The organism is Spirosoma lacussanchae (assembly GCF_005870035.1).
GTDB lineage: Bacteria > Bacteroidota > Bacteroidia > Cytophagales > Spirosomataceae > Spirosoma > Spirosoma lacussanchae.
The window spans coordinates 1,521,483-1,982,855 of sequence record NZ_SWJG01000001.1 but is presented as its reverse complement, the minus strand read 5'-3'; the positions used below and the strand labels follow the sequence as shown (position 1 = coordinate 1,982,855).

At 55.2% G+C, this 461,373-nt stretch carries 373 protein-coding genes, 3 tRNA genes and 2 pseudogenes (1 of these 378 cut by a window edge); 164 read left to right on the top strand and 214 right to left on the bottom strand.

The genetic code is table 11. The features are described 5' to 3' along the window. The first annotated feature begins 91 nt into the window (after window positions 1–91). The 6 genes from FBR45_RS08200 to FBR45_RS08175 all read left to right on the top strand — a co-directional run bounded on the left by FBR45_RS08200 (window position 92) and on the right by FBR45_RS08175 (window position 7,315). Window positions 92–664, top strand: a complete 573-nt coding sequence (locus tag FBR45_RS08200) for a carboxymuconolactone decarboxylase family protein (RefSeq protein ID WP_138501011.1) — start codon at window positions 92–94, stop codon at window positions 662–664. A 92-nt stretch (window positions 665–756) separates the two neighbouring features. Next, window positions 757–3,534: a TonB-dependent receptor gene (locus tag FBR45_RS08195; protein WP_138501009.1), complete on the top strand. Its 2,778-nt coding sequence runs from the start codon at window positions 757–759 to the stop codon at window positions 3,532–3,534. 31 nt (window positions 3,535–3,565) lie between these two features. After that, window positions 3,566–4,438: an MFS transporter gene (locus FBR45_RS08190; protein WP_138501007.1), complete on the top strand. Its 873-nt coding sequence runs from the start codon at window positions 3,566–3,568 to the stop codon at window positions 4,436–4,438. Between the two features lie 74 nt (window positions 4,439–4,512). Beyond that, entirely contained in the window at window positions 4,513–5,067 is a 555-nt protein-coding gene (locus tag FBR45_RS08185; RefSeq protein WP_138501005.1) for a carboxymuconolactone decarboxylase family protein, read from the top strand. A 15-nt stretch (window positions 5,068–5,082) separates the two neighbouring features. Further along, window positions 5,083–5,658 carry a carboxymuconolactone decarboxylase family protein gene (locus FBR45_RS08180; RefSeq protein ID WP_138501003.1) on the top strand — a complete coding sequence of 192 codons (576 nt, stop codon included), beginning with the start codon at window positions 5,083–5,085 and terminating at the stop codon, window positions 5,656–5,658. Between the two features lie 364 nt (window positions 5,659–6,022). Then, entirely contained in the window at window positions 6,023–7,315 is a 1,293-nt protein-coding gene (locus FBR45_RS08175; RefSeq protein WP_138501001.1) for a DUF3179 domain-containing (seleno)protein, read from the top strand. Window positions 7,316–8,298: 983 nt separating this feature from the next. Here FBR45_RS08175 and FBR45_RS08170 read toward each other — a convergent pair. Continuing rightward, window positions 8,299–8,372: transfer RNA gene (locus FBR45_RS08170), tRNA-Pro, on the bottom strand. Window positions 8,373–8,432: 60 nt separating this feature from the next. Continuing rightward, window positions 8,433–8,519: transfer RNA gene (locus FBR45_RS08165), tRNA-Ser, on the bottom strand. 166 nt (window positions 8,520–8,685) lie between these two features. On the opposite strand from FBR45_RS08165, the gene FBR45_RS08160 reads away from it, so the two are divergent. From FBR45_RS08160 to FBR45_RS08125, 8 genes are all read left to right on the top strand, one after another. After that, window positions 8,686–9,648: a vWA domain-containing protein gene (locus tag FBR45_RS08160; protein WP_138500999.1), complete on the top strand. Its 963-nt coding sequence runs from the start codon at window positions 8,686–8,688 to the stop codon at window positions 9,646–9,648. A 51-nt stretch (window positions 9,649–9,699) separates the two neighbouring features. Further along, window positions 9,700–10,389 (top strand): tetratricopeptide repeat protein, encoded by a 690-nt coding sequence (locus FBR45_RS08155; protein ID WP_138500997.1) that lies wholly within the window; start codon window positions 9,700–9,702, stop codon window positions 10,387–10,389. A gap of 16 nt (window positions 10,390–10,405) precedes the next feature. Beyond that, window positions 10,406–11,581, top strand: coding sequence for an acetyl-CoA C-acyltransferase (locus FBR45_RS08150; RefSeq protein ID WP_138500995.1), 1,176 nt, complete (start codon window positions 10,406–10,408; stop codon window positions 11,579–11,581). A 73-nt stretch (window positions 11,582–11,654) separates the two neighbouring features. Further along, window positions 11,655–12,599, top strand: coding sequence for a phosphoribosylaminoimidazolesuccinocarboxamide synthase (locus FBR45_RS08145; protein ID WP_138500993.1), 945 nt, complete (start codon window positions 11,655–11,657; stop codon window positions 12,597–12,599). Beyond that, on the top strand, window positions 12,596–13,012 hold the full coding sequence (locus FBR45_RS08140; protein ID WP_138500990.1) for an STAS domain-containing protein: 417 nt from the start codon (window positions 12,596–12,598) through the stop codon (window positions 13,010–13,012). The genes FBR45_RS08145 and FBR45_RS08140 overlap by 4 nt, the downstream gene beginning before the upstream one ends. A gap of 9 nt (window positions 13,013–13,021) precedes the next feature. Then, window positions 13,022–13,972 carry a ribonuclease Z gene (locus FBR45_RS08135; RefSeq protein ID WP_138500988.1) on the top strand — a complete coding sequence of 317 codons (951 nt, stop codon included), beginning with the start codon at window positions 13,022–13,024 and terminating at the stop codon, window positions 13,970–13,972. Between the two features lie 44 nt (window positions 13,973–14,016). Continuing rightward, entirely contained in the window at window positions 14,017–14,826 is an 810-nt protein-coding gene (gene cdaA / locus FBR45_RS08130; RefSeq protein ID WP_138502023.1) for a diadenylate cyclase CdaA, read from the top strand. Between the two features lie 50 nt (window positions 14,827–14,876). Next, window positions 14,877–15,632: a porin family protein gene (locus FBR45_RS08125; RefSeq protein WP_138500986.1), complete on the top strand. Its 756-nt coding sequence runs from the start codon at window positions 14,877–14,879 to the stop codon at window positions 15,630–15,632. 79 nt (window positions 15,633–15,711) lie between these two features. Here the strand turns inward: FBR45_RS08125 and FBR45_RS08120 are convergent, their stop codons facing one another. The 4 genes from FBR45_RS08120 to FBR45_RS08105 form a co-directional block, all read right to left on the bottom strand. Further along, on the bottom strand, window positions 15,712–16,119 hold the full coding sequence (locus tag FBR45_RS08120) for a DUF4332 domain-containing protein (RefSeq protein ID WP_077919952.1): 408 nt from the start codon (window positions 16,117–16,119) through the stop codon (window positions 15,712–15,714). Window positions 16,120–16,184: 65 nt separating this feature from the next. Beyond that, entirely contained in the window at window positions 16,185–16,367 is a 183-nt protein-coding gene (locus FBR45_RS08115; RefSeq protein WP_138500984.1) for a hypothetical protein, read from the bottom strand. Window positions 16,368–16,488: 121 nt separating this feature from the next. After that, on the bottom strand, window positions 16,489–18,036 hold the full coding sequence (locus tag FBR45_RS08110; protein WP_138500982.1) for a hypothetical protein: 1,548 nt from the start codon (window positions 18,034–18,036) through the stop codon (window positions 16,489–16,491). A 19-nt stretch (window positions 18,037–18,055) separates the two neighbouring features. Continuing rightward, on the bottom strand, window positions 18,056–18,847 hold the full coding sequence (locus FBR45_RS08105) for a hypothetical protein (RefSeq protein ID WP_138500980.1): 792 nt from the start codon (window positions 18,845–18,847) through the stop codon (window positions 18,056–18,058). 152 nt (window positions 18,848–18,999) lie between these two features. Between FBR45_RS08105 and FBR45_RS08100 the strand changes: the two genes are divergently transcribed. Both FBR45_RS08100 and FBR45_RS08095 read left to right on the top strand, forming a co-directional pair. Beyond that, on the top strand, window positions 19,000–21,234 hold the full coding sequence (locus FBR45_RS08100) for a caspase family protein (RefSeq protein WP_138500978.1): 2,235 nt from the start codon (window positions 19,000–19,002) through the stop codon (window positions 21,232–21,234). A gap of 127 nt (window positions 21,235–21,361) precedes the next feature. Further along, on the top strand, window positions 21,362–21,949 hold the full coding sequence (locus tag FBR45_RS08095) for a hypothetical protein (protein ID WP_138500976.1): 588 nt from the start codon (window positions 21,362–21,364) through the stop codon (window positions 21,947–21,949). 64 nt (window positions 21,950–22,013) lie between these two features. Here the strand turns inward: FBR45_RS08095 and FBR45_RS08090 are convergent, their stop codons facing one another. Together FBR45_RS08090 and FBR45_RS08085 are read right to left on the bottom strand one after the other, a co-directional pair. Next, a complete protein-coding gene (locus FBR45_RS08090; RefSeq protein ID WP_138500974.1) occupies window positions 22,014–22,946 on the bottom strand; it encodes a DUF2279 domain-containing protein in 933 nt (310 codons plus the stop codon). A gap of 20 nt (window positions 22,947–22,966) precedes the next feature. Further along, window positions 22,967–23,962 carry a DUF1028 domain-containing protein gene (locus tag FBR45_RS08085; RefSeq protein ID WP_138500972.1) on the bottom strand — a complete coding sequence of 332 codons (996 nt, stop codon included), beginning with the start codon at window positions 23,960–23,962 and terminating at the stop codon, window positions 22,967–22,969. 121 nt (window positions 23,963–24,083) lie between these two features. On the opposite strand from FBR45_RS08085, the gene FBR45_RS08080 reads away from it, so the two are divergent. The 3 genes from FBR45_RS08080 to ggt all read left to right on the top strand — a co-directional run bounded on the left by FBR45_RS08080 (window position 24,084) and on the right by ggt (window position 29,396). Continuing rightward, the gene (locus FBR45_RS08080; RefSeq protein WP_138500970.1) at window positions 24,084–25,790 is read left to right on the top strand and encodes a DUF6909 family protein; all 1,707 of its coding nucleotides are present in this window, start codon (window positions 24,084–24,086) and stop codon (window positions 25,788–25,790) included. Between the two features lie 256 nt (window positions 25,791–26,046). Continuing rightward, entirely contained in the window at window positions 26,047–27,579 is a 1,533-nt protein-coding gene (locus FBR45_RS08075) for a malate:quinone oxidoreductase (protein ID WP_138500968.1), read from the top strand. 119 nt (window positions 27,580–27,698) lie between these two features. After that, window positions 27,699–29,396 carry a gamma-glutamyltransferase gene (ggt, locus tag FBR45_RS08070; RefSeq protein WP_138500966.1) on the top strand — a complete coding sequence of 566 codons (1,698 nt, stop codon included), beginning with the start codon at window positions 27,699–27,701 and terminating at the stop codon, window positions 29,394–29,396. A 28-nt stretch (window positions 29,397–29,424) separates the two neighbouring features. On the opposite strand, the gene FBR45_RS08065 is transcribed toward ggt, so the two are convergent. The 3 genes from FBR45_RS08065 to fumC all read right to left on the bottom strand — a co-directional run bounded on the left by FBR45_RS08065 (window position 29,425) and on the right by fumC (window position 32,720). Continuing rightward, window positions 29,425–30,330: an FtsZ/tubulin family protein gene (locus FBR45_RS08065; RefSeq protein ID WP_138500964.1), complete on the bottom strand. Its 906-nt coding sequence runs from the start codon at window positions 30,328–30,330 to the stop codon at window positions 29,425–29,427. 161 nt (window positions 30,331–30,491) lie between these two features. Beyond that, window positions 30,492–31,199, bottom strand: coding sequence for a hypothetical protein (locus FBR45_RS08060; protein ID WP_138500962.1), 708 nt, complete (start codon window positions 31,197–31,199; stop codon window positions 30,492–30,494). A gap of 117 nt (window positions 31,200–31,316) precedes the next feature. Next, a complete protein-coding gene (fumC, locus tag FBR45_RS08055; RefSeq protein ID WP_138500960.1) occupies window positions 31,317–32,720 on the bottom strand; it encodes a class II fumarate hydratase in 1,404 nt (467 codons plus the stop codon). A 217-nt stretch (window positions 32,721–32,937) separates the two neighbouring features. On the opposite strand from fumC, the gene FBR45_RS08050 reads away from it, so the two are divergent. After that, complete coding sequence (locus tag FBR45_RS08050; protein ID WP_138500958.1) at window positions 32,938–33,354, top strand: helix-turn-helix domain-containing protein; 417 nt, start codon at window positions 32,938–32,940, stop codon at window positions 33,352–33,354. A gap of 475 nt (window positions 33,355–33,829) precedes the next feature. Here FBR45_RS08050 and FBR45_RS08040 read toward each other — a convergent pair whose 3' ends face one another. Continuing rightward, the gene (locus FBR45_RS08040; protein WP_138500956.1) at window positions 33,830–34,192 is read right to left on the bottom strand and encodes a hypothetical protein; all 363 of its coding nucleotides are present in this window, start codon (window positions 34,190–34,192) and stop codon (window positions 33,830–33,832) included. A 465-nt stretch (window positions 34,193–34,657) separates the two neighbouring features. On the opposite strand from FBR45_RS08040, the gene FBR45_RS08035 reads away from it, so the two are divergent. Together FBR45_RS08035 and FBR45_RS08030 are read left to right on the top strand one after the other, a co-directional pair. After that, window positions 34,658–34,891: an SDR family oxidoreductase gene (locus tag FBR45_RS08035; RefSeq protein WP_138502021.1), complete on the top strand. Its 234-nt coding sequence runs from the start codon at window positions 34,658–34,660 to the stop codon at window positions 34,889–34,891. A gap of 140 nt (window positions 34,892–35,031) precedes the next feature. After that, window positions 35,032–35,889 carry a dienelactone hydrolase family protein gene (locus FBR45_RS08030; protein ID WP_138500954.1) on the top strand — a complete coding sequence of 286 codons (858 nt, stop codon included), beginning with the start codon at window positions 35,032–35,034 and terminating at the stop codon, window positions 35,887–35,889. Between the two features lie 11 nt (window positions 35,890–35,900). On the opposite strand, the gene FBR45_RS08025 is transcribed toward FBR45_RS08030, so the two are convergent. The 3 genes from FBR45_RS08025 to zwf form a co-directional block, all read right to left on the bottom strand. Next, complete coding sequence (locus FBR45_RS08025; RefSeq protein WP_246082150.1) at window positions 35,901–36,314, bottom strand: hypothetical protein; 414 nt, start codon at window positions 36,312–36,314, stop codon at window positions 35,901–35,903. Between the two features lie 127 nt (window positions 36,315–36,441). Then, on the bottom strand, window positions 36,442–37,167 hold the full coding sequence (gene pgl / locus FBR45_RS08020; RefSeq protein WP_138500952.1) for a 6-phosphogluconolactonase: 726 nt from the start codon (window positions 37,165–37,167) through the stop codon (window positions 36,442–36,444). Between the two features lie 71 nt (window positions 37,168–37,238). After that, window positions 37,239–38,735, bottom strand: coding sequence for a glucose-6-phosphate dehydrogenase (gene zwf / locus FBR45_RS08015; RefSeq protein ID WP_138500950.1), 1,497 nt, complete (start codon window positions 38,733–38,735; stop codon window positions 37,239–37,241). A 235-nt stretch (window positions 38,736–38,970) separates the two neighbouring features. On the opposite strand from zwf, the gene FBR45_RS08010 reads away from it, so the two are divergent. The 5 genes from FBR45_RS08010 to FBR45_RS07990 all read left to right on the top strand — a co-directional run bounded on the left by FBR45_RS08010 (window position 38,971) and on the right by FBR45_RS07990 (window position 43,990). Then, window positions 38,971–40,137, top strand: coding sequence for a sensor histidine kinase (locus tag FBR45_RS08010; protein WP_138500948.1), 1,167 nt, complete (start codon window positions 38,971–38,973; stop codon window positions 40,135–40,137). Then, on the top strand, window positions 40,103–40,519 hold the full coding sequence (locus FBR45_RS08005; RefSeq protein WP_138500946.1) for a response regulator: 417 nt from the start codon (window positions 40,103–40,105) through the stop codon (window positions 40,517–40,519). Before FBR45_RS08010 ends, FBR45_RS08005 begins: the two co-directional genes overlap by 35 nt. 120 nt (window positions 40,520–40,639) lie before the next feature. After that, window positions 40,640–41,068 (top strand): ribose 5-phosphate isomerase B, encoded by a 429-nt coding sequence (gene rpiB, locus FBR45_RS08000; protein ID WP_138500944.1) that lies wholly within the window; start codon window positions 40,640–40,642, stop codon window positions 41,066–41,068. Between the two features lie 13 nt (window positions 41,069–41,081). After that, window positions 41,082–43,256, top strand: a complete 2,175-nt coding sequence (locus FBR45_RS07995; RefSeq protein ID WP_138500942.1) for an FUSC family protein — start codon at window positions 41,082–41,084, stop codon at window positions 43,254–43,256. Between the two features lie 116 nt (window positions 43,257–43,372). Further along, entirely contained in the window at window positions 43,373–43,990 is a 618-nt protein-coding gene (locus FBR45_RS07990; protein ID WP_138500940.1) for a 3'-5' exonuclease, read from the top strand. An 18-nt stretch (window positions 43,991–44,008) separates the two neighbouring features. Here the strand turns inward: FBR45_RS07990 and FBR45_RS07985 are convergent, their stop codons facing one another. From FBR45_RS07985 to FBR45_RS07885, 21 genes are all read right to left on the bottom strand, one after another. Then, window positions 44,009–46,795 carry a CHAT domain-containing protein gene (locus tag FBR45_RS07985; protein WP_138500938.1) on the bottom strand — a complete coding sequence of 929 codons (2,787 nt, stop codon included), beginning with the start codon at window positions 46,793–46,795 and terminating at the stop codon, window positions 44,009–44,011. Window positions 46,796–46,861: 66 nt separating this feature from the next. Then, window positions 46,862–48,271 (bottom strand): S8 family serine peptidase, encoded by a 1,410-nt coding sequence (locus tag FBR45_RS07980; RefSeq protein ID WP_138500936.1) that lies wholly within the window; start codon window positions 48,269–48,271, stop codon window positions 46,862–46,864. A gap of 17 nt (window positions 48,272–48,288) precedes the next feature. Next, window positions 48,289–49,065 carry a tetratricopeptide repeat protein gene (locus tag FBR45_RS07975; RefSeq protein ID WP_138500934.1) on the bottom strand — a complete coding sequence of 259 codons (777 nt, stop codon included), beginning with the start codon at window positions 49,063–49,065 and terminating at the stop codon, window positions 48,289–48,291. Further along, window positions 49,062–49,652, bottom strand: a complete 591-nt coding sequence (locus tag FBR45_RS07970; RefSeq protein ID WP_077919973.1) for an RNA polymerase sigma factor — start codon at window positions 49,650–49,652, stop codon at window positions 49,062–49,064. Before FBR45_RS07970 ends, FBR45_RS07975 begins: the two co-directional genes overlap by 4 nt. A gap of 114 nt (window positions 49,653–49,766) precedes the next feature. Next, a complete protein-coding gene (locus FBR45_RS07965; protein ID WP_138500931.1) occupies window positions 49,767–51,140 on the bottom strand; it encodes a sensor histidine kinase in 1,374 nt (457 codons plus the stop codon). 66 nt (window positions 51,141–51,206) lie between these two features. Then, window positions 51,207–52,379: a site-2 protease family protein gene (locus tag FBR45_RS07960; RefSeq protein ID WP_138500929.1), complete on the bottom strand. Its 1,173-nt coding sequence runs from the start codon at window positions 52,377–52,379 to the stop codon at window positions 51,207–51,209. Window positions 52,380–52,433: 54 nt separating this feature from the next. Further along, the gene (locus FBR45_RS07955) at window positions 52,434–53,090 is read right to left on the bottom strand and encodes an HAD family hydrolase (RefSeq protein WP_138500927.1); all 657 of its coding nucleotides are present in this window, start codon (window positions 53,088–53,090) and stop codon (window positions 52,434–52,436) included. A 90-nt stretch (window positions 53,091–53,180) separates the two neighbouring features. Further along, complete coding sequence (locus FBR45_RS07950) at window positions 53,181–55,286, bottom strand: outer membrane protein assembly factor BamB family protein (protein WP_138502017.1); 2,106 nt, start codon at window positions 55,284–55,286, stop codon at window positions 53,181–53,183. A 200-nt stretch (window positions 55,287–55,486) separates the two neighbouring features. Then, complete coding sequence (locus FBR45_RS07945; RefSeq protein WP_077919978.1) at window positions 55,487–56,200, bottom strand: RraA family protein; 714 nt, start codon at window positions 56,198–56,200, stop codon at window positions 55,487–55,489. A 93-nt stretch (window positions 56,201–56,293) separates the two neighbouring features. Continuing rightward, on the bottom strand, window positions 56,294–57,580 hold the full coding sequence (locus FBR45_RS07940) for an MFS transporter (protein WP_246082149.1): 1,287 nt from the start codon (window positions 57,578–57,580) through the stop codon (window positions 56,294–56,296). Window positions 57,581–57,592: 12 nt separating this feature from the next. After that, the gene (locus FBR45_RS07935; protein WP_138500925.1) at window positions 57,593–60,556 is read right to left on the bottom strand and encodes a glycoside hydrolase family 2 protein; all 2,964 of its coding nucleotides are present in this window, start codon (window positions 60,554–60,556) and stop codon (window positions 57,593–57,595) included. 13 nt (window positions 60,557–60,569) lie between these two features. Next, complete coding sequence (locus FBR45_RS07930) at window positions 60,570–61,358, bottom strand: SDR family NAD(P)-dependent oxidoreductase (protein WP_138500923.1); 789 nt, start codon at window positions 61,356–61,358, stop codon at window positions 60,570–60,572. After that, a complete protein-coding gene (locus tag FBR45_RS07925; RefSeq protein WP_138500921.1) occupies window positions 61,358–62,770 on the bottom strand; it encodes a glycoside hydrolase 5 family protein in 1,413 nt (470 codons plus the stop codon). The genes FBR45_RS07930 and FBR45_RS07925 overlap by 1 nt, the downstream gene beginning before the upstream one ends. Window positions 62,771–62,784: 14 nt before the next feature. After that, a complete protein-coding gene (locus FBR45_RS07920; RefSeq protein ID WP_138500919.1) occupies window positions 62,785–63,978 on the bottom strand; it encodes an enolase C-terminal domain-like protein in 1,194 nt (397 codons plus the stop codon). A 67-nt stretch (window positions 63,979–64,045) separates the two neighbouring features. Then, window positions 64,046–65,422 carry an endo-1,4-beta-xylanase gene (locus FBR45_RS07915; protein ID WP_138500917.1) on the bottom strand — a complete coding sequence of 459 codons (1,377 nt, stop codon included), beginning with the start codon at window positions 65,420–65,422 and terminating at the stop codon, window positions 64,046–64,048. 69 nt (window positions 65,423–65,491) lie between these two features. Beyond that, complete coding sequence (locus tag FBR45_RS07910) at window positions 65,492–67,402, bottom strand: glycoside hydrolase 5 family protein (RefSeq protein ID WP_138500915.1); 1,911 nt, start codon at window positions 67,400–67,402, stop codon at window positions 65,492–65,494. Window positions 67,403–67,484: 82 nt separating this feature from the next. Further along, window positions 67,485–68,945, bottom strand: coding sequence for a RagB/SusD family nutrient uptake outer membrane protein (locus FBR45_RS07905; RefSeq protein ID WP_138500913.1), 1,461 nt, complete (start codon window positions 68,943–68,945; stop codon window positions 67,485–67,487). A 35-nt stretch (window positions 68,946–68,980) separates the two neighbouring features. Further along, the gene (locus FBR45_RS07900) at window positions 68,981–71,974 is read right to left on the bottom strand and encodes a SusC/RagA family TonB-linked outer membrane protein (protein ID WP_138500911.1); all 2,994 of its coding nucleotides are present in this window, start codon (window positions 71,972–71,974) and stop codon (window positions 68,981–68,983) included. A gap of 206 nt (window positions 71,975–72,180) precedes the next feature. Further along, window positions 72,181–72,918 (bottom strand): IclR family transcriptional regulator, encoded by a 738-nt coding sequence (locus FBR45_RS07895; protein ID WP_138500909.1) that lies wholly within the window; start codon window positions 72,916–72,918, stop codon window positions 72,181–72,183. 235 nt (window positions 72,919–73,153) lie between these two features. Next, the gene (locus tag FBR45_RS07890) at window positions 73,154–74,107 is read right to left on the bottom strand and encodes an acetyl-CoA carboxylase carboxyltransferase subunit alpha (RefSeq protein WP_138500907.1); all 954 of its coding nucleotides are present in this window, start codon (window positions 74,105–74,107) and stop codon (window positions 73,154–73,156) included. A 62-nt stretch (window positions 74,108–74,169) separates the two neighbouring features. Continuing rightward, window positions 74,170–75,597, bottom strand: a complete 1,428-nt coding sequence (locus tag FBR45_RS07885) for an MBL fold metallo-hydrolase RNA specificity domain-containing protein (RefSeq protein WP_077919989.1) — start codon at window positions 75,595–75,597, stop codon at window positions 74,170–74,172. 188 nt (window positions 75,598–75,785) lie between these two features. On the opposite strand from FBR45_RS07885, the gene dacB reads away from it, so the two are divergent. Continuing rightward, window positions 75,786–77,297: a D-alanyl-D-alanine carboxypeptidase/D-alanyl-D-alanine endopeptidase gene (gene dacB, locus FBR45_RS07880; RefSeq protein ID WP_429653521.1), complete on the top strand. Its 1,512-nt coding sequence runs from the start codon at window positions 75,786–75,788 to the stop codon at window positions 77,295–77,297. 160 nt (window positions 77,298–77,457) lie between these two features. Here dacB and FBR45_RS07875 read toward each other — a convergent pair whose 3' ends face one another. The 7 genes from FBR45_RS07875 to FBR45_RS07845 all read right to left on the bottom strand — a co-directional run bounded on the left by FBR45_RS07875 (window position 77,458) and on the right by FBR45_RS07845 (window position 88,783). Beyond that, on the bottom strand, window positions 77,458–78,873 hold the full coding sequence (locus tag FBR45_RS07875; RefSeq protein ID WP_246082148.1) for a RagB/SusD family nutrient uptake outer membrane protein: 1,416 nt from the start codon (window positions 78,871–78,873) through the stop codon (window positions 77,458–77,460). Window positions 78,874–78,887: 14 nt separating this feature from the next. After that, a complete protein-coding gene (locus FBR45_RS07870) occupies window positions 78,888–82,055 on the bottom strand; it encodes a SusC/RagA family TonB-linked outer membrane protein (RefSeq protein ID WP_246082147.1) in 3,168 nt (1,055 codons plus the stop codon). Window positions 82,056–82,528: 473 nt separating this feature from the next. Further along, the gene (locus tag FBR45_RS07865; RefSeq protein ID WP_138500901.1) at window positions 82,529–85,075 is read right to left on the bottom strand and encodes a TonB-dependent receptor; all 2,547 of its coding nucleotides are present in this window, start codon (window positions 85,073–85,075) and stop codon (window positions 82,529–82,531) included. Between the two features lie 598 nt (window positions 85,076–85,673). Then, on the bottom strand, window positions 85,674–86,138 hold the full coding sequence (locus tag FBR45_RS07860) for a response regulator (protein WP_138500899.1): 465 nt from the start codon (window positions 86,136–86,138) through the stop codon (window positions 85,674–85,676). Beyond that, complete coding sequence (locus tag FBR45_RS07855; RefSeq protein WP_246082146.1) at window positions 86,092–87,573, bottom strand: sensor histidine kinase; 1,482 nt, start codon at window positions 87,571–87,573, stop codon at window positions 86,092–86,094. Before FBR45_RS07855 ends, FBR45_RS07860 begins: the two co-directional genes overlap by 47 nt. A 94-nt stretch (window positions 87,574–87,667) precedes the next feature. Then, window positions 87,668–88,207 (bottom strand): ATP-dependent protease subunit HslV, encoded by a 540-nt coding sequence (gene hslV / locus FBR45_RS07850; RefSeq protein WP_138500897.1) that lies wholly within the window; start codon window positions 88,205–88,207, stop codon window positions 87,668–87,670. 102 nt (window positions 88,208–88,309) lie between these two features. Beyond that, entirely contained in the window at window positions 88,310–88,783 is a 474-nt protein-coding gene (locus FBR45_RS07845; protein ID WP_077920109.1) for an Lrp/AsnC ligand binding domain-containing protein, read from the bottom strand. Window positions 88,784–89,305: 522 nt separating this feature from the next. Between FBR45_RS07845 and lepA the strand changes: the two genes are divergently transcribed. After that, window positions 89,306–91,093, top strand: a complete 1,788-nt coding sequence (gene lepA / locus FBR45_RS07840; protein WP_138500895.1) for a translation elongation factor 4 — start codon at window positions 89,306–89,308, stop codon at window positions 91,091–91,093. Window positions 91,094–91,317: 224 nt separating this feature from the next. Here the strand turns inward: lepA and FBR45_RS07835 are convergent, their stop codons facing one another. From FBR45_RS07835 to FBR45_RS07825, 3 genes are all read right to left on the bottom strand, one after another. Then, entirely contained in the window at window positions 91,318–92,646 is a 1,329-nt protein-coding gene (locus FBR45_RS07835) for an ammonium transporter (RefSeq protein WP_138500893.1), read from the bottom strand. A 42-nt stretch (window positions 92,647–92,688) separates the two neighbouring features. Further along, window positions 92,689–93,843 carry a porin gene (locus FBR45_RS07830; RefSeq protein WP_138500891.1) on the bottom strand — a complete coding sequence of 385 codons (1,155 nt, stop codon included), beginning with the start codon at window positions 93,841–93,843 and terminating at the stop codon, window positions 92,689–92,691. A gap of 341 nt (window positions 93,844–94,184) precedes the next feature. Beyond that, the gene (locus FBR45_RS07825) at window positions 94,185–94,535 is read right to left on the bottom strand and encodes a 4Fe-4S dicluster domain-containing protein (protein WP_077919998.1); all 351 of its coding nucleotides are present in this window, start codon (window positions 94,533–94,535) and stop codon (window positions 94,185–94,187) included. A 134-nt stretch (window positions 94,536–94,669) separates the two neighbouring features. Between FBR45_RS07825 and FBR45_RS07820 the strand changes: the two genes are divergently transcribed. Next, window positions 94,670–95,689 carry an acyl-CoA reductase gene (locus tag FBR45_RS07820; protein ID WP_138500889.1) on the top strand — a complete coding sequence of 340 codons (1,020 nt, stop codon included), beginning with the start codon at window positions 94,670–94,672 and terminating at the stop codon, window positions 95,687–95,689. A 148-nt stretch (window positions 95,690–95,837) separates the two neighbouring features. Here FBR45_RS07820 and FBR45_RS07815 read toward each other — a convergent pair whose 3' ends face one another. The 4 genes from FBR45_RS07815 to FBR45_RS07800 all read right to left on the bottom strand — a co-directional run bounded on the left by FBR45_RS07815 (window position 95,838) and on the right by FBR45_RS07800 (window position 100,945). Further along, the gene (locus FBR45_RS07815) at window positions 95,838–97,568 is read right to left on the bottom strand and encodes a hypothetical protein (RefSeq protein WP_138500887.1); all 1,731 of its coding nucleotides are present in this window, start codon (window positions 97,566–97,568) and stop codon (window positions 95,838–95,840) included. Between the two features lie 279 nt (window positions 97,569–97,847). Next, a complete protein-coding gene (locus tag FBR45_RS26335) occupies window positions 97,848–99,068 on the bottom strand; it encodes a ligand-binding sensor domain-containing protein (RefSeq protein ID WP_171044851.1) in 1,221 nt (406 codons plus the stop codon). 84 nt (window positions 99,069–99,152) lie between these two features. Continuing rightward, window positions 99,153–100,010 (bottom strand): glycoside hydrolase family 16 protein, encoded by an 858-nt coding sequence (locus FBR45_RS07805; RefSeq protein ID WP_138500884.1) that lies wholly within the window; start codon window positions 100,008–100,010, stop codon window positions 99,153–99,155. Between the two features lie 89 nt (window positions 100,011–100,099). Beyond that, entirely contained in the window at window positions 100,100–100,945 is an 846-nt protein-coding gene (locus FBR45_RS07800) for an alpha/beta hydrolase (RefSeq protein WP_138500882.1), read from the bottom strand. A gap of 376 nt (window positions 100,946–101,321) precedes the next feature. Here FBR45_RS07800 and FBR45_RS07795 point away from each other — a divergent pair, with 376 nt between their 5' ends. The 3 genes from FBR45_RS07795 (at window position 101,322) to FBR45_RS07785 (ending at window position 103,641) form a co-directional block, all read left to right on the top strand. Then, a complete protein-coding gene (locus tag FBR45_RS07795; RefSeq protein WP_138500880.1) occupies window positions 101,322–102,026 on the top strand; it encodes an esterase family protein in 705 nt (234 codons plus the stop codon). A 12-nt stretch (window positions 102,027–102,038) separates the two neighbouring features. Next, window positions 102,039–102,512, top strand: a complete 474-nt coding sequence (locus FBR45_RS07790) for a DinB family protein (protein WP_138500878.1) — start codon at window positions 102,039–102,041, stop codon at window positions 102,510–102,512. 73 nt (window positions 102,513–102,585) lie between these two features. Continuing rightward, complete coding sequence (locus FBR45_RS07785) at window positions 102,586–103,641, top strand: ATP-grasp domain-containing protein (protein WP_138500876.1); 1,056 nt, start codon at window positions 102,586–102,588, stop codon at window positions 103,639–103,641. Between the two features lie 76 nt (window positions 103,642–103,717). Here FBR45_RS07785 and FBR45_RS07780 read toward each other — a convergent pair whose 3' ends face one another. Continuing rightward, window positions 103,718–103,933 carry a hypothetical protein gene (locus tag FBR45_RS07780; protein ID WP_138500874.1) on the bottom strand — a complete coding sequence of 72 codons (216 nt, stop codon included), beginning with the start codon at window positions 103,931–103,933 and terminating at the stop codon, window positions 103,718–103,720. Window positions 103,934–104,148: 215 nt separating this feature from the next. Here FBR45_RS07780 and FBR45_RS07775 point away from each other — a divergent pair, with 215 nt between their 5' ends. From FBR45_RS07775 to FBR45_RS07700, 16 genes are all read left to right on the top strand, one after another. Then, the gene (locus FBR45_RS07775) at window positions 104,149–105,792 is read left to right on the top strand and encodes a TldD/PmbA family protein (protein ID WP_138500872.1); all 1,644 of its coding nucleotides are present in this window, start codon (window positions 104,149–104,151) and stop codon (window positions 105,790–105,792) included. A gap of 102 nt (window positions 105,793–105,894) precedes the next feature. Then, window positions 105,895–107,235 (top strand): TldD/PmbA family protein, encoded by a 1,341-nt coding sequence (locus FBR45_RS07770; RefSeq protein WP_138500870.1) that lies wholly within the window; start codon window positions 105,895–105,897, stop codon window positions 107,233–107,235. Between the two features lie 85 nt (window positions 107,236–107,320). Continuing rightward, window positions 107,321–108,961, top strand: coding sequence for a TldD/PmbA family protein (locus FBR45_RS07765; protein ID WP_138500868.1), 1,641 nt, complete (start codon window positions 107,321–107,323; stop codon window positions 108,959–108,961). Between the two features lie 23 nt (window positions 108,962–108,984). Beyond that, on the top strand, window positions 108,985–110,322 hold the full coding sequence (locus tag FBR45_RS07760) for a TldD/PmbA family protein (protein WP_138500866.1): 1,338 nt from the start codon (window positions 108,985–108,987) through the stop codon (window positions 110,320–110,322). A 54-nt stretch (window positions 110,323–110,376) separates the two neighbouring features. Then, on the top strand, window positions 110,377–110,823 hold the full coding sequence (locus tag FBR45_RS07755; RefSeq protein ID WP_138500864.1) for a DinB family protein: 447 nt from the start codon (window positions 110,377–110,379) through the stop codon (window positions 110,821–110,823). 21 nt (window positions 110,824–110,844) lie between these two features. Beyond that, entirely contained in the window at window positions 110,845–111,351 is a 507-nt protein-coding gene (locus FBR45_RS07750) for a GNAT family N-acetyltransferase (RefSeq protein WP_138500862.1), read from the top strand. Window positions 111,352–111,424: 73 nt separating this feature from the next. Next, window positions 111,425–112,042, top strand: coding sequence for a DUF4159 domain-containing protein (locus FBR45_RS07745; RefSeq protein ID WP_138500860.1), 618 nt, complete (start codon window positions 111,425–111,427; stop codon window positions 112,040–112,042). A gap of 101 nt (window positions 112,043–112,143) precedes the next feature. Continuing rightward, window positions 112,144–113,118, top strand: coding sequence for an AAA family ATPase (locus FBR45_RS07740; RefSeq protein WP_138500858.1), 975 nt, complete (start codon window positions 112,144–112,146; stop codon window positions 113,116–113,118). Between the two features lie 48 nt (window positions 113,119–113,166). After that, the gene (locus FBR45_RS07735) at window positions 113,167–114,018 is read left to right on the top strand and encodes a DUF58 domain-containing protein (RefSeq protein ID WP_138500856.1); all 852 of its coding nucleotides are present in this window, start codon (window positions 113,167–113,169) and stop codon (window positions 114,016–114,018) included. A gap of 2 nt (window positions 114,019–114,020) precedes the next feature. Further along, window positions 114,021–115,241, top strand: coding sequence for a BatA domain-containing protein (locus tag FBR45_RS07730; protein ID WP_138500854.1), 1,221 nt, complete (start codon window positions 114,021–114,023; stop codon window positions 115,239–115,241). Further along, window positions 115,238–117,496 (top strand): DUF4175 domain-containing protein, encoded by a 2,259-nt coding sequence (locus FBR45_RS07725; RefSeq protein ID WP_138500852.1) that lies wholly within the window; start codon window positions 115,238–115,240, stop codon window positions 117,494–117,496. Before FBR45_RS07730 ends, FBR45_RS07725 begins: the two co-directional genes overlap by 4 nt. A gap of 45 nt (window positions 117,497–117,541) precedes the next feature. Beyond that, window positions 117,542–119,200, top strand: coding sequence for a hypothetical protein (locus FBR45_RS07720; protein ID WP_138500850.1), 1,659 nt, complete (start codon window positions 117,542–117,544; stop codon window positions 119,198–119,200). Window positions 119,201–119,246: 46 nt separating this feature from the next. Continuing rightward, window positions 119,247–119,972, top strand: a complete 726-nt coding sequence (locus FBR45_RS07715; RefSeq protein ID WP_138500848.1) for an OmpA family protein — start codon at window positions 119,247–119,249, stop codon at window positions 119,970–119,972. A gap of 18 nt (window positions 119,973–119,990) precedes the next feature. Next, window positions 119,991–120,746, top strand: coding sequence for an oxygenase MpaB family protein (locus tag FBR45_RS07710; protein ID WP_138500846.1), 756 nt, complete (start codon window positions 119,991–119,993; stop codon window positions 120,744–120,746). Window positions 120,747–120,773: 27 nt separating this feature from the next. After that, window positions 120,774–122,147 (top strand): L-serine ammonia-lyase, encoded by a 1,374-nt coding sequence (locus FBR45_RS07705; protein WP_138500844.1) that lies wholly within the window; start codon window positions 120,774–120,776, stop codon window positions 122,145–122,147. 108 nt (window positions 122,148–122,255) lie between these two features. Beyond that, window positions 122,256–123,323, top strand: a complete 1,068-nt coding sequence (locus tag FBR45_RS07700; protein ID WP_138500842.1) for an AI-2E family transporter — start codon at window positions 122,256–122,258, stop codon at window positions 123,321–123,323. A gap of 93 nt (window positions 123,324–123,416) precedes the next feature. Here FBR45_RS07700 and FBR45_RS07695 read toward each other — a convergent pair whose 3' ends face one another. The 6 genes from FBR45_RS07695 to FBR45_RS07670 all read right to left on the bottom strand — a co-directional run bounded on the left by FBR45_RS07695 (window position 123,417) and on the right by FBR45_RS07670 (window position 130,036). Next, on the bottom strand, window positions 123,417–123,995 hold the full coding sequence (locus FBR45_RS07695; RefSeq protein WP_138500840.1) for a dihydrofolate reductase family protein: 579 nt from the start codon (window positions 123,993–123,995) through the stop codon (window positions 123,417–123,419). Window positions 123,996–124,488: 493 nt separating this feature from the next. After that, on the bottom strand, window positions 124,489–124,923 hold the full coding sequence (locus tag FBR45_RS07690; RefSeq protein ID WP_138500838.1) for a phage tail protein: 435 nt from the start codon (window positions 124,921–124,923) through the stop codon (window positions 124,489–124,491). 88 nt (window positions 124,924–125,011) lie between these two features. After that, window positions 125,012–125,443, bottom strand: a complete 432-nt coding sequence (locus FBR45_RS07685) for a phage tail protein (RefSeq protein ID WP_138500836.1) — start codon at window positions 125,441–125,443, stop codon at window positions 125,012–125,014. A gap of 188 nt (window positions 125,444–125,631) precedes the next feature. Continuing rightward, window positions 125,632–126,066 carry a phage tail protein gene (locus FBR45_RS07680; RefSeq protein WP_138500834.1) on the bottom strand — a complete coding sequence of 145 codons (435 nt, stop codon included), beginning with the start codon at window positions 126,064–126,066 and terminating at the stop codon, window positions 125,632–125,634. 997 nt (window positions 126,067–127,063) lie between these two features. Continuing rightward, window positions 127,064–129,577: a PspC domain-containing protein gene (locus FBR45_RS07675; protein ID WP_138500832.1), complete on the bottom strand. Its 2,514-nt coding sequence runs from the start codon at window positions 129,575–129,577 to the stop codon at window positions 127,064–127,066. Between the two features lie 48 nt (window positions 129,578–129,625). Continuing rightward, complete coding sequence (locus FBR45_RS07670) at window positions 129,626–130,036, bottom strand: PadR family transcriptional regulator (RefSeq protein ID WP_138500830.1); 411 nt, start codon at window positions 130,034–130,036, stop codon at window positions 129,626–129,628. A gap of 182 nt (window positions 130,037–130,218) precedes the next feature. Here FBR45_RS07670 and porU2 point away from each other — a divergent pair, with 182 nt between their 5' ends. Further along, on the top strand, window positions 130,219–134,229 hold the full coding sequence (gene porU2, locus FBR45_RS07665) for a putative type IX secretion system sortase PorU2 (RefSeq protein WP_138500828.1): 4,011 nt from the start codon (window positions 130,219–130,221) through the stop codon (window positions 134,227–134,229). A 25-nt stretch (window positions 134,230–134,254) separates the two neighbouring features. On the opposite strand, the gene FBR45_RS07660 is transcribed toward porU2, so the two are convergent. The 8 genes from FBR45_RS07660 to moaC form a co-directional block, all read right to left on the bottom strand. Continuing rightward, entirely contained in the window at window positions 134,255–134,917 is a 663-nt protein-coding gene (locus FBR45_RS07660; RefSeq protein WP_138500826.1) for a thiamine diphosphokinase, read from the bottom strand. A gap of 33 nt (window positions 134,918–134,950) precedes the next feature. Then, window positions 134,951–135,712: a 3-deoxy-manno-octulosonate cytidylyltransferase gene (gene kdsB, locus FBR45_RS07655; protein WP_138500825.1), complete on the bottom strand. Its 762-nt coding sequence runs from the start codon at window positions 135,710–135,712 to the stop codon at window positions 134,951–134,953. Window positions 135,713–135,768: 56 nt separating this feature from the next. Next, on the bottom strand, window positions 135,769–136,881 hold the full coding sequence (locus tag FBR45_RS07650; protein ID WP_138500823.1) for an iron-containing alcohol dehydrogenase family protein: 1,113 nt from the start codon (window positions 136,879–136,881) through the stop codon (window positions 135,769–135,771). 5 nt (window positions 136,882–136,886) lie between these two features. After that, a complete protein-coding gene (locus tag FBR45_RS07645) occupies window positions 136,887–138,092 on the bottom strand; it encodes a DegT/DnrJ/EryC1/StrS family aminotransferase (RefSeq protein WP_246082145.1) in 1,206 nt (401 codons plus the stop codon). 99 nt (window positions 138,093–138,191) lie between these two features. Continuing rightward, on the bottom strand, window positions 138,192–138,680 hold the full coding sequence (locus FBR45_RS07640; RefSeq protein ID WP_138500821.1) for a nucleoside deaminase: 489 nt from the start codon (window positions 138,678–138,680) through the stop codon (window positions 138,192–138,194). Window positions 138,681–138,748: 68 nt separating this feature from the next. Continuing rightward, window positions 138,749–139,357, bottom strand: coding sequence for a DUF6992 family protein (locus FBR45_RS07635; protein WP_138500819.1), 609 nt, complete (start codon window positions 139,355–139,357; stop codon window positions 138,749–138,751). Between the two features lie 79 nt (window positions 139,358–139,436). Further along, entirely contained in the window at window positions 139,437–140,039 is a 603-nt protein-coding gene (locus FBR45_RS07630; RefSeq protein ID WP_246082144.1) for an NTP transferase domain-containing protein, read from the bottom strand. Then, the gene (moaC, locus tag FBR45_RS07625) at window positions 140,011–140,481 is read right to left on the bottom strand and encodes a cyclic pyranopterin monophosphate synthase MoaC (RefSeq protein WP_138500817.1); all 471 of its coding nucleotides are present in this window, start codon (window positions 140,479–140,481) and stop codon (window positions 140,011–140,013) included. Before moaC ends, FBR45_RS07630 begins: the two co-directional genes overlap by 29 nt. Before the next feature lie 220 nt (window positions 140,482–140,701). Between moaC and FBR45_RS07620 the strand changes: the two genes are divergently transcribed. The 3 genes from FBR45_RS07620 (at window position 140,702) to FBR45_RS07610 (ending at window position 143,696) form a co-directional block, all read left to right on the top strand. Then, a complete protein-coding gene (locus tag FBR45_RS07620) occupies window positions 140,702–141,931 on the top strand; it encodes a molybdopterin molybdotransferase MoeA (protein WP_138500815.1) in 1,230 nt (409 codons plus the stop codon). A 31-nt stretch (window positions 141,932–141,962) separates the two neighbouring features. Then, window positions 141,963–142,565: a DUF4254 domain-containing protein gene (locus FBR45_RS07615; protein WP_138500813.1), complete on the top strand. Its 603-nt coding sequence runs from the start codon at window positions 141,963–141,965 to the stop codon at window positions 142,563–142,565. A gap of 87 nt (window positions 142,566–142,652) precedes the next feature. Beyond that, window positions 142,653–143,696, top strand: coding sequence for a glycosyltransferase family 9 protein (locus FBR45_RS07610; protein WP_246082143.1), 1,044 nt, complete (start codon window positions 142,653–142,655; stop codon window positions 143,694–143,696). 9 nt (window positions 143,697–143,705) lie between these two features. Here FBR45_RS07610 and FBR45_RS07605 read toward each other — a convergent pair whose 3' ends face one another. The 6 genes from FBR45_RS07605 to FBR45_RS07580 form a co-directional block, all read right to left on the bottom strand. Continuing rightward, window positions 143,706–144,704, bottom strand: coding sequence for a glycosyltransferase family 9 protein (locus tag FBR45_RS07605; protein WP_138500811.1), 999 nt, complete (start codon window positions 144,702–144,704; stop codon window positions 143,706–143,708). Between the two features lie 51 nt (window positions 144,705–144,755). Then, window positions 144,756–145,823: a DUF4249 domain-containing protein gene (locus FBR45_RS07600; RefSeq protein ID WP_138500809.1), complete on the bottom strand. Its 1,068-nt coding sequence runs from the start codon at window positions 145,821–145,823 to the stop codon at window positions 144,756–144,758. Between the two features lie 7 nt (window positions 145,824–145,830). Continuing rightward, window positions 145,831–146,910 (bottom strand): DUF4249 domain-containing protein, encoded by a 1,080-nt coding sequence (locus tag FBR45_RS07595; RefSeq protein WP_138500806.1) that lies wholly within the window; start codon window positions 146,908–146,910, stop codon window positions 145,831–145,833. Between the two features lie 5 nt (window positions 146,911–146,915). Continuing rightward, a complete protein-coding gene (locus FBR45_RS07590) occupies window positions 146,916–147,986 on the bottom strand; it encodes a DUF4249 domain-containing protein (RefSeq protein ID WP_138500804.1) in 1,071 nt (356 codons plus the stop codon). Beyond that, entirely contained in the window at window positions 147,986–150,382 is a 2,397-nt protein-coding gene (locus tag FBR45_RS07585) for a TonB-dependent receptor (protein WP_138500801.1), read from the bottom strand. Before FBR45_RS07585 ends, FBR45_RS07590 begins: the two co-directional genes overlap by 1 nt. A 77-nt stretch (window positions 150,383–150,459) precedes the next feature. Continuing rightward, window positions 150,460–152,166 (bottom strand): helix-hairpin-helix domain-containing protein, encoded by a 1,707-nt coding sequence (locus FBR45_RS07580; RefSeq protein WP_138500799.1) that lies wholly within the window; start codon window positions 152,164–152,166, stop codon window positions 150,460–150,462. A 137-nt stretch (window positions 152,167–152,303) separates the two neighbouring features. Here FBR45_RS07580 and FBR45_RS07575 point away from each other — a divergent pair, with 137 nt between their 5' ends. Next, the gene (locus FBR45_RS07575) at window positions 152,304–152,615 is read left to right on the top strand and encodes a 2TM domain-containing protein (RefSeq protein ID WP_138500797.1); all 312 of its coding nucleotides are present in this window, start codon (window positions 152,304–152,306) and stop codon (window positions 152,613–152,615) included. Window positions 152,616–153,197: 582 nt separating this feature from the next. Here the strand turns inward: FBR45_RS07575 and FBR45_RS07570 are convergent. Together FBR45_RS07570 and FBR45_RS07565 are read right to left on the bottom strand one after the other, a co-directional pair. Then, window positions 153,198–153,992, bottom strand: a complete 795-nt coding sequence (locus FBR45_RS07570) for a thymidylate synthase (protein ID WP_138500795.1) — start codon at window positions 153,990–153,992, stop codon at window positions 153,198–153,200. Between the two features lie 126 nt (window positions 153,993–154,118). Continuing rightward, window positions 154,119–154,580 (bottom strand): OsmC family protein, encoded by a 462-nt coding sequence (locus tag FBR45_RS07565; protein WP_138500793.1) that lies wholly within the window; start codon window positions 154,578–154,580, stop codon window positions 154,119–154,121. Window positions 154,581–154,640: 60 nt separating this feature from the next. On the opposite strand from FBR45_RS07565, the gene FBR45_RS07560 reads away from it, so the two are divergent. Beyond that, entirely contained in the window at window positions 154,641–154,994 is a 354-nt protein-coding gene (locus FBR45_RS07560) for a hypothetical protein (protein WP_138500791.1), read from the top strand. A 40-nt stretch (window positions 154,995–155,034) separates the two neighbouring features. Here the strand turns inward: FBR45_RS07560 and mtgA are convergent, their stop codons facing one another. The 3 genes from mtgA to FBR45_RS07545 form a co-directional block, all read right to left on the bottom strand. Then, window positions 155,035–155,865: a monofunctional biosynthetic peptidoglycan transglycosylase gene (mtgA, locus tag FBR45_RS07555; protein ID WP_171044850.1), complete on the bottom strand. Its 831-nt coding sequence runs from the start codon at window positions 155,863–155,865 to the stop codon at window positions 155,035–155,037. 106 nt (window positions 155,866–155,971) lie between these two features. Further along, entirely contained in the window at window positions 155,972–157,138 is a 1,167-nt protein-coding gene (gene hemW / locus FBR45_RS07550; RefSeq protein ID WP_138500789.1) for a radical SAM family heme chaperone HemW, read from the bottom strand. Window positions 157,139–157,194: 56 nt separating this feature from the next. Continuing rightward, the gene (locus FBR45_RS07545; RefSeq protein ID WP_138500787.1) at window positions 157,195–157,656 is read right to left on the bottom strand and encodes a GNAT family N-acetyltransferase; all 462 of its coding nucleotides are present in this window, start codon (window positions 157,654–157,656) and stop codon (window positions 157,195–157,197) included. 271 nt (window positions 157,657–157,927) lie between these two features. On the opposite strand from FBR45_RS07545, the gene FBR45_RS07540 reads away from it, so the two are divergent. Genes FBR45_RS07540 through FBR45_RS07530 form a run of 3 tightly spaced genes read left to right on the top strand, consistent with a single transcriptional unit; the run spans window position 157,928 to window position 160,370 of the window. Further along, window positions 157,928–158,740 carry a DUF4198 domain-containing protein gene (locus FBR45_RS07540; protein ID WP_246082142.1) on the top strand — a complete coding sequence of 271 codons (813 nt, stop codon included), beginning with the start codon at window positions 157,928–157,930 and terminating at the stop codon, window positions 158,738–158,740. A 12-nt stretch (window positions 158,741–158,752) separates the two neighbouring features. Beyond that, window positions 158,753–159,166 (top strand): DoxX family protein, encoded by a 414-nt coding sequence (locus FBR45_RS07535; RefSeq protein ID WP_138500783.1) that lies wholly within the window; start codon window positions 158,753–158,755, stop codon window positions 159,164–159,166. Next, the gene (locus FBR45_RS07530; protein WP_138500781.1) at window positions 159,153–160,370 is read left to right on the top strand and encodes an N-acetylmuramoyl-L-alanine amidase family protein; all 1,218 of its coding nucleotides are present in this window, start codon (window positions 159,153–159,155) and stop codon (window positions 160,368–160,370) included. The genes FBR45_RS07535 and FBR45_RS07530 overlap by 14 nt, the downstream gene beginning before the upstream one ends. 7 nt (window positions 160,371–160,377) lie before the next feature. On the opposite strand, the gene FBR45_RS07525 is transcribed toward FBR45_RS07530, so the two are convergent. Genes FBR45_RS07525 through FBR45_RS07510 form a run of 4 tightly spaced genes read right to left on the bottom strand, consistent with a single transcriptional unit; the run spans window position 160,378 to window position 162,892 of the window. After that, window positions 160,378–161,178, bottom strand: a complete 801-nt coding sequence (locus FBR45_RS07525; protein ID WP_138500779.1) for a PhzF family phenazine biosynthesis protein — start codon at window positions 161,176–161,178, stop codon at window positions 160,378–160,380. A gap of 28 nt (window positions 161,179–161,206) precedes the next feature. Beyond that, complete coding sequence (gene hxpB / locus FBR45_RS07520; protein ID WP_138500777.1) at window positions 161,207–161,890, bottom strand: hexitol phosphatase HxpB; 684 nt, start codon at window positions 161,888–161,890, stop codon at window positions 161,207–161,209. A gap of 4 nt (window positions 161,891–161,894) precedes the next feature. After that, window positions 161,895–162,605, bottom strand: coding sequence for a hypothetical protein (locus FBR45_RS07515; protein ID WP_138500775.1), 711 nt, complete (start codon window positions 162,603–162,605; stop codon window positions 161,895–161,897). Window positions 162,606–162,610: 5 nt separating this feature from the next. Continuing rightward, window positions 162,611–162,892, bottom strand: coding sequence for a YciI family protein (locus tag FBR45_RS07510; protein WP_138500773.1), 282 nt, complete (start codon window positions 162,890–162,892; stop codon window positions 162,611–162,613). A 153-nt stretch (window positions 162,893–163,045) separates the two neighbouring features. Between FBR45_RS07510 and FBR45_RS07505 the strand changes: the two genes are divergently transcribed. The 3 genes from FBR45_RS07505 to FBR45_RS07495 all read left to right on the top strand — a co-directional run bounded on the left by FBR45_RS07505 (window position 163,046) and on the right by FBR45_RS07495 (window position 167,514). Beyond that, window positions 163,046–163,861, top strand: coding sequence for a CPBP family intramembrane glutamic endopeptidase (locus tag FBR45_RS07505; protein ID WP_138500771.1), 816 nt, complete (start codon window positions 163,046–163,048; stop codon window positions 163,859–163,861). A gap of 50 nt (window positions 163,862–163,911) precedes the next feature. After that, window positions 163,912–165,012 carry a sensor histidine kinase gene (locus FBR45_RS07500; RefSeq protein WP_138500769.1) on the top strand — a complete coding sequence of 367 codons (1,101 nt, stop codon included), beginning with the start codon at window positions 163,912–163,914 and terminating at the stop codon, window positions 165,010–165,012. Between the two features lie 72 nt (window positions 165,013–165,084). Beyond that, the gene (locus FBR45_RS07495) at window positions 165,085–167,514 is read left to right on the top strand and encodes a S9 family peptidase (protein WP_394344362.1); all 2,430 of its coding nucleotides are present in this window, start codon (window positions 165,085–165,087) and stop codon (window positions 167,512–167,514) included. 83 nt (window positions 167,515–167,597) lie between these two features. Here FBR45_RS07495 and FBR45_RS07490 read toward each other — a convergent pair whose 3' ends face one another. After that, on the bottom strand, window positions 167,598–169,922 hold the full coding sequence (locus FBR45_RS07490; protein WP_246082140.1) for a T9SS type A sorting domain-containing protein: 2,325 nt from the start codon (window positions 169,920–169,922) through the stop codon (window positions 167,598–167,600). Window positions 169,923–170,107: 185 nt separating this feature from the next. Further along, entirely contained in the window at window positions 170,108–170,602 is a 495-nt protein-coding gene (locus FBR45_RS07485) for a hypothetical protein (protein ID WP_077920058.1), read from the bottom strand. Between the two features lie 372 nt (window positions 170,603–170,974). Between FBR45_RS07485 and FBR45_RS07480 the strand changes: the two genes are divergently transcribed. From FBR45_RS07480 to glmM, 4 genes are all read left to right on the top strand, one after another. Beyond that, window positions 170,975–173,464, top strand: a complete 2,490-nt coding sequence (locus tag FBR45_RS07480; protein ID WP_246082139.1) for a DUF11 domain-containing protein — start codon at window positions 170,975–170,977, stop codon at window positions 173,462–173,464. Between the two features lie 97 nt (window positions 173,465–173,561). Beyond that, window positions 173,562–174,311, top strand: a complete 750-nt coding sequence (locus tag FBR45_RS07475; RefSeq protein WP_138500767.1) for a peptidase — start codon at window positions 173,562–173,564, stop codon at window positions 174,309–174,311. An 87-nt stretch (window positions 174,312–174,398) separates the two neighbouring features. Further along, a complete protein-coding gene (locus tag FBR45_RS07470) occupies window positions 174,399–175,229 on the top strand; it encodes a transglutaminase family protein (RefSeq protein ID WP_138500765.1) in 831 nt (276 codons plus the stop codon). A gap of 161 nt (window positions 175,230–175,390) precedes the next feature. Next, window positions 175,391–176,788 (top strand): phosphoglucosamine mutase, encoded by a 1,398-nt coding sequence (gene glmM, locus FBR45_RS07465; RefSeq protein ID WP_138500763.1) that lies wholly within the window; start codon window positions 175,391–175,393, stop codon window positions 176,786–176,788. An 88-nt stretch (window positions 176,789–176,876) separates the two neighbouring features. On the opposite strand, the gene FBR45_RS07460 is transcribed toward glmM, so the two are convergent. The 5 genes from FBR45_RS07460 to rbsK all read right to left on the bottom strand — a co-directional run bounded on the left by FBR45_RS07460 (window position 176,877) and on the right by rbsK (window position 182,385). Then, a complete protein-coding gene (locus FBR45_RS07460; protein WP_138500762.1) occupies window positions 176,877–177,845 on the bottom strand; it encodes a YsnF/AvaK domain-containing protein in 969 nt (322 codons plus the stop codon). A gap of 39 nt (window positions 177,846–177,884) precedes the next feature. Beyond that, on the bottom strand, window positions 177,885–178,361 hold the full coding sequence (locus FBR45_RS07455) for a YsnF/AvaK domain-containing protein (protein ID WP_138500760.1): 477 nt from the start codon (window positions 178,359–178,361) through the stop codon (window positions 177,885–177,887). Between the two features lie 473 nt (window positions 178,362–178,834). Next, a complete protein-coding gene (locus FBR45_RS07450; protein ID WP_138500758.1) occupies window positions 178,835–179,830 on the bottom strand; it encodes a GRP family sugar transporter in 996 nt (331 codons plus the stop codon). Window positions 179,831–179,838: 8 nt separating this feature from the next. Then, window positions 179,839–181,395 (bottom strand): ADP-ribosylglycohydrolase family protein, encoded by a 1,557-nt coding sequence (locus FBR45_RS07445; protein WP_138500756.1) that lies wholly within the window; start codon window positions 181,393–181,395, stop codon window positions 179,839–179,841. A gap of 24 nt (window positions 181,396–181,419) precedes the next feature. Further along, a complete protein-coding gene (gene rbsK, locus FBR45_RS07440) occupies window positions 181,420–182,385 on the bottom strand; it encodes a ribokinase (protein ID WP_138500754.1) in 966 nt (321 codons plus the stop codon). A gap of 229 nt (window positions 182,386–182,614) precedes the next feature. Here rbsK and FBR45_RS26850 point away from each other — a divergent pair. Beyond that, window positions 182,615–182,725 (top strand): annotated as a pseudogene (locus FBR45_RS26850) (hypothetical protein); the annotation flags it as partial. 174 nt (window positions 182,726–182,899) lie between these two features. Beyond that, a pseudogene (locus tag FBR45_RS07435) lies at window positions 182,900–183,610 on the top strand (IS5 family transposase). 231 nt (window positions 183,611–183,841) lie between these two features. On the opposite strand, the gene FBR45_RS07430 reads toward FBR45_RS07435, so the two are convergent. The 11 genes from FBR45_RS07430 to FBR45_RS26570 all read right to left on the bottom strand — a co-directional run bounded on the left by FBR45_RS07430 (window position 183,842) and on the right by FBR45_RS26570 (window position 198,128). Next, window positions 183,842–184,708: an oxidoreductase gene (locus FBR45_RS07430; RefSeq protein ID WP_138500752.1), complete on the bottom strand. Its 867-nt coding sequence runs from the start codon at window positions 184,706–184,708 to the stop codon at window positions 183,842–183,844. An 83-nt stretch (window positions 184,709–184,791) separates the two neighbouring features. Then, entirely contained in the window at window positions 184,792–185,694 is a 903-nt protein-coding gene (locus tag FBR45_RS07425; protein ID WP_138500750.1) for a helix-turn-helix domain-containing protein, read from the bottom strand. Between the two features lie 740 nt (window positions 185,695–186,434). Then, window positions 186,435–187,469, bottom strand: a complete 1,035-nt coding sequence (locus tag FBR45_RS07420) for an aldo/keto reductase (RefSeq protein ID WP_138500748.1) — start codon at window positions 187,467–187,469, stop codon at window positions 186,435–186,437. A 32-nt stretch (window positions 187,470–187,501) separates the two neighbouring features. Beyond that, window positions 187,502–188,449, bottom strand: coding sequence for a helix-turn-helix domain-containing protein (locus FBR45_RS07415; protein WP_138500746.1), 948 nt, complete (start codon window positions 188,447–188,449; stop codon window positions 187,502–187,504). A gap of 89 nt (window positions 188,450–188,538) precedes the next feature. Further along, window positions 188,539–189,531: an aldo/keto reductase gene (locus FBR45_RS07410; RefSeq protein ID WP_138500744.1), complete on the bottom strand. Its 993-nt coding sequence runs from the start codon at window positions 189,529–189,531 to the stop codon at window positions 188,539–188,541. Between the two features lie 236 nt (window positions 189,532–189,767). Further along, the gene (locus FBR45_RS07405; RefSeq protein ID WP_246082189.1) at window positions 189,768–190,169 is read right to left on the bottom strand and encodes a PIN domain-containing protein; all 402 of its coding nucleotides are present in this window, start codon (window positions 190,167–190,169) and stop codon (window positions 189,768–189,770) included. 8 nt (window positions 190,170–190,177) lie between these two features. Beyond that, window positions 190,178–190,420 carry a hypothetical protein gene (locus tag FBR45_RS07400; RefSeq protein WP_138500740.1) on the bottom strand — a complete coding sequence of 81 codons (243 nt, stop codon included), beginning with the start codon at window positions 190,418–190,420 and terminating at the stop codon, window positions 190,178–190,180. 494 nt (window positions 190,421–190,914) lie between these two features. Then, entirely contained in the window at window positions 190,915–192,447 is a 1,533-nt protein-coding gene (guaA, locus tag FBR45_RS07395) for a glutamine-hydrolyzing GMP synthase (RefSeq protein ID WP_138500738.1), read from the bottom strand. A gap of 95 nt (window positions 192,448–192,542) precedes the next feature. Further along, on the bottom strand, window positions 192,543–194,606 hold the full coding sequence (locus tag FBR45_RS07390) for a sialate O-acetylesterase (RefSeq protein ID WP_246082138.1): 2,064 nt from the start codon (window positions 194,604–194,606) through the stop codon (window positions 192,543–192,545). 146 nt (window positions 194,607–194,752) lie between these two features. Next, the gene (locus FBR45_RS07385; RefSeq protein WP_138500736.1) at window positions 194,753–195,925 is read right to left on the bottom strand and encodes an exo-beta-N-acetylmuramidase NamZ family protein; all 1,173 of its coding nucleotides are present in this window, start codon (window positions 195,923–195,925) and stop codon (window positions 194,753–194,755) included. Between the two features lie 13 nt (window positions 195,926–195,938). Further along, window positions 195,939–198,128, bottom strand: a complete 2,190-nt coding sequence (locus tag FBR45_RS26570) for an ATP-binding protein (RefSeq protein WP_138500734.1) — start codon at window positions 198,126–198,128, stop codon at window positions 195,939–195,941. Between the two features lie 156 nt (window positions 198,129–198,284). Between FBR45_RS26570 and FBR45_RS07375 the strand changes: the two genes are divergently transcribed. Beyond that, window positions 198,285–199,511, top strand: a complete 1,227-nt coding sequence (locus FBR45_RS07375; protein WP_138500732.1) for an ABC transporter permease — start codon at window positions 198,285–198,287, stop codon at window positions 199,509–199,511. 112 nt (window positions 199,512–199,623) lie between these two features. On the opposite strand, the gene FBR45_RS07370 is transcribed toward FBR45_RS07375, so the two are convergent. Then, the gene (locus FBR45_RS07370) at window positions 199,624–200,487 is read right to left on the bottom strand and encodes a TraB/GumN family protein (protein WP_138500730.1); all 864 of its coding nucleotides are present in this window, start codon (window positions 200,485–200,487) and stop codon (window positions 199,624–199,626) included. Between the two features lie 266 nt (window positions 200,488–200,753). On the opposite strand from FBR45_RS07370, the gene FBR45_RS07365 reads away from it, so the two are divergent. The 3 genes from FBR45_RS07365 (at window position 200,754) to FBR45_RS07355 (ending at window position 208,139) form a co-directional block, all read left to right on the top strand. Beyond that, window positions 200,754–204,122: a methylmalonyl-CoA mutase family protein gene (locus FBR45_RS07365; RefSeq protein WP_138501994.1), complete on the top strand. Its 3,369-nt coding sequence runs from the start codon at window positions 200,754–200,756 to the stop codon at window positions 204,120–204,122. 113 nt (window positions 204,123–204,235) lie between these two features. Further along, window positions 204,236–204,919, top strand: coding sequence for a DUF2064 domain-containing protein (locus FBR45_RS07360; protein WP_138500728.1), 684 nt, complete (start codon window positions 204,236–204,238; stop codon window positions 204,917–204,919). Window positions 204,920–205,067: 148 nt separating this feature from the next. Continuing rightward, on the top strand, window positions 205,068–208,139 hold the full coding sequence (locus FBR45_RS07355) for a TonB-dependent receptor (protein ID WP_138500726.1): 3,072 nt from the start codon (window positions 205,068–205,070) through the stop codon (window positions 208,137–208,139). Between the two features lie 199 nt (window positions 208,140–208,338). On the opposite strand, the gene FBR45_RS07350 is transcribed toward FBR45_RS07355, so the two are convergent. After that, a complete protein-coding gene (locus tag FBR45_RS07350) occupies window positions 208,339–209,664 on the bottom strand; it encodes a WD40/YVTN/BNR-like repeat-containing protein (RefSeq protein ID WP_138500724.1) in 1,326 nt (441 codons plus the stop codon). 41 nt (window positions 209,665–209,705) lie between these two features. Then, entirely contained in the window at window positions 209,706–210,545 is an 840-nt protein-coding gene (locus FBR45_RS07345; protein WP_138500722.1) for a class I SAM-dependent methyltransferase, read from the bottom strand. A 314-nt stretch (window positions 210,546–210,859) separates the two neighbouring features. Here FBR45_RS07345 and FBR45_RS07340 point away from each other — a divergent pair, with 314 nt between their 5' ends. Together FBR45_RS07340 and FBR45_RS07335 are read left to right on the top strand one after the other, a co-directional pair. Next, complete coding sequence (locus FBR45_RS07340) at window positions 210,860–211,447, top strand: RNA polymerase sigma factor (protein WP_138500720.1); 588 nt, start codon at window positions 210,860–210,862, stop codon at window positions 211,445–211,447. Further along, window positions 211,444–212,238, top strand: a complete 795-nt coding sequence (locus FBR45_RS07335) for a tetratricopeptide repeat protein (protein WP_138500718.1) — start codon at window positions 211,444–211,446, stop codon at window positions 212,236–212,238. The genes FBR45_RS07340 and FBR45_RS07335 overlap by 4 nt, the downstream gene beginning before the upstream one ends. Window positions 212,239–212,240: 2 nt before the next feature. On the opposite strand, the gene FBR45_RS07330 is transcribed toward FBR45_RS07335, so the two are convergent. The 8 genes from FBR45_RS07330 to FBR45_RS07295 all read right to left on the bottom strand — a co-directional run bounded on the left by FBR45_RS07330 (window position 212,241) and on the right by FBR45_RS07295 (window position 221,152). Continuing rightward, a complete protein-coding gene (locus FBR45_RS07330; protein ID WP_138500716.1) occupies window positions 212,241–213,908 on the bottom strand; it encodes a LamG-like jellyroll fold domain-containing protein in 1,668 nt (555 codons plus the stop codon). A 36-nt stretch (window positions 213,909–213,944) separates the two neighbouring features. Then, the gene (locus FBR45_RS07325; protein WP_138500714.1) at window positions 213,945–214,841 is read right to left on the bottom strand and encodes a hypothetical protein; all 897 of its coding nucleotides are present in this window, start codon (window positions 214,839–214,841) and stop codon (window positions 213,945–213,947) included. A gap of 12 nt (window positions 214,842–214,853) precedes the next feature. Next, window positions 214,854–217,100: a serine/threonine-protein kinase gene (locus FBR45_RS07320; protein WP_138500712.1), complete on the bottom strand. Its 2,247-nt coding sequence runs from the start codon at window positions 217,098–217,100 to the stop codon at window positions 214,854–214,856. A 33-nt stretch (window positions 217,101–217,133) separates the two neighbouring features. Beyond that, the gene (locus FBR45_RS07315; protein WP_138500710.1) at window positions 217,134–217,904 is read right to left on the bottom strand and encodes a caspase family protein; all 771 of its coding nucleotides are present in this window, start codon (window positions 217,902–217,904) and stop codon (window positions 217,134–217,136) included. Continuing rightward, entirely contained in the window at window positions 217,901–218,704 is an 804-nt protein-coding gene (locus FBR45_RS07310; RefSeq protein WP_138500708.1) for a PP2C family protein-serine/threonine phosphatase, read from the bottom strand. The genes FBR45_RS07315 and FBR45_RS07310 overlap by 4 nt, the downstream gene beginning before the upstream one ends. Before the next feature lie 3 nt (window positions 218,705–218,707). Next, the gene (locus tag FBR45_RS07305) at window positions 218,708–219,313 is read right to left on the bottom strand and encodes an FHA domain-containing protein (RefSeq protein WP_138500706.1); all 606 of its coding nucleotides are present in this window, start codon (window positions 219,311–219,313) and stop codon (window positions 218,708–218,710) included. Window positions 219,314–219,318: 5 nt separating this feature from the next. Further along, entirely contained in the window at window positions 219,319–220,308 is a 990-nt protein-coding gene (locus FBR45_RS07300) for a hypothetical protein (RefSeq protein ID WP_138500704.1), read from the bottom strand. A gap of 88 nt (window positions 220,309–220,396) precedes the next feature. Then, complete coding sequence (locus FBR45_RS07295; protein ID WP_138500702.1) at window positions 220,397–221,152, bottom strand: FHA domain-containing protein; 756 nt, start codon at window positions 221,150–221,152, stop codon at window positions 220,397–220,399. A gap of 242 nt (window positions 221,153–221,394) precedes the next feature. Here FBR45_RS07295 and FBR45_RS07290 point away from each other — a divergent pair, with 242 nt between their 5' ends. Together FBR45_RS07290 and FBR45_RS07285 are read left to right on the top strand one after the other, a co-directional pair. Then, window positions 221,395–222,411, top strand: a complete 1,017-nt coding sequence (locus FBR45_RS07290; RefSeq protein WP_138500700.1) for a bile acid:sodium symporter family protein — start codon at window positions 221,395–221,397, stop codon at window positions 222,409–222,411. Window positions 222,412–222,532: 121 nt separating this feature from the next. After that, window positions 222,533–222,925, top strand: a complete 393-nt coding sequence (locus FBR45_RS07285) for a hypothetical protein (protein ID WP_138500698.1) — start codon at window positions 222,533–222,535, stop codon at window positions 222,923–222,925. Between the two features lie 78 nt (window positions 222,926–223,003). Here FBR45_RS07285 and FBR45_RS07280 read toward each other — a convergent pair whose 3' ends face one another. Beyond that, entirely contained in the window at window positions 223,004–224,026 is a 1,023-nt protein-coding gene (locus FBR45_RS07280; protein ID WP_138500696.1) for a hypothetical protein, read from the bottom strand. A gap of 164 nt (window positions 224,027–224,190) precedes the next feature. On the opposite strand from FBR45_RS07280, the gene FBR45_RS07275 reads away from it, so the two are divergent. From FBR45_RS07275 to FBR45_RS07265, 3 genes are all read left to right on the top strand, one after another. Next, window positions 224,191–225,600, top strand: a complete 1,410-nt coding sequence (locus FBR45_RS07275; protein ID WP_394344366.1) for a GH1 family beta-glucosidase — start codon at window positions 224,191–224,193, stop codon at window positions 225,598–225,600. Between the two features lie 91 nt (window positions 225,601–225,691). Continuing rightward, a complete protein-coding gene (locus FBR45_RS07270; RefSeq protein ID WP_138500694.1) occupies window positions 225,692–226,105 on the top strand; it encodes a DUF2267 domain-containing protein in 414 nt (137 codons plus the stop codon). A gap of 90 nt (window positions 226,106–226,195) precedes the next feature. Further along, window positions 226,196–227,479: an acetyl-CoA hydrolase/transferase family protein gene (locus FBR45_RS07265; protein ID WP_138500692.1), complete on the top strand. Its 1,284-nt coding sequence runs from the start codon at window positions 226,196–226,198 to the stop codon at window positions 227,477–227,479. A 7-nt stretch (window positions 227,480–227,486) separates the two neighbouring features. Here FBR45_RS07265 and FBR45_RS07260 read toward each other — a convergent pair whose 3' ends face one another. After that, a complete protein-coding gene (locus FBR45_RS07260; RefSeq protein ID WP_138500690.1) occupies window positions 227,487–229,970 on the bottom strand; it encodes a TonB-dependent receptor in 2,484 nt (827 codons plus the stop codon). A 245-nt stretch (window positions 229,971–230,215) separates the two neighbouring features. Between FBR45_RS07260 and FBR45_RS07255 the strand changes: the two genes are divergently transcribed. Continuing rightward, a complete protein-coding gene (locus tag FBR45_RS07255) occupies window positions 230,216–232,711 on the top strand; it encodes a glutaminase family protein (protein WP_138500688.1) in 2,496 nt (831 codons plus the stop codon). A 54-nt stretch (window positions 232,712–232,765) separates the two neighbouring features. Here FBR45_RS07255 and FBR45_RS07250 read toward each other — a convergent pair whose 3' ends face one another. Beyond that, complete coding sequence (locus FBR45_RS07250; RefSeq protein ID WP_138500686.1) at window positions 232,766–233,722, bottom strand: hydrogen peroxide-inducible genes activator; 957 nt, start codon at window positions 233,720–233,722, stop codon at window positions 232,766–232,768. Between the two features lie 110 nt (window positions 233,723–233,832). Between FBR45_RS07250 and FBR45_RS07245 the strand changes: the two genes are divergently transcribed. Beyond that, window positions 233,833–234,621 (top strand): LolA-like protein, encoded by a 789-nt coding sequence (locus FBR45_RS07245; RefSeq protein WP_138500684.1) that lies wholly within the window; start codon window positions 233,833–233,835, stop codon window positions 234,619–234,621. A 91-nt stretch (window positions 234,622–234,712) separates the two neighbouring features. Next, window positions 234,713–235,774, top strand: a complete 1,062-nt coding sequence (gene hemH / locus FBR45_RS07240) for a ferrochelatase (RefSeq protein WP_138500682.1) — start codon at window positions 234,713–234,715, stop codon at window positions 235,772–235,774. A gap of 55 nt (window positions 235,775–235,829) precedes the next feature. Here hemH and FBR45_RS07235 read toward each other — a convergent pair whose 3' ends face one another. Further along, window positions 235,830–236,825 carry a c-type cytochrome gene (locus tag FBR45_RS07235; protein ID WP_138500668.1) on the bottom strand — a complete coding sequence of 332 codons (996 nt, stop codon included), beginning with the start codon at window positions 236,823–236,825 and terminating at the stop codon, window positions 235,830–235,832. Between the two features lie 564 nt (window positions 236,826–237,389). Between FBR45_RS07235 and FBR45_RS07230 the strand changes: the two genes are divergently transcribed. Then, on the top strand, window positions 237,390–241,460 hold the full coding sequence (locus FBR45_RS07230) for a hypothetical protein (protein ID WP_138500666.1): 4,071 nt from the start codon (window positions 237,390–237,392) through the stop codon (window positions 241,458–241,460). Window positions 241,461–241,560: 100 nt separating this feature from the next. Here FBR45_RS07230 and FBR45_RS07225 read toward each other — a convergent pair whose 3' ends face one another. Beyond that, window positions 241,561–242,634 carry a hypothetical protein gene (locus tag FBR45_RS07225; RefSeq protein ID WP_171044849.1) on the bottom strand — a complete coding sequence of 358 codons (1,074 nt, stop codon included), beginning with the start codon at window positions 242,632–242,634 and terminating at the stop codon, window positions 241,561–241,563. 255 nt (window positions 242,635–242,889) lie between these two features. Here FBR45_RS07225 and FBR45_RS07220 point away from each other — a divergent pair, with 255 nt between their 5' ends. Then, window positions 242,890–243,822, top strand: coding sequence for an OmpA family protein (locus FBR45_RS07220; protein ID WP_246082137.1), 933 nt, complete (start codon window positions 242,890–242,892; stop codon window positions 243,820–243,822). A gap of 145 nt (window positions 243,823–243,967) precedes the next feature. Here the strand turns inward: FBR45_RS07220 and FBR45_RS07215 are convergent, their stop codons facing one another. The 15 genes from FBR45_RS07215 to rbfA all read right to left on the bottom strand — a co-directional run bounded on the left by FBR45_RS07215 (window position 243,968) and on the right by rbfA (window position 265,896). Next, window positions 243,968–244,834, bottom strand: a complete 867-nt coding sequence (locus FBR45_RS07215) for a DMT family transporter (protein WP_138500662.1) — start codon at window positions 244,832–244,834, stop codon at window positions 243,968–243,970. Window positions 244,835–244,907: 73 nt separating this feature from the next. Then, window positions 244,908–246,992 carry an NAD(+) synthase gene (nadE, locus tag FBR45_RS07210; protein ID WP_138500660.1) on the bottom strand — a complete coding sequence of 695 codons (2,085 nt, stop codon included), beginning with the start codon at window positions 246,990–246,992 and terminating at the stop codon, window positions 244,908–244,910. Window positions 246,993–247,096: 104 nt separating this feature from the next. Then, complete coding sequence (locus FBR45_RS07205) at window positions 247,097–248,038, bottom strand: phosphatase domain-containing protein (protein WP_138500658.1); 942 nt, start codon at window positions 248,036–248,038, stop codon at window positions 247,097–247,099. Window positions 248,039–248,107: 69 nt separating this feature from the next. Beyond that, window positions 248,108–248,725, bottom strand: a complete 618-nt coding sequence (locus FBR45_RS07200; protein ID WP_138500656.1) for a class I SAM-dependent methyltransferase — start codon at window positions 248,723–248,725, stop codon at window positions 248,108–248,110. 44 nt (window positions 248,726–248,769) lie between these two features. Further along, complete coding sequence (locus FBR45_RS07195; RefSeq protein ID WP_138500654.1) at window positions 248,770–250,041, bottom strand: DUF5690 family protein; 1,272 nt, start codon at window positions 250,039–250,041, stop codon at window positions 248,770–248,772. 33 nt (window positions 250,042–250,074) lie between these two features. Next, the gene (locus tag FBR45_RS07190; RefSeq protein ID WP_138500652.1) at window positions 250,075–252,321 is read right to left on the bottom strand and encodes a TonB-dependent receptor; all 2,247 of its coding nucleotides are present in this window, start codon (window positions 252,319–252,321) and stop codon (window positions 250,075–250,077) included. Between the two features lie 135 nt (window positions 252,322–252,456). After that, window positions 252,457–255,222, bottom strand: coding sequence for an alkaline phosphatase family protein (locus FBR45_RS07185; protein WP_138500650.1), 2,766 nt, complete (start codon window positions 255,220–255,222; stop codon window positions 252,457–252,459). Between the two features lie 45 nt (window positions 255,223–255,267). Then, the gene (locus tag FBR45_RS07180) at window positions 255,268–255,795 is read right to left on the bottom strand and encodes an HD domain-containing protein (RefSeq protein ID WP_138500648.1); all 528 of its coding nucleotides are present in this window, start codon (window positions 255,793–255,795) and stop codon (window positions 255,268–255,270) included. Between the two features lie 211 nt (window positions 255,796–256,006). Beyond that, complete coding sequence (locus FBR45_RS07175) at window positions 256,007–256,927, bottom strand: metallophosphoesterase family protein (RefSeq protein WP_138500646.1); 921 nt, start codon at window positions 256,925–256,927, stop codon at window positions 256,007–256,009. 129 nt (window positions 256,928–257,056) lie between these two features. Further along, on the bottom strand, window positions 257,057–258,571 hold the full coding sequence (locus tag FBR45_RS07170; protein ID WP_138500644.1) for a SusD/RagB family nutrient-binding outer membrane lipoprotein: 1,515 nt from the start codon (window positions 258,569–258,571) through the stop codon (window positions 257,057–257,059). 77 nt (window positions 258,572–258,648) lie between these two features. Then, window positions 258,649–261,981 carry a SusC/RagA family TonB-linked outer membrane protein gene (locus tag FBR45_RS07165; protein ID WP_246082136.1) on the bottom strand — a complete coding sequence of 1,111 codons (3,333 nt, stop codon included), beginning with the start codon at window positions 261,979–261,981 and terminating at the stop codon, window positions 258,649–258,651. A gap of 159 nt (window positions 261,982–262,140) precedes the next feature. Further along, complete coding sequence (locus FBR45_RS07160; protein WP_138500642.1) at window positions 262,141–263,286, bottom strand: TIGR03364 family FAD-dependent oxidoreductase; 1,146 nt, start codon at window positions 263,284–263,286, stop codon at window positions 262,141–262,143. 51 nt (window positions 263,287–263,337) lie between these two features. Further along, window positions 263,338–264,072 (bottom strand): HAD family hydrolase, encoded by a 735-nt coding sequence (locus FBR45_RS07155; RefSeq protein ID WP_138500640.1) that lies wholly within the window; start codon window positions 264,070–264,072, stop codon window positions 263,338–263,340. Between the two features lie 97 nt (window positions 264,073–264,169). Beyond that, entirely contained in the window at window positions 264,170–265,414 is a 1,245-nt protein-coding gene (locus FBR45_RS07150; protein ID WP_138500638.1) for an ABC transporter permease, read from the bottom strand. An 83-nt stretch (window positions 265,415–265,497) separates the two neighbouring features. Beyond that, a complete protein-coding gene (gene rbfA, locus FBR45_RS07145; protein ID WP_077920132.1) occupies window positions 265,498–265,896 on the bottom strand; it encodes a 30S ribosome-binding factor RbfA in 399 nt (132 codons plus the stop codon). Window positions 265,897–266,101: 205 nt separating this feature from the next. Between rbfA and FBR45_RS07140 the strand changes: the two genes are divergently transcribed. Together FBR45_RS07140 and FBR45_RS07135 are read left to right on the top strand one after the other, a co-directional pair. Then, a complete protein-coding gene (locus FBR45_RS07140) occupies window positions 266,102–267,511 on the top strand; it encodes a hypothetical protein (RefSeq protein ID WP_138500636.1) in 1,410 nt (469 codons plus the stop codon). 79 nt (window positions 267,512–267,590) lie between these two features. Further along, on the top strand, window positions 267,591–268,382 hold the full coding sequence (locus FBR45_RS07135; RefSeq protein WP_077920134.1) for a queuosine precursor transporter: 792 nt from the start codon (window positions 267,591–267,593) through the stop codon (window positions 268,380–268,382). Here FBR45_RS07135 and FBR45_RS07130 read toward each other — a convergent pair. Further along, window positions 268,371–269,138, bottom strand: coding sequence for an RNA methyltransferase (locus tag FBR45_RS07130; RefSeq protein WP_138500634.1), 768 nt, complete (start codon window positions 269,136–269,138; stop codon window positions 268,371–268,373). The genes FBR45_RS07135 and FBR45_RS07130 overlap by 12 nt on opposite strands. Here FBR45_RS07130 and tamL point away from each other — a divergent pair. From tamL to secG, 6 genes are all read left to right on the top strand, one after another. Then, window positions 269,137–271,812, top strand: a complete 2,676-nt coding sequence (gene tamL, locus FBR45_RS07125) for a translocation and assembly module lipoprotein TamL (protein WP_138500632.1) — start codon at window positions 269,137–269,139, stop codon at window positions 271,810–271,812. The genes FBR45_RS07130 and tamL overlap by 2 nt on opposite strands. A 175-nt stretch (window positions 271,813–271,987) precedes the next feature. Then, window positions 271,988–273,427, top strand: a complete 1,440-nt coding sequence (gene miaB, locus FBR45_RS07120; protein ID WP_138500630.1) for a tRNA (N6-isopentenyl adenosine(37)-C2)-methylthiotransferase MiaB — start codon at window positions 271,988–271,990, stop codon at window positions 273,425–273,427. Window positions 273,428–273,494: 67 nt separating this feature from the next. Further along, the gene (locus tag FBR45_RS07115) at window positions 273,495–274,904 is read left to right on the top strand and encodes a sigma-54 interaction domain-containing protein (protein WP_138500628.1); all 1,410 of its coding nucleotides are present in this window, start codon (window positions 273,495–273,497) and stop codon (window positions 274,902–274,904) included. Continuing rightward, window positions 274,885–275,481 (top strand): LptE family protein, encoded by a 597-nt coding sequence (gene lptE / locus FBR45_RS07110; protein ID WP_317128603.1) that lies wholly within the window; start codon window positions 274,885–274,887, stop codon window positions 275,479–275,481. Before FBR45_RS07115 ends, lptE begins: the two co-directional genes overlap by 20 nt. 84 nt (window positions 275,482–275,565) lie before the next feature. Next, a complete protein-coding gene (locus FBR45_RS07105; protein WP_138500626.1) occupies window positions 275,566–276,402 on the top strand; it encodes a hypothetical protein in 837 nt (278 codons plus the stop codon). Window positions 276,403–276,454: 52 nt separating this feature from the next. Beyond that, entirely contained in the window at window positions 276,455–276,850 is a 396-nt protein-coding gene (secG, locus tag FBR45_RS07100; RefSeq protein ID WP_077920141.1) for a preprotein translocase subunit SecG, read from the top strand. Window positions 276,851–276,940: 90 nt separating this feature from the next. On the opposite strand, the gene FBR45_RS07095 is transcribed toward secG, so the two are convergent. Beyond that, window positions 276,941–277,654: a hypothetical protein gene (locus tag FBR45_RS07095; protein ID WP_138500624.1), complete on the bottom strand. Its 714-nt coding sequence runs from the start codon at window positions 277,652–277,654 to the stop codon at window positions 276,941–276,943. Between the two features lie 264 nt (window positions 277,655–277,918). Between FBR45_RS07095 and FBR45_RS07090 the strand changes: the two genes are divergently transcribed. Together FBR45_RS07090 and groL are read left to right on the top strand one after the other, a co-directional pair. After that, window positions 277,919–278,215 carry a co-chaperone GroES gene (locus FBR45_RS07090; protein WP_077920143.1) on the top strand — a complete coding sequence of 99 codons (297 nt, stop codon included), beginning with the start codon at window positions 277,919–277,921 and terminating at the stop codon, window positions 278,213–278,215. A 112-nt stretch (window positions 278,216–278,327) separates the two neighbouring features. Next, the gene (groL, locus tag FBR45_RS07085; protein ID WP_138500622.1) at window positions 278,328–279,968 is read left to right on the top strand and encodes a chaperonin GroEL; all 1,641 of its coding nucleotides are present in this window, start codon (window positions 278,328–278,330) and stop codon (window positions 279,966–279,968) included. A gap of 77 nt (window positions 279,969–280,045) precedes the next feature. Here groL and FBR45_RS07080 read toward each other — a convergent pair whose 3' ends face one another. Continuing rightward, entirely contained in the window at window positions 280,046–280,285 is a 240-nt protein-coding gene (locus FBR45_RS07080) for a hypothetical protein (protein WP_138500620.1), read from the bottom strand. A 1,180-nt stretch (window positions 280,286–281,465) separates the two neighbouring features. Continuing rightward, window positions 281,466–282,122, bottom strand: a complete 657-nt coding sequence (locus tag FBR45_RS07075; RefSeq protein ID WP_138500618.1) for an ABC transporter ATP-binding protein — start codon at window positions 282,120–282,122, stop codon at window positions 281,466–281,468. Window positions 282,123–282,272: 150 nt separating this feature from the next. On the opposite strand from FBR45_RS07075, the gene sucC reads away from it, so the two are divergent. Then, entirely contained in the window at window positions 282,273–283,490 is a 1,218-nt protein-coding gene (gene sucC, locus FBR45_RS07070; RefSeq protein ID WP_138500616.1) for an ADP-forming succinate--CoA ligase subunit beta, read from the top strand. Between the two features lie 88 nt (window positions 283,491–283,578). Here sucC and FBR45_RS07065 read toward each other — a convergent pair whose 3' ends face one another. After that, a complete protein-coding gene (locus FBR45_RS07065; protein WP_138500614.1) occupies window positions 283,579–284,400 on the bottom strand; it encodes a M48 family metallopeptidase in 822 nt (273 codons plus the stop codon). Between the two features lie 225 nt (window positions 284,401–284,625). On the opposite strand from FBR45_RS07065, the gene FBR45_RS07060 reads away from it, so the two are divergent. The 8 genes from FBR45_RS07060 to FBR45_RS07025 all read left to right on the top strand — a co-directional run bounded on the left by FBR45_RS07060 (window position 284,626) and on the right by FBR45_RS07025 (window position 291,526). After that, window positions 284,626–285,237, top strand: coding sequence for a fumarylacetoacetate hydrolase family protein (locus tag FBR45_RS07060; RefSeq protein ID WP_077920150.1), 612 nt, complete (start codon window positions 284,626–284,628; stop codon window positions 285,235–285,237). Window positions 285,238–285,444: 207 nt separating this feature from the next. Next, entirely contained in the window at window positions 285,445–287,340 is a 1,896-nt protein-coding gene (locus FBR45_RS07055; RefSeq protein ID WP_138501984.1) for a M23 family metallopeptidase, read from the top strand. Between the two features lie 52 nt (window positions 287,341–287,392). Next, window positions 287,393–287,842, top strand: a complete 450-nt coding sequence (bcp, locus tag FBR45_RS07050) for a thioredoxin-dependent thiol peroxidase (protein ID WP_138500612.1) — start codon at window positions 287,393–287,395, stop codon at window positions 287,840–287,842. A gap of 71 nt (window positions 287,843–287,913) precedes the next feature. After that, on the top strand, window positions 287,914–288,771 hold the full coding sequence (locus FBR45_RS07045; RefSeq protein WP_138500610.1) for a transketolase: 858 nt from the start codon (window positions 287,914–287,916) through the stop codon (window positions 288,769–288,771). A gap of 134 nt (window positions 288,772–288,905) precedes the next feature. Next, window positions 288,906–289,859 carry a transketolase family protein gene (locus tag FBR45_RS07040; protein WP_138500608.1) on the top strand — a complete coding sequence of 318 codons (954 nt, stop codon included), beginning with the start codon at window positions 288,906–288,908 and terminating at the stop codon, window positions 289,857–289,859. A gap of 101 nt (window positions 289,860–289,960) precedes the next feature. Beyond that, a complete protein-coding gene (locus FBR45_RS07035) occupies window positions 289,961–290,533 on the top strand; it encodes an RNA polymerase sigma factor (RefSeq protein WP_129599745.1) in 573 nt (190 codons plus the stop codon). Window positions 290,534–290,600: 67 nt separating this feature from the next. Continuing rightward, on the top strand, window positions 290,601–291,065 hold the full coding sequence (locus FBR45_RS07030; protein ID WP_138500606.1) for a hypothetical protein: 465 nt from the start codon (window positions 290,601–290,603) through the stop codon (window positions 291,063–291,065). Window positions 291,066–291,070: 5 nt separating this feature from the next. Beyond that, window positions 291,071–291,526 (top strand): Spy/CpxP family protein refolding chaperone, encoded by a 456-nt coding sequence (locus FBR45_RS07025; protein WP_138500604.1) that lies wholly within the window; start codon window positions 291,071–291,073, stop codon window positions 291,524–291,526. Between the two features lie 88 nt (window positions 291,527–291,614). Here FBR45_RS07025 and FBR45_RS07020 read toward each other — a convergent pair whose 3' ends face one another. The 3 genes from FBR45_RS07020 to trpF form a co-directional block, all read right to left on the bottom strand. Next, window positions 291,615–292,634, bottom strand: a complete 1,020-nt coding sequence (locus tag FBR45_RS07020) for a LiaI-LiaF-like domain-containing protein (protein ID WP_138500602.1) — start codon at window positions 292,632–292,634, stop codon at window positions 291,615–291,617. 2 nt (window positions 292,635–292,636) lie between these two features. After that, window positions 292,637–293,113 carry a PspC domain-containing protein gene (locus FBR45_RS07015; protein WP_138500600.1) on the bottom strand — a complete coding sequence of 159 codons (477 nt, stop codon included), beginning with the start codon at window positions 293,111–293,113 and terminating at the stop codon, window positions 292,637–292,639. A gap of 126 nt (window positions 293,114–293,239) precedes the next feature. Further along, a complete protein-coding gene (trpF, locus tag FBR45_RS07010) occupies window positions 293,240–293,860 on the bottom strand; it encodes a phosphoribosylanthranilate isomerase (protein WP_138500598.1) in 621 nt (206 codons plus the stop codon). A 227-nt stretch (window positions 293,861–294,087) separates the two neighbouring features. Between trpF and FBR45_RS07005 the strand changes: the two genes are divergently transcribed. Continuing rightward, entirely contained in the window at window positions 294,088–296,214 is a 2,127-nt protein-coding gene (locus FBR45_RS07005) for a M3 family metallopeptidase (protein WP_138501982.1), read from the top strand. Between the two features lie 52 nt (window positions 296,215–296,266). Here FBR45_RS07005 and FBR45_RS07000 read toward each other — a convergent pair whose 3' ends face one another. Next, window positions 296,267–296,452, bottom strand: coding sequence for a hypothetical protein (locus tag FBR45_RS07000; RefSeq protein ID WP_138500597.1), 186 nt, complete (start codon window positions 296,450–296,452; stop codon window positions 296,267–296,269). A gap of 207 nt (window positions 296,453–296,659) precedes the next feature. On the opposite strand from FBR45_RS07000, the gene FBR45_RS06995 reads away from it, so the two are divergent. The 5 genes from FBR45_RS06995 (at window position 296,660) to FBR45_RS06975 (ending at window position 301,012) form a co-directional block, all read left to right on the top strand. Then, entirely contained in the window at window positions 296,660–297,901 is a 1,242-nt protein-coding gene (locus tag FBR45_RS06995) for an exo-beta-N-acetylmuramidase NamZ family protein (protein ID WP_138500595.1), read from the top strand. A gap of 163 nt (window positions 297,902–298,064) precedes the next feature. After that, complete coding sequence (locus tag FBR45_RS06990; RefSeq protein WP_138500593.1) at window positions 298,065–298,568, top strand: DUF4143 domain-containing protein; 504 nt, start codon at window positions 298,065–298,067, stop codon at window positions 298,566–298,568. A gap of 99 nt (window positions 298,569–298,667) precedes the next feature. Further along, on the top strand, window positions 298,668–299,816 hold the full coding sequence (mnmA, locus tag FBR45_RS06985) for a tRNA 2-thiouridine(34) synthase MnmA (RefSeq protein WP_138500591.1): 1,149 nt from the start codon (window positions 298,668–298,670) through the stop codon (window positions 299,814–299,816). A 168-nt stretch (window positions 299,817–299,984) separates the two neighbouring features. Continuing rightward, window positions 299,985–300,671, top strand: a complete 687-nt coding sequence (locus tag FBR45_RS06980; protein WP_129599771.1) for a 3-keto-disaccharide hydrolase — start codon at window positions 299,985–299,987, stop codon at window positions 300,669–300,671. 98 nt (window positions 300,672–300,769) lie between these two features. Then, window positions 300,770–301,012, top strand: coding sequence for a hypothetical protein (locus FBR45_RS06975; RefSeq protein ID WP_077920166.1), 243 nt, complete (start codon window positions 300,770–300,772; stop codon window positions 301,010–301,012). Here FBR45_RS06975 and FBR45_RS06970 read toward each other — a convergent pair. Then, window positions 300,987–301,514, bottom strand: coding sequence for a GAF domain-containing protein (locus FBR45_RS06970; protein ID WP_138500589.1), 528 nt, complete (start codon window positions 301,512–301,514; stop codon window positions 300,987–300,989). The two genes, FBR45_RS06975 and FBR45_RS06970, sit on opposite strands and share 26 nt — an antisense overlap. A 98-nt stretch (window positions 301,515–301,612) precedes the next feature. Between FBR45_RS06970 and FBR45_RS06965 the strand changes: the two genes are divergently transcribed. The 6 genes from FBR45_RS06965 to FBR45_RS06940 all read left to right on the top strand — a co-directional run bounded on the left by FBR45_RS06965 (window position 301,613) and on the right by FBR45_RS06940 (window position 309,270). After that, complete coding sequence (locus FBR45_RS06965; RefSeq protein ID WP_138500587.1) at window positions 301,613–302,302, top strand: HAD family hydrolase; 690 nt, start codon at window positions 301,613–301,615, stop codon at window positions 302,300–302,302. 156 nt (window positions 302,303–302,458) lie between these two features. Further along, complete coding sequence (locus FBR45_RS06960; RefSeq protein WP_246082134.1) at window positions 302,459–303,535, top strand: agmatine deiminase family protein; 1,077 nt, start codon at window positions 302,459–302,461, stop codon at window positions 303,533–303,535. 29 nt (window positions 303,536–303,564) lie between these two features. Then, entirely contained in the window at window positions 303,565–304,299 is a 735-nt protein-coding gene (locus FBR45_RS06955) for a hypothetical protein (RefSeq protein ID WP_138500585.1), read from the top strand. Window positions 304,300–304,386: 87 nt separating this feature from the next. After that, window positions 304,387–306,726 (top strand): peptidylprolyl isomerase, encoded by a 2,340-nt coding sequence (locus FBR45_RS06950; RefSeq protein ID WP_138500583.1) that lies wholly within the window; start codon window positions 304,387–304,389, stop codon window positions 306,724–306,726. Window positions 306,727–306,845: 119 nt separating this feature from the next. Continuing rightward, window positions 306,846–308,225, top strand: a complete 1,380-nt coding sequence (locus FBR45_RS06945; protein WP_138500581.1) for a peptidylprolyl isomerase — start codon at window positions 306,846–306,848, stop codon at window positions 308,223–308,225. An 82-nt stretch (window positions 308,226–308,307) separates the two neighbouring features. Next, window positions 308,308–309,270, top strand: a complete 963-nt coding sequence (locus tag FBR45_RS06940) for an AAA family ATPase (RefSeq protein ID WP_138500579.1) — start codon at window positions 308,308–308,310, stop codon at window positions 309,268–309,270. Window positions 309,271–309,353: 83 nt separating this feature from the next. On the opposite strand, the gene FBR45_RS26330 is transcribed toward FBR45_RS06940, so the two are convergent. The 5 genes from FBR45_RS26330 to FBR45_RS06920 all read right to left on the bottom strand — a co-directional run bounded on the left by FBR45_RS26330 (window position 309,354) and on the right by FBR45_RS06920 (window position 313,767). After that, complete coding sequence (locus FBR45_RS26330; RefSeq protein ID WP_171044848.1) at window positions 309,354–309,521, bottom strand: hypothetical protein; 168 nt, start codon at window positions 309,519–309,521, stop codon at window positions 309,354–309,356. A 67-nt stretch (window positions 309,522–309,588) separates the two neighbouring features. Then, window positions 309,589–310,599 (bottom strand): ABC transporter ATP-binding protein, encoded by a 1,011-nt coding sequence (locus FBR45_RS06935; protein ID WP_138500577.1) that lies wholly within the window; start codon window positions 310,597–310,599, stop codon window positions 309,589–309,591. A 62-nt stretch (window positions 310,600–310,661) separates the two neighbouring features. Then, a complete protein-coding gene (locus FBR45_RS06930) occupies window positions 310,662–312,287 on the bottom strand; it encodes an NADP-dependent glyceraldehyde-3-phosphate dehydrogenase (protein WP_138500576.1) in 1,626 nt (541 codons plus the stop codon). 234 nt (window positions 312,288–312,521) lie between these two features. Further along, on the bottom strand, window positions 312,522–312,920 hold the full coding sequence (locus FBR45_RS06925; RefSeq protein ID WP_138500574.1) for a DoxX family protein: 399 nt from the start codon (window positions 312,918–312,920) through the stop codon (window positions 312,522–312,524). Window positions 312,921–313,197: 277 nt separating this feature from the next. Beyond that, window positions 313,198–313,767, bottom strand: coding sequence for a Crp/Fnr family transcriptional regulator (locus FBR45_RS06920; protein ID WP_138500572.1), 570 nt, complete (start codon window positions 313,765–313,767; stop codon window positions 313,198–313,200). Between the two features lie 151 nt (window positions 313,768–313,918). Here FBR45_RS06920 and FBR45_RS06915 point away from each other — a divergent pair, with 151 nt between their 5' ends. Beyond that, on the top strand, window positions 313,919–314,506 hold the full coding sequence (locus FBR45_RS06915) for a Crp/Fnr family transcriptional regulator (protein WP_138500570.1): 588 nt from the start codon (window positions 313,919–313,921) through the stop codon (window positions 314,504–314,506). A gap of 29 nt (window positions 314,507–314,535) precedes the next feature. Here FBR45_RS06915 and FBR45_RS06910 read toward each other — a convergent pair whose 3' ends face one another. Together FBR45_RS06910 and FBR45_RS06905 are read right to left on the bottom strand one after the other, a co-directional pair. After that, complete coding sequence (locus tag FBR45_RS06910) at window positions 314,536–314,895, bottom strand: nuclear transport factor 2 family protein (RefSeq protein WP_138500568.1); 360 nt, start codon at window positions 314,893–314,895, stop codon at window positions 314,536–314,538. A 356-nt stretch (window positions 314,896–315,251) separates the two neighbouring features. Then, window positions 315,252–315,335: transfer RNA gene (locus FBR45_RS06905), tRNA-Leu, on the bottom strand. 184 nt (window positions 315,336–315,519) lie between these two features. Between FBR45_RS06905 and FBR45_RS06900 the strand changes: the two genes are divergently transcribed. Continuing rightward, window positions 315,520–318,252, top strand: coding sequence for a PAS domain-containing protein (locus FBR45_RS06900; protein WP_138500567.1), 2,733 nt, complete (start codon window positions 315,520–315,522; stop codon window positions 318,250–318,252). Between the two features lie 27 nt (window positions 318,253–318,279). Here FBR45_RS06900 and FBR45_RS06895 read toward each other — a convergent pair whose 3' ends face one another. After that, on the bottom strand, window positions 318,280–319,518 hold the full coding sequence (locus tag FBR45_RS06895) for an ABC transporter permease (protein ID WP_138500564.1): 1,239 nt from the start codon (window positions 319,516–319,518) through the stop codon (window positions 318,280–318,282). Window positions 319,519–319,661: 143 nt separating this feature from the next. Between FBR45_RS06895 and FBR45_RS06890 the strand changes: the two genes are divergently transcribed. After that, window positions 319,662–320,924, top strand: coding sequence for an asparagine synthetase B (locus FBR45_RS06890; protein ID WP_138500562.1), 1,263 nt, complete (start codon window positions 319,662–319,664; stop codon window positions 320,922–320,924). Window positions 320,925–320,929: 5 nt separating this feature from the next. Here the strand turns inward: FBR45_RS06890 and FBR45_RS06885 are convergent, their stop codons facing one another. Beyond that, window positions 320,930–321,964, bottom strand: a complete 1,035-nt coding sequence (locus FBR45_RS06885; protein ID WP_138500561.1) for a DNA/RNA non-specific endonuclease — start codon at window positions 321,962–321,964, stop codon at window positions 320,930–320,932. 105 nt (window positions 321,965–322,069) lie between these two features. On the opposite strand from FBR45_RS06885, the gene FBR45_RS06880 reads away from it, so the two are divergent. Further along, window positions 322,070–323,293 (top strand): BaiN/RdsA family NAD(P)/FAD-dependent oxidoreductase, encoded by a 1,224-nt coding sequence (locus FBR45_RS06880; protein WP_138500559.1) that lies wholly within the window; start codon window positions 322,070–322,072, stop codon window positions 323,291–323,293. Between the two features lie 147 nt (window positions 323,294–323,440). Beyond that, the gene (locus tag FBR45_RS06875; RefSeq protein ID WP_246082133.1) at window positions 323,441–324,103 is read left to right on the top strand and encodes a hypothetical protein; all 663 of its coding nucleotides are present in this window, start codon (window positions 323,441–323,443) and stop codon (window positions 324,101–324,103) included. 63 nt (window positions 324,104–324,166) lie between these two features. Here FBR45_RS06875 and FBR45_RS06870 read toward each other — a convergent pair whose 3' ends face one another. The 6 genes from FBR45_RS06870 to FBR45_RS06845 all read right to left on the bottom strand — a co-directional run bounded on the left by FBR45_RS06870 (window position 324,167) and on the right by FBR45_RS06845 (window position 329,911). Next, complete coding sequence (locus FBR45_RS06870; protein WP_138500557.1) at window positions 324,167–325,114, bottom strand: bifunctional riboflavin kinase/FAD synthetase; 948 nt, start codon at window positions 325,112–325,114, stop codon at window positions 324,167–324,169. Between the two features lie 81 nt (window positions 325,115–325,195). Continuing rightward, window positions 325,196–325,930 (bottom strand): tRNA pseudouridine(55) synthase TruB, encoded by a 735-nt coding sequence (truB, locus tag FBR45_RS06865; protein WP_246082132.1) that lies wholly within the window; start codon window positions 325,928–325,930, stop codon window positions 325,196–325,198. Between the two features lie 62 nt (window positions 325,931–325,992). Next, on the bottom strand, window positions 325,993–326,838 hold the full coding sequence (locus FBR45_RS06860) for an undecaprenyl-diphosphate phosphatase (protein WP_138500553.1): 846 nt from the start codon (window positions 326,836–326,838) through the stop codon (window positions 325,993–325,995). Window positions 326,839–326,975: 137 nt separating this feature from the next. Next, window positions 326,976–327,305, bottom strand: a complete 330-nt coding sequence (locus FBR45_RS06855; protein ID WP_138500551.1) for a DUF3098 domain-containing protein — start codon at window positions 327,303–327,305, stop codon at window positions 326,976–326,978. A gap of 15 nt (window positions 327,306–327,320) precedes the next feature. Further along, complete coding sequence (locus tag FBR45_RS06850) at window positions 327,321–328,202, bottom strand: cell division protein FtsX (RefSeq protein WP_138500549.1); 882 nt, start codon at window positions 328,200–328,202, stop codon at window positions 327,321–327,323. A 152-nt stretch (window positions 328,203–328,354) separates the two neighbouring features. Next, a complete protein-coding gene (locus tag FBR45_RS06845) occupies window positions 328,355–329,911 on the bottom strand; it encodes a glycoside hydrolase family 32 protein (RefSeq protein ID WP_138500547.1) in 1,557 nt (518 codons plus the stop codon). A gap of 123 nt (window positions 329,912–330,034) precedes the next feature. Here FBR45_RS06845 and FBR45_RS06840 point away from each other — a divergent pair, with 123 nt between their 5' ends. Then, the gene (locus FBR45_RS06840) at window positions 330,035–330,670 is read left to right on the top strand and encodes a methyltransferase domain-containing protein (protein WP_138500545.1); all 636 of its coding nucleotides are present in this window, start codon (window positions 330,035–330,037) and stop codon (window positions 330,668–330,670) included. Window positions 330,671–330,674: 4 nt separating this feature from the next. Here the strand turns inward: FBR45_RS06840 and FBR45_RS06835 are convergent, their stop codons facing one another. The 3 genes from FBR45_RS06835 to corA all read right to left on the bottom strand — a co-directional run bounded on the left by FBR45_RS06835 (window position 330,675) and on the right by corA (window position 333,124). Then, on the bottom strand, window positions 330,675–331,133 hold the full coding sequence (locus tag FBR45_RS06835; RefSeq protein ID WP_138500543.1) for a hypothetical protein: 459 nt from the start codon (window positions 331,131–331,133) through the stop codon (window positions 330,675–330,677). A gap of 105 nt (window positions 331,134–331,238) precedes the next feature. Beyond that, window positions 331,239–332,060: a mechanosensitive ion channel family protein gene (locus tag FBR45_RS06830; RefSeq protein WP_138500541.1), complete on the bottom strand. Its 822-nt coding sequence runs from the start codon at window positions 332,058–332,060 to the stop codon at window positions 331,239–331,241. Window positions 332,061–332,173: 113 nt separating this feature from the next. After that, a complete protein-coding gene (corA, locus tag FBR45_RS06825) occupies window positions 332,174–333,124 on the bottom strand; it encodes a magnesium/cobalt transporter CorA (RefSeq protein ID WP_138500539.1) in 951 nt (316 codons plus the stop codon). Between the two features lie 140 nt (window positions 333,125–333,264). Between corA and FBR45_RS06820 the strand changes: the two genes are divergently transcribed. From FBR45_RS06820 to FBR45_RS06800, 5 genes are all read left to right on the top strand, one after another. Beyond that, on the top strand, window positions 333,265–335,535 hold the full coding sequence (locus FBR45_RS06820; protein WP_138500537.1) for an NADP-dependent malic enzyme: 2,271 nt from the start codon (window positions 333,265–333,267) through the stop codon (window positions 335,533–335,535). Window positions 335,536–335,538: 3 nt separating this feature from the next. Then, window positions 335,539–336,540 carry a tryptophan--tRNA ligase gene (gene trpS / locus FBR45_RS06815; RefSeq protein WP_138500535.1) on the top strand — a complete coding sequence of 334 codons (1,002 nt, stop codon included), beginning with the start codon at window positions 335,539–335,541 and terminating at the stop codon, window positions 336,538–336,540. 117 nt (window positions 336,541–336,657) lie between these two features. Next, window positions 336,658–337,572 (top strand): sugar phosphate isomerase/epimerase family protein, encoded by a 915-nt coding sequence (locus FBR45_RS06810; RefSeq protein ID WP_138500533.1) that lies wholly within the window; start codon window positions 336,658–336,660, stop codon window positions 337,570–337,572. 45 nt (window positions 337,573–337,617) lie between these two features. Continuing rightward, complete coding sequence (locus tag FBR45_RS06805; protein ID WP_138500531.1) at window positions 337,618–338,193, top strand: phosphatase PAP2 family protein; 576 nt, start codon at window positions 337,618–337,620, stop codon at window positions 338,191–338,193. A gap of 118 nt (window positions 338,194–338,311) precedes the next feature. Continuing rightward, entirely contained in the window at window positions 338,312–339,469 is a 1,158-nt protein-coding gene (locus tag FBR45_RS06800; protein ID WP_246082131.1) for a glycosyltransferase, read from the top strand. 10 nt (window positions 339,470–339,479) lie between these two features. Here FBR45_RS06800 and rlmB read toward each other — a convergent pair whose 3' ends face one another. Both rlmB and FBR45_RS06790 read right to left on the bottom strand, forming a co-directional pair. Continuing rightward, a complete protein-coding gene (gene rlmB / locus FBR45_RS06795) occupies window positions 339,480–340,277 on the bottom strand; it encodes a 23S rRNA (guanosine(2251)-2'-O)-methyltransferase RlmB (RefSeq protein WP_138500529.1) in 798 nt (265 codons plus the stop codon). A gap of 30 nt (window positions 340,278–340,307) precedes the next feature. Beyond that, on the bottom strand, window positions 340,308–341,747 hold the full coding sequence (locus FBR45_RS06790; RefSeq protein ID WP_138500527.1) for a GWxTD domain-containing protein: 1,440 nt from the start codon (window positions 341,745–341,747) through the stop codon (window positions 340,308–340,310). Between the two features lie 142 nt (window positions 341,748–341,889). Here FBR45_RS06790 and FBR45_RS06785 point away from each other — a divergent pair, with 142 nt between their 5' ends. Together FBR45_RS06785 and FBR45_RS06780 are read left to right on the top strand one after the other, a co-directional pair. Beyond that, entirely contained in the window at window positions 341,890–342,672 is a 783-nt protein-coding gene (locus FBR45_RS06785) for a class I SAM-dependent methyltransferase (protein WP_138500524.1), read from the top strand. Window positions 342,673–343,195: 523 nt separating this feature from the next. Continuing rightward, window positions 343,196–344,464 carry a hypothetical protein gene (locus FBR45_RS06780; protein ID WP_138500522.1) on the top strand — a complete coding sequence of 423 codons (1,269 nt, stop codon included), beginning with the start codon at window positions 343,196–343,198 and terminating at the stop codon, window positions 344,462–344,464. Between the two features lie 29 nt (window positions 344,465–344,493). Here FBR45_RS06780 and FBR45_RS06775 read toward each other — a convergent pair whose 3' ends face one another. Both FBR45_RS06775 and FBR45_RS06770 read right to left on the bottom strand, forming a co-directional pair. After that, on the bottom strand, window positions 344,494–346,785 hold the full coding sequence (locus tag FBR45_RS06775) for an FdhF/YdeP family oxidoreductase (protein WP_171044847.1): 2,292 nt from the start codon (window positions 346,783–346,785) through the stop codon (window positions 344,494–344,496). A 12-nt stretch (window positions 346,786–346,797) separates the two neighbouring features. Further along, window positions 346,798–347,871, bottom strand: a complete 1,074-nt coding sequence (locus FBR45_RS06770; protein WP_138500518.1) for an App1 family protein — start codon at window positions 347,869–347,871, stop codon at window positions 346,798–346,800. Window positions 347,872–347,919: 48 nt separating this feature from the next. Here FBR45_RS06770 and FBR45_RS06765 point away from each other — a divergent pair, with 48 nt between their 5' ends. Then, the gene (locus FBR45_RS06765; protein WP_138500516.1) at window positions 347,920–348,798 is read left to right on the top strand and encodes a diacylglycerol/lipid kinase family protein; all 879 of its coding nucleotides are present in this window, start codon (window positions 347,920–347,922) and stop codon (window positions 348,796–348,798) included. On the opposite strand, the gene fdhD is transcribed toward FBR45_RS06765, so the two are convergent. The 3 genes from fdhD to pyrR all read right to left on the bottom strand — a co-directional run bounded on the left by fdhD (window position 348,795) and on the right by pyrR (window position 352,964). Beyond that, complete coding sequence (gene fdhD / locus FBR45_RS06760; protein WP_138500514.1) at window positions 348,795–349,646, bottom strand: formate dehydrogenase accessory sulfurtransferase FdhD; 852 nt, start codon at window positions 349,644–349,646, stop codon at window positions 348,795–348,797. The genes FBR45_RS06765 and fdhD overlap by 4 nt on opposite strands. A 77-nt stretch (window positions 349,647–349,723) precedes the next feature. Further along, window positions 349,724–352,279, bottom strand: coding sequence for a DUF5686 and carboxypeptidase-like regulatory domain-containing protein (locus FBR45_RS06755; protein WP_246082130.1), 2,556 nt, complete (start codon window positions 352,277–352,279; stop codon window positions 349,724–349,726). A 145-nt stretch (window positions 352,280–352,424) separates the two neighbouring features. Continuing rightward, window positions 352,425–352,964 carry a bifunctional pyr operon transcriptional regulator/uracil phosphoribosyltransferase PyrR gene (gene pyrR, locus FBR45_RS06750; RefSeq protein ID WP_138500512.1) on the bottom strand — a complete coding sequence of 180 codons (540 nt, stop codon included), beginning with the start codon at window positions 352,962–352,964 and terminating at the stop codon, window positions 352,425–352,427. Between the two features lie 86 nt (window positions 352,965–353,050). Between pyrR and pth the strand changes: the two genes are divergently transcribed. Together pth and FBR45_RS06740 are read left to right on the top strand one after the other, a co-directional pair. Continuing rightward, window positions 353,051–353,614, top strand: a complete 564-nt coding sequence (gene pth, locus FBR45_RS06745) for an aminoacyl-tRNA hydrolase (RefSeq protein ID WP_138500510.1) — start codon at window positions 353,051–353,053, stop codon at window positions 353,612–353,614. A gap of 240 nt (window positions 353,615–353,854) precedes the next feature. Continuing rightward, on the top strand, window positions 353,855–354,295 hold the full coding sequence (locus tag FBR45_RS06740; RefSeq protein ID WP_138500508.1) for a hypothetical protein: 441 nt from the start codon (window positions 353,855–353,857) through the stop codon (window positions 354,293–354,295). Between the two features lie 316 nt (window positions 354,296–354,611). On the opposite strand, the gene FBR45_RS06735 is transcribed toward FBR45_RS06740, so the two are convergent. From FBR45_RS06735 to FBR45_RS06710, 6 genes are all read right to left on the bottom strand, one after another. Beyond that, window positions 354,612–357,098, bottom strand: coding sequence for an outer membrane beta-barrel protein (locus tag FBR45_RS06735; RefSeq protein WP_138500506.1), 2,487 nt, complete (start codon window positions 357,096–357,098; stop codon window positions 354,612–354,614). A gap of 256 nt (window positions 357,099–357,354) precedes the next feature. Continuing rightward, a complete protein-coding gene (locus FBR45_RS06730) occupies window positions 357,355–358,068 on the bottom strand; it encodes an outer membrane beta-barrel protein (RefSeq protein ID WP_138500504.1) in 714 nt (237 codons plus the stop codon). Window positions 358,069–358,351: 283 nt separating this feature from the next. After that, complete coding sequence (rodA, locus tag FBR45_RS06725; RefSeq protein WP_138501972.1) at window positions 358,352–359,632, bottom strand: rod shape-determining protein RodA; 1,281 nt, start codon at window positions 359,630–359,632, stop codon at window positions 358,352–358,354. Between the two features lie 27 nt (window positions 359,633–359,659). Further along, window positions 359,660–361,612 (bottom strand): peptidoglycan D,D-transpeptidase FtsI family protein, encoded by a 1,953-nt coding sequence (locus FBR45_RS06720; protein ID WP_138500502.1) that lies wholly within the window; start codon window positions 361,610–361,612, stop codon window positions 359,660–359,662. Window positions 361,613–361,755: 143 nt separating this feature from the next. After that, the gene (locus tag FBR45_RS06715; RefSeq protein WP_138500500.1) at window positions 361,756–362,778 is read right to left on the bottom strand and encodes an SMP-30/gluconolactonase/LRE family protein; all 1,023 of its coding nucleotides are present in this window, start codon (window positions 362,776–362,778) and stop codon (window positions 361,756–361,758) included. 24 nt (window positions 362,779–362,802) lie between these two features. Continuing rightward, window positions 362,803–365,277 (bottom strand): TonB-dependent receptor plug domain-containing protein, encoded by a 2,475-nt coding sequence (locus FBR45_RS06710; protein WP_138500498.1) that lies wholly within the window; start codon window positions 365,275–365,277, stop codon window positions 362,803–362,805. Window positions 365,278–365,350: 73 nt separating this feature from the next. Here FBR45_RS06710 and FBR45_RS06705 point away from each other — a divergent pair, with 73 nt between their 5' ends. After that, window positions 365,351–366,001: an oxidoreductase gene (locus tag FBR45_RS06705; RefSeq protein ID WP_138500496.1), complete on the top strand. Its 651-nt coding sequence runs from the start codon at window positions 365,351–365,353 to the stop codon at window positions 365,999–366,001. Window positions 366,002–366,020: 19 nt separating this feature from the next. On the opposite strand, the gene FBR45_RS06700 is transcribed toward FBR45_RS06705, so the two are convergent. Together FBR45_RS06700 and FBR45_RS06695 are read right to left on the bottom strand one after the other, a co-directional pair. Next, on the bottom strand, window positions 366,021–368,333 hold the full coding sequence (locus FBR45_RS06700) for a PAS domain-containing sensor histidine kinase (RefSeq protein ID WP_138500494.1): 2,313 nt from the start codon (window positions 368,331–368,333) through the stop codon (window positions 366,021–366,023). 164 nt (window positions 368,334–368,497) lie between these two features. After that, a complete protein-coding gene (locus FBR45_RS06695) occupies window positions 368,498–370,981 on the bottom strand; it encodes a glutaminase family protein (RefSeq protein WP_246082129.1) in 2,484 nt (827 codons plus the stop codon). Between the two features lie 207 nt (window positions 370,982–371,188). Between FBR45_RS06695 and FBR45_RS06690 the strand changes: the two genes are divergently transcribed. Together FBR45_RS06690 and FBR45_RS06685 are read left to right on the top strand one after the other, a co-directional pair. Continuing rightward, window positions 371,189–371,662, top strand: coding sequence for a GNAT family N-acetyltransferase (locus FBR45_RS06690; protein ID WP_138500489.1), 474 nt, complete (start codon window positions 371,189–371,191; stop codon window positions 371,660–371,662). Further along, complete coding sequence (locus tag FBR45_RS06685; RefSeq protein ID WP_138500487.1) at window positions 371,662–372,570, top strand: serine hydrolase; 909 nt, start codon at window positions 371,662–371,664, stop codon at window positions 372,568–372,570. Before FBR45_RS06690 ends, FBR45_RS06685 begins: the two co-directional genes overlap by 1 nt. 66 nt (window positions 372,571–372,636) lie before the next feature. Here the strand turns inward: FBR45_RS06685 and atpH are convergent, their stop codons facing one another. From atpH to FBR45_RS06655, 5 genes are all read right to left on the bottom strand, one after another. Next, window positions 372,637–373,176: an ATP synthase F1 subunit delta gene (gene atpH, locus FBR45_RS06680; RefSeq protein ID WP_138500485.1), complete on the bottom strand. Its 540-nt coding sequence runs from the start codon at window positions 373,174–373,176 to the stop codon at window positions 372,637–372,639. 6 nt (window positions 373,177–373,182) lie between these two features. Next, window positions 373,183–373,677, bottom strand: coding sequence for a F0F1 ATP synthase subunit B (locus FBR45_RS06675; protein WP_077920217.1), 495 nt, complete (start codon window positions 373,675–373,677; stop codon window positions 373,183–373,185). 219 nt (window positions 373,678–373,896) lie between these two features. Next, a complete protein-coding gene (gene atpE / locus FBR45_RS06670) occupies window positions 373,897–374,145 on the bottom strand; it encodes an ATP synthase F0 subunit C (RefSeq protein ID WP_077920218.1) in 249 nt (82 codons plus the stop codon). 52 nt (window positions 374,146–374,197) lie between these two features. Then, window positions 374,198–375,301: a F0F1 ATP synthase subunit A gene (atpB, locus tag FBR45_RS06665; protein WP_138500483.1), complete on the bottom strand. Its 1,104-nt coding sequence runs from the start codon at window positions 375,299–375,301 to the stop codon at window positions 374,198–374,200. 487 nt (window positions 375,302–375,788) lie between these two features. Further along, the gene (locus FBR45_RS06655; RefSeq protein ID WP_138500479.1) at window positions 375,789–376,058 is read right to left on the bottom strand and encodes an AtpZ/AtpI family protein; all 270 of its coding nucleotides are present in this window, start codon (window positions 376,056–376,058) and stop codon (window positions 375,789–375,791) included. A 118-nt stretch (window positions 376,059–376,176) separates the two neighbouring features. Here FBR45_RS06655 and porW point away from each other — a divergent pair, with 118 nt between their 5' ends. From porW to uvrC, 3 genes are all read left to right on the top strand, one after another. After that, window positions 376,177–378,426 (top strand): type IX secretion system periplasmic lipoprotein PorW/SprE, encoded by a 2,250-nt coding sequence (gene porW / locus FBR45_RS06650; RefSeq protein WP_138500477.1) that lies wholly within the window; start codon window positions 376,177–376,179, stop codon window positions 378,424–378,426. A gap of 86 nt (window positions 378,427–378,512) precedes the next feature. After that, window positions 378,513–380,870, top strand: coding sequence for a penicillin-binding protein 1A (locus FBR45_RS06645; protein WP_138500475.1), 2,358 nt, complete (start codon window positions 378,513–378,515; stop codon window positions 380,868–380,870). A 136-nt stretch (window positions 380,871–381,006) separates the two neighbouring features. After that, entirely contained in the window at window positions 381,007–382,815 is a 1,809-nt protein-coding gene (gene uvrC / locus FBR45_RS06640; protein ID WP_138500473.1) for an excinuclease ABC subunit UvrC, read from the top strand. A gap of 75 nt (window positions 382,816–382,890) precedes the next feature. Here the strand turns inward: uvrC and porN are convergent, their stop codons facing one another. From porN to sucD, 8 genes are all read right to left on the bottom strand, one after another. After that, window positions 382,891–383,952: a type IX secretion system ring subunit PorN/GldN gene (gene porN, locus FBR45_RS06635; protein ID WP_138500471.1), complete on the bottom strand. Its 1,062-nt coding sequence runs from the start codon at window positions 383,950–383,952 to the stop codon at window positions 382,891–382,893. 56 nt (window positions 383,953–384,008) lie between these two features. Continuing rightward, a complete protein-coding gene (gene porM / locus FBR45_RS06630) occupies window positions 384,009–385,598 on the bottom strand; it encodes a type IX secretion system motor protein PorM/GldM (protein WP_138500469.1) in 1,590 nt (529 codons plus the stop codon). Window positions 385,599–385,720: 122 nt separating this feature from the next. After that, window positions 385,721–386,533: a type IX secretion system motor protein PorL/GldL gene (gene porL, locus FBR45_RS06625; RefSeq protein ID WP_138500467.1), complete on the bottom strand. Its 813-nt coding sequence runs from the start codon at window positions 386,531–386,533 to the stop codon at window positions 385,721–385,723. 111 nt (window positions 386,534–386,644) lie between these two features. After that, window positions 386,645–387,787, bottom strand: coding sequence for a T9SS ring complex lipoprotein PorK/GldK (gene porK / locus FBR45_RS06620; protein WP_138500465.1), 1,143 nt, complete (start codon window positions 387,785–387,787; stop codon window positions 386,645–386,647). Between the two features lie 266 nt (window positions 387,788–388,053). Then, window positions 388,054–389,025 (bottom strand): PorP/SprF family type IX secretion system membrane protein, encoded by a 972-nt coding sequence (locus FBR45_RS06615; protein WP_138500463.1) that lies wholly within the window; start codon window positions 389,023–389,025, stop codon window positions 388,054–388,056. Window positions 389,026–389,205: 180 nt separating this feature from the next. Next, window positions 389,206–390,021 (bottom strand): uroporphyrinogen-III synthase, encoded by an 816-nt coding sequence (locus tag FBR45_RS06610; RefSeq protein ID WP_138500461.1) that lies wholly within the window; start codon window positions 390,019–390,021, stop codon window positions 389,206–389,208. A 28-nt stretch (window positions 390,022–390,049) separates the two neighbouring features. After that, window positions 390,050–391,303, bottom strand: a complete 1,254-nt coding sequence (locus FBR45_RS06605; protein WP_246082127.1) for a DUF4271 domain-containing protein — start codon at window positions 391,301–391,303, stop codon at window positions 390,050–390,052. 11 nt (window positions 391,304–391,314) lie between these two features. Next, the gene (sucD, locus tag FBR45_RS06600) at window positions 391,315–392,190 is read right to left on the bottom strand and encodes a succinate--CoA ligase subunit alpha (RefSeq protein WP_077920231.1); all 876 of its coding nucleotides are present in this window, start codon (window positions 392,188–392,190) and stop codon (window positions 391,315–391,317) included. 156 nt (window positions 392,191–392,346) lie between these two features. Here sucD and FBR45_RS06595 point away from each other — a divergent pair, with 156 nt between their 5' ends. Then, on the top strand, window positions 392,347–392,931 hold the full coding sequence (locus tag FBR45_RS06595; protein WP_138500459.1) for a DUF6962 family protein: 585 nt from the start codon (window positions 392,347–392,349) through the stop codon (window positions 392,929–392,931). A 46-nt stretch (window positions 392,932–392,977) separates the two neighbouring features. Beyond that, on the top strand, window positions 392,978–394,075 hold the full coding sequence (locus tag FBR45_RS06590) for a DNA topoisomerase IB (RefSeq protein ID WP_138500457.1): 1,098 nt from the start codon (window positions 392,978–392,980) through the stop codon (window positions 394,073–394,075). Between the two features lie 41 nt (window positions 394,076–394,116). Here FBR45_RS06590 and FBR45_RS06585 read toward each other — a convergent pair whose 3' ends face one another. The 3 genes from FBR45_RS06585 to FBR45_RS06575 all read right to left on the bottom strand — a co-directional run bounded on the left by FBR45_RS06585 (window position 394,117) and on the right by FBR45_RS06575 (window position 396,545). Further along, window positions 394,117–394,809 carry a DUF421 domain-containing protein gene (locus FBR45_RS06585; protein ID WP_138500455.1) on the bottom strand — a complete coding sequence of 231 codons (693 nt, stop codon included), beginning with the start codon at window positions 394,807–394,809 and terminating at the stop codon, window positions 394,117–394,119. 71 nt (window positions 394,810–394,880) lie between these two features. Further along, window positions 394,881–395,090: a DUF2188 domain-containing protein gene (locus FBR45_RS06580; protein WP_138500453.1), complete on the bottom strand. Its 210-nt coding sequence runs from the start codon at window positions 395,088–395,090 to the stop codon at window positions 394,881–394,883. A gap of 66 nt (window positions 395,091–395,156) precedes the next feature. Next, a complete protein-coding gene (locus FBR45_RS06575; protein WP_138500451.1) occupies window positions 395,157–396,545 on the bottom strand; it encodes a TolC family protein in 1,389 nt (462 codons plus the stop codon). Window positions 396,546–396,653: 108 nt separating this feature from the next. On the opposite strand from FBR45_RS06575, the gene FBR45_RS06570 reads away from it, so the two are divergent. After that, window positions 396,654–398,285 carry an amidohydrolase gene (locus tag FBR45_RS06570; protein WP_138500449.1) on the top strand — a complete coding sequence of 544 codons (1,632 nt, stop codon included), beginning with the start codon at window positions 396,654–396,656 and terminating at the stop codon, window positions 398,283–398,285. Between the two features lies 1 nt (window position 398,286). Here FBR45_RS06570 and FBR45_RS06565 read toward each other — a convergent pair whose 3' ends face one another. Further along, entirely contained in the window at window positions 398,287–398,769 is a 483-nt protein-coding gene (locus FBR45_RS06565; RefSeq protein WP_246082126.1) for a GreA/GreB family elongation factor, read from the bottom strand. 9 nt (window positions 398,770–398,778) lie between these two features. Further along, window positions 398,779–400,485, bottom strand: coding sequence for a GMC oxidoreductase (locus FBR45_RS06560; RefSeq protein ID WP_138500447.1), 1,707 nt, complete (start codon window positions 400,483–400,485; stop codon window positions 398,779–398,781). Window positions 400,486–400,620: 135 nt separating this feature from the next. Between FBR45_RS06560 and FBR45_RS06555 the strand changes: the two genes are divergently transcribed. The 4 genes from FBR45_RS06555 (at window position 400,621) to FBR45_RS06540 (ending at window position 404,434) form a co-directional block, all read left to right on the top strand. Beyond that, a complete protein-coding gene (locus tag FBR45_RS06555) occupies window positions 400,621–401,475 on the top strand; it encodes an SDR family oxidoreductase (RefSeq protein ID WP_138500445.1) in 855 nt (284 codons plus the stop codon). A gap of 59 nt (window positions 401,476–401,534) precedes the next feature. Continuing rightward, the gene (locus FBR45_RS06550; protein ID WP_138500443.1) at window positions 401,535–402,398 is read left to right on the top strand and encodes an SDR family oxidoreductase; all 864 of its coding nucleotides are present in this window, start codon (window positions 401,535–401,537) and stop codon (window positions 402,396–402,398) included. Window positions 402,399–402,489: 91 nt separating this feature from the next. After that, window positions 402,490–403,848 (top strand): cytochrome P450, encoded by a 1,359-nt coding sequence (locus FBR45_RS06545; RefSeq protein WP_138500441.1) that lies wholly within the window; start codon window positions 402,490–402,492, stop codon window positions 403,846–403,848. Window positions 403,849–404,059: 211 nt separating this feature from the next. Then, a complete protein-coding gene (locus FBR45_RS06540) occupies window positions 404,060–404,434 on the top strand; it encodes an HPF/RaiA family ribosome-associated protein (protein ID WP_077920242.1) in 375 nt (124 codons plus the stop codon). A 73-nt stretch (window positions 404,435–404,507) separates the two neighbouring features. On the opposite strand, the gene metK is transcribed toward FBR45_RS06540, so the two are convergent. From metK to FBR45_RS06520, 4 genes are all read right to left on the bottom strand, one after another. Then, window positions 404,508–405,785 carry a methionine adenosyltransferase gene (gene metK, locus FBR45_RS06535; RefSeq protein ID WP_138500439.1) on the bottom strand — a complete coding sequence of 426 codons (1,278 nt, stop codon included), beginning with the start codon at window positions 405,783–405,785 and terminating at the stop codon, window positions 404,508–404,510. A gap of 262 nt (window positions 405,786–406,047) precedes the next feature. Next, window positions 406,048–407,199, bottom strand: coding sequence for a lycopene cyclase family protein (locus FBR45_RS06530; protein WP_138500437.1), 1,152 nt, complete (start codon window positions 407,197–407,199; stop codon window positions 406,048–406,050). A gap of 139 nt (window positions 407,200–407,338) precedes the next feature. Beyond that, window positions 407,339–408,217 carry a lipoyl synthase gene (gene lipA, locus FBR45_RS06525; RefSeq protein ID WP_138500435.1) on the bottom strand — a complete coding sequence of 293 codons (879 nt, stop codon included), beginning with the start codon at window positions 408,215–408,217 and terminating at the stop codon, window positions 407,339–407,341. A 148-nt stretch (window positions 408,218–408,365) separates the two neighbouring features. Continuing rightward, a complete protein-coding gene (locus FBR45_RS06520; RefSeq protein ID WP_138500433.1) occupies window positions 408,366–409,151 on the bottom strand; it encodes a hypothetical protein in 786 nt (261 codons plus the stop codon). A gap of 168 nt (window positions 409,152–409,319) precedes the next feature. Between FBR45_RS06520 and FBR45_RS06515 the strand changes: the two genes are divergently transcribed. Next, window positions 409,320–409,757: an OsmC family protein gene (locus tag FBR45_RS06515; protein WP_138500432.1), complete on the top strand. Its 438-nt coding sequence runs from the start codon at window positions 409,320–409,322 to the stop codon at window positions 409,755–409,757. 23 nt (window positions 409,758–409,780) lie between these two features. Here the strand turns inward: FBR45_RS06515 and FBR45_RS06510 are convergent, their stop codons facing one another. The 6 genes from FBR45_RS06510 to FBR45_RS06485 form a co-directional block, all read right to left on the bottom strand. Further along, the gene (locus tag FBR45_RS06510; protein WP_138500430.1) at window positions 409,781–411,112 is read right to left on the bottom strand and encodes a Gfo/Idh/MocA family protein; all 1,332 of its coding nucleotides are present in this window, start codon (window positions 411,110–411,112) and stop codon (window positions 409,781–409,783) included. Between the two features lie 41 nt (window positions 411,113–411,153). Next, complete coding sequence (locus tag FBR45_RS06505) at window positions 411,154–411,525, bottom strand: hypothetical protein (protein ID WP_138500427.1); 372 nt, start codon at window positions 411,523–411,525, stop codon at window positions 411,154–411,156. A gap of 33 nt (window positions 411,526–411,558) precedes the next feature. Continuing rightward, entirely contained in the window at window positions 411,559–412,908 is a 1,350-nt protein-coding gene (locus FBR45_RS06500; RefSeq protein ID WP_138500425.1) for an NAD(P)/FAD-dependent oxidoreductase, read from the bottom strand. 132 nt (window positions 412,909–413,040) lie between these two features. Beyond that, a complete protein-coding gene (locus FBR45_RS06495; RefSeq protein WP_138500423.1) occupies window positions 413,041–413,283 on the bottom strand; it encodes a TraR/DksA family transcriptional regulator in 243 nt (80 codons plus the stop codon). 117 nt (window positions 413,284–413,400) lie between these two features. Further along, a complete protein-coding gene (locus FBR45_RS06490; protein WP_138500421.1) occupies window positions 413,401–415,092 on the bottom strand; it encodes an AMP-binding protein in 1,692 nt (563 codons plus the stop codon). Window positions 415,093–415,377: 285 nt separating this feature from the next. Further along, the gene (locus tag FBR45_RS06485; protein ID WP_138500419.1) at window positions 415,378–416,187 is read right to left on the bottom strand and encodes a hypothetical protein; all 810 of its coding nucleotides are present in this window, start codon (window positions 416,185–416,187) and stop codon (window positions 415,378–415,380) included. A gap of 132 nt (window positions 416,188–416,319) precedes the next feature. Here FBR45_RS06485 and FBR45_RS06480 point away from each other — a divergent pair, with 132 nt between their 5' ends. The 7 genes from FBR45_RS06480 (at window position 416,320) to FBR45_RS06450 (ending at window position 426,129) form a co-directional block, all read left to right on the top strand. After that, on the top strand, window positions 416,320–416,988 hold the full coding sequence (locus FBR45_RS06480; RefSeq protein WP_138500417.1) for an acetoacetate decarboxylase family protein: 669 nt from the start codon (window positions 416,320–416,322) through the stop codon (window positions 416,986–416,988). A gap of 111 nt (window positions 416,989–417,099) precedes the next feature. Next, on the top strand, window positions 417,100–417,888 hold the full coding sequence (locus tag FBR45_RS06475; protein WP_138500415.1) for a FecR family protein: 789 nt from the start codon (window positions 417,100–417,102) through the stop codon (window positions 417,886–417,888). A gap of 44 nt (window positions 417,889–417,932) precedes the next feature. Then, the gene (locus FBR45_RS06470) at window positions 417,933–421,010 is read left to right on the top strand and encodes a SusC/RagA family TonB-linked outer membrane protein (RefSeq protein WP_138500413.1); all 3,078 of its coding nucleotides are present in this window, start codon (window positions 417,933–417,935) and stop codon (window positions 421,008–421,010) included. A 13-nt stretch (window positions 421,011–421,023) separates the two neighbouring features. Beyond that, window positions 421,024–422,706, top strand: coding sequence for a RagB/SusD family nutrient uptake outer membrane protein (locus tag FBR45_RS06465; protein ID WP_138500411.1), 1,683 nt, complete (start codon window positions 421,024–421,026; stop codon window positions 422,704–422,706). 188 nt (window positions 422,707–422,894) lie between these two features. Further along, window positions 422,895–423,821: a sugar phosphate isomerase/epimerase family protein gene (locus tag FBR45_RS06460; RefSeq protein WP_077920257.1), complete on the top strand. Its 927-nt coding sequence runs from the start codon at window positions 422,895–422,897 to the stop codon at window positions 423,819–423,821. Window positions 423,822–423,872: 51 nt separating this feature from the next. Continuing rightward, on the top strand, window positions 423,873–424,616 hold the full coding sequence (locus FBR45_RS06455; RefSeq protein WP_138500409.1) for a 3-keto-disaccharide hydrolase: 744 nt from the start codon (window positions 423,873–423,875) through the stop codon (window positions 424,614–424,616). A 172-nt stretch (window positions 424,617–424,788) separates the two neighbouring features. After that, window positions 424,789–426,129: a Gfo/Idh/MocA family protein gene (locus FBR45_RS06450; RefSeq protein WP_138500407.1), complete on the top strand. Its 1,341-nt coding sequence runs from the start codon at window positions 424,789–424,791 to the stop codon at window positions 426,127–426,129. Window positions 426,130–426,206: 77 nt separating this feature from the next. Here the strand turns inward: FBR45_RS06450 and FBR45_RS06445 are convergent, their stop codons facing one another. The 3 genes from FBR45_RS06445 to pyrF form a co-directional block, all read right to left on the bottom strand. Beyond that, the gene (locus FBR45_RS06445; protein WP_138500405.1) at window positions 426,207–430,739 is read right to left on the bottom strand and encodes a putative Ig domain-containing protein; all 4,533 of its coding nucleotides are present in this window, start codon (window positions 430,737–430,739) and stop codon (window positions 426,207–426,209) included. 136 nt (window positions 430,740–430,875) lie between these two features. Then, a complete protein-coding gene (locus tag FBR45_RS06440; RefSeq protein ID WP_138500403.1) occupies window positions 430,876–432,171 on the bottom strand; it encodes a DUF2851 family protein in 1,296 nt (431 codons plus the stop codon). A gap of 69 nt (window positions 432,172–432,240) precedes the next feature. After that, entirely contained in the window at window positions 432,241–433,065 is an 825-nt protein-coding gene (pyrF, locus tag FBR45_RS06435; protein WP_138500401.1) for an orotidine-5'-phosphate decarboxylase, read from the bottom strand. 109 nt (window positions 433,066–433,174) lie between these two features. Here pyrF and rfbC point away from each other — a divergent pair, with 109 nt between their 5' ends. Continuing rightward, window positions 433,175–433,720, top strand: a complete 546-nt coding sequence (rfbC, locus tag FBR45_RS06430; protein ID WP_138500398.1) for a dTDP-4-dehydrorhamnose 3,5-epimerase — start codon at window positions 433,175–433,177, stop codon at window positions 433,718–433,720. 32 nt (window positions 433,721–433,752) lie between these two features. Here rfbC and FBR45_RS06425 read toward each other — a convergent pair whose 3' ends face one another. Then, the gene (locus FBR45_RS06425; protein WP_138500396.1) at window positions 433,753–434,445 is read right to left on the bottom strand and encodes a type 1 glutamine amidotransferase domain-containing protein; all 693 of its coding nucleotides are present in this window, start codon (window positions 434,443–434,445) and stop codon (window positions 433,753–433,755) included. Window positions 434,446–434,534: 89 nt separating this feature from the next. Then, on the bottom strand, window positions 434,535–436,040 hold the full coding sequence (locus FBR45_RS06420) for a 4Fe-4S binding protein (RefSeq protein ID WP_138500394.1): 1,506 nt from the start codon (window positions 436,038–436,040) through the stop codon (window positions 434,535–434,537). Window positions 436,041–436,265: 225 nt separating this feature from the next. On the opposite strand from FBR45_RS06420, the gene FBR45_RS06415 reads away from it, so the two are divergent. Then, on the top strand, window positions 436,266–436,661 hold the full coding sequence (locus FBR45_RS06415) for a hypothetical protein (protein WP_077920266.1): 396 nt from the start codon (window positions 436,266–436,268) through the stop codon (window positions 436,659–436,661). Window positions 436,662–436,731: 70 nt separating this feature from the next. Here the strand turns inward: FBR45_RS06415 and FBR45_RS26325 are convergent, their stop codons facing one another. The 3 genes from FBR45_RS26325 to FBR45_RS06400 form a co-directional block, all read right to left on the bottom strand. Continuing rightward, complete coding sequence (locus tag FBR45_RS26325; RefSeq protein ID WP_171044846.1) at window positions 436,732–438,378, bottom strand: hypothetical protein; 1,647 nt, start codon at window positions 438,376–438,378, stop codon at window positions 436,732–436,734. 90 nt (window positions 438,379–438,468) lie between these two features. Then, on the bottom strand, window positions 438,469–439,491 hold the full coding sequence (locus FBR45_RS06405; RefSeq protein WP_138500393.1) for a DUF6807 domain-containing protein: 1,023 nt from the start codon (window positions 439,489–439,491) through the stop codon (window positions 438,469–438,471). Between the two features lie 134 nt (window positions 439,492–439,625). After that, entirely contained in the window at window positions 439,626–440,246 is a 621-nt protein-coding gene (locus FBR45_RS06400; RefSeq protein ID WP_138500391.1) for a hypothetical protein, read from the bottom strand. A 304-nt stretch (window positions 440,247–440,550) separates the two neighbouring features. Here FBR45_RS06400 and aat point away from each other — a divergent pair, with 304 nt between their 5' ends. From aat to FBR45_RS06385, 3 genes are read left to right on the top strand one after another with little or no spacing between them, the layout of a single operon-like run. Continuing rightward, window positions 440,551–441,180, top strand: coding sequence for a leucyl/phenylalanyl-tRNA--protein transferase (gene aat, locus FBR45_RS06395; RefSeq protein WP_138500389.1), 630 nt, complete (start codon window positions 440,551–440,553; stop codon window positions 441,178–441,180). A 54-nt stretch (window positions 441,181–441,234) separates the two neighbouring features. Continuing rightward, complete coding sequence (gene proB / locus FBR45_RS06390; protein WP_138500387.1) at window positions 441,235–442,269, top strand: glutamate 5-kinase; 1,035 nt, start codon at window positions 441,235–441,237, stop codon at window positions 442,267–442,269. 2 nt (window positions 442,270–442,271) lie between these two features. Beyond that, entirely contained in the window at window positions 442,272–443,522 is a 1,251-nt protein-coding gene (locus FBR45_RS06385) for a glutamate-5-semialdehyde dehydrogenase (protein WP_138500385.1), read from the top strand. 185 nt (window positions 443,523–443,707) lie between these two features. Here FBR45_RS06385 and FBR45_RS06380 read toward each other — a convergent pair whose 3' ends face one another. Together FBR45_RS06380 and FBR45_RS06375 are read right to left on the bottom strand one after the other, a co-directional pair. Next, window positions 443,708–445,072, bottom strand: coding sequence for a TrpB-like pyridoxal phosphate-dependent enzyme (locus FBR45_RS06380; protein WP_138500383.1), 1,365 nt, complete (start codon window positions 445,070–445,072; stop codon window positions 443,708–443,710). A 55-nt stretch (window positions 445,073–445,127) separates the two neighbouring features. After that, complete coding sequence (locus FBR45_RS06375) at window positions 445,128–446,594, bottom strand: gluconokinase (RefSeq protein WP_138500381.1); 1,467 nt, start codon at window positions 446,592–446,594, stop codon at window positions 445,128–445,130. 132 nt (window positions 446,595–446,726) lie between these two features. On the opposite strand from FBR45_RS06375, the gene FBR45_RS06370 reads away from it, so the two are divergent. Beyond that, window positions 446,727–448,280 (top strand): FG-GAP repeat domain-containing protein, encoded by a 1,554-nt coding sequence (locus FBR45_RS06370; protein WP_138500379.1) that lies wholly within the window; start codon window positions 446,727–446,729, stop codon window positions 448,278–448,280. Here the strand turns inward: FBR45_RS06370 and FBR45_RS06365 are convergent. The 4 genes from FBR45_RS06365 to FBR45_RS06350 form a co-directional block, all read right to left on the bottom strand. Continuing rightward, the gene (locus FBR45_RS06365) at window positions 448,272–449,099 is read right to left on the bottom strand and encodes an amidohydrolase family protein (protein ID WP_138500377.1); all 828 of its coding nucleotides are present in this window, start codon (window positions 449,097–449,099) and stop codon (window positions 448,272–448,274) included. The two genes, FBR45_RS06370 and FBR45_RS06365, sit on opposite strands and share 9 nt — an antisense overlap. Before the next feature lie 122 nt (window positions 449,100–449,221). After that, window positions 449,222–450,076, bottom strand: a complete 855-nt coding sequence (locus tag FBR45_RS06360; RefSeq protein ID WP_138500375.1) for a fumarylacetoacetate hydrolase family protein — start codon at window positions 450,074–450,076, stop codon at window positions 449,222–449,224. A 63-nt stretch (window positions 450,077–450,139) separates the two neighbouring features. Beyond that, entirely contained in the window at window positions 450,140–450,913 is a 774-nt protein-coding gene (locus FBR45_RS06355; protein WP_138500373.1) for an SDR family NAD(P)-dependent oxidoreductase, read from the bottom strand. 80 nt (window positions 450,914–450,993) lie between these two features. Continuing rightward, a complete protein-coding gene (locus FBR45_RS06350; RefSeq protein WP_138500372.1) occupies window positions 450,994–452,670 on the bottom strand; it encodes a UxaA family hydrolase in 1,677 nt (558 codons plus the stop codon). Window positions 452,671–452,904: 234 nt separating this feature from the next. Between FBR45_RS06350 and FBR45_RS06345 the strand changes: the two genes are divergently transcribed. From FBR45_RS06345 to FBR45_RS06315, 7 genes are all read left to right on the top strand, one after another. Next, window positions 452,905–454,068 carry an acyltransferase family protein gene (locus FBR45_RS06345; protein WP_138501967.1) on the top strand — a complete coding sequence of 388 codons (1,164 nt, stop codon included), beginning with the start codon at window positions 452,905–452,907 and terminating at the stop codon, window positions 454,066–454,068. Between the two features lie 3 nt (window positions 454,069–454,071). Then, on the top strand, window positions 454,072–455,712 hold the full coding sequence (gene ade, locus FBR45_RS06340) for an adenine deaminase (protein ID WP_138500370.1): 1,641 nt from the start codon (window positions 454,072–454,074) through the stop codon (window positions 455,710–455,712). Window positions 455,713–455,822: 110 nt separating this feature from the next. After that, window positions 455,823–456,422 carry an RNA polymerase sigma factor gene (locus FBR45_RS06335; protein ID WP_077920281.1) on the top strand — a complete coding sequence of 200 codons (600 nt, stop codon included), beginning with the start codon at window positions 455,823–455,825 and terminating at the stop codon, window positions 456,420–456,422. Between the two features lie 106 nt (window positions 456,423–456,528). Beyond that, window positions 456,529–457,800 (top strand): replication-associated recombination protein A, encoded by a 1,272-nt coding sequence (locus FBR45_RS06330; protein WP_138500368.1) that lies wholly within the window; start codon window positions 456,529–456,531, stop codon window positions 457,798–457,800. Window positions 457,801–458,030: 230 nt separating this feature from the next. After that, the gene (locus FBR45_RS06325; RefSeq protein ID WP_171044845.1) at window positions 458,031–458,597 is read left to right on the top strand and encodes an RNA polymerase sigma-70 factor; all 567 of its coding nucleotides are present in this window, start codon (window positions 458,031–458,033) and stop codon (window positions 458,595–458,597) included. 79 nt (window positions 458,598–458,676) lie between these two features. Then, the gene (locus FBR45_RS06320) at window positions 458,677–459,738 is read left to right on the top strand and encodes a FecR domain-containing protein (protein WP_138500364.1); all 1,062 of its coding nucleotides are present in this window, start codon (window positions 458,677–458,679) and stop codon (window positions 459,736–459,738) included. Between the two features lie 40 nt (window positions 459,739–459,778). Further along, window positions 459,779–461,373 carry the start of a SusC/RagA family TonB-linked outer membrane protein gene (locus FBR45_RS06315; RefSeq protein WP_138500362.1) on the top strand. The gene runs 1,879 nt beyond the window's last position, so 1,595 of the gene's 3,474 nt are visible here — the first part of the coding sequence; it begins with the start codon at window positions 459,779–459,781; its stop codon lies beyond the right edge, outside the window.

The following is a 461,373-nucleotide window of genomic DNA, read 5'->3' as shown; positions in this document are numbered from 1 at the left end:
CGTGCCATTGATTGATTGACATAATCACGTAGTCTCTTGCTACTCGCATACGACGTGGCAGCTGAGACTACGCTCAATACTGCATTTACTCATGCCACATATTCCTTTACCGGATCATTTACTCGGTATTACGGGCTTGCTCGAATACCGGCTCGATACGGCTATGCCAATTCGGGAGCTGACCCAGCTTCTCTTGCGGGGCGAGTCGACGCTGACCCAGGGTGAGCGCGAATTGATTGCCGTCCTCGTTTCGTCACGCAACTGTACTAACTTTTGCAATGCTGCCCATACAAAAGCAGCCGACCTTCTGCTGGGTGAGGATAAAACAGCCGCTGCGGTGAAAGCCGATATTGAAACAGCGCCCGTCAGCGAGAAGATGAAAGCGCTGCTGCAGATTGCCGCTCTGGCGCAGAAATCGGGCCGGGCTGTTACGTCCGAAGCCGTTACCCGCGCTCAGGCAGCCGGTGCAACCGACCGCGAAATTCACGATACGGTGCTCATCACCGCACTGTTCTGCCTCTACAACAAATATGTCGATGGCCTGGCTACGGTAACGCCTACCGATCCTGCTTATTACGACACATTGGGGGATCGCATCGTGAACCGGGGTTACAACCGTCCACCGGGTGGCTATCCGGCTCCACAACCAACGCATAACGAATAATCAGTCTCTGTTCAGCCCACTTCCATCTTCCGGTACGCGCTATGCCTCCGAAAGATGCGGGGCTGCGTAAACGCTCAAAAGCATTTTAACTCATGAAAATTTATAAATATGCCCTGCTTTATGCATGGCTCTGGCTCATTAGTACCGTAACAGTAGCACAGTCGGTAAACGTAACCGGCTCCGTCGTCGACCCCATTACGAATAAACCGCTAATCGGTGCAACCGTTTCCGTCAAAGGACAAACGACAGGTGGCATTACGGATAACAATGGCAAATTCAGCATTCCAACGAATCGGAAAGGGGCAACTACGCTCCGCATCTCCATGGTTGGCTATGAGCCTCAAACGATTTCGATCACCGATCCAGCTCAACCCGTAGCGATTCAGCTGATGTCGGCCACCAGCCAACTCGATGAGGTGGTGGTAGGAGCCTCCCGCGTTGAAGAGCGTCTGGTTCGGGCGCCAGTCACGATTGAAAAGATGGACGCCCGGAGCATTCGAGAGACACCATCAGCTACGTTCTACGAGGGGATCAACACGTTAAAGGGCGTCGATATGGTCACGAGCGGCCTCACGTATCGGCAAATTAACACACGGGGCTTTGCCAGTACCGGTAACAGTCGTTTTCTGCAACTTATTGACGGCGTAGACAATCAGCCCGCCGGCTTCGGGTTTTCGGTGGGAAACATGTTTGGTTTGAGCGACTTAGATGCCGAAAGTGTAGAGCTGGTACCGGGTGCAGCTTCGGCACTCTACGGTCCGGCGGCTTTCAATGGCGCACTGCTGATGACCAGCAAAGATCCGTTTGTACACCAGGGACTGAGTGTGCAGGCTAAAGTGGGGGTCAACCACATCAACGATCCGAACACGGGTGCTGCCATCTATAACGACCATGCTATTCGCTATGCCAAAGCCTTCGGCAATCGTTTTGCGTTTAAGCTCAATGCGTCATACATGTGGGGGCTCGACTGGTTTGCCACCGATTACTCCGACGTAAACCAGTCTACACCCACCGATCTTCGTGGAGTCCAAAATCCAGCCCGGAATGCGCTCAACGTATATGGCGACGAAGTCGTCAGAACACTGACTGGCGCGGGGCAGGTGTCGAGAACAGGCTATCTGGAGAAAGATCTGACGGACTATAACGTGTATAGCCTGAAGTTGAACGGGGCGATGCATTACCGGATCAGCCCGAAGCTGGAAGCCATCTACGCGTTCAATTACGCCAAAGGAACAGCCAATTACACCGGCTCTAACCGTTTCTCAGTCAACGGATTCTCGCTCACCCAGCATCGACTGGAATTGCGGGGAAAACAGTTTTTCGTACGCTGGTACAGTAATGCCGAAGACTCCCATGATTCCTATAACACACGGTCGCTGGGTCAACAGATTAACCGGACATGGGTACGTGACCTGAACGGTACTGTCGTTACGCCTGATAAAGCCGATGATACCTGGTTTAGCCGCTACTCAGCCGCCTATGCGGGCACGATCCCAAACGTGAGTGGTAACGATCAGATAGCGGCCCGCGCATTCGCCGATCAGGGTCGGCTGATCCCCGGAACTCCCGAATACGAAGCTCAGAAGAACCGCCTGACGGCAATTCAGGGTCTGGCAGGGGCAGGTATTCTGAGTCAGACCAGCATGTGGCATGCCGACGGACAGTATAACCTGACGTCTATGCTCAACAATAAAGCAGACGTGCTCGTTGGGGGCAATTTCCGTCAGTACAGCCTGTTCACCAACGGGACGCTATTCGATGATAAAGGCGGTCGGATCCTCTACCACGAATACGGTGCATTCGCTCAGCTTAGCAAAGCATTTCTGGCCGACAAACTTAAACTAACGGTATCGGGCCGGTACGATAAAAACCAGAACTTCGCGGGTTATTTTACGCCCCGTGCCTCGGCTGTTTTTTCGGCAACTGACCGTCATCATTTCCGGGCCAGTTACCAGACAGGCTTCCGCAACCCCACGCCTTCCGATCAATTCATTAAACTCAATGTGGGCCCTATCACGATTCTGGGCGGGGCGCCCAGCAATAGCGCAGGCATGAACGTGTACGAAAATGCCTATACAGCCGCCAGCGTGAATCAGTTTGGGGCCGGTTTCGGAGCTGATGTGAGAACGGTGGGGGCACAACAGGCTCTCCTGAATAACAAAGACAAGCTCCAAAAAGCGAATGTGCCATACATCGGTCCCGAACGTGTCAACAGTGTTGAAGCTGGCTACCGCGGCCTGCTCAGCAGCAATTTGTCGGTCGATGCGAACTACTACTACGGCGTTTATACCAATTTTATTCTCAACACGGTCGTGTTACGTCCCAACAGTCCGGTATTGGGATCAGATGGGAAACCCAATGCCGCAGCCGCGCAGGATATTCTGAACGGCAGGGTGCAGGCGTTTCAGCTGTATACCAATGCCTCCGATAAAGTATCGGCTCAGGGCGCTACGCTCGGCCTAACCTACCGTACGTCGGCTGGCTACCAGATCGGAGCCAATGGTACGTGGTCGTCATTTGACATTCGAAACGCTGACCCCAACAACGTAGCGGCTTTCAATACCCCCCGCTTTAAGACCAACGTCACGCTCGGACACCGCCATGTTGCCCCAAACCTTGGCTTTACGGTTGCCTGGCACTGGCAGGAAAGCTTCGACTGGGTCGGTTCGTTCAACGCGCTCATTCCCGGACGCGTACCCGCTTACCACTTGCTCGATGCGCAGGTCAACTACCGCCTGCCATCGCTAAAAACGGTGCTGAAACTGGGCGCCAGCAATCTGACCAATCAGTATGTGGTGCAGGCGTATGGGTCGCCGGCGGTGGGAGGACAGTATTATGTGTCGCTGGTCTTTGATCAGGGTCTTCGTTAACCGAACCAATCATGGAAGCAACTATAACTAAATCCGATACGGTAGAAGCCAGGCGGGCGTTGGCGGTGTTTTACTACTGACAACAGTCTATTTATCTGAAATCTGGCCCGAAAAAGGGCGGGCAGTCGTGCTGGGTGTACTAGCTGTTATGTTTCCGGTAGGAATTGTAACCACGGGTGGCTTGAATGCTGGGCTGGTTCCCTGGCGACAAGCGTTTTGGCTGGGCATAATCCCCGTACTGGTGGCCGTCCTGATGCTGGTTAAATTACCCGAATCGGCTAACTGGAGTCGAGCCCGCCTTATGCCCAAGCCCGAAAAATCCTGGACCCCATCCGACCGAGCCAATCTGCTGACGGGCGTATTAATTTTTGGAGCAGTCCTGATTGGGTTGTGGGGTACGTTCTCCTGGATTCCGACCTGGGTACAATCGCTGCTACCTGCTGGGCAAACCGGAGGCCGGGAACGGGGGCTCACCATGATCCTGCTTGGTATGGGTGGCATCGTTGGCGGACTTTTGTCAGGCAGCCTGATCGAGCGACTTGGCTCGCGAACAACGCTGTTGGTAACCTTTGCGGGATGCGCGGGCGGCTGTGCGCTACTATTTCTGTCGAATCGTCAGTTCAGCCCGATCATCTATGCCGAAACCGCCTTCGTCGCCTTGTTTTTCGGCATCAGTCAGGGCGCGTTATCGAGTGTTATCCCGGCCTTGTTCTCGGTCCGTATCCGGGCAACAGCGGCAGGCATAAGTTTTAATGTAGGTCGTTTTTTCACGGCGACAGCCGTGTTTTTCGTCGGTACGATGGTTGCTGGTTTAGGTGGCTTTGGCCATGCGCTACTGGTCTTCTCCGTCGCTTTTCTAGTGGCCTGGATGGCTGTTTTTCTGCGATACAAACCCGCTTCCTAATCTAATCGCGGCCCCAGCTCATCTCCCAGCCACTCGGAATCAACCGCTTTTCATCCAAATCCAAAGTAACGCCAATGCCTCATATTCAACTCAATAACGACGCCCCCGGCATACGCAGTCTGGTTATGTATCGGCCAGATACGGGCAAACCACTTTACGAACTCGCTCAGGCGTTGCTCCGCGCGGGCTCAGCCGACAGCACCCTGTCTGACGCCGAGCGGGAGCTGATTGCAGCTTTTGTATCGAGTCAGAACAGGACCTTTTTTTGCCAGCAGAGCCACGCGGCCGCAGCCCGCTACCTGTATGGCGAGCAGGCTCCTGTGGTCGATCAGACGCTGGAGAACCTGGAAACGGCTCCTGTTTCTTTTAAGCTTCGCGCCTTACTGACCATTGCCCAGCGTGTGGCGGACGACGCCCGGACTGTAACGGACGATGTGGTAGAGGCTGCCCGGGCAGAAGGCGCTACCGATGGCGATGTTCACGATACAGTACTGATTGCCGCTTCTTTCTCGATGTATAACCGCTATGTCGATGGCCTGGCAACACTGACGCCCGATGACCCAACGGCCTATACCGCCATGGGCGAGCGTATGGGAACTCTGGGCTATGTACTACCCAGGCCAAACTAAACCAGAATCAGAACGATGCCTCATATTGATTTTGCACCCGGACTACCGGGTATCCGCGGCCCGATGGCCTTTAGTCCCGAAACGGCCCGCCCCCTTAACGATCTGGTCAACGTGCTGTTACGCACGAATGCGAACCACCCCGATTCCACGCTCAGTGAGGGGGAACGAGAACTGATTGGGACGTATGTATCAGCCCGTAACGACTGTTTTTTTTGCCAAACCATTCATGGATCAGTGGCTAGTCACCATCTGGGTGATACAGACTGGTCATTGGTTCAATCGGTAAAGCAGGACTACACCCATGCCCCTATTTCAACGAAGCTAAAAGCATTGCTGGCCATTGCCGGTAGCGTACAGCAGGGAGGCAAGTATGTGACAGCCGGGCAAATTGACAAGGCCCGGGCGGAAGGTGCTACCGACCGGGATATTCACGACACGGTGTTGATTGCGGCCGCATTTTGTATGTTCAACCGCTACGTCGATGGGTTAGATACCTGGGCACCTGAAAGCAGGGACTTATACCAATACCGCGCGCAGAAGGTCGTCGAGTACGGCTATACCCACGAAGATCCATACATGCCACCCGCTTAACTATGCTGCTGTTGGATCAGACCTCCTTTGTTGTTTTTATCACCGGTGAAACCTGCCTGGGTTATCCATCGCCGTAGCGCTAAAACATCCAATGGAAAAGTACCAGCGGAGGTTTTGCTGCCGGGTATCCTGATCATTGAGAAGCAAGCCCGTTCACCTTGTCGTTCCCCTGGCAAATGCACGTGGCTTATTTCCCGGGTCCATTGGCAAGCAGCTAAACCGCTTCCAAGGAAAAAGCAGATTTAATACATAGTATTGAATCGGTTCACTTATTCATCATAGGTTAGATTGCGTGCTCCCCACCGGTCTTAGCTGGTGGGGACATTATCTTCCTCACATTCAACGTCATCATCGAATTACCAATATGGCAAATCTCCCCGTTCGTGACGAATCAGAACATACCGGACCTACCCCGGCTTTACAACAACCCGTTACGCCGAGGTTGGCAAAAACGCTCGTCGGGTTCGTGTGCCTCCTGCTTGGGCTGATTGGACTCGAAGCCGCCCGTGTTTATTTCATAATGCCGTTTCCGGGTAGCCAGTTAGATGACACAGCTAATCTGGATCGGGTAAAGATCACTTATTGGCTCCACCAGTATGGCTCCTGGCTGCGAGGGGCAGGTATTGTAGTTATACTGGTGCTGGCGTACCAGCTCCTATTCAAATCGAATCGAATCGGATACCGCTGGCTGATAGGGTCAAGCGCAATTGCATACGGAGCAGTCCTCTACATGGTCAACAGCAAGATGATGGCGGATCAGATGTTTCGCCAGCCTATTCACAAGTTGATCGTTCCCTTAGAGCAGAATAAAATACCGCTGAACAAACTGGTACTGGGCTACGCAGCAAATGGCAAGGCCACGGCGTATCCGTTGCAACTGATAGGCTACCATCACCAGGTGCGCGATACCGTTGGCGGTATGCCGATTATGGTCACCTACTGCACCGTTTGTCGAACCGGTAGGGTATTTAGTCCGCTGGTCCGCGGTCAGGCTGATGAGTTTCGATTGGTGGGTATGGACCATTTTAACGCCATGTTTGAGGACAGCCGTACGGGTAGCTGGTGGCGGCAGGCAACCGGTGAAGCCATTGTTGGCCCGATGCGTGGAGAAATACTGCCCGGCCTGACTGCACAGCAAATGACCCTGGGCGAGTGGGCCGTCAGCCACCCCAACACACGCGTATTACAGGCAGATTCCACTTTCGCAGACGAGTTTGCGGCTATGAAAAACTATGACAAGGGCCTATCCAAAGGCAAACTCACCCGCCGTGACTCAGCCTCCTGGAAACCGAAGTCGTGGGTAATTGGGGTTCAGCAGGGGGTAGTTGCCAAGGCCTATGACTGGAATCTGCTGCAGGAAAAACGGGTGATCAATGACGTGGTTGGCGGAGAGCCTCTGGTGCTGATGATGGCTCCCGACAGCGCGTCGTTTGGTGTATGGGATCGGCGAACTGGCGGACGGTCGCTGAATTTTCGCTACGCCAACCGCCGACTGACCGATTTAGAAACGCAGTCGGTCTGGACGTGGCGTGGGCATTGCATTGCCGGCCCTTTAGCCGGGCAGCAGCTCGGGTCCATTCCGAAAGCATACCAGGAATTCTGGCATTCCTGGCAATCATTCCATCCGCAAACCAAACGCTACAACCTTAAACACTAACAGAACTTAGTAGACGTAGACCGGGCAGGCATGTACCAGGTTACCCATTATTTTGAGTCGGCATGTGTTTGGTTCGATCATTTGCCGACTTCTCTCTTGAACACGAACATTCACCTGTTGATGAACCCCTCAACGGCGATAAACTGGCTGAATGATACCGGCACAGGCTTACTTGGCGGAGTTCTCATTCCGGCTCGAAGTGCATAGTACGGTGGGCAACTTACCTGGTCGACTCCCTAAAGGCCGGGCTTGAAGTCAGCCAAAACAGCATTTCAACCGAAGCTGTTTTGTGACGAGTTTACTCTGCAATCTGGGATAAGTGCGATAACCAACCGCCCCTTGGCGGTGTAGCCTGAATTGCACGATGTCCAGGAGCGATGTACACCTGATTTTATATTAATGAACTTCTACAAGAAGCTACGTAGAGACACTCAGGATCAGAACTAAGTATTGTTATGTAGCAAGGTTTCGATAACGAAAATGATTTCAGCTTCAACCAGTAAACAACCAATCAATAAAGCGATTGATGAAAGCTTTTTTTCATACAACATGAACCGCATGACAACACCATAAACTAATAAGAGAGGGCCTGAAAACAGGATGGCAAAATAGACAATCCAAGTATTAGGTGGCGAGTGGGGCGACAATCGCATCCACAAGCCATATAAAATGGGAATAATAAGTAAGAGCAGAACCACAGAAGCGTACGAAGAGCGAACCATCGTTTCTGTTGTATAAGTGTGATTATATTTAGAAGCCTAAATGCTTTAAAACCTTCTGTTTCTCCCGAACGCTCCAGACATAGTAAACCACATAAAGGTTGGCTGACGTCTCAACTAAACGGGCTGGCGTGTATGGATACTCGTTTTTGTTACCGGGCTTCATGCCGTTTTTTCTGTGCCAATTGCTGCCAAAAAACTGCCAATACGTATAGCTAAAAAAGAAAAACCGCCCAAATCTTGCGAAATAGACGGTTTTTAGTGTCGGGGTGGCAGGATTCGAACCTACGACCTCCTGCTCCCAAAGCAGGCGCGATACCGGGCTACGCTACACCCCGAGTTGTTAATTTCTAGTAAGCCGTAGCAATCAAACTAGAAAGGTACTACACTGTATTCTGCGGAGAGAGAGGGATTCGAACCCTCGGTACCGTTACCAGTACGACAGTTTAGCAAACTGTTCCTTTCGGCCTCTCAGGCATCTCTCCGGATTTTTTACAACTGCTTCCGGCTTGTTGGAGTGCAAAGATAGAGCCATTCTCCGTTTATGCCAATAGCTAGCTCAGAAAAATCTTTGCAGAATCGCTAATTTTGCTCCTCTTTGCGCCTATTGGCCCTGATTACCAGTTCCGGCAGCATTGAAAAAAAATTTAAATGAACTGGTTATATTCATTCTCAACGACCGAATACCTGTTTACAGGACTATTTGTGTGCCTGTACGCTTTCTACATCTGGCGTACATTTCGACTCGCCCGTCAGCTGGGTACGACAGCCTGGGGCGTAGTTCCCAAATTTTTCTTACGCAGCAGCTACCTGATTCTATTGATGATTGCCCTGCTTGGCCCATCTTTTGGCGAAGCCAGTGCCGATCTGATTACCAGCGGACGCGATGTATTCCTGATTATCGATGTTTCGCGGTCCATGGATGCCGACGATGTAGTACCCACCCGGCTCGAGCGGGTCAAGTACGATGTACAACAGCTGTGCGATACGTTAGCTGCCGACCGTTTTGGCCTGATTGTGTCCTCTACCGAGTCGTTTGTGTTGTCGCCACTCACCGCCGATCATGATGCTATCAGGCAGTCGGTTCGCGATGTGCGGACTACTGTTTCGCCAACGGGGGGCACCAATCTGTGCGAGGCTATCGAACTGGCCCGGCAAAAACTGCTGACCGACCCCTCGACCCGTCAGAACGCCAAGGCTATTGTTATTTTTAGCGACGGCGAAAACTTCAACACCTGCGATCGTACGGCCATGGCCCGGCTTCGTACGTTTCGGATTCCGCTGGTGACCATGGGCGTGGGTACGGAGGGTGGCGCATCAATCCGACAGGGCCGGGATTTTATACGTGACGCCGACAGGCAAATTGTACGCAGTCGGCTGAACAGAAGCTTTTTACAACGCCTGGCGCTCGAAACGCAGGGGCGTTACATAGAAGTAGAAAGCCAGGATCAGCATATTGACGAGCTGGCCAGCTACATGCGGTCGTTACAGGGGCGGGTCGTTGACCAGCAGCAGGTGGCCGTATCGACCAACAAATATTACTACTTCGTTCTGGCAGCGCTGGTCCTGATTCTGTTTGATCTGATCATAACCGTACGGACGTTTCGGCTGTAGGGTGGTCTCAATCTTTCGTCTTATTTTTGGACTCCTGTTTGTTCGTAGCGTATGATCTATGTGTTGATGATTGCCTGGCTCTGGTGGAGCGAGACCGTGCCGGTCAACCAGATTTCGTTAAATAACCAGGCCCGGCAGGAAGCGGAATCAGCTTATCGGGCGGGCCGCTACCAACAGGCCCTTAGATTATATGTCTTTCTTAGCCAGGCCACTTCAACTGCCGATCCTGCCGTCCGGCTTAACCTGGGCCACACGTACTTTCAGCTGAGACAATATAAAAAAGCAGGTCAGCAGTATCAGACGTTACTCGACTCAGACCAGTCTGCTCTGCGTACGGTAGCCGCTACCCAGCTGGGCATCATTGCCTGTATTAACCACGACAGTACGGCGGCTCTGACCCTGTTTCGCCAGGCGTTGCTTGAAGATTTCACGAATGAACCGGCGCGGTATAACTTTGAGTTGGTAAGTAACCGGTATACTCCGCGTCCACCTTCCAAACAGGTGTCGGCTAAATCGACCGCCGAAACCCAGCAACAGGCAGATCAACCGTCTATGGGCAATGGTCAGGTAGAACGGTCGTCGCGGCAGGATGATCTGCTCCGACGCTTCAGGCAACTGAACCTGACGCAGGATCAGGCGCTTCAGCTGCTCGATGCTATGCAGACCGATGATTTACCGTATGCGCTGACGCGATCAGCCCGACGCGTCACAAGCCCGACAGCGGGGGAAAACCGCTGGTAGTAATCACAAACTAACCATGAACGAAGTCGTAATTATTTCCGCTGTCCGAACCCCGATTGGGGGATTTGGTGGGGTTTTGTCTTCCCTCTCGGCTACTGACCTTGGTGCAGCCGCCATCCGGGGAGCGCTCAGCCGGGCCGGTGTGCAGCCCGACCAGGTACAGGAGGTCATTATGGGGAACGTTGTCTCGGCCAATGTGGGTCAGGCCCCGGCCAAACAGGCGGCTCTCAAGGCGGGCCTCCCGGCCACCATTCCCAGCACCACGATCAACAAAGTATGTGCATCCGGCACAAAAGCCGTTATGCTGGCGGCACAGGCAATCCAGCTTGGCCAGGCCGACGTCGTGGTGGCGGGCGGCATGGAGAGCATGTCGAACACCCCGTATTACGTGCCTAGAGCCCGCTTCGGCTACAAATACGGGAATGCCGAACTTGTTGACGGGCTGGCCCGGGATGGACTGGTCGACGTCTATGATCAGTGTGCGATGGGGGTCTTTGCCGACCGAACCGCGCAAACCTACAGCATTAGCCGAGAGGCTCAGGATGCGTATACGGTGCAGTCGTATCGGCGGGCCGAAGACAGCACCCAAACCGGACGGTTTGCAGCGGAGATCGTTGCCGTTGAGGTGGCTGGTCGTAAAGGCTCTGTAACCGTCAGCGAAGATGAAGAGTACAAGAACGTTATTTACGATAAAGTACCAACGCTGAAGGCCGCCTTCACTCCCGACGGTACCGTAACGCCGGCCAGCTCATCGCCAATCAGCGACGGAGCCGCTGCGCTCGTTATCATGAGCCAGCGCAAAGCCGATGAACTCGGACTAAAGCCACTGGCGCGTATTTTGGCCTATGCCGACGCTGAACAGCAACCCGAGTGGTTTACAACCGCTCCCACCAAAGCCGTACCGCTGGCGCTGGAGCGGGCAGGCCTGACCACGGCCGACGTCGATTATTTCGAAATCAACGAAGCATTCGCCGTAGTACCCCTGGCATTTAGTCAGCTGCTGGAGGTGCCTCAGGAGAAACTAAACGTGTTCGGTGGTGCCGTATCGATTGGTCATCCGCTGGGCGCGTCGGGGGCCCGAATTGTGACGACGCTAACCAACGTGCTGCAACAGACCGAGGGCCGCATCGGTGCGGTCGGTATCTGCAACGGCGGAGGAGGAGCGTCAGCGCTTGTCATCGAAAAACTATAAACGGGTTTTGGGTCCGGTGTTCCCTGTAGTGAACCTTTCCACTCCACCGGTCCCAAAACCGACTATGTAACCAATGCCCATTCAGGAAACCAACTTCCATTTTCCCGGCCAAACGGGATTTTACCGCGGCAAAGTCCGTGATGTGTATTCGTTCCCGGACCGTTTGATCATGATTGCGTCCGACCGAATTTCGGCCTTTGATGTCGTTCTGCCCCGCCCCATTCCTTATAAAGGACAGGTTCTGAACCAGACCGCCGAGTATTTTCTGCGGGCCACCGCCGATCTGGTTCCCAACTGGTTACTGACGGTTCCCGATCCCAACATCAGTGTGGGGCTGCGCTGCGAACCCTATGCGGTCGAAATGGTAGTACGGGGGTACCTGGCCGGACACGCCTGGCGGCAGTACCGCGATGGTCACCGCATGCTGTGTGGCGTTGCCCTGCCCGACGGATTACGCGAGAACGACCGGCTCCCCACGCCCATTATAACCCCCTCAACCAAAGCCCACGAAGGCCATGATGAGGACATCAGCCGCGAAGAAATCCTGAGTCGGGGCATTGTCCCGGAAGGTGATTACGTGCAGCTGGAGCGGTACGCCCTGGCGCTCTTTGAGCGGGGTACACAGATGGCTGCCGAGCGCGGTCTTATCCTGGTCGATACGAAATACGAGTTCGGGAATCTGAACGGCACCGTGATCCTGATCGACGAAGTCCATACCCCTGACTCATCGCGCTATTTTTACGCCGATACCTACGAAGAGCAGCTTCGGTCAAACCAGCCTCAAAAACAATTGTCGAAAGAGTTCGTTAGAGAATGGCTTATCGCGAACGGTTTTCAGGGTAAAACCGGCCAGACCGTTCCGACCATGTCCGATGAGTGGGTAGACCAGATTTCGGGGCGGTACATTGAGTTGTTTGAAACCGTAACGGGCCAGACGTTTCTGCGCGCCGACGAGACTGACCCACTTAACCGGATTGAAACCAATATTCTGAAGACCCTTACTGATACAACCCTATGAATTATACCATTGAAAAAAACGAGCAGTACGCCCTGATTCGCCTGAACGAAACAGCCCTGGGGGGTGAACTGCCAACGGCCTTCGAAACCCTCAGCCGCAGCCTGTTTCGTGAAGGATACAGCAATATTATTCTGGACATGGCTTCGCTGAAATTCATCGACATGGCAGGCATCACGGCGATACGAAAAATAAACCGTCAGTGCACGAATGAAGTTGGGTTATTGGTACTCGTTACGAAAGATGACGACCTGATCGAGCTACTCGACTCAGCCGGCGGTAGTGACCTGACCATTCTGCCCACGGTAGAGGAAGCCATCGATGCCGTATTTATGAACGAATTGGAAAACGATTTTCGCAGCGAAGACGACGATGAGTACGACGCCGGGGGCAGCGTCGGTCGCGAGGAAGCCTAATCTAACCCTATGCCCAACCAAGTTTCAGATCATTCCAGACCCGCTCATTTGCCATTTACGCTCACCGTGCTGGGCGCCGGTTCGGCCACGCCCAGCCTACGGTTTCATCCAACAGCCCAGCTGCTAACGGTTGGCAATGATCACATATTGATCGACTGTGGCGAAGGTACGCAGCTTCGATTACTCGAACACCGGATACGGCCGGGTCGACTGCGGTACATCTTTATTAGCCACCTCCACGGCGATCACTACTTCGGGCTGGCCCCGCTCCTGTCGACGCTCAATCTAAGTGGCCGAACGGAGGATCTGTACCTGTTCGGCCCCAGAGGACTCGATGACGTATTGACGACCATTTTTCGGGTGTCTGATTCTCGGTTGGGCTACAAACTCCACTTCCAGGCGGTTGAGCCTGACCAGTCGGCATTGCTGCTCGATCATCCGCTGGTAACGGCAGAATCGATCCCTCTGCAGCACCGGATCAGTTGCACAGGCTACATCTTTCGGGAAAAGCCCCACAAGCCCCACCTGCTTCGCGAAAAACTGCCGGCCGATGTCCCGATTGAGGTGTTGAAGCGACTGAAAGAAGGACAGGATGTGCTGGACGAAAGCGGACAGGTGCGCTACGCTGCGGCTGAGTACACCGCGCCGGGGCCGGAGCCGCGCTCCTACGCTTTTTGTTCGGATACCCGGTACGTTGAGGAGCTAGTGCCGCAGCTGCAGGGGGTCAGCCTGCTTTATCACGAAGCCACGTTCCTGGAAGATAACGCCCTGCGCGCGGCTGAAGTGTATCACTCCACGGCTCGCCAGGCAGCTACCATTGCCGCAAAAGCCGACGTAGGCCGGTTACTTATCGGTCATTTTTCGTCTCGTTATAAGCAGTACGAGCCGTTCTTGGACGAAGCCCGTACCGTCTTTCCCGAAACTTACCTGGCTATAGAAGGCGAGACACTGGCCGTTTAAGCCGCCGGCGGCCTACCTTTACAGTTGCTATGTACTTATTCTTTATGCTGGGGTTCAGACTGGGCTTTCTTGAGATTGGCTGGCTAGACCTGCTCGACATGGGCCTGGTAGCCTTGTTGATCTACCAGATTTATAACCTCGTTCGGGGCAGTGTGGCCAGCCGGGTGTTTATCGGCTACCTGCTGGTTTACCTGGCTTACCTGCTGGTAAAGGCACTCGGCCTGAACCTGATGACCACCATACTGGAGTATTTTATCAGTGTGGGTGCCCTGGCGCTTATCATTATTTTTCAGCAGGAGATTCGGCGGTTTCTGCTCTACATCGGCAAGTCGACCAACCTGACCAACAGCCGATGGATTCGCCGTTGGCTCCTGCGTCAGCCCCTGCAGCCCGATCACCAGACAGCCCTAAAGCCTGTTCTCGATACCTGTAAAGCGCTAAGTACCGAGTTTTCGGGGGGCTTGCTGGTTCTGCAGAAGAATGACGATCTGGAGAAGTTTATCCAGTCGGGCGAGATCATCAACGCCGATCTGTCCAAATCGTTGCTGCTGGCCATCTTCAGCCAGTACAGCCCCTTACACGATGGCGCCGTGGTAATCAGCGACGGACGAATCCGGTCAGCGCGCTGCATTTTACCCGTATCCAACGATGATGAACTACCGCCGGCGCTGGGGTTCCGGCACCGGGCCGCTCTTGGTATGAGTGAAGCCACCGATGCCGCCGTTATCGCTATTTCGGAAGAAAGCGGCCGGCTTGCGCTGGCCATAAACGGCGAATTGTTTACGAGCCTGAGCCTCTCTGAGCTGGAAAACCGGCTGGACCAATATCTACGCGAACCCCGAATCGGGCACTAAACCATTACCGACCATAGCCGGTTGAGTGAATTACCATCAGTCAATACGCTATGAAAAACACGATACTACGGCTCAGCTTTTGTCTGGCCTTCCTGCTGCTTTCCGGGCCAGCTGTTCACGCCCAGCTCCGGCTCGACCTCGAATCGGGTCTTGTCCTCGGCACTCCTTATAACGAAGTACGTATCCCCAATACGGGCGGAACTCTCGTTGACTTACCGACCGAACTGTCGGCTAAACCAACCGCCTTTTACCGTGTTCGACTGGGTTATACCATTAACAACCGACACACGATCTCTGCGTTATATGCTCCCCTTACGGTTCGTTACGATGGGGCTTTCGATCGGGATGTGTATTACAATGGTCAGATTTTCCCGGCCGGGCAGGCCACCCGGGTCAACTATACCTTCAACTCATACCGGCTAACGTATCGGTACGATATTGTAGCCGACGAACGCTGGCGAGTGGGTTTGGGCTTCACAGGCAAAATCCGGGATGCCAATGTTCAGTTTACGAACGAAACCAGCAATCGGGATACGAATTTTGATAACCTGGGGTTTGTGCCGCTCATTAACTTTTATGTCAGCTACCGGCCCACGCAACGGCTGGGCCTGCTGCTGGAGGGCGATGCGCTGGGGGCCAGACAGGGCCGGGCCGAGGATATTTTTGCGGGAGCTACCTACCAGCTCAGCGATGCCTTCGGTCTGAAAGCCGGCTATAGGGTCGTTGAAGGCGGTGCTAACGTCGATACGATTTATAACTTCACCTGGATCAACTACGCATCGGCCGGGCTGCTCATAACCCTGTAAACGAAACTCGTCCTGCGGAAAGCCGATCCGATCGATCTTCCGCAGGACGAGTCAGTATCATCCGGGCGCGTCGCTGCCGTTAGTATTCCAGCATACCGGGCAGGCTCTTGGCCTGTTCAACAAAATCGCTTACCTGTTCTACAGATGGCGGACGTTGTGTAAACTGTCGTTTCTTGTTAATCTCAATCAATTTTGCATGCAGATTGTTGGGCGACCGCTGGGCCAGCTCCTTCACCGTATCCACCCCGGCTTCTTCCATCAGATCACTATACACCCGACCAATGCCTTTGATTCGGGCCAGATCTGCCCGATTGGCCAGTTCCAGAATAGCGGTTGCATCGACACCAGCTGCTGAAGCCAGCGTTTTTCGACCGCCCGGGGTTTTTGCGGCTTCCAGAAGCGCGTCACTGTCGCCTAAACCTTGCCCTTTCAGGGCGTTTAGAACGGCATCCGTAATACCGCGCAGTTCTCCTAACGTAACACTCATTGCAAAAAGAGGATATGGGTTAAACAGAGGTAATCGACCCGACCTTCAGGCCGCAGAGTACTTTTTCAACGAACAAGGTACTTTCTTCGGGTATCGTTTAAAAGAAATTTTTTCTGAGCGGTAAAGCTGTCCGGATGCAGTTGAGCGTACTCCCGCTCCCAGGCTGCATAGCGTTCTGGCTCTTGCTCCCGGAACCGAATGGCATCTATCTTCTTCTGTAACAAATAGTTATCGAAGAGTTCATTCATTTTATTTAGTCTTTATCAAAGCAGTTAATTCATTGTGACATCAATCCCGGTCCGCCCAGTGTGGGGCGTAAAGTTAATCTACTTACTGTTTAGATCAAGAGAAGCAGTCGGCGCTGGTTCATTATGCCCAGACGCCTGCGGAATGATCTGACCGCTGTATTAGCCAGGTCAATGACGTACTGAACGCCCCCAGGTAGATGCCCAACCCCATCACGTTGACTATATGCCCGAAAAGTAGCGCTGACAATGTCAGCGTGATGAGCAGTAACCAGTAATGAGACTTTTCAATGAACACGCTGTTCAGTATGTCGCGGGTGGCATGACGCACATAGTGAATCGTTGTGCGCTGTGCCTCACTGGCGAACCTATCTGGCTGGCCAGTGGTCTGCTTACTGGCGGCAGCCCGATGTATCTTGGTTCGTACCAGCAACCAGCTTATTCCGCCAAATGCGAACAAGAGAAAACACAGGTATTCAAACTGGATGTGGTGGTTGCCAATAACCAGGTTCAGGTAAACATTAATCAGTAGCAGAGACCCGTGCATCAGACCAAATGCGGTCATATGCTTGTCGCGCTCGGCATCCTTAAAAACACCGATCCAGACAATCGTTCGTTTACCAGCCTGGCGCCCCTGCTTAAGCAAAATGTTTGTCAGCAGACGGCCCCGCGGACTTGTAACGAATCCAACATCCTGCCGCAGAAGAGCCATTGATTGAGACGCATCGGTCAAGCGCGGGGCGTCGGAACGGAGATTACCCAGCCATATCAACGCCTTTTCCAGCACATTGACCGAATCGCCGGGACTTTCCAGATTCAGTATGTCATCATCGGTGAGAAATAACTCAGGAATGAATGTAGACAAACCCCAGGCGGTGTTAGACCCATCGTCCCGGCGCTCTCTAAACCATATCCCAGTTAGCGGTGGCTCCAACCGATGGGTGCGCTGATAAAGAACATAAGGCAGACTTACCGAAGCCCATCCGTTTGGCAAGGGACGCTGGTCGTCAGGAGCTGTCATGAGCTGATAGTTAAAAAATGTACCTCCATATGCGGTATAATCGACCAGGCCACCGTCCAGATCAGGCCCGAACAGGTTAGGCCAGGCGGGTTCAGCCAGATCGTAGTCAGGGAGTAGACTGCGAGCCATCAGTAACTTATGCTGATTATTGAGACGGTTCAGGGCCTGTAGTAAGCGACCATCGGTGATCGAATCGGTTGGCATTTGAAACTGAACATCGCAAACCACCTGATCGATTTGACTGCCTATGCTATCCTGCCCCAGCCACTCCAGCAGATCGGCTAGTTTCTGACGGTCGGTAATGACCTTTTTTCCATTGGCATCAGCATCCTCATCGCTGCCACGACTGGGCACCAGCGCAATATCCCGCGTTACGTCAAACATCAGGAATTGATTTTTTTTCATGACCGGGCCGATCCGATCTGGTTTGAGCAGGTCACTGACAGGCCGAAGCAACGTCATAGCGGCTGCCTGCTCTGTCCAGAAATAAGGATACCGTACGCCGAGAAACAGGGTTAGCAGGGTCAGCAGGCAGGCATGAGCCATGATGAATATCCACTTAAATACGGGATTTCGTAACCGCTCAACCACGAAGAATGCCAGCACAAAAGCACCGGCAAACACGATGAGTGACAGAATAATATCTTCCATGAAAAGCAGTAAGAAACGGTTAGGGACAGGTGATACCGGCCGCTATCGCAAACCGTTTCAGGGCCTGTCGCTGTGCGGTTACGAAGTCGTCATCATCCGGTCCTGATAAGCCTCCCCAGTTAGCTAAGACAAAATCGGCAACCAAAGGCAGCAGCTGCAAACAAGGCACCACCCTTGTCCCCCGGCGCATGGCGTCGCGCAGGGTTTGCCGCTGCTCGTCGTTGAGGCAGTACAGCCGCACGGCCGATGACCCGACGGGTTCATGGCTCGTATCGTCCATAATGGTAATCGTACTGTAACGACCCGATGCCGACGGAAACTGACGACTGGTCAGATACACGTAGCCCGAACCGGGATCAGTTGGCAGTCGGTACACCTGTCCGTCAAGAACGACAGAGAATGTATGCCGACGCTGCCGTCCGGCATCCATCCAGAGCGTATCGACCACCACGAGTGTATCCCGCACAAAGTCGGCCAGGGATACGGAGCCGGAACTGAGTCCTTTACTAACGAGCGCGCTGGCCGTTGCCTCGACAAAAGGCCGCCGGGATGTGCTGGATCGGCTATCGAACCAATAGCATACTTCGTTACGAAGCAGGAGAATCCGGCAGTTGCTCAGGCGTTGCACCCGAACCCAGCGGGTAATCGTCTGGAGTGCGTCGGCATCGGTTCTGACACGCCGAAGCTGTTTTTGCAAATCAGCAACGCTGGCCGACCGGCCCGGGCAGGATACTAATTCGTAAACATTTGACTGAGCCAGACTGGTTGTGGTCAGCCCAAATAGCAGCCAGACAATTAATACGCTCTTCATGATGACAAAGTAGTCAGGTTGGGATATGCAGGGGTAAAAAAACGAAATTTAGATGATCTGACAACTGAGGATCAGGCCATATGGCTTATTTTCGGTTATTTATCCGCCCATATCGATGTAAGTACGGCAGTTAGCCCTGTTAACCCCAGTTTATGAAGTATTTTACCCTTTGCCTTCTCTGTCTGATCGTTGCCCTGCCCGCAAAAGCCCAGTTTGGCAAAGTTCGGGGCTTACTTGATCGGGGTCGATACAACGAAGCCCGGACGTTAGTCGATGAAGCTACAGAAACCAATCCCAATGCGCCGGAGGGCTGGTATTACCGGGGTGTAGTCTATCAGGCCATCGCTACTGTTAGTGATACCACCCCCCAGTATGCCGATGCGGCACTGGTAGCCTATGAATCGTTTCAAAAAGCAGTCTTGCTGCCGGGGGCTTCGGTCAACCTGAAAGACGACATCCGAAAAGCGCTATCTGACAACGCTTTATCTACGCTTTTACTACGAGCGGGCGCATTCAGGTATAAAGACAAAGAGTTCAGTAAGGCTCTCCAACTCATGTCTTATGCGCACAAGGTATCACCTAAAGACACGCTGGCCCTATTGTATGCCGGCATTACGGCCCTGAACATTGATTCAACAGCCAGCATGTCTTTCTTTGAAACGTACATACAGAATGGCGGCCGTGATGCTGGTATTTTTTATGCACTGGCGCTCAGCTACAGCAAAAAAGGGGATACAGACCGGGCGCTCAGAACGCTGGAGCGGGGTAGCGAGCTACTACCCGGCAATGTTGACCTGCGCAGCGAATATGTTAACACACTACTCCGGTCAGGCCGGTCCGAAGAAGCCCTCCAACGCCTGATTCTGCTGCTTGAACAGGATCCGCTCAATGCAACAAACGTGCTTAATGTCGGTATTCTGTACGACAATATTTCGACTAAAAACCAGGAGACGCTAAAGCAGATGCTGGGTAAAAAAGGAAGCGAATCGATCAGCGACCTGGAGGAGTTCCGACGGCTTACCCTGACTCAGCGCACTCAGTGTTATTTGTACTACAAACGCGCCCTCGATTTGTCGCCTACCAATTATGACGCGCTGTATAATATGGCGGTGTTCTATTTCAATCTGGCCGTTGAACAGAAACGCCTTGTCGATGCCATGACGACTGCGGAGTATAAGTTAAACGGTAAAGAAAAAGAAAAGCAGGTTTGTGGCTTGTTTGCCAGTGCACTTCCTTACTTCGAACGCGCCGAAAAGCTGAACAAAAACGACCCCGAACTACCCAAAAATATCGCCACGCTCCGGGATGTCCTGAAACGATTTGCCGATTATAAAACTCCCTGCACCCCCATCACCTACCAGCAACAGACCGTCGGCGACTATACCAGTCCCGATCTGACTATTACCGAGCCGGTTTTTCTCGATGGTGCTTACACAACCTCACAAACCGGCAATCGACTTACCCTGCGGGGCAAAGCCTCTGATAACGACCGGATAGCCCTTATGCAAATTAACGGTAGTCCGGTAAAGCTGGCAGCCGACAATTCATTTGCTCACGAGCTTACGTTGCGTCCCGGCCTTAACCGGCTTTCGATTCGGGTTACCGACGCATCGCGCAACACCATCCAGCGCGATTTGACCGTTTATAACCAGGCCGCCGTGTCCTTCACTACTGGAAGCAAAGGGCGCTTCTTTGCCTTGCTTATTTCCGTACAAACCTATCAGGACATTCTATTACCCAGCCTCAGTGAGCCACATAACGACGCCCGCCGTCTCGCAGCCACCCTAATACAGCACTACGGTTTCGATTCTACCCGGGTTATTCATTTACAGGACCCTACCCGGGCCGATCTACTCGACGAACTCGACGACCTCGTCTCCCGTATTCGGGAAGACGATAAATTACTGGTGTTTTTTTCCGGCCACGGCCAATTCGACCCGGTCACCCAACAGGGTTACTGGATGCTCCGCGATGCCAGCCGACGCCGGGGAACCTGGATAAACAATGCTGAAATTCAGCAGTCGCTCAACGCCATCCCGGCCCGGCATCTGCTGCTCATTTCGGATGCCTGCTTCAGTGGCAGTATGATTGCCAAATCTGAAGTAGCCGCCGGCACAGCCATTGATTTACTAAGCCAGCCGGGCCGTACAGTAATGACCAGCGGTAGTTTGACAGCCGTTCCGGAACGAAGTTTATTTAGTGACTATATGCTTCGACGACTGAATCAGAATAAAGAAAAATACTTATCTGCCAGCCGGTTATTTTACAGCTTTCGGGAAGCGGTCATGAAAGAAAGCCGCCTGAAAAATCAGGTACCTCAATATGGTGTCTTTGCAGGCCAGGAAGACAAGGGAGGTGAGTTCGTTTTTATACGCCAGCAGCCCTGATCGCCTGTTCTCTTACTACATGTAGCCATTGCCCATGAATGGCCCGATAGCCATGTGAGTGGTATTGTTTTCCCCCCTGCAGGAAGTATGTTTGCACGGTTTATTTCCATTCATTCACAATTTCATTATGAAACGAGTCCTATTTATCCTGTTCACACTGGTTGCCTTCTCAGCTACGGCTCAGGAATTCAAACCATTTAAAGTGAATCTCTCTCTGGGTTTTGCCAAACCGCTGGCGTCGGGTGCATCGGGTGGTGTTTTGTTTGCCATCGAACCTAAATACGGCATAAACGATAATATAGACCTGGGTTTGCGCCTGGAATCTGCCCTGGTAGCCCGGGCCGTGGTTAGTAGCGGCAACACCGTTTCGGGTGAGATTGGCGCCTTTGGCTCGTACCTGCTGACGGGCAATTACCTGTTCGGAACGGGCGGAGTACGTCCTTTTCTGGGTTTGGGCGCTGGCCTGTACAGCATCGCTTCGGGCGGTGTCGTAACGGTTGTTGATGGCCAGGCACCGGAAGATGTCACGCTGGTTGGCGCTACCAAATTTGGCGGCATGATCCGGGGCGGCATCAAGGCCGGCCACTTCGTTCTGGGCGTAGAATACAATGCGGTCCCGACCACGTCGAACCGGCTGACGAACACGACCATCGAAAGCAAAAACGCTTACCTCGGCGTGAAAGTAGGCTTCGACATTGGCGGAGGGCGGTACTAAGGCGGCCGTGATCGAGCGACTAAAAGAGAGAAAGAGCGGTTAGTCTGGCCGCTCTTTCTCTCTTTTAGTCTTTTGGTACCTGCCAGGGGTGGAAGCGGAGGCCTTTTACGCGGTTGAATTCGAGCGTCGGGGCCGGTATTTTAAAAAACTGGGCGGTACCGATGAACCGTTGCAACGACGGGCTGAACGTACCAACCCTCGACAGGTCAGCGTCGGGCGAGATAAAGAACTGCCGGTACCGCTCGAATTTAACTTCATTGCCATTGGCGTCCCAGACCCTGGGGTTATCGTGCCCCCCAATCATACCGCTTCCGCTGTAGCCGACATCCAGATTCAGCCAGCGCGGAAACTGGGAGCCGACCGGTAGTACCGATGCCAGATTGACCGATAGCCAGTACTGCTGTCCATTGTAGTCTTTGAGCAGTTGCTGCCCGGTTGTTTTCCCTAGCAGATTGGGCCGGAAAGGGGGGAAAATGGTTTTCCGGAACCCGTATTTCAAAGTCACGATCTGCTGCCCGGCTCCGTACTGCTGTCCCATAAACAACGCGGTTCCGGCCGCATTGGCAAGCATATCGCCCTTCGAAAATCCCCATCCTTCAGAATAGCCGTCGAAAACCTCCAGCGTACTCTGAAACAGCAGCGCCAGCAAACCGCCGGTCAAAATGCTGGTTCGCTCGTTTACCCCGCTCCAGCGCATGAGTTCGTAACCGCCCCGGCTCATGCAGTAAGCCGTAGCCGCGTGACCGACCTTGTCCATCTGCAACCACTCCCGATTGTCGTTGAACGCGTGAAAAGGCACGCGCTTTTTGTACCACTGCTTCCGCAACACCAGTAGCGTTACGGTATAGAAAGCCGCTGTTCCGGCCACCACCCCAATAAAGCGCCCCTGTCTGATACCAGACGGGTCGGGTATAGTCGGCATAACCGGCTGCGGCTGAGCAAAGGTGCTGACTGCCAGCAGCCAGGCCAGCAGGAAGGCATAGAGCCTGTAGTTCATGGCCTAAAAATAGCCGATAATTAGTTGACCAGCTTCGCTAAGTCCGCGGCTGATACCGTCAGTAGCCCGACTTTGGGCAACCGCCGGGTCAGCTCCCGCCAGTTGGGATCGGCCGCGTAAATTCGTTTCAGCATGGTTACAGCCTGATCGACCTGTTTGGTGTTTGCCAGCGCAATGGCCGTCCAGTACTGCATTTCCAGATTGGCCGGAAACAGTTTCATGGCAGCGCCGTACGCATCCATAGCACCTTTCATGTCGTTCTTTTCGGTAGCCAGATCGCCCCGGTTCATGTGTTCGTACGCCCGATGCGTCCGTAACAGCCGGTCCAGCTCGGCCAGCGGCTGTTCGGCATCATCGACGCGCAGGTCGACCAGGTGATTATCGTCCCAGGGGGTGTCTGATACGCGGCCTTTTACCATCAACAGCACCGCCGACTGCCGACCGCGTATGTCGCCACCGGCGGCCTGGGCTGCCTGCAGGGCCGAGAGCACCCGTTCGGGCAGGGGCATGCCGGCATTTTTCTCGAACGCACCAGCCATAGCCTCGGGCACTGTGTTGTTCAGCATCATATTCGCCTGAACCGAATAGGCAGCCCCTTTCTGATGACCGGCGAAGTCGATGCATTTTTTACCGGTATGCACGGCTATATTGCCCTTTGCGTCGGCAATGGCTACCTGCCGTACGTCCCGCCCCTCGTCCGTGCGCAACAACTCGTCCAGCGCCTGCTGGGCCGTTTTACCCGCTTTGAGCAGCGCCAGCCCCCGCATACCAAATGATTTGTTGGTGAACGACTGCGTAGCGACTACCCCTACTCCGGCCTCGCCCCACGACACCGAGGTACCCACCGAAAACCAGTGGCTCTGTACACCAACGGCTAGGTCGCCGGTTTTTTCGTCGCGGGCTACGATAGAAAATGTATGGGCAAACGGTTCGGGCTGGCCGTTGCTGCCTATCCGTACGTGTTGGGCCAGGGCTGGGGCCGTTAGAAGCAGCAAAAAGAGAATTCGTTTACGCATGATTGATGAGTAGTTGTACATCATCAAATGTACGCGTGCGGGGCAATTTCACAAGGAGTTAACCGACCCTATACGGCAGACCACGTAACTTGCCGATCAATTTGATTTGCTGCCTATCGTCATGAACGATCAACCATCTCCCCCACTCACCCGCGCTCAGGAGTCGCGCGTTGCTATTGAACGGCTTTATATTACCATGCGTCACCTCTTTAACCGGGGGTTTTACAAACCGTCGGGCGTATCGGGCGAAGAAATCCGACGGGCGTTGCTGACGCTGCAACCCGAAATCTACGGCCTCGTTGGCGACCCCCAACGGGTTGAACTCGACGGTCTGGTTTACGTCATGGACCGGCTCCCCAAAGGGATCGAAGCCTGTCGGGTCATTACCCTGGCCTCGCGCGAAGGGTTCGAGAATTCCCATTTCCCGGTGCTGGTTCCCGCCAAGCGCCGGCGCAACTGCTACCGTATTGATCAGGAGCAGATGGTCATTGAGGTGACCAACGGTCGTAGCGAAATCTACGATATTCTGACCCACCTGACCTTCATGTTTATGGAGGCCGACAAGATCAGGCGCAACGCCTTCCAGGAGCGGGGCAGTAAATCGCGCGAGTGGGAGAAACTGGAAGCCATCATCCGATCGGGCGGCACCGTTACTGACGATGAGCGGGAGCTGGCCCTGACGTATCTGAGTTCTATACTGGGGCGCACGTTTGAAGAAACCCAGCGGGCCTACCGGCGTTTCGAAGAAACTGCGGGCACCAACAACGGCTTGTTTCAGATTGTCTACGGCCTGGGTAGCGTTTCGATCAGCGAGGTGCGTGAATCAAATGTAGACCGGGAAATTAACTTCACCCCCATGCTGCGCGAACGTATCGGTCAGCATCTCTATGGCGAGCGCTGGGCAACGCGCATCAAACAATACATCTGGCAAAACAACCTGCAGGACCGGCCGCTGCACATCATCAGCGCCAATCCGCACAGTGTTATGAACTGCCTCTACGCACCGGCCGCCCTGAAAGGAACCACCACCTGGGACAACCTGTACGATCTGGCCATGACCCTGAGTCAGCCCAACCAGCGGGAGCTGCGGGAACAGGTCGTCCAGTACGCAGCCGAACACGGTATGCACGTGCTGGAAGACACCGCCGGCACCAGTCTGCTGGTACAGCTGATCGACCTCTCACGTTGTGACGTATCGCAGCTTTCCGCCGAACTCAACCCCGACCCGGCCTTTGTTCAGGAAAACCAGCCCCTGCTGCTGGTCATGGACTATGCCTTCGGCGAGCAGGCTTTCGAGACGATGGACGAACTCCTGAAGCCCTATGAACGGCAGAGCGAGTCGGCAACCCTGAAAGTAGCCTCGGTAACGATTATGGGCAAAGCCGGTATCCTGACCGGCGACAAAGGCGACCTGATGATCCCGACCTCGCACATCTTTGAGGGCACCGCCGACAACTACCCGCTGGATAACGATTTCAGCAAAGACGATTTCGAAGGCAACGGGCTAGCCGTCTACGAAGGCGCGATGATTACCGTACTGGGCACGTCGCTACAGAACAAGGACATCCTCAGCTACTTCTGCAATTCATCCTGGAAAGCCATTGGGTTAGAGATGGAAGGAGCCCATTACCAGAAAGCCATTCAGGCCCATCTCAAGATCCGGAACAGCGTACCGGCCGACGTGAAAGTGCGTTACGCCTATTACGCATCGGACAACCCGCTCCTGACCGGCGCTACGCTGGCGTCGGGCAGCCTGGGTACGCTGGGTGTCAAGCCGACCTACCTAATCACCATGAAGTGGCTCGAAAAAGTACTGCGGGCCAGCTAACCTTCCAGCAAAACACGCTGCTGGCTGGTTGAAAGTGCTATGCCTGAAGGCCCTGAACCACATCGGTCTTATTGTGCGCTCAGCTAACCCATCGGGTTGTGGCTGGGCGCACCTTTTTTTGGTACTGCTACGGGATAAAGTTGCGTTTTCCCAGAAACCTCATCGATCAGCCATTTTACGGAGCAACAGCCTTACTTTTCCGAACATCAGACCTACTAATTTTGTAGATGAGTATGGGAATCCCCCAGCTACCATTATGGCAAAACATACGAATACAACTGAAAAAGGTCCTGATGTTGTGTTGATCGGAGCAGGTATCATGAGCGCCACCCTCGGGGTCATGCTCAAGGAACTGCAACCCACTATCACGATCGAGATTTACGAGCGTCTGGACAGTGCCGCAGCGGAAAGCTCCGACGCCTGGAACAACGCCGGTACGGGCCACTCAGCCTTCTGCGAGCTTAACTACACCCCCGAGCGCGAAGACGGCAGCGTTGAGACTTCCAAAGCCATCAAAATTGCCGAGTCGTTTGAGCAGTCGAAGCAGTTCTGGGCCTACCTGGTTGAACAGGGTTTCCTGAAAGACGCGCCCAACTTCATCCGCTCCATTCCCCACATGAGCTTTGTCTGGGGCGAAGACAACGTGAACTACCTGCACAAACGGTACGACGCACTCCAGCAGAACTACCTCTTCCACGGCATGCAGTACTCCGAAGAGCCCGCTCAACTGGCAGAGTGGATGCCGCTGGTGATGGAAGGCCGAGACCCGGCACAGCCCGTTGCCGCCACTCGCATGGATATCGGCACCGACGTCAATTTCGGCGCGCTGACCCGCTGTATGTTCGAGAAGTTACAGCAGATGGACGGAGTAACCATGCATTTCGGCTACGATGTGCGCGATCTGTGGCGTTCCAAAAGTCTGGGCGGCTGGAAAATCAGAGTTGAAAACCTGAACGACGGCAAAACCCGTGATGTACAGACCGAGTTTGTCTTTATCGGAGCCGGCGGTGGTTCGCTGCGGCTGCTCGAAAAGTCAGATATTCCCGAGAGCCGCGGCTACGGGGGCTTCCCCGTAAGCGGACAGTGGCTCAAGTGTACCAACCGCTCTGTTATCGAACAGCATCACGCCAAGGTGTACGGGAAAGCGTCGGTTGGCGCCCCCCCTATGTCGGTGCCGCACCTGGACACCCGCATGATTGACGGCAAACAGGAGTTGCTGTTCGGGCCTTACGCGGGATTCTCTACCAAGTTTCTCAAAAGCGGTTCGTACCTCGACCTGCCCAAGTCGATTCAGCTGAGCAACATGGCCCCCATGCTGATGGCGGGTCTGCATAACATACCACTGACGCGCTACCTGATTCAGCAGGTGATGCAGTCGCCCGAGGATCGGCTCAACGCCTTGCGCGAATACTTCCCCAACGCTCAGATGAACGACTGGGAACTGGAGATTGCCGGTCAGCGGGTGCAGGTCATCAAAAAAGACGACGAAGAAGGGGGCGTTCTTGAGTTCGGCACCGAAGTCGTGAGCGCAGCCGATGGCAGCATTGCCGCCCTGCTGGGGGCTTCGCCGGGCGCGTCGACAGCGGTATCGATCATGCTCGACCTCATTAAGCGGTGCTTCCCCGACAGAGTCAGCTCGGCCGACTGGCAAACCAAGCTGAAGCAGATGATTCCGTCCTACGGGCAAGTACTGGCCAACAACCCGGAACTGGGTCAGCAACTCCGTCGGCAAACCAGCGAAGTGCTGGGGCTGACCACCGACGAGCAAACACCTGAAGTAACCCGTTAAGGTATTTTACGTTAGGTTAACCTACGCCAGGGCGTTTTACTGCATAAATAGCTCTATTTACGTATCTTGTGCCACGGCCGCCTGGTCGTGGCACATCTTTTTTTAGCCCTGCCCCACCCATGAACAAGCTGTTTTCTACCCTCTGTCTGCTGATCCTGTTACTTCCCCGTCTGACCGCTCAGGACCGGCTCAGCGGCAGGTCTTTTGCCACACGGGCGGTCGTGATGGCTCGTCACGGCATGGCCTGCACCTCGCATCCGCTCTCGACTCAGGCCGCGATACAGGTATTGCGCTCGGGCGGCAACGCCATCGATGCCGCCATTGCTGCCAACGCGGTGGAAGGCCTAGTAGAACCCCATGTTAACGGGATCGGTGGCGATCTGTTTGCCATCGTATGGGATGCCAAAACCAAAAAACTATACGGCCTAAACGCATCGGGGCGGTCGCCCTATTCGCTGACCCTGGCCGAGTTCCAGAAACGGGGGCTGACACACATCCCTTCCGACGGTCCGCTACCGGTATCGGTGCCGGGCTGTGTGGATGGGTGGTTCTCGCTGCACAAACGGTTTGGCAAAGCTCCCATGACCGACATTCTTTCCCACGCGATCCGGTACGCCCGCGAAGGCTACCCCGTTCATGACGAAGCGGCTTTTTACTGGCCCTTGATGATTGCCCGCTTTGGCAAGTACCCCAACGTTAAAGAAACCTACGCCCCCACCGGAGCCGCCCCCAAACGGGGTGAGCTGTTCAGGAATCCGGCGCTGGCCAATACCCTCGAAAAAATTGCCAAAGGCGGTCGGGATGCGTTTTACAAAGGCGATATAGCGCAGACGATCGACGCGTTCATGAAAAAGATGGGCGGCTACCTGAGTGCCCGCGACCTGGCCGATCATACCTCCGAGTGGGTCGAACCCGTATCGACCAACTATCGCGGGTACGACGTTTGGGAGCTGCCCCCCAACAGCCAGGGTATCGCGGCCCTGCAGATGCTGAACGTGCTGGAAGGCTACGATTTCTCAACGATTCCCTGGGGAAGCCCGGAACACATTCACCGGTTCGTTGAAGCCAAGAAGCTGGCCTTCGAAGACCGGGCCAGGTATTACGCCGACCCGGCCTTTGCTACTATTCCGGTTCAGGCGCTCATCAGTAAACCCTACGCGGCAGAACGGCGGGCCCTGATCGACCTGAATCGGGCCGCCAGCCGGGTCGATGCGGGTAACCCGGCGCTCAAACAGGGCGACACCATTTACCTCACAGTGGCCGATGAAGAGGGCAATATGGTGTCGCTGATCCAGAGCAATTACCGGGGGTTTGGGTCGGGCATGGTTCCCGATGGGTTGGGTTTCATGCTTCAGGACCGGGGCGAGTTGTATAGCCTCACCGATGGGCAGAACAACACCTACGCCCCCCACAAACGCCCCTTCCAGACCATCATTCCCGCTTTCATCACCAAAGACGGGCAGCCTTTTATGAGTTTCGGCGTGATGGGAGGCAGTTTTCAGCCACTGGGTCATGTTCAGATCGTGATGAACATGATCGACTACGGCATGAACCCACAGGAAGCGGGCGATGCCCCCCGAATCGACCACCAGGGGTCATCGGAACCAACCGGCGAGAAAATGACCGACTCCGGTCTGATTACCCTCGAGTCGGGATACCCGTACGAAACCATCCGCGAGCTGATGCGCAAAGGGCATAAGGTAGGCTATGGCCTGGGCGGGTACGGTGGCTACCAGGCCATTATGTACGATGCCAAAAACAAGATTTACCACGGTGCTACAGAATCCCGAAAAGACGGGCAGGCTGCGGGTTTCTAAATCTTGCTATGGACCGAAGGCTGGGTGTCTAACGGCTGGCCTGGTCGGCTGAAGCGTCCGCAACGGGCATCCCGATCAGTACCGACACATCGAGCCATTCGCCCTGTTCAGGATCGGCAAACATTCCAAGCTTACATACAAGGGGCTCGGTTTTGACGACCTCACTGACCCAGTTCGACAGGTCCACGTGTTCACGCACAAGCAACGGCTTATCGTCGCTGTAACATACAACCAGCAACACCCGATATACGCCCGATTCGCTGATTGCCATCTGCTGATTTAGCTGCCGGGTTAGCTCCTGCATAATCTCGGCCGACCGGCTTTGGCCCCTGGCCCTGGCCGTTGTCAGCGTTAATCGTGCCTTACTGACCACTTTTTTAAAGTCCATAAAATCGACATTACCCAGCATGGATTCGCCGAATGTAGCCAGTTTGCCAACCGCGCTGGTAAGCTGATCAACCTGTTGCGACCAGGTTGTATCTGACAGTGGGTATATCCATAGACTGTCGGCCTCGGCCTGCAGACGATGCATGGTCTGGTTGGCCAGATCCTGCTGCGCGGCCTCAATATCTGGCGGCAGGCCAATACACACCACCGTAAACAGCCCATATTCAGCCAGTAGATCGACCAGGATTGGCACCAGTTCGCAGTCGGCAGGTGTTCGAAGATCCGTAACGATAAGGGCTAGCTCGCCCAGCGCTGGCAACTCATTAAATGCATCGGCCAGGTGCCACCTTGCATCGGCATGATCCCTCCCGGATTCAACAAACAGTTTATTGGGTATGGGCGAGGCCCGAAGCCGGTCCGGATCGGTATCGCAGAGAATCGGGACGACGTTCCGGATAGCTTTCCTGTAAAGCTGATTGCTAACGGCAGTTCCGGTTTCGCCAAGGCCTATCAACGCGATAGCCGGGTTTTCTGAATCATTGTACATGAGCACGTAGAGAGGGATTTTAACCAGTTACTAAACGGGTTGCCTGGACAGCTATACACCAAAAAGGAATTGGGTTGATGTTCTAACCGAACTTATTCAATTAGTGAGACGCCTTGTTAGTAAATGGTGTATCCTGCCCCACAGGCTCCGATCTGCGGGGTTCAGTGTATAAACAGATCGGTCTGCTTCTCCGACGCTTTCCGGCGTAATTGACGCAGCGCCGACACATGAGCCACCAGCACAATGGGCACCACCACCGATGGCAGCCATACAAACGGAAAATAGAGGATAGCTATGTTAGGCTGACTGAACGCGATCTGCTGAACAGGCGAGGGAACAGCCATAGCTGCTGTCAGCACAATATTGACCAGTAAACCCAGACAGATCAGGTTCCAGATCAACACCCCCCTGCCTGACAACCGCTTCCGGACAAATGACAGATAGTACACCACGGGCGCTGATAGCCCAGACAGGATATCGACGTTCCGTCCTTCGAAGGTCATCTCCTTTGGCACCGCGCCAGCAACGAACAGCCAGAACAGCACCAGCTCGACCGGGATGCGCACGGTATGCAGTAGAATCAGCTGGTCTAGCCGGAGCGAATCGAGAAACCGGCGCCCCCCGGTGGTTCGCAGCAGCCCAATCAGCAACAGGAGCGGTGGAATTACCAGGGCCGGAAAACGCGGAGGTATCGCATCGGTCTGCCGGTAAACCCCCGACAAACTCAGGCCCGCCTGGAGAGCCATCCAGGCTAGCAGAACCAGCAACACGGTGGTCGACTGCCGGCTGGCCCGGTAAAACAGCCAGACCGTAATCAGCGTAGTAACGCCAAAAACCAGGCTAACGTATGGGGGTAGTTGATTAAGCATAAGGCGGTGGCGAAAGTACCCGACAAAGTACAACCTGGCGCTGCCGGAAACAATACGGGCCGGATGCTGTCATCCGGCCCGTGTTGTTTCTGATGTATGGTTCGGCAAGGGATATCGTCAGGCAGGCAGCTCGCCGACCATGTCGCCGGGTTTGACCCACTCGTTAAACTCTTCTTCGGTCAGGTATCCCAGTTGCAGGGCCGTTTCTTTCAGCGTAGAGCCATTTTTATGGGCAGTTTGAGCAATTTCGGCGGCTTTGTAGTAGCCAATTTTGGTATTCAGCGCCGTTACCAGCATCAGCGACGAATCGACGTGCTTTTTGATGTTGGCTTCGATCGGCTCGATACCTTCGGCACATTTGTCGTTGAACGATACGCATACGTCGCCGATAAGCCGGGCCGAATGCAGGAAATTATAGATCATGACCGGCTTGAATACGTTCAGCTCGAAATGGCCGTTCATACCGCCAATGTTGATCGCTACGTCGTTGCCCATTACCTGAGCGGCTACCATTGTCATGGCTTCACACTGGGTCGGGTTCACCTTGCCCGGCATGATGCTGCTCCCCGGCTCGTTGTCCGGAATGTATAACTCACCAATCCCCGCCCGCGGGCCACTCGACAACATGCGGATGTCGTTGCCGATCTTCATCAGGCTGGCCGCTACCGTTTTCAACGCGCCATGTGCCTCAACAATGGCATCGTGTGCAGCCAGGGCTTCAAACTTGTTCTCGGCCGTAACGAACGGCAGACCGGTCAGGCTGGCAATGTGTTTGGCCACGTTGTCGGCGTAGTTGGGCGGGGTGTTTATCCCCGTTCCGACGGCCGTACCGCCCAGCGCCAGCTCGCTCAGGTGAGCCAGCGAGTTGTTGATAGCCCGCAGGCCGTGATCGAGTTGAGACACGTATCCCGAAAACTCCTGCCCAACCGTCAGCGGGGTTGCGTCCATGAAGTGGGTGCGGCCAATCTTTACGACGTGCATAAAGGCGTTGGCCTTGGCCGCCAGCGTATCACGCAGTTTGGTAATGCCCGGAATGGTTACGTCCAGCAGGATCTTGTAGGCGGCAATGTGCATGGCCGTCGGGAAGGTATCATTACTCGACTGCGACTTATTCACATCATCGTTCGGATGCAGCGCTTTCTTTTCGTCAGTGAGCGATCCACCCTGCAGCACGTGCGCCCGGTAGGCCACCACTTCGTTAACGTTCATATTCGACTGGGTACCCGATCCGGTTTGCCATACCACCAGCGGAAACTGATCGTCCAGCGTTCCTTCCAGAATTTCGTCGCAGACGCGGCCAATCAGTTCGGCTTTTTCCGGCGCCAGCACCCCGGCATCGAGGTTGGTCAGCGCAGCCGCTTTCTTGAGGTACGCAAACGCCCGAATAATTTCGCGGGGCATTTTATTGATGTCCTGAGCAATTTTAAAATTCTCGATGGAACGCTGCGTCTGCGCGCCCCAGTAAACGTTGGCCGGCACCTGAACCTGGCCCATCGTGTCTTTCTCGATGCGGTATTCCATGTGGTAAGAGCGAAAAAGTGAAGGAGTCAACGAAAGAATGGGTACCAGGTCTGGAGTCCCTTCCTTTATTAACTCTTTAAAATCCGGCTGCAAAGGTACAGGGGGGCCGGTGTTTTCCCATGGATCTGGTCACTTTGCGCCACGAATTGCCGGGTGATACTGATCAAAACGGAGCATAGGATGGTTCATAGGGTAACCCTTGTCTTATTAATAGAACATGGCCACTTACACACTACCCAAGAAAATAGCCGCCCGGCAGCATGCAATCACTGCCGACTTCCTGATGGTGATTGACCGACATCTGGCCGACCTGCTGGCCGGACGCATTACGGAGATGAATGAGATTCGGGACATAGCCGACGAACTGCATATTCATCCCACCCACCTAAGCAACACCATCAAGCTCACAACTGGCCAGGCACCCTGCTACTTCTTTGAGGAAAAGATCATGACCATAGCCCGGTCCATGCTGACCGATCCGCAGCAGTCCGTTGCCAGCATTGCCGAAACGCTCACCTTCGACCCCTCCAACTTCACCAAGTTTTTCAAGCGGTTTCAGGGAGTCACTCCGAAGCAGTACCGGGAGGAGTACTGGCGGGCGGAGCGCGAAAAAACTGAAATGCTCACCATTTAAACGGAAACTGTCACCATAGCCCAAGCCGTCGGAACCCGCTATTTTGTGTCATTCGTTAGAACGGTTGGGGAGATACCTTTCGTAGTTAGGGTCGATTCGCTAAAGCATGAGTTGTTTGTTAGCTGACAATAGCCAGCTTATTGAAGAAGATAGTATATACTCGTAATCCTTGACGATGCATCGAAAGAACGGGGTCACCCATGCGGTGGCTGCCACTGTTTGGGCGTGTCTTTGCATTTTGCCGGGCCACCGGTGCAGTCGATACAAAGTTGACACGACTCTCAACCTTTTTCAAATCTCCAACACGTTCTTAGCTATCGGCGAGCATCGTGTTACCGGAAAGCTATTGGCACTAAGCGAAGTTCTAACTTCCGTAGAATGATTCCATAAATAATGGTGCGCAAAATAAATCTGCCAGTAAGCTATAGCACCCGATTAGGTGATACATCCATTATCAAAACTCAAAGTTGGTTAATCAATAATTGACTATGAGCTTTAAGTTTCCTTGTCTCGTATTCTGATGCTGATATTGAATATTCACATCAGAATCATAACAATCAAGTGAACATTTCAATGAATCGATTTTTCCTTTAGGAAGCTTGAAAAATTGCCAATAAATCTTTTGCGGTTGACGTGGATTTTTTAAAATAATTGATGCGGAATCATCTAAATAACCAACCGCACAAAGAGAAATTCTAGGAGCTCGGTTGCCAACAGTTCTTTTTACATAAAAAACAGTGTCCATAGCAACGTTTGCTATTGGAAGCGTTGATTCTGACTCATTTGATTTACACGCCACCAATAATAGTAGCGTACAGAGTGCCACAGGGACTCTCATACCTAAAGTTATCTATATATGGTGTTTGAATTGTGTAACTTCCCCCAAGTACCCATAGTTGCCCGCGTAAAGCCGTTTCCCATAAAGCTGAAATTGCGTTTGACTCAACTCTTACGCCAGAATTGTACAAATTAATGCCAATGGCGTTATTCTGCTGGTCCATTTGGGTAAGGCAGCCTCTTTGACCAATCTCGTGGGCATTTAGTAGTGGAACCGCTTTAAACGGTCAGAAGGAGTCGGCCAAAAGGAAAGCATATAGTACGTACTTGAAAGCGTTGGCATGATTTCCGTCCGAAGACCAACCACCTGAATACCTAAACAAAGTTCCGGTTACATGATGTGCATAAATTACGGTTTGATAAAACTGAGTTAACTGCCGCACCGACATTTGTCTCAAAATATTGATTTCTTGTCCATTCATTTTTTGTGTTTCAGCCAAAATTTTCTCTCTAGTAGCTTGAATCAATAACTCAATTAGTCCGGGCCAATCTGGTAGCACCCGGTCTTATTGAAACTGATTTCACCCAGGCAGCCCGCGACACTCATCCCGAGCTGGGCGCGTTTATATCATCGCAGACGGCACTGGGGAGACTGGGCGTTCCCGACGATGTGGGTGGTGTGGTAGCGTTCCTTTGCTCGGCCGACGCCCGTTGGGTTAGCACCCAGCGAATCGAGGCATCGGGCGGTATGTTCCAGTAAATCCGGACTCCATCGACAACACGGGTGAGCGCGCCAGCTGGCGTTGCTTACCTGTGTTTGTTGACGATCGAGCAACCACATTTGCAAATGATCGGTTGATTCGGCAGCTTTACCAAACGAGCACTAAACCCCAATCTGGCATGGATCAGCGCATTATCAACCTCTTCGACGAGTATACCCATAAACCGCTCAAACGAGACGACTTTCTGAAACGACTGGCCCAACTGACGGGCGGAACAGCCGCTGCTCTGGCGGTGCTGCCCTTACTGGAAGTCAACTACGCCAAGGCCGAAACCATCACGGCTCAGGACGATCGTATCAAAACCGAATCCATCACTTACCCCGGCTCCGATACTACCATGAAGGGGTACCTGGCCCGGCCCGCAGCAGCTGGTAAGTATCCGGCCGTTATCGTCATCCACGAAAACCGGGGCCTCAACCCCCACATCGAAGACGTAGCCCGACGCGTGGCGCTGGCGGGCTTTGTTGCCCTCGCCCCGGATGCGCTGTCGGCCGCCGGAGGCACCCCAACCGACGAAACCCAGATGCGGGAGTTGTTCGGCAAACTGGACGCCCAGAAAACGCGCGAGAATTTCATGAAAGCCGTCGACTACCTAAAAACCCGCCCCGACAGTACCCGCAAGATAGGTGCCGTTGGTTTCTGCTGGGGTGGAGCTATGGCCAATCAGCTCGCCGTTCACGTGCCTGACCTGAAAGCTGCGGTCCCGTTCTACGGTCGCCAGCCCGACGCGGCCGACGTACCTAAGATCAAAGCGGCCGTACAACTCCATTACGGCGGGCTGGACGAGCGGGTTAACGCCGGGATTCCGGCCTACGAAGAAGCGCTGAAGAAGGCAGGGGTCGCCTATGAACTTTACGTATACGAAGGCGCGCAGCACGCTTTTCACAACGACACCGCGCCCAACCGATACAACGAAACCGCGGCCAAACTAGCCTGGGACCGCACTATTTCATTCTTTAAAAAGAACCTGAGCTAATCACCCGCCAGCTACTTGTCGGCCCGGGTGGCCTGCCAGCTACCCGTTGCCATACCATCGGACGCCCGCCAGTTCCCTTTTAGCGCAGACTGTTCTAAGGTACCCGAAAACGTGACGTCACTCCCGCCCTGCGGATCGGCATAGGCTGCGTTGAGTTTGCCGTTTTGCCAAGTAATCACTTTCAGATCGATTGGATACCGATTCCCGTCGGGAGCCAGCATCACAACCTGGCCGGTCAGCTTCCGGGTGTTGTCCTGATTGATGATCAGGTCGAATTTTCCCGCGTCTGAGCCTTCGTACGTACCGGCCCATTTGCCGATGAGCATGGCCGATGAGTCGGCCGGGGCCGCGCTTGTCTGAGCGGTAGCTATGGAGAAGCTGACTGCCCAGGCCATGAGCAGGAATGCTAAGGATTGGATTCGCATGAGAATGAAGAAGTTAGTTTGTTCCGGATGATACAGGAGTCGATCTCCTATTGCTTCCTAAACAAAAAACCGCCCGACGCCTACTGATCGGTAGCGTCGAGCGGTTTATACGTTACACGGATGGCGGCTACTGACTGAGGTTGGCTGCCGCCTTCTCATCGACCATCCAGATGAGCTGGCCGTCAGCGGGTTTAATAACCTGCGACGGATAAGTGTCGGGCCGAAACTCACCTTCCAGGACCTCTTTCAGCGGGGCCGCTTTTTTAGGACCAGCCACCAAAAACAACACACACGACGCCCGGTTTACCACCGGAGCCGTGAGGGTGAGCCGGTACATATTTTGCTGCTTCAGAAAATAAGCCTTTGTCCAGCTGGTTTGCTCATGTACGACCTCGGTACCCGGAAACAGGGACAGCGTATGCCCGTCGTCGCCCATGCCCAGCAACACCAGGTCGAAGGTGGGGCCGGTGTCGCCAAAATAGTCGTGTAAAACCCGGTCATAGTCGGCAGCCGCAGCCTCGGGTTCGAGTTCGGTGCGCCAGACGTGAATCTGTTCTTCGGGGGTGAACACGTGCCCCAGCAGGGTATCGTAGGCCATCCCGGCATTGCTCTGCTCGTCGTCAATGGGTACGTACCGCTCGTCGCCCCAGAAAACATGCAGCTGCAGCCACGGAATCTGCTCGGCAAAGGGTGATTTCGCCAGCAGTTCGTGCAGGGCTTTGGGCGTGCTGCCTCCCGACAGGGCAATGGTAAAACGATCCTGTTTTTTCAGAACCTCTTTGATCTGCTTCGTAATAAACTCAGCCGCAGCCTTGGCCAGCGCGTCCGGGTTTTTCTTGATAAGAACCTGCATACGATCGGTTTGCAATTAGTAGAAAACGATGCTGACGCCAGCACGAACGACGGATCAACCACCGGACCGGGTTATTTCCACGAAAACCCGTCTTTTTCGACCAGGCGCATGGCTGCTTCGGGACCCCATGAGCCGGGTGTGTAGTTCGGGAAATCAGTGGGGGCTTCGCTCTCCCAGGCGTCGAGGATGGGGGTAACCACCCGCCAGGCCGCTTCTACCTGATCGGCGCGCATAAACAGGGTTGCATCGCCCGTCATCACGTCGAGCAGCAGAGTTTCGTAGGCTTCGGGTTCCTGCCCGTCGTAAGCCGTTTTGTAGCTGAACACCATCTCCACCGGATCGATGGCCAGGGTCTGCCCCGGGCGTTTGGCCTGAAAGCGCAGCCGTATATCCATGGCCGGCTGGATACCAATCGTTAGCCGGTTCGACTCCCAGGTCGATATGGCTTCGTCGGGGAAGGCAAAATCCGGAGCCGCTTTAAACTGAATCGTAATGACCGTCGTTTTTTCGGCCAGCGATTTGCCCGTACGCAGGTAGAACGGCACATTCTCCCACCGCCAGTTATCGACGTACAGTTTTACGGCGGCAAACGTTTCGGTGGCCGAATCGGCCTTAACGCCTTCTTCCTGCCGGTAGCCCGGAATGTCTTTATCTTTTACGCGTCCCGGTCCGTACTGACCACGAACGGCCATGTTTTTGACGTCTTCTGACTTGATAGGGCGAATCGCGTGCAGTACGTCTACTTTTTTGTTTCGGACTTCATTCGCATCGAAATTGACCGGAGCTTCGGTAGCCACCATGCACATGACCTGCAGCAGGTGATTCTGAATCATATCACGCAGTGCACCGGAGCCTTCGTAGTAGCCTCCCCGACCTTCGAGCCCTACCGTTTCGGCGGCTGTGATCTGCACGTATTCGACGTAGCGCCGGTTCCAGATCGGTTCAAAAAGCGAATTGGCGAACCGGAGTGCCAGAATATTCTGTACCGTTTCCTTACCCAGGTAGTGATCGATGCGATAGATCTGTTCTTCGGCAAAGAGGCCACCCAGTAGTTCGTTCAGTTCGAGGGCCGTTTTCAGGTCATGGCCAAACGGCTTCTCCACCACGATCCGCACGTGCCGTTTGTCGCCACACAGCTCCAGCTTGCTGAGGTTGGTAGCGATATTGGGAACCAGCTGCGGAGCTACGGCCAGGTAGAACACCACGTTGGGATGCTCGCCCCATTCGTCTTCTTTCTGACGCACAAAATCGGATAGCGTACCATAGGCGCCCGCATCGCCCGCGTCCATCTGCAGGTAGGATACCAGGGGCGAAAATGATTTCCAGGCGTCTTCGGGTCCGTTTTTACGGCGCGAGAAAGACTGTACCCCGTCGAGCAGGCGCTCCCGGAACGAATCGTTATCATACTGACTACGGCCCAGGCCAACAACGGCAAACCGCTCGGGCAGGTACTGGTCGATAAAGAGGTTGTAAAGCGCTGGCGTTAGTTTCCGGAGGTTCAGATCACCGCTGCCGCCGAATATAAAGAGGATGGTAGCGGCTGGCCGCTGATTAGTGGCTGGAATCATAAGCTGGTTGTATTGAGGGCCGCAAATTACCGATGCCCCCCGTTCCGAACAAGTCTACGCGCATAAGGTTCGCGCTGGTTAGGTATCGCCCTGACTGATGGATAGGTAAATGTACGGCTGTTCTTCTTTTTTGGTAGACTTGCATTATCTACATCCCAACCGGACTTAGTACATTTATAGTTCGGTTCAGCGGGGTTTACTTTCTTTACCGGCTCTCCCCAGTCTTACGCTTACTATGGATCAGTTTTTCGAGTTTTTCCGACGGCTTACCGACACCAGCGACTGGCCTCCCCGCTGGCTGTGTGGTACCTGGACCGAGTTCCACGGATGGCTCTATATCGTTTCGGACCTTACCATCTGGCTGGCCTACATGGCCATACCGCTCATACTCATTCGGTTTTTACTCAAAAAAACCGGGGTTCCCCTTACGGGTGTGTTTTGGCTGTTTGGCGCTTTCATTCTGCTCTGCGGCCTGACTCACCTGATCGATGCGCTCATGTTCTGGTGGCCTGCATACCGCATCAATGCCCTTGTCCGGTTTATGACGGGTCTTGTTTCAATTGCTACCGTAATAGCGTTGATCCGGTATTTTAACGAGGCCCTGGGGTTGCGGACATCGGAAGAGTACAGCCGGGAGCTTACCCTTCGGCAACAGGCCATGCAGGAACTGGCCCGCTCCAACGAAGAATTGCAGCAGTTTGCCTACGTGGCCTCCCACGATCTGCAGTCGCCCCTGAAAACCATTACCAATTACCTCACGCTGCTGGAAGCTAAACACAGCAGCCACCTCGACACCGACGCCCGAAAGCTGATCAGCGTTTCAACCGCTGCGGCCGACCGGATGCGCTCGCTGATCAACGATCTGCTGGCTTTCTCACGGGTTGGCAACACCGTCGAGTTTACGCCTGTTGACCTGAATCAGGTTGTGGCCAATGTGATCGAAGAACACCAGGCCGACATACAGGCTACCCACGCGACCATTCGTGTGGAGGGCACGCTTCCTACGCTAACCGCCCACCAGACCGATATTCATCAGCTGTTTCAGAACCTGGTCAGTAACGCGCTCAAATACCGCCGGCCGGCTACCGACCCTAAAGTCCTGATCCGGGTCACCGACCGGGGCGACCGCTATCATTTTATGGTCAGTGACAACGGTATTGGTATCGATCTGAAATACCACGACCGCATCTTTCAGATTTTTCAGCGCCTACACGGCCGTAACGAATACTCAGGAACCGGCATTGGACTTGCCACCGTAAAGAAAGTCATCGATATTTACGGCGGCCGGATTTGGGTCGAGAGTACCCCCGGCACTGGCAGTACCTTTCACTTTACCCTTCCTAAAATTATAAAAACACTTCAGCATTATGCCCAAACCGATTCGCTGCATTCTGTTGGTTGACGATGACCCCGACGATAATTTCTTTCATCAGCTGATTATTGAGGAGTCGGGCTATTGCGAAACAGTACGGATCGCCGAAAACGGCCAGAAAGCCCTCGATTACCTGACCCAGACCGATCGTCCCGACTATCTGCAGCCCGACGTCATCATGCTGGACATCAACATGCCCGGCATGAACGGATTCGAATTTCTGGATCGGTACCACCAGCTGCCAGCCTCACAAAAGAGTCGACTCATCCTGCTGATGCTGACAACTTCGCTAAACCCCGCCGACCGGCAGCGGGCCATTGGCATGGGCGAAGTAGCTGGCTATTACAGCAAACCTTTAACGCGGGATATGATCCAGAAAATCGTGGATACCTATTTCTCAGCGCCGGTCTGAGGCCAGTCAATCTGAATGGCGCTCAGCCACATGATCCGACCACTGGGTTATCTACATTATTATTTCGTCTGGCCCGCATTTTGGCTACTTTTGAGCCTGATATCAACCTCGCATTACTTTATGAAAATTGCCATCGGCTCCGACCACGCCGGTTTCCGCTACAAAGAAGCCATTAAGCAGTATCTGATTGACCAGGGTCATGACGTAACGGACATGGGTACCTACTCCGACGCTTCGGTTGATTACCCGCGTTTTATCCGGCCCGTTGCCGAAGCCGTAGCGGCTGGCGAGGTAGAACGTGGCGTTGTACTGGGCGGCTCAGGCAACGGCGAAGCCATTATGTCGAACCGCATCAAAGGCGTCCGCGCGGCCCTCTGCTGGAATGAAGAATCGGCCCGCTTATGCCGCCAGCATAACGACGCCAACGTGATCTCGCTGGGCGAGCGGATGATGAGTGAAGAAACGGCGCTCAAACTCGTGCAAATCTGGCTAGATACGCCCTTCGAAGGCGGTCGGCACCTGACACGTATTCAGCAGCTGGACGAATAGTAACGGGGGCGTTATGAACCGACGCATCCGGGAAATCGCCTATTTTCTCTCAAGCCAGAACTTCTCGAACGGCTTTCGTACCACGCTGTCTATTCTGCTGCCCTCGCTGGTTTTTGACCAGTTTGGGCAGCTGGATACGGGTATGGCTATATCGCTGGGGGCACTGGCCGTCAGTTTAAGCGATGCCCCCGGCCCGGTTCAGCACCGCCGGAATGCCATGCTGGCCACGGTTGTCGTCAGCGTCGGGATGACCTTACTGACTGGCGTAGCGCGCCTGCACCCGATTTCCATGACCCTGGAAATCGGGTTGCTGGGGTTCTTTTTTTCCATGTTCGTGATTTACGGCAACCGGGCTACCTCGGTCGGTACAGCCGCTTTACTCACGATGATCCTGATGCTCGACCGGCCGCTCGATCTGATGGGTATTTTACGCGAGAGCGGACTCATTGCGGCCGGCGGACTCTGGTATACGGCCATTGGTCTGCTCTCGTCAAGGCTTCGCCCCTATCAGGCTGCCCGGCAGGCGCTGGGCCAGTGTATCCATGCCGTGGCTACCTTCATGGCCATCAAAGCCGATTTTTATGACATCAGCACCCCGCTCGATGACGACTACCGACGGCTGGTTGCCCAGCAGGTTGTGGTGAGCGAGCAGCAGGATGCCGTGCGCGAAATCCTCTTCAAAAGCCGACAGCTGATGGCCGAGTCCGACAATACCAGCCGCCTGCTCGTGCTTACCTTCACGGACGTCGTTGATCTGTACGACCAGATACTGGCCATGTACCTCGACTATGCCGATATGCTGGAGCGGTTTGGTCAGGCCGGGGTTCTGCCGCGCTTTGCCGCCCTGATTCGTAAGTTGTCCATCGAGCTCGATTACATTGGCTTATCGATACAGGCCAGCGTGATTCGGCGACCACCGATCGACATCAGCAAACAGCTCGATGATCTCTGGCAGCACATCGAAGCGCTGAGTCCCGAATACGGCAGTACCCTCGTTCTGCGAAAAGCCATGGTCGGCCTACGAGCCATCAGCCAGCGGCTGTCAATTATTCAGAACAACATTAGCCAACCCTCGGTGCCTACCGATCGGGCCGACACCCTCGAATACGGCCGGTTTGTATCTCACCAGGTCATCGACTGGTCTTCTTTCCGAAACAACCTGACCCGGGAGTCATCGGCTTTCCGGCATTCGGTGCGGGTGGCGGTATCGCTGGTCGTTGGCTACCTGCTCACGCTCGTACTGCCGTACGGCGACTATAGCTACTGGGTACTGCTCACGGTATTAGTCATTCTTAAACCAGCTTTCAGCCTGACCAAACAACGAAACATTGAACGCATTACCGGCACGCTGGCCGGGGCCATCATCGGAGTTCTGATTCTGATGTTTGTGCCCGACAAAGCCGCTCAGTTCGCGTTTCTGGTCCTGTTCATGCTGGGCACCTACAGCTTTCTCCGGTTCAACTACCTGGTCATGGTTGTCTGCGTAACTCCTTTCCTGCTAATTGTTTTCAGCTTTCTGGGAACGGGCTATCTCGACGTGGCGGGCGAGCGGTTTCTGGATACGCTGCTGGGCGGGCTGCTGGCCTTCGGCGCCAGCTATCTTCTTTTTCCCAACTGGGAGTCGAACCAGATTGTCAACACCATGCGCGAAATGCTCAGCGCCAACATCCGGTATATGAATCTGCTCCTCGATGGACTGTCGGGCAAATCAGTGCCGGTTGTCGATTATAAACTGGTCAGAAAAGAGGTGTACGTAGCTTCGGCCAACCTGGCAGCGGCCTTTCAACGGATGACGTCGGAACCGAAGCGTAAACAGCGCAACGAAACGCTCATCTACGAATTTGTGGTACTCAACCACATCCTATCGGCCAATATTGCTACCCTAATTACCGGCTTGCTGACTGACCGGCCCAGGCCGTATTCGGCAGAGGTACTTAAACCGATCAAGCGGGCCACGGCCACCCTGATCGACAGTCAGAAGCGCCTGTTGGAAACGCAGCCCCTGGAGTCGGCCACCGCCCGCCCCGCCCCTACCGACACAATCGACACGCCTGAGCCGACTTCGGCCGATCTGCTGTTTATGGAACATCTACAGTTTATCCAGCAGGTAAGTGGCGATATCGGCAAGGTACTTTCGAAGGGCAACTGGGTCGATCACCCGGTAACAAAAAACCCCGACGGACCGTAAGTCGTCGGGGTTTTGCTGCGTTGTTAAGGGATAAACGCCCAACGTATCCCGTTTGTTTCACACTTGAAAAACTGTGTCGTTATTTTTCACTTTAATCAACTTTGCCATCATACCCCATGCCCTACCTTGTACTTGACCTCGAAATGACCGGCCCTGAGCCGGATTATAACGAAATTATTCAGATTGGCGCAGTACTTTTCGACGACAACTGGGTCAGGAAGGGACAGTACCTTACAAACGTCTACCCCGAGAACGAAGATGCCTTCTCGTCGTCTTCGGAAAAGATTCATAACTTGTCTCTGGCTGATTTGCAGGATGCGCCCATGATGTACGACGTATTGCCCGAGCTGGAAGAATGGATCTGCAAACAACTCTCTATACGGGTACCGGCGGGTCAGCTCGACCGTACGCCTTACCTGCGCGACGTGATTATCTGTGGCCAGAGCGTCATCAATGACATCAATTTTTTGAAGGAAGCGTATCGGTACGAAAAGCTAAAGTGGCCGTTTTCACGGGTGCTGCTCGATCTGCATACACTTAGCTACTTTACCTTCCGGGTCCTGCGCGCGAACGGCCGTAACGTGCCGGACCGGCTGAGCCTGACAGCCATTGCCAGCTATTTCGGTCTGGCACGGGAAGATGGCTTTCATAATGCCCTCGAAGATGCGGAACTCACGGCAAAGTGCCTGGCCGAGGTTTTTAAACTGGCGGACACCATGAAACCCAATTTATAAGAAAACGCTAGCTACCCGTTACGACAGGTTATACTGTGGAGACGGCTGCGCGACCCGACGTTTCCTACGCCACCAGGCCCAGATAAGACCCAGGCTCAGCAACAGCAAAGCGCTGCCGACCATCCAGGGCCAGGCCAGCGGCTGGTCGATCGGAGCCGCATCGCCTACGACGATCAGACCTGCCCAATAGTTGGGTAGTTGATTTTCGCCCTCGGCTTTTGCCAGCCAGTCGCGCTGGGCCTGCTGCAGGGCTAAGTCCTTGGGCATTCCTTCGGCCAGGTAGCGATAGAATAAATTGGTGATGTCGTAGGTTGCTTTGTTCTCAACACTCCAGAGGGTTGTCAGTACGCTGGGAACACCAAGGGCAGCGAAGCCCCGCGCTAAACTGAACACGCCTTCGCCCCGCTGGTTGGCTCCAATGCCGGTTTTACAGGCTGCCAGCACTACCAGTTGAGTATTAAATAAATCGTTGTTACCTAAGTCAGATAGTTGTAGGGTCGAATCGGCAAAGTAAAGCTGAGGCTCCTGGCCCGTACTATCATCAGCAATGGCGTGGGTAAAGAGGTGAACAACGCGCGCGCTGGCGGCTTCGTCGAGGAAGGTTCGGCGTCGGGCTTGCGCATGGACAAGCAGCACCGACGACCCGAACCGATCGGCTATTGGCTGAAGCGCAGCATCTGATCCCGGGAGAGACACCTGCCCCAGACTAGCCGCGAAGGTTACCGGTGCTACCCCCAGAAAATCAGTGTTCCGCAAGTTGGCCGTAGCGGAGGCTCTCGTTTCATTTTTCAGCAGCAGCCGCGCCGAATAGGCATAGCTGAACGCCTTTGTCTGCACCAGATAGTCGGCGGTACTGGCCGAGCGGCTCAGAGCCTCGAACGGGACAAACGCCCCATCGGGCGACACGATAACCCGGCCTTGGGGTAGCCTAATTGGAGCCAGCAGCTGCTGATAGAGTGAGTGTCCCAGCCGCATGAACTGACGCACGTTGGCCCGCTGGTTCATCGCATCAGGATTGGCCAGCAAGTCCATAAACGAGCGAACGGTCTGGCTGTAGTTACTAAGCGGTTGCCGAACCAGCGTTGTACGCCTACCGGCCACGCCCAGTACATACAGGCTACTATCTCCTATGAAATAGCTGACATACGATGTTTTCCGTTCGGTCAGGTATGCTTTCAGGTCAGCCAGGTGGGTGGTCGTGGTGTCGTACTTATAACGGTAATAAGCCGGATTGGAAGCTTCCAGCCCCCGCCGGAACCGATCAAGCTTAACCTGGCCATCCAGCAGGGCTACCCGCAAACTATCGTAAGCCCTGCCTGCCGGTGCATTGGCCAGCGCGGTTTGCTGTTCACTGAGGGTGGCCTGTAATCGTTTTTCTTCGGCATTCTGTTCGACTGTCAGCTGCCGCCGGGCTCCCAGCTCGTTCAGTTTGTCGGCCAGCATGACGGCCCGGCTTTTTTCAATAAACCGAAATGCCTGTTCGGCATCGCCCAACCGCCAGCAGGTTTCAATAGCGCGCTCGTAAAGGGTTCTGGTTTTATTTCGCCAGAACAGTTTCGACTGCTGCTCGGTATGTTCCCACCGCATGAAGTCGATCATCTGATCGGCCACCTGGTAGGTATGCAGGGCATGGTACAGGCGTTGTTTGTTGTTTCCGGTCGCCCTGGCGTAGTCTAACCAGGCGTCCGCTTTGTCCTGAACGGTGGTGAGCAGGTACTCGCGCTGAAGCACGGATCGAATAGATTCGGCTGCCGGATTTTTTGTTATATCCGACGCAGCAAACCGAATATTAGGCACGGCTGCCAGGCTTTGCTGATAAACGGACAGGGCTTTCGTATACTGCCCCTGCCGACGCAGTGCCGACGCAATGTTATCGAGCAGGCGGACCCGATTCATCGGATTGGTTTCTACCTGCAGGGCCTCCTGATAGGTCTGAACCGCCCGGGGGTAGTTTTTCTGTTTGAAATACAAATAGCCAAGATTATTGAGAACAACCCCTTTCAGCGCGGTATCATTGGCCTGATCGGCCAGCTGAACCACTTTCTGATAGGCCTTCATCGCCGACACATTCTTATTGCGATTGCTCTCTATGTCGCCCAGTAATAAATACAACTGCGGCAGAACATCTGTTACAGCAGCCGCAATACTGAGTCGGCAGGCTTCTTCAATAGTAACAATGGCGTCATCGTAACGGCCGAGCCAGTACAGGGCATTGGCTTTCTCGCGTAATAGTTGTGCAACGATTCGCGGCTTATTCAGACCGACAGCCTGCCGCGAGCCCGATTCGGCATAAGTCAGCGCCTGCTGGTACTCTCCTCCCGATGCGCTTATGTAAGCCAGGTTCAATAACGAACTGGTCGCCCATTTCAGGTCAGCATCACGACCTTTGGCCCAGCGTAGGGCCTGTAGTAAGGATGCCGTTGCCTGTTCCGCTCTGTTATCATACAGATACGACGAGCCAGCCAGATAGTGAGCCTGAGCCGCCAGCGCCCGGTTTTCGGGCCTAGTAGTGGTCAGTTTCACCCCTTGCTGATAATAGCCGATGGCCTCGGCGTATTTTCCCTGCTGTCTGAATTGAGTACCGGTAAACAGGAGTAGACGCACAAAAGACGTATCGACAGGCTCATGACAAGCCCTCCATCGTTTTTGTAGGGCGAGGGCCTGTCCGGCCAGCTGGCTAGCCTCGAGCGTCGTATTTTTCTGAAGCCGGTCCCAGTCTGACCGGAGCGCAGGGCATTGGGCATAGGTAGTTAGCGTAGCCAGCGTATAGCCACTGATCACCCAAAGCAGTCGTGCGTTTCTCATAGCTATACTTAATAACTGAACGGACACTCTCAACTACACGGATCGCCACTACGCTGATGGCCGGCCTTAGTTCGTCTCGACTGGAACAACCGTACCCTGATCGATCTGATCGGTGAGCGCGGTGATTCGGCCCGGTATCGACATGAGCATCCTCAGACGCTCCGGTATGGTGGTGGGGCGCTGGTTGCATTTCACGATTTGCGCAACCGCAAATGGCGTTGCAAATGATGACCCCTTTACCGGCGGAAACGTAACCGGAGGTAAATTATCTTCCGACACCAGTGGCTCAATAAATTTGCCATCGTTTCCGCTGCCGATACCCATGTTAACAAACCTCTTTGAAAAGTTTTCGACCGTCTCGAAACCCCGCAGAGGAATTCGCTTCACGGTTGTCACCGTCACTACGCTGGCAAACTGGTCACTATAACAAGAAGGCCATCTGCGCTCATCGTCCAGATTTACAGTCTTATTATTCTTTACATCACCCTCGTTACCAGCCGCATTAACCAGCCAGATTCCCGCATCCTGCAGGCGCGGTATATAACTACTTAGTAATCGGTCTTCTGTCGACTGATAAAATCCCCAGCTGGCATTGATCGCTACCGGCTTTTGAGGCAAACTGTCGGAGTGAAGCAGGTATTCAAAGCAGCAGAGAATATCGAATAGCTGACCTATACCGTACTTGTCGATGACTTTCAGCGGCAGAATGCGAACCTTGTGCTCCATCTGTCTGCTGATGATGGCCGCAATACGACTTCCGTGCTTGCTCCGGTCGTTGTCGTCGTAGGGATAGTTCTGGTCGTGTACGAAATCCCAGCCGATAAAATCTGGTTCAATGGTTTTTCTGCACAGGGGTTTTCCGCCGTTAAACTGAATCGGTATCGACTCGGTATTAGGGTATGAAAAATCGATACCCGTATCCATAATACCCACAATCGGAAAATCTTGCCAGGCCGGCGAATCACGGATGATGCGTCGGAGTTGAAAATCGAACAATGTCGGCTTTATTCGCGGTGGGTTCGGGTTGCCCGGCCCGCCGGAATCCAGGATTTTGGGCGGAGGAGTAATGGTACCGCCCTCGGAGTAGTGTACATCATTGGCACTACTCTTGACTATATCGAGGGTAGGACCAGAAATAATCTTTATATCCTCCGTTAACAGGTGCGCGTTATCACCTTCGAGCAATACCAGATTCGGATTACAGTGGGATCGTTTGATGACCCGTGCTTGGCTGATTTCTACTTTTCGTTTGTCCCGGCCCCCGATACCCACGAGACCTAAGCTCTTCTCATGGTCCACCTCCAAAGGCTTTTCGAACAGCGCAACCAGTTGATTACGTACTACCAGTCGGCGCGGGTCAATCTCGTCTGGCACCGTATCGGGAACGAGCTCACCTTTTTCATATAACCGCTTAACCTTCACATGAAAATTGGGGCGCCCTGGGTTCAACATGGGTTTTTCCTTAGAGTGGGACATGACTGGGTATAGGTTAATTACAGCTGTTTAATAAGAGACTGCGCGGTGCTTTTGCCTTCCAAGTTGCTGGTAATGACCTCGTCAAGCAACTTTTTGGCCTGCTCTTTATCCATCGGTTGGTTCCGTTTGAGCCGGGCGAGTGCTTCGAGGAACATGCCTGGATTTGAATACAGGTCTGTCCGCTGACTAAGGCGGTGAAAACACGCTATGGCTTCGTCGTAATTTGCCTGTCGTAGGGCAACAAGACCGGCCAGTTTCAGGACGCGATTATTATCGGGTTGCTCGGTAAGTAGCTGATTAAAAATCAGTTCAGCTTCCTGAAATTTTTGCTGGTTATACAGGTCAATACCCTGTTTAAGCCGGTCAGCCGGGCCGCCACTCATGGTCGTGCTCAACTGACCGTATTGCTGGTTGAGGTAGGTGTCGGCCAGTTCTACGGCACTTGTTGGCCCGCCGGCCTGGCGGAAGATGTACCAGCCCAGCCCCAGCAGCAGCACGACGCTGGCCGCTGCAACCCAGCGCATGGGTGCCCGCCATAGCTGGGGCTTTGCCGGTATGGAGTCGTCAGTGCCGGTGGACAGGGCGGATTGCGGATGTTTGTTCCGGCGCAGGGCATCCAGTTCGGCCAGGCGCTGCTCGCGGGCTTCCTGCCGGGCCACCTGTTTGGTCAGCACATAAAAGGCAAGCGCATCGGCCACGGCCGGGTCAGTGCGGAGCGAGGTCTCAAACCGCATTCGTTCATCGGCGGAGAGTTGACCGTTCAGGTAGTTTTCAATGATCTCCAGATCGTTCATAGCATGTCGCGATAGCGTTCGCGCAACTTTTCGATACAGCGCAGTCGGCTGGTTTTGGCAACAGCGGCCGTGTTGTAGCCCATGGTCTGCGCAATTTCGTCGTCAGAATACCCTTCTCCCCAGGCCAGAATCATGGCGCGGCACTTATCGCCAATACTTCGCAAATGCCGATGCAGGGCGTCTACGTCGCTCTGGGCAATGAGCCGCTGTACCGCCGAACGGGCTTCATCGGGTAATTGCAGGAGCGTATCGTCGAGCGATAGGGCATCGTGGACACTACTTCGGTTAGTCGTCTTTTTCCGAATAGCGTCAACACATTTGTTCGAAAAAATTTGATAGAGATACGTTTTAAGCTCCGAACGGCCCTCAAACCGGCCGGTGGTAATGTGTTCGAAGAGGGTCAGGACCGAATCGGAGTAAGCACTGGCGCAATCGTCTTCGGTCAGGCGGTGTTTTCGCACACCGTCGGCAATGAGGTAATCGTATTTTTCGTACAGCTTATTTTCAAAGAGCCGACGCTGTGTACCACCCGACCGGATACCCGCCATCAAATCAGCGTCCGATAACTGCCGGCGTAAAGGCTCCATAAGAAGTAGAGGTAGAGAGGTTTATGGGACGTAAAGTAGATAAAAACAGGCAATAAAGTCTACGATCATTCGATAATTCATCCCTGCCAGCGCCGGCCTGCACCACGATCTGGCTCAGGCTATAACGACGTCTTCGGTCAGCGGACACTGAAACGTAATGAGGGTACCAGCTCCGGGCGCTGACTCAATATGGAGCTGCCCGCTCAGCGATGCGGCCCGCTGGTTCAGGCTTCTTAGTCCATTGCCGGTTGTCCGATCCGCTACCCTGAATCCCCGGCCATCATCGCGCACACGGACCTGGAGTACGCCCGCCTGCTGCCTTACCTGCACGTAGACATGCGACGCCTGCGCGTGTCGGACGGCGTTGTGCAGCATCTCTTTCACCATCAGAAACAGATCCCGCCGTCCTTCGGCCGGCAGAACCCAGGTAGGGTCGCTGTCGAGCGGCAAATCCAGGTGAAGCTCCGTGGGCTGATGATCGAAGAGCAGGCTGGCCGTTTCGCGCAGGCGGAACGAGAAGCTCTCCAGCGAAGTTTGCGCCGAGTTCAGGCTCCACACAATTTCGCGCATGGTGGCTACCACCCGCCGGGATGTCTGCCCGATGGTCAGGATCAGGGAGCGCGCTTCGTCGGGTTGGCGGTCGAGCTGGCGGGCGGCTGCCTGGCTGAGCAGGTTGATACTACTTAGGTCTGAGCCTACGTCGTCGTGCAGGTCGCGGGCAATATCGTCGCGGATGCGCTGAAGTTTTTGCTGTTTTCGTTCGTTTTCGAGAAGCTGTTCGATCAGCTGCGCCTGGTATTTTATTTTTTCCTGTTCATTCTCGCGGTTCCGCAGTGACATACCCAGCGTGAAGCACAGTACTTCGCCCACCACGCCGAGTTGCATGAAGGTTATTGGATACGTAAACGGGTGGTCGATCTGGCGGGTAAACAGCGCTGGTATGAAATTGATACAGAGGGCCAGCAAACAGCCCGATGTAAACAGCAGCGATCCGACAATAAAGTAGGTAACAACGGCCTGCCGCAGCCGCAGAATCCGGGGCATCACCAGCAGCGCACCAGCCGCCACGCCGAACCGGTTGATCGTATACAAAGTGCTCCGCAGGCTGTCGGAGGCCCCGGCCAGCCACAGGACCGTATCGAGCAGGGCCCCGGCAATCAGTATCGTGGTAATGACCCAGAGTATTCGGTAGCTGACCGGGTCCTGCGCGGCAATGTTCATCAGCAGCACTGAAAACCGGATGTAGAGGACAAAGGCAATGGTTTCGAGTAGGGCAGCCCGGTAATCGGCTCCGGGCAGGTAATCGACTTTACCGTAACCAATGTCATCGATCCAGAAGGTAGCGACCATACACAGGATGTAGAGCGCATACTGCCAATAGATTGACTTTTGCTGCTGAAAATAGCTCAGCAGGGCATACAGCGCCATCATGCATAGCATGCCGTCGAGGAACAGGCGTAGCGTCGTGTAGGCGGCAGGTAAGGCCATACTAAAAGCCTATGATCAATAGGTCAACCAGTTATCCTACAAACATACGAGTAAGCCTGAATATTCCTATGGAATCAGAAACGGGCGTGGACTCACGCAAAGAGCCAGCACCAGCAGCGCCAGCCAGCCCAGCAATTGGCGCTTCCCATCGAGTGGTTCGTCGAGCTGGGTTTCGGGATGGTAAATACCAAGAAAGCGACCTAGCACAAAGGCAAAGGCCAGAAATCCCGAATACCCTTCCCAATCGGGCCGGAACGAAGAGATGACCAGCTGCGCCATAACTACGCTGAGCGTTACGAGCAGCGGAGTCATGCGAAAGCCCGCCCGGGGGCCATCCTGCTCGTCTATTCTGGAGAAACACAGGTACAGGAACAGCACATACAGCCCGAAATATCCCAGCTGCGAGAAAAAAGCGTCGTCGGTAGGCACCGCAAAATCGGCGGGTTTGAAAACCCCGAGTCCGGCGTAGAAGACAAAGCCCGTGAAGAGCACCGGCGCTACCCGGTTAAACCACGTCCGGCCAATAAGTCCGTACAGGATATGTCCGCCATCCAGCTGACCAATGGGAATCAGGTTGAGCGCGGTGAAGAACAGAGCCAGATACCCCGCCAGCAGAAACGGATAGTGTACCATTTCGTAGGGGTGCGGCACCCGCGCAGGGTCGGCCACGTACGTTTTAAAAAACCAGAACAGCAGGTTATCGCCCAGTCCTACGGCTCCGCCCGGGGGCAGGTTAGCATACACGTACTTTCCGTAATCGAGGCCGTATTTCTGGTACTCCGGGTGGATGCTGAAGACATATTCCGGGGGTGGCAGGTGAGTAAATCCGTACCAAAGCACAACCAGCGCCAGCACAAATCCGGCCAGCGGTCCGGCAATACCGATATCGAAGTATTTTCGTCGGCTGCCAATGTAGTCTTTGATTCGGATAAAAGCGCCCAGCGTACCGATGCTTTGCCCGACCAGGAACCAGAGTGGTATGTAATACGGCAGAGTTACCCGCACCCGGTTAGCTTTGGCGGTAAAGTAATGGCCAAACTCGTGTACGGTCAGAATAGCCAGAAAGGGCACCGAAAACTGCAATCCGGCCACAAACTCGGCCCAACCCAGGGGTTTCATGCCCTCGATGGCGATGAAGAGCCGGCCAAACATCCATTCCGCTCCTGAGAGTGTGGTGGTAATCAGGGTAAGCAAAAAAAGACCTCCGTGCAGGAGGTAGGCACGAGTGCGCTGGTTCATGTCGAAAACGCGGGTACAAACCCGTTCAGTGAGCAGAAAGGCGGTATGACCGCATCACGATAAATCCTTTACGTAGTCCAGCATCGTCAGGGGTGGCTGCACCTGAACCGCCTGAATACCTAACTCGGCGGCTGCGCGGATGTTCAGGGCGTTATCGTCGAAGAAAGCGGTTTCTTCGGCCCGGATGCCAGCCTGGGTCAGCACGTGCTGATAGATCCCGGGCGCTGGTTTGGCCATCCGGAGGTCATACGAATAGAACACCGTCTCGAAGAGCTCTTCCAGCGCTGGCTGCCCCATGCCGGTCAGCACCTGGTTGACCTGCCGGATATGGATGGGACTGGTGTTGCTCAGCAAGAACAGTCGGTAGCTGGTCCTCAGCTGCTTGATGCGCTCGATGCGCTCCACGGGCAGATCGAGTAGTACCGTATTCCAGGCCGTATCAATGACTTCGTCGGCCCAGCCTTTGGGCGCATCGCTATACTGGCTGATCAGTTGCCGGACATGGTTGCGGAAAGCGTCGTCGTCGATGAGGCCGGTTTCGTAGTGGTTCAGGAAATCGTGCTGTTGCCACAGGTCCCGAACATCGTCTTCGGGCATGTTGGCCAGCATGGCAAAATTGCGGATCGGGGCCGTCAGGTCGATGGGGATGATAACGTCGCCGAGGTCGAAAATAAGGTTTTTGAGCGTTGCGGGGTTGAGTGTAGACTGCATAACTGGCCGGTAAGCGGTAGGTTCAGAAAGCCAAAGATACGGGTAGAACAGCACACAACCCGTATCCGTTCTTTCCCCGATTGCTGCCCGTTAGGGGGCCAGCGCGTAGGCCACATACTGATCGCCCGATTTTGATTTCAGCTTGCCCCCGCCACAGGCAATCACAACAAACTGCCGGCCACCAACTGAATAAGTAGCCGGCGTCGCGAATCCGGCAGCCGGCAGGCTTGTTTGCCAGAGGATTCTGCCGGTTTTCTTGTCGATTGCCCTGAGCTGACTGTCTTTACTGGCCGCGATGAACAGCAGCCCGCTGCCCGTTACCAGTGGCCCTCCGTAATTATCGGTGCCGGTGGGCGGAATGCCTCTGGCGGTCAGTTCGGGGTACTCCCCCAGCGGCACCTGCCACCGGTGTTCGCCCGTATTGAGGTCGATGGCGGTCAGCGTACCCCAGGGTGGCGCACTGACCGGGTAGCCCTGGCTGTCGTACCAGCGGTTATAGCCCGTATGCTGGTAAGGTATATCACTGGTCCGAGCCCGACTCGCCTGAGCCAGGGTGGTTTTGTTCAGCAGATAGTCGACAATGGCTTTCCGCTCTGCTTCGGGTAAGTGTGAGAAGCCGGGCATCATACCCCGTCCCCTGAGTACTACCTGATGAATAGCCTCCGCCGAGAGCCGCCGGTCGATCCCGAGCAGCGACGGATACGAACCGTCGTGATTACCGCGCCGGTCGGTTCCGTGGCAGGATGAACAGTTTGCCCTGTACAGCTGCGCCGTCGACACCAGGGTCTTCTCGGCAGGCTGGTCTTTCAGGATAAGCGTCGAATAGCAAGGGTTCTGCTTGGCCGGAATATAGATAGTACCTTCCGGATCGGTAGCGGCTCCGCCCCACTGTGCGCCCCCGTCGGTGCCGGGAAAGAAAATGGTTGTCTCCGCCGTTAGGGGTATATACGGGCTGCCGGTTCGGGCTTTTCGCAGCATAGCCACCAGGGCGGGTCGGTCCGAAGCCCAGGGATTAATGTCTTTTTCGGTAAAGGTCTGCTGCGTAAACGGGGCTGGTTTCAGAGGAATCGGCTGGGTACGGCTGGTCTGCTCACCCGCCACGGCATCGCCGGGAAACGGTTGTTCAACAACCGGAAACAAAGGTTTGCCCGTTACCCGATCAAAGACAAACACGTGTCCCTGTTTAGTTATCTGAGCCACGGCGTCGATGCGTCGGGGTCTGCCGTCTGGCCCTTTCTGCACGACCGTCAGCAGGTTGGGGGGCGCGGGCGGGTCGCGGTCCCAGATATCGTGGTGAACGAACTGAAAATGCCACAGGCGCTTCCCGGTGGCGGCATCGAGCGCCAGCAGGCAGTTGGCAAACAGGTTATCCCCTTTTCGGTTTCCTCCGTAAAAATCATAGGCGGCCGATCCGGTGGGGACGTAGACAATGCCCCGCTGCCGGTCAATAGCCATACCGGCCCAGGCATTGGCCCCACCCAGCCGTTGGCGGGGGTTGGCGGGCGACCAGGTCGAGTACCCATAATCGCCCGGCTGCGGAATGGTCCGAAACGTCCAGACCGTTCGGCCGGTGCGTACGTCGTAGGCGCGCACGTCGCCCAGCAGCGCAGTTTCGCCTTCGGCCAGCCGGGCCCCCACGATAAGCAGATTTTTGTAGATGGTGTTGGGCGTATTGGCCCGAACGTAGTTGTCGCCACCGGGTCGGTCGATGCCTTGCTTGAGATCGATATAGCCGCCCTGTCCGAAGGACTCGATCAGGGCACCGGTGCGAGCCCGTAGCGCGTAGAGGTTGTTACCAGCCCCGAAGAAGATCCGCTCGTCGGGGCCATCGGTCCAGTAGGTCACGCCCCGGCTGGTGGTACCGTCGGTATCGGGCAGGTTTGTCTTCCAGATTTCCTTACCGGTAGCTGCGTTTACAGCAAAGGCCTGGGTATTGGCCGATACGCCGTAGAGGATACCGCCTACAACGATCGGGTTGCACTGCATCTGGGTTCGGTTACCAACGGTATCAGCTCCACCCGACGCATAGCGCCAGGCCACTTCCAGCCGCTGCACATTAACGGGGGTTATCTGAGCCAGGGGCGAGTAATGGCTCCGCTGCCCGTCGCCGTTGTATTCGGGCCAGTCGGTATTCGGTTCGGGGCTATTGACCGCCGAGCCCATAGCCGTCATAAGCCCCAGCAGCACACGTTGCATTCCAGACAGGTAAGCCATACTATCCGATTCGGGAGAACTAGAGCGGTCGACAATCCGGGCCGGTCCGTACAGCCAGCCCCTTCCTGAACGAAGCGCGGGTAGCCGCTTTTTTTACTCGTCCATCAACCCGCCCGTTCGCCTGGCTACCCGGAAACCGGAACGGACAGACGAACGGGCGGTCAGCCGGGTAACCAGTCGGCTCAGAAACGGCCAAACTCCTGGTAGACCTCGAACGGGTCGCGGCCGGTAGCCATCGCCTGACGACTCTGAGCCTCATCGGCAAAGGCCTGTTCGGCAATTTCCAGCACTTTGATGGTCAGCTCCTGTGGTACCACCACCACCCCGTCGTTATCGCCGAAGATATAGTCGCCGGGATTCACCTGCAGCTGGCCGCTCATGCCTTTGACGTAGATAGGAATTTGGTAATCGACCACCATGAACCGGCCAAAAGCCTCGACCGGATTCCGAAACCGGCAGAACGTCGGGAAACCCATATCGATCAGGTAGTTGGAGTCGCGCGTGGACCCGTCAATGACAGCTCCCACACAACCCGCAGCCGCAGCCGCGGTGGCGGATATTTCGCCAAACTGCCCGCAGGAGGTGTCGCCCTGCGTATCGCGGATCTGGACAACCCCATCGGTCATGCTCTTGAACATACCCAGCCGAATATCATGCACTTTATGGTCGCGGCTGGGCGTCGCGATACCATGGGCGGTAAACGCTGGCCCGGCCACTTTCATGGTATGAACCAGCGGGTAGATACCGCTCGACATACACTGGTTGTGGTAGCCCAGCCCTTCGAGGGCATCCGAGATCAACGCGGCATACAGTTTTTTGTAGCGGTAAGCCACTTCGGCGGTATCGTAGTCTACGAAGTGCTTGCGGACAGGATAATCGTTAGCAATGATTTCCATGTAATCAGTTGATTTATAGGTTACAATTTCAATACGTTCAGTCAGTTTCAGGCAACGCAGGGCAGACCAGGCCTATGCGTTGACGCTTGCCTTTTATAGGCTATGTTCTTTATCGGCCTCAAAAAACCAGACAGCCCCCGCCCCGATCAGTAGTCCCCCGACCACATACACCCCCGAGAGGCTGGCCAGCCCAATGGTTAGCCCGAGCGTTGGTTTCAGCACACCCAGCAGATAAGGAGCCGATGCGCCGATCAGAAAGGCACAGGCCAGCATCAGTCCGTAGGCCGATGAGCGAATGGTGGGCGCAACCACCTCATAGAGGGAAGCCACGATGTTGGAGTCGTACCAGCCCCGGAATATGCCGAAACCAAACAGAGCTGCGTAGGTCATGACCTGGCTCTGGCTCATGCTGATCCAGTAGATGAAGGGCGCGCCCAGCAACAGCCCGAGTGCCTGGATCACCAGTCGGTTGCGGGGGTTGACGCGGGCAAAATGATCGGCCAGCTTCCCGCCCGACAGTACGCCCAGAAAAGCACCGGCATGGTGGTAGAAAAGCGCGGAGAAACCCGCCTGCGTAAGACTCAGCCCAAACTTATCGACCAGAAACGAGGGCATCCAGGTCAGATACCCCACGTTTACAAACACCATGCAGCCAAACCCCAGGGTAAGCAGTATCACCGTAGGTTTGCGGATAATGGCCCGGGCCGTGGCCACGATCTGAGTCGTGGATTCCTGTCGGCTGGCGGGCCCGGCGGCCGGTACGTCTTCGGGAATGAGCCGGAAGAAGACAGCCGCCAGCACGATGCCCAGTCCACCAAACAGGTAGAAGGCATGGCGCCAGCCATATCGTTCACCGATGTAGCCCGCAATCAATCCGCTCAGAATGATGCCGAAATAGACGGCCGACTGGTGAATGGACAGCACAAAGGACCGGTTGTGGCGGTAGTTTTCGCCCAGCATCGCGTTGGCCGATGGCGCGTAGAAGGCTTCGCCCCCACCCGTTCCGACGCCCCGCAGCAAAACAAACTGCACCACCGACGAACAAAGGCCCGTGAACAGGGTGGCCCCCGACCAGAACAGCAGGCAGAACCCGATGATATTCCGGCGCGAGAACCGATCGCCGATGAAGCCCGCTACCGGCACCAGCAGTCCGTAGGTCCAGACCAGTGCCGACGCAATCAGGCCCAGTTCCGCGTCGGTCAGGCCCAGCTCGGTGCGGATGAGCGGCAGCACCACGCTGAATATCTGCCGGTCGGCCTGGTTCAGGAAAAAGGCCAGCCACAGCAGGATCAGCAGGGTCCAGCGAACGGGCATCTGGGGCGGTTTCGGGCGGGCGGCCTCTGGGATCGGCACGAGGCCCGGTGGTTCGGATGGGTTCATGTTGGATCGGGTTTACTTACTTGTTTTCTGAACCAGCAGCGCTTTGGTATCCAGCGGCAGGCTCACCACCGGCGCGTTCCAGGCACTCACGGTGACCAATACCGTTCCGGCTGACATCTCGCGGGGAGCGTCGGGCTGCTGGGTATCGCCCCGCCAGAGCACCGTAGCAGCCAGGGTCCGGACTTCGCCGGGGGCCAGCCAGAAATAGTTATCATCGGCAACGAGGGCGCGTCTGGCCCCGGCAACATCGAGTCGGGTCATAAAGGCGGGTGTCGTACCTGCGTTCCGTACCTGCACCGTTAGTTGCGAGCGGCTATCGTCGAGCGGCTTCACCGACAGCAGTTTGCTTTCGAGCGTGGTGGTTGTTTTCTGAACGGTTGTTTTCAGGAAAGGCCCTTTCTCGATCGCCGGCCAGGCCACGGGTTCCGCTACGTACCTATCATGAGTGGCTTTGTCGTCCATCATCGTCAGCGAACGCGGGTAATAGAGGGAGCGCGACACCAGCTTGCCCGACGCGTCGGTTAGTTCGGCTACGACAAACAGAAAGCGGTCTTTATACCCAGCCGGAATCGTAAACGCCCCGATGGTTGCCGAACTGACGGAGGGGCCGGCCGCAATGGCCAGCGGTTTACTGGCTTTCCAGAGTGGGTTGAACCCATCGTCCAGCACCGTTATGCGTACCGTGTGACCAGCCAGCGCCTGGGGCTGGGCGTGGGTGACTTTGGTGGTCAGCCCGATGGTTTCGCCGGACGCCCAGATCAGCCGGGGCAGGTCGATGGCTACGTGCGTCGGCTCATAGGTACGTTTCAGGAAATAGTACGGAGCGGCTGCCTGTCCGAACCAGTCCATCAGTTGAATGGCAATGACGGGCCAGTGGCGTTTAAAGACCCAGGGCATCAGGCCAGCCGTAACGGGGTAGTTGCCCTGCATCTTTTCCGAAAAGACCTGATAAAATTCACCCGCCCCAATCTGCGACGCTTCGGAGATAGACTCGAGCGTTGGGTCGGCCATGTCGGCAATGTGCGATGCCCGGCTCAGCATGCGCGGCACCCGACCGGGGCCATACTCGGTAAAATGATGAATAAAATCGGGGTGCGAAGGCCCAAACGCTTTATCCCACATCTTGCCCAGCCCCGTAAACTCCTTGTTGTCGACAGTTTCCAGAAATACGCCCGCTTCGGGAATACTGTGCATACCCGTTTCCGACACCCAGGGCTCAAACTGGTAGCTGCGGTTATACCAGGTGGGGTCCATGTCGGGATAGGCGTGCATGGAACCATCGTCGGGAGTGGTGCGGACAAACAGCCTCGACTTATCGAAGATATCCAGGTTTCGTTCGATGATGCCCATCGAAGCGGCATTGCCGTACGAATAGGGGTTAAACTCGTTACCGCCATTCCAGATCACGAGCGAGGGATGGTTCCGTAGCCGGAAAATGTTCTGCACCACCTGTGCTTCCCAGACATCCTGCGGATAATCGGGCGTATCCTGGTTACCGATCGGGAAGTCCTGCCAGACCATCAGCCCCAGCTCGTTACAGATGTCGTAGAAGTGATCGGTTTCGAGCAGCCCCCCGCCCCAGATGCGGATCAGTTGTACGCCCATTTTTTTGGCCGCTTCGAGGGTCCAGCGGTAGCGTTCGCGGGGCAGATCGAGCAGAATATCCTGCGGGGTAAAGTTCATTCCCTTTACGAAGAGCTTCTGCCCGTTCACGATAAATTGCCAGTTTTCCCACCGGTCGGCGGTGCGCGGCCCGGCGGTGGGTACGCGCTCAATGGTTCGGATGCCATAGTCAAACTGCATTCGGTCTACCGGGCTCCCGTTCTGCTTCAGCGTCAGGCTGACGTCGTACAGGTTCGGGTCGCCCATACCGTTCGGATTCCAGCGCTTCGGGTTCGGCAGGGTGATGTCCTCTTCGAGCCAGATGCGGCCTTCGTAGGCGGTAACCGGGTACTCTCGGCTGAACGCTTCGCCCGGCTTTGTCTTTGTCGACTGACCGCCTGACCCGGTCGCTGACGCCATTACTTTTGGTCTGAGTTCGACCAGCACACTCAGCTTTTCGGCCACCGGCTTAAAAACCGTTCCTTTTTCGTTGGGATGGTTCAGCTGGGTGTTGTTCCAGGGATGAAGCTGTTTCTGGAGCGAATGGGCCTTCGCAAATACTTCGGCGGAGAGGTGCAGCTGAGCCGCGCTGGCCGTCAGGCTTCGGGTGGTCATATACGGCCGCTCCAGATGAAAGGGCGGTACAATTTCGAGCCGGACGCCCTGCCACATCCCCACCGAGAAAAACGGTTCGCCCCCCGATCCACCCGAAATCACCCACGGCTTAATGATTTTACCACTGGCCCGGGGATTAAAGCCGGTTCGTTTCGAGTAGTCAAATTCGCCCGAGGCCGTGCGGGGCAGGTTCTCGTAATCGGTTGCCCGGTTTCCCCAATTACCCGCCCGCACCTCTACCGTGATGTCGTTGTTAGAGCCCGGCTTCAAAAAACGGCTCACCTCAACGGTAGGCCCGCCAAACATGCCTTCATGAACCCCCACCAGGCTGTCGTTGACCCAGACTTTCGAGAAGTAGTCGACGCCGTCGAAACAGAGAAAAACAAAGTTATCCCGGGCAGCCGCCGGCACGTCGACCGTCTTTTTGTAGTACCAGGCCTTTTCTTCGACCCAGCGGTACTGGGTTGAATTCCGGTTATAATATGGATGCGGCAACTTTCCGGCCTTGAACAGCGACCAGTGAACCGAGTTGGGTATGGTCGTCTGAAAAGCTCCCTGTCGGCTTTGTTTCAGGTCCGTTACCGGCTTGTCGGCATAGGACAGTTCCCAACCACTGCCCGACAAATCGATGTGCTGCGCGCCCGTTCGGGGGGTCACGCGGTACGGTTGCCAGAGTTTTCTGGCGGTCATGTCAGACTGGGCCAACACTTCGCTCGTTAGCAGCCAGAGGCCTAAAAAGAGGGTGCTATATATCTTCATGCTGCGCTTTCGGTTAGTTGGTTTCGTAGGGTTTTACCTGTCCATACCCCCGCATCAGCAGGAGCCCACCATCGATGGTGATGGTAGTACCGGTCATGTAGCTACCGGAATTGATTAAATCGACCAGCACACCGGCGATCTCGTCGGGCAGGCCAAACCGACCGGCGGGAATGCCGTTGTTCACCGTCTGAAGCAGATCGGGGTTTTCCCAAACATCCCGGTTAATATCGGTCTGCACGGCCCCGACGGCCACCGTATTGACCCGAATGTGGTGCGGCCCCAGCTCCATGGCCACGCCTTTCATGAGGGTTTCCAGCGCCCCTTTGGTTGCCCCGTACACGCTCAGTCCCAGCCCCGGCCGTATTCCATTGACCGACGTAACTGTCCAGATGCTGCCCGCTACCCGATGGCTGACCATGTTGCGGGCCACCGACTGGGTCAGGAACGTGGTGCTTTGGAAATTGACGGTGTTGAACAGCTCAAAGTCGGCTTCTGTAACATCCAGAAAATGGCGTTTGTAGGATACCCCGGCATTGTTCACCAGTATATCCAGCCCACCGGTAATGTCCCAGGCCGCTTCGCCCAGTCGAATAGCCTGCTTTACATCCGACAGATCGGCCTGTAACACATGCGCTGTACCCCCTTTTTCGCGAATGGCTTCGGCGACTCCGGCGGCTTCGGCCTGGTTCTCGTGGAAATGCACCACCACCTCATGGCCTTCGTCGGCCAGACGGAGCGCAATGGCCTTACCTATGCCCCGGGAGGCACCCGTTACCAGGGCTTTTTTGGGTGTTGACTCCATCAGTAGTCCAGTTTTACGATGATTGACCGGGAGAAATCAGGCAGCGACAGCGCTTTGCCAGGGGCACCCTTCGTCCACTCGCCTTTCCAGGGATTATAAAAGGAAAGCGTTCGGGAGGCAGGAAGCCCCGGTTGGATGGTTTTTCGGGACAGCACGGCTGCCGGCCGGTTAGCTTCCAGCTCGCTTTTCCAGTTCGAGGCCGTGTCCCTCACCCAAAGCAGGGTGGTTGTCCGGCCCCGCAAGCCGTAAATCGTCAGGCCATTGTCGGCCGATAGCCGGAAGGGAACGGCCTGCTGCGCTACTGGGTCGAACCCGCTGACGGCTTCGTTAAATCGGCTGAAATGCCACCACAGGTTATTTTTTTCGATGTAATAATCCCAGTGCCAGCTCTGCCCCGGCCCGGCCGCTCCTGCAAAGAAGGGTGCGAACAGAAGGTCGTGCAGTACGGTACCCTGCGTATCGGCCGGGTACCGTACAAAGGGACCGGTATGATGCGGTTCCACGGCACCCACTTCCGACAGCAGGACAGGTTTTGCCGGTGCCAGGGCTAGTAGACTGGTGACCGCGTCGCTGGCCAAAACATCCATCGGTGCCTGACAAACGGGTAAGGACGCCCCTTTGTCGAGGTAGCGATGGGCCTGCGCCAGCTCATTGTTCGGCAGCGCCGAGTACGTCCGGTACAGCTCATGCTGTTTGGGCGAGTCGTAACTGCCGAGCGTTTGCATTACCAGCTGATTCGGCACCAGCGCCTTCACCCTGTCGAGCATGTCGGTTGTCCACGCCAGCAGCAAGGACTCATCGTCGACCCGTACCGAGTTCAGCTCATTCCATAATTCCCAGCCAAAAACCGTTGGGTTATTGCGGTATTTTCCGGCGAAAAAAGCGACCCGGTTCAGATACAGTTGCTTTCCTTTTTCCAAGCGAAAAAATTCATCCATCGACGAAATCGACCCGGCATAAACGGGCTTATCGAATGGCACGGAAGACGGAAAGGGCGCCGGTGAGCCGGTGATTTTGCGAAAATGTTCCAGGCAGAATTTGATGCGTATGCCGTGCTTTTGGGCCAGCCCGACCAGGCCGTCGATCAGCGTTTCGGTTTGTTTGTCGACCAAACCCGGCTGCTGCTTTTCGACTTCCAGCATGGGCGCACTTAACCAGATGCGCGTAAAATTTCCGCCACTGGCAGCCAGCCGACCAAAATAGTGGTCGTAGTAGGCCAGCAGGCTGTCGCCATTGGTCACCAGGCGGGCAAAGCAGATGTTGGGGCCCACCGGAATAAAGGGTTTGCCCGCCAGCTCCAGATACCTCGGATTGGTTTTGCTTACCCGTACAAACGCAACCGGCTGGGCCACCCCTTTCAGACAAATGAGCAGTGCCAGCAGCAGTACGTTTCGAGTCAGAGAATATTCCATAACAGCCCTGTTATTTACATCCCGCCCACCGTCGGAAACCAATCAGGCCGATACGGGTCCTGATGAAAACGGGCGTAGTAATCGCCTTTTTCTTCGTAGTATTTTCCGTAAAACGTCATCTTGTCCTCGTCGAGCGATACGCCCAGCCCCGGCCCGGTTGGCACCTTGATACAGCCGTTTTCGTAGCGCATCAGCCCCCCCTCAATGATGTCGTCGGTCAGGTAGTGGTAGTGCGCATCGCCCGCAAAATTCATGGTCGGAATCGTCGAGGCTGTATGGATCATGGCCGCCAGCTCGATACCAAATTCGGCGCCGGAGTGCATGGCCACGCCCAGGTTGAAGGTGTTACAGACGGCCACCAGATCTTTCACCCCACGCGGGCCTTCCCAGTAATGAATATCGGTCAGGACAATGTCGACCGCCCCCATCCGGATTGCCGGAGCGAGATCGTCGAAACGGGCGGGGTACATATTGGTCGCAATCGGAATTCGGATCTGCTTCCGAACGGCCGCGTTGCCTTCGAGCCCCCAGGACGGGTCTTCAAAATACTCGATGTTGAGGTCTTCGAGCCGGTGGCCCATCTGTACAGCAGTCTGCACCGACCACAGTCCGTTCGGATCGATCCGCAGGCCGAAGTCGTCGCCCAGCTGCTGACGGCAGAGTTCGAGCACCCGCACCTCTTCTTTGGGCGCCATAACCCCCGCTTTGAGTTTCATGGTGTTAACGCCCAGCGTTTCGTGCAGTTCGACGCAGAAATCGGCCAGGTCTTCGGCGGTTTCGTCGTGCCGTCCATCGCCGGGGCGGTCGTAGCGCCAGAACAGGTAGGCAATAAAGGGTACTTCGTCCCGTACGCGACCGCCCAGCAGATCACTCAGTGGCCGGTTCAGTACCTTTCCCTGAATATCGAGACAGGCCATTTCGATGGCGGCATACAGGCGGGCATTGGACATGTAATAAATGCTGCGCAGTACTTTCAGCTTAATTTTTTCGAGGTGAAACGGGTCTTCACCCACAATCCGCGGCTTCAGCTTCTGTAGAGCGCCCCGCTGATCGCCCCCGCCCACTTCGCCCAGTCCCACCACCCCTTCGTCGGTGATGATTTCCAGAATGGTACGCAGAAAATAACCCGGATGAACGCCGGTATTGTGGCGGAGCTGAGCGTTGAGCGGAATAGCGACACAACGGGTACGTAAGTCAATGATTTTCATAGCAGTATAAAGAACCGGACAACTGATTCCGGCCGTTCCGTTAAAGGGTATCTGTCAGGTTGTTGGGTTAATCCAGCACCACCACGATATCGCGCGTGCCGCTTTTCGGGCATTGAATTTCTTTCTCGTACGTCTTGCCCTTTAGCTGGGTTACCAGCTTGTATGTACCATAGAAACCCCGGTAGCTGGCCGCGTTTGCGGTTGGTTTTACGGTCAGGTTCGTGCGCCACTCTTTATTGATCAGCCGGTCGAGCACGTCGTAAACCGGCTTTTTGGTAAAGTCTCGGTTCAGCAGCCCGCCTTTCCATTTGTCTTCGCCGGGAATCACGCTGCCATCGGCCCGGATTCCGGCCGGGGCCGCCGTACCATCGACCAGATTCCACCAGATAATGGCTTCTACCTTTGGATGACTGAACCACAGCTTATAATAGTTCTCCGTCATGACCGCCTGGTAATCAGGGCCTTTATCAGACAGTGCCGAAACCGTAATCTCGGTGATGTGCAGCGGCAGGTTAAAGTCGGAATACAGGTCGAGCGTGTTGAATAACGTAGTAGGTGTCATCTCTTTGCCCTTCACAATCTGTTCGTATTCCGGCTCGCTGAAGTTGTGAAACTGCAGGCCGATGGCGTTGATCTTGGCGTTACGGCGCAGCAGACTTTCGGTGAGCAGATAGTCGGCGCTGTATTCGCGTTTGTTGCTCCGTTTCCAGATCGCGGTCGTGAAGTTGAGGGTAAAGACATTGCTGTTCGGAAATACCCGTTCGCTGTCCTTAAAAGCCTTGAACGCGAAATCTTTGGGCATCAGTACGTCGGCATGCCGGTCAGTCACTTCGTTGACAACATCCCAAATCTGAATCTCGTGACCATAGCGTTGGGCAATCTGCTCGATGCGTTTGCTGATTTTCTGCTCCATGATCTTCTCATCCTTCGGGAGCCAGGTCGGTATGGACCAGCGCGGGTTATCCCAAACGAGGGTATGACCTTTGGGGGTAATAGCATGCTTCCGCGCAAACTCCATCACCAGGTCGGGAGCCGGTCGGCGGTAGCTGTAGGGGCTGTCTTTGCCGAAACGCAGCTTGCCAGGCTCGGGCTCCAGCTCGGGCCAGTAGAACGGAATGGTGACGAAGTTGAACAGCCGGGCAAAGTGTTCTTCGTACAGCGCATCCTCCTTCGGGTTTTTAAACCCCTTGACCATAAAGCCATTGGCACCAAAGTAGAAATCGTGGCGGGTTTGGGTCAACGAGACGTCGCCCGGCGAAACCGGATTTCCGTCTTTATCCGTAAACCGCACCGTAAAGGCCCCCATACGATTTTCGCGAATGCCGTCAGCGATGCGCTGCTGCACGGCGGGACTGGCCCACTGGTTTTTGTAGTCGTCAGACAGCTGAGCCGACAAGGGCAGTGCCGACAGCGTCAGACAGGTGGCAAAGACAAGTTGTTTCATACTTAGGGTAGTAGCCTGTCAGCTGGCTGACAGGTTCGTTGTGAAAGAGGTTAACGCTGTTTGGCTGGCCTATCTGGCCGTTTTTAGTGATCCTTTGAATCCGAGATGCACCCGCGCAAGCCAGGGGTAGGTATTGGTGGCCCCCGCGTTGCCGGTTACGACCCTGACTGCAACCGTACCGTGGGGCAATGCCGGCACGGTGTAGGTGTACTTATCAATCGAATTATCCTTGTTGCCAGAAATCTGGCTGGGATAGGCGGCTCGGTGGGTTTTATGCAGCCCTCCCTCCGGAAGTGCGGTCCAGGATGAGCCATCGGTCGAGTAAAACAGATTAACGGCATCTACCTTGTCGCTAAAAGCGATCACTTCAATCCAGCTCAGCGTATCGGCCCGGTAGACCAGTTCGCCCGACTCACTGCCGACGACCCGCTCCGCCTGAAAAAAATCTTCTTCTGTTTGCCGGAGCCGGGGCCATGATTCCTGGCTGATCCGCAGATTGTTGGAATGCGATGCGGTCAGTGAAAAGTCTTTCAGGTTATCCATCACTAGGCGGGATGTGGGTACTACGGGCCCGATTACATTCGATGCGGGTGATATGCCAGCCTCGTTTTTACCCTTGACCCGGTAATAATAGGCCTTTCCGGGAATGGCGCTGGCATCGGTAAACAACGGATAGAAATAAAGATGATAGCTGATATCCAGATCGGTACTGATCACCTGCCAGGGACCTTTTGCCGTACTGGCTCTTTCGATGATATAATATCTCGCGCCGGGCGAAACGCGCCATTTTAGGGCGACGGCATCGCTTCGTAAACTGGGATACAGGTAGGGAGCATCCGTCGGAGCAGGCAGGGCGGGCAGCTGCTTCCCCCGGATTTTATAGCCATACGCCCGGACCAACATCAGATTTTCCCGTTCCTTGAAATAGTCGCCACTGTCGAACCCGGGCCAGCGGCTGCCACCCCAGGAATAGGAATGAAACAGCGCATGGCCACCAATGCCGCCATTGTACTGCGGTTTCATTAAACTCCAGAGCAGCGCCCCGCTTGTACCCGTGTTACAAACCGCTTCCAGAACGTCTTTGAATCCATCGAAGCGCTGAAACTCGTCAATAATCAGCGGGCGTTTACCCTGGCATTCGTTCCAGAGTTCGGCGACCGTATTCCGATAGTTGGGGTATTGCCGGGTTTTAACAATGTCGATGTTGGTATTATTGGCCATTACATCTGTCACGATGTCGTTCATCTGCTGTACCCCATTGGCCCGACGTGGATCGGCAATCAAGTGGTTGGGGTCAATACTCTTCAGATAGGCGGCCATTTCGGCGATCCAGGCGCCCTGGTTGTTCGGCACCTCGTTACCAAATTCCCAGGCCAGAATAGCCTTGTCGTTTTTATACAGTACGCCCGTAAACCGATTTTTCCGACTGACAGCAGTCTGTAGCAACTCCTTAAAGCCGGCTTTAACAGCCGCTGCCTGGTAGTAGTCGCCCCCGCCGTAGAGCTTGCTGAACGCAGCTGTTCCGCCCCAGTATTTGTTTTCCTTAACCAGGCAGAGAATGACCCGGATGTTATACTTGTTACACAATTCCAGCATTTTATCGATGCGCCGGAATGCCGTTTCGTTGTAGGTGTGTGGTCCCGAAACCAGGGCTTCAAATTCGCCAGAGCCATCGTTAACCGTGATTCCCCAGGTGCGGATGACGGTAACCCCCATCTGGGCCATGTCCTTGAAATGGGCTTCCATCTCGTAAGAGAGTTCTACCGGATCATAGACATACCCACTGGCCGGGTTGGTATGTTTATAGCCGTCATAGTGCCCATTGATGGTTGGTGTATTTACCGATATGAACCTGAACACCTGATTGCCCTCCTTTAGCCGGTCACCATCTCTGGTAATAAAATGCGTAAAGGCATTCGCACGTGGCTGGATGGCCGATACCAGAATGACAACGATACGCAGAACGATTGCTCTCAACATAACTCAATCAATCAAAGAAGAGTACAAATCAGGTAGCCGATAGGGTCAGCTACCTGACGGGATCATACCTAAACATTGTCAATCAATAGCCTGGGTTCTGGTCTTTGGCGGGGTCCAGCGCCGTATTAAAGTTTAGCTCACCTACAGGAATGGGCCAGAACAGATGCTTATCGGCCACGTCTTTACCCGTAGCGGCCTTGATACGGGCTTTCAGTTCGGCGGTGCCCAGGCGTTTGAGGTCGAGCCAGCGTTTGGCTTCGTACTGGGTTTCGTACCCCCGCTCCTGAATGACCAGATTGGCAAACGAAGTGGCGTTATAATCGGCCAGTTTGAAATCGACGGCCGAAGCCACGGTGGGTGGCTGACCATAGGCCCGGCGGTGTACCTGATTCAGCGCGTCGAGAGCAGCAGCGGTGGGTCCGTTACCGGCCCGGCTGGCGGCTTCGGCATAGAGCAGCAGGATGTCGGCATAGCGATAGATCGGGAAATCGTTACCGGCGGCATCACTACCCGGCGCCAGGGGATCGGCAAATTTTTTGCAGAGGAACGAATTGGCGCCCAAACCGATATTCCAGCTGTACCAGTTGTAGCCCTTGCGCAGATCGGCATTATCCCAGTTCTTGAAGACCGAGTTGGTCTGCGCATCGGTATAATGGGCGAAAAACCCACCGGCCCCGTGGAGACGGGAACCCGGATGGTGGGCAAACATAGCCAGGTACTGCCCCTGACCGGCCTGCCTGGTCATTTTCAGGTACCAGATTTCTTCGGTCGTCGATACAACGGTAGGGCCAAATACTTTGTCGAAATCATTAGCTACCGTAACGGGCACCAGCGAAAACAGCTTCGACTGGATAATCTCGTTGGCTTTATCCCGCGCTTCGGCATACTGGTTCCGGTAGAAATAGACCTCGGCCAGCGCGGCCTTGGCGGCCCACTTGGTAGCCCGGCCCACCTGTGCTCCTTTGTCGGGCAATACCGTTTCGGCTTCTTTCAGATCGGCCAGAATCAGCGTATAAACCTCTTCGGGCGTCGACCGTTTTATGTTAGGCTCATTAAGCGTGGCTTCGGTACGGATTGGCACCCCACCCCAGTTACGCACGAGCCAGAAGTAGCTAAACGCGCGGAGAAATTTGGCTTCGGCTACGTAGCGGGCCACGTCGGCCTGACTGATCGACGATCCTTTGGGCGCGTTCTGAATAACCAGATTGGCATTGCGGATGGTCAGGTAGAATAAGGTCCAGCCAGCATCGGTACGGGGAATATTGGTGCTGTTGAGCCCCTGAAAATCGCTCAGGACCTGGTAACTACCGCGTCCGTAGCTGTAATCGGTATAGGCTTCCAGCTGCGCGCCCAGCTGACCACTGATGTTGTTGGGCGCCCGAAGCTGGGCGTAAGCCGCGTTGACGGCCGCTTCTACCTCGCCGGCGGTATTGTAAAACGTTTCGACCGCTACCGCCTTCGGCGATTCCTGCAGTACCTCCTCGCAGGCTGTGAAGACAACAATGGCGAGTGATAGCGCGATTATGTGAATGAGAGATTTCATCGGATTAACAACATGAAGAGTAAGGGGCAAACTCATTAAAATCCTACGCGCAGGCCGAACGTAACGGCTTTGGAGGTCGGGTAGCTGTAGTGATCGATACCCTGACCGATGGAGTTGGCACCACCCTGCGAGTTCGTCTCGGGGTCCCACCAGGAGTACCTGGTGAAGGTGAGCAGGTTCTGACCGCTGGCGTAGATCTGCGCGTTTCGCATCCAGCTGACGCCCCACTGTTGCAGGGGCAGGTTATAGGCGAGCTGAATGTTACGCAGGCGCAGAAACGAGCCATCTTCAACCAGCCGGTTCGAGTAGTTATAGGTGTTGGAGCGGGAAATGACCGGGTACTTAGCGTTGGGCCGGTCGGGCGTCCAGTGATTGGTAAAGACCTCTCTCGGCATATTCAGCCCGAATCCGTAGTCGAGGGTATTATTGATCGAGCTAACGTTGAGCAGATCGTTCCCCTGAGACCCCTGCCAGAACATGGTCAGCTCCAGGCCTTTGAACGACATCGTGGAGTTAAGCCCGTAGATAAAGTCCGGGTTTGGATTACCGATGATGGCTTTATCGAGCTGGTTGATGACCTTGTCGCCGTTCAGATCCTGATAAACGACCCGCCCCTGCTCGTTGTAGCCATTTTCGAGGTAACCGAAAAAGACGCTCATCGGCTGTCCCTCGCGCAGCAGGTTAGCAGCATCGCTGATCAGCGTTACGCCCACGTTACCACCCAGAATGTCTTTGCCGCCGTACAGTTTGATAACTTTATTTCGGTTGAAGGCAATGTTACCGCTCAGGTCCCACTTGAAGGCTTTGTCGATCACCCGCGCGTCGAGGGCCACTTCCAGCCCTTTGTTCTGGATTTCGCCCACGTTCTGGATGGTGCTGGTAAAGCCAAAGCCGACCGGCAGCTGTACCGTATTCAGCAGATCAAAGGTATTCTTGATGTAATAGTCGAGGGTGAGCCGGTAGCGGTTGTTGAAGAACCCGGCGTCAATCCCGAAGTCGGTTTGTTCGGTAGTTTCCCATTTCAGGTTACCGGGCAGTACGGTACCGGGCGCAAAGGTGTTGTAGAGGGCATCATCAAATACCGTCTTACCGGCCAGGAGGTTGTTCAGCGTAGCATAGGGGTTGATGGCCTGACTACCGGTACGACCCCAGCTGGCTCTCACCTTCAGGTCGCTAATGAAGGCTGAGCTCTTCAGAAAATCCTCTTCCGACACCCGCCAGGCCAGCGCACCCGATGGGAAATACCCCCATTTGTTCCCCTCGCTGTAGCGAGACGAACCGTCGGCCCGGAAACTGGCCGTCAGCAGGTATTTATTGTCGTAGCTGTAATTGACCCGGCCCAGGTACGACAGCAGGGTGGCGAACGAATAGCCCGAACTCGGAATACCGGGCGTATTGGCCGAACCCAGGTTGTAGGTTTCGGTAACGTTGCTCAGAAAGCCATTTCCCGACCCACCCAGCGAGGTGTTCAGGAAGTCCTGATAGGTCAGCCCCACAACGGCGGAGATGCTGTGCTTCTGTGCCAGCGTTTTGAGATAACTGATGGTATTTTCGCTCAGCAGGCTGGTGCCGCGCGTGCTCGATACACTGGCGCTCCCCTGCGAGTTAATAAACTGGGTAGAGGTGTAAAAATCAGACCGGTCGTCGCTGTTCTCGATCCCGCCCGACAGTTTGATCGATAACCCATCGACGGGCTTGAACGTCAGGGCTGCGTTGGCCAGTACCCGGTTAGCGTCGATCCGATCGGTTTGCTGGTAGATGTAGTTGAGCGGGTTGATCAGTACGTTCGAGATGAACGGATAGGCCGTTGCCAGCACCCGGTAGGTGCCGTCGTCGTTATAGGGGGTGAGCGTGGGAGGAGCCGATATGGCCGCCGAAATCAGCGAACCGCCCCGGTTGCCGCCCCCGTTGTTCTGCCGGCTGGTCTGGATTTTGGTTAGGGTAGCGCCATAGGTCAGGTTGAATTTCTTGCTGATATCAGACGTGACGTTGGCCCGGAGCGAGTAGCGTTTGTAATCACTGTTGATCAGGATACCATCCTGATTGAAGATGCTGCCACCGACCGAAAAACGGGTTTTCTCATTACCCCCGCTGACGGTCAGGTTGTGCGTTTGCATGGGCGCTTTCCGGAAAATCAGGTTCTGCCAGTCGAACCCCTCGCCAAACGAGTCGATCTGGGCCTGGGTAAAGTAGGGAGCCAGCCTGTCGTTGGCGGCCTGCTCGTTATAAAAGGTAGCGTACTCCCTGGCATTCATCAGGTCCAGCTTTTTACGCAGGCTCTGCACGCTGTAACTCCCTTCGTAATCTACCCGCATCTGCCCGGCTTTGCCCTGCCGGGTGGTAATCAGTACGACGCCGTTTGCTCCGCGCGATCCGTAAATGGCCGTGGCCGAGGCATCTTTCAGGATTTCAATACTTTCGATATCGCTGTTGTTCAGAATGGTGGGGTTACTGCCCGAGGTCGGAAACCCGTCAATTACGTACAGCGGCTCATTACTGCCCTGCACCGAGTTGGTACCCCGAATGCGCACGCTGACCGCAGCGCCAGGAGCTCCGGTATTCTGAATAACCTGCACCCCCGGTGCGCGCCCCGAAAGCGCCTGCAGCACGTTGGTGGCCGGAAATGCGTTGATATCCTTTGCCTTCACGGAGGCCAGGGAACCCGTCAGATCCGACTTTCTCACCGTTCCGTAACCCACGACGACCACCTCGTTGAGCGACTTATTATCTTCTTCCAGGGAAACCTCCAGCTGCGTACGGCCGCCAACTTCCACCCGCTGGGTTACGTAGCCGATATAGGAGAAAACCACCGTGCTGTTCCCCGAAGGCAGGTTCAGCCGGTACGCGCCATTGGCATCGGTGCTGGTGCCGGTGGTCGTTCCTTCAACGGAAACGTTCACCCCAGGGAGCGCAACACGGGAGTCGCCCGTTACGACCTTACCTGTCAGGGTAATGGACTGGCTCTGGACTGCTACTGAGACGAGGGCTAATAACCCCATCAGTACCAGGCATTGTAGTTTTGATTGCATAGGGTTTAGTAATTTTTATATTATAAAATTTAATACCATATTGATAGGCAAATAAAATTACTCTTTCCTCTTTCTCAAAGGATTCAGTCATATTTTTTTTTATATATTCTTGGAAATAGCCAAGAAATAAAAAACGCCCGCTGCAAGTAGCGGGCGTATGGAGTAATTTTATGATTATCTATGAGCCGATCAAGGCCGCTAGCCGTTTAGACTAACCTGGCAGATATCCGGTTGGCGGTGTTACGCAGTTCCTGAACGACCCGCGCTTTATCGGTAACCATGTATCGATATTCGGGCATGTATATGCTCAGACTGGCCACTACCCGATCTGCTTTCCGAACCGGCACCGCCAGCCCTACCACCTGTCGTCCGGTGGTGGTCTGGATAGCCAGTTCTTCACGCCTGATCAAATCGATGGCCTGTTGAAAGTGGCCTGGACTGGCGGCTTCGGTCCAGATGTCTGCCGTGGGTAATCCGTACCGGGCGGTATACTTTACCAGTTCGGCGTCGGTATGAAAAGCCAGCAACAGACGGCCTGAGGCCGTATTATAAGCATCTTTCTGATCGGGCGTGCGTACCTGCAGATCGTGTTCGGAGAAAGTACGGAGCAGGACGATGCGCTGATTTCCTTTCAGGGCGGCCAGTAAGGTATTCTCGTTAAGGAGCGTCGTAAGCCGGTCCATCTCGTCGGTGGCGGCCTCAACGATGTCTTTCCGGTAATTATCGTTCCCAGTCAGCGCATAGGCCTTAGCCCCCAGTATATACCCTTTCTTGGCACCGATCTGTTCAATGAAATCACGACTGACCAGCGTCTTCAGAATGTTGGCGCAGGTACCATGATTTAGTCCAACAGCATCGGCTATATCCCCCAGCGCCTTGGGTCTATCGGGGTCCTGGGCAATGTACTCGATAATATCAATGGCCCGATTGATAACCTGAATCATATTTAATTTTATATTATAAAACAAAGCTAACGACACTAATGAATATGTCAATAGGCAAATCGTGATTTTCTCCCCCTTATTTATCTATCGCTTTCTATTGACGGTCTCCGCATCAGCCTGCAACGCGCGCGGCCCTTTCGGTGTGTCGTAGCACTTACCTGATGTTGACCGTACCTCAACAAAAAATCCGCGGAGACAATCTCCGCGGATTCCTGTTAAGCTAATAAATACGGGTCTATTCGACCACCACGCCCATGCTGCAGAATTTCTCGATCCGCTGTTCGATACGCGTCTGGGGGTCCAGGGCGTTCAGTTCGGCCAGCGTGTCCAGGATCACCGTTTTGAGGTGGCTGGCCATCTCAGAATGATCGTTGTGGGCACCACCCAGGGGTTCGTCCACAATACCGTCGACGAGCTGGGCAGCCTGCATGTCGCGGGCGGTTAGTTTGAGGGCTTCGGCAGCCTGCTCTTTAAAATTCCAGCTACGCCACAGGATCGATGAACACGATTCGGGCGAAATGACCGAATACCACGTATTCTCGAGCATCAGCACCCGATCACCGATGGCAATACCCAGGGCACCCCCCGAGGCTCCTTCGCCAATGATTATACAGATGACCGGTACCGTAAGCATGAACATCTCTTTCAGGTTCCGGGCAATGGCTTCGCCCTGTCCGCGCTCTTCGGCTTCGAGGCCCGGGAAAGCGCCCGGCGTGTCGATGAGCGTGATGATGGGCTTGTTAAATTTCTCGGCCAGTTTCATCAGTCGCAGGGCTTTCCGGTATCCTTCGGGGTTAGCCATACCGAAGTTACGCTGTTGCCGCTGCTTGGTATTACGGCCTTTCTGCTGACCGATAACCATGACGGTCTGACCGCCCAGTTCACAGAAACCACCCACCATGGCCGGATCGTCGCGTACCGTTCGGTCGCCGTGCAGTTCGATGAACTGATCGCACATGAGTGAGATATAATCGAGCGTATAGGGTCGGTCCGGGTGGCGTGAGAGCTGTACGCGCTGCCAGCGGGTCAGGTTCTGGAAAATTTCCTGGCGCAGTTTATCAATGCTCTGCTCCAGTACGTGTACCGCTTCGCTGACATTGACGTTACTGGTCTGGGCTAACCGTTTGGTTTCTTCCAGCCGGGATTCAAGGTCGGCAATCGGTTTTTCAAAGTCGAGGTACGTTCTCATCGTTACTAGGTGATGGGCAATGAGCAATGGGCGATGAACGGCATACGATCATCGCCCATTGCTCACAAATCAAAAGTTTCTCCTTTTTTGGGGATAACAACCTGGGGGTAGCCGGTTTCGGCCAGGGTATCACGGAAAGCCTCCATGCTATCGAACTCGCCATGAACCAGAAAAATACGTTTGAGCGTTTCGGGCGACTGCATACTGACGAAATTCAGCAGATCGTCGCGGTCGCCATGGCCGCTGAAAACGTCGACTTTTTCGATATTGGCCAGCACCTGATGGTCTTTCCCTTTGATGCTCAGGGTTTGCTGTCCGTTCAGCAGCCGCCATCCAAGCGTCCCTTCGGCGCAGTAGCCTATGATCAGGATAGTCGAGTACGGATTGCTGATGTTTTCGGCCACGTGGTATTCAACCCGACCACCCTGTACCATGCCTGACGACGAGATGATGATGCAGGGCTCGCCAAAGTTCGACACGGCTTTGCTGGCTTTGGAAGACTCCAGAAACTGAAAATTCTGGAAATCGAACAGAGCCTCGTTCTCCTTATAAAACGCCTTGGCCTCCCCGCTCAGCATCTTGACGTGCTGGAGATAGATTTTGGAACTCTCGAACGCCATGGGGCTATCGGAGAACACCCTGATGGGCGGAAAGTCACGTTCGGTGTAGAGCCGGTTCAGGGTGTACAGCAGTGCCTGCGTACGGCCTACGCTGAACGACGGAATGATCAGCCGGCCCGGAATATCGATGCAGGTCCGCTGGATAACGTCGGCCAGCGCGTCTTCGGGACTCATGTGGTTCTCGTGGAGCCGGTTCCCGTAGGTGCTTTCGCAGATAAGGTAATCGACGGGCGGCACCGGAGCCGGATCGACCAGCAGCGGGTAGTTTTTGCGGCCAATATCGCCCGAAAAACAGATGCTTTTCTGCTCGCCGTTTTCGACCACGTTGATGACGATATGAGCCGCTCCCAGCAGGTGGCCAGCCGGAATAAACGTCACATCGATGCCATCGGTCAGCCGGAATTTGCGGTTGAAAGCAATGGGCACTACATTTTCCATGGCCTCCCGCACCTGCCGGTCCAGGAAGAGGTCTTTCTGCATCTGCGCCTGCCGATCTTTGACGCGTTGTTTTTTACTGGCGTTCAGCTCGTTGATTCGCTTTTGATTGAGCGAAGCCGCATCTTTCAGCAAAACGTTGGTCAGGGCAAAGGTGGGTTCGGTACAGAGGATCTGTCCTTCATAACCTTCGCGAAACAGATTGGGCAGATTACCGGAATGGTCTACGTGTGCGTGGGTCAGCAACACGACGTTAATACTCGAAGCCTCAAACGGGAAGAAACCTGTTTGCGGAGTGATTGGGGCAGCCTGGCCGTTGGTTTTCGACCGTTCAAGATCAGACCCACAGTCAACCAGGATGCGGTAGTCGTCTATCTCCAGCAGATACATACTGCCGGTAACCTGCCGGGCCGCCCCCAGAAACGATACTTTCATGCGTACAGCGTTAGCTAATCAATGTCGTTGATTCAATGCTTCGGAAAAGGTGATTTTGACACAAGTTGGGTGGCGCGAAATCCGTAAGTTTGCAAAGCTACAAAATCAGGGGCGATTCCCCTAACCGCACGGAAACCTACAGTATGTACCCATTGCGACGCCGTTTAGTTCGATTCTACCCCTCCCTGTTGTTTTTACTTGTCGTCTGGTTTCCCGGGTTTCTGGTTCGGGCCGGTACGGATGGTCAGCCGGCCTCACCGCCCGATTCGCTGGCGACCCAGCGGCTCCTTCGCCAGATCGAGTCGTTTCAGGCGGGGCCCGCTGTCCGGTACGGTACAGTAGCGCTTTCGGTCAGGCGGGTGCGCGACGGCGAAGAACGAATCGGCTACAACGCCCGGCTGAGCCTGCCCTCAGCCTCTACCCTCAAACTCATTACCACGGCCACGGCCCTGGCGGTACTGGGTCCGAACTATACCTATACTACCGCCCTCGAGTATGATGGCTCCATTAAAGACAGCGTACTGACGGGTAACCTTTACATCCGCGGAACCGGAGACCCGTCGCTGGGCAGCTGGCGTTTTCCCGCTTACTACGATCTGTCGGCGCTGCTGAAGAGCTGGTCCGAAGCTGTACGGGCGGCCGGCATCCGCCAGATTCGGGGGGTTGTGGTGGGCGATGCCAGTCTCTACTCGGACCTGACTACGCCGGGTACCTGGCCCTTCGGTGACCTCGGCAACTACTACGGGGCCGGGCTGAGCGCCCTAAACATCAACGAGAACCTGTATCGCATCTTTTTCCGGCCGGGCAAATCGGTAGGCGCCCCTACCAGCGTCCTACGCACCGACCCACTCGTGCCCTACCTGACTTTCCAGAACACCGTCACGACCGACGCGGCCAAAACCGGCGACCAGGTCAATATTGTGGGCGCTCCGTTTCTGAACCTGCAGTGGCTTACCGGCAAGGTGCCCATGGGCGAGCCGGCCAACGAGTTCAGCGTAAAAGGGGCCCTGCCCGACCCGGCTTATTTTGCCGCCCACGCGCTTCGTCAACAACTGCTCCAGGACAGCGTTCTGGTACCGAATCTGCCCGTATCGATCGGTGGCGGCCAGTCGACTACCGTCGTATCATCCGGCACGCGCGTGGTCATCAATCAGCACCGGTCACCCACGCTGGCCGAACTGGCGCAGCAAACCAACTACCAGAGTATCAACCTCTACGCCGAAGCCCTGATCCGAACGGCCACGCGTCAACTCGATAAAACCGTGGGAACAACCGACGCCAGTGTGGACGCGCTAACGGCATTCTGGCAGAAAAAAGGGGTTAACCTCGACGGATTCCGTATTCATGACGGCAGCGGCCTGTCTACCACTGGTGCCCTCACAGCCGACAATATGACGGGTATTCTCAGCGCTATGGCGCGGGAGCCTTCGTTCTCCGCATTCTACGAAACCATACCGGTAGTTGGGCAGACGGGGACCGTGCGTTCGCTGGCCCGGGGTACGGCCGCTGCCGGTAACATTCGGGCCAAGAGCGGGTCGATTGAAGGCGTCAGAGCCTACGCCGGGTACTTTACCGCAACCGACGGCGAGCGCATGTCGTTCTGCGTACTGGTCAATAAGTTTACCCCCGGCCAGAATCGCGCGGTAACCACCGAACTGGAAACAATTTTTCTGGGACTGGTGGGGCTGTCCGGCAACTAGACTACTACCGCTTGCCTACCGATAACCGCCCCGGCAAAATTCGTATTCTATCAATTCGCCAAAAGCCCTTCCGGTTTTGTGAGCTATTTCACAAAACCGGAAGGGCTTTTGGTTACAGGAAGCGCTGCCGGGTTTAGCCGCAGTCGTAACTGTTCAACTCTCAGTAACCCGGATTCTGGGGAAACGTGGCGGGGTTGTTATACACGTCGATTTCAGCCTGCGGAATGGGGTAGATGAGCCGGTTGGCTGGCACCGTAATACCGGTTACTTTGATGGCCTCTACGGCCCGGCCCGTCCGGATCAGATCGAACCAACGGTCCGACTCCAGCGCCAGTTCCAGCCGTCGTTCGTTGATAACGGCATCGCGGAAAGCCGCCTGGCTGGCGAGTTGCGCGGGCGTATACGGCTCTATACCAGCCCGGCTCCGCACCTGGTTGAGCGAGCGGAACGCATCGCCGTCGGGCTGGTAGCCCACCTCGTTCAGCGCTTCGGCATAGAGCAGCAACACATCGGCAAAGCGTAATACCGGAAAATCGTTACCGACGTCATTCGTTGCCGATACCTCATCGTAAAACTTGCGGGGTACAACGTTGACATTGCTCGGCACCGGCACCTGTACGGTCAGCGGCAACCGTTTATCACCAGCCGGGTAGGCCGACCGCAGCGATTTTTCGATGTTATCGCCGATGTTGGTCCCAAACCAGAGTGCGTGGCCTTCCGACACCCCGCCTACCCCTTTCCGAAACTTGATGGCAAATACGATCTCGGCGTTGTTTTTGTTGTTCACGGTAAACACGTCGGCAACATTAGCCAGCAGCCGATACGGACCACTGGTCACTACCTCGCGCAGGACTGGTATGGCCTGGCTGTATTTTTTCTCGGTAACCAGTACCTTTCCCAGCAACGCCCGCGCAGCCCCCGATGTGGCCCGCCCCACATCAGCACCGGTATAACCGGCGGGCAGGTTTGCAACCGCATCGGTCAGGTCTTTTTCGATGGCCGCGTACACCTCCGTTACCTCATTACGAACATACGAACGGGAATCGGCGGTAGTACCGGCCGTCAACACCAGCGGCACCCGCCCCCACAATCGTACCAGGTTAAAGTACGACAACGCCCGGATAAACTGGGCTTCGCCCCGGTAGCGGGCTTTCAAATTGGCATCGATGTTGACCGCGTCGATCTTGTCGAGAATCAGATTGGTTCGGTTGATGCCAGTATAGAGACTCCCCCAGGTGTCGCGCAGAACGGTATTGGTAGTCGGCTCGATGAACCGGTCGATGTTATACCGCAGACCCGCGTTCGACGACGGGTCGTTATCCAGCACATTATCGCTGCGGGCTTCTACAATCGTGTTGAAATCGCCACCGTACTGATTGGGTGATTGCAGGGCGTCATAAGCCCCATTCACGGCATTGTTGAAGTCATTGGCAGTTTGGTAAAAGTTGTCGACGTTGGGCTGCGACTGTGGTTTCAGATCCAGAAAATCGCTCCGGCAGGCAGCCAGACCAAGCACAATGAGGGTGGCCATAGCCGTTTGATGGCCGAAAGCGCGAACAAACGAATTGGTTTTCATGAGGACTACGGGGGTTAGAAGCTGAGGTTAAGGCCAACGGAAGTAGTACGGGCCAGGGGATACGTACCATAGTCCTCGCCGGCCGACAGGGCATTATCGGGACGGGCGCTCACCTCGGGGTTATAACCGATGTATTTCGTGAACGTGAATGGGTTCTGGGTTGTGACATAAAGCCGGGCCCGGTTCAGGTGCAGCCGCTGCAGCAGTGCGGTGGGCAGCGTATACCCCAGCGTGATGGTCCGAACCCGCACAAACGAGCCGTCTTCGATATGCCAAGTCGATATTTCGCCGTTAGACCCCGTTTGCAGGCGGTTGGCGCGGTTGTGCGCTCCGTCGCCCGGGTTGGCTTCCGACTGCCAGCGATTCAGCGCCCCCCGGAACAGGTTGCCGTTGCCTTCCTGGTTGTAGATATACCGACGAATCAGGTTCAGGATTTTGTTTCCCTGCGTACCCTGCACCGTCACGCCCAGATCGAAACCGGCATAGGCGAAGGTATTGGTAAAGCCAAAAGTGTATTTGGGGAAATAGCTGCCCGTAACGGCCCGGTCGCTGCTGAAATCGATCCGGTTATCGCCATTTACATCAACGAAGCGAAAATCGCCGGGGCGGGTCGTTGTCGTGTGCGGATAAGCATCGATCTCGGCCTGGCTGTTAAACACGCCGTCGGTTTTCATGGTCCAGTACTGCCCGATGGGCTCACCAATGCGGGTAATGAACTGCGCGCCGGCAACCCCACCCGATACGATGATTGGATCGCCCGACGGACCGAGTGCTTTTACCCGGTTGCGATTGGCCGCTATATTGGCACTGGCGTTCCAGCGAAAACCCCCGAACGATTGCTGCGTACCCAGGGTCAGCTCAACTCCTTTGTTGTTCACCTTGCCAATATTCTGCAGTTCGGTACTGAACCCCGACGCTCTGGGCACCGGCACGTTCAGCAACAGATCAGACGTATTAGCATCGTAGTAATCAACGCTCAGGGTCAACCGGTTGCGGAAGAAGCTGGCATCGACACCAATATCGAGCATGGCCGTTTTTTCCCATTTGAGCTGATCATTGGCCGAGTTACCCGGAGCCAGACCGCTAACGAGCGTTTCGGAGCCCAGGATGTAGTTCTGGTAGTTCAGCAGGCTTACGGCCCCGTAGTTCGGTATCTGAAAATTACCCGTCAGGCCGTAGCTGGCGCGAAGTTTCAGATCACTGAGCCAGGTCGATGTTTTCAGAAACGGCTCCTGGGAAATGTTCCAGCCTGCCGATACGCTCGGGAAGTAGCCCCAGCGATTGGCCGCCCCGAAGCGCGAAGATCCGTCGGCCCGGATGGCGCCCGATAGCAGGTACTTCCCGTTATAGTCATACTGCACCCGCCCTAGGTACGACAGCAGCGACCACTCCTGAATATCGGAGCCCCCCGCCGACACCTGCCCGGCGTTGAGCGTCTGCACCAGGTCGTTAGGGAAATTGGTGGCGGTCAGTTCGGTAGCGGTTCGGCGGTCTTTTTGAGCCGAAAAACCCGCCAGTGCCGACAGGTTGTGCTGGCCGATGCTGCGGCTGTAGTTCAGCGTGTGTTCTACCAGCCAGTTGATGTAATTCTGCGTTCTGGAAAAACCGGTCGGTACAGATGGCCCTTTCCGATCGCGGATCTCGACGGTAGAAGGTCGGTAATAGTCGCGCTGGAAATTGTTGACATCCGCGCCGACATTGAGCCGGTACGAGAAGCCTTTCCCGATATCATACTGTGCATAGGCGTTCCCGAGCAATCGGAGGTGTCCCAGCTTGTCCTTTATCTCATTAGCTACCGCCACCGGGTTCAAAATAGACGTAGCGCCGTAACCCCAGCCGTTGGCATCGAAGTTATAGGTACCATTCGGGTTGTACACCGGCCAGATGGGTGCTATCTGAACGGCTAAGCCAATGACCCCATCGGCCAGATAAGGCCCTTCAGCCTTGATCAGATCGTGGTAGGAATAGGTAGGATTGAAATTGAATCCCACCGACAACCGACCGCTTTTTATATCGAGGTTGGCCCGGGCAGCGTACCGTTGATAACCCGAATTGATGACGATACCGCGCTGGTCGAGGTAGTTGCCCGAGACGTAATAGCGCACATTGGCATTGCCGCCCGAAATCGACAGCGTATGATTCTGAATGGGAGCTGTTCTGAAAATTTCGTCCTGCCAGTCAGTATTGGTCAGCCCAGCCTGGCCGCTCAGGTAGGGCACCACCTGGGGCGGAATCAGGGTGCTGGGCGCTCCTACTCCCCTATTCCTGATCTCGTTGCTGTCCGTAACCCGGCCCGTTGGATTTCGATCCAGGTAGGCATTGTTTTTCGCTTCCACGTTGAGCGTCGCGTACTCATAGGCGTTGAGCAGATCCAGCTTTTTCGATACCTGCTGGAACCCGACGAAACTATCGTAGCTGATGATGGTCTTGCCCTCCCGGCCCCGCTTCGTAGAGATCAGTACCACCCCGTTCGAGCCGCGCGACCCGTATATAGCCGCGGCCGAGGCATCTTTCAGTACCTCAATACTCTCGATATCATCCGTGTTGATCGTACTCAACACATTGATTGGATTGTCGGGAAACTGGGTACTCGTACTGCCTGTTGCAAACTTCGTGTCCCGCGACAGCGGGACGCCGTCAATTACGTAAAGCGGGTCGAGCCCGGCACTGATAGACCCGGTACCGCGTACCCGTACCTGCAGAGCCGCTCCCGGCGCGCCCGAAGTCTGAGTAACCTGAACGCCCGCAATCTTGGCCGCCAGCGCATTATCGAAACTGACGACGGGCTGGTTAGCCAGGTCCCGGGCCCGTACTGAACCGATGGCAGTCGTTACATCGCGCCGGTTTTGCACACCATAGCCAACCACCACGACTTCACTCAGCGCATTATCGGCACTGCTGAGCTTCGCATCGACGACGGTCCGATTGCCCACGGCTACCTCGAGCGGCTGATAACCGATAAACGAAAACACCAGGGTTGAAGAGCCAGCGCTGGCCGGTACCGACATTCGATAGTTTCCCTGTGCATCGGTAGTAGCACCGGTATTGGTGCCCTTGATCTGCACCGTTGCCCCGGCCAGGGCTTCACCCGACCCGGCGTCCGTAACGGCTCCTGTAACCGTGGTTTGGGCCCAGCCGGTCGATACGGTCAGAAAAAACCCAATCAGACCTATTACTGACAATTTCCATCGGGACGGCCTTTTTGCTGGTAACGAATTCATCATACACGAGAGATTGATTTAGGGGTGATACACAAATGGAGGAATGAACAGGCTCCGCTCCGGATTTGCCGATAGCGGGCAGTATTGCAGAAGATGGAATGGCAAAGCTCGCTCTTACTATCATTAGCCAACAGGCAGCATTGGAAGAAGTACGATCATTATCCAGCCATGAGCGATATGCAGACGGAGATTTTCTGTGAATGTAATGCAGATACCCAAATTACACATTGTTTGCGCAATCCCGCTTATCCAGCAATAAATTCTGACCAGGACGTGTGCATCCCTCCCGGTTTGCTCACCGGCTTGCCTATTGCCGTACCTGTACAGCAGAAGGGGACAGCTCGTAACCCGCTCTATCCCATTCTTTTGTATCGATTCGTTCGTTGTTCCTGACGATCTGCACGCTGTGCCTTGTGTTCTTCCAGCTGATCTGGTTAAAACGAGTAGCGCAGGGTTGTACCAAAGGTTCTTGGATCGCCCAGCACGGCGGCATAGTGGCCCGCGTTACCAGCGGCTGGCAGCAACTGCTCGAAATAGTCTTTGTCCAGCAGGTTGCGTGACCAGAACAGAATGGATAACCCATTCGACGCCCGGAAACCGACCCGTGCATTCAACAGCGTGTACCCCTCAATATTCAGGTATTTTGACGGTGACGGACTCGACGAAAAGGAAGAGCGATAGTAGCTATCCAGCGCCAAGAAGAACCGGCCGCTCTGGCTCAGCAAGTTTCCGCCACCGCTGATTTCGCCACCGAGCGACCCGGCCCATTTCGAGATGCCTGGCAGGTCGCCCCCCGATATATCTTTAAAGGCCGACTCTCCACCCGTTTCTTCCAGGGGAACGGGTGCATTCTTGAACGACACGTATTTGCCATCAGTATAGGCCACGGCCCCGTAGAATGAGAGCCCGTTGCTTACCCGGATGTTGCCATCTACCTCTACTCCGACTACCCGCACCCGTTCAGCATTGGCCAGGTACCCCCGGTTCACCCCCACTTCGGCCGTCTGAACCTGCGTCTGAAAATCCTTAATATCGGTATTATGAAACACGACGTTCAGCGTAGACAATGGCGTTGGCCGGGTTTTCACCCCAACCTCAAAATGACTCACGTACTCAGGTTTAATGCGGGCCAGCTCGGTCAGCACCCGTCCGCTGGCAGTGGGCAGTCCCCCCAGGTTGACCCCAACCGGCTTATAGCTGTTCGAGTAGGTAGCAAATGAGTTGATTCGCGATGACACCTTGTAGGATAAGGTCAACTGACCCGACAGATTGCTCTCGTCTACGTTTGCCGTAAAGGCCTGATTCGTATAGACCGCATTTTTCAGCGCGATCAGCGCCGGATCTGTCGTTTGCAGCCCCCCGTAGGTTTGTCGGCTGAAATCGACCTGTTTTTCATCATAGTTGTAGCGGAGACCAGGCAGCAGGTGAAGCCGGTCGGTAATAGCCCAGTCGACCTGACCGAATACCGCAGCGCCGAAGCTTTTCAGCCGGGAGGTAGTTCTGATGCCAAACCCATCGAGCAGTCCGGGGGTTCGCCAGAGCGGACTCGTTGAACTTTGCGAAAAGCGCCATTGCGCTGAACCTGACTCTTCGGTATGAACGGGATCCGTCTTAAGGTCCTGTCCGATGGCAAAGACACCGACGACCCCACTCACACGGGGCGAAATGGCGCCGGCGTACCGAACCTCCTGCGTCCACTGCTCGTGGCGCGATGTGGCTGCCGACTTGCTCAGAACCGGCAGGCCCGTAAAGTCGCGGTCGTTAGAGGGGTCCCAGTTCCAATAACGCCAGGCAGTGGTTGAGGTCAGCGTTCCCGATCCGATCTTGGCGTCAACGTTGAGCGAAATACCACCCAGCTCGTTTCCCGACCGCCAGGGGGTGTCATGGTCAATGACCCGGTCGAACGGGTTTTGGCTGGGTAGTTTGTAATTCAGGTCGGCAATGATCTGGTTGAACTGCCGATAGGCCGGACGCAGCGTAGGCGCCACCCCCGCAACAACCTGCGCAAACCCATCCGGGCGCTGACTCGACACGTCGCCCGCCAGCGTTATACTGATTCTGTCGGTTGGCGTGAACAGCAGTTGTCCCCGACCGCCCAGGTTATTGAGATCATTGACGGGCTTCTGAGTAGCCACATTATAGAGCAGTCCGTTACGCTGGGTTCCCGAAAAGGACAACCGACCGGCTATCTTCCTGCTCAACGGGCCCGTTATCGAACTACGGGCCTGAATGTATCCGTAGTTACCATAGCTAACCTCCAGCGTAGCACCCGGCTGAAAACTGGCTGCCCGGGTGGTGATGTTGAAGGCGCCGGCCGTTGTATTCTTGCCAAAGAGGGTTCCCTGGGGGCCGCGCAGCACTTCTATCTGCTCAATATCAATAAAATCGAGCGTTGTTGCTGCCGGACGGGCGTAGTATACACCGTCTACGTAAAAACCCACTCCCGGATCGATTCCATCATTGGTGAGCCCGAAGGTCGATCCCAGGCCCCGGATGTTGAGCGTGGTGTTGCGCGGGTTAGACGAATAAAGCTGTACAGTAGGCACCAGTTCTTTCAGTCGGTTTACGTTAAATGCGCCCGCGTCTTCGACCAGCGCGCCCCGCACTACCGAAATCGGAATGGGCACATCCTGAGCGGACTCCTGCCGCCGGCGGGAGGTGATAACGACTTCAGACAGTTGATTGTCGTTTGCCAGGGTCAGCGATAACGGTGAATCGGGCAGTTTGGCGAGCAGAATTTCCTGAGGCTTAAACCCAACCGAACTGATACGAATGGTAAATGGAAATTCTTTACGGGCGGCAATGCTGAATTGTCCGGTCGCATCAGCAATTGCATAGGTGTTGGTACCTTTTATAACTACAGTTGCAGCCGCAACGGGCAGGCCTTCGTTATCTTTCACCCCGCCAACTACGACGCCCTGGGCGAATAAGGCACTAACAGAGAGGATAAAGAGAGTGATCAGAGGTAGTGTTTTTCTCATTGTGGATTGAATTATGCTGGTTTGTAAAATGCGTTCTTGTTTACGGCCAACAGCCGGCTGGTAAGTTGTTCATCACTTTTTAGGGTCGATACGCCACGGGCTTATCGCCTGTTTATGTTGATCCATCCCCACTTCCGGGTTATCTACAGACACACAAGCATCAATTAAACAGTTAATTCTATAGAGATTATAGATTATTATTATAAATAAATAAGCCAGTTGTTGGGCTGACTTATCGCAGGCCGGTAACCTTCAGTTTAGGTTACCGCTGGGCAAAAGTGGTATGGAAAATAATACGATCCAAGAAATAGCTAAAAAAATGACTATCAATAACTTACATAATAGTCTATCTAGTTTAAGGAGAATGCATGCAAATTCTGGCTATGATAGTCAGTACCGAAGTTCGGGGCTTCCCGGATGAAGTAGCTGTCCGGCGGTATTAGTATATTTACTGTGTAAAGCTACAAATTATGTATAAACCAGCCGTTTCCGCTGGGGTCGCTTTCTTGTATACTGTTTGTTGATAAGCTATAAACCAATGAGTCCCTGCTTTGGGCACACATCATAACGATCTATACCCAAAACAGAGACTCATTGGCTACTCGTCTCCCTGGTGCTCGCAGACGGTAACAACGCTAAACCAGTATTGACCGATCGCTTTTGTCACCTCGCTGAGTCGCTGGAAGGTAGGTGGTTTGGTAATAAAGCTGTTTGCCCCATTGTAGTAGGATGTTTCGATATCGTCTTTGGCATCTGAGGTTGTTAGAACGACAATGGGTATGTGACGAAACTGGTCATTCGCTTTGATCTCGCGCAGCGCTTCCCGGCCATCTTTCCGGGGCATGTTCAGGTCCAGTAGAATCAGCTCGGGCAGGGAGTGTTCAGCGCCAATATAGCGCCCCCGGTAATTCAGAAAATCAAGCAGATCTTCACCGTCTTCGGCAAACGAGATCCGGCTTGCGGGATAATGCTGATGAAATGCTTCACGCGTGAGGTAACGGTCGTCCTCGTCGTCGTCAACCAGCAGAATATGAATAGGCTTCGGTTGATTTTGTTCGGTCATGATTATGTAGTGGATGACTTTCGGGCAATACAATTACGAAGGAAGTCCCCTGTTTTGGTTTGCTGCGGGCCGTAATATAGCCCTGGTGATAGACGACTACCCGTTTGCAGATGGCCAGTCCAATGCCCGTTCCTTCAAATTCGCTTTTACCATGTAAACGCTGGAAGACCTTAAAAATATGGTCTAAATATTTTTCATCAAAGCCGATTCCGTTGTCCTCTACGGTAAATTCAAAATAGTTTCGCCCGGCAACTAAGCCGGGGTACTCAGCCCCGTCTACGGGAGTCGCGCTGATACGCAGCACAGGCTCCACATCGGGCCGAATGAATTTCAGTGCGTTTGAGATCAGGTTGGTAAACAGATGGTCCATTTGGCTGGTAACGGCATAAATAGTAGGTAATGGCCCCACCTCGACCCGAACACCCAACCCCTTTATACGTAACTCCTGATCGTCAAGAATCCGCTGAATCACCTCGTTCAGCCGAACCGGTTTAAAGTCTTCGCGATGACTGGAGATCCGCGAAAAGTTGAGCAGATCCTTAATCAGCTTGGACATCCGCTCCGCCGATGCACCAATCTTTCTCATAAACAGCAGACTGTCGCCCTCAAACAGGCTTCCGTACCGATCGGTGATCAGGTTGGAGAAAGCCTGTATTTTGCGCAGCGGTTCCTGCAGGTCATGGCTGGCTACGAAAGCAAATCGTTCCAGTTCTTCGTTCGAGGCTTCGAGTTGACGAATCTGCTCTTTCAACCTCCGTTCGTAGTCGCGCAGCTGGTCTTCGTTTTCCTGTCTGCGCAGCAGCTCAGCCTCCAGCAGTCGGTATAACACCACTACGGTCAGAAATGTCAGCAACGACAGCGCAAAAATGATAATCAGCGTATGCCGAAACGATCGGGTGGCCTGTCGGCTCCAGACCTCGACCAGACTACGTTCTGTTTCAACCATTACCGAAATTTGCCAGCGGATATCATCCATATACCGCTTGGCTTCCCGAATGAGTTTGAACCCATTGGTTTTATCGGTAGACGCTACCCCGATGCGGACCTGCGTAACGGCCAGCTTTGTCTGAATAAGCGTATCGATTTTAGTAACCCTGTTCAGCTGTACCCGATTGTCTTTCAGCAACAGCCGTAAGCGGTTCATATGCCCCGGCAGTGCCGTAACCGATGTCTGGTAGGGTTCCAGAAACGACGAATCTTTGGTGATGACGTAGCCACGCGCGCCAGCTTCAACGTCCTTGAGTAACGACAGGGTCTCATCCAGCGCTCCTATGACCTCATAGGTGTGCCGTACCCGTTCGGTATCCTGGCTGTATTGATGGTAGCTGTAGAATGATATAATGAACCCGACGGCTATGAGTACCAGAGCCGCAATGAACCCCAGCGCGATACGCCGGTTCATCAACGCGGGGGCCGTACGTCCGAGTATATTCATAAAAACCGTTGAGCACTATAGGCAACAAATATAGGAAAAAGCATAGTTTTTGTATAGCCGTAGTGACCTCACTCCTGCCCATACAAAGTGGCAACTAAAGTACCTCAACCATCAGATTATGGTTCGTATAGATGCATACATCAGCCGCAATATGCAGACTCTCCCGTACCATCTCTTCGGCCGATAGGTTAGCTGCGTGTTTCTTCAGCGCAACAGCCGCCGATTGGGCATATACGCCCCCGGAGCCGATAGCTGCAATGTCATTATCAGGCTCAATCACATCGCCCGTACCCGATACCATCAGCAGATCATCTTTAGAGGCTACGATCAGCATGGCTTCGAGCTTGCGCAAATACCGGTCGGTGCGCCAGTCTTTTGCCAGTTCGATAGCGGCCCGCTTCAGATTGCCGCCGTAGGCATTCAACTTTTCTTCGAATCGCTCAATCAGCGTAAACGCGTCGGCTGTTGAGCCAGCAAAACCGGCCAGTACTTTACCACCCAGCAATACCCGTACTTTACGGACATTACTCTTGGCAACGGTATTACCCATGGTAGCCTGTCCATCGGCTCCGAGAGCCACCTGCCCGTTATGACGGATTCCCACAACGGTTGTGGCGTGAATGATTGGTTGCATACATTAAGTTGTTGATGAATATAACGCCCTAAAACCGGTTTACAGTTCACAGAATCGTCGGTTAACTCCACAAAACCGGATACGGAAAAATCCGGTACGGCATCAGCTTTCAGCAAACGGAATGGGGCGGTTTACGCTCTCCTCGAGCGATATAAACGTTTCTGTGCGCTGAATACCGCTCACTTTCTGGATTTTATCGTGCAGCACTTCGCGCAGGTGCTGGGTATCGCGACAAACGATCTTGGCGAAGATGCTGTAAATTCCGGTCGTGTAATGGACGTTGACAACTTCTGGAATTTTTTCGAGCTGTTTGGAGACTTCGGCGTATAGCGAGCTTTTATCCAGGTAGATACCCAGAAACGCGCTGATGTCCCAGCCGAGTTTGGCATGGTCAATGACAAGCTGAGAACCACGCACAATACCCATCTGCTTCAATTTGTTCATCCGGACGTGAACAGTACCGCCCGATACGAAGATCCGCTTGCCAATTTCGGTGTACGCCATATTGGCATCCTGCATCAGTAAATTCAGTATTTTCAGGTCTGTATTGTCAATTTCTAAATTTTTCTCGGTCATTTCTGTTCCATTTTTGATGAATCTCAACAAAAATACCATTATTCTAAATTTTTTCTAAATTTTGAGAATTTTTACTGCAAAATTTGCAACGAATCATTCGTATGTACTATCTTTGCATTGTCAAGTTGATCGAGCGGGGTCACACGCCGGTCTTCTTGATGTCTTTGAATCTCACACTGTAGGGTGTCGAAATTGGCAGACGTGCCCTCCTGTCTCGGGGGTGGTGATAAGGGATAAACGCAGCATAATGCCGCCCGCAAGGGCGACTGGGGTTGACCACCAGAGTTGTACTGTGGCTAACTGCACCGTGGGCGGTTCGAGTCCCCCTCCTACAGCATCGCAGCGCTCAGACCTTCGGGTCGGCGTTCGATTGGTTTTAGTTTGTTGATGAAGTGTAATCAGACACGCCGGTCTCCGTGAGATCGGCGTTTGTTTTTTGATACCCATTCCGGGCCAACGCAAACGCGGACTTTTTTGCCTAATTTTGCAGTTTACAGGTAAAGACCTCTCCGTTCTTCCAACGTGAAACATATTCGTAACTTTTGCATTATTGCCCACATCGACCACGGTAAAAGTACCCTCGCCGACCGGTTGCTGGAATTCACTAAAACCGTTGGCTCCCGCGATATGCAGGCCCAACTGCTCGACGATATGGATCTGGAGCGCGAACGTGGTATCACGATCAAAAGCCACGCGATTCAGATGGATTACATGTATAATGGCGAGCTGTATACATTGAATCTCATCGACACACCAGGCCATGTCGATTTTAGCTACGAAGTCTCCCGCTCCATTGCCGCCTGCGAAGGAGCACTGCTGCTGGTGGATGCGTCGCAGGGCACCGAAGCTCAGACAATCTCCAACCTGTATCTGGCCCTGAACAATGACCTGGTCATCATCCCCGTTCTGAACAAGATCGACCTGCCGGGTGCCAGACCCGAAGAGATCAAGGATGAAATGGTCGACCTGCTCGGGTGCGACCGGGACGAAATTATTCCGGCATCGGGTAAAGAAGGAATAGGTGTTCCAGAAATTCTGGCCGCCATTGTAGAGCGGATTCCTGCCCCCAAAGGCGAACCGGCTGGTCCGCTGCAGGCGCTGATTTTCGACTCGCATTTCAATTCCTACCGGGGTATCGAGGTAATTTTCCGGGTTAAGAACGGCCGTATCCGCAAGGGCGATAAGGTTAAGTTTATGAATACCGGCAAAGAATATACCGCAGACGAGATTGGCACCCTTCGGCTGACGCAGGAACCCAAAGACGTTATCGAGTGTGGCGACGTAGGGTATCTGATTTCCGGGATCAAAGTAGCCAAGGAAGTTAAAGTCGGTGATACCGTCACGACCCTCGACAACCCAGCCAGCGCGGCTATACAAGGGTTCTCAGAGGTCAAACCCATGGTGTTTGCGGGCATCTACCCGGTAGAAACTAGCGAATTCGAAGACCTGCGCGATGCTATGGAAAAGCTGCAGCTCAACGATGCCGCCCTGGTGTGGGAACCCGAAACGTCGGCGGCTCTGGGCTTTGGATTCCGTTGCGGCTTTCTGGGTATGCTCCACATGGAGATCGTACAGGAACGGCTAGAGCGCGAATTCAATATGACGGTTATCACCACGGTACCGTCGGTGCGTTTTGAGGTAATGACCACAAAAGGCCAGGAACTCCAGGTATCTGCCCCGGCTGAAATGCCCGAGCCAAACCTGATCGACTACATCGAGGAACCGTTTATCCGGGCGCAGATCATTACGAAGGCCGAATATGTCGGGGGAATCATGGGCTTGTGCATGGATAAGCGAAGCTTACTCAAAAATCAGGTTTACCTGACCGCCGACCGCGTCGAACTTCAGTTCGAGATGCCCCTGGCCGAAGTGGTATTTGACTTTTTCGATAAGCTCAAGACCATCTCGCGTGGGTATGCCTCCCTCGACTACGAGTTCATCGATAACCGCGAGTCAGATATGGTGAAGCTCGACGTTATGCTCAACGGCGATAAGGTCGATGCGCTGTCGGCCATTGTTCACCGCTCCAAGTCGTATGAGTGGGGCAAGAAATTATGCGAAAAGTTACGCGAGCTCATTCCCCGCCAGCAGTTCGAAATTGCCATTCAGGCCGCTATCGGTCAGAAGATTATTGCCCGCGAAACCCTGAGTGCCTTACGCAAAGACGTACTGGCCAAATGTTACGGGGGCGACATCAGTCGAAAGCGTAAACTGCTCGAAAAGCAGAAAAAAGGTAAGAAACGAATGCGCCAGGTCGGCAACGTTGAAATTCCGCAGGAAGCCTTTATGGCCGTGCTGAAAATCAACTAAGCCTGGTTCTTCAGACATAAAAAAGCCAGCTCTAAGGTGAGCTGGCTTTTTTGTTATCAGAAGGGCTAAAAACAGGAAACCGCCCCCAAGCGGGAGCGGCTCCACGAGTACAACAAAACCACAGTAAAGCTGTCGGACATTTCGGCCAGACAGGATGCCTGTGGCTCTGTTGATCGTTCGGTATATGGCATTCGGTTAACCGTTAACCGAATGCCGCAGAACTATTAGGCTTCGATCAGGAATTCGTCGTGCTGGCTGACGTCCAGACCCTGCTTCTCGTCGTCTTCCGACACGCGCAGCGGCAGAATCAGGTCCGTCACTTTCAGGAGCAGGAACGACATGGCGAAAGCAAAGGCCGATACCAGGACCAGCGCAATCATGTGCTCAATGAAGAGACCTGTTTCACCAAAGGCCAGTCCTTCAACCGTTACGGCTGAGTTTACGCCTTTGCTGGCAAAAATACCGGTCATAATCATACCGACCATACCGCCTACACCGTGGCAGGGGAACACGTCGAGCGTATCGTCCAGGGTCGATTTCGAGCGCAGGTGCGCTACGTAGTTCGATACCATCGCACCGATCGTACCGATGAAGATAGCGGTCGGAATGGTTACGAAGCCGGCAGCCGGGGTGATAGCAACCAGACCTACTACAGCACCGATACAGAAACCAAGCGCCGACACCTTCTTACCTTTTGCCGCGTCGAAAAGTACCCAGGCCAAACCAGCCGCAGCAGCCGCCGTGTTGGTGGTAGCGAAAGCCGAAGCGGCCAGCGGAGAAGCCCCTACGGCCGAACCCGCGTTGAATCCGAACCAGCCGAACCACAGCAGACCCGTACCGAGCAACACGAATGGAATGTTAGCTGGAGGCAATACACTGGCTTCTACGTGCGACTTCCGACGCTTCAGGTAGATAGCGCCTGCCAGAGCCGCCCAACCTGCCGACATGTGAACAACCGTACCGCCGGCAAAGTCAAGCACACCACGCTTAAACAGGAGGCCTTCAGGGTGCCAGGTCATGTGCGCCAGCGGGCTGTACACGAACAGGCTGAACAGAATCATGAACAATACGTACGACCGGAAGTTGATCCGTTCTGCCATCGATCCCGTTACCAGGGCCGGTGTAATCACGGCAAACTTCAACTGGAAGAAGGCAAATACCACGAGCGGGATGCTGGCGGCCAGCGACCAGGGCTTACCATCCAGAACCCCCTGGAACATGAAGTGATCGAACGGGTTACCAACAACGCCACCGATCGAGCTTCCGAACGCTAGGCTGAAGCCAACAACCACCCACAGTACGCTGATAGCGCCCATGGCAATGAAGCTCTGCAGCATGGTTGAGATAACGTTCTTGTTGTTTACCATGCCGCCGTAGAAATACGCCAGACCGGGTGTCATCAATAGCACGAGGGCCGTGGCCACAAGCATCCAGGCGGTATCGCCCGAGTTGATCCCTTCCGTCACGATCTGCGTCGGAACGGCCGGCATAAAGATGGCTGCTATGCTGATTATCAGCAGAATAGCAAGGGGGATGTAGTTAGGTTTTTGCATTGTATTGGAGGGGTTTTTGTTGTACTTGTTTGCTAAAGAGAGTTAGAACTTAAAGATTGCGGCCATACCCAAGGTTGTTTGTGAGGGTGTCAGGCTGCCGTCATTTTTCTCAAACTTGTCGGCTGAGTAGCTATCGATGCGCAGCTCAGGCTTCAGCAACACATGACCATCGGCGGCCGTGATGTTTCCCGTTATCGTGATCGAGTTTACGCTGGCTCCATTACCCGCTGCGTCGGTCAGTGCACGGGCACCTTTCTTGTTGTCAAACACTTCGTAGCGGGCACCCAGACCAAATTTGTCCGTGAATGCATAGTTCGTATAGAACGCCACGCCACTCCAGCTTGTCGAGGCCGACGGTCCACCAAACCCCTGGAAATCGCCTTTCTGCGTACCCGTTGCGGCATTCAGGCCAACAAAAAACTTGGAGGTAATCTGGTAGGTGGTTGTCAAATCGTAAAGCGCGTAGCTGGCGTTATCGGCTGAGGTGCCGTTAATGTCCTGCGAAGCTTCATTGGAGACGATCCCGTTCAGGTAGACGTTCCATCCCGCTACCGGCGAGAAAAAGAACTGTCCGATAAGGCCCTTCTTTTTGTTGTTGTCGAACAGGTTGTCTACGTTGTTGACCACGCCCAGCATTAAATAAGAGCGGTCGCTGAACGAATACTGTCCTTTCAGACCAATGTGGTAGAAAGGACCATTGTTGAAAAGATTCGATAGCGAGTAGTTGTAGTTGACCGGGGCGTCAATTACTTCATACCCGATGTGCGTACCGAACTGACCAGCAGTGAATGTCAGCTTGGGCGTTGCTTTAAAGGTGATATAAGCCTGTTTGATGGCCAGCGATGATGAGCCAGGGCCAAGGGGGCCGACGTAGTTACCATAGTTCCCCAAGTCAGCAAACGGGCCGAAGGCTATGTCTGCTACAGCATCAACCTTGTCGGACGTGTAGGTCGCTTTAGCCTGAATAAGCCCGATACCGAACTGACCGGCCCGCTGATCGAAGGCACGGGCGTTACCAACACCCTGGCCATTTAAGCCCAGGTTGGACTGACTTTTCGGGTTATTAAAGTTGCCGATATAATAGGTATCGAGGTATCCTGAAAATGTAAATTTACCGGGCGTAGTAGATGTGGAATCCTGGGCACTGACGCCATAAAATGAAAGCAAAGAACTTAGAAGTAAAAATGCTTTTTTCATAGTGATTGTTTTGCTGACCGGGCGGCCTTATGGTGGTTTGTTCGGGAACAAATTTTAGGATAAAAATGAGCGTATGCAACAGATAGCGTGAGATTATTACGTCATTTTCGTGTTTTTACTCAATTTTGTTTAAAATATTCTAATAAATCCAGCATTAATACTGAAAATATGATGAAATAATATGCTTGCATAATATTTTGCCAACAGCCCCTTAAGCCAAATATTATAAAATTTTAAATTAATGTAGATAAGGAAGTTCTCAACAGCTTAAAAATTGGACAAAACAAAAAACCCGGCTACCTAGTAGCCGGGTTCTTATTTACGAAAAAATTAGACGTTAATCAGGCTTCAGCATGTAGCCAAGCCTTTTTAGCCAGTAGCGTTTCTTCATCTTCTACGTGTTCAGGATCCGGAACACAACAGTCGACGGGGCAAACGGCAGCGCATTGTGGTTCTTCGTGAAAACCCATGCACTCCGTGCATTTATCGCTGACGATGTAATAGAACTCGTTGGAGACAGGCGACTGAGGTGCTTTCCCGCTCACGACCGTTCCATCACCAAAATCGACGTCGGTCAGTTCGGTCCCTCCACCCCACGTCCATTCAACACCACCTTCGTAGATAGCTGTATTGGGGCATTCGGGTTCGCAGGCACCACAGTTGATGCACTCATCGGTGATCATGATTGCCATGAGCAGTACAGATTTATTGGAGGTAAAAGTATAGACTATTGAATTGGACAACAAATATAACTATTTAAAGGTTGGCGGCAAACTAAATTTTAATCACTTCGGTTGATGGGGTATTCCATTTGATTATTTCATACATGCTTCAATCAGAACGCCTGCAAACGTTCATAGCGCTCGGTGACTTTTTACGCTCAGCCGAGGCTCAGCCCGAATTAACCGAAATAGCCCACCGGGCTCATGCCCGCAATAACTGGTTCACCGTAGCCAATTCACTAAACGCGTTGTCAGCCATTGCCGATGAATTTCTGACAGCTCAGAAACTAACCGACTGGGCTAGCTCGTACCGGCCAGAACCCGACTCTCCCAAACAGGTTGGCGTCGTGATGGCTGGTAATATTCCGGCCGTTGGCTTTCATGACCTCCTTTGCGTGCTGATGAGCGGCCACACCCTGCTGGCCAAACTAAGCAGCCAAGATTTTGTACTTATCCATTATTTAATACAAAAAATAAAGGAGTTCAATCCAGCTTTTGATTCCTTGATCGTCGAGGCAGAACGGCTTAACGCGGCCGAGGCTTATATCGCTACGGGTAGTAATAATTCAGCGCGCTACTTCGACTACTATTTTGCCAGCAAGCCGCACATCATCCGCAAGAACCGATCTTCGGTTGCTCTGTTGATTGGCGAAGAGAGCGACGATGAGTTGCTGAAACTGGATCATGACCTATCCGGCTACTACGGTCTGGGCTGTCGGAATGTGTCCACGCTGCTGGTGCCGGAAGGGTACGACTTCACGCCCCTGCTCCGAACGCTGGAGCCGCTGGCCAAGCGGTACCTCGACAACCATAAGTATCAGAATAACTACGACTATAATAAGTCGATTTATCTGATCAACGGGGTTCCTCATTACGACAATGGGTACCTGCTCGTTACCGAAAACGATGCGCTGGTTTCGCCCATATCGGTCGTCTATTACCACACCTACCAGACCCAGGACGACGCCAGAGACTGGCTCGACGCCCACAAATCCCAGATTCAGGTGGTTGCATCGGCGCAGGGCTGGCTCCCGGGCAGTGTTCCCTTCGGTAGAACCCAGCGCCCCGGCCTGACCGACTACGCCGACGGTATCGATACGATGGCGTTTCTGAGTAAACTGTGATGATGAATGATGAATGATGAATGATGAATGATGAAATACATATTTATTATTCACGATTCATCATTCATTTTACATTTCGCCACCGTGATCCAGGCGGATCACGGTGGCGGGTTAACTCATCGCTCATCATTCATCACTCATAACTCACTCAATATCGCCAGCTTTTGAGGTCGGCGTTTACGGGGTGGTTCTCTTCCATTCGCTTCAGCATCTTATCGATGTACATCGTGTTGTAGCGTAGGCGACTGATGTAGTTCGGGACGTTCGGATCACCGTTCCAGCAGTGTTCAAACCGATCGCCATAGGCTACCTCGGAGCGGGCTGGCGGGTTCTGAACCTTCTGCAGAAAGTCTTCCATCAGGTATACCGCGTTATTGAGGTAGTAGTTGTCCATATCTCCACAGTAGATATGGATTTTGCCGGTCACTTTCGGGCCCAGTGTTTTCCAGTCCCGTTTCAGTATGTGGAGCAGGTCAAAATGCTCGCGCCAGTAGCTGGCCACGCTGGGGTCTATTTCGCCGGTCAGCTTATTCCAGATACGTTTGGGATAGCCCGATGGAGCAGCTGGCGAATAAACCGCTTCCCAGATATCGAACTGATCGCCGGAGCGGGAGTTGGTTCCAAGGGCTAGCTCACGGTGATTGGTCTCTTCCATGGTCACCTTCACCTGTCCGAGGTAGTTGCGCTGGCTGGGTCGGGGTGTACGCCGTAAAGGCCCTTCGGCATAGTAGGCGTTTTTGTCTTTGTACAGATTGAAGACCGTATAGGCATCAAAACTGATCGGGTCGGGGCAGGCCGCAAAACAACCGTTGAACTCATCGGGATAGAATACCTGAGCCGCCAGCGCTTCCCAGCCGCCCGTGCTACCGCCGTAGGTGAACCGGGCCCACCCCTGCCCTATTCCCCGAAAACGGGTTTCGATCTCGGGCAGGAGTTCGTACATAATGGCATCGCCGTATGGCCCCAGATTTTCGGAATTCACCGCGTACGAATCGTCATAATACGGGTTGGCATGCTGAATTTCGACAATCAGCATCCGCGGAAAGTCTTTACTGGTCCATTTTTTATAAAAGTCGTAGGCTTCCTGCGCCACAATCTTCTTGTACCCCCGCAACTTGAACCGCTCAATGTAGTCGGTTGTATCCATATTGGCGGGGGGTGGTGTTTCGCTGAACCCGCTGAAATCGTCGGGAAAATGACCGTGAAAAATAGCGAGTGGGTAGCGGGCTTCCGGGTGTTCGTCGAAGCCGGCTGGCAGCAGGATATGGGCGCCGAGGTACATCGGACGACCCCAGAATTCAGTCAGGCGTTTACTCTGGATCTTGATGTGCTTTATGAATTTGGTATCCTTAGGCTCTTCGATGGGCGGATTGACTTGGTCCATAACAACGGCAACGGTCTGCCTGCCGCCTGCTTTGAGGGTTATTTTCTGCGGCTTGCTGAACAGGTTTCCCGGCGCCGTTCGCCAGTTCTGGCCTTCGCCCCGATCCATCGGCAATTTCACGGTATTGCGCGTTCCGTTGGGGCCGTTCTTAATCTGGAAGGTTTCGTACTTGTGTAATACAGCCTGCACGTAATAATCACCAGTGGGCAGGCCGCGGAGGCTGCGTTTGGGATACCCAAATACGGTAGCGTCAACCAGCGCGCCCTGACCGGGCTTGAGTCCGTTAACATCGACACCAAAGAGCTGGGCTGTTTCGACCGCATCACTTACCTGCTGCCGGGGCTCGGGCGATGCAGTCTTGGCCAGGATGAGCAGGACCCGGCCATCGAGTGGCTGCTGGCTCCGCGAAGCAGGGAATGTGACGGAGAACGTAGTTTGCGCCCGTGCCGATAAGGCCGTAGCAAGGAAGCATAGGGTCAGTAAACGTAGTTTCATAATGTTCGTATAAAGTGAAACGGCCGAAGGCCAATGCGGATGTTTGGTACACCACGTCAGTCTTCAAACGTTAACCTACGAACTTTCTGCGAAACTACATCGGCTGGCAGATTCAGGTATCCTTTTACCTGTTTGTAATCCTTGAAATCAACAACTCAAAAGGGCGTACTAGCATGCGGTGAACCCGTAACTGCGTCTGGTTCCCAGCCCTTTTGTTGATACGTCGGCAGTTTGGTCAACAAACAGGGCTGTGCTCTGAGCAACTGATAAGACCGGGTGTCAGAATCTACTACTTCGGGTAATTGGTATGCTGCTTGATCTTCCGAATTTGCCGCAGATGCCGGTCCACATGGCCCCACTGGTATATGTAAACCTGATGCATATTGCGGGGAAACTGGGGCGGCCTGGGTATTCCCGATTCGGTATCGAGTTCTGTAGATTCATTGGCGGAATATTCAGCCGCTCGGTATGCATGGCCTGGTCGGCAGGGTCAAATTGAACCAGCGCCTGGTTAGCCAGCCAAAGCCGCCCCTCCCGGTCGGTAAATAAACGATCAATCTGATTAGTAAGCAGTCCCTGAATCAGAGCTGGCTGAGCTACGTAATTTCCGACAAACCGCCGGTTTCGGCGGTTGAAAAACAGCAGACCGAAATCATGTGTGGCCAGCCACAAGAGTGAGTCGCCAGTAACAGCCGGCACGGTCGCAATGTCCTGAATGGATATAAACTTTGACTGGACCAGCGTAGTAGGCGGCTTGAAATGAGTTACCTGTCTCGTTTTAGGATCGAACAGCACCAGCCCCCGCCCGTTGCGGCCCATCCAGATGTGTCCGTCGGTGTCCATGAAGGCCGAGATAAAATGTTCATTACCATCTTCATCGATGGTATCGAACCAGTGGCTGTTCCGGGCGGGGTCATACACATAAACACCTTCTGAAGCGGCAATGACGAGTTGGTCATCAACCGTCAGTAACGCCCGAAACGGCCTGAATAGCTGATTAATACTGGTCGGGTACGTGCAACCCGTGTGCAGGTCATATCGAAACAACCCGCGCGATGTGGTCATCCAGAAGCAATGCCGCTTTTTGTCGAGCAACAAATGAATATCTGGCCGAACTAGCCAGTGGCTAAGGGGCGTATCTACCGCCAGGAGGCTGTCCAGCCGGGCGTCGTAGCGATAGAGACCACGCTGGGTTAGGAGCCAGAGCATACCGCGCTCGTCTGTCGCGAAAACCGGTCGCGTATCGTCGGCAAGCCGGGTGCGGGGCGATGCCGGCAACCGATAGCTACGAAACAACCGCCCATCGAAGCGGCTGATGCCTGAACGCGCGGCTACCCACAGAAATCCCGCTCTGTCCTGATTTAACTCCGTAATTTGCCCGTTGGGCAGGCCAATGCCGGTCGTATAATGGGGAAACTTCAGGTACGCTGGCAACTGGGCGCAAACCGGGACGTGTAGCCCGGTTGCCAGCATAGTAAGGAGCCATAGAACACAGCGCATAGGGTGAAACGGTTCATCCACAGATTCAGATGCGGATTAGTCGCAAGTAACACCCAATTACATAACATTCAGCCAACCAGTGTGTTATTGGTAAACCCGCACGTAATCAACTTCCATTCGTTGCGGCCAGATGGTCTCGTCAACGCCCTGCTGACCACCCCAGTTACCGCCCACCGCTACGTTAAGGATCAGATAGAACGGCTGATTGAATGGCCACTGGGCTTCGCTGTTTCCCAGCGCCGACCGCGGCACGCTGTAATACTGCTGATCATCAATGTAGAAATCGATCTGATCAGCGGTCCACTCGATGGCGTACAGATGAAACGTATTGACTACGTCGGCCAGCTTCAGCTTGTTGGTCTTCTGGGTACCTTTTACGTGGTTGTAGCTTTCGGAATGAATGGACCCGTGAACCATACCCTCATCAAAGCCAACGTGCTCCATGATATCGATCTCACCACAACGGGGCCATCCCGCTGTAGATATGTTCTTGCCAAGCATCCAGACGGCTGGCCAGGTACCGCGCCCTTTGGGCAGTTTGGCATAGGCCTCGATCCGGCCGTATGTCCAGGTCTGGGTAGGCCGGGTCAGCAGCCGGGCCGAGGTATAGCTCCGGTTTTCCCAGGTTTCCCGACGGGCTTCGATGATCAGTTTACCGCCCTCTACCCGAGCGTTCTCGGGCCGTTTGCTGGTATAAAACTGCAGTTCGTTGTTGCCCCAGCCGTTGCCTCCTACTTCGTACCCCCATTTGGTTGAATCGGGTAAACCTGGAGTCGAGAACTCATCGGCCCAGACCAGTTTCCGGGTTGTTGGCGCCACCGTCTGGCTGGTGGGTGGCGTCACGGCCGGGGACAGCGGTAGAGCAGCCGGCGCATCATCAGGACGCGTGCAGGCCAGGAGAAGAGCAACTAGTACCGTATTCATCAGGCGTAAGGGTTTCATAGGTTTACCTGTCAATCGGGCAGTCGTTATAGCGCCCGGACCAACATACTGCATGGCCGTACCGGCCAGAAATAACGCCGGGTCCGGTTTTACCGGCCAAACGCCCACGTCAGAAAATCGGGCATAATCCGGCTCCAGGTCACCTGGTTATGCTGACCACCCTGAATCTCCACGTATCGGATGTCCCGGTTTCGGTCGTAGCCTTTCCTGACCAGTTCGTCGATCAGATCGGTCGTGTCGTCAATCGAGTCGATGATCCCGTTGTTATTTCGGTCGCTGGTTTCGTCGTCGGTACCCGTTTCAAACCAGAACGTCAGCCCTTTAGCATACGATCCGGACCGAACGAGCGCGTGCATGATGCGGTCGGTATCGTCAGAGTATCTCCCGTCGAACGCCCGGCTTCGCCACCAGAAAGAGCCCGAAAAAACGCCTGCTTTGCTAAACCGATCAGGATGGTGAAACACGATATCGAAAGCCGACAGACCACCCAGCGAGAAGCCGGCAAATACATTGTCGGCCGGATCGGCACTGACCGGATAATGTTTCCGGACATATGGCAGCAGTTCGGTAAGTACAAAATCAGTATACATAGCCGCTTTACTGCCCCGCTTCATGTAATCGGCCTGAGCCGCTGTACCGTATTCCTGAATCCGGTCGCCTGCGTGAATGGCCACCAGCACAAACGGGCGGATAGTCTGCTGTTTGTACAGCGAATCCAGTATGGCCTGCATGTTCAGCTGAGGCAGATCCTGCCCATCGTTTAGAAACAGAACCGGCCAGCGTGCTGCTGACAACCCACCAGCCTGCTGACCAGGCGGCAGAATGACATCGAGCCGAACCGTTCGATTCAGCGGTACGGAAACCAGCGAATCGTCATGCCGGACGGTTACGGCAACCGAATCGGCTGCAACAGAAGCCGGTAATGGTTCAGTCATGTGTGCAAGTACAAGTAGTAGTAGTGGTATCACCTCGGCAGGTATCCAGTCAGGTAAAGGTAATCAGCAAACGGCTGGATACGCTGAACCGCTCAGCTTTACGTTTCCCTCATCCCGTTGTTTTAGACCGACAAAATAAGTTCCTGGTCGATGCTGACCAAAAAATTTTGGGTGACCCGGCGTTTCACCAATGAATAGGCAGCCCGGCCCGTCCGCTTATCCGGCCTTCGCCAGCGCCTTATCCAAGGGGTTCCATTCGGGCAGGGCGGGTTGCCGAGGCTGTTAATTTTCCCGTACGCGCGGCTGTTTTTGTCGATGCCAGCTATTTGGCTAATTTCGACCCGTATTTTTACCGATCCCTACATCAACCAACACCGTGCACGAAGACTATCGCAAGTGGTACTCCCATCACCTGGGCCGCGACATAGAGATGCTGGTTTACGGCAACTGGGGCTATCCCGTTGTGCTGTTTCCTACCTCCATGGGCCATTATTATGAATACAAGGATTTCGGACTGACGGAAACCGCACGGTGGTTTGTCGAAACGGGCAAAGTTAAACTGTACTGCATCGACAGTATCGATCGGGACAGCTGGTACGCCAGGCATCTGCACCCCGGCACCCGCATCTGGAACCACGTTTTATACGACCGGTTCCTAAGTGAAGAGTTCGTGCCGGGTGTTCAGCGCGAATGCAACGTCCGTAAAATAGGGGTGGCGGGAGCCAGCTTCGGAGGCTATCACGCGCTGAATTTTGCGTTCCGGCACCCGGATCAGGTGGGGCATCTGTTCTCCATGGGCGCGGCTTTTGACATCCGGTCGTTTCTGGGTGGGTATTATGACGACAATGTTTATTTTAACAACCCACCCGATTTCATGCCCAACGCCCAGAACCCGGAGTTTCACCACATGAACATTGTGCTGGGCACCTCAGCCTATGATTTCTGCAAGAGCGGCAACATCCAGATGTCGGATATTCTGAATCGTAAAGGCATCCAGCATACGCTCGACATCACGCCCTGGGGTGATCATGACTGGCCCGTCTGGAAAGATCAGTTTCCGCGCTATCTGAGTATGATCTAACAAACGTGGCCCATGATCGCTTACACCCAGCCTACCGGCCCAATTAAGCCAGCCCTTGACCGGCTTCGTAGGCATCTGGTACAGGTACCGGAACGGTTACACGACTACTCCGAGGCTGATCTGACCTTCCATCTACCCGGCAAATGGTCCCGCAAACAACTACTCGGGCATCTGATTGACTCGGCGCTGAACAATCTCAAGCGATTTACGGACGCTCCGCTGGCCGACGGTCCTTACCAGCTTCAGGGCTACCAGCAGGATGAACTAGTGCTCGCCAACCGGTATCAGGACTTACCACTGGGGCATTTACTAAGCCTCTGGAGCAGCCTTAATACCCAGATTATTTACGTGGCCGAAGCAATACCGGCTGAGCTACTCAGCAAACCGATCCGTGTCGAAAACCCGACCGTCGATACCCTGACGCTGGGGTGGCTAATCAAGGATTATGTCGCCCATTTAGAACATCATCTGAAAACTATGTTATGAAGTAAACGGCGCTGCCGTTCCTTGTCTCACGTTCAATCCAAGCTAAACCAGGCGGGTTCCCCGTCTTGTCCGTATGAAAAAAATAGGTATCCTTTTTGGTCAGGAAAATACGTTCCCGCAGGCCTTTGTCGACCGCGTCAACGAAAAGCAAAACGAGTTTACCGCCGAATTTGTCAGCATCGACCGGGTCGAGCAGAGCGTGGCCACGGACTATGCCGTGATCATTGACCGCATCTCGCAGGACGTACCGTTCTACAAAGCCTTTCTGAAAAACGCAGCACTGACCGGCACCGCCGTTATCAACAACCCTTTCTGGTGGGCCGCCGACGAGAAGTTTTTCAACAATGCGCTGGCAATACAGCTCGGCGTACCCGTGCCAAAAACGATCCTGCTGCCCTCGAAAGAGCGCCCCGACGATACCAACCATAATTCGTTCCGCAACCTTCAGCACATGAACTGGGACGCCATTTTCGACCACATTGGGTTTCCGGCATTCATGAAACCCCACGCGGGTGGTGGCTGGAAAAGTGTATACAAGGTCGATAATGCCGAGCAGATGTTCCGGGCCTACGATGAAACGGGACAGTTGGTCATGCTCTATCAGGAGGCCATCGAATTCGACGATTATTTCCGGTGCTACTGCATTGGCGGCAAAGACGTCCGGATCATGCCTTACGAGCCACGAAATCCGCACCATCTGCGCTACGCAGCCGAGATGAAAACCACCGGCGATGCGGGCAAAAAGCTGCTGGCCACCATGACCGATTACGTACTGAAACTGAACCACGGCCTGGGTTACGACTTCAACACGGTTGAGTTTGCCGTTCGCGATGGCATTCCGATCGCTATCGACTTCTGCAACCCCGCCCCCGACGCCGACATTCACTCGGTTGGTCAGGCCAACTTTGAATGGGTTGTCGAAGCCGCGGCCAACATGGCGATCGAGCGGGCCCGTCGTGTACAGACTGGCAAAGACAACCTGACCTGGGGTACATTTGTACGCGGCTCTGTAGCCGGCACAGGCCTGACTGCACCGGACAGCAAACCGCCCAAAGCCGAAAAGGCGCCCAAAGCTGAAAAAGCCGACAAGCCCAAGAAGGAAGACAAGCCCAAAAAGGCGAAGAAATAACCGGGCGTCAGCCCGTCTGACAGTAGCCTGCTTACCGAACCAGCCCCGTGACACCGTCTCGGGGCTGGTTCGTTTGTTACAAACCGATGGCGCCGGGGTCAATGCCGGTATCGCGGGCCGAAGCGCGCAAAATAGCCAGCATCTCGATGTAGCTAAACAGACGCCCGTCAATGTAAGCATGCTCTTCCGGATCGGCGAAGGCTCGTTTCTCTTCCAGATCGCGGATGTTGGCATGTAGACTAATCAGCACATCCTGAATAAAGTCTTCCAGTTGCTGGGGTGTTGCAGGCATCGTCGGGTTGCTTTTGTACTATATAGTAAAGAAATAGGGCGAACAAAGGTTTGCCAAATATTCGTTGGCATAATTGGCAAAAAGCGACTACCATTCATCACAAATTAGTCAACTAACCACATGGATTCGGCCTTTTTTGACCATATTCGCGGTTTGCGAATAGTTCGCTGAAGAAACCCAATCATCAACGGGAACTCTAACCAGTACCAGTCAATATGAAAAGACGAGAGTTTATGCAGTTGTCCGGCGCGGGCATCGGTGGCCTCATGGTAGCCGGCATTCCGGTTCTTGGCAACACGGTTGCTCCCGAACGCCTGCTTGAGCCAGGCGCCGACGCGGCCACTAAAAAGCGCCTGGCCGATGTAGCGCTGAATGCTGCCAAAAGTAAAGGAGCTACCTATACCGATGTGCGCATTGGTCGGTACCTGCAACAGTTTCTCTTTACCCGTGAGCAAAAAGTACAAAACGTTGTCAACGCCGAATCGTACGGCATCGGCATTCGGGTAATCGCCAACGGAACCTGGGGATTTGCTGCCACCAGCGACGTTCGGCCCGAAGCCATTGCCCGCTGCGCCGAAACCGCCGTTGCTATTGCCAAAGCCAACTCCCGCCTGCAGACCGAACCGGTTAAACTGGCCCCCCAGAAAGGCGTTGGTGACGTAACCTGGAAGACGCCCCTCCAGAAAAACGCCTTTGAGATTCCGGTTGGGCAGAAAATCGATCTGCTCATGAAGGTAAACAGCGAAGCCATGAAGAATGGCGCGGCCTTCGTCACCTCCAACCTGTTCTTCGTCAACGAACAGAAATACTTTGCCTCGACCGATGGCTCGTACATCGATCAGGATGTGCATCGCATCTGGCCTACGTTTACGGTATCGGCCGTTGACCGCACGTCGGGGAAATTCAAAACCCGCGATGCGCTCTCCTCCCCCATGGGTATGGGCTACGAATACCTCGACGGGCTGGCCTCCGAGAAGATTGCCGCGCCCTACGGTCTGGTAGGCTACCGCAACTCGTACGACATGGTTGAAGATGCTACCCTGGCGGCCAAACAGGTGAAGCAGAAACTGACGGCCAAAACCGTTCAGCCCGGTAAGTATGACCTGGTACTCGACCCGAACCACCTCGGCCTGACTATCCATGAATCGGTGGGGCACCCTACCGAGCTCGACCGCGTGCTGGGTTATGAAGCCAACTACGCAGGTACCAGCTTCGCCACCCTTGATAAGTGGAAAAGCAAGAATTTCAATTACGGCAGCAAAATGGTCAACATCGTGGCTGATAAAACCCAGGTCGGTTCGCTCGGGGCCGTTGGGTATGACGATGAGGGCGTTCCCTGCAAACAGTGGGATCTGATCAAAGACGGCATCCTGGTCAACTACCAGGCCATCAGGGATCAGGCGGCTATCATCGGCGAGAACGAGTCGCACGGCTGCTGCTACGCCGACAACTGGAACTCGGTACAGTTTCAGCGGATGCCGAACGTTTCGCTGCAAGCGGGGTCCGAAAAACGCTCGGTATTCGACATGGTGAAAGGGGTCGACAAGGGCATCTACATCATTGGCCGCGGTTCATACTCGATCGATCAGCAGCGGTACAACTTCCAGTTTGGCGGGCAGCTGTTCTACGAAATCAAGAACGGCGAGATTGTCGGTATGCTCGATGATGTCGCCTACCAGTCGAATACCCAGGAATTCTGGAACTCCTGCGCCCAGCTTTGCGATCAGGACGACTACCGCACCTTCGGCTCGTTCTTCGACGGTAAGGGGCAACCCAGCCAGGTCAGCGCCGTCTCGCACGGGTCGGCCACGACGCGCTTCAACGGCGTTAACGTCATCAATACCGGCCGGAAGATTTAACCCGCACAGGCTGCTCCTCCCAATGATCAGATTCCGCGCGGCATCGATCGTCCGGCGTGGTAAGCCGCTGCCTAAACGTGTAAGAACAACCTTCAAGAGACAATGCTAACCAGAGAAGAAGCCAAAAAAATTATCGACAAGGTTCTCTCGTACGCGAAAGCCGACGAGACCGCTGTCAGCCTGTCGGGTGGCCGAACGGGCAACATCCGATACGCCCGCAACTCGGTATCGACCTCCGGGGAGTCGGACAATATGAGCCTGGCTATCACCGCTGTTTATGGCAAACGGTCCGGTACCGCTACCATCAACGAGTTCGACGATGCCTCGCTCGAGAAAACGGTTCGTCGGGCCGAAGAAATTGCCCGCCTGGCGCCCGAGAACCCGGAGTACATGCCGATGCTCGGCCCCCAGAAATACCTGGACACGAATACCTACGCCGAAAGCACGGCTAAAATAGACCCCGAATACCGCGCCAAAGCCGCGTTCGATAGTATCGACCCCTGCCGCCAGAAGAACCTGACAGCTGCCGGTTACCTCGAAGATTCAACGGGGTTCTCGGCCATCGGCAACAGCAAAGGGCTGTTTGGCTACAACCGCTCGACAGGGGTCGAATTCTCCATCACTGTTCGCACTGCCGACGGGCTGGGTTCCGGCTATGCCGCCCGCGACGTGAATGACACGAGCAAACTCAGCACCAAAGCCGCCACCGAAGTAGCCATGCAGAAAGCCCTGGCCTCGTCGTCGGCGCGGGCGCTCGAGCCGGGCAAATACACCGTTATTCTGGAGCCGACAGCCTCGGTCGAACTGCTGCAGAACATGATGGGCAGTATGGACGCCCGCAATGCCGACGAAGGCCGGTCGTTCCTGAGCAAAAAAGGGGGCGGCACCCGACTCGGTGAAAAACTGTTCGACGAACGCGTCAACATCATCACCGACCCCATGAACGCCGAACTCCCGCTTAGCCCGTTCGGCGGAGGGGGTGGCCGGTTTGGTGGGGGTGGCTCCGATGGGCGCCCCCAGGAAAGGGTTGCCTGGATCGAAAATGGTGTGGTCAAAAACATGTACTACTCCCGCTACTGGGCCGACAAAAAAGGCGTAAAAGCCATTCCGTCGCCGGGGGGTATCATCATGGCAGGTGGCACACAGTCGCTGGCCGATCTGATCAAGAGTACGGACAAAGGAATTCTGGTGACGCGTTTGTGGTACATCCGCGCCGTAGATCCGCAAACGCTGCTCTATACCGGCCTGACCCGCGACGGAACCTTCTATATCGAAAACGGCCAGATCAAGTTCCCGGTCAAGAATTTTCGGTTCAACGAAAGTCCGGTTATCATGCTCAACAACCTCGAAGCCCTGGGCAAACCGGTTCGGGCGGGTGGCCACCTGATTCCGCCCATGAAGATCCGCGACTTTACGTTCACCTCCCTGTCTGACGCCGTTTAGTTCAACCCATTCATGGTGTATGGCTGCTACCCTGGCCGGCCATACACCATGAACCCATTCCGTATTCCCATCCCAAACGTATCCTATGAATCGTCGAGACTTTACCAACATACTAGGTATGGGCACAGCCGGGCTGATGCTCCCCTCCCTACCTGCCTTTTCGCGTACTGTTGCGCCGGAAGCCCTGCTCGAAACAGGCGTCGATGTGGCCACCAAAAAGCGCCTGGCCGATGCGGCCATGAACGCGGCAAAGAGCCGGGGCGCTACGTATACCGATGTGCGTATCGGTCGGTACCTGAACCAGTTTGTCGTTACCCGTGAAGACAAAGTACAGAACATCGTCAATACCGAATCATACGGGGTAGGCGTCCGGGTTATTGCCGACGGTTGCTGGGGGTTTGCCGCCGTTGTTGATGCCCGCAGCGAAGCCGATACCGCCAAAGCCGCCGAAAAAGCCGTTGCCATTGCCAAAGCCAACGCCCGGCTGATGAAAGAGCCGGTACAGCTGGCGCCCCAGAAAGGCTATGGCGAGGTAAGCTGGAAAGCGCCGATCACCAAGAACGCGTTCGAAGTGCCCATCAAAGAAAAGGTCGACCTGCTGATGGAGGTGAACGGGGCGGCCCTGAAAAACGGTGCCAACTACGTTAACTCAGTGCTGTTCATGGTGAACGAGCAGAAATATTTTGCCTCGACCGACGGTACCTATGCCGACCAGGACATTCACCGCATGTGGCCCCTGTTTACCGTCACCGCCATCGACCCCAAAACGGGCAAGTTTGAAACCCGGCAGTCGCTCAGCGCACCGATGGGCATGGGTTACGAGTACCTGCAGGCCAACCCGTCGGACAAGGTAACGGGCATCACGACCCGCTATAACAAAGGGTACGACATGCTCGAAGACGTGACGGCAGCGGCCAAGCAGGCGCGGGCCAAGCATGCGGCCAAGTCGGTCGAAGCGGGTAAGTACGACCTCGTGCTGGACCCGTCGCACCTCTGGCTGACCATCCACGAATCCGTAGGCCACCCCCTCGAACTCGACCGCGTGCTGGGCTACGAAGCCAATTTTGCCGGTACCAGCTTCGCTACCCTCGATAAGTGGAAAAGCAAGAATTTCAACTACGGCAGTAAGCTCGTTAATCTCGTGGCCGATAAAACTCAGGTTGGTTCGCTCGGCGCCGTTGGGTATGACGACGAAGGCGTAAAATGTAAACAGTGGGACCTGGTGAAAGACGGCACCCTGGTTAACTACCAGGCCATCCGCGATCAGGTTCATATCATCGGCGAGAACGAGTCGCAGGGCTGCTGCTATGCCGACAGCTGGAGTTCCGTTCAGTTTCAGCGGATGGCGAACGTATCGCTGGCAGCTGGGAAAACGCCCCTGTCGGTGCAGCAGATGATCAAAGATGTGAAAAAGGGCATTTACATCATCGGCGACGGCTCGTTCAGCATTGATCAGCAGCGGTACAACTTCCAGTTTGGCGGGCAGCTGTTCTACGAAATCAAGAACGGCGAGATTGCCGGTATGCTCAAAGACGTGGCCTATCAGTCGAACACCCAGGAGTTCTGGAACTCCTGCGCAGCCGTCTGCGATGAGAAAGATTACCGGCTGGGCGGTTCGTTCTTCGACGGCAAAGGGCAGCCTCCGCAGTCGAGCGCCGTGTCGCACGGAAGCAGCACGACCCGGTTCAATGGCGTCAATGTGATCAATACTGCACGGAAGATTTAAGTTCGTTTAGCCGCAAACCTACCATGGCAACTATACTCACCGAGGCAGAAGCGAAAACACTGCTTCAAAAAGTCCTGAGTTACTCCAAAGCCGACGAGTGCGAAGTAAACCTGTCGGGCGAAGAACGCGGTAACGTCCGCTATGCCCGCAACGAGGTCAGCACCAGCGGCTCGCTCACCAACCAGAACCTGGTTGTTCAGTCGTCGTTCGGCAAAAAAGTGGGCACCGCTACCATCGACGAGTTCGACGATGCCTCGCTCGAAAAAGTGGTTCGTCGGGCCGAAGAACTCGCGCGGCTGGCACCCGAAAACCCCGAATACATGGGCGTACTGGGGCCACAGACGTACCTAAAAGCGAACGGTTTCTTCGATACGACTGCCAACATCACCCCCGACACCCGGGCCGAAGCCGTTGCTAAAAGTCTGCAGCTAACCCGCGACGCCAAGCTGACGGCCGCCGGGTTTATGGAAGATCGTCATGGCTATTCGGCCATGATGAACTCTAAAGGGTTGTTTGCCTACTACCCCAGCACCAATGTCAACTTCTCACTAACCGTCCGTACCGAAGACGGTAAGGGATCGGGCTACGTGGCCAGGGGCTATAGCGACATCACCAAGCTCGATACGGCGGCTGCTACCAACATCGCCATCCAGAAAGCGCGGGGCTCGGCCGAAGCCAGAGCCATCGAACCGGGTAAGTACACCGTCATTCTGGAACCCACCGCTGCGGTGGTACTTCTGGAAAACGTATTCTTCAACATGGACGCCCGGTCGGCTGATGAAGGTCGGTCCTACTTCAGTAAGTCAGGTGGTAAAAGCCGACTTGGCGACAAGATTGTCGACGAGCGCGTCACGATTTATTCGGACCCGACCAATGCTGAACTACCCGCGTCGCCCTGGTCGGGTGACGGGCAGGCCCAGCAGAAAACCATGTGGATTGAAAAAGGGGTCGTCAAGAACCTGTCGTACTCACGGTACTGGGCTCAGAAGCAAGGTAAAAAACCGCTGCCAGGCCCCAACAATGTGATCATGATGGGCGGTAACTCCTCGCTCGACGATATGATCAAGAGCACCCAGCGGGGTATTCTGGTCACCAAACTCTGGTATATCCGCGAGGTTGATCCGCAAACGATTCTGCTGACGGGCCTCACCCGCGACGGTACGTTCTATATCGAGAATGGTAAAATCAAGCATCCGGTCAAGAACTTCCGATTCAACGAAAGCCCGATCATCATGCTCAACAACCTCGAAGCCCTGGGCAAGCCAGAGCGCGTGGTCAGCACGGAGTCGGATCAGAACTACCTGATTCCACCCATGAAGATCCGGGAGTTTACCTTTACCAGCCTGTCAGACGCCGTATAACCATCCATAGCCATCGGGTGGCCCCCATCCGATGGCTATTTTATCGACTACCGCATGGCTCTGGATACCCTACAGGCGCTGTTTCGCCGGGACCTCGAACGACTCAGAAACGAGATTGACGCCTATCAATCCGAAGAGCAAATCTGGGCGGTCGATGGTCAGATTCCCAACTCGGCAGGTAATCTCTGTCTGCATCTGGTGGGCAATCTGAATACCTATATCGGCGCCGAACTCGGCAAAACCGGATACGTACGCGACCGCCCGGCTGAGTTCGCTCTCAAGGGGATTTCCAAAGCGGTGCTGATCAACCAGGTTGAGCAGACGATAACTGTTGTTGAGCAGACCCTTCGCCAGCTCGATGATCAGCAGCTGGAGCAGGCGTATCCGATCGTGGTGCTGAACGAGCCAACCACCACCGGTTTTCTGCTGATTCATCTGGCCACCCACCTGGGTTACCACCTGGGGCAAATCAATTATCACAGACGGCTGCTCGATCAGTAGTCCGCTGTTTCTGCACAGAAGATGCTTACAATTATACCAGCTACCGACGATCATTTGCCCGTAATCCGCGACATGGCCTACCGAACCTGGCCCGGAACGTTCGGGCAAATTCTGACGGAAGAGCAGATTCAGTACATGCTGGAGATGATGTACAGTCCGATGGCCCTCCGGGCGCAGGTACACGAGCAGAAGCATGTGTTTTTGCTGGCGCAGGAAACTGGACAGGATACCTTTCTGGGGTACGTTTCGTACGAACTGACCTATCGGCATCAGTCCGTCACGAAGATTCATAAGTTGTATATCGTGCCTGAAAGCCAGGGCAAAGGCGTAGGCAACGCGCTGGTCGGTGCGGTAGCCGATGCGGCCCGACAGGTCGGTGACGAGGCCCTTTCCCTGAACGTAAACCGGTTCAATAAAGCCGTTGGCTTTTATGAACGACTGGGATTTTCAGTAGCGGGTTCGGAGACCATCGACATTGGCAATGGCTTCATGATGGACGATCTGATCATGAAAAAACCACTTGGCTGATGGTATATCCACCAAACCCGCGTTAGTATAGTATGACCCGCGCCGGTATAGCCGGCTTACTCAACTGCTTATTTTGAAACCATTCGTTTTCACCCGCATTCAATACACCTCCGGCGACTGGGATACCGATCAGCGAATGCCAACCAATCTGCTGCATTCCCTGGTTGAGTATACCACTTTGCCCGTCGACCAGAAAGAGCGTGTGGTGCGACTCAACAGCCCCGACCTGTTTAAAAGTCCATTTTGTTACCTCAGTGGGCATAAGCTGGTCGAATTTTCGGGCACCGAGCGGGACTATTTCAAGCGGTATGTGCAGAATGGTGGCTTCGTCTTCGTCGATGACTGTAACCATGACATCGACGGGCTGTTTGCCAAGTCATTCGAGCAGGAAATGGAGCGTACGTTTGGGCCGAAAGCGTTGCAGAAGATTCCTAACACCCACCCGATCTACACCTGTTTTTTCAAATTTCCGGAGGGGCCGCCAACGACCTCGTTCGAGCTGAATGGCTGGGGCGATGACCTCGTTCATGATTACCTGAAAGCCATTATCGTCAACGGTCGGATTGGGGTGCTGTATAGCAACAAAGATTACGGCTGCGAGTGGGACTATGACTTTAGAAACAAACGGTTTCTGGCCGAAGACAATACCAAGTTCGGTGTCAATATCGTGACGTATGCGTTGACGGCCTGATACCGAACCAAGTCAGAATTCGCAGAGAAAAGACACGGAGTCCCGGCGAATTTCAGGCACTTAATTGCTATCTGTGTACCCTTCTATACAACCTGACTATTTTGGAAACACAACACTACAAAGCCCTGGTGGCCAAGCTTCCGCTGCTGAAGGCTGAGATTGGCAAGGTCATCATCGGGCAGCAGGACGCCGTCAACGAAGTCCTGACGGCCTTACTGGCGGGTGGCCACTGTCTGCTCGAAGGGGTACCAGGCCTGGCCAAAACGCTTATGGTCCGCACCATGGCCGATGCGCTGGCTATGCGCTTTAAACGCATTCAGTTCACACCCGACCTCATGCCGGGCGACATCGTAGGTACCGAAGTGCTGGAAGAAGACCACAATACGGGCAAGAAGTTCTTCCAGTTCAACCAGGGGCCTATTTTCGCCAATGTGGTACTGGCCGACGAAATCAACCGGACTCCGCCCAAGACGCAGGCGGCCATGCTCGAGGCCATGCAGGAGTACAAGGTTACCTACGGCGGCACCGACTACCCGCTGCCGAAGCCGTTCCTGATCATTGCTACACAAAACCCGATCGAACAGGCGGGTACCTACCCCCTGCCCGAAGCCCAGCTCGACCGGTTTTTGCTGTACATCAAGCTCAGCTACCCCTCCGAACGCGAAGAACTGGAGGTTCTCCGCAGCACGACCGGAACCAGCCGCGCCGACCTGCAAACGATCCTAACCGATCAGGATATCCTCGACCTCCAGAAACTGACCCGCCAGGTTCACATCAGCGACGAACTGATCAGCCTGATCAACCGGATTGTGCGGGCTTCGAGGCCGGCCGATTCATCGGTAGCGTTCGTTAAACAGTGGGTCGAGTGGGGCGCGGGGCCACGGGCGGGGCAGGCGCTTGTACTCTGTGCCAAAGCCCGGGCCGTGCTGAACGAACGATTCTCGGTAACCCCCGACGATATCCGGGCGCTGGCCTTCCCGATCCTGCGGCACCGAATCGCTCTTAACTTCCGCGCCGACGCCGAAGGCATCACGACCGATCGGGTCATCGATGAACTGCTGAAAGCGGTGAAGTGAGGGCGCTGGTAACGTCCTACCGTGATCTCAACTCTGAAAACGAATAACATGCTCAGTACCGACCTCATCAAACTCAACAACCTACAGCTGGCCGGCAAGCTGGTCAGCGATGAGCTGCTGCTTGGTATCCAGGCCAGCCGCCGGTCGGGGGTGGGAACCGAGTTTGAGCAGTTTCGGCATTACGTACCCGGCGATGATCCGAAACGGATCGACTGGAAACGGTTTGCCCAGACCGGCCATCATCTCATCCGGGAATCGTCTACCGAGAGTAACCAGCATATTCGATTGCTGCTCGACCTGTCGGGCTCGATGAATTATACCGAAGCGGGCGTGAACCGGCTGGCTTATGCCAAGATTTTGCTGGCTTCGCTGGCTTACATTGGGAACCGACAGGGCGATCAGCTGAGCCTGTACGGGTTACAGAACGGCACTGTTCAGCTAATGGTAGGCGCTGGCAAATCGTCTTTTCAGAAGGTAGTAGCTACGCTGGAGTCGGCTCAGGCCGCGGGGTCCTGGCAAAGTGACAGCACCAGCTTCCCGGAGTTTAGCCGGAAACAAAGCGAACTGCTTATTATGGCATCGGACTTTTTGCAGGTGGGCGACGAGTGGCTGAATCTGATCCGGAACATAGCCGGGCCACGTCGGGAGATCGTTATTTTTCAGCTGCTGGGCGATACTGAACTAGCCTTCGACCTGAGCGGGTTCTATCGATTTCAGGATCTGGAAACTGGCCAGGAGCTTGAACTACAGGCCGAAGCAGTGCGCGACGAAGTTCGGCAACGGGCATCGGACTATCTGGCCAGGCTGGATGAAGCCCTGCGGATTCCGCACGTCCGGCTCATCCGGGTGCGGCTGAGCGAGCCGATTGCGCTGGTATTGAAAACCTTTTTGCTGCGTTAGTTATGTCGTTTATAGAACCGGCTTTGCTGTGGGGGGCTCTGGCCATTGCCATTCCCATCGCGATTCACTTCTGGCACCAGAAGCGCGGAACGCCCCTGCCCTGGGCTGCCACCCGCTGGCTCACCGAACGCGACCAGCAACAAAGTCGGGGATTGCGGCTCGACAACCGCTGGCTGCTGCTCGTACGCTGCGTGCTGCTCCTGCTGCTGGCGACTCTGCTGGCCCAGCCCCTGCTCAGGAGGGTGACCACCGACAAAACCGTTCAGCGCATTCACCTCGTTCAGCCCAGTAACCGGCTCACTACCAATTTTCTGTTCGAGCTGGCCGAAGCCCGTCGCCAGGGCGAACAAGTATACTGGGCCACCCGTCAACCGGAGTTAATGAACGAAATCGGTACACCGCCTGACCAGACAACCACCGACGGGCCTACTCGTTCGTCTGGTTCATGGAGCGGCCTCACCCTTCAGACCGCTATCGACCAGCTACCCCATACGAATACCGAGCTGCATCTGTATCTGGTCAACGACCCCAGGCTGGCTGATGTACCCGCCATTTCGGTTCCGGTCCGGTATCGGCTCCATACGGTGGTTGATTCGTCGGTACAGCCACGCGCGTTTCTGAACCTCGGCAACTCGAAAAAACTACTGGTTAACCGGGCGGGGGCACTGACCACCACCACCGCGCCCGACCCGTCACTTTCCCTTCAGTCGGCACCAACTCGATCCGGCAGCCTGCGGGTACTGCTCGACTACCCCGACAAGCTACAGCGGCAAACGGTTCGGGCCGCGTTGCAGGCACTGACGGATGTATACGCGCTGGCTTTCACGATCGATGAAAAAGCCGCACCAGGAACGGTTTACGACTGGGTGTTGACCAACCGGTCCCCTCTCCGGCCGAACCCGCAAACCCTGTATGTCGTATCGGGAGTAGCTCAAACGGTTCCCTCCGATAATGTGGTATTTACTAACGAGAGTCTGACACCCCCAACGTCAGAGCTAGTGGCCAGTGGCCAGTTGCCCGAATGGCTGGGTAATCAGCTGATCCGGCATCTCGGTCTGCTCGACAACCGGGCTCCGCTCAGCCAGTCAGCACTGCAGGCACTCTTCGTGCCCACGGCCAAACCCGACCCCGTACAACAGGCTGGCCTGCAACACGCGCTGACCCTGTTCCTGATCGTTTTATTGATACTCGAACGCTGGATAGCGCTGACCAAAAACGCATGACCGAACTCCAACGCGCTTTATCGTCGGTTACGTACCGGCTCTACGCCAATGCGCTGCTCAGAAGTCTGTTGCTGGGTGTAGCCGCCTGGCTGCTGGTGGCAACCCTGACGGGCCCCTCGCCCTGGTCTTTTCTGGCTGGTTTGGCGGGGCTGGGCCTGGGGGCCTGGCTCACCCGCTTGTATCAGGATAAAAAACCCCAGGCCGTCCAGCTGATTCACCAGACCGTTGGCGACGTTGAATACAGCCTGCCCCTGCTCGAAAAGACGCAGCTCAACCTGGCCGAACAGCTTCAGCTCGAACGCCTGGCCGAACGCGTTCGGGATGTTCGGGTACCGGGCGTGGTGCTTGGCAATAGCGGTTTGTATGTCGGCTTTCTGCTGGCTGCGCTGGCCGTATACGCGGGCTATCCGCTGCTCCGACAGCCGAAGTCGCCGGGACCGGGGGCGAAAGGGTTTACCCTGGCCCGGCAACAACCCGCCGACCGCTCACCCGAGCCGCCCGTCTTCCAATCGGCCGAGCTTCAGGTGCAGCCTCCGGCCTACACCCGCCTGCCCCTTCGGCGGTCGGCCAACCTCAACGCGTCGGCTATTGTCGGCTCCGAACTGACCTGGCGGGTTCAGTTCAGCCCTTCGGAAAACGTATCGGTTCGGCTGGTCAACAGCCGGGGGCAGGAGATCCCGTTTCAGGCGTCGGCCAGTGGTTTCGTACACCAGGATCGGCTGGTTAATTCGGGGCTTTACGCCCTTAAAGCCTACTGGCGAACCAGTCATCGGGGCAAAACAACCGACTCGCTGGTGTACCAGTCCGACTTTTTCCGGCTCGAAGCCCAGCCCGACCTGGCCCCGAAAATTGAGCCCGTGTCGAAAGAACTATACACGTTCCATCTCCTCAAAGACCCTAAAACGCTGACCATTTCGGCAACAATCTCTGACGACTTCAGCGTATCGCAGGCCTTTATTGTAGCAACGGTGGCGCGGGGGTCGGGCGAGAACGTCAAGTTCCGGGAGATGCGAATGCCGCTGGAGCCCAGGAACTTCCGCGAAACGAAACTTACAAAAACCCTGGATCTGAACGCCCTGCAGTTTACCCCCGGGGATGAGCTGTATTACTACTGGGCCGCCTTCGACAACCGCCAGCCGGAGCCGAACTTTACCAAGTCAGATACCTACTTTGTGGTTTACAAAGACACCACAAAGCTGGAGGAGAGCGAGCTGGCTACCATGGCCGTTAACATCATGCCCGAGTACTTCAGGAGCCAGCGGCAAATCATCATCGATACGGAGAAACTCATCGCCACGCGCAAACGGATGCCTGACCCCGCCAACCCGACGCACATCTTCAAGAGCAGTTCAAACGAAATTGGTTTCGACCAGAAAGCCCTCCGGCTGCGGTACGGGCAGTTCCTGGGCGAAGAATTCGAGAAATCGATTGGCGGGGGCGATGCGCTACCGACCGACCGCGATGGCGATCCGGTAGCCGGGTTTGCCGCTATTCAGCAGTACATGCATAAGCACGACGAGGGCGAAGGTGAGCATGGCGGGCCACCGGCGGGCGGACACGAAGGACATGACCACGCCGGACACAACCACGGGGGCGGCCCGGCCGTCAATGATAAAGACCCGGTAGCGGCCCTGATGGAGCAGTACATCCACTCGCACGACGATGCCGAGACCAACACCTTTCATGAACAGTCGACCCGGTCGCTGCTGAAAATGGCGCTGGAGAATATGTGGCAGTCGGAACTGCACCTGCGCCTGTACGAACCCGAGAAAGCGTTGCCCTTTGAGCGCAAGGCCCTGGAGTTTCTGAAGCTCTCGCAGCAAAAAGCCCGCTCGTACGTCAAAAAAACCGGGTTCGACCCGCCCCCCATCAAGGAAAAAGAAACCCGCCTGACGGGCGAGCTGACGAACGTTGACCCCACCAACCGACAGAGCCGCACCATCAGCCAGGTACAGATAGCACCCATGGTGGCCGACGTGCTGGGGTATCTGGACCAGCCGCAACTGACCGTCCAACAACGGTTCACGGTTCAGCAGCTCGGTAATGCGCTCGCAGACAGAACCCTCAACAGCGGTCTGACCAACTGGTCGGTGCTGGCCAGCCTGCAGAAGTTAACCAGCGGAAAGCCCTTATCAGCCGCAGAGAAAACGAGTCTGAAAACCAGACTATACGCGCTGAGCAATCCGACCAAACAGACCGAAGCGGCCTATAAAAGCAGTCCAGCCCTGGAACGGGCGTTCTGGCGGCATCTGTAAACCTGCCTACCGAACCAACTGGTCATACAACCTGGCTATTTTTCGATGCATACAACCCTTCCCGTAACCAACCCATTGGTCATCGCTACGCTGCTGGCTCTGCTTGTCATGCTGGTGGTACAGATGGTGCTGCTTTTCCGAAACAAATCGCTGCCTCCGGGCCGTAAATGGCTCCGGGTGGGGCTGAATGGGTTGCTCTGGCTGCTGGCCGTGGCGTTCGTGCTACAACCGACCTGGCCGTCTGCCCAACCGACTTCCCACGCCTTGCTGGTTGGTGACGACGTCCCCGGCGCCTTTGCCCAACACCTCAGGGATAGCTTGCACCTGAAGGCCAGCTTTACAAGCGCCCGCTTCAAACCCCGCTACGATTCAGTGACGCTGGTAGGCCAGGATTTTCCGACCGGAACGCTGGCCAGCCTGAGCCAGGCGGCCCTGCGATGGGTGCCCTACAACGCCCCTGATCAGGCGCTGGACCTCCACTGGAAAGCCGTTGTTCGCCAGGGCGAAATGCAGCATATTACAGGGCGGATCAACTCATCGGGCAAACAGATGCTGACAGCCCGGTACGGGAATCAAACGCTGGACAGTCTGATGCTTCCAAAAGGCGAAACTTCTTTTTCGCTCCGGTTTCCAGCCTTCGCCCGCGGCCGGTCGCGGGTCGAACTGGTGCTGAAGGGTATTCCCATCGACAGTGTTCATTTTTTCAGCCGCCCGCTCAAGCCGCTGCGGGTGCAGTTTTTGCAAAACAGTCCCGATTTTGAAAGCAAGACCCTGGCCGACTGGCTGGGACGGCACGGGCACTCGGTGCAGCTAACCGCTACCCTTTCCAAAAACATCAGCAGCGACGTACGGATCAATGCCACCGCATCAACCGCCCCGGCCGACCTCATCGTTACCGACCCGTCAAATGCAGGCAGCGCAGCGGTCCGAAAAGCCGCAGCCGACGGGCGGGCGGTGCTGTTCATTAACCTGACTAACCCCGAAACCGATTGCCGAACCATCAATCAGGCGCTGGGCAGCCGCTGGCAGGTTCGCCGGATCGCGACGGAGCCAACCGTACCGGTAAGCGATGGACTGACCGCCCTGCCCTACCGATTTGCCGAGGCCGTAAATCAATCGTCGGCAACAGGCTATCCCGTGGCGGCACAACGCATCACAGCCCGGGGCGCATCGGCCCAGAGTCCGCCCGCCCGTGTGGCGGCAAGCCTGCTCAGCGACACATTTCCTCTGGCTCTCAGTGGCGACAGCCTGACCTACACCCGCATCTGGACGGCAATTCTGGCGCTGACCTACCCCACCAACGAAACCCAGCTCCAGGCCGATGCGCCCCTGATCCGGGGGATTGCCGAACCAATTCAGCTTAACAACACGAGCCGACCACTCAGCGTCCTGCAGGCCGGTCCCGATACGATCCGGCTCGCGACGGCTCCGCTCAACAACCGGTCAGTACAGGGCGACTACAGGCCCACCGTGGCGGGCTGGCAACCCGTTTCCGACTCACTGGCCCTGTTTGTCAGAGAGCCGGTTCCCGGTGATCCGGTCGGTAGCCGGGCGCGGGTTCGCCAGTTCATGCTGGCTCATGCAGGTTCGTCGGCGGGTACGGGGGCAAATTCCCCGACCATTAGCGAAACCATCCCTGGCTGGGTATGGCTGGCGGCTTTTATTCTGGTACTAGGCATTTTATGGGTCGAGCCGAAGCAATAACGGCACTTAATTTGCGGGCGTTAGCGTTGATTCCTACCCATACATCATGCGCTTCCTATTTTTAGTTGTTATCGGCTGGCTGTATGCCGGGCTTGCGGCAGGCCAGGCTCCGGCCCTCGTAAAGACCCAACGGACGGAGTTTGTCATCAAGGCCGTTGATGACAAGACCTTTGCTGAACTGCCCACCCAGTTCAGGATTGCAGCCCGGCGGGCCAAAAAGAAATGGGAGGGCACATCGAAGCCCCCCGGCGGGTTCATGTTCATCATGACCCGTACGGATACGCTGACGGTAATTGCTAAATCGCCGGGCTACCTGGAGGCCGAAGAGGTGATGGTGGTCACCTGCGATACCTGCCCGAATTACGCGTATACCATCCTGCTGGAAAAAGATACCAGAGCTGACAGCGTTTTCAGAAACCTGCAAGTAAACCAGGCGTTCCGGCTCGACAATATTTACTTCGACCAGGGTAGTTATGTCCTGCGCCCCGAATCGTATCCGCAGCTCGACAAACTGGTTAAAACCCTGGCCACTACGCCTAAGCTGGTTATCGAAATTGTGGGCCATACTGACAACGTTGGCGACCGAAGGCTCAACCAGGCCCTGTCGGAAAACCGGGTGAAAGTTATCCGGAGCTACCTCATTCGCAGCGGTATTGCTGAAGAAAGACTTCGGATTAATGGCTATGGCGACGCCCGCCCGGCCGCGCCTAACGACACCGAAGAAAATAAACGAAAGAACCGACGCGTCGAATTCGTTGTCTTAGCGTTATAAGCGCACTGATGACGTCTGATGAGATACTTTGTTCAACCCGGCTCCATTGTCCGGCAGATTTGGGGCGATGCCGATGTAATTCTGCTGGTCTTTGCTGGATCGGCCGCTGAGTTTGCCCTGAACCGGGCCGTTGACTGGCTGTTTTTTACCGGCAAGCTCCCCGCCGACCCAATTGCCCGTTTGTTCTCGACCGTTCGCTACGCGCAGGAAATCGTGTTTGCGCCCGAGGCACAGGCCCGGCAGGCCATTACCCGCATGGGCGCCATCCACGGGGGCGTGGAGAAGAAACGCGGCTACGAAATCCCCGACTGGGCCTACCGCAACGTACTGTATATGCTGATCGATTATTCGGAGCGGGCCTACCAGACCCTGCACCGTCCGCTGACCGACGCCGAACGGAATGAACTCTACTCGACCTTTCGGGCGGTGGGCGCGGGCATGAACGTTCCGGATTTACCCGCTTCGTATAGCGACTGGAAGACCGACCGGCTCGTTCACCTCAACCGCGACCTGACCCGTAGCGAGTATACCGACCGGCTGTTTCAGCGTTACCGCGAGCAGCTGGGCAACTGGCGTTACGATCTGCTGCGGCAGGTACAGGGCATGCTGGTGCCCGAACAGGTGCGGCAACCGCTCGACCTGCCCAAAAACCCGGCCCTGACCCATTCCATCGGACTGTATAAAATTCTGAATACGCTGGGGTTACGATCGGCCGTACAACGAATTTTGCTGCCAACCGAGTATCTTGGCCAGATTCGAGGTTTAGACCGATAAACGGTCATTTTGCCAACACCCATCAACATGACTAATCCGATTACTACCTCGGTGTTCGATCTGTTCAAGGTCGGTCCGGGCCCATCCAGTTCGCATACCATCGGGCCGATGAAAGCGGCCTTCGATTTTCGGCAGCGGATCAGCGCGTTAGCCGGTCGGCCAGTACCCGACGCCATTCATGTTCACCTCTACGGATCGCTCAGTGCCACCGGCAAAGGCCATGGTACCGACCGGGCCATTGTGGCGGGCTTGCTCGGCTGGCAGCCGGAAACCACCGACCCCGACGCGCTCCTGGCCTTACTGAAAGACCCCACTACGCTGTATCCAGTACCCGTTGGCGACCAGCTGATTCCGGTGGGGCCGCAGCATATTCATTTTGAGCGCAAGCGGTACGACTCTCCTTATGCCAATACGATGGTGCTTCGGCTGACGGCGGGCAGCGAGACGCTGGCCGAGGAAGAATATTATTCGGTGGGGGGCGGCTTCATCAGCCGCAAGGGTGAACCGGAAATCAGTCCCTCTACGGTTTCAGTCCCCTATCCGTACGGCACCATGACCGAGCTGAAGCAGCAGCTTACCCAGCATTCCCTACCGCTCGATGCGCTCCTGCTGGCTAATGAAATGGCCCTGACCAGCCGGAGCCGGTCCGAAGTAAACCAGCGGCTCGACCAGTTGCTGGAATTTATGCACAAGGCCGTTCGGCGGGGGCTCCGTCACAAAGGCGTACTGCCCGGATCGATCCGGCTGAGCCGAAAAGCGCCGGTGTTGTACCAGCAGGCCAAAACGATGGCCAATGCCTCAGACAGCTTTCTGATTTTTCTGAACGCCTACTGCCTGGCCGCTTCCGAAGAAAACGCAGCCGGGGGTATTGTTGTTACCGCCCCGACCTCGGGGGCCTCGGGCGTTATTCCGGGACTAACCTTTCTGGCCAAACACCATTTTCATTATGACCGGGCTACCCTCCGGGCCGGCATGCTGGCGGCTGCGGCCATTGGTTTTCTGGTGAAACATAACGCCAGTATTTCCGGTGCCGAGATGGGTTGCATGGGCGAGATTGGTACGGCCTCGGCCATGGGGGCAGCCTTCCTGACCCGCTGCGCTCAACCCAACGGTAGCATCAGCGCCATTGAAGCGGCCGCCGAAATCGCCATTGAGCACCACCTCGGCATGACCTGCGACCCCATTGGCGGCTATGTTCAGATACCCTGTATCGAGCGCAATGCCATGGGAGCCGTAAAAGCGTATAACGCGTATCTGCTGGCCACCTCGGGCGCCCCGTCGTCGCAGAAGATCTCGCTCGACGCCGTGATCAAGGTGATGAAAGCAACCGGCCGCGATATGTCGACCAAATACAAGGAAACCTCCGAAGCTGGACTGGCGCTGAGTGCCACGGAATGCTAATCAACCCATGTTGATTCAAACAATACAGGGCTGTTCGGCTGTTTATGTAGTGCGAGTCACAACTCGTAATAAATACTCAATGAAAGCGGGTTACTTCCCGCCCAACGAATGGCAACAATTTACACTCCCAAACAACAGCGGATCCTGCTCATTACGAGTCTGATCATCATTGCGGGCTTCATCATTGCCGGGCTGCGTGGCTACGCATCGGCCTTTCTGGGCGCCGGCATCCTATACGTAGTTTTTCGGCCCTGGTTTACGGCGCTGGTTCACAAACGAAAATGGAACCGGCAGCTCGTTACGGCCCTGCTGATACTCTTTTCATTTGTGGTCATCATTATGCCGTTTCTGACCTTAAGCCTGATGCTGGTCGGCCGGATTCAGTACTACAGCCAGAACGCCGACGACATCCTGAACCTGATCCACAAAGGCGAAGAACTGACCGGATTTCGCGTTACGAGTCCGCAGAACATACGGCAGATCGTTCAGCAGGGCGCGGGCTATGTTAGTCGGCTGCTCCCCTCGCTGGCGGGCGGGGCGCTTGATTTCATTGTCATCATCGGCCTGATGTTCTTTACGTTTTACTTCATGTTCGTACAGCAGGAGGCCTTTCAGACAGGCCTGCAGAAGTACCTCCCTTTCAAGCGAGACACCCAGCGCGAACTAGGCGAATCGCTTAAGAACAACGTGAATGCCAACGTATTAGGCCAGGCTCTGGTCAGTTTGGTGCAGGGCGTACTGACCGGGCTAACGCTCTGGATATTCGGCGTACCCGACGCACCCTTCTGGGGAACCGTCGCCTTTTTTATGGCCTTCATTCCGGTGCTGGGCACACCCCTGGTCTGGGGACCGGCCGGCCTTATCCAGCTCTCGCAGGGCAATACCGGTCAGGGTATCGGTATTCTGGTGGTGGGCATCGTGGTCATCATCAATATCGACAACCTGCTCCGGATCGCACTGGCCAAACAAATGGGCGACATTCACCCGCTGGTTACCCTGGCCGGTATTGTATTGGGCGTTCCTATTTTTGGGATTCTGGGTCTGGTCATTGGCCCGCTCCTGCTCTCGTATTTCATTGTACTGATGCAGGTATTTGAACGCGAGAACCGCGATCAGCGCGAAGAAGTGGCCGAAGACGAAGCCAAGGTAGAGAAGATAGCCGAACGACGCGTATAAGGCTATTCGTTAGTAAGTTATCCCTAAAAAATGCTCCCGTTCCCTGGTTATCAATAGGATCCAGGAAGCGGGAGCCTTTTTGCGAAGTGGCACTTATGAGTTGCTGCGTACTGGTTCGTAATGAAGCAAAACGATACCACAATCGAACGGAAGGGTGTTGATCAGTTGTAGATTCTGTTTTCCATCAGCCTCGCCAAAGATGGGGAGTCCGCGTCCAATGGCCGCCGGGTTAATCAGCAAGTGCAATTCATCGATCAACCCTTCCCGGATCAGCGACGAAACGAAGCTGGCTCCGCCGTACGCCATGATATCCTGACCGGCCTGTGCTTTCAGTCGCCCAATTTCGTCGGCAAGCGAACCAGTGGCAACCGTTGTGTTGTCCCAGATCGACTGGCTGAGGGTTCTGGAGAAAACGACCTTGCTGGTCTGGGTGAATTTCTGCCCGGCTTCGTAATCCGGATTGTCGGGATTAGCCGCCACAGAGGCCCAGTATGGGATGAACCCTTCGGCCAGTTTTCGGCCCAGAACAATACAGTCTACGGGGTCAGTCAGTTCTTTTACATACGCCTTCAGGGCATCGTCCCAGTCGAAAGTCATCCAGTCCATTTCGCCGTTAGGGCCGCCTATATAGCCGTCGACGGTCATTTGGACCTGCAGTTTTAGTTTTCTCATCGCGCTGTTTTTCTACAAAAGTAGTGTCAACAGCCGCTACGAACGGGTTGTGGATGCGCCTTTGGAGCGGTGTTTTTGCGACATCACCCGGGGGTGGCCAGGCCTGTATCCGGATCCGGCTTGGAGCTGGTACACAGTTATATGCATCAATGCAGTTCCCGCCGGGACAGATCGAACAGGCTTTTCGGGCAGGCACTGCTGAGTTAGCTATAGAATCGCCCGGGCTACGGTTCTGGGAGAACCGGCAAAAGCTGTTAGGTACGTTGAGTCTAGTCTATGACTTTTTGTTATCGCTGCTACGCAACTAGACGGGTTGGGCGCCCCCTTTTGTTCAGCAGTGGGCGGTCCGAACAGGCAATCGGCACCGATACTTTTCGGTGCCGATTTACGGACTGCGCTTAGCCATCTCAAACGCGCTGGTGGTGGCTTTTACCCTCAATCAAAACTCAGGATGACCATGATTGACTAAGTGTGGCAAAACCACCAACAAAGCTTAATCTCTCTCAGGATAGTATCCCCTTAAACAGATAATATAATGCAGGCCCAGATAGGGGGCACGGTTGTTATGCGGTTGTGCGGGTGTAGGGGTTAGGACAGCAGTTTGTGTGGCCAGCGCGGTGTTGTTACCCACAGAGACCGGAGCTACACCATTCTGTTTATCAGTCAGAGTCACGTTCTCAGCTCCTTGCTTAGCGCCTAATGCAAAATTGACATTTTGATCCTTCCCCTGCCCCTGCCCAACAGGAACCCGGCCGCGCAGATCGGGTAGCGCAAAGGTGTCCCTGCCATCACCACCATAGAGATTTGCCGTTATGGAGTATAAGATCTGGTTTTCCCTAATAGACAGCATTTGTCCGTGGCAGAAGGCCCAGTTCATAGGCGCATAGTCGCCAGCAAATAATTTGATTTCTCCAACATAACCTTCCATACAAGAAACGGCTTTTAGGTTTTAAACGTACTGAGTTTACAATTGTGGGTTCTCAAGGTATCGTATCAGTGTAGCTCCTGTGCGTAGGTTAATCACGCCTAGGATAATCTCCTTCAATACAAATGATGTAGTTCAGGGCCAGATACGGGAAACGATTTTCGTGGGGCTGCGCGTTACTCACCCCCAATACGGTGGTCTGCGTCGCCTGGGCAGCGTCATTACCAATGCTAACCGCTTTTACACCGGCTTGCGCATGCGATAACATTTCGGTTTCGCTACCGGAAGCCTTTCCAAAATCAATACTGCTCAAGCCTGGCCCCTGTCCTGCTCCAACGGCCTCACGGCCACGCAGGTCCGGTAAGGCAAACGTGATAGTACCATTTCCACCGTAGGTATTGCCAATCACCGAAAATAAGGCTGGATTACTTGAAACAGCAAGAAGTTGCCCGCGGCAAAATTCCCATCCTTTGGGCGGGAAGTCACCAGCAAATAATTTAACTTCTCCTAGACATGGATTCATACGCTAAATAGATTAAGGATGTCAAACTAGACTAGAATTTAGACCCTATTGTGCACTAGATAAGCTAATCAGCAGGGCGTTAAGTCGGGCATTTATTCCGACAACTGGTTTATTTCTGAGCCATGATAATACCAGGCTCATCTGATCAGTCGGCAAAGTCGATCTCACTAACCAATCAATAACCTGGTTCAGTCACGCGCAGGATACATGCCCCTGATACAGATGATAAAATTCAGGCTCAGGCAAGGCGGTACGTTGCTGTGTGGCTGCGCAGCTGCACTCGTCAGAGCGGTTACTTTGGTAGCCTGAGCAGGGTCGTTACCTACTTTAACGGACGTGGCGGCAATCTGAGCCGTTGTTAAGGTGACAGTTACCGAACCACCGGTCTTTCCTAACGAAAAGTTGCTTAATCCCGGCCCGGCTCCAGACCCAATGGCCTCGCGCCCCCGTAAATCGGGCAGCGCAAAGGTAGTTAAGCCATCGCCACCGTACCGAGCTCCCAGAATTGAAAAAAGGGCATCGTTCCCACGAATCCGCAGGATTGACCCGTCGCAGAATGCCCAGTTTAAGGGAGCAAAGGAACCGGCGAACAGTTTGATTTCACCTAAAAAATCGTCTTCCATGAAAAAATAAGTTAAACGTTAAAAAATAAGCTAAAAAGGTGAAAATGAAACCGAGCTGACACAGGCGTTCATTTAGCATAAATCCGGTGTAGCTATAATTATTAATTCGATGTAATATAGACGCAAAAAGTTTACACAAAATAAAATCACTAAAATTTCCTGTAAACTTTAGTGATTTTATTTTTATGAGTTTACTGTATCTTACGCTAAAGAATCGACAAAAAAATTAATATACCAGTCTAGTATATATATCAGACAAATATTTATTATTTCGAAAATCTACTAACTGTAGCTGACAAAATGAACAAGTACTTTATTGCCTATACTATAAAATCCATAAGCTTTATACCATAAAAAAAACAAACCGGAATGGCGCCTTACACCTTAATACAACTCTCTACTTTACTTTCATTATTTTTTTAACACAACCCCATGTACGTTAGGTATAGCATTAAAAATCACCTACATGGGTTGATCGAAAAACTATTCATCAGACAACTGTTGTATTACACTATTGAAATAATTTTGATTAATACTGCTACTCACTTCAACATCAACTACCACCTAAATACATCATTTTTTCTAAGCTCTAACTATTCATTCAACTTACAAAAAAGACACAATTTCTTCCCTGTCAGAAAATTACCTCTCCTAAATTTATATTTGAAAATTTCCAAAAATGAATAGACAAAGAGTTATAGGTTTATCCTTCTGAAATAATTGTATTACAGCCAATTGGCATTTCGCTTAAAGCAAATCTATAAATTTTCAAATAGGCTATTCATCTGACTATTCTTTTGATAGTCGTTCTTTTTTTGCAGTAAATGATTAGCGTCTTTCGTAAGATAAAAAACGGCGCAATCAGACAATGACCGCTGGTAATAGCCAGCTAAGCCGTGGTATGTATGCCACGATACCTTTTTGCATTTTCTCCATACAGTCAACGGCCCCGAACACGTATGTCCGGGGCCGTTGACGAAGGGTAAAGCAGCGTCTTTTACTGACGGGTTACCTTACTGGCACCCGACGTTTCGGAGTCCAGCGAGCCGACCTGACCCAGGGTCGCATGGCTGGCTCCGCTGGCATCGATAGTAGCTTTCTCGATCTGCATGCTGGTGGCTTCGATTTTGCTGGCTCCGCTCAAATCAGCTTCTACCCGGGTGGCCCGGCCCCGCAGCACGATATTCGACGCCCCCGACAGATCGATGGTCAGGTCAGTGACATCTCCGTCGAAAACCGTACGGCAGGCTCCGCTCATACCAATGTTCAGCTTATTGTAGGACCCGAAGCCGGTCAGGTTCGCTTTCGATGCGCCCGATAGTTTCAGCTCGTCAATCGCAGGTACGGTAATCGTCAGCCCGATGCGCTTTCGGTTCTTCCAGTCGAAGATACCCCGCCGATCGACCGACACGTCGAGGGTATTACCACTGACCTTCACGCTGACATCTTCGAGGTCATCTTCGCGGCCGTCGGCCACCACTTTATACGTATCGCCTTTGCGGAACCGTACTACGAAAGCGCCCCCTACGTCGACCTTCGAGAAGTTGCTCACGTTGAACTGGCGGGTGTTGCTACCGATGTCGTCGAAATCATCGCCCAGCTCGTTAGCTACGGCATTCTGCACGTCGTCGGTCAGGTCAGTTACGTCGTTGTCCTCGTCGTTCCCGTCGTAGCTGCGGTCTTTTTCGCGCGGGAAGTTGAGGCAAACCAGTCCGTCGTTTTTGGTGAACTTCCAGATGCTGGCTTCCATCCGGTCAATTTCTTTACCCCCGAACTCATTCCGGATAAACAGGGCAAAGTCTTTCGACATACGGAACGGTTTCTCATAAGGCAGCATCACCTCCATATCCAGATCCTGGGCCCGGAAGCGTGATTTTGGTTTCAGCGTAATGGTATTCTCAAACGCGATCACCGAATCGCGAACTGTGTATCGGTAGTCGATCTGGCGGGCGTTAGCCTGTGCGTTGGCACGGCTGCTACCCTGCGCCCGAAAGCGTTGTACCAGACTGATCGTTGACCCTTCGTACCCTTTCAGTTCGATGGATGGTCTCCAATCGTCGGCATTCATTTCGGCCAGTTCGAAAGTCGGTATAGCGGCTGCTATGGTCAGCGTTTTGGTTTCTTCAACGGTACCACTGCGCTGGAAGCTGCTGATCAGCGGACTGACGGTGCCCAGCAGAATGACCAGGCTGACCAGATAAACCCCGCCCAGCGTCAGCGCGGTACGGCTGCTGATGAGCGGCCGTGTCGTGATCAGCATGACACCCAGTACCGCCACGGCGAAGGCCTGAATCATACCAACGGCAAAGGCCGCTACAATCATGGGCATGGTAATATCGGCCCGTACAAATCCGATTGGAATATCACCAAACTCCGCCCCCGACTCAATACCGAAGGCGGCACCGGTTATGGCCAGACAGGCAATCATCAGCGCGAACGCAATGACCAGACAGATAATCCCGGCGAAGACCCGGATTACCGCCACGACGCCGTTCAGCAAGGGACCGAGTGCGCTGCCAAGGCCTCCAATGATCGTAGCGATGGCCCGGAAGGGGAACAGCAGAATACGGGTCAGGGTACTTTCGTTATTCGGCGACTCGTTGATGTTCAGGTTCTGCTTGATGCTCGACTCAATGTTTGAGAGCGTAATGGGCTGTCCCTGCATTTCCATCTTCTCGGTCAGCGTTTTAGCCGTAGGAGCTACCATCCACAGAACAACGTACAGCAGAAAGCCCACCCCGAAGAACACGATACCCAGGACGAACAGCAGCCGTACGACTCCCGTGTCGATACCGAAGTAAGCCGCGATCCCCGACGCTACCCCGCCCAGCACTTTATCTTCGGGGTTCCGGTAAAACTTCTTCACCGTCTTGTCCTCTTCGATGGTCATTACACCCGGCAGCGCAATCCACATGGCAATGTAGATGAACAGAGCGAAGCCCGATATGCTGGCTCCAAACCCTTCACCAACGGGCGGCAGGGCCAGAAACAGGGTCAAGAAGATGAGCCGGATCCAGACGACGTCGATGTTGAAGTAGTGGGCCAGACCGGCCGCTACCCCGCCCAGGGTCTTCCGGCGCAGGTCGCGCACCAGCCGGCGGGGCTCTCCGTAGGTACCGGCGGGCTGCCCACTGAATGCAGATGACGAGCCGCCAGTTGCAGTGGCAGATGCGCCGGGGGCTTTCTGGCCGCTGTTGAAGGCTGAGTTGCGCCCGCCGTTGGTGACCAGCACTTCTTCTTCTTCTACCGCTTCGAAATCAGAAACCGTACCCATGGCCGCCACCAGTTCGTTGACGTCATCGAGCGAAACCACCTGATTGCCGGTTGCTTTCAACTTGGCCAGCAGTTTTTCGGCAATTCGGTTCTCTATGTCAGTCACAATCTCCTGGCTGTCCTCGTAGGTTGAGAAATACTGCTGAACCGAAGTCAGGTAATTTCTCAGTTTATCATAGCCATCTTCTTCGATGTGGAAGATGACACCACTGATGTTGATGCTGATTGTCTTTTTCATGGTCGTAACCCGGACTTCAGTCCGGTCCTTTTACTGGTTTAGGTCGGGTTAGTTGGTTGCAGAAGAAGGGTTGATGGGATCGACGGATGCCGCAACGGGGGTGTTCCCGTTGGTGGGCTTGCGGTGCTGGTCAGTTTTGCTCACAATAGAATGTACCGACTCCGATAACTCCTGCCAGGTATCGTTCAGCGCGTCGAGCGAGTTACGGCCCAGGTCAGTCAGGATATAATACTTGCGGGGCGGTCCGGAGGTCGATTCTACCCATTTATAGTCGAGCAGGCCCGCATTTTTCAGGCGGGTCAGCAGCGGGTAGAGCGTACCTTCTACCACCATGATTCGGGCGGAGGTTAGCTCGTCGAGCATATCGGAGGCATATACCTCGCCCCGCGATATGATGTGCAGAATGCAGAACTCCAATATTCCCTTGCGCATCTGCACCTGAGCATTTTCTATATTCATCGGTGTACGGGATTGCGTTAAAATTGATACATCAAAGGTAGCATAAGGTACTATGCGATACAAGGTACTTTATTAAATATCTTGTTTTTCCATGATTAATGGTGCTATAACGGGCTGAACGGCAGACGCTTTTTATATACAAGCTAGAACAGTATGTATATTTCGACTGATTACCCACCGCTATGCTTCGACTAGATGCCTTTACGATGTTCTGCTGGCTCGCTGGCTCAACTATCTCTGCCCAGCCCTCACCAGCTGGTAATGAATGGATTACATACAGCCAATCTTACTACAAAATTTCCATAGCTCAGCCGGGTCTCTACCGCATTACGAGCCAGGATCTGCAAAAACGGGGGGTGGTTGTACAGGCCATCGACCCAAAGACCATACAGCTATTTCATCGGGGAAGAGAGCAGGCCATTCGGGTAGTAGACGAAACCGACGGTCGATTCGATCCGGACGACTACATCGAGTTCTATGGCCGCGGCAACGATGGTCTCGCCGATTCGGCGCTGTACCGGAGTGACGCTGACCAGCCCGGACCGGCGCAGCCGCATACGTACTACAGCCTGTTCAGCGACACGACCGCTTATTTTCTGACCTGGCGATCGGGAGGTCCCGCGGGTCGGCGGATGACTACCTTTACCGACACAACGGCAGCAGACCTGCAACCGGTCGAGTACCATTGGGCGGAGGAGCTTCGACTATTCACCGATACCTACCCCGGTTACGCAGCCGGGATACCGCCCAAACTAGAATACAGTCACTACGAACCCGGCGAAGGGCATACGGGTGTCATTCAGCAGAGCGTCCCTTACACGGCCGGTTTCCTGGTATCCAACCCGTATCGATCGGGGCCGCCCCCCCAGCTCGACATCCTGCTGACCGGCCGCGATTACACCACCCACCGGGTGGAGGGACGGGTGGGACCAGCGGCTGACGCCCAGCGGCTGTTTGGTTCGGCCATTTTTTCTCTCTACGCCAACGCTCACCTCCGCGATACCCTCAGCTGGCAGGACGTCGGTTCCGACAATCAGTTGCTGGTATCGACCGCGGCCGCTGATGGAAACCGCTACTCCCTGTCGTACCTGCGGCTTCGCTATCCGCAACAACTCACGGCCAGTAACCAGTCGCAGTGTCTGTTTCGGTTGCCACCCCATTCGGCCGGTCGGTCGCGGCTCGTTATCCTGGATGTTCCGGCTGCGGCCCGATTTTTCGACATCACAGACCCCAACGCGCCCACGCTGATCCAGCACCGGCAGACCGGCTCCACCGCCCGGCTCATCGTGCCTGGCACCGATCAGGAGCGGATCATTCTTTGCAGTAGCCAGGTCGACCCGGTCCCGGACATTCGGCCCGTCACGTTCGTCGACTGGCGCAACCGGCGGCCTACCTATCTGATTGTCACCCACGAAAACCTGATGCGGCCAACAGCCCGTAGTACCAACGCCGTACGGGACTATGCCGCTTACCGGGCGTCGGCCGCGGGGGGCGGCTTCGATACGCTGACCGTAACCATGTCGCAGCTGATCGATCAGTATAGCTACGGCGAACGGCACCCCCTGGCCATCCGGCGTTTCGCTGATCAGCTCCTGCGGCAGAGTCGGGCATCCGGCGCGGCACCGCCCGAATTTCTGTTGCTGCTGGGCCGGAGCCGCAGTGCAGCGGGGGTGCGGCAAAACCCCGACCAGGCCGGGCTGGATATGGTCATGACGATGGGGTTCCCCAGTTCGGACGCAGCGCTGACGGCCGGTCTGGACGGTGCCCTCCGCGACGTCCCCCGCCTGCCAACGGGCCGTATTAATGCCGCCACCCCGGACGATGTACTGGCTTACCTGAACAAGGTAATCGAATACGAACAGCTCCCCACCGACACCCCCTGGCGCAAACAGCTGCTTCACCTCAGCGGAGGCACCTCACCCGACGAATCCAGGTTGTTCAGGTCGCTGGTCGATGCCTACGGGCGCCAGGCCACGGGAGCCGCGCTGGGCGCTCGGGTAGCAACCGTAAACAAACAGACGACGACCCCCACCGAAAACCTCAATATTGCCCCGCAGGTGAACGAAGGCCTTGGGCTGATTACGTTTTTTGGTCACGCGGGCCTGTCGGTGACCGACCTGAATATTGGGTTCTGCTCAGATGATGCACTGGGCTACCGGAACCGGGGCCGCTACCCGGTTCTATTGATTAATGGCTGTGCTATCGGCAATTTCTTCTTCGGCCGCCCCACCCTCACCACCGACTGGATACTGACGCCCGAACGGGGAGCCATCGCGGCCATTGCCCAAAGTCACCTCGGCTACATCAGCACCCTCGATCAGTACAGCACCGTGTTTTACGGTCTACTGACCGACAGCACCTGGCTCGACCGGTCCATCGGAGAGCTTCAGCAGGAGACCATCCGGCGCATCCTGACCGACACCCCGACAGGTCTGGCCCTGGCCAATGCCCAGCAAATGGTTTTACAGGGCGACCCCGCAATCCGCCCGTTTCCGTTTCCCACACCCGACTATGGATTTGTACCAGGTGGACTACGGATCGAGGGAACAGACGGTGGGGCGCTGACCAGCGCCAGCGATTCGGTCACGATCCGGGTAGTCATCCAGAACACGGGCCGCTACCAGGCTGGCCGGTTGCCGATACGGATACGCCGGTTTATCCAGGGCCGCGAATCGGGCGTGTATAACCTGAGCTGGCCCAGCACCGTTGCTTACCGCGACACCATAAGCCTAACCATTCCGAATGAGCGTACTACCGAAGGCGCCAACCGATTCGACCTGTCTCTGAACCCGGCCGACCGTGTTGATGCGATTCCGGAAGTGAACCGAACCAACAATCAACTACAGGCCGAACTAACCGTACCCGGTCAGCTACCCCGGCTTATCTACCCGCCGATGTCGGCGGTTATCGCCGAGCGGCAAATCCGGCTCATTGCCCAGCCGTTTGGGCAGCCACAGCAGCTGTATACGGTTGAACTCGATACGAGTGCCCGGTTTACCAGTCCCGGTCGGCTATCCTGGCAGCTCACGGCTCAGAACGGCCTGTCGGTACCGGCTACGCTCACCGGCCCCGCACCGACCCGCTATTTCTGGCGCGTACGGCCCGTCCTGTCGGCAGAGGCACCCTGGCAGTCGGCACAGTTTACCTACCATCCGGCCGCGGCCAACAAAGGCCTGCCCGAAGGACAAGTCTGGCTATCGACAGCCCTGGCGACGAATGACCTGCGCCAGGGTGATAGTGTAGCGGTTCCGGTGGCTTTTACGAACCTCAGTCCGCATCCTTTCCAGGACTCCCTGGTCGTGCAGCAGGTTCTTTACGGGGCCCGTCTCCCCCAGCCCCAACTCAGTCGATTCCGGATTAAAGCCCCCGCTCCCGGCGATACAATCCGGTTTACGGTGCACGTACCGACCGTGTCGATACCCGGGCTGAACCGGCTCATGATGACGGTCAACCCCGGCCTGCAAGCCGAGTATTCGCTGCTGAATAATACACTCGACCTCCCCCTGCCGGTGCAGGCCGATCAACTGGCCCCGCTGCTGGAAGTGGCGTTCGACGGGGCTCGGATCAACGAGGGTGCCGTGGTGTCGGCTAATCCGGTGCTAGACATCCTGGTGGCCGATGATAACCGCTCGCTACGCCGACGCGACACCACCGGTATGGCTCTGCTGCTACAACGCCCCGGGCAGTTGACCTGGGAGCGGCTTAGCTGGGAAAACGCCTGGATCCAGCCAGCCGGTGCCGATAATGTATTCCGGGTGCGGTACCAGTCGGCATCGCTGGCTGAAGGCGACTATGGCCTCATTGCTACGGCACAGGATGCCGTCGGGAACGTGGCCGTACCCTATCGAACGCGATTTCGGGTGGTACGAGCCCCGGCGCTTACCGACTTTACGGCTTACCCCAATCCGTTCCGCGATCAGGTTGTTTTCTCGTTTTCGCTCACAGGCGAACGCGCTCCAAACGAGGTGCAGCTTGTCATTACGGATCTGAAGGGTCGACCGGTCCGGCATCTGCGCAGCCGTACGACCGGACAAACGGCCCGGGTTGGGCTGAATGAATGGGTATGGGACGGGCGCGCCGATACCGGCGAGGACGCGCCGGCGGGTGTGTATCTGTACCGATTGGTGATCAACGATGGCTGGGTAGTGCCCGCCCCACCGCTCCCCCAGGGCCGACTGGTACGGGTGCCCTAACCCGGTTCCAACGCCCCGGCAGCGGTTAGTCCCAGCACTCCATGAGCAGCAGATCGCCGGTCTGGGCCTCGACACGAACGAAGCCGTCGGCGGCTGCTTCGTTGCTGCTTCCCGTACGATAGCCGAGGGTCATGGTATCGTTCTGTACGTTGTATTTCAATCCTTCGGTAGTTATGCCGGTTACCGTTCCCACCGGAACCAGGGAGAGTGGCGTGCCCGCTTCGTACCATTTCTCGAATCGACCTACGAGCGGAAAAATGCGGGAGTGGTCGTCGAGCATGACAATCCGGATCTGGTCTTTGTACCTGACAATATTGGTCATATTGGTCAGACTATGGTCGGCCCGGCGGCCCGTTGCCCAGATGATATTGACAGCCGGATAACCCCGGCCGATCAGATACTCTATTCCTTTCTCCAGATCGGTTTTATCCTGGTCGGGCGTGTGAACCACGTCGAGCGGATATTGCTGCGCCCGGATGGTCGCTAGGTCGAGATCCCGGTCAAAGTCGCCCAGCAGCACATCTACTTTAATACCCAGATCGAGCACCCGCCAGATAGCACTGTCGAGCACCACCACCGTTGGACTCCACTCGAGCAGCTGGCCAAGCAGTTCGGGCTGGCAGGCTTCGCCGTTGGCAATCAGCAAAGCAGGCTCCTGCTTGTCACGAACGATATGGTGAGACGACATACGAGAATGAACAGCGTGAGAACAACGACGATTTTAGCCCTGCCGGCTACTCTGCAAAGCCCGGTCAATGTCAGATGGATCATCTACGGCCTGGCTCTGGTGAACAGTCGTCACCAGTTTGATGCAGTACCCCGCTTCCAGCCAGGCCAGCTGCTCCAGCGATTCAGCCTGCTGAAGGGGCATGATGGGCAGTGCGGCAATTTTTTCCAGTATATCGGCCCGGTAGCCATACAGGCCCACATGCCGCTGGTACGGGTGGTGCTCATGCCAGCGCGCCGGATCAAGATCACGAAAAAATGGAATCGGCTGACGACTGAAATAAAGCGCTTCCTGTCTCGCGTTCAGGACAATTTTAACCTCGCCCGTACTGTGCAGTATCTCCGCCGACTCGACGGGCGACATCTGGGTGGCCAGTTCTACCGATCCGTCGAGGACAGCCGCCAGCTCATCGATCTGAGCAGGGTTGATAAACGGCTCATCGCCCTGTATGTTGATAACATAATGAGGTCCGGCGGTGGGTATACTGCCGCTGTCGACCAGTTGGGCATAGGCTTCCTGGCAACGCTGGGTACCGTTTACGTGGTCGGAGTGGGTCATGGCCACCTCACCACCTGCCTGCCGAACGACTTCGGCAATGCGTTCATCGTCGGTAGCGACAACAACCCGGTCCAGCAACCGGGCCTGGCAGGCTTGCTCGAGCACACGAACAATCATTGGTTTGCCGCCAATATCGGCCAGCGGTTTGCCCGGGAAACGCGTTGAGCCGTACCGGGCCGGAATAATGCCAATTATCATAGAAGCAAAGAAATTGGTTTTACCGAAGCGGGATAGGCCCGCTCCGGCAAAACCAGCTACAGCCGCCGGAACAGGTCCTTCAGCAAATCAATGGTAATTACCTCCTGCCAGTGGGGCCCGATGGCGTGCAGCCACATATGCGGCAGGTTATACGACACCTCAGCCATGCGGGTCAGCGTCTCGTCACTCCAGTTGGCCGACAGCCCCTGCGGTAAATCGATCTGGTGGTAAGCCACCATCTGCCTGAACTCCGCTACGCCTTCGGGGTAATAATCGGCCAGGTGATTCATGATCAGACAGTTGGCGTAGCAGTGACGGGTGCCCAGAATTTTGGACAGGCCGTAGCTGAGTGCGTGGCATACGCCTACTTCTGAATAGGTCAGGCTAAGCCCGCCCATGAGCGAAGCGACCATCAGCTTCTCGTCGTTTTCGGGCGTCTGTCCGGACTGATCGCCCAGAAACACCTCCCGGCACAGCTTAAGCGACTGCTCGGCAAAGGCGTGGGAGTAGGCGTTATTCATCCGCCCGTTTTCCGACTCGATGCAGTGGATATAGGTATCCATACCGGTATAGAACCACCAGTTGCGGGGTACGCTCGCAATCAGGTCCGGATCGAGAATGATCTGGTTAAAAACGGTCCATTCACATTTAAGGCCCAGCTTCTTAACCGGCCCGGTCAGTACGGCGGTCATGGACACCTCGGCACCGGTACCCGAAATCGTAGGCACCCCCACGTGATAAACACCTGGTTTTTTGATGAGGTTGAGTCCCTGATACAGCGTTGAAGACCCTTCGTTCGTCAGCATCAGCGACAGCGCCTTGGCGATGTCCATGATGCTGCCGCCCCCAATCCCGACAACCCCGGACGGCAGGCCGCGCGTGGCCAGAATTTCGTCGCGGAGTTCGTCGATCTGCTGGGTGGTGGGTTCGTGTTCTTCTACGCTGATGTAAAAGGTGAGATCCTCGCTATGTGTCGGCACCCGGTTCTCGAGCGGTTTTCCTTTAAAGTAGTTATCAACGAGGAAAACGAAATAGCCTTCATTGTCGGTCCGGTGCGGAGCCAGAATCTCATCGAGCTGATCGAAGCTACCGCGTCCGAACACGGTCTTTTCGATACCTTTAAAATTCTTGTGTGCCGATCGGGTAGCGGTTGGTACGGTGGTTGTCATGGGGGTTACGCTTCAATAAGGGTGGCTTTACGAATGGCAGCACCCACGTTTTCGGCCAGAGTCGCTACCTCTTCGGTTGTCCAGCTAGCCCGGATACCGAACGAGATAAGCCGACCGATTACCGACTGAGCGCCGGGCAAATCGAGGGTAGTATAGTCCTGAGGAGCGCCAAACTTTTCGATGGGCAGGGCCGACGCCGTCCGCATCTGTTTGATATGGTCCCACTGATTAATAAAGTGGTACATGTTGGTGAACCAGTAGTTGAATCCACCGACCCCGGCTGCGTTCAGTTCGGCTATAACACGCCCAGCGGTTTGGGTATCGGGCAGCAGCAGGTTCAGGAAGGTAGCCGAGTCGCCGTCTGGATCGGGAATGCGGGCAAACGACACGCCCGGAATCGCACCCAGCGTAGCCATCAGCTGTTTTTTGTGGGCGTTGTTCTTCTCGATAATGTCCGGCACCCGACGCGTTTGCACTAGCCCAACGGCGGCATGTAGCTCGCTGATCCGATAGTTAAAGCCTAGAATGGGGTGTTGTTCCATACCCCGGTTAGTTCCGATATGGTCGTGGCCATGGTCCGAGAACGAGTCGGCATGTTTATAGGCCTGTTCGTCATTGGTCACCATAACGCCCCCTTCACCCGCCGTTGCAATCTTGAAGAAGTCGAACGAATAGGCGCCGGTTTTGCCCCAGAGGCCCGTCGACACCCCTTTGTAGCTGGCCCCCATGGCCTGACCGGCGTCTTCGACCAGCACCAGTTTGTGATCATCGATGACCGCCATAATAGCCTCCATATCGGCCATCTGCCCACACATATGCACCAGGCAAACGCCCTTGGTACGGGGCGTAATGGCCCTGCGGATACTGTCGGCGCTCAGGCAAAGCGTCTCATCGATGTCGGCAAAAACGGGCAAAGCCCCCACCATCAGTACAGCCTCGATGGTGGCGATGTACGTAAATGGCGGCACAATTACCTCATCGCCAGCGCCGATCCCGGCTGCTACCATGGCACAGAGCGCGGCCGTCGATCCGCTCGATACAGCATGGGCGTACTTGGCACCCACCAGTTTAGCTACTTCGGCTTCGAACTCGCGGGCCTTGTAGATGTTGTTTCGCTGGGCTTCGTGATTATAACGAAACAGGATACCCGTTTCTAGGACATCGTTGATTTCGGTGCGCTCCAGGGCGCCGAAGAATTCCATTCCAGGCATGAGACAGACAATACGTTATCGACTCCAGACCAGGGGCCGGAGCCGGTTAATTTTCAGCAAAAGTACGTTTTTTCAACCGTTACCCGTACGTCCTTTTCGCTAGTAACGTATACGCCCCTCCCACCCGATCCACTCCTGAAAAACGGCATCGGCCTCCTGCCGCAGACATTGCTGCATGGGAATTGACCGTTGGTCGCGCGGCTTGTCGATCTCCTCATAGATGAATTGATCATCGAAACCAGCACCGGCCGCATCGGAGTGAAAGGCGCCGTATACAATCCGGCTGGGTCTGGCCCAGTAAATGGCCCCCAGGCACATCGGACAGGGCTCGCAGGAGGTGTATAACGTACAGTCGCTGAGCTGAAACGAGCCCAGATTCCGGCAGGCATCCCGGATGGCTTCGACTTCGGCATGGGCGGTCGGGTCGTTGGTGGAGGTAACCCGGTTACAGCCCCGGCCAATAATTTCGCCGTTGCGGACAATGACGCAGCCAAAGGGGCCACCCTGCCCGGTTTTCATTCCTTCGCGGGCCATCTGAATGGCTTCGCGCAGAAAATCTTCGTCGGTTTTTACAGTTCTTGTCGTCATAAAATAGCAGTAAAAGCCCGGCCTCCGGTAATTGACCGGCGCCGGACAACAATCGGTTCGGATTAAATTTATCGGATAGGCACGACCACCCCGACGCCCGATGGCCCGGCCGACAGCAGGAGCCGCTCCTGCCGGTCGCCCCGGTTTTTGGCGATAAAATAATTGACCAGGTCAAAAGCCAGCAGAAACCCGCCCTGTACCATGACCGATGTGCCGTATCCCCGCAGCTGATCGGCTTTGTCCGGCTTTAGATCGGCCCGCTGACGCAGGTAAGCCCCGCCCACCACGTAAGCTACGTCCAGGCCCGCGTTGACCAGCAGCAGCTGTTTCAGGTTTTCATGCTGCCGCACCGCATCGGCCAGCGTTTCGCCCCCGGTGCTGCGTTTACGCCCACCCAGCAAGCCCGCGCCCGCAATACCCAGGTTGAATAGATTCCAGTATACATTCATCTGGTGAAAATATCTGGTCTGCCCCGAGGTTTGCCCGGCCGCGATACTGCCCACGGCAATGTTGGCCAGGGCATAGCTCCCCAGTGCTAGGCCAAGCGTTTTCTGATGACGCAGGCGCTGTTCGCTGAACTGGCGCAGGTCGGTTGTGGCTTCGGCGCGCTGGGCCGACACGGTGTTGCCCAGCAGGACCGATCCGACGGCAAGAAATACCCGATGAAGTGTGTGCATAGTGGTTTATACCGTTTGGAGTACGCCAATAGTAGCGCTCTAAACGGAACTCAATAAACCGCTTCACAGACCAGATGGTTTAGCGACCAAGCGCGTGGCGGGCTACCGGGTCGTTCACGTTGGTCAGCTCCCGAACGTCGGGAACCGTCAGCAGCTGAACAGGCTGCGACTGGAGAATCTGCCGGGGCGACAGCTGTCCGTCGGCTACGGCCCGGTCGGCCACCGGCGCAAAGGCAGGCTCGTATATGCCTAGCAGCGGCTCAGGCGCCCGCCCCGTTGAGTCGTAAAAGACTGTGGCCAGCCGGGTCGGGTCGCGGTTAGTCAGCAGGGCTTCCAGCGAGCGACTGGTCAGCAGGGGCATGTCGCAGGCCACCACCAGCCAGGCCACCGAAGAATCATGCCGAAACGCCGACAGGATTCCGTTGAGCGGACTGCGGATGGCCAACGCATCAACGATGAACGGCTGTGTGCCACTGGTAAGCGCAGCCGCCTGGTCGGCATTGACCGACCAGAATACAGCCTGGCAATACGGGCGAAGCAGATCGACCAGGTGGTCGCGCTGTGGTTTCTGGTGGTAAACAAGCTGGGATTTGTCCTGCCCCATGCGACGGCTTTGTCCCCCGGTCAGGATCAGCCCCTTCAGTCCCGTCGGGTTAGTCCCGTTTAAAGTCGCGCTTGCCACCGGTTTTTTCGACTAAAAAGGTTTCGCGGATGGTAATATCGTGCGACATCGCCTTGCACATATCGTAGATCGTCAGCGCAGCCACCGACGCCCCGACCAACGCTTCCATCTCGACCCCGGTTTTTCCTTCGGTCGATACCAGACACTCGACAATGGCTGCTGACCCCTCGGTTGAGATGGTAAGCTGGCAATTGTCGAGCCCCAGCGAATGGCAGAGCGGAATCAGCTCGTCGGTCCGTTTGGCGGCCATCGTTCCGGCAATAATAGCCGTCTGAAAAACCGGTCCTTTTTTGGTTTGTATGTCGGAGCCGGCCAGGTGTTGCATGATGGCATTGCCCAGCTCGACTACGCTGCGGGCGCGGGCCGTCCGGCGCGTTACGGCCTTGGCCCCCACATCGACCATGGCCGGATTACCATCAGCGTTAATATGCGAAAGAGACATTGATGAATGATGAATGATGAATGATGAACGAGGAATGATGAATGATGAATGTAAAAAGCTTTTGCTCATTTTCCAATCTTCATTTTTCACTCTACACTTTTCGGTATACATTGTTCTCCATAGTTCCGTTTCTCTTATACCTCCCTCATTCATCATTTCTCGTTCATCATTTACCATTTAAAACATCATTCCTCGTTCATCATTTACCATTTAAAAACGTATGCTTTCTGTCAACGACGCGTTTGCGCTCACGCAACAATATCCTTTACCACTGGCTACCGAAACCGTTTCGCTGACGGAAGCGGGGGGGCGCGTACTGCGCGAAGCGATCCGGGCCGATCGCGATTTTCCGCCCTTTGACCGAGTGGCTATGGACGGCATTGCGATCCAGTTTGCCGACTATCAGTCCGGGCAGCGAACCTTCCGGATAGCCGGTCAGCAACGCGCGGGACAGCCCCCGCTTACGCTGGAGTCCTCGGCTCAGCTGTCAGAAACGGGTCTGTGCCTGGAAGTGATGACCGGCGCCATGCTACCGACTGGAACCGATACCGTCATTCGGTACGAAGACCTCAGCCTGGCCGATGGCCTGGCCACCGTTACCATCGATGACGCGCAACGGGGGCAGCACGTGCATGCGCGGGCTACCGACCGGCGCGCCAACGACGAACTGCTTTCGGCCGGTACCAGGCTCGGCCCCACCGAACTGGCCGTAGCGGCCTCAGTAGGCGCAGCCACCCTACAAGTGACAGCCCTGCCCCGCATAGCGCTGGTCTCGACCGGCGACGAACTGGTCGACATTGCCGATGCGCCACTGCCTTACCAGATACGCCGGTCGAACACGTATATGCTTCGGGCTACGCTGGCCTCTTTTGGGATTACGGCCACCCTGCATCACATCATCGATGATGAGCAGGTGTTGCAGGATCAGCTGGCCCGGCTCCTGGATCAGAACGAGGTGCTAATCCTGAGCGGGGGCGTTTCGGCCGGAAAAGCGGACTTCGTTCCTGCCGTACTGGCCCGGCTGGGTGTGCAGAAACAGTTTCACAAGATCGAGCAACGCCCCGGTAAGCCGCTCTGGTTTGGTACGATGAACGCCGGTCAGCCGGGTCGGGCCCGCACCGTTTTCGCCCTGCCCGGCAACCCCGTCTCAACCATTCTCTGTGCCTACCGCTACGTACTGCCCTACCTGCGTACATCGCTTGGCTTACCGCCCGAACCAGCCCGCTACGCACAGCTCGCCCGACCGTTTACATTCGCGCCGGCCATCACGTATTTTCTACCGGTACGGTTGACCAGCGAACCCGACGGTCGGCTGCTGGCCCACCCGCTTCCCGGCTCCGGATCGGCCGACTTTGCCAATCTGATGGAAGCCCACGCCTTTATGGAACTTCCGGCCGACCGAAGCGAGTTCAGCGCAGGCGAAGCCTTTCGCCTATGGTCAACGCTGTAGAAACCTGTATCTTTGTGGTTGAATTACGCCTATGAACGCCACCATTGCCAACGATATTTTCCGGCAGAGTATCCGCGATTATCACCAGACCGACCATGTTGACGCGCCCCTGCTGAACCCGTATCCGGCCAGCGAACTGACCGGACTGCTTTATCGGAAAAACTGGATAGACACCGTACAGTGGCATCTGGAAGATATCATCCGCAGCTCAGCCATCAGCCCCGATGAACTGGTTGCTATCAAACGCCGGATCGACCAGTCGAACCAGGACCGGACCGATACCGTCGAGCTCATCGACTCGTATCTGTACGATCAGTTTCGCACCATTACCCCCCTGCCAACGGCGCGTATGAACTCCGAAACACCCGCCTGGCTGCTTGACCGGATGTCGATCCTTCAGCTTAAGCTGTATCACTTCCGCGAGCAGACCGAACGTCCCGACGTATCGGCCGAGCACCAGCAGAAAGCACTGGCCAAGCTGACGGTGCTGATCGAACAGGAAGCCGATCTGGCCCGCTGTTTCGACGAACTGCTGGACGATATTCAGGCCGGTAACCGCTTCGTGAAGGTGTACCGGCAGATGAAAATGTACAATGACCCAACGCTCAACCCGGTACTGTACGGACAAGCCTGAGCGGCCGGTCTGTCCCTGGTTTCGCATCACTACTAACCGAGCCGCCTGCGCGGTCGAGCTCCATTTCGCTTGAGACAACACCTTCTTTTGCTTCGTTTTTCGGCAATGGGCGACGTGGCCTTGCTGGCCCCGGTCGTGCAGGCGTTTACCCAGCAGTATCCCGACGCCTGGCTGACGCTCGTTACCCGTCCGAAGTTTGCGGTGTTTTTTGAGCAGTTTCCCAACCTCGAGGTAGTAGGTGTTGACTTTGACGGTGCCTATCAGGGTTTCGGGGGCCTGCTGCGGCTGTTTACCGAACTCCGCCAGCGACAGCCGGTCGATCTGGTCGTTGATCTGCATCAGAACCTGCGTTCGATGGTACTCAAAAGCTTGTTTCGCCTGACGGGCGTATCCGCCGTAACGCTTGATAAAGGCCGCGCCGACAAGAAAGCGCTGACCCGTAAACACAATAAAATCCGGCGCGCGCTGCCCCATTCGGTGACTCGGTACGCCCAGACCTTCCAGAAAGCGGGCCTGACCGTCAGGCCGGATGCCCGGTTTCGGTTCGGGTCATTCGCATCGGCCGAGTCGGAGTTGAACGCGTTTCTGGCTAAGCAGGCGCTGATTTCTGAAGCTCCCTGGCTGGGTATTGCTCCCTTTGCCCAGCACCCGCAGAAGATGTGGCCCTTCGACCGGTTCGATCCGCTGCTGGACAAACTACTCTCCACCCGTCCGATTCAGATCTTTCTGTTCGGCGGTGGGCCTGCCGAGATCGAGCAGCTGGACACCCTGCAACGGCGTTTTCCGCAAACCGTACGGGTGGCGGGCCAGCTGTCGATGGCAGCCGAACTGGCGCTGATTCAGCAGCTGAACGGTATGGTCTGTATGGATTCGGGAAATATGCACCTGGCTGCGCTGAGTGGGGTGCCGGTGCTGTCGATCTGGGGCGCTACCCATACCGACGCCGGTTTTGGACCCTGGGGTCAGGGGCCGGAAGCCGTGCTTGAGGTCTCTACCGATCAGCTTACCTGCCGCCCCTGTTCGGTCTTCGGCAACAAACCCTGCTGGCGGGGCGACCTGGCCTGCCTGAACGATATTCCTGCCAGTGCCGTAGCGGAGCGGGTGCTCGGGCTGCTCAGCCAGTTTCACTAACCGGCCAGACTATTCGAAGTTCTTTTTTTTCTTCTGCAGTTCTTTCACCACGAAGTCGAACGAGATATCGTTCATGCACCGGAAGTGTTTGAGCGGGCAGGTGCCGTTGGTGCCTACCCTACAGGGACGGCAGCTGAGGCCCAGTTTCTCGAGCCGGACATAGGGCGTACGGTAAGGAAACCGCCCAAAACCGGGCATGGTACTCCCCCATATTGAGTAGACCCGTTTGCCAAACGCAGCCGCAATCTGCATCAGGCCCGTGTCGTGGCTAAAAACCACTCGCGCGCCCTGGATGATGGAAGCCGACTGGTTCAGATTGAATTGCCCACAGGCGTTATAGATCAGCTGATTCCCCAGCGCCCGCGCCACTTCGTCACCAAACACGCGATCGGCTTTATCGCCCAGGAGCACGATGGGGAAGTTGATTTTCCGGCACAACTCCACCATTTTGGCAACGGGCATACGCGCCGTCTGATGCCGCCCACCAATGGCGTAGGCGACGTAGTTGTGCTGGTGGGAGGCTGGTAACCAGTCGGGTTCGACCTGATCTTTATACGGGATGAAGTAATCGAGGCCCATTTCGTCGTCCTCAACACCCAGCGGAGCCAGTGCCTCAAAATACCGGTCTACCACGTGCTGGGGCGGGATGACGTTGACCTTCCAGCGCTGGTACAGCCACTGCCGCAGCCGAAACGTCCTGACGCTGTAGGAACGAACCATGAGCGCGGCTTTGAGGAAAGCCGTCAGAACATTGTTCTGGAGATCGACCACCAGATCGAACCGCTCGGCCCGAAGTTGCTGAATCAGCTCGGTTGGGCTCTCGCCGGCGTAGTGCCGCTTATCGATGTATGGATTATATTCAACGATGGGCAGGTAGGCCCGTTTGGTGCAGATATGTACTTCGGCATGGTGGATCTGCTGTTTCAGACAACGCACAACCGGCGAAGCCAGTACTATATCGCCAATGGATGCGAACTGCAGAACCAGAATTTTTACCGGGGAAGCCATGCTGATACATTTCCACAAAAATATTGCATTTATTATGCCAGTCCAAACCGTTCAATAGACCCACCAGCGAGGTTTGTTGGGGGTTCGGTAGATACTGTTTTCGCAGACAACGCAGGGCGACAAGGGCGGCACGAATACGGGAGGGGCCAGTTCAGGCGTACCCTGGCCGGCACTCCGGTCCACGTAGAACCCCCGCTCCGATACACCCGTTGCGCCAAAATACCCGAATGCCAGGATAGATGGGTCACTGACGCAGCGAATGTTACCCTGTACCAGGGCCGGGGCCGGATCGAACAGGCCGCCCGTATTGCCTACCAGCTGCCGAACGCTCTTCCAGAACGCATAGGCCCCCTGACTGATGGCCTGCTGCTGAACCTCCAGGTAATAAGGCGCCGACGAGGTGTAAGGCGCCCGCATGATCAGCTGTTTACTGATAGCCTGTCCGTTAATATTTGCATCCGAGCTGGTATTGATGCAGTTATAACACCGCTCTATATCCCAGCACTGGCTGCAGCAACCCAGTCCGGTATAGGACCCGTCCGTGCGGACAGTACGCTGGCAGACGCTGATTGGCTCGTAGTGAGTCCACTCCCAGCGGTAGAAGTTACCGGGTGTGGCAGGGTCTTTGGTATCAATGTAGACATCCCACCCCTGCCGGCGGTTGGCTGTACCGGGAATGGCTTCGTTCCGGTACTCGGTATACACGTTCAGGATGGGTGGCGCGGCCGTCAGCAATTCCGGCTGCGACTCAAACTGCAAACCAGCCCGGGTCTGAATGGTCAGCTTATACTGTCGACCAGCTACCCCTCTTAACCCGTTTGTCCGGGTCTGGTAAACGCCGGCCGACGTTTCGATGAGTGTTTCCCGATTACCGGCGTTATCGGCCAGGGTAACCGTGGCTTTTTCTTCGAGCAGGTTTACACTCCGAATGCTGTAATCGGCGGTACGACTCAACCGAACGGTATAGGGGCCGGGCTGGTCGGTGATCTGCCCTTCTACAATAAGCGCAGGGGGCAGGCTGATGCTGTCAGGCTGGTATTCAGTTACGCAACCAGCCAGCAACACACCTGACAGGCAGGCCAGCCCTACTTGGCGCACAAACGCGATTAATTGGTTCATAATAGACCTAGAAAACCCACCAGCGGGGCGTAACAGAAGTTCGGTAAAGGCTGTTCTCGCAGGGAAAACAGGGATCGGGCGGGCTACGGAATAGAAGCTGTGGCTGAGCGGGCGGAGCCCCCTGCACGTCGGAACGGTTAACCCGGAGTGGCACCACCGAAATGCCGGTAGCGCCGAAGTAGCCAAACACGGGTTCGGCCGCGTCGGCGATATTTCGGATGTTGCCCTGTACCATGGCCGGGGCCGGATCGAACAGGCCGCCCGTATTGTTTACCAATCCCCGAACACTCTTCCAGAAGGTATAGGCTCCCTGACTAATGGCCTGCTGTTCAATTTCGAGGTAGTAGGGCTGAGTCGATGTAAACGGCACCCGGGTAATCAACTGCCGGCTCAGCACCTTCCCGTTGATACTCGCATCGGAGTTTACGTTGAGGCAGTTGTAACAGCGTTCAATATCCCAGCAGAACGTACAGCAGTACAAATCATGGTAAGCGTTGGTTCTGGGGTTTTCAACGACCCGCGCGCAGGCACTGACGGGTTCGTAATGAACCCAGTCCCAGCGGTAAAAGTTACCGGAGGTTTCGGGGTCCTGGGTATCGATATAGACATCCCACCCCTGCCGGCGGTTGGGCGTTCCGGGAATGGCTTCGTTCCGGTATTCGGCATAGGCTTTTAGTATGGGCGGAGCGGATGTGAGCAGTTCAGCGTTGGACTCATAGCGTTTACCGGCTTTGGTAAGAATGGTCAGCTTGTACCGTTGACCGGCCAGGCCACGCAGGCCGTTTGCTTTGGTCTGGTAGGTGCCGCCTGCTACTTCGGTTAGGGTTTCCCGGTTACCCGCGTTGTCTTCGATGGTCAGCGTGGCGCCCTGTTCGAGCAGGTTGAACCCCTGATTGCTGTAGTCACCGGTGCGGGTCAGGCGCACGGTATAGGGCCCAGGCTGGTCGGTAATCTGGCCCTCTACGACCAGGCCAGGCGTCAGCGACAGCGTTTCGGGTTGGTATTCGGTTACGCAGCCAGCCAGCAGCAACAGCCAGCTAATGACCAGCTGACGGCTTCGCTTTAGTCGGATGAATGGTATGCTCATTGGGTTCAGTCAACCCACCAGCGGGGCCTGTTTGGGGTTCGGTAGATACTGTTTTCGCAGACGGCACAGGGGTCGGGCGGCACGCGGAAAATGGCCGGACGCGACACATCGGGCGGCCCCGGCGCATTTCGTCGGTTAACTAGAAGCGGTACCACTGTTACCCCCGTCGCGCTGAAGTAGCCGAAAACCGGCTCGGCCGGGTCGCTGATGCAGCGTAGATTTCCATCCGATACCGCCGGTGCCGCGTCGAAGAGGCCACCCACGTTTTGGGTCAGTTGCCGCACACGTTTCCAGAAATCGTAGGCACCTTTGCTGATGGCCTGCTGTTCAATTTCGAGGTAATAGGTTTTCCGAGACGTGTAGGGCACCCGCATGATAAACTGCCGGCTCAGCGTCTTACCGTTGATATTAACATCTGAATTGACGTTGAGGCAGTTATAACACCGGTTAATCTCCCAGCAGGGCGTACAGCAGCGCAGGTCATGGTAGGCCCCCGTTCGGACGTCATCGATAATCGTGGCGCAGGATGCGGTATCCTGGTAATTGGTCCATTCGTAGCGATAAAAGTTACCGGGCGTTTCGGGGTCTTTTGTATCGATGTAAACGTCCCACCCGCTCACCTCGCTGCGGGTTAGCGCCAACGGTTCGGCCCGGTATTCGGCATACGCCCGGGTTATGGGGGGAGCCGCCGTCAGCAGTTCGGCACTGGACTGATATTGTTTCCCGGCCCGGGTGGTGATGGTCAGCGTATACCGCCGTCCGGCCACGCCCTGTAATCCGCCGGGTCGGGTTCGGTAGGTGCCACCCGGAGCCTGTTCGAGCAGCGTTTCGCGGTTGCCGGCATCATCGGCCAGGATAACGGTAGCGCCCTCTTCGAGCAAGTTGATACTGCGGATGCTGTAGTCGGCGGTGCGGGTCAGACGAACGGTATAAGGGCCGGGCTGATCGGTGACTTGCCCTTCAACGATCAGTTTCGGGCTGGTGCTCACCGAGGCTGGCTGGTACTCCCTGATGCAGGAGAGCACCAGCGCCAGTAACGCCCACGCCACAACCCATAAGCGGATAAGTGCTTTCATCAGAACCTGAAGTTATAAGTCAGCGACGGGAAAGCCGTAGCGAAAATGGATAGCTTGTAGGCATCGGAGAACGAGCGCGGATTCAGCCGGTAAAAGATAGAATATGCGTTTTTACGGGCGTACACATTGTAGATTGAAAAGACCCAGCTACTCTGATTCCGCTTTTTCTTGAGCGGATTCTGCTCGAACGTCATCGAGAAGTCGAGCCGGTGATAATCGGGAATGCGCTGCTGATTGCGGTCGACATAAATCGGCACATACACCCCATTGATCCGGGCGCGGGCATAGGGCTGGGTGATCGGCCGGCCGGTGCTGTAAGTAAAATTCAGCGACAGGCTGAACCAGGCCGTAGGGCGATACGTGGCTAAGGCGTTCAGCGTGTGTGGCTTGTCATAGTTGGCCGGATAAGCCCGGCCACTGTTGACCCGTTCGACCGGAAACGGGCTGTCAATGGTCAGAAACGTGCGGGCGTAGGTATAGGCCGTAAAGCCCGTCCACCGACCTTTGTTCTTCCGCAGCAGCGCTTCGAACCCGTAGGCTTCGCCCCGCCCCTGTACAATCTGGGTTTCAACGGCTTCGGCCAGTTGCAGCTCGGCCCCGTCGCGGTAGTCGATGGCGTTGGCAATGCGCTTGTAGTAAATCTCCCCCGACGCTTCGATGGCATTGTCGGCCGTATTTCGGAAATACCCCAGCGACCACTGGTCTGCAATCTGGGGTTTGGTATACACGTCGCTCAGATGCCAGCGCGAGGTGGGCAGAGCGGCTGTTGTATTCGTCACCTGCTGGATGTACTGCCGAAGCCGGCTGTAACCCGCCTTGATGGATCGTCCTTCGCCCACCGACCAGCGCAATGACAGACGCGGCTCCAGCCCCCCAGACCGGTGGTAAACCGTGCCAGCCTCGTAGGTCTGGGCCGAGGATACCGTTTCATCTTCGCGCGGGCCGTTTTCCAGGTACGTACGCACCGTTGCCGGGCCGCGGTTCAGCAGGGCTGAATAGCGCAGGCCCACCAGTACCGACACCGCCGTGTTTACTTTCCACTCGTCCTGTACATAAGCCGCCAGTTCATAGGCCTGTTCACGGGCCAGATCAACCGGCAGCACGTTAGAGAAGGGGCCGGGGGTCCGGGTATTGGGCTGCACCAGATAATCGATGGCGCTCAGTCCCGCCTGCCACTGGTGATTATCGCCGGGCGTATAAGTCAGGTCGGTCTTGATTTGCCGGTGCCAGATGCCCGACCGCAGATCGAACGCGTTGGCTGAGTCGGGCGAAGAGAGGTTGGCCCGGTAGCGGCTCAGAATAACCGAGGTGGCCAGGTTCAGTTGACGACCGATAAAGTAATTCCAGCGTAACACCCCGTTGGTGGTCTGGTAATCGAACTGGGTCGAGGATGCATTGATTTCCTGTCCCGAGAGCGAATCCGACGCCAGCTTGAACACGTCAGTACTCACGTAGCCGGTTAGGGTGATGGTATGCTGCTCAGATGGCTGGAATTTGATTTTGGTGGTGAGGTCGTAAAAATTGGCTTTGGTGCCGCGCAGGTTAGCCGGCGCCAGCTTGAACAGAAAATCGTTGAACGACGCCCGGGCGGCCGCCAGAAACGACAGCTTTTTTTTGATGATAGGCCCCTCAACGCCGAGCCGGTTCGAAATCAGCCCTATCCCGCCGTTCAGGCTCCATTTTTCGGCGTCCGGCTCCTTGATCTTCACATCCAGAACCGACGACGCCCGCCCCCCGTAACCAGCCGCAACGCCCCCCCGGTTCAGCGTTACATCGCGTACCACATCCGGGTTGAATACGGAAAAAAAGCCCATCAGGTGGCTGGAGTTGAACACCGGCGCGTCATCGAACAGCACCAGATTCTGATCGGCGCTGCCGCCCCGTACGTTGAAGCCGGGGGCCCCTTCGCCTACGGTGGTAACGCCCGGCAGCAGCAGCAGGCTCCGCACCACATCGACTTCACCCATCAGGGGCGGAATCCGACGGATGCTGCGAATGCTCAGCTGCGATACGCCGATCTCTACCTTCCTGACGTTGCGGTCGGGGGTTTCGCTCGTGACTACTACCTCCTCCAGGTCCTTGGCATCGTCTTCCATAAAGACCTCGCGGAACAGCAGTTTTTGCAGCGAGATCGTATCGTAGCGCGGCCGGTACCCTACGTGGGTGAACTTCAGTACGTAGTTGCCGGCGGGCATCGTTACCACGTAAAAGCCGTCTTTGGCCGTCACATAGCCTTTGGACACATTGATGACAACGATATTGACACCCTGGATTGGCTTGCCTGTTTTGGCATCGCGAACGTAGCCGGTGGCTGAATAGGCGGTGGCGTTTTTCGGCTGGGCAACGGCTTCGGTGAACAAACAGGCAAGAACCGACAGAACGTAAAGAAGGCGCATAGAGGGAATGGAAAAAGCAGGAAGCCGCCCAAAGCGAACGGCTGACCGTTTAGCATGAATAGTAAAGCTAAACTTACCTATTTCTTCCCTATTCCCAACTTTCGATTCTGCAAATAAGTCTGCATATCGTCCAATGATAACGCATTGAAGGTCATTTGCCTGGTTAAACCGCCTTTCCGCCCAACAGCCACCCCATAGTGCATATCAAGCAAACCGCTTAGCGTATGCGCATCCGGATTTATACTCAGCATGACGCCCTGCTCCATGGCATAGTCGATCCAGCGCCAGTCCATATCGAGCCGATACGGGCTGGCGTTGATTTCGATCACAACCTGATGGGCCGCGCAGGCATCGATAATGGCGCGATGATCGATGGGGTACCCCTCGCGGGCCAGCAGCAACCGGCCAGTCGGGTGCCCCAGAATGGTAGTGTAGGGGTTTTCGATGGCGCGCAGCAGCCGCGTGGTGGCTTTTTCGATGGACATGGTCAGCGTCTGGTGAACGCTCGCCACGACATAATCGAAACTGGCCAGGGTTTCGTCGTCATAATCCAGCGATCCGTCACCCAGGATGTCGGACTCGATGCCTTTGAAAATTCGAAAGCCGGCTCCAAAGCCCGCGTTCAGTGCATCGATCTCCATCTGTTGCGCCCGCACGCGTTCGGCATCGAGTCCGTTGGCGTAGCTGGCCGTTACGGAATGATCGGCAATGCCGAAGTATGTTAAACCCAGCTCGCGGCAGTAGGCCGCCATCTCAGCCACCGACTGCTTGCCGTCTGACCAGGTGCTGTGGTTGTGCAGCGTGCCCCGCAGATCGTCCCAGGTCACGAGTTCGTCGGGACGGTGTCGGGTGGCCCAGCGGAAGGCGAAATCATCTTCGCGCATTTCGGGCACGATATACGGCAGGCCGGCCCGTTCGTAGATAGCCGTTTCTGAGGTATCGGGGCTGGTATAGGCCACCTGAAGCAGCGAAGCTCCCCCGCTACCCACCTGCTGGAGGTGCGGCTCGGCCGCAGACAGGATAAAGAGCTGCCGGTCCATCTGATCGGGTGCCACCAGGAGCAGTTCAACCCGTACGTCGAACCCATCGAGTTGACCCCGCCAGGCAAAGGGCGACGACTCGACCTCGTTCGGCTGCAGGCTGGGTACCCCGTTCAGGGTCAGCATGGCGGATATTGGGTCGCTGGTCTGGATCAGCAGCTGTACCGTATCGACTTCCTGGGCTTTCCGTCGAACCTGCCCGCTCACCTCGACCCGGTCAAAATGCCGGGTCAGTTCATCGAGCAGGAGACTGGCCATCTGGGCTGCCTTGTCCATCCGTACTTTGCCTTTCTGCTCCTGCAGGAACTCCAGCGCAGCCAGAATCTTGTCCTGAGTAGCCTTACCAAAGCCTTTGATAGTGGCCACGCGGCCTTCTTCGCAAGCCTGCTGAAGTTCGCCCAGGCTCACAATGCCCAGCTCGCGCCAGAGGGTGCCTATTTTTTTCACCCCCAGCCCTTTGATGCGGAACATATCCAGCACCCCGGCGGGCGTTTGGGCCAGCAGTTCGTCTAGTTCAGTCAGGCGCCCGGTATCAGCAATTTCGCGGATTTTATACGCTACTGATTTACCGACACCGGGCAGTTTAACAAGTTCGTCGACGGGCAGGTTGGCCAGATCGGCGGTTGATTTGTCGAGGTTGAAAGCCGCCGAGCTAAACGCCCGCGTCCGGAAGGCGTCCTGTTCATGGAGTTCCATCAGCCGGCCCGTTAGTTCGAGCAGGTCAACGATTTCGGAATTGGTCATCGTATAAGCCGCATTTACGCTGCAAAATAGGCATTTGGTCGGATTTCACGGGTGTTGGCCGATGGCGTCGTCTATCTTTACATCATCAGAAGGCCAGCAGACGCCAGCCTCAGCAACCCTGAAAACCAATCTTTGCCATGACTACCCAATCTGTTTCTCCCCAGCGCGACGATCTTTTATGGAAGCAAGCCAAAAAACGCGTTGGCTTCATCATGCACCTGCGGTCCTACCTGATCGTCAATGCCGGTCTCTGGCTAATCTATCTGATTACCCACATGGGTTCGCTTAGCCATCCGGCTTTTCGGGGTTCTGACCTGCCCTGGCCGCTGTTCGCCATGATCGGCTGGGGCATTGGGCTCGCTTCTCACTACTTCAGCGTCTATGCCCGGCCCGACGAGCGCGGCATGATTGAACGGGAGTACGAAAAACTGCGCAATCAGTCGCGCTGACCGCAGCCTGTCTGGGCCAATTCCAGTCGAAAACGGGATAGATACTAAGTTAACCAAACACTTTGCCGCCCCGCGAGTACATGTTTATGGGCCGGGACGAGGACAGGCGGATGAGGGAGCGAAACTCCCGGCTCTACGCCACGTATGCAAACAATACTCCACTCGCCAGCGAGCGTGCTGCATCTGACAGCTGCGCTCGTGGCGATGGCGACAGGAACGGGGGTTCTTCTTCTGCCGAAAGGCACCCGCCAGCACCGGCGGCTTGGCCGGGTTTACGTAGTGAGCATGGCCGTGCTCCTGCTGACCGCGTTTCAGATTTATTTTCTGTTCGGCCGGTTCGGGGTTATCCACTGGGGTGCCGTCGGTAGCCTGATTGCCCTGTTTACCGGGCTGGTTCCGCTTGCGCTCCGATCCGGTATGCCGTTCTGGTTAAGCTGGCATTATAGCGGTATGGGCGCATCCGTAACGAGCCTGTATGCTGCTTTTCTGGTTGAGAGCAGCTACCGGTTTTTTCCGCCAGGCTGGTTCTGGTACGTCACTATGGGATCGGCCAACGCCGTTTTTCTGATCGGTGCGGTACTGCTATACCGCTACCGGCGCTTTGATAGCCGGCCAGGGGTCGTAATTTTCGAGCGTAAAATCGGCAAAGGTGAAGTCAAATACCGACCGTACGGCGGGGTTCAGCCGCATGACCGGCAGCGGACGCGGCTCGCGCGCTAGCTGGGTTTCTACCTGCTCAAGGTGATTCAGATACAGGTGCGTATCGCCCCCTGTCCAGATAAATTCGTGGGCTTCCAGGCCACACTCCTGAGCCACCATCATGGTCAGCAGCGCGTAGGAGGCAATATTGAAGGGCACACCCAGAAAGACGTCGGCGCTGCGCTGGTAGAGCTGGCAGGACAGCTTGTTATCGGCCACATAAAATTGAAACAGAGCATGGCAGGGCTGCAGGGCCATGCTCGGAATATCGGCTGGATTCCAGGCTGAGACAATAATCCGGCGCGAATCGGGTGAGTTTTTCAACTGCCACAGCACCTCGCTGAGCTGGTCAATCACGCGGCCGTCGGGCGCGCTCCAGCTACGCCACTGTTTTCCGTAAACGGGGCCCAGGTCGCCCTGTTCGTCGGCCCATTCGTCCCAGATACTAACACCATTGTCTTTGAGGTACCTGATGTTGGTATCACCTTTGATGAACCACAGCAATTCGTGGATGATCGACTTCGTATGCACTTTCTTGGTAGTCACCAGCGGGAAGCCCTCCTGCAGGTTGAAGCGCATCTGGTAACCGAAAACGCTGATGGTACCGGTGCCGGTACGGTCTGTTTTGCGGGTTCCGGTGGCAAGAATATGTCGAAGCAGATCGTGATATTGGCGCATGGGCGATGTCGAAATGAACCCAAAAGTCGGTAGTTACCGGCCGGAAGTCAACAGGCCAATTGCTTTTTTCATACCGCGCGCGCCGGCCGGTATCAGTACCCAAACCGGATGCGCGCCGGTAAGAACCTAAGATTCAATCTCGAACGAGTAGGTAATGTCCGCAGTAGGCCGGAACTGGGCCGTGGCAGAACAGTATTTATCCATCGACAGGTCGATGGCGCGCTTTACGCGATCAGCATCGAGAGCGCCCTTCAACGTATAGGTCAGGTGAATCTTCTGGAAGGGGGCGGGCGTAGCTCCCTTCTGACGAAGCCCGTCGACCGACAGCCGGAATCCTTCGATAACCTGCTTCTGTTTCTGCAGAATCAGGATGACATCAATGGCCGAACAGCCAGCCAGTCCCATCAGCAGCATCTCCATGGGACGAGCCCCGGCATTGTGCCCGCCAATGTCGGTTGCTGCGTCAATATGCTGCACAACACCCGACGTACCAACGGCCTCAAAATGAAAGGCATCGTCGACCCGAACGAGTTCTACCTGCATCGTATTAAATTCAGGAACAGTGGCAACCGGTTGTGAATCAAGCATTGTATTTCTTGCGTTTATAGGGTATCGTTTGTACTTTCACAGACTTAAACAAACGGAGTCATGTCCGAAAAATTCACTGACGACCTCTTTGACCTGAAAAACGACCGGCGGCTGAGCGTATACCTCTACCGGGCCGGTTTTGGCTGCTGGCTATTGTACATTTTGTCAGGTGCCCGCTTCATGCAGTCAGTGAGTACATACCGAACAGATTTTGGGGTGTTCGCGTTCTTTTTGATGGTCATGGGCCTGTCGGCGTCCATGATTTATGACTACTACCACCATCCGGCCGAGTTTGCCCAGAAAAGAAAGTGGCTGGCTATCAGCTACGTGGTATTGGCGGGCCTGATTTATTTCTTTATTCTGCACCACGAGCCGGTCTCGATCGAGCACCTGCTGGGCCGGGGTTTGTTTTAGCAGACGTTCTGCCGAGCGAGCCCGCTCCTGTATCACCACTCTACAAATTCCGGATGTATTTCTGCCCACCGAGGTAACGCATCTGCCGGGCAATCTGGCGGGTTCGTCGCTGCACGTAGTTCGACGGCTTCTGAATCGACAACTGCCGGGGATTAGGTAGAACAGCGGCAATACGGGCCGCTTCGTTGCGGCTGAGCGTGGTGGATGAATGGCCGTAGAACCGCTGACTGGCGGCTTCTACTCCAAACGTCATCGGCCCCGTTTCGGCCACGTTCAGATATACTTCCAGAATTCGTTTCTTGCCCCAGATCAGCTCGATCAGTACGGTGAAGTACACTTCCAGGCCCTTGCGGATGTAGCTCCGCCCGTTCCAGAGAAACACATTCTTGGCGACCTGCTGCGAGATGGTACTGGCACCACGTGGCCGTTTCCGATGCTGGTTCTCTTTGATCGCATCCTGGATCTCGTCAAAATCGAACCCCCAGTGCGTCGGGAAGGCCTGATCTTCGGATGCGACTACAGCCAGGGCGGCTTCTTTGCTGATCTCGTCGTAGGGTCGCCATTTCTTGTAGACCCGCCCCGGCTCGTCGGTACCGACCGTATCGAACCAGCGCGACACAACCAGGGGCGTTACCCAGACGGGCACGTATTTCAGCGCGATCACGTAGCCGATCGACCCGAAGAACAACCATAGAAACGCCTTGATGCAGAACCAGTACATTCGTTCCAGCAGGGGCCGCTGCCGGATAAACCCGCGCGCCTGTTGCCAGCGTCCCGTCTTCTGCAGGCGGCTCGTTGACGCATGAGTCGCTTTGGGGCGGGGTTGCTGCGGCATATCGCGAAAGGTGTTGGCACGACGTTGCGGATTCATAAATGCGGGTCTGTTGCGCGAAAATAGCAGTATTGATACCGGAAATCCGAACGCCGAATCGACAGGATAGACAATTTCTATTCTGGGGCAACACCCAACCAGAGCGTTACTCTACGAACAGCGTGGCGGATACCCGGTCGGCAAAGAGCTTACCGGCCTGGGTCAGAAGCAACTGCCCGCCCTCGTTCGTCAACCAGCCCGACGCATACAGTCGGTTCAGTTCGCGGGCCTGCACCTGAGTAAAGTCGGCGCCCAGCAGTTCGCTCAGCTCAGCAACCGAACAGCCCCATTGGGTACGCAATCCCGTCAGGAGGTACTCGTTCACCTGATCGGCTACCGACAGCTCCTCCACCGTGGCGGGCAACGTACCGGCGCTGATCGCAGCGATATAACGTCCATTGTTGGCTATGTTGTATTGGCGCGAGAAACCATTGTACGAATGGGCACTGGGTCCGATGCCGAGGTAAGGCCGACGCTGCCAGTAGGCCGTATTATGCCGTGCATACTGAATCTGCCCCCTGTCGTTCGGCCGGGCAAAGTTGGATATTTCGTACTGGTGGTACCCGGCCCCGGTTAGCGCCTGCGTCAGCTCTTCGAATTGTGTAGCCGCCAGGCCCTCATCGGCGGGGGGCAGTTTCCCGGTTTTTGTCCACCGGCCAAATGCAGTGTCCGACTCAATGGTCAGTGCATAGGCCGACAGGTGGGTAACGGGCAGGGCCAGCATGGTCTCCACATCCGTTTGCCAGGCCGACGTGTCCCGGACCGACGTGTCCCGGACAGGGATGCCGTAGATCAGGTCTACGCTCAGGTTCTCAAACCCGGCGTTGCGCGCCTGGCTGACGCAGGCATGCGCTTCGACGGCTGTATGCGCCCGGTTCATCCACCGGAGAGTAGGTTCGTCGAAGGTCTGAATCCCGATGCTGAGCCGATTCACGTAGCGGTTCAGCATGCGAAGCTTGTCGGGATTCAAATCGTCCGGATTGGCTTCGAGGGTTATTTCGGGTAACGTACCGCTGGCACCGGCAACCAGGGTAAACTGTCGGTAAATGGTACTAAAAAGCTGATCCAGTTCGGCCTCGGTCAGCAGGGAGGGCGTTCCCCCGCCCAGGTAGATCGTCTCCAGCGTTTTGTTCGGCAGGTAGTCGGCCTGCATGGCCAGCTCGGCGCATAACGCATCGACCAGCGCCGATTTCTGGCCCAGGCTTGTACTAAAGTGAAAGTCGCAGTAATGACAGGCCTGCTTGCAGAAGGGTATGTGAACGTACAGATGCATGTAGGTATATGACACCAAACCAGAACCGCAGGTTCACCCAACCGGCCCGCCACCGGTCAAAGCAGCGATTTTTCCAGCACGATGGTCAGCCCATGCGGGCCTTGCAGGGTTCCGGTAATGGCAAAGCCGAACCGAAGATTGAGGATCAGCATCTCGCGCCACTGGTTATAGGTTTGGGTACGGATGGTATGATAGCCCTGTTCCCGACACCAGTCGTGCTGCCGACGCATCAGCTCTGACGCAATTCCCTGCCCTCGACAAGCCGGATCGACGCAGCCAAGCCAGCTGTAGAAATGACCGGGTTTGCGTTCGTACCCCAGCTTACAGCCAACCACCTGCTCGTGAAGCGAATCGATAGCCAGCTCGGTCAATAGTGGCGTTCGGGCGTGCTGATAGTGTAACTCGGCCAGCAGATCGGCCTTGGTACGGGTAGAAAATACGGAACTGAGGAGGGAAAGAAAAGATGCAACCAGGGGCTCGGCCGGCCAGCCGACTACCCGTTCGTACCGAATGTTCATCCGGCAAAGATGGTATACAGACGCCAAACGTTCGGCAAATTCCGACCGATCAGTCCGGACACTTCTTGCAGCGTTTGCCCTTTTTGTACTTCTTGCAGCATTTCTTCAGCACGCACTCCTGTCCAACAAAAGCGTTGAACGACAGAAGCGGTTTCGCATCAGAGGCAGGATGGGTTGTTACAGAAGAGAAAGAATCGTCAGTCATGACTGGTTACTGGCTGCTGGTATACAACAAAGGTATATCTATTTAGATTTAATACAAATAAGATTTGTGAAAAAATTCTGGATCACTTTTGGGCTGTGCGTAGGAGCCGGTATAGTACTGGCTCACGAGTTCTGGTTGCAGCCAAGTCAGTATTTTGCTCAGGCTGGCAACCGGATCAGTTTGAAGATTCTGGTTGGCGAGGGGTTTCTGGGTGAGCGTTCGGAGGGCAGGAAGAATCGAATCATTCAGTACAGGCACTACACAGCTACCGGTACCACCGACCTTAGCCCAACCCTATCCGGCGATACATACGGTGATGTATCCGTAGTACTTACTTCACCCGGCACTCACCTGTTCAGTTTCAGCAACACGCCCAAGTTTCTGACGATGAAGGCCGATAGCTTTCTGCTGTACCTGAAAGAAGATGGGCTCGACGCAATTATTGCGGCCCGGCAGCAACGGGGCGACAGCCGTAAGCCCAGTCGGGAATTGTACCAGCGCTGCGTAAAGACTCTTGTACAGGTAGGCCAGAAAACGGACGGGACTTTTGCGGCCAACACCAACTTACCGCTCGACATACGGGCCAGCCGAAACCCTTACGACCAGCGGGCCGGGCAGCAGGGCGAATTCCAGATTTTGTTTGGGAAAAAGCCGGTAGCGAATGCGCTGGTTCGATACTGGAATCGTAACGCAGCCAACCGACTTGCTGAAGAACAGCAACGATCCGATCAGCAGGGACGCGTTCGGTTCCGGCTCCGATCGGGTCAGAATATGATCAGTGTAGTGCATATGGTTCCGGCCAGCGATACAGCCCAGGCCCGGTATGGTCGGGCCGACTGGCATAGTTTCTGGGGCAGCCTGACGTTTGGCTGTCGATAATTCGTATGTTGTATGAACACTCTGTTGAATAGTCTGGACCGTTACCAGGCTTACGCACCATTCCTGATTCGGCTGGTTGTTGCCTACCAGCTTTTCGACGCTGCGGGCCATACGGCGCTCAACCCGTCGGAGGGCTTGCCAGGTTATGCCGACTGGCTTACCAGTCTGGGCTTTCCGCTGCCGATGGTGAGTGCAGCACTGTCGGCCTATACCGAATTTATTGGCTGTATCCTGCTGGTGCTGGGCTGGAAAACCCGCTGGGCCGCCCTGTTCCTGATCATCAACTTTTCGCTGGCCCTACTGGTTGCCCATGTAGCCATTGGTGATACGTTTAAAAACACCCTTCCAGCCCTTACGATCTGGGCCGTCAGCGTATTCTTACTACTCAACGGTCCCGGTAAACCATCCATTGATGAAGGCATTTAACTGGCTATCTGTTAGCGCTTTCGCCCTGATCCATACGGGACTGGTGGCCCAGACACCGGTTCTGCGCGACACGCTGCTGACGGGCTACACACGCACCGCCCTGACTCCACTCTATTACGGCCAGGGTACCGACCGACTCGGCGGAGCCCGCATGGAAACCCTCGACTCCGGGGTCGTACTCCGGATAACCGGGCTCGATACCATGTCCCGATTATGGCGGGTGCGGCTTTCTCCTACCCTGTCGGCCTTTGTTCCGACAGACCAGATCACAGCCGACACCCTGACGGCCCGCCAGCCCGGTTCGGCGAGGTTCATCAACAACTGGACCGTATCGGGCGACTCGACCCGGCCCTTCGATTACGTAGCGGTTCGGTTGCCCGCCCGACTGCCCTACCGGAGTCAGATACATAACGACCCCGGCCAGCTTATTGTCGATGTTTTTGGCGCTACTGCCAACACGAACTGGATTACCCAACTGGCCTCGGCTACCGAAGTGAAGCGAGTCTGGTTTGAGCAGCTCGCCGACGAAACCGTCCGAATTAATATTGATCTGAAGCACCGGCAGCCCTGGGGCTACGCGATCTATTATCAACGCAACACACTGCTGATCCGCGTGCGTCGACCGCCCCGCCGACCCCGATTACGGGACCTGGCAATCGCCGTAGACGCAGGCCATGGAGGCTCCAACACAGGTGCGCGCGGCCAGCAAACCGGAAAACTGGAGAAAGAAATGACCCTCGATGTGGCCCTGCGGCTGCAACGGCTCCTCGAACGGGCCGGTAGCCAGGTACTGATGACCCGCGCTATCGATACCCTACTGGGCCCCACCGCCCGGATTCTGGCCATGCGCCGGGCGCAACCCAACCTGCTCGTCAGCATTCATTTCAACTCGGCCGGCAATGCGGGCGTGCGCGGAGTCAGCACGTACTACAAACACCCGGGTTTCCGACCGTTGAGCCAGCACATTTTGCACGAACTGCTGCAAATCAGAACCAACGACGGTCACCCCAACGAGTTTGGAAACATTGGGCATTTCAACTTTTTCTTTAACGCCCCGACCGATTATCCCAACGTGCTGGTTGAGGGACCGTTTTTGAGCAACCCCGCCGACGAAGCCCTGATTACTGACAGGCGGTTTCGCCACCGAATGGCCAAAGCCATCCGGCGAGGCATCCGAAAGTTTCTGGCCGACAGCGCGCGTTAGTGTAACGCTAAATCAGGATGTCGCCCACCAGATAAAGTTGTACCTGCCCGGCAATATCGACCCGTTCGCCGTTGAGTTTGCAGCGCAGGTAGCCACCCCGCTGCGACAGCTGGCGGGCCGTCAGGTCGTTTTTCCCCAGCTGTTCGGCCCAGTAGGGGGTCAGGGTAGTGTGGGCCGAACCCGTTACGGGGTCTTCATCGATGCCGGACTGGGGCCCGAAGAAACGGGACACGAAATCGACGCCACTATCGGCATCGCCCGGCGCCGTTACTATTACCCCCCGGGCCGGTACGGTGGCCATCTCCCGGAAATCGGGGGCCAGCGCTTCAATCTGTTCCTGGCTTTCGTAAATCAGCAGGTAGTCCGTTTTTCCCCTGTACACCGCCCTGGGTTTCTCGCCCAGGCTGGCTACCAGCGCGGGCGGCTGCACATTCGCTTTATGAACAATATCGGCCGGAAAGTCGAGCGTGAGCCAGCCATCATCACCGCGGCATACCTTGAGCAGGCCGCTGCGCGACTCGAAGAAAATTTGATCGGTATCCGGTTTCTCTTCCAGATAAAAGACAACGTGGCCGGTTGCCAGGGTCGCGTGGCCACACAGGTCGACCTCTACAGTTGGCGTAAACCACCGGATATGAAAGGTGGCTTCCTGATCGGTTTGTACGTAAAAGGCCGTCTCGGCCAGGTTGTTTTCAGCCGCAATTCGCTGCATCTGGTCGTCTGGGAGCCAGTCTGGGAGCGCCACTACAGCGGCCGGATTGCCAGCAAACAGCTGGTCGGAGAAAGCGTCAAGCTGATAAATTTTCATAAGGGGTGACCGGGTTCTGTGGTTCTATTCAGGAATAGTTCTGTATGGACCGCAGCCGTTCAAACAGCTGCGGGGTAAACTGGGTAAGCGATGGTATAATTAGATCGGCCAGGGCAAACTTCGGGTCCTGGATTTCGAACCCGGCCGGTACCGCTACTGTTCGCATACCGGCTGCATGGGCCGAGGCCAGCCCCGTACCTGAGTCCTCGAACGCCAGACACCGGGCCGGATCGATAGCCAGTTTGCGGGCCGCCCCCAGATACACGTCGGGCGCCGGCTTGTTCCGTTTTTCCAGCGTAGCCGAGTGCCAGAGCACCAGCCTGTCGCGAATATCCATCCGGTTAACGACTACTTCGATAAGACTCATCGGCGAGGCCGAGGCAATAGCCGTGGCTATGCCCTGTTCGGCGAAGAAGTCGAGTATGGCCAGGGCGCCCGGCATAGGTTCGGCCAGTCGACCGATGCGTTCGTGAGCGCCCTCGGTAATGGCAGCCCCGATTTCGGCGCGGCTATGGCCGGGCGTTTCGACCCAGGGCATGCGTCCGTACCAGTAGTCAACGACGGCCGGAATGGGCATGCCTGTCGTTTGCATACACTCTTCGTCGGTGAGGTTCAGCCCTACGGTCCGAAACACCTCCTGTTCTACTGACCGCCAGTGGGGTTCTGAGTCCACCAGCAGCCCATCCATATCAAAAATAGCTGCGTGTATCAACGTACTAGAGTCTCACCATAACCTGGGAGACAGTTGGGTTAAGCGTTTGCATGACCGGACTGCTGCTTGCAAAGGGCCGGTCGCCCATGACCTGTTCGGCCAGCTTCTGGTCGTTCGCCGTGGCTGAATCCATTGAGAACCGAACACTGAGAAGCGAAAGCTGTCCTTTAGGTTGTAAAACTCCTCCCTGCCAGTCACCCACCAGGCCGCCCATATCCCAGCCGAAGCCGTAGAGCTGAAAGGGCCGACCGTTAATTGTCTCGACCTCGCGCAGGGTACTACCAATTTTCAGTCCATTTTCCAGCGCCCAGCGAGACCGCTTGCCTGAGCGCCCGCTACTTTGGTACGACGGTCGCAGCAGAATAGCGTCGGGTTTGCTGAATGTCCTGGTATCTTTCCAGATAATTTCTGCCTGATCGGGTGTGCCGCGAAACAGGGTGGTGCCGACGGTCGTTTCGCCCTCGGCCACGTAGATGGTATCATGCGTCACAACAGCCGGGCCTAGCCGGGCCATCAACGAGGCTTCGGTAGAGGTAGCCGTGATGGTACCAACCCGTTTGCCGGGAATGATCAGAAAAGACCCGGCGTCGACCGGCTGGCGGCTGGTTGCGGTGGCAGCCTCTGTCGGTTCTGTAGTTGTCGTATCGGCACGTTGCCGGCACGCTTCTGCCAGTAAGGCCACCGTTATCAGTAGGAAAAGCGTAGTACGAAGCATAATCACTAGACGTCAGCCTGGCGAAACGGTTTTACATCGATTCGATCCCAGACGCGTTCAACGATATACGGGTCGGTAAGCAGATACTGCCGTAGCTGCTCGTCAGACTCCAAGTCCAGCATGAGCATAGAACCGATCATTTGCCCGTCGGGGTCGAGCAGTGCTCCGCCCAGAATGAACTGCCCGTTAGCCTTGAGTTGACGAACATAATCGAGGTGAGCGGGCCGAACAGCCATACGTCGGTCCAGACTGGCCGGGTGATCATACGCGTGAATGACGTATTTCATGAGCATCAAATTCGCGGGTTGTGTGGCAAGATACCATCTTTCGCCGTTTTCATCCCATAGTCCAGTGGGTTCGTCCCACATTTTTGTCGGGGCCGGCCGGGTCCTTTAGCTTTGAGTCATTCTTACCAAAACACCTGTATAGACCGTCTTTTCATGGCAACCAATTCCAGATCAACCGATTTTCCGACAAACGCTCCATCTAGTGCTACGCCGATGCCTTATCCGTCGCTGCTGCAGGCCTGGGGCCTGATTGGTCTGCTGCTGCTGGCTGGCATTCCGGCCGCTCTGCCGTCCTTACTCATCAGCCAGCTGGCCCCCGACCTGAAAGCCGTTGGCGACACCCTGGCCTACATACTGGCCTTTAGCCTGACCATCTGGTTCGCGTTCCGGCAGCGCCGGTCATCGGCTCTTTCGTTTGCCCCGGTGGCGCCGGCGGTATTTCCGCTCGTGGCGCTGGGTACGGTGGCGCTGGGTCTGCTGATCGAACCACTGACCTCGGTGCTGCCTACACCCGACTGGCTCGAGCAGATTATGCGGGATGCGTTTACCAAAGACGCCATTTTTTCGGCGGTCGTCTGCGCCCCCATCCTGGAGGAGATTCTGCTACGGGGCATTATCACGGATGGGTTTCTAAAACGCTATTCGCCCACCCAGGCCGTTGTCTGGTCGGCCGTTATCTTCGGGGTGATGCACCTCAACCCGGTACAGACCGTGGGCGCTACGGTGCTGGGGCTAGCGCTGGGCTGGTTATACTACCGCACCCGATCACTATGGCCCTGTATATTTTTACATTTCGTCAATAATAGTATTGGATCGCTGGGTTTATACTTCGACGAGTCGCCCGATATGAGCGTTAATTACACACAACAGTGGATCGGCGACAACAGCCTGTACGCGGCTTTGCTGGTTGTTTCGGCCGTTGGTTGCTACGGGGTCTATCGGGCACTTGACCGGATACTCCCTCAGTAACCGGCCTGATTCCCTTCCTCCATTCAGTATCGATTCTGTTCTTATACCCGATGAAGCCCCTTTCTCTCTCGTTGAGGCTACCCCTGCAGTCAATTGTCAGACGATTCGTCGTGAACCGGGAGGTTCGTTTACTCCTGATCCATCTGTTCATCTGGGTAACCATTAGCCTGGTCCAGTACTACCTGATGGTTCGGTTTGTACCCGTTGGCAAGGCCCCCGCCGGCACAGCCGTCATCTATCAGTACGCCAGTCAGCCGTTTGTGTACCTCCAGATCACCCTGCTGATGAATCTGATCTTCGTGGTTTGCGTGCATGGCTGCTACTGGTTTTACCGGTGGGTATTCGACCGCGACCGCCGTTGGAGCGCCCCCGTATTTTTTGTGTTTGCGGTATCGCTCTTCATCGGCTTTGCCTTTCTGATGGGTATTTATGCTGGTATCTTCGAGCGGCATATCGATCAGGCCATGGTCGTCAGCAGCATTAGTTTTTCGTGGGTATACGCTCTCGTATTCACGTTCGTTCGGGCCTACCGGCAACAAAAACGCGATCAGCAGCGATTGGTTCAGCAGAAGACACACGCCGAACTGGCAGCCCTGAAGGCCCAGGTGAATCCCCATTTTCTGTTCAACACGCTGAACAACCTTTACGGCACGGCCCTAACTGGCGACTCGGACCGAACAGCAGTCGGCATTGAACACCTGTCGGGCGTGATGCGGCACATGGTCGAAGAGTCCAAACGCGACCGGACGCCCATCGGCAAAGAGATCAAGTTTCTGGAAGACACTATTGAGTTGCACCAGATGCGCGTACCGCGGCTCGACACCATCCGGATTCATTCCATCATGCGCTGGGACGGTTTGCAGGCCGAGATTGCCCCCCTGCTGCTGGTATCGTTCATCGAAAATGCCTTCAAGTACGGCATCAGCATGAGCCAGCCCTGCTTTGTCGACATCCGGCTCACTGTGGAGCAAGGCCAGCTGTCGTTTCGATGCCGCAACAGCATTATCCCAACCAACCGACTTGGCGCCAGTACCGGCACCGGCATCGACAACGTTCAGCAGCGGCTGCAATTAATTTACCCCAAGCGGCATACCCTCACGATTCAGGAAGAAAACGACGTGTTTGACGTTACGCTGACAATTGTGCTCTAAAACAGTTAACGCCTTCGGCATTTCTTGCTAATTTCCGGCTTTCAAGCCTGTTTTCCCCACGTCCTTCTGTCTATGACCCGCTTCTCTGGCTGGCCGCTTCTGCTGTTGACGGCCGTAGCCTCGGCGCAGCCAACGCCCCCATCACGCCCTACCCTCACCGTCGAAACCATCATGCAGGACCCCAAGGGCTGGGTAGGTACCTCCCCCTCCAGCCCCTTCTGGTCCGACGACTCTAAAACACTGTACTTCAGCTGGAACCCGACCCGCGAACCGGGCGACTCGCTTTATAAGGTGACCTTTACCGCGGGTAAAACCCTCGCCCCGACCAAACCGCTTAAAGTCAGCCCTACCGAAAGACGAACCCTGGCCACCCCGCCCAACGCCGTCTTTAACCAGGCCCGCACCCAGCGGCTCTTTGAACGCCAGGGCGATCTATTTCTGGTCGACGTAAAGACCAACGTGCAACGGCAGCTGACCAATACCGTCGAGACCGAGAGCGACCCGGCCTGGGTTCAGTCGGGATCGGCCGGTGCCGGGCAGCGAATCGTTTTCCGGCGCAGCCCGAACCTGTTCAGCCTCGACCTCTCTACCGGTCTCCTCACCCAGCTAACCGATTTCAAATCCGGACCGAAGAAGAGCGACCCCAAACTGACCGACGAAGAGAAATTCCTGAAGGCCGATCAGCTGCGCCTGTCGGCCGTACTGGCCGAACGAAAAGCGAAGAAAGACGCTGCCGACCGCATCAACAAGGCTGACCGCCCCCGTCGGCCGAAAGAGATCTATCTCGACGATAAGCAGCTCGTGAACCCGCTGCTCAGCCCCGACGGTCGGTTTATCACCTACCGGCTATCCCGATCGGCCAGCGCCAAAACGACCATTGTACCCAATTACGTTACAGAATCGGGCTATACCGAAGACATTCCAGGCCGCACGAAAGTAGGCGCTCCGCTGGCAGCCCAGGAGTTTTTCGTTTACGACATCCAGAAAGATACCGTTCGCAGCGTACCGACAAAAGAGATTCCGGGTATTACCGATCGGCCTGCCTTCCTGAAAGCGGGCAGTAAAGCCGACACCAGCCGGAAAGCCCGACCCGTTGTTATCAGCGGCCCCGTCTGGTCAGAGGATGGAAAACTGGCCGTTGTGGTCGTTCGGTCACAGGATAACAAAGACCGCTGGATCATGCGGCTCGACCTGGCCGACCGCCCCCAGTTAACCCTGCTCGACCGCCAGCACGACGATGCCTGGATTGGCGGGCCAGGGGTTGGACCCAACGGCGGCACGGGCAATCTCGGCTTCCTGGCCGATAACCAGACCATCTGGTTCCAGTCTGAAGCGGATGGCTATTCGCATATTTATACGGTAAACGTACTAACCAAGGCCCGTAAGCAGCTGACATCGGGCAAATTCGAAGTGCAGCAAGCGTTTTTGTCCAGAGACAAAACGTACTTTTTTCTGCAAACCAACGAAGTACATCCCGGCGAGCAGCACTTTTACCGAATGCCCGCCACGGGTGGTGCCCGTACCCGGCTCACCACCATGACCGGCGCCAATGACGTGACGCTGTCGCCCGACGAAACCCGACTGGCTATCCGCTACTCGGGCAGTACCCAACCCTGGGAGTTATACGTGACGGCTCCGGCCGAGCTTCAGTCGGCTCCGGCGTCGAAGAAGACCGGTGCCACCCCGACCCCAATCCGGTTGACCGATTCGCCAACCGACGCGTTCAGGGCTTACCCCTGGCGGGAACCGAGTCTGGTTACCATTCCGGCCCGCGATGGGCAGTCGATCTACGCCCGGCTTTACAAACCCGAGAAAGCCAACGGTAAAAGTGTCGTGTTTGTCCACGGGGCCGGATACCTGCAAAATGCCCACAAGTGGTGGAGTCAGTACTTCCGCGAGTACATGTTTCACAACCTGCTGGCCGATCAGGGTTACACCGTTCTCGACATCGACTACCGGGCCTCGTCGGGTTATGGGCGCGACTGGCGTACGGGTATCTACCGGCATATGGGCGGTAAAGACCTGACCGATCATGTCGACGCGGCTCAATGGCTGGTAAGAACGCAGGGGGTCGACGCCAATCGTATTGGCATTTATGGCGGCTCGTACGGCGGATTCATTACCCTCATGGCCCTGTTTACCGCACCCGAAACGTTTAAAGCGGGAGCAGCACTACGTCCGGTAACCGACTGGGCGGCTTACAACCACCCCTACACGGCTAATATTCTGAACGAACCGCAGGCCGACTCACTGGCGTACCGGCAATCGTCGCCCATCAATTTTGCCGAAGGGCTGCGTGGGCATCTGCTCATCTGCCACGGGGTCGTTGATGTAAACGTGCACGCCCAGGATGCCATCCGGCTGGCCCAGCGGCTCATCGAACTGAAAAAGGAAAACTGGGAGCTGGCTCTGTACCCCGTTGAGGATCACGGCTTCGTAGAACCGACCAGCTGGATGGATGAATACAAACGCATACTGAAGCTCTTCAACGAACGACTCTAAACCAACCCGTTGGACGCTGGCATACCCTGCCTGCTTTTCAGGTATGAGTACGAGGTTTCATTCCATGAAGATCTCCGTTGCCATTACTCTACAATAACCCGGACAACGGCCCGGCGGTTGTCGGCGTCGGCCTGCAGCACATACTGGCCCGCCGGTATACCCGACAGCAACCAGTTGGCTTGTTTCTTGCCGGTAAAGGCCGATAGCTGCTGCTGCCAGACTGACCGTCCTGAGATATCGACCAGTTGCAGACGTACCGCCGACCGGCTTATCTGCTCGATCTCAACCCGTAGCTGATCCCGGACCGGGTTGGGGCTGATCTGCACCCGGAAGTCGCTAACGGGCTCGGCCGTGGCGGTCAGCACAAAATCGATCGCGTCTGATGGGGGCGACGAGCAACCGTTGGCCGTGATGACCGCAAAATACTGACCACTCTCAAACGGGACCAGAATCGGACGGGTAGCGTTGGGCACGGCCCGGGCCGGATTGGTCCCCTGCCGAACGTACCACTGGATGCCGGCTGTTTGATCGACCAGCAGCGTACCGCCCGAAAGCTGGATGACCGGTTTAAAAGGCAGCGGATTTGTAGCCCGGATGGTGACGAATACGGTGCTGGTGGTGCAGCGGTTGCTATCGAGTACGCTCACGGTATAGGTTCCTTCGGCCAGCGCCGTTTGGGTAGCAGTTCGGTTACGGAGTGTATCCCGTCGTTCCGTTAGCCAGTAGTAGGTGAATGGCCGGGTTCCGCCCGACACCTGTACGGTGGCTTCTCCTTCGCTGCCTCCCGCGCAGGGCGTATTTTTAACGGTGCCGGTAGCCAGCGTCAGGGCGTTGGCATCGGTAATGACGGCCACTACCGAATCGGTACAGCCTACTTCATCAGCCACCCGGAGCCGGTAGGTGTTGGGGCGCAATCCGCCGATCAGGCTGCCTGGCTGGTAGGGTTGCCCGATTAGTTGATACTGCCGTACGGTACCGCTGCCCCCCGTGCTGGTGAGCTGCACAGCACCGGTCGGGCACACGCAACAGCTGGCCGGTGTAGGCGTTGCCTGCACTTTGATCGGAGCCGCCTGCGTAACGGTTGCAGAAACCAGTTCCGAGCAGCCATTGGCGTCCGTACCAATGATGGTATAAGTGCCAACGCCCACGCCGACAAATGTGTTGCTGGCCTGAGACGCCTGACTGGTAGCCAATCGATAGGTTACGGCGCCGGTACCGCCGGTATTGCTAACGGTGATCGTGCCACTGGTCGGTCCGAAGCAGTTGACGGGTCGGGAAACGGCACTCAACCGAAGCGGAGCCGGCTGCCCTACCGCTACTGACCGCCGGGTTTCGCACCCGTTACCATCCCGCACGGTGATATCGTACGTATTGGCCGACAGCCCGGTGAACTGCGAACCCGTCTGAAATGCATTGGTACCGATCTGATACTGATAGGCTCCCGTACCCCCCGTTGCGACCACGCTGATGCTCCCATCAACGGAGCCGACACACTTGGTAGGCTGGGCCGTCAGCTGAACACTGAAAGCCGCCGGCGCGGTAACGGTAACCGACTGAAACAGCACACAATCGTTCCGGTCGGCCAGGCCAATAGTGTAGGTTGTGCCGCCTTTCAGATCCAGAAAGGTGCCGCTCTCGCGCGGGCCAACCCCATCCAGGAAGTAGCGGTAGCCGCCATTACCACCCGATGCCACCGCCACAATACCGCCATCGGCTCCGCCCGTACACTTCGCCCCCACGGCGGTAATGGTCAGCGACAACGCGTCAGGTTGTCGTACCTGCGCACTGGTCTGGACGGTACAGCCTGCGGCATCCCGGACAACGATGGGATAGGTACCGGCTACGAGCCGGTCGAAGGTAGCACCCGTCTGGAACGGCCGGTTGTTGAACTGATACTGAAGCGCTCCCGTACCGCCCCCCGCCACGACGACCACCCGGCCATTATCGCCAAGGTTACAGGAAACAGGCGTTACGGTGGCCGAAACCGAGATAGCCGCACTGACCCGAACCGTTGCTGAGGCCGATGTACTGACGGTATTCGTAACCAGCGACGTGGTACTGGTGGCGCTGCTGCTGACGGCGGTCGTTGTAACAACCGATGTGCTCGTTACACTACAGAGTACACTATACGTTGTAGTCTGGGCAGGAACCACTACCACCACCGCTCCTGTCTGGCTGGTTGACCACCGTAAGGTGCCATTGGCCGGACACCCACTGGCCGTCAGGGTTACGGACGTACCGGCACAGACGGAGGCCGAGCTTGTTCCAATGGTCAGCGCGGCTGGTGTCTGGTCCAGACCGGCCCGTACCGAATGCGTTGTTAGCAGCAGGCCGATGATCAGCATCAGCCCCGAGAGCTGAAAATGGTATAAATGTGTAGATATAGCGTACCGTATACGATTTCCCATAAGCAGAGTAGAAAGCTCAACTCAAATTCGAGCTGTTAAGGTAATCAACCAGGGTGTTGCCTGTGGTCCTTTATTTACTTTTCGGAGACAAACTTAGCGAGTTTACCCAGACGGAGAAAGCCCGTTGCCGTTATAGCATAAAACCCGGTCTAGGGCCGGGTTTTACACGCAGAAACCAAGTGTCTTCAATAAAATAAGCCCCAATCATCGGGAGCATCATTATCTTTATCAAATCCGTTTACCCACTCTACAAACAGCAGCCGGAACTGTTCGATCTCGTCGCGGAGTACGTTCAGATAAGCCGGTGTTGCCAGCTTTTCGGCTTTGCAGTAGGAAGTTTGCGCCAGTAGTTCGCGGGCGTGCATCTTGATGATGACGGCATTTTCCATGCGCAGTGTGTACAGATCTCCTCCTTCTGCGCCCACAATCTTAGGAGCAAGCATCATGGCATTGGCCAGCATTTGCTCATGCATCATTAGCACATCATCTTCCTTGTTGATTGTCTCGACAATGGCCTGCGTAAGTTCCATCAGCTCGTTGGCTTTGCGCAGAATGGGCAGATTCTTAATCCGGCGGTTTTCGGCCTCCATCTCTGCGCGGGCCTCTTCAGGATCATAATCCTCGTCGAAGCCGTCCCAGTCCATAAAGCTATCGTCGTCGTCTTCGTCGTCAAAGTTCATTGCGCATGGTTGAAGGGGTTCATCACCTTCTTTAAGACCAAAGTAACACAAAGGTTTGCCAAAAACAAATCGATACATCCAAAACACCCTGTCTACCAGAGAGAGAAAAATTCGTCCCGGTTACCCCCAGGTTACGCAGGCGGCAACCGCTTCGCTAAACGCCCCGCCCATCGGTACGGATCGTCGTGAACAGCCATACGTAGTACCGCGACATTGATATATTATTCCTGTAGATGTTATCTATTTTATGTATTTATAACTATATGATTACTTTTTTTCTAAATAAAAATCACTTATCCCAACTAATTAGTCCGTCGATGTACACTAAATTCGCCATGCGATTACCAACGCAACGACTACTCTTTATCCAACATGACTGTATTTGTACTAAAAGCAGCCCGGCAGGCTGTTGTGGTGGCTATGTGCCTCCTGAATCTGTCGGAAGTTTTTGCCCAGCTAGACGTTACGTTTCCGGTTGAGCGGATGGTTATCCAGCGCGACAATGACAACTGGGCAACGGTTCAGATTGCCGGCAGCTTTGCCCAGCCGCTGGATGCGGTAGAAAGCCGGGTCGTTGCCCGCCAGACGGGACAGGGCACCTCCACCGACTGGGCCGTTCTCCAGGCCAACCCCGCCAATGGTCAGTTTAACGGAACCCTGCGCGTTCGGGGAGGCTGGTATACGGTAGAGGTGCGTGGCCTGCGCAACGGTCAGGTCGTAGCTACCGACAATGTACAGCGGTTTGGCGTAGGTGAGGTATTCGCCATTGTCGGCCACTCCAACGCCCAGGGATCGGGCTGCTTCATCAACGGCATCGATTACTGCCCCACCATGGAGGGCGCCGTTGACGACCGGGTCACGGTAGTGGCCGTGGATCAGAGTACCCCCGAGTTTCTGGAATACGAAAATACCGCCGATACGCGCTATCTGCCGGGGCTGGGTTTCAGCAAGCTGCTCACCTACAGCGGTATGTCACCGTTTGCCAAAGTGTCGTGGTTCTGGGGCTACATGGGCGATCAGCTCGTACAGCGGATCAACGTACCGGTGTTGCTGTATAATGCGGGCTTCGGCGGTACCAATATGGAACACAATTACAAAGCCGCCAACGACATTCCGTTCGAGCACGGCTTCTGTAAGTACTCGCTCCGGATGCCGTTTGTCAACCTCCGGAACCTGATGAATCTTTACGTGCCATCGACGGGGATACGGGCTATTCTGCTTCAGCATGGCGAGAACGACCGGGGTAATTCAACGGCCGATATCATCATGCATCACTACGGCACCATCGACAAACTGCGCCAGGAGTATCCCGACAAGCAGAATCTGGCCTGGATCGTTGCCCTGTCTTCCTTCGTAAGCGGCCGGTTCGAAAACGTCCGGCTGGCGCAGCGAACCGTTTACAGTCGGCCGGGGTACAAAACCTACCTCGGGCCTGACCTCGATGTAATCAGTTCGCTGGAAGACCGGCCCGATGGCATTCACTACTCACCGGCGGGCCAGCGTAAGGTGGGCGCGCTCTGGGCCGCGGCTCTGAACAATGATACGCTACAGGCGGCCCAACCCTACCCAGCTCAGCTTCAGCCGCTCGCGACGGTTGCCTGTGCCAACGGCAATACCCTGCAGCTTACCCAGCCCGACGGCTATAGTTACACCTGGAGCAATGGCAGCACCTCCCGCAGCCTTACAACCGGCAGCGGTACCTATTCGGCCCGCCTGCGTAACGCCCAGAACCGGCATGTTTTCCCACCGGCCGTTACGGTTCCGGCCGAGGTTCGCCCCGCCCGACCCACCATCAATTCGGCGGGAAACACCTCCGATATCTGCCAGATTGCGGGTCTGACCTTAACGTCCAGCTATACGGCCCTCAACCAGTGGAGCACCGGCGCCACCTCCTCTTCGGTTGTCATAACCACGCCCGGCACCTACACGCTGCAGGCCAAAAATGCCGTTTACGGCTGTTTGTCAGATGCCGTTACCCGAACCATAAACCTGGCCGGTGCTGACCTCAGCCTGTCGCTGCACGTAAGTCGTCGGACGCCGGTCGTTGGCGATACAGTAACCTTTACCCTGACCGTACGGAACGAGAGCAACTGTGATGCGAGGGCGGTTACCATGCAAGACCGCCTGCCTGCCAACGTCAGCTTTGTCTCATCGGCCGATGGGCTGTCTGTCACAAACGGTATTGTACAGGGCACCATAAGCACCGTACCCGCCCGGGCTACCATTACCCGCCGGTTCGTTGCTCGGTTAAACTCGGCCGGTATGTACCAGAACGCGGCAGAGCTTACGGCCAGCCTCAACCCCGACCCCGATAGTCAGCCTAACTCCGGAACGGGCGATGGGCAAGATGACGGATCGGCAGTTGACTTGCGGACATTATCGGCCGGAACAACCTCTTTGTATGTATCTCCCAACCCGGCTCAGATTCCACTGCCCCTTGTTCAGCCCAGCCAGCCCGCCCCGGATAACAACAAGGCTGACCTCAGCCTGACCATGCAGACCAGCACTCGGGTACTGACCGCATCCAGTCCGGTATCAGTCACGCTGACGGTACGGAATATTGGGGGCCTGACCGCCAGCAGCGCCAGCGTGCGCTGCGACCTACCCACCGGCCTTCAGTTCAGCAGCACCTCGTCGGGTATGACAGCCAGCGGCCAGGCCGTTTCGGGCGTGCTTACCCAGATTGCCCCCGGCCAGAGTAAAAGCCTGGTTTTTGAGGCTACGCCCACGGGCTCAGGCCTGTTCACCCTTCGGGCCCAGATCAGCGCAGCGTCTCCGGCCGATCCGGATTCGACACCCAACAACGGCATAGGGAAAGGAGAAGATGACGAAGCCATAACTGATTTGCGAGTTGGTCTTTAACCCATGCATTTTTGAAGAAAACAGCCGACATACCCAACAAAAACGGGGGTAACCTGTATATTTGTTGGTCATACAATCTGCTTCCCCACTGTCCCGAATGACGTATTGTTTAGGAATCAAAGTCGCATCAGGGTTGGTTGCCATCGCTGATACGCGGCTAACTTCCGGCACCGAAGTGTCGTCGAACCGTAAAATTTCGGTTCATGAAGTTGAGAATCATTCGTTGTTTATCATGACTTCCGGCCTGCGCTCCGTACGGGACAAGGCCATTACCTATTTCCGCGAGGTGCTGGTTGAACAGGACCGCTCGTTCAACAAGCTCTACAAAGCAGTCAATGCCTTTGGTGAACAGGTTAAACGGGTAGCGCAGGAAGATAAGGCCTCTATTGTGGCCAGCGGGCTCCATTTTAACCTCAACGCCATTGTTGGCGGTCAGCTCGAGGATGACGACGAACACAAGCTATTTGTGCTCTATCCGGAAGGCAACTGGGTGGAGGTCGACCAGGGGGCTCCCTTCAAGATTATTGGCAACTCCGGGTATGGCAAGCCACTTCTGTTCCGCAACCTGTCGTACGAGACCAGCCTGCCCGACGCCCTCAAGATCGGGTTTCTGGGCTTCGACGCCACCCGCGTCAGCGCCAATGATGTCGATTATCCGCTCGATGTCGTCATCTATCCCAAAGACAGTTTTCACATGACCGAATACCGGCTCGAAAAAGAAGATATGGACGAGGTTTCGCACCAGTGGAGCGCCCTGCTCAACAATTCGGTGCGTAAGCTCCCCTCCTACTGGATGGATCCGATCTTCGATAAAGTGCGGGCTGCCAACCTCAGGCCGGCGAAATAAATACAGTAGGCTGGGTACGTGTCGATTCTGTCGGTATCTTAGCCAGTCTACGCCCCGATACTCTCCTGTACTTATCTTCTCCTATCCATGCACCTCCACGTTCGGCACGAATCCGAGTACACTTATGACGCCCCCGTAGCGCTGGGACCGCAAACGCTGTACCTCTATCCCCGGATGTACCCCTATCAGCGGCTGTTGCGCTATGAACTGCTTATAGACCCGTTGCCGTCGCGGGTGGTGCGCAATGTGGATGTGGAAGGCAATGTGCAGCAGCTGGTCTATTTCAATCACCCTACGTCGCACCTGCGGGTAACGGCCGAGATCGAGCTGCAATCTGATGAGTTCAACTCGTTCGATTTTGTACTGTTTCCCTTCGAAACCCAGCGGGTGCCGTTTCGTTACCCCAAAGAAGTGCTGGACTTGCTCCAGCCTTACCTGGACCGGACGGGTGTAACCGAACGGGTCGAATCGTGGGCCCGGCAGCTGGCTGCCAGTGCAGGCTGGCAAACTACGTCCTTTCTGATGGCGCTGACCCAGGCCATCCGTCAGTTTGTTTACGAGGTGCGGGAAGAGGGAGCCCCGTTTGAGCCCGAACAAACACTCATCCAGCGCAAAGGCTCCTGCCGAGATTATACGACCCTGTTTATGGCCGCCTGCCGGAGTCTGGGCATTGCCTCCCGCTTCGTGAGTGGCTACCTGTTCGGCAACCCCCAGCAGGAACACCAGCTTCATGCCTGGGCCGAAGTGTATCTGCCCGGCGCGGGCTGGCGCGGCTTCGACCCCACCGAAGGCTCTATCGTGGTAAACCGGCATGTCTTTCTGACCTCAACGGCCAAACCCGAACTGGCGGCTCCCATCAGCGGTACGTTCAGCGGAGAGGCCAACTCAACCCTCCGTTCCGACCTGCTGTTCGTCTGACAGCGTCGAAAAATCCCCTGAAACCGTTCTTTGGCCGAACACGGTCCCCGCTGAATAAGGGAACGACGAAACTGTATCTGCACCCGCTTTAAAACGACACAAACTGAACCCCTACTGACTATCTTTGTGGGCTAACAACCTATTACTTTTAAACCGATCACGTGGCATTAATTAAGTCTATTTCCGGGATTCGAGGGACTATTGGGGGGCGCAGTGGAGATGGGCTGACGCCGTTGGATGTAGTGAAGTTCTCAGCCGCCTTCGGGCACTGGCTCCGGCAGCGCAATCCTGACCGTCCTACCGTCGTCATTGGGCGCGATGCCCGCCTGTCGGGCGAGATGGTATCCCGACTGGTGGTTGGTACTCTCCAGGGCCTTGGCCTGAATGTTATCGACCTGGGCCTGTCTACCACGCCTACCGTCGAACTAGCCGTAACGGGCGAAAACGCAGCGGGCGGCATCATTCTGACCGCCAGTCATAACCCCATCCAGTGGAACGCGCTCAAACTGCTCAACGAAGCCGGCGAGTTTATTTCAGCAGCCGACGGTGCCGAGGTGCTGGCGATTGCCGAAGCTGAATCAGTCGACTTTGCCGATGTTCGTAAACTGGGGCAGTACCGGACCGATACCACCTGGCTGGCTAAACACATCGAGCTGATCCTGGCGTTGCCGCTGGTCGACCGCGACGCCATCGCCAAACGGAACTTCCGGATTATTGTCGACGCCGTTAACTCGACGGGTGGCCTGGCGGTGCCAATGCTTCTCGAAGCGCTGGGGGTCGAGCAGATTACCCGGCTTCACTGCGAACCGACCGGCCAGTTTGCCCATAACCCCGAACCCTTGCCCGAAAACCTTCGTGATATCATCAAGGAGATGGAGAAAGGCAGTGCGGATCTGGGCATTGTGGTCGATCCCGACGTTGACCGGCTGGCGTTGATATCGGAAGATGGCACCCCCTTCGGCGAGGAATATACGCTGGTAGCCGTTGCCGATTATGTACTCCGCAGCGGTACCGTTGGCAATACCGTTTCTAACCTGTCGAGCACCATAGCCCTCCGGGAGGTGACCCAGCGGTATGGCGGGCAGCATTTTGCGTCGGCAGTGGGTGAAGTCAATGTGGTAGAGATGATGAAGGCGCAACAGGCCGTTATCGGGGGCGAAGGAAACGGGGGCATCATCTACCCCGACCTGCACTTTGGCCGCGACGCACTCGTCGGCATTGCGCTGTTTCTGAGCTACCTGGCGCAGACCGGCAAGTCGGCTTCGATGCTTCGCCGGACCTACCCCAACTATTACATCTCGAAGAATAAAATCGAACTAACGGCCAATATCAACGTCGACGAAGTGCTGGATCGGATTCAGGCCCGGTACGCGCGCAATCCGATCAATACCATCGACGGGGTCAAAATCGAGTTCGACAAAGAGTGGGTGCATCTGCGCAAGTCCAACACGGAACCCATCATCCGCATCTACTCCGAGTCAGACACCCAGGCTACGGCCGATCACTTGGCCAGTAAAATTATCAGCGATATCCGCGAAGTGATTTCGGAAAAACGCTAAGTGCAGACGACAAAAGAGCGTGCCCCCGGAAACTGATCATCGACCAGCTTCCGGGGGCACGTCTGCGTATGTGCGTTACGGCTGGGCCTTAGCGGCTGCCGTATGTTGTATCGTCGTCCAGATCGGTTCGACGGTCGGCGCTGCGGATCGACGGATCAACCGAGGAATCCAGGTTTTCTACCTCTACGTCGGTGCTGCGAACCGTATCCCGAATGGTTTCTTCCCGCTCGGACACTTCCTTCCCGATTGATATCTCTTCGACCACGTTCGCCGTTTTCGACACGACCGGTATTTCGGCATGTTCGCGCAGTTCAATCTGACCTTCCTGGAATGCATTCAGGTCGTCGGCATTGGCCGGGCGGTTAACGGGCGTACGCTGAACGTGTACCCGCTCCTCACGCAAACGCAGGCTTTCCTCGACAGGACGCTCTACGATGCGGCTTCGAACCCGTACGCCACCGCGTTCTACGTCGCGTTTGCCTACCTGCAAGTCTTCCTGAATCACTTTAATGGTCTGGTCTGCATCAACGACCCGATCCCGGTCCGTATAAGCTACGTCCCGTTCAGCAACCGTCCGATCCAGATCCGCGCTATCGGTCAGGTCATTGACAGTATTGCCAACAACACCCGCCCCCATCGTAGCACTGCTGCCCGACAGGGAGCTGTCGTAGTCGGCGGTGGTGTTGTACTGAGCGGCCCGTTCGTCAACATCAACGGCTCCGTTATCATCGAGAATATCGGCTGCCCGTTCGGCCTCGTCGGCCGTCTGTACGTGTACCGTTACGAGTGTCCCTCGTTCGGCCACCGTTCTCAGGCGCCGGGTATCGTCGTCGTCGTCACTACCAAACAGCGAACTAAAGAAGCCGCCTATGCCCCCTGAATCACGCCGGTCTTCTTCAGTCCGGTTGTTGTCGGCAATATATTCGCTGTCTGAATACGCGGTCTTCTGGGCCGACAGATCGATGTTACTGCGCGAAAATCCATCACTTACCAATACGTCTACTGCCTGTTGTGCTTCGGTGGCGTCGTCGAATACGCCGATCACTGTTAGTGCCATGATTTCTCCTGATTAACGTTGATAAAAGGTTAGTTTGATTTATAACGAAGGCCCCCTGTCCGGAGCCGGACGTTCGCTGTTTTGGCCAGACCGTTCTATCACAATGGTTTCCTGCCGCACACTGGCCCGTTCGGCACTGGTGCTGACGGCCCGGCGTCGGGTAACCCGTACCTCTTCGACCAGCATAAGCCGCTTCTCGATGACCAGTATTTCTTTCAAAACCGGATAAACGGTCGTGTCCCCTTCGTATCGAACAGGCGGAGGTTCCGCCACGGTCTGATTAACCGGCACCCGCTCGATATCTACGGTTTCACTGGTGAGCGAAACCGCCACCGTTTCTTCCACTTCCTGAACGGCTTTTATGAGCCGGACCCGACCTGTTTCTACCTGACGTGTCTCAACCCGCAGTTGCTCCTCAATGACCGGGATCACTACCGAATCGGTGGTAATCCAGGTGCCGGAAGATGGTTGCTGCTGTTCGTTGGTGTTGCCACCCGGCTCTCGTTCCTCATTCATAATCGCTCGCCATGGGTCAGGCTTTCGCAGCCCCTTGTATGGTAAGAAGAGATTATATGTCTATTTGTTCTATTAATTTACTATAATTTGTCTACAGCTACGTAACCATTCGACTGCCGGACTAACTTATCATCTAAACGATCAGGTCAGAAAAAAGTCCTATCTAACGTTCGTTCAATGCCATAGCGATTGTGTTTCTGGAGTTGGCGTTTTTTCGACTAAGTCTGGTAGACGCGGTTATCAGACGATTTTTTACAAAGGCGAGTCCTGAGCGATGATCAGGACGTGCATGACACTCCCAAACTTTTCGAAACACTTCTTTGATTGAACCAAAGGCTATTCAATCAAAGAAGTGTTTTCTTCAGGCTTCGAATCAAGGCTATTCTACACGTAGACCCGGTGCCTTAAAGTCGGCTACGTCGAATTTGTCGTGGACTAGTCAGACCGGCCTCGGTTTCTCCAGCCAGCCTCTGTTAGCGGGCCACAATCAGCAGACCAAGGCCGATGATATAACAGATCAACATGGCGTTGAGCAGAGCACCGACGCCTTTGGGAGCCGCCCGGAACTCGCGCCAGACGTAGATGCCCCAAAGAGCCGCTACCACCGTGGCCCCCTGCCCCAGCCCGTAGCTGATGGCTGGCCCTGCTTTGTCGGACGCCAGGATGCTGAACAACATACCCAGGCACCAGATCATACCCCCCAACACGCCGGTCAGGTGGTCGCGGCCACTGCCCCGGCCATAATCGCCGTAGCTGACCGGTGTACCTACAAACGGGCGACGCATAAGCAACGTGTTGAACAGCAGGTTGCTGAGCAGAATGCCGAGAGCAAAAAAGAAGACGGCCGTATACGGGCTGAGCTTACCGGGCTGGGGCACCGCAAAATCAGGGAACATGGCCTGGGCCACATTGCCGTAGAAAAGACCCATTAAACAACCTGCCACCACAGACAGGGCCAGACCTTTCGTTGAACGGCCGGTAGTTCGGGTCGCCGTCCGGCGGTAGGCGAAGGCGTTGAGCAGAATGGCGATCACAATCAGGGCCATACCGCCAAACAACAGAGCCGCATTGCCCACCGGTGCGTTGAGGTAGTTAACCACCACCCCGATAACCAGCGCCAGCCCGATACCCACCGGAAACGCGACCGACATGCCCGCAATGGCAATGGCCGACCCCAGCAGAATATTGGCTGCGTTGAACAGCACCCCACCCCAGAGCGCCGACCCCAGATTAGCAGGATTGGCCTGCCGGATATCAGCCAGAAACGGGCGACCTCCCTCGCCCATGCTGCCCAGCGTCAGGGCCGACAGCAGCGCAAAGACAACGATGCCCAATACGTAATCCCAGTAAAACAACTCAAAGCGCCAAGTGCCGGCGGCCAGTTTCTGGGTGTTGGCCCACGACCCCCAGCACAGCATGGTGATGAGGCAGAACAGTACGGCCGTGCCGTAGGTATTGATGATGAACATAGGGAGGATTAGTAGCGGGCCAGTACGGATTTATCGCCAAAGACAATCAGGTTATTCAGCCTCAGGTTTATGTCTGGCGTGGGGTTGAGCCACTTCAGCCGAAGGGTATGCTTACCGGCGGGCAGCTGGTATTTCCAGGCCAGGTCGTACCGACGGCGGGTGAAACTGGCGGGCAGGCTGGCCGTTTCCTGCTTTTTTCCGTCGATATACACCTCCATCTGCGCTACAAAATCGCTCTCGTACGGGTAGGAAGCTGTTTGTCCCTTAGGCCGAACCTCTCCGCTGAGGATATAGCCGATACCCTCGAAGGTGGTGGTGTACTCGTCAGCTAAGAGTTTGTTGATGGACCACTTTTCGAGGGGGAAATGGCCCGTAAAGCCCTGTTCGAGCCGCACGGTTTTGGGCGTCTGTAGGGCAATAGAAACGGTTTCGCTGTCTACCTTGCCGCCGTTGCGCCCGATGACCTGCAGGGCGTGTTTCATTCCAATGCTGTAGACATCGTTGAGCGACAGGGTGGTATATTTAAAATCGATATCTTCGGCTTCTTTCAGGCCCTGCTTCCAGTAGGCGGGTATGTTGTCGTAGCCCAGCATCGTGCCCAGAATACCGCCCGCCGACGAGGGGTTGCAGTCCGAATCCTGCCCGGCGCGGGTGCTGATCTGCATGGTCCTGGTGTAGTCGCCCTGGCCGTAGAGCAGCCCCAGCGCAATGTAAGCCGCGTTTACCTTGGCGTCAATGTTGAACGTTGCAAATACGCCATCGGAGCAACCCACGTCATCGGACCATTTCCGCTGAATCTCGAACCAGGTCCGTTTCCAGTCGTTGGGGTACTGCTGGTGCCACCTGATCACGTCGCTGATGCACTGATAAAAGGTGCTCTGCCGTGGAATCGTCTTCAGGCTTTCGCGGACAACATAGTTGACGTCATTACTGACAAACGCCAGCGAATACATGGCTCCCACAAACACGCCACCGTACCAGCCGTCGCCGTAGTTCATGATGTGGCCGATGGGGTCACCGATCTGAATGGCCGTGTTGGGCATACCCGGAGCCATCAGTCCCGAAAAATCGGCTTCAATCTGGAAGTCAATATCGTCGGCGTGCGGATTGTTGAGCCAGTGGCCAGAGTCGGGGGCTTTCAGGCCGCTCAGGATGTTGTTTCGACCGACCTGGTTGGCATGCCAGAGCATGTAACCGGCCCGGGCAAAAGCATTGGCGTGTTCAGCGACGGGAGCATCGAGACCTTTCTTCTCGAATACATCTACAAAGGTGAGATCCATGTAAAGGTCGTCGTACAGACCCACGTTCTCGATCATCGTTTTTTTGATGTAGCCATCGTACCACGGAATTGGCTGGTAGTCGTTGATCATGGTGCCGTTGAACTTGAATTCAGTCGGTCCGCCAAAGGTGCAGCCGATGACCTGCCCCGCCCAGCCGCCTTTGATTTTGTCCTGTAAGGTGGCTTTGGAGAGGGTTACCATGACGGGCGCAGTACGTTTCGGCTGGGGACCGGGGCTCAGTGCCAGCAACGCTAGTAAGGGCAGCAGGAAACAGATTTTTTTCATGGAGTAAGGGCGCTTTATAACGGGTTAAGCGAATACCGAAGGGATGGCATCTACTTCGTGGCGGTACGGCAGCGACGCCTGAGCCCCCAGCCGGGTTACGGAAATGGAGGCCGCTTTGCAGGCAAAGGCCACGGCGTCGGTCAACGCCTTTCTTTCAGCCAGGGCTACGGCCAGTGCCCCGTTGAAACAGTCGCCAGCGGCCGTGGTATCGACAGCCGTAACGGACAGAGCCGACAGCAGAGCAGGCGGAGTATCACTCCCCGCCGACGATACGTAAGCACCCCGCGCACCGAGGGTGATGACGACGTTAAGCACCCCCATCGCATGCAGGTGCTGTGCGGCCTGCCGGGCGGTGGTTTCGTCGGTAACCCGGATGTTGGTGAGCCGTTCAGCTTCGGTCTCATTGGGCGTAATGGCAAAGAGGCAGGCCAGCACCGCCGGGTCAAACACCTGAGCCGGGGCCGGATTCAGCACCACCCGCATGCCCCGCTCGTATCCCTGCCGGATGGCGTACTCTACCGTGGGCAGGGGCGTTTCCAGCTGCAGCAGGATTACCGTACTGGCCGGCTCGCTGATGGACGCCAGGGCATTGGCGACCTGATGCTGGTTTAGCCGGGCGTTGGCTCCTGACGCCACCATGATACTGTTTTCACCCCGGCTATCGACTCCGATCAGGGCCACCCCGGAAGGTTCGTCGGCGTCGGTCGAGATGAATTCACTCCGGATACCTTCCCGCTCGAACTGCTGGAGCGCCTGCCTCCCGAACATGTCGTTGCCCACGTTGGCCACGAAGGTAACCGTAACTGAGACATCCGAGCCGGGCGAGGTCATGGCCAGTCGGGCGGCCGCCACAGCCTGATTAGCTCCCTTCCCCCCGGGGTTCATCAGAAATGTGCCGCCGATGACCGTTTCGCCGGGAGCCGGTAATTTGCTGGCCTTGATGACCATGTCCGTATTCGAGCTACCAATGACAAAAACAGTTGCAGCCATAATCACAAACGTCATTGAACAAAACTACTAAAAAATAGTATCTTGATAAGGACATATTTTTCGCCTTCAGATATTCAGCCAACGCTTTGGTCTGTCTGGAACACACAACGATCCCGAGCCGAATCGTCGCTTTCATCTTATGACATCCATCGTTGGTATCGGCGTGGTTACGGCAACGGCTCTTATTTTAGCTATCCGGGCTTTTACAGACGGCTAGACCGCTAACCGGTTTGCCTGTCATGCGGGGGTAGCTCCGTTTCCTTATCAATCTGGTAGCAGTATCCGTAGCAGAACGGCTGGCCGACCGTACGCGTATCGACTATGGCCGACAAAAACATGAAAACACTACTTCTCTTATCGGCTATGACCGCTATTGGTGCTAAGGGGGAACCACGGGATTATTATCGATAGAAAGTCGGTGAGGATAAGACTAAAATGGCTGTTCTCAACAAATAAAAAGTTGCGCAAGCGCAGCAGCGCTTTACTAGAGTGTGTGGACGACTAGATTTGCGTCATAGTACGACGCTACGAAATTAATGACACCAACTGGAAACGAATCGAGCCTTTGTTAAAAGGCAAGGTGGGTGATGTGGGCCGCAGTGGGGCCGATAACCGCCTGTTTATCAATCGCACCGGCGAACCGGCTGTCATCTGGCGGGGCCGCCTGGCGGGACTTGCCCGAACGCTATGGTCCGTAGAATTCTGTCTATCAACGCTTCCGGCGATAGGCCAAGTCCGGTCACTGGCAAGTCATCTTTCAAGCCCTGCAAGACCCCGACCTTGACTGGGCCATGATCGATTCAACCCCTGTGCGTGCCCACCAACAGGCCCTCAGACGCAGTCGAGGTGGGCTGACGACTAAAACTCATGCGGTTGTTGATGCCTTGGGCAACCCCCTGCGTGTGCATCTGACGCCAGGCCAGCGAGCCGACAGCCTGCAGGGACTCGAGGTTGATCCACAGGCAGTAGTGACTAATAAGACCTACGACACCAACGCCATCGTTGGCAAACTGGCCGACCGGGGCATGGAGGTTGTCATCCCGCCCAGGCGCCGTCGCCTACACCAACGAGGCTACGATAAAAACCTGTATGCCGACCGCAACAAAACTGAGCGCTTTATCAATCACCTCAAAGCCTACCGACGTATTGCCACGCGTTACTATAAAACAGCTTCGTCGTTTTAGTTTTCGTTCATATTGCCTGCGTTTTAATCTGGCTACGCTAATTGTCCACACGTCCTAGGTAAACCGGAAAAATAGTCATCACTAACGGCTCGCGATAACGTACTATCTACTTCGCCTAACTCACTACTGAAAGGCAGCCCATGAAAATAGGCAGGTATTGACCAGCCAACGTAAGTAATGCCTGTGAGTAGCCGTAAGATGCTGATCTGACAAATAATCCGTATAATGTATTTGGTCGAATACATCATACGGATCTGCCTAATCTTTCGTGCTTAGGACGTAGCAGCTTCGTCAACCGTCGTAAAACCGGTGGTTACGGTAACGGCTTTCCAGTTTTCCAGATCATGCTGCAAGGCCTGTATTTTTCCATACGCCATATCGTAGGCGTCCTGACCGAGCAGCAAATGCAGGGGCGGGTGGGGCGCATTGGCCACCTGGATTATCGCGGCTACCGCTTTTACAGGATCACCGGGCTGATTGCCTCTGATTTGTTCCCGATGCATGGCTTCTGACTCCCGCACCAGGGTGTAATCGGACAACTGCCCCTGCGCGACCCGCATCGAGCCTGACGACAGGAACTCGGTCCGAAAATAACCTGGCTCAACGATCGTTACCTTTACCCCAAAGGGGGCTACCTCGGCAGCCAGCGATTCCGATAAGCCCTCGACGGCAAATTTGGTGGCGCAATAAATACCCCAGCCAGGAAAACTACCCGTAATGCCGGCGATCGAAGAAATATTAATGACATGACCGGACTGCTGTTTCCGTAAGTAGGGCATAACCTGCCGGATGACGTTCAACATCCCAAATACATTAACCTCGAAATTGCCCCGGGCCTCTTCGTTAGTCAATTCTTCCAGACTACCCAGCTGGCCATAGCCTGCATTGTTGACGACCACATCAATACGGCCAAACTGGCTGATGGTAGCGTTGATAGCCTCTTTAACACTGGCCTCGTTTCCCAAATCCACAGCCAGTGGCAAAAAATCAGCCGACTGCTGACCAACGGCCTGGCGCAATCCGTCGATAGAGCGGGAGGTTGCTGCCACCGCATGGCCGGCCTCAAGCAGTTGATTGACCAAACCCAGACCGAATCCTTTGGAGGCTCCCGTAATGAACCATACTTTTCTGTTTTCCATTTTGCTTGCGTGTTTGTTGGCAGCAAAGGTCGGGTAGCCGGGTGTATCTCGGCTTTCGCCAATCAAACCAATGCTTACCAAATTCAAACAGTTCGAAAGGCAGATGGGGTCAGTCGGGTATGCTTTTTGAAGAAGTAGGTAAAATGGGCTGGTTCGTCGAAGCCCAGGCAGTAGCTGATTTCAGCAATGTTCCAGTCAGTATGTTTCAGCAAGGCGGTGGCTTCGCTGATAAGCCGATCGGCGATATGAGCCGTTGTTGTCCGGCCGGTGGTATCGCGGATGGATCGGTTCAGGTGGTTGACATGCACCGACAACTGCCGGGCAAAATCACTGGCCGACCTTAGCCTGAACCGCTGCCCCGGCAACTCGATAGGAAACTGCCGTTCGAGCAACTCGATAAAGGCAGCCGTGGTGCGGGACTTAGCATCCGGGTGCTGATAAAGGCTGTCGGAAGGTTGAAATTTCAGGGCTGTATGAATCAATTCGGAGAGGTAGCTATGAATCAGATCATATTTGTAGATATAGTCTGTATTAACTTCAGTCAGCATTTTCTCAAAAAGTCTGCTTATCAGTTCATCCTGGGCGGCTTCGAGCGGATAAGCCGGTTTACCCCCAATCCGGAACATAGGTAACTCCTGCAGATTACTACGCATGCGCTCAGCCATGAAGGCCTCCCGAAAGATGCAGAAGAACCCGGTTTGCCTGTCGGAAAGAGGCTCCCAGTTATACGGTACCTGTGGATTAAAAAACAGCAGGGTCGACCCATTAACCCGGATACTTTTGTCAGCGTAATGGTAGAGGTTGTCCCCCCGGATCAGGGAAACTTTATAGTAATCACGGCGGCTGTACTGAATGGGAACGGTCCCCTGACCGATACAGTCCTCTAGCCGGAACACATTGATATGAGTAGCGTCTTGGTGTAGACCAGCCGGTTGCTGGTTGAATTTCAGTCGATAAAAGTCGGCTATTGTTTCTGTTGGTCCCATGGGGCAAACTTACACAATACAACCAAGCTGTTGTTGGTTGACGTCCCCCGAATCAGCTATTATATAAATCGTCACAAGGCGAGCTGCCAGTCATCGGATACAACCTCTCAAATTCTTACGAACGCGGGCTGGCACAGGATGACATAACAGTAAAGCATGCAAGCCTGATATTGAACAGATGACGACTTACCGGCTGGCTGGGATACGATTGTCATTTAGAGGCTGGATCGATTTGGGTGTTCCACACGAGAGTTAATCGATCCCGTTTGCGTAGCGATCAACCTCGTCTGACGATACGGGAAAAGACTAGATACAACATGGTTAATCTCGCCCGTCTCTCGTTGAAGAGGGTTCTGCAAGCCACTGATTAGTTGTCAGTTACACACTCATAGCTCCTCTCCTTCCTCCATCAGCAAACCACTAGTTCGCCGGTGCACTGACGTGCTTGCCCGCTTGCCAGTGACTATGAAATCAAATCCAAGTCCTGGCACGAAACGCCTGCCTATCAAAAAATCACTCCAGAGATAACCAACAAATAGTTTCCGCCCGATGGTCTTGATAAGTGTGCATCAAAAAAGGTACATAAACCGCTACAGCTCATACCATCGCGTCTCAATCAAAAGCCCCGGTCAAGAAGTAGATATACATAAGCTCAGATGTGCCGCATGGGAGCACTTTACTTGACACTAACTACTTAACCTCTCTTTAACTAACTCAACCACTCGCATTCGAAAAGCCGTTTACTGCCATGCCTGAACCGTTTCTCCACCGAAGATCATCTTTTTCAGGCCTGGGGTAAAAAACAGGTTGGGTTTGGAAACGGCATCCAGGGCTGCCAACTGATCAGCCGTAAGCTGGGTGGTAAGGGCCAACAGATTATCGACGAGCTGCTCCATTTGGCGAACGCCTACAATCGGCGCGGTAACACCGGGTTGGGCCAGCAGCCAGGCCAGAGCCACGGCAGCCAGCGGAGCGTTCAGTTGCCCGGCCACGGTACGAAGCACACCTAGAATTTGCCAGTTCCGGTCGGTGAATTTTGACGTACCGAATGGATTAGCGCCACTCAGTCGTCCCTGCCCGCTGGCACCGGCATCGGTCCGCTGATACGTTCCGGCCAGGAAGCCAGCGGCCAGCGGACTCCAGGGCGACAGGCTCAGTCCACAGTCGTGACCGGCGGGAATGTGTTCCTGTTCCACCATTCGCTCCACCAGAGAGTACTCCATCTGCATGGCAATGGGGCCGGGTACTTGACGAACGGTGGCCAGCGTGGCCGCTTTGGCCGTATACCAGGCGGGCATATCCGAAAAACCAATATACCGAATCTTCCCCGCCTGTACCAGAGTACCCAGCGTATACAATACCTCCTCCACGGGCGTCACCATATCCCAGACATGCAGCCAGTAGAGGTCCACGTAGTCCGTCTTCAGCCGACGCAGGGAGCTTTCGAGGGCCCGGTGAATATGCTTCCGGCCGTTGCCTCCCGCATGTGGGTTACCCGGTTGGGTGTTGAAGCCAAATTTGGTAGCCAACACTATCTGGTCGCGTAAGTTTCGGTCGGCAATAAACCTACCAACGAGTTCTTCACTGCGGCCACCCGAATAGACATCAGCGGTATCGATGAAGTTCCCCCCGGCATCGACATAGTGGTTAAAGATCCGTTGGGAGGTAATGTCAGGCGATCCCCAGGCTGTATTGCCAAAGGTCATGGTACCCAGGCATAAAGGGCTCACCACCAGGCCGGAGCGGCCTAGGGTGCGATAGTTAGTCAGTGTCATTATAGGCGTTGGTTGTTACTTGTAGCCGATCGCTACTGCGCCGAGAAACGATAGGCTACCGGGCTGAGTCCTGTCTTACTTTTGAACAGTCGGCTGAAATACTGTGGGTATTCGAAGCCCAGTTGAAAGGCCGTCTCGTTGATCGACAGAGACGTTGTCAGCAGCAGCACTTTAGCTTTTTCGATCAGCGCCTGGTGAATATGTTGCTGCGTGTTCTGACCGGTCAGCACGCGCAGCAAATCACTCAGGTAGGCGGGGGATACGTTCAGTTGGTCGGCAAAGAACTGAACGGTCGGTAAAGGCTGGTCAGCCTCCTGCGCGAAATAGTCCTTAAGCGCGGTCTCGAACCGGCTCAATACCGATCCTTCGTCACGGTCGTGTTCAACGGAACGCCGGGTAACAAACTGCCGGGTATAAAAGCGGTCGGCGTAGGTTAACAGCAACTCAATCTGGCCTACCAGTACGTCCTGACTGAAGGCGTCTATCGGTCGTTCGCACTCCGCCCGCAGGTTGTCGAGCAATCGGCTCAGCTGAACTTCTTCCGGTTCCGACAGGTGTAGCGCTTCATGTACGGCGTACGAAAAAAAGCCATAGCTACTTATTCGTTTGCCTACGGGGTATTTCCGCAGCAAGTCCGGGTGAAATACCAGCATCCAGCCCCTCACCTGCGTGGTGTCCAGAGACGGATCGACCGCGAATACCTGACCAGGCGCCGAGAAACCCATGACCCCCTCACTAAAATCGTAAGGGCGATGCCCATAGTACAGCAAACCGTTCAGATTTCGCTTTAGAAAAATCGTGTACAACTGAAGGACCACCGGTTTGGGTACCACCTTACCGCCCCGGGCCACCGCCTGTTGGTTAGCCGCGTCTAAATCAATCAGGGTCAATAGCGGATGGGCGGGGGCTGGCAGACCGTAAAACCGGGTATACTCGGTGACGGTGTGCAGCGTCTGAAAGTCATTGTTTGTTTGTTTCATCGGTACATGGTACCAGTGGTTAGAATCCGTTTAGGGCTGTCAGATTTCCTGACCAGGTTCACTGACAGCCCGAAACGGGCGTTGATCGTTTAGCTGAAAACGGGGTAGGCGGAGCCCACTACGCTGCCCACCGGCAGAATGGCATCGAGTTCATTGAGTTCCGAGGAGCTCAACGTGATAGCGGCAGCGGCTACATTGGCTTCCAGGTAAGTCCGTCTTTTGGTTCCAGGGATGGCCACTACCTGTTGAGCGAGTACCCAGGCCAGGGCCAGTTGCGAAGCGGAAACCCCCTTGGTTTCGGCCATTGATTCCAGCTTAGTCACTAACTCCAGGTTCTTGTAAAAGTTGTCGCCCTGGTAGCGGGGAAACATTCGGCGTGAATCATTGGGCTCGAAATCATCCGGCGATTTGATCGCACCGGACAGGAATCCGCGTCCTAAAGGTGAGTAGCCCACAAAGCCGATACCCAGTTCCCGCGTTGTTGCCAGCACCCCCGTTATTTCTACACCCCGATCGAAAAGTGAATACTCACTTTCGATGGCTGTAATGGCGTGTACCGCATGCGCCCGCCGGATAACATCGGCGGGCACTTCGGACAAGCCTACGTATCGAACCTTACCCTCCTGCACGAGATCAGCCATGGCCCCTACGGTATCTTCAATGGGCGTGTTGGGGTCCAGCCGGTGCAGATAATACAGATCGATGTAATCCGTTTTGAGATTCTTCAGTGATCGCTCAATGGACTTTCGGACGTAGGCCGGCTTGCCATTAAAGGCGTAGGTAATGTTGCCCGCATCGTCAACCTCGAAACCAAACTTACTAGCGATCGTGACCTGATCACGTTTACCCGCCAGGGCTTTGCCGACCAGCTGCTCGTTGGTAAAGGGGCCATATACGTCTGCCGTATCGAGCATGGTTACTCCGAGTTCAAGGGCCCGGTGAATCGTGGCAATACTTTCGCGTTCGTCGGGCGTACCATATATCGTGCCACCGGGGAAGTCAGACATGCCCATACAGCCCAGGCCCTGTACGGAGACCTGTAAACCCTGACTACCGAGCGCTACTTTGGTTAACGTATTCATATCGTCTTATAGTTTGACTTGTTAATGACGATACAAAGGTCAGGGGAAGGCCCTCGGCAGCAGCTACACGAAATGCGGTTTATGCAATACAAAACGCGGTATCGGGCAGCGAATACAGGCAGACAGGTCAAAGCAGACCGTCCTGAACCGTTGAAAGGAGCAGTAAAAAGTAGTGATTATTTCAGTACAATCTTGCATGTGCCGCCTGCAAAATCACCTCGAACTTACTATGCTGTCTATCGGTTCAGAAGTTGCCTGAATTGGGCAAACGAACAGATTGGCACTGGAGGAAACCGGTCCTTCACCTGGAGCAAGTTTAGCATGTGACGGTCATCGGAAACCAGCCAGTCGGCACCAGCAGCAATTGCACAGTCCACAAACTTGTTATCGTCCGGATCGTCTTTAACTTGGTCAAACCGAAAGTAGGGTTCCTGTCGAAGGTGATTCGGAGCGGCCAACAAAAGAGAGGTGACCAATTCAGCCGCTACCGGGCTGAAGTAGAACGCCGTCATTTCGACGTACTCAAGCAGAATTTCGGTACTAATTACCCAGGTAAACTCCCCAGCTGCAAAGGCATCGCAAAGCCATCGATAGGAGCCGTCGCGCGGAACTGACTGAAGCAGGCCGTTAGTATCCACCACGACTCTCACTGGCCGGACCGAATCTGTCGTAGCTGCTCAGTACGGTTATCGCTGTTTAGTTGGGCTTCGAGTTGAGCCGTTGTCAGGCCTTTACGTTGCATCGCTTTTTGGGCTTCCTCCTCCAGCCGCGTTCGAAAGTGCTGCATCAACGTCTGGCGCATAGCCAGCACCTCGGCTTCGCTCATCTCGAAGCTAAACAACTCCAGCAAAGCCAGTTGAGTATTGGTCAATCGTTGTGAAGCAACCATAGCCGAATCATATTTACACGTACGCAAACTTAACAAAAACAGACGGTAATTAATTGACTCCCGTTGTTCTGTTATTTCGTAAAAAGTAGTGATTATTTCAGTACACCTTTCCTGTGTTAACGAACATCGTTCACCTTTTAGATCCGGACGCACCCCTTCAATCTGTTCCTGAATGGCTACTATCACTCAGTCGTATACTGATATTGGATCTTGCGACTCTGACCGGGCCGTTCATCACGCAGCTCTTTGATGATGTTCATTTCGGCCTTCGTCATAATCACCTTGATGCCTTTACATCCGTCAGCTGTTTGCTCCTGCCCTACTCGTGTTTGTAGGCTTACCGCCTTCATTACTACATTCCGGAATCTTCTTCTCAGGGACTTGCTTCTCCACCAAAGCCGGATGCGGTTCAGAGCGAATTTTACAGCCAACTCATTGTTTTAACCGAGAAAGCCCGGCACGATCATCGTGCCGGGCTTTCTCGGTTGGTTTGTTTATTCCCACTCGATGGTGGCCGGGGGTTTGGACGAAATGTCATATACGACCCGGTTTACGCCCTTGACGCGATTGATGATTTCGTTCGAAATGTCGGCCAGGAACTCGTACGGCAGATGGGCCCAGTCGGCGGTCATGCCATCCACGCTCGTTACGGCACGCAGCGCTACGACTCGTTCGTAGGTACGCTCATCGCCCATAACCCCTACCGATTGCACCGGCAGCAGCATGGCGCCTGCCTGCCAGACTTTGTCATAGAGGCCCTCCCGCTTGAGTCCGTTGATGAACAGGGCGTCGACCTCCTGCAGAATCTGTACTTTCTCGGGCGTAATATCGCCCAGAATACGGATCGCCAAACCCGGCCCGGGGAACGGGTGACGGCCCAATATGGCATCGGGCAGACCCAGGGTGCGGCCTACAGCTCTGACTTCGTCTTTGAACAGGGTGTTGAGCGGCTCAACCACTTTCAGTTTCATGAAGTCGGGCAGACCACCAACGTTATGGTGCGACTTGATGGTAGCCGATGGCCCTTTAACCGAAACCGACTCGATCACATCAGGGTAGATGGTTCCCTGTCCGAGCCACGAAACGCCTTCGATCAGATGGGCTTCGTGGTCGAACACGTCGATAAAGGTTTTCCCGATGGCTTTGCGCTTGGCCTCGGGATCGGTCAGGCCGGCCAGGGCTGTATAAAAGCGGTCTTTGGCATCAACGCCTTTCACGTTCAGGCCAAGCGTTTTGTACGACTCCAATACCCCCGCAAATTCGTCTTTGCGCAACACGCCATTGTCGACGAAGATACAGTACAGGTTTTTACCGATAGCCCGGTGAATGAGCACTGCCGCTACCGACGAATCGACTCCGCCCGACAAACCCAGTACGACTTTGTCGTCGCCCAGTTTCTCGGTCAGCTGAGCAATGGTCGTTTCGGCAAACGACTCGGCGGTCCAGTTCTGCGAACAGCCGCAGATGTCGACAACGAAGTTGTGGAGCAGCATTTTCCCCTGCAGCGAGTGGGTCACTTCGGGGTGAAACTGAATGCCGTACGTCGGTTCGCCTTCGACCTCGAAAGCCGCCACCCGCACCGTGTCGGTTGAAGCAATGACCCGGAACGAATCGGGAACGTTGGTGATCGTATCGGCATGCGACATCCAGACCTGCGAGTGCTGGTCGATGCCGCGCATCAGCGGACTGTCGGTATTAACGGTGCCCAGTTTGGCCCGCCCGTATTCGCGGATGGCCGATGCCTGTACTTCGCCCCCGCTGGTATGGGCCAGCAGTTGTGCGCCATAACAAACGCCAAGAACGGGCAGCTTGTGGCGAAATGCAGCCAGATGAACATCAGGCGAGTCGGCATCGCGCACGGACGACGGACTCCCCGACAGGATGACGCCCTTTACATCCGGGCTGATGGTTGGAATGTTGTTGTAAGGATGGATTTCGCAGTAAACGTTCAGTTCGCGGACCCGGCGGGCGATGAGTTGGGTGTATTGCGAACCGAAATCCAGAATCAGAATCTGTTCGGTGGCCATGGATTGGTCTCTAAAGCACAAAGGTAGGGCATTTTTCAATACGCTGACCTAAAAACCAGCAATCGCCCCCCGCTGCACCTATTTCGAACCGATCATCAGCGAACCACAATCAGCCGGCAGCGCAGCCCGCCCCCCCGATACTGGGCGGTAATCAGGTAAGGTCCTACCGGTAAGGCTGCCACCGAAAACGGCATCGACGAGGCCCCGGCCGGCACCCGATCCGAGCGCGACAGAACGACGCGACCCGACTCATTCGTGACCAGCAGCGAAACCGTATCGCCCGACCAGTCGGGCGGCAGCTTAAGCCGAACCTGGTCGCTGGCGGGGTTCGGAATCAGCATGGCAGTCTGAACGAAGGTGGTATCAACCGCGGGCTGGTCTACCGGCAACTCCTGTTTTATGGATAGAATAAGCTGGAGCGACGCCGTAACTACGGCCGAGTAGGCCGACTCGGCCTCTTGATTCACGGCCCGTATCCGATACTGGTAGATGGCGCCGATGCGCATGGGCCTGAGTGGTGAGGTCTGCCGCAGATCGAGGTAACTGGTAGCCGAACCGGGCAGCGTAGCCAGCACCTGAAACCGCCCGCTGGTATCGGCCCGCTCCAGCACCCACTGAGTAATAGCGGCCGAGGGTGACTTCCAGGCCAGCCGAATTGCCATCGTGTCGATCGGCACGGCCTGCAGCCCCTGAGCGCCGGGCAGCTGAGCCGCAATGGGAACCTGGAAAAAGGTCAGCGCCCGCATACCCCGCTGGTTTCGGATGGTAGGGCCAACGTAATAGCCTACTTCCAGATCCCGGTACGACGACGGCAGATAGGTCAGGTTTTTGGCGTTGACGGACTTGGTCAGTTTCAGTACAAGCCGGTTACCCTGTTCCGTTACCGATTGTACAACGTTCGACTCGCCGGATGGGTAATCGGTATACACAAAATTGCGGAGGCTCTGGCTGTAGCGCGCGCCGTTTATCGTATTGACAATAGTGGTGTCGGCGGGCCAGCGCATCACCTGCCCCGGCTCAAACTCCAGGGTAATCTCATTCTGCTCGGGGGTGCTGTAAAAAACCTTGCGCACATTGGGCGAGGCTATGTTGCTGGTATCGGTTGCCCCGTACAGGTCGCGGGCCACCAGCCGGTACAATTCCATACCGAACTGCCGGTAACCGGCCTCGCCATAATGGATGCCATCGTAGCTGGGCAGGCCGACGGTTGCGATAGGTTCGTTATCGCCAAATATAGCTTTCGACCGGCGCTGGTAATCGCGCAGGGCACCAGCCTGTATCTTATTTTCGGTCAGCAGGTTCAGCTGCCCGTGGTACACCCTGGTCAGGCCGGGGTAATCGCGCTTCCAGTTCGCATACAGTTGCGGAAACAATCGGCTGTAGGTGTCCGGATCGCCAACGGCTTCGGCTTCGCCCTGCCGCCAGATCATGGCCCGAACCTGACCGGCCACGCCCGCTTTAGTAGCCCGGTACAGCAACCGGCCATAGAGCGTATTCAGATTGGTGGGCTGGGTCGCATCCCGAATCACGTGGCTGTTGATGGAGGTAGACCCCGCAGCGCCGTTGATGACAGCGGTGGGGATACCCTGCTGCTGGGCGATCAGGCGCTGGAGTTCAACACCCCACAGCGCGTTATTGCCTTCCGTCGTGTTCGACAGGCTCCAGGCTGTATCGGCCGGGTTATAGGGCACATCGCCCCGATTGACACCAAATGTCCGGCAGAACTCACTCCGGTAGGCGTTGTTATCGAACCGCCCCACCGCATTCGACTGGCCCATGACCAGATATACATCGCCACAGACGATGCTGTCACGAACAGCGACCCGCACCGAATCACCGGCCGACGGGTGCACGAACAGGGAGAATCGATACTCACTCAGCTCAGCTTTGATGACAGGCTTGAAGGCGAACCGCCCCGTCAGCGAGTCGACAGCAACCCGGTTATGCTGATACAGGGTCTGGTTTCGATGAACAACCAGAGAAACGGCGCTGGCGCTCCCGATCGGAATACGCCCACTGATGGTTACGGCACACTGACTGGACTGATCGCGGGGATAGAGCTGAAGTGGTGTGGGCCATTGGTCCAGGACGACAGACTGCGCCTGAACCATGACAGGGAAGAATCCCAGAAAGAAAGCGACAATACGTAAGGACTTCACAAGATGACGGTAAGTAAAACGCAAATCTAATTAGATGCCCGTACACATAATAGACTGCTGCCAACTATTTTAACCTAACCGATTCAGTAAGTTACATGACGTATATACGTGAGAGTCTGTCGATTCGATTGGCGGCTCAGCTGTATCTACGGATAAAGCAGGTATTTTTTCCTGATTAACTTATAAGCATTAAGTGACGGCTGCCAGCTCTTCCGAATTTGGCTCTCCGGGACGCTCGTTTGCAGTTGCAGTCGCAGCTGATCGGTACCCGCCAGCTTATCGATATAGTTCGTGGCCAGAAAAAAGCTGGTCTTGTCCGTAGCCCGTTTGTAGAAATCGATAAGGTATGTCAGCACCAGGCTCTGCCGCGACACCGGTACGGTCGACAGATCGAGGCCGTAGCAGAGTTTACCTTCCTGGGGTGGGTTCATGGCACCGGGCTTATCGACGGGGGTAAACGTATAGGGGCCGTATTTGGTAACAGGCGAGCCAATCACCTGAAACTGCTTGTCGGTACCCCGGCCAATGCTCACCACCGTTCCTTCAAAAAAACAGAGTGAGGGATACAGCAGCACCGACTGCTGGTTAGGCAGGTTGGGCGACGGGGGTATGGGCAGCACGTAGGGCGTTTTGTGGGTGTAGTTTTTTACGGGAATAACCGTCAGCGGAGCGATCCGGCCGGGCCCGAGCCAGCCTTCTCCGTTGATCATACGCGCCAGTTCACCGATGGTCAGCCCATGAACGACCGGAATAGGGTGCATACCAACAAACGACTTGAACTTGGGGTCGAGTACCGGGCCATCGATGTAATGCCCGTTTGGGTTGGGGCGGTCCAGCACGATCATGGGCTTACGGGTTTCGGCGCAGGCTTCCATCACGTAATGCATGGTGCTGATATAGGTATAGAAACGGGTACCGACATCCTGGATATCGAACAGGATCACATCCAGCGAATCCATTTGCTCGGGCGTTGGCTTGCGATTCTTGCCGTAGAGCGAGGTGATGTAGATCCCCGTACGCGAATCGCGCCCACTGCTAATCTCTTCGCCATCGGTAGCCTGCCCGCGAAAGCCATGTTCCGGCGCAAAAATGGTTTTTATGCTGATGCCCCGCGCCAGAAGCGTATCGACCAGATGGGTACGCCCAATCGTTGAAGTATGGTTAACGACCAGTCCCACCCGTTTTCCCTGCAGGGCGGGCAGGTACAGCGGCAGTTGCGAGGCTCCGGTAACGGGTTGGGCCTGCACCGCCTGACTGACAATGACTAAGAGTGTACAAACCGCGGAGACGATGCACGAACGAATGGAGATTGGATTCATAACAAATCAGAAATTAATCGGTATGCTGATCAGCACCCGGCCGTTGCTGAATGGGTAGCTGAATAACAAAGGTAGTACCGCTGGCCGAAGTAGATTCTAACGATAGAACGCCCCCGTACCCTTTTGTGATGATATCATAGCTGATTGACAGCCCAAGTCCGGTGCCCTGGCCGGTTGGTTTAGTGGTAAAAAAAGGCTGAAAAATCTTCTGTGCGGCCTCGCTGGGCACCCCCGTCCCGTTGTCGCTCACCCGTATCTCGACCCGATCGGCCACCTGCCGGGTCTGAACGGTAACGGCGGGCTGGTAGCCGACCGGGCTCTGCAGCTGTCGTTCCCGCACCGCATGAAAAGCGTTATTGAAGAGGTTAAGCAGTACCCGCCCCACCTCCTGCGGCACCACCGCTACCGAAGGCAGATCTGGTTGCAGATCGACGATGAGCTGAGCGTTGAAGTCTTTATGGGCCGCCCGCAAGCCGTGATACGACAGCTTCAGGTATTCGTCGGCCAGCGCGTTCAGATTGGTCAGGGCGGGCTGGCCGGTATTGTTACGGGCATGGTCGAGCATACTGCGCACAATGCCCGACGCCCGACCACCATGCTGGTTGATTTTGGCCAGATTTTGCCGGAGGTCGGCCAGCAGTTCAGCCTCCAGGTCGTCGTCGCGTTGATGCGGCTCTTTGGCTCGTTCTTCTTCCAGTTCAGTAACCAGTTCGCCCGATACCTCGGCGAAGTTGTTGACGAAGTTGAGCGGGTTCTGGATTTCGTGAGCGATGCCGGCCGTCAGCTCGCCAAGGCTGGCCATTTTCTCGCGCTGAACCAGCTGTTGCTGGGTACTTCGCAGTTCGGCCAGCGACTGCCGCAGTTCAGCAGTACGGTCGGCCACCTGCCGTTCCAGCGTTTCGTTCTGGCTTTTGAGTATGCTCTCTTTCTCGGCCGACAGCTGTTCAACTTCATCCAGCCGGGCCTCGAGGCTGCGGTTGGTCTGCGCGTATTCGCGCGCCAGTATAATGGCAAAGCTGATCGGAAGCACCACAAAAAACAGCAGATTGGTGGCGTTTCCCCAATAGGCGGCATAGGTCGGATACTCCTCACTGAGCCAGCCGCTGGCAAACCCGCCCACAACCAGAATCAGCAGCAGGGCCAGCGAGCTACCTAGCACCAGCCGCGCATTGGGTCGACCGGCCCGGTTGGCCCGGATACTGACCCGCAGCCCGTCGATGAACAGCAGCACCACCGCCCCACTATACAGGCGGCTCCCCAGCGTTGTGTAGTCAGTGTAATGCAGCAACAGCCGTGATACGAATAGACCAACCGCTATCAGCCAGAACAGCCACGACAACCGGTACCCCAGGTACACATAGTAAATAGCCAGCAACAGGGTCATGAACAACGTGATCATCAGATTCCCCGCCAGCGACATCCACTCTGCGGCTTCCAGATTGGTAACCACGCCCAGCGAGGTAAGCAGGGCAATGAACAGCGAACAGGAAGCGGCCGTCAATCCAAAGATCAGGTTGATGCGCTGACGCCGGTAATAGAAGTATAGAAAATGGATGGCGCCCAGCATGAAAAATATCCCGACCAGCATGTAGTTCGTCAGGGTGGCCGCAAACAGTTGCTCGGCTACCTCGCTGGTAGTCGTCTCGGTCCGCACCAGCTTCAGAAAAAAAATCGGCAAACTCTGGTAATACAAACGAGGCACGTAGCCGGGTGGCCTGTGCTGGGATAAGCGTACGGCTATGACGTGCCGACCAGCCGTCAACGGCGGCAGCAGGTATCGCTCCCAGGTAGCGGGCGTGTAGGACCGCTGCTGCGCGTAGTTTTTCCCGACGCGCCCCAGCCTTACCAGCAACTTGCCATCCAGATACAGTTCAGACGCACCGTACTGGTTCAGCTCCATCGACACCGACTGACCAACGACGGCAGCATCCAGGTTGACCGTAATCCGCAGCCAGCCCAGGGGTGAGCGCTGAAAGTCGGGCAGTTCATCAATGGACTGGATTGGGTGAATGGGGCTCCATCGGCGGTCGTCGAAGTCAGGACTGGCCCATATGGCCTGATCGCCCGGATGCCACCGCCAGCCCGATCTAAGGAGAAGCCCGTTGTCGGGCAGACTGTCGATCTGAATGGGGGATTGGGCGTGGGCGAAACCGAAACCACCGACCAGCACGATCAGCCAAAAAAGTCGGGCATACAAACCCATTACATCTTGTGGTTTAGTCGCTAAAAATACGCACCGACCGGGTTAGTTCATAACCGGAGCCGGGCTATGTCGGCCGGAACAGGCAAAAAGCGTAGTTTTGTCGTTATCTGCCAAGTTACCCATCGGAGGGTAATTTATGAACGAGTAACCATCGCTTTGAACGTTCCTGTTTTTCTGGCCCGCAAGGTACGCCACGCCCCGATCGGCTCTTTTTCGGCAACGGTAACGCGGGTAGGCGTAGCCAGCATTGCGCTGGGGCTGGCCATTCTGATTATTGCCTTCGCGATCCTGTTCGGCTACAAACGCACCATTCAGCAGAAGATATTCCTGTTCGGGGCGCATCTGCAGGTGTCTAAATTCACCAATAATTTCTCGTACGAGGAGTCGCCCCTGCCGATCAATACGGCGTTGTACCAGCAGCGAGACCCCATCCCGGGCGTTCAGTATATGCAGGCGGTGGCGCTGAAAGCCGGTATTCTGAAGACTAAAGAAGACTTGGCGGGGGTTATCCTGAAAGGCGTCGGCCGCGATTATCGCTGGGACCTGGTGCGCGAATCGCTCGTAGCCGGTACCGTGCCGGTTGTGGGGGCCGATACAGGCAACGGTAGCACCCAGCTTCTTATCAGCCAGTACATGGCGCGGCAGCTGCGCCTTTCCGTTGGGCAGAAAGTACCGATGTATTTTCTGGGCAACCCGCCCCGAGCCCGCAGCATGACCGTCGTCGGCATCTACGATACGGGACTCGAAGAGGTCGACAAGACTATTGCCATCGGCGATATCCGGCTGGTACAGCGGCTCAACGGCTGGGGGGCCGACTCGGTGGGCAGTTACGAAATTTTTGTAAAGGACTTCGACCAGCTCGAAGCGACCCGCAACGCCGTTTTCGACCAGACAACGCCCGATATGCGCGTTACCCGCGTTACCGATCAGTACCGCCCCTTGTTTGACTGGATGGTTCTCCTCGACCGGAATATGGTCATTCTGCTGGCGCTGGTCACATTTGTAGCCTCGTTCAATATGATCTCGGTGTTGCTGGTGCTGATGATGGAGCGTACGCCGATGATTGGTCTGCTGAAGGCGCTGGGGGGCGATGATCCCCTGATCCGGAAGGTGTTTCTCTACGTCGGCCTCAATATGGTGGGCTGGGGACTGCTGATCGGTAACGCTGTCGGGCTGGCCTTCTGTTTCCTCCAGTACCGGTACCAGCTCATCCCGCTCGACCCTAAAAATTACTTCGTCAACCACGTACCCATCGCCTGGGACTGGCCTACTATTCTGGCGCTGAACGGCGCTACCGTCCTGTTGATTGCCCTTGTGCTCTGGCTACCAACTTTCGTCATTAACCGCATTCAGCCCGTAAAAGCGCTGGCGTTCAAAAAATAAAAAAACGGGAATTCACCCGGACCTGTATCCCCGCCAGAACGTTCATCGGCCCTCATCCACGACAGCTGAGTTTTCAGGTCTATAGCGGATGAGGACCGAATGTCTTCCTGGTTTATTCGACCGCCCGAACGGTGTAGCCTTTCTGGCGGAGCAGGTTCACGACACCTTTATCGTTACCGAGGTGGCCGGCACCGAATGCAAAGAAGGTTGGCTTGTCTTTGGCGGCCTTCTCGATGACGGGTATCCAGTTGGCATTCCGTTCGTTCAGCAGCTTATCTTCAAACTCAACGGAATTGCTGCTGAACTGGCTGGTTTTGACCATATTCATCAGCCTGGCAATATCGCGGGCTTTGTACGCATCGAGCAGACTCATAAACTCTTTTTTTGCCTCCTCGGGCTTTCTGGCCATATCGACCAGGCCTTTCAACTGCTCTTCCTCCGGAATTTTATCCAGTGCCGCCAGCTGAGCCTCCAGCGACTCGAGTCCCAGCACTTCTTTCTTGTCCTTACCGGCCATCTGCGCAAACGTCAGGTCGTAGGAAGCGGGCTGGCAGGGCAGTACGGTCATGTACATGAGTGACATTAGCCCAATGGGTTTAAAGGCCCCCACCTGCGTCAGACTCACATTCATCTTCTGCTTAAGGTAGGTATCCAGCACCGTATAATCGTCGGGCTTGAGCATGTCCTTGATGTTTTTCCCATTGGGCATCATCATGGCCTTCTGCATCTGGCCCATCATGGCCGGATCATCCATGTCCAGTTCGAGATAAACCTGCTGGGCGTCGCCAATGGCTTTTTTGGTAGCCTCGGTGATGTTCAGGTCCGTGGGGCAGACCAGATGAAAAGTGCCGTACAGATAGGACGGCTGGCTGAGGCCATTTCCTGTTACTTCGTAGAGTAAAGCTTTATCCTGTGCATTCGTTGTGCCGATGAGTGTTCCGGCCAGCAGCAGACCGGCGATCAATTGTTTTTTCATGAGATTGGCAGGCGTTTGTCTGTTTGGTTGAACCAAAGCTACGACAGACAAACAGGCTCTGCCAACAAAATGGGAACAAGTCGGGCGAAGATGGGACAAACAGCCGCAACGATGGGATGAAACCCATTCCCGATTGCTTTAGTAACTTTGGCAAAAAAGGAGAAGAGAGGCAGACCAGCCGACGGCAGGCAGGCGATTTCGACAACGGGTCCGGTCTGCTCCGCCATGATCAGCCTACTCACCTCCGCCTTATTCCCTTCATCAATATGATTGCTACTCCCGCTAAACCCCAGTCCCAGCCCGAAACCGGCTGGACCCATAAAATTCGCATCGTCACGGCTGCGTCGCTCTTCGATGGCCACGATGCGGCCATCAATCTCATGCGTCGGCTGATGCAGGCGTCGGGCGCCGAGGTCATTCACCTCGGCCATAACCGATCCGTTGCCGAAATTGTCGATTGTGCCATTCAGGAAGACGTGCAAGGCATTGCCGTAACCAGCTATCAGGGGGGCCACCTCGAGTTTTTCAAGTACATGTATGACCTGCTGAACGAACGTGGGGCGGGTCATATCCGGATTTTTGGCGGAGGGGGTGGTACCATTCTGCCCTCGGAGATCGACGAGCTGCACGCCTATGGGATCACCCGCATTTACAGCCCCGACGATGGCCGGGCCATGGGACTGCAGGGGATGATCAACGACCTGCTGCTGCAGTGCGATTTCGAGCTCCCCCCGCTGCCCACCACCAACCCCATCGACGTCCACGCCATTCCCAGGCTGATCACCACGGCCGAGAACGAACGAGCCACGGAGAAGCAACGGCCCGGCGGACCAGCCTTCGCGGCTCAGCAACTGGATGGCACCCTGCCTAACCCGCCGGTGCTGGGCATTACGGGTACGGGCGGAGCCGGCAAGTCGTCATTGGTCGATGAACTGGTGCTGCGCTACCTGCGCACCTACCCCGACAAAACACTGGCCATTATTTCGGTCGACCCCTCGAAGCGAAAAACCGGCGGGGCCCTGCTCGGCGACCGGATTCGGATGAATACCATCCATAACCCACGCGTCTACATGCGGTCGCTGGCCACGCGGCAGTCGAATCTGGCGCTGAGCCGCCACGTGCAGGACGCCATCGACGTCTGCAAAGCCGCCCGTTTTGACCTGATCATCGTCGAAACGTCGGGCATCGGGCAGTCCGACACCGAAATCACCGAACATGCCGACAAAACGTTATACGTGATGACGGCCGAGTACGGCGCAGCGACGCAGCTGGAGAAGATCGACATGCTCGACTTCGCCGACGTTATCGCCATCAACAAATTCGACAAACGCGGCTCGCTCGACGCCCTGCGCGACGTGCGCAAGCAATACCGCCGAAATCATAACCTCTGGGACACGGCCGACGATGCGCTGCCTATTCTGGGCACGATAGCCTCGCAGTTCAACGACCCGGGCATGAACGCCCTGTTCGATCGGCTGATGGAAACGCTGGGCCTTCCGCCGGTAACCGTCGCGAGCAACGCAGCAGGTCAGGGAACAACCCCGGCCCCCCCCCAGGCCATTATCCCCCCGGACCGGGTGCGGTACCTGGCCGAAATTGTGGAAGAGAGCCGCCGTTACGACGCCTTCGTGAACGAACAGACAGCCCTCGCCCGCCAGCTCTACCAGATTGACGGCGTCCTCCGCACCCTGTCCGGGTCTGCGACCACGGACAGGGTGTCGATACATGCTGAACTCCAAAAACTGTATACCGAACTCGAAGCGCGCCTTCATCCTGACTGTCGTCACTGGCTACAGCAGTGGCCCGCCATGCAGCAACGGTATACGGCCGACGTTTACGAATTCAAAGTCCGCGACAACGTGATCCGGCAGCCGCTGTATACCGAAACCCTGTCGCACCTGAAAATACCGAAGGTCAGCCTGCCCAAGTACCACGACTGGGGGGATGTGCTGCGCTGGCTGCTGACCGAAAATGTACCGGGCGAGTTTCCCTACGCGGCCGGCGTGTTCCCACTCAAGCGCGAGGGCGAAGACCCAACCCGTATGTTTGCGGGCGAAGGCGGGCCCGAACGAACCAACCGCCGGTTCCACTACGTCTCCAAAGGGCAACCCGCCAAACGACTCTCTACTGCTTTTGACTCCGTAACGCTCTACGGCGAAGACCCGGCCCTGCGTCCCGATATTTTTGGCAAGGTAGGTAACTCGGGCGTCAGCGTCTGTACCCTCGACGATGCCAAAAAACTCTACTCGGGCTTCGACCTCTGCGACCCGGCCACCAGCGTCTCGATGACCATCAACGGCCCCGCGCCCATGCTGCTGGCTTTCTTCCTCAACGCAGCCATCGACCAACAGTGCGAAAAATGGCTGGCCAACAACGAAGAAAACCGGCAACCCGCATCAGACGCTCCGGCCTACAACGGCCCCCTGCCCGAAGGTAATAACGGGCTGGGACTGGGCCTGCTGGGCACCACCGGCGACCGGGTGCTGCCGCGCGAGGTCTATGAGCAAATCAAAGCCGACACCCTGCGCAAAGTCCGGGGCACCGTACAGGCCGACATTCTGAAAGAAGACCAGGCCCAGAATACCTGCATCTTCTCGACTGAATTTGCGCTCAAAATGATGGGCGATATTCAGCAGTACTTCGCCGACAACCGCGTCCAGAATTTTTATTCGGTGTCGATTTCGGGCTACCACATTGCCGAAGCAGGCGCCAACCCGATCTCGCAGCTGGCCTTTACGCTTTCTAACGGCTTCACGTTTGTTGAATATTACCTCAGCCGGGGTATGCGGGTCGACGATTTTGCGCCCAACCTGTCGTTCTTTTTTTCCAACGGCATGGACCCCGAATATACCGTGCTGGGTCGGGTAGCCCGGCGCATCTGGGCGAAGGCGATGAAGCACAAGTACCGGGGCAACGACCGAAGCCAGAAGCTGAAGTACCATATCCAGACTTCGGGCCGGAGTCTGCACGCGCAGGAGATTGCGTTCAACGATATCCGCACCACCCTGCAGGCCCTGCTCGCGATTTACGACAACACCAACTCGCTGCATACGAACGCCTACGACGAAGCCATCACGACTCCTACCGAAGAATCGGTTCGGCGGGCCATGGCCATCCAGCTTGTCATTAATCGCGAATTCGGCCTGACAAAAAACGAAAACCCGCTGCAGGGTTCGTTCGTTGTTGAAGAGCTCACGGACCTGGTCGAGGAAGCCGTCTATCAGGAATTTCTGGCCATTAACGAACGCGGAGGGGTGCTGGGTGCGATGGAACGGATGTACCAGCGCAGCAAGATTCAGGAAGAATCGATGTACTACGAAACCCTGAAACACAACGGCGACCTGCCCATTGTGGGGGTCAACACCTTCCTCGATCCCAACGGCTCGCCCACCATCGTGCCGGCCGAAGTGATCCGCAGCACCGACGACGAAAAACGCAGCCAGGTCGACAACTGCCGGACCTTTCAGGAGCGCCATCGCGCCGAAGCCGAGGTAGCCCTGGCCAACCTGCAGGCTACGGCCCTGGCCAACGGAAACCTGTTCGAGAGCCTGATGGAGGCCGCCAAAGTTTGTTCGCTGGGTCAGCTCAGCAACGCTCTGTACGCCGTAGGGGGCAAGTACCGCCGAAATATGTAGAGAATCACCGCCCGACGACTGCTGATAAAACCAACCGTCGGGCCTTTTCGTACGTTTAGTTAATACGCAGGAACGGCCGGGTAATCGAGCCGTTCGCTGTTTGTCAATAATCTATGCAGTTGCTCCATCCGTCGACGGTCGTTTTACTGATTGCGCTCCCCGATTCGCACGAGGCCGGTCGCAAGTCAGTAGCCAGCCTGTCGACCTGGCGTGCCATGCGTCGGTTAGTCGAGCAAAAGGCGCTGGCTGCGGGGCTTCCGCTGCTCTCTTCCGATCAGCTCATCGACCACCAGGGCTCGTTCGGCACCCAGCTCAGCTCGGCCGTTTCGGCGGCTTTTGCGCTCGGCTACGACCGAGTCATCTGCGTAGGAAACGACTGCCCCGACCTCTCACCCGCTGATCTGCGCCGGGCTGCCAACGCGCTGGCTGCGGGTCAGCTGCCGGCCGGTCCCGACCGCCGGGGCGGGCTCTACCTGGTTGGTTTTGACCAGACCCGATTTAAGGCCGATGCGGTAGCTCAACTACCCTGGCAAACCAGTCAGCTGGCCGACGCGCTGCGGCAGTTCGTTTCGTCGCAGGATACCGCACTGCTGGAATTGCCCGTCCGGACCGACCTGAACAACTCCGCCGACATTATCCGGATTCGATGGACGGGGCAGGTTGCCAGTCGCCTGCTCAACACCATCCGACAAGCCCTGTCGCCCACCCGAACGGCCGCCTGTTCCGGGCGCTGCGGCTCCGGCCTGGCACTGGCTACAGACCCCTCGTCGGGCCGCGCTCCGCCCCTCGTCGCCTGACGCGCTGCGTCCTCTTCCTGCTCATTTTTCGGATCGATTCGTAATCGGTCTGCTCAAACCGACACGTGTCTGGCTAACCCGGCTGCGTGCGCTGATGCCCCTGCTTAGTAAGGCAGGCTGTTTTCGTTTATTGTCTACCAATTCATTCATGAAACAAGTACTCTACACACTCGTGCTCCTGCTGGGCACCTGCTCAACGTTACTGGCCCAAACGGATCTGGACATTACGGTTCTTCAGCTGACCCGACAAACGCCGGTCGAAGGCGCTACGGTCTACCTCGAGAACAGGGCCATTGGCCTGTCGACCTCCGGCATTACCAATGCGCAGGGTAAAATTCAGTTCAGAGCCCTGCCCCTCAACGGCAGCTACCGCGTTTTCACCCGCGACGATGCAAACTACCTCGAAACCTCGTCCGACAATATCGAACTCCGCACCAACGGCCGCCGATCGGTAACGCTGCTGCTCCCCACCCGAACCGAACAAACGCTGAACGAGGTGGTGGTTCGCAGCACAAGCACCTCGCGGATCAACACCGTCAATGCCGAAGTATCGTCGGAGATGGTCATTCAGAAGGTGCAGGAGCTGCCGGTCGAAGGGCGCGACATCACCCGGGTGCTGTACCGTCTGCCAAACGTCAGCCAGGCAACGGGATTCTTTCCCGAGGCTCCCAACGTCAGCATCAACGGCGCCAACGGCCTGTTCAACAACTACCTCATCGACGGGCAGGATAACAACGAGCGGTTTCTGGGTGGCCAGCGCTTTGCCATGCCCGTTGGCTTCGTACGTAACATCTCGGTGCTGACCAACAACTACACCGTCGAGTTCGGTAACACCGGCAACGGCATTATCAACCTGACAACCCGCTCGGGCAGCAACGAAACCACGGGCGAGGTATTCCTGCTGTCGCGGCCCGGCCGACTTACCGATTCGCCCTCGGCCTATGCACAGCGTGATCTGTCGGGTAATCAGGTTAAAGATGGGTTTCAGCGGTTCCAGGGTGGTTTCGGCATCGGCGGGGCGCTGGTGAAGAACAAAACCTTCTACTACCTCAACTACGAACACACCACCGACGTAAAAGACAACCTGCTGACGGCACCGGCGCTGGGCGTTAACCAGACCATTCGCGGTACCAACCAGTTCGATCTGATCTCGGGTAAACTCGACCAGTTCTGGAGCAGCAAGTTTCACTCGTCGCTGCGCGCCAACGTCGGTATTGTGGCCATTGGCCGTCAGGCAGGCGGGCTAACCGGCGGTAATGCCTTCCCGTCGGCAGCCAACGCGCAGGACCGCAACTCGATCACCATTGCCAACAAAAACATCTACACGACCGACCGGTTCACGTCCGAGACGAACCTGCAGTACGCCCGTTTTCGCTGGAACTACGCTCGGGCGCTCAACCCCAATAGCCCGAGCGTTACCGTACGCGATCCGCAGGGTGTCGACATTGCTCAGCTGGGGCATCCGGGCTACCTGTTCGACGAACTCGAAAATACCTTCCAGGTGCAGCAGAAACTTACGCTTTACCGGGGCAACCACACCATTCGGGCCGGTGTGGAGCTGATCAGCGGTACTCATTCGCTGTTTGGGGGAGGTAACCCCAACGGTAGCTACACCGTTCGGCTAACCCAGCCCCAGCTCGACGCGCTGCGGAGCCGTAACCTCGGCGCTTCCCTCAGCCCGTCCGACATTCCGGCCGATGTGACGGTGCTGGGCTATTCGGTTGAACTACGTCCCAACTCGTTCGGCAAAACCCAGAATATTCTGAGCGGGTACCTCGAAGACCAGTGGTCGGTCAGTGACAAGCTGAACCTGACGCTGGGCCTGCGCTACGACTACGACAACCTGTCGAAAGGCGGGGCGGCTTCCGGCGATTTCAACAACCTGGCTCCTCGCTTCAGTGCCAACTACAAACTCAGCCCCCGCAGCAGCCTGCGCGGTGGCGTAGGTCTTTTCTACGACAAGATTCTGTACACGATTTACAGCGACGCACTGGCTCAGAACAACACGTCGACCGATTACCGGCGCCAACTACAGGCCCTGATTGATACCGGTATTCTGCCTGCATCGACCAGCCTGGACCGCATCACCTACGACGGCAACCTGTCGGTGGGGGGCACCAGCAGCGGGGGCACGCCGGTTCGTTACCTGCAGGGCCCTTCGGCCGAGTCGTTTGCGGGACAGCGTAACACCTTCAACGGGGGCGAAAACCGGATTCTGAACCCGAACGGCTACCAGAACCCGTACACCGTTCAGACGTCGATCGGTTATCAGTACCAGATCAACAGCAACACCTTGTTCTACGTCGATGCGGTGTACAACCACGGCTACAACCTCTTCCGGACCCGCAACCTGAACGCCCCCGCCCCCTGGGATTATAGCCTGAGTGGCCAGCTTGGTATTGCCCGGTCTTCGGCCACCGCCGACTCGACACGGCCTATTCCGGTGTATACGGGCGCCGGTGGGGCTCAGTTCGTATCGATCAACGGCCAGCGGCTGGCGGGCGGGGCTAAAAGTATCGTGGTGACCGAAACCGCCGGCGAGTCAGAATACTACGCGCTGAGCTTCAATTTCCAGAAAGACCGGGGTACGGGTCCGCTGGCCTACCGCCTGATTTATACGCTGTCGTCGCTGCGGAACAATACGGAAGATATCAATTTCCGGGCGCAGGATGCCAACAATTTCGCGGCCGAGTGGGGCCCGTCGGTCAACGATCGCCGGCATATCATCAACGGTATCGTTAACGTCTACCCCCTCAAAAATCTGACTCTGACGGTAGCCGCCCTGATCCAGAGTGGCCAGCCCATCAACCGGATTCCCGACGCGTCGCAATATTACCTGGTCAACAGCCGCTTGTCGCCCGTCCTGGTAGGTGGCGCGCGCCGGTTCACCAACGACCTCAACGGCGACGGTGGCTCGTTTGGAGATGCCTACCAGGGTAACAGCGACCGGCAGCCCGGCGAATCGCGCAACAGCGACCGCCTGCCCTGGTCCGAAACAATCGACGCCAGTGTTCAGTATCAGCTGCCGGTTGGCGGCCGCGGCCGACTCGAGATCCGCGCTGATGCCTTTAACGTGCTCAACACGGTGAACCTGAGTGGGTATTCGAACAACGCCACCCAGAGCAATCAGATTCAGGTTGGTCCCCCATCGGCAGGTATCCTCCAGAAAAATGCCGCGCCCCCGCGCCAGTTCCAGTTCGGCCTGCGCTACCTGTTTTAAGCAGGATACCTACACATAATGAAGGGGCACCGAATATGAGTTTCGGTGCCCCTTCATTTTACTGACGCCCCACCCGTTGCTGTGTCCTCACAGCAACCCGACCGGATGAAACCCGGCTGGCGCGTAGGTTGCCGTGGGGACACAGCAACGGGTGAAAGCGAGGCTTGGCGAAGGTTGTCGTATTGGGGATTGTAGCGGTTTAGCTGGGCTGAACCAGGGGGTTTGGGCCGCATGCGAGCCGGTACACACGATGGCTTTGCTGACGGTGCAGACTGTCGAACTCCGTAATGGATATGTACAGGTCGTCAGATGGCGCTTGCGACGAACTCACCAGCCGAATTTCGTGACTGGCTCCGTCGAACTCGATGACCCGGGTCCAGGTTTTGCCCGAATCGTAGCTGCACATAAGCAGACTTTTGGCCTGGCTCGACAGACAGCTGTAGGTCGTAGCCCATAGTTCGCTACCCGATGCACCCTGCCGCGTTACCAGGTTCATAACCGGACTCCGGCGGTACGGATCGGGTAACGTTAGCTTCTCGAAACGAACCCCGTCAACGGTTCTGACAATGAAGTTGGTGCCGCCCAGGTAGTCGCTGCCAAAAACCACGGCGTCCTGCGTTTCGGCCATCGACAGGTAGCCGCCCGTCTGATGATGGTAGCGGTTGATCAGCTGCCAGCCCGTCGTGAATCCAGTCGATTCGTTTACCAGCGCCCGGTTCGACCAGATTTGTTTTTTGTTATCCCCATCGGTCAGGAAAACCGCCTTTGCCGTAGCCGAATACCGCACCAGGTGCACGTGTTTGTTGACCCCCTGCCGCTGTAGGAAATCGGACGAAGTCCAGGTTTCGCCCCCGTCGATGGACGAGTATACATAGGCCAGGTTCTGCCAGGATCGTCCGTGCCAGATGGACCCGTATTCGCCCAGCAGCAGCGTATGATCGGGTAGTTCGGTCATGCCGTTATTAAACAGAAAATAGCTGATCGGCGTCGACAGGTTCAACACCGGCCTGAACGACAGTCCGCCATCCCGGCTTTGGTAAACGGCTCCTTTTACACACACAAACAGCGTCGAGTTCCGGCTCACAAACAGCGACGCGATGGGGTGCAGAAACTCGTGAAGCACCTCGACCGACTGGCTCCGGTCAACACTGACAACCAGCGCATTTGGCCTGGAAAACAAACAGCCATACAATCGGCCATCCGTTGCCCGAAAGCAGTATTTCCAATCAATTGGTACTGCCCTGAACGACAGTTCCGCGTTGATGAGTACAGAACCGGCGGCCGTATTTTTCCGGAGCCAGACCCGATCGTTGGTGATCGAAAAAAATGACTGGTCAGTGAAAGTAACGTACCGGTTTCCAAGCCGGAATAGGCGAAGCCGGTGGAAAAGCTCCCAGCGCAGGAACGAAACACATTCGCGCAGTTTGCCGACCCGGTACAGATCGACAACAAGATCCCACAATCGTTTAACAACCAGCGGACTGGGTTGCCGGAGCAACGCAAAGTATTTTGATGAGATATCCATTACAGTAAGTTGAAAGGGTGGATAGAAAAAGAACTTGGTAGTTACTGCGCCCGCATGGGTACGGTGCGCTGCGCCACCAGCGTATACATAAGCTGGCTCTTGTGGTGCTGGGCAAAATACTGGGTATGGTAGCTGATCTGTATATCGCCGAAACCCAGCACCCCCAGCGCCTTCTCGAGCAGTTCGGGCGACAGGTGCCACCAGGTTTCTTCCGGGTGCCCGATGGCCGGGTCGGGCCGGAAAATCATCGACGGGCCGAAAAGCTTCTGACGGATCGTTCGTACCGCTCCTTTGCCGAGCCAGCCAAACAGCGTGTTAACAAGCCGCTGGCGGTTATTGTCGAGGATGTCGGTAATGATGATGGTTTCGCGGGTGATCCGGGCGGCCTGCTGCAGAGCCAGAAAAGGGTCGCGGATGTGGAGCAGGATGCTGCCAAACGTAGTTACATCGACCTCACCGACCGAGTCCGGAATGTGGTATACCGATCCATGGACATACTCGCAGGAGGAGTTGAGCAGCGAATGGGCCAGTCGGTAGGCGTTGTTGATTTTTCGGATGTGGTTTTTCCGGTCGGGGGACAGCGCGGCTGCGTTCTTATCGGCAAACGGTACAATATCCCAGTCCTGCTCGGGCGACAGATCGTAGCTCACCACCGATGCTCCTTTCTGCTCCATATGGAACGACAGAAAGCCGTTGGCCGCGCCCATTTCCAGGACTCGTTTGTTGGTAAGCCTTACGTTGCCCAGGTATTTCTCGGGCGACTGGCGGAGGTCCCACTCACCTTTCATCTCGCCCAGGCCGGGCAGATCGATCGTGTGGTAGAAGTAATAATCGTCAGCATTGACAGCGGCTGGTTCTTCGACAGTTAGTATTGAGTTCATCGTTGTGTTGTCCGGACATGGACAAATAAAGGGGTGTGGACAGAATTTTTGAGGAAATGACGGGCATCAGCACAACGTCAGGGGCCTCGATAGGCAGCGGTCGCGTTTTTCATCCGTGTCAGCATCTGGTTACAGCTCTGTATCGGCGACGCTGGCAAAAGGTGAGTCGTTTTGCTGTGTTTTTTTCAGTTTTTTTATCCGCTTTTTTCCTGGGCGACGACTTACCTTTTGGCCGCACGACCGATTAAGCAATAAGTAGCGGCCAGACGGGTCCGTATTGGATTGGATCATATATTCGTCTATTCCACACGACTATGTCCACTCAACCGCTACCGATCTTTTCCAGAGATCAGGATTTGTACGATGCCCTGCGCCGTCGCGATGAGCGAGCTTATCAACTTTTGTACAGTGAATCGCTGCCTCCGTTTCGGTATTGGGTTATCACCAATAGCGGCACAGCCATGGATGCCGAAGATGCTTTTCAAAAAGGGCTGCTCAATTTTTTACTCAACCTAGAAACCGGTCAATACCAGTATCAGCCCGAAACGCGGGTCACGACCGTTCTTTTCGAGTACTGCAAACGGGTCTGGTTTACCGAACTAAAATCGGCCCGGTTGCGCCGGCGTGGCAGCCTACCCGAGGACTATGAAACCGCCGACACCGACGATGTGCAGAAAGATCTGGAGCGGGCCGATGTAATCAGGGCCGTACGGGCGTCACTCCATCAGCTGAAAGGCGAATGCCGAAACCTGATGGAATGGTTTTACGTAGATGAACTGTCCCTGCGCGAAATTGCCGGGCGGCTGGGTATGAAAGAATCGTCGGTCAAATCGAAACGGTACGACTGCGCCGAAAAGTTAAAAACCTATTACCGGCAAATCGCCATCAATCAGGGACTATGAAGTTGTCGGAGGAGCAATACGAACTCATTGACGCCTATCTGGCCAACGAATTATCGGCCGCCGACCGGGCGGCTTTTGACGACGAGATCCGGGCCGATGCCGACCTACAGGTCGAGGTTGACCGGCAGCGCGAGTTGCGGCTTGGTCTGCGGGCCATCGGGATCGAACGGGCGCTCGACCGGGCCCGGCTCCAGTATCAGCAAACCGAATCCGTAGCCCGCTCCATAGCGCCCGAACGGGCCGTGGCCCGTCCGTTGGTAAGCTGGCGGTACTGGGCCGCAGCTGCGTCGGTCGTGGTGGTGCTGGGGGCCGGCTATTACGCCTACCGGCAAACCGCCCGCCCGGCAGCCGACCTGGCGTACAACAACGCCCTTCCCGCCGACCCGACCAGCGAACTCCGCAAAGCGTTTCCGACGGGAGAGTTACCGCCCTCCGTCCGCAACCAGTTTCTGGACGCCCTTCGTAGCTACCAGTCCGGCAAGTACGACCAGGTCATCGACCAGCTCGCCACACTCCCGGCCGATAAGCAGACGATTCATTATAAAAATTACCTGTTGGGATTGAGTCACCTGGCCAATAACCAGCCCGCCGAAGCCATTCCGCTGCTGACCAAAGCCCAGGCCTCCCCTACCCGGTCGCTGCGGCAAAAAGCCGACTGGTTTCTGGCGCTGGCCTACGTAAAGAACGGCCAGACCGAGAAAGCCCTGCCGACACTGAAGCAAATCAGCAGCGACAGGGCCAACCCTTTTCACACGCAGGCGCAGCAGGTCCTGCAAAAAATCAGCAACTAGCTCTACTGCTCGAAAAGCGATTTTACTTCAGTAGGTAAGAGCGCCCGGTTATAGATCCGGATATCGTCCATGGCCCCGCTGAAATAATTTTCATAATCCTTAATCTGAGCCCCAAACTTTAACTCTCCCCCGGGGCATTTGTCCATGTTAGCGGCTGGCAGGCTATCGCTTTGATCTACCAACACATTATCAAAGTACATGCGGGTTGATCGGCCTGAGTAGGTGAAGACCAGATGATGCCAGGTACCAAGTGCAAAATTGCTGCTGAACTGAAACTCTACCCATCCTTTACCGGCCACACAGTTACTGTTTTGTTTGATATCGGTCTTGAACGTAAGCCCCGGTCCTGATTCATTTTTCTTGATCAGCGAGCTGTACACTTCGCTTCCACTATCAGCCCAGCGAGACTTGTTGTAAATCTGCATCCGATCGTTCACGTTGTTGATCGCATTCGGCTTAATCCAGATACTTATCGTAAATGCATCTACGTTCAGTATTGCTTTTTCGGCCATCTGGAAATAATCGTTAATACCATCTAGCTGAATAGCTGAGTTTGATTTCCCATTCCGGTCTGTAGTAAAGGTGGCGCCCCCTATTAGCTCCACATGATTATCGTAGCCGCTGATATCCAGCTTAGAACCATCCGTAAACGACACCGACGCGATAAGACCATTCGGTACGGTATCGATTAGAGTTGTGAACGACAAAATCGTAGTGCTGTAAATTATTTCGCCAGACGGCAGTTTGGCATACGCCCTGTAATAATAAGTCTTGTTTGGCGTAAGGTCAGTTAGCGAAACAGGCACGCCAGTACCTATTGACGGAGTCGAAACGGTTTGTTTGCTGCCATTAGTCAGATCAGGCGTACTATTCTGTGAGTAGCATATACCGTATTCTACGGCCGCCGGGGTCCCGGGTGTGTTGACGACCAAACCGACCGTAGCGCTGACTGGCTTAATGTTAGATGACCCTAGTGTCGTTACTGACGGATCTTGCCCGGTTGTAAACCTTTGCACTGGGGAGCTATAGCCAGGGCCTGCCTGATTGATAGCGAAACTGCGTACATAGTAAGTCGTATTGGGCGACAAGCCTGTTACTGAAAAGGGGAACGCAGTGTTAAGCGCACCACTACTTGAAATCGCTGTAAACGAATCTGCTTTGTCAACCTCCGGCGATTGATTTGTTGATGACCAGCAGACACCATAGCGTGTAATCGTAGCGTTTCCGTTGGAGGTTATCGCCATCGTAGCTTTTGCCGTCGTCTTCGCAATATCGGCTATTGGCTGCAGGGTAACCGTTGGCAGAACGGCGTTGCTCACCGTAACCGATGTGATCAGTGTTATTTCTACCTTGCAGGCGTTGGTAAGCGTTGCCTGTACATTGTACGTACCCGGTTGGGCGTAGGTATGTGTGGCTGTCGTACCGGTCGTAACGGTCGTACTGCCGTTGCCAAAACTCCATTTGACCTGATCGATGGTACCGCTAGCCTCCCCGATGCTGAAGTTCACTTTCAGTTGTTGTATGTCCGCACGCAACGTTCCTTTCGGCTCAGCACAGTTGCGTTTTGATTTTTTGTTGGGCAGTAAATCCCAGTTGTCGCAGCTTACGAGCAGGGTGCCGCCCGCGGCCAGCATAAGCAGGAAAATGATATAGGTTGAGAAACGATTCATGGGTGTTATCACGAAAATGGGTGTGAACAGAAACAGTTAAAACTTGTAGGATACCGCCAGCCCCCACGCCTGTGAGGCCGGTTTCAGCTCCAGCGCCGTTGTGCGGGGTTTGGGTTTACGCAGTAGCAGGTAGATCTCGGCCACCGTCGCTATGGCCGCTACCCCAATGCAGGCTTTGAACAGGCCGCTTTTTTGCTGAGCCGCTTCCGCTGCGGCATAGGCGTCGCTGTACTGTTGGTACGCGGCCGGGTCGGCAATCTCGCCACTATTGGTTGGGTCGGTGGTTTGGCTGATCTGGTTTAGAGCATCTATTTTCGACTGGTAGTCGCTCCGCAGCAGGAGGGCGTAGGCCCCCGCCCCGATGGCGACAACCCCCGTGGCTAGTTTCAGCCCCACGCGCCGGGAGGGCCGGGTCAGGTTGTCGATGGTTCTGATCTGGAGCCGCAGCGTCTCCTGCCGGGTGGTGGTATAGGTAAGCGCTTTCGAATAACTCTCCCGGGCCAGCAGATACCGCTTCTGGTTGAAGAGTAGGTTCCCTTCCCGTTCGTAATAGTCGGCATATTGGGCGCGGGTAATTACGTCGTCGGGGTTCAGGTTGAGCAGCTGGTTCAGCAGCGCTACGGCTTCGGGTCCTTTGCCCTGCCGCAAAGCATCTTCGGCCTGTTTGCGCAGGTTCAGTCCCGTAGTACACTCCTCGATCTGGCCCCTGGCGTAGGCATCGTTTTCAAAACCGGGCACCTCCAGGCAGTTCTGATACTGTCGGCGGGCTTCGAAGTACTTGCCTTCCTTGAAGTAATCGTCGCCCCGTTTTTTGTACCGGTCATACTCGTCATCGACCGCAGTCAGGCTGAAGGCGGTATGCCCGTAGGCGGTGGTCACAAAGGGGGCTGTCAATAATGAAAGCAGGATGGATAGATGTAATAGCTTACGCATAAAATGGAGGTACTAGTTTGTGCATTGTTTGATTTTCCGTCGGACTTCTTCGGTGTCTTTTACAGCTTTGGCCACCTGGTACCAGTCTTTGGCGCCTTCCAGCTCGTCTCTGTCAAATAGTTTCCCGGCCTTGCTCATGTTGTAGGCGTAAGCCGCTTCGGCCCGGGCGGTGTTGAGTTCGTATTCTTTGGTGAGGCCCTGCGCCTTCGTGAAAGCCGCTATGGCTTTGGCTTTGTTGTTGCCGTTAGTGATGGCCTTCATCCCCTCGTCGATGAGCTGGTCAAATTCTTCCTGGGCCAGCTGTTTCGCACTGGCTCCGGTTTCTTTGGGGGTCGGGGTCGGATCAGCCGGTTTGGTTTTGGCATCGTCCGTCGGGGCGGGCAACTCGCCTGTTTTGGGCGTCTCTGCGGGGGGTCGTGTTTCCGGAATGGGGGCTTTGGCCTTACGCAGTTCGTTCAGCGATGCCGTGCGCAAAGCGGCCACATCGTGCCGGGACGGATCAAGCTGCAGGGCACTGTCGGTCAGTTCGTACGCCGTTTTATAGTCTTTTAGCCGAAAAGCCGATCTGGCCTTCTGAAGAGCAACCGCAACGCGCTGGTTGATGGCCTCCCGGCCTGCGGGAGCCGGCAAAACTGTTTTGGGTTCGGGTTCCCTGGGCGTTTTTTTATCCTCACCAGCGGGCGGTACTGCCGGGACGACCGTTGCCTTGTCGCTCTTTGTTCCCGGGTCTTCCACACGCTGGCTGCCACCGAACAAACCGGGTTGCTGTAACACGAAAAACAGAGCCAGGCCGCTCAGCCCCACCAGCGGAGCAACCACCCGCCACGAAAACGTTCGGGTAGCCAGCCTGGTGCCAACACCCGCAGCTACGGGAGCCGATACCGGCCTGACAGGGAAACGGGCGGGTACCGGCGGTGCTGCCACGACCGGCCCCGGAATGGGTTTAGCGCGCTCCGTCGCGGGGGGGTTAACGACGGGTGGAGCCCGGACAACAGCGGGTTTAGGCGCCGGTGGGGCTACGTACACATCGGTCCGCTCGCCAACAAACGCGTCGGTTTCCGGCTCGATCGGCTGAGGTTTAGGACGCAGCTGCTCGTCGCACAGGGCCAGCCCCAGGGTAGCTACCATATGTGATGCCTCTCGCAGCAACACCTGCTCGTAGACCGATTTTGCCTGATCAAACCGGTTTTGCCGAACCAGCGTTTCGGCTTCGGCGATCAGGTCGTTGAGCAGCTGCCGCTCCAGCGCGGCCTTAGCCTGCCGGATACCCGCCTGCGCTTCGGCCTGGTTTTCGCGCTTGGTCAGCACCTGCTCGTAAACGGCAATGGCCTGCTTATACTGATGGGCATCGGCCAGCGCACGGGCGTCGGCCAGCAGCTGCGGAATCTGGTCGAGCAGGTCGAGCAGTTCATCTTCTTTACGAACGCGTTTGTGGATATCCCGGACCAGACACCGACGAATCATGGCGTTATACGGCTCAGGCACCTGATTAAGCCGGGCAGGCAGCTCAACGGTAATGATTTTTTTCTCGATCTCGCGCCGGGCCGATTGTTCGCTGGTGACACGCAGGTCGGCCCGGAACGGTTTTTCGCCCGTCATGATCTCGTAGAGAATCACCCCGAACGCCCATAGATCGAGGTTGAAGCTCACCCGGCTCCCTTCAATCTGCTCCGGGGCTTTATAAGAGGGGGTGCCGCGCCCATCGCTCAGGTCGAAGTCAGAACTTTCGATCTCATCGTCGCGCACCAGTTTGCTCAGTCCAAAATCGGCGATCTTGGGTATGAACCGGCCAGCGTTGTCGCGGGAGATCAGGATGTTGGCCGGTTTGAAATCGCGGTGTACGATCCGGCTGCGGTGCAGATGCTGAAGACCGAGCAGGATGCCCCGCGAAATATCGTAGATCTGGGCTGGCGTTAGCGTGACCCGCCGGAGCAGGTCGGCCAGATTGCCATCCGGGTAGTACTTCATGATGGCAAAATCGCTGACACTCGTGTCGGTTTCGAGCCGGTAGCAGGCGTCGTAGCGGGCAATGTTGGCCTGGCGCGGTACCCGCTGGGCCAGCTCCACTTCGGCCTTCAGCGATTTGGTATCGTTACCTTTGAACTCGCTGATCTTGATGGCAACCCATTCCGTCTCCAGCTGATCTTCAACCTTGATAACCCGCCCGTACGAGCCGCTGCCTAACAGCATTCCCTCATCGTTGGGGCGGATGGGATACCGTTGTCTGAAGTCCTGAAAAGTGGTAAACGTTTGATTCATAGCAAGCAACGTAGTTAATCAGTAGGTGAACGCTCACAGATACGCCAGGGGCAGATCGTCGGAAAAGCGACCGTAAAACAGGGGCGTTTGCTGCCCCCGCGTCATCTTCCGAACGCGGGGAGCAATGTATCGGTGCAGCTCGCGGATGGTCACGATCCGGTTACCGTCCAGATCGCCCTGGCCCGTCAGTCCCCGCAGTATAAAATAAGTGAAGGCGCCCCCGGCCAGTCGGCCATCTTCGAGTGCGTACTGGGTAGACCGGCTGGCCAGCAGCATGGCCACATTGCTCCCGTCCTGAACCGACGGCACGAGGGCCGGGCGGCTGGTCCTGGGCTGGGTCATGCCGCCCGACATGCAGGCATCGGCGATGCAGAGTTTGGTCCCCGCTGCCGAGTCGTGGAAAGCGGCCTTGATCATTGGGTAGCTCAACAGACGCGCCGGGCTGCCGGGACGGGCATCGTAGGGCACAAAACTGTCGGGCAGCCCATGTCCCGAAAAGTACAGAATCACCCGATCGGTGCGACGCGCCTGCCGAAACAGCCGGAGCGCCTGTGCAATATTGGCCTGCGTAGCCTGCTGGTTGGTCAGGAGCCGGATGTTGGCGGCTGGCACGTTGCCCCCGGCGCGACTCTTCAGAAACGAAACCACCTGCCAGGCATCCCGATCCGCAAATCGCAGATCACCCGTCGAATACGTCAGGGCTTTATAGTCTGAGATGCCGATTACCACAGCATAGGTCTGCCCGCCGGGCACCTGACTCGGTAGCCACAATAAAGACAGCAGGCTCAGTAAGTGAACGATCATGACAAAATGGCTCTGGCAGGTTCAGGCTGGCTTACCTGATGGATACCGATCAGATAAGCCGAGTAGTTGTCTTTGGTCTGGCCCGCACACATGATCTGTATAGACTGGATGTGCTCCTGCTCCGACCGGTCGATGGCCAGTATCGTTTCCAGCATCTGATCGTCGAGCGTTTCCAGCACCCCATCTGTACACATGAAAAAGTAGTCGCCGGGTTGAACATCGGTCAGCACGACCACATCGGCCGCCGGCCGGGCTGCGGGTTTGTCAGCGGCCGACGCCACGGCCAGTACCGCGCGGCTGAGCCGGTTTCGCCAGGGATGGGTTCGGGCTTGGGCAGCGGTGATAATGCCGGCCTCGACCATATCGATTACCTGCCGGTGATCTTGGGTGCAGAAGATAATTTTCCCGTCCCGAAACTGATAAACGCGGCTGTCGCCCAGGTGTGCTACCGTAACGCCCCGCTCGTGGAGTTGTACCAGGGCCAGCGTTGACCCCATGCGGCTAACGAGCGGATGGTCCTGCAGATAGGCGTTGTAGGCTTCGTACGCTTCGTCGAGGGCGCGACTCAGGTGGTGGCTGTCAAAGACCAGTTCAGGTCGGGCACTGGCGTACCGGGCAAGAGCCTGGCACAGCAACTGACTCGCCACTTCGCCCTTGTCGGCTCCCCCCATTCCATCACAAACGATAAAGAGCTGTGACGCTGGCGTGGCCATGTCGACCGGCGGATACAGGGCATCCTGGTTGACAGGCCGCTGACCGACCTGCGAAAACGCAAGCGGCAAAGCAGGCTGAATAATCATAACTTATTGAGTACGATCGGGATTGAAGGCTAGCTCGATCCTGTACGAGTCGAGCATGGGTTGTGGGATAGAAAAATGAATGAGCCGAAAATGATCGGCTCCGCCCAGGGTAATCAGCGCCTGGTCAGCGACATCGATCAGTTCAGTTTTGCGAATCGGGACCTGGTTCAGCTGGGTGCCGTTGAGGCTGTACTGCCGAACCTCCGGCTGCTGCGGATCAGCAACGCCGTCCTGGAGCAGGTACCGCAGCTGGCCGGCCCAGGGATCGAACGTAACCGTCAGGGTGCAATGCCGCCGACTGACGAAGCACTGTCCGCCATGCATGAACCGCTCCACCTGAACCGTGCAGGTGTTAGATGTGCCGATCACGTTATCGCCGAACTGAAGCGGGTACACCTGCGTCGGGTCGCGCTGGCAAACCAGCTGCCCATAGCCGGGAAGCCCCTGTACCAGCCGTTCGTCATACTGAAACGTCGTTTGCAGGGTGTTGATGGCCCCGCAGCCCAGGTGGGAGCAGATGATGCTGCCGCGCTCGGCATCGGCCGCCCGAACCATAATGCGCCGGGCGCACTGATGGCAGGTAATAAGCGTAGTTTTGAAGCCTGTCATACGCCCTACTCGTCCATCTCGCTGACATCCCCGTTGTTGACGTACGTATCGTCTGGCTCGTGAGCGTCGGCTACGTAGTCAAGCTCATCGGGTTCGGGGCTGGCGTCGTTCAGCGAATCGGTCGGTGCTGCGGGGGCTACCGGCGCCATGGTCGGCTCCAGAATGGAATCCACAATTTCTTTCGACATGCTGGCTTCCAGCCCCTGGCTAAACTGGTCGTTGCTCAGCACGAATGGGTCGTCAATCTTTCTGATCTCCACCAGTTCTCCGTCGAGGGAGTCGTAGCGCAGGAGGGTGTCCAGTCCTTCATCACCGCTGGCATCGACCACCCGGTAGGCATGGCCATCGGCGCCTTCCATCACCAGCGTATCGATGACACCATCCTGATCATAGTCGATGCCCATAACCCGCTGACCATTCATGTGCCCTTCAATGACGGTAGGCTCGGTCCCGGCTTTCGCGTCCTGATCGGCGTCCGGTGCGTTTACGGCAACCGGTGCATTCGGGTCGGCATACGGTTTAACGGGTAGCTGCTCCTGGGTAATCATCTCCGCAAACTGGTGGCGCTGGGCCAGCGAGAGGCTGCTCCATTCGGCCTGTTCAAAGGTACTGTACCAGTGGCCGTGCCAGTTGAACACCCCGCCAAAGCCGACTTCCTGCCGCGCAACGTCGAAGGCCTGCTTAAACGGCATGGCATCGGTAACCGTCCCGGCAACGTCCAGCTCGGCCGGCAACTCGATCGTCGATGGTGCGCCACCGCTTGGTGGAAAACCGTCTGAATCAGGTTCCGGCTGGTTCTGTTTCTCCAGGATGGCCCGGCTGACCACCCAGCTGGCTCCGCCGAGCAAGAGGGCTGCGGCCGAGATACCCGCCAGTTTCTTCCGGTCCGGGCGGCTGGTCGGGGCAGTAACAACGGCTGGCGTTGGGGAAGCAGAGGCTGGCGTTGCGGGATAAACGTCAGTCTGCAGATCGATTGGTGTGGATGGTTGTGACATGATAATACGTTGATTTTAGAGAAAAAGACGTCCGTATGGCTGTGTATAGGTATCGACCGAAAAAGGTAAGTGGCAATGAACAATAAATTTACCGGACCCAGATCGCCTGGCAGCGACGACACACTTTCTGATGGGCCAGCAGCTCCCACTCCCGGTTGCCGAACGGATCGCGGCAGCTGGGGTTAGGACAGCGGTAACGTTCCCGATATTCCTTATCGATGAGTTCGAGTTTTTCGTCGGTCGACAGGAGCGTAGAGCATAGCGTCGGCACCAGCATGCCTAATCCCGCGCTGGAGAGCAGCGTAAACGCCAGCCCACCGGTTGATAGTACCGCGCCGATGCCGACCACCGACGATAGCAGCACACTACCCGTCCGGATCATTTTTTCACGGTTTCGGCAGTCCCGGCGCAGGTTGGGATACTGCTCAAACACCTGTCGCAGGTCGGCGAAGGGAATTGTGAAGTCCAGCGGGTTAGCCGTAGCCTCCGGTATGGCAGGGGGTGGCGTCGGCTCGGCCACAGGCATCACCGGGTCGGGCTTGCGCAGGGCCAGCAGCTCAGAAATGGTTAGCTCAACATCGGCGAGCCGGACTGTGTCGTGGCGATCAACAATTTTGCGGACGATGCGGGTGCCATGGACGAACGAACCGTTTTTGCTGGCGAGGTCTTCGAGAACGAAGGTGGTGGGCGTACAGCGGATCAACCGGGCGTGGTAGCCGCTTACTCTGGCGTTGGCAATCACAATCTGATTGTCGAAACGACGCCCAATGGTATAGGCAGGCAATTGACTGAGATCGTCAATCAGTTGCTCCAACTGGCTGTCATTTCTAGTTAAAGAAGGCATGGATAGGGGAATCAAATTCCGACACTAATATATAAATTATACAGATTCAGAAACAAATTATCGACCAGTCCGTAGCCTTCCTTTTCGTGAGCGGTCACTCTTCTTATCATTTAATGATCTGATGATCTTTCTGTACATTCATTTTTCATTGTCAAAAATCGTAGCCTGACCAGTTCCTGACCTACGAGTCAAACCCCGGGTGGTTTCAAACGAAAACCACCCGGGGGCGGTTACCCGTTGGTATGGCAAACTCATCATTTGGCTCTTTACTGGCCCGCGTTGGGCTCGACTGGTTTATTCTCGCCCTACTGGCCATGATTGGTCTGGCGCGGCTTTTTCCCGAACCGGGTGTTCAGCAGGGGCCTCTCTCCCTGTCGTCGCTGGCGGGTTATGGCGTCTCGCTGATCTTTTTCTTTTACGGCCTGCGGCTCAACTTCGAGCAGTTACGGGCCGGGCTTCGTAACTACCGGCTTCATTCGGTCATTCACCTGACCACCTTCGTTGTTTTTCCGGCAGTTGTGCTCGCGGCCCGGGCGGTCTGGCTCACGCCCGACACCGAACTGCTCTGGCTCGGTATCTTTTATGTCGCGGCCCTGCCCTCTACGGTTTCATCGTCGGTCGTGATGGTTTCTATAGCGGGGGGTAATCTGCCGGCGGCCATCTTCAACGCCAGCATCTCCAGCCTGATCGGCGTCTTTATTACTCCCCTCTGGATGAGTTATCTACTGTCGAGCACCGGTGGTGACTATGACCTGGGCGGGGTTATTGGCAAACTGACCCTACAGGTGCTGGTGCCGGTGGTGCTGGGGCTCCTGCTGAACCGGCGTCTGGGCTGGTTTGCCGAACGAAATAAAACGTACCTGCGCTACTTCGACCAGTTCACCATCCTGCTCATTGTTTATACGGCCTTTTGTGAGTCGTTCGAGCGCCGGCTGTTTGCCGATTATTCGGCCGCCGATCTGCTTTCGCTGGCCGCGCTGATGCTGGGCCTATTTTTCCTGATCTACGGATTTATCATCCTCGTCAGTCGGCTGCTCCACTTCAGCCGCGAAGACCGGATTACGGCGCTGTTTTGCGGCTCCAAAAAGTCTCTGGTACAGGGCAGCGTGATGGCCAATGTGCTGTTTCCTGCCAGTGTGGCCGGTATTGCTCTGTTGCCCATCATGATGTACCATGCGCTGCAGCTCATTGTGGCCAGCATCCTGGCGCAGGCAATGGCCCGCCAGCGCGACGCCCCGTCTCCCGCCATTCAGCCGTGATTCGGGGCGACTCAGCCACCCGAAAACGGCATTCGACCAGATACGCCCATACCCTGGTTAAACGCCCGGCCATAGATTGTCTCTAACGATCAGTAAACCATAAACGCAAAACAACTGAATCATGAAAAAGACAATTGCAGCCGCCCTGACTTTATTCGCGCTCACCACTGGCGTAACCTTTGCTCAACGTGGCTACCCCCAGCCAAACCGTGGCCCTCAGTATGGCGGAACCCAATACAATAGCAACCGGGATGAATTGCAGGAGGAACTGAAGATCGATCGCATCGACGCCATCGTTGGTCTGTCGCGCCGTCAGGAGAAACAACTCCACAAGATCGAAGACAACTACGACCACACCATGGCTACGGCCCGCCTGACACCCAGCGCTTACCGCCAGCTGCAACTTCGGAAACGTCAGGACATGCTGGCCGTGCTGACCTCTGCCCAGCGCGAGCGTCTGTTTGCCCAGCAGCAGTACCGCCGGCCTAACGCCCCCTTCGGCCGCAGAGGCTAAGCCATACCCCACCGTAACGAAACGAGGAACCGGCATGATGCCGGTTCCTCTTGTTTTTTTGGACAGACTGGCCGTCAGTCAGTGAACCGCCAGCATGTCCAGACTGTGCCAGACCAGGTCGCCCATGGTCCGGCAGGCGTCGAAGTGGCTGGTTCGGTAATGCCGGTTCAGGGCACCCCGCAGCTGCTCCACATTGGCCCCGGGGGCAATGTCGTCGACCCGCATGGCCGCCATCAGATCGCCGATCCGGGCTTGCTCTACCCGCAGCCGCCCCGCCACCAGCGAGCGCTCTTCAATCTGGTACTGGCGTACACTTTCGGGGGTCAGACAGCTCGTACCGAGGTCGATGATGGGCTGGTTCTGCCGGTAGTACTGTGGCATATAGACCGACTTTCTGCCTTCATACGACTGCTGATCGAAGTCGATGGCACGAATGCGGTAGTATACCTCGTCGAAGTCGGGGGTGATGTCGACCACAAAATTACTCGAGTGCATATCCCCCAGGAGTCGCACGAAACACCGCTCGTTGAACTTCACGAACTCCTTGCAAAGCCGGATCGGGTTCATGTCCTCGTCGTGCATCTGCTGCTCGAAAAACATATCGCCCGGAATTCCGGCAATGTGCTCTTCAATAAGGGTCTGACCGCTGGTCAGGTAACTGATGCGATTGGGCGACAGAATATGCTCCAGCTCCAGACCGTAGATACGGGAAGCATCGGCATTCTTGATGTAGAAATAGTCGAAGTTATCGTTGACCAGGTTCCGCACCCGCACCCGGAAGGGCCGGGTGTTGCCGTACAGGCACAGATCAACCCGGTCAATGGTGAGGTGGGCCGTGATCGACATATCGCCGTCGGCTTTCAGGTTGGCGTAGATCGTTTTCAGCGCCAGCAGGATATCGTCGGTCTCCAGCGCCGGATAATAAACGGTTTCCCAGAGCGTATCGCGGTCGCGCTTGTCGAACAGCGAAGCCGAATTATCGTACCGAAGCAGGTCGGTATACTGTATCGGCAGCCGATGCTCGCGGTTGTACTGCTCCAGATACACCCGCAGGGGGCCACTGATGGGGTAAGCGCGTTTCTTTTTCGAGATAATAGGCATAGACAACCGGTTGCTGGGTGGCGGGGTAAAGATACGGGCCGACACGATGGGTTGTTTCGCGGGTGGGCCCCCGGCGACCCGACCGGCTTCATATTAAGCTTTTGTTACGACCAAACCCTTTGTGTTTGTTCGATCGTTATGTACCCATCGCTAGTCCGTCTATTTTGTCGACCCACCAACCGCCCCGAACCGAAACCCCGCCCCTGCTGAACCGCCCGGCATTTGGTGCCGATTTTATCTGGGGCACAGCCACAGCCGCCTACCAGATTGAAGGCGCTGTTGACCGCGACGGACGTGGTCCCTCCATTTGGGATACGTTCAGCAAACAGAAAGGCAAGATCAAAACCGGCGAGCATGCCGACATAGCCTGCGAATTCTACGACCGCTACGAATCCGATTTGCGACTTCATAAAGAGCTGGGCCTCGACCATTTCCGGTTCTCGCTGTCGTGGTCACGGATTCTGCCCGACGGTACGGCCCCACCACGGGGTGGACGCATCAACGAAGCGGGCCTGGCTTTTTACGACCGGCTGATCGACCACTGCCTCCAGCTGGGCCTCACCCCCTGGATTACCCTTTACCATTGGGATCTGCCGCTGGCGCTGGAGAACCAGGGCGGCTGGCCCAACCGCCAGATTGTCGACTGGTTCACCGATTTTGTCGATGTCTGTACCAAAGCCTACGGCCACAAGGTCAAGCACTGGATCGTGCTGAACGAGCCGCTGGCGTTTTCAGTCCTGGGCTATTTTACCGGTCAGCACGCACCGGGGCGCCGGGGGTTCTGGAATCTGCTGCCCGTTATTCATAACACCGCCCTGGCGCAGGCCGAAGGAGGCCGCATGGTGCGGCAAAACGTGCCCGACGCCCAGATCGGTACGGCTTTCTCCTGCTCGCCGGTCGATCCGTTTACCCCCCGCGACCAGAATGCAGCGGCCCGGGTCGATGCGCTGATGAACCGGCTTTTTATCGAACCCGCCCTCGGCCTCGGCTATCCCAGCAACACCCTGCCCTTCCTGAGCGACATTGCCCGGAAGGTGGCCAAACCCGGCGACATGGAGCGACTGGCGTTCGATTTCGACTTCATTGGCCTGCAGCATTACTTCCGGGCGGTGGTTGAGCAGTCGTTGTTCATGCCTTACCTTTGGGCAAAGGAAGTCACGGCCCTTCGGCGGGGGGTACCCGTCATTACCGAGATGGGCTGGGAAGTGTATCCCGACAGCATGTATCGGATCATCCGTCAGTTCAGCCAGTATGCCGGCATAAAGAAGCTGATCATTACCGAGAGCGGGGCGGCTTTTTACGATACCGTTCAGCACGGACTGATTAACGATACGGCCCGAACCGAGTATCATCAGCAGTACCTTATTCAGGTGCTCCGGGCCCGGCGGGAGGGGCTTCCGGTCGACGGGTATTTTGCCTGGACGTTTTTAGACAACTTCGAATGGGCGGAAGGGTATCGCCCCCGGTTTGGACTCGTCTACGTCGACTTCCGGACCCAGCAGCGCATCGTCAAGGCGTCGGGGCGGTGGTTTCAGCAGTTCCTGACCGCCGAAAACAAAGCGCTGAAAGGGTAATAAACCCGTAGACCCCGGCAGCCCCCGTTGCCGACATTTACCAACACTTCGCCGTTCATAGCAGTTGTATTTCTAAACCAAAACCAACGTTATGCAATACCCTGAATTCATCCACGAAGGCAAAGAAAAACTCGGCGTCGACACCGAACAGGAAGTCCTCGACATTACCCGCGCTTTTCTGCATACCCTGACCCAGCACCTGGCCGGCAACGCAGCCGATAACCTCGGTGCACAGCTCCCGGCTCCGTTGCTCGACATCATTCGCGAAATCAGCCCCGAAGACCGCGATCAGGGCGAACGCTTTAAATTAACCGAATTTTACGAGCGCGTAGCCGACAAACTGAATGTCGATACCGATACCGGCCAACGCTATACGCACCAGTTCATGCAGGTACTCGGCCCGATGATCACGGAAGGCGAGCTCCACAAACTCAGGATTACCCTGTCCGACGACTATGCGCCCCTTTTCGACAACGTCAAAACCGCCAGTAATGCCCCTAATTAACGCCTTGTGACGAGTGGGGAGCGATACGAACCGAACAACGGCCAGCCGCATCGCTCCCCACTCCTCATAACCCGTCCTGTTCCCCAGTTTATGTCCACGATCCTTCCGCTGACCACGCCCGAGCAGGCCGTATCGGCCATCCAGTCGGGCAACCGCGTTTTTATCCATAGCGTAGCCCAAACTCCGCATGTCCTGATCCGGGCCATGGTTGACCGGGCGCCCGAGCTGCGCGACGTTGAAGTCTGCCACATCCATACCGAAGGCCCCCTGCCCTATCTGGAGCCGCAGTACCGCGAGTCGTTCAGGCCCAATTCGTTTTTTATCGGCGCCAATATGCGGAAACAACTCGCGCAGGGTATCGGCGATTACGTGCCCGTATTCCTGAGTGAGGTGCCGCTGCTGTTCAGCCGTCGGATTCTGCCCGTCGATGTGGCCCTGATTCAGGTGTCGCCCCCGGATCAGCACGGCTACTGCTCGCTCGGCCCCTCGGTCGATGTGTCGCTGGCGGCCATCCGGTCGGCCAAGTACGTCATTGCGCAGGTGAACCCCCGCGTACCCCGCACCCACGGCGATGGACTGATTCCAGCCAGTATGCTGCACGCGGCCGTGGAGGTCGACGAGCCGATCTACGAAGTACATACGGGCGAGATCAGCGCCGACGACCGTAAAATAGGGCAGTATGTAGCCAGCCTGGTTGAGGATGGGGCTACGCTGCAACTGGGCATCGGCGGTATTCCCAACGCCACCCTGGCCGAGCTAATTCATCACAAAGGGCTGGGCATCCACACCGAAATGTTCTCCGACGGCGTCATCGACCTCGTTGAGCGGGGCGTCATCACCGGCGAGCATAAGACCGTGCTACCGTACCGGATTGTATCGGCCTTCGTCATGGGCAGTCAGCGGGTATACGACTTCATTGACGACAACCCCGGCGTGGCTATGAAGCAGGCCAGTTACACCAACGACACCTCCATTATCCGGCGCAATCCGAAAGTGACGGCTATCAACTCGGCCATCGAGATCGACATCACCGGTCAGGTCTGCGCCGATACCATCGGTACCATGCAGTACTCGGGCGTTGGCGGGCAGATGGATTTCGTACGGGGGGCATCGCTGTCGGAAGGCGGTAAACCGATAATTGCTCTCCCCTCCGTAACGAGCAAGGGGCAGAGCAAGATCGTTCCGTTTCTGAAAGAAGGCGCCGGCGTAACCACGACCCGCGCCCACGTGCATTACATCGTTACCGAATACGGCATCGCCGATCTGTACGGGCAGAATCTGCGCCAGCGCGCCCGGGCCCTGATCAACATTGCCCATCCCGATCACCGCGAAGAACTGGAACGGCAGGCGTTTGCGCGCTTTGGCCACCTCTGAGCTGCTGTCAGAAATCGACACGGTACAGAAAAATCGGCAGAAACCCGAGCTGGTATTCCTGTTTGATGAAGCTGCCGTCGGGCTGGGGCGCGTAGCTGAGCGACAGCAGGTTCTGTATGCCCAGAATATTCACCAGATCGACCGAGATCGTATGGGTTACACCCCGGCGGTCGGTCGCCCCGCGGTTCATCTTGTAATCGACCTTCAGATCGAAGCGTTTGTAAGGCGCAAACTGAAGGGTATTGCGGCTTTCGCTCTGATAAATAATCTCCTGGTTCAGCCGCGACGCCGTTTCATCGACCGGGCCGTACCAACGCCCGCCGGTGGTGGTGTATTTGAACCCGAGGTTGAGCGACGAGCGCCGGAATACAAACTCTTTCGAGAACAGGGCATTGAAGGCGTAGCGCCCGTTGAAATCCGTATTCCGCAATACCCCGTCAGACCCGGTGTATTTTGCATCGAAGACCGAGCCCGTGAGCAGGAAATAATAGTGGTTGCTGAAAAATTTCTCGACCGTTAGCTCCAGCCCGTAATTACGGCCAGTGCCGGTGTTGACCAGCGGCCCCGGAAAGATTCGGGAGAAAGCCGCCCCCGTGTTGACCATCGAAAACGACGACCGCGCCTGTTCGACGGGGATGTTGAACAGGCGCTGGTAATATGTCTCCAGCAGCAGCCGAATGCTACGCCCCAGCAGCCGCTGGTAGCTGGCTACGTAATGCCAGCTTTTGGTCAGGCCCATGGTCCGGTTGGCCAGCTGCTCAGCAGCCGGACCACTGCCCAGGTTTTCGGCGTAGAAGTAGGTATAGAGCGGCTGTATCTGGCTGTGTAGTCCTGCGGCCAGACTCAGTTTCTGCCGGGCGGGCAGATCCCAGCTCAGCCCGACCCGAGGCTCTACCGGCGCCACACTGCTGGTGTTGAGCGTAAACCAGAGGGCATTCAATCCCGCTGTCAAGGTCATGTTTTCGGTCAGGCGATGGAGGAAGCTGACATAGGGCTGTACCAGCGCGAAGGTTTCGTTCGTGTTCCAGCGCGTGCGCCAGGGGGTGAAGCGGATGTAGCTCAGATCGGTAAACGAGCGAACGCTGTCAAACGCCCGAAAGCGGTACAGATCGGTGTTCAGGCCGACTTTCAGGGAAGCGCGGGCACTGATCTTATGGTTAACAAAGGTAGCCAGCGAGTACTTCACCTCCGAAAACCGGTAGTCCAGGATCGGCCGGAGCGAGTCGATTACGTAGCGGTTGTTCACCACCAGCGGGTTACGGTCGCCATCCTTGCGCAGGAATAGGTAATTGTGGTTGGCATCCTGCGAATTGCCCGATACGGCCAGCGTGGCTTTCCAGAACGTCTGGGGACTCAGCGGGCGGGTATAGGTCAGTCCGGCGGCCCCCATACGCGAGGTGTAATACTGGTCGCGGTCGTTGTTTCCGAAGATGTTCCGGTCTTTTACCTCCTGTTCGCTGATCAGGATATCGACGGTGCTGGTTCCGCCGAGGGCCCAGAGCGCCAGCGCCCCGACCGACTCACCCCGCCGGTTTCTAAGCGGAAAATTGAACCGAAAAAAACCGTCCTGATACGTCGGTACCGCCTGGGTTCCGATGTCGATACCGATTTTGTTGAACAGCCACAGATTGGCGTAGCGGTAGGTAGCCAGATACGACGCCTTCGAGCTCTTCGACAGCGGCCCCTCTACCATGGCTTCGGTCCCCAGAAAGCCGAACTGCACCATTTTTTCGTGGCGCTCATTGTTTCCGTTGCGCAGCTTTAGGTCAAACGCGCCCGCCACGGTATTACCAAATTCGGCCGGAAAAGCCCCCGTAAAAAAGTCGGAGTTGGCCAGGTACCGGTTGTTGATGATACTGACCGGCCCACCCGATGTACCCGCAATGGCGAAATGGTTGGGACTGGGAATACTTACGCCATCGACGCGCCAGAGTACGCCCTGGGGTGAGTTGCCCCGAATAACAATGTCGTTGCGGGAATCGTCGGCGCCCTGCACCCCGGCAAAGTTGGACGCCATCCGGGCCGGTTCGCCCCGGCTGCCCGCGTACCGGTTCGTTTCCTCCACCGAGAACTGCCGGGCCGACACCACTGCCATTTCATTGCGAGCCTCGCCGGTTCGCTGCGCCTGCACCGTTACCGCCACCAGCTGCCGGATTTCCTCTTCCAGCTCAATGTCCAGGATTTTTTCCCGCCCGGCATCCAGACTCACATCAGCGAGCAGCATCTCCTTGTAGCCCACCAGCGTCACCTTTACGGTATGCCGCCCAACGGGTATCCCGGTTAGCCGAAACAGGCCGGCCGTATCGGTCAGTACGCCCTTATCGGCGAGCTGTACCGTGGCCCCCACGAGCGGAAATTTAGATTCTTTGTCGACCACATGGCCCCGCAGGGTTTGGGTTAACTGACCCTGTCCCATAAGGGGCGCTATCGACAGATATATCAGCAACGACAATAGACAGGCCGTTGCGCCGAAACGAGTAGAGATTTTCATAAACAAGAGGAAGCAAGCAGCGGGTAATATTATCACATCATCTGCTGATATACAATGATACCCGCCGGGTTACATACTCACCTGAATGTATGTAAAAAATTGAGCCGCGACCCCTTGCACCTGATTTCATAGGGTGATTCGTTTGCCTATCGACTCCCTCAACACCCATAAATCAGTAGACCAACCCCGGTAGGTTACCTTTATACCCTAAACGCTATTTTTGCCGCCCATTAATCAACGTGTTCATGTGTAGTTCCTTCGTTTCACGCCTGTTCCTGTTTCTGACGGCCCTGGCGCTGGTTTCGGCTCAGGCCCAGACGCTCCGCCCACCTGCCTACCCGCTGGTTACCCACGACCCGTACTTCAGCCTGTGGAGTACCACCGATAAACTCACCGACTCCCCCACCCGCCACTGGACCGGTCGCCCGCAGTCGCTCGAGGGGTTAATCCGGGTCGATGGCAAGGCGTATCAGTTTCTGGGCGCTGTCCCTACGACCTATCAGCCCATTCTGCCCACCGGTGAGTCGAAACCGTATACGGCGCTGTACACCCTGACCAAACCCGCCGACGGCTGGGAAAAACCCGACTTCGACGCCCGCAGCTGGCAGTCGGCACCCGGCCCCTTCGGCGATACGCCCGACGCCCGCACAGCCTGGCGCAACAGCCAGACGCATAAAGAAGGCATCTACGTCCGGCGCGAGTTCACCTACGACGGCAAAACCGACCCGGCCAAGCTGCTGCTGGCCCTCAACCACGACGACGATGTCACCATCTACCTCAACGGCACCCGAATCCTGAACAAGCCGGGTTATATCAGCGAATACATCTACCTACCGCTCCCGGCCGAAGCCCGGCAGGCACTGCGCCCCGGCAAAAACGTATTGGCGCTCCACTGCGTCAGCCCCGGGGGTGGTTCGTTCGTCGATGTCGGGATCGTTAACCCCGTTACCTCAACGGCCCTGGCAACCGCCAACCAGACCGGCGTAACGGTTTCGGCTACGCAGACAGCCTACACCTTTGAGGCCGGTCCGGTAAACCTGCGGCTAAACTTCCTGTCGCCCCTGCTGCTCGACGAGCTGGAAGTGGCTGCCCGCCCGGTTACGTACGTGACGTTCGAAACCAGCGCCCGCGATGGCAAGTCGCATACCGTACAGGTCTTTTTCGGGGCGTCGGCCACGGTGGCGACCAATACGCCCGGTCAGGACGTCATTACCGACGCAGGCCGTACGGCGGGGCTGCGCTGGCTGAACGTAGGTACGCAGCAGCAGCCCGTTCTTCAGAAAAAAGGCGACAATATCCGCATCGACTGGGGTTACGCGTACCTGGCCGTACCCGAACAGGCTGGCACCCAGCTGACGCCGGGATCACTGGCCACCCTCAAAGCGGCTTTTCTGAAACAGGGCCCCCTGCCCGCCGGCCAGAAAACGAGCGGTCCCGCCCAGGAGCAGGGGCTGGCACTCAGCCTGTCGATGGGGTCGGTTGGCGCTGCGCCGGTGCGGAAACACCTGCTCCTGGCCTATGACGACCTGTATTCCGTGCAGTATTTCGGCAAAAACCTGCGAGCCTGGTGGCGTCGGGATGAGACGATGACGATGCCCCGGCTGCTGGAAACCGCCGAAAAAGAGTATGCCCGCCTGCAGCAGAAAAGCAGCACCTTCGATGCACAGCTGCTGGCCGACGCGCAGAAATCGGGCGGGAAAGCCTATGCCGACCTGTGTGTGCTGGCCTATCGGCAGGCCATCGCGGCCCACAAGATCGTGGCTGGACCCAAAGGCGATGTCCTCTTTTTCTCGAAGGAGAACTTCTCCAACGGCTCCATTGGTACCGTCGACGTAACGTATCCGTCGGCTCCGCTCTTCCTGCTGTATAACAACGAGCTGGCCAAGGGGCTGCTGCGGTTCATTTTCGACTACAGCGAATCGGGCAACTGGAAAAAGGATTTCCCGGCCCATGACGTAGGCACCTATCCGCTCGCAAACGGGCAGACCTACGGTGAGGATATGCCGGTTGAAGAAGCCGGCAACATGATGATTCTGACGGCGGCTTCGGTTCAGATAGACGGCAAGCCCGACTTCGCACGTGAGCACTGGCCCACGCTGACCAAGTGGGTAGGCTTCCTGAAACGCGACGGCTTCGACCCGGCCAACCAGCTCTGCACCGACGATTTTGCCGGTCACCTGGCGCGCAACGCCAACCTCTCCGCCAAAGCGATTGTAGGCATCGCGTGCTACGGCAAGATGGCCCGGATGCTGGGCGATGAGAAGACGGCCGACGAACACCAGGCCCTGGCGCGTGAGCTGGCCCGGCGGTGGATGCAGATGGATGCCGACGGCGACCATTACGCGCTGACATTCGATAAAACACCGGGTAGCTGGAGCCAGAAATACAATATCGTCTGGGATAAGCTGCTGGGACTCGACGTATTTCCGACCGAAGTAGCCCGGAAAGAAGTAGCGTTCTACCTCAAAAACCAGCAGCCATACGGCCTCCCGCTCGACAGTCGTCGGACCTACACCAAGTCTGACTGGATCATGTGGACTGCTACGATGGCCGACTCGAACACCGATTTTCAGGCCTTGATCGATCCCATCTGGAAGTTTGCGAACGAAACGCCCACGCGCGTACCACTCTCCGACTGGCACGAAACGACCAATGCCAAACAGGTCGGTTTTCAGGCCCGGTCGGTGGTGGGTGGCTACTACATAAAACTGCTGGCCGACCGGCTGGCTGCTGGCCGGTAGTCTGTCGCCCGGGCCGATGGCGATCCCCTGTCGGCCCGGGGCTTACCGCACTGCCTAGAGCTGCACCACCAGGCCGCGGTCTGTTTTCTGATGCACCAGCTCGCCGGGCAGGTGCATCAGGATCTCTCCTTTCAGCGCATTGATGAGCTGCCGCTTCAGAAAGCTGCGGTGCATGACCAGACTCACCTCCCGAACGGGTTGGGGCGACTCGAACGACCGAAGCCGCGCCCGCCGAGCCGGGTCCATATCAACGGTGGCCAGGTAAGGCAGCAGCGTGAAGCCACTCTGGCGGTCAATTAGTTTGATGAGGGTTTCCAGCGAGCCCGTCTCGTACTGAAGCCGGGCGGGCTCCAGCAGCGAGCCGTCGGGCGTTTGGCGGTCGGCCCCGCAGATATTGATCACCTGGTTGCGGAAACAATGTCCCTCGGTCAGGAGCCACAACCCATCGGTATGCAGGTCGGCCGGTGCGATGGTTTTTTTTGCCGATAACGAGTGGCCCTCCGATGCGTAGAGGACAAACGGCTCTTCAAAAAGCGGCACCTCGGTAATGCCGTTCTCGGTCAGGGGTGTCACCACCATCCCAACGTCGATGAGTCCGTTGCGCAGCCGTTCAACGACCTGTTCGGTCACCAGCTCCTGGATGCGGACCGATACGGCCGGGTATTTCCGGATGAATTCGCCGATGAAGTACGGCAGCAGATACGGAGCCAGGGTCGGAATAATGCCGATGCGGAGATCGCCCCGAAAATCATTTTTCGACTCGCTGACCAGCTCCGGAATACGCCGGGCCGTCCGAAGCACTTCGCGCGACTGGGCCAGAATGGCCAGCCCCAGCTCGGTAGGTACAACCGGCTGCTTGGACCGGTCAAAAATCAGCACCCCCAGTTCATCTTCCAGTTTCTGAATCTGCATACTGAGCGTAGGCTGGGTAACATGGCAGGCATCGGCAGCCGTAGCGAAATGCCGAAAAGTGTCAACGGCTACTATATAATCGAGTTGAGTGAGCGTCAATCCGGTAGGTGATTATAATTTTAAGCACAGCCGCCGGGCGGTACTAATTCCAATTTTGGCGGTGATAAATCGAAATTCCAATACTTTTACTGATGAAACAACCACTCTGCATGAAAACACGTCAACTTTTCATTTTTTTATTTGCCCTGACCCAGACAGTTGGATTTGCCCAATCGGCCAAGTCGGTTAATCCGGCCGCAGCGGGCTTTGATGCAGCCGGGTCCGATGCGCGGGCCGTACAGATTGCCGACCAGGTGATGGCAGCCATGGGCGGCCGGAAAGCATGGGACAATACGCACCTGATTGCCTGGAACTTCTTCGGGTCGCGCCGACTGATCTGGGACAAATGGAGCGGCACCGTTCGGGTCGACAACCTCAAAGACGACCAGACCGTTATTCTGAACGTTAACAACGACAAAGGGCGCGTTTTTCGTCAGGGTGCCGAAGTTACTGACGCCGACTCCGTGGCCAAGTACGTAAAACAGGGCAAAGCCGCCTGGATCAACGATTCGTACTGGCTGGTTATGCCCTTCAAGCTGAAAGACTCGGGCGTTACGCTCAAATACCTGGGCGAAGAAGCGACCCAGGACGGCAAGCCTGCCGATGTGCTCCAGCTTACGTTCAAGAGCGTCGGCAATACGCCCGATAACAAGTACAAGATCTGGGTCGATAAAAAAACGCATCTGGTCTGGCAGTGGGCTTACTTCCCCAAGTTCACCGATGAGCAGCCCCGCTTCACGCTGCCCTGGATCGACTACCAGAAACACGGTGGTATTTTGCTGTCGGGCGAACGCGGTGATCGCGACCTGACCGATATCATGGTCTTTACCGGCCTGCCCGGCGAGGTGTTCAGCGATTTTGCCCGCCCGGACCTGAATCGCTATCCCCAGGCGAAGTAAACAGATCGGGGACCCGGCCACCGCGTTATGAGCCCCCGGCCCCCGGCCTGTTTTCGGTAAACTAACTCGTTAAAATTGCTGTTCTGCCAGCATGGAAGCACCTGTTCTGAATCGTTCTACCACCACCCCGAAGCCGCTCGGCAAAACGGGGGTTCTACTCGTCAACCTCGGCACTCCCGATAGCCCTTCTGTTCCTGACGTACGCAAATACCTGCGGGAGTTTCTGATGGACGGGCGCGTCATCGATATTCCGTTTATTCCCCGTTTTCTGCTCGTCAATGGCATTATTGCGCCGTTTCGGGCTCCAAAATCGGCCAAGACCTACAAGGAAGTATGGACCGAAAACGGATCTCCGCTCAAATACTACGGGCAGGTCAACGAACGGCAGCTCCAGCTGGCCCTGGGCGATGAGTACGTAGTTCGGCTGGCCATGCGCTACCAAAGCCCCAGCATTGAAGCGGGCCTGAGCGAGTTTCAGCGGCTGGGCCTGACCGACATCATCGTGATTCCGCTCTTTCCGCAGTATGCCTCGGCTACCACCGGATCGGTCTACGAAAAGGTGATGGACATTATAAAAACCTGGCAGGTCATTCCGGAGATTCGCTTCATCAACCGGTTTCTCGAACACCCGAAATTCATCGACGGGTTTGTGCAGCTAGGTCGCAAGTACATGGCCGAGCACGACTTCGACCATTTCCTGTTCAGCTACCACGGCCTGCCCGAGCGCCAGATTCGCAAAGGCGATATAACCAAAACGGTTTGCCAGCTGGGCAACTGCTGCGCATCGCTCCGCGCCGATAATCAGCATTGCTACCGCGCACAGTGCTTCGAAACTACCCGCCGGCTCGTGCGGGAACTCGGCATTCCGGAGGGTAAATACACCACCTGCTTTCAGTCCCGTCTGGGCCGCGACCCCTGGATCAAGCCCTACACGGAAGATACCATCCGGGAGCTGGCCGGGAAAGGCATAAAGCGGGTGCTGGCTTTTTCACCGGCTTTCGTGGCCGACTGTCTGGAAACCACCATTGAAGTGGGCGAAGAATACAAAGAATTATTCGAAGAGCTGGGCGGAGAACACTGGCAGCTCGTAGAAAGCCTGAACGACAGCCCGATCTGGGTAGAAACCCTGGTCGACCTGGTCAAAACGGCTTAGCGTTATTACTCATACAAAAACGTCCCGCATCGATCGATGCGGGACGTTTTTGTTGTTAGCGGGTGGCTACCATCCGGGGTTTGGGCGTAAAGGGCGGTACCGTGTGCTCAACGGGTTTTACCGTTCGGAGGTAGTCGTAAATAGCGCCCAGATCCTGGTCGGTCATATGGGCATACATGGTCCAGGGCATGATTGAGTTGGTACCCTCTTCTCCAACGGCGGGCTGCGCCGATGCGTTGGTATAGGCCCTAAACCGAGCAATGAATGCCTCACGGGTCCATTTGCCGATACCCGACTGAGCCGGGGTGATATTAGCCGCGCGGGCCGTACCGGTAGGCATCGGAAACTCGCGCCCACCGGCAAACGACATGCCAGGCAGCCCCTGCCCCTGCGCATCGACCGGTGTATGGCAATCGCCACAGCCCGCAAACGTGGTTATGTATTTCCCATAGGCAATCTGGTCAGTCGGGGCCGGACGCTTGCCGCCTTCCTGTTTGGCGGGTATGGTATTGATGATAAAATTCATTGGAAAGTCCGACTCCGACGCCGGCACCACGTGTTGTATGGGCTTCAGACTACGCAGGTAAGCAATGATCGCGTGAATATCTTCCGGGGCCATCTGCCCGAAATTCTGGTAAGGCATCACCGGGAACAGAGCGCGGCCATCCCGACTGACGCCGGTTGTAATGGCCCGGTAAATCTCCCCGTCGGTCCAGGTACCCAGATGCGCGGGGGTCAGGTTCGGAGCATAATAATTACCCGGAAAGCCCTGCTCCCGTAAAAAACCTTCACCCCCTTTTCCTTCAGTACCGGCTACCATGGGCCCGGTTAGTTTCGTAAAGTCGCGGGTAGAGTGACAATCCATGCAGGCGGCTACGTGATTGGCCAGGTACCGCCCCCGCTCGATCTGAGCTGCATCTGAGCCAATCTCCAGCAGGGGTGCAGGCCCTACATCGGGCAGTCCCAGCCTGATATACGCCAGACCAGCACCAACAATAACCAGGAGCCCGACGATCAGGAAAGTCAGGGCTTTACGTATTCTTTTTCTCATGAGGATAAGGGAAATAGGGAATAAGCAAAAATAGACCAACCACCTCCAGAGTACAGATATATTTTTCTAACGGTTGTTTCTATTATCACAAATAAGTAACTAATATACTACTTACAATAACCTCATTAATAAATATTTACATAATAACACAACGTATGAAAAGAAATTTATTTAGCACACTTATTCTATTATATCTATTGTATATTACCTTTTCCTTGCTTTCTTTGCAACCAAACCGCTTTATCCGTAAATTTCATGTATCCTTTTTCGCTCATGCAGAGCGCTTGTGTACGTACGTGCACCCTGCTACTGCTATGCCTACTGACGTGCGTCAGACACTCCGCCATCGGCTCTTCAGCCCCACTCCTTTTCGGTAAGGACGCTCCACCCAATCGATCATCAACTGCTCCGCCCAAAGTCGCGTTACCTGTCTCTCCGATCACTAAAACAAAAGCGTCTCCTGTTGCATACAAACCTCTACCTCATCTCATTTACAGCGATCCCATTCGGTTTAACCTGCAGGTTAGCCGTCGGTCTGTACGCCTGGGAGAACCGGTCGAATTAGTGATTACGGCGCAGCTGCTTAATCTGTCGCCCAACTCCATGTTCTTCCTGCCCGGAGCCAATGCCTACCGGCTGAAGCTGCTACTGCCACCGGGTTTCGAACAGACAGGTGGAGACTACATTGACTTTATTGGCGACGAACTATCGTACCCGGCTCACCCCGTAGCCACCTATCGCATTCAGGGTCGCTTCCGCAGTATTACCGAGGGCACCTCATTCCGGCTGCTACGCGGGCACAGCCAGGCCACGGACCAGAGCCTATTCATCGAAAAAGCCCGGCTTCACCTGAAAGCGGTGCCCGGCGAGCCCAGAGCCTCTTCATCAGCCAATACCATCGACGATCAGACGCTGATGGTAATTGGTGAGCCGGAGCCCGCAGTAACAACCGCTGGCGCCCGGGCGGCTGCTCCGTCGTATCGGTCATCGCTCGAACACGCCCGCTGCGAAACCATCGGCGGCTGGGTCATTGACGCCAACAATCCCAGCCAGTCGGTCAGCCTCGATATTCACCTGAACGGGCTAAAGGTAGCCACCATCACCGCCGACCAGCCCCGCAACGACGTGGCCAGCGCCTTCGGCAGCAGCTATAACAAGTACGGATTCGTCTGGACCATTCCGGCCAGCTACAAGTCGAACGATAAGCTGATCGTGTCGGTACGTCCTACCGGTAGCACGACCGAACTAACCGACAGTCCCCGCGTTACCGAGATTTGCGTTGGTTCGGGACAGTCGCCGATAACGACGACGCCCCCCAGCACGACCGTAACCACGCCACCGAGTACTACAACGGCCACCACCCCGCCGAGCACGACGGTAACGACGCCACCAACCACCACGGTGACGACCCCGCCCAGCAGCACGACCGCCACGCCCCCCAGCACGACCGTAACCACACCGCCCACGACTACGGTCACCACCCCACCGACCACTACGGTGGTAACCCCGCCCGCGCCCAACGCCAGCTACCGCTCCTCCTTCGAGCACGCCCGTTGCGAGACCATCGGTGGCTGGGTTCTCGATGCCAACAACCCCAACCGGTCGGTCAGCCTCGACGTCTACATCAACGGCACCAAAGTCGCTACCATCACGGCTGACCGGGTGCGTAGTGATGTGGCCAGCGCCTTCGGTTACGGCTACAACAAGTTTGGCTTCCTCTGGAGTATTCCTGACAACTACAAGTCGGGCGCCCGTATGACCATCTCGGTACGGCCCGCCGGTACCAGCATCGAGCTCAACAGCAGCCCACGCACCACCGACGCCTGCGCCGGGAGCGGTACACCTCCCGTCACCACCGAGCCGCCAACCACCACCGTCACCACTCCGCCCACGACTACGGTCACCACCCCACCGACCACCACGGTGGTAACCCCGCCCGCACCCAACGCCAGCTACCGCTCCTCCTTCGAGCACGCCCGTTGCGAGACCATCGGAGGCTGGGTTCTCGATGCCAACAACCCCAACCAGTCGGTGAGCCTCGACGTCTACATCAACGGCACCAAGGTCGCTACCATCGCGGCTGACCGGGTACGTAGTGATGTGGCCAGCGCCTTCGGTTACGGCTACAACAAGTTTGGCTTCCTCTGGAGTATTCCCGACAACTACAAGTCGGGCGCCCGTATGACCATCTCGGTACGGCCCGCCGGTACCAGCATCGAGCTCAACAGCAGCCCACGCACCACCGACGCCTGCGCCGGGAGCGGTACGCCACCCGTCACCACCGAGCCGCCAACCACCACCGTCACCACTCCGCCCACGACTACGGTCACCACCCCACCGACCACTACGGTGGTAACCCCGCCCGCGCCCAACGCCAGCTACCGCTCCTCCTTCGAGCACGCCCGTTGCGAGACCATCGGAGGCTGGGTTCTCGATGCCAACAACCCCAACCAGTCGGTCAGCCTCGACGTCTACATCAACGGCACCAAGGTCGCTACCATCGCGGCTGACCGGGTACGTAGTGATGTGGCCAGCGCCTTCGGTTACGGCTACAACAAGTTTGGCTTCCTCTGGAGTATTCCCGACAACTACAAGTCGGGCGCCCGTATGACCATCTCGGTACGGCCCGCCGGTACCAGCATCGAGCTCAACAGCAGCCCACGCACCACCGACGCCTGCGCCGGGAGCGGTACGCCACCCGTCACCACCGAGCCGCCAACCACCACCGTCACCACTCCGCCCACGACTACGGTCACCACCCCACCGACCACCACGGTGACCACGCCACCAACGACAACGGTAGTAACTCCCCCCGCACCCAACGCCAGCTACCGCTCGTCGCTGGACCATGCCCGTTGCGAAACCGTTGGCGGCTGGATTCTGGACGCCAACAATCCGAACCAGTCAGTGAGCCTCGATATTTACATCAACGGTACCAAAGCGGCCACCATTACCGCTGATCAGCCCCGCAGCGATGTGGCCAGCGCCTTTGGCTACGGCTACAACAAGTTTGGCTTCCTCTGGACCATTCCGACCAGTTATAAGTCGGGCGCGCAGCTGATCGTATCCGTACGACCCACCGGCACGGACCGCAACATCACGAACAGCCCCCTCACGACGGATGTATGTTCAGGCTCGGGCACTCCGCCGGTAACGTCTCCGCCACCGAGCACGACCACCACGACCCCGCCGGTGACCACGCCACCGATCGTGACCCCACCGCCGTCCACTGATTATCCGATCCTGGACAGTCCGCAGCCGAGCGACTTACGGCCGTTTATCCAGAACGAGCGGGTACGGGTAGCGATCGATCTGGCCGTAGGGGGAGTAGTTCGGGAAGTAACAGATCTTCAGGTTGGCGAGAACATGATCAACTGCCTCGTGAAGGATGGAAAACGGGATACGGGGCGCGACGACCAGATTGCGATCTACGGTCTTCCCGATGCCAATCAAGGCTGGACAACGGGCGGCAGTCAGCTTCATGACAACATCGGCTACAACCCGGTACAGGGTGGCGACGTGCTGCTGAACCGCTCGCCGATCCTGGCCTTTGGCAAGACCAACAACATGCTGTACTGCAAAACCCGGCCGCTGCAATGGGGCCTGAACAATGTACCCGGTGATTATATCATTGAGCAGTGGATTCAGCTGCAGGGGAATATCGTTCGCCGGCACGTTCGGATTACGGGTAACCGGCCCGAAACCGGTAGCCAGTTCTACGATCATGCGCGCCAGCAGGAACTGCCCTGTACCTATACCAGCGGCTCGTTCTACCAGTACTACGTAGTTCAGGGAACGCCTTACACCAACGCTCCGCTGGTTAAGGTAAACGATATTCCCAACCTCGATGGTAGTGGCAAAACCCTGAACCAGTACGACGATTCGATGGGCCAGATTGCCCCGCTCAACGTCGATGCCTCAGAACCCTGGATTGCCGCCGTACGTCCGCAGGATAACCGGGGTATTGCGCTGCACACGCCGTTCTCGAACGAGTTTAAGGTCGGTCTGTTCAACAGCGTAGGCTGGGGCCCGCCAGAAGCACTGAACGCTGGCTACATCGCCAATGGCCTGAAGCTGACCCTGGACCGGAATGGCGTTTACGAGTTCGATTTCAACATGGTTGTGGGTAGCCTAAACGAGATCCGGAACACGATCAACTCGCTACCGCAAAGCGAAACCAAGCCACACTACGTATTTGCTGGGCAAAGCAAACGGCATGGATTTTCGTACCAGAAAGGCTATGATCAGGGCTATCCTGTAGGCGACGAGCTGAATATTACCCCGAAAAACCGGCGGTTCAGCTTCACCTCACCCCGCAAGGGCTACAAAGCGTCTGACATCAACCGAATCTACATCAGAATGCGGGCTCGTACCAACGAAACCCAGCTCGTGCTCAAGTGGCGCAAAATAGGTCAGTCGCCTATCGAGTCTGAATGGGCTGGTCAGTCGATCACCTTCCCAATCACGGGCGACAACCAGTACCGGACTATCGCCATTCCGGTAGGCAACCACCCGCAGTGGAACGGTATTATCAATGAGTTTTCGATTAACTACGCAAATCCTAACGAAGATCCCGCCAACAACCATCAGTTCGGCATCAAGTGGATTTCGGCCGAAAACCTCGAAAACCAATAGAACACTCTTAAAATGAGTTCGGATAAAAGCTGATTACTTTAAAGCCGTTTCAGATCATCTGAAACGGCTTTTTCGTTGTATCGCCAGCAAGTTATCCGGATTAGGCGGCCACAAGACCGGCCGTGGCCTGACCGGCGTCCAGCATGGGCGCTATGGTCGTGTTCATCCGCTCCCGCACGAAGCTCTCCTGCAGATAGGCGGGCAGCTTACTGACCAGTTGCCGGTACGCGTCCATGCCCAGCGCTTTGGCAATGTATGCTTCATGAACAGCGTTGACATGGGCAACGATATTGACCAGGCTCTGGTGAAACAGCTTCACATCAATCTCGGAGTCGACAAACCGCTCAATTTCCCGGTTGGTCGACGAGATACGCAGGCGGCTCAGCATGTCGAAATAGGTGGTATACCCGATCTGTCTGGCCAGCTGCTTATACTGCTCAACGCTGAACTTCTGCAGAATCTCACCCGTTTTCGGGCTTCGCAGCGCCGTTTTGGGATTGTTCTGGATGGCATTGCGCAGCGACTTCACCCGCTGGTCGCGGGTGGTTTTCAAAAACTGCGCCAGTTCGGCCTGGGCCGACCCCGCCCGCGACGGCAGCAGCAGGTCAGTTTTAGCCGTGACGCTGAATCGCCGGGCCATCGGCAACCGCTGGATGCGGTAGCTGTTGATCGGGCCAAGCGCATAGTAGCCGATGGACGACGGGTAATAGCCACGTACGACCATATTTCCGATCCGCTTCCGGATCAACTCCTCGTTACTCACCTGAATACCCTGCACCGCCAGAAAAGCCCGTGCGCTGAACAGCGCACTGTAGTAGGCCTGCGGAAACGTCCAGTGCAGCGAGCTTTGCAGATACTGTTCGTCATTCACCACGGGCGTAATGCGCAGCGCATATTCGGCACTCCAGCTGTTGAGCAGCAACTTTTCCAGTGCCTTATAGCTAGCATCGTTCACCCGCCCATGAAACTGCCCGAAGATGGGAAACTTAGCCACATCGAACAGGTCGTTCTGGTGCTGGATGTGATAATCCATGGCGAAAAAATGGTTCAGAAACACCTGTGCCGGAATAGACTTCCGCCAGTTCTCGTCGAGCGGCAAATGGCTCGCCGGAGCTGGTGCAAGCGGTGCCTGAGCGTTCTGGGAATGCATCGTCACGTTGGTTATCTGTGTCATACTCTATCAACAAAAAAGGCATTTCCGGCGTTCCTTTTCCCACCCCAATTTTACACATATAACATTCCTGAAAATCAGAACTTTATACACTATTTTTTGATACCCAAAAACACACTTCCAAAGGCATATAGAGCGAGTAGGCCATATTGTATTTTTGCGCGAACGAAGGCACTTTTGCTTGGCGTTTTTACGTTGAAAGAAAACATGAAACGATTACAGCCTCTCGTTATTTACTGTTGCTTACTAGCTAGTCCGTTGATTCCAAAGACTGGCTGGGGACAAACCCCGCCCATGTCGCCCTCAACGCTTCAGGCCGTCACCTTCGAAGGTTCCGTTGTCGATGCTTCTAACCGAAAACCGCTGAGTGGAGCCCTTATTTCAGCGACGAATCAGGCCGGCGTGAAAGGGAATCCCCAACGAACCGGGGCTGACGGTTCGTTCAAAATCACCCTTGGCCCCCGTCAGTCTTACATAGTAACGATCAGCGCTGATGGCTATCATCCCCTCAACGAACAACTCACGTATACGTCTATCTACGTGAACAAGCTCACCAAAGTGATTCGTCTGTATCGTACCGGGACACAACCCCCTGTTCAGGAAAAAAATGTGACCTTGACCGATACACGCCAGACTACGCCCTCTTCAACCACCCAATCCACAGACTTACTGGCCTCAGGTACGAACGTGGCTAATGCAGCGACGGTACCAGCGGCAGCGGCTCCCGTCGCTACGACCCCTCCGGCGCGCCCGACTCCTCCTCCCGTCAGCAGCCCCCGCGTTACACCGCCCAAAACCCTCGACGCTAAAGTGGTTTACACTCCTCCACTCGTTGTGGCTCCGGTCGGGAAGACCACGCAGCTGCGGGCTATTCAGTTTGTGCAGAGCAAAGCCGAGTTGTTGCCCGACGCCCAGCCCGCGCTCGATCAGCTGCTGACCTTCATGCAGGCCAACGCCACCGCCGAAATTGAGCTGGCCGGTCATACCGACAACCAGGGCGATTTCGATGAGAACCTGAAGCTCTCGAAGCAGCGGGTCGATGTGGTCAAAGAGTTTCTGGTAAAGAATGGTATAGCCGCCAATCGAATCAGCACCCGTGGCTACGGCCCAACCCGCCCCATCGCCAGTAACAACCACGAGTTTTCCCGCCAGCAAAACCGGCGCGTCGAAATGACGGTGATCAAACAGTAGAGACGCGATCGCACCGGCCTTCGCATCTCTCTCGCGTCAGCAACAGACTATCCGAATAAGCGGTCCCGCCACCGTGGTCCGTGCGGTCAGCGGTCCGATCCTCACGGACCATGGTGTAGTAGCGTAGGAACGGACCGCCCAACCTTTACCGGCGGCCCAGCCATAGGCCGGATACGACCAGCGCGGTGCCAGCTACGGTATACAGGGTGATGGGTTCGCCCAGCAGTACGTACGAATAGAGAAAGCCGAAGATTGGGCAGAGAAAGAGCCAAAGCGACGCCCGGACGGGGTCTTGCCGAACCAGGTAGAACCACAGCTGCAGAGCCGCCACCGACACCGGTATAATCAGCCAGAAAACCGACGCCCAGAACCGGGCATCGTAGTGCGAAGCGCCGAAGACCGATGGGTCAAAAGCCGCGCTCAGGAGCGTGAAGGGGATCAGCAGAAAGCCACCCAGCAACACCTGCCAGCCGTTGATGACCAGGTTGGGCAGACGCCATTCAAAACGCGCGTAATAGACCGTCGCGGCCGATACCGAGATCATGCCGATCAGCAGGATGATCAGGCCCTCTACAGTAGCGTGGGCATCCTGCAACAGCGGATACGTCGCCACTCCCACCCCGACCAGCCCCAGCACGAGACCGGCCAGCTCGTTCGGACGTGGCATACGGCGCAGCCACAGGGCCGACAGCAGCGCAATGAACAACGGATTGGTGGCCGTAGAAAGACTACCGATCCCGGCCGACACCTGCCTGAGCGCCAGTACAAACGCCCCTAGGTAAATCGTCGTGTTCAGCAGCGCAAAAATCGTTAGCCGGCCAAACTCAGCCCGGTTGGGCCAGGCATCGGTACGTTGTACGCCATAGGCGAACAGGAGCATACCAGTACCGGCAATAAAAAAACGAACATTGGCCAGAATGAGCGGATGTACCGACAGCACCCCAAATTTGGTTGCCGCCGATGCCGACGCCCAGAGAGCCGCGAAAAGAACACCGGGGAGCAGCTGTTTCATCGGCTCCCCCCGGGTTTATTCACTCGTCGCAGGGTTGCGTGGTTCATATGTCTGTTACGGCAGAAGTGGCGGATTAAAATCCAATCTTACCCCGGCGGCCGCTGGGCTTTTGCTCGGCAGCCCAGTCGCGCATCTCGGCGAGTTCTTTTTCGTATCCGCCCGACAGAATCGGGAAGCGCATCCACGAACGCGGGTCGAGGTTGTGGTCGTCGAGGTGGAAGCTGGGCGCGTAGCGTTCGCGCTTCCACTGGTTACGGCTCCAGAGTTTAAAGAACCGCTCTACCCAGATCAGCAGTTTCTCGCGCTCGTGCATACCGGCAAACTGTACTTCTACGAGCTTCAGCACATCGACGGGAGGCTGCTTATCGCGAATGGCGGCCTGCTCGATGGCGTTCAGCACATCATACGGCATCAGGTCATCCTCGTCGGTCTGCTTCTTGTCGAGCGGTCGCAACTCGGCGGTGGGCTGCAGGTTGTTAACAGCGCGCAGTCCTTTTACCTTGATCAGCTCATCGGGCGTAACGGGGCCAATGGCCAGGCTGGTCCGGTCGGTGGGTTCCGTGGCATTTTTGATGTTCAGCCCAACGGTTTCGAGCCATACCAGCCAGCTCCGCAGAAAATGCTTATCGATTCCGGTAATGGGCGAAATACTGCCCGCCGTATCGCCGTCCATGGTAGCGTAGCCGACAGCCGCTTCGGAGCGGTTCGACGTGCTGAGCAGCAGGGCGTTGTTAATGTTGGCAATCATCCAGATACCCGGCGCCCGCACCCGGGCCTGAATATTCTGCAGCGCCAGATCATCGGTATCCCACGACAGCGTGCGGCCCAGTTGTGCTTCGATCAGCCCCCGGTAGGTTTCTACCAGCCCGTTGATGTTGATCGAAAGGAAGGTAGCCCCAATATCGTCGGCCAGCTCTTTGGCCGAGTTGAACGTATCGTCGGATGAGTTTTCGGTGCCCTGGTACATTACGGTCAGCAGTTTACCGACCATGGCTTCGGGCGTTTCGCAGTCCTGAAGGGCGCGGATGTAGTCAAGTTTCTTCTTAACGCCCTCGATACCGATGTCCTGGACAGCCATCCGGATCATCAGAAAAACAGTAGCCGCAATGGCCGACGAGTCGGCTCCGCCACTTAGCGACAGCACATACCCCTGCGACCGGCTCTTGCGCAGGTAGTCGAACAGGCCCAGCGCCACGGCCCGGGCAAACTCTTCTTCTTTGAGGTATCCGCCCCGTTCCCAGGCCTCCAGTTCGGCTTTTTGTCTGACGGGTGCCACCTCGGGCCAGTCGAACCGGTCAGCAACGCGCAGGTTGGTCATGGCCAGGGCCAGGTTACCACGGCTCTGCACCTGGTTGAGCCGGGTAGCATCGATGTCGATCACGGCCGGTACGATGACGAAGTCGTGGTAGCTCAGCCGCGCGCCCGACACCAGCAGCTCGCCGTTGGAGGCTACCATGGCGTCGCCGTCGTAGATAACCCGCCCGGCTTCGTTTCCGAGCATGTTAGTATAAATGTAGCTGACCCCAAACGCCCGGCTGGCATCGATTACGAAGCGTTCGCGGGTTTGCGATTTGAAGAAGCCAAAGTGGCTGGCCGACGGGTTCATCAGAATATCGACCCCCCGTTCGTACAGCGTACGGCCGGGCCGGTTGGCGATCCAGGCATCTTCGCAGATCTCGAACGCGATACGGACGCCCGACAGGTCGAAGACCAGATCCCCGAACGGATAGGTAAAATCGCCAATCCGGGTTTCGTCGCGCAGGCCCATCTGCCAGGGTTGAAACCAGCGGGCTTCGTAATGGAGCCCGTTGTTGGCCATGTACTGCTTGGCCGCAAAGCCCAGAATCCGCTTGTTGGCCACCAGACATACTACATCGTAAATCCGGTTGTTATGCCGTAGCGGCATGCCGAGCGCTACGGCAATGTCATTAGTATGCTCAACGATATCCAGCAGTGAGGCAATGGCCTGGTCGATGGTATTCTGCGCAAAAAAGGCATCCTCGCAGCCGTAGCCGGTAATGGCCAGCTCGGGCAGGCACAGCAGGCTGACGTGCTGCCGCTGCGCTTCCTCAATGGCGTTGATAATGTTTTGCTTGTTGTGTTCCCACGCTAGGGGGGTCTGGTTCAGTACACCGGCGGCTACTTTCAGAAGTTTCATGAATACAGGGAGTGCTTGTCGATCCGGCTGACCCAACGCAGCGGGGCGCTCTCAAGACAAAGTTGCTGTAAGAATAACAAAAAAGGACGGCAAATGGGTTTAGGTCAGAAATCGCCATAATCGACCTGCAGGCAGGTAAGCCCCACCGTTCGGCGCCACATGTCGACAACCTGCTGGCGGTCATCGACCACAAACTCCACCCGGTACCGCCCCTGAATATGCCGATCGAACAGTTCCTGCTTGACGACGGCATCTTTCCGGTTGTCGCGCTGGGGACGCATGAACAGCTGATAGTCAGCCGTGGTCCAGCCGAAATGCCGATTGAGCCAGTCTACGGTTTCGGCCCGGCAAACAGCGTCGCGACCGGAGAAAAACACGATGGCATAGCCCGACACCCGCATGGCCCTGACCAGATTAATGATCGGCCATTTGGGCGTGTCGAGGCCGACCCGGTGCCAGTCGTACGGTGAGCGATCCCCTTTGTCGGCTACGGTACCATCGATGTCGACCAGTATGCAGCCGGGCAGATGGCTCTCCTGCCCGCGTTGAAAGGCGGGCCGGCGGGTTAGGGTTTCGGACGTAAATCGGAATGTCTTTTTCAGGGTCGCCAACTGCTCGGCCTGCTTCCGGATCACGGCCTCCCCTACCGAATCGGACCGGTTGCGGTCGCGCCGGATACACTCGTCGAGGGGCGTATCGATGAGCCGGTACTGGATCGTGACCTCGTCTATGTGCTCCGCCAGCAGCTTCCTGAATTCATTAAAGTAACTGACTTTCAGGTTTGTATTATCAACCAGCACGTGCCAGCCACGCCGTAGCCCCTCCAGCAGGGCCGTCTCCTGCATGGCGCTGACAATCGTTTCGATTCGGTTTTTTTCCGAATCGGGGTAGTTTTGCCAGTAGTCGGGCAACGAAACCGGCAGCAGACTACGCCGGAGATCATCGCGGTTGACCCGTAGCCAGTTGGGGTGGTCGGCGCAGAACTGGCGGGCGTAGGTAGACTTACCGCTGCCGCTCAGGCCGGTCAGGATTAGCACCTGTTTCATGATTGACGTTTCGATGACTTCGCCGGCCTGCCCAATGCTGCGGGGTATTAGCCAGGCGTCGTTTCGTTCTTACTGTTTTATAAAATCGTAGGAAACCAGGCTTTTGCCATTGGGCATCCGGTAGGTCTGACGACCTTCGAAACGCAGGGCCGGGGCGGTATGAGCCAGCAGGCTTTCCTCGGCCACCTCGGTAGCGATAGCGGCTACCGGCTGCAGCGTTGTTACCCCCGTATTGCTGACCCAACCGCTGTTGTTGCTGCGCTGGAGTACCACATTCAACAGCCCACCCCGCCGAAGGGTTTGCCGGAGACTGGCAAAGGCCCGCTCCAGATCAACATATTCGAGAAACAGGTGGCAGATGATCAGATCGGCCGAATCGGGTGGAATCGGAACGGGGTCCTGGTTGATATCAGCCTGTATCAGCACCAGCTCGTTCAGGATGGGGTCGTAGCGCTCGTGGCAGATGGCCAGATACCCCGGGTTCAGGTCAACGGCGTATACCCGCCGGGCGTCGGTGAAGTGAACAAACCCGTTTCCGGTGCAGGCGCCATAAACGGCTATGGTCTGCGGATAACGCTGCTCTACTTTTTCCTGGGTAATCTCACTCAGACAGGCCAGCTGACCAACGGTGTCGTGGCTCATGTGGCGTTCATAATCATCGGCAGGAACGTCGCTCCAGGGATTCATAGGTATCGGTTTATCGGTGGCGGCTCGCCCGGCGCAGCGGCCGGTCAGGCAACCATCGGCTCGGGACGGTCCCGAAACTTGCGGCTAAAGTACGCAAACGACGCGACGACCAGTATACCATAAACGACCGCCAGGATGTACGCACCAGATACGAAGAACTCCCGATAGCTGATGCCACCCTGCCCGAAATTTTTGTACAGCAACACCCCAACGCTGCCCAGATACCCGTACCAGTCGGCCAGGGTGACGATGAAACCGACCGTGCTAACGTACCGGAAAGCCGCCACCAACCGCTCGAAATACAGGCCGTTGCAGGGTACATAGCCCATGTACAGACCCAGACCCGTCAGCAGAAACCAGGTGCCGGGGTCGAGGGTACCCGTCGTGTAGAGCCAGGTGCTGACGCCCACCAGCACCCCGCCCGCCAGCATGATGCCGTTCAGCAGGGCAAAGGCCCGAAAATTATCCGTTACGCGCTGCAGCAGAGCCATGACGACCAGGATTCCCAGCGCTACCAGCGTTTCTGTGCGGGCAAAAACCGCCGGGTTCTCCACGCCCGCGTCTTTCATAATTTCAGGGCCGAAGTTGTCGCGAAAGTCGCGGAAGGCGGTCAGCAGCACGTAGCTGGCGATGAGCAGAGCCAGGCCCGGCCCAAACTCGCGCACGAAGGCCTGCCGTTCGGGCTGATTCATCGGTTTTCGCTCGGTACGCAGCGCGCGATCTTCGGGCGTAGGCGGGGGCAGCAGCGTCAGCGCGTAGACCGATACGAGCATCGGCAGTACGAACAGACTACCCGTAACGAAAGGCAGCCAGAACTCCGTTACGCCCCAGCTGGCCCGGATCGACAGCGCCACCGTTTTTACGAAGCCCGACGCGAAAATGAACGAAGCGGTAAGCCCGGCAACCAGCGCATCGGTCTGTCGGCGGCCTTCCAGAAACCCGAGGGTAATTCCGTAGACCATACCCAGCGGGAGGCCGTTCAGGAACAGAAATACGATATTCCAGGGAGCCGGAACGAGAGCAAATCCGAGCAGGGCCAGCAGAGCCATCCCGACCAACAACAGCATATTACCGGCCCGGCGGCCCGGCGACATCTCCGATACAAACTTGATACCTAGGCCTTTAGAAGCGGCATAACCCAGCACCTGCGCCGTAACGAGCCAGATCTTATAGTTGATCCCCGCAAAGGCCATTCCTTCGAAGGTTACCGCCGTAATGCCTTTGCGAAAGGCATACATGCAGGCGTAGGTGCAGAAAGCAGCCGTGGCTCCGAAGAGCATGAACGCGGTCGGGTGGCGAAGGAATCTGGGAGTCATGAATCGTCGGTTGACTGACAATAAATGACATTTCTACCAACTAACCAACACCGACAGCCACGCGCTGCGCCCAACGCCATCGACCCCTGACCCGTGGGTTCGGTAGGCTTCGTTGGTCAGATTCTGCAGTTCGGCGCTGACGGTCAGTAATTTCCAGCGGTAGCCGCCGTTGAGGTTCAGTACCTGCCAGCCGGGGGTGCCGTTTTTGCCGATGCGGTTATCATCTTTGTCGCCCTGGGCCAGCCGGGTTTGCGCCTGCGCGTAGAGGTACTCGGCCCGCGCCCACCAGCCCGCCCGCTGGTATGTCAGTCCGACGCGGCCGTTGAGGGGCGGAATCCGACGGAACGGCTCGTTGGCCGTCCTGTTTTCGCCGTAGGTATAGGTGAGTCCGCCATACGCCAGCAGGCCCGACCCGAACTCGTATTCGACCTCCGCTTCGAGCCCGCGGATGACTGACTCCGAGCTGTTCTGTTTCAGATATACCGGATAGCCCTGGATAGAATCCCGACCCGACCGGACGCGGCCGATGAAGTCGGTCAGCCGGTTGTTATACGCCAGCAGGGTAGCCGCCAGCTGGCCGGTCCGTACTTTTATGCCGGCCTCGGTGGTCAGCGACCGCTCGGGTCGAAGGCTGGCGTTGGGCACTTCGTACCGGAAATCGACGATACCGAGCGTACCCAGATCATCGACATTGGGCGCCCGGAAAGCCGACCCCACCGAAGCCACCAGACGAACCGCCGGCACAATAGCATATGAGGCTCCGGCCGAACCGACCAGCGCCGACGGCCTGATGGTCGCTTCGCCGAGCGTAGCCTCCGGGGTGGTGATCTGGAATGCGTTATACCGCCCGCCCGCTGTCAGGGTCAGCCGGTCGGCGGTTATCGTGTGGTTCGAAAAGATGGCCAGGCTGCTCATCGTTGCCCGATCCGGATACAGGCCCCGTTTCAGCGAGCCCGCGCCGGTTTGGGTATTCACATCCTGCCGGGTGCTGCCGACCCGGTCGTAGTACCACTCAATGCCGTTCTGCATCCGCCAGTAGCGCAGCGGCTGGGCGTTGGCCAGCAGGCTCAATCCGGTGGTGGTGGTCTGGTCCCGCTCGTAGACCGCCGTGGGGTTGTTGTTGCGCTGGCTCTGACGCCCTTCGATCTGCCGCTGCCACGACCCTGTCAGCTGCACCGATTGCAGTAACGGATAGTCGTAAAAACCTTCGAGCCGGGCGTAGGCCAGCTGCCTGCGCTGGGGATTGAACTGGTAATACCGGTAATTTTCGAGCCGGACCCGATGGTAGACCGGTACGCTATCCTGTTGCAGATTCTGGTAGGCCGCCGTGGCGATGAGCCGGTTCGACAGCTTGAACCGCCCTTTTACATCGCCCGACAGCTGGTTATAACCCGTGGGTGACTCCCGCCCGAGGCCGCGGCCCGCTACCAGATCGCCAAACTTCCGGTACGCCAACCCGCCCCTGATGGCTACCGACGGGGTCGAGACCCCCAGTTCGGCCCGGCCGCTGTATTCCATATCCTGCGTCATGGCCTTTCCGAAGAAACTGCCCGTCACGGCCGGTCGGTCGGCAAACTGCGGAGTTTTGGTCAGCACGTTTACGACCCCGCCGATGGCATCGGAGCCGTAGGCAACCGACCCGCTGCTCCTCAGAATTTCGATCTGCCCCACGCTCTGGGGATCGATGGTATTCAGATACTGGTTGGGCCCGGAGCGGAAAGTAGCGTTGTTGAGCCGGATGCCGTCAATCAGCAGCAGCGTTTGCTGGCCGGTCAGCCCACGAACAAACGGAGAGCCGCCCCCGTGGTTGGTTTTTTGCAGAAATACGCCGGTTGCGCCAACCAGGGCTTCGGGTACAGTTCGGGGCGAGCGCTGCCGCAGGTCGCGGGGGGTGATGAGGGTTGTAACCTCTGGACGCTCAAAGTCGATGGATTCGCTCCGCTGGGGGGTAGAGACAAGCTGCTGATTCAACTGGATAACACTGGGGGTTGCGTAGACCAGTACTTTCAGATCGGCCCGGCTGTTTATAGTCACCGTCGAGTCGGTCATGCGGTAGCCAACCGAGCTTACCCGCAGGGTATACTGGCCTTTGGGCACATTATAAAAATTGAAATAGCCCCGGCTATCGGTAGTGGTGCCCCGGGTGGTCGGGATGAGCTGCACGGTTACCCCCTGAAGCGGCAGACTGGTTCGGTCATCCCGTACCATTCCGCTCAGGGTCTGGCCAACGGCCTGCTGAAGCAGCAGGAGACTAAAAAGCAGCGTAGAAAGTTTAAGCATGATGTTTCAGGTTGATCAGCACATAAGATACTGACCACTGAAGCCAGCCGGAGAAAAATGTGCCTACTTTTTAGTTAACGTTGATTTTTGAGCCATTTTAGACCTGTTGAGGCTCGGTTGTTACCAATGCCCTGTTTAGCGGCCCTCGGTTTGCTGACGGTAATGTTCGGCGCGTTGGTCGGCGCGGTCGTCCATCTCCGGCCCGCTCTGGATTTTACGCCAGTCGAAGTTTTTTTTGTAGGGCTTCATGGCCTCCTGCGGGTCGAAGATGCGGGCGTCGGGCAGCACAACCGTATACGGGCGCAGGTCGGGCTTGTCGGTAAAAAAATCCTGGAGCAGCGAGGCCGTAGCGTCGTACTGATTGACGTAGGGCACGTTCAGCAGGTTGTATATCATCTTGAGGATCGACCCGAAGTTGGCGTGGGTATGTGACACATAGCCGCGTTTTACGTACGGACCGGCCAGCATCAGCAGCGAGCGGTGGGCATCTATATGATCAACACCTCCCTGCGGGTCGTCTTCGGTCACGATCACCAGCATGTTTTTCCAGTAGGGTGTCCGCGAGAGGAAGTGGAGCATTCGACCCAGCGCCAGGTCGTTATCGGCCATGTACGAGTGTAGATACGGATAGCCTTCGTCCGGACGGGGCCCGGATCCGTGGTCATTGGGCAGCATGACCGTAAGCAGCTGCGGCAGGGGTGCCCGTTTTTTACCGAGCCACTTCGTCGTAAACTCCCGCTCGAACTGATCCATCCGAAACTGGTCGGGGATGTTGGTGTTATAGCCTGCAAAATTTCGGGAGGTATGTCGAAAAGCGGCCGCGGGCATCGGAAACACCACCGGATGAGCCGCGCCGAAGAGGGTATCGAACTGTTCTTCGTAATTGCCGGCGTATTCGTTGACCTGACCAAAGTTATAAAACGAGACTTTACTGCGTTCCAGCGCTTCCCACAGCCCGCCAATCTCGTTATAGTCTTCGGGATCGATGGCCCCCGACGACTTCGGAAACCGCCGGCCGGGCGCTTTCGAGAACGGATCGAACCGGCCCGCCGAGGCTGCGTTGGCCTCTACCCACTCGTTCGGAATAGTGCCCATCATCCAGTGGTGTCCGTGAATGCTGGCGTCAGAATCGCAGTAGAAGTTATCGGAGAACCCAAACTGGCTGGCCAGCCGGGTGTGGTTCGGCATAATGTCGGCACTCGTGATACGAACGGAGTCGCCCGGCTGATCGGTGGTACGACCGCTATTGCCCCGCGTGGTGGTTATACGTGACCGTACGGTTACGCCCGTACCGAAACGAGCCAGGGTTGAATCGCCTTTTCCGGTCCGGAGCTGGCCCAGTACCTCATCGTACGTTCGATTTTCTTTGGTAATATAGACGATGTGTTTGATCGGTGAGGGCCGCGTTCTGGGCAGCACGGGCAGCGGATTCCGGCCCGGATCGGCTACGGCCACGGTCTGGTAGGTATTGGCCAGTACCTGCCGGGTCAGGGCGGGCAGGTCGGCCCGCAGGTCTACAGCCTGGAACGTGCCCAGCTGAATATCGCCGATGTAGGTCCCCTGCAGTGGCTTGGTGAAGCCTACGCCCCCATTGGGGCCGGCCCCGTAGCCGCGCGCCGACGTAATATAAAGCGTTTTTTCGTCGGGCGACAGCGCGACCCGCGTGGGTCCCCAGCCGGTCGGAATCAGCCCCCGTACCGTCCGGGTGGGCAGATCAACAACGGCCACGGCATTGAACGCCAGCAGGGCCACGTACAATGTTCTTTCATCCTTGGTCATCGTCAGACCAAACGGCATCAGCCCCCGGTATCGATCCAGTTTCGGGTCGACCCGGAGCGAAATCGTACCGGCCAGCTTACGCGAGCGGTGGTCAATGATCGAGATGTTGTCGTTGGTAGCGTTGGAGACGTAGGCGTAGCGGCTTCCCACCACCACCGAGTTAGGCGACGACCCACCGACTATTTCTGCTTCTTCAATCATCCGGGCGCCGGTTCGTTCCCCGATCTGCAAGCCGGTTTTGAGTTTGGCCGTTACCCGGTTGGTGGCCAGATCGACCAGCCAGACGCTCATAGCCTCGTCGGCCAGCGGACTGCCCAGACCCGGTATACGCCGACCGTCGCGCTCAACCCCCTCCCTCGATTCTTTGGTGTGCGCCCCATAAGCCGGAAACTGGAGCATCATGGTGTCTTTATTGGTGGGGGTTACGCCCGGCACCAGCGGGTACGCATACAGCCCCACGTTGGCCACGAATGCCTGCTTCCGGTCGGGGGTCAGCGCCAGCCCGAACGGTTGTCGCCCCGTTGGGATCGAGGCTGTAATTCGTTTCGTAGCCAGGTCGATGCGCACCAACCGGAAGTTGGCCCGGTCAAGTGCCAGCAGCTCACGACCGTTGAGCAGCAGGTCCGACGTAAAGCTATCGGTATAGCCATTGCCGTTGAGGTCGATGCTATCGGTCGTTCGGAGGGCTTCGGTATCGAAAATGATGACGCGGCCTTTATCTCCGTTACTCAGGTAAGCCGTTTTATGATCCGGTGCCAACGCTACGCCGAGGAAGGTAGCTCCCTGTACCGGCGACGGAATCGTACCGGCGTAGTCGGGCACCCGGACGGCGGCCAGGGTTGCCGTGTTGATAACTGTCAGTACGCCGTCGTGCAGCGTCAGGGCTTTGGTGCCGTCGGGCGAGAGCGTCAGCCCGAACGGATCATTCGTAATCCGGATCGTCTGCCCCGCCGGGGTTACGTACCGGCCACTCGGCAATACGGCCCGGCCCGCCATCCGGTTGCTGCCGGTATCGATCCGGCAGTAGTCAGCCCGGCCCGGTACCTGTAAAGTCGTATAGGTTTTCTGGCCAAAGGCCGACCCGGAGAGCAGCACCAGGCCGGTCAGTAGATATAACTTCATGAAGTAAGGCGGTTAGACAGACGAAAACGGATTACAGACCGGCCACTAGGCCGACAAAGCCAGGTAATAGGCAACATCGGGCGTGGGTAAGCCCGGAATTTTTGCCTGCTCGTCCCACCGGCGTAGTTGCAGGATTTCGGCAAAATAGGGATGCTGTTCGAAGCGGGCGGCTTCGTCGGTGGTCATCGGTCCTCCCTGAAACTCAAGCGTCCGCAAACTCGCGTCCGACAGTTGAGCGAAGTACTCAGGATGCCGCGTTACCAGGTAACGCTTGGCGTTGACGTGATTCTCGATCAACTGGGCCACCTTCTCCGAGTAGCCGCGCTGCCGCAGGAAATCGGCCCCCAGCCGCTCGTGGTCAACCGTGCCGTAGCCATCCATGTAGCCTTCGGCCGCGTCGGCAGGCAGCAAATGGCCAATATCGTGCAGGAGGGCCGCCTGCACCGTTTCTTGATCGGCACCAGCCTGTTCGGCCAGCAGCGCCGTCTGCAACGCGTGTTCCAGCTGCGTAACCGGCTCTCCGTAATACGCATCCTGCCCACCCTGGGCAAACAAATCGAGTATTGTAGTCATAAGTGAATGATGAGTTATAAGTGATGAGTTATGAGTTATAAGCGATGAATGATGAGTGTATTTCTGTCCCCTAGTACATTTTCTCAGCCACGAGTGGTCTGTAAGGTCACGTACCACGGGGACGGAGGATTGGAGCGACGACCACACGGAACACGGGGACGGGCGCTGGCGCATCGTTTATCATTCATCGCTCATCACTCATCACTCACCACTATTTAGTATTGTATGTCAGATAGGTTCGTTCTATGGTGCCGTCGTCGTAGAGGTCGAACAGGGCGTAGCCGGCTTTGGTCTGGTGGTAGGTGTCGCTGGTCCACCAGTTGCCGCTGACGGCCCCGTTGCAGAAGTAGGTTACGTTGTTGTACTCGACCCGGTCGAGCAGGTGCATGTGTCCGCTCAGGCAGGCTTTTACGTTAGGGTGCTGGTAAAACAGCGCAATCAGATCAACCGCGTCGGTATGATCCCAGCTACCGGGTATCTGCCAGTTGCCGTTTTTGACGTTGGCTTTGTCGTAAAAGACCGTTGCCGATACAATCGGGATGTGCGATAACAGCAGCACCGGGGTTTTCGGATCGGTGCGGGCCAGATCGTTTTTGAGCCAGTCCATCTGTTCAGCGTCGACATGGGCTGTATACCACTTGCCCTCGGGGGTGGTTTGTACGCTGTCGAGGATAATAAAGTGCCAGCCGTTTTTGTCGAACGAGCGGTAGCGGTTGCTGATACCCATCTGCTCAACAGCCCATTTTTTCCCGTAGAGGGGGTCTGCTTTGGCTCCCTCGTAGCCCCAGACGTCGTGATTGCCGATGCAGTATTCGATCGGCAGCGAGCTGTTGCCCTTCACGACGGTATGCCAGGCGTCCCACTGCTTTTGCACCTGGCTGCGGTCCTGACCCAGCGCATCCATGATCGTATCGCCCCCGTGGAGAAAAAAAGCGGGCTTATCGGCCTGGTCCTGCGCGTGGTGTAGGCAGCGGGCAACGGACTCCATCGGCTTCCTGTCGACGGTAATGTGCGTATCGCCCAGGTACGCGAACCGAACGGATCGTTTGCGAACAGCGCTGGTAACAAGGGACAGATCTGGCGCTACCAGAGGAAGCAGGCCGGCGGTTTTGAGAAGTGAACGACGATTCATAAAAAAAGGGATCGAACAAATGACTACATCGGCACTGAGTATGAACCCAATACCGATGCAGTTTAGCCAGTTTCGCGGGCGATTGCAACAGTCCGAAGCTGTACTTTCCGCAAAGTAGGGAACGTCGGCCTACTTATCCCACCAGACGGCCGTGTTGAGATCGTCGGTTCCCTGACGGGTTACCGCTTCGGCCCGGTTCTTACCATTCAGCGACTGCTCCGACTGCGGGTACGGGTAGCGCACCGGCACCCGGTTTCCGTTGAGGTTATCGGGCCCCGGGGTAACGGTAGGTATGCCCGTCCGGCGCCAGTCGAACCAGCCTTCGAGCCCGTTGAACAGCAGCGCGACCCACTTCTGGGTCCCGATTTTTTCCAGCTTCTGCTGGGTAGTCCCCGTATAGGCCACCCCCGCCTGGGTGAAATAATCGGCTGCGGGGGTTACGTTGATGCCATACTCGGCCGGTACAATCGCCTTGTAGTAGTCCATATTGGCGCGAATACCATTCAGGTAATATGTTTCGGCACTACCCGTCGAGATCAGATTTTTTTCCCGGGCTTCGGCCAGCAGGAACTGCACCTCGGCATACGTCATCACCAGACCACGCGCCACGTTAGGCACCGGCGCGGGCGAGCTGCAGACGAGGCAGGCAAACGGCAGACCCACCCGCGAAACACCCTGCGGACCACCGTTGTAGTTCAGCGCTGGCGTATCGCCCAGCCCATTGGGTACACCTACGTATTCGACCTTACCCGCCGACGAGGGCCGCTCGACCGGCCGGGCAAAGACCGGCAGCCGCGGATCGTTGATAGCCAGCAGTCGGTCGACCAGCGATTTGCTGGCCCGGAATTCATCAAACGAACCTACCCGCGAGCCGTAGAGCGGCCACTGGTTCGGAGCGGTAGCCTGATAGGTCAGGGCTGCGTTGTCGGCGTTCGATTCCATAATCGGGAACTTAGTACGGTCGGCAACGATAGCCTGCAGGTCGGCCGAGACGTTGCGCTTGCCGGAAATTCGCATCAGCGCCCGCAGCCGAAGTGAATTCGCCAGTTTTTTCCAGCGGGGAAGTGATCCGGCACCACCGCCAAACAGGATGTCACCCGCCAGCACTTCGTTACTGGTACCGAGGAGGTCGTTCGCTTTGGCCAGATCAGCCAGAATACCGGTGTATACGGCTTCCTGCGTGTCGTACTTTGGCGCGTAAACACCGCCCAACTTGGCCTGGGTCGCTTCCGTATACGGGATATCACCGTAGGCATCGGTTGCCAGCGAAAACAGCCACGACTTCCAGATCAGCGCCACGCCGAGGTAATTGTTCTGACCAGCCGCGGTAGCCAGATCGATGATATTCTGGACATTGCGCATATTGCCGTATACACTGTTCCAGACGCCGTTACGCTCACCCCAGAGGTAGCGATCCTCGTTCACGAACTGAATCTTGGCCGTATGCTGCACAACGATATTGCCAATGCCCCAGGCCTCACCGACCTGGTCGTTAATCGTATTCCGCAGTACACCCGCCAGCAGCAGATCCGGCGATACCTGCGTCGGGACGTTCGGGTTGGTGTTGACTTCCTCAAACTCGTTGTCGCAGGCAGTAGCGATCAACAGAGCCAGGCCACAAACAATTGTTTTAAGCACTTTCATAGCTTTTGACTATCGATGGTAGTCATTAACGATCAGCAGACCGCCAATGACTATGATGATTGAATGGACAGGAACGCTTAGAGTTTCAGACCCAGGTTGAACCCGAAACTGCGGCTCGACGGAATAGCCATGTATTCGATACCGGGCAGGGCCGTGCCGCCCGAATACGACATAGTTTCCGGATCGACATGCGGCACTTTAGACCATACGGCCAGGTTACGACCAACCAGCGTGAAGGTTACCCCCCGCAGCGGTACCCGACCCCAGATCCGATCTGGAATACTGAAGCCCAGCTGTACTTCGCGGAGTTTCGCAAAAGAAGCATCGTACATAACCCCTTCGGCAATGTTACGCCCGCCGGTCCAGGCCGTGTGCCACTGCCGTGAGTTCAGCTTCACGTCGTTCGGCGCAAAGGTGGTTGAGCCATCGGCATTGGTAACGACTTTAGCGCCCTGCCCGATGACGCCGTTGCCGGGCTTACTCAGGTCGTACCCATCGGCACGGCCCTCCAGGGTTTCGATGATGATACCTCCCTCGCGACCCACGGTCTGGGTTTCGGAATACAGTTTGCCGCCCTGCCGGATGTCGAACAGGAAGCTCAGCCGTACATTCTTGTAGCTCAGGCTGTTGTTAATACCCAGCAGAAAATCGGGGTTGTAGTTACCCAGCTTGATACGCTCGGTCGTAGCCACCGGGCGTCCATCGCGGAAGACCATCTGACCTACATACTGGCCCGACGCATCGTAGTATGGCTTTGTCGGATCGCTGTTCTGCACCCGGGCAAACCCAATGCCGTACATATCGCCCATCCGCTCACCCACGCGGGCTTCGATGCTGACCCGGCGGCTGGCCATCACGAAATTCTGGATGTTGTCAGAGAGCGAGATAACCTTGCTGCGGTTGGCCGAAAAGTTAAAATCGACACCCCAGCGGAGGCTGTTGGGCAGTTCGACCGGCACCAGGTTCAGCGCCACCTCTACCCCACTGTTGCGGATCAATCCGGCGTTGATAGCCCGGCTATTGTACCCACTGGTGATCGATAGCGGGATGTTCAGAATCTGGTTACGGGTATTGGTCAGGTAATACGACACATCCAGTCCCACCCGGCGTTTGAACAGCTTTAGCTCCACACCGCCTTCGAACGAGTTGCTGATTTCGGGCTTGAGGTTGAAGTTGGCCAGGCGGTCGGTTTCGCCGTAGACCTGGCTGTTGCCGAAGGGATCGCTGGGGTTATACGCCTGGGTGAACGTGAATGGGTCCGTATCGTTACCTACCGAAGCGTAGTTAACGCGGGCCTTCAGGAAGGAGATGGACTGCGGCAGGGTAAGCATCTCGCTCAACACGGCGCTGAGCGCAACGGATGGATAAAAATAGGAATTATCCTGGGTACCCAGCGCCCGGGCATACTCGGGCAGCGTCAGCGCGCTCGACCAGTCGTTGCGGGCCGTCATCTCCAGGAAGATATAATTCCGGAATGCCAGCTGGGCCGACCCGTAGAGCGAATTTACCCGCTTGCCAACCAGGCTCTGCGCTACCTGCAGCGGCACCCGCGAGTTGGTCAGGTTGTAGATACCAGGAATGTTCAGCTGACCGGCATTGCTCTCCAAGAAATCCGATTTCTGTCGCAGCTGGTTGCCGCCAAACGTACCCGACAGGGTCCAGTTTTCATTAAACTCTTTGTTGGCCGTAAACAGAAAGTCGGTGTTGCGTTCTTCGGTAATGATGCGCGAATCGCGGTACTGCCCAAACGGGAACCGCTGGGTGCTGAACGCCCGCCGGTACTCGCGTTTTTCGCTGCTGTAGTCGATGGCCGTACGGCCCTGAACACTCAGCCAGGGGGTCAGATCGTATTTCAGCGAGGCATTCCCGATCACACGATCATACAGTTGTCCATTCGTATTTTCGTAAACCGTCAGGTAGGGGTTGTCGTGGTAATTGTAGTTCCAGCTGAACTGGCGGGTTCCTTCGAGACCGCGCATCCAGAGATCTTTCATCGGCTCGAGCTGCACCGAGGGCGGCAGCCAGCAGTTGAAGAGGTACATGATACTTTCGGTACCGTAGCTGATTGAGGGCCGGTTGCCGCTTTCGCCCTTGATGTAGCTAACAAACGCATTGGCCGAAAACTTGGGGGTGAAGTTGTAGCCCCCGCTCAACGAGGTCGTGTAGCGTTTCAGGTCGGTATTCGGAACGATACCGGTTTGGTTCAGGAGCGTATGCGCCAGCCGGAAATTTCCGAATTCATTGCTGCCTGTTACGGCTACGTTGGTCGTATTGGTATGGCCCGTCTGCAGAAACTTCTTCAGGTTATCGGTTTCGGGTACCCAGGCCGTGGGTGTAATGACGCTGCCCGCCGGTGCGTTCAGGTCGCCCCCCCGGAACGGAATGGGCTGGCCGTTGAGCGTGCGGGGTGAGTTATACTGAGGGTAGCTTTTATTAAGCGAGAAAGCAGGCCCCCAGGCTTCGTCGGTTCCGTCGGTCAGGCCGGCTCCGCCCCCGTTCACGAAGGCGAAGTCGCCCCCGTTGGCGTTCCCCTGTCCGTATACATTTTGGTATTTGGGCAGCACGAGAGGTGTTTCGAAGGTTTGGTTCGTGTTGATCTCAACGCCGATGCCTTTGCTGCCGCGCCCCGATTTGGTCTTGATCACGATTACCCCGTTGGCCGCCCGCGCGCCATAGAGCGCCGACGCAGCCGCTCCCTTCAGCACGTTGATCGACTCGACATCGTCGGGGTTGACGAAGCTGGCGCCGTTGCCGAAGTCTACTTCGAGGTTGTTACGGCCCGACCCACTGGTGAGCCCGTTCGAGATGGGCACCCCATCAATGACGTACAGCGGCTGGTTTTTGTTGAGATCAACCGAGCGCTCGCCCCGGATCGTAACCCGCGCTGAGCCGCCAATGCCCGACGGACTACCCACTACCGTAACCCCGGCCACTTTACCGGCCAGCTGGTTGGTCACGTTGGTTTCGCGGGCTATGGTCAGCGCGCTGCCCTGAATTTCCTGAGTGGCATAGCCCAGGGCTTTCTTTTCGCGCTGGATACCAAGAGCCGTTACCACCACTTCGCCAAGCGTCTGGGCATCGCCCTTCAGCGACACATCGACCGTTGACCGATTACCGACCGCCACCTCCTGCGACTCGTAGCCGATAAACGAAAACGTCAGCGTACGGTTAGGACCCGGCACTGTGAGGGTGTACCGCCCGTCGGCTCCGGTGGTGGTGCCCGTAGTGGTGCCTTTTATGACAATCGATACCCCCGGCATTGGCTGGTTGTCATCGGCCGAGCTAACCCGCCCGGTAATGGATTGTGCGGTAGCCGCCAGCCCCGACAGCAGACAAAAAAAGAACGCCATCCATAGTCGGCGCAAACCGGGGAACGGGGGCGTTAAAGAAGGTAAACAGGTTGATTTCATACATGTGCAGGTTAGTATCGAGTAAGTACCAGCCGCAAATGTATGTCAGCACTGTTACGCTAATATTTCTTGATTATCAATCCTTTATGAACAGAAAAAGCAGATGATCACAATAAAATAACAGCTCCATAGGCTTAGCCTGTTTACCCCAGAGGCCGGTTACACACTGACGTTCAGCCAGTGCCGAACGGTTTGTTCGGCGAAGCCAGCACCCGAGCTCATTCCTTTGCCGCCAATGCCGGTAATAATCCGAATATTCTCATCGACCGGGTAATCGAAGATCTCGTCGGGGGTCTGGCTGTAGAAGCCGGCCCAGGTTTTTCGAACCGTTATTGGAAAGCGGACAATCCGCCGGGCTTCGGCCAGCATGAGTTCGTTGATGAAGTCCTGCGTATGATAGCCCAGATCTTCGGCCCGTGTCGCGTCGGCGTATTCGTGCGAGTCGCCGATGATAATCGACCCGTCGACGGCCTGCTTGAACAGGATGTGGATACCCCATTCTTTCAGCGTGGCCAGCTGGGGGGGCGTAGCGATAGACGCATAGGACGGACACTGCTGAAACGACTCGTACCGCCGAATGGTCAGCCCCGTCAGGATATTGCCCGGCAGCGACAGGCCCGCCACCGGCTCGGCCAGCAGCATCTGCAGCTTACTGACCACCAGACCAGCCTCGGCCAGCACCTCCGGAAACAGCAGCCGAACCTCGTGTCCGGAACAGATCAGCACCCGGCTGGCCTGGTACCGCTCCCGGTTGCTGAGGGTAATGATAGCCCCGTTGTAGTTGGACTGGCAATCAATCACGGCCGCCCCCGACTGGTACGTCACCCCGTACTTCTGCTGGATAAAGGCAATGAGTCGGTGAATCATCTGTTCCGGTTCCAGACTCAGCTCCTGCGGGAAGTATAGCCCACCCCGTACGTAGTCGGCCTGCAAAGCCGGGTATCTGGCCAGACACTGCGCCCGGCTGAGCAGCTCGCTGGTATAGCCAAGTTGTTGATACCGGTCGTGCAGCTCGTTGACCAGCGTCCATTCATCGGCGTCCGAAGCCACGTAGACGGAGCCATTGGCCCGCACCGTCAGCTCGGTTTGTGCCTGAATGTCGCGGTAGATCTCCAGGCTCCGACGGCCATACTCGAACCAGCGGCCCGCCAGTCCCGACGGTACCGCCTGGCCAAAGTTGCGAACGGTGGCGCCCATCGGGTAGCGGTCTTTCTCAAGTAACAGCACCCGCAGCCCGGCTTTGGCGGCATGATAGGCATGAAACGTTCCCAGTGCACCGGCACCGACAATGATAAGATCGTACATGGATAAACGGTTCAGAGGAGTGGCCCGCCCGATAGGGTTCGGACCAACGGGTTAGCTGACAACAAAGTAGCGGTTGTCTACCAGCTGGGGCAGATCGACCAGCGAGGCCAGCAGGAGGTCGTGCGGATAGGACTCCAGCTGCTCCTGCGTGTGGGTTCCGTTGGTGATACCGAGGTTGAGGCCTACCCCGGCGGCCCGGCCAGACAGCAGATCGGACGGGGTATCGCCAATGTTGATAACAGCCTTGGGGTTCGTTACGCCCAGCATAGCCATAGCCCGCTCGATCATGTACGGGTAGGGACGCCCCCGCTCTACCTCGTCGCTGGCAATGGACAACTGGATCAGGCTGTTGGGGCTACCGACGCGATCCTGATTGAGGCCGTCGAGCCAGCCCAGCTTTTCCAGGATGATGTCGGTTACGGTGCGGTAGAAGCCTGTTGTCAGGGCAATGGCGATCCCACGCTCGTGCAGATAGGCGAAGGTATCGAGACAGCCTTCGGTGGGCGTGGCGCCGTTGGTGGCGTAGTGGTTCTCCAGAATACCCCGGAAAGCTGCGTACGACACATCGACCTGGTGATTCACGTCGGGATGCACATCGCCCAGCTGTTCTTTCCAGAGCGTTTCGAAGACGTACCGTTTGGCCAGCCCCTGCATGGCCAGAATTCGTTCGTCGGTAACGAACAAACCCGTTTCAGCGGCTGCCAGCGCAAAGCACCGCTCTACTTCGTGGTGGTCGGTAACGGTTGTACCGGCCATGTCGAAAACCACTAATTCAATTGGTTGCATCGGTCAAATCGGTTACGTCAGTTAGGGAAAGAGCGGTAAAGCAACGCAAAGAATCGATACATGCTGTTCGTGAGCACATTAACAAATAAAGAAATTCTTAGGCCATATACCGGGCTGCGCGCTGCGCCGGGAACCAGGAGGTCAGAATAGTCATCAGGACAACTAGCCCCCCCGTCAGCACAACATCGATCAGATCGAGCCGGACCGGGTACGCATCCACAATGGAACTGGGCGTTCCCATACTGACAAACCCGTATTGCTGCTGCAACAGACAGATTACGATGCCCAGCACCAGCCCCGTAATGGCTCCGGTCAGCGCAATGATGGCCCCTTCGGTCAGGAAGATTCGCCGTATCATACCCGACGTAGCTCCCATGGCGAACATAATGCCAATGTCCTGCTTTTTTTCGATGACCAGCATCGACAGCGAGAAAAAGATGTTGATCGACGCCACCAGAATAATAAACGATAAGGTCAGCGCCACAAAAAGTTTCTCGACCCGGATGGCCCGGTACAGATCCCGATTGAGGTCGTCGCGGCTCTGAACGGTCAGTTGAACGGCTGGAGCGGCTTTGCTGACAACGGCTTCCAGGGCCTGTTTGGCAGCCTCCTCATCGGTGCCCGGCCGCAGCTGAATTTCCAGACTCGTTACCTCATCTGGCTCGTAACCAAACAGGGCCCGCGCCACGCTGATTGGCGCCAGCACCACATTATTGTAATTGGGCACTTCGATATAGAACACGCCCCCTACTGTCAGCGCTTCGCGGTTAAACGCGTTCGGGTTGATGGCACTCAGCGTCTGTCCACTCTGCGGATACAGGATCTCGAGCGGGGTAAGAATATCGACTGGCGAAATGCTCAGGTCGTTGCGTATCCCTTCGGCCACAACGGCATAGTTAACATCGTCCCGACGCAGCACCAGCTGCCCCTGAATCAGGGTAGAGTCGAGCTGGCTGCGCTGGGTATAATTATCGTCTACCCCCTTCAACTGCACCACCGCCTGCCCGTCTGTTGACCCACTAGCGCGGTAGCGGGCCAGTGCGTTATCCTGCGCCACCGCGCTGATGAAGCTGACGCCGGGCGTTTGGCGAAGCTGCGACAGAAGCGCAGACGAGGCCATGAATCGCTTTCCTTCGGCGGGCAGTATGGTCATGTCGGCTTCGAAGTTGCGGAAGAGCTGCCGGTTGAGTTCTTCCATCCCATTGAACACCGACAAAACGATGATGAGCGCCATGGTACCCACGCCCACGCCCAGCATCGACAATATCGACAGCCAGCTGATGAAGCTGCGTTTCTTACGCGAGAAAAAGTACCGGCGGGCGACCCAGGCAGGAAGGTTCATGCTTACGGAGTGAATAAGTGAGCGAGTGCATGGCGATGGCATGACGATCGTTTGAATCGCTCCATCACCATGTACTCATTTACTCAATTAGTATCATCGTCATCCTCGGCCGGGGCGGGGGGTATCTCCAGACCGGCGAAGAGTTTATCCATTTTGTCGGCGTATTCGGCGGTGTCGTCCAGGAAGAAATGAAGTTCGGGAACGATGCGGAGCTGATGCCGCACCCGGTCGCCGAGGTGTTGCCGAATTACTTTGCCTTTTTCCTGGATCAGGTCCAGCAATTCATTCCTGTTTTTGGTGGCCAGAAAGCTCAGGTAGATACGGGCTACGCTCAGATCGGGCGACACCCGCACGTTGGTCACGGTTATAAAGCCCCCCGGACTGGATGGTCCGTTGAACAGGTGTGGTACCTCGCGCTGGAAAATTTCGCTCAAATCTTTCTGCAACTGGCGGGCAACTTTCTGCTGTCGTTTCGATTCCATGTCATCTGTGGTTGAGTCACTATCCAGTCGGTTTAACCCCGGCGGACTGACTTTGTTAATACAGGCCCTGCCCCGTTCCGGTTACCGGTCGCCTGGATCGTACGATCGGCGTTGGGGAGGCCATTCGCGCAAATATCCGACGCTTTTTCCGTTCTGCCGAAATTGACCGTAATTTCGCCCTGACCACCGTTACCCAATTCCGGCTTTGCTTAGTTTTTTTCGTTCATATTTCCCCTATCAATACGTTAGTCTGCTGGGCCTATTGGTGCTGATTCGGCTGCCGCTCCTGCTCCATCCCTTTCCGCTACTCATTCCGGAGCTGAACTGGCTGCTCGTTGGTGAGCAGATGAACCAGGGTCACCTGCTCTACCGTGACATCTGGGACAGTGTGAGCCCCTTGTCGGCGGCTGTCTACTGGGGGCTGAACGCCCTTTTTGGCCGATCGGCTACCTCATTACACGTAGCGGCCACGCTGGTATCCGTATTTCAGATTGTCTACGTTAATTACCTGGCCAACGTCCGCGACTTCTACTCCGACCGCTCGTTCTGGCCTGGTCTGGTATACATGCTGTTTCTGCACCTGTCGTTCGACTGCCTGACCCTGTCGCCGGTGCTGATGTCGACCAGTTTTTTGCTGCTGGCGCTGGGCACGCTCGTCAAGCAGATGGATCGACGCGGGGCTACCGATGAGGTTTTCGAGGTTGGTTTTTACATCGGCATAGCCGCGCTCTTTTACCTGCCGTCGGCCCTGTTTATCATCTGGGCGGCCATGTCGATGCTGCTTTACACGGGGGCTACCTTCCGGCAGCATTCGCTGTCGTTGTTTGGATTTCTGTTTCCGCTGGCGGTTACGATTTTGTTTTATTACCTGAGCGATAGCTTCGATGATTTTAACCGCAACCTGCTGTCGTCGGTCTTTCGGGTGCGCCAGTATTCGCTGTCTGACTATCAGTCGCTGGTGGCGTCGCTGCTGATTCCGCTGGGGCTGGGCATACTGGGTTTTCTGAGCCTGTTCAACACCAGCAGTCGGTATGTCAACGTGCAGCAGCGAATCCAGCAGATCATGGTGCTCTGGTTTGGCGTAGCTGTTCTGACCATTGCGCTGATGCCTTTCCTGGCGCCGATGGCCTTCCTGAGCTTTGTACCTCCGATGGCTTATTTTGCCGTCTTCTACTTCGAAAATGTCCGGAAGCAGTGGCTGGCCGAAGTGGGCTTTATAACCGCTTTCGGGCTTATCCTGCTGTTGTTTTACCAGGGTGCGCTCGGCCTTATTCCGGGCTCCGATTTTGGCCGGCTCGGTAAGTTACAGGTCCGTACGTCGCCCCTGACGGCTACAATTCGTAACCAGCGGCTGCTTATCATCGGCGAAGACCTGAGCGCCTACCAGTACAACCGCCCCGCCACGCCATACCTCAACTGGGATCTGGCCAAGTACGACCTGCGTAACCTCGATAATTACGAAGCCGTGATCAACGTCTTCGACCATTTCCGGAAAGACCCGCCCGATTATATCATTGACCGCGAAAACGTAGTAGAGAAGCTTTTCCAGCGCGCCCCGGCCCTGGCCGAACGCTACGAAAAAACGGCAACGGCAGGCGTATATAAGCGAAAATAGAATAGGTTTGTAGTATTCGGTTGCTGGCTGACGATGGCCGTTAGCTGACAACCGGTCCCAACCGCAACCCCAGCTACCCATGCCTTCCTACTCGTTTACCAACAAGCGCACCAATCTGTACATTTTTCTGAGTGCCGTTTTCCTGACAAACGCGCTCATTGCCGAGATCATCGGCGTCAAAATATTCTCGGGCGAAACCCTCCTGGGTACCCAACCCGCTCAGATTCACCTCTTCGGCGACTTCATCCTTGATTTTAACCTCACCGCGGGGGCCGTTATCTGGCCGTTCGTTTTCGTCACCTCCGACATCATTAACGAGTACTTCGGCAAGGCGGGCGTTCGGCGGATTTCGTTCCTGACGGCGGGCTTTGTAGCCTATAGCTTCCTGATTATTTATGCCGTGACAACGCTGCCCCCGGCTCAGTTCTGGCTTGATGTCAACGCCAAAGACGGGGCCGGAAACCCCATCAACATCAACAACGCCTTTCAGATGATTTTCCGGCAGGGATTGGGCATCATCATCGGGTCGCTGACGGCTTTTCTGATCGGGCAGATTCTCGATGCGTCGGTGTTCCAGTATCTGCGAAAGATCACCGGGAGCCGCAAGATCTGGCTGCGGGCTACCGGCTCTACGCTGGTGTCGCAGCTCGTCGACTCGTTCGTGGTGCTGGGCATCGCGTTTTATGTGTTCGGCAACTGGTCGCTGGCACAGGTCATTGCGGTAGGCATCATCAACTACCTCTATAAAGCGACTACCGCCGTCCTGCTGACCCCGGTCCTCTACATCGCTCATTACGTCATCGATCGGTACCTGGGTAAAGAACATGCCGAAGAACTGGCCAACGAGTCGGCCATGAGTTCATTTATGTAGGGGCTGGCTTCGTCGCCAGTTATCGAGCAACACCGCCGTAGCGATGCCGACGTTCAGCGATTCGGCGTCGCCATAGCGCGGAATCGTAACCCGGTCCGTCACAAACCGCCCTACCTCCGCCCGTATGCCGTTCGATTCATTGCCCATAACCAGATAGCCGCCCGACCCGAACGGCAGCATATGCACATCGGCGCCGTCCAGAAAAGCGCCGTAGACCGATGCCTGCGCCGGCAGGACGGTCGTTTCCAGAAAAGAGGTCAGGTCTCCGTACCACCACGCTACCCGCGTAAACGATCCTTTACTGGCCGAGATCACTTTCGGATTATAGACATCGGCCGTGGTGTCGGAGCAAAGAATTTTACGAACGCCGTACCAGTCGGCAATGCGCAGGATTGTGCCCAGGTTACCGGGATCCCGAATATCATCGAGAATTAACGCTATTTCGCCGGCCTGGGCTACTAAGGGGCGGTTCTCTTTCGTTCTGACCACAGCCAGGGCCGCGTTGTTGCTTTCGAGCGTACCGACCCGTTCGAGTTCGGCCACCGACGCGATTTCGACGGGCGTTCGTTGGCGGTCTGTCAGCTGGGCGTTTTCTTTGTAGAAGCCTTCGGTAGCCACGACCAGTTCCGTATGGAAATCGGACAGCAGCACTTCCTGCACACTCTTGGCCCCTTCGACCAGGAATGCGCTATGTTGCTGCCGGTATTTTTTCTGGTGCAGCGACCGAATGAATGACGATTGACTTTTTGACAGCATGAAGCAGCGAGTGGATAGTGAGCAGCGTATTCATCATATCGATCGACAAAAGTTGGCAGAAGGTACTGCGTTCTGGCGTCGTTCTTCGGTCTACCTCCTCTACTATTCGATAATCATTGGTTTATCCGGTTGCCTGAGTTCCAAACAACTGCGAACCGGCGAGTACCTGCTGACGGCTCAGACGGTTCGCGGTAGCCGCACCATTCCGGCCGATGAGCTGGAAAGTCTGATTCCGCAAAAACCCAACCGGCGCATACTGGGACTTCCGGTTACCCCGCCCCTCTGGCTTTATCAGCTTGGCCAGCGCCGGTACAACCGCGAAGCCGCCGTACAGGCGTTTCAGGCCAAAACTAACGAATTTGAGCAGCAAAGCCAGCAGATCAACAGCGCCGGAACCGAATCGTCGGCCGAACTACGCCGGCTCAACCGACGGTATGACCGGCAGCTCAAGCGCCTTCGCGTACGAGCCGAAGAAGGCAACTGGCTGATGCGCAACCTGGGTGAGCCGCCCAGCTATTTTGCCGAAGCCGACGCCCAGACCAATACCACCAAGATGCAGGAGTACCTGAAAAACAAAGGGTTTTTCAACGCATCAGCGGCTTATCGGCTCGACACCCTGCGCCGGCGACAGATCCGGGTTCGCTACAGCGTTACGGAGAATGAGCCGTTTTACCTGCGTACCATCACCTACGAAATTGCCGATCCGCGCGTCGACTCGCTGGTGCGACAATCGCTGTCGGCCTCGCCCCTGCAAACGGGCACCCGCTTCGACTTCGATAATCTCTCGGCCGAGCGGGTCCGGATCGAGTCGCAGCTGCGCGATCAGGGCTACTACGCCTTTTCACGGCAGTTTGTGCGCGCTACCGATGTCGATACCACCCGCCGGTTTGTTCGGGTACCGCAGGAAGATTCAGTACAACGGGCCATCGATCTCTACATTCAGGTACTGAACCCGCCGGGGCAGTCGGCCCATCCGGTCTACCGCATCGGCGACGTTGACGTTCAGATCAGCCCGAACGCCGACTCACCCGGCGCATCGACCCCGGGGAGTGTCGCGCTCGACACGGTTCGGCGCAATGGCGTTCTGTATCTGCTCAACGGCCGTGGCATCTCGACCCGCCTGCTCGACAGTAAAATCAGGATGCGGCCCGGGGCGCTCTACAGCCAGACCAACTACCGCGAAACCCAGCGACAGCTCTTCCTGCTGAACCAGTTTAAATTCGTTAATCTCAACTTCACCGACACCACTAACCGACGGCTGCGAACCCTGATTACGGCCTCTCCCCTCGACAAGTACGAGTACACCTTCGAGGGTGGTTTGTTTGTGCTGTACCAGACCCAGACCACCACTCCGGGTCCGTTTGCCAACCTGACCTTTCGGGTGCGCAACCTCTTCGGCGGTCTCGAAACCTTCGAAACCAGTTTCCGCTATGGCCTCGAGGCACAAACCGGATTCTCCAATGCGGCCACCGGTTCAACGCGCGATGTTTATCGGGCGCAGGAGCTGGGCGTAACTACCTCGCTCACCTTTCCGCAAATTCTGTTTCCGGGCCGCGTACGGTTTGGGTTCAGCGCCTACAATCCGCGTACGCAGGTTAGTTTGGGCTTTACCAACACCATACGACCCGATTTCAGACGATCTCTGCTGCGGGCGACCATGGCGTACAACTGGCAAACCACCCCTGCCAAACAGTTTAGCTTCCTGATTGCCGACGTGAACCTGATCAACGCAGGTACCGGTACCGAAGCCGATATAAGCCGCCAGTTTCAGGCGCAGCTCGACACAAACCGCTTTCAGGGCGGTACGCTTTACCTTAGTTTCAGGCGATCGTTTGCCTCAGGAATCAGCTTTGCCTACACCTACAATACGAACGTGGTTGGTCAGAACCGACGGGCCAGCTTTTTGCGTACCGTTGTCGAGTCAGGGGGTACAACCCTGAACCTGTTCAAACCTGAGCAGTTAGATCGATTCTTCAACCGAACCGATTCAACGGGTTTACAGTATTACAAATACCTGCGTTTCAACGTCGACTACCGCTACTATATCCCGCTCCGCCCCCGAACAACCCTGGCGTTTCGGATCAATACCGGGCTCGTACTCGGCTACGGATTGGGCAGAACCGCTCCGTACGAAAAGCTATTCTTTGCCGGGGGGAGCAATAGTATCAGGGCCTGGCTCCCCCGCCGGTTAGGACCGGGTAGCGAGTATCCGCTTTTTTCGGCGGCCAACTCTCTCAACCCGGACCCCAGCCGGGAAGGCCAGTTTCTCTATACGTTCGAACGGCCTGGCGATTTGCTGCTCGAAGGCTCGGCCGAGCTCCGGGGGCGGTTGTTCAAGCTGCTGGCCGATATTGACGGCGCCATCTTTATAGACGCCGGTAACGTCTGGCGACTGCCGGGCATCACCAGCGGCACCGAACGGGGTGAGTTTCGGTTCAATTCCTTTATCCCACAAATTGCCGTCGGTACGGGCGTTGGGCTGAGACTCGACTTTTCGTTCTTTATCATCCGGCTCGATGGTGGCATTAAATTGTGGGACCCCGCCCGACAGTATATCGACACCGAGGGACGGCCAGTTGACGATCGATTTATCCTGCCCAAATTCTCGCTCGGTAAACTCTCCAAAGGGCCTAACCCGCTGGTCATCAACTTCGGCATTGGCTACCCCTTTTAGCCAGCAGGGTGTCGTGGTTATTAGGAGTTTTTAACAGCTTTTTCTGCCAAAATGACAGCAAGCCGGGTGTTTTCTTCGTAAATTTGCGGCTTCAGCTGGCCAGAAACACAGCAAGCCCGGGCTACCAACCGGGTGCGGCACGCAGGCTGCCAGCTAGTTAACCGATTGACTTCACATGACGCTCATCCCCGAACTGACCATATTACAACCGGCTGACAAGGAAGGCATTGACCAGCCGCGCACCTCAGAAGACGAACTCGCCGTTGGCAAAAAACGGCTGTATATCGAAAGCTACGGGTGCCAGATGAATTTCGCCGATAGCGAGATTGTAGCGGCCGTCATGCGGAACGCCGGTTTTGCCACAACCTCTACCGCCGAAGATGCCGACCTCATCTTTCTCAACACCTGCGCTATTCGTGACAATGCCGAGCAGAAGGTACGCAACCGGCTCAAGCACCTGACCGGGCTGAAGCGCCAGAAACCCGAGCTGCTGGTCGGTATGCTGGGCTGCATGGCCGAGCGGCTGAAAACCAAACTGCTCGAAGAAGAAAAAGTCGTTGACATCGTGGCCGGGCCCGATGCCTACCGCGATATACCGAAGCTGGTCGAAGAAGCCGAGTCGGGTCAGAAAGCGGTGAATGTCTTTCTGTCGCGCGAAGAAACCTACGCCGACATTGCTCCGATCCGGCTCAACTCCAACGGGGTTACAGCCTTCGTATCCATCATGCGCGGCTGCGACAATATGTGCAGCTTCTGCGTGGTTCCCTTTACCCGTGGTCGCGAGCGAAGCCGCGATCCGCACAGCATCGTCCGCGAATGCCAGGATCTGTTCGACCAGGGCTACCGCGAAGTTACCCTCCTGGGTCAGAACGTAGATAGCTACAAGTGGACCGAAACAGCGGAAGAGTCGGCTCCCCAGCCCGCGTCGGCCGTAACGTTTGCGAACCTGCTCGAACGGGTAGCGCAGATCCACCCCGACCTCCGGATTCGGTTCAGTACCTCGCATCCCAAAGACATTACCGACGAGGTTCTGTTCACCATGGCCCGGTATGATAACATCTGCAAGTATATTCACCTCCCCGCCCAAAGCGGTAACAGCCGGGTGCTGAAGCTGATGAACCGGACGTATGACCGCCCCTGGTACATCGGCAAGATCGACCGGATACGCGAAATTCTGGGGCAGGACTGCGGCATTTCTACCGACATGATCTCGGGCTTCTGCACCGAAACTGAAGAAGAACACCAGGAGTCGCTATCGCTGATGGATTATGTCCGGTACGATTACGCCTACATGTTTGCCTACTCCGAGCGCCCCGGCACGCTAGCCGCCAAAAAATACGCCGACGACATTGCCGAAGATGTGAAAAAACGGCGGCTGAACGAAATCATTGCCCGGCAGCTGGAACACTCGGCCCAGCGCAACCAGCGCCACATCGGCCAGGTACAGCGGGTATTGATCGAAGGCCCCTCGAAACGGTCAGACGCCGAACTCTGTGGTCGAAATGATCAGAACAAAATGGTCGTTTTTCCGCGTGGTCAGTACCAGAAAGGACAGTATGTCAACGTGCTGGTCACCGAATGTACATCGGCTACGCTGCGGGGCGAGATCGTATAGCGTTTACGGTACCGGCTCTTCAGAAACGTACTTCGCTGAAAGCCCGGTACCGAAACCGAATTGACTTATGAATCAACAGGAAATCCAGTCGGTCAAGCAACGCTTCGGCATCATTGGCAATGCACCGGCGCTCAACTACGCCATCAACGTGGCGATGCAGGTAGCGGCCACTGACCTGACCGTATTGATAACGGGCGAAAGCGGTAGCGGTAAAGAATCGTTCTCCAAGATCATTCACAGCCTGAGCGCCCGGAAACACGGCCAGTTCATAGCGATCAACTGCGGAGCCATACCCGAAGGAACGATCGACTCCGAGCTGTTTGGTCACGAAAAAGGATCGTTCACCGGCGCCGTCGATTCGCGCAAAGGGTACTTCGAAACAACGAACGGCGGTACCATCTTCCTGGACGAAATCGGTGAGATGCCGCTGGGGACCCAGGCTCGCCTGCTGCGCGTGCTGGAAAACGGCGAGTTTATCCGCGTTGGTTCGTCAAAGACTCAGAAGACCGACGTACGGGTTGTGGCAGCTACCAACGTCAACCTGATGGACGCCGTCGACAAAGGCAAGTTTCGCGAAGACCTCTATTACCGGCTCAACACGGTTCCGATCTACGTCCCTCCCCTGCGGGAGCGGGGCAGCGATATAGAACTACTGTTCCGGAAGTTCACGACCGACTTTGCCGAACGCTACCGCATCAAGCCCCTGCAGCTGACCGAAGGCGCCAAGCAGTTGCTGATGAGCTTTCCGTTTCCGGGCAATATCCGCCAACTGAAAAACATTGCCGAGCAGGTATCGATTCTGGAGTCGGAGCAGAACAAGCCCATTGAGGCCGATGTCTTGGGCAAATACCTGCCCCAGTCACAGCAACCCAGCCGCACGCTGGCCCTGTTTCCGCAGAGCAACGGCGGCCCCGCGGGCGATAACTTCTCGGAACGCGAACTGCTTTACAAAGTATTGTTCGATATGCGTCGGGATATGAACGACCTGAAACGACTCGTGCGCGATGTACTGGGTAACGAACAGGACGGCCGTCAGATTCTGCATAACCACCGCGACCTGTTCGACTCCATTCCGCCCGATGCCGACCCGGCTGCCGATGGTAACGCCCCGCGCTACCTGCCGGCCCTGAATGGAGCCGCTCAGTCGGGTCTGGGTCTGCCAGACGCGCCCCGCAACCGACCGGCTGTCGATTCGTCATTCCGGCCAACGCCCCCGCCCGCCGAAACCTACGGCAGCCATCCGCCCGTTCAGATTTTTGACAATGTAGACGGCGACGTAAACGATATAACCATAGAAGACGTCACCCACGAAACCGAAGACGACGAGTCGCTTTCTCTAGAACGGCAGGAGAAAGAAATGATCCTGAAAGCGCTCCGACGGAACAACAACAAACGCAAATACGCGGCCCAGGCCCTGGGAATCTCCGAACGGACCTTATACCGTAAAATCAAACAGTATGAAATTGATGAAGAGTAAGTTCATGATGACTGAGTCCGCCAGTGCCAGCGAATCGACAATCGATTCGTCGATCTACCTGACCAGGTGGCTCAAGCGGGTGCTGTTGTCGTTCAGCCTGCTCCTTTCGTCGGTCGTCATGCAGTCCTGCGGTATCTATTCGTTTACGGGGACAACGCTGTCGCCGGATATCAAGACCGTCACAGTCAACAATTTCACCCTGGCTACGGCGGGTGGGCCGGCCAACCTGCCCCTGACGTTCAACGAAAAGCTCAAAGAGTATTATCAGCGCTACACGAACCTGAAAGTGCTGCCCAGCAACGGTGACCTGGTGCTGGAAGGTAACATTACCGGATACGACCTGCTGGCCGTAGCACCGACGGCTTCTGACCAGGCCGGCGTTAACCGACTACAGATTACGGTGCTGGCCCGATTTTACAACAACAAAGACGAGAGCAAGAACTTTGAGCAGTCGTTCTCGTTTTACCAGGATTTTCCGCAAAACCAGACGCTTAGCCAGAACGAAAGCCGGCTGGTACCCAAAATCCTCGACCAGATTGTACTCGATATATTCAATAAAACGGCAGCCGACTGGTAAGGCCTGATTCACGAATTGATCAATAAAATCATTCGTTTTTCCTCATTCATCCTTACTTTCGCCTAGCCCGACGCCCCCATCCGTATGCAGCCTCTTGACAAAGAAACATTCTCGTACTGGGTCACCCATCCTGACGACCTGAGCCCCACCGACTACGTACAATTACAGGAAACCCTGCAACAGTATCCTTATTGCCAGTCGCTTCATACACTGACCGCCAAGGCCGCTTCGGTACACCTGAAGCCTCAGACGGTATCGCTTATCCGGCAGGCAGCTGCCCATGCGCTCAGCCGGAATGCCCTGCGCAAACTGATCGACAACGAATTTCAGTGGTCCGAAAATCTGCTGACCAAGCTCAATGAGTTATCAGCCAAACACGTTCCCATCCCGGACGATTACCAGCAGGAAAGTTACGCGCTGTTTAAATCCAAGGCGGGCCTGAGCGACAGTTTTCTCAAACTGCCTCTGCTGCGTTTACCGGGTCAGCCGGTTGAGGAGCCAGCCGCCACTGTACCAACGCCCGAAGACCCTACGCTGGCCGAAACCAACCTGCAAAACGAGCTGGCCCAGATTGCAGAAGCCGCACCGGCCGAGCCGACCCTATCGGCTGCAGACATCGAGCGCCAGCGTCAGCTCGACCTGATCGAGAGTTTCATCCGCAACGAGCCGCGTATCTCGCCGATCCGCACCCGGCCCGGTGAGCAGCTGGAGCAGGAAGATTTGACCAAACGCAATAAACCAGTTGGTGGCGCAGGTGGCCTGGTGACAGAAAGTTTTGCGAAAATTCTGGAGAAACAGGGAAAATATGCCAAGGCCCGCGAAATCTACGAGAAGCTGATGGCAAAAAATCCGGAGAAAAAAGCGTACTTTGCGGCAAAAATCGGTGAATTAGAGAGCGCGCAGAAGGCAACAGGCAACTAAGTGGGTCGTCGTTCACCGAAAACCGCATTAAACCAATTAAGAAACTCTTTACATGATAACGGCACTTATTGTCTTCATTTGCATTCTCACCGTACTACTGATCCTGGTGGTACTGATCCAGAACTCGAAAGGGGGCGGACTAACCAGCGAAATTGGTGGCTTAGGGTCTAACCAGTTGATGGGCGTCAAGAAAACGACGGATCTCCTCGAACAGATTACCTGGGGCCTTGGTATCGGCGTTATGGTTCTTTCGCTGGCTTCCTACATTGTCGTTGACCGCAACGCAGTAGCTGGTGTCAATAGCGTTAACGTTGACCGGGCACAAACCCAAACGCTGCCGGGAGCCGCGGCTCCGGCGCCCGCTACCCAGGGCGCGGCCCCAAGCCAGGCAGTTCCGGGTGCTGCCACGCCCGGCGCGTCGACCTCGGCCCTGACGCCCCAGAAATAACATAGCCAGTATCGGCCTACGAAAAGAGCCCTGACGTCGTGTCAGGGCTCTTTTTGGTTAAACAGATTAATTACACGTGAGGATGACGGTTCAGGCTCGCCCGACCTGGGAAGCCAGCAGCTGACGGGCAATGGGTAACAGCGTTTCCTGAATGGGGTAAGTCCGTTGACTTTCGAGTATGAAAGTGGCCGGGTTCGGCAGGTACCGATGCCGCCGGATCAGGTCTAGCTTGATGCTTTCGAAGGTGGTAGCCAGGCTCTTCCGAATCGCTTCGACGAACCGGAACTGCACCAATCGGCCACCGGGTTCCTGCTGCGAATACAGCGTCACCGAAAAGTAGTAAACGTGCGTTTCGGGCTGGTTGGTGGCGTGGAGCAGCAGGTATCCTTCTTCGGGCCGTAACGGCATCAGTCCTATAGGCGCCAGGGTTAGTGTAGCCACAATGTCGGCCCATCGCTGTTGCCCCTCGGTGAGGGTCGACTGCAGGCGCGGCAGGGCGAAATTTAGGGTGGCATCGATCTCGGCCATGAATTCGTCGTCCGTTACCTCAGATTTGTATTCAATTCGAGGGGGCGGGCCGGTAATACCGGTGGCTCGTTTGGGAAAGGCGGCATTAAGCGTACCTTTGCCCCTCGAAAACCGAACACCGGCTTCGTAATGGTTACGTAAGTCGGGTAAGTCAGGACAGAGCTTATCGGCCAGAAAATTCTGCTGAACCGCCTGCAGATATGCCAACAAGACATACTTCTGGTACTCTGCGTCAAGCCAATTGTGCGTAAACCAATCCGGTTGTAATTTTTTCATAGACGTAAACAAATCGCTTTGTCAGCGCATGAGAAAGTTAAGATAGTGAGATGGACACAAACTGCCAAATTCTGTTTGCCCGATGCGATTCTCCTGCCAAAGAGAATAGAGGTAGATTGGTGAATGGCAGACTGTCAGACAAAAGCCTGAAATTTTGACAGACTAGCGCCTTGGCACAGTAATTGGCGAGCCGGAAGCAGAGCCGCCTGAGCGGTTGTGTGATGCATTACACAAACAGTTAATAACCTTAATCAACTCATTACTATGGTAGCTGAACAGGAAAGCGTTAAAGTGAACGTGAAACCGCTGGCTGACCGGGTGCTGGTAGAAGCCGCACCGGCTGAAGAAAAAACCTCGTTCGGGATCATCATCCCTGACACGGCTAAGGAAAAACCCCAGCGTGGTACGGTCGTTGCCGTTGGCGCAGGCAAAAAAGATGAGCCGCTGACGGTACAAGTTGGCGATACGGTTCTGTACGGCAAATATGCCGGCACGGAAATCACCGTTGATGGTAAAGAATACCTCATCATGCGCGAATCGGACATTTTCGCAATCCTTTAAAAACAGAATGATGCGTGATAAGGAATGAGCGCGGAGTAGCTTGCCCTAAGCACCTTTTGCCGTTCATACCGTTGTTCATCATTGATCATTCATAATTCATCATTTTACAACAATGGCTAAGAAAATTTTCTTCGATACCGAAGCCCGCGAGCGTATCAAAAAAGGCGTTGATACACTGGCAGATGCCGTAAAAGTTACCCTCGGACCTAAAGGCCGGAACGTAATCCTTGACAAGAAATTCGGCTCTCCTGCCATCACCAAAGATGGTGTGACGGTAGCCAAAGAAATTGAGCTGAAAGACGCCATGGAAAACATGGGGGCTCAGCTGGTTAAAGAAGTGGCATCGAAAACGGCTGATTCGGCCGGTGACGGTACGACCACGGCCACGGTACTGGCGCAGGCGATCTACTCGATCGGTGCCAAAAACGTAGCGGCTGGTGCGAACCCAATGGACCTGAAGCGTGGTATCGACAAGGCCGTTACGGCTGTAACGGCTAACCTGGCTCAGCAGGCCCAGACTATCGGTGACGATTTCGGCAAAATTCAGCAGGTGGCCACCATTTCGGCCAACCATGACGACGAGATCGGAACGATGATCGCTGAAGCGATGAAGAAAGTAGGTAAAGAAGGTGTTATCACGGTTGAAGAAGCGCGCGGTACCGAAACGGAAGTAAAAACCGTAGAAGGTATGCAGTTCGACCGCGGTTACCTGTCGCCCTACTTCGTTACCAACACCGAGAAAATGGAAGCTGAACTGGATCGTCCGTTCATCCTGATCTCGGAGAAAAAAGTATCGTCGATGAAAGAGCTGCTGCCCGTGCTGGAGCAGGTGGCTCAGACAGGTCGTCCGCTGCTGATCATCGCCGAAGACGTAGATGGTGAAGCACTGGCTACCCTCGTTGTCAACAAAATCCGCGGTGCCCTGAAAGTGGCGGCCGTTAAAGCCCCGGGCTTCGGCGACCGTCGGAAAGCTATGCTCGAAGACATCGCTATCCTGACCGGTGGCCAGGTTATTTCGGAAGAGCGTGGTTTCAAACTGGAGAACGCGTCGATCGACTACCTGGGTCAGTGCGAGAAGGTCCTGATCGACAAAGACAACACCACCATCGTAAACGGTGTTGGTCAGAAGGAAGATATCACCGGCCGCGTCAACCAGATCAAAGCTCAGATCGAAAACACAACGTCGGATTACGATCGCGAAAAGCTTCAGGAGCGTCTGGCCAAGCTGTCGGGTGGCGTAGCTATCCTTTACATCGGTGCGGCTACTGAAGTAGAGATGAAAGAAAAGAAAGACCGCGTTGACGATGCGCTGCATGCCACCCGCGCTGCGGTAGAAGAAGGTATCGTAACCGGTGGTGGTATTGCCCTGATCCGCGCTATTTCGGCTCTGGACGGCGTAAACACCATTAACGAAGACGAGAAAACCGGGGTGAACATCATCCGCGTAGCCCTCGAATCTCCGCTGCGTACCATCGTTGCCAACGCTGGTGGCGAAGGTTCGGTTGTAGTGAACAAGGTAAAAGAAGGCGATGGCGGTTTCGGCTACAACGCTAAAAACGACACCTTCGAAGATCTGTTCGCTGCTGGCATCATCGACCCGAAGAAAGTAACCCGTCTGGCCTTGGAAAACGCAGCCTCGATTGCAGGTCTGCTGCTGACGACCGAATGTGTTATTGCCGACGAGCCCGAAGAAGCACCAGCGGCTGGCGGTGGAGCCGGTATGCACGGTGGCGGCATGGGCGGCATGATGTAATCATCAGCCCCATCCATAAAAAAACCTCCTGTCTCCAGACGGGAGGTTTTTTTATGGATGACCATTTGCGATCGTGCCTATACACTGAGATGCCCGATCCGCATTTTAGCCTGTTGGTTCATCTGCCGGAGGTGTTCTGTATGCTGCACCAGCTTGCCGGGGTTCATAGCGGTATTTGACTGCTGGAGCGCGTCAGCCTGATCCATTTCCTGTACTAGTTTCTCCAATTCGCTCTGCATAGTAATGGCCAGGGAGGTCAGTTGACTAATATGCTGACTGGTTCGCTTCTCGTCTTCTTTGTTTAAGTCTTGCTTCACACTTTTTGACGCAAGAAGCGTTGAAATCATGTTGTAATGGACATAAAACAGAGTGACTTCTTCAAGCCAACTCATTAATATGGAGTCCATTTCGGCAATATCTGGTACAGGCAGTGGTCTTTTGGTAGACTGACCTCTCATAAAATTTCTTGTTTAACTTTTTTAGGTGTATCGTCGCCAAATATTAAACAAAAACCTTGCCTAATAGTACGTAAATAGCCAAATTGATTATTCGGTAGTTCCGAAAGGTGACTTTTAGTGAGTAACATTTTATATAAGTAGTTTATACACAACCAACAATACCGCCAAACAGATATCCATAGCCTATTCAACTGATGTGCTTCTATGCAACTTATCAGCGGCAAAATGCGCCGAGCCAGCAAAACAGTAAAATCCGGAAAACAACTATACAGGTAGGTCCGACAACAAGGTTTACACCTGCGATTTCTTTACTATCACTCTCCCAGAACTCCTTCCCATTTGCTATTGCCCTGGAAAACCATACCGAATACCAACGACTCGTGGGTCAATTGGGACTTGGTCAATATGATAACGCAGTAGCAGATTCGGACTCTGCATGTTTTATAGTCTTGACCGAAGGAACCCCGATAGGTCACTGCATTCTATCGGGTTTGAAGAGTCCAGATAAAGCCACACTTCTTAAAATGGCTTTTTACACAGGCTAAAAAGGAACGGGCTACGCTTGCCCGGCTTATGGAGCTGGTATTTGATGGATATAAGGCGAATCGCCTGTGGCTGGACATACGGGCGTTCAATACTCGCGCTGAGGCCCTGTATCAGTCGATAAGTTTTTGTTACGAAGGAACCCTGCGCCAGTGTACACACGTAGATGAGACCTACTATGCCTGAAACTGTACGGATTAGTAAGGGAAGAATACGAGCAGCAACGAAGACTGCTGGCAGGTCGCTAACGAAACCAGAGACTGCTTATTGATGCGGGGACAAAAACAAAAAAGCCAAGCGAGATACTCTCTTGGCTTTCTGATTTACTCAACGTTATGAAAAACTTTTCTTTTCGACACAATTATAGAACAAAAATAAACAAGATTGATTCTTTTTCCCAAAATATTTTTTTTACTTTTTTATAAACACCTAATAATCAAGCAATAAAACTATCGTCGATGCAGAAAATAGCTAACAAAATTATGAGTATATTTACTTATTCAACTACACCGTCCCGGATCATAATAGTTCGATCGGCCAGGGCAGCGAGGGCCTCGTTGTGCGTAACGATAATAAAGGTCTGACCAAATTCATTGCGCAGGCGGAAGAAAAGCTGATGAAGATCTTCGGCATTTCGGGAATCCAGGTTTCCGCTGGGCTCATCGGCGAACACTATAGCTGGCTCATTAATGAGCGCCCGCGCCACCGCCACGCGCTGCTGCTCGCCCCCCGACAATTGCGATGGAAAATGATGCTGTCGATTCTTGAGCCCCAGCGTATCCAGTAGTGATGCAGCCCGCTCACGAACGCTACGCTCGTCTTTGCCGGCAATGAAACCAGGCAGACAAACATTTTCGAGGGCGGTAAACTCGGGCAGCAGGTTGTTAAACTGAAAAACGAAACCGATTTGCTCGTTCCGAAAACGCGCCAGCTGCCGGTCGTTCAGCGAAAAAACGTTCTGGTCAGCCAGATGCAACTCACCGGTATCGGGTCGGTCGAGGGTGCCCAGAATTTGCAGCAGGGTGGTTTTACCAGCGCCCGACGCTCCTACGATAGAAACAACTTCGCCAGATTCAATACTCAGGTTGATTCCTTTCAGAACGGGCAGTTCGCCATAATTCCGGCGCAGATCAGAAGCTTGGAGCAGGGGCATTAGCAAGAAGGATGACAGATGAATACCGAACGATAAACGACAATAGCGATGCGTCAATTGACATCATTCATCATTCGGCGTTCATCATTCGGCATTTAGTCTTAATTTGCCGCCAAAATTACGATTTTCAACGCTCTTGTTGCAGTTGCTATGAACATCCACGAGTATCAGGGGAAAGAAATTCTCAAAAAATACGGCGTCCGCATTCAGGAAGGCATCGTAGCCGAATCGCCCGAAAAAGCCGTTGAGGCCGCCAAGCTTATCATGGCGCAGTATGGTTCAAAGTTCGTTGTCGTGAAATCTCAGATTCACGCGGGCGGACGGGGCAAAGGCAAAGTTGTTGGCAGCGAACAGCGGGGCGTGGCCCTGGCCAAATCGGTCGACGACGTGCGTGACATTGCCAAAAACCTGATTGGCAACGTGCTCGTGACGCACCAGACGGGACCCGAAGGTAAAAAGGTGAACAAGGTGCTGGTTGCGCAGGACGTTTTCTACCCGGGCGTATCGGAGCCGAAAGAAATGTATCTGAGTATCCTGCTCGATCGTACCAAAGCCTGTAACGTCATCATGGCCAGCACCGAAGGTGGTATGGATATCGAAGAGGTAGCCGAAAAAACCCCCGAAAAGATCGTAAAGGAATGGATCGATCCGTCGGTTGGGCTACAGCCCTTCCAGGCGCGCAAGATCGCTTTCGGACTGGGTCTGGAGGGCGATGCGTTCAAAGACATGGTTAAATTCGTGACCTCGCTCTATAAGGCATATGTGGATACGGACGCTTCGATGTTTGAGATCAACCCGGTGCTGAAAACGTCAGACAACAAAATTCTGGCTGTCGACGCTAAGGTAAATCTCGATGACAACGCGCTGTACCGCCACCCCGACCTGGCCAATCTGCGCGATATCAGCGAAGAAGATCCTCTTGAGGTAGAAGCGTCGGCCAATGACCTCAACTACGTCAAACTCGACGGCAACGTTGGCTGTATGGTGAACGGGGCTGGTCTGGCAATGGCTACCATGGATATCATCAAACTATCGGGTGGCGAACCGGCCAACTTCCTCGATGTAGGCGGTGGAGCCAATGCCAAGACGGTAGAAGCCGGTTTCCGCATCATTCTGAAAGACCCGAACGTAAAAGCCATTCTGATCAATATCTTCGGCGGTATCGTTCGCTGCGACCGGGTAGCCACGGGGGTGGTAGAAGCTTACAAAGCCATTGGCGACATTCCGGTTCCTATTATCGTTCGTCTACAGGGTACGAACGCCGAAGAAGGCGCCCGGATCATTGACGAGTCGGGGTTGAAAGTGCAGTCGGCGGTGCTGCTCAAAGAGGCTGCGGCAAAAGTGAAAGCAGTAGTGGAAGCGCTATAACAGGACATGGCCCCGTAAGGTGGCCTGTTACAGACAAAAAAAGCCGAAGCGCAAGCTACGGCTTTTTTTGTCTGTAAACATGGGAGTATTAGCCCTGCCGGTAGAACTTCATAGCTTCGGGCATCAGTGACTGCAGATCCCGGATACGACGCTGATCAGACGGGTGAGTCGACAGGAACTGGGGAGGCTTATTACCACCACCCGCTTTCGCCATCCGCCCCCAGAAATCAACGGCCTCCTGCGGATTATAACCGGCCATAGCCATAAAAATGAGCCCCAGCCGATCAGCTTCCGACTCCTGTTTACGGCTGTGGGGCAACGCCCGGCCGATTTGGTAGCCTACGGGCAAAGCAGCACCCACCGACTGTAGCAGGATGGCATTAACCTGGCTGTTGCTGTTCCGGGCAGCGGTACCTGCTACAATCTGACCGCCCTGAATCAGCCCGTTAGCCAGCAGTCCTTCACTCATACGCTCGGCACTGTGATCGGCCAGCGCGTGCGAGATTTCATGGCCCATGACAACGGCAACACCGGCCTCATTCTGTGTATACGGCAAAATACCGGTGTAGAACGCGACTTTTCCACCCGGCATACACCAGGCGTTGACCTGCGGACTTTCGATCAGGTTGAACTCCCACTGGAAGCCCTTGATGCGATCGCCGTAGTTATTCGCGTTCATGTAACTTTCCATAGCCGTCCGGAGCCGACTACCCACCCGTTTGATCATGTCGGCCTGCGAGCCGCTCCGAACCACCCGGCTTGTATCCAGCACCTCGCGGTAGTTCTGGGCACTTAGAGGCAGCAGTTGATCGTTTGGAATTATCTTCAACTGGGTTCGTCCTGTGATGGGAACCTTCTGGCAACCAATGGCGAGCCCCACGGCCAGCATAACAATTATTGCGTTTTTCATAGAATAATGGGGTATTGAGTGACAACTCTAACGTACTATGACCGACAACGTACTGGATTTGTTCAAATTTTTCAGGGCGAGTTCGGTCAGCCCCTCTTTACTCCTTAGATTTGTGCCATTCAGATTCGTTTATTGTCATACAGCGGCTGCTGAGTGCCAGCTGACCGGCAAATGTTTGACCGGGGCTTTGCCACAGCAGCTGTTCATGCGCCTTACCTGACTACTATGAAAATTATCTGCGTTGGCCGTAATTACGCCGAACATATTCAGGAGCTCAACAACGAACAACCCGATGACCCCGTCATTTTCCTGAAACCCGAAACGGCCATTCCACTCAAAAACGAACCTTTCTTTTATCCTGACTTCTCTTCCGATGTTCACCATGAGGTCGAAATTCTGGTAAAAATCAACCGGGTCGGCAAGAACATCGACGAGAAGTTCGCCCATAAATATTACGACGAAATCGGCGTTGGCATCGACTTCACCGCGCGCGACGTGCAGAGCAAGCTGAAAGCAAAAGGGTTGCCGTGGGAGCTGGCTAAAGGTTTCAACGGTTCAGCTCCTATGTCAGGCTTTGTACCGAAAACGGAATTTGCCGACCTGCAGCAGCTGAACTTCAGACTGGACGTAAACGGCGAGACCCGGCAGCAGGGCAACACCAGCCTGATGCTTTTCAAAATAGATTACCTGATTGCCTTCGTGTCGCGGTATTTCATGCTGCAACAGGGTGACGTAATTTTCACCGGCACTCCGAAAGGGGTTAGCCCGGTACAGGTGGGAGATCGGCTTACGGCCTACCTCGAAGACCGGAAAATGCTGGAGATCGATGTAAAATAAGCAGGCTGTTTACAGGGAGCAGCCAGCCGGCTGGCCTTCGCTGATCAGAAACGTACCCTCACGGAATACAAGCGTATAGTGAAGATTCAACATCTATTGATTGCAGGGCTTTGGGCCATTGGCAGTCTGGCGCTGGCACAAACACCAGCGCCAGCTCCCAACCTGGCCATTGAGCCCAATTATTTTCTTTTCCCGATTCAGCCAGGCATGCAGAACTCGCTGTCGGGCGGTTTGGGCGATTTACGAGCCAATCATTTCCATGCGGGGCTCGACATCCGCACCGGTGGTCGCGAAGGACTGGACGTTCATGCAGCGGCCGATGGCTATATCTCGCGCATAGCGGTATTTACGGGCGGGTACGGCAACGTTATCTTCATTAAACATCCCAATGGCCTCACAACCGTATATGGCCACCTGCGCAACCTGAACGATACGCTCGGCACCTACCTGCGCCAGCAGCAATATGCCCGACGTACGTTTGAAATAGACCTGCGCCCGGCTCCGAATCAGTTTCCGGTGCGCAAAGGCGATGTCATTGCTGCATCGGGCAATACGGGCGGCTCGGGCGGGCCGCATCTGCATTTTGAAGTGCGCGACGCCAACGACAACCTGATCAATCCACTCCTGTATGGGTTTCAGGAGATTCGGGATGACGTACCGCCCTATTTCGAGCGCGTTGCACTCAAGACCATGACGCCAACTTCGCGCATCAACGGCGAATACCAGCGCGTTAGCTACGCCCCTACCCGGCGGTCCGACGGTTCTTACACCATTACCCAGCCTATTACGGCCTCGGGGCTGGTAGGTATTGAGGTCTTGGCCTATGATAAAACCAGCGGTTCGCCTTATCGGAATGGAATCAGCTGTCTGGAAATCCGGCTCGACGGCCGTGAGGTTTTCGCCTACAACATGAATAGCTTCCCGAACGAACAGACGCGGTTCATGAACGTTCACGAAAACTACGAAGTAGAGCAGATGACCGGGCAGCGGTATCACCGGGGCTACATTGCCGATGGCAATATACTGAACCTGTACAAGCTTCAGAGTAACGCCAGCTACCGGGGCCGGCTCCCCCTGCTCGACGGTAAGCCCCACGAGGTCATGCTAACCCTCTACGACGCTTACGACCACGCCACCCGCCTGACGTTTACCCTCCTGCCGGAAACCCCCGTGGCCGGCGCAGGTAACGACTCGACGGAAATACCGGCCGCAGGCACCAATATCAGCGAAGACGCCCCACTAGGTCAGCCAACGGCCACGATTACGACCGACGAAAATGTGCTCAAGCTAACCGTCCGAAATGTATCAGCCACGGCCCCGCCTGTCGCTAAACTCTTCACCGGACGCTCATTTACGGAACAACCCGCCAGCTACGTCCGTAGCAATCAAGCCGTTTATCTCCTAGATTTGCGACAGCACATGCCAGACTCCGTTCAGTTTGGCCGGGGCGTTGTGCGAACCAATCTGAAAAAACGCATTTTCCCCGGCCGATCAGAAGTGTTAGTTGATGGAACAACGCGGCTTGAGTTTAGTCCTAAAACCCTGTTCGACACCCTGCATCTGGCCATGCGTACGCTACCGGGTGGGGGTATCGAAATTAACCAGCCGACTATTCCACTCAACGACTTCCTGCTTGTGCAGCATACGCCTACGTATCCGATTGCCATCGATACCGCGCGCACCCGAGCCTACTGGACCAGCGGGGGGCGGACGAGTTTTCTGGGCGGTGTCTGGCGCAACGGCCGGATTGAGTTCAAAACCCGGTCACTGGGTCAGTTTCGGCTGATGACCGACGTGTTGCCGCCAACCGTCGAGATACTCGGGGCAACGCCCAAAGGTATTTCGGCCCGTATTCGCGATGATCTGTCCGGCATCGCCGAATTCCGGGCGCTGGTCGATGGCGAGTGGGTGCTGATGCAGTATGATTATAAACGGGCTTTGTTATGGTCCGACAAACTGGACCCTGATGAATTGTTTGAGGTAGGCGCCGAAGTGCTGGTTCAGGTGAAAGACCGGTCTGGCAACATAGGCTCTGACAGTACCACCATCAACGAGCCGCGTCCTGTTCGGAAAGCACCGGCAAAACAGAGAAAAAAACGCTAGCGTGGGATTTTCTCAGCCCACTGAATACGGTAACCCGAAAACTGACCTGATTATGCCTCTATCCGTCGGCGACCCAGCCCCCGATTTTTCCAGTACCGATCAGGCCGGTAATCCGATCCGGCTCTCCGACTACCGGGGTAAAAAAGTAGTCCTGTATTTTTACCCGAAAGATGATACGTCGGGCTGTACGGCGCAGGCGTGTAGCCTGCGCGACAGTTACGCAGACCTGCGGGCGGCCGGCTACGAAGTATTGGGAGTCAGCATCGATAACCAGGCCTCACACCAGAAATTCATCAGCAAATACGACCTGCCGTTTTCGCTCGTCTCGGATACGGACAGGCAGGTTGTTGACGCCTATGGGGTTTGGCAGGAGAAATCGATGTACGGCCGAAAATACATGGGTACCGTACGCACCACCTTCCTGATCGACGAAGCTGGCATCATTACCGACATCATCGGCAAAGTCGATACTCGAAAGCACGCAGAACAAATTTTATCTTAATCCGGATGTCCACGTCCGGTTTTCACACACGTTTAAAGACAGATGCGGACGTGGACATCCGCGCTACGTATATGGAACTACAACAACTTGAAGGTATTGCTACCGCCGTACGGCGCGACATTCTCCGCATGGTAGCCGCCGTTAACTCAGGCCACCCGGGCGGCTCTCTTGGCTGCACCGACTTCATGGTTGCCCTCTATTTCGACATCATGCGTCGGAAGCTGGACGGAGATGGCAAACCGGTTTTCGACATGAACGGTCACGATGAAGACCTGTTCTTCCTGTCGAACGGTCACATTTCGCCCGTGTTTTACTCGGTGCTGGCCCGGGCTGGCTATTTCCCCATTTCGGAGTTGGCTACATTCCGCAAACTGGATAGCCGCCTGCAGGGTCACCCAGCTACGGCCGAGCACATTCCGGGCGTTCGGATTGCTTCGGGCTCACTGGGTCAGGGCCTGTCGGTTGCCTGCGGGGCCGCCTACGCCAAAAAACTGAACGGCGACGACAAACATGTTTATGTTCTCATGGGCGATGGCGAGCAGCAGGAAGGTCAGATCTGGGAAGCAGCCCAGTTTGCTCCAAACAAAAAACTGGGTAACCTGACGGCGATCATCGACCTTAACCACGCCCAGATTGACGGCACCACCCAGAACGTGAACGACAACCGGGATCTGGCGGCCAAGTACCGCGCGTTCGGCTGGTTCGTAGACGAGATGGAAGGTAACGACATCAGTGACGTGATCCGGACGCTTCGTAAATCGCAGGAAGACCCGGACGTGCCTACCATGATTCTGATGCACACCGAGATGGGCTTCGGCGTGGAGTACATGGTCGGTAATTACAAATGGCACGGTACGGCTCCCAACGCCGACCAGCTGCAGCAAGCCCTCAACGGCCTGCCGCTGTCCATCGGCGTTACCGATTATTGATATCAACATAGCCGACCAGCTTGCCGGTAAAGCGTTCTGTTCGGCTATCGATACGATTCTATCCCGCTTGCCAACCCTCGCTTCGGCGAACTGACTACAAACCGGAACGCAATGACAGCGTTTCTTTACGACAAATGAAAAAATACGAATATACCGACAAGAAAGACACCCGCTCGGGCTTCGGTGCGGGTATTGCTGAGCTGGGCCGCTCAAACCCGAACGTCATTGCCCTGACCGCCGACCTGGCCGGATCGCTCAAACTCGAAACGTTCATCAAGGAATATCCGGAGCGATTTGTACAGTGTGGCATCGCCGAGGCTAACATGATCGGCGTATCGGCTGGTCTGACCATTGGCGGCAAAATTCCTTTCGCTACCACCTTCGCTAACTTCGCTACGGGCCGCGTATACGACCAGATCCGGCAGTCGGTAGCTTACTCAAACAAGAACGTAAAAATCTGCGCTTCGCACGCGGGTCTGACCCTGGGCGAAGACGGCGCTACCCACCAGATTCTGGAAGACCTGGGCATGATGAAGATGCTGCCCAACATGACCGTTATCAACCCCTGCGACTACAACCAGACCAAAGCCGCTACGATCGCCATTGCCGAGCACGACGGCCCTGTCTATCTGCGCTTCGGCCGGCCGGTCATTCCGGTGTTTACCCCCGCTGACCAGCAGTTCGAAATTGGTAAAGCCTGGCACGTGAATGAGGGCGACGCGGTGTCGATCTTCTGCACAGGCCATCTGGTCTGGGAAGCCATCAAAGCGGGCGAAATTCTGAGCGAGCAGGGAATTGAAGCCGATATTGTCAATATTCACACCATCAAACCGTTAGACGAAGAGGCTATTCTGGCATCGGTACGGAAAACGGGCTGTGCGGTATCGGCCGAAGAACACATGCTCAACGGCGGTCTGGGCGATAGCGTGGCGCAGGTACTGGCCCGTCACTTCCCGGCTCCGCTCGAATACGTGGGTGTACACGATACCTTCGGCGAAAGCGGCACGCCCGACCAGCTGATGCAGAAATACGGTCTTACTGCCGACAAAATTGTTGAGCAGGTGAAGAAAGTAATGGCAAGAAAATAAGATTTTCGGTGATTGGTGTTCGGTTTACGGACGGGCTCTCAGACGCCAGTTTGCGGTAGTACCCGCCCAGACCGAACACCAGGCACCGAAAATTCAGCACAATGACTGACGAAGAACTCCTAGCCAAATTTAAGGACCCGTCGAGCCGGAACTATGCCTTTAATCTGCTGATACGTAAGTACCAGCAGAAAATTTATTGGCACGTCCGGAAGATGGTTATTGACCATGACGATGCCGACGACCTGGTGCAGGAGACATTTATCAAAGTCTGGAATAGCCTGGAACAGTTTCGGGGTGACAGTCAGTTATATACATGGATATATCGGATTGCCACCAACGAGTGCCTGAACTTCCTCAACAAGAAACGCCGGCGTTTTTTTCTGCCCATCGGTGATGTAGAGGGTGAGTTGATGGAAAAGCTGGAGAGTAATGCCGATTACGTAACGTCGGGCAACGAGCTGAGTGGCGAAGAAGTACAGCTCAAACTACAGAAAGCCCTGCTCAAACTCCCTGACAAACAACGGTTGGTATTTAATATGAAGTACTTCGACGACATGAAGTACGAAGAAATTTCAGAAATTACGGGAACATCGGTTGGCGCCCTGAAAGCGTCGTATCACCTCGCCGTCAAAAAAATCGAGGATTATCTGACGAAAACCGATACAACTGATTAAACCTGAACGCAAACCAGCTGTCCAACACCCGATACAACCTAAATTGTGTGCAACCTACACAAAGGCCATGAACGACAAGAATCTATACCGGCTCGACGAACTTCCACCGGAGCATCCGCTCCGGCAACCGCCTTTCACGGCTCCCGACGGCTATTTTGATGCGTTGCCCTCGCGGGTACAGACCCGTCTGGCCCAGCGCTCAAAGCCAGCTTTTACCATCAGCTGGTCATGGCAACGGACAGCCGCTACGCTGGCAGGTGCCAGTCTGATTGCTGTACTGGTATGGCAAACGCTACCCGAACGGCAGGAATCGCTGGGCAGTGAAGCCCTGGCGGATGTTGGCAAAGAAACCATTGCGGCTTACCTCGACGAACAGGGGATCGATCCGTATGAACTGGCCGACAGCGACCAGATTCATTCGTCGATGGGTAACGATACCACCGCCATTCAGTACCTGAATGTTCGGCCAGACGACATCCAGCAACTTATTGACGAACAGAATGTTCGGGAATCGACTAATCTCGGCTCCTGATGACTATGGCTATTTCTACGACTATGAAATTGAAATGGATAAGCTGGATCATAGGCCTGGTGCTGACGGCACAGGTAGCTTCAGCACAGAACGACCCCAACGGGCGCCAGAAGATCGAAGCAGCTAAAATTGGTATGATCACGAATCGGCTAAACCTGACTACCGATCAGGCGCCACAGTTCTGGGCCGTATATAACGAGTACAACGCCAAAAAGCAGGAGCTGAACCGCCGGATCAGGCAGCTCCGCAACGAACCGGCCCGTAACAACCTGAGCGATGACCAGCTGAAAAATGGCCTGCGGGAGGTAAACGCAACCCGCCAGAAACTGGCCGACCTCGACCAGGAATATATGGACCGGTTTCTGAAGGTGATCAGCGCGGCCCAGCTGAACGAACTGTACCGGACCGAGCAGGCATTTAATAAGATGCTGCTCAACCAGTTGAACAATCAGAATAACTAGACGCGCATCGGCCTTTTCAGGTGTATAATATAGCAAGGCCCGGTTTGCCTGTGAGCAGACCGGGCCTTGTTTATGAAGAAGCTCCTGTTTAGTAGCGCACCACCTTGAAGCTTGACACCCCACCGTCGAAACGGATGAGCATTTTCTTCCTGGCGGCATCATAACCAGGGCTGACGTATTCGCCATCGCCCACACTGGTAAAATCGTCCAGCCGTTCAATATTTAGGGCGCCATCCTTTTTGATCCGGCAGCCCACCCCTTTCGGTACGTGAACGGTTACCGAAGCCGCGCCTACATCGAGTTTCACATCGGCCTGATCGGCTTTGTCGCCCAGTTTCAGGTCAAGGTCGGCAGCTCCGACGCCTACCTTCAGACTTTTAACGGCATAGGCACTCAGATCAAGATCTCCCTGCCCGGCACCCAGCGCTACGTCCATCGACCAGACGGGTTTCGCGTTGAGGTGAATATCGACGCGGTTATCGAACTCACCATCTTTCAGGTTTATGTGCTGATCCTCGTCTGTGGGCTTCAGTTCTATAGTCGGAATGCGGGTTGTTGCGTCCCGGTCAACCGTCATCGAGTAGGTACCCTGGTGCTGCTTCGTATCGGCTTTGATCAGCTCGGCCGTCGGATCGCCGATGGTAAACCGCCCAGCCCCGCCCGCTAGTTTCAGTACGGCCTCCCGCGTGTCGGCATCCATCGACTCCGTAAACGTATTCGACTGAATCGAGCTCCTGTCCGATTGCCGACGATCCCGCTCTACGCGGTAGTCGTCTTCGTTATCGTCGTCGGCCGATCGATTGTCGTCGTCATCATCGTCGTTATCGCGGTGCCAGCGGAAGTTATACTCATCCCGATCGCGATCATGGGCAAAGAATCCGAAGAGCGTTGCCGGTACGGCGACACCCAACATGACGGTCGTCACAAACGCAGCCGAACTGCCACGTCGTTCCAGAATCAGGTTGACACCGGCCAGGATCAGCAGCACCGGCCAGAGATCGACCAGCGAATGCCAGTCTACATCGAGCCATCCTGCGTTTCGGGCCAGGAACAGCACCCCCAGCGTGAGCAGAAAAATGCCCCAGAACAATCCATTATGGCGTCGCATAGTTATAAATCGGTATTCGGGTGGTTCGGATTATTGGTATTGTTAGAATCGAACGGGGTTTTGATCCGATCCTTAAAAATCAGCCACAAACCGATTGCGATCAGGATAAACGGCCACAGATCGCCAAAGTCGATGTTGAAATAGCGGTCAAGCAGAAACAAGACGCCCAGAATAATCAGGACGGCCCCGCCAATAACACTCCGGTCGGGCGATGCAGGCTGGTTCGGGTTGTAAGGGTTCATGGAAAAAACAGGATTTGAATACACGGTTAATTGATTGACTGACGCACCCAGTGGCTGCTTTGGCATGGCAATCCACAGAATAATGTAAATCAGGAATGCCGGAAAGGCCGGCCAGGGAATACCGATCAGGAAAATCAGCCGCACTACGGTCCGGTTAATACCGAAATAATGGGCTATGCCCGCACATACGCCCCCTACTATGGCTTCGTCGGCGATGCGTTCGAATCGTTTGTTCATGGCTTCTAGTGTCTAAAACCACTGTAAACGTAGCAGGTTGGCCGGATGTGTGGAAACGGAACTGGACAGATGGACGCGGCTATTGATGGAAGTATGTTTTCAATGATAGTAGGTTATGCATAGTAGCTAATCGACCTCAATGGTTTCCAGAATATCCATCAGCTCCCCAAATTCGCGGTTACCCGGCCGCTCTTCATCGCCACCACGCAGGGCGATACCTTTCACCGGCAGCTCGGTCAGCAGCTGATGTACGTTATCTGCCGAAATGCCAGTCCCCAGCAGTAGCGGATGGCGAACGGCCAGTTGTTGAATGGCTTTTTTCAGATCCTCGTCGAAATGAACATGGTCAGGACTTTCGATCAGGACATATTCGGCACCGGCCGCGCCCGACTGAACCAGCGCATCGAGTTGATCGAGGGTTAACTGCGACAGGTCGGCCCGCAGAATGAGCGGTTTGTCGAACGTAGTGAGGTAAGGCAGTATGGCGGCTTCGTCGATCTGCAGGAGATCAGGCTGGTAGGCCTCCAGCAGTTGTTCAATTACGTCGGGATCGCTGGAGCGGGTCTCACCAACGATCTGCACACCGGCCACCCACGACCGTATTTCCGCAAATTTTTTGGGGTCGATATAATCGGGTGAATCGGCATCCATCGAGAAGCCCAGGAAATCGACGCCCATGCCGGCGCAGTAGCGGGCATCGCTCAGGTTGGTAACGTTAGAGATCTTTACGAGTGTTTGCAGAGCCATATGACCGGTTTTCGGTTTACACGTTGACAGTTGGGGCGCTAAGTTAGGGCGAGTCGGTCCTGATCCTGCATATCGCCCCCGGAAATGTCCGACGGCAAACGCTGACGATGACAGATATGTCCTGAACAGTCATCCGACCTGACCAAATCTCCAGCTACTTCTCCTTTATGAAGACCATGAAAAGGGTTATTTTTGGCAACAAACCGAGCCAGGCCTGGCTCATCATTATGAAAACTGGATTAACTCTTTTAGCCCTGACGACCCTTATGACCGCCTTCACGTCTGGCGTCGTAGTCGATCCGCCGACGTCGAACCCGTTTTTCAGTACGTATAACACGCCCTTTGGTGTGCCGCCCTTCGACCAGATCAAGCCCGAGCACTTTGAGCCGGCGATTGAAGAAGGCATCCGGCAACAAACGGCCGAAATCGCGGCCATTACGAAACAGACCGCAGCGCCCACCTTTGCCAACACCGTTGAGGCTGTCGAAGCCAGTGGCGACCTGCTGCGCCGGGTCAATACGGTACTGGGAAACCTGAACGGGGCCAACACCAACGATCAGCTGCAGAAAATTGCCCAGTCGGTGGCCCCGAAACTGGCTAAGCACAGCGACGATATCATGCTCAATCCGGTATTGTTCAACCGGGTGAAGGCTGTTTACGAAAGCCGTACCAAACTCAAACTGTCGGGCGATCAGCAGCGGCTGCTCGAGAAGATGTATAAAAATTTCGTGCGCAACGGCGCAGCCCTGACTACCGACAAACAGGACCGGCTGCGGCAGATCAACGGCGAGCTATCGGTGCTGACGCTGAAGTTCGGCCAGAACCTGCTCGCCGAAAACAACGCCTATACGCTGGTCATCGACAAAACCGACGACCTCAACGGGTTACCAGCCTCGGTTGTAGCCGGTGCGGCCGACGAAGCGAAGAAGCGAAAACTGGGCGATGACAAATGGGTCTTTACGCTACAGAACCCGAGTATCATGCCGTTTCTTCAATACGCCGACAACCGGGCTCTCCGCGAGAAACTGTTCCGGGCTTACCTGGAACGGGGCAATCACAACGACGAACACGATAACAAGGCTATCATGGCAAAGATGGTAGCGCTCCGGGCCGAAAAAGCGCAGTTGCTGGGCTACGACAGCCACGCAGCCTACGGACTCGAAGAAAGCATGGCCCAGACACCCGAGAAAGTAGCTCAGCTGCTGAACCAGCTCTGGTCGGCCACGGTGCCTGTTGCGAAACAAGAGGCCGCCGACCTGCAGGCTATGATGGATAGAACGGGTAAAGGCGAGAAACTGGCCAGTTGGGACTGGCGCTACTACGCCGAGAAACTGCGTAAAGAAAAGTACGCGCTCGATGAGCAGGAGCTACGGCCTTACTTCTCGCTGGAGAATGTGCGCGAGGGAATTTTTACCCTAACCAACCGGCTCTACGGCCTCCGCTTCGAGCGTCGCGCCGATGTGCCGACCTATCACGAAGAAGCGGTTGCCTATGAAGTAAAAGAAGCCGACGGGCGACACCTCGGGTTGATGTACATGGATTTTCACCCACGGGCCAGCAAACGCGGTGGCGCCTGGATGACCAGCTACCGGCGGCAGGAAGTGGACAACGGCCAGAAAATTACGCCGGTCGTTTCCATTGTCTGTAACTTCTCGAAACCCACCGGCAACGCACCGGCCCTGCTGACGCTGGACGAGACCACTACGTTTTTCCATGAGTTCGGTCATGCCCTGCACGGGCTGCTGTCCAACGTCCATTACGGGAGTCAGTCGGGCACGTCGGTACCCCGCGATTTTGTAGAACTGCCGTCGCAGATTATGGAGAACTGGGCCGTTGAACCGGAGATGCTCAGGTTGTTTGCCAAACATTACCAAACCGGCGCGGTGATTCCCGATGCGCTGATCGACAAGATCAAAAAGAGCAGTCTGTTTAACCAGGGGTTCGAAACCAGTGAATACCTGGCTGCGTCGCTGCTCGATATGGCTTACCATACCCTCAAGCCGGGCCAGACGCCTACCGACGTGCTCACCTTCGAGAAACAGGCTATGGACAAAATCGGCCTGATCGATCAGATCCCTCCGCGCTATCGGAGCACCTATTTCCAGCACATCTTCGCCGGTGGTTACTCAGCCGGGTATTACAGCTATATCTGGTCGGCGGTACTCGATGCCGATGCTTTTGAGGTATTCAAGCAAAAAGGGCTGTTCGACCCCAAGTCGGCGCAGTCGTTCCGCAAAAACGTTCTCGAGAAAGGCGGTACCGAAGATCCGATGACGTTGTACCGCAACTTCCGGGGAGCCGAACCCGACATCAAACCCCTGCTTCGCCGGCGCGGGTTGATGAAAGATGTCTAGCCGTCTGACTGGCTACTATTCAGAAAAAGGAGACCCGGGCGGATCTCCTTTTTTATGGCTTACGGGCCAGCTCGTTGATCGGACCGGCGCTGTGGAGGCCGGCAAACAAGGTTTCGCCAAACGGTATTGCCACCGCAACGATCACTGCCAGTACCCATCCCGCCGAAAGCAGAAGTGGATGTACTGGTCTTTCAGACAAAGAGGTATTTTTCTGATAATCAACCTTATCGACCCTCATTTTTTCGGTTCAGTTAGGGTAAACCAGATCAGCATATACGTCGTAATACAGGACAATATATAGCTTTCTATCTGCCGTTTACCCGATTTCTGGCGAAAAAGTTACCAACGAACCGATTAACGGCCCATGTGACCGTTCAGATGGGCTCTTTTGGATGAAACCCCGTTTATGGACAACTTGCGGCCTTACTTCCTACGCTGACTCACTATGAAACTTGGTTTCTTTGCCCTCCTGCCCCTGGTGCTTGGTAGTTTACCCGCCCTGCATCCGGCGGCTGTTCTCCAACCGGTAACGTCCACAACGGATACAGCAACAGCCCGTCAGCCCCTGATGACCGGGGCCGATCAAGTGTCGGCCTACCTGCCGTACCTGAAAGGAAAACGGATTGGGATGGTCGTCAATCAGACCTCGATTATCGGTCGCAAACCCAGTGTCGATAGCCTGGTGAGTCTCGGCGTGAACATAGTAAGCATATTTGGACCCGAACACGGCTTTCGGGGCAATGCCAGCAACGGGGCTAAGGTCGACGACAGCGTCGATCCTAAAACCGGCATTCCCATTATTTCGCTGTACGGCAAGAACAAGAAGCCATCGAAAGAACAGCTGGCCAATATCGACCTGCTGATCTACGACATTCAGGACGTTGGGTGCCGGTTTTACACCTACATCAACACGCTCGACCACGTGATGGAAGCCTGCGCCGAGCATAACAAAGAGCTGCTGATCCTGGACCGGCCCAACCCGAACGGCTTTATTGTCGACGGCCCGATTCTGGAAGACCACCTGCATTCGGGGATCGGCATGCACCGCATTCCGATTACGCATGGCATGACCATTGGCGAGTTTGCCCAGCTGATCAACGGCGAAGGCTGGCTCCCGAACAGGCAGCGCTGCCCGCTGCGTATCATCAAGGTAGCCAACTATACCCACGACACACCCTATGTTTTGCCGGTAGCCCCATCGCCTAACCTGAACACTCTGCAATCCATCCTGCTCTACCCGAGTATCTGTTTGTTCGAAGGAACAATCATTAGCCAGGGCCGGGGCACCTATATTCCGTTTACCGTGCTGGGCGCACCGGCGCTGAAAGGCATTTACGACTTCTCGTTCCGACCCATCAGCATCAAAGGCATGAAAGAGGCCCCGCTGCATCAGGACACCGACTGCTACGGCATCGATCTGCGCACCTACGATACGAACCAGCTGCGCAAAACCAGGCAGCTGAATCTGCAATGGCTTATGGAGCTATACAAGGCCTACCCGGACAAAGCCCGCTTTTTCGACATGAGCCAGAGCAAAGAGATTGGCAACTTCGACAAACTGGCCGGCACCGAGAAGCTGAAGCAGCAGATCATTGCCGGTAAGAGCGAGAAAGAGATTCGCCAGAGCTGGGAGCCCGGCCTGTCGGCTTATAAGCAGATGCGGAAGAAGTATCTGATTTACCCGTAATCGGCACTTACCTACCTGTATATATTTGACTTTTTAAATAAACTAAAACTCAATTATAGTATATTTAATTGAATTTTTACCTTGTAAATCTAACACACCGTGTTAGATTTACAAGGATGATACCTGGAACAGCCCAAACAGAACTAGCGCAGCTTCTGGATGAATTTCCGGCGGTAGGTGTATTGAGTTACTGGAAGATAAATTGCTTATCCGTACCCTGCGGCCATGGTCGGGCAATGTAGGTAAACGACTGGTTAAATCGCCCAAAGTGTACATTCGGGATAGCGGCCTCACCCACGCTTTACTGAACCTAACTTCGCTGGATGATTTGTTGGGACATCCGGTTGTTGGAGCCAGTTGGGAAGGGTTCGTCATCGAAAATCTGTTATCCTGCCTACCCATTGGTACAACTCCCTGGTTTTATCGCACATCGGCCGGAGCCGAGATTGATTTGGTACTGGAGCAAGGCTCAACGCAACGATACGCTGTAGAGATCAAACGTTCGTTAGCCCCGTCCCTGTCAAAGGGATTTTACATGGGTTGCGAAGACATCGGTGCTACCAAACGCTTTCTTGTCTACCCCGGTAGTGAGCGTTATCCCATAGCTAACGAGGTGACGGTCATACCGCTGATCGACATGATGAAAGAATTGGCAAGCCGAAACTAAGACCCCTTCTCTTTGCGTTCGTACCTTTGTGTGCTGTTCCCAAACAGGGACGGCCTATTCAGAAACACAATAATCGCGGGGCTTTGAACCCCGGCAGATATGAGCAAACACGGACGAATTCTGGTCGCTATGAGTGGCGGCATCGATTCTTCGCTGGCAGCCGTTATGCTGCACGAACAAGGGTACGAGGTCATCGGGATGACCATGAAAACCTGGGATTATGCCTCATCAGGAGGCACCAAAAAAGAAACGGGCTGCTGCAGCCTGGACAGCATCAACGACGCCCGCAACATTGCGGTTAACCTCGGCTTTCCGCACTACATCCTCGACATCCGCGAAGAGTTCGGCGATGCGGTCATCAATCACTTCACGGGCGAATACCTGGAAGGGCGCACCCCCAACCCCTGCGTCATGTGCAACACCCATATCAAATGGGATGCGCTGCTCCGCCGGGCCGACCGGCTCGACTGCGAGTCGATCGCTACGGGTCACTACGCTCACATACGCACCGAAAACGGGCGGCATATCATCTCGAAAGGGGTCGATACGCTGAAAGACCAGTCGTATGTGCTTTGGGGCGTGTCGCAGGAAAGCCTGAGCCGGACAAAATTACCCCTGGGGCACCTGCGCAAGTCGGAAATCCGCGACATGGCCACCGACCGCGGCTTTATAGAACTCGTCACGAAGTCAGAATCGTACGAAATCTGCTTCGTGCCCGACAACGATTACCGCGGATTCCTGAAACGGCGGGTTCCGGGGCTGGAAACCGAAGTAGCCGGTGGTAATTTCATTCAGGAAGGAACCGGCAAAGTGCTTGGCAGGCACGACGGATACCCGTTCTACACCATTGGCCAGCGCAAAGGGCTGGGTATGGCGTTTGGCCAACCCATGTTCGTAACCGAAATTCGTAAGGACACCAACGAGGTCGTTCTCGGCGTCGATAAAGATCTGTACCGCGACGGGATGATCGTAAGCAAATTGAATCTGCAAAAATACGATCGCATCAGCGGCCCTCTCGAAACGGTTACCAAAGTGCGCTACAAACACGACGGAACTCCCGCCACCATCAGCCAGACCGACAACGACCGCATCGAGGTTCGGTTCCACGAAGGTGTATCGGCCATTGCGCCGGGACAGGCGGCTGTTTTCTACGAAGGTAACGACGTCATTGGCGGGGGCTGGATCATGAAGAGCTTTCGGCAGGAGGCTGACGCCACTCCCTCAGAAATAGCCTCCGCTTTTGCCTGACGGGCCTGCTGCCAGGTATGATCAAACGCCCCCGCCCGGCTCCAGGCGGGGGCGTTGGTGTCTGTAAGCTGTCCAGCCTGAAGCCGGACGGGCGGCTGGTCATGGCTGGTGTTGCGAATGAGGAAATACCCTGCTTTCTTTACTTTCTTTTGTAAATCCATCTGTTGAATGAAAAAACTGCTTGTTCTAACGGTCATCCTGCTCGGTGTTGCTACCCGGCTCCTGGCCCAAACGCCCCCCAAAGGCCATCCAAACCCAAGCGGAGCTGGCTGGAAACCTCTCTTTGCCACCGACCTGTCCGATGCCAGCTATCCCAAGGGAATATGGACCTACGAAGAGGGGGTTTTGACCGCCAGCGCCGACAAAGCCATCTGGACGGCCCAACCCTACGGCGACTTTGTTCTTGACCTGTTCTTCAAGACAGCCGATGGTACCAACAGCGGAGTTGTTGTTCATTGCAGCGATACGACCAACTGGATTCCGAATTCCGTTGAGATTCAGATTGCCGACGACTACGCTAAACAGTGGTCCGAAGCACCAAAAAACTGGCAGTGTGGCGCTTTTTTTGGCCATCAGGCACCCACCAAAAGCAACGTAAAACGTCCCGGCGAATGGAACCGGTATACCGTTACCTGCCAGGGCAAAATGATTTATATCGTACTGAACAACGAGTTGGTCAATACCATCGATCTTACCAAGTTCACCTCTGCCAAGACCAACCCCGACGGCTCTGAAGTACCGGCCTGGCTCAATAAACCGGCCGCCGACCTGCCGCTGAGGGGCTATATTGGGTTGCAGGGCAAACATGCCGGGGCGCCCATCTACTTCCGAAATATGAAGATCAAAGAGCTGTAGCCCCCCTTTATACGGAAGTCCGGCCTGGGAGAAACAGCATATGTTTTCTCTCAGGCCGGGCTTCGGCACTACATAGGCCCACGCGGTGTTATGCACGTATGCAGACCGAACCGCACACCCGACACAGCCACTCGTTACCCGAACTTCGCTTCTCGCTCAATCTGTTGTACATAGGCCGGTTTCTGCTGGGTATGCAATCGGCTGGTGCCTCGGACCGGCTCGATGAGTTCGACGAAAAGATAGAAGACGTTACGGATGAGCTGGTCGCCACTGAATTACTTCACGAAGCAGCCGTACTGGCAGGCGACGTACTGCTTACAGACCCACAAACGCCCGTATGACAGGGTAGATACGCGGCAGTACAGCTTCGATTTCTGTTTTTTCGGTTTCAGTCCAGTGCCGGGGCTGGCCAAACTGACAGGGTTGTAGAATACCCCACAGCGCGCCGTCCTGCTGAACATGGGCGTGCACCAGCGCCCGGTGACCAAACGTTTCGTGCTCAAACGAGCGGTTCAGCACCTCTGGCCCTGCCGTTTCTACGTCGTCTACGTATACCGACGGTTGCAGGCTGAGAGCCGCCCGAAACAGTGGATCTTCGTCGGGTAAGTCGGTCGTATCGGGTTGCCAGTCGGGCTGAATCACATCCGGAATGCGGGCATCTTTCCGCCAGCAGAACGCAATCCGCCCCCGCTGCTGATCGGGTTGACGAACGTACAGAAAACAGCGGTCGGCCCCCAGGGTCAGCCCAACCGTTTCAACAACCCGGTTCAGGGTTTCCTCGGGTGAATGCCCTTTCGACAGCAGCGCATCAATGGCTGCGGGCAGTGTACTTATTGTTTGCATAACCACTAAACCCGCCAGATCAGGCATGGTTTATTTAGGTAGCTGGGTGCTTACCGAACAAACTCGTTTCTTTGCCCCAGAATACAACCAACCTGCGTATGACCCACGCTTCTGACGCTACTTATTCCTGGGCAGCTCTCTTCGACATGGACGGCGTCCTGATCGACAACACCGACTTTCATATCAATGCGTGGCTGCACTTTTCGCAGCAACACCATCGCCCGATTACTAGAGACCAGTACCTGGACCACATCAACGGTCGGGTCTCGGCCGATGCTATGGCCTATGTGTTTCAACGGCCCGTATCGCCGGGTGAGCTGATTGTGCTGACCGAAGAAAAGGAAGCCATCTACCGGAATCTGTACCGGCCGCACCTCCAACCTGCGGTCGGCCTGCTGTCGTTCCTGAATGCCCTGAAAGCGGCTCATGTGGGGCTGGCCGTAGGCACCTCGGCGCCGATGAGTAATGTTACATTTACCCTCGATGGGTTGCCGCTCCGCCCCTATTTCAACGCGGTGGTTGATGCCAGTATGGTTCAACGCGGCAAGCCCGATCCGGAAATTTATCTCAAAGCCGCCGAACGGGTGGGTGTTCCGCCCGCTCGATGCGTGGTGTTTGAAGATGCCTTCGCCGGCATTGAGGCTGGCCTGCGGGCGGGCATGGCGGTTGTTGCCGTTGCCACTACCCACACGCGGGCTGAGCTGGAAACGACGGGCGCTTCGCTTATTATCCCGGACTTCACCGATCTCTCCGTCGAGACTGTCCGGTCGCTGGTTTTGCCAGCCTGAGCCGGTTACTAAACCCTTCCGGTCGACCTGTGCCCGGCCTCCCAAACCGGAGCCGGGCAGGCCAGAGCCCGGGCCGAATGGCAGAAAGTAACGACAGACCTGTATCAATTTCGTAAATTTGCGGGCGTTTATCGAACCCGCACAACGTTCCTGTCTGTGAACACTACATCCGATATTACCAGTACGCCCGCCCGCGAGGGCTTTTTCTTTCCGGCCGAATGGCACCCGCACGTAGCCACCTGGCTCAGCTGGCCCCATACCGAAGCCTCCTGGACTCGCGACCGGCAGGAGCTGATGTTTCCGGCTTATATTGACTTCATCAAAGCCATTGCCCGGAGCGAACAGGTCTGTATCAACGCGCATAACGAACAGGTCATGCAGGCTGCCGAAGACCGGCTGCGGGCTGCCAACGTCGATATGAGCCGGGTTACCCTCCTGCCCCACCCCACCAACGATTCCTGGTGCCGCGATCACGGGCCGGCCTTTCTGATCAACCCAGCCAGGCAGCAGCGAATGATCGTAAACTGGGGCTACAACGCCTGGGGTAACAAATACCCGCCGTTCGACCTCGACAATATGATTCCGATCCGGATTGCCCAGTTCCGTGGCCTGGACTACGTTACCCCCACAGCACCTACCGGGAGTATTATCATGGAAGGCGGATCAGTTGAGTTCAACGGAGCGGGCACGGTGCTGACCAGCCGGGCCTGCCTGCTTAACCAAAACCGTAACAGCCACCTCACCCAGGCCGACATCGAGCAGTACCTGTATGATTATTATGGCGTTCGGCAGGTATTGTGGGTCGAAGAAGGAATCGTGGGCGACGATACCGATGGCCATATCGACGATACGGTCAGGTTCGTCAACGAAGACACGGTCGTTGCCGCCTACGAGGCCAACCCCAGCGACGACAACTACCCGTTTCTTCAGGACATTCATCATGAGTTGCGCAGCATGCGGCTCCTGAACGGCAAGCAGCTGAACATTGTTGAGCTGCCCATGCCCGACCCGGTGGTGAGCGATGGGCTTCGCCTGCCGGCCTCTTACGCCAATTTCCTCATTACCAACGGGTCGGTCATCGTGCCTACCTTCCGGTGCGATAAAGATCAGCCTGCGCTGGATATTCTTGGCCAGTGTTTCCCGGATCGGCAGGTTATCGGCATCGACTCGACCGACATCGTATGGGGACTGGGGAGTTTTCATTGCCTGAGCCAGCAGGAGCCTGCTCTTTAGTGTCGATTTACCCTTTTGGTTTACAGGTTATGCTATCTATCCGCCGTTCGTTCGTTACCTGGCTTTCCGGCCCGCTTGCGCTTTCCGTTGTGCTGCTGTCATGCGCTCCGCAAAAGCCGTTGATGGCTGAGCTGCAGCCGCATTCGTTACACGCCAACAATCTCGAAGAAACCCTGAGCCAGCGCGATGAATTGATGCTGGCCTACTCACTTGCCAGTTACGATGCGGAGGGCAAACCCGTGGGCGTTGTCAACGGGGGCTGGGGCGTAGAAACGGTCCGGCGCGGGCAACGGCTCGATCTGGCCGCAACGGGCAGCGGGGCACCGGCCAAGGGACCGGCCCAGCCCATCCGGTTGGCTTTGCCCCGCAACGGCCGACTGGTTGCGTCGCTGGTGCTGATCGAAGTAGACGACTACAACCGGGCGAACCAGTTTCTCGATCAGATTCGGCGGGTCCATAACGTAGTCGCGGGTCCGGCTGCTTTTCTATTAACGGCCACGGAAGTACTGACCCCTCTGAAATACGTAGCTGCCGGGCTGGCTGCTTCCGGCATAGGCCTTAAACTAGTCGATCAGTTCGACGACGATGACCTGCTGGGTCAGAGCAGCGCTGACCTGCGCGAAGCTGATCTACGGGCCAAAAAACAGCGGTTTGTTCGGATTCCGGCCACCTTCAAAGGGCGGAACCTCCGCGACGTTTTCGACTACCAGCTGGAGTACGACATCCTGCTCCGGACCGCACAAATCAGACCGGCCCGCCAATAAGCCTACCGCTCAAATCGTTCTATCAGACGAATGTTTTCCAACACGCGCTTGTTCAGTAAGTACCCCCGAATCAATTATCCCGACGCTATGCGCCACCTTACCGGCGGTCTTGTACTGGCCTTTTTCGTGGCAGCCTGCAAAACGACAACCCCGGTTGTTCAGCAGGCGGCTCCTCCCAAACCGGTTATTCTGACCCTGGGAACGAAAGCCTTTACGACCGATGATTTTTTTCAGTCATTCACCAAGAATCAGTTATCGGCCGACTCGGCCCAGCGGACTGACGTGAAAGACTATTTTGATCTGTACACGAATCTAAAACTGAAAGTAGTAGCGGCCGAAGCCGAAGGTCGCGACACAACCGAAGCCTTTCGGGAAGAAATGGCTACCTACCGCAAGCAGCTGGCGCAATCGTACCTGATTGATAAAGTGCTGGTAGAGTCGCTGGCAGCCGAAGCCTACCAACGGATGCGGGAAGAAGTCAATGCGTCTCACATCCTGATTGCCGCCCCCGAAGACGCAGCGCCTGCTGATACCCTGGCCGCCTACCAGAAAGCCGTAGCCCTGCAAAAGCGGGTGCAGGCGGGTGAAGATTTCGCTGCGCTGGCGCGAGAAAACTCGCAGGATGCCACCACCGCCGACAATGGCGGTTCGCTGGGCTATTTTACAACCTTCTCGGTCGTATATCCTCTCGAAACAGTCATCTACAACACGGCCGCCGGACAGGTGTCAGGCCCGGTCCGGACCCGCTCGGGTTACCACCTGGTTCGGGTAAACGACCGTCGGCCCAGCCGGGGTAAAATCCGGGTGGCGCACATCCTGGTTCGGTTGAGCCCCAGTGCCGACGAGTCGGGCCAGAAAGCCGCCAGGGACCGAATCGATGCAGCCTATGCCCGGCTCCAGCAGGGCGAACCGTTCGAAACCGTATGCCGCGAGGTGTCGGACGATCTGACGTCGAAAGGAAACGGGGGCATACTGCCGTTGTTCGAAACAGGTCGGCAGGTGCTGTCGTTTGAAGATGCCGCCTTCGGGCTCACGCAGCCCGGGCAGCTCTCGCAGCCAGTCCGGACTAATTACGGCTGGCACATCATCAAACTAATCGAACGAAAAGGTCTGGAGCCTTACGAAACCCTGGCCCCTACGCTCCGGCAGCGCGTCATGACCGACACCCGGGCCGACGTGCTGCGGCAGGCTACGATCCAACAGCTTCGCAAACAGTATTCGGTCAATGAAAATAAAGACGTCCTGAATCTGGCATTCGCCAAAGCCGATAGCAGCCTGCTGCGCGGTCAATGGCGTTACACGACTCCGCTCGACGAAGCCCTACGGAACAAGCCTATCGTCAATATTGCCGACACCCCCTACACGGTCGATACGTTCTACGAGTATGTCCGGCAGCGGCAGCAACCGGCCCGCAACCCGGCCATGGCCGCCATAACTCCAGTCAGTACGCCCATTACCGGATCGCCCCAGGTTGTGATGCGCCGGTTGCTCGACCGGTTCATCGGCGATCAGCTCATCGCTACCGAAGAAGGGAACCTGGACAAAAAGTCGCCGGAGTTCCGGTCGCTGATGAGCGAAATACGCGATGGGGTCCTGCTCTCACAGGTCATGGAGCAGCACGTCTGGGAACGGTCCATGACCGACTCAACCGGTCAGCAACGCTATTACGAGCAGCATAAAGCTCGCTACCAGTTTCCCGAACGCGCGGCCGCTACGGTTATCATTGCCCCCACCGACGACCTGCTGAAACAGGCCCAGACCCTGCTGTCCCGTAACGCGCCCTATCAGCTGAAACGCGCTACCCCCGACCTTTCCTACGGCCGCAACCAGACAGCACTAAATGCTGACCTGCGCGAGCGGCTCTTCGATGTGCTGGTTGTAATGACCCGCAATCCAGACTACCTCGTCGAAGTAGCCGGATCGCACGATCCGGCCGAGCGGGATTCGGTATCGGCCGGCCGTGTTCGGGCGGTTGTCAGTTACCTGCAGCAGAACGGCGTACCGCTGAACCGGATCATGGAGAAAGACTACCAGGGCGAACAACGCCCCGGCCTGTCAGATCCGGCGGCTCAGCGTAAGGTATCGTTTCAGTACTTCTCGAACGCAAAAGCCGATGTTGCTAATGTGCTCAGCAGCGCCGGTGCCCCGGTAGAGGTCGTAGAAGGTGTCTTCGCCAAAGGCGCGAACACCTATCTGGACAGCGTCAACCCCTGGAAAGCCGGAACCACCGTTTTACACCCCTCGGAAAAAGCCGTGGCCGTTACGATCAGTCGGGTTGAACCGCCCCGTCCTAAAACGTTTGCCGAAGCGCGGGGGGCCGTCATCAACGATTACCAGACCCAGCTGGAGCAACAGTGGCTCGCTCAGTTGCGCCAGCAGTATCCGGTCAACGTAAACGAAGAAGAAGTGCGGAAACTGGTGAAATAAGCGCGCCGGGAAGCCGGTTGCGGAAGCTGGTAACCAGTTGGTCGGATTATGCCTCATGCAGGGGCCTTAAATTTTCTTAAAACGCAGAACCTCACTGGTTCTGTCTGTATCTTTAAAACATGAAAAAAGTAAGCTGTAGTGCTCTGTTTATCCTGATGGGCTGGTTGCTGACCGCACCGGTCTTTGGCCAGGGCCAGGGCGTAAGCCTCAATAAAATCATTGCCAAGGTCGACAATTATTACGTTCTCCGTTCTGATCTGGAAGAGGCTTACCAATCGTACGTAGGTCAGAACCAGACCCCTCCGCAGAAATGTCAGCTGCTTGAAAGCCTGGTCATCAATAAAATGATGCTGGCCAAAGCCGAAATCGACTCCGTAGTAGTCGAAGAAAAACTGGTCGACAGCGAGCTGGACACCCGTATGCAGTACATGGTTGGGCAGTTCGGCTCCGAAAAAAATATCGTGGAAGCCTACGGCAAGAGCCTCGAGATGCTGAAGAGCGAGCTGCGCCAGCAAGTGAAGGATCAGAAGATCGTGCAAAAAATGCAGCAGAAGATCACCACCGACGTGAAGGTTACCCCGCGCGATGTACGGCGGTTCTTCGAGTCGATCCCGAAAGATAGTCTGCCCTACATGCCTGCCGACGTTGAAGTAGGCCAGATTGTTCGGTTCGCCAAGCCAACCAAAGAGCAGAAAGAGGCCCTCCGGCAGCGGCTGCTCGACTTTAAAAAGCGGGTTCAGGACGGCGAAGATTTCGCCAAGCTGGCCAAAGAGAACTCCGAAGATGTAGGATCGGCCCAGAACGGGGGCGACCTTGGGTTTGCCAAACGGGGCGCGATGGTAGCGCCTTTTGAAGGAGCCGCGCTGAAGCTCAAGCCGAACGAAATGTCAGACGTAGTGGAGTCGGATTTCGGTCTTCACCTGATTCAGCTGCTGGAAACCCGCGGGGCCGAGTACCACGCCCGCCACATCCTGCTACGCCCCGATTACAACCGCCTGGACCTGACGGGCCCAACCCAATACCTCGACAGCCTGCGTACGCTGATCGCAGCCGACTCGCTGAAGTTCGATAAGGCCGCTCACGATTACTCAGAAGACAAAACCACGGCCGACGCCGGTGGCTTACTTCGCGATCCGCAGTCGGGCAGCAGCCGTCTGGCTATGGATGGGTCTATGGAATACGCCCTGTTCCAGATGCTCGATACCATGCAGGTAGGCAGTGTATCGAAACCGTTGCCTTACCGGACCGAAGATGGGAAGAGCGCGGTACGATTGTTGTACTTCAAAAGTAAAGTAGCCCCCCATACGGCCGATTTCAAGATTGACTTCGAGAAGCTGCAAAACATTGTGCTGACCAACAAAAAGAACCGGGCCATCGATGATTGGTTCCGTAAGTCGGTCAGTGATGTGTATATTACAGTCGATCCCGAATTTCAGGGCTGTCGTATTTTTGGAACAACCCAAAACAGCGCAGCTCAGCTAGGCGGTGGCGGAAATTAGCGACGGGGAGTTGGTGTTAAACGATGCGCGGCTTTCGTTTGCCAGTAACTCTTCTTAACTCATCACTCATAACTTTTTCATTGTGCCTTACTCATCTGACGTGGCGGCTGCCGAAGCTCTGACTCAATCGTATCAGAAGTTAAAAACCGAAATTTCGAAGGTAGTGATCGGCCAGGACGACACCGTCCGGTTGTTGTTGACGGCTATATTCTGTCAGGGCCACTGCCTGCTGGTAGGTGTGCCGGGTCTGGCCAAGACACTGCTTATTCAGACCATCGCCAGCGCGCTCGATCTGGATTTTAACCGCATCCAGTTCACGCCTGACCTGATGCCGTCCGACATTCTGGGCTCCGAAACCCTGGATCAGGACCGCAACTTCAAATTCATTAAAGGCCCCGTTTTTGCCAACATCATCCTGGCTGACGAAATAAACCGGACGCCCCCCAAGACCCAGTCGGCCCTGCTGGAAGCCATGCAGGAATATGCCGTCACCATTGCTGGTCAGAAATACAATCTGGGCCGCCCTTTCTTCGTACTGGCTACGCAGAACCCCATCGAACAGGAAGGTACCTATCCGCTGCCCGAAGCCCAGCTGGACCGCTTCATGTTCAACATTTATCTGGATTACCCATCGTACCAGTCAGAGCTGGATATCGTGAAAAATACCACGTCTGACAAACGGCAGGAGGTAAACCGGGTCATCACTGGCGAGGAAATTCGTGAGTTTCAACACCTGGTTCGTCGCGTGCCGGTGGTTGATAACGTCATAGAGTACGCTGTAAAGCTGGTACACAAGACGCGGCCCAATACCGAGCTGGCTGCGCAGGATGCCAACCAGTACCTCGAATGGGGAGCAGGCCCACGGGCGTCGCAGGCGCTGATTCTGGCCGCCAAATGCAATGCCCTGTTAACCGGCAAATACTCGCCCGATATTGAAGACGTACGGGCCGTAGCACTGCCCATTCTGCGCCATCGCGTGGTTCGTAACTTCAAAGCCGAAGCCGAAAATATCTCCGTCGAGCAGCTGATCAAGCGAATGCTTTAACGAAGGCCCCATCCAATACCGAAGGGGTAGCAGGAGGATTATCGATCCCCTGCTACCCCTTCGCTGTTTACCAGCCTTTAGGCTTAGTTGTCTTCTTTATTCGACTTTCCCAGGTAATCGTCGTCGTGCATACCTGTCGAATTATCATCGACGCCCGACGCATCGACATTTTCCGTTTCTACACTGACCAGACGCGGCTCTCCCTCCTGTTCGCGGTTTTGGTGGTACTTTTCTTCGGTTGGCGACTCCATATCGTTGAGCGGTTTGTAGTTTCGATATCGGCCTTCCTGCACGGGGGCCGTTTCTATACAAACTAAACTACCCGCCTTTCAGCCACCAAAGCGATTCAGCGGCCACGTCGACACGCACCGACTGCCCCGCCCGCAGATCCGTACGAGTAGTAAGGAGCCGCAGACAGACGTATCGCGACACCTCAACATCCACTTCAGAATAGCTCCCCCGAAAAAAAACCGCCCGAACGGTACCGTTCACGCCAGCCTCGCTGAGTTTGATTTGCTCGGGCCGCAGGCAAACCAGCGCTTCCGGATTATCGCCCCCGGGCAGGTTGAGAACGGGCAGGTGTTTAGCCTTCAGAATAGTAGCTGCCCCCGTCATTCGGGCGGCATAAGCCGTGGTGGGGTACCGGTATACATTGGCAGGCGTATCCAGCTGGATGAGTTTTCCCTGCCGAAGTACTCCCAGACTATCAGCTATAGACAGGGCGTCCGTAGCATCGTGGGTCACCAGCAGACAGGCCATTTTGTCGTGCTGAACCAGATTGAACAGTAGATCGCGGACAATGAGTCGGTTCGGTAAATCGAGGTGACTGAACGGCTCATCGAGCAGGAGTACTGTCGACTGGCCATCGTCAGGTTTACTGGCCACGGCCCTTGCGATTGCCGTTCGCTGCTTTTCACCACCCGATACCTGACGGGGCAGCCGCCCCTGCACGTCGGTCAGCCGGCAAAGTCGTAACAGCTCATTGACCCGGAAATCGCGGTATTCTTTTTCGAAGTAGCGCAGCGCATAGGCTACATTTTCGCGCACCGATATGTTCGGCATGAGCTGGTACTCCTGCGGCACGAGCCGAATCTGCGGATGCCCCGCCACCAGTACCTCCGACGGACCCGGCACCCGCACGCCGTCAAGGGTTATGTCGCCGGTGTCGGCATCGGCTTGCCCCGCCAACAGGGCCAGTAGCGTGCTTTTTCCCGATCCGCTCTCGCCCACCAGCGCCATAATCCGACCCGGATCGAGGGTGAACGACACGTCCCGAACGGCCCTGACATCGCCGGCAAATACTTTGGTAAGATGGGTAGCTGTGAGCATTTGTAGTGACCGGAAAGACCTGACATTCGGTCTTTCCGGTTCAGAAAACCAATCCGTTCGGATCAGAATATAAAGTTGGTACTGAGAAACTCGGACTTGTGTCCACCTACTATTTCATTCAGGATATGCTTGTTAGAGCCCGTATCTTTGGTTGCCACAGCCGACCGGATCGAGAACGAACGCAGGGCATCCTCAACGGACAGGGTTCCCTCGGCCGAATCTTTCCGCCCGGTGAACGGGAAGGTGTCGGGTCCCCGCTGGCACTGGGCGTTTATGTTGACACGGCTCACCAGATTAACCAGCGGGTCGATCAGGCGGGCAATGGCTTCGGGGTCGGTCCCGAAAATACTGGCCTGCATACCGTGATCGTCCGTGATCAGATACTGGATAAACTCTTCCTCATCGTCGTAGACAACGACCGGAATAACGGGCCCAAACTGCTCCTCGCGGTACAGGCGCATACCTTCACGAACGGGATAGACTACCGCCGGCCGAAACAGCGACGCTTCGGTTTCTCCTCCTCCTTCGTTGACAATCGAAGCTCCACCCGCTTCGGCATCGGCTATGATATCGGCCAGGTAGCGGGTTTTGTTAGGCTCGGGCAGGGGCGTAATCTGCACCCCGCTGGCCCAGGGCATACCGGGCTGGAGCTTACTCACTTCCGGGTTGAACCGTTTCAGAAATTCGTCGGCAACCGACCGATGCGCCCAGATGATCTTGATAGCCGTACAGCGCTGCCCGTTAAAAGACAGGGTACCAAGCAGACATTCTTTCACGGCCACGTCGAGATCGGCATCGGGCAGAATAATAGCGGCATTTTTGGCATCCAGACTCATGATTGACCGAAGTCGGTTCAGCTTGGGGTGCTGCCGCTGCAATTCGTCGGCAACGCGGCTGGAACCGATCAACGTGAGCACGTTCACCTTCCCCGACTGCATAACGGGCGGTACCACATCGGCTCCACGTCCGTAGAGGGAGTTAACGACTCCTTTCGGGAAACTAGTCCGGAAGGCCTCCAGCAGCGGGTAGTGCAGCAACGAGCCATGTTTCGGCGTTTTGAACAGGATCGTATTGCCCATCAGAATAGCCGGAATAAGCGTGGTGTAGGTCTCGTTCAGCGGATAGTTGAACGGGCCCATAGCCAGCACAACCCCGAGGGGCGACCGCCGGATCTGCCCGATAATGCCTTCTTCGATACGGAATCGCGATGAGTTGCGGTCCATATTTTTCAGCGTGTCGATGGTGTCGTAGATGTACTTCACCGTCCGGTCGAATTCTTTGGTAGCGTCGGCCAGGTTTTTACCGATCTCCCACATAATCAGGTTGATCACGAGGCTGCGCTGCTCCAGCATTTTCCCGATAAAGGTTTCCATACAGGCAATGCGCTGGGCTACTGCCATCTGCGGCCACTCACCCCGGCCGTTATCGTAGGCAGCTACCGCGGCCTCCAGCGCTTCCAGGGCTTCTTTGGGGCCAGCCACGGGAAAGCTGCCTACGAGCTGACGTTGCAGCGTACCGTTTTCGTCGGGAATACAAACCGGCGAATATACTTCTGACACGTTGCCCGTCCAGGGTCGCATTTCTCCGTTCAGCAGGTACTCGCGCTGGTGGATGGGTTCAATGTGGAAGTCGGCCGGAATTTGTGAGGAATCGGCGGGAAACAGGGTACGCAAGGAAGAGGATGCCATGTTACGTTTGTACGGTTAAACAGGTTGCACAGAACTACAAAAGGAAGAACGGGCGCAAACTTCACCATTCGACCATCGAATTACAACCCTTATCCGCTAAACCTATTTGTTGATTCTGTTTCGATTACCCCTGGCTTGTTTACGTCAATACCCCATGTATCCTGTTTGTGCTGCTAGCCGGTGCCGCTCCTGCGGATTCAGCGTATATAAACCATTCAGTAACGGTCAGGCCCGTTACAGAATGGCAGCCGCTTTCTCTCTGCTGAATGCGAGTCGCCTGTCTTTGGCATAAGCCCCCGCGTACATCAGTAATCCACCCACGACGATGGTGTTGCGAAACACGTTAAGCAGGTCGTTTTCGCTGGTGGCAGCTCGTGGAACATGGACCAGAACAATCATCAGGAACACGTACAGCGCCATCAGCAGTGAGGCAAGTTTATCATAGCGACCCCATACGCAACTGATGATGAACAGCAAGACACAAACTCCGGTGGCATAATTCCAGAGAATCGGAAACGGCAGCCAAGCCGGAACGAAAGACGCACCAACATCCGCTTTCCCAAAATGAAGCAGAACGTACATACTAAACGGCAGCACAAATAGCCACCGCCCAAGGCCAATTAATTTGTTCATGATTATGGTTGTTTGGAGAGTAAAGCGAAACCAGCATACCGGGTCGGATAGTCAGGGCCAACCGTCCGGCTCGACTGTACCAACTCATGAGGGTCACGGCTGTGGACCGGGTGTGGCGTCCTGCCGATCGGTGAGTGCGCGCTAACGTACAGGCCCTGGCCCCTACTATGGTGGTGCAAACGTAGATTCTCATTCATGGCAGTGGCGGCTTCTGGTCCTGTTGCCACTGCAAAGATGCTGGCCAGCCACCGCCCCACTCTTGACTTTTGTCAACGTTTCAGAGCCTGGCCTTTATTCGGCTAAGGGTTTCGGGCGAGATGCCGAGGTACGACGCCACCAGTTTATTGGAAAGCCGGGATAAAATGCGGGGCTGGTGCTGCATCAACCACCGAACGCGATCCAGGGCATCGAGTGCTATGAACGTATTGACCCGATAAACGGTAGTGGCGTAGGATTGCTCCAGAATTTGCCGGTAAATCTGCTCGAACTGGGGCACCTGTTGCTGCATTCGCCCGAATTGATCGCGGTGAATAGCCATGACCACCGATGGCTCAACGGCCCGGAAAAATTCCTGGGAGGGCTGCTGGTTGGCAAAGCCGTAGATATCGGTCAGCCAGTTGTTCTCGAAAACAAAGTCACGGCTCGTTTCGGTGCCGCCGTCGGTGCTGACAAACACCTGGATACAGCCTTTGGCGACAAAATAGCAGTGCTGACATACCTCACCCGCCTGTAGCAACATCTCTCCCCGCCGTACTTTTCGGGTCACGAAAGCCGACAGCACATCGGTCAGCTGCGTGTCGTTATGGCTGATGCGAGCGCGGATGTAGGCTTCGAGCGTGTCGACCATGGCTGGGTGGCAGGTATGAAGGTGGCGAACTAAAGATACGAGTTGTGCGCTTACAAGCTAGTCAGCCTGGCAACCGCAGCGAATTACTATCCGGCCAAATTTCATGCCTCAACCTGTTGACGCCACGCAAACCGATTACTGAGCCACCTCCATGGTATCCTCTCTCATTCACTACATTCAGGCGCGATCGTCGAGTCCGCTCTCCGAAAAGGATATCAGCCTGATCAACGAAGCATTCATTCCTAAGAAGTTGCGAAAAAGACAATTGCTGCTTCAGAAGGGAGAAGTCTGCAAATACATCGCCTTTATCGTTAAGGGAGCCACCCGTCAATATACGGTTGACGACGAAGGAAACGAGCGTGTACTAAACCTGTGCATTGAAGGCTGGTGGACATCTGACCGGGAAAGTTTTCACAAAGAGGCTCCCTCCATCTACAACATAGAAACCTGGGAGGAAACAGAGTTCCTGCTTTTGCCCAAAGCGAACGGCTACTACGAACAGGTTAACAGCATCCCGGCCTTCAACGAAATGCGGATAAAACTGGATGATAACCAGCACATGGCCGCGCAGAAACGGTTGTACGCATCAAAAAACCACCCGGCCCACGTTCGTTATGACGAATTAGCGCGGCTGTATCCTGAATTTTTGCAGCGGTTTCCCCAACATATTATTGCCTCTTATCTGGGCATCACCAAAGAAACCCTTAGCCGCATTCGCCACCAGACGGCAAAGAAATAAGCGATTACATTCAGAAAAAGACAATCCATTTATGGCGCATTCATGAACACAAACAGATGCGCTATTTTCTCGTCTTCCAGGACAAAAAAGTCCATACCGGTTAATGTATTCGGCTGAGGACCGGTTCGGATTGTCCAGTAGAGTCGGGCGCCGTGTTGCGTACTGTCCATCGGTTTTTCTGCGGTAAACAAGAAGTCGGCGTCGTCTGCAAACAGTTTGTCAATAAAATCAGCGATAGCCTCAGTATCGGTGAGGGTAAAGTCCTTATCATACATCTGTATGTTTGCAGCATAGATGGTTTGCATCATCGCAACACGCCGGGCCCGGTCTTTTTCGTTCCAGATAGCGACGTGTGTTTCCTGTATACGCGTCAATAAATCGGTTTCCATACGCAAAAAGTAGTCAGGTAAGCAGAACAGATTGTGAGGTCAAAACTAGCTTCTGGAATCGATCTCTGTTGTTGATATACATCAATAAAGAAGACACTGATCGTACCGGGTATCTTGGCTTACGGCCGGTCAGGCCCACCCTCAGCCCGGCCACGACGATCATCCACCAACGGAGCCACGAACATTGGCAGCCGGAAGTTGTCGGCCTTGGCTGTCAATTGCGAGTCCAGTTACCGTACCGACCGGAATCAGCCCTCCATTCGCAGCGGACAGGGGAGGAATGAAGACCGGATGCGAACGGATGAGCAAAAAATAAGGTCATAACCTGCCGAGAGCAAATTATGACCTTGATTATGTACCGGGAGCCGGACTCGAACCGGCATGTCCTTGCAGACAATGGTGTTTGAGACCATCGCGTCTACCGATTCCGCCATCCCGGCGTCTGGAATCGTTCCTGCCGGGGCAGGATGCGTTTGTCAAACGTGGGCACAAAAGTAGGGGGCTACGTTCATCTTTGCAAATAAATCCCCAATCAGGCCCGGGAGATTCCAGAAATGGGTGAGCATCTATAGATTATATGATACTGATTTGATTAGCTTTACAGCCCTTAGTCAGTACATTACCATGTATACTTCCCCCTCAACGTCTATCAGCTTCCCTTCTCCCCCGCTGCTGGCCGAACTATTTGTCGGATTGCCTCATGGTGTCATAGCTTACGAAGCCGTTCGGGATGCCGACGGGCTGATTCTGGACTACCAAACCCTATTTTATAATCCGCAGGCACTGGCCATCAAAGGGCATACGCCTGAGCAGATGACCCAGCAACTGCTGTTTCAGCGGTCTCCTTATCTCCGCATCCAGGCCGATTCATTGAGGCAGGTGGTTGAGAACCAAACGGCCTATGATTATGAAGAACTGATTCCGATCAGCAATCGCTGGTTTGCCTTCGAGAACAGGCCGCTGGGAAACGGTTTTTTTACCATCATCCGCGATATCGACGCCCTCAAGCAGGCCGAGCAGCAACTGGCCGAGCAGAATGAGTCACTCCGGCGTAGTGCCGACCAGGCGCTTCAGCAACAGCGGCTGATCCGGTCGGTGCTGGATACATCCCCAATTGGAATTACTGTTGAACAGGCCATCCGAGACGAAACCGGCGACATTACTGATTTTCAGGCCATTCTGATCAACCCCACCGCCCTGACTATGGGCGGCCATCCCGAAGAGCAGGCGCTGAGCCGACGCATCAGCGAACTGAACCCCACCTTCAGGACCTCGGGGCTGATGGCTGCTTATAAAGCCGTTGTCAGCACCGGTGAGCCATTCCATGTGGAGTTTTACTACGCCCCGCTGGCCCGAACCCTTGAGATTACGGCTACCCGGATGGACCCGGAGCATCTGATCGTCCTGTTCAACGACGTAACCCAGGCCCGGCAGGATGCCCTGGCGCTGCAACAGAAAAACGAGCTGCTGAATGGTGTACTGCGCACCTCCGAAAGCGGCATTATCGTATTTGAAACCGTTCATGAGGCCCATCAGCCTACCAATTTCCGGCTATTGCTTGCCAACCAGAGTGCCAGGCGGATGTTTGGTCTGGAAGTAGCTGACGCCATTGGCCAATTACTGACCGAGATCAGGCCCGCCACCCGTGAAACCGGCCTCTGGAAACGCTACAACCGGGTTTACCAGACGGGCCAGACCTACCAGGGACAGTATTTCGATATACCTACTCAGCAGTGGTTCGACGTAACGATCAATAAGCTCGGCGATGGGCTGGTGGCCACCTTCAACGATATTACCCAGGCGCAGCTCGCCCGGCAGCAAATCGATGAGCAGGCCCGGCTTTTCAACGGAGTACTCTGTAGCATTACCAACGGACTGTCTATCCTCGACGTGGTTCGCGATGAGACGGGTGCTATGACTGATCTGCGCTATGTACACGTCAGCCAAACCATTCTGCACGACACGGGCCGTACGAAGCAGGAGATGATCGGCAATACGATTCTCTCGCTGTTTCCGGGCGTTCGGGAAACCGAATACTGGACAGCTTATCAGGAGGTAGCCCGCACCGGAAAGCCCCAGCGATTTGAGGTACACTACACCGCCGAAGGGTTCGATAATTACATGGATAACTGGGTAACGCGACTCGATGAGAATCGGATCATTTCGATCTACGCGATTACCAATGACCAGAAGCGCGTCGAGATTCAGGCCAAACAGCATGCGGCCACACTCCAGAGTGTGCTGGATAGCTGCCAGTTGCCCATTGTCCTGCTGGAACCCATCCGTAGCGATCAGGGCGCTATAATTGATTTCCGGTACGTGATCCAGAACGAAGCCAGCGCCCGCATCCTGGGCCACCCCGTAGCCGAAACCACCTCCCGAACGGTGCTCGAAGTCATTCCCGGCCTCCAGTCGTCGGGCATTTTCGATCGGTACGTAGCGGTTTATGAGACGGGTTTACCCCAACAGTTCGAGCAGCGTCTGTCCGAAGCGCCTATGGTAGGCTGGTTCGATTTTTCGGTCGTCAGGCAGGACAATGGTATTGTGGTCGCTATCAATGATCAAACGCTGCTCCGGCAAACGCTGCAACGTGCTGAACAGCTGGTTATCGATCTGCGCCGGTCGAACAGCAACCTGGAACAGTTTGCTTATGTAGCCAGCCATGACTTGCAGGAGCCCCTTCGCAAAATTCAGTCGTTTGGCGATGTGCTGATGAACCAGTTTAGCCGGTCGCTTTCTGACGAAGCCCAGGATCTGCTGCTTCGGATGCAGTCGGCAGCCAGCCGTATGAGTTTGCTGATTCGTGACCTGCTTACCTATTCGCGGCTGTCTACCCAGCAGGAGCCGTTCAAACGGGTTGATCTGACTACGCTGATCGTTGAGATAATCAGTGATTTCGACCTAACGATTGCTGAAAAGAACGCCCAGGTCGTTATTAACAACGGCAGCGGGCAGCCCCTCCCGGCCCTCAACGGCAACGCCATTCAGCTTCGCCAGCTCTTTCAGAATCTGATCGGCAATGCACTGAAATTTGCCCGGCCCGGCCTGGACCCCGTTATCTCAATCACTGCCCAGCCGGTCGGGCCCGACGACGTTCCGGTTGCGGTTCAGAACCGTATGCAGCACAGCTGGATAGCCGTGGTGGTCAGCGATAACGGTATCGGCTTCGACGAGCAATATCAGGAACGTATTTTTCAGCTGTTCGAGCGCCTGCACGGCCGGAGCGAATACGCCGGTACGGGCATTGGCCTGGCCGTTTGTCGGAAAGTAGCCGAAAATCATCAGGGTACTATTGCTGCCCATAGTCAGCCCGGGCAGGGCGCCACGTTTACCGTTTACCTACCGGTTGATCTGTAAGGAACTCCCGCATCTCTAACGACGCGATTATTCGTAGCGCAACGCTTCGATCGGGTCCAGCTTTGAGGCCCGCACGGCCGGGTAAATACCGGCAAACAGCCCAACGCCTACGCAGACGACCAGGCCCAGCATCATCCAGGCCCAGGGTACAACGAAGCCGCCTTCACCCTGGCTAATGACCAGGGCAATGAGGTTGCCAATGCCGAGGCCCAGCACAACGCCACCCAGTCCGCCCAGAATACAGATAACAATGGCTTCGATCAGGAACTGCTCCCGAATTCGTTTGGGTGTGGCTCCGAGCGACTTGCGAATCCCGATTTCGCGGGTGCGTTCGGTTACGGAGACGAGCATGATGTTCAGCAGTGCTATCGACGCGCCCAGAAGGGTGATGAAGCCAATGCCGAAGCCGCCAATACGCAGATACCCGGTGATGTTCTCGGTTTCTTTAGCCAGGTCATCGGCCCGCTGAATTTCGAAGGAATCAGGTTTTCCGAGCTGGTCGTGCCGCACGAGTCGCATAACCCCCTGCGCTTCACCGATGGCCTCATCCTGGTCGGCCACGCTCGGCGCCGAAGCCGTAATATCAAACGATAGCTTCTGGCTGCCGGCCAGCGCCCGGGCGTTGTCCAGCGGGATCAGAATGATCCGATCATCGCCCCCACCCGTAAACCCGCCTTTCTTGGCCAGTACGCCAACCACCTTGTACTGGCTACCCGATACCCGAATGGCCTGATTGAGTGGGTTTATTTTTTTCTCGAACAGCGTAGCGGCTACCTCGCTGCCGATTACGGCTACATTCAGTCCGTATTCGAGGTCGTTCTGCGTGAGGTTACGGCCGCTCAGCAGGGAGAAGCCTTTAACGGCCAGGTAGGCCTCATCGCCCCCCGTCAACTGAACGTTGGGATTCGTTTTCCGCGAGCCGAACTTAGCCTGAGCCGCTCCGTTTACGACCGTCGACACGGCAATGGTTGTTCCCAGCGAAAACCGGCGCTTGAACTGGATGGCATCGAAATAATCGATTGGTTCGTCCTGTTTCTGCACCCGGCCACCCCGCCGGAAGGCGTCCTGCCGGGCCACGATGCTGAACGTATTGGCACCCAGCCCCTCGAAACTGCTGTTGACCGAATTCTGAATACCGTCAATAGCGGTCAAGATACCCACCAGCGATGTAATACCGATGGCAATGATGAGCGACGTCAGGATGGTGCGAAGGCGGTTCCCCGCAATCGACCGCAGTCCTTCACGAATATTTTCGATTAAGTTCATAGCCAGGAACAGGGTGCGACAAGCCTGACGGGCAAACGTAGTACCAGACTATCTATGCACGGAGCACGGCGCTTTTTTCGCACAATAATTGCTTATCTTTCGTTATTACAAAACTACGTCGTACAATCTGAACGGGGAAACCAATGAAACGGCTGCTGTTACCGCTTATCCTAATTCTGTCACTAACGGGTCGGACCTGGGCTTCCCGCATTCTGATTCCCATGGATGAGGGCCAGAAGAATCACTTGAAAGCCTATGGGATCGCATACTGGATACTTAAAACGCACGATACCGAGATCGACTGGTTGCTGAATTATCGGGGCGGCTCGTTTATGATGCCCCAGAGCCAGGCGTTCATCAATGAAATGGTTATCCGGGGGGTTAGCTACGATATTATTTCCGAAGCCCAGGCGGGTCAGATCCTGGCCGAGGTAGCCGCTCCGGATGCGAACATGGACGCGGTCAAGTTGCAGAAACCACCCAAAGTGGCGGTGTACTCTCCCAAAACAAAACAACCCTGGGACGATGCCGTAACGATGGTGATGACCTACGCCGAAATTCCGTACGATGTGGTGTTCGACGAGGAGGTCATGAACGAGAAACTACCCGAGTACGACTGGCTTCACCTGCACCACGAAGACTTTACGGGCCAGTTCGGCAAATTTTTCCACTTCAAAGACCAGCCGTGGTACATTGCCCAGAAACAAGAAGCGGAAGCCATTACCCGCAAATACGGCTTTACTAAAGTACCCCAGCTGAAACGGGCTGTTACGCAGAAAATTCGTGATTTCGTTCTGGGTGGTGGCTATGTGTTCGCCATGTGTAACGCTACCGATACCTACGATATCGCACTGGCGTCGCAGAACACGGATATTGTTGAGAGTTTCTACGACGGAGACCCCGCCGACCCGAACGCTAACAACAAGCTTGACTTTTCGCAGACGTTTGCCTTCCGAAACTTTCAGGTCTATACCAACCCGTACCTGATCGAATTCTCCAATATCGACAACCAGCCCGAAGAGCGCGGCCTGAGCGAGCACAACGACTACTTTACCCTATTTCAGTTTTCGGCCAAGTACGACCCGATCCCGACCATGCTGACGCAGAATCACCTGAACGTTATCAAAGGGTTTATGGGACAGACTACGGCCTTCAAGAAAAACCTGATCAAGCCCGAGGTCATCATTATGGCCGAGAACCGCTCGGCCGGTGAAGCCCGCTACATTCACAGCCCCTACGGCCGAGGGTTCTTTACCTTCTACGGCGGCCACGACCCCGAAGATTATCGCCATGAGATTGGCGAAGAGCCTACCGACCTGAACCTGCATCCTAACTCGGCCGGCTACCGGCTCATCCTGAATAATATTCTCTTCCCGGCGGCCAAGAAGAAGAAACAAAAGACCTAGATCGGCTAATAGCTGAACCAGGCTGCCGTTGTCTCGTCGCGGCCCTGGCTCTCCAGCCGACGCTCCAGGTCATCGGGTAGTTTCGGAAAAAAATCGATGCCGGTAATACGCTCGATCTGATCGACGGGTACAACAAACGACCGTAGCGACTGGTCTGACGGCTCGTTGCGTAATAAAAAGCCAATCATCCGAATATCGGGCTTGTTGCAGTACAGAAGCACTTTATAATACTGCTCCGGTATGCTGACTTCGTTTTGCCGACCAATGGTGGGCAATCCGGATTTGAGTACAGGGCCGGTGATGACGTACAATCCGTTATCGCGGACGGCCCACTTGCGGACCAGTTCTTCCAGTTCACGCCAGATGCCCCGGTTGAACTGCGGAGCCTGAGGACTGATATTGCTCATATAAAACGATTCGCGCGTCATGCGCTGGGAGAACTTAAAATCACCCGCCGGAGCCAGGTGCCCGCGGTCGTAGCCAGATCGGGTGTAGTCAGAAGGCAGGGCCGAACCCGTTTCGACCAGTGGATCGGGCTGAAACTGCTCCCGGTCGCGGTCGGCTTCGCCGGTGATCTCGTACGCCAGTAAAGGGTAAGCCACCCAGTCGGCCTGCTCATAAGCCTCCCGGTAGCGCAGTACATACCCGTCGTGCCGGATAATAGCATCGTCGGAACGGAATGCTGGCAGCAAAAAATCAACCTGCTTTTCAAAATCGAAACGAACATTTCCAGTTGCCGTTCCTTTTTCAGCCGGTTCAGGCGCGTTGCGACGGTCATCAGAGGCTTCGCTTTCCGGTTCGGGCTGATCGCTGGCTACGTCTTCGGTGGGTTCAGGGGCTTTATAGGGGTTGCGCTCCTGCCTGGCCGTTGACGGGCCGAGTCCAACAATCCGCCGAATATCGTTCCAAAACGCTACAACGGGCTGAGTACGACCGCCGTAGTGCAGAAACAAGCCAATCAGAAAAAAGACGAACAGCAACACGAGGGTGTTGCCGCGTAGCCGGAAGCCCCGACGCATGTATTTTTGTGGTGAGCGCATAGGTGTAAAACTACGAACGGTTTGTGGTTTACGGCAGATCGGGCGCAAGTTAACGGACTGTCACACCTTTGTGAACCGTAACCGATAAACCCCTGTTTTGTCAGTATGTCTTTGCGTATTATTGTCATTGGTGGCGGAGCCGCCGGTTTTTTCGGAGCCATCACCGCAGCCGAAACCTTCCCCGATGCTTCCGTCACTATTCTGGAAAAGAACCGTACCGTTCTCAATAAAGTACGCATCTCGGGCGGTGGCCGCTGCAACGTAACCCATGCCTGCTTCGACAATCGGCAACTGATCAGGTACTATCCGCGGGGCGAGAAACCCCTGCGCACCCTGTTGCCCGTCTTCGATGCTGCCGCTACCGTGCGCTGGTTCGAAAGTCGGGGTGTCAGCCTGAAAACCGAAGCAGACGGGCGGATGTTTCCAACCACCAACACGTCCGAAACCATTGTTGACTGCCTGCTCGACACGGCCCGAAAGCTGGGCATTTCGGTCCGGACAAGCTGCGGTGTCGAGTCGCTTAGCCCGACGGGTAGCAACTGGACACTACACCTCCTGAACGGCGAACGCCTGGAGGCCGACCGGGTTCTGGTGGCTACGGGCGGGTATCCGCAACGCCCCTCCTACGACTGGCTGCCGGAGCAGAACGAACCACTAATTTCGCCGGTGCCTTCACTCTTTACGTTCAACACGCCCGGCAGTTTCCTGCTACCGCTGGCGGGTGTTTCGGTACCGGATGCCAAAGTATACGTGGTAGAAACCCGACAGGAACAACGCGGACCGGTTTTGCTGACCCACTGGGGCTTCAGCGGTCCAGCCGTGCTGCGGCTGTCGGCCTGGGCAGCCCGCGAGCTGGCCGAGCGGGACTACCGATTTACGCTGCGGATCAACTGGACGCCCGACCTGAACGACAACTCAGTCCGGGTAGCCCTGCAAAATTTCCGGCAGCAGAACGGCCGCAAACAGGTTATTTCTCAGAATCCATTCGGCTTACCGGGTCGGCTCTGGCAGGCGCTGGCCAGCCAGTCAGACATTGCTGTCGAACAGCGCTGGGCCGACCTACCCGCCAAGCCACTCAACCGCCTGGCCGAGCGGATGACCAACAGCCAGTTTGAGGTAGAGGGCAAGAGCACATTCAAGGAAGAGTTTGTCACCTGTGGCGGTATCTCTCTCGACGCGCTGACGCTCCAGACGCTCGAAAGCAGGGCGCAACCGGGCTTGTTCTTTGCGGGCGAAGTCCTGAATGTCGACGGAATTACTGGGGGATTTAATTTCCAAAACGCCTGGACAACAGGCTATATAGCGGGCCGTCACATCGGTATGGTCTAAAAATTACAACGGGCGTTCCAACGGTACCCATCCGGATTGAGTCATTACTATACGTTTCCGGAACGTGTTGCCTGATTTTTTACCATTATTGACTAGTACATGAAACGATTTGCTATGTCTGTTCTGGCATTGGTATCATGCTTGAGCATGAGCTGCCAGGATAACAATTCAACCATAAATCCCGCGCCGACAACCGGCGTTCTTATCAACGATGCGTTTGCTACCAGCCAGAACGGCTGGGATGGCGACGTATCCGACTACGCTGTCGAACAGCAGGCGCTGATCGAGTTTTCGTTTTCGCATACCGGACTCCCCGCGCCACTTGACCAGTCACAGAAAGCCCTGCGGGTCTTCGGTCGCAACCGCAGCGACGATATTTTCATGTTTGTACGGAAACAGCTGACGGGCCTGCGGCCCAATACCGACTACAAACTACAGTTCGATGTGGAACTAGCCTCCAGGTATCCGGCCAATAGCATCGGCATTGGTGGCTCGCCGGGCAGCAGCGTCTTTTTGAAAGCCGGTGCTTCGGCTACGAAGCCGGAGAAAGTTCTCGACGGCACGTTCTATAAACTCAGCGTTGACAAGGGTTCGCAGTCAGACGCCGGTCCGGCAGCTGTTCTGATCGGTAACGTGGCCAATGGCAAAGAGGTAGAAGAGTACACCCTCATTCAGCGGACCAACAAAGAACAGCCCCTGACAGCCCGTACGAACGACAAAGGTGAGTTATGGGTGTTTGTGGGCAGCGACTCAGGCTTTGAGGGTGATCAGGCGCTGTACTACAGCAAAATCAAAGTAACAGCCCTATAAGTACGCGATAACACAAAACCGCTGGTTTCGCTTCTGTCTGGATGCTGCGAAACCAGCGGTTTTTTAGTGACCGGCCAGTACGGTACGCGCCGATTCTTCGTCGCGCTTCAACTGCTCGACCAGCGCAGGCAGCCCATCAAACCTCTGCTCGGGCCGTAGAAACTCCCGAAACCGCAGGGTCAGGTGTTCGCCGTAAATGTCTTTTTCAAAATCGAAGATGTATGTCTCAATGGTCTGGTTCGTTCCGGCTACGGTTGGGCGAAAGCCGATGTTGAGCATACCACCCAGCAGCTGATCATTGGCCGACTGCCCGGCGTACAGCACATCAACCGCGTATACGCCGTTGGCCGGAATGAGTTTAACCGGGTCGTCGACCTGCATGTTAGCCGTCGGGAAACCGATAGTCCGGCCCAGCTGACGTCCCTTGACTATGGTGCCGGTCAGGCTGTAGGGCCGCCCCAGGAACAGGTTCGCCGTGTGCACGTTTCCTTCGCTGAGAGCCGCCCGGATCTTGGACGAACTAACGCCTACCGCTTCCACGTCCTGCCGGGGTATCTCTTCCACCTCGAATCCGTATTCGCTCTGATGCGCCCGTATGTAGTCGAAGCCTCCCTCCCGGTCGCGTCCGAATCGGTGATCATAGCCGATAACCAGCTTTTTGGTGCCTATTTTATCGATCAGAATCTGCCGAATGTACTCTTCCGACGTTAGTTGGGAAAACGACCGCGTAAACGGAATCACCACCAGGTGATCAACGCCAGCCTGCTCGAGCAGGGCAATTTTCTCATCCAGTGTGGTCAGCAACTTAAGATCCTGACTGTCGTTGGCCACTACCGTACGGGGATGCGGCCAGTAGGTGATCAGCACCGATTGACCATTGCTACTCCGGGCTACTTCAGTAAGCCGTTGCAGGATTGTCTGGTGACCGCGATGAACGCCATCGAACGTACCGCTCGTCACTACGGCATTGGGCAACGGCTGAAGGTCGTCAAGACCACGATAAACACGCATTCGTTTCGCAATTGATTGTCATTGGCAAAGCTCTGTTAGGAAGACCGCTAGCCTACCATCTGTGTCCGCTTTACCGTCTTGTTAGTCAGTAGCCGTATCTGATCCGGGTTGCGGCTCAGCGGCTTTAGTGGCCGCTGACGATTTGTACCGATCGATAAAGGCTTCGAGCGTATCGGCCTCTTCGATGCGGAAGTCGCCGATACGGGTCCGGCGCAGCGCACTCATGTAGGCCCCGTTGTTGAGCAGCAGCCCCAGATCACGAACCAGACTACGAATATACGTGCCTTTTGAACACACAATTCGGAAGTCGACGGCCGGAAAGTGCTCGGCGTTGGTCTCGAACAGCCGCACCGTAACCTGGCGGCTTTTGATCTCCGTCGTTTCACCCCGCCGGGCTTTTTCGTACAGTCGCTCACCCCCTACCCGGACCGCCGAGTAAATGGGAGGCACCTGTAAAATATCGCCGGTCAGCTGACGGGCTGCGTCCTGAATCTGGTTGGGTGTGATGCCCGCTGTTTCGAATTCGGCGTCGAACTCGGTTTCCAGGTCGACGGAGGGGGTGGTTTTCCCCAGTACCAGCGTACCGGTATATTCTTTCTCCTGCGCCTGATACTGATCGATCTGCTTGGTCATTTTACCAGTGCAAAGAATCAGCAGCCCAGTGGCCAGTGGATCGAGCGTACCGGCATGCCCAATTTTCCTGAACTTACAGGCATACTTCAGTTTGTTGGCCACGTCGAACGAGGTCCACGTCAGTGGTTTGTCGATCAGAATCAGCTGGCCTGGGTCGGGCTGTTGCCCCGTTGGTTGTGACACAGAAATAAACAGAAAAAAGGAGTCCATACAGGGACATGCCCTTACATAGACCGTAGTCAATTTTACAATACGTCGAGCTTTACGCCGGCGGCTAGCAGGCCCAGCAGCAGCAGGCCGAGCGCAATCCGGTAATAACCAAACACTTTAAAGCCATAGCGTGTCAGAAACCCCACAAAGCCGCGAATGGCAATCAGCCCAACCACAAACGCAATGCCGTTGCCGATCAGCAGAATTTGGTAATCGTCGGGCTGGAGCAGCTTGTAGCTTTTTAGAAGTTTGTACCCCGAGGCAGCCGCCATGGTAGGTACTGCCAGAAAAAACGAAAATTCAGCCGCCTGCGTCCGGGTCAATCCCTGATACATACCACCAATGATCGTTGCTGCCGATCTCGACACGCCTGGAACCATGGCTATGCACTGAAAAAAGCCGATCCGGAGCGCATCGGGTGCCGTGACGTCACGGTCTTTGGGCTGTCGCTTGATGATATCATCGATGAAGACTAAGATGATTCCCCCCACCAGTAATGAAATCGCCACAACCACTACGTTCTCCAGCAGGGAGTCGATAAAGTCATTGAGCAGAAAGCCGATAACGGCCGCGGGGAGGAAGGCAATCAGGATTTTGGCGTAGAAGTCGACCAGGCGCTGGGTCTTTTGCGGAAACCGCAGCACCCAGTTGGGCAGCGGAATATCGCCCGTCCGGGTGTCGGTCAGGAACCGGCGGTGATATAGCACCAGCACCGACAGGATACAGCCAAACTGTATATCAACGGTATAGAGCTTGGTGAATTCATTCCCGGCAATACCCGCCAGCGAGGAATAGATAATCATGTGGCCGGTCGAAGAAACCGGCAAAAACTCGGTAAGTCCTTCAATAATGGCCAGGACAATGGCGTGAATCAGATCCATCAAAAGAGGGTATAAAACGGTCCGCCGTACCAGTCATACGGTTGTAACACTGCAAAGATGGGTGAGGTGAACCCAACTTTACAACTTTACCCACGCATAACCGCTACGGCGGACTAATTTATACCGATCTGTTCCGGTTAACTCCGGGGCCGGGCCAGAATAGCGAAGAACTCGATCACGAAGCCACTGAAGACGACCAGGGGCCCCAGGGTCAGCCCCAGAAATCCGAAGCCAAACTCTTCTTTGTCGAGGCTCATGATGAAGAATCCCAGCAGAATAACACCAATGCCAGCCAGCATGATCATGTAGTTACGCCGACCGAACGGCAACGCAGCCGTTGGGGCCGGTTCTGACGAACCAAACCGGCTGGTTAAAGGCTTGGGTGCGGCCGTTGCCACAACCGGTGCTTTTTTGGCGGGCTCTTCACGCACCAGCGTGGTTGAACCCAGTTGCTTATCTTTTGCCATAATCGTGTTTTCTTCTCAATACAACTCATCCAGGGTCAGGCCCAGGTAGCGATGCACGGCCTGAAACGTACTTAAAAAACCAATTACTACGCCCAGGCCAACCAGCCCCGCCAGCAGCATGGCCATCTTTTCATAATCCTGAAAAGCACCCAGCTCGGGTAGGTTGCGGATGGCGAGTTGCAAGGTAATCAGCAGCAGTACCACCGCGATGACCCCTGCCAGAAAGCCCTGCCAGATACCGCGTCCTAAAAACGGGCGGGTAATGAATCCATTGGTTGCTCCGACCAGCTGCATACTCCGGATCAGCATCCGTTGAGAATGCAACGCCAGCCGAATCGTATTGTTCATCAGCACCACAATAATCACGAGCAGCACCAGCGCAAAGGCCGACATGATCAGGTAGATCCGGGTGATGTTACGATTAATGCTGTCGACCAGGTTTTCCTGATAAACGACCTCAAAAACGCCGTCAATCTGCTCCAGATCCGATTTTACGCTTTGCAACTTAGCTTCGTCAAAGTACTCTTCGTTGAGTTTTATCCGGTAGCTGTCGCGCAGTGGATTTTCGCCCAGAAACTTCGAAAAATCTTCTTTCGTCTCCGCAATAAATTCTTTAGCCGCTACTTCTTTCGTAACCAGCGTTACCTGCGCCGACCCGTTGGTTTTCAACACATAAGGCCGTTCTGACAATGTCCGAAGCAGCGCAGCAACCTTGGTTGAGTCGAGATCTTTGTCTAAAAACGCCCGCATCTCATAGTTCTCGCGGATGTACGTCACCAATCGCTTGGATTGGATGGCCAGCAGCCCGCAAAAACCAATTAAAAACAAAGCCAGCGTCAGACTAAATAAAATCATGCCACTGGGGTACGTACCTACTTTCTTCTTTTTACGAGCCATTCAGGGGTTCGTGTTGGTAAAACAAAATTACGTGAATCAACCGGCGAATGGGCTAATTTAAGAAAATTTAGGGTTTCTGTCGCCTTCCGTTCCCGCTTTTGGCGGTAAGGCGAGCGTCTGACGACCTGCCGAAAGCCATATTCCCCTGCTTTTCATCGCCATATTCCCTCTATAGGCTGTATGATTACTGAACGTAAACCGTCGCCAAAAAATGTTATGCCTGTAGCAGATGGCCCCGGAAATATCTGATTCGTCATGGTAACCTGCCCATCGTTGGCAAAAATCTCGACCGATGAACGGTCTACCCAGACCTGCAGGGTTACCCGACCGTTCTGCGGTTTGAGCGGAGCCGTGAAACGACCCGGAAAATCGTTGTTGAACCCAGTCTGGCCAGACCGGCTCCGATCCAGAAATAGCTGCTGCCGGACCGGATCGTACCCGATGGCTGTGGCTTCGGTTTCATCCTGGCTGTTTTTTCGAAGCTGCACCCGGACCCCCGGACTTACCTGTTTGGGTTCCAACTCCAGCGTTAACAGATAGGTATCCGTGGGCAGGCTCGAACTGGCTGTGTGAAGCTGGTCGTTCAGCTGAGCCACATCGGTACCGGTCCAGCGGAAGGGGGTTCCCAGCAGCGGTTTCAACTCCTGGATGGGCCGCTGCCGGAGTTCGTAACGTGCCGGTGTGCCACTGTTCTGAAGTTTGACAAGCCGCAGCTCGCGGGGCAGCGTCATGGCACCCCGAAACGGGGCCGTGGGCAGATCGTTGGCATACTGCCAGTTATTCATCCAGCCAATGCTGATAGTGCCCCGGTTGCCGCGCACGGGCAGGTTGTTAAACGTGATGGCTGCGTAGTAGTCTTTCCCCCAGTCTACGTACCGCACGTCGCCGGGTTTCAGCTCACTGACGAACGACTTTCCATCAAACCGACCCAGATAGTACTGCATACCAGATCCACCGGCTGGCGCGCCCCCGCCCATCGACAGCATCAGTAGCCACTTGCGCTCCAGCGTGCCTTCTACCGGCACCTCGACCAGATCAGGACATTCCCAGATTGTGGCCGGGCTGTCGGCAGCGGTAAACTCGCCCGATTTGGTCCATTGCTTTAGGTTAGGCGACTGATAAAACAGCGCTTTTTTCTCGGTAGGCAACAACACCACCATGACCCAGCGCTGTGTAGGCTCGTGCCAGAAGACTTTCGGATCGCGAAAATCTTTCTTGTTCAGGTCGATGACGGGGTTGGCGATGTACTTGGTCCAAGTGCGGCCCCGATCCAGGCTGTAGGCAATATGCTGGCTCTGGCGGTTGGTCTGGTGAGCCGTATACACAGCGACCATCGGTACGACCCCATTCTGTCCGAATCCGCTGGTGTTATTTTTATCCACGACGCAGCTGCCCGAGAAAATCATGGTTGACCCTTCCTCCAGAATGGCGGGGGGCAGCTCCTTCCAGTGTACAAGGTCGCGGCTGATAGCGTGTCCCCAGGTCATGTGTCCCCAGCGGTTACCGTACGGATTGTACTGATAAAACAGGTGATACTCGCCATCGAAATAGACCAGGCCGTTGGGGTCGTTGATCCAATTGGCGCGGGGCGAAAAATGATACTGAGGCCGGAAAGCCTGTCGGTACGTTGTATCCGTACCGGTTCGCTGCGCCAGCCCCGCTGATGACAGCAAACTACCGAGCCACACGGCCCATAAAGCACGGATCATAATATGGAGTAAAACACGTTACGGCGCACAAGTACGCTATTCCAGCGCACATTCTGGCACGGGACCAACAAAACATCCACGTAAATCAATTCGTTAAACAGACCAGTCTTAACAGCCTGCATTATGATACCAGCCCGAGCATTCCAGCGATACGACGAAACCGATGACGCCCGGTTCTACGACCAGCCCCGGCTAGTCAACCACATCGATGACCGGGCTATTGAGGCTACGACAGCGCTGTTTAGTGAGTACCTGCCTGTCAACGGAGTCATTTTGGACCTGATGAGTAGCTGGGTCAGTCATCTGCCTGCGGATGTATCGTACCAACGGGTATCGGGTCTGGGAATGAACGAAACCGAACTGCGTGCCAACCCCCGTCTGACCGACTATTTTGTCCAAAACCTCAATCAACAGCCACTGCTTCCTTATGAGACGGGCTCATTCGACGGCGGCATGGTAACGGTATCGGTTCAATACCTCACGAACCCCGTTGCCGTTTACCGCGACCTGGGTCGGGTGCTGAAACCGGGGGCGCCCTTTCTAACCGTTTTCTCCAATCGTATGTTCCCCACGAAGGCAGTGGCTATCTGGCAGGCGCTCGACGACGTGGGCCATCAGCAACTGGTTCGCAGCTACTACGAACAGGCTGGCGCTTTTGACGCGATTACCCTGCTGGACCGTAGCCCGCGTGGCTGGGGCGACCCCTTGTTTGCGGTTGTCGGGTATCGCCGGTCCGACGAAGCTCTACCACCAGCCTAATTTGTTATCGGCTTTTCTTCCAGCGGTCCAGAACCACACCCGTAACCAGGCCGCCAAACAGATACCAGCCCACGGTCATAGCTACCGTGGCTGACGTGCGGTTGGTTGGCGCTTCGCCCAGCCCCATAGGTCCGGGAAGCGTCACAGCTCCTACACCTGCCAGGAGCCCCAGCACACCCCCGGCTACTACCGGCTGCTTATCGCTCAAACCGGCCAGACTGTAATACAGGGCATTTGAAATAACATCACCCAGCATGGCCTGACGGTAGAGCGCATTGCCGGTAGGTGGCTGCTCCCCCGCTTTCTGATACCCTTTCTGTATACTCCGCATTCCCAGCACATCGGCCCGAGGGGCGTTGGGCACAAACTGCCGAACCGTTTCGTGCAGCACATTCAACGCCAGCGCGCCCGCCAGCCCGCTGCCAAGGGCCTGGGGAACAGCAGGATTTATTATTGTAGACATGTTTCGCTGAGTAAGTTTATACGTATCCAACCCGGCCGGCGATAAGTTGTTCGGGCGAACTGAGCTAGCGGAGGGCAGAATGACCAGCCAGCTCGCCCCGACCGGCTACTCGTTCGTCACATACAATTGAGGTTTGGGCGCCTGAATACCATCTTTCCCGAACTGCCTCGCCATGTTTTCGAGCAGGTAATAATGTGTCTCCCAGTAGGTGTCGCTCTTTGTCCAGACCCGAACATCATAATCGCGGGAGTTGGCATTCAGTTTAGCAATCAGTACGTCGTGGTCCCGGTCTTTGAGCGCATATGGACATGCATTGACAACCTCCCTTACAGAAGCTTCGGTAGCATCTATGTCATTCTGACTGCCTACCGTATATACCTGATCAACGCGGATAATTCCTTTTGTACTGATGTTGGTAATGGCCGAGGTCGACAGGGGGCCATTCGGCAGAATAATCGTTTTGTTATCGAGCGTAACGAGGGTTGTATCGAAAATACGGATCGCTTCAACATGTCCCGAAAAGCCCTGTGCGTTAATGAGGTCACCCACCCGAAATGGTTTGAAGATCAGAATAAGCACCCCACCTGCAAAGTTGGCCAGACTGCCCTGTAGTGCCAGCCCCACTGCCAGGCCAGCCGCGCCGATGATGGCCACAAACGACGTAGTAGCCACGCCAAGTGTATTAGCTATACTCAGCAAGAGTAGCACCCGCAGCGTTCCGTTAACTAATGAGAGTAAAAAGGGCTGAACGTCGCGATCTACATGTCGCCGGGTCATCATAGTTGACAGCAGCCGGGTAATCCAGCCAATTAGCCAAAGGCCAGCAATAAGGGTCAGTATAGCCAACACAATACGGCCACCATACAGTGTAGCGAACGTGATTATCTGTTCGTAGATGCGCTGTGCGCTTGCCTGAGCATTTTCCATGGATATATCCAGTTTAGTTTACCCCTCAGACGCACGCATTCATAAAGGTAACTCTACCAGAAAATTTTCAGAAAATAGCCCGTAGATAACTGAAAAACCGGCTCTGACCAGTCCTATAACCAGTTCTTCCGTCGGAACACCCAAACCGTTAGTGCCGACGACAGCACCATCATCGCCAGGGCAAACGCATAGCCGTACTTCCAGTGCATTTCAGGCATCGCATCAAAGTTCATACCCCAGATGCTGGCCAGCAGCGTAGGCGGCAGAAACACCAGCGACACAACGGTAAAGATTTTAACGATCCGGTTCTGCTCCAGATCAATCAGACCGAGGTAGGTATTCTGCAGAAATTCAAGCCGTTCAAAAATGAAATTCGTGTGATCGATCAGCGAACCAATATCTTTGATCAGGGTACGGAGCCGCTGCTGCTCGGCGTCGCTGAACCAGCCGTCTGACCGAATCATGGACGAAATAACCCGCTGTTTGTCGACTACGTTTTCGCGGATGTTCATGGTCAGCTCCTGGTAATCGTTGATGTTGAGCAGCATCTCCCGGTCCAGGTTCGCATCCAGGTCGAGCATTCGATTGATGGCCTTGATCTCGCCCGACACCATCTCGATCAGGTCCGCATCATAGTCGATCCGCGACTCGAAGATCGAAATCAGAATCTGAGCCCCGTCGCCAAACAGCGCCCGGCGCGACTTGATCCGTTTTACGGTGTCGGCAAATGATTTCAGGTCAGCATTCCGGTAGGTGAACAGCGTATCGTCTTTAAGAATAAAACTAACTGGTACCGTTATGTAGCGATGTTCGGGGTCAGGCACCAGAAAGTTGGAATTGGCAATCAGGTAATCGTCTTCCTCGATATAGCGCGATGAGCTTTCGATCTCCAGCTGCTCCTGCTGGCTCAGAAAATCGACATCGAATTTTTCTTCCACACTTTTGATCTCGGCCGTCGTCGGGTTTTGAAGATCGACCCAGAGCGTTCGTTCAGTATCAGAGAATGAATCGATATCGCGGACTTTACGGACGGCTGTCTCGTCTTGCTGGAAGATTCGGATCATGCAAAGGTTGAGCAGATAAGCGTTCGGCCGCGAAGTTCGCAGATTGCGCGCTACCACCAAAACAACCGCTGAATTTCGCCCCCTTTCCGTACCTTCGCGCTCCCGAACCGTAGAACAGCATCCATCAGCAACAAACCGTTATGCAGCAGAAAATCCGGCGTGAAGATGCCCTCGATTACCACGCCAAAGGGCGTCCGGGTAAGCTTGAAGTCATTCCTACCAAAGAATATAATACCCAGCGCGACCTCTCCCTGGCCTATTCGCCCGGCGTGGCAGAGCCCTGTCTGGCCATCGAAGCCAATGCCGACGATGCCTATAAATATACGGCCAAGGGCAACCTGGTTGCCGTTATCAGCAACGGTACGGCCGTTCTGGGTCTGGGCGATATTGGCGCCGTAGCCAGCAAGCCCGTTATGGAAGGCAAAGGCCTCCTGTTCAAGATATACGCCGACATCGACGTATTCGATATCGAGCTCGACACCCGCGACCCCGACGAGTTTATCCGGACCGTCAAGATTCTGGAGCCCACCTTTGGCGGTGTAAACCTCGAAGACATTAAGGCCCCCGAGTGTTTCGAAATTGAAGAACGGCTGCGGCAGGAGCTGAATATTCCGGTTATGCACGACGACCAGCACGGTACGGCCATCGTGAGCGGAGCGGCCCTGCTCAATGCCCTGGAGCTGGTCAATAAAAAAATTGAAACGGCACAGTTTGTGATACTCGGCGCCGGTGCTGCGGCTATTTCCTGTGCCCGGCAATATGTGGCCCTTGGTGCCAGAACCGAGCATATTGTGATGTTCGACGTCAACGGCCCACTACGCACGGACCGTACGGACCTCAACGACATTACCCGGCCTTTTGCGACCAGCCGCGATATAAAATCGGTGGCCGAAGCCTTTGTCGGCGCCGATGTGTTCGTGGGTCTCTCGAAAGGCAACATCGTGAGCCAGGATATGATCCGAACCATGGCGGCCGACGCGATTGTGTTTGCCATGGCCAACCCAACGCCCGAAATCAGCTACGACGACGCTATGGCCGCCCGGCCCGACATCATCATGGCAACCGGCCGGTCCGATTATCCCAACCAGGTTAACAACGTACTGGGCTTCCCCTATATCTTCCGGGGTGCTCTCGACGTACGGGCTACGGAAATTAACGAAGCCATGAAGCTGGCGGCAACCTATGCCCTGGCCGACCTGGCCAAAAAGCCCGTTCCGGACATTGTCAACCTGGCCTACGGGCAAGATAACATGGTCTTTGGCCGTACCTATATTTTACCCAAACCCGTTGACCCACGGCTGCTGGCTACTGTCGCACCGGCCGTTGCCCGGGCCGCCATCGAGTCAGGCATGGCCCGCTCCCCCATTACCGACTGGGATGCCTACGAAGCGCAACTAGCCCGACGGCTGGGACATGATAACCAGATTTCGCGGGTTATCCTGACCACGGCCAAGACCAACCCCAAGCGGGTTGTGTTTGCCGATGCCGAGAACCTGAAAGTGCTGAAAGCCGCGCAGCAGGTACGAGATGATGGAATTGCCTACCCGATTCTGCTGGGCGAAGTGGCCAAAATTCAGAAAATCATCTTCGACAATAACCTCGACCTGGGGCAGATACCGATCATCGATCCGCGGTCGCCCGAACAGGCCGAACTGATTCAGCGGTTTGCCGATATCTATTTTGACAAGCGCAAACGCAAGGGCGTCAACGCCACCGAAGCCCGCAAGCTGATGTATTACCGCAATTACTTCGGAGCGATGATGGTGGAGACGGGCGAGGCCGATGCGCTGATTTCGGGACTGACACGTTCGTATCCCGATACGATCCGACCGGCGCTACAAGTCATTGGCAAAGAACCGGGGGTCAAAAAAGTAGCGGGTATGTACATCCTGCTCACCAAACGCGGCCCGCTGTTCTTCTCCGACACAACCGTAAACTTCAACCCGACAGCTGAAGAAATCGTTGAAATTACCGAGCTGACCGCCCGCACCGTCGAGCGTTTCAACATCAAACCACGCATAGGTCTGGTAACGTATTCGAACTTCGGCAGCGCCAAAGGCGAAGATGCCGAGAAGATGAACCGGGCGGTTGAGATCCTGCAGCAGCGGCATCCCGATATGATCGTAGACGGTGAAATACAGGCCCACCTGGCTTTCAACACCGAGCTGCTGGAACAGAATCATCCGTTCAGTAAGCTGGTCGGTGAAGGCGCCAACACGCTGATTTTCCCGAATCTGTCGGCGGCCAACATTGCCTATAACCTGATGAGCGAAACGGCCGGGTTCGACGCCATCGGCCCCATTCTGCTGGGCATTCGTAAACCCGTTTACGTATTGCAGCTGGGTTCTTCAGAACGCGAAATTGTTAACATGGTCGCTATTGCGGTCGTAGAAGCACAAGGGAAGGAATAAATAATGGCACGTATTTTAACCGGTATCCAGTCGAGCGGCCGACCGCATCTGGGCAACATTCTGGGGGCTATCAAACCCGCTATTGATCTGTCGCTGCTCCCCGGCAACGACTCGTTTCTGTTCATTGCCGATCTGCATTCGCTCACCAGCCTACGCGATGGCAGCATCCGGCGCGACTACGTCCGCGCTATAGCCTCTACCTGGCTGGCCTTTGGCCTCGACACCAGCCGCACTACCTTCTGGCGGCAGTCGCGGGTGCCGGAGCATACCGAGCTAGCCTGGTACCTGAACTGCTTCACCCCAGTGCCGATGCTGGAGAACGCGACTTCGTTCAAGGATAAGTCAGAGAAGCTGACCGCCGAAGCCGGTAGCCATGCCGCCAGCGCCATCAACGCCGGCTTGTTCACCTACCCGGTTCTGCAGGCTGCCGATATTCTGCTGTACGATGCCGAAGTGATTCCGGTGGGTAAAGACCAGCGGCAACACATTGAGATGACCCGCGATATAGCCGGCGCCCTAAACCGGTCGGTAGGGGCTGACATTCTGGTTCTGCCCGAAGCCAGAATCGACGAACGGCTCATGGTCATTCCTGGCATCGACGGCAAGAAGATGAGTAAGTCGTATAACAACTACATCGACATCTTCCTGCCCGAAAACGAGCTGTATAAGGTGATCAAAAAAATCAAATCAGACTCAACGCCCCTCGAAGACCCCAAGAATCCGGACACCGACATTACGTTTCAACTTTACAGCCTGCTGGCATCTGACGAACAGATTCAGGAGATGCGCGGGCTCTATGAAGCCGGTGGATTCGGCTACGGGTCGGCCAAGAAGGCGTTTTACGAGCTGATCATTCAGAAATACGCCACCGAGCGCGAGCGGTTTACGTTCTACATGACCAACAACGATGAGCTGGAGCGGGAACTGCGCACCGGCGAAGAAAAAGCCCGCGCCGTAGCCAGTCAGACCATTGCCCGCGTGCGCGAGAAGCTCGGCTTCAACTAACCAGCCGTTGGTTTCCGGAAAGGCTTTCGTCTCGGAAAACCAACGGCACCGCCCAGGGTTGCTGAACCCAATGGCTATTGATAATTTTGTACGGTATCTATTTCCTACTCCCTCTTTATGTTACACCTCGGCTTTGTATCGGCAATCCTGGCCGATTATGACCTCAACGGCGTGCTGAAATTTGCATCGGAGCACTCATTCCGATGCGTTGAACTGATGTGCTGGCCCGCCGACAACGCCGACGCCCGCCGGTACGCAGGCGTCACCCACCTGAACGTCGACAAGCTGAACGTTGAGCAGGTGCACGCGTTGACCCGTCAGTACGGCATCTCGATTTCGGGCCTTGGCTACTACCCCAACCCGCTCGACCCGGACCCGGAAAAGGCGGAGTTTTACCGCGAACACATCCGGAAAATTATTCGGGCGGCAGCGCGACTGGGTATCCCGGTGGTAAACACCTTTATTGGCCGAAACCCGTCGTTGAGCATAGCGGAGAATCTCAAACTGGTTGCCCAGCACTGGCCCACCATCGTGAAGGAGGCCGAAGAAAACAACGTCCGGATCGGCATTGAAAACTGCCCTATGTGGTTTACCGACGACGAATGGCCGGGCGGTAAAAACCTGGCCACAACGCCCGCCATCTGGGACCGCCTATTCGAGCTTATTCCGTCGCGGGCGCTGGGGCTCAACTACGACCCGAGCCACCTGGTCTGGCAAATGATGGACGAGATACGCCCCATCTACGACTACCGCGACCGGCTGCACCATATCCATCTGAAAGACGTGAAGGTCTACCGCGATAAACTGAACCGCGTCGGGATCATGGCCAACCCGCTGGAATACCACTCGCCCAAGCTGCCTGGCCTGGGTGATGTTCGCTGGCGCGATTTCTTCGCGGCCCTGACCGATGTTCGCTACCGGGGGCCCGTCTGCATCGAAGTAGAAGACAAAGCCTACGAAGGCAGCCCAGAAGACGTACAAAATGCCATACTCACCGCCCGAAATTACCTGAGCCAGTTTCTGGTGTTATAGTCTGACTGGAGAGGGATTTACGTACCGCCTTTACCTTTGCGCCCCATGCGCGACGCTCTGAACCGACTCGATACCGACCTTTTTCTCTGGCTCAACGGCCAGCACGCTCCCTGGCTCGACCCCATTATGGTTTTCGCCACGGAGCGCAACAGCTGGTTCCCTTTCTATGCCCTGCTGATTGGCTGGCTGGCGGTTCGCTACCGGAAACAGGCACTGTATTATATCCTGACGCTCGTTGCCGCGGTGGTTCTGAGTGATCAGACCGCATCGACCCTGCTTAAACCCCTCACCCTTCGCCTACGCCCCTGCCACGAGTCGGCGCTCCAGCCCCTGATCCACCCGGTGCTGGAATGCGGTGGGCTGTATGGGTTTGCGTCATCGCATGCGGCTAACACCTTTACCCTGGCAACAGGACTCTGGCTGCTGGTAGGCCGGGAATATCCGCAGGTCAAATGGGTGTATTTGTGGGCGGCCTTTGTAGCGTACAGCCGTATTTACGTAGGTGCTCATTATCCACTCGATATACTAGCCGGAGCCGGTATTGGTGTCCTGGCGGCCATACTCTGCACCCGGGCCTACCGGGCGCTTCAACGACGGGCCAGCCAGCAGCGGACTGCCTGAGTTTGTCCCGTTTGCACGATTTTCGGCGGGGTTCGACGTATAGCCTAACAATCCGGTTTTACAAGCCGTTGTCAACCTACCCTACAGTTTTAGACGACTCAACGTTTTAGGGTAGCTTATGATGAAGCCAGCTAGTACCGGTGTTCTGCCCGATACCCCGACCGACCGACCTCTTTTTGACTCGCAGCCTTCTTCGTCCCTGAAAATCAGTGTAATTGTACCTGTCCGGAACGAAGCCCATCACCTGACCGATACCCTCGATGCGCTGCGGAACCAGCAGAACGCGAGCGGGCAGGCTATCAACCCCATTATTTTTGAAGTTCTGCTGCTGGTCAACAACTGTACCGATTGTTCGTACGACGTGGCCCGGCGGTATCAGCAGCAGCATCCCGACTTCCCCCTCTTGATTGAACAGATTACTCTGCCTCCCGCCCGGGCTAACATCGGCACTGTACGACGATTGCTGATGGATGCAGCCTGCCGACGGTTGACGACGGTCGGGAATCCCAACGGTATCATTGCCTCTACCGATGGCGATACGGTCGTTGACAGTCAATGGATTTATTATACCCTGTGTGAGATTGAAAACGGGAGCGACGCCGTGGGGGGACGAATACTAACCCGACCCGACGGCAGCGCCGTACGGCTTTTTCACCTGCGCGACGTTATGTACAGGACCCTGGTAGCGCAGGTCGAAGCCCGGCTCGACCCCCATCCCCACGATCCCTGGCCCCGGCATTTTCAACATTTCGGCGCCAGTATTGCCGTTACCTGCCGCATGTATCGCCAGGCGGGTGGGTTGCCCGAAAAGCCGTTTCTGGAAGATGAAGCCTTTTATCGGGCTATGCTCCGGACCGATGCCAAAGTTCGGAAAAGCCCCAACGTGCGGGTGTTCACGTCGACCCGCACCCAGGGCCAGGTAGAGATTGGCTTCTCAGAGCAGTTACGCTACTGGGCAACCCTGGGCCTCTCGGGACAGCGGCAGCTGGCTGAACCGGCCGAAGCCGTCATCACCCGCATCCGGCACCGGCACCGGCTTCGTCGATGCTGGCTCCGCCGGGAGCAGAACAGCCAGCCCGACTGCCTGGTCAGTGTTGCCCAGGGGTTGCTGATCGACCCCGCCTGGCTGGCAACGGAGTTTGCAATCGCGCCTTACTTCGGGCAGCTGTGGGAAAAAGTAGACGAAAAAATGGCGGCAGGCCGGTGGGCGGCTCACTGGCAACCCGTTCCGATCACAACCGCCATCCAGACGCTGCGTGCGTTTTTACAAACGTAACAGAGACTTACTACTCAGCCTGCTGCTGCGTGGTTCGCTGCCGTACGGCTTCGTACAGAACGACGCCGGTAGCTACAGATACGTTGAGCGACCCAACCGAACCCAGCAGCGGAATTTTTACGTGCGTATCGGTCATTCGTAGCAGTTCGGGAGAAATACCGTCTTCTTCAGACCCCATGATAACGGCAATCGGACCGGTCAGATCGGTGCTGCGTTCGTACAGATCCCGGTTCGATTTTTCGGTACAGGCCACTACCGTAATTCCTGACTCCTGCAGGTACTTGACCGTTTCGGTCAGGTCCGGCTCCCGGCAAACCGAAATATGATTGAGCGCCCCCGACGACGTTTTCATGGCATCGGAGTTGATGGCCGCAGCCCCCCGCCCCGGAATAACGATGCACTGCACACCGGTACACTCGGCCGTACGGGCAATAGCCCCGAAGTTACGGACGTCGGTGATGCGGTCGAGCAGCAGAAAAAACGGCGTTTCGCCCCGTTCGAATACATCGGCAATGACGTTGGAGAGTTTGACGTACTGCACCTGCGCCACCAGGCAAACAACCCCCTGATGGTTTTTACGCGTTAGCCGGTCGAGTTTTTCGACGGGTACGCGCTGGATGGTGACCCGGTTCTGGAAGGCCAGATTCTGGATGTCGGGATGACTGAGCCCCTTCTCCATATACAGCTTGTCGATCTGCTGATCGGACCGAAGCGTTTCGAGAACGGACTGGATACCAAATACCATCTCGTCCGGCTGGGGACGAAACTGAGGACGGGAGCGAAAATTACGATTAGACTGTTGGGGCATTGATAGTAAATATAAAACCGGGCCGGGCGCTTATTCCCGAATCGTTCCTGTTCGCCAGGCTTCTACAATAGGGTACCAGATTGGCTGATACTCGATGTAGCGAACCAGTTCGTAATGGTCTTCTACAAATTGGTTTGGTTTTTTGGTGAACGTAAAGTTGGTTTCCGGAACGTTGGCCCGACGGTTATAAACCCACACTTCGCGCTCGCGGTTCCGCTGTACGCGATCAGGCGCTCCCAGCACGATATAAATCATCCCTTTGTCCGTTTTCCAGCCTTCTTTATAACTGGTAAAGAGACGATTGGCTTCTTCGACCCGGTCAAAGTAGGCCTTCAGCGTCCGTCGGGCAACCTCCTCATTACCCGACATCAGGCTGAGCCAGTACCGGTCAAAGGCTTTTTTGGTATCCTGAGCCTGGTTCAACTCACCAATTTCGGTACTGGTACTCATATACAGTACCGGCCTGATGAGCTTCTCGGGACGTGTCATCTTCGGAAATCGTTTGTCGGCCACAACCAGGCCAATGCCGCTGGCATCGGTGGTATCTTCCATAAAATAGTACAGGCCTTCTTTGGGCAGGACGAACGGCTGATTTGTCGTAATGGTCAGTGTTGAGTCGACATTGAGCGATTTGGGCGCCGGCCGGGGCGAGGTATTCATGGGCGACGAAGCCGCGTCGAACTCATGGCGATAGCGGAAGCCAAACAGCGGCTTGCTCGTACCATTCACATCGCGAATAACGACGGTATCGCCCGCGTTAACATAGTTGCGAAGCTCCGGCTTACGGCCATTTTTTCCGTACAGGGTAAACCGATCACTCAGTCGAAGGCCTTTGAAACGCACAGCCAGGTCGTTGCGGGCCTTGGTCCCCGAGTTGATTTCGGTAAACTCGGTCAGCAGAATGGCACTGGCCGCTTCTTTTGGCCGGTTAACGTCAAAACTGATCGTCAGGTAATGACCATCGTAGCTGACATTTTGTGCCGTTAGGGATACATTGCCGTACCCCAGCCGTTCGCGGTTGTTGTAATCCGGGTAGAGTACATACGCAATGATGAAATGACTCGCAAAGTCGGCCGGATTGGTGACGGTTTCGCCCTGGGGGGTTCGGGCCGTGATGTCCATGAAAACCCGGACGGTAGAGGAATCGATCGCCAGAAACTTCCCCTTGATTGATGTCACAGCCCACTCCGTAGTGGGTTTGTTGGTTGCCATGGCATCGGTGGCGTTAACCGGCCCATCGGCAATCCGGACGGGCGCTGCCGTCGACGGTCGGTTATCGGGACGGCGCTCGTTACTGCCGGGGTTAGCGGACAAGGGCGGGCTGGCGGGTCGATTACCCGTTGTGGACGCATTTCGGGACGCAGCCGTACGAGCTTCGTACTCGGCCGTAGCCCGGTCTTTCTGCGACGGCTTACTGCTCGAGCAGGCCGATACCAGGGCAATAAAGAATAGTATAAACAGCGTTCGCATAATCAGAGATTCGCAGGCGATTGTTGTCAATCAGATCACTTGTCTGCCTATAACGAAAAATGGGGCCTGTTCGGGTTATGAAGCCGGTTCATTTTTCTTTACTTCTACAAAAGAGTAATTTTACTGTCCGAATTGCAAACGCATGTATAAGACCACTGAGATTACCTCCGCCGAGATTGCGTCCGATAACCCTGTTCACCAGCGGTTACTGTATCCATATACGAAAGCCGCCACGCTGGTTACGGGCCATGTACTCGAAATCGGCTGCGGCTGGGGTCGGGGGCTGGAGCTGCTTACCAAAGCAGCCACCCAGTATACGGGCATCGACAAAAACACCGAACTCATTACGGCACTGAGCGCTGCGTATCCGGCCTCTACTTTTATTGCCGCCAATATTCCTCCGTTGAGTGGCGCCGACGGGAAGCCACTTCCCGACAATACCTTCGATTTTATTGTAACGTTTCAGGTTATCGAGCATATCGAAAATGACGATCTGTTCATAAAAGAAGCCCATCGGGTACTGAAGCCCGGCGGGAAACTGCTGCTGACCACCGTCAACAAAACGTTTTCGCTCACCCGCAATCCCTGGCACGTTCGGGAGTACACAGCCGGTGAGCTGAAAGCGCTCATGAACCGTTACTTCAAGACAGTCGATACGCAGGGCATTCATGGCAACGAAAAAGTCATGACCTACTACGAGCAGAACAAAGCCTCGGTGCATAAGCTGACCCGATTCGATATTTTCAACCTGCAGTATCGGTTGCCCCGGCGGCTTCTTCAGGTTCCTTACGACATCATGAACCGGCTGAACCGAAACCGACTGTTACAGGCCGATGGGCTGGCTGCCGAGATCGACTACACCGATTACCTGACCAGTACCGATCCGGCCGGTAGCCTGGATTTTTTCTATATTGCGACCAAGTAAGCCAACACCCCGGCCTACCGGACCGCTCATCCAACTATGGTTACAAAGAGGCTACGTTATCGACCCTTTGTTCCGTAAAATCCATACAGGCGCTCATTTATTAGACCAGGGCTGGCATTAATCAAGTTAGCCACTTAACTTACTAATCGATTTGTAAGCTGTCCTGGTCAGCCGACCGACCTGTTTTGTCTTTTTTGACAACCTGACCGGTGTCAATAGCAGGCAGCTTTGCGATTCGTCTCCTAACCCTGCCGGTTTGTTTTACCCTTCGGGTGTATAACAACCGAGTGGCCTTTTCTTTACCTGATGGCAGTACGGTAGTGCGAGGTTCGCCTATCGAATTACGAATAACAAACGGACAATCACTGTGACAGGCCCACAGCCCGTAGCTTCTGTAGCAGAGGCAGGCAAGGGCCCACAGGCATTGGCCTGATTAGCTCAACGTGAACAGGGCTGGTGGATTATAACCAGCCCCGCCTTCGAAAAGCGGTCTTATTCGTACTCACTTCCTCTCTTACTGTGTATGCTCGTTGCTCTCGTTAAGGTTATTCTGGCGCTAAGCCTGATAGCTGCATTCCGGTTTGTGTTGCGTTTCAAGCCCCGCTTCGATGCTTTTTTTAAGGGCACAAGCGACGTCTGGCTGGCTTTCATGTGGGTTTGTTTGCGGCTCATTCCTTTTCTGGGGCTGTACACCATCCTTAACTTCAAGGCCACTTCGGACCTTATCGGCTTTTATAACGGCGCTGTTGCAGCCGAGCAGGGGCTGATACCTTACCGCGATTTCGTTACAGTATACGCACCCTTCTATTCGTACCTGACCGCCATACCTATCCAATTCTGGGATGATCCGCGGGCCATTATTATCCTGATGATGGTGGTAGAAGGTCTGGCGGTCTGGCTTACCTACCGGCTTTACCGTCTGTCGCTGACCACCGTTCTGCTGTATCTGTTGTTGCCGGCCACCCTGCTGCTCTGCGTCATTGGCGGGCAGGAAGACGTCTGGATGTGGGCTTTCGGTCTGCTTACGATTCCGCTTATCCAGCGAAATCGGATCCTGAGTGCGGGTATTGTCCTGGGCCTCGCCATGGTTGCCACCAAGGCGCTGTTTGTGCTGTTTGTGCCCATCATTTTCTTCTGGGTCGATAACAAAGTTAAGCTGCTGGTGGGGATGATGCTGGTTGGCGGCCCGGTGCTGGCGTGGCTCTACACCGTGGGCGACTGGACGTTTCTGATGCCGATTCAGCTTACCCAGGACCCGCTGGCTCCTAACCTGCGGTCGGTACTCCACCCGATTCTGGGCGTTTTGCTCGACCGGTTTCCGCTGCGTCTGTTCAACTACATGGCGCTGATCAGCGTGGTTATCATCTCGGTCAGTACCGTACTTCGCTGGAAAAAAGCCGGGCTCCCCTACCCGGCTATGCTGGCCCGCGCCTGGGTCCTTGTTTACACACTAATCATGTTTCTGGTGCCCAGCGCTTACGCAGTCTATGCCTTTGGTTTCATGCTCCCCATCGTAGCGGGCGGCCTGCCCATCTGGCAGCGTGGTCGTCCTCTGACCGTGTTGTTGCTGTTCAACCTGCTAACCACAGTTCAGCCTACGGCCTGGTGGCGCCTGGGGCAGCGGTCCTACTTTTTCTCGGACCTCACCTCTCCGCTCTTTCTGCTGGAGTACACCATGCAGCTGGGGATAATCGGCTGCCTGCTCTACTTTGTCATTACAATCTGGTCAACAACGCAGCCTTTGTCCCAATCCGTGGCGGGTTCTGGCGCGAGGGCCCGGCAGGCGTATTAAGCGGGGCTCGTCGGTCCTGGCTATCTCATCTACTCCCCGTCCGGCGTTAGCGTGACAATGATGGATTTGGAGGTTGGGGTATGACTTTTGTCCGCAACCGAGTCGATCGGAATCAGCACGTTGGTTTCGGGGAAATAGGCCGCACAACAACCGCGCGGTATGGCATACGGCACAACTACGAATCGGTGGGCGGTGCGGGTTATCTCGCCGTAGTGGCTATGGAGGTTCACGAGCTGCCGGTCGCGCAGGCCCAGCATCGATATATCCTCCTGATTCATGAGAATGACGCGCCGTTCGTTATAGATGCCCCGATACCGATCATCATTACCGTATACGGTGGTATTGAACTGGTCATGACTCCGAACCGTCATCAGGAGTAACTCGCCGGGCTTCAGCGTATGGGACGTGGGCGTGTTTATGGTGAAATGAGCTTTCCCGTCTTTGGTAGTGAACCGCCGTTCGCGCGGGCCGTTGGGCAGGTAGAAGCCACCCGGTTTACGGATCCGCTCGTTATACCGCTCAAAACCCGGAACAACCTGCTCGATCAAATCCCGGATGCCGTCGTAGTTGGCCGCCAGACCACCCCAGTCTACGGTCGATTTTTCGGCCAGCGTTGCCCGGGCCAGTTCCGCCACGATAGCTACCTCGCTTTTCAGATGGTTCGAAATGGGGTCGAGTACCCCGTGCGACTGGGCCACCACCCCGGTTGTGCTCTCACAGCTCACAAACTGCTCCCCTGCGCTTTGCCGGTCGCGATCGGTACGGCCAAGACAGGGCAGAATCAGAGCCGTTTCGCCATGGATCAGGTGGCTCCGGTTCAGCTTGGTCGATACATGGACCGTCAGGCGGCAGGTCCGCAGGGCGTCGGCTGTATAGTCGGTATCCGATACCGCCATGGCAAAGTTTCCGCCCAGGCCGATGAACACCTTGGCCCGGCCTTCGTGCATGGCCCGTACGGCCGCCACCGTGTCGTAACCTGGTTTACGCGGAGGCTCGAACCCGAATACCCGTTGCAGCGAATCCAGAAACTCGGGTTTAGGCTTTTCATAGATACCCATCGTCCGGTCGCCCTGTACGTTACTATGCCCCCGTATGGGCGAGGCTCCTCCCCCTTCAATACCTATGCTCCCTTTCAGCAACAACAGGTTAATTACCTCATTTATCGTATCAACGGCGTTGCGATGCTGGGTCAGGCCCATTGCCCAGCAGATAATCAGCTTAGGCGTATACTTGAACAGATCAACAGCCTCCCGAATCTGATTGAGGGGCAGACCGCACTGCCCGGCCAGCTCGTTGAGATCATAGGTATTCAGGTCAGCCACGAACGCGTTGTAGCCTGCCGTATAGGTCCGGATAAAATCCTGATCGAGTACCTTACCCGGTGCTTTTGCTTCTTCTTCGAGCAAAATTTTGCACATAGCTTTCAGCAAAGCCAGGTCGGTGTTGATCGGAATCTGCAGAAACAGGTCGGTCAGCTTCTCGCCCCCCAGCAATAGGTCGCGCGGACTTTGCGGGTACTTGAACGCCAGCAGGCCTGCTTCTTTCAACGGGTTCACGGAAATGATTTTGGCTCCGTTTCGCTTGGCTTCTTCCAGCGGAGTCAGCATGCGGGGCGCGTTAGTCCCTGGATTCTGACCCATAATCATGATCACATCGGCCTTTTCGTAGTCGTCGTACTTAACCGACGCTTTTCCCAACCCGATCGTCTCGCCCAGGGATGTACTCGTCGACTCGTGGCACATGTTCGAACAGTCGGGCATGTTATTGGTACCAAACTGACGCACAAACAGCTGATAGATGAAAGCAGCCTCGTTGCTGGTGCGGCCCGAGGTGTAAAACACTGCCTCGTCGGGCGAGTCGAGGGCGTTCAGCTGATTGGCAATGAGCTGAAACGCAGCGTCCCAGGTAATGGGTTCGTAATGGGTTGCGCCCGGTTTCAGCACCATAGGCTGCGTAAGCCGTCCCTGCTGCCCGAGCCACAGGTCGTTTTTCTGGAGCAGCTCAGCCACCGAATAGCGCTGAAACAACACCGGCGAAGCCGTATGCCTGGTCATCACCTCATCGGCCACGGCCTTGGCCCCACTCTCGCAGTATTCGGCTATACTCGACCGATCGCCGTCGGGATCGGGCCAGGCGCAGGACGGACAGTCGAATCCGTCTTTTTGGTTGAGATTGACGAGGGCTTTCCAGCCACGGCCGGGGCCGGTAGCCGACAAAATATGCTGAAACGACTTCACTACGGCCGTAACACCGGCAGCTTCGGTTTTAGGCTGGCCAACGGTCAGGTCGCCGGTGAGTTCTTCAGGGGGTGTATTGGTCATGATGGGTACGGGCTATGTAGCGGCCAGGCCTAAGCCAACCGAATGTTGCCGGGCTTCAGCGCTATGGGAAAAATAACAACAGGGTATGTGCAGAGCCTCAATCCGGCTCAGCGTTTCACGGGTTTTGTCCTGATTCCTGGCATTCACCTGCCGAATATACACGCATCGGATCTGGCGGGTAAAATGCTCGGCCACCGACGCGTAGATAGTGGGGTCTTCCTGGGTATCGTCGCCGAGCAGCACGAACTGCTGCTCGGGGTACGTTTCCATAATTCTGACAATCCGGTCGAACTTGGTACGGTGCTTATTCTGACCTGTCTTGAGCAGCTGATGGATTTGTTTGAGCTGGCTCAACAGGTAAACGCCCATCGGCAATCCGTTATTCTGCGAAAACTCCAGAATGGAATCGTAGAGGTTCCATTCGCTGCTCGACACGTAAAAGAAAGCGTTGGTTGCGTCAGGCCCGCTGTCGGCTTCAGCCAGCAGCTGATAATGGGCCACAACACCATCGAAAGGCTGGCGACTGTGGGCATTCTGGGTCAGCAACACCAGCAGTCGTTTCGCAATCGTAGCCGAATGCGAAATCAGAAAGGTGTCGTCGATATCAGAAATAAACGAGAATCGGGTTGGATGCGGCACCAGTACCTGCCCTTCGCCCTCAGCCAGTATCGTTTCGGGATTAATTGTCTGCGCAACCAGCTCGGCTTTGACCGGATGCCAGCCGGGCAGTACGGGTTCGGGCATGGGCAGATCAACTCGAAAATAGCCATCTACATCGGCACGGGTCTCGGTCATCTGCCCGTTACACTGCACCCGAACCGTAGCATGTGGGTAAGGTCTGGCCAGAAACAACCGCACCAGACTGAACATATTGACCAGCACACTGTGGCGGTACTTCCGGCGGGGATGGGCCGACTGCTTGAATACAGTGCCGTGGATCGTGAGTCGATTCGCGTTGCCGAAACCACGGTATACCTTAACGATTGGCTGGTCGGTGAGCCGCAGCCACGTTAAGAAATATCGTTTCAGCGTGCCTTTTGAGCTTATATTTTGTTTAACAGATAATGCGGGTCGAGCAGCTTCCATAACGCCTGGATCGGTACACCTATTTATAACCGTCAAATCACTGATAAGTTGACATTTTTATTCGCCATAAATCCGGTGTCGGGCGGACGCGACAAATCGGACTGGGAAGCAGGAATCCGCCAGTTTTTTGCCGACTTGCCCCACGCTGTTCATGTACTGGAACTCAACGGAAAAACCGACGACGAGTTAGTCAGGCAACATATTGCCCTACACCAGCCCGACCGGGTCGTGGCCGTTGGGGGCGACGGAACCATCAAATGCGTAGGCACACAGTTGCTCGGAACGGACACCGTACTGGGCATTTTACCGGCGGGTTCAGCCAACGGACTGGCGCGCGAGCTGGGCATTCCGCCCGATATCGAGGCTAGTCTCAACGTACTGATAAACGGAACGCCGAAGCCGGTCGATGTTATCTCGATCAACGAGGGCGACATTTGTCTTCACCTGGGCGATATTGGTCTGAACGCGCGGGTAGTCAAACATTATCAGGCTAACAACTGGCGGGGCATGTTCGGCTACCTGCGGGCGGTTATCAAGGCACTTCAGACCAGGCAGCTACTACGGGTCGAGATCAACCTGGGCGAAACATGCGTATCGAGGGCCGCGCTCATGGTCGTACTGGCCAACGCCCGGATGTACGGTACAGGCGCCGTAATCAACCCCGATGGCGACATGTCTGACGGGCAATTTGAGGTCGTCATTTTCCGGCGGCTGGCCATCTGGGAAATTCTGAAGCTGTTCTGGCGCTACCGGCCCTTCGACCCGCGTAGTATTGAGATCTATCCCGCTACATCGATCAGCGTTGAAACGCGCCGAAAAGCCTATTTCCAGATCGATGGTGAGTACAGGGGGCGCATCAACCAGCTCAAAGCCGCCATCAAGCCGGGGGCGCTGACGATCCTGGTACCGCCCGAAGTGGCTCCTTAGTGGGCGGAGACTGAAGTCTTGCTGATCCGGTCCGGTTCGCTGTAGATGTTGAAGCGCCCGTTTCGGACAAACCCGACCAGGGTCATACCAGCCTCCTGCGCCATTTGTACCGCCAGACTAGAAGGCGCTCCTACGGCAGCCAGTAACGGCACCCCGGCGCGCCAGCTTTTCTGAACCAGCTCGACCCCAATCCGACCACTCAGAAAAATACCGTACTGACCAAGCGGTAGCCAGCCCTGCCAAAACGCGGCTCCGATGAGTTTATCGAGCGCATTGTGCCGCCCGATATCTTCCCGAACCAGCCGTACCGTTCCGTGGGCATCGAATAAGGCAGCCGCGTGGATGCCTCCGGTATACGCAAAAGCCGTTTGCAGGTGCCGAACCGTATCGGGCAATGCAGTTAGTACCATCGGATCAGTGGTCAAGGCCGAGCGGAGTAGCCCGCTGGTTTGCGCCATTACCGCTTCGATGGTCGTTTTACCACAGAGGCCGCAACTCGACGAGGTGAATGAATTCCGTTCGAGCCGCGCCCAGTCGACAGCTACGCCGGGCCGAAGTTCAACCCGTATGATATTCCCTTCTTTATTGGCATCCTGAACACAATGGCGGCACGAGATCACATCGTTCGGACTCTGTATAATCCCCTCAGCAAAGAGGAATCCCGCTGCCAGCTCTTCATCATGCCCGGGGGTGCGCATCGTGACCGACACCGACCGCTGCTGCCGGTCATTGGCGGGGCCGAAGCCCAGCCGAATTTCGAGCGGTTCTTCAACCGCCAGTAGATCCGGGGCTTCAGACCAACTGGCACCGGTAACTTTATGAACGGTAGTGGGGGCAACTAAGGGCATCGCTGTATCTGAATTGATACATCAATAACATCAATCCCTTCAAATAGTTGATGACCGGACCCGTTTGATGGTTTAAACTAGAAGCCGAGAGACGCGGCCGCTTTGATAGCGAACCGATTCACCGGTAAGCCGTTGTGACCAGGATCCAGATAGGTTAGCCGATGAATGGCCTGCACCCTCAGTATCTTGAAGATGTTTTCGATACCATACCCGACTTCCAGATAGGGGGTCCTGCTATCCAGCGTACCGAACCGAATAGGCTTGTGCCCGCTGGGAAGTGGTTTACTTGTTTCGATGGCCTGGTTGGCTTTACTCATACTCCCCCAAAGCGCGTCGACATTGGCTACGAGCCGCCAGTTGAGTTTCCGGATGGCCGGAATCCGGTTGAACAGCAGGCCTTCGAACCGATGCTGCATATGAATGGCCACAAACCGATCACTCACGAATTCGTAGAATTGCATTCGGTTGAAGGTGTTGGTGGTAAGCAGCGGAGTCGGATTGCCGATGTGCGGAAATAATAACGGCACCGGTATGGTTGACGGCGTATAACCAGCGGTGAGCAGGTAGGACAAACGCCCCAGCGGCCCCAGCCGTAGCGACTGCTGCGCCCGCAGCGTCAGCCGGTCGTAGCTGTAACCGCCCCCCATCGAGCGGGCCCCGTGGGTATACCGGATGGTTAGCACCGGGGCCCGTTTCGTACCGAGCGTAATGCGCTCGTTGCCATCCATGATATACTTTTCCTTACGCGCCAGCCGTGCCTCTACCGACCAGTATGTATCGATAATATCGGACCGCAGGGGCGACAGATCACCCAGTTCGGGCTGTAGTCTATACTGAAAAGGAAAAGTCGGGTCAAACGTCCGGCTTCCCAGCGTGGCCGTCAGCAGAATACCGCGAACTGGTTCGGTTCTGAAAAAGGCTTCCTGAACAAGCGTTCGATACGCTCCTCTGTATTTGCCGAACCGGCTCAGCGCGTAAAACATGCGGTTGCCTCCAACCAGCTCCGGGGTGATACCAAGCCGTTCCAGATCGTATGACATCCGGACGCCGACCAGCGTCCACCGCTGGCGGGAGAAGAGGTAATCCGCTTCAGCTCCGTATTTAAACTGGTGATCGTAGGTGCCATAGGCCAGGTAACCACGCAGTATGACGTGCCGGCTAAACGCATCGTTTGTCCAAAAACCCAGCCGTATACGCAATCCTTCCAGACTGTTGGCGGCCAGCATGTATGGGTACGGACCCAGATCAAACCCACCCAGCTTATAGAAGCCCGTTACGACAATCTGCCCAACGGCTTCGGCTTTTTTGACAGCCGGAATGTCGCGCAACTGTTCAATCATTCGCTCAGCTTTGCGGTCCGAACGGCCCAGTGAATCGGGACCAGCCAGATCACGCTGTACCGATGCCCAGAACGCATCATTGGGTGTAGCTACCGTATCCGCTGGCTCTACAGGCTGCTCATAGAAAGAAATCGGGCGTACCTTATTAATAACCAGATTACTGCTGCGCATCGTTAGCTCGGCGCGCATACCCAGCGAGTTTTTACCGATACCGGTCAGGTCGGCGGTTAGCTTCAGACTGACCGGGAGCCAGCCACTGGGTTGGCCTGTGCCAGCCAGCGAATCGGTAACGGGCTCGAGTTCCTGCTCGATAGTCAGTTTACGGACGTAATTCAGATTGGCTCGGTCGCCAATACGAGCTTCAATCTGGCAAAGAGCAAACGTAGTTGTATCAATCCACATTTTGCCGATAAAAACCAGGTCTTCAGGACGCTTCGGATCAAACTGTATTTCGTAACAGATCCGGTCGCCTATCTGGGTAGTATCAGCCAGAAAAAACTGGTACCAGTTTTTCCAGTTGTCGCCCGTTGGCGATGCGAAGTCTTTGCCCAGTATCGGGATATAGTTATCGTAGAAATTCTGGCTAACCAGGTTTGTACCGCCCAGTAACTGCGAGCTTAGACCAGCATCATCGACAGCCACGCCCCGGATGCGGGTTTTGCGAACATCCTCACGGCGGGCCTGCGGGTTGGACCGCACATAGTAGCGGGATACCGACTCAGACAGTAACAGAGGTAGCAACCGGTTTCCTTCCTCGTCGAACAGGGAATCCGCCTGGCTCATCCCTTCTTTGACCCGCTTCATCAGCGGATTCTGGCTCATCCGGGCCGATACGTGACTCAGTGCTACACTGGTTTTCGTATACGTATCCCCTTCGTAAGCAGCCAGCCGCTTGCGGTCGTTGACTATCCGGTTTTTGCGCAGTTGACGGAGTACCCGAAAGGCCGGATTCTCGCCCGCCCGCACCACCACTTCCTGCAGGGCATTGCCGGCGGGAATTAATTTAAAATCGATAGCCTGGGTTAGGCGCTCTTTATCTACGAACTGCCGAAGCGTGGCGTAACCCAGTGAACTGACAGCTATCGAATCGGTCAAGACCTTGACCGTGAGCGTAAACCGCCCGTTATCGTCGGTCAGGGTGCCGACCCGACGGCCAACCAGCGCAACACTGGCAAAGGGAACAGGGTCGCCGGAACGGGCATCAGTGACCATACCCGTCACCGTAAAGGTTGTCTGGGCATGAACAGGGATCAGGAATGTGACTAGCAGGAACGCAATGAGTACAGGTTTCACAAGAGGTACAAGTCGTAGTTAACGGTCGGCTAAGTTACAAACCCGTACCCTGCTCCCACAATACCCCGAATTAAAGAAGCATTAATATACGTTCAACCGTATTTATGCTTCCATGAACTGTTTACCCCAATGGTAACTGCACATCTTATCCGACCAGCCAGATCCGGTCGGCGTCGGCGCCCTGCTCGGTCCATTCGACCAGTACGCGCTGTGACTCAAGAGTATTGACGCGCTTACCGGTATAATCTGGCCGGATCGGCAGGTCACGGTTATAGCGCCGGTCGATAAGTACCAGCAGTTCGACCTGGCGGGGACGGCCAAACGCGGTCATGGCGTCCATAGCGGCCCGGACCATACGCCCGGTAGCCAGCACATCGTCAATCAGCACAACGCGCTTATCTTCTATGATGAAGGGAACATTCGTAGTATTGGGCCGCAAAGGCGTGTCGCGCCGACGAAAGTCATCCCGGTAGAACGTGGCGTCCAGATAACCAAGTGGCACAGAATAACCCAACGTCCGGTTCAGCTCACGACCCACCCGATCGGCAAAATAAATGCCGCGCGGCTGCATACCCAGCATAACGGTATTGGTAAAATCCTGGTGGTTTTCTATCAATTGCTGCGCCAGGCGACTAATCACAATTTCGAGTAGCGGGCTGGACAGAATCAGGCGTTGTTGGTTCATGGGGTAAAAATAGTTGGAAGTCGTTAGTTTTTCCATTGGTAATTTTGCGTCTGCTATATGCGTGGCATTCGTTACCTGTTTTACAAATGGCTAAGTTTCTTCTGGTAGGTCTGGGCAATATCGGACCTGAATACGCACTTACCCGCCACAATGCGGGCTTCATGGTTCTTGACCGGCTGGCGGCCCAGTATGGGTTTGATTTCAGCATGACTCGCCTGGCCTATACGGCCAAATGGCAGCACAAAGGCAAGCAGCTCTTCTTTATCAAACCAACGACCTACATGAACCTGAGTGGTCGGGCGGTACTTTATTATCTCAAGCAGGAGAATATCCCTGTCGAAAATATGCTCGTGATCACTGACGATAAAGATTTACCCTTTGGCAAGCTCCGGCTGAAACCCAAGGGATCGCCGGGTGGTCATAATGGACTACGCAATATTGATGAAGTACTTAACACCCAGGAATACGCCAGATTACGGGTAGGGATTGGAAGTAATTTCTCGAAAGGCCGTCAGGTCGACTTCGTTTTGGGGCAGTTTCCGGAAGACGAATTGATCCAATTACCCGACTATCTGGACCGTGCGGGTGATGCCGTGCTCGGTTTTTGTACTATGGGGATACAATATGCGATGAACAATTACAATCAGTAATATAATTTTTTAAAGTATTTTAAAATAAACACAAACAATATGTTCATCATGTAACTACTGGTTTGACAAAAATATTATTCTGACATTATGGAAAATAAATTAAAAAAATTCAGATTAAACTCAGAACACAACATTAAAAACCAAATATTATTCCGATACAACCCAATACTCGGTTTGTATTTTAAAAACTTCTATAGACATTTGTGTGTTCTTTAACTGAAACAAAAATAGAACAATACTATGAAATCGCGTGTTATCTTTGCATCGTTGATTCTTGGATTAGGGTTGACGATTTCTCAGGCAAACGCGGCTACCACCACCAACACTGATGATAGCCCGGCAGCCAACAAGCCGGCAAGTGCCATGCTTGTCAATGGTTCGCAAACGCAGTTCGCTGCTTATGTCGGACAAAACTTTGCCAAGTTTGCGCAGACTACCAACTGGGTAAACTTTATGAGTACGGTCTCGTTGTATAATCAAAACCCGGCCGCTGTGCTTAAGCTCAGCCCCGCCAAGCGTCTTGAATTCAACCAGGCCGTTGCTCAGGTAAATAATCAACTGGCGAAAGGTAAAAATACCGAAGCCAGCCGCTGGATTACTCAGGCCAATCATACGGCCCGAATGATCAACTACCTCTGGGATGTTGAACGTTCAAACAGCGAAGGCTCTGACATTCAGTAATTTTAAATAAATACTGAAATAGTCGAGTTCTTGGAACAGAAAAGGGTAAAAGTTAGTTTTTCATGTAGAAAAGGTTAAGGGTTTAGGAATAGTCAGTATAAGGTTCTCCGCTCAGATCGGGGAACCTTATCTTTTTTATAGGCATTTGTACACCGATTATGGCCCAACCGGCGCTCCTGACGGGGCTGTTACCAGCCAGGTTCTGACGGCACTTTATTCGACTAGTACAGTCAACAAAAAAGCCATTCCTCAAGACGGGAATGGCTTTCGCGTTTTCTTAACCTAAACTAAGTCCATGTGAATGCGTTGTTGACGGTTAGTTGTTGCCGCCAACCCGTCCCTGTTCAGCCGAGGTGGCCGAAGAGCGCTGACGAGCAGCTTTTACGTTCTGGTTACCGAACCGGTATGTGAAGTTGAGCATAATCCGTCGGCTCTCCCAGCGTGATCCAACGTAGAAATTGATATCCTGTACGACCGCCCGGCCCCGGAACTGGTTCAGCCAGAACGGATCGTTGATGTTTAGTTTCAGACTGCCTTTACCGTCCAGTACCTTCTTCTGAACGCCCACTGTAAAACCACCCATCGGCTGGGCCTGGTAGAAGCCGTACTGAGAAGCCGAATTGTACCAGCCCGAGAGTTCAGCAGACAGAGTCTTGCTCAGTGTGAAGTTGCTGGAGGTGTAGAGGTTATAGGCCAGCAGCTTTACTTCGTAAGGCACTCCCGAATAGAATGTCTGGTAATGCTGGTAATAACCACTCACATTATTCTGCATCCGCCACCATTTGGCTACCATGACCGGAAAGCTCACGTTCAGGTTTATGTTATCCATGTAGCCCAGGTTTTCGGGCGTTACGTAGGTGATATTCCGCTCCGGAATCTGACGCGGGGTTTCGCGGTTGATAAAATCGGTGGTCCGGCTAAAGCCCAGTGTCGTGGTGAAAGCATCCTTGTATACGTGAGTCAGTTCAATGGAGTTGGTGTATTGCGGTCGCAGGAACGGATTCCCCTGCTGGTAGGTGTATGGGTCAAGGTAATACACGAATGGGTTCAGATTCTGGTAGTCGGGCCGATCGATCCGGCGGCTGAACGACAGGTTCAGGACATTAGTCGAATCCAGGGGCTGTGACAGAAACAAGGTAGGAAACACGTTCAGGTAACTGCGCTCTACCCGTTGGCTCAACGTAATTGAGTTACCCACCGAGCGGGTATGTTCGGCCCGCAGTCCCGCCTGTACTTTCAGCTTCTTACCCAGTTTACCGGCAAAGTTCACGTAGGCAGCATTGATGTTCTCGTCATACTTGAAGTGGTTAGACCGGCTGGCGTCGAAAAGCCACTGCCGCGATTCCTGTTGCAGCGTATCGAAAATGGTGTTGTTGTCGGCGTTGACGAAACTGCTTTTCAGACCGGCTTCCAGTTTTGCCCCGTTTTTGAGTGGGTGTACATAATCAGTCTTGAACGCCATGATGTTGATCGTTGAAGGCATCGTGTTTCGTACATCCTGTCGCGGCTGGGTCGCTACGTTCTCGTTATTCAGATAAGTAGTGCTCAGGTTAGACAGGTTGGTGCCCGTATACCGAACGTAGTCGGCATCAGCTGTCCACTCGCGGCCTTTTCCGTCGAAATCGTACTTGTAATTCAGGTTACCGGTCCAGTTTGTGAGCGGATTTCTGAAGTAAGTCTGTGTAGTGGGCCGACTCACGACCTGGCGGTTTTCGTTCAGGATCAGGGTGTTGTTCATTCCATCAGACTCCCAGTTGTTCGAAAAGCCGTTGACCAACACGCCCACCGTACTTTTCTGACTGATGAAATAATCGAGACCCGCTTTGTAGGAATGCCCCACAAAGTGGTTAGGCCGGTACGACTTCTGCTCGAAGTAGGTCTTACTGCCGTTGAACGGAATGACCCGATTGATTTCGTTGCTTTGGGCACTCTCCCGGTTCACGTAGCTGTAGTTACCGAATAGGTTTACCTTACTGTCGCGGTGGTTCAGGTTCAGCGAGGTGTTGAACTTGGGCAGATCGTCGCGACCGCCACTCAGATTATTGAACCAGCCGTAGCCTGTTCCGAGCGTAAACGTACCGTTGGTGCCGAAGTTCTTGTTCTTCTTCATCTTGATATTGATGATGCCCGAGTTTCCGGCCGCGTCGTACTTGGAACCAGGATTGGTGATGATCTCGATGGTAGCAATATTGTCGGAAGGCGTGTTCTTAAGCAGGTTAGAAACTTCCTGCTGGGAGAGGTACGTCTGCTTACCGTCTATGTAAACAATAACTCCAGACTTACCCTTCAGCTGAATCTGGTCGTTCTGGCGGTCAATGGTTACGCCGGGCGCTTTCTCCAGCACTTCCAGGGCGGTATTTCCGCTGGCAACAATGCTATTTTCAACGTTGACCACAGTGCGGTCTACCTGCTGCTCGATGAATGGCTTTTTGGCTACCACATTGACTTCCGTCAGGTTTTTCGATTCATCGGGCATGGCCAGTGGTGGTAACTCGATGGCCGGATGAGCCTCATCGACCACGAACGGAGCACTATACGTTTTGCGGTAACCGATCTGCTGAGCTACCACCATATAGCGGCCGGCCCCTACGTTCTCGAAAGCAAATTTGCCTGCAGCGTCGCTGATCGACCCCTTAGCCATGGTCGAGTCAGTGGCTTTCAGTAACATCATCGTTGTGAACTCCAGTGGTTTACCGGCTGAAGTAGCCACTAGTCCGCTAACTGTACCCCGTGTGAGTACCTGACCAAATGTAGCCGTCAGGGAGGTCATGAGCAGTGTTAAGAAAAGTAATGTCCGTTTCATGATGGATTGCTTTTTTCGAAGGTCGGGTGTGTTATTACCGCCGTAGTACAATGTAAAGGTAGGTAGTGGGCATCACAAAGTACCTGTTCTTACACAAGCGGTCTGATCGGATGGATAAGCGGATTTGACGGGGAGATAAGCGTATTGGAGGGGATTTTCTAAAAGATGCACTTCAGACGAACTATGTTGCATCTACCCTGAAAAAAATTCTGGCCCAGCCGGTACGCCATAGGCCGGACCAGAATATACCAGCTGATTATAGCTTAAAACCAACGGCCCATACACTGGCATCGGGTCCGAGTCCTGGCTCGAAGGGGCTTTTGGGCTCGTAGCGGAAGAAGAGTTTAGCCTCGTGGCGGAAACCCAGCTCGGTAGTCAATCCCCAGCGTACCTGGTTGAGGTTGTAAGAACCATGCGTCCTGACGGCCCGGGCACCCTCTGCCTTTACTTTGGTGTAACTGTCGACTCTCAGGCCGGCGTAAGCTCCCAGGCCCAGGGTTAGCCCCGACCGGAACGACAGGTTCAGGATCACGGGCAGGTTCAGCTGGGTGGTGACAAGCTTAGACCGGCGCAGGTCTACGTTAGCTGATTCTACGATAAGCTGGTTGTTTTGCTCTACAAGGGTGTTGTTGCCTTCGAACATAAAATTATTCCAGGCTATTTCGGGCCCAGTTACGAGCCGCAGCTTGGTAGGCCCCTTTGCGATGAGCGGAATCCGCTTCTGCCAGCCCAGCGCTACGAAACGCGAACCGATTGGCCGAAATTCGTACCCACGGGGCAGCGTACCGCTGAAGTTGTTCAGGCCAATGTAGATGCTGAAATCACTGGCAATACGCTCGGCCCGTTTGGTGGAATACGACCGCACGGTATGCGTTGCCGAGTCTTTCTCAATGGTGATTGTTGTTTGGGCAAACGATGCGGCCGAAGTCAGCGTCAGGGCCGTGGTGAGGAGGTGATATATAGCTTTCATGACAGTTGTCAGATTGATCGTGGTTGAAAAGTTGACGGTGTCGATCAGCGCTAATCGTTTCCCGGTGTTGTTTGATCAGAAGATGTAGAAAGCCCGCTGACAGGTTGCATCGACTTTGCTTTTTTTTCTCTTTTTTTTCTGACGCCCTCTAATCATCAACTTAAACCAATGAAAACCAATTATTTATAGATACTCCCCCGAGTTTCGCTACACAAAAAAGCCCTTCATCGACACCGGGCCGTAGCCAGGGCGATGAAGGGCCATCCTTTCGGACAGGTTCCGTTTACCTCCGCATGAGGGCAGTACGGCGGGAGTCTAGTCTCAGAAAAATGAATAGCAGGATCGAGAACGACCAGAGCGACGAGCCACCATAACTGAAGAACGGCAGCGGAATTCCGATAACGGGCATGAGTCCGATGGTCATACCGATGTTAACCATAACGTGGAAGAAGATTATACCCGCCACGCAGTAGCCATAGACCCGGGCAAATTTACTACGTTGTTTTTCGGCCAGAATAACGATTCGGGACAGTAATCCAATGAAGAGCGCAATCACGATTGTACTCCCGATAAAGCCGTGCTCCTCGCCGATGGTGCAGAAGATAAAGTCGGTACTTTGTTCCGGTACGAAATCGAATTTTGTCTGGGTTCCTTCCAGAAAGCCTTTTCCCTGAAGCCGCCCGGATCCGATCGCTATTTTTGCCTGGGTCACGTTCCAGCCTACTCCCAGCGGGTCGATTGTCGGGTCGACAAGTACTTTGATGCGATTTCGCTGGTGCTTCTGCAGCACATTATTGACAAAGAAATCAACACCGGTGACGAGCGCCATCATGGCTGCGCCGATCATCGCCATGGACAATAGATTGCGGGTCGTACGGTTGTAGCGGGGCATCAGGAGCACAATGATCCCGTACAGCACTATAATGCCGGCAAAAATGTACAGCTTCGGAAAAACCAGCGCCAGCACGAACAGGGCCGCAACACTGATACCCAGGGCCGGTATCCAGCCCGGAAGCCCCTCGCGGTACAGCATGATAACGAACGAAGCAAAAACCAGTGTTGAACCGGTCTCGTTGGAGGCCAGAATCAGAATACAGGGCAGCACGATAATGCCGCCAATGCGCAGCAGCTCTTTGGTTCGGCCAAGGTTCATGCCGGGCACATCGAGATACTTGGCCAGCGCCAGCGCGGTAGCCACTTTAGCAAACTCGGCGGGTTGTATTTGAAACGCGCCAAACTTAAACCACGACCGCGACCCGTTTATGTTCGACCCGGCAACCAGTACCAGCAGCAGCATCAGAATCATAAACGCGTAAAACACGTACGCAAACGAGTCGAAGAACTTATGGTTGATGACCAGAATACAAATGATGAGCAGCACGGTAGTGCCGATCCACATCATTTGCTTGCCTGCATTGGTAGTCATATCGAACAGGTTTGTATGGTCTTCTGGGCTGTATACGGCGGCATAGACATTGAGCCAGCCCATCGCCACACAGCCCAGATACAACACCAGCGTTAGCCAGTCGATAGGTTGCGCAAAAGGATCGTTCGTACGAGACAAAGACACTAGTATATTGAGTTTACGGGATTAATGTCCACTGGCGGCAGCTACGGCCACTGGTTTGGGACTGGTAGCCGTCATGAGCGGCTTGGCTTCGGGGGTTTTCCGGACCGTATCCTTTTTAGGAGCGGCTGGTTTTTTCGGAGCGGGCACCCGGCTCACGGGGGGCAGGTAGTTAGCCGCTTTCACCTGCTCGTCCAGCTTTTTGGCTTCCGTTTTCCGTTTTAGATAGCGTTCGGCTACCAGAGCCGCTACGGAAGCGGCCGCCTTCCCTCCCCAGCCTGCGTTTTCGACGAAAACGGCTACGGCTATTTTGGGGTTGTTCATCGGTGCGAACCCGATAAAGATGGAGTGGTCAAACTTGTGCCCGTACTTGTTGTTCTGCGACGTACCGGTTTTACCGCATAGATCAATACCCTCGATATTGGCCAGCGGGGTTACGGTACCGTGCGATACGGCAGCACGCATACCGTCGATAACGGGCAGAAAATGCTTGTAGTCAATGCCGGTCTCGTGGCGCTCGAAATATTCGGCCGGTACGCCAACCCCAGGCTTATTAAATCCTTTGATGTAATGCGGGGTGATGTACCAGCCACGATTGGCGATGGTAGCCGCCAGATTGACCAGCTTCAACGGGCTGATCAGCAACTCACCTTCACCAATGCTGAGCGAGTACACGTTGGAGAATTTCCAGCGCAGTGCCCCCCGGTAGGCTTTATCGTAATATTCGGGCGTGGGTAAGTTGCCCTTCAGCTCGCTGGGTAGGTCGATCCCGAGCCGCGCACCGATACCAAACTTTTCGGCCATGCTGTGCCATTCCTTCAGACCAATTGCCGAGGCCTTAAAGGTGTTATGCTCGCCGTTAAAATACAGGAACTTGCGGAAAACGTGGTAGAAATACGGGTTACAGGAGTTCTGCACCGCCCCCCGCAGGTTATTTCCTCCGCGGCAGTGACAGCGCATTGGCGAACCGCTGTGACCGTACATAGTGTTTGGAAAGAGCGACCCCTGCTGCTGAGCAATCAGCGCCTGAATCAGCTTAAACGTGGAGCCGGGTCGATAACTGGCCATAACGGGCCGGTTAATGAGCGGTTTGTAGGGGTTTTTAATCAGTGCCCGGTAGTTCTTGGAAAAGTAACGGCTCGACAGCATGTTCGGGTCGTAGGTCGGCGCCGATACCGACACCAGAATTTCGCCGGTAGCGGGTTCAACCGCCAGCACAGCGCCCACCTTGTTCTGCATCAGACTATCGGCGTATTTCTGCACCTCAACGTCGATCCCGGTGATCAGGTTTTGGCCCGCTACGGCCAGGGTGTCGTAAGCCCCGTTCTTCCAGGAGCCTTTGTTTACGCCCCGCACGTTCTGCATCATGAACTTTACCCCCCGCTTACCGCGCAGCTGTTCTTCATACTGCTCTTCCAGGCCATTATGTCCTACGTAATCGCCCTGCCGGTAATAAAGTATGTCCTGTTCTTCGAGCTGTTTTTTGCTGATTTCACTCACGTAGCCCAGCGCATTGGCCATCGTGTGGGCCGGGTACGTACGCATGGAACTTATGACCGGCTCAAAGCCCCGGTAATCGACGAGTGCATCCTGTATACGGGCAAAATCTTCTTTAGAGAGCTGTCGCATAAACAGCGATGGCTTCACCGGCGAATAGTTTTTAGCTAATCCCATGATGCTATCGAACTCGGATGTAGTGATGTTCATCATCCGGCAGAAAGCAACCGTATCGGGAATCCTGACCTGCTTGGGCGTTACGTACAGGTCATAGACGGGGGTGTTATACACAATGAGCTGATTATTGCGATCATAAATTTGCCCCCGATACGGAATCTCGACCACCCGCTTGATCGAGTTTTTCGATGCGCCCAGCGAGTATGTATCATCCAGCACCTGCAGGTAAAAAAGCCGGGCCAGATACGTTAGCCCAACCAGACAGAACACCCCGATAATGACCCACTTCCGGTTCTCCAACATGACAATTACTACCTAAACCAAGTTACGATTCTATAACCCAAACCAAAGATAAGCAAAGCTTACGAGGTATTATGAATGATAAACGTCAGGTAGTTTGACAGACTTGTACAACCCATTTATCTTTCCTACTTCATCCTGCTTTTTTACCATCCGCGCGCCGATGTCTTTACCCGGCAGAGGTACATGTCAGCCGTTATATATAGTGTGCTCCCGTCGTCGCCCCAGGCACAGTTGGCGGTAGCAACGCCGGTTTTAATGTATCCCAGCAACTCGCCCGACGCCGACAGTACCAGCACTCCACCCGGACCACTGGTCCAAATGTTGCCATCCCGGTCGAGCTTCAGCCCGTCGAATCCACCGCGCAACTCCTGCTTCTTCAGCCCTTCGGCGCCGAAAATTGCTTTCCCTTTTCCGACCGATCCGTCTGCCTGAAGCGGATACGCCATAATTACCGGATTATTGGGATCTGACTGAGCCACGTATAACGTTTTTTCGTCGGGCGATAATGCAACTCCATTGGGCCGGGTCAGATCACCCACCACGAGACTTACCGCCCCGTCGGGTCCGATACGATATACGCCGAACCCATCAGTTTCCCGGCTGGTATCGTTTTCGCGTTTGGGCATACCGTATGGCGGATCGGTGAAATAATAGCTTCCGTTCGAGTGAGCCACCACATCGTTCGGACTGTTCAGTCGTTTGCCCTGATACCGGTCGGCGAGCGTCACTTTACCTCCACTGCCATCCAGCGGCATGGCCGATACGCGCCGGTCGCCGTGTTCGCAGGCGATGAGCCGACCTTTCGGGTCGATAGTCAGTCCGTTAGAGCCGGGTTCCTCGCTGTAATTTCCCAGCCCCGTATAGCCCGAAGGCTTCAGAAACGTACTCAGCCCATCTTTTTCGGTCCAGCGGAATACGGTGTTCTGCGGCACGTCAGAAAAGAGAAGAAACGACTCTGCCGGAGCCGTTCGTTTTACCCATACCGGCCCCTCAGACCAGACGAACCCACTGGCTATTACGTCTATTTTTGCGTCTTTGGGCAGGAGTTTGTCCAGACGCGTATCCAGTCTAATTATCTGCCCGATGGTTGGGTAAGTGGGCTGAGCCAGCACCGGCGCAGCAGCTGTCAGCACCAGTAACGCCACCAGAAATCGGTTTGTGTTCATCAGATATAAGGGGCTTTGTATGTCCTACTCAATTCGAATGGTTTGCCGACCCAGACCGGGCATGCCTGTAGCCGTAGCTCCTTCGACCCGCAGGCGCAGTTTTGTTTTTGCATCTGATGCAAAGAAAGAAACAACGGCTTTTCCATCAGCACCTGTCTGAATCTGAGGATTCCAGTACAGCGTAGTGCGGTAATCAGGGCGGATGTGCTCTGGCTTTTTGACGTCGTACCGAGGGGCATAAAACTCCCGCACCGGTGCGTAGCCCGGAAGTTTGGCTACCAGCGTGCCGGGAGCCGCTTCCTTGGCGAGGTCGTAGTCAGGCGAACCGCGCTTGGTCAGCACCGAGATAACCCCGCCCGCAGCCCTTGAGCCGTAAATAGCTGCCGATCCTCCTTTGAGAATGTCGACCTGATCGACGTCGTTTACCGATATACTCATGACCCCTTGCAGGTCCATGGGCGTACCGTCTACCACGAACAGAGGCTCTATCGCCCCGCCAAAATTGGCAGCCCCCCGGATCTGAACCTTGGCGCTGAAACCCGAGCCGGTCACCTGAACGCCCGCTACCCGCCCCTGAATCACGTCCAGAATCGTAATTCGGCCCGCTGTGTTGTTCTGATCAAACTTTACCGTCGCATCGGCCGCGCCGTATATTTTCCGGCTATCGGGTGGCTGATTCTTTTTGGCTTTTACAGTCACCGCCTGGAGTAGCACCTCCCGGTTATTACGAATCTGGCGTTCAATCTCCATGTACTCATTCGTGCGCCGAATGAATTCATCATACGCGTCACGATCGAACTCGACCGGGTTGAGCGGAGGACGCACGATCGTAACGGGAGGAGTCAGCAGCTGGTCGAGCGTAATGACCAGATCCCGGTTCGTTTTCCCTTTCGTACCCTGAATGAGCACGGTTGTCGTATCCGTGAAGTCTAGATCGTAGGCTGCGTAATTGCCCCGCTCGTCGGTTTCGCCCGTCATCATTTCTCTCGAACTATCGCGCTTGGCAACGATGAAGGTCAGGCGTACTTTACCACCAATGTCTTTTTGGTTGGGTCGAACAACGCGCCCTGTCAGGGCCAGTCCGCGCTCTACCGGAAACGTAACGGGCGGAACTGTACCCGATAACACATCGGCCCACACAAAGCGTCGCCACCCCTGCGTCATCATAAGCAGATCGAGTTTGAGGGCCCGGTCGGCGTGCGCAGGATTGAAATAATAATCTGGCTGCTCTATGGTTCCTGTCAAATCTGACTCAAGCAATAGATGCGACGTAATGGACGCGCGGTTGGAGTCGGTTTCCGGCGAAAGCCGATCATCTACAACCGCCAGCGACAGATTGGCGGGTGCGGGACTACCATCGGCATCGGTGGTGGTCAGGGTCAGATTGATGTGGTCACGGGTACGGTAAGCCGACTTCTCAGCCTTCACCCGGACGTTGATCCGTTCGTTTTTATCGACAAAGATCAGTCGCTCGCAGATAGGTTTGTTGGTCTCATCGAAGAGCGTCAATTGAGCGATTCCTTCGGGAAACTGCGCTTTGGTCAACTGAGCCACCGACGATTTCTTAGCCAGCGACACTTTAGCCACGTGAATAAGCTGACCACGAGTCTGAGCCACCAGCGTCATGGCCGCTGCCGGGTCTGTGCTGGTTTTATTATGCCGGACATACACCCGGACGTTGTCTTTGCTGGATAAATTATCGACCTGCATCAGTGCGCCCTGCGGCTGAACGGCTGGCAAGGCGTAGCTGGTAAATGTTCCTTCCGGCTGCCGCACAAAAGCTGTATATTGCTGTCCGGCCTCGGGTTTGATGGACAGATAGCCCATACCCAGGTGCGTACTGGCAAAGCCAACTATCGTATCTTTCCGGCTATCGAGTACGAATCCCTGGATAGCCTGACTACGACCCGATACACTGGTAGCCCGAAAAGCTACCCGGCTATCCAGCCCCTCAATGAGCTGCCCGCCTTCGGGCATAAACTGTACATCGAGCCGAGGGGTGGCTGCGTTCGCTGCCGGGGGCGTTCCCGTTGGCCCACCAGTGCGGAGGACAGCCAGCGTTTTGGTGAAAAAGTACGCATCGGAGTAGTTGCGCATGAAATTAGTATAGGCCCGAAGCTGGTAACTACCGGCTGGCAACGAGTCGGGCAAGGCCAGCTGTCCGGGGGCGTAACTGGCTATCGCCCGAAACTGAGCCCGCAGGCGTACCTGTTTCGCGGCCACATCGATCAGGTCGACATACAGAACTTTGCTGATCGTATCTGCCGTGTGGGTGTTCCCGCCAAACAAATACCCTTTGATCCAGATTGTTTCACCAGCCAGGTAGGCCTCCCGATCTGTGTGTAGATACACTTTTTCTACGGGGCGCTCAATGCTGTAGCGCTCGAACTGTTCGATCAGACGCTTGACAAAGTCATCGTCGAAATGCCGAAATGCGGTCAGGATTGTTACGGAGAGCAGGATAAATGCAAAAAAAGAACGGTGGTTTAGTAAACGCATAAAATAGATTTAGGATGGGTGGACCTTTGTTTGTTGATATCGCGACTAAATTAGCGAAAATACCCCTCTCTATATGATGACATCTTCCTCAAAAACGGCTTTACTGATTGGAGCAACGGGCCTGATTGGCGACCTGCTCGCTCATCAGTTGGTTAACTCCCCGGATTATTCCAGCGTAAAAGTACTGATCCGCAAGTCATTAACCTGGCAGCACCCCCGTTTGCAGGAAGTACAATTTGATTTTGACCACCCCAATGGGCTTCTCACCCAGGCCGACGATATCTTTTGCTGCTTAGGCACTACAATGAAAAAAGCCGGCTCGCGGGATGCCTTCCGAAAAGTCGATTACCAATACCCTCTGGATATTGCCCGGCTCGGCCTGGCAAATGGGGCCAAACAGTTCTCCATTGTGACGGCCATGGGGGCTGATACCAATTCATCTTTTTTCTACAACCGGGTGAAGGGCGAAATAGAGCGCGATCTGGCTGCGCTGGGATACCCTACCCTGCTGATTTTTCGCCCGTCGCTCCTGCTTGGCAACCGGGCTGAAAACCGGTTCGGCGAACGGTTGGCCGAGGGGGCCATGCGCCTGTTTTCGCCACTGATTCCGGCCAGATACCGGGGTATCGACGCGGTCAAAGTGGCCAATGCCATGCGGCAAACCGCCCAGCAGGGCCTCACGGGAAAGCACATTTTTGAGTCCGATGCGCTGCAAGGTTATTAACCACGGGCAGTGAATCCGCTTATTTATCAACGGGGAGATAAACCAGAAACGTTGATCCCTGATTCAACTGGCTGGTTGCAGTAATCATGCCACCATGATTTTCGGCAACCTTCTTGCAGATGGCCAGCCCCACGCCCGATCCGGCAAACTGGCTTTTGCTGTTTAATCGCTGAAATACCTGAAAAATACGATCCAGGTATTTTTCTTCGAACCCAATCCCATTGTCGACTACGCTGAGTTCGATGAATGGTCGGCCTTGCGCGCTGTTTTTCAGATTGTCGGGCAGTTCGGCCATGTTGACCCGACGGCAGCGAATCTCCACAGTTGGCGAAATATGCTGCTGGCGAAATTTAATGGCGTTGGTGATTAGGTTCTGAAAAAGCTGATACAGCTGTAACCGATGTCCAAAAATAACCGGCAGGCTATCGATTCTGATAGTAGCCTGTGCTTCATCAATGGCGGTGCTGAGGTCTTCAGTCAACTCAGCCAGAAGTTCGTTCAGCGAAACGGGCAAAAACGCTTCCTGCTGGGTAGATAAGCGGGAAAAGGCCAATAAATCCCGAATCAGCATCGACATCCGTACGGCCGACGACTGCATCCGGTCGATATAGCCCATTGCCGTTCCATCCAGCTGATTGACCGCATGCATCTGAAGCAGATTTCCGAAGGCCTGAATCTTTCGCAGGGGCTCCTGCAGGTCATGACTGGCCACGTAGGCAAATTGCTGCAGATTGTCGTTGGAGCGGAGCAGGTCGCGGTTGGCAGCTTCAAGCTGGGCGCGGTTTTGCTGGCTTTCGGACACATCGAGGTAGGTAAATAACACACCATCACCTTGTTTGACATACTGGGCATCATACCAGCCGTTGATACCATGAGCCCGGTAATCAAGTAGCCGCCGGAGCGGCTCTCCGGTTTCAGTCACCTGAACCAAATCGTCGAAGTGACCATTCGTTCGGTTGCTCGGGTAATCCGTCAACATCAATAACCCAGCCATCTCCTCTACCGAACGGCCCGTAACGCGCGCGTTGGTTGGATTGGTTAGTGCATGTACGAAATCGACAATCTGCCCGGTTTCATCGCGTACAGCCTGGTACAGCACAATACCGGTCGGTGAGTTATTGACTACGGCCTGGAGCAGATCGGCCTGCTGCTTTTTCTCCTCATCGGCTTCCCGGAGTCTGGTTACATCGAGGAATGTGAGCAAAACGGCATCCCCCAGCTTGACCAGGTAATACTCAAACCAGCCCCGTATGCCGTATCGGTTGTACTCTTCGCTAAACTGCCGGGCCTCACCTGTGCGGTTTACGCTCTCCATAACCTGGAAAAGCGGCATCTGCTGCCAATCCGGAAACAAGGCTGAAATTGGCTGATTGGTCATATCCTCTACCGTATGCCCGACCAGTTCGGCGTTGAAGCGGTTGGTAAGCCGGTACCGGAAATCGACGACCTGTCCCGACTGGTCCCCTAATCCGTAAATAGCCTCGGCCAGAATAATACCGACCGGCGCATTGTCAACAACACTTTGCAACAGATCAGTCTGGTGGTCGCTGCGCTGCCCGATTCGTTTCAGATCGGTACTATTCTGAAAGGTGAGAATAACACCATCTTTAAACTTTCGACCCGAGATGGTATACCATCGGTTTTGATTGGGGTAGTACTGCTCCTTGACAAACGATTCGTTTCGTTCGATGACAGTAACGTACTGCTGAAAGGAACCCACCTGTTCGGTTTGAGGATATAAGGTGCGCAGCGTTTTTCCCTCAAGCTGATTGGCCTGCATCCCATTCATGTGGGCGCCGGTCTCGTTTATTCGTACCAGTCGAAAATCGCTGATCCTGCCGTTCTCATCTCTGATGGCTTCGAACACCGAAATGCCCAGTAGCGACGTACTAAAAACCACGTCGATGAAGTCGTTCAGTTCAGTCTGTTCCTGCCGGGCCTGTACAGCGGCCGAAATATCGGTGTATGCGATTAGCACACCGCCGTTGAATTCGTCGGCCGTAATGGTATACCAACCCGTGTTCGGGTAACATTCGGTATGCCTGATGCAAACGTCATAAGACAGAGAATCCCCTGATTCGGCAACCCGTAAAAGCTCACGAAGTTGATCAGCGTCAATACCCCTGGGCAACTGCTGACTCATGAGCTGCCCAATAGCCACCGACCTCGAACAGCCCAGCATGATCTCGGCCAGCCTATTGGCCATAGACAGTTGCAGATCAACAGGGGCGCTGGTCTGGATGTCATAAACGGGCTGATACAACAACATTCCGTTGCGCGAAGTATCCAGGATACGCTGCGCCATGGCCACTGCCGAGAGATCTGTTTGCATGAGGTCGTCTGGAAATGGTTATACATCTGTGATGATGTATACACGTGTTGTCCGCCCCATTAAAGGTAGTGCATTTAAAAAATACGAAACAACCCCGGTTCCTGCTTTTTCGGGTAAATGGCCCCTAGCAACGGGTTAGCCGTAAGTTGCTAGGGGCCATTTACTTAGTGTAGCTTCTTCACCTGCAGCAGTTTAATAAAATAGCCACCTACTACTGATCGGGCCTGAAAGCCTACTTTGGTACCGGTGGTCGTTTCGTGCCAGTCGTTCAGTGGCACTCGGTCGGGCGTCTCGTTGGCAAACCTGAGTACCGGCGCTATGAGTGCCTCAAAATCAGCGGGGCGGTCGGCCAGCGTTGCGGTCCAGATGATCCAGTCTGATTTCGTATAGGTTTTTCGGCTATCCAGCGGCAGTCCGAATGGTTGCTGCTTAGTCAGGTAATAAGCCAGCTCCCGATGGGCTACTTCGTCCGGAAAGACGTTTAGCTTAAGCAGCTTATCCCAAACCAGGTTGTACTTCTGGCTCCAGGTGCCGGGGTTTTCGAAGGTGAGGCTGTAGTGGTCCCCATCATCGGCCAGTTTCATCCATTTGCGGGCCAGGTCACGCGCCATATCCATATACTCCTGCTCCCGCGCTTTATCGCCCAGCCGTCCGGCCAGGTAGCCGTAGCAGGCAATGCCCATGATGGCCTTAACTGACAGGTTGGCGTTGCGGGCAATATGCCCCGCAAAGTCGTCGGTACAGAGCTGATTGGCCGGATCAAACCCATGCTGAATCAAGTAGTCGGTCCAGAGGGTTAGCGAGGCCCAGTGCTGACGGGCATAGTTGGCGTTTCCCTCTACGGCGGCAATGGCGGCCGTCAGAATAAGCATGTTGCCACACTCTTCAACGGGCATGTCTTCACCGTAGGTCTGCCCGTTAGCCAGCGGATAGGTGCCTACATCGTGGGCCGCAAAGGGCTTGTTCCACCGCCCACTTTCTGAATACTGGAAAATAGGCTCCATCATTCCCTTGAGCAAATTGGGATTATAGAGCAGAAACAAGGGCGCCGATGGGTAGGTCACATCAACGGTACCGATGGAGCCGTTCGAGAAGTTTTCTTTCGAGAAGAAAAATAGCTCTCCTTTGGGTCCGGCCACCAGTTTATGAGCGGCAATAGCCTGCCGGTAAGCCAGTACGCACAGATCGGCGTAGGTAGCTCCTCCTGCCTTCAGCGCATCGGCGTAGAGTTGTCTGTCGAACGCATCGCACTGCTTTCGCAACGTTATATAGTCGGTTTCGGCGTCCTGTAACGCCTGTTCCATACTGGTGAGCCCGTCTGTCGACAGGTGATAGCGACGCCACCAGGCGTTGAGCGGCTGCCCGAAATACTCAACAGACTTCACGTCGTCATAACCCAGCAGGAGGTGCTGTTCAACGGGCTTTTCTCCGACCCGTCCCAGGGCAATACTGGTAGCCAGCACGGGCAAACTATCGCTGACCAGGCGCGGCATTCGTTCGTGCAGGTCGGTTACGCGCCCCTCCCGTTCAAACTGATTCAGGGCGCTGGCCAGTGAACCAATCCGCCGGCTCGTGTTCGGCCCCGCTACCGACGCGACGTAGAAATGGCCCCAGTCAATTCGGACATCGTCCCCTTTCCGGCCGAGCACCTTCTGCTCCACCGTACCAACCCGCATGTAATCGAGCGCGGCACCACCCGGGCGGTTAACCCGGCCGCGCTGCCACGTTACCAACTGATCGGGCGTGTTTACGGCTAATTCGGCTGACGCATCCGTATAGAGTTGTACGTCATGTTTCTTGCCATCCGTTGCCCGCACAGTAAAGGTCAGGTATTGTATGGGCCGCGACAAAACATCCAGATTGGTCATCAGCAACGGCGACAGAAACGTTACAGTCAGCTCAACGCCAGCCGCGGTAAAGACAAATTCAGACCGGGTCGCCGTCATACGCCGGGCCGTCTGCTCGGCGGGTTTGTAGTGAAGCATCCGCTGTTCTACCAGACCCAGGTCGACAAAACCGGGCCCCGAGAAATTCTCACTATGAAACGCGATGATATTACGCCCCTTGCGCAGGACCTCTGTCGCCTTCCGATGCGTTGGCGTTAGTCGGTAATCCGGCGATACGCCACCTACTTTGGCTACGCGCTCGCCATTAATGAACAGCTCATAGTTATCATTCTGAATCGCGTTGACCAGCAACGGACCATCCGGTACCTGATCGAGCATAACTTCGCGCCGAACGTACAGGTTTGGCGTTGTCCAACTAGTCTCGTCACCAGCGCGGCTTCCAAAATGACCTGTCCCTTTGGCCCATTGGCTGTCGTCGAACGCCGGGGTCATCCAGTCGTCAGAGGCCGGTTTCTCGGTCAGATAGCGGGCCGCATAGGCACCCTCCCGGGCGGTAGGGACAATGGTTTCGCCCGCAAACGACGGGTTACCCATAAATCGAAACGTTTGCCCATCTACCCGAATCAGGCCGTTCAGCTGGTTTGGCTGACCCGTCCAGTGTCGGGTAGCGTCCTGATGTAGCTGAGGACCAAACGACCAGACGCTGGTGTACGGATCAATGGTCAATAAGGGAATAGCGGGCGGGTTCAAGCGGGTCTCACTGACCGCGTTTGGCTGCGCGACTGCTGCAGATGCATTCATGATAAGAACAAAGATTACGGTTATGTACGTGTAGGCAAAAGTAGAACAAGGATTATACCAATTGCATCTATAGACCATATATTTAAACTATTTTAATACCAAAACGGAAAAGGCGTCCGAACCTGATGAATCATTCCTATTGTCGCCGATACTTGTCAAACGAAGCGCTGAAACAGCGAACTTGGCCTTATCAAGCGCCTGGTTTCTATGCAAAAGGATAATCCTGTTCATTTTACCCCGCCAGCCGACAGTTCTATTCGTCGGGCTACGCTGGCCGACGCATCTATCATTTATCAGTTTATCTGCGACCTCGAAGACCAGGCACTGGACAGCGCGCTTTTCCTGTCGGTATTCGAACGCAACCTGGCTAATCCGCAGATCCATTACCTGATTGCAGTACAGGCAGATGAGCCCGTCGGCTTCGTCAGCTGCCACATACAGTATCTTCTGCATCACACCGGCAAGGTGGGCGAAATTCAGGAACTCTACGTTCATCCTAACTGGCGAAAGCAACGCATAGGTCAGCAATTGCTCAACGCTGTTGCCCAGATCGGGACTGAAGAAGGACTCGTCAATCTGGAGGTGACTACCAATCAAAAACGGGTCAACACGCTTCGGTTCTACGAACGGGAATTGTTTCTTTGCACCCACTATAAACTGGTTAAATCTGTTTCTTTCTGATGCGTCTTCTTGTCTCAACGCTTTATTGCTGCCTGCTGGGGCTGATCACCTATGCCCAGCCCGCGCGCCAATCAACCCTCGAAAAACGATTACACACAGCGTTGACCGGTTTCCGGGGCGATGTGGGAATTTACGTTCGTAACCTCCGAACGGGTCAGACCGTATCTATAAATGCAGACACGCTTTTCCCGACCGCCAGCACCATTAAGGTCCCGATCCAATGCGGGTTATTTGACAAGATTCATCAGGGGGCACTCACCTATGGGCAGGTGTTGACCTACAAAGATTCGCTGCGTTACGGCGATGACATTGTAGGGTCGCTTAAAGACGGCGCTAAAATTCCGCTGAGCGAAGTCGTTATGCTTATGGAAACCGTCAGCGATAACACTGCTAGTTTGTGGTGTCAGGCATTGGCCGGTGGTGGAGCCGCCATCAATGCCTGGCTCGACAAAAATGGATTTCCCCAAACCCGGGTCAACTCACGCACACCCGGTCGCAAAGGGGATTGGAGTCAGTATGGCTGGGGACAAACCACGCCCCGCGAGCTGGCCAATCTACTGGTATATATTCGGGAGGGAAAAGCCGTTAGCCCCGATGCCAGCGACGAAATGTATCGGAATCTGGGTCGTCAGTACTGGGACAATGATGGGCTGTCGCAACTGCCACCCGAGATAAAAACGGCGTCCAAAAACGGGGCTGTAGATCGGTCCCGTTCAGAAGTAGTGCTGGTGCATGCTCCCCACGGCGACTATGTATACTGCGTAATGACCAAAAATCAGAAAGACGAAAGCTGGGAACGCTCCAACGAGGGGTTCACGCTATTGCGCAACGTGTCGGCTATTCTCTGGCAGCATTTCGAACCCAAATCGACCTGGAAGCCAGCCAGAGATTATGAAAAATGGTGGTGAGCCAATACTAAAAAACCCGCCCTCAGAATCTGGGGGCGGGTTTTTTAGTATTACACTGTGTATTTCTCAGTTCATGAATTTCAGGCGCATCTCGTTTAGCTGATTACGAATCGAGCCATCAATCTGCCGATCACCCACCCGAAGAATATAGCCCCCAATCAGTTTAGAGTCTACTCGTTCGTCGAGTTCAATCAGTTTGCTGCCGGTTGTTTTCGTAACGATTGCCTTGAATTTATTCCGAAGTTCATCGGTCAGCGGCACGGTCGTAATTACAGTAGCGTGCTCAATTCCTTTCATGCGGTCGTGCTGACTGATAAATTCATCAGCAATAGCATCAACAATGGCTTCGCGATTCTTGCGGGCAATGATGGCCAGAAACGACATGGTTACCGGATTGAGTCGGGGACCAAATACCTGCTTGACGATCGAGTTTTTCTTCTCAGCCCGAACAATCGGGTTTTTCAGAATCAGGTTGAGCTGACGGTTTTTGCTCAGCGTATCCCGGAAAAGCTTCATGTCTTCATAAAGCACATCGGTAATTCCCTGTTCCTTGGCCAAATCTAACAGCGACTTGGCATAACGCGCGGCTACACTAGCAACGGCCATAGTTGGTTAGTTTAAGCGAGAGTTAGATACCAGATCGTTTACCAGCTTCTCCTGCGATGATTTATCGCTCAGTTCCTTACGAAGTACTTTCTCGGCGATATCGAGCGAGAGGGTAACTACCTCTTTTTTCATTTGAGCCACCAGAGCCTGCCGCTCATTCTGCATTGCTTCGCGTGCCTGTTCCAGAATCCGTTTGCCTTCTGCCTCGGCTTTCACGCGCGAATCAGCGACCATCTTGTCGGCCGTTTCTTTGGCTCCCCGCAGGATAGCTTCCCGTTCCGTACGAGCCTGGGCCAGTAACTTTTCGTTATCGGCTTTCAGCGCCGTCATTTCCTGACGGGTTTTTTCAGCTAGGTCAAGGGCACTTTGAATGTTGTTTTCGCGCTCGTTCAGACTTTCCGTGATGGGTTTCCAGGCAAAGGCGCGAAGAATCAGAAACAGGCCGAGGAAAACGACCACCTGCCAGAACAGCAGACCAAGATCGGGAGTAAGCAGATCCATTTTATGGAGTTCGATTTATAAGTGTTGACTTAGAATGTTCTTGTCTACGACTTGTGATCAACGCCCAAACGGGGCGTTTACAAATCGGGGTCAATCTTTTGTTGAAAGACGTCCGCTGGTTGGCAAGCCCAAACCAGACGGACGTTTCTCGGATACGCGGTGGGTAATGACGCCAGTGCCTAATGCAACCAGCTTACCCGGATACATTTTCTGCCGGGATTAGGCGGTAGCCACCAGCAGACAGATAACAGCTGCGAACAGAGCCACGGCCTCGATCAGAGCCGCGATGATCAGCATGGCGGTTTGGATACGACCAGCAGCTTCTGGCTGGCGGGCGATACCCTCCATAGCCGAACCACCGATACGACCAATACCCAGACCAGCGCCGATAGCAGCCAGACCAGCACCGATAGCAGCACCCATAATGGCTACGCTACCCGTGGCCTCCAACAGCAAAGCAAACAACATTGCGAACATGAACAGAACTATTTATAAGTGAAACGAAACAAAAGATTGCAAATTAATGGGCTTCTGCGCCTTCGAAACCAATACCGTGATCAGCCTCGTGATGCTCTTCTACCGCGCTGCCGATGTACATGGCAGTCAGCAGCGTGAAGATGAACGCCTGCAGGAACGCAACCAGCAACTCGATCAAATTCAGGAAGAGCGTGAAGAACAGCACAACCGGGCTGATAGCAATACTGGTTGTCATACCACCCAGGCTATTGGCCATGAAGATCAGTCCGAGTAAGCTCAGGATAATGATGTGACCAGCCGTGATATTAGCGAACAACCGGACCATCAGCGAGATCGGCTTCATAAATACACCAACAATTTCGACCGGGATCATGATTGGAAGAACGAACCAGGGCACCCCCGTTGGTTTGACAATGTGCATCCAGTAATGCTTGTTCCCACTGAACGATACAATCAGGAACGTGATCACGGCCAGAACCAGCGTAACGGCAATGTTCCCCGTTAGGTTAGCAGCACCCGGCAGCAGCCCCAGCAGATTGTTAACCAGAATGAAGAAGAACAGCGTCAGCAGGTAGGGTAGATACTTGACGTATTTGGGTCCAATGCTGGGTTTGGCAATTTCGTCGCGAACAAACAGAATGATCGGCTCCAGGAACGACTGTAGCCCTTTCGGCGCCTTACCCCGATTTTTGGCGTAAGACCGGCTAACAGCCGGGAAGATGCTCAGCAGGATGATAGCACTCAGCAGCAGCGACGCGACATTCTTTGTGATAGAAAAGTTATAAAACTTGGCTTCGTGGTCGTCATTGCCCGCTGCGTCGACCCGGTGAATTTTGCCGTGTACCTGTTTGTATCCGTTATACACCTGATCGTGTGCCAGACGTGATGACGAGAAGACTTCGAGCCCCCGGTCGGGCGAGTACAAAATGACGGGAAGCGGGATGGTAACGCCATGCGCCAGTTCCCAACCATGCTCATCCTTAATATGGTGCATGATCATTCCGCCTACGTCGAATCCCTCTTTGCGGGTTTCGCCGTGTTCAACGGTTTCGCCTTCATGACCGTGTTCCTGGGCTTGAGTAAAGGCTATTGGACTCATTACGAGTGCGATAGCGAGCAGCAATCTATTTAGAATCGAACGCATCATCTGATGGTACTGATCGGTTTTACGAATTTTGGCGCAATTTACGATGAATGCCCCAAACCTCAAAGCCCGTGTAGATTATATACAGGACAAGAAAATCCAAAACGAAGGTTCGGCGGTCAGCGACGGATTGAAGCAAAAAGAAACCGACAAAAATTAGCCCCACAATAAACCGGGCTACAGTAGCCGCCAGGTACAAGGGCACAAATCGCTCCTGATTGCCCTGCAAACCCGTTTCTACCAGCCGGTGGGTCAGTAGAGAGACGCTAACAAAGAAGACAAGTATAGCTTTCCAGGAGGCATGTAACCAGGGTACAGCGTAATACCGTTCGGCTATGAAAAATACAATCGCAAGGAATCCAGTGAAGAGTAGGGTGCGAAACATGGAATAAAAAAAAGTAACAGGTTAGTTACCGGGACTCGTATGTCCACACCAGCTACGGCAACGTAGTGGGCCAGCTGTCATACCGTGCTGGTCTGCCCTGCTGATTTACCGGGTTAGCTGTTTGATGAACAAATAGAGCGAGGCACCGATGGCGGTGAGTGATAGAACAATGGTCCAGATTGGGCGCGCATTACCCTGCCACTCGTCGAGCTTCAGCCCAGCGTACACACCGAGGCCAATAGTACCCAGCATCTGGAACGCGATGCCGCTGTACTGCGCAAACGACGTCGTTTTTTCCGTGGCCTTCGAGACCAGATCGTTTCTGTCAGGCTTTTTGTCCTCGTTTGGGGCCGGTGAATCCGCTTGACTGTCCATTGTTTTGCAGGGATTGGTACAATATAAACACCAAAATTCGTTAATTTGGCCTTACGTTACATACCGCTGGTTCGGCTCTGAGCGTTTTTATCGTTGAGTATGACGTGCCACCCCCTGAATGTTCCGCTATCTCTGTAATCGTTCTTTTCTTTTGCCAACGGTCGTCTTCGGATTGACGACGGCTGGTCTGGTCTCCTGTTCACAATACAGCACCAAACCGATCAGCAAAGGATATCATAATCTCACGGCCCATTATAATGCCTACGTAATTGCCCGTGATCAGATCAATGCAGCAGAGCAGGTCTTCTTCAAAACCCGTCAGGAAAATTACAACCAGCTTTTACCCATTCTGCTCCCGGTCGATTCAAACGCCATTGCTTCGGTTCGGCCTCAGCTTGACGATGCCATCAAGAAAGCATCGCTGATTCCAGAACGCCATCAGAATAGTAAATGGCTCGATAATGCCTATATTTTGATTGGCCGGGCTCGCCTGCTGAAACAGGATCTGCCGAATGCTATTGAGGTTTTCAAATACGTCAACACAAAGGGAACAAGTGAAACTGACAAGCACACGGCGCTGGTTGGCCTGATGCGGGCGTATGTGGAAGCCGACGACTACACGAATGCCCTGAACGTTTCCGAATACCTGCGCACTCAACCTCTCAACAAAACTAACACCCGCGATTTTTACCTGACCAAAGCGTATCTCCACCAGCGCCGGGGCGAATACGGTCTGGCTGTTGGTATTCTGGAGGCTACTTTCCCGGCGCTGAAAAGAGGAGAACAAACCGCCCGACTGCACCTGATTGCCGGTCAGTTATACGATCTGATCGGCCAGCCGGCCAAAGCCGTTGAGCAGTACAGAACCGTGCTGCGCGCCCGCCCTAACTATGACCAGTCGTTCTACGCAAACCTGTACGCTATTCAAAGCAACGGCCTGACGGGTGATCAGAAACGGCTGGCGCAGTCGACCGAAACGTTTGAGTCGATGCTGAACGACCGGAAAAACGTCGACCTGAAGGATAAGATTTATTTTACGATGGGATTGCTGGAAGCCCGCTCCGGCCGAATCGATAAAGCCATTGGTTATTACAGTCAATCGATTCGGGAAGCGGGTGCCAATACGTCCCAGGTTCCCTACACCTATCTGGAAATGGGTCGGCTTTATTTTGAGAAAAAAGCCAACTACGCCAAGGCAAAAGTGTATTACGACAGCGCCCTGGCTCTGCTGCCCCGCCAGTCGCCGGAATATGCAGCTCTGCTGACCCGCAAAAAGACGCTCGACGATTTTGTTCAGTATACCACAACGATCCAAACGGACGATAGTCTGTTAACCCTGGCTCAGCTGGACCGAGTTGCGCTTAACCAGCGACTTGACAAAATACTGGCTCAGCAGGATAAAGAAGATCGGGAGCAGGCCGCCCTGGCTCAGCAAATCATTGATCGGGCCAGTTCAGGCGCCGGTACTTCAATGCCCGGCGCTACCAACTCGAATCTGACGCCCACCGAACGCTGGGTGCTCTACAATCCTATCGCCCTGAACCAGGGCCGGCAGGAGTTTTCGGCCCGCTGGGGTAACCGCCCGCTTGAAGACAACTGGCGTCGCAGCACTAAAGAAGCCTCGGGCGCTATCGCTAATCTGTCGAGTCCGCTAAATGGCAACTCTCCTGCCGATGGCATAAACCCAAATCCTACGCTGCAACCGGCTACCGCTCCGGGCGGAGCTACCAACGGGAACCCTCCCAGCCAGAACGCCCGCCGGGATGCTCTACTGGCAAAACTGCCCTTTTCAAAAGAAGCACAGGCGCAGGCGAACCAGCGTATCGAAAATGCGTTGTATAAACTAGGCAAGCTCTATAAATTTGACCTAAATCAGCCTGCGGATGCGATTCCGACGTTTGAGCAGCTGTTGACCCGCTACCCGTCAACGCTGCAAAAACCGGAGGTCTACTACCTGCTTCATTTATCGAACGAGCAGCTGGGACGCACGTCGGTCTGGAAAGACAAACTGTTGGCCGAATATCCGAATACTTCGTATGCTCGTCTGACGGGTCGGACCGCGACCCAGACCACGGATTCAGAAGCGCAGGCCGTTGCTACATATACGCAGATTTATGAGCTGTATAAAGCCAACAACATAACCGAAGCGCTGGCCCGGGCAGAAACGGCACTGGGTGGGATGGCAGGCACTAAAATGGAGGATAAGCTGGCTATGCTGCGGGTCATACTCATTGGCCGGGTACAGACAACGGATGCCTATCGGCAGGCGCTGAACGAGTTTATACGCGATTATCCAACCAGCACATTGCTGCCCAGAGCCAAAGAAATGCAGTCGGCCGCGAATCAGGCAACAGCAAAGCGAAAATAAGTTTATGTGTGCTGTTCAGAGCTGGCTGCAGTCCGAAAAATCTGGTAGCTCGGACCAATACACCCACTAATTGTAAACAGTAAAAAATGATCGAGTTCGCTCCCGGTCCCTACCGAAAATTGATTCGAATTATCTGGCGCTTTTCGCTGATCGGCATCGTTCTGCTGATCGTATATGTAGTAGCGGTCAGCTATAATTTCTTCTGGTTGTTTGGTGGTATGCCCAGCCTGAAGGCGCTGGAGAACCCCAAAAGCGAAGAAGCCTCAGAGGTATACACCGCCGATAATCAGTTGCTGGGTAAGTATTACGTTGAAAACCGGACACCCATCGAAATATCGCAGGTGTCGCCAAATGTAACGTCGGCCCTGCTGGCCACTGAAGACGCTCGTTTTGTGAAACATTCTGGCATCGATCCCCGGTCGCTGTTTCGGGCGGTGGGTGGCTTCCTGACGTTCCGGAGCGCGTCCAGTTCGGGCGGGGGTAGTACGCTAACCCAGCAGACGGCCAAAAACCTGTTCGACACCCGCCGGGAAGAACTACGGGGCATTCTGGGGCAGGTTCCAATAGTCGGGCTGGTCATTGCCAAGACCAAAGAATGGATTCTGGCCGTACGGCTCGAACGCAATTATACCAAGCAGGAGGTCATGATGATGTACCTCAACACGGTATCGTTCGGCAATAACACTTACGGCATAAAAACGGCGGCTAAAACCTATTTTGGCAAAGAGCCCTGGAACCTCAATGTAGAGGAAGCGGCTACGCTGGTCGGCATGCTCAAAAACCCGACCCTCTACAACCCGCGGCTGTTCGAAGACCGGACCCGCGAGCGCCGGAACGTGGTGCTGTCGCAGATGCGCAAATATAAATTCCTGACCGATGAGCAATTTCAGGCCTACAAAAGCAAACCGCTCAAGCTGGACTTTAGCGTAGAGAATCAGAATACCGGTATGGCGGCTTATTTCCGATCGGTCATTCGCGATGACATTAAACGGTGGATCAGGCAGTACAACGAGGAGAATCCCGGAGCCGATCTTGACCTATACACCAGCGGACTAAAGATCTACACCACCATCGACTCCCGCATGCAGGCTTATGCCGAAGAAGCCGTAATGACGAACATGCGCGACCAGCAGAAGAAGTTCTACGAGCACTGGCGGGGACGCAACCCCTGGGTACAGAAAGACCCCCGGACCAAGAAATATGTAGAAAGCCCTGGTTTTATCGAAGCGCGCGCCAAACAGACCGTCCGATACAAGCAGCTAAAAGCCGTTTATGGCGATGATGAGAAGACCATATGGCAGGAGATGCGCAAACCGACCAAGATGAAAGTGTTCGTCTACGGCGGCAAACGGAACGAGAAGGATACGACGATGAGCCCGCTGGACTCCATTCGTTATTACAAGCGCTTGCTCAATACGGGCTTTATGTCAATGGATCCACGCTATGGCCATGTCAAGGCCTGGGTAGGTGGCATTAATTTTAAACATATAAAGTTCGATCACGTTCGTCAGAGCCGACGCCAGCCTGGCTCTACCTTTAAACCGTTCGTTTACCTGACGGCGCTGGACCAGGGTTTCGTGACGCCCTGTAGCCATATTGCTGACAGACCCACCGTTTTTGCCCATGGTGAAGATAACAATGGCGGACCGCCCTGGATGCCTAAGAACTCGACCGGTCGGTATAGTGGCCGTAGCCTGTCGTTGCGGGAGGCTCTGGGCCAGTCGATCAATACGGTCAGTGCGCAGCTGATTAAGAAAACCCGGGCGGCTGCGGTCATCAAGTACGCCAATGACATGGGGATTCAAAGTAAAGACCTGCCCAACAACCCTACCCTCTGCCTGGGTACGGGCGACGTATCGGTGTATGAAATGGTAGCTGCCTACTGCGCGTTTGCCAACGGCGGCATTCGGGTTCGTCCCATGATGATTCTGCGTATTACCGACAAGAACGGTAATGTCCTGAAAGTTTTCACTCCCGATGCCAATCAGGTCATCAGCGCCAATCGGGCCTATGAAATGCTTCACCTGATGCGCGGAGCCGTTGAAGACCCCAATGGTACGGCCCAGCGCTTACGGACGCAGTACAAACTGCTGGAAGGCGGAAACGAAATTGCGGCCAAAACGGGAACCACCTCTAACTATTCGGATGCCTGGTTTATGGGCATGACCCAGCATCTGGTTTCGGGGCTGTGGGTAGGTGGCGATGACCGCTCTATTCACTTCCGAACCATTGAACTCGGTCAAGGTGGCCGATTGGCTATGCCGGCCTGGGCCATGTACATGCAGAAGGTATACGCCGATCCTACGCTGACTCAGTATCGTCCGGAACCCTTCCGTAAGCCGAACAACTTCCGGATCGACTGCGGAGGCTTCCACATCGACTCCTCACAACGGTACATTCCACCTAAAGTCGTTCCGGAAGACGAAGAGGATATCCTTCAATAACCACCTTTTATACTAAGCCGGATTCGGAGCGGTTTATTCAACGTTCAGGGTCCGGCTCAGGCAACCTTTGCGGCCTGTCAGTTGTTCTGTTAACACTCCCTTTTAAATTCGGAGTAGACCAAATACTGCTGGCTATATGCCCGAATTCGATTATAAAAAAGAGTTAGCCAAGGTACCTCACGAACCCGGGGTGTACCGCTATTTCGATGCGACTGGCGAGGTGATTTACGTTGGTAAAGCTAAAGACCTCAGGAATCGCGTCAGTAGTTATTTTACCAACTCCAAAGGTCACGACCGAAAGACGCTTCGTCTGGTCAGTCAAATCCGAAAGATCGAATTTACGATCGTTCATACCGAGTTTGACGCCTTACTGCTAGAGAACCAGCTTATCAAGCGGTACCAGCCCAAATTCAATATCCTCCTGCGCGACGACAAAACGTACCCGTTCGTTTGCGTTACCAATGAACATTTTCCTCGCGTAATCACGACCCGGCGTATTGATCGCAAACTGGGTACCTTTTATGGTCCCTTTGCGAATCTGAAACCCATGTATACGGTGCTGGACATGTTCAGCCAGCTGTTTACCATCCGCACCTGTAATTACAATCTGGCTCCGGAGAATATTGAGGCCGGTAAGTATAAGGTTTGTCTGGAGTACCATATCGGAAATTGTAAAGGCCCCTGTGAGGGACGACAGGCCGAAGCAGACTACAATAAAGACATTGAGCAGGTTCATCATATCCTGAAAGGCAATTTGAAGCCAGCTCAGGATCACTTCCGGAACCGAATGGTCGAAGCGGCCAATGACCTGGCTTTTGAACAGGCCCAGCAGTACAAAGACAAAATGGACGTACTGCAGCGGTTTCAGAGTAAATCGACAGTGGTAAACCCGAAGATTGCTGATGCAGACGTGTTTTCCATCGCATCCGACGAAACGGCCGCTTACATCAACTTCATGAAGGTGATCAACGGCACCATCGTTCAGGCCCACACGGTTGAAGTAAAGAAAAAACTGGACGAGGCCGATGCCGATCTGCTGGCGATGCTCATCATCGAATTCCGGGAGCAGTATGGCAGTCAATCCAAGGAGATTATCTCGAACATTCCGCTCGACGTCGACCTGAAAGCAGAAGTGACTATCCCGCAGATCGGCGACAAGAAAAAACTCCTCGACATGTCGCTGAAAAACGTGCTGTACTTCCGTCGGGAACGGCAGGACCGGGCCGCTGCCGAAGCGACAGCTAATGCCAGCAAGAAAGATCGGGTTTTGATCAAACTGAAGCAGGACTTACAGCTTAAAACCTTACCTAATCGGATCGAATGCTTCGATAACTCGAATATTCAGGGCACCAACCCTGTTTCGGCCATGGTGTGTTTTATCGGAGGCAAGCCGGCTAACAAAGAGTACCGTCATTTCTCGATCAAAACCGTTGTCGGCCCCAATGACTTTGCCAGTATGCACGAAGTGGTTACCCGTCGCTACACGCGTGTTCTGGAAGAGCAGACCGACATGCCTGACCTCATTGTTATTGATGGCGGTAAAGGCCAGCTCAGTGCTGCCTGCGACGCGCTTAAAGCGTTGGGTTTATACGGCAAAGTACCTATCATCGGCATTGCCAAGCGTCTGGAAGAAATCTATTTCCCTGAGGACAATCTGCCACTTTATATCGATAAAAAATCAGAGTCTCTCAAGCTCATCCAGCGTATCCGCGACGAAGCGCACCGCTTTGCCATCACCTACCACCGCGATAAACGGAGCCGGAACAGCCTGATTAGTGAACTAGAGAACGTAGAAGGTATTGGGAAGAAAACGGCGGCTAAGCTACTCAAGCATTTCAAGGGCGTTAAGAAGATAAAAGAAGCCAGCATCGACGAAGTGGCCGAAGTAGTTGGTAAAGACCGAGCCGTGAAACTGAAACAGTATTTTGAGACCATCGAGCAATAAAAAGAGCCGCGTACTAGCGGCTTTTTTTATTGCTCGATCATGAAAAAGAGTGGCTGTTGGGCCACTCTTTTCTACTTAATACTCCCAAAGACCATGCTCTTTTTCCATCAGTTCGTACTCAGCCTGGTACGACTTCAGAAGGCCTTCTTTGTCACCAAACTGCGAAACCAGATCTTTGTCTTCCGGATTGGCTACCTTCCAGATACGACCGTAGAATAGACGCAGATCGAATGCATCGGCCAGGTTTTTATGCTGAGCCTGGTTTTGTGGGTTATACCAGATAAACTTTTTTGGGTCACTCCGGAACAGTTTGTCAAGATCTTTCCACTTGAAATAGGCTACCGGTACTTCATAGCCAGCCGGGTTCTTGTCAGCGGGCAGAACAATACCAATAGACTGGATGTCATAGTACAACCGAGACCGTTTGCGGTCAAAGACCCAGTCTTCCTTTACCTCCAGCAGGTTAAGTTCTTTTGCGAAGTACTCGTCGCCCGAGAACGTTGGTCCCTGCGCCACAGCTACCGTATCTTTTTTAGGTGCTTCAACGGGGGCAGCTACCGGCGTTTTCTTTTTGCCTTTGGTATTTTTCGCCGTAGACTTCTTCTTTACAGGCGCTCCCCAGCCATCATCGACTGGCTGAGCTGCTTTTTTAGGAGCTCCCCAACCATCGTCGGCCGGCTGCTTGGCAGCTGTTTTTTTAGGATCTTTGGCTGGACCGCCCCAACCATCATCCGCTTTGCCTTTACCGTCCTCGGTGAAACCAGCCGCAATTTCTTCCTGCGACAGGCCACCGCCTGTGTTCGGAATCAGCAGTTTCTCGTGCATTTTTTCGGCGGTCAGCTTCGTAGTCAGCGAGTCACTGGTGTACGCGTCCAACAGGCCAGCTTTTACAGCATCGATCAGGTATTTCGAAATCTCGTTATTCTTCGAAAACATCGACTGATTCTGTTTCTCCTTCAGGTCGATCCGACGCCAAAGGGTCTTCTTCATCATGATGTCATTATCGTTGATGCCTCGAACTGAGTTCGGGTTGATCCCGGTACTTGCCTTCTCCTGCGCCAACGCTTCCGCTCCCACTAAGGCCAGTGCGGTCGTTGCAAGCACACCGGCGTACCGAATCATTTTTGTCTGTATCATGCTCACTGTCTGTTGTCAGTTCAGTATGTTAACGGTCAATAAACCGCATTATTACGTTAATAAAGCGAAACCTGATAGATTGGATTTCCCATCGGTACATCACTGATTTCTCCCCGGAAATTCTGCCGCTGCACCCCTTCAACCTGAATAACCAGCCGGTCACCAGACTGGGCTTCAGCCGCCAGTGAGCTAACCGAGCCTCCGCCAGGTCCCAGGTTGACAGACTGCACACGACGCGCACCCCGTACAAGGCTAACCGTCATACCGGTAACCCGGAATTTAGCATCGTCGGGAGAGAACGTAGCAAAGCTTGGGTCAGACACCGCCCGCACCTGTACGCTACGAGCCGACGTAACCGGCACACCACGGGGATCATTGGTAGCCTGCCCCCCAACGCGATACTCCAGCGTAGGGCGGGGAACCCGGTTTACCCGGAATGTCTCTGTACCCAGCAGGCTACCGCCGTTGCTGATGTTCAGCGACACCTGAGCAGCACTCGGCACAACGGTAACCTTGCCTTTTTCGCCCGACGGGATAACGGCAGCTCCATTACCTGTAATCGTCGGGCTCCAAAGAGCACCCAACTGCGGACTCTGAATGCTCAGCTTGTTTGCGCAGCCCAGATACAACGGAGGCAGCGTACCCGTCTCAATCTGATACGAAGGCTTGGCTACGAAGTATTCAGCCTGAAGAGGTACCGTTTTCAAACCTGCCGGCGTCTGGTAGGCAATAGAGCCGGTCAGCACCCGGCGGGCCAGGCCATTCTTGTCATAGGAGCCTCCCTGAGCCGTGAATTCGACCAGGCCCTGACCGTCCTGCATCCGAACCGGTGCGCCGTTGAGGCTCATGCGCGGCTGAATACCCGACGAAGACGCTGCCAGAAACATCTGACCTTTGAACTTCGTACCGGCTACCACAACTTTCGATTCCATGCTTAGCATAGCCAGAATCTTATCGAACTTAACATCCTGAGCCCCTACCTTGCTGGCCAGCACATTTAACACTTCACCTTCAATACGGCGAACATCTGTCTGCCGCTGGGTAAGTACTGCCAGGGCAGCCGGAACCGGCGTCTGGGCAAAGTTCAGTTCACCAAAATCTTTAGACCGCTGATCGGGCGACCGTTTTGTGATCGGGTCGTCTTTACCATCGAGAGCCAGCGAGGTGTACTTGGCCGGGCTGTATTTGGTCAGGTTCTGCAGGTAGTCGTCAAGTTGCTTCTTCAATTTGTAAGCTTCCCCATTGTGGTTGCCGCCTACCATGATTTGCGCTACTTTTTCTTCTTCGCTCAGATTTTTGATGTTACCCGTTTCGTCAACTCCTCCCCCGGCTTCGGTAATGATCCGCTGTTTGAGTGCATCGATTTCGGCAATCACATCTGACGTTGTCTTACGAACTTCATCGGCCTGTTTAACAATCACAAGGTCAGTTGCCCGATTACCTGATTTCTCGACGGTAGCACGAATGTTATCGACCGTGGCCTGGTTGACCCGGTTGGCCGATACCGTGGAGGCCTCTAAGCTATTATTCAGTAATACAAATTTCTCCAGAATGGCCGAGGTGACTTGTAAAGCCAACAACGCGGTCAAGACCAGATACATCATCCCGATCATCTTCTGACGGGGTGTTTCTTTTACGCCTGCCATATACTATGGTGGAATACTATGGGGGTGAAGTTTTTAACAGTCCGCCTTAGCGGTTTACGGTGCTCAGCCTACGGCGTGCAATCCACAGCAAACGCTATAAACTGAATACCGTTACACTGATCTTAGTTACCACGCATGGCGGTCAGCATGCTGCCATACACGTTGTTGAGCGATGCCAGATTACCGGTCAGCTTAGCCAGCTCATTCTTAAACTGCTGGGTATCACGGCTGGCATCGGCCATATTTTCCATAGCTGACGTCAGACTGCCGTAGAAAGCGTTCATGGCTTTCAGATGCTTATTGGTATCCTGCAGTTCGAGTTCGTATACAGCGTTCAGGGCACCCATATTCTTGGTTACCTTCTGGAACTGATCCCGGTAATCTTTGGCGTCCGTCGTGGCGTCAGCCATCGAGTTCATAGCCGAAATGGCCGTACCATACGACTTGTTCATCTCGCTGATCGAGCTCGAAGCCGATTTTACGTTGCGGGCGTAGTCGTTCGTAGCTACCGTAGCCTCGGTCAGATCCGACAATTTAGAAACCGTATCATTCAGACTGCGGAAGCCGGTACCCAGCTTCTCAAACACATCGGGGGTAACTTTTGCCTGCGCCAGCATCTGATCCATATTAGCTGTCAGACCATTCGGCTGAGCTACTGGTTTGCGGGCTTCTCCCTTATAATCATCGGCCAGTTCCGGATATACACGCTCCCAGGCGTAATCTGTACCACCAGCAGCCGCGGGTTGCGTGAAGCTTTGGACAGCATATAGGGCAAAGATGACAACCTCTGTTAACAAACCAAGCGTCAGCATCCAGCCGAACTGCTCATTATGAGTAATCTTGGCCCACGCGCCGAAAATTACGACGGCGGCCCCTGCACTGTAAATAGTTGGTACTAGACGATCCCAAAAGAAATTTGTTTTTGCTGCTGCCATGATAAGCGATTGGTTGGAATAGGTACTTATTTGTGTGGGTAAAAAGAACTGAACATCAATCATCGAACCCGAAGGGCTCTTTTGGAGGATTGATGTTCAGGAGTGGGTTTATTACGCTTTTGTCTTAGCCGACGACTTCTTGCTACTCTTGGCTTTTCCACCGCCACCCAGACGACTACTGCGCGACGAGGCCGTGCGTCCTTCCAGATTGTCCATCACGCAACGGAAACCGATATACGACCGTTTCTGATCTTCGTACTCGTAATAACGGGTACCGGTTTCGAGGTAGTATGCAATGTCTTTCCAGGAACCGCCCCGAACGACTTTGCGTGGCTCATCGGCGTTCTGGTTATCCGGGTTCATGTCCCAGACAATAGCGTTTGAGTTCTCGGCATATGCATCCCGGCACCATTCCGCTACGTTTCCTGACATGTTATAGAGACCGTAATCATTCGGGCTGTAAGCCGTTGCAGGGGCAGTGTACGGGTAGCCATCCGCGTCGAAATTACCACGCTGCGGTTTGAAGTTAGCCAGATAGCAGCCTTTTCCATTGGCTACATATGGGTTACCCCAGGGATATTTGGCACCATTTTTACCACCACGAGCGGCCCATTCCCATTCAGCTTCCGACGGCAGACGGAATCCGAACGAGCGGTACCCACCGTCTTTACTCCGGAAATCGTCTAGGGTGTTGGTCCGCCATTTGCAGAAATGCTTGGCCGCCAGCCAGCTAACACCTACTACCGGATAAGTATCAAAAGCCGGGTGCGCGTAATAGTGCTCCAGCATGGGATCCCCGTTATGATAGGTAAAGTCATTTTTCCAGACGGTCGTATCCGGGTAGAATTTGGACATGATCTCTTCCTCACCCAATACCGATACCGAGTCAGCCAACAGGGCGTTTACGTACTGCCGATATTCGTGGTTCGAAATTTCAGCATCATCCATATAGAACGAACTGATCGTTACCTGACGGTTCATGTTGATCTGGGTAGCGGCAACGTCTTCGTCGGCCTGGCCCATGATGAACGAACCCGACGGAACCAGCACCATGCCATAAGGAGTCGGTTGTTTCCAGCCTTTACGCCCGGTGGCAGTAATTTCACCGTTCGTAACGCCAACTTCACCGTTGCCCTTACCGCCTTTTCCGCCAAATTTCGACTTCACAAACCCGCACCCCTGCATCAGTACTACTACTGCCGCGACCATCACCCCACGGGTTGCATTGATTGTAAACCAGTTAGACTTCATCATTGTAAAACTTTTGACCTTCTTCTTGTGCAAGACCGAACTAAAAACGAAAATCTGTTTGGATATTGTATGTGCCTATAGCTTTCAACTCAATTTATGTATCCAGCGCTCAAAATCGCGAATTTGAGCCAATGAACCCGCAAAACTGACTAGGTCAAATTACGCATTTCTCAAAAATACAGTGCCATTTGCAAACAGCCTAACAACAATGTTGCCAAAATGTTGGTCACCTGTATCCCTATCTGGAATCCGTACAACTTTATATCCGCTTAATACCGGAAGCGCGGAGTACGAATAATTGGCTTCCTACGAGCATCAGGAGTCGGCAGCGCATAGCCCACCAGTACTTCATGCGATGTCAAGCTTTTAGCCTGCGTTCCTCCCGCTATCAGGTCCAGCGCATACCCTACCCGCAGTGCATTGTTTCTCATCAAATTAATGCCGGCCGTGGCCATTACGGCATCGCCGAGTCGGTAACCCAGGCCAGCCCAGATTCGGTTATCATACGTTCCAACCACATTGGCGGTTACAGTAGCGGCCTTAACACCCGGCTGCGTATCATACTGTATAAGCACAGACGGCTGAACATCTATATCGTAACCCAACCCAAGCCGATAACCTGCCGTTAAATAAGCCACCCGACTGAGCGGGTTCGTAGAACGGTCGGTTCCGAGGGTGTAGGTTGCCTGGTTGATGTGCGACAGGTTGACACCAATCCAATAGTCAGTGGTATTGTAGTATACCCCGGCGCCAAAATCCGGGCGCGCCTGGTTGATACGCCCCGTAGGAATCAGCGGATCGTTGGGCTCTCCGGGGCGTAACTGTCCATAATCATATCCTTTGTTGAACAAGCCAGCCTGTACGCCCAGGGCCAGGGTACCATCTTTTAACGGAATCCGATACGCGTAAGAGAGCTGCACGGTCTGGTTAGTGATCTGCCCTAGCCGGTCGTTGAAGGCATAAATGCCCAATCCGCTTCTGTATCGGGCCAGCGGCACATTGAATGATATTAGCTGTGTACTCTGCGCCCCCCCGTCGCCGGTTACGGTTGGCTGATAGCCCAGATACTGCGTCCGGTGGCTTAATTGTAAGCGCGAAACGCCTTCCGAACCTGCAGCCGCCGGGTTGTAATACAGCGGGTTGTACATATACATACTGAACTGAGGATCCTGCTGCGCAAGCGTAGGGCGAAGGCTTAACAGCAACAGAAGACAAACCAGAACGTAAAGGGTGCGCGTCATACGATAAAAGCAAGAGTATCTGAATGGGGGGCTTAGGATTCCCCGCCAGAAAACAAGCGGTTGCAGTTTACAACTAAACGCCTGTGCAATCAAATTATTGGAACAAAAACAAAGGTTGGATAGCAGAAACAGGTAAGATCCTTTGTTTCTACCAACCAACCTTTTTGTAACCCCGGGTTCCTATTGATTGTTAGCTTTTTTGATGTACAATTCCAGCGCGCCGGTCATGGACGGAGCATTAGGTAGCGGAGCCTCTATGTCCAGCACCAGCCCGGCTTCCGTAATGGCGCGGGCCGTTGTTGGTCCAAACGCGGCCATCCGGGTACCATTCTGCTTATAATCAGGAAAGTTGCTAAACAGAGAGCTAACACCAGAAGGACTGAAGAAGGCGATAATATCGTACGACTGGATAGTCAGATCTGACAAGTCAGTCGGCACCGTCTCGTACATCACGGCTTCCGTAAAATGCAGGCTGCTGGTATCCATAAACTCCGGAATATCATTCCGGCGTATGTTGGAACACGGAAACAGGAATTTTTCGGTCTTGTGTTTTTTGATCAGGTCAAACAACTCCGTAGCCGTCTTGGTACCGTTGAAGATCTTCCGCTTCCGGATAACTATATACTTTTGAAGATAGTTGGCCGTCTGCTCCGATATACAGAAGTACTTCATGTCGGCCGGAATCTCGATCCGGCTTTCCTGACAGATACGAAAGAAGTGGTCGATAGCGTTACGACTAGTAAAGATGATAGCCGTATGAGCTAGAATATTGATTTTCTGACGGCGAAAATCTTTAGCCGATACACCCTGAATCTCGATAAAAGGTCGAAAATCGATCTGAAGGTTGTACTTGCTGGCCAGGTCGAAATACGGGGATTTTTCGTCGGCTGGCCGGGACTGGGTTACTAGAAGCCGGGTTACTTTCGTTAGCCGGTCCAACATAACCTGATCTGGCGTGGTCCGGTCTCCGGTGGATTGCATGCTGGTATCGTTCATTGAATCACTACTACCTGAGAACGTCTCATCAAAGGGCAAAACGCAGTCCTATGATGAGTGGAATCAATTCAACGATGCAAAGGTACGAAAATAAATAAAGATTCTTGATAGGCTCTACGGTTCGGATCACAATGTAAAGCCACCCCATTCGCGCCAGATAGAACCCCAGCAGTGGTATCAGAAAGGCGTTAGACGACCAAGTTGTTGCCGACGTGTTGTAGGCCACAACGGCCAGGATGAGCGTCATTCCGGTGAAAAACAGGACCGACGACTGCATCGTCTTGAAAAAGTGTATGTTGATAGCGTCGTGCAGTTTATACAGATTCCCAAGTACCTCCAGCAGCACGTATTTTCCCAACAGGGCCATGAAAGCAATCGCGCTTAATGCCAGAAACTCACCGATCAGCCAGCCGAAGTGCTGCCCTACGGCCAGAAACGTTCTGGAAGCAAACACATCCACATTCCGGCTCTGAACAAACATGATCAGGTAAGCAACGACAAAGCTCAGGTTGAGCGTAAACAGGAGGTTCGTACCGCTCAGGGGCCGGTTGATCAGGAAAGAATCTTCCTGAGAACGGAGTGAGACCAGATCCCTCAGGCTAAAAATGCGGAGAAATGCCCGTTGATGAACCGTGAACAACAGGGCGTGTGTAGCCAGCAGAAAAAGTAAGCCGAGGGCCAGGAAATCACTGTAAATGGCCTGTGGACGGGGTCGTACGCTTAGATTATCATCCCGAAGAACAACTGCCTTCTGCGTTGTTGAGATAGGCTGACCAATATAAAGCTGCCGATCGTCGAGGCCGGGCGCTCCGTATAAGGTCAGAAAAATTTCGGGTTGCCGATAAACCCGATACAGACTGTCGATACTGAGCACTTGCCACTGGCCAGCTCTCAGCTTACGCTTTAGGGCTGCATTCACGAACAGATAGCCATCCTGTTGTGTAGCGATGAGCAGCGAGTAATGCCGGTTGCTTTCCAGATCGACGTATACACTCAGCGCCGTTTGGTTGGCATGTTGCTCAACGATGTAAGGCACGTAAGCTTTCGTGCCTTCGTCATACACCAGGAAGTCGTTCCGTAAATCCCGTACCGGGTAATATCGGTTCTGTGGCCCAATGCCGCTGGTGCGCGGCTGAGCGGTAGCCGCCAGACCCAAAAGCATAAAAATGCCGTACCAGAAGCAAAACAGGCGAAAAGATAACAGCTTGTTCAGGCTCATCGCCATAAGACTATACTGGTTCGTCCGTTCAGTATCCGCTACGGCATTCTTTCGTTCCTTCACTCGTTCACTTATTATTTGCCAAGCGCTTTCAGCATGGTATCCCCAATGAGGGCAGGCGATTCAACAACGTGAATACCGCACTCACGCATAATGGCCATCTTAGCCGCGGCCGTATCATCAGCTCCGCCAACGATGGCCCCCGCATGACCCATCCGGCGACCTTTGGGGGCGGTTTGACCGGCAATAAATCCGACGACAGGTTTGCGGTTGCCGTCAGCCTTGATCCAGCGGGCAGCTTCAGCTTCCATACCGCCACCAATTTCCCCGATCATCACGATAGCTTCCGTTTCTGGATCGTTCATCAATAATTCGACGGCCTGCTTGGTCGTTGTGCCAATAATTGGGTCTCCGCCAATACCGATAGCGGTGCTCTGGCCAAGACCTGCCTTTGTGAGCTGATCAACAGCTTCGTAGGTCAGCGTACCGGACTTGGAAACGATACCGATCGTGCCTTTTTTGAAGATGAAGCCGGGCATAATTCCCACTTTGCACTCCTCGGCGGTCATAACGCCGGGGCAGTTAGGACCGATCAGGCGAACTTCTTTGTCAGACAGGTAATTTTTTACAGCTACCATATCTTCCGTAGGTATACCTTCGGTAATGCAGATAATGACCTTGATACCCGCGTCGGCGGCTTCCATGATGGCATCGGCCGCAAAGGCCGGTGGCACAAAGATTATGGAAACATCGGCACCTGCTTCATCTACAGCTTGTTGAACGGTATTGAACACCGGGCGGTCGAGGTGGGTTTTGCCACCTTTGCCGGGGGTTACGCCCCCAACAACGTTGGTGCCGTATTCAATCATCTGCTGGGCATGGAAACTGCCCTCGGAGCCGGTAAAACCCTGGACGATAACTTTGGAGTCTTTGTTTACTAAAACACTCATGACGGTTGGTTAATCGTTGGCGATGCGGTTGAACGGGCGAAAAAACTGAAAAAGAACAAAAGAGCGGGCAGAGACTGCTGCTCATTTCACTCACTCGGCTGGTTTTCCGCCCCAAAAAAGTTGGGCAAAAGTAGCCGAAACTTCGTAAATTACGTGATGATTTTTTCGCACATTCTTTCCGGCTCTATACTGGCTGGGGCAGGCGTAGGCGTCTTTTGGCATTTCTTCGGCCGTATCTCGCTATTCAATCGGCTGTTGTGGGGCTTTTTCTTACTGACTACCTCTCTGGCTGCGCTGATCGGGGTTATTCACTACGCCGGTAACCAGTCGCTCGAACCGCTTCACCGGTCAATGATCGTTCTGTCAGATAGTCTGGGCGTGGTTTGCGTCGTCACGGCGGTGTACGCGTTGCTTAATCAGCGGACGTTATCGCTGCTCACGTTTGTGGCCACTGTGCTGTTTGGTTTGTTCCTCTTTATCAGTCTACTACTGCCCGATGTGCGGGTTTTTACGCCCATTGTTCCGTCGATGGGCATTTTGGTTCTCATGCTGCTGGCCGTTTTTTCGTTGTTGCAGCGCAACAAACGGGGGCTTTGGGTAGTGCTGGCTGCCATGCTGATGGGACTGGCTACCAAAGCCGATGCCTTCAACGCATTTATTCATCCTACCGATTTCTACCACTACGCCAACGCCGTTTCCCTCTGGTTCTTCGGAAAAGCTGCACAGCCTCGCAGTTTTTAACTAATTACTTCATCCGGGAGTTACCAATCCACAAAACTCAACGACTGTGGATTTATTGCAATTAGCCCACGACCCGGCTCAGACCGCCCGTGCGGCCCGACTTATTTATATAGACGATACGGCACCCGGTATCACCCGCCACCGTACCGGCGATCACTTCACCTATCGCGACGCGGCTGGTCATGATGTCTCGGACGAGTCTACGCTGGCCCGCATCCGCCAAATGGCGCTTCCGCCCGCCTGGGAACGCGTCTGGATTAGTGCTAAACCCAATGGACACTTACAGGCTACGGGTATTGATACCAAGAACCGTAAGCAGTATCGGTACCACGCCAACTGGAACGCCATCCGGAGCGAGACCAAATTTTTTCGGATGGTTGCGTTTGGCGAAGCGCTGCCGCTGCTGCGAGCCCGCCTTGACAAGGATCTGAAGAAAAGGGATCTCAATCGCGATAAAGTGATAGCCATTGCGCTCAGCGTGATGGAGCAAACGCTCATTCGGGTGGGCAACGCTGCCTACGAAAAAGAGTACGGCTCATACGGGCTGACCACGCTTAAAGACCGGCATGTAAAAACCACCGGTAGCGATGTTCGATTCAGCTTCAAAGGCAAAAAAGGGATTTATCACGACATTACCCTCCACGACCGCCGACTCTCGCGGCTGGTGAAGGCTTGCCGGGATATACCGGGCAAGGAGCTGTTTCAATACTTCGACCCGGATGGGCAGCGCCATTCTATCGACTCCGGTATGGTAAATGATTACCTGAAAGAAACCATGGGCGATGACTTTTCGGCCAAAGATTTCAGAACCTGGGCTGGCACCGTCAACGCCCTGCGTTTACTGGTCGAGCTGGAGCCCTGCGAAACGGACAAGGAGCTGAAAAAGAATGTAAACACGGTGCTGGATCAGGTGTCGCAGCAACTGGGAAACACCCGCACCGTATGCCGCAAGCATTACGTACATCCGCAGATTCTGGAAGCGTACGAATGTCAGGACCTGAACCCGTATATCAAACAGAAAGCCCGGTTCCGGCAAACGAGCCCACATGGTCTCGATGGGGTCGAAAAACTATTACTACGATTTCTGAAAGACCAGGTGAAAGACGTAGTGAAGAATTCGGCTCTCAAAAAGAACATAGCCTGATTCGTTCTGGCCCTTTGACTCCGGACCTACAACGTTCGGAGTCAAAGGACAGCAGCAACCCACACTTGTTTCCCGCAGGTTGGACACAGTGGCTCCTGGGCTGGCGCATTGAACTGCTGCACACGCCCGCAGGTACAGCAGGCATATTCGCCTGGCTGGCGAATATCTTTGGAGTGCTGATCAAAAACTTTCGGAAGTATGGGCAGTCCTTTTCGCACGCTGCCGGGCTCGAATTGAAACAGGCTTAGCTGGCCATTGTGCTCCCGGATGGCCACCCGAACCTGCCCCAGTTGTTCAACGCCTTCTACCCTCAGTTCTGAGAAAAGCTCATCGAGGCCCAGGTCTTCCTGATCAAAATTCTGGATAAGAATGCAGCCATCTTCAATGACATAAACCGCCTTACCTTCCAGCGTTTCGCGCACCCGCCTGTTTCGGTCGCTGATATAGGTTGCCAGTTTGTAACAACTCATCACTACCACAAACACCACCACAGCCGACGCTAACGGTACATCATGGTAAAACATGGGGTCACCGGCTGCCGAGCCAAGCCCAATCAGTAAAACCAGCTCGTAGATCGATAGCTGACGGACTTCGCGCTTCCCCGAAACAGCCAGTGCTGTCAGGATAACGACAAACATGAATACGGTTCGAAAAGCAACCTCTCCCAGATACGTTCCCGGAAACTGGTCCAGTACGATACGCTCCCAATCGAATGGTTCAACGGGTTCCTGCATGATGGTATAGTGAAGTAAAATCAGATAAAACCTCCCCAACAGCTATGTGGCCGGATTAGTGAAATCAGCCTTTAGTCTCTGTTTTCAGGAGCGTTGTCTTTTCTGACTTTTACACCACGTTTCAGGGCCCATTCTTCCGCTTTGGCGGTGGCAATGGCAATTGCCTTCGATTCATCACTGCCGTCGGCTAACAGCGCGTTGGCAATGTCAATGGCTTTGTTTCGGACCGGCGCCATGAAGAACTTCAGCGAGTCCGGATACTCTTTTTTCGTATACGGCATAACGTTTAGCAGTTAGCAATCAGCTATGAGCAATAACCTCATCTGATGATAACTGTTTGGCAGCCGCTACATAGCCAGTTCCTGCGTGATGGTGCTACTGAGCCGGAGGAGTTCGATCTCCGCTGCTTTCGCGTTGAATTCTGCTTCTATCAGACGGGTCTGGGCATTGATGGCGTTACGTTGCACATCCCGGAATTCTACAAAGGTAGAGTTCCCGATCCGGTACCGATCATACGCAATGTCCACGTTCTGATTGGCTAGCTGGTTATTCTGCACTTCCAGATTCAGCAGCCGGATGCTGTTCTGATACGTCTGGTACGTTTGTGCCAGGGCTGATTGCAGTTGAAGCCGCTGGTCTGCCTCCTGAGTCTGGGCAATAATGGTGTTTACCCGCGCATTCTGGATCTGCCGTTTCAGGTTATATCCGTTGAAAATGGGAATAGTAGCCTGCACGTTGTAGGTAATAGCACTGGTTCGGCCGGTTCGCACGCCGAAGCCCCCCTGGTTATCGATAAACTGATAGTTATAACCGGTTTGGGCGGTGATCAACGGCAGCTGCTGGGCGTTGGCCAGCCGAACGCTTACGTCGGCCAATGTACGGTTCAGTACGGCCGCAGCCAGGAGCGGGTTGTTGGTAGTCAGCGATTGCTGCAACGGCGCCAGCTGCAGGTCACTACGGGCCACGATTGTATCCCGAACCGAAAACTCGGTCAGCGGATCGCGTACCAGCAGGGTGTTCAGTACTATTTTGGCATTCCGCAGGGCCTGCTCCTGGGATATGAGCGCAGCACTGTCGGTATTGTAATCGACCTGCGCGCTCAGAAAGTCGACTTTCGAGCGAGTACCAACCTCGTAGTTGGCCCGTGCCAGCTCCAGTCGTTCGCGTGAGATATCCAGCGCCTGGGCAAACGCGATCAGCCGCTGTAACTGCCTGACCACATCGTAATAACCGGTGGCAATGCTGGCAATGGTCGCTTCCACATTAGCTCGTGTATTAACCGTACTGATCTGGACTAGCTGCTGGAGTTGGGTATAGGTTGCTGAGCGGGCGTAGCCATTAAAAACCACGTAGTTCAGGTTCACGCCCAGGTTTGAGGTCCGGTTAAAAATACCGGAAGCTCTGAGTGGAGGTCTGATACCATCCAGGAATGTTTGGCGGAGGCTTTGCAACCCGCCGGTCGAGGTGGCGTTGCCGGTCAGCGTGGGCAGATAACCAGCGTTCCCTTTCGTATAATTGTTGCGGGCAATTTCTTCCTGCGATCGATTGATCTGTATCTGGTAGTTCTGTCTGACGGCTTGCTCAACGGCTTGCGGAAGCGTCAGAAGGTCACCAGGTTGCGGGATGGTGGCCACGGTTGGCGTTCGTAGCTGAGCGCGTTTAATGGCATTAGGGGCTTGTTGAGCATTGGCCAGAATAGGTACGCAAATAAAAAATATCCAACTGCTGAGCTTCATCGACTTGGTTTTAACAACGACACGAACGGTCAAAATTACGAGAATATGCGATTAGCCGTCGCACTCATTAACTTTCTATAAATTGCAAACTTTCCCAACCATCAAGGTATGATTCGTATACTTCTACTACTATTGGCTTTCACGGCCACCTTTTCGGCCTGTTCTACCCGGAAAAAAGCCGATTTACTCGTTACTAATGCCCGAATATACACCGCTGATTCTGCTTTTTCGACCGCCGATGCCTTTGTGGTCAAAGACGGCAAATTTCTGGCGGTGGGGTCGGCCAGCAGCCTGGCCGATCAGTATGAGGCCGACACTACAGCCGATCTGGGCGGGGCGCCTGTTTATCCAGGTTTTTATGATCCACACGCTCACTTTCTGGGACTGGGCCAGATGCTCGACCAGGCCGATTTGGTTGGCGCTGAATCATATGATGAAGTTATCGACCGGCTGAAAACCTTTCAGCAAAAACACCCCGACGCTACCTGGATCATTGGCCGGGGCTGGGACCAGAACGACTGGGCTGATAAAGCGTTTCCAACTAAAGAAAAGCTGGATGCGGCTTTCCCCAATATACCCGTTGCCCTGACTCGGGTTGATGGGCACGCGCTGCTAGTCAACTCGAAGGCGCTGAGGCTGGGTCAGATCACGGCCGGTACCCGGATGGCGGGCGGAGAGGTAGTACTGAAAAATGGAGAACCCATTGGCGTCCTGGTCGATAACGCCATGCAGATCATCCGCCGACTGGTGCCTCGCCCCGACATAGCCGACAAAGCCCGGATGTTACAGGCCGCCGAAAAGGTATGTGTGTCGCTGGGACTGACTACCGTTTCAGACGCGGGCATTAGCCCTGACGAGATTAACCTGATCGACAGCCTTCACCAATCCGGCAAGCTGAAAATACGCGACTACGCCATGGTTAGCCTGGGCGAGCCCAACCTGAACTACTTCCTGAAACGCGGTCCTTTCCAGACCGAACGGCTCACCGTCCGCTCGTTTAAACTGTATGCCGACGGTGCTCTGGGGTCGCGGGGGGCCTGTCTCCGCAAGCCGTACGCCGATCGACCCGAAACGGCCGGTTTTCTGTTGCTCAGTCCCGCCGAACTGGAGCGCGTTACTAAACTGCTGTATGCATCGAACTTTCAGGCGAATACCCACTGCATAGGCGACTCAGCCAATCACCTTATGCTCGACCTGTATGGCAAACTCCTGAAGACAACCAACAACCGGCGGTGGCGTATCGAGCATGCGCAGGTCGTATCGCCAGACGATTTCTGGAAATTTGGTCGGTACTCCATCATTCCGTCGGTGCAGCCTACCCATGCGACCTCCGATATGTACTGGGCACAGGATCGGCTCGGCCCGGTTCGGGTAAAAGGCGCTTACGCGTTCAAGGATTTGATGAAGCAGAACCAGATGATCACCTTCGGGAGTGACTTCCCGGTCGAGGCTGTTAACCCCGTCTTCGGCTTCCACTCGGCCGTAGCGCGACAGGATGCCAAAAACTTCCCAAAAGCCGGTTACCAGATGGAAAATGCCGTTGACCGCCAGTCGGCTTTACTGGCTATGACACGCTGGGCGGCCTATGCCAATTTTGAAGACCAGCTGCGCGGCAGCATCGCTCCTGGTAAACAAGCCGATTTTGTTGTACTTGACCGTGATATCATGACAGCACCAACTACCCAGCTGCGCGATACTAAAGTACGCCAAACCTGGATTGGTGGAGAGCGAGTTTATTAACTCAGGCCACCGACAAAATCTGGTAAGGCATCTTGTTAAATACCACCGTGTCGTTAACCTGATGCCCGGCCAGTAGCGCTGCAATAGGCGATGCCGGTGAAACGGCAAAGTAGTCAACACGCTCAAGTGTAAGCTTACCAGCGCTGACACTGATAAAAAAGCGCCCCCGGTTTGTTTCAACCAGACTACCCGGCTGGACCGTATCGTACTTTTTGTCGATGTTCAGCCGGGTCAGCTCGCCTTCCAGCTTGAGGGCTTCGGCCAACAGCTGTGCATACCGGTCGCGTTCGAGTTGGGCCATAGCCCGGCCGGTTTCGTACTTATCGCCCGCACTACTTTTCGATTCGCTGTTAGCTGACTCCTGAGCCGCTTCCATCGCCAGGCGGGCAGTATCAACGCGTTGCTGCACGTACTGCTGACAGCGGCTAAATAATTCTTTCTTGATCGTGAGTGGATCATCCATCGGCGACGGGGCTATCAGCATCTGATTGGTTTATAGGTCTTTACGTTTCATCTCCCCCACGGCATAGTTGACGGCGCGGGCGGTCAGAGCCATAAACGTAATAGATGGATTCTGCGAGCCCGTAGAGGCCATAGCGGCCCCATCGGTAACAAACACATTCCGGCAGCTGTGTATCTGGTTGTGGGCATTGAGTATGGATGTTTTTGGATCACGGCCCATGCGAGCCCCGCCCATCTCGTGAATATCGAGACCGGGATTACGATGATCGTCGTAAGGTCGAATGTTTTTGCAACCGGCCTTGTCGAGCATCTCGGACCCCTGTACCAGAAAATCGTCCATCATCTTTGTGTCGTTATCGGTATAGCCAATCGAGGTAACGAGCTGCGGAACGCCCCAGGCATCGGTCTGATCGGTACGTAGCCGAACGTGATTTTCGTAGCGCGGTACGGTTTCGCCCTGCATCATCATAAACACGTGCCATGGTCCGGGCTGGGTAATACGGTCCTTAAAACCTACCCCGAACGTCTCAGTCGTTGGCTGCCCCTGCCCCCGGCTGGCGCTGAAAGCGACCATGTACCCACGCTGAAAGTCGGTCTCCTGCCGGTTCACGTTCCGGAAGTTGGGCATGAACGCGGTAGTTGGGCGTCGACCGTAATAATAGCCGTCCTCGAAGCCGTCGTAGTCGGCCAGAATGTTACCCCGGTAATTATGAAAAGCCACATAACGCCCCAGCACGCCACTGTCGTTACCCAGGCCGTTGGGAAAACGGCGGGAGGTCGAATTGAGCAGAATCAGGTTGGTATTCAGACAGGCTGCATTCACAAATAGAATTCGGGCGTAATACTCTGTCAGCTGCTTCGTCTGCGTATCGACTACCCGTACGCCGGTTGCTTTCTGCTTCACCTCATCGTAAATAATCGAGTGCACAACCGAGTCGGGGCGGAGGGTCAGCTTTCCGGTTTTGGCAGCCCACGGCAGAGTCGACGAGTTTGACGAAAAATATCCGCCGTAGGGGCAGCCCCGATAGCAGAGGTGCCGGGCCTGGCACTGCGCCCGCCCCTGGTCATAATGAATCTGTTGAGGCTCCGTCAGGTGGGCGCAGCGACCGATGATAACATGACGGTCTTTGTAGCTGGCCGCCACACGCTGCTGAATGTGTTTCTCCACACAGTTCAGCTCCCACGGTTTCAGAAACTCTCCATCGGGCAGGGTTTCGAGTCCGTCTCTGTTGCCACTGATCCCCACAAATCGTTCTACGTGACTGTACCAGGGCGCTATGTCGGCGTACCGAATGGGCCAGTCGGCAGCGGCCCCGTCGCGGGCGTTAGCTTCAAAATCGAACCGGCTCCAGCGCTGCGTTTGTCGGGCCCAGATTAGTGATTTACCACCTACCTGATACCCTCGTATCCAGTCGAAAGGCTTCTCCTGCTGATACGGATGCTCGGCATCTTTGACGAAAAACTGCTGGGTAGCTTCATCCAGCGCATAACATTTGGTAGCGATGGGGTTGGCCTCGTCAAACGCCACCGGCATTCGGTTACGGTGCGGAAAATCCCAGGGGTTGAGCGTAGCCGTTGGGTAATCCGTGATGTGCCGCACATCGCGGCCTCGCTCCAGCACCAGCGTCCGCAGCCCCTTCTCGCACAACTCTTTAGCCGCCCAGCCACCGCTAATTCCAGAACCGATGACAATAGCATCGTAGGTCCGGGTAGCCCTGGTATCGCCGTAAGTCATCATAGTTCAATCTGATTTGAGCAACTATAATACATATTAATTCAGGCAAACTAAATCTGTCTACCATTTCAATAGATTTCTACAAACAACCGCCGTTGCTTTTGGCTTATTCAGTCAGGTACAACCAACAGCAACGTTATGGAAGCTAAAATTCCCCCGCAGCATCAGAACACCCAACCCGGTATTGAAGCCGAGCTGGACCCGCAGCCGAAGATAATCCGACACCTTTACAAAGGCGCGAACAAACTTAAGGATAAAGTAGCACTCATCACCGGGGGCGATTCCGGCATCGGACGGGCCGTAGCCGTTCATTTTGCCCGCGAAGGCGCCGATGTAGCCATTTCATACATGGCTCGGGAAGAAGAAGACGCCCAGAAAACCAAAGAACTGGTCGAAGCCGAAGGGCGTCGGTGCGTACTGCTCCCTGGTGATATTCGGCATGAAGATTACTGTAGGCACATCGTCGAAGAAACCGTGGCGCAGTTGGGTAAGCTGAACATTCTGGTCAACAATGCCGGACTTCAGCTCGCCCACAAAACGCTGGAAGAAGCCCGCGACGAAGACCTGCTGGACACCTACGAGACCAACATCTACTCGTTTTTCCGGGTCACCAAGGCTGCCGTGCCCCACCTGCACAAAGGCGACAGTATCATCAATACCACCTCGGTTACGGCCTACCAGGGTCGCGCCGATCTGCTCGAATACTCGTCGACCAAAGGGGCGATCATGACGTTTACCCGGGCTCTGTCGAGCAACCTGATCAGCAAAGGTATCCGGGTCAATGGTGTAGCGCCGGGTCCGATCTGGACGCCACTCAACCCTTCGTCGGTAGAAGCCAGACAGATTCCCATGTTCGGGAAAGACGTGCCCATGAAGCGCCCTGGCCAACCCAGCGAGGTAGCCCCTGCTTACGTTTTTCTGGCATCAGAAGACGCATCGTACATCACCGGCCAGGTACTTCACCCCAACGGTGGCACCATCATAAACGCCTGAATCAATGCACTGGGCGCGATTATAAGCCCTAACACTGTACAAAGAACATACTCTTCGTTATGGAACAAATGGAAATTGATGCCAAGCCGCAGCACCAGGATGCGCAGCCAGGCCTGGAATACGAAATGGACCCGCAGCCGATATATATTCGGGATAACTACGAAGGCGCCGACAAACTCAAAGACAAGATTGCAGTCGTCACCGGGGGCGACTCTGGCATTGGACGGGCCATAGCCGTTCACTATGCCCGCGAAGGCGCCGACCTCGCTCTCATTTACCACCCACGCGAAGAGCAGGACGCGCAGAAGACAAAATCGCTGGTTGAGGCCGAAGGGCGTCGCTGCCTGCTGCTGGCGGGCGACCTGAAAAGCCTTTCCTTCATTCGGGAATCGGTTGGCAAGATCATCAGCACCTATCATCACATCAACATACTGGTGAACAATGCGGCCAATCATGTAGAGCAGCACGAGTTCACGGACATTTCGGATGAACAGATGCAGCAGACCTTTGAGCTGAACATACTGGCTATGTTCCGACTCACAAAAAACGTACTCCCCTACATGGGCAGTTACGACTGCATCATCAACACCACCTCGGTGGTATCCTACCGGGGCAGCAAAGCCCTGATCGATTATGCAGCCACCAAAGGGGCAGTAACAGCCTTTACGCGTTCTTTGTCGCAGAACCTGGTAGAGCGTGGCATCCGGGTCAACGCCGTAGCGCCGGGTCCGATCTGGACGCCCCTGATTGTAGCGACCAAATCGCCGGAAACGGTTGCTGAATTCGGCAAAGACACCCCCATGGAGCGACCCGGCCAACCCGCCGAGCTGGCCCCGGCCTATGTCTTTCTGGCTTCGGAAGACGCGTCGTATTTTACGGGCCAGGTCATTCACGTCAACGGGGGCGAGGTGATCAACTCGTAAGACGAAAAATGTATCAGACAGCCTCGGGTTCTTTGCCTGGTAACTCTTATTTTTACTAGTCATGGGCAGCCCGGGGCTGTCTGGTATCTGTATGGAAGCACCTCCCTTACCGACCCGTCCTGTACCCTTGCATCCGGGCGTACCGGGACTGGGCAACACACTGGCCTTTCTTCGGGACCCGCTGGCTATTCTGCGGACGCTGCAGCAGCGCTACGACCGAATCGTTCACCTCCGCATCGGGGGGCGCCATCAGTATCTGGTGCTGCGGCCCGAGGATGCCAAGCACGTTTTGCAGGAAAACCACCGGAACTACGGCCGATCACCCGCGTTTCAGGTGCTGAAGATCTTCCTGGGTAACGGATTGCTGACCAGCGAAGGCGACTTCTGGCGTCGGCAGCGCCGGCTGGCCCAACCAGCCTTTCACCGGCAAAAACTGGCGGCCCTGGCTCAGACGATGGTGTCAGAAACGGCTAGCTGGCTAACTGAGCTCAAACAACCTGATCGTCATCAGCCCGTTAACATATCGCAGGCCTTTATGGATGTTACCATGCGTATCGTCTGCAAAACCCTGTTTGGCTCCGACGTAGTGGGTCGGTTAGATGGCCTCTCTACAGCGCTCGATACGCTCAATTACCTGGCTAACGACCGGATGCTCTCACCCGTTCGGTTTCCGATGCACTGGCCAACGCCGACTAACCTGCGCTTCAAACGGGCTGGCGTTGTCGTCGATTCGTTTATTTACGGGGTTATCAACCAGCGTACGCAGCTTGCTCATAGCGACCGAGATGACCTGCTGGATATGCTCCGACTGGCCGAAGACGAAGATACCGGCGAGCGGATGTCCAGCCAGCAGCTGCGCGATGAGTGCGTTACGCTGTTTGCCGCCGGGCACGAGACAACGGCTGTGTCTATGGCCTGGACCATGCATCTGCTCACGCAGCACCCCGACGTAGCTGCCCGACTGCGGGATGAGGCTATGCTGCACCTGGGTAGTGCCCCCCTCCCCCCGCCCGAGGCATTCAGAAGCATGACCTACACGATGCAGGTCATTCAGGAATCGATGCGGCTCTACCCACCGGCCTGGATTATGAGCCGTCTGGCGCTGGCCGATGACCCTATCGGGCCCTATACCATTCCGGCGGGAGATACGGCGCTGGTTAGCCCTTACCTGTTACATCGCGACCCGGTCAGCTGGCCCGACCCCGACCGGTTTGATCCCGATCGGTTTGCGCCCGGCTGGGATAAAGAACGTCATTCGTATGCTTATCTGCCCTTCGGCGGGGGGCCCAGACTATGCATCGGCAACCAGTTTGCCCTACTGGAGATGCAGATATTGCTGGGGATGCTCATGCGCGATTTTACCGTTCAGGCAGCCTCTGATCGACCTGTTACCACCCAGCCTCTCATTACCCTGCGTCCCAAAAGGCCTGTTTATGTTAGGTTGGCTTGACAGACAAATTATACTTTACGAAGAACTTTTGTAGGTGAGCGTTCCACGATTGATACTATATGTTGATAGACAGCGATCTGTTGACAACATACATTTCGGACTCGTGAAACAGAATTGCATCTTTTGTAGTAGGTATTGACTTTGTAGTCGGTATACCCAAACTTAGATAGTCCATTGCTGTTCTGATTTATTCACCTTTAAACGCGACACAATGAGACTACAAATGCACGCCGTTAAGTTTACGGCCGATCAGAGCCTGTTAGATTTCATCCAGGCTAAGCTGAACAAATTAGACACTTTCCATGACCGGATCATCGGCGGTGAAGTGTTTCTCCGACTAGACGGAGCCGACTCCAACAAGGTAAAAGAGAAAATTGTGGAGGTCAGGCTGACGATTCCAGGAAAAGAGCTGTTCGTAAAAGAACATGACAAGAGTTTCGAGAGCGCTACTGACCGCGTGTTGGATGTGCTGAAAGATAAACTTGTTCGCTGCAAAGAAAAACGCAGCGACTTTTCGAGTCCCGTCATTGTCGAAGCCAAATCCCGGATGGAAGAAGACGAGGTTTTCGAGCCCGATGAGTTATAAAATCTAAGTCAGTAAAACAGCGAAAGCCACCCGACTGAGGTGGCTTTCGCTGTTTTTATTAGTTTTTAGTAGCTCATAGGCCAAACGCCTGTTTGATCTGATCGACAAAATCGAGCTTTTCCCAGGTAAAAAGTTCTACTTCCAGCTCTATCGCCTGACCGTTTGAACCAAAGGTTTTCTTTACGACTTCGTTCTTCCGGCCCATGTGTCCGTAAGCAGCCGTTTCCGAATAGATCGGGTTACGGAGCTTGAGCCGCTGCTCGATAGCGTAGGGACGCATATCGAAGATCTGTCCGATTTTTTCGGCAATAGTCCCGTCGTGCAAGTCTATTTTCGACGTGCCGTAGGTATTTACATACAGGCCACATGGTTTAGCGACGCCAATGGCGTATGAAACCTGCACTAGCACCTGATCGCAAAGGCCGGCCGCTACCATGTTCTTGGCAATATGGCGCGTTGCATAGGCCGCCGAACGGTCTACCTTCGACGGATCTTTACCCGAAAAAGCGCCACCACCGTGGGCACCTTTCCCGCCGTAGGTATCTACAATAATCTTGCGACCCGTCAATCCGGTATCGCCGTGGGGACCACCAATCACAAACTTACCCGTGGGGTTGATGTAATAGGTAATGTCGTCGGTAAACAGGCTGTGCAGTTCGGCTTTCTGGGCGGCCTTAACGCGGGGAATGACGATGTTGATAATATCTTCCCGAATTTTGGCCAGCATGGTTTCATCGTCGGCAAAATCATCGTGCTGGGTAGATACCACGATGGTATCGATGCGGATCGGCTGATGATCATCACTGTATTCAATGGTTACCTGCGACTTCGCGTCGGGCCGCAGATAGGGCATCAGGTGATTTTCGTTATTGCGAATGTGCGACATCTCCCGCAAAATGGCGTGGGCCAGATCGAGCGGAAGCGGCATGAAATTGTCGGTTTCGTTGGTGGCGTATCCGAACATCATGCCCTGGTCACCAGCGCCCTGTGCGTTCGCTTTCGTTTCGAAATCGTCGTTGGCTACTTCCCGGTCAACGCCCTGGTTGATGTCGGCCGACTGATCATGAAGCGCCGAGAAGATGCCACACGAGTTGGCTTCGAACATGTATTCGCTCTTAGTGTATCCGATTTTACGGATCACCTCGCGCGTGATTTTCTGGACATCCAGATAGGTTTCTGTTTTGATTTCACCAGCCAGAACAACCTGTCCTGTTGTAACGAGCGTTTCGCAGGCTACCTTACTGGAGGGATCGAACGCCAGAAAGTTATCGATCAGTGCATCGGAGATTTGGTCAGCGACCTTGTCGGGGTGTCCTTCAGAAACAGATTCGGACGTAAAAAGATAAGGCATTGCAGCTCTGAGAAACTTGGTTTGAAACCACAAAGCTACACCTTTATAGACAGGTGACAAACGATAACCCGGCCAGGAACATCGGTATTCTTAGTTACCGTTTATCTACCGGGCTCTTACGCAACCTGCTGTCAGCTGTCAGCCACACGTCCGGATCGGGTAGCTACTTATTTTTCCCGAAGCGTTCAGGCTATAAAACCTGGCCAGCACAGGAATACACACGCCAGCGTCGTAAAAACCAGTAACACTGATCCCCTGCAGATTAACCAAACATTTTCCGACGAATCACGTCGAAGAAGGCAGCTGTAAACGGCCACCACGGCATGGTGGTAAATAGCCGCAGTTCATCGGTGAGTCGGGTATCTTCATCCAGAAACGTAAAAACCCGACGGGGATTTTCGACGTAGACGCGGGTAAACACATCGTCGGCGGGGTGCCGATGTTTTTCCAGCACATTCAGGAAAACGCTATCGTACAGTTTGAAGCGTTTCTGAAACCAGGGGGGTCGGCGGGTGGGTTTGCCCGTCTCGACCAGGTTCTGGACAATGTCGTGCAGGTAACGCTGGGTACGCTGAAATGTATAGCCGGTCGACGCTTTGGTATACCCGCCCGAGGTGCCGATCCGAACAATATGCTCCGAGGGGTTTTCCTGGGTAGCTACGTCCGACATCGGAATTATGCCGTATTCCGTTTCCCGAATTTCGTAAGTGCCAGTGTCGACGAACCGATCGATGTACTGACGCAGATCGGTTTCGTACTCCTCCATTGTCAGCAGCTTATCGTTGAACAGAGTAAACTCGACCAGCGCCGTTTTTTCGTCGAAGGGCAGTACATACATAAACCGGCAATCGCCATGCTGCTCGACCCGGAAGTCCATTATTTCGGGAAGCGACGGATTGAAACAGGGGTTTTCAGCCTGGATTACCCATCCTTTAAAATGTTGGAGCAGGTTATGATTGTCGGGCTGATCCAGGTTCAGGGAGTAGGTGCTGTCGAAAACATAATCAGCTATGTAGGGCTCATCATTGGCAATAACAAACCCACCCTGGGGAGTGTCCTTAATCCGGTTGATGGTTGCCTGCTGCCGCTCTACATTGGGGTATTTGGCCAATTCGGCCTGTACAAAGCTGTAGAAATCGATGCCCCGCAACATCTTGTACCGGTATTCGCCCAATTCTAAAGGGCCGGTATAGGTTGTGCCATGAAAATGTACGGTTTGCCACGTTCTAAACAGAATCGACTCAAACGGGCCGGCCCCACGCTCCCAAAAGCACCACGTTCGATCATTACGATCTTTCTGTTCGCGATCAAGAATCAGAATAGAATGGTTTCCCAGCGGAGATTGTGTCAGGTAGTAGGCCAGGCTCAATCCTGCCATACCTCCTCCGGCGATGATGAAGTCGTATTTTTTCATGCAGCAAATAAAAAGCCCGGACGCATAGCCCGGACTTTCGTTAGTAGGCAGTTAGTAGAACAAGCAGGAAGTGGGCTGCTGCTAACAATACGGGCCTTCAGAGGCTACCGCCCGACAGCTTCCTATCACTACTACTCAATTATACATTCACATGTTTTTCGGCATGGTAGCTCGACCGGACCAACGGCCCTGATTCAACGTATTTCAGCCCCCGGCTTAACCCTTCTTCCTTGTACATGGCAAAGGTTTCGGGGTGGATCCACTCGATGACTTCGTGGTGCATTTTAGTTGGTTGCAGGTACTGGCCAAGGGTCAGCACATCCAGTCCGTTTGCTGCCAGATCGTCCATGGCCTTAAAGACCTCGTCGTGGGTTTCGCCCAGGCCCAGCATAATCCCGGATTTGGTACGCTGCCCATACTCTTTCGTGCGCCGTATCTGTTCCAGGCTACGCTCGTAGCGGGCCTGGGGCCGTACACGCCGATACAGCCGCTCAACCGTTTCCATGTTGTGCGAAACGACTTCCTGACCGGCAGAAATCATGCGGGTCAACGCTTCCCAGTTGCCTTTGGTATCCGGAATCAGCGTTTCGATCGTTGTTGACGGCGACGCTTCTTTGATCAGGCGAACGGTCTGGTACCAGATCTCAGCGCCCCGGTCTTTCAGTTCGTCCCGGTTAACGGATGTAATCACCGCATGTTTCACCTTCATCAGCACGATCGCTTCGGCCACGCGACGGGGCTCGTCCGTATCATACTCGTTGGGGCGCCCGGTAGCCACGGCACAAAACGTGCAGCTGCGGGTGCAGACGTTACCCAGTATCATGAACGTGGCCGTGCCGGCACCCCAGCACTCACCCATATTAGGGCAGTTACCACTTTCGCAAATCGTGTGTAGCTTATGTTCGTCGACGAGCTTACGGACTTTGGCATATTCCGGACCGATCGGCAGCTTAACGCGCAACCAGTCTGGACGTTTCTTCCGTTGCTGTTCGGAGGGTATTACGGGTAGTTCGATCATGGCACCTCAATCCTTTCCAACAAAATTCGTTTTTCCGGCGTAAAGTTCATAAAAAAGCCAGAAAGGCGCCGACGGACGAGAAGGGCCGGGAAAGCGATAGCCGACTCCCGAATCGTCTCTTCCGCCGGCGCCTTTCTGCGCGTCTGGCTTACTTCTTACTGCCAAAAAACAAGGTTAGGTAGCCCGAGGTAAAGAAGCTGCGGTTCCCTATGCTTCGGTCTCCGCCCTGTGTCTGATTGGGGATGATTACAATCCGCTGGGGAAATGCTTCGGCCAGAAAACCGATCTCGACGCCGGTTGTGTTGCTTCGGAAGGCACTCAATTCAAAACTGAGAGCGGCTTTAACGTTCACTCCCACAGTTAGCTTGGACTGACCAAATCCCTGGAAAAAACTACCGGCTCCGGTTACCGTTTCGCCGGTCGCGGTCGCGAAACCATTCACCTCAGAGGCTGGCACCGACCGGGTCGTATTACCGAAGGAGACTTCAAGATAGTACGGTTTTATAATCCCGAGCGAAGGACCTGCTGCCAGGATACCACTTACCGCGATGCCTTCATCGTCGTCCCGTTGGAATAACTTCACCTCCCGACCGTACTGTGGCCTCACAACAAACAGGTAGTTCTCTTTACCGCTGATATAGCGCGACCCAACCGAATTGATCGACGACTGTATCTCCTTGGGATGCTTTACATTGACCACTTCCAAGCTGATGTAATGGTATTGACGCATACCGAGCAGCTCACCCGAAGCGAGTCTCGACTGGCGAAACGAGAAGCCACCCACAATACCGGAATTGGTATTGGTCGTGATGCCAAACGTAGTAATGGTATTGTAGTTTTCCTGTTCCGTTTCAGCGGCAGATGGCCGGACGTTTTGTCCCAGCACAGATAGGCCGCTTAGTACGAGGCTAAATAAAATGTATATCGTTCGCATTGTCGTAAATTCCTGAATTAAAGCTAATCAATTTGCCTGTCTCCACAAAATCGGGTACGCTATTAGGGTAACCAATCCATAATTTATATGTTTGAGGAAAACACCCACAGCGAGCAAAAGACCGCCCGGCGGTAACCTCCTCAGTCTTTGTACATTCTCCCTTTTTCTATGGCAACCATTCACATAGCTTACGTAGGTGACCTGCGCACGGATTGCACCCATATTCAGTCAGGCACACACATCAACACCGACGCTCCCACCGATAACCAGGGCCGGGGCGAAGCCTTCTCCCCTACTGACCTCGTAGCCAACGCGCTCGGCACCTGTATTATTACCACCATGGCCATCTTTGCCCGGCGTGATGGCATAGAACTGGCCGGTAGCTCACTCGATGTGACAAAGATTATGAGCAGTCAGCCACCCCGGCGCATTGCCCGGATAGACGTTGATCTGGTTCTGCGCGCTGACCCGATGCCCGACGCCGACACGTGCGCCCGTCTGGAGAAGATAGCGCATACCTGCCCCGTGGCCATCAGTCTGCATCCGGATATAGAGCAGGCCGTCACGATCCGCTGGGAAGCCGTAGCCAGCGTGGCCGCGGACTAGAAACCAGGTTTGCCAGCCTGGTATCAGGCTGGCAGCTTCCAGCCGTTCTGGTAGTTCGCTTTCAGCAGTGCATTGGCCTGCGGGTCGTTACTGAATTCTCCTTTCTCCATATTCCAGAAAAGGCGCCGACCGGTCCGGAAGGCAATATTGCCCAGGTGCGAGTTCAACGCGGCTCCCTGCGCCACGTCGGTATTGCAGGTCGGCTGTTTCCGGGACTTGATGCAGTCGACAAAATTGACCGCGTGATTATCAAGGCCGTTCCCCTGTGGGCTTTGTTTAGGAAGATGTTCCAGTTTGTACCTGACAATCCCTTTATCAGTTACGGTTTCGGGATAGAGCTCCCAACCGCCCCGGTCAACAACCAGCGTGCCATTTTCCCCGATGAACGCTATGCCGTGTGGCCGGTTATAGTTGGCTCCGTTGATGCCGATGGTATGCTCCCAGCTCATTGTTACATCCCCGAAGTCGTAGATCGCCTGCTGGGTATCCGGTGTTTCGCGCGCATCGGCGGGGTACCCATATTTACCCCCCAGCGACATAATTGACTTGGGGGCAGTTTGCTTCATTCCCCATAAAGCAATATCGATCAGGTGAACGCCCCAGTCGGTCATCAGCCCACCCGCATAATCCCAGTACCAGCGAAAGTTGAAATGAAACCGGTTTATGTTGAAAGGACGCCTGGGGGCCGGGCCCAGCCACATGGCGTAGTCAACACCGGGCGGTACGGGACCATCGGGCTGCGTGGGCACCTCGCTTTTCCAGCCGATGTACGACCACACTTTTACGATCCGCAGCTTACCCAGCTTCCCGGAATGCACGTAATCGATGGCATTGTAAAAGTGAGGACTACTACGCTGCCACTGGCCAACCTGCACAATTTTGTTAGTCCGCCTGGCAGCAGCCATCATTCGGTTACACTCCTCGATGGTATTGGCCAGTGGCTTTTCGACGTACACATCTTTACCGGCCTCACAGGCATCGGTCATCATCAGACAATGCCAGTGGTCGGGCGTACCTATAATTACGGCATCGATATCTTTGTTTTCGAGCAGTTTTCGGTAATCGCCGTACGTCTGCGCTTTTTTACCAGTCTGTTTCTCCAGCTCTGCGGCCCGTTTTGTCAGTACGTTCTGGTCTACATCACAGAGGGCTACGACCTCAACGCCCGGCACTTTCAGATGCGCCTGCACATCGGACCAGCCCATGCCGTTTATGCCGATCGCTCCGATGCGGAGCCGGTCAGAGGGAGCAACAATAGGAGTGGCAGCAGTTGACGCGAGGGCTGGCAACGACAGCGCGGGCGCTGCTGCGGTAGCGGTTAAGCTTGTTCGGAGAAAGTGTCGGCGAGTGGTCATAGTAGCGAAGATATCGTGCGCTGATAAAGACCCTCCCGGTTTTATTTTACTGACCCGCCGGTGCGCTTTCGGAAGAGATAAATGAATCGGTCAGCAGCCCCGTCCTTATCCGATGTTATGTGCGACGATACCAGCTCCCAGCCATTACGAACCATGAAATTGAGCGCGTCCATCGACGAGCCGAACCGGATCTGCTGCTTGTCGGCACCGCTGATTACCTGTCTTCGGGCAAAAGGAGACGGTTGCCCGTAGTCGATATAGGCATACGTTGAAACCGTTGGCCGGGCAGAGCCTGTGAGCAGCTGGCAGTAGGTAATCTCTTCTTGGTTAATATTAACCCCGTCGACAAGGACCTGGGCCGTTGCCCAATAACTGAGCATAGTGAGCCAGCCGATCAGAAAAGCAGTTTTCATGGTCTGAATGTGTTTGATTGAGGAAGGGAAATACTATCGTCGATTCCCGAACAGGTTGAACAAGCCTTTGCGGCCTTTCAGCAATACAACCGGTTTATCACGATTTTCGGAGTTGTAACGGGTAATGATGTCAACCTCAAACTGTCGGAAAAATTCAGGATCGAAGTTTGCCTGGGGCAGGTGCTCAATGACATGCCTGATTGACTTCCCCTCCCGAATCCATTGTTGCCAGACATCCTGCCGCTGCCGTATGCCCAACACGTTCATGCCCGTTACGGCCTGATCGCTGACCCGGTAGTTAATTCGGATGGCTATATTCTCTGTAGCATGCTGCCAATAGAACGACTCTTCGGGGCCGTCGTCGGGTAGGTAATTAGCCACATTCCCGTAGGTCTGATACTCGATATCGAAGAATTTGGCCGAGTTAAAAAAGACGCCTGGCTGGTAGCGGGTGCGCGTTCCCAGCAGGGTTTTGGCCACCGTCTCGCCCATAATTCGCCCTGTATACCAGATTTGTTCCAGCGGTTTCCGGCCCGCTGGAGGATTCCGGTGCTGCACACAATCGCCGATAGCATAGACATCGGGCAGGTTCGTTTCCAGGTATTCGTTTACCAGGATACCTCGGTCGGTGTCGAGGGGTGTGTCTTTCAGAAAGCCAATGTTCGGACTGACACCCACGGCAACGCCAACAAACTCGGCGGGTATTGTTTCGCCCGTTTTCGTGATGACGGCGTCGACCCGGCCCGCTCCATTGTCGCGAAGTTCAGCCATTTCGGTATCGATCCGCAGGTCGACATGATGGCCGCGGATGTGGCGGGTTACCATCGCCGACTCTTCGGGGGGCAGAACGCTGCTCCAGAACGTCTTTTCACGAACCAGAAACGTAACCCGAATCCCGCGCGACAGCAGCATTTCGCACAGTTCAATGCCAATCAGTCCACCGCCTACCACTACCGCCTGCCGAATGCCCGCAGTAGAGGCTTCCATCCGGTCAAGATCAGGTTTTCCATACAGCCCCTGTACGCCCTGCAACTGCTGACCAGGCCAGTCGAAAAAATTGGGTTGCGACCCAACGGCCAGAATCAGGACATCATAGGTGAGCGTCTGACCGCCGGCGTACTGAATCAGTTTGTTGCTGAAATCGATGGTGTCTACCCTGACCTGAAGCAGATCGATCCGATTTTTGGTCCAGAACCAGTCTTCGTAGGGTTTAGTATGCTGAAACTCCAGATGCCCCATGTACACATACATCAGTGCCGTACGGGAAAAGAAGTGTGGCGTTTCGTCGGACACTACTGTAATCTGGTCATCAGTATGTTTTCGCAATTCACGGGCGGCCGTAATGCCTGATATACCGTTACCAAGAATAACGATGTGGCGCATAAAGTAAAAAGAAGACAGGCTGCAGAGTTTCGGTTGCGAAAACGTTGATTGGCAAACATACCGTAATTGCACAAAAAAAGCCACAATCCGTAGAAAGTGGCTTGCTTACTTATAGTAATCGGCAAAAAGCAGTTAGTTACGCTTCTCGCGGGTCATAGTGAGTGACGCACCCGTACCCCGCCGGGCCTGCATCTTATGCAGATGGGCTGCTTCCTGTTGCGAGACAAGCTGGAGGGCAGCGTATTCGGTTTTGCCGGTAATCAGCGGAAAACCGGCCACCCGCTGCACCGACGAACAGGGTACGCAGGTTCGGGCGGTAGGTAGCGCTTTCAGACGAGCCTCCGGGATTGTAGTACCACATTTCACACAATACATAAGGCTATCTGGTTGGTTATATAGAGAACAAATCAGCTACCCGAATCGTGCGAAATTCAGGCAGAACCTACACTAGAAAATTGCTGATTTACAAGACATTACAACTTATTTTAAAAACTAGTCTTCCCAGATCACGGTTTCGGTTCGGCTGAACCAGGGCTCCATATGGGGTTCGTAGTAAGACTCGATCACGTTTCGTTTAATTTTCATGGTGGGCGTCATGCGGTTGTTTTCGATAGTCCACGGGTCTTTCACCACCACCACTTTTCGAACGTGTTCGTACGCATGCAGGCGCGGGTTGAGCTGCGACAGGGTTTGCTGAAGACTGGGTTCGACCACCTGACGACCCGCCTGACGACCGGTTTCTGATAGCACCACCAGCGCAATGGGCTGTGGCAGGTGCTGACCGCCCACACAGATCTGCTCGATGTAGGTGTTATCGGCAAAACCAAACTCGATCTGGGCCGGAGCAATGTATTCACCCTTCGGACTTTTATACATTTCCTTAACCCGCCCTGTAATGCGCAGATAGCCATCATCGTCGACCTCGCCCACATCGCCGGTAGCCAGCCACCCATTCTTCAGAACCGCTTCGGTCAGGACCGGTTCGCGGTAGTAGCCCCGCATCAGCCAGCCACAGCGGGTTAACACCTCGCCCGTTCTGGAATCGATCCGGACATCGACTCCCTCGTACAGTTGGCCAACGGTACCGTCTTTGACGCGACTGACGGGCATGATCGACACAGCGCCCAGGTTCTCAGTCATACCGTAGGCTTCCTGGATATGAATATCCAGCTTCCGGAACCAGCGTATCAGGGAAATTGGCATGGGAGCCGCGCCCGTGATGATTAGTTTAGCCTCGTTAAGGCCCAATCCCTGGCGTATTTTTCGCTTGACGATGCCCGACAGGAAGGGAATTTTGAGCAAGGTATCGAGTTTGTGCTGTGGTAGCTTTGCTAAAACGCCCTGCTGTAGTTTCGTCCAGATACGCGGCACGGCCAGGAAATGGGTAGGGCGCGCAGCCGCCAGATTGCGGGCGAACGAATCGAGCGATTCGGTAAAGTAAACAGTACCTCCCGTTGCCAGACTGGTTGCTTCAACAATGTTCCGTTCGGCCACGTGGCACAGGGGTAGGTAAGAAAAGAAACGAGTCTCGGGCAAGTCATGACACATGCGGTAGCGCGTATGCCCAATAGCCTGACGTACCGCTCCATAATCGACCATAACCCCTTTCGGATTGCCCGTCGTGCCGGATGTATAAATGATCGTGAACAAATCGCTGTCGGCAGGTACGGGATGGCCAGGGTACGGTTGGTTCGTTGCCAGTATCTGATCCCATTGTGCAAAATCGGGGTCCGGCGCAGAGCTGTTGGGGCGGTAATCTGGAAAAGCAATGCCGTGTACAGTCGGCGGAACGCCTGGTTTGATAGCCTCCCAATTATCTATTTTACCCACAAACAGCACCTGGCACCCACTATGCTCAAGTACCTGTTTGAGCTGTTCAGCTGTAAGCGTTGGATAGAAAGGCACCGACACATGACCACTCAGCAAGATGGCAATATCGGCAATGAGCCAGTGTGCGCAGTTTTTCGAAATCAGGCCGATATTACTCCGGGGCGGTAGCCCCAGTGAGTGGATATAAGTTACCAGTCGACGAGCCTGCTGACCAACTTCGGCCCAGGTAAAATCGATATAGGCATCACCCACGGGTTGGCGCAGGTACACTTTCCCGGGTTGCTGTTGTTCCCAGCGATAGAACGACTCGATCAATGTTTCGGCTCCCTGCCTTTCTGTGCTCCCTGTGTTCATCTTCGTGCTTACATCTGGTGAAATGTAATTTTACACGAAAATAATTTAACAAAAAAAAGTCAGCTAACTACGTTATCCCCACGCTTTACACAGCTATAGGTAACGGCAGTGTGACTCGCCATCCCGGACACACTACACTGATTATCAATGACAGTCCTTACTGTTTATCCCTCCCGTCTTCATAACCTCGTCATACCGGTTTGCAACTAGCCTACAAAACTAGCCAAGCCGTTCGTAACCGGCCGGGCGGTTGGTGGGGATGTATGGGGCAGGAGCCCAAATGGGCTACAATTGTTTTTTCTGTTTTCGTTTCTTCCGCCAGTATTTTAGATCGGCGGTCAGGTTTTCCAGAAAGAAAGAAGGGCCCACCGAAATGTAGAAGCCGGTATAGTTGATCTGACTCGCCGGCACGTCTTTCTTCAGAATAAATCGATACCCACCTAATACGTTGAAGCCGAACCAATGTAGCGGGCGAAACCATCTGATTCGCGGAAACTGGTAGGCCGTCAGAACTCCTACGCCCAATGGAATAAAGATACCCCGCGCCACTTCTTCTTCGGTGCCCCCGTGGCGTTCGTAACGCGAATGGCCATAGCCTAACTCGAGCGGCAAACTTATCTCCAGCGCTTTTTTGCGGTAGAGATACCGTTCGTAGTAAGCTGTAGCGATGCGCAGATGCCGGGTAACCGATTCAGATGTATTGGGTAGCAGTCCGGGCCGGTTAATATCCTGGTTCACGAAATAAAACCCAAGTCCGGCTTTGAAGCTGGCCGAGCGCCCTCCCGACAGCTCAGGGCGAGCATCGCGGGGCGGAAACAGGAAGCCAGCCCGAATCCCGTATACGCTCACCGGTGTGCGTCGTCCATTTTCGTTTCGCGTGTCACTGAAGAAGAAAAAACGCTGGTCGGTTGAGGCCGTAAAGGTAAGTGACATCGGCTTTATCGACTGCGCGGACACTGTATCAGGCTGGTTAGTCCGTTTCAGATCGGTTGGTTTTCGGACGGTAACGTTGGTCTGCGCCAAACCGGCCAGGCTGGTAATAAGCCAGAGACAGACCAGTAAACCAAGCTGGTATAAGATTACTTTATCTTTCATAACGTTCAGTGTGGACATAACTCAGCCGACGAGCAATGGTTACAAGCCGGTTAATAGAAACTAGCCCGCTGGCCTGGATGTTGCCTGTTCAGAAACGCCCGTCTGTTCCTTTTGCTAACGCCCCAACATCAGATGAACGCCCCTCCCCCCTGGACACTTACCGGTCACGGTCTGATTCTGGTTGCCCATTTTCCGGAAGCCTTTGTTCGCCGACATGGGTTTCTTCGACCCTACCAGCAAGTCGCCTATCGGGGCTGGCTAGGTACAGTCATGCTGGTCAACTATCAAACCTCTAACGTTGGTCCGTATGCCGAGCTGCTCTTCATACCGGGTCTGTTTCGCTTAGGGCATACGACCAGCTTTTCCATCACCAAAATTTATGTGTCAACCGAGGAGAGCGTAGTGAATGGCCGGCTTAACTGGGGCATTCCGAAAGAGCGGGCCGACTTCGCTTTTTCAGAACAGGCCAATGGCCATCAGCAGATCTCGGTCAGTCACAAAGGGCAGCCGTTTCTGTCAGTTCAGGCAAAAACGTGGGGACCCCGTTTTCGGATTTCTACGGCCTTTATGCCTGGTTTTCGGGTTGTGCAGGCGTCACTCACCCGAGCTTCTGAGCCCACGACCAGTGGTCTGTTGCTGACGAAACCAAGGGCATCGGGTTCAGCCAGACTGGCTACTTTGACCGATGTTACTATTGATAGTACCTTTTTTCCAGATTTAAGTGCAATAAAACCGATACTTACGCTGTCGGTAGAAAATTTTAGGATGCAGTTTCCCCATCCCAGACAGATACAAGCCTGATTTTGTGGTTTTAATTGGAAGGCACCTGCCTAACCCCATGGATCAACGACAGGTGACATAAGTAGAACTCCTCAAAGCTCACCCTTTAAGACAAAAGTCAACATCTAAAACGTGCATCAGAAACCATACGCTGCCTACAGCGCCGAGGAGTTTGCCCTCGACGACCTGTTTGTCCGGTGGGTAAAACACCCCGACGACGAAGAGGTGGTGGCGTACTGGGAGCAGTGGTTGCGTAACAACCCCGCCTGTGCAGAAACGGTTGATACGGCGCGCATCCTGGTAGAGACCGGTAGTCGTCCGATGCTTCCCTCACTCACGACCGATGAGATTTCGACGGTTTGGGGGCGCATCCGCGAATCGCTCGAAACGATGGAAGATGTTCGTCCGCTGCAACCCGATGTACGGGCCGTGGTTGGCTGGTGGTACTTTTTCCGGACCGTAGCTGCCACGCTGGGTCTAATCCTGCTCGTAGGCTGGGCGCTGTGGATGCAGTACGGCCCCGAGCAATCAGTACAGGTAGTACGCACAAATACTGGCCAGACACGCCGTGTCCGGCTACCCGACAACTCAACGGTTACATTACATCCGAACAGCGTAGTTCGGTTTGCCCGCTGCTGGAACGACGAATCGCCGAGGGCGGTCTGGCTGCAGGGGGAAGCTGACTTCGCGGTTGTTCACAGACCTGATACCAGTTCGTCGAGACTGTTTCGGGTACATACAGCCGACCTGACCATCGAGGCTGTTGGTACCACGTTTCGCGTACGGCAACGGCCCAAAGGCACCCGAGTGGCGCTCCGGTCCGGCCAGGTTAATCTGCTGATCAGTCAACAACAATCTATTCGCCTGCAGCCCGGCGATTCTGTTGAGGTTGCAGGCGGGTCGATTCAAGCCTTACCCTGAGTTTTATAATTTGTTGTCCTAAACCTGTCTAAACCTGTTCATTTATGAAGTTAACAACTACCCAATTTATTGGGTTGTCGTGGCGTCCTGTTGCGATGCTAACGGCACTTACGTTGTTGGGTCAGCCTGCTTTCAGCGCCCCCCCTATTCATCGCTCTGTTCTTGTCGACCCGGCTCAGGAGCGTGTCATTACCGGTCGTGTACTGTCGACCGATGACAACAACCCCTTACCCGGGGTCAACGTTGCCGTGAAAGGAACCAACCGCGGTACCACTACCGATGCCGAAGGCAACTACCGCATTGGAGTTCCCGCGGGCGGAACCGTACTGGTCTTTTCATCAGTGGGCTTTATCAGTCAGGAAGTTACGATTGGCAATCAGGCGACTATCAATCTTAGTTTGAAAACCGACGATCGCTCCCTGAACGAAGTAGTTGTTGTAGGATACGGTACGCAGAAAAAGAGCCAGCTAACGGGTGCTATCTCGTCGGTATCGGCAAAAGAAATCGCCGAATTACCCATCACCAACGCGCGGCAAGCCCTGCAGGGCCGGGCAGCGGGTGTTGACGTTATTCAGAACGGGAGTAAGCCGGGGGCCGGCGTAACCGTGCGGATTCGGGCACGGCGTTCCATCAACGCCAGCAACGACCCCCTCTATGTACTGGACGGGATTCCGCTGGCCGGGAACATTGACGACGTTAACCCGAACGACATTGCGGGTATGGAGGTCCTGAAAGACGCATCGGCTACAGCCATCTACGGATCGCGGGGCGCCAACGGCGTAGTTATCGTAACGACCAAACGCGGCAAACCAGGCGGTACGGTTGTAGCTTATGACGGCTACTATGGCACATCCACTTCGCTCGGAACTATCGACGTAATGGATGGCCCCCAGTTTGCCGAATACAAACGGGAGTCGCGCCGGGCGGTCAATGCCTATACGACCGATGCAGCTCTGTTTGAGCCCATCGAGCTGGATGGCATCGCCAAAAACCGGACAACTGACTATCAATCTTATTTACTGCGTCAGGGAAGCATCCAGAGTCACAACGTTTCGGTGCTGGGTGGCTCCGAAAAAACCCAGTTTGGCCTGTCGGTCGGGTATTTCAACGAAAAAGGGATTATCTACAATCAGGACTTTACCCGGTATAACTTCCGTCTGGCCATTGACCACCAGATCAGTAAGAAAATCAGGGTGGGACTTACGTCACTAGGCGCTTATGGCCTGCAGAATGGCGAAAACTTCAACCCCTACGGCGGAGCTCTCCAGGAAAATCCGCTCGGCAAACCGTATGACGACAACGGCAACCTGATCTTCCTGCCTACCTCAGACGGACTTCGAACGAACCCGATTGCCGAAATTATTCCGGGTGCGCAGATCGATCTGGTCAAACGAATCCGGATGTTCAACAGCCTGTATGGCGAGTGGAACATCATCGATGGCCTGAAATACCGGGTCAACTTCGGCCCTGATTTCACCAACCGGCGGGTTGGCCGCTTTGTCGGCAGCCAGACAAACGCCCGGCGTGGTGGTGACCCAACTGGCTTTACGGGCTATAACTACCAGTTCAACTATACGCTTGAAAACATCCTGTCGTACCAGAAAACGCTAGCCGATGTACATAACCTGAATATCACGGCGCTTCACTCGCTGCAGCGCGACGACGTGGAAGAAGGGACGATGAGCGTAACGGGTATTCCGGCCGAGACCCAGCAGTACTTTAACCTCGGTCAGGCCACCATCATTAACGGGATCGGTACCAACCTGACCCAGTGGACGCTGAACTCGTACATGGGTCGTATCAACTACGACTACAACGACAAATATCTGCTCACGCTTACCGCCCGCGCCGACGGATCGAGCCGTTTCGGTGTCAATAACAAATACGGCTTCTTCCCCTCGGCAGCGGTTGGCTGGAACCTCAGCAACGAATCGTTCCTGAAAAGCAGCACCTGGGTCGATCTGCTGAAACTGCGGGTTAGCTACGGCTCAACCGGCAACACGGCCATCAACCCGTACCAGACCCAGACGCTGCTTACCCGTACTACCTATGCGTTTGGCAGTGCGCCCGCTTATGGTTACCGTCCCAACAGCATTGGCAACCCGGATCTGAAATGGGAAACGACCACCACGGGTAACATCGGTCTCGACTTCAGCTTATACCGGGGTCGCGTGTCGGGTACGATTGAAGTGTACCGGGCCAACACCCGCGATCTGCTGCTGTCTGACCAGCTTCCGTTCACCAGCGGCTACGGAAGCGTACTCCGCAACGTGGGTAAAACCCGAACCGAAGGGGTAGAAGTAACCCTCTCGACGGTCAATGTCAGCACAGCCGGCGGTTTCCGATGGACAACCGACGTCCAGTGGGCCCGCAACCGGGAATCCATTGTTGAACTTTTCAACGGTAAGGTCGACGACATTGGTAACGCCCGTTTCATTGGTCAGCCTCTGACAGCCTACTTCGACTACAAGAAAATTGGTATCTGGCAGCTCGGCGAAGAATCGGCCGCAGCCAGCTTCGGTCGCAAAGTGGGTGAAATCAAAGTAGAAGATAACAACGGCCGGGCCGCCGATGGTACGCTAACGGGCAAACCCGATGGCAAAATCAACGCCGACGACCGGGTCATTATCGGGTCGCAGGTACCGGAGTTTACGGCGGGTATGACCAACCGGTTCAGCTTTAAAGGCTTCGACCTGTCGTTCTTCCTGTTTGCGCGGGTGGGCAGCACCATTCGCAGCGGCTTCCATACGTCGTTCAACTCGCTGGCTGGCCGGTATAACAACCTCGATGTCGACTACTGGACGCCCAACAACCCAACCAACGAGTTCCCTCGTCCTAACCAAGCGCAGGAGGCTCCGGTATTCCAGTCTACGCTGCAGTACTTCAGCGGCACCTTCCTGAAGGTACGTAATATCAACATTGGATACAATATTCCCGAGTCAGTTACCAAACGGCTGCGGATGAGTAGCCTGCGGGTATTTGCTTCGGCTCAACAGCCGTTCATCTTCTCGGAATACCGGTCTAAATACAAAGGCATTGATAACGAGTCATTCGATTCGGTCAACGAAAGCCAGACGCCAGCCGTCAAGCAATTCACGTTCGGAATCAACGCCAAATTCTAACTGCAACCTATCCATGAAAAAGTCATATTTATTGGTAAGTGCCTTAACCGCGGGCTTACTCTTTAGCACAACCTCCTGCAAAGACGTACTGGAAGAGGTACCTGTTTCGCAGGTAGGCGCTCAGTACATCAACAGCGCAGCCGGGTTCGAAGCCGCAGGCCGCGCAGCTTATTCAACTCTGCGCGATTTCTATGGCCGCGAGATTGGCATGAACCTGACCGTATTCGGTACCGACACCTATACGATGGGGGCCGATGGGAGTTACAAGTTCATGAACCAGTACCTGTCGCAGTTTGACGGGCGGGTCGACATCCTGCGTGACCTCTGGAACAATTTCTACGTGGGCATCAACACGATGAACATTGTCATCGATAATGCCGCTACGGTCACCGGTCTGGATGCCAACCTGGTCAAGCGCCGGGTCGCCGAGATGAAGTTTCTGCGGGCTCACCATTATTTCGTGCTGGTACAGACCTTCGGCGGTGTTGCGCTGATCACAAAAGGCAATCTGGAGCCAACTAAGGCGTTCAACCGGGCCTCGGTCAAAGATGTATATGCCTTAATCACCAGCGATCTGGAATCAGCCATACCGGATCTGGGTACGCCGACTTCAGACTACGGCCGGGCTACCAAAGGCGCGGCTGAACATCTGCTGGCCCGTGTCTATCTGACCAAAGCGACTTCAGAAGCTGCTGCCGCCGACGACTACGCCAAAGCAGCTACCTACGCCACGAACGTCATCAAAAATTACAGCTATGCGCTGCTGCCTGATTTCGCGAGCGTATTTGCCCAGGGGGGCGGTGAGATCAACAGCGAAGTTATTTTCGCTACGCAATACACGTCCGACGCCTTAACCAACATTGGTGTAGCTGGTGGTGCTTCCGTAAACGGTAACCAAACTCACCTGTATTTCGGTATGGAATACGACACGCAGGCGGGTATGCAGCGCGATGTACTGGGTGGCCGTCCTTTCAAACGCTATCGCCCAACGACGTATATGCTCGAAACGGTTTTTGCCCAGGCAAACCGGGTCAACGATTCGCGTTACAAAAAGACGTTTAAGGATACCTGGCTCAGCAACCGCCCTGGCACCTATACCAACATGTTCGACGATTCAAAAACGTCGCTCACGTTTGCTACCGGCGATACAACGATTTTCATTCCGGGTTTCGAGATGTCCAAAGCGGATCGGGCCAAGCGCAAATACCAGGTGCTGGTGCCGAGCAACTACCGCCCCAACCTGTTCCCAACCCTGCAGAAGTTCCTGGATCCCCTCCGCCCCGACCGGACGTACGAAGCCGGTAGCCGCGACTTCCTGATGTTCCGACTGGCCGAAACCTACCTGATTCTGGGCGAAGCGCAGTTCAGACTCGGCAAGCTCACCGAAGCAGCCGAAGCCATCAACGTAGTCCGTCGGCGGGCGGCCTGGCCGGGTCGGCAGACTCAGATGGAAATTACCCCCGCTCAGCTGAGTATCGATTTCATCCTCGATGAGCGTGACCGCGAGCTGGCCGGCGAAATGTTCCGCTGGTTCGATCTGAAACGGACGGGTAAACTGATTGAGCGCGTCAAAGCCTACAACCCCGATGGCGGTCCGAACATCAAGGATTTCCACGTGCTGCGGCCCATTCCGCAGGATCAGATCGACCGCACCACCAACGGAGCTACCGCCTTCCCACAAAACCCAGGCTACTAGTCTCGTTGGGCCATACTGAGCAAGAGCACCGGAACCCGCTCGTTCCGGTGCTTTTTGTTTCTGCCCCTGTCGGAATAAGTAGAAAAACGGCATTGGCGTCTTACACAGATACATGGGCGTATAGCATGCTCTGTTTAACCATCAGTATTCGGTTCAGCTTATACTGATTATTCCTAACCCTTATCACTATGAATGAAACTGTAAATAGACGACAGTTTCTGAAAACCACTGGTATTTCGGCTCTGGCTCTCACAGCCGGAGCCGATTTTTTGCTGGCTCAGTCAGCAAAAAAGTCTGGTTTGCAGATCGCTTATTCAGCCATCACCTGGGGCGGCAACGATGCCCAGGCCATTGCCGATCTGGCCGCCCTTGGCTACCGGGGTGTTCAGTTGCGAGCGAATACCTTTGGCCCCTACAAAGCCAAACCGTCAGAACTGAAAGCGTTACTGGATCAGCATAAACTGAAGCTGGCCATGTTCTCGAGCGGTAACGTAGAGATCGATCCCGCCAAAGAACAGAGTACCATCGATATGCACGTGGCTCACGCCAGCTTCGTGAAAGCCCTGGGCGGGTCGGCCATTCAGCTCACCAACAGCGTTCGGCCCAAAGACCGGCTTCCAACCACCGACGAACTGAAACGGCTGGCGGCCGTCATGAACGAGATCGGCAAACAAACTGCCGATATGGGCGTTCAGGCGGCCTACCACAACCACATGAACCAGCTCGGCGAAACGCCCGAAGAAGTAGATGTCATTGTACAGGCCATGAACCCGAAATACTGTAAGCTACTGCTCGACATTGCCCACTACAAACAGGGCGGTGGACAACCCGAACAGGCCGTGAAGCAGTATAAGGATCTGCTATATGCGCTGCACCTGAAAGACACTATGTCACCTCTGCCAGACAAACCCGACAATCCTAAAGCCTACAAGTTCGTTGAGCTGGGCCGGGGCAATGTCAACGTACCCGCCGTATTTAGTGCCCTTGACGAGATTAACTTCAAAGGCTGGGGCATCATTGAACTGGATGGCGTTCCTGAAAAAGACAAATCGGCAGCCCAGTGTGCCCAGATCAATAAAGATTACATTACCAAAACGCTTAAACACAACCTGTAAGCCAGTGCACCGGAGTTTACCTCTGGCCCCCGGGCGTAAATCTGAACACGTATGAAACACCTTCTTGTAGCCGGCATTCTGTCGCTGAGTCTGATAGCTGCCGAAAAACCCCAAAGCCCCAATACCCTAACCGATAAAGAACGGAAAGAAGGCTGGAAGCTACTTTTCGACGGTAAAACGACAAACGGCTGGCGCGGAGCCTACAAAGACAAGTTTCCGGATAAAGGCTGGTCCGTACAGGATGGGATGCTGAGTATTCAGAAATCAGACGGGTCAGAGTCGCAGAGTTTTGGCGACATTGTTACAACCGGCGAGTACGGCGATTTCGATTTGACGTTCGATTTTAAACTCACCGAAGGGGCTAACAGCGGCCTCAAATACTTCGTGGTTGAGCAGCAGCCGAAACCCAAAGGGTCGGCCTTTGGTCTGGAGTTCCAGGTTCTTGATGACGACAAACACCCCGACGCCAAGATGGGCCGCGATGGTAACCGAACGATCGGTTCGCTCTACGACCTGATTACAGCCACCGGAAAGAAAGCCAACCCCATTGGCGAATGGAACACGGGCCGGGTTGTGTCAAAAGGGCAGCACGTTGAACACTGGCTGAACGGCAAAAAAGTGGTCGAATACGAACGGGGCAGCGAGAAATTCCGGGAACTGGTTGCGATGAGTAAATACAAAGCCCCCGAGTATAACGCCAACGGCCGGTTTGGCGAGGCCAGCAAAGGCCACATCCTGCTTCAGGATCATGGCGATCAGGTATCGTACCGCAACATCAAGATAAAAACCCTATAAGACCGAGCCACAGACCCGAACAGGCAACCAGCCCGTCATCCTAATTCTGAGTATCAGCCAAGTAAAGTACCTGCCAGTCATGACTTTGTCTGAATAACGTCAGGCGAGTAACAGGCTGATGAGGGAGTAAAGGCATACATCGTATTTTATAAAACAGAGATACTACGTCACTATGGAAAATCGTCGCGATTTCATTAAAAAAACGGCTGTAGCCGGCCTGGGCCTGGCGCTACCGACGGCCAGCTTCTCGGCCAGCAGTTACGCCCGCATTCTGGGCTCCAACGACCGGGTGCGGGTTGGTATCATTGGCTTCTCAGATCGGTTCCGGCAATCGCTCGCCCCAGCATTTGCCAGCCACATGAAAGATACCAACTTTGCCTTCGTGGGTGTATCTGATATTTGGAGCCGTCGTCGTGACGAAGCCGAATCATTCCTGAAAGGAAAAAGCTGGGCTGCCGACAATTTTTTTAAAGCCCGCAACAACGACGAACTCCTCGACCGGAAAGATGTTGACGCCGTTATCATCAGCACCGCTGATTTTCAACATGCCCTGCACCTGGTCGACGCCGTTGAGTCGGGCCGCGATGCCTACGTAGAAAAGCCCTTTGCCGAATCGCTGGACGACGCCCGCAAAGCCGTAAAAGCCGTCGACAAAAGTAAAAAAATTGTCCAGGTAGGATCGCAGCGCCGGTCGGCCCCCAACTACCACGCGGCCAATGAATTTATACGCTCCGGTAAATTCGGCGACATTAGTATGGTCGAAATGACCTGGAATGTTAACCAACCCGGCCGGTGGCGCCGGGCCAAACTGGTTTCCGAAATCCGGAAAGAAGATACCGACTGGACCCGCTTCCTGCTCAACCGCCCCAAAGTAGACTGGGACCCGCGCAAATATCTCGAATACCGCTTGTTTTACCCGTACTCGTCGGGCATTCCGGGTCAATGGATGTCGCACCAGATTGATACCGTTCACTGGTTCAGCGGGCTGGAGCATCCTCGCTCGGTGGTGGCCAACGGGGGCGTTTACGTCTGGAAAGATGGCCGCGTCAATGCCGATACGTTCACCGCCGTTTTCGATTACGGCCCCGACAATGACAAAACCAAAGGCTTTCAGGTTCTGTACTCGTCGCGGATGCACAACGAAGCGGGTGGTACCAAAGAGTATTACTACTCGAACGGCGGCATGATTAATCTCGATACCAACAAGATCACTCCCGAAGGTGGCTTGAAAGCGAATTTCGCCAAAGAGATGGACATGCAGGCTAACCTGCTGCCGGAGATGACACTGGCCAACGCAGCCCGTATGGAAACGGGTGCCAACACCGGCGCTGACCCAATGACCTCATTACACATGCTCAACTGGATGGAGTGTGTTCGCTCGCGGAAAGAGCCCAATGCGCCCGCCCGGGCTGGTTTCAACCACTCGGTGGCCAACATTATGGCTACTACGGCCCTGCATACCGGCAAACGCGTTACCTGGGACTCGACCAAGCAGGATATGGTTACGAGCTAGTTCTGTTCTGACTAAAAAAGAAGGCGGGCGGTAAAGAAAATTTTCTTTACCGCCCGCCTTCTTTTTTAGTCCGTCAGTTATCGCTTAATCACCTTCAGCGTAACGGTTTGCTGATTGGCCCGCAGCCGCAGCAGGTACAGACCCGGAGCCCAATGGCCCAGCCGTAGCCGCTCCTCATGCTCGGTCGTGGTGACATCGACCAACGTGTTCAGAATGGCGCTGCCGCTCAGGTCGGTCAGCAGCAGTTGTACTGTCTGGCCCTGGGCACCCGTAATCCGTACTCCAAACTCCTCGCCAACGGGGTTGGGGAGCAGCGTCGCCTGTAGCGCGGAGCCGGGTTCGGCCGAAGCCCCCAGACGCCCCCCTGGGCTGGTGAACGCCAGGGTGAACGTCGTCCGAACGGCGTTACCCAATCCGTCGAGCGCAATAACGGTCATCAGCCGCTGATCGGGCTGGCTTACCGTACCGCTGATGGTGCGGGTGTTGCTGGTATACATCAGCCCGCGTGGCAGATCGCTCACATCCACCGAGGTTACTGGGCCCGAGAACGTAGCGGCCGGAATGGCGAAGCTAAAGAATTGGCCCACCGTGCCGGTTTGGTTCGGAATCGACTGCGCCACCGCCAGGTTGCCACTCGTATTTGGTGGGCTGGCCGGGCCTGGGTTGCTAAAGGTAAGGAGGAACGTGGTTTGCACCTGATCACCCTGTCCATCAAAAGCCGTTACCGTAATATACCGCTGGTCGGGGCTGCTCACCGTACCGTCGAAAAGACGCGTATTGCTGTAGTAGAACAGGCCACGCGGCAGGTCGCTCACATCAACCGAGGTTACCGGCCCGGAGAAAGTACCAGCTGGAATAGCGAAGCTGAAGAATTGCCCCACCGTACCGGTTTGGTTCGGAATCGACTGTGCTACGGCCAGACTACCCTGCGAACCTGTCGAGAACGTCAGCAGGAAGCCGCTGCGGACGCTGTTGCCTTGCCCATCCGAGGCCGTCACGTTGATATACCGCTGATCGGGCTGATTCACCGTGCCGCTGATGGTACGCGTGCCGCTGTTGTACATCAGGCCACGAGGCAGGTCACTCACATCGACCGAGGCTACCGTTCCGGTAAAGGCATTGACCGGAATAGTGAAGTTGAAGAACTGGTTGACTAAGCTGGCCTGATTCGGAATGGGTTGCCCAACCGCCACATTGCCGTTGTTTGGCGGAGGGTTACCCCCACCCGGCTGAATAGTAAACGTCAGCGTAGTGCTGGTGCTGGCGTTCTGCGCGTCGGTAGCGGTTACTGTAGCCGTAAAATTACCTGCCTGCGTAGGCGTACCAGAAATGAGCCGCAGGTCGGGTGGGGTCTGGTTCAGGCCGGCTGGCAACCCTGTAATGCTAATCGTGATGGCCTGGCTTTCCGGATCGGAGAAGGTGCCGTCGGGCAGCTTGTAGCTGAAAAACTGACCTACGCTGCCGGTCTGGGCTGGCAGCGTTACGTTGACCGTTGGCGGCAAATTACCACCCTGCGTACGGCAGAAAGCACCAAAATCGAACTCGTACGTAACTTCTACACCGCTCTGACGAGCCCGGAGCAGAATAGTTGTGCCGCTGTTGGGGTCCGAGCGTTTCTCGGCATCGATAGTGCCGTCCGGGTTCGTTGTCCAGGTCGGGGTAATCCCCAGTCCGAAAAACTCGATGGGCGTGCCGTCGCCCCCACTGGTCCGGAACGTAATGGCCCCGGTCTGGCAGTTGTACGTGGGCGCAATGAGCGCCAGTGTGCTAACTGCCGACGCCAGATTGAAACGGGCAACGCTGGGATCGTGATCGCTGTCCTGATCAGAGAACTCCGAATTGATATGCACCACATCCATCCGGTCGAGTCGATTACCGGTCAGGTTACTGCTAACCAGAATGTGGTCAATGGCCTGTGCGTTGCCTTCAAAATTATAGGTATAGCGTTCGTTGGCTGGCAAAGTCTCGACCAACGCGGTCAGTGGAGCCGCTTTCAGTATGTTGAGCGGACTGGCAAATTCAAAATCGTTCAGGTCGCCAGCCACAATAACGTTAGCGCTGGCATCGATGGCCAGAATAGCACGCACAAAATCACGTACTACAGTAGCCTGCTGATTACGCTGGGTTTCGCTGCTCAGAACAGGAGGCTGCACATTACCGAATAAAGGATTGTCGCCCCCTTTCGATACAAAGTGGTTACCAATAATGAATACCGTTTGCCCATTGAAGAGAAACTCACCAGCCAGCGGTTTCCGGCTTGCACTGTTGGCTCCAGCTCCGTCAAAGGCCGGATTCGTCGGATCAACCCGCCCCGGGTTGAATGACAGCTGTGGCTTGCCACCAACATTGTTGACAGTAGTGGCGCTGGTCGATGTCCCACCCGGCCGATCAACGAACGTAACCCGGGACGGATTGAACAGAAATCCTACCCGAATATTTCCGCCCGGCTCTCCGCCATCCTGGTTATTAACGGGGTTGATTTGCCGATACTCGTAGGTTGGTCCGCCAGCCGTAGTGATCGCATTAATCAGTAGGCCGAACGTCGTTGACGCATCCACCACTCCATTGTTCGTTGGCCCATTGTTATCCTGAATTTCTTCCAGCAACAGAATATCCGGTGAGCGCAGATTGGTAACGATTCGACCCGCAATGGCCGAAAACGTAGCATCGCCCGGGTCCAGGTTCTCCACGTTGAAGGTGCCAAACGTCAGTTGACTGGCCGTACCGGTCAGGTCCGTCACCTCTTTGGTTAATGTATTTGAAATCACCGTTGGCGATGAGGTAGCCAGCACCTCGTAGTTACCAGCGGCATAGTTGACAATACCGGTAATCGTATTGAACAGAGCACCGGTGTTGACCACCGGCGTGACAAAACTGTTGCTGGGCGGGTTCAGCAGATTGTCGTCGATCTGGATGCGCTCCGGGTTGAAGTCAGCTGCGCTGATTACGATACCTCCCCGGGCCGATCGGCCGGTTACGCTGGCGCCATTATCGGCCAGCACCCATACTTCACCCTGACCTCCCCCGCTGGTGACAGTAGGGCTTGCGGCTACCGGATTGTTTATCTGCACCCGCATTCCTTCGAGACTCTCGTAGAAATCGATTCCATCGGTTGCAGGGTCAAAACTGGCGAAGTTATCATCGTCAATAACTGTGGTTGGAATAGCCCGACCGCCCGCGCCCAGAACCGTTGCGGCTGGTAGTGTTTGACCTTCCGACAGTTCAGTTATAGTGGGGCTGGTAATCTGCGTTATAGTCAGGTTAGTCCCCGTTCCAAACTCACCAACGACTCCACTTACCTGAACACCGTCACCAACCTGGATAGTGGCAGCCGGTGCTGTACCACTTCCGGTGAAAACAAAAATACCTTCAGATGTACGGTCATCGGAGTCCGGGTCGGGGTCCTGCATATAAAATCCGTTCGACGCACGAGCCGTTACAATTCCAAGAACGTTAGTAACCGTTTGTCCTAGCAGGGGCGATGTATGCGAGGTGCCCTGTATGGTCCGAATTCGGGTGGCTGGAGCACTTTCATTGTCGGTAATGAGTACCGTTGCCAGATTTTCTGGGCTGGCCCCAACAGCGTAGGCGGACGAGCTGACCAGCGTTAGGGTAGCCGTCTCAGCGCCCTCCGAGTCGGCGTCGTCAACGGGCGTTATGGTGATATCGGCAGAAGCCGACCCAGCGGCAATGACAATGGTTCCGCCCAGGGTCGGGGTATAGTCGGTGCCATTCGTGGCTGTACCCCCAACCGTATAAGACACCGTCAGCGGATCGGTTGTTGAACCCGTCCGTGAGAAACGAAACGTGCCCGGGTCAGAACCGGCTTCCGCAGCAGTAGCGTCCGTAGCAGTCAGGGTTACTGTTGGCAGAGCTACCCCACCAGCGGTCGACGCCGTTACCGTCAGATCATCAATGGCCAGACCGTGGTCATTTCCTGTATCGTTCGCATCCGTCCAGCGGAGTAAAATCTGCTGACCAGCCTCTACCGGCGTTGCGAAGGTAATGGTTTGGGTCAGCGTTGTCCGGTTGGCGGCCAGGTTGCCATCCAAAGCACTAGCCGCAACGCCTGATATAGGACTTATAAAATCCAGTGCGTCTACGGGAGTACCCGTTGAACTGAGCGTGGGCGAAGCCCCGACAACGTAGGAAAATGTTAGCCGCTGAGGGCCTGCGGGTGGACTGCCCCCCCCAACGCGCCACTGCTCGCCAGTGTAGGTGATGGTTAACGAGGTAATCGCCGTGCCGGTATTATTGGAAAAAACGACACCAAAAACGGATTGCAGCGTTCCCGAAGCCAGCCCCCCCAACGCACGATCCGAGTTGCCGGCTGATCCGTAGCTATACGTATCGCCCGTGGTTGAACTCCCCGCATCGGCCGCATACTGTTCGTTATCACGGCCTCCTCCTCCGCTTTCCTGCAACAAAAACCCGAGAGGTAAATCCGCATTAGCAGTGCCGCTGGTGGCAAGTCCATTAAAATTCTGGGTGTAAGTCAGGTTACCCGCCGACAAAGACACCTGGGCCCGGGAGTCGGCTGGCCTGAGCAGCGCCAGCATAAACAACCCGCCCACCATCGTTGATGAAAGTAGTTTGTAAATTTTATACATATTGTTTTGGGTAGAATAAAAACCAGGATATGCTGGTTAATAACAAAGGTATGGCGGAGGTCAGGACCTCTCGTTAATAAATCTTTACGTTTATAGTATAAGTATAGATTCTTAGCAGGTGGACCACTGGTGTAATTTATCCTTTCAACAATCCGGCTCCAATCTGGCAGCTGAGGCATTTCTTCTGGGTGCAGAACTCATTATACAGTTCTATACCCGCCTGCGAGTCGAACGCGGTCTGAATGCCCATACCCAGTTTGTTCCAGCCGTCGGTCAGTCGGTTATGTTCGGCGGGGAGTTGCTCCAGCAAAGCGATGGCCCGATCGAGATAGGCGGGTTGGCCCCGGTGATGGGCATAGGCAGCCAACAGTGGCACAACCGTATTAATAAGAATATTCTCGGCCGACATACGACCCAGCGCCGGAGCTCCCCTATCGGTGGATTTCCCGAACCGGTAGTGTGTCTGCCAATACTCAGAGGGCGTAACCTGTAACCCCTGAAGGATTAGTTCAACATCGGTCGTTGCCACAAACAATGAGAACAGGCTCGCGTGCCGGGTAAGCAGCCGGGCCAGCTGAGCCAGCCGAAGCGTAGGGAAACTAGCCGGTCGAAGGCGGCCCCACTTCCAGGCATGAGCCGTCACCTGTAGCCCAGTCAGTTGGTATTTGGCGGCCAGAAATCGGTATTCCCGCTGCAACATGCCGCTGTATTCATCAGGATTGGTTAACTCATCGAGCAGGCCGGCAGCTCCAAATAGCATGGCTTCGGCCTGAATAACCTTGTCCCGATGCTTCAGAATAGCTTTCAGGGGGACAACCCGGCTAAGCTGCTCCATCGGCTCCGCATTCAGTTTAAACCCCATGTTTACGGCCAGCAGCCGATACGCCGTTTCTTCCCAGTCCGATCCTGTCTGGTCAAATATGGCCTGAACGCTGGCGGCTTTGCGCTCGAGCCGTTGCAGCATGGCTTTATCCAGCATCGACGTTATCAGCAGCGGTTGCACCGACCGAAACTGAGCAGCGCAGGGAATTGGCTCAGCGGAATCGTGAAGCTGCCCGAACCGATCGATCAGCGCCCGGTCTGTGAGGGGTTCAAGAACCAGTGTTGGAAGGGGTGTGCCATCGGTGCGCTCGACCCGGCGACTGCTGGCTGGCTGATCGTCCTGCCAGACGACATGCAGAATGACATTGTCGTAAGCGCGGTCGTGCTGATGCCGATGGGCTAGCCAGTCGGTAGTTCGGGTATGCATCTCAACGGTACCTCCCCATTCCTGCCCACCTATGAGCAGCCGCGCATTGATGAAATCGGGACCAGCCCCGTGGTTTCTGAAACCCGGATGCAGCACCTCAACCTGCTCACCATCGGTCGTGACGAGCAGGCTGGGGTTTATATACTGATATTGCCAAAGGAAATACAGAAACGATTCGGGCACGGTAGCTGGATACTGACAAAAAGGTCAGTTAGCACAAATATACACAAACCCGAAATTAGCCCACTACCCTTAGCATATTGCCTGTAAGTGACGGGCCATTTCCTGTTGCAAACTCACGGCCTCGGCCCGCGCCCGCCTGGCAAAATCGGTACCGCCGGACGCGTACAGGATACTACGCGATGCATTGACAAGCAGGCCGCCATCAGTTGTCAGCCCGTAGCGCGATACATCTTCCAGCGACCCTCCCTGCGCCCCTACTCCCGGAACCAGCAGGAAATTTTTGGGAGCCAGCTGCCGGATACGGCCTAACTCAGCGGCCTGGGTGGCGCCAACGACAAACATGATCCGATCGGGGCCTGCCCAGCTGTTGGCGGTTTCTATGACGGTTTCGAACAGTTCCTGCTCGCCCAGGCTTTGCCGCTGAAAATCAGCACTACCCGGGTTAGACGTCAGAGCCAGCAAGATGACCCATTTCCCTTCGTAGTCGAGAAAAGGCGTTACGGAATCGTGGCCCATGTAGGGCGCCACGGTAATAGAGTCGAAATGGAGTCCGGCGGCTGCAGGGTCAAAAAACGCCCGCGCGTACAGGCCCGACGTATTGCCAATATCACCACGTTTGGCATCAGCAATGGTGAAGCAGTTGGCCGGGATATAATCGAGCGTTTTCTGCAAACTCTCCCAGCCCCGGGGTCCCTGTGCTTCGTAAAAAGCAATGTTGGGTTTGTAGGCCACTGCCAGGTCGGCCGTGGCATCTATGATGGCCCGATTAAACGCAAAAACCGGATCGGGTTCTGTCAGCAGGTGATGGGGCAGCTTCTTGAGGTCAGTATCGAGGCCGACGCATAGATAGGATTGCTTCTGTGCAATCTGTTCGCTTAACTCCTGGTAGGTCATTCTGATAAAAAAGCCATAGACTAAATAGCTTCCGCCCAAAAGTACGAACTACCGGTCCGGTTTCATACATTTGTAGAAGTCTCCTGTATTCGTATCTACCAAATCTCCTATGCAAGTTCGGCAAACGGCCATTGAGGGCCTGATAGAACTGATTCCACGCGTTTTTGACGATGAGCGTGGTTATTTCTTCGAATCATACAACAAGCCTATGTTTGCATCGCTAGGCTTACCCATGGACTTCGTTCAGGACAACCAGTCGTTTTCTGTAAAGGGTGTGCTGCGTGGTCTGCACATGCAGAACGAGCCTTTTGCCCAGGGAAAACTGGTTCGTGTCATTACTGGTCAGGTGCTCGACGTAGCCGTTGACCTCCGTCCCGATTCGCCTACGTTTGGCCAGTACGAAACGTTCCTGCTGGATGCGCGTCTGGCTAATATGGCTTACATTCCCGAAGGGTTCGCCCACGGGTTTGTAGCACTCGAAGACAGCATTTTCAGCTATAAATGCACGAATGTATATAACAAAGCGGCCGAATCGGGGATTCGTTGGGACGACCCCGACCTGAATATCGACTGGGGCGTCAGTAACCCCATCGTCTCCGAAAAAGATCAGGAATTGAAGCTGCTGCGGGAGGTTTTTCCGAATGTAGTCGTCTAAATAAAAAAGGCACGGTACAGACCGTGCCTTTTTTATTTCTCATACATTTCTTCCATCACTTTCCGCCCTACTTTACGCGCCGACAGCGGGTTCTGGCCCGTTACGAGCCGTTCGTCAACCTCAATGTAAGGCAAAAATGGAATGATGCTTTTGCTATAAAGCGCGTTTTTCTGGCGAAGGGCGTCTTCGAGCAGAAACGGAACCTCTTCGTCGAGCCGAACGAGTTTTTCTTCCATGTTGGAGAATCCGGTTATCTGTCGGTTATTCACCAGCAAAGACCCATCGGACAGCTGCACGTTCAGGAGGCCGCATACGCCGTGGCAGACCGCGGCTACCATACCCCCGTTTTCGTAGATATCCCGGGTGATTTCCAACAGCCGCGGATTGTTCGGAAAATCCCACATGGTCCCGTGGCCGCCCGTCAAGTACAGAATCTGATAGTTGGCCGGGTCTACGTCGTCGAGCCGGATCGAATTGTCGAGTTTATCCCTGAATACGGGGTTGTTATACCATTTCTCGTTAACGGTATCGCGCCGGTCCATACTTTTCTCATCGATCGGGACGGGACCGCCCAGTGGACTGGCTATGTCGTAGGGCAGGTTACGGTCAGCCAGCTCGTCATAAAAGTGAGTGGCCTCGCTAAGCCATAATCCTGTTTTGTGCGGTTTGGTCGGATAATCGGTGTGATTGGTACACACGATCAGCGCGCGATAGATAGGGTCCATAGAGGGGCGGGGCTCGGTTATCGGTAGGCGGTAAAGTTAAGCGTGTTACACGAATCCAGCACAGGCTAGCTAAAAACTGGCAGGTCTGCTCATATCTTCCGCGTCGCTACAGGCCCCAGTTCCAGGTTTAATACGCCACGCGGACAAACGGCCGAGCAAATGCCGCATCCTACACAGGACGAGCGTACGATATCCTGACCCCGCTGCGCGTAGGCCCGCACGTCGATTCCCATTTCACAATAGGCGGAACAGTTGCCGCAGGATATACACTGACCACCGTTGGTCGTAATACGAAACCGAGACTTAAACCGCTGTACCAGACCCAGATAGGCCGCCAGCGGGCAACCAAAGCGGCACCATACGCGGTTGCCCATCAGCGGATAAAAACCGGTTCCTACAACCCCGGCAAACAGAGAGCCGATGTAAAAACCATAGGCCGAGCGCACCGAATAACTATCCAGAAAGCCCAGTATGGCAGGCTGCCCGGTAAAATACGTGTAAAGTACCAGCAGGGTCATGCCGACCGCAAACACCAGCACACTATGCACAATTACCCGCTCTGCCTTCCAGGCTTTCAGGCTCTTGTCTGACAGATGGCGGTAAGGATCTCCCAGCGTTTCGGCCAGGCCGCCACAACCACACACCCACGAGCAATACCAGCGCTTACCCAGGAAATACGTCAGTACAGGCACCGCCACCAGGGCCAGTACGATACCCCAAACCAGCATAAAGATGCCAAGCGAGCCGGCCTGTAGCTTTTCATTGATGCGGTAATCGAAGAAAAAAGTGTAGTCGAGGGGCCAGATATTCTTCAGATCCTGATAAGGCTGGTTGAGCCGCTGCATAATTTCCGGAATCAGGAAGGCAAAGCTTACCTGAAAAAACATGACTGATACCGTGCGCAACTGCTGATAACGGCTGTGCCGGTAGTTAACCAGCATGCGCACTCCCATGACCAGGATGACGAGGGTGTACAGAAACCCGTACAGAAACCACCGGCTGGCCGCACCAGCGTTCAGGGCGCGACTGATGGGATCGACCAGCAGCACCCAGTTGGTCAGGTATTCGGGGTAAAAGTAAAGCGCCACGTAAAAACCAATCAGAAAAACGCCAACGCTGATCCCGATCCAGCCCCGGTCAGTTGCCGGGTGCCGATATTGTCGATTGTTATCGATACCGGGTAGCCGTTTCAACCCCGTCAGGGCATAGATCAGCCCCCCGAGGGCGGCCAAACCCAGGCTCAGCCAGAACCAAAGCCAGACCTGACCATCGTGTAATACCCCCAGCGAGGCATTTTTTGTCACATCGAAAACGTAGTTGTCATAAATGACTTTGTCCCATGCTTTCTGCGCCCGTACCTCATCGTTATAGGCATCGACAGCCCCCCGGAAGTCACTGATAAATGACCAGTTGTTGGTATATACTTTGTTCGCCATGAACGCGGTCTGTTGGCGCAGGATGTTGCGGTGCTCAGGTTTTACTGACGCATCGAGTATAGAATCCGTGAGCTGGAACTGGCTCAGGGTTAATGTAAAAATCCAGAGGGCAAACCCGATCAGGAAAAGGGATAACCCCAGCCATTTGATCCGTTTCATGGTTGAGCTGATTTCAGACCTGAAAGTTACTCTAATTGTGCTATGCTTTTTGTATATGGCCGGTTGAGTTTTCTCAAAGGCGGATTAAACCTTTTTTGCACTATACCACTCTAATCATCGGCCAAACGACGGTTTTGCAGATTAAAATTTTACAATAACAGGACCTAGCCAACTATTAACTCAATAGGATCAGTATATTTGTTTGAACCGTAATGTACATATTCCATGAAAACCATCACCTATGAGTCGCTCCGGGCCGAGCATGCCTGGATGATCGTTTCAGATCAGCTTCAGCAGCGTAATAACATGCTGGCCAAAAGCATTTCCTATATGGAGCGCGACCCTGCCGAGCTACCAATGGCCAGCCGGCTCATGATTCTGCGTTACCACCTCAAAATGAGTTTGCGGCAACTGACTCACGAGGCCCGCCAGACTAGCCGGTCGACCCAGGAAGTAGCTCAGCTGCATCAGCAATGGCTGCATGTTCACCAGTTGTTTTTTCTGCTCCGCCAGATTGATCGTGAGCTAAACCGGGCCACCGGCGAGAATGATACCTTACGCAACTGGATGCATCAGCTTGAGGGCCGCGTGTATCGATCAGCCCTTGTCCATCTGAATTAATACGAACCAGCCACAAAAAAGCGATACATGACTACATGGTGTATCGCTTTTTTATGGCTGATATATACCCTTATCGAATTCTCGTAACCACAATAGTTACACACTTGGGCTGGCATTCGTTGGCTTTGGGGGCCTCCGCCACCGGGGTTACCGGAACCACGGGCACTACGGGAGCCTCATTGTCGGGCTGCTTGACCGGGGGCGGGATAACAGGCGGTACTATAACCTCCGTAACGGGCGAATTTATGGTTTCCGTTACCGGACCATTGGGAGACGTGGATATCCACTCGATTTCGAGCCACCCGTTTACACGAGGTCCATCCGGGGCGGGCTGCAGCTCGATCTGACCAATATTCTGGCTCATCCAGTTCTCATTCTTGCTCAGATCGATCTCATAGGTATGGTACTGTCCGTCGTTATCGACCACGAAATTCATTCGCCGATCATCTGTTCGGAGGAGAGCAGCGTCTTCTGGTCGGCGCCAGCTCAGGCGAAAAGGAGACTTAGTATCCTGACTCTCGTTGTTCCTGAAAGCCGCCCGAATGTACATTTTGGGCACTTCCCTACCCTTCCAAAAAACGAATGGCGATTTGATATGGTTATTGGGCGTGTTATTCAGCAACACCCGTAGTTTGCCATTGATTGGCCAGCCCGTATCCTGCGTATTGTAGTAATACCAACCTTTACGCGACGTATCGAATCGGTAGTTTGGACCGGCAACGGGACGCGGCTGCGCGTACACGTACGATCGAATTTCGTTCAGATGCCCCACAATCAACGCGTAGTCCCACTCATGAACAACATTGTGATCGAGTAAGACAAAGTTGGTGGCAGCGATGTACGATGCAACCTGGCTGTATTCATCGCCATCCAGGTCGGAACCAAAGTAGCCTTTCTTCCAGTCGTAATTGTTGGGTACGTATAGGCCCACTCCATACTGGTTCACATTGGTTGAGGCCATCCAGGGTTCGGTTGGATACACATCGCCAAACGGAACCCGCTCCTTGGGCGGCACGGGCCGGATAACATCAGCAGAAGCGTTCGTGAACGGGTCGTTGCCTTTGTAGTACCACATGTTGTGATACTCGCCGTTCAGGTAAACGCAGGGCATCTCCTGCTGACGGGCCTCGTACTGTGTCTTGTCATTTCGGAAAAGTACCACGCGGGCATGTACTTTAACTACGTTTCCCTCCAGCCTGATCCAGTGTTCGATGGTGGCTTCTCCGTCTTCGTTGTTGAGAGCAAACTGCTTGGGTACGCACTTTACATAGAGCAGGTTATCCTGCTTCTCGAACGCCGTAACCCGGGATGGATTATTGTACGTATCGCCAGCCTGAATGGGATCCCAGCCCAGGCCGGTCCAGGCCGGCGCCCCGTTCTTCGAATAGTCGAGCGGACCGCCGTACAACGCGATCTGTACCTGTCGACCCAGATCGGCATTGTTAATCATGTTGCGGGTACTGACTTTTCCGCCTTGGTCGTTCCGAAACGCCAGGTAGGTCATGGCCCCGCCGTAGTTCAGATCGATACCTACTTCAACCTTATCGTTTTTTATGGTGTGTAACCCGTCCAACGAGGCACCAACCCGGGTTCTGGGGGGTGCATATTTCGTTGTCGTGGCACGCGGTTGCGCCGATAGTGACCCCCAGACAATCAGGCAGGCAAAGAGACTACTACAAACGCGTGAGTACAGATTGAGAGAGAGCGTACAAGACATGCAGAACTTAACACATTTACGGGGTACGAAAACCCCCTGGTCAAATTATATGCCAAAGTACGTCTTTGTATCAGAGCGGTTTGTAATTATTTACCAGTCGGTTGGCGGAACCTTAGCCGACGTTTTTCCCTTGCCCGACTCAACCAGCAGTCGATACCGGAACGTGACGGATTTGCCCGGTTCCAGCGTATAATTCATAGCTGGCGCTTTACCGTTTGTAAACACACTGGGGCCCAGCGGATTAGCCGCAAAAAGGCCGTAACCCCGGGCGTGCCAGTAGGTAGGGTAACCTACATTTTTAGGATGATCGAGCAAAGTAACTACCAGATTCTCAGAACCAACAACGCCTGATAATGCAACCGAACCAGCCCGCGTACCCCATACAGCATCCCCTTCTTTGTTCTCACTGCTCCGGTAAAGACCCGTTACGCCGGTATTATCCAGCAGGGGCACTTTGGTAGCCACGCCCTGCGCATCGGTAAACACTTCTGGCTTGGTAGAAGGCTGTTCCAGCTGGCGCGCTACCCGGAGCGCAATCATCCCCTCTTTGTTATCTTTAAAGACTACCTCTTTGCCAGCCGCCGTAAGCGTGGTTATGCGGTCGATGGTGCGGCTGTCGGCGCTGGCCCCAAACCGGAACGTGGTCGTTTCGCGCAGCATCAGCTGATTATCCTTATCGAGCCAGTCGGCGGTGACGACCAGTTCGCCCTGCCCCTTTCCGCCTTTCATCGACGTAACCCCCGTATGTACGATCGTGCCGAACGGTCCTTTATGCTCCGGGCCTACGTCTATTGAGTTGTTCCAGAAGTCGTGTCCGTTTACGTCGCCGTAATTGAACCACATCCCTACATGGTGCGGATGGTCGACCCGCTCGCCCGGACGCGGCTCGAGCGGCCATCCACGGGTAATTGCGTTTCCGCCCGCCGACACGATCGGGTACAGCACCGGCTTCTTCAACACGGTTGGCCCGGGATAGATGTAAGCCGTAAACGGTTTTCCATCGACCGTCACCGCGACCCGTTTGGCTGCCGGGTCATGTTTAATCTGAATTTGATTGGGTTGGGCTATAACCACAGAAGCTGTCAGCAGAAGCAGGCATACAAGTCGGAACATAAGTCGCAGTTACTAGGCTATTGATCGATTTAGGAGGAGCAGACAAGAAAAATGCCCCGACCTAAGAAAGTCGGGGCACCTGGAATGCTACTGAAAGCGACTGGCAGACTGGCTAAAAACCAATCGTATCGGTCCTAATTGCCCATCAGTATTTTGTTCGTCACATCCTGATCTATCGTGATATAGCCCGGGTAGTTGATCTGTCCACCCAGCAGATCGAGCGTCGGTTTGATCCGGATGGTCAGTTTGGAAGGTTTGCTGCTCTGCGAGCCCGAGAGGTTCTGTACCAGATCGCCGAATGCGTCGCGGGTTTTGGGATCGGTCAGCAGTTGGTAGGCGTTGGTGTTAAGTCGAACGGGCACACGCGTTTTTCCCCCGCCGGGCTGCACCTCGATGCGCTGATTCAGGAATCCATTAAATACCTCCTGACCAGCCAGCAAGACCCTGTATTCCAGCTGATTGATACCGGCCAGCCGGTTTGTGGGGTTCGTGATTTCCAGATTGATGCGCGCATCCAGCGGTACATTCCGGGTCAGCAGACCAGCCGCCAGCCGTGGGAACCGGGCGGGATTCAGGTCTTCGAGGTTGCGAAACTGTCGAACGTCGGTACCGGCCAGATAAATGCTATCGGCCGACGCAATGGTATAGCGGCAGTCGCCGAGGGTTTTAGCCTGTGAAATCTGTTTGTTTACGCCACACTGGCTAAAGAATACGGGCAGGGTAGCAATCAGGAGCAAAGCAAATCCTTTTTTCATGTCTGGTTGTGAATCGTTTTTTGATAAACATCAGACACACCAGAAAGGGTTTAGTTTAATTCTTCTTGATAAAGACCATCTGCACCCGATCAGCTTTGGCAATTTTGCGACGGAAGTCGATTCTTTACAGGCCGATGCCGGGAAACGGCCGCTATGCATCGATACACGCCAAATATGAAGCACTTCTCGGGCAACACCCTGCTGTACAGGCAATCCGTTACATAACGCTGCGCACCACCCTCAGAAAACTGCTTGATTGTCAAGTATTTTTTTATCTTTGTATCAGCACATGCCCAAGACTTTCATGAACAAGCTAACCGCCGACGACCTGATTTACGGGTACATCAACGGTATCTTCCCGATGGCCGATGCCGACGGTACGCTGTACTGGTACGCACCTGACCCACGCGCGGTCATTCCTATCCATAGCTACAAACCCGCCCGATCGCTGCGCCCCATCCTCAATCAACAACGCTTCGACATCCGAGTTGACGCTGATTTTGAACAGGTTATGCGCTACTGCTCCCTACCCCGGTCGGCCGACGATAGTACCTGGATTTCGGAGGAAATTATAGAAGCGTATACCGAACTGCACCGGATGGGCCTGGCCCATAGTGTTGAAACGTATATGGATAACCGTTTAGTTGGCGGCCTGTACGGCGTATCGCTAGGCGCTGCTTTTTTTGGCGAGTCCATGTTTCATCACGTCAACGATGCGTCGAAAGTTGCCTTTCACTACCTCATTATGACCCTCCGGGAACAGCAGTACGAACTACTCGACACCCAGTTCATCAATGATAACGTACGGCGGTTCGGAGCTGTCGAAATTCCAAAAGCGGACTACATGAAGCAGCTCAAGTCGGCCATCCGTAAAAAAGCCCGCTTCACCGAAAACGCGTTTGAACATCTCTTCAGAAACCACGCAGGCGATTAAGCCGATACGCCCCTGAATCTGGGCTAATGCCATACTTGCGCTATCTTTGCGCGCATGACAAAACCTGTACTTGTCCTCAAATTTGGCACGGCTTCCATTACCAAACCCACCGGCGAACCCAATGAGCCCATCATGGTCGACATTGCCCGGCAGGTGGCTGCGCTGCACGCGCGCTACCGGATTGTGCTGGTTTCGTCGGGCGCAGTCGGTGCCGGCAAAGGTCTTATCAACGACTACCGGGGCGATATTACCCAGCGTAAAGCGGCCGCGGCCGTAGGGAATCTGTTGCTGCTCAATCAGTATTCCCGCTTCTTTTCCATATACGGCATCGCCATTGCCCAAAGCCTCTGCGAGCGCCACCATTTTGCCAACCGCGATCAGTTTCTGCAACTCAAGCAAACCTACGAAGAGCTCTGGGCCAACGGCATTATTCCGATCGCCAACGAGAACGACGTAGTGAGCAACCGCGAACTGAAGTTTTCTGACAATGACGAACTGGCTACGCTCATTGCCGTCGGTTTCGGGGCCGAAGCCCTCATGTTGTGCACCTCGGTAGGTGGTTTGCTGGATGCCAGTGGCCAGGTTATCCGGCGGGTTGATACCTTCGACGAGCGAATTTTCGGGGTCGTCCGCACCGACAAATCATCTTTGGGGCTGGGCGGAATGGCCTCTAAACTCACCTTTGCCAAACTGGCTACGCGCATGGGCATCCGGGTCATCATCTTCGGCCTCAACGAACCCGACAGCCTCGACCGGGCGCTCAGGAGTGACCTGGGTACCGAATTCATTCCGGCAGAAACATCACTCTCGGCCCGCAACCGCTGGCTCGTCAGCGGATCGCTCGTGGTGGGACGTATTCGGGTCGATGCGGGTGCCGTACGCGCCCTGCAACAACGGCGGAGCCTGCTGGCGGTGGGCGTCCGGGCCATCCTGGGCGAATTCAGCTCGGGCGAAATGGTGGAGATCATCGACGAACACGATACGCCCGTTGCGGTAGCCCGAGCCCGGATTTCGTCCGACGTACTGGTTCAACAGCTTCAACAGCAAAACGTTGATGTGGCGAATGCCAACGATATCGTACTTTTGTGAGTATGACACCGATTACTCCGCTCCTGCAGGCTACCCAACAGGCCGCTGCCGCCGTTCGTCGGCTCAGCTCCGATCAGAAAACCGCCCTTATCAACCGGCTGGCCGATGTGCTGGCGGCCCAGGCGGAACAAATCGTTGCCGAAAACAGCCGTGATCTGGACCGGATGGACCCCACCGACCCCAAATTTGACCGGCTCAAGCTTACCGAAAGCCGGATACAGGGGTTGGTCGATAGCCTGCGGGTGGTAGCTACCCTGCCCGACCCAACGGGCGAAGTGCTGATCGATCGAACCATTGAACAGGGCCTTCGTCTCCAGAAAATTGCGGTGCCGCTGGGAGTAGTAGGCGTCATTTACGAGGCCCGCCCCAACGTAACGGTCGATGTGGCGTCGCTTTGTCTGCGCTCGGGCAATGCCTGCGTGCTGAAAGGCGGTAAGGAAGCCGACTTCTCGAACCGCTACCTGGTTGGACTGATTCAGAACGTACTGGCCGAGTTCGGCGTCCCCAAAGCAGCGGTTACCCTGCTCCCCCCCGACCGGGCCGTAGTGAACGAACTACTGACGGCGGTACGCTACGTAGACATCATCATTCCGCGCGGCTCCGAATCGCTGATTCAGTTTGTGCGGAAACATTCGCTCGTCCCCACGATCGAAACAGGCGCGGGCGTTTGCCATACCTATGTAGAAGCCACCGCCGACCTGAACAAGGCAGCAGCTATCGTTGTCAACGCCAAAGTGTCGCGGCCATCGGTCTGTAACTCACTCGATTGTGTACTCGTCGACGCAGCTGTGGCTAACCAGTTTCTGCCGATGCTCACGGCCGATTTTGCCCAATGGAACGTAGAGGTTTTTGCCGACGAAACGGCTTATACAATTTTTCAGAAAGCCGGTTATACGAACCTGCAACCTGCCCAACCCGACGATTTCGGCCGCGAGTTTCTGGATTATAAGTGTGCCGTCAAAATCGTTTCCGGCCCCGATGAAGCGCTGTCGCACATACAGACCTACTCATCGCGCCATTCGGAAGCCATTCTGTCGCAGAATCAGCCGGTTATCGATCAATTTCTGCGCGAAGTCGATGCAGCTGCGGTCTATGCCAACGCATCGACCCGTTTCACCGATGGCGGCTGCTTCGGACTGGGTGCCGAGATCGGCATTTCCACCCAAAAACTCCACGCCCGGGGTCCGTTCGCGCTCGAGAAGCTGGTCACCGAGAAATGGATCGGCATCGGCGACGGTCAGGTACGTTGGTAGACGAACCTACCTGCCCCTGTTTTTTTAGCCTTATCGAATATCGCAGTTCGTCTCTTCTTACCGCCAGACGGCGACAATCTACCTATATATTACTGTTCGGGACACCTTGGCCTAGAGTATACAGACGGCTACGGCAGGGCATCAGGTTTTCGGCCATAGCCCTGCCATTGTCGCATCTTATAAAATCAGGCAATTAATGGCGTATCCAGCTCGGCGAGCGACGCCAGAATCTCCTCCTGCGTGACTTCGTGCTCCACCAGTTTGCCGGATAAAAACTGCTCATAGGCCGACATATCGAAGTGGCCGTGGCCGCAGAGGTTGAACAGAATCGTCTTGGGTGTTCCTTCTTCCTTAGCGATGAGCGCTTCGCGGATAACCGTCGCGATGGCGTGGTTGGCTTCGGGCGCCGGAATGATGCCTTCCGTCCGGGCAAACTTGATACCCGCGTCGAAACACTCGAGCTGGTTGAACGATTGCGCTTCGATCAGTCCGTCGCGCAGAAGCTGGCTGACAATCGCTCCCGCCCCGTGGTAGCGCAAACCACCCGCGTGGATTGGCGCCGGAATGAAGTTATGGCCCAGTGTATACATCGGCAAGAGCGGAGTCATACCGACCGTATCGCCGAGGTCATACCGGAATACGCCCCGGGTAAGTTTGGGGCATGAAGCCGGTTCGGCCGCGATGCAGCGGATGTTCTTACCCTCTTCCAGGTTATAGCGCAGAAACGGAAAGCCAATGCCGGCAAAGTTGGAGCCACCCCCAAACGGCGCCACGACAATATCCGGAAAATCACCGGCCTGCTCCAGCTGCCGGATACACTCCAGGCCAATAACCGTCTGGTGCATGAGTACGTGATTCAGCACACTCCCCAGCGCATACTTGGTATGCTCGTCATGCAGGGCCATCTCTACGGCTTCTGAAATGGCAATACCAAGACTACCCGGCGAGTTGGCGTCCTGCGCCAGGATACTACGCCCCGCGTTGGTCCGGTCAGAGGGCGACGGATATACCGAGGCACCCCAGGTATTCATCATCATTTTCCGGTACGGCTTTCCGTTGTAGCTGGCCCGCACCATGTACACTTCGCACTCGATGCCGAAATGCTGACAGGCGAAACTCAGGGCACTACCCCACTGCCCGGCACCCGTCTCGGTCGTGATTTTCGTAACTCCCTCCTGCTTGTTGTAAAAAGCCTGCGGTACGGCGGTATTCGGCTTGTGCGACCCGGCCGGACTAACCCCCTCGTATTTGTAATAAATTTTGGCGGGCGTGTCGAGCAATTTTTCCAATCCCGTGGCGCGGTACAGCGGGGTAGGTCGCCAGATTTTATAAATCTCCCGTACCTCTTCCGGAATAGGTACCCATTTCTCACTGGTGACCTCCTGTTTAATCAGCTCCATCGGAAACAGCGGAGCCAGCATGTCCGGCCCGATGGGTTCTTTGGTACCGGGGTGCAGCGGAGGCAGCGGCTTGTTGGGCATGTCGGCCACGATGTTGTACCACTGCTCCGGAATGTCGGATTCGGCTAAGATAAACTTTTTCTGTGCCATGTATTTCTAAGGATTTAGATGGGTGGGTAAGATACGAAGACGACTACACTTTCGGTCAGGTATTCTGCGACAGACCCAGTTGCCAGCGCTTAAACACCTGCTGATAGAGCCGATGGCGCTTTGGATCGGGCTCGTAGGTATCCCCAAACTCAACCAGTTTAGCGGCTTCGTCGAGGGTGGCTACCAGACCCAGGGCTTTCATAGTCAGCAGGATGCCGCCCATCGAACCGCTTTCGTTGCTGGCGTTGAGCCGCACCGGAACCCCCGACATATCGGCCAGCATCTGCACCCAGAACCGCGACTGCGCGAAGCCACCATTGGCGTGAATAACCCGGGTCGGCCCAGTATGCTTCATCAGCAGTTCGTTAATAAGCATCAGGTTGAAGAGTACGCCCTCCAGCGCAGCCCGCACGAAATGCGCCCGCGTATGCTGCCAGTCTACGTGCAGGTAGGCCCCGCGCGCGTGGGCATCCCAGAGCGGAGCCCGTTCACCCTGCAGGTAAGGCAAAAACAGCAGGCCATCCGAGCCAGGCGCAATGGCGTCGGCCTCGGCCAGCAGCACGTCGGTGTCGGCCTGTGCCAGCTTTTCGGTGACCCACTCCAGCACGTTCCCCCCGTTATTGGTCGGCCCGCCAACCACGTAATAGTCGTCATCCAGTATGTAGCAGAACAGCCGACCCTGCTCATCGCGGAGGGGTTTTCGAACGGTTTGCCGGATGGCCCCGCTGGTACCGATGGTAAGTGTAGTGGTTCCGCGCTTGATAGCCCCCGCTCCGAGGTTGGCCAGGCACCCGTCCGAAGCTCCGATCACCAGCGTTACGGCACTAGTCAGACCAGTACCGGCCGTTTGTCCACTCTCCCGAACCGGGTGCTGGTGGGTGGTAGGAACCGGGGTAGAGAGCTGGTCGGCCCGAATACCAGCATGAGCCAGAGCCAGCTCGCTCCACTGTCGGTTGGCCGCGTCGAACAGGCCGGTAGCGGTAGCGATGGAGTAGTCGATCGCGAACTCGCCTGTCAGCTTATGCCACAGGAACTCCTTGATCGACCCGAAACAGGCCGTCCGGCGCAACAGGCGCGGCTCGTGTTCACGCAGCCAGGCCAGCTTACAGAGCGGCACCATAGGATGCATCGGAATACCGGTCTGCTGATAGAGCTGCCGCCCCAGTTCGGCCTGGGTAGTACGGAGGTCGGACGCCTGTTGTTCAGCGCGGTTGTCTGACCAGATAATGGCGTGGCTGAGCGGCTCTCCCTGTGCATCCATGGCCAGGAGACTATGCATAGCCGTACTGAAAGCCACGTGAGTAATGGTATGCCCGGCCCCGGCCAGCTCCCGGTTCACTTCAGCCATCACCTGCACAAACGCCGACCAGATCTGAGCGGGGTCCTGTTCGGCAAAACCCGGTTTAGGATGAAGCGTTTCAACGGGGGCCGATGCATGCGCCAGAACCTGATTCAGGTCGGGCGGCAGGGCCAGGGCTTTTACGTTGGTTGTACCGACGTCTACGCCAACAAAGCAATTCATGGAGTGTCGAAAGTGGGTTATGGTATGCTAAAGCAACGCATTTTTTCGATTTGATGTTTGTCTGGCTGCCAAAGCCGGGCCGCTGCCGACGGCCTATCGGTTTCGGGCTTATCTTTGTAAAAAGCCATTTCTATGTCGTGGGTCCGGTTAGTAGGTGTTGTCTGTGGAAGTGCCATGCTGTTTATGGCCTGCCAGTCTTCCAATAAAACCGATACCGCCCCTACGCCCCCCGCACCTACCCAACTCAGCGGCCAACAGCTGGCTCAGACCTACTGCGGCAGCTGCCACCTCCAGCCGGCACCGGCCTTACTCGATAAGGTGACCTGGCAAAACGGCGTACTTCCTCAAATGGCCCTGCGCCTGGGTCAGTCGGATCGGCAGATGGAAGAAATCATGCGCTACAGCAACACCGACGAGCTGAAACGCCTGATCGAAGCCAACATATTCCCCGAACACCCGACGCTTCATCCGTCCGACTGGCAGAAGATTGTCGACTACTATGTGGCGCAGGCTCCTGACTCGCTCCCGGCGCAGGCCCCCCATGCCGCTATTCAGCCAGCGTTGCCCTTGTTTACGGCTCATGCTTCCGAGCGTAGCGTCGATGGTCTGATAACGCTGCTTACCTACGACTCGCTGTCGCAACGGATCTGGGCAGGCGACGCTCGCGGTAATCTATTTGCCCTCAACAAGCGGCTGCAGCGGATCGATTCGCTACGCACCAGCAGCCCCGTGGTAGACCTCCGCAGCCATCCGGATGGGCGTCTCGATCTGCTGACCGTGGGTGTCCTGAATCCGAACGATCAGCCCGCAGGCAGCTGGGAAACCCGGTCGGCTGATCGTAGTCGCGCACAGGCCGTACGAATTGATAACCTGCAGCGACCCGTTCAAACCACGGTAGCCGATCTTAACCGCGACGGTCGGGAGGATGCGCTGATTTGTGAATTTGGTCACCACCTGGGTAAACTCAGCTGGTACGAACAGTTGAAAACCGGGTACCGGGAACATGTACTGGACGCGGTTCCGGGTGCCCGCGTAGCGTACGTGCGGGACGTCAACCACGACCAGTGGCCCGATGTGGTGGCGTTGCTGACGCAGGGCGACGAGCAGGTGGCAGTATACTACAACCAGCGAAACGGCTCGTTCCGGAAAGAAACCGTGCTTCGGTTTCCGCCGGTTTATGGCTCCAGCTACCTCGAACTGATCGATCTGGACCGGGATGGCGACGACGACCTGGTCTATACCAATGGCGACAACGCCGACTATTCGCTGGTACTGAAGCCCTACCACGGCATCCGCATTTTCGAGAACGACGGCCGATTCCGGTTTCGGCAAACCTGGTTTTACCCGATGCACGGAGCCAGCCAGACCGTTGTCCGGGATTTTGATCAGGACGGCGATCCCGATCTGGCAGCCATCGCCCATTTCCCCGATTTTTCGCAGCGGCCCTATGCCGGGTTTATCTATTTCGAAAACCGGGGCAGCCAGCTGTTCATACCGCGCTCTTTCCCGGCGGCTAACCGGGGGCGCTGGCTACGACTGGCCGCGGGCGACGTAGATCAGGATGGCGACGACGATATCCTGCTGGGCTCGTTTTTTCGCCCGACGGGTCCTGAGCATGCCGCTTTGATGGACTACTGGCGCCGACCCGGTAGCGGGATCATGCTACTCGAAAACAAGCTACGCTAGCCGATAAAAGCGGGTGGCATTCTCGCCAAAGACCTTTAGGCGGACCTCGTCGCCCCAGGGTTCTACATAGTCTTCGATAATCGTTTTCACCTGGGTATAATTGGCCGCCACCAGACATACCGGCCAGTCGGAGCCGAACATCAGCCGGTCCGGGCCAAAATGCTCAAAGGCAACGTCGAGGTACGGAAAAAAGTCGCGCTTACCCCAATCCTGCCAGTCGGCTTCGGTAACCAGGCCCGACAGTTTGCAGTGTACATTGGGCTGTTTGGCAATCTCCGCCATGAAGTTAGACCAGCGGTTAATGTCCCGTTTCTTTATGTATGGCTTGGCCAGATGGTCGATAACAAAATTGACTTCCGGCACGGCCCGAACCAGGTGTAAGGCAGCTTTCAACTGATTGGGATAAATCAGGATGTCGTACGTCAGTCCAAAATCGGCCAGTTTGCGTATCCCTTCTACTACGGCCGGGCGGGCCAGGAAATCGTCTGGCTCAGCCTGGGCCACGTGCCGATACCCCTTGATGGGCGGATACTGAGCAAAGTGGGCCAGCCGGTCAGACAGAGTCGGCGCCTGCAGATCGACCCAGCCAACAACACCTTTAACGATATCGTAGGCCCGGGCCAGCTTAACCAGAAATTCGGTCTCGGCTTCCGACTGGCTGGCCTGCACAGCCACACAGCCGTCGACGCCGTTTTCGGCCAGTACCGGCTCCAGGTCGGCTGGTAAAAAATCGCGCCGGATGGCCGACATATCGTCGGTAATCCAGGCGTCGCGGACCGGCTCATATTGCCAGAAATGCTGATGCGAATCGATGATCATAGGAGATACGAAAATACGAGTCAGACAAGCCTGATGACGTGAAAGGTGCTGATTACCCTGCGTTACGATCAAGTCCCTAACCCTTGGAAGAGCATGGTCCTGTCATCCCGACTTCAATACCCTCAAGTATAGCTTACGGCAGTTTGCCGTTGCTCACCCAATCCTTCGATACCGAGTTCGATGACGTCGCCGGGTTTGAGGTAGCGCGGTGGTTTCAGACCGAGGCCTACGCCAGCGGGCGTGCCGGTTGAGATCACGTCGCCGGGAAGCAGGGTCATGAACTGACTGATGTAACTGACCAGCGTCGGCACGTTAAAGATCATATCGTCGGTATTGGAATCCTGCAACCGCTCGCCGTTGACACTGAGCCACAGATGTAGCGCATTAGGATCGGCAATATCATCTTTGGTAACCAGGAACGGCCCCAGGGGCGCAAATGTATCGGCACTTTTTCCTTTTACCCACTGCCCCCCCCGTTCGAGCTGGAAGGCCCGTTCAGAATAGTCATTGTGCAGCGCATAACCGGCTACGTAATCCAGCGCGTCGTCGAGTTCGACATAACTGGCCCGTTTGCCGATGACGATGGCCAGCTCGACCTCCCAGTCCGTTTTTTCGGAGCGCTTCGGAATGACCACATCGTCGTTGGGTCCGCAGAGCGCCGTGGTCGACTTGAAGAACAGGATCGGTTCTGCGGGGGTAGGTGCGTTCGTTTCGGCCGCGTGTTTAGCGTAGTTCAGCCCCACACAGACAATCTTGGAGGGTCGTTTTACGCAGGGGCCGAACCGGGCATCGGCCGAGACAATCGGGCACGCAGGCGCGTGGGCTGACAGCCAGTGCGCCAGCCGGTCGGGTCCGTTACTGGCAAAGAATGACTCGTCATAATCTTCGCCAAAATGAGTAACGTCAAGGCGCTGACCATTGGGTAGTTCAACGCCGGGGTGTTCGTGGTCGGGCAGGCCGAAGCGGAAAAGTTTCATAGTTAGTTTGTGGTTTTTCGTAAACGTATAGGCAACCAGGTTCGGCCGGTGGCGAGGGGTAGGTCAGGTGTTCAGACGAGTAAATCCTCCATCGAGCGGATAATCGCAGCCGGTAATAAATCCAGCCTCATCGGAGCACAGAAACAGCGCCAGCGCTCCGACTTCCTGCGGCTCGGCCATGCGGCCAATGGGCTGCGTTTTTGAGAGCCGCTCAAACATCTCGGCTTCCTGACCGGGGTAGTTCTTCGCCAGAAACCCGTCTACGAAAGGCGTATGAACCCGGGCGGGCGAAATACAGTTGCAACGAATTTTATCCTTCAGATAATCCTTTGCCACCGACAGCGTCATCGTCAGAACGGCGCCTTTACTCATCGAGTACGCAAACCGGTCGTTCAAACCCAGGGTTGCGGCTACCGATGCCATGTTCAGAATAACGCCCCCACCCGCAGCCTTCAGATGCGGAATAACCGCATACAGGCAGTTGTACACCCCCTTGACGTTGATCCGAAAAATCCGGTCGAAATCCGCTTCGGAGGTGGTTTCTACGGTGCCAACGTGCGCTACGCCTGCGTTATTGACCAGTATATGAATAGGCCCTTCGGCAGCCAGCTGGTCGACCAGGGCGCGTACGGTGGCCTGATCCGATACATCAACGGCATGGCTCGTTGCCTGCCCCCCCTCCTGCCGGATACCTTCGGCAGCCAGTCCGGCCTGTTCGGGATTCAGATCAAAAATACGCACCAGCGCCCCGGCCTGCGCAAACGCCTTCGCGATAGCCAGTCCAATACCGCTGGCCCCACCGGTGACGATGGCGGTTTTGTTAGAAAGTGAGAACATAATCGTTACTAGAGTGAATCAATGGGTAAGTGACTGCGTAGAACGGGTGCTGTTTACTCGCCCATTCATTCAGTCACTCATTACAGCGACACCCCCCGTTTCCAGGGAATGAAATCATCCTGACCAAGTCGTTCGGCTGCGGTTATGGTTTCGCCCGAGGCCAGCCGGACGATGTAGTCGAGCAGGGCATCGGCATTTTGGTCAATCGTCTGCTCGCCCTCAATGATCGGGCCGCTGTCGAAATCAATGACATCGGGCATCCGGTTCAGGAGAGCACTGTTGGTCGATATTTTTACGACCGGACACACGGGATTGCCGGTTGGTGTACCCAGCCCCGTTGTAAACAAGATCACGTTGGTACCTGAACCGGCCATACCGGTTGTGGCTTCAACGTCGTTGCCGGGCGTGCAGAGCAGCGTCAGGCCGGGCGTATCAACCGGCTCGGCATAGTCGAGTACCTGGGCCACCGGAGCCGTTCCGCCTTTCTTGGCCGCTCCGGCCGACTTGATGGCATCGGTAATGAGTCCGTCTTTGATATTGCCCGGCGACGGGTTCATGTCGAACCCCGACCCTACGGCTTCGGCCTGGGCCGAATAGCCACCCATCAGGTCGATGAACTTCTGAGCATCGGCATCGTTGACGGTGCGGTTAATGAGCTCCTGCTCAACCCCGTTCAGCTCCGGAAATTCGGCCAATACAGTTTTCCCACCCAACGCTACGATCACGTCGGACAGATGGCCGATGGCCGGGTTGGCCGATATGCCCGAAAAGCCGTCAGAACCACCACATTTCAGCCCGATGGTCAGCGCGCTGAGCGGAGCGGGTTGGCGGGTTAGTTTATTGATCTCGGCCAGGCCCAGAAACGTTTCTTTAACCGCCTGGCTCATCAGCGCGTATTCGGTACCGGCCTGTTGTTCGAACAGCAGCAGCGGTTTGTTGAATTTCGGATTTTGCCGCCGGATTTCGGCCGAGATCATATCGGCCTGCAGGTGCTGGCAGCCCAGACTCAGTACCGTTGCCCCCGCTACGTTCGGGTTGTTGATCATCCCGGCCAGCAGCGAGCAGAGTACGGCCGAATCCTGCCGGGTTCCACCACAGCCCATCTCATGGGTCAGGAACTTAATGCCATCGACATTCGGGAACGGCCGGTTTGACGGCGGGGCGCTGGTATGGGTCAGGGTATGATTCTGACTTACATCGACAAAGGGCTGCATTTTTCGGATCACATCCATTTCGCCCGCCCGGTACAGGCTGAGCAGTTCGTGAACCTGCTGCCGGTACATCTCGGGTTGTGCATAGCCGAGTTCGCGCTCAAACGCATCTTTCAGAATAAGCACATTCCGGTTTTCGCAGAAGACCAGCGGCACAACGAGCCAGTAGTTGCGCGTACCAACCCGACCGTCGGCGCGGTGGTAGCCCATGAACGTGCGGTCCTGCCAGCGCGAGACATCGGGGGGCTGCCAGCGGTAGGGCTGCTTTTTGGCCAGGCCATACGGGTCGGCGTCGTGTTTGAGGTTAAAGGTAGTAATTGGTTCTCCCCGCCGAATGGGCTGAGTGGCTTTACCCACCAGCACGCCGTACATAATAACAGGATCGCCGGGCTGACGGTCTTCGGTAACGAATTTATGTTTGGCTCCCACCGCATACGGGAGTGTATACGTTTGCGAATCAAATTCTATCTGTTCACCAGCCGTCAGGTTACGCAGCGCCACGATCACGTTATCGGCAGGGTGAACTTTTAAGACTATAGCGGGCATCAGTGCTTGTTTTTTTGCAATAAAAGAGACGATCGGATTAAAATATACCAGTCCGGCCCGAAAAACTTTGCCATACTTATTGCGAATATGAGCACCAATCCCAACATTTGACAGTTCGACCCTGCTCTCCCCATGCTCACCCCTACGTCGCCCGGCTTCTCGTCCTCTGCCCCCGGCAGTCAGCACGCAGGTTCGTTCGGCACCGACCAGCCCCGGGCCAGCCGGCTTATGTCGATGGATGCGTATAGGGGGTTCGTTATGACCCTGATGGCGGCCGAACTCCTTCAGTTTCATCGGTTGCAGGAGCAATTCCCCGCTAGCCGCTTTTGGTCTTTTCTGGCTTATCACCAGAGTCATATAGAGTGGGCGGGCTGCTCGCTGCACGACCTTATTCAGCCTTCGTTTTCGTTTCTGGTGGGCGTAGCCTTACCGTACTCGATGGCCGCGCGGGTTACGCAGGGCCAGTCGTTTCCGGCTCAGGTAGGGCACGCTTTCCGGCGATCGCTGATCCTGATTCTGCTCGGTATTTTTCTCCGTTCGGTTCATGCCGAGCAAACCAATTTCACCTTTGAGGATACGCTGACGCAGATTGGTCTGGGCTATCCGTTTCTGTTTCTGCTCGGTGCGGCCTCTTCCCGAACCGGCTGGATTGCTTTGGGCGCCGTGCTGGCCGGGTACTGGCTGGCTTTTGTTCTCTACCCCCTTCCCGGTCCGGCTTTTGATTACGCTGCCGTTGGGGTTCCGGCCAACTGGCCCGAGCACTACAGCGGGCTTATGGCTCATTTCAACAAAAACAGTAACCTGGCCTGGGCGTTCGATACCTGGTTCTTAAACCTCTTCCCCCGCGAGCGTCCTTTTGTATTCAACGGCGGTGGCTATGCCACACTGAGCTTCATACCCACCCTCGCTACTATGATACTGGGGCTACAGGCAGGTCGATGGATACGGTCGGGTGTGCCCCGGCGCCAGCTCCTGACACGGCTACTAGCGGCTGGCCTGACGGGTATACTGGCTGGTCTGGCGCTGCACGGGCTCGGTATTTGCCCGGTTGTTAAGCGTATCTGGACGCCCGCCTGGGTGTTGTTCAGCGGAGGCTGGTGCTACTGGCTGCTCGCCTTTTTCTACGCTCTGGTCGATGGGACGGGGCGTTGGCAACCCATGGCCCGGCGCTGGACCTTTCCGTTTGTCGTTGTCGGTATGAACTCCATTGCTATCTACTGCCTGGTTCATCTGATCGATCGATTCATCATCAATTCACTTTACATTCATCTGGGACATCAACCGTTTCAGCTATTCGGGGCTGCGTATGAGCCACTGCTGGTTGGAGCCACCACCCTGGCTATCTTCTATAGTATGCTACGCTGGATGTATGCCCGCCATCTGTTTATACGCATCTGATTTATGATCACGGCCAACCTGCTGAATCTCTTTGACCAGACTATTTTTTACGGAACCCTCACCTTCGAAAATGGCCGTATTGCCCGTATCGACCGACTCGGCCCCGAACGTCCTGGCGAGCCTTATGTGCTGCCCGGTTTTGTTGATGCGCATGTCCACATTGAAAGTTCGCTGCTGACACCCCCTCAGTTTGCCCGGCTGGCCGTTGTGCATGGCACCGTAGCCACCGTATCCGATCCGCACGAAATTGGCAACGTACTGGGCGTAGCTGGCGTTGAATACATGCTGGCCGAAGCCCGGCGGGTTCCGTTCAAATTCATGTTTGGCGCGCCCTCCTGCGTACCGGCCACGACTTTCGAAACTGCCGGTGCTACCATCGGCGTTCGGGATGTGCGCTACCTGCTGGGCTTGAAAGAAATCGGGTACCTGGCCGAGATGATGAACTACCCGGGCGTGTTGCACGAAGACGCCGACGTCATGGCCAAACTAGCACTGGCCAAAGCCTTCAACAAACCCATTGACGGGCACGCACCGGGGCTCACGGGGCCTGACGCCCAACGCTATATAGACGCAGGCATCAGTACGGATCACGAATGCTTTACCTACGAAGAAGGGCTCGACAAAGCCCGTCGGGGCCTTCACATACTGATTCGGGAAGGCAGCGCAGCCCGCAATTTCGATGCGCTGATTCCCCTGCTGGCCGAGTTCCCGAAGCAGATTATGTTCTGCTCAGACGATAAACACCCCGACACCCTCGCCGAAGGACATATTAACCAGCTGGTAGTACGGGCGCTGGCCGCCGGACACGATCGTTGGCATGTGTTGCGGGCGGCCTGCCTTAACCCCGTACTTCACTACCGCTTGCCAGTTGGTCTGCTACGCGAAGGCGACCCGGCCGATTATATCGTAGTCGATGACCTGGAGCGATTCACTGTTCGACAAACCGTTATCAACGGTACGGTAGTTGCCGAAACCGGACAGTCATACATACCGGATCTCCGCAGCGAGTGGGTCAATCAGTTCAACTGCTCGCCCAAACAGGCAGACGAGTTTCAGGTCAGCGGTCAGGCTGGAATCCCGATGCGGGTCATCGAAGCCCTGGACGGTCAGCTTATTACCAACGAGCTCCACGTCGAACCAACGCTGGCAAAGGGGCTGATCGTACCGGACACTGACCGGGACCTGCTTAAACTGGTGGTTGTAAACCGCTACCAGAACGCCCCCCCGGCGGTAGCCTTCATCCGCAATTTCGGGCTGAAGCACGGCGCCATTGCGTCGTCGGTCGGGCACGATTCGCACAACATCACTGCCGTCGGCTGCGACGATGCCAGTCTATGCCGGGCCATCAACCTCGTCATCGAAGCCAGGGGTGGGCTGAGCGCGGTCAGCGGGTTACCAGTGGGGCATGAATCAATACTGGCCCTGCCCGTAGCGGGGCTGATGACCGATACTGATGGCTATGAGGTAGCCACTCAGTACAGCGAGCTTGACCGGTTTGCGAAGGCAGAACTTGGCAGCACACTTGCTGCGCCTTACATGACTTTGTCCTTTATGGCCCTGCTGGTCATTCCTAACCTGAAACTCAGCGACCGGGGTCTCTTCAGCGGAGAGCAGTTTCAAATGACCAGCCTACAAATTGTTTAATCGTACCACAAAAAAATTTTATTAACACACCTTTTTTAATTCAATTAATTATCAATATGTTTACAGACCTCAAGACCCTTATCAATTCCTACCAACCCGCCTAACCGCTCATGGCTCGTTCCCGTACAAAAACAGGTCCCGACGACGAAACCCTCTGGAATCAGTTCCGCGCAGGTGATGAAAACGCCTTCGCCCGCCTGTATCAGAACTACGTGCAGACGTTGTACCACTATTGTGCTCACTTCGCAACTGACCGGGCTCTGATTAAAGATTGTATTCACGACCTATTCGTTGAGCTCTGGAAGCATCGCACCACGATCGGCCCAACAACCTCAGTTCGGTTTTACCTGATGGCTTCCATCAAACGTAAGCTGGTCCGTCATCTGACGGCAGAGCAGAAACTGGTTAGTCAGGATGAAGTGACAAACGGCCGGCGCGTTGGCGACATGCTCTCGGGTGCTGATCCATCGCACGAAAACCTGCTTATTGCTCATGAAGAGGATTCATACATGAACGAATGCCTGCACCAGGCGCTGGATAAACTCCCCCGTCGGCAGCGGGAAGCGGTTCACCTTCGCTATTTCCAGAACATGAGCAACGAAGAAATATCGGCCCTCATGCAAATCAACATCCAATCTGTTTACAACTTGATTTTCGGCGCTATGAGCAACCTCAAGCGGTATGTAACGCCCGAAAATGTGTCTTTATAAACCCGACTACTCCTAACCCGACCCTGACCGGCGGCTCGAGAGCCGCCGGTTTTTTGTTGCCCGCCCGGATAACGTACCGCCCACCTACTTTGCGTAATTTTGCCGGATGAATACTGACTCAACGCCCCTTCCCGAACGGGTTCGTCCGCGTACCCTCGATGACGTTATTGGGCAGCGAAAACTAATAGGCCCGGGCGGAGCACTGCGCCGGGCAGTAGAAGCCGGCCGCTTACCCTCCATGATCCTGTGGGGACCACCCGGCGTCGGCAAAACGACCCTGGCCCTACTGCTGGCCGAAGCCGTAAAGCGACCCTTCATCGCCCTCAGTGCTATCAACTCGGGGGTTAAGGAAATTCGCGACGTACTCAGCCGCCCGTCGGGCATGTTCCCGCCGGTGGTGTTTATCGACGAGATTCATCGCTTCAACAAAGGCCAGCAGGACGCGCTGCTCGGCGCGGTCGAAAAAGGTCAGATTACGCTGATTGGAGCCACCACCGAAAACCCCTCGTTCGAGGTGAACGGGGCGCTGCTATCGCGGTCGCAGGTGTACATCCTGGAGCCGCTCAGCCGCGACGAACTGATCCAGCTCGTTGACCGGGCCATTGCCCAGGACGCGTTTCTACGGTCCAGGCAGATCACCGTTGAGTCGTACGATGCGCTGCTGCGTTTGTCGGGGGGCGACGGCCGGAAGCTGCTGAACCTGCTCGAACTGGTAGCTTCGGCCCATGTTTCGGCCGACCCGCTGGCCGTAACCGATGAGGGGGTAACGGCGGTGGCCCAGCAGAACATCGCCCGCTACGACAAATCCGGTGAACAGCATTACGATATCATTTCGGCCTTTATCAAATCGCTGCGTGGGTCAGACCCCAACGCGGCCCTGTACTGGATGGCCCGTATGATCGTGGCGGGTGAAGATCCGGTTTTTATTGCCCGCCGAATGCTCATTCTGGCCGCCGAGGATATTGGCAATGCCAATCCAACAGCCCTGATTATGGCGTCGGAAGCGGTACAGGCCATTAAAGCCATCGGTATGCCCGAAGGCCGGATTGTACTCAGCCAAGTCGCCGTTTACCTGGCCACATCGCCCAAAAGTAACGCCAGTTATGTAGCCATTGATGCCGCCATCGCCCTGGCCGAACAGACGGCCCACCTGCCCGTACCGCTCCATCTGCGCAACGCCCCAACTAACCTGATGAAACAGATTGGCTACGGCAAAGACTATCAATATGCTCACGCGCACGAGGGTAATTTCGTGCAGCAGAATTTTCTGCCCAACGACCTTAGGGGGCATAAACTGTACGAACCCGGCCACAACGCGCGCGAAGCCGAAATACGGCGAAGTTTGCAGAAATGGTGGAGCGACTGGTACGGCTATTAACGATCCCCTACTTTTTTATCAGGGTAGTAAATCAGCTTCTTATGCTTTCTTCCCTTTCGCGGTTTCCCTGATGAACTAAGTATAAATACATACCCTGTTTACTGTTTCTGTTCACCAGACCACCGGAAACCGACGAGCTGACCAGGTGTGTAAAGCGGGAACGAAGCAGCGAGTAAACAGCCGGGGCATACCCGATTTTACGAACTGACCGCAAACCGGAGACTGTTTTCGTGAAAGACGTAGCTGACGACGTAAAAGAATGGCTGGTTCGGATTGCCCGGTACGATGACCACCGGGCCTTCCGGCTGCTGTTTGAGCTATTCTATCCCGAGCTGATCCGGTTTGCCCTGTTTTACGTCAAGGTTCGCGAAACGGCCGAAGAGATCGTACAGGATGTCTTTCTGAAAATATGGCAGATTCGGGCTACGATCCTGGCTATACTCAACTTCAGGGCCTACCTGTTTTCGGCAACGCGCAACCACTGCCTGAACTACTTACAGCGAAAAGGCAGTCCGGCATTTACCTCCGTCGACGGCACAGCGGTAGCCGACACAGTTGGTACTGACGATAATCCGCACCAGGCGCTCGAGCTGGTTGATATGCAACGGACCATCCAGGCTGCCATAGATGCGCTGCCGCCCCAGTGCCATCTGATCTTTCAACTCGTAAAAGAACAGGGCTTTTCGTACAAGGAAGTTGCTGATTTACTGGCTATTTCGCCCCGGACCGTCGAAACACAGATCAGCATCGCCCTTCGTAAAATAGCCGCAGCCCTGGGGCCACTATTGGAATCGTAAAAGAAAATCTAAAAATTTTTACGCTTCCTTTACGGGATCGGTCGGTAAACCCTGTCATTGCTTTTGAAACCCGAAAGCAATGCACGACACTATAGACTGGACCCTGGTAGGCAGAGTATTTGCCAACGAAGCTACGGACGAGGAACGTCAGCAGCTGGAGCGCTGGCTGGCGGCCCATCCCGAGCAGCAGCCCGTCATCCATCAGCTGTACCAACTCTGGCAGACGCCCAGCGCCACGCCATCCGCCGATCGGACGGAGGTAGCGGCCGCTTATGAGCGGCTACAGCAACGGATCGAGGCCGAAGAAGCCCTGTCGGCTCAACGCGTTCGACCGCTCTGGCCCTCGCGATCGTGGCTGAGCTGGGCAGCGGCTGCATCTGTCATACTCCTCCTCGGCTTCCTGGGCTGGACCCGGCTGACCAATCCCGCCAAAACTACGGCGCTGCTCGAGCAGGCCAACCCGAAAGGCATCCGATCGCAAATCCGGCTGGCCGATGGAACAACGGTATGGCTCAACGCCGACAGCCACCTGCGCTATCCGAAATCGTTTACCGGCGACTTGCGCGAGGTATCGCTGGAAGGGGAAGCGTTTTTCCGGGTAGCCCATAATCCGAAACAGCCTTTCGTGGTCCGGCTCGCTACAGGATCGGTGCGGGTACTGGGCACCTCCTTCAACATCCGGGCCTACCCGGGCGATAGCACCGTCGAGACGTCGGTAGTAACGGGGCGGGTGGCGTTTGTGCCCAACAAACCCGTTCGTCGGCCCCGGACCAGCCCCGGCGCCAGCCCGCCGACACCGGATACGCTCTTCCTGACTCCCAACCTGAAAGCTATCCAGTCGCTAACGCGGCAATCTGTGGCAACCCAGCCAACGGTTGCCACGAACCAGATCGCCTGGACCGAATCAAAGCTTGTTTTCCGTAACACGCCAATGGGCGAGGTAGCTAAAACGCTCGAACGCTGGTATGGCACTCCGGTAACCCTCGAACGGGAGTCGCTGCGGCAGTGTCCGCTGACGGGCACCTTCCAGAACCAGAGCCTCCAGGAAGTCATGACCCTGATTTCGATGACCAACCGGTTTCAGTATGAATTGACGCCATCGCAGGTAACCATCAAAGGCCCCGGCTGCGATAGTGAATAATCTACCGCCCCCATTCCTGTTCCTTAAAACCATCCAATCAATGAAAAACCTCTCTACCCGCTGCCTCTTATTGGTTTCGCTGGGCATTGGGCCGACCCTATTGGCGCAGGATGTAGCCAGTACCAGTGCCGTTATGTCGCAGAAGCGGCCCGCCGACGCCACCACGGTAACGGTAGCCTCGGAAGGCCGAACCCTCGACCTGATTTTGCGCGATCTCGAGCAACAGACTTCCTACACGTTTGTGTACAGCAACGAACTCTTCCGGCAGCTCAGGCCCTCCCTGGTGGCGGTTCGGCAACCACTACATGCCGTGCTGGCTTCGCTCCTGAGCCCGTTGCGCGTTGCCTACCAGACTGTTGGCAATCAAATCATTCTTTCCAATGCCGACCGGGTGATTAGCGGTCAGGTAACCGATGCCAAAACCGGCGAAGGGCTACCCGGCGTAAACGTTACCATCAAAAGCACAAACCGGGGTACGACAACCGACAGCCAGGGCAATTATCGGATCAGTCTGCCCGAGCAGTCGGTCACCCTCGTCTTCAGCTACGTCGGGTATGCCCCCCAGGAAGTAGCAGTCGGCCGCCAGACGAACCTGGCCGTGCAGTTGGTTGCCGACGAGCGATCGCTGAATGAGGTACAGGTGGTGGCTTTCGGTGAGCAACGTACCCGCGACCTGACCGGCTCTTTTGCATCGGTCAAGGCCGCCGACATCCGGCTGAGTACCGCCGTCAGCCCCGACGTAGCCCTGCAGGGCCGCACTCCGGGCGTACAGATCACGCAGGCCGGCGGAACACCCGGCGGAGCCGTACGCATCAATGTTCGAGGGGTAGCCTCGATCAACTCCAACTCGCAGCCGCTGATCGTGGTAGACGGTGTACCGATTCTGACCGGGGCCTTCGGGGCCGGCGGAGTAGCCATGAACCCGTTATCCGAAATTAACCCGGACGACATCGAGAGCATGGAAATTCTGAAAGATGCGTCGGCGTCCGTACTGTTCGGGTCCAGAGCCGCCAATGGTGTTCTGCTGATTACCACCAAAAAAGGAAAGAAAGGAAAGCCCCGGTTCGACATCAGCTATCAGGAGGGCGTCAACACGGCGACCAACCGCATCGACCTGGTCGATACTGGAGCCGACTATCTAAATATTCTGAAACGGTCGGCCCGTAATAACGTACGGGCCGGACTCAATCCCCAATCGACCAACCTGGTCAGCCTGCTTCCCACGGGAATTCTGCGCGGCACCCTGGCTCCGGCGCTGGACCCGCGGCTGGTCGACTCGACTACGCTTTATAACACACAAACCAACTGGCTCGATCAGGTACTGCGCCAGGGGCGATTCAGGCAGGCTACACTGGGGGTAAGCGCTGGCACCAACAAGCTGTCGGCCTACGTGAGCGGTTCGTACCGGGGTGAAGACGGCATCCTGGTTGGGCAGTCGTTTCAGCGGGTCAGCGGCCGGACTAACGTCACCTACACGCCCGTCCGTTTCCTGTCGATGGGCGTCAACCTGTCGGCCAACGGTATCGAAACCAACAACGTGCCCATCAACAACTCGTTCCGGTATGCGCTGGGCGGAGCGTTGCCAGCCTACCCGGTTCAACTGCCAGACGGCTCGTTCTTCAACGGGATTGCCAA

Excerpts from the sequence above, each read along its gene's own strand:
- FBR45_RS07580 (WP_138500799.1), bottom strand. The coding sequence starts at position 152,166 with ATGACCAATTCCGAAATCGTTGACCTGCTCGAACTAACGGGCCGGCTG.
- FBR45_RS07985 (WP_138500938.1), bottom strand. The coding sequence starts at position 46,795 with ATGAGAAACGCACGACTGCTTTGGGTGATCAGTGGCTATACGCTGGCT.
- FBR45_RS06735 (WP_138500506.1), bottom strand. The coding sequence starts at position 357,098 with ATGAAACGGACATTACTTTTCTTAACACTGCTCATGACCTCCCTGACG.
- fdhD (WP_138500514.1), bottom strand. The coding sequence starts at position 349,646 with ATGCCCTTAGTTGCCCCCACTACCGTTCATAAAGTTACCGGTGCCAGT.
- FBR45_RS07755 (WP_138500864.1), top strand. The coding sequence starts at position 110,377 with ATGGCTCTGGATACCCTACAGGCGCTGTTTCGCCGGGACCTCGAACGA.
- FBR45_RS06515 (WP_138500432.1), top strand. The coding sequence starts at position 409,320 with ATGGCAACCATTCACATAGCTTACGTAGGTGACCTGCGCACGGATTGC.
- FBR45_RS06835 (WP_138500543.1), bottom strand. The coding sequence starts at position 331,133 with ATGTCTACAATAATAAATCCTGCTGTTCCCCAGGCCCTTGGCAGCGGG.
- FBR45_RS06595 (WP_138500459.1), top strand. The coding sequence starts at position 392,347 with ATGATTTTTTCGCACATTCTTTCCGGCTCTATACTGGCTGGGGCAGGC.
- FBR45_RS06400 (WP_138500391.1), bottom strand. The coding sequence starts at position 440,246 with ATGAAAAAAGGATTTGCTTTGCTCCTGATTGCTACCCTGCCCGTATTC.
- FBR45_RS07170 (WP_138500644.1), bottom strand. The coding sequence starts at position 258,571 with ATGAAAGTGCTTAAAACAATTGTTTGTGGCCTGGCTCTGTTGATCGCT.
- lptE (WP_317128603.1), top strand. The coding sequence starts at position 274,885 with ATGAAATTGATGAAGAGTAAGTTCATGATGACTGAGTCCGCCAGTGCC.
- FBR45_RS07445 (WP_138500756.1), bottom strand. The coding sequence starts at position 181,395 with ATGAAAAAAATCTGTTTCCTGCTGCCCTTACTAGCGTTGCTGGCACTG.
- FBR45_RS06585 (WP_138500455.1), bottom strand. The coding sequence starts at position 394,809 with ATGCAGGAACCCGTTGAACCATTCGATTGGGAGCGTATCGTACTGGAC.
- FBR45_RS08060 (WP_138500962.1), bottom strand. The coding sequence starts at position 31,199 with ATGCTTAATCAACTACCCCCATACGTTAGCCTGGTTTTTGGCGTTACT.
- FBR45_RS07200 (WP_138500656.1), bottom strand. The coding sequence starts at position 248,725 with ATGAATCCCTGGAGCGACGTTCCTGCCGATGATTATGAACGCCACATG.
- FBR45_RS06840 (WP_138500545.1), top strand. The coding sequence starts at position 330,035 with ATGATACCAGCCCGAGCATTCCAGCGATACGACGAAACCGATGACGCC.
- FBR45_RS06415 (WP_077920266.1), top strand. The coding sequence starts at position 436,266 with ATGAAAACCATCACCTATGAGTCGCTCCGGGCCGAGCATGCCTGGATG.
- porN (WP_138500471.1), bottom strand. The coding sequence starts at position 383,952 with ATGATACAGACAAAAATGATTCGGTACGCCGGTGTGCTTGCAACGACC.
- FBR45_RS07660 (WP_138500826.1), bottom strand. The coding sequence starts at position 134,917 with ATGTCGTCTCACCATATCGTTCGTGACAAGCAGGAGCCTGCTTTGCTG.
- FBR45_RS06800 (WP_246082131.1), top strand. The coding sequence starts at position 338,312 with ATGATGAAGCCAGCTAGTACCGGTGTTCTGCCCGATACCCCGACCGAC.
- FBR45_RS08175 (WP_138501001.1), top strand. The coding sequence starts at position 6,023 with ATGGCAAATCTCCCCGTTCGTGACGAATCAGAACATACCGGACCTACC.
- FBR45_RS07915 (WP_138500917.1), bottom strand. The coding sequence starts at position 65,422 with ATGAAACAACTTGTCTTTGCCACCTGTCTGACGCTGTCGGCACTGCCC.
- FBR45_RS06560 (WP_138500447.1), bottom strand. The coding sequence starts at position 400,485 with ATGATGACTTACGGCGATACCAGGGCTACCCGGACCTACGATGCTATT.
- FBR45_RS07900 (WP_138500911.1), bottom strand. The coding sequence starts at position 71,974 with ATGCAATCAAAACTACAATGCCTGGTACTGATGGGGTTATTAGCCCTC.
- FBR45_RS07155 (WP_138500640.1), bottom strand. The coding sequence starts at position 264,072 with ATGCAACCAATTGAATTAGTGGTTTTCGACATGGCCGGTACAACCGTT.
- FBR45_RS06530 (WP_138500437.1), bottom strand. The coding sequence starts at position 407,199 with ATGAAAAAATACGACTTCATCATCGCCGGAGGAGGTATGGCAGGATTG.
- FBR45_RS07265 (WP_138500692.1), top strand. The coding sequence starts at position 226,196 with ATGTCCACGATCCTTCCGCTGACCACGCCCGAGCAGGCCGTATCGGCC.
- FBR45_RS07285 (WP_138500698.1), top strand. The coding sequence starts at position 222,533 with ATGAAAAAGACAATTGCAGCCGCCCTGACTTTATTCGCGCTCACCACT.
- FBR45_RS07935 (WP_138500925.1), bottom strand. The coding sequence starts at position 60,556 with ATGAAGATATATAGCACCCTCTTTTTAGGCCTCTGGCTGCTAACGAGC.
- FBR45_RS07875 (WP_246082148.1), bottom strand. The coding sequence starts at position 78,873 with ATGAAAACCAATTCGTTTGTTCGCGCTTTCGGCCATCAAACGGCTATG.
- FBR45_RS07670 (WP_138500830.1), bottom strand. The coding sequence starts at position 130,036 with ATGAATATAGAAAATGCTCAGGTGCAGATGCGCAAGGGAATATTGGAG.
- FBR45_RS06330 (WP_138500368.1), top strand. The coding sequence starts at position 456,529 with ATGAATACTGACTCAACGCCCCTTCCCGAACGGGTTCGTCCGCGTACC.
- FBR45_RS08090 (WP_138500974.1), bottom strand. The coding sequence starts at position 22,946 with ATGAACTACAGGCTCTATGCCTTCCTGCTGGCCTGGCTGCTGGCAGTC.
- FBR45_RS07480 (WP_246082139.1), top strand. The coding sequence starts at position 170,975 with ATGACTGTATTTGTACTAAAAGCAGCCCGGCAGGCTGTTGTGGTGGCT.
- FBR45_RS06925 (WP_138500574.1), bottom strand. The coding sequence starts at position 312,920 with ATGAACAAATTAATTGGCCTTGGGCGGTGGCTATTTGTGCTGCCGTTT.
- FBR45_RS06385 (WP_138500385.1), top strand. The coding sequence starts at position 442,272 with ATGACACCGATTACTCCGCTCCTGCAGGCTACCCAACAGGCCGCTGCC.
- FBR45_RS06485 (WP_138500419.1), bottom strand. The coding sequence starts at position 416,187 with ATGAAAGATAAAGTAATCTTATACCAGCTTGGTTTACTGGTCTGTCTC.
- FBR45_RS06885 (WP_138500561.1), bottom strand. The coding sequence starts at position 321,964 with ATGCGCTCACCACAAAAATACATGCGTCGGGGCTTCCGGCTACGCGGC.
- FBR45_RS06335 (WP_077920281.1), top strand. The coding sequence starts at position 455,823 with ATGGCTCGTTCCCGTACAAAAACAGGTCCCGACGACGAAACCCTCTGG.
- FBR45_RS07095 (WP_138500624.1), bottom strand. The coding sequence starts at position 277,654 with ATGAAAAAATTACAACCGGATTGGTTTACGCACAATTGGCTTGACGCA.
- FBR45_RS07565 (WP_138500793.1), bottom strand. The coding sequence starts at position 154,580 with ATGCTTGATTCACAACCGGTTGCCACTGTTCCTGAATTTAATACGATG.
- hemH (WP_138500682.1), top strand. The coding sequence starts at position 234,713 with ATGGAAGCACCTGTTCTGAATCGTTCTACCACCACCCCGAAGCCGCTC.
- FBR45_RS06950 (WP_138500583.1), top strand. The coding sequence starts at position 304,387 with ATGCGCCACCTTACCGGCGGTCTTGTACTGGCCTTTTTCGTGGCAGCC.
- FBR45_RS26570 (WP_138500734.1), bottom strand. The coding sequence starts at position 198,128 with ATGGGTTTGTATGCCCGACTTTTTTGGCTGATCGTGCTGGTCGGTGGT.
- FBR45_RS07800 (WP_138500882.1), bottom strand. The coding sequence starts at position 100,945 with ATGACTGAACCATTACCGGCTTCTGTTGCAGCCGATTCGGTTGCCGTA.
- sucD (WP_077920231.1), bottom strand. The coding sequence starts at position 392,190 with ATGAGTGTTTTAGTAAACAAAGACTCCAAAGTTATCGTCCAGGGTTTT.
- FBR45_RS07365 (WP_138501994.1), top strand. The coding sequence starts at position 200,754 with ATGATTGCTACTCCCGCTAAACCCCAGTCCCAGCCCGAAACCGGCTGG.
- FBR45_RS06705 (WP_138500496.1), top strand. The coding sequence starts at position 365,351 with ATGATGACATCTTCCTCAAAAACGGCTTTACTGATTGGAGCAACGGGC.
- FBR45_RS07530 (WP_138500781.1), top strand. The coding sequence starts at position 159,153 with ATGAAGGCATTTAACTGGCTATCTGTTAGCGCTTTCGCCCTGATCCAT.
- FBR45_RS06880 (WP_138500559.1), top strand. The coding sequence starts at position 322,070 with ATGTCTTTGCGTATTATTGTCATTGGTGGCGGAGCCGCCGGTTTTTTC.
- FBR45_RS07410 (WP_138500744.1), bottom strand. The coding sequence starts at position 189,531 with ATGAATACGTTAACCAAAGTAGCGCTCGGTAGTCAGGGTTTACAGGTC.
- FBR45_RS07590 (WP_138500804.1), bottom strand. The coding sequence starts at position 147,986 with ATGAAAGCACTTATCCGCTTATGGGTTGTGGCGTGGGCGTTACTGGCG.
- FBR45_RS07130 (WP_138500634.1), bottom strand. The coding sequence starts at position 269,138 with ATGCTGTCAAAAAGTCAATCGTCATTCATTCGGTCGCTGCACCAGAAA.
- FBR45_RS07175 (WP_138500646.1), bottom strand. The coding sequence starts at position 256,927 with ATGAATCGTCGTTCACTTCTCAAAACCGCCGGCCTGCTTCCTCTGGTA.
- FBR45_RS07955 (WP_138500927.1), bottom strand. The coding sequence starts at position 53,090 with ATGCAGTCTACACTCAACCCCGCAACGCTCAAAAACCTTATTTTCGAC.
- FBR45_RS07570 (WP_138500795.1), bottom strand. The coding sequence starts at position 153,992 with ATGCGCCAATATCACGATCTGCTTCGACATATTCTTGCCACCGGAACC.
- FBR45_RS07835 (WP_138500893.1), bottom strand. The coding sequence starts at position 92,646 with ATGCAAAAACCTAACTACATCCCCCTTGCTATTCTGCTGATAATCAGC.
- FBR45_RS07385 (WP_138500736.1), bottom strand. The coding sequence starts at position 195,925 with ATGAATCCAATCTCCATTCGTTCGTGCATCGTCTCCGCGGTTTGTACA.
- FBR45_RS07815 (WP_138500887.1), bottom strand. The coding sequence starts at position 97,568 with ATGAAACTACGTTTACTGACCCTATGCTTCCTTGCTACGGCCTTATCG.
- uvrC (WP_138500473.1), top strand. The coding sequence starts at position 381,007 with ATGCCCGAATTCGATTATAAAAAAGAGTTAGCCAAGGTACCTCACGAA.
- FBR45_RS07475 (WP_138500767.1), top strand. The coding sequence starts at position 173,562 with ATGACGTATTGTTTAGGAATCAAAGTCGCATCAGGGTTGGTTGCCATC.
- miaB (WP_138500630.1), top strand. The coding sequence starts at position 271,988 with ATGACGCTCATCCCCGAACTGACCATATTACAACCGGCTGACAAGGAA.
- FBR45_RS07340 (WP_138500720.1), top strand. The coding sequence starts at position 210,860 with ATGTCCACTCAACCGCTACCGATCTTTTCCAGAGATCAGGATTTGTAC.
- FBR45_RS08180 (WP_138501003.1), top strand. The coding sequence starts at position 5,083 with ATGCCTCATATTGATTTTGCACCCGGACTACCGGGTATCCGCGGCCCG.
- FBR45_RS06685 (WP_138500487.1), top strand. The coding sequence starts at position 371,662 with ATGCGTCTTCTTGTCTCAACGCTTTATTGCTGCCTGCTGGGGCTGATC.
- FBR45_RS06445 (WP_138500405.1), bottom strand. The coding sequence starts at position 430,739 with ATGTATAAAATTTACAAACTACTTTCATCAACGATGGTGGGCGGGTTG.
- rpiB (WP_138500944.1), top strand. The coding sequence starts at position 40,640 with ATGAAAATTGCCATCGGCTCCGACCACGCCGGTTTCCGCTACAAAGAA.
- FBR45_RS07980 (WP_138500936.1), bottom strand. The coding sequence starts at position 48,271 with ATGTCCCACTCTAAGGAAAAACCCATGTTGAACCCAGGGCGCCCCAAT.
- FBR45_RS07225 (WP_171044849.1), bottom strand. The coding sequence starts at position 242,634 with ATGACACAGATAACCAACGTGACGATGCATTCCCAGAACGCTCAGGCA.
- FBR45_RS07000 (WP_138500597.1), bottom strand. The coding sequence starts at position 296,452 with ATGAGGGTCGATAAGGTTGATTATCAGAAAAATACCTCTTTGTCTGAA.
- FBR45_RS06980 (WP_129599771.1), top strand. The coding sequence starts at position 299,985 with ATGAAAAAACTGCTTGTTCTAACGGTCATCCTGCTCGGTGTTGCTACC.
- FBR45_RS07770 (WP_138500870.1), top strand. The coding sequence starts at position 105,895 with ATGCTAACCAGAGAAGAAGCCAAAAAAATTATCGACAAGGTTCTCTCG.
- FBR45_RS07045 (WP_138500610.1), top strand. The coding sequence starts at position 287,914 with ATGGAACTACAACAACTTGAAGGTATTGCTACCGCCGTACGGCGCGAC.
- FBR45_RS07360 (WP_138500728.1), top strand. The coding sequence starts at position 204,236 with ATGCAGTTGCTCCATCCGTCGACGGTCGTTTTACTGATTGCGCTCCCC.
- FBR45_RS08050 (WP_138500958.1), top strand. The coding sequence starts at position 32,938 with ATGGCCACTTACACACTACCCAAGAAAATAGCCGCCCGGCAGCATGCA.
- FBR45_RS08155 (WP_138500997.1), top strand. The coding sequence starts at position 9,700 with ATGATCTATGTGTTGATGATTGCCTGGCTCTGGTGGAGCGAGACCGTG.
- FBR45_RS07640 (WP_138500821.1), bottom strand. The coding sequence starts at position 138,680 with ATGACGACAAGAACTGTAAAAACCGACGAAGATTTTCTGCGCGAAGCC.
- FBR45_RS07270 (WP_138500694.1), top strand. The coding sequence starts at position 225,692 with ATGCAATACCCTGAATTCATCCACGAAGGCAAAGAAAAACTCGGCGTC.
- FBR45_RS07495 (WP_394344362.1), top strand. The coding sequence starts at position 165,085 with ATGACCCGCTTCTCTGGCTGGCCGCTTCTGCTGTTGACGGCCGTAGCC.
- FBR45_RS07060 (WP_077920150.1), top strand. The coding sequence starts at position 284,626 with ATGAAAATTATCTGCGTTGGCCGTAATTACGCCGAACATATTCAGGAG.
- FBR45_RS06785 (WP_138500524.1), top strand. The coding sequence starts at position 341,890 with ATGTATAAGACCACTGAGATTACCTCCGCCGAGATTGCGTCCGATAAC.
- FBR45_RS06810 (WP_138500533.1), top strand. The coding sequence starts at position 336,658 with ATGTTACACCTCGGCTTTGTATCGGCAATCCTGGCCGATTATGACCTC.
- FBR45_RS07860 (WP_138500899.1), bottom strand. The coding sequence starts at position 86,138 with ATGACCGAACAAAATCAACCGAAGCCTATTCATATTCTGCTGGTTGAC.
- FBR45_RS06955 (WP_138500585.1), top strand. The coding sequence starts at position 303,565 with ATGCTATCTATCCGCCGTTCGTTCGTTACCTGGCTTTCCGGCCCGCTT.
- FBR45_RS06930 (WP_138500576.1), bottom strand. The coding sequence starts at position 312,287 with ATGGCATCCTCTTCCTTGCGTACCCTGTTTCCCGCCGATTCCTCACAA.
- FBR45_RS08085 (WP_138500972.1), bottom strand. The coding sequence starts at position 23,962 with ATGCGTAAACGAATTCTCTTTTTGCTGCTTCTAACGGCCCCAGCCCTG.
- FBR45_RS08200 (WP_138501011.1), top strand. The coding sequence starts at position 92 with ATGCCACATATTCCTTTACCGGATCATTTACTCGGTATTACGGGCTTG.
- FBR45_RS07995 (WP_138500942.1), top strand. The coding sequence starts at position 41,082 with ATGAACCGACGCATCCGGGAAATCGCCTATTTTCTCTCAAGCCAGAAC.
- FBR45_RS07290 (WP_138500700.1), top strand. The coding sequence starts at position 221,395 with ATGGCAAACTCATCATTTGGCTCTTTACTGGCCCGCGTTGGGCTCGAC.
- FBR45_RS06470 (WP_138500413.1), top strand. The coding sequence starts at position 417,933 with ATGAAGTTAACAACTACCCAATTTATTGGGTTGTCGTGGCGTCCTGTT.
- sucC (WP_138500616.1), top strand. The coding sequence starts at position 282,273 with ATGAACATCCACGAGTATCAGGGGAAAGAAATTCTCAAAAAATACGGC.
- FBR45_RS07310 (WP_138500708.1), bottom strand. The coding sequence starts at position 218,704 with ATGATTATTCAGCCTGCTTTGCCGCTTGCGTTTTCGCAGGTCGGTCAG.
- ggt (WP_138500966.1), top strand. The coding sequence starts at position 27,699 with ATGAACAAGCTGTTTTCTACCCTCTGTCTGCTGATCCTGTTACTTCCC.
- FBR45_RS08005 (WP_138500946.1), top strand. The coding sequence starts at position 40,103 with ATGCCCAAACCGATTCGCTGCATTCTGTTGGTTGACGATGACCCCGAC.
- FBR45_RS07305 (WP_138500706.1), bottom strand. The coding sequence starts at position 219,313 with ATGACAGGCTTCAAAACTACGCTTATTACCTGCCATCAGTGCGCCCGG.
- FBR45_RS06465 (WP_138500411.1), top strand. The coding sequence starts at position 421,024 with ATGAAAAAGTCATATTTATTGGTAAGTGCCTTAACCGCGGGCTTACTC.
- FBR45_RS07790 (WP_138500878.1), top strand. The coding sequence starts at position 102,039 with ATGATCGCTTACACCCAGCCTACCGGCCCAATTAAGCCAGCCCTTGAC.
- FBR45_RS08075 (WP_138500968.1), top strand. The coding sequence starts at position 26,047 with ATGGCAAAACATACGAATACAACTGAAAAAGGTCCTGATGTTGTGTTG.
- FBR45_RS06945 (WP_138500581.1), top strand. The coding sequence starts at position 306,846 with ATGAAAAAAGTAAGCTGTAGTGCTCTGTTTATCCTGATGGGCTGGTTG.
- FBR45_RS07575 (WP_138500797.1), top strand. The coding sequence starts at position 152,304 with ATGACTACCCAATCTGTTTCTCCCCAGCGCGACGATCTTTTATGGAAG.
- FBR45_RS07650 (WP_138500823.1), bottom strand. The coding sequence starts at position 136,881 with ATGACAACCACCGTACCAACCGCTACCCGATCGGCACACAAGAATTTT.
- FBR45_RS07150 (WP_138500638.1), bottom strand. The coding sequence starts at position 265,414 with ATGAACCTTCCTGCCTGGGTCGCCCGCCGGTACTTTTTCTCGCGTAAG.
- FBR45_RS08040 (WP_138500956.1), bottom strand. The coding sequence starts at position 34,192 with ATGAGAGTCCCTGTGGCACTCTGTACGCTACTATTATTGGTGGCGTGT.
- FBR45_RS06540 (WP_077920242.1), top strand. The coding sequence starts at position 404,060 with ATGAGACTACAAATGCACGCCGTTAAGTTTACGGCCGATCAGAGCCTG.
- FBR45_RS06910 (WP_138500568.1), bottom strand. The coding sequence starts at position 314,895 with ATGGAAACCGATTTATTGACGCGTATACAGGAAACACACGTCGCTATC.
- aat (WP_138500389.1), top strand. The coding sequence starts at position 440,551 with ATGAACAAGCTAACCGCCGACGACCTGATTTACGGGTACATCAACGGT.
- FBR45_RS06550 (WP_138500443.1), top strand. The coding sequence starts at position 401,535 with ATGGAACAAATGGAAATTGATGCCAAGCCGCAGCACCAGGATGCGCAG.
- FBR45_RS07215 (WP_138500662.1), bottom strand. The coding sequence starts at position 244,834 with ATGAAACAGCTGCTCCCCGGTGTTCTTTTCGCGGCTCTCTGGGCGTCG.
- FBR45_RS06790 (WP_138500527.1), bottom strand. The coding sequence starts at position 341,747 with ATGCGAACGCTGTTTATACTATTCTTTATTGCCCTGGTATCGGCCTGC.
- FBR45_RS06895 (WP_138500564.1), bottom strand. The coding sequence starts at position 319,518 with ATGAACTTAATCGAAAATATTCGTGAAGGACTGCGGTCGATTGCGGGG.
- FBR45_RS07715 (WP_138500848.1), top strand. The coding sequence starts at position 119,247 with ATGCGCTTCCTATTTTTAGTTGTTATCGGCTGGCTGTATGCCGGGCTT.
- FBR45_RS07830 (WP_138500891.1), bottom strand. The coding sequence starts at position 93,843 with ATGAAAAAAGCATTTTTACTTCTAAGTTCTTTGCTTTCATTTTATGGC.
- FBR45_RS08115 (WP_138500984.1), bottom strand. The coding sequence starts at position 16,367 with ATGAATGAACTCTTCGATAACTATTTGTTACAGAAGAAGATAGATGCC.
- FBR45_RS08160 (WP_138500999.1), top strand. The coding sequence starts at position 8,686 with ATGAACTGGTTATATTCATTCTCAACGACCGAATACCTGTTTACAGGA.
- zwf (WP_138500950.1), bottom strand. The coding sequence starts at position 38,735 with ATGATTCCAGCCACTAATCAGCGGCCAGCCGCTACCATCCTCTTTATA.
- FBR45_RS07525 (WP_138500779.1), bottom strand. The coding sequence starts at position 161,178 with ATGAAAATTTATCAGCTTGACGCTTTCTCCGACCAGCTGTTTGCTGGC.
- proB (WP_138500387.1), top strand. The coding sequence starts at position 441,235 with ATGACAAAACCTGTACTTGTCCTCAAATTTGGCACGGCTTCCATTACC.
- FBR45_RS07370 (WP_138500730.1), bottom strand. The coding sequence starts at position 200,487 with ATGAAAAAACAATTGATCGCCGGTCTGCTGCTGGCCGGAACACTCATC.
- FBR45_RS07620 (WP_138500815.1), top strand. The coding sequence starts at position 140,702 with ATGCTTTCTGTCAACGACGCGTTTGCGCTCACGCAACAATATCCTTTA.
- FBR45_RS07430 (WP_138500752.1), bottom strand. The coding sequence starts at position 184,708 with ATGGAAAACAGAAAAGTATGGTTCATTACGGGAGCCTCCAAAGGATTC.
- FBR45_RS06460 (WP_077920257.1), top strand. The coding sequence starts at position 422,895 with ATGAATGAAACTGTAAATAGACGACAGTTTCTGAAAACCACTGGTATT.
- FBR45_RS07115 (WP_138500628.1), top strand. The coding sequence starts at position 273,495 with ATGAATCAACAGGAAATCCAGTCGGTCAAGCAACGCTTCGGCATCATT.
- pgl (WP_138500952.1), bottom strand. The coding sequence starts at position 37,167 with ATGCAGGTTCTTATCAAGAAAAACCCGGACGCGCTGGCCAAGGCTGCG.
- FBR45_RS06900 (WP_138500567.1), top strand. The coding sequence starts at position 315,520 with ATGTATACTTCCCCCTCAACGTCTATCAGCTTCCCTTCTCCCCCGCTG.
- FBR45_RS07255 (WP_138500688.1), top strand. The coding sequence starts at position 230,216 with ATGTGTAGTTCCTTCGTTTCACGCCTGTTCCTGTTTCTGACGGCCCTG.
- FBR45_RS06860 (WP_138500553.1), bottom strand. The coding sequence starts at position 326,838 with ATGGATCTGATTCACGCCATTGTCCTGGCCATTATTGAAGGACTTACC.
- FBR45_RS06655 (WP_138500479.1), bottom strand. The coding sequence starts at position 376,058 with ATGGACAGTCAAGCGGATTCACCGGCCCCAAACGAGGACAAAAAGCCT.
- FBR45_RS07015 (WP_138500600.1), bottom strand. The coding sequence starts at position 293,113 with ATGAACAAACGATTCGAACGCATCGCCGACGAAGCCATAGTAGGGGGC.
- FBR45_RS07400 (WP_138500740.1), bottom strand. The coding sequence starts at position 190,420 with ATGGTTGCTTCACAACGATTGACCAATACTCAACTGGCTTTGCTGGAG.
- FBR45_RS06495 (WP_138500423.1), bottom strand. The coding sequence starts at position 413,283 with ATGTATTGTGTGAAATGTGGTACTACAATCCCGGAGGCTCGTCTGAAA.
- FBR45_RS07040 (WP_138500608.1), top strand. The coding sequence starts at position 288,906 with ATGAAAAAATACGAATATACCGACAAGAAAGACACCCGCTCGGGCTTC.
- FBR45_RS07560 (WP_138500791.1), top strand. The coding sequence starts at position 154,641 with ATGTCCGAAAAATTCACTGACGACCTCTTTGACCTGAAAAACGACCGG.
- FBR45_RS07785 (WP_138500876.1), top strand. The coding sequence starts at position 102,586 with ATGAAAAAAATAGGTATCCTTTTTGGTCAGGAAAATACGTTCCCGCAG.
- FBR45_RS06510 (WP_138500430.1), bottom strand. The coding sequence starts at position 411,112 with ATGACCACTCGCCGACACTTTCTCCGAACAAGCTTAACCGCTACCGCA.
- FBR45_RS06710 (WP_138500498.1), bottom strand. The coding sequence starts at position 365,277 with ATGCGTTTACTAAACCACCGTTCTTTTTTTGCATTTATCCTGCTCTCC.
- FBR45_RS06545 (WP_138500441.1), top strand. The coding sequence starts at position 402,490 with ATGGAAGCACCTCCCTTACCGACCCGTCCTGTACCCTTGCATCCGGGC.
- FBR45_RS06345 (WP_138501967.1), top strand. The coding sequence starts at position 452,905 with ATGGATGCGTATAGGGGGTTCGTTATGACCCTGATGGCGGCCGAACTC.
- FBR45_RS06320 (WP_138500364.1), top strand. The coding sequence starts at position 458,677 with ATGCACGACACTATAGACTGGACCCTGGTAGGCAGAGTATTTGCCAAC.
- FBR45_RS06360 (WP_138500375.1), bottom strand. The coding sequence starts at position 450,076 with ATGAAACTTTTCCGCTTCGGCCTGCCCGACCACGAACACCCCGGCGTT.
- groL (WP_138500622.1), top strand. The coding sequence starts at position 278,328 with ATGGCTAAGAAAATTTTCTTCGATACCGAAGCCCGCGAGCGTATCAAA.
- FBR45_RS08065 (WP_138500964.1), bottom strand. The coding sequence starts at position 30,330 with ATGTACAATGATTCAGAAAACCCGGCTATCGCGTTGATAGGCCTTGGC.
- FBR45_RS08120 (WP_077919952.1), bottom strand. The coding sequence starts at position 16,119 with ATGAGTGTTACGTTAGGAGAACTGCGCGGTATTACGGATGCCGTTCTA.
- FBR45_RS07615 (WP_138500813.1), top strand. The coding sequence starts at position 141,963 with ATGAACGCCACCATTGCCAACGATATTTTCCGGCAGAGTATCCGCGAT.
- FBR45_RS07910 (WP_138500915.1), bottom strand. The coding sequence starts at position 67,402 with ATGTTGAGAGCAATCGTTCTGCGTATCGTTGTCATTCTGGTATCGGCC.
- FBR45_RS26330 (WP_171044848.1), bottom strand. The coding sequence starts at position 309,521 with ATGGAGTCGCCAACCGAAGAAAAGTACCACCAAAACCGCGAACAGGAG.
- atpE (WP_077920218.1), bottom strand. The coding sequence starts at position 374,145 with ATGTTGTTTGCTTTGCTGTTGGAGGCCACGGGTAGCGTAGCCATTATG.
- rlmB (WP_138500529.1), bottom strand. The coding sequence starts at position 340,277 with ATGCCCCAACAGTCTAATCGTAATTTTCGCTCCCGTCCTCAGTTTCGT.
- secG (WP_077920141.1), top strand. The coding sequence starts at position 276,455 with ATGATAACGGCACTTATTGTCTTCATTTGCATTCTCACCGTACTACTG.
- FBR45_RS06480 (WP_138500417.1), top strand. The coding sequence starts at position 416,320 with ATGAACGCCCCTCCCCCCTGGACACTTACCGGTCACGGTCTGATTCTG.
- FBR45_RS07460 (WP_138500762.1), bottom strand. The coding sequence starts at position 177,845 with ATGGCACTAACAGTGATCGGCGTATTCGACGACGCCACCGAAGCACAA.
- FBR45_RS06870 (WP_138500557.1), bottom strand. The coding sequence starts at position 325,114 with ATGCGTGTTTATCGTGGTCTTGACGACCTTCAGCCGTTGCCCAATGCC.
- FBR45_RS07825 (WP_077919998.1), bottom strand. The coding sequence starts at position 94,535 with ATGGCAATCATGATCACCGATGAGTGCATCAACTGTGGTGCCTGCGAA.
- FBR45_RS07730 (WP_138500854.1), top strand. The coding sequence starts at position 114,021 with ATGTCGTTTATAGAACCGGCTTTGCTGTGGGGGGCTCTGGCCATTGCC.
- FBR45_RS06890 (WP_138500562.1), top strand. The coding sequence starts at position 319,662 with ATGAAACGGCTGCTGTTACCGCTTATCCTAATTCTGTCACTAACGGGT.
- FBR45_RS07420 (WP_138500748.1), bottom strand. The coding sequence starts at position 187,469 with ATGACACTGACTAACTATCGCACCCTAGGCCGCTCCGGCCTGGTGGTG.
- FBR45_RS06520 (WP_138500433.1), bottom strand. The coding sequence starts at position 409,151 with ATGCGAACGATATACATTTTATTTAGCCTCGTACTAAGCGGCCTATCT.
- FBR45_RS07205 (WP_138500658.1), bottom strand. The coding sequence starts at position 248,038 with ATGAAACAGGTGCTAATCCTGACCGGCCTGAGCGGCAGCGGTAAGTCT.
- FBR45_RS08110 (WP_138500982.1), bottom strand. The coding sequence starts at position 18,036 with ATGGAAGATATTATTCTGTCACTCATCGTGTTTGCCGGTGCTTTTGTG.
- FBR45_RS06450 (WP_138500407.1), top strand. The coding sequence starts at position 424,789 with ATGGAAAATCGTCGCGATTTCATTAAAAAAACGGCTGTAGCCGGCCTG.
- FBR45_RS07105 (WP_138500626.1), top strand. The coding sequence starts at position 275,566 with ATGCAGCCTCTTGACAAAGAAACATTCTCGTACTGGGTCACCCATCCT.
- FBR45_RS08095 (WP_138500976.1), top strand. The coding sequence starts at position 21,362 with ATGAAACGAGTCCTATTTATCCTGTTCACACTGGTTGCCTTCTCAGCT.
- FBR45_RS07065 (WP_138500614.1), bottom strand. The coding sequence starts at position 284,400 with ATGAAAAACGCAATAATTGTTATGCTGGCCGTGGGGCTCGCCATTGGT.
- FBR45_RS07510 (WP_138500773.1), bottom strand. The coding sequence starts at position 162,892 with ATGAAATACGTCATTCACGCGTATGATCACCCGGCCAGTCTGGACCGA.
- FBR45_RS07030 (WP_138500606.1), top strand. The coding sequence starts at position 290,601 with ATGAACGACAAGAATCTATACCGGCTCGACGAACTTCCACCGGAGCAT.
- FBR45_RS06425 (WP_138500396.1), bottom strand. The coding sequence starts at position 434,445 with ATGGACCCTATCTATCGCGCGCTGATCGTGTGTACCAATCACACCGAT.
- FBR45_RS07605 (WP_138500811.1), bottom strand. The coding sequence starts at position 144,704 with ATGGCTTCCCCGGTAAAAATTCTGGTTCTGCAGTTCGCATCCATTGGC.
- pth (WP_138500510.1), top strand. The coding sequence starts at position 353,051 with ATGGCTAAGTTTCTTCTGGTAGGTCTGGGCAATATCGGACCTGAATAC.
- FBR45_RS07765 (WP_138500868.1), top strand. The coding sequence starts at position 107,321 with ATGAATCGTCGAGACTTTACCAACATACTAGGTATGGGCACAGCCGGG.
- FBR45_RS07805 (WP_138500884.1), bottom strand. The coding sequence starts at position 100,010 with ATGAAACCCTTACGCCTGATGAATACGGTACTAGTTGCTCTTCTCCTG.
- guaA (WP_138500738.1), bottom strand. The coding sequence starts at position 192,447 with ATGGCCACCGAACAGATTCTGATTCTGGATTTCGGTTCGCAATACACC.
- mnmA (WP_138500591.1), top strand. The coding sequence starts at position 298,668 with ATGAGCAAACACGGACGAATTCTGGTCGCTATGAGTGGCGGCATCGAT.
- FBR45_RS06975 (WP_077920166.1), top strand. The coding sequence starts at position 300,770 with ATGCAGACCGAACCGCACACCCGACACAGCCACTCGTTACCCGAACTT.
- FBR45_RS07930 (WP_138500923.1), bottom strand. The coding sequence starts at position 61,358 with ATGGAGTCAACACCCAAAAAAGCCCTGGTAACGGGTGCCTCCCGGGGC.
- FBR45_RS07055 (WP_138501984.1), top strand. The coding sequence starts at position 285,445 with ATGCAGAACTCGCTGTCGGGCGGTTTGGGCGATTTACGAGCCAATCAT.
- rbsK (WP_138500754.1), bottom strand. The coding sequence starts at position 182,385 with ATGGCTGCAACTGTTTTTGTCATTGGTAGCTCGAATACGGACATGGTC.
- FBR45_RS07690 (WP_138500838.1), bottom strand. The coding sequence starts at position 124,923 with ATGGAAGGTTATGTTGGAGAAATCAAATTATTTGCTGGCGACTATGCG.
- FBR45_RS07325 (WP_138500714.1), bottom strand. The coding sequence starts at position 214,841 with ATGCGTAAGCTATTACATCTATCCATCCTGCTTTCATTATTGACAGCC.
- FBR45_RS07760 (WP_138500866.1), top strand. The coding sequence starts at position 108,985 with ATGGCAACTATACTCACCGAGGCAGAAGCGAAAACACTGCTTCAAAAA.
- FBR45_RS06780 (WP_138500522.1), top strand. The coding sequence starts at position 343,196 with ATGCTCGTTGCTCTCGTTAAGGTTATTCTGGCGCTAAGCCTGATAGCT.
- tamL (WP_138500632.1), top strand. The coding sequence starts at position 269,137 with ATGAAGCAGCGAGTGGATAGTGAGCAGCGTATTCATCATATCGATCGA.
- FBR45_RS06875 (WP_246082133.1), top strand. The coding sequence starts at position 323,441 with ATGAGCTGCCAGGATAACAATTCAACCATAAATCCCGCGCCGACAACC.
- FBR45_RS07075 (WP_138500618.1), bottom strand. The coding sequence starts at position 282,122 with ATGCCCCTGCTCCAAGCTTCTGATCTGCGCCGGAATTATGGCGAACTG.
- FBR45_RS06420 (WP_138500394.1), bottom strand. The coding sequence starts at position 436,040 with ATGAAACGGATCAAATGGCTGGGGTTATCCCTTTTCCTGATCGGGTTT.
- FBR45_RS07695 (WP_138500840.1), bottom strand. The coding sequence starts at position 123,995 with ATGAGAAAACTAAAACTGCAGGTCCAAATGACCGTCGACGGCTATATA.
- FBR45_RS06830 (WP_138500541.1), bottom strand. The coding sequence starts at position 332,060 with ATGGAAAATGCTCAGGCAAGCGCACAGCGCATCTACGAACAGATAATC.
- FBR45_RS07970 (WP_077919973.1), bottom strand. The coding sequence starts at position 49,652 with ATGGAGCCTTTACGCCGGCAGTTATCGGACGCTGATTTGATGGCGGGT.
- FBR45_RS06500 (WP_138500425.1), bottom strand. The coding sequence starts at position 412,908 with ATGCGCCACATCGTTATTCTTGGTAACGGTATATCAGGCATTACGGCC.
- FBR45_RS26335 (WP_171044851.1), bottom strand. The coding sequence starts at position 99,068 with ATGCGCTGTGTTCTATGGCTCCTTACTATGCTGGCAACCGGGCTACAC.
- FBR45_RS07090 (WP_077920143.1), top strand. The coding sequence starts at position 277,919 with ATGGTAGCTGAACAGGAAAGCGTTAAAGTGAACGTGAAACCGCTGGCT.
- FBR45_RS06570 (WP_138500449.1), top strand. The coding sequence starts at position 396,654 with ATGATTCGTATACTTCTACTACTATTGGCTTTCACGGCCACCTTTTCG.
- FBR45_RS06375 (WP_138500381.1), bottom strand. The coding sequence starts at position 446,594 with ATGAATTGCTTTGTTGGCGTAGACGTCGGTACAACCAACGTAAAAGCC.
- FBR45_RS08080 (WP_138500970.1), top strand. The coding sequence starts at position 24,084 with ATGAACGATCAACCATCTCCCCCACTCACCCGCGCTCAGGAGTCGCGC.
- FBR45_RS06695 (WP_246082129.1), bottom strand. The coding sequence starts at position 370,981 with ATGAATGCATCTGCAGCAGTCGCGCAGCCAAACGCGGTCAGTGAGACC.
- FBR45_RS07750 (WP_138500862.1), top strand. The coding sequence starts at position 110,845 with ATGCTTACAATTATACCAGCTACCGACGATCATTTGCCCGTAATCCGC.
- FBR45_RS08100 (WP_138500978.1), top strand. The coding sequence starts at position 19,000 with ATGAAGTATTTTACCCTTTGCCTTCTCTGTCTGATCGTTGCCCTGCCC.
- FBR45_RS06580 (WP_138500453.1), bottom strand. The coding sequence starts at position 395,090 with ATGCCGTATACGAAAAAAGAGTATCCGGACTCGCTGAAGTTCTTCATG.
- FBR45_RS06490 (WP_138500421.1), bottom strand. The coding sequence starts at position 415,092 with ATGAACACAGGGAGCACAGAAAGGCAGGGAGCCGAAACATTGATCGAG.
- FBR45_RS07165 (WP_246082136.1), bottom strand. The coding sequence starts at position 261,981 with ATGAAATCAACCTGTTTACCTTCTTTAACGCCCCCGTTCCCCGGTTTG.
- FBR45_RS07735 (WP_138500856.1), top strand. The coding sequence starts at position 113,167 with ATGCTCAGTACCGACCTCATCAAACTCAACAACCTACAGCTGGCCGGC.
- FBR45_RS07180 (WP_138500648.1), bottom strand. The coding sequence starts at position 255,795 with ATGACTACAATACTCGATTTGTTTGCCCAGGGTGGGCAGGATGCGTAT.
- FBR45_RS07535 (WP_138500783.1), top strand. The coding sequence starts at position 158,753 with ATGAACACTCTGTTGAATAGTCTGGACCGTTACCAGGCTTACGCACCA.
- FBR45_RS07450 (WP_138500758.1), bottom strand. The coding sequence starts at position 179,830 with ATGTTCATCATCAATACCTACGGCACGGCCGTACTGTTCTGCCTCATC.
- FBR45_RS07135 (WP_077920134.1), top strand. The coding sequence starts at position 267,591 with ATGCCTTCCTACTCGTTTACCAACAAGCGCACCAATCTGTACATTTTT.
- FBR45_RS07035 (WP_129599745.1), top strand. The coding sequence starts at position 289,961 with ATGACTGACGAAGAACTCCTAGCCAAATTTAAGGACCCGTCGAGCCGG.
- FBR45_RS06675 (WP_077920217.1), bottom strand. The coding sequence starts at position 373,677 with ATGGATCTGCTTACTCCCGATCTTGGTCTGCTGTTCTGGCAGGTGGTC.
- FBR45_RS07185 (WP_138500650.1), bottom strand. The coding sequence starts at position 255,222 with ATGAAGTTATATCTACTGACCGGCCTGGTGCTGCTCTCCGGGTCGGCC.
- FBR45_RS06850 (WP_138500549.1), bottom strand. The coding sequence starts at position 328,202 with ATGGCTCGTAAAAAGAAGAAAGTAGGTACGTACCCCAGTGGCATGATT.
- nadE (WP_138500660.1), bottom strand. The coding sequence starts at position 246,992 with ATGAAACTTCTGAAAGTAGCCGCCGGTGTACTGAACCAGACCCCCCTA.
- porM (WP_138500469.1), bottom strand. The coding sequence starts at position 385,598 with ATGGCAGGCGTAAAAGAAACACCCCGTCAGAAGATGATCGGGATGATG.
- hslV (WP_138500897.1), bottom strand. The coding sequence starts at position 88,207 with ATGCAACCAATCATTCACGCCACAACCGTTGTGGGAATCCGTCATAAC.
- FBR45_RS07845 (WP_077920109.1), bottom strand. The coding sequence starts at position 88,783 with ATGACCGAGAAAAATTTAGAAATTGACAATACAGACCTGAAAATACTG.
- FBR45_RS07950 (WP_138502017.1), bottom strand. The coding sequence starts at position 55,286 with ATGCAACGTGTGCTGCTGGGGCTTATGACGGCTATGGGCTCGGCGGTC.
- FBR45_RS07355 (WP_138500726.1), top strand. The coding sequence starts at position 205,068 with ATGAAACAAGTACTCTACACACTCGTGCTCCTGCTGGGCACCTGCTCA.
- FBR45_RS07425 (WP_138500750.1), bottom strand. The coding sequence starts at position 185,694 with ATGGGACCAACAGAAACAATAGCCGACTTTTATCGACTGAAATTCAAC.
- FBR45_RS06700 (WP_138500494.1), bottom strand. The coding sequence starts at position 368,333 with ATGCAAACAGATCTCTCGGCAGTGGCCATGGCGCAGCGTATCCTGGAT.
- lipA (WP_138500435.1), bottom strand. The coding sequence starts at position 408,217 with ATGATCGAACTACCCGTAATACCCTCCGAACAGCAACGGAAGAAACGT.
- FBR45_RS06380 (WP_138500383.1), bottom strand. The coding sequence starts at position 445,072 with ATGGCACAGAAAAAGTTTATCTTAGCCGAATCCGACATTCCGGAGCAG.
- FBR45_RS07975 (WP_138500934.1), bottom strand. The coding sequence starts at position 49,065 with ATGAACGATCTGGAGATCATTGAAAACTACCTGAACGGTCAACTCTCC.
- kdsB (WP_138500825.1), bottom strand. The coding sequence starts at position 135,712 with ATGATAATTGGCATTATTCCGGCCCGGTACGGCTCAACGCGTTTCCCG.
- FBR45_RS07260 (WP_138500690.1), bottom strand. The coding sequence starts at position 229,970 with ATGAAAATCTCTACTCGTTTCGGCGCAACGGCCTGTCTATTGTCGTTG.
- FBR45_RS07700 (WP_138500842.1), top strand. The coding sequence starts at position 122,256 with ATGGCAACAATTTACACTCCCAAACAACAGCGGATCCTGCTCATTACG.
- bcp (WP_138500612.1), top strand. The coding sequence starts at position 287,393 with ATGCCTCTATCCGTCGGCGACCCAGCCCCCGATTTTTCCAGTACCGAT.
- FBR45_RS06370 (WP_138500379.1), top strand. The coding sequence starts at position 446,727 with ATGTCGTGGGTCCGGTTAGTAGGTGTTGTCTGTGGAAGTGCCATGCTG.
- FBR45_RS08185 (WP_138501005.1), top strand. The coding sequence starts at position 4,513 with ATGCCTCATATTCAACTCAATAACGACGCCCCCGGCATACGCAGTCTG.
- FBR45_RS08150 (WP_138500995.1), top strand. The coding sequence starts at position 10,406 with ATGAACGAAGTCGTAATTATTTCCGCTGTCCGAACCCCGATTGGGGGA.
- FBR45_RS06365 (WP_138500377.1), bottom strand. The coding sequence starts at position 449,099 with ATGATCATCGATTCGCATCAGCATTTCTGGCAATATGAGCCGGTCCGC.
- FBR45_RS08105 (WP_138500980.1), bottom strand. The coding sequence starts at position 18,847 with ATGAAGAGCGTATTAATTGTCTGGCTGCTATTTGGGCTGACCACAACC.
- trpF (WP_138500598.1), bottom strand. The coding sequence starts at position 293,860 with ATGGCTCTGCAAACACTCGTAAAGATCTCTAACGTTACCAACCTGAGC.
- FBR45_RS06350 (WP_138500372.1), bottom strand. The coding sequence starts at position 452,670 with ATGCCCGCTATAGTCTTAAAAGTTCACCCTGCCGATAACGTGATCGTG.
- moaC (WP_138500817.1), bottom strand. The coding sequence starts at position 140,481 with ATGTCTCTTTCGCATATTAACGCTGATGGTAATCCGGCCATGGTCGAT.
- FBR45_RS06730 (WP_138500504.1), bottom strand. The coding sequence starts at position 358,068 with ATGAAAGCTATATATCACCTCCTCACCACGGCCCTGACGCTGACTTCG.
- rfbC (WP_138500398.1), top strand. The coding sequence starts at position 433,175 with ATGCAAGTTCGGCAAACGGCCATTGAGGGCCTGATAGAACTGATTCCA.
- FBR45_RS07685 (WP_138500836.1), bottom strand. The coding sequence starts at position 125,443 with ATGAATCCATGTCTAGGAGAAGTTAAATTATTTGCTGGTGACTTCCCG.
- FBR45_RS06740 (WP_138500508.1), top strand. The coding sequence starts at position 353,855 with ATGAAATCGCGTGTTATCTTTGCATCGTTGATTCTTGGATTAGGGTTG.
- FBR45_RS06775 (WP_171044847.1), bottom strand. The coding sequence starts at position 346,785 with ATGACCAATACACCCCCTGAAGAACTCACCGGCGACCTGACCGTTGGC.
- FBR45_RS07490 (WP_246082140.1), bottom strand. The coding sequence starts at position 169,922 with ATGGGAAATCGTATACGGTACGCTATATCTACACATTTATACCATTTT.
- metK (WP_138500439.1), bottom strand. The coding sequence starts at position 405,785 with ATGCCTTATCTTTTTACGTCCGAATCTGTTTCTGAAGGACACCCCGAC.
- FBR45_RS07645 (WP_246082145.1), bottom strand. The coding sequence starts at position 138,092 with ATGCCTGGAATGGAATTCTTCGGCGCCCTGGAGCGCACCGAAATCAAC.
- FBR45_RS26325 (WP_171044846.1), bottom strand. The coding sequence starts at position 438,378 with ATGTCTTGTACGCTCTCTCTCAATCTGTACTCACGCGTTTGTAGTAGT.
- FBR45_RS06690 (WP_138500489.1), top strand. The coding sequence starts at position 371,189 with ATGCAAAAGGATAATCCTGTTCATTTTACCCCGCCAGCCGACAGTTCT.
- FBR45_RS07595 (WP_138500806.1), bottom strand. The coding sequence starts at position 146,910 with ATGAGCATACCATTCATCCGACTAAAGCGAAGCCGTCAGCTGGTCATT.
- FBR45_RS07500 (WP_138500769.1), top strand. The coding sequence starts at position 163,912 with ATGAAGCCCCTTTCTCTCTCGTTGAGGCTACCCCTGCAGTCAATTGTC.
- FBR45_RS07005 (WP_138501982.1), top strand. The coding sequence starts at position 294,088 with ATGAAAACTGGATTAACTCTTTTAGCCCTGACGACCCTTATGACCGCC.
- FBR45_RS06845 (WP_138500547.1), bottom strand. The coding sequence starts at position 329,911 with ATGATCCGTGCTTTATGGGCCGTGTGGCTCGGTAGTTTGCTGTCATCA.
- FBR45_RS06355 (WP_138500373.1), bottom strand. The coding sequence starts at position 450,913 with ATGTTCTCACTTTCTAACAAAACCGCCATCGTCACCGGTGGGGCCAGC.
- FBR45_RS06505 (WP_138500427.1), bottom strand. The coding sequence starts at position 411,525 with ATGAAAACTGCTTTTCTGATCGGCTGGCTCACTATGCTCAGTTATTGG.
- FBR45_RS07545 (WP_138500787.1), bottom strand. The coding sequence starts at position 157,656 with ATGAACATTCGGTACGAACGGGTAGTCGGCTGGCCGGCCGAGCCCCTG.
- FBR45_RS07315 (WP_138500710.1), bottom strand. The coding sequence starts at position 217,904 with ATGATCGTTCACTTACTGAGCCTGCTGTCTTTATTGTGGCTACCGAGT.
- FBR45_RS07775 (WP_138500872.1), top strand. The coding sequence starts at position 104,149 with ATGAAAAGACGAGAGTTTATGCAGTTGTCCGGCGCGGGCATCGGTGGC.
- FBR45_RS07675 (WP_138500832.1), bottom strand. The coding sequence starts at position 129,577 with ATGAAAAAGACAATCAGCATCAACATCAGTGGTGTCATCTTCCACATC.
- pyrF (WP_138500401.1), bottom strand. The coding sequence starts at position 433,065 with ATGACCTACCAGGAGTTAAGCGAACAGATTGCACAGAAGCAATCCTAT.
- pyrR (WP_138500512.1), bottom strand. The coding sequence starts at position 352,964 with ATGAACCAACAACGCCTGATTCTGTCCAGCCCGCTACTCGAAATTGTG.
- FBR45_RS07635 (WP_138500819.1), bottom strand. The coding sequence starts at position 139,357 with ATGCACACACTTCATCGGGTATTTCTTGCCGTCGGATCGGTCCTGCTG.
- porW (WP_138500477.1), top strand. The coding sequence starts at position 376,177 with ATGTTCCGCTATCTCTGTAATCGTTCTTTTCTTTTGCCAACGGTCGTC.
- FBR45_RS07705 (WP_138500844.1), top strand. The coding sequence starts at position 120,774 with ATGACTAATCCGATTACTACCTCGGTGTTCGATCTGTTCAAGGTCGGT.
- mtgA (WP_171044850.1), bottom strand. The coding sequence starts at position 155,865 with ATGAATCCGCAACGTCGTGCCAACACCTTTCGCGATATGCCGCAGCAA.
- FBR45_RS07920 (WP_138500919.1), bottom strand. The coding sequence starts at position 63,978 with ATGAAAATCATTGACTTACGTACCCGTTGTGTCGCTATTCCGCTCAAC.
- FBR45_RS07455 (WP_138500760.1), bottom strand. The coding sequence starts at position 178,361 with ATGAATGAGGAACGAGAGCCGGGTGGCAACACCAACGAACAGCAGCAA.
- FBR45_RS07600 (WP_138500809.1), bottom strand. The coding sequence starts at position 145,823 with ATGAACCAATTAATCGCGTTTGTGCGCCAAGTAGGGCTGGCCTGCCTG.
- FBR45_RS07945 (WP_077919978.1), bottom strand. The coding sequence starts at position 56,200 with ATGGAAATCATTGCTAACGATTATCCTGTCCGCAAGCACTTCGTAGAC.
- FBR45_RS07245 (WP_138500684.1), top strand. The coding sequence starts at position 233,833 with ATGAAAACACGTCAACTTTTCATTTTTTTATTTGCCCTGACCCAGACA.
- FBR45_RS06970 (WP_138500589.1), bottom strand. The coding sequence starts at position 301,514 with ATGCAAACAATAAGTACACTGCCCGCAGCCATTGATGCGCTGCTGTCG.
- FBR45_RS07300 (WP_138500704.1), bottom strand. The coding sequence starts at position 220,308 with ATGTCACAACCATCCACACCAATCGATCTGCAGACTGACGTTTATCCC.
- FBR45_RS07905 (WP_138500913.1), bottom strand. The coding sequence starts at position 68,945 with ATGAAATCTCTCATTCACATAATCGCGCTATCACTCGCCATTGTTGTC.
- FBR45_RS07160 (WP_138500642.1), bottom strand. The coding sequence starts at position 263,286 with ATGTACGATCTTATCATTGTCGGTGCCGGTGCACTGGGAACGTTTCAT.
- FBR45_RS07820 (WP_138500889.1), top strand. The coding sequence starts at position 94,670 with ATGCTTCAATCAGAACGCCTGCAAACGTTCATAGCGCTCGGTGACTTT.
- FBR45_RS08140 (WP_138500990.1), top strand. The coding sequence starts at position 12,596 with ATGAATTATACCATTGAAAAAAACGAGCAGTACGCCCTGATTCGCCTG.
- FBR45_RS07345 (WP_138500722.1), bottom strand. The coding sequence starts at position 210,545 with ATGAACTCAATACTAACTGTCGAAGAACCAGCCGCTGTCAATGCTGAC.
- FBR45_RS06995 (WP_138500595.1), top strand. The coding sequence starts at position 296,660 with ATGAAACTTGGTTTCTTTGCCCTCCTGCCCCTGGTGCTTGGTAGTTTA.
- porU2 (WP_138500828.1), top strand. The coding sequence starts at position 130,219 with ATGCTTCGACTAGATGCCTTTACGATGTTCTGCTGGCTCGCTGGCTCA.
- FBR45_RS07190 (WP_138500652.1), bottom strand. The coding sequence starts at position 252,321 with ATGCTTAAACTTTCTACGCTGCTTTTTAGTCTCCTGCTGCTTCAGCAG.
- FBR45_RS07780 (WP_138500874.1), bottom strand. The coding sequence starts at position 103,933 with ATGCCTGCAACACCCCAGCAACTGGAAGACTTTATTCAGGATGTGCTG.
- FBR45_RS07925 (WP_138500921.1), bottom strand. The coding sequence starts at position 62,770 with ATGGAATATTCTCTGACTCGAAACGTACTGCTGCTGGCACTGCTCATT.
- fumC (WP_138500960.1), bottom strand. The coding sequence starts at position 32,720 with ATGGAATACCGCATCGAGAAAGACACGATGGGCCAGGTTCAGGTGCCG.
- FBR45_RS07505 (WP_138500771.1), top strand. The coding sequence starts at position 163,046 with ATGGCAACCAATTCCAGATCAACCGATTTTCCGACAAACGCTCCATCT.
- FBR45_RS07865 (WP_138500901.1), bottom strand. The coding sequence starts at position 85,075 with ATGAGAAAAACACTACCTCTGATCACTCTCTTTATCCTCTCTGTTAGT.
- cdaA (WP_138502023.1), top strand. The coding sequence starts at position 14,017 with ATGCTGGGGTTCAGACTGGGCTTTCTTGAGATTGGCTGGCTAGACCTG.
- FBR45_RS08135 (WP_138500988.1), top strand. The coding sequence starts at position 13,022 with ATGCCCAACCAAGTTTCAGATCATTCCAGACCCGCTCATTTGCCATTT.
- FBR45_RS07960 (WP_138500929.1), bottom strand. The coding sequence starts at position 52,379 with ATGAACCAGCGCACTCGTGCCTACCTCCTGCACGGAGGTCTTTTTTTG.
- FBR45_RS06915 (WP_138500570.1), top strand. The coding sequence starts at position 313,919 with ATGGTATCCTCTCTCATTCACTACATTCAGGCGCGATCGTCGAGTCCG.
- FBR45_RS07680 (WP_138500834.1), bottom strand. The coding sequence starts at position 126,066 with ATGGAAGACGATTTTTTAGGTGAAATCAAACTGTTCGCCGGTTCCTTT.
- FBR45_RS06770 (WP_138500518.1), bottom strand. The coding sequence starts at position 347,871 with ATGGAAGCTGCTCGACCCGCATTATCTGTTAAACAAAATATAAGCTCA.
- FBR45_RS07470 (WP_138500765.1), top strand. The coding sequence starts at position 174,399 with ATGCACCTCCACGTTCGGCACGAATCCGAGTACACTTATGACGCCCCC.
- corA (WP_138500539.1), bottom strand. The coding sequence starts at position 333,124 with ATGATCCGAATCTTCCAGCAAGACGAGACAGCCGTCCGTAAAGTCCGC.
- FBR45_RS07855 (WP_246082146.1), bottom strand. The coding sequence starts at position 87,573 with ATGAATATACTCGGACGTACGGCCCCCGCGTTGATGAACCGGCGTATC.
- porL (WP_138500467.1), bottom strand. The coding sequence starts at position 386,533 with ATGGCAGCAGCAAAAACAAATTTCTTTTGGGATCGTCTAGTACCAACT.
- FBR45_RS07720 (WP_138500850.1), top strand. The coding sequence starts at position 117,542 with ATGCATACAACCCTTCCCGTAACCAACCCATTGGTCATCGCTACGCTG.
- FBR45_RS06720 (WP_138500502.1), bottom strand. The coding sequence starts at position 361,612 with ATGTTGGAGAACCGGAAGTGGGTCATTATCGGGGTGTTCTGTCTGGTT.
- FBR45_RS06455 (WP_138500409.1), top strand. The coding sequence starts at position 423,873 with ATGAAACACCTTCTTGTAGCCGGCATTCTGTCGCTGAGTCTGATAGCT.
- FBR45_RS08025 (WP_246082150.1), bottom strand. The coding sequence starts at position 36,314 with ATGCGAATCCAATCCTTAGCATTCCTGCTCATGGCCTGGGCAGTCAGC.
- FBR45_RS07515 (WP_138500775.1), bottom strand. The coding sequence starts at position 162,605 with ATGCTTCGTACTACGCTTTTCCTACTGATAACGGTGGCCTTACTGGCA.
- porK (WP_138500465.1), bottom strand. The coding sequence starts at position 387,787 with ATGATGAAGTCTAACTGGTTTACAATCAATGCAACCCGTGGGGTGATG.
- FBR45_RS06615 (WP_138500463.1), bottom strand. The coding sequence starts at position 389,025 with ATGACGCGCACCCTTTACGTTCTGGTTTGTCTTCTGTTGCTGTTAAGC.
- hemW (WP_138500789.1), bottom strand. The coding sequence starts at position 157,138 with ATGCATCTGTACGTTCACATACCCTTCTGCAAGCAGGCCTGTCATTAC.
- FBR45_RS07195 (WP_138500654.1), bottom strand. The coding sequence starts at position 250,041 with ATGACTCCCAGATTCCTTCGCCACCCGACCGCGTTCATGCTCTTCGGA.
- FBR45_RS06575 (WP_138500451.1), bottom strand. The coding sequence starts at position 396,545 with ATGAAGCTCAGCAGTTGGATATTTTTTATTTGCGTACCTATTCTGGCC.
- FBR45_RS06935 (WP_138500577.1), bottom strand. The coding sequence starts at position 310,599 with ATGCTCACAGCTACCCATCTTACCAAAGTATTTGCCGGCGATGTCAGG.
- FBR45_RS08145 (WP_138500993.1), top strand. The coding sequence starts at position 11,655 with ATGCCCATTCAGGAAACCAACTTCCATTTTCCCGGCCAAACGGGATTT.
- FBR45_RS08125 (WP_138500986.1), top strand. The coding sequence starts at position 14,877 with ATGAAAAACACGATACTACGGCTCAGCTTTTGTCTGGCCTTCCTGCTG.
- FBR45_RS07940 (WP_246082149.1), bottom strand. The coding sequence starts at position 57,580 with ATGAACCCATCCGAACCACCGGGCCTCGTGCCGATCCCAGAGGCCGCC.
- FBR45_RS08010 (WP_138500948.1), top strand. The coding sequence starts at position 38,971 with ATGGATCAGTTTTTCGAGTTTTTCCGACGGCTTACCGACACCAGCGAC.
- FBR45_RS07965 (WP_138500931.1), bottom strand. The coding sequence starts at position 51,140 with ATGGCCTTACCTGCCGCCTACACGACGCTACGCCTGTTCCTCGACGGC.
- FBR45_RS06405 (WP_138500393.1), bottom strand. The coding sequence starts at position 439,491 with ATGTTCCGACTTGTATGCCTGCTTCTGCTGACAGCTTCTGTGGTTATA.
- FBR45_RS06805 (WP_138500531.1), top strand. The coding sequence starts at position 337,618 with ATGCGCGACGCTCTGAACCGACTCGATACCGACCTTTTTCTCTGGCTC.
- FBR45_RS07885 (WP_077919989.1), bottom strand. The coding sequence starts at position 75,597 with ATGAAAGTATCGTTTCTGGGGGCGGCCCGGCAGGTTACCGGCAGTATG.
- FBR45_RS07895 (WP_138500909.1), bottom strand. The coding sequence starts at position 72,918 with ATGATTCAGGTTATCAATCGGGCCATTGATATTATCGAGTACATTGCC.
- FBR45_RS07235 (WP_138500668.1), bottom strand. The coding sequence starts at position 236,825 with ATGAGAAAAAGAATACGTAAAGCCCTGACTTTCCTGATCGTCGGGCTC.
- FBR45_RS07890 (WP_138500907.1), bottom strand. The coding sequence starts at position 74,107 with ATGAGAACGTACCTCGACTTTGAAAAACCGATTGCCGACCTTGAATCC.
- rbfA (WP_077920132.1), bottom strand. The coding sequence starts at position 265,896 with ATGGAATCGAAACGACAGCAGAAAGTTGCCCGCCAGTTGCAGAAAGAT.
- FBR45_RS07350 (WP_138500724.1), bottom strand. The coding sequence starts at position 209,664 with ATGGATATCTCATCAAAATACTTTGCGTTGCTCCGGCAACCCAGTCCG.
- FBR45_RS07485 (WP_077920058.1), bottom strand. The coding sequence starts at position 170,602 with ATGAACTTTGACGACGAAGACGACGACGATAGCTTTATGGACTGGGAC.
- FBR45_RS06715 (WP_138500500.1), bottom strand. The coding sequence starts at position 362,778 with ATGAACACAAACCGATTTCTGGTGGCGTTACTGGTGCTGACAGCTGCT.
- atpH (WP_138500485.1), bottom strand. The coding sequence starts at position 373,176 with ATGGCCGTTGCTAGTGTAGCCGCGCGTTATGCCAAGTCGCTGTTAGAT.
- FBR45_RS06555 (WP_138500445.1), top strand. The coding sequence starts at position 400,621 with ATGGAAGCTAAAATTCCCCCGCAGCATCAGAACACCCAACCCGGTATT.
- FBR45_RS07020 (WP_138500602.1), bottom strand. The coding sequence starts at position 292,634 with ATGCGACGCCATAATGGATTGTTCTGGGGCATTTTTCTGCTCACGCTG.
- FBR45_RS07585 (WP_138500801.1), bottom strand. The coding sequence starts at position 150,382 with ATGCGCCTTCTTTACGTTCTGTCGGTTCTTGCCTGTTTGTTCACCGAA.
- FBR45_RS07415 (WP_138500746.1), bottom strand. The coding sequence starts at position 188,449 with ATGAAACAAACAAACAATGACTTTCAGACGCTGCACACCGTCACCGAG.
- FBR45_RS07295 (WP_138500702.1), bottom strand. The coding sequence starts at position 221,152 with ATGCCTTCTTTAACTAGAAATGACAGCCAGTTGGAGCAACTGATTGAC.
- FBR45_RS06965 (WP_138500587.1), top strand. The coding sequence starts at position 301,613 with ATGACCCACGCTTCTGACGCTACTTATTCCTGGGCAGCTCTCTTCGAC.
- FBR45_RS06565 (WP_246082126.1), bottom strand. The coding sequence starts at position 398,769 with ATGCTGATAGCCCCGTCGCCGATGGATGATCCACTCACGATCAAGAAA.
- FBR45_RS07330 (WP_138500716.1), bottom strand. The coding sequence starts at position 213,908 with ATGAATCGTTTCTCAACCTATATCATTTTCCTGCTTATGCTGGCCGCG.
- FBR45_RS08030 (WP_138500954.1), top strand. The coding sequence starts at position 35,032 with ATGGATCAGCGCATTATCAACCTCTTCGACGAGTATACCCATAAACCG.
- FBR45_RS06855 (WP_138500551.1), bottom strand. The coding sequence starts at position 327,305 with ATGGCAAAAGATAAGCAACTGGGTTCAACCACGCTGGTGCGTGAAGAG.
- FBR45_RS07320 (WP_138500712.1), bottom strand. The coding sequence starts at position 217,100 with ATGAATCAAACGTTTACCACTTTTCAGGACTTCAGACAACGGTATCCC.
- FBR45_RS06645 (WP_138500475.1), top strand. The coding sequence starts at position 378,513 with ATGATCGAGTTCGCTCCCGGTCCCTACCGAAAATTGATTCGAATTATC.
- FBR45_RS07025 (WP_138500604.1), top strand. The coding sequence starts at position 291,071 with ATGGCTATTTCTACGACTATGAAATTGAAATGGATAAGCTGGATCATA.
- FBR45_RS07725 (WP_138500852.1), top strand. The coding sequence starts at position 115,238 with ATGACCGAACTCCAACGCGCTTTATCGTCGGTTACGTACCGGCTCTAC.
- FBR45_RS06820 (WP_138500537.1), top strand. The coding sequence starts at position 333,265 with ATGCAGCAGAAAATCCGGCGTGAAGATGCCCTCGATTACCACGCCAAA.
- FBR45_RS06610 (WP_138500461.1), bottom strand. The coding sequence starts at position 390,021 with ATGAACGATACCAGCATGCAATCCACCGGAGACCGGACCACGCCAGAT.
- FBR45_RS07990 (WP_138500940.1), top strand. The coding sequence starts at position 43,373 with ATGCCCTACCTTGTACTTGACCTCGAAATGACCGGCCCTGAGCCGGAT.
- ade (WP_138500370.1), top strand. The coding sequence starts at position 454,072 with ATGATCACGGCCAACCTGCTGAATCTCTTTGACCAGACTATTTTTTAC.
- atpB (WP_138500483.1), bottom strand. The coding sequence starts at position 375,301 with ATGATGCGTTCGATTCTAAATAGATTGCTGCTCGCTATCGCACTCGTA.
- trpS (WP_138500535.1), top strand. The coding sequence starts at position 335,539 with ATGGCACGTATTTTAACCGGTATCCAGTCGAGCGGCCGACCGCATCTG.
- FBR45_RS06920 (WP_138500572.1), bottom strand. The coding sequence starts at position 313,767 with ATGGTCGACACGCTCGAAGCCTACATCCGCGCTCGCATCAGCCATAAC.
- FBR45_RS08195 (WP_138501009.1), top strand. The coding sequence starts at position 757 with ATGAAAATTTATAAATATGCCCTGCTTTATGCATGGCTCTGGCTCATT.
- FBR45_RS07335 (WP_138500718.1), top strand. The coding sequence starts at position 211,444 with ATGAAGTTGTCGGAGGAGCAATACGAACTCATTGACGCCTATCTGGCC.
- FBR45_RS07710 (WP_138500846.1), top strand. The coding sequence starts at position 119,991 with ATGAGATACTTTGTTCAACCCGGCTCCATTGTCCGGCAGATTTGGGGC.
- FBR45_RS07280 (WP_138500696.1), bottom strand. The coding sequence starts at position 224,026 with ATGCCTATTATCTCGAAAAAGAAACGCGCTTACCCCATCAGTGGCCCC.